The 454,689-nt window shown below is 63.8% G+C and carries 427 protein-coding genes, 7 tRNA genes and 16 pseudogenes (2 of these 450 running past the window's edge); 253 read left to right on the top strand and 197 right to left on the bottom strand.

Annotation, left to right across the window (positions count from 1 at the left end; all coding sequences use genetic code 11):
* The 6 genes from G7077_RS04495 to G7077_RS04520 all read left to right on the top strand — a co-directional run.
* A protein-coding gene (locus tag G7077_RS04495) for an MFS transporter (protein WP_166410667.1) crosses the window boundary here: on the top strand, positions 1-248 show its 3' portion. Its footprint begins 1,069 nt before the window's first position; the window shows 248 of its 1,317 coding nt (coding positions 1,070-1,317); its start codon lies beyond the left edge, outside the window; its stop codon occupies positions 246-248.
* A 66-nt stretch (positions 249-314) separates the two neighbouring features.
* Positions 315-569: a DUF6894 family protein gene (locus tag G7077_RS04500; RefSeq protein WP_166410668.1), complete on the top strand. Its 255-nt coding sequence runs from the start codon at positions 315-317 to the stop codon at positions 567-569.
* 345 nt (positions 570-914) lie between these two features.
* Positions 915-1,496, top strand: a complete 582-nt coding sequence (locus tag G7077_RS04505) for a Crp/Fnr family transcriptional regulator (RefSeq protein WP_246167387.1) — start codon at positions 915-917, stop codon at positions 1,494-1,496.
* 210 nt (positions 1,497-1,706) lie between these two features.
* The gene (locus G7077_RS04510) at positions 1,707-2,348 is read left to right on the top strand and encodes a Crp/Fnr family transcriptional regulator (protein ID WP_166410669.1); all 642 of its coding nucleotides are present in this window, start codon (positions 1,707-1,709) and stop codon (positions 2,346-2,348) included.
* Positions 2,349-2,391: 43 nt separating this feature from the next.
* Complete coding sequence (locus tag G7077_RS04515) at positions 2,392-2,787, top strand: hypothetical protein (protein WP_166410670.1); 396 nt, start codon at positions 2,392-2,394, stop codon at positions 2,785-2,787.
* Between the two features lie 35 nt (positions 2,788-2,822).
* Positions 2,823-5,036: a TonB-dependent receptor gene (locus G7077_RS04520; RefSeq protein ID WP_166410671.1), complete on the top strand. Its 2,214-nt coding sequence runs from the start codon at positions 2,823-2,825 to the stop codon at positions 5,034-5,036.
* A 17-nt stretch (positions 5,037-5,053) separates the two neighbouring features.
* Here G7077_RS04520 and G7077_RS04525 read toward each other — a convergent pair whose 3' ends face one another.
* The gene (locus tag G7077_RS04525) at positions 5,054-5,809 is read right to left on the bottom strand and encodes a ThuA domain-containing protein (protein WP_166410672.1); all 756 of its coding nucleotides are present in this window, start codon (positions 5,807-5,809) and stop codon (positions 5,054-5,056) included.
* A gap of 169 nt (positions 5,810-5,978) precedes the next feature.
* On the opposite strand from G7077_RS04525, the gene G7077_RS04530 reads away from it, so the two are divergent.
* From G7077_RS04530 to argR, 20 genes and pseudogenes are all read left to right on the top strand, one after another.
* Entirely contained in the window at positions 5,979-6,482 is a 504-nt protein-coding gene (locus G7077_RS04530; RefSeq protein ID WP_166410673.1) for a gluconate 2-dehydrogenase subunit 3 family protein, read from the top strand.
* A 27-nt stretch (positions 6,483-6,509) separates the two neighbouring features.
* Positions 6,510-8,192 carry a GMC oxidoreductase gene (locus G7077_RS04535; RefSeq protein ID WP_166410674.1) on the top strand — a complete coding sequence of 561 codons (1,683 nt, stop codon included), beginning with the start codon at positions 6,510-6,512 and terminating at the stop codon, positions 8,190-8,192.
* Between the two features lie 17 nt (positions 8,193-8,209).
* On the top strand, positions 8,210-8,647 hold the full coding sequence (locus tag G7077_RS04540) for a pseudoazurin (protein WP_166410675.1): 438 nt from the start codon (positions 8,210-8,212) through the stop codon (positions 8,645-8,647).
* A gap of 110 nt (positions 8,648-8,757) precedes the next feature.
* Positions 8,758-9,423 (top strand): response regulator transcription factor, encoded by a 666-nt coding sequence (locus G7077_RS04545; protein WP_166410676.1) that lies wholly within the window; start codon positions 8,758-8,760, stop codon positions 9,421-9,423.
* 74 nt (positions 9,424-9,497) lie between these two features.
* Positions 9,498-10,805, top strand: coding sequence for a sensor histidine kinase (locus G7077_RS04550; RefSeq protein ID WP_166412324.1), 1,308 nt, complete (start codon positions 9,498-9,500; stop codon positions 10,803-10,805).
* A 90-nt stretch (positions 10,806-10,895) separates the two neighbouring features.
* On the top strand, positions 10,896-11,852 hold the full coding sequence (locus G7077_RS04555; protein ID WP_166412325.1) for a polyprenyl synthetase family protein: 957 nt from the start codon (positions 10,896-10,898) through the stop codon (positions 11,850-11,852).
* Positions 11,849-12,184, top strand: a complete 336-nt coding sequence (locus G7077_RS04560) for an antibiotic biosynthesis monooxygenase family protein (RefSeq protein WP_246167388.1) — start codon at positions 11,849-11,851, stop codon at positions 12,182-12,184. The genes G7077_RS04555 and G7077_RS04560 overlap by 4 nt, the downstream gene beginning before the upstream one ends.
* Positions 12,185-12,199: 15 nt before the next feature.
* Positions 12,200-14,635, top strand: a complete 2,436-nt coding sequence (hrpB, locus tag G7077_RS04565; RefSeq protein ID WP_166410677.1) for an ATP-dependent helicase HrpB — start codon at positions 12,200-12,202, stop codon at positions 14,633-14,635.
* Between the two features lie 71 nt (positions 14,636-14,706).
* Complete coding sequence (locus tag G7077_RS04570) at positions 14,707-14,919, top strand: DUF2061 domain-containing protein (RefSeq protein ID WP_166410678.1); 213 nt, start codon at positions 14,707-14,709, stop codon at positions 14,917-14,919.
* A gap of 32 nt (positions 14,920-14,951) precedes the next feature.
* On the top strand, positions 14,952-15,233 hold the full coding sequence (locus tag G7077_RS04575) for an ETC complex I subunit (RefSeq protein WP_166410679.1): 282 nt from the start codon (positions 14,952-14,954) through the stop codon (positions 15,231-15,233).
* A gap of 107 nt (positions 15,234-15,340) precedes the next feature.
* A complete protein-coding gene (gene wecB / locus G7077_RS04580) occupies positions 15,341-16,405 on the top strand; it encodes a non-hydrolyzing UDP-N-acetylglucosamine 2-epimerase (RefSeq protein ID WP_246167484.1) in 1,065 nt (354 codons plus the stop codon).
* 116 nt (positions 16,406-16,521) lie between these two features.
* The gene (gene zwf, locus G7077_RS04585; protein WP_246167486.1) at positions 16,522-17,919 is read left to right on the top strand and encodes a glucose-6-phosphate dehydrogenase; all 1,398 of its coding nucleotides are present in this window, start codon (positions 16,522-16,524) and stop codon (positions 17,917-17,919) included.
* Positions 17,912-18,886 (top strand): glucokinase, encoded by a 975-nt coding sequence (gene glk, locus G7077_RS04590; protein WP_166410681.1) that lies wholly within the window; start codon positions 17,912-17,914, stop codon positions 18,884-18,886. Before zwf ends, glk begins: the two co-directional genes overlap by 8 nt.
* The gene (eda, locus tag G7077_RS04595; protein WP_166410682.1) at positions 18,883-19,500 is read left to right on the top strand and encodes a bifunctional 4-hydroxy-2-oxoglutarate aldolase/2-dehydro-3-deoxy-phosphogluconate aldolase; all 618 of its coding nucleotides are present in this window, start codon (positions 18,883-18,885) and stop codon (positions 19,498-19,500) included. The genes glk and eda overlap by 4 nt, the downstream gene beginning before the upstream one ends.
* 3 nt (positions 19,501-19,503) lie before the next feature.
* A complete protein-coding gene (locus G7077_RS04600) occupies positions 19,504-19,803 on the top strand; it encodes a GNAT family N-acetyltransferase (protein WP_166410683.1) in 300 nt (99 codons plus the stop codon).
* Positions 19,804-19,830: 27 nt separating this feature from the next.
* Complete coding sequence (argC, locus tag G7077_RS04605; protein ID WP_166410684.1) at positions 19,831-20,847, top strand: N-acetyl-gamma-glutamyl-phosphate reductase; 1,017 nt, start codon at positions 19,831-19,833, stop codon at positions 20,845-20,847.
* Positions 20,831-22,003, top strand: coding sequence for a bifunctional glutamate N-acetyltransferase/amino-acid acetyltransferase ArgJ (gene argJ, locus G7077_RS04610; protein ID WP_166410685.1), 1,173 nt, complete (start codon positions 20,831-20,833; stop codon positions 22,001-22,003). The genes argC and argJ overlap by 17 nt, the downstream gene beginning before the upstream one ends.
* Positions 22,000-22,869 (top strand): acetylglutamate kinase, encoded by an 870-nt coding sequence (gene argB, locus G7077_RS04615; RefSeq protein ID WP_166410686.1) that lies wholly within the window; start codon positions 22,000-22,002, stop codon positions 22,867-22,869. The genes argJ and argB overlap by 4 nt, the downstream gene beginning before the upstream one ends.
* Positions 22,866-23,734 (top strand): annotated as a pseudogene (gene argF, locus G7077_RS04620) (ornithine carbamoyltransferase). Before argB ends, argF begins: the two are co-directional and overlap by 4 nt.
* Complete coding sequence (gene argR, locus G7077_RS04625) at positions 23,731-24,198, top strand: arginine repressor (protein WP_166410687.1); 468 nt, start codon at positions 23,731-23,733, stop codon at positions 24,196-24,198. The pseudogene argF and the gene argR overlap by 4 nt, the downstream one beginning before the upstream one ends.
* On the opposite strand, the gene G7077_RS04630 is transcribed toward argR, so the two are convergent.
* From G7077_RS04630 to G7077_RS04640, 3 genes are all read right to left on the bottom strand, one after another.
* Positions 24,195-24,671, bottom strand: a complete 477-nt coding sequence (locus G7077_RS04630; protein WP_166410688.1) for a GNAT family N-acetyltransferase — start codon at positions 24,669-24,671, stop codon at positions 24,195-24,197. The two genes, argR and G7077_RS04630, sit on opposite strands and share 4 nt — an antisense overlap.
* A complete protein-coding gene (gene lysA, locus G7077_RS04635; RefSeq protein ID WP_166410689.1) occupies positions 24,619-25,911 on the bottom strand; it encodes a diaminopimelate decarboxylase in 1,293 nt (430 codons plus the stop codon). Before lysA ends, G7077_RS04630 begins: the two co-directional genes overlap by 53 nt.
* A gap of 92 nt (positions 25,912-26,003) precedes the next feature.
* Positions 26,004-26,528: an Lrp/AsnC family transcriptional regulator gene (locus tag G7077_RS04640; protein WP_246167389.1), complete on the bottom strand. Its 525-nt coding sequence runs from the start codon at positions 26,526-26,528 to the stop codon at positions 26,004-26,006.
* Positions 26,529-26,669: 141 nt separating this feature from the next.
* On the opposite strand from G7077_RS04640, the gene G7077_RS04645 reads away from it, so the two are divergent.
* From G7077_RS04645 to cysI, 6 genes are read left to right on the top strand one after another with little or no spacing between them, the layout of a single operon-like run.
* Positions 26,670-27,446 (top strand): phosphoadenylyl-sulfate reductase, encoded by a 777-nt coding sequence (locus G7077_RS04645; protein WP_166410690.1) that lies wholly within the window; start codon positions 26,670-26,672, stop codon positions 27,444-27,446.
* Position 27,447: 1 nt separating this feature from the next.
* On the top strand, positions 27,448-28,878 hold the full coding sequence (gene cysG / locus G7077_RS04650) for a siroheme synthase CysG (RefSeq protein WP_166410691.1): 1,431 nt from the start codon (positions 27,448-27,450) through the stop codon (positions 28,876-28,878).
* The gene (cysD, locus tag G7077_RS04655; protein ID WP_166410692.1) at positions 28,875-29,789 is read left to right on the top strand and encodes a sulfate adenylyltransferase subunit CysD; all 915 of its coding nucleotides are present in this window, start codon (positions 28,875-28,877) and stop codon (positions 29,787-29,789) included. Before cysG ends, cysD begins: the two co-directional genes overlap by 4 nt.
* Positions 29,789-31,459 (top strand): sulfate adenylyltransferase subunit CysN, encoded by a 1,671-nt coding sequence (cysN, locus tag G7077_RS04660; RefSeq protein WP_246167390.1) that lies wholly within the window; start codon positions 29,789-29,791, stop codon positions 31,457-31,459. The genes cysD and cysN overlap by 1 nt, the downstream gene beginning before the upstream one ends.
* Positions 31,460-31,484: 25 nt before the next feature.
* Positions 31,485-33,299: an assimilatory sulfite reductase (NADPH) flavoprotein subunit gene (locus G7077_RS04665; protein WP_246167391.1), complete on the top strand. Its 1,815-nt coding sequence runs from the start codon at positions 31,485-31,487 to the stop codon at positions 33,297-33,299.
* Between the two features lie 8 nt (positions 33,300-33,307).
* Positions 33,308-35,032 carry an assimilatory sulfite reductase (NADPH) hemoprotein subunit gene (gene cysI / locus G7077_RS04670; protein WP_246167392.1) on the top strand — a complete coding sequence of 575 codons (1,725 nt, stop codon included), beginning with the start codon at positions 33,308-33,310 and terminating at the stop codon, positions 35,030-35,032.
* Here the strand turns inward: cysI and G7077_RS04675 are convergent.
* The 9 genes and pseudogenes from G7077_RS04675 to G7077_RS14485 form a co-directional block, all read right to left on the bottom strand.
* Entirely contained in the window at positions 35,029-35,748 is a 720-nt protein-coding gene (locus G7077_RS04675; RefSeq protein ID WP_166410694.1) for a GntR family transcriptional regulator, read from the bottom strand. The two genes, cysI and G7077_RS04675, sit on opposite strands and share 4 nt — an antisense overlap.
* A 52-nt stretch (positions 35,749-35,800) precedes the next feature.
* Positions 35,801-36,658 carry a phenylalanine 4-monooxygenase gene (gene phhA, locus G7077_RS04680; RefSeq protein WP_166410695.1) on the bottom strand — a complete coding sequence of 286 codons (858 nt, stop codon included), beginning with the start codon at positions 36,656-36,658 and terminating at the stop codon, positions 35,801-35,803.
* The gene (locus G7077_RS04685; RefSeq protein ID WP_166410696.1) at positions 36,655-37,497 is read right to left on the bottom strand and encodes a shikimate dehydrogenase family protein; all 843 of its coding nucleotides are present in this window, start codon (positions 37,495-37,497) and stop codon (positions 36,655-36,657) included. The genes phhA and G7077_RS04685 overlap by 4 nt, the downstream gene beginning before the upstream one ends.
* Positions 37,497-38,591 carry a 3-dehydroquinate synthase gene (gene aroB / locus G7077_RS04690; protein WP_166410697.1) on the bottom strand — a complete coding sequence of 365 codons (1,095 nt, stop codon included), beginning with the start codon at positions 38,589-38,591 and terminating at the stop codon, positions 37,497-37,499. Before aroB ends, G7077_RS04685 begins: the two co-directional genes overlap by 1 nt.
* Complete coding sequence (aroC, locus tag G7077_RS04695) at positions 38,588-39,655, bottom strand: chorismate synthase (protein WP_166410698.1); 1,068 nt, start codon at positions 39,653-39,655, stop codon at positions 38,588-38,590. The genes aroB and aroC overlap by 4 nt, the downstream gene beginning before the upstream one ends.
* Positions 39,652-40,176 (bottom strand): prephenate dehydratase domain-containing protein, encoded by a 525-nt coding sequence (locus tag G7077_RS04700; protein WP_166410699.1) that lies wholly within the window; start codon positions 40,174-40,176, stop codon positions 39,652-39,654. The genes aroC and G7077_RS04700 overlap by 4 nt, the downstream gene beginning before the upstream one ends.
* Complete coding sequence (gene aroA / locus G7077_RS04705) at positions 40,173-41,492, bottom strand: 3-phosphoshikimate 1-carboxyvinyltransferase (RefSeq protein WP_343040017.1); 1,320 nt, start codon at positions 41,490-41,492, stop codon at positions 40,173-40,175. Before aroA ends, G7077_RS04700 begins: the two co-directional genes overlap by 4 nt.
* The gene (locus tag G7077_RS04710) at positions 41,480-42,967 is read right to left on the bottom strand and encodes a 3-deoxy-7-phosphoheptulonate synthase class II (RefSeq protein WP_425505305.1); all 1,488 of its coding nucleotides are present in this window, start codon (positions 42,965-42,967) and stop codon (positions 41,480-41,482) included. The genes aroA and G7077_RS04710 overlap by 13 nt, the downstream gene beginning before the upstream one ends.
* A 152-nt stretch (positions 42,968-43,119) precedes the next feature.
* Positions 43,120-43,383 (bottom strand): annotated as a pseudogene (locus G7077_RS14485) (chorismate mutase); the annotation flags it as partial.
* 253 nt (positions 43,384-43,636) lie between these two features.
* Between G7077_RS14485 and proB the strand changes: the two are divergent.
* The gene (gene proB, locus G7077_RS04720; protein ID WP_166410700.1) at positions 43,637-44,779 is read left to right on the top strand and encodes a glutamate 5-kinase; all 1,143 of its coding nucleotides are present in this window, start codon (positions 43,637-43,639) and stop codon (positions 44,777-44,779) included.
* A gap of 2 nt (positions 44,780-44,781) precedes the next feature.
* A complete protein-coding gene (locus tag G7077_RS04725) occupies positions 44,782-46,008 on the top strand; it encodes a glutamate-5-semialdehyde dehydrogenase (protein WP_246167394.1) in 1,227 nt (408 codons plus the stop codon).
* Between the two features lie 2 nt (positions 46,009-46,010).
* On the opposite strand, the gene G7077_RS04730 is transcribed toward G7077_RS04725, so the two are convergent.
* Entirely contained in the window at positions 46,011-48,116 is a 2,106-nt protein-coding gene (locus G7077_RS04730) for a right-handed parallel beta-helix repeat-containing protein (RefSeq protein ID WP_166410702.1), read from the bottom strand.
* A 371-nt stretch (positions 48,117-48,487) separates the two neighbouring features.
* On the opposite strand from G7077_RS04730, the gene G7077_RS04735 reads away from it, so the two are divergent.
* Genes G7077_RS04735 through G7077_RS04750 form a run of 4 tightly spaced genes read left to right on the top strand, consistent with a single transcriptional unit; the run spans position 48,488 to position 53,399 of the window.
* Positions 48,488-50,245 (top strand): homoserine dehydrogenase, encoded by a 1,758-nt coding sequence (locus tag G7077_RS04735; protein WP_166410703.1) that lies wholly within the window; start codon positions 48,488-48,490, stop codon positions 50,243-50,245.
* Between the two features lie 12 nt (positions 50,246-50,257).
* Positions 50,258-51,199: a homoserine kinase gene (locus G7077_RS04740; RefSeq protein ID WP_166410704.1), complete on the top strand. Its 942-nt coding sequence runs from the start codon at positions 50,258-50,260 to the stop codon at positions 51,197-51,199.
* On the top strand, positions 51,196-52,500 hold the full coding sequence (thrC, locus tag G7077_RS04745) for a threonine synthase (protein ID WP_166410705.1): 1,305 nt from the start codon (positions 51,196-51,198) through the stop codon (positions 52,498-52,500). Before G7077_RS04740 ends, thrC begins: the two co-directional genes overlap by 4 nt.
* Positions 52,497-53,399: a branched-chain amino acid aminotransferase gene (locus G7077_RS04750; RefSeq protein WP_166410706.1), complete on the top strand. Its 903-nt coding sequence runs from the start codon at positions 52,497-52,499 to the stop codon at positions 53,397-53,399. The genes thrC and G7077_RS04750 overlap by 4 nt, the downstream gene beginning before the upstream one ends.
* On the opposite strand, the gene G7077_RS04755 is transcribed toward G7077_RS04750, so the two are convergent.
* From G7077_RS04755 to G7077_RS04765, 3 genes are all read right to left on the bottom strand, one after another.
* Positions 53,396-54,514, bottom strand: coding sequence for a Gfo/Idh/MocA family protein (locus G7077_RS04755; RefSeq protein ID WP_246167395.1), 1,119 nt, complete (start codon positions 54,512-54,514; stop codon positions 53,396-53,398). The two genes, G7077_RS04750 and G7077_RS04755, sit on opposite strands and share 4 nt — an antisense overlap.
* A 198-nt stretch (positions 54,515-54,712) precedes the next feature.
* The gene (locus G7077_RS04760) at positions 54,713-56,374 is read right to left on the bottom strand and encodes a formate--tetrahydrofolate ligase (protein WP_166410707.1); all 1,662 of its coding nucleotides are present in this window, start codon (positions 56,372-56,374) and stop codon (positions 54,713-54,715) included.
* Positions 56,375-56,498: 124 nt separating this feature from the next.
* Entirely contained in the window at positions 56,499-57,245 is a 747-nt protein-coding gene (locus G7077_RS04765) for an SDR family NAD(P)-dependent oxidoreductase (protein WP_166410708.1), read from the bottom strand.
* A gap of 114 nt (positions 57,246-57,359) precedes the next feature.
* On the opposite strand from G7077_RS04765, the gene G7077_RS04770 reads away from it, so the two are divergent.
* Complete coding sequence (locus G7077_RS04770) at positions 57,360-57,686, top strand: ArsR/SmtB family transcription factor (RefSeq protein WP_166410709.1); 327 nt, start codon at positions 57,360-57,362, stop codon at positions 57,684-57,686.
* Between the two features lie 30 nt (positions 57,687-57,716).
* Here G7077_RS04770 and G7077_RS04775 read toward each other — a convergent pair whose 3' ends face one another.
* Positions 57,717-58,706 (bottom strand): glycoside hydrolase family 43 protein, encoded by a 990-nt coding sequence (locus tag G7077_RS04775; protein ID WP_166410710.1) that lies wholly within the window; start codon positions 58,704-58,706, stop codon positions 57,717-57,719.
* Between the two features lie 11 nt (positions 58,707-58,717).
* A complete protein-coding gene (ilvD, locus tag G7077_RS04780) occupies positions 58,718-60,403 on the bottom strand; it encodes a dihydroxy-acid dehydratase (protein ID WP_166410711.1) in 1,686 nt (561 codons plus the stop codon).
* Between the two features lie 359 nt (positions 60,404-60,762).
* Here ilvD and ilvC point away from each other — a divergent pair, with 359 nt between their 5' ends.
* From ilvC to G7077_RS04875, 19 genes and pseudogenes are all read left to right on the top strand, one after another.
* Positions 60,763-61,776, top strand: a complete 1,014-nt coding sequence (gene ilvC, locus G7077_RS04785; protein ID WP_166410712.1) for a ketol-acid reductoisomerase — start codon at positions 60,763-60,765, stop codon at positions 61,774-61,776.
* Position 61,777: 1 nt separating this feature from the next.
* Positions 61,778-63,475, top strand: a complete 1,698-nt coding sequence (ilvG, locus tag G7077_RS04790) for an acetolactate synthase 2 catalytic subunit (RefSeq protein WP_166410713.1) — start codon at positions 61,778-61,780, stop codon at positions 63,473-63,475.
* Positions 63,469-63,732 carry an ACT domain-containing protein gene (locus tag G7077_RS04795; protein ID WP_166410714.1) on the top strand — a complete coding sequence of 88 codons (264 nt, stop codon included), beginning with the start codon at positions 63,469-63,471 and terminating at the stop codon, positions 63,730-63,732. Before ilvG ends, G7077_RS04795 begins: the two co-directional genes overlap by 7 nt.
* Positions 63,729-65,306 (top strand): 2-isopropylmalate synthase, encoded by a 1,578-nt coding sequence (locus G7077_RS04800; RefSeq protein ID WP_166410715.1) that lies wholly within the window; start codon positions 63,729-63,731, stop codon positions 65,304-65,306. Before G7077_RS04795 ends, G7077_RS04800 begins: the two co-directional genes overlap by 4 nt.
* A gap of 3 nt (positions 65,307-65,309) precedes the next feature.
* Positions 65,310-66,383 (top strand): 3-isopropylmalate dehydrogenase, encoded by a 1,074-nt coding sequence (leuB, locus tag G7077_RS04805; RefSeq protein WP_166410716.1) that lies wholly within the window; start codon positions 65,310-65,312, stop codon positions 66,381-66,383.
* Positions 66,380-67,837 carry a 3-isopropylmalate dehydratase large subunit gene (gene leuC, locus G7077_RS04810; protein WP_166410717.1) on the top strand — a complete coding sequence of 486 codons (1,458 nt, stop codon included), beginning with the start codon at positions 66,380-66,382 and terminating at the stop codon, positions 67,835-67,837. Before leuB ends, leuC begins: the two co-directional genes overlap by 4 nt.
* Positions 67,834-68,397, top strand: a complete 564-nt coding sequence (gene leuD, locus G7077_RS04815) for a 3-isopropylmalate dehydratase small subunit (RefSeq protein WP_166410718.1) — start codon at positions 67,834-67,836, stop codon at positions 68,395-68,397. The genes leuC and leuD overlap by 4 nt, the downstream gene beginning before the upstream one ends.
* The gene (gene gltB / locus G7077_RS04820) at positions 68,394-73,001 is read left to right on the top strand and encodes a glutamate synthase large subunit (protein WP_166410719.1); all 4,608 of its coding nucleotides are present in this window, start codon (positions 68,394-68,396) and stop codon (positions 72,999-73,001) included. Before leuD ends, gltB begins: the two co-directional genes overlap by 4 nt.
* A gap of 21 nt (positions 73,002-73,022) precedes the next feature.
* Positions 73,023-74,426, top strand: a complete 1,404-nt coding sequence (locus tag G7077_RS04825; protein ID WP_166410720.1) for a glutamate synthase subunit beta — start codon at positions 73,023-73,025, stop codon at positions 74,424-74,426.
* Positions 74,427-74,448: 22 nt separating this feature from the next.
* A pseudogene (gene ppc / locus G7077_RS04830) lies at positions 74,449-77,123 on the top strand (phosphoenolpyruvate carboxylase).
* Between the two features lie 201 nt (positions 77,124-77,324).
* Positions 77,325-78,128, top strand: a complete 804-nt coding sequence (locus G7077_RS04835; protein ID WP_166410721.1) for a TorF family putative porin — start codon at positions 77,325-77,327, stop codon at positions 78,126-78,128.
* 28 nt (positions 78,129-78,156) lie between these two features.
* On the top strand, positions 78,157-78,495 hold the full coding sequence (locus G7077_RS04840; RefSeq protein ID WP_166410722.1) for a P-II family nitrogen regulator: 339 nt from the start codon (positions 78,157-78,159) through the stop codon (positions 78,493-78,495).
* A gap of 12 nt (positions 78,496-78,507) precedes the next feature.
* Entirely contained in the window at positions 78,508-79,950 is a 1,443-nt protein-coding gene (locus tag G7077_RS04845) for an ammonium transporter (RefSeq protein WP_166410723.1), read from the top strand.
* Between the two features lie 61 nt (positions 79,951-80,011).
* Positions 80,012-80,248: an acyl carrier protein gene (locus G7077_RS04850; protein ID WP_166410724.1), complete on the top strand. Its 237-nt coding sequence runs from the start codon at positions 80,012-80,014 to the stop codon at positions 80,246-80,248.
* Positions 80,249-80,328: 80 nt separating this feature from the next.
* Positions 80,329-80,490: a hypothetical protein gene (locus tag G7077_RS04855; RefSeq protein ID WP_166410725.1), complete on the top strand. Its 162-nt coding sequence runs from the start codon at positions 80,329-80,331 to the stop codon at positions 80,488-80,490.
* Between the two features lie 70 nt (positions 80,491-80,560).
* On the top strand, positions 80,561-81,595 hold the full coding sequence (locus G7077_RS04860; protein ID WP_166410726.1) for an SDR family oxidoreductase: 1,035 nt from the start codon (positions 80,561-80,563) through the stop codon (positions 81,593-81,595).
* Entirely contained in the window at positions 81,588-81,941 is a 354-nt protein-coding gene (locus G7077_RS04865; RefSeq protein ID WP_166410727.1) for a DUF4440 domain-containing protein, read from the top strand. The genes G7077_RS04860 and G7077_RS04865 overlap by 8 nt, the downstream gene beginning before the upstream one ends.
* A 76-nt stretch (positions 81,942-82,017) precedes the next feature.
* A complete protein-coding gene (locus G7077_RS04870; protein WP_206367695.1) occupies positions 82,018-84,060 on the top strand; it encodes a PA5441 family protein in 2,043 nt (680 codons plus the stop codon).
* On the top strand, positions 84,057-84,764 hold the full coding sequence (locus G7077_RS04875) for a DUF3142 domain-containing protein (protein ID WP_166410729.1): 708 nt from the start codon (positions 84,057-84,059) through the stop codon (positions 84,762-84,764). The genes G7077_RS04870 and G7077_RS04875 overlap by 4 nt, the downstream gene beginning before the upstream one ends.
* Here G7077_RS04875 and G7077_RS04880 read toward each other — a convergent pair.
* From G7077_RS04880 to G7077_RS04890, 3 genes are all read right to left on the bottom strand, one after another.
* Positions 84,751-85,932 carry a serine hydrolase domain-containing protein gene (locus G7077_RS04880; RefSeq protein WP_343040028.1) on the bottom strand — a complete coding sequence of 394 codons (1,182 nt, stop codon included), beginning with the start codon at positions 85,930-85,932 and terminating at the stop codon, positions 84,751-84,753. The two genes, G7077_RS04875 and G7077_RS04880, sit on opposite strands and share 14 nt — an antisense overlap.
* Entirely contained in the window at positions 85,827-86,414 is a 588-nt protein-coding gene (locus G7077_RS14265; RefSeq protein WP_166410731.1) for a serine hydrolase domain-containing protein, read from the bottom strand. The genes G7077_RS04880 and G7077_RS14265 overlap by 106 nt, the downstream gene beginning before the upstream one ends.
* A 91-nt stretch (positions 86,415-86,505) precedes the next feature.
* A complete protein-coding gene (locus G7077_RS04890) occupies positions 86,506-87,429 on the bottom strand; it encodes a bifunctional riboflavin kinase/FAD synthetase (RefSeq protein WP_166410732.1) in 924 nt (307 codons plus the stop codon).
* Between the two features lie 175 nt (positions 87,430-87,604).
* Between G7077_RS04890 and rpsM the strand changes: the two genes are divergently transcribed.
* From rpsM to G7077_RS04915, 5 genes are all read left to right on the top strand, one after another.
* Positions 87,605-87,973 (top strand): 30S ribosomal protein S13, encoded by a 369-nt coding sequence (gene rpsM, locus G7077_RS04895; RefSeq protein WP_166410733.1) that lies wholly within the window; start codon positions 87,605-87,607, stop codon positions 87,971-87,973.
* Positions 87,974-88,040: 67 nt separating this feature from the next.
* Positions 88,041-88,430 carry a 30S ribosomal protein S11 gene (gene rpsK, locus G7077_RS04900; RefSeq protein WP_166410734.1) on the top strand — a complete coding sequence of 130 codons (390 nt, stop codon included), beginning with the start codon at positions 88,041-88,043 and terminating at the stop codon, positions 88,428-88,430.
* 93 nt (positions 88,431-88,523) lie between these two features.
* Positions 88,524-89,600: a DNA-directed RNA polymerase subunit alpha gene (locus tag G7077_RS04905; protein WP_166410735.1), complete on the top strand. Its 1,077-nt coding sequence runs from the start codon at positions 88,524-88,526 to the stop codon at positions 89,598-89,600.
* 122 nt (positions 89,601-89,722) lie between these two features.
* Complete coding sequence (locus G7077_RS04910; protein WP_166410736.1) at positions 89,723-89,911, top strand: hypothetical protein; 189 nt, start codon at positions 89,723-89,725, stop codon at positions 89,909-89,911.
* A gap of 65 nt (positions 89,912-89,976) precedes the next feature.
* Complete coding sequence (locus G7077_RS04915; RefSeq protein WP_166410737.1) at positions 89,977-91,620, top strand: MFS transporter; 1,644 nt, start codon at positions 89,977-89,979, stop codon at positions 91,618-91,620.
* On the opposite strand, the gene ligD is transcribed toward G7077_RS04915, so the two are convergent.
* The 10 genes from ligD to G7077_RS04965 form a co-directional block, all read right to left on the bottom strand.
* The gene (gene ligD, locus G7077_RS04920; RefSeq protein ID WP_166410738.1) at positions 91,617-94,094 is read right to left on the bottom strand and encodes a DNA ligase D; all 2,478 of its coding nucleotides are present in this window, start codon (positions 94,092-94,094) and stop codon (positions 91,617-91,619) included. The genes G7077_RS04915 and ligD overlap by 4 nt on opposite strands.
* Positions 94,095-94,099: 5 nt before the next feature.
* Entirely contained in the window at positions 94,100-95,014 is a 915-nt protein-coding gene (ku, locus tag G7077_RS04925; RefSeq protein ID WP_166410739.1) for a non-homologous end joining protein Ku, read from the bottom strand.
* Positions 95,015-95,048: 34 nt separating this feature from the next.
* Positions 95,049-95,843: a tryptophan synthase subunit alpha gene (trpA, locus tag G7077_RS04930; protein ID WP_166410740.1), complete on the bottom strand. Its 795-nt coding sequence runs from the start codon at positions 95,841-95,843 to the stop codon at positions 95,049-95,051.
* On the bottom strand, positions 95,840-97,009 hold the full coding sequence (trpB, locus tag G7077_RS04935) for a tryptophan synthase subunit beta (RefSeq protein WP_166410741.1): 1,170 nt from the start codon (positions 97,007-97,009) through the stop codon (positions 95,840-95,842). Before trpB ends, trpA begins: the two co-directional genes overlap by 4 nt.
* Positions 97,000-98,385: a bifunctional indole-3-glycerol-phosphate synthase TrpC/phosphoribosylanthranilate isomerase TrpF gene (trpCF, locus tag G7077_RS04940; RefSeq protein ID WP_166410742.1), complete on the bottom strand. Its 1,386-nt coding sequence runs from the start codon at positions 98,383-98,385 to the stop codon at positions 97,000-97,002. The genes trpB and trpCF overlap by 10 nt, the downstream gene beginning before the upstream one ends.
* A complete protein-coding gene (gene trpD / locus G7077_RS04945) occupies positions 98,378-99,421 on the bottom strand; it encodes an anthranilate phosphoribosyltransferase (protein ID WP_166410743.1) in 1,044 nt (347 codons plus the stop codon). Before trpD ends, trpCF begins: the two co-directional genes overlap by 8 nt.
* A gap of 184 nt (positions 99,422-99,605) precedes the next feature.
* Complete coding sequence (locus G7077_RS04950) at positions 99,606-100,463, bottom strand: dienelactone hydrolase family protein (protein WP_166410744.1); 858 nt, start codon at positions 100,461-100,463, stop codon at positions 99,606-99,608.
* A 73-nt stretch (positions 100,464-100,536) separates the two neighbouring features.
* A complete protein-coding gene (locus G7077_RS04955; RefSeq protein ID WP_166410745.1) occupies positions 100,537-101,400 on the bottom strand; it encodes a fumarylacetoacetate hydrolase family protein in 864 nt (287 codons plus the stop codon).
* A 10-nt stretch (positions 101,401-101,410) separates the two neighbouring features.
* A complete protein-coding gene (locus tag G7077_RS04960; protein ID WP_166410746.1) occupies positions 101,411-102,142 on the bottom strand; it encodes an SDR family oxidoreductase in 732 nt (243 codons plus the stop codon).
* Positions 102,139-103,134, bottom strand: coding sequence for an aldo/keto reductase (locus tag G7077_RS04965; protein WP_166410747.1), 996 nt, complete (start codon positions 103,132-103,134; stop codon positions 102,139-102,141). Before G7077_RS04965 ends, G7077_RS04960 begins: the two co-directional genes overlap by 4 nt.
* A 135-nt stretch (positions 103,135-103,269) precedes the next feature.
* Here G7077_RS04965 and lldD point away from each other — a divergent pair, with 135 nt between their 5' ends.
* The 3 genes from lldD (at position 103,270) to G7077_RS04980 (ending at position 104,717) form a co-directional block, all read left to right on the top strand.
* Complete coding sequence (gene lldD / locus G7077_RS04970) at positions 103,270-104,430, top strand: FMN-dependent L-lactate dehydrogenase LldD (RefSeq protein WP_166410748.1); 1,161 nt, start codon at positions 103,270-103,272, stop codon at positions 104,428-104,430.
* 48 nt (positions 104,431-104,478) lie between these two features.
* A tRNA-Gly gene (locus tag G7077_RS04975) sits at positions 104,479-104,552 on the top strand.
* Positions 104,553-104,630: 78 nt separating this feature from the next.
* Positions 104,631-104,717, top strand: a tRNA-Tyr gene (locus G7077_RS04980).
* A gap of 4 nt (positions 104,718-104,721) precedes the next feature.
* Here the strand turns inward: G7077_RS04980 and G7077_RS04985 are convergent.
* A complete protein-coding gene (locus G7077_RS04985; RefSeq protein ID WP_166410749.1) occupies positions 104,722-106,056 on the bottom strand; it encodes an MFS transporter in 1,335 nt (444 codons plus the stop codon).
* Positions 106,057-106,121: 65 nt separating this feature from the next.
* On the bottom strand, positions 106,122-109,145 hold the full coding sequence (locus G7077_RS04990) for a glycosyl hydrolase family 28-related protein (protein ID WP_166410750.1): 3,024 nt from the start codon (positions 109,143-109,145) through the stop codon (positions 106,122-106,124).
* A 228-nt stretch (positions 109,146-109,373) separates the two neighbouring features.
* On the opposite strand from G7077_RS04990, the gene G7077_RS04995 reads away from it, so the two are divergent.
* The 7 genes from G7077_RS04995 to G7077_RS05025 all read left to right on the top strand — a co-directional run bounded on the left by G7077_RS04995 (position 109,374) and on the right by G7077_RS05025 (position 113,921).
* Positions 109,374-109,934, top strand: coding sequence for a helix-turn-helix domain-containing protein (locus G7077_RS04995; RefSeq protein WP_206367697.1), 561 nt, complete (start codon positions 109,374-109,376; stop codon positions 109,932-109,934).
* Between the two features lie 63 nt (positions 109,935-109,997).
* The gene (locus G7077_RS05000; RefSeq protein WP_166410752.1) at positions 109,998-110,339 is read left to right on the top strand and encodes a hypothetical protein; all 342 of its coding nucleotides are present in this window, start codon (positions 109,998-110,000) and stop codon (positions 110,337-110,339) included.
* A gap of 72 nt (positions 110,340-110,411) precedes the next feature.
* Positions 110,412-110,828, top strand: coding sequence for a hypothetical protein (locus G7077_RS05005; RefSeq protein ID WP_166410753.1), 417 nt, complete (start codon positions 110,412-110,414; stop codon positions 110,826-110,828).
* A 56-nt stretch (positions 110,829-110,884) separates the two neighbouring features.
* Entirely contained in the window at positions 110,885-111,529 is a 645-nt protein-coding gene (locus tag G7077_RS05010) for a DUF47 domain-containing protein (protein ID WP_166410754.1), read from the top strand.
* 15 nt (positions 111,530-111,544) lie between these two features.
* Positions 111,545-112,558 carry an inorganic phosphate transporter gene (locus tag G7077_RS05015; protein WP_166410755.1) on the top strand — a complete coding sequence of 338 codons (1,014 nt, stop codon included), beginning with the start codon at positions 111,545-111,547 and terminating at the stop codon, positions 112,556-112,558.
* A 1-nt stretch (position 112,559) separates the two neighbouring features.
* Positions 112,560-113,303, top strand: coding sequence for a 23S rRNA (guanosine(2251)-2'-O)-methyltransferase RlmB (gene rlmB, locus G7077_RS05020; protein WP_166410756.1), 744 nt, complete (start codon positions 112,560-112,562; stop codon positions 113,301-113,303).
* A complete protein-coding gene (locus G7077_RS05025) occupies positions 113,304-113,921 on the top strand; it encodes a DNA-3-methyladenine glycosylase family protein (protein WP_166410757.1) in 618 nt (205 codons plus the stop codon).
* Here G7077_RS05025 and G7077_RS05030 read toward each other — a convergent pair.
* Positions 113,918-115,081 carry a hypothetical protein gene (locus G7077_RS05030; RefSeq protein ID WP_166410758.1) on the bottom strand — a complete coding sequence of 388 codons (1,164 nt, stop codon included), beginning with the start codon at positions 115,079-115,081 and terminating at the stop codon, positions 113,918-113,920. The genes G7077_RS05025 and G7077_RS05030 overlap by 4 nt on opposite strands.
* A 116-nt stretch (positions 115,082-115,197) precedes the next feature.
* Positions 115,198-115,890: a pirin family protein gene (locus G7077_RS05035; RefSeq protein WP_166412333.1), complete on the bottom strand. Its 693-nt coding sequence runs from the start codon at positions 115,888-115,890 to the stop codon at positions 115,198-115,200.
* Positions 115,891-116,024: 134 nt separating this feature from the next.
* Here G7077_RS05035 and G7077_RS05040 point away from each other — a divergent pair, with 134 nt between their 5' ends.
* Positions 116,025-118,385, top strand: a complete 2,361-nt coding sequence (locus G7077_RS05040) for a PAS domain S-box protein (RefSeq protein WP_166410759.1) — start codon at positions 116,025-116,027, stop codon at positions 118,383-118,385.
* Positions 118,382-118,741, top strand: coding sequence for a response regulator (locus tag G7077_RS05045; protein ID WP_166410760.1), 360 nt, complete (start codon positions 118,382-118,384; stop codon positions 118,739-118,741). Before G7077_RS05040 ends, G7077_RS05045 begins: the two co-directional genes overlap by 4 nt.
* Before the next feature lie 274 nt (positions 118,742-119,015).
* Here G7077_RS05045 and G7077_RS05050 read toward each other — a convergent pair whose 3' ends face one another.
* Entirely contained in the window at positions 119,016-119,522 is a 507-nt protein-coding gene (locus tag G7077_RS05050) for a hypothetical protein (protein WP_166410761.1), read from the bottom strand.
* Between the two features lie 111 nt (positions 119,523-119,633).
* Entirely contained in the window at positions 119,634-119,888 is a 255-nt protein-coding gene (locus tag G7077_RS05055) for a hypothetical protein (protein ID WP_166410762.1), read from the bottom strand.
* A gap of 186 nt (positions 119,889-120,074) precedes the next feature.
* Here G7077_RS05055 and G7077_RS05060 point away from each other — a divergent pair, with 186 nt between their 5' ends.
* A complete protein-coding gene (locus G7077_RS05060) occupies positions 120,075-120,851 on the top strand; it encodes a DUF3825 domain-containing protein (RefSeq protein WP_166410763.1) in 777 nt (258 codons plus the stop codon).
* 150 nt (positions 120,852-121,001) lie between these two features.
* On the opposite strand, the gene G7077_RS14270 is transcribed toward G7077_RS05060, so the two are convergent.
* The 3 genes from G7077_RS14270 to G7077_RS05070 all read right to left on the bottom strand — a co-directional run bounded on the left by G7077_RS14270 (position 121,002) and on the right by G7077_RS05070 (position 122,018).
* A complete protein-coding gene (locus tag G7077_RS14270; protein ID WP_281347057.1) occupies positions 121,002-121,136 on the bottom strand; it encodes a hypothetical protein in 135 nt (44 codons plus the stop codon).
* A 103-nt stretch (positions 121,137-121,239) separates the two neighbouring features.
* Positions 121,240-121,800 carry a recombinase family protein gene (locus G7077_RS05065; protein WP_166410764.1) on the bottom strand — a complete coding sequence of 187 codons (561 nt, stop codon included), beginning with the start codon at positions 121,798-121,800 and terminating at the stop codon, positions 121,240-121,242.
* On the bottom strand, positions 121,797-122,018 hold the full coding sequence (locus G7077_RS05070; RefSeq protein WP_166410765.1) for a hypothetical protein: 222 nt from the start codon (positions 122,016-122,018) through the stop codon (positions 121,797-121,799). Before G7077_RS05070 ends, G7077_RS05065 begins: the two co-directional genes overlap by 4 nt.
* A 547-nt stretch (positions 122,019-122,565) precedes the next feature.
* Between G7077_RS05070 and G7077_RS05075 the strand changes: the two genes are divergently transcribed.
* The 5 genes and pseudogenes from G7077_RS05075 to G7077_RS05090 all read left to right on the top strand — a co-directional run bounded on the left by G7077_RS05075 (position 122,566) and on the right by G7077_RS05090 (position 129,106).
* Positions 122,566-123,333, top strand: coding sequence for a hypothetical protein (locus G7077_RS05075; protein ID WP_166410766.1), 768 nt, complete (start codon positions 122,566-122,568; stop codon positions 123,331-123,333).
* 673 nt (positions 123,334-124,006) lie between these two features.
* Positions 124,007-124,288 (top strand): annotated as a pseudogene (locus G7077_RS14490) (helix-turn-helix domain-containing protein); the annotation flags it as partial.
* A 153-nt stretch (positions 124,289-124,441) separates the two neighbouring features.
* On the top strand, positions 124,442-125,011 hold the full coding sequence (locus G7077_RS14070; protein WP_246167396.1) for a hypothetical protein: 570 nt from the start codon (positions 124,442-124,444) through the stop codon (positions 125,009-125,011).
* Positions 125,012-126,639: 1,628 nt separating this feature from the next.
* Complete coding sequence (locus G7077_RS05085; protein WP_166410768.1) at positions 126,640-128,502, top strand: ATP-binding cassette domain-containing protein; 1,863 nt, start codon at positions 126,640-126,642, stop codon at positions 128,500-128,502.
* Positions 128,477-129,106 (top strand): ATP-binding protein, encoded by a 630-nt coding sequence (locus tag G7077_RS05090; protein ID WP_166410769.1) that lies wholly within the window; start codon positions 128,477-128,479, stop codon positions 129,104-129,106. Before G7077_RS05085 ends, G7077_RS05090 begins: the two co-directional genes overlap by 26 nt.
* Positions 129,107-129,662: 556 nt before the next feature.
* Here G7077_RS05090 and G7077_RS14275 read toward each other — a convergent pair.
* Positions 129,663-129,791 carry a hypothetical protein gene (locus G7077_RS14275; RefSeq protein WP_281347058.1) on the bottom strand — a complete coding sequence of 43 codons (129 nt, stop codon included), beginning with the start codon at positions 129,789-129,791 and terminating at the stop codon, positions 129,663-129,665.
* Between the two features lie 125 nt (positions 129,792-129,916).
* On the opposite strand from G7077_RS14275, the gene G7077_RS05095 reads away from it, so the two are divergent.
* From G7077_RS05095 to G7077_RS05120, 6 genes are all read left to right on the top strand, one after another.
* A complete protein-coding gene (locus tag G7077_RS05095; protein WP_166410770.1) occupies positions 129,917-130,606 on the top strand; it encodes a hypothetical protein in 690 nt (229 codons plus the stop codon).
* On the top strand, positions 130,603-131,052 hold the full coding sequence (locus G7077_RS05100) for a hypothetical protein (RefSeq protein WP_166410771.1): 450 nt from the start codon (positions 130,603-130,605) through the stop codon (positions 131,050-131,052). The genes G7077_RS05095 and G7077_RS05100 overlap by 4 nt, the downstream gene beginning before the upstream one ends.
* A gap of 188 nt (positions 131,053-131,240) precedes the next feature.
* Entirely contained in the window at positions 131,241-131,945 is a 705-nt protein-coding gene (locus tag G7077_RS05105) for a phospholipase D-like domain-containing protein (protein WP_166410772.1), read from the top strand.
* Positions 131,945-133,111: a hypothetical protein gene (locus tag G7077_RS05110; protein WP_166410773.1), complete on the top strand. Its 1,167-nt coding sequence runs from the start codon at positions 131,945-131,947 to the stop codon at positions 133,109-133,111. The genes G7077_RS05105 and G7077_RS05110 overlap by 1 nt, the downstream gene beginning before the upstream one ends.
* 31 nt (positions 133,112-133,142) lie before the next feature.
* Positions 133,143-134,702 carry a hypothetical protein gene (locus G7077_RS05115; protein ID WP_166410774.1) on the top strand — a complete coding sequence of 520 codons (1,560 nt, stop codon included), beginning with the start codon at positions 133,143-133,145 and terminating at the stop codon, positions 134,700-134,702.
* A 38-nt stretch (positions 134,703-134,740) separates the two neighbouring features.
* A complete protein-coding gene (locus tag G7077_RS05120) occupies positions 134,741-134,989 on the top strand; it encodes a hypothetical protein (RefSeq protein ID WP_166410775.1) in 249 nt (82 codons plus the stop codon).
* 495 nt (positions 134,990-135,484) lie between these two features.
* Here G7077_RS05120 and G7077_RS05125 read toward each other — a convergent pair whose 3' ends face one another.
* Together G7077_RS05125 and G7077_RS05130 are read right to left on the bottom strand one after the other, a co-directional pair.
* Positions 135,485-136,882, bottom strand: a complete 1,398-nt coding sequence (locus tag G7077_RS05125; protein ID WP_166410776.1) for a site-specific integrase — start codon at positions 136,880-136,882, stop codon at positions 135,485-135,487.
* A gap of 179 nt (positions 136,883-137,061) precedes the next feature.
* A tRNA-Leu gene (locus tag G7077_RS05130) sits at positions 137,062-137,148 on the bottom strand.
* A gap of 88 nt (positions 137,149-137,236) precedes the next feature.
* Between G7077_RS05130 and G7077_RS05135 the strand changes: the two genes are divergently transcribed.
* Genes G7077_RS05135 through G7077_RS05150 form a run of 4 tightly spaced genes read left to right on the top strand, consistent with a single transcriptional unit; the run spans position 137,237 to position 140,210 of the window.
* A complete protein-coding gene (locus G7077_RS05135) occupies positions 137,237-138,199 on the top strand; it encodes a complex I NDUFA9 subunit family protein (RefSeq protein WP_166410777.1) in 963 nt (320 codons plus the stop codon).
* Between the two features lie 4 nt (positions 138,200-138,203).
* On the top strand, positions 138,204-139,004 hold the full coding sequence (locus G7077_RS05140; RefSeq protein ID WP_166410778.1) for an undecaprenyl-diphosphate phosphatase: 801 nt from the start codon (positions 138,204-138,206) through the stop codon (positions 139,002-139,004).
* 50 nt (positions 139,005-139,054) lie between these two features.
* Complete coding sequence (locus G7077_RS05145; RefSeq protein WP_166410779.1) at positions 139,055-139,492, top strand: hypothetical protein; 438 nt, start codon at positions 139,055-139,057, stop codon at positions 139,490-139,492.
* A gap of 46 nt (positions 139,493-139,538) precedes the next feature.
* The gene (locus G7077_RS05150) at positions 139,539-140,210 is read left to right on the top strand and encodes a glutathione S-transferase family protein (protein WP_166410780.1); all 672 of its coding nucleotides are present in this window, start codon (positions 139,539-139,541) and stop codon (positions 140,208-140,210) included.
* A gap of 178 nt (positions 140,211-140,388) precedes the next feature.
* On the opposite strand, the gene ubiG is transcribed toward G7077_RS05150, so the two are convergent.
* Positions 140,389-141,123: a bifunctional 2-polyprenyl-6-hydroxyphenol methylase/3-demethylubiquinol 3-O-methyltransferase UbiG gene (ubiG, locus tag G7077_RS05155; protein ID WP_166410781.1), complete on the bottom strand. Its 735-nt coding sequence runs from the start codon at positions 141,121-141,123 to the stop codon at positions 140,389-140,391.
* Between the two features lie 56 nt (positions 141,124-141,179).
* Here ubiG and G7077_RS05160 point away from each other — a divergent pair, with 56 nt between their 5' ends.
* From G7077_RS05160 to G7077_RS14075, 9 genes and pseudogenes are all read left to right on the top strand, one after another.
* On the top strand, positions 141,180-142,430 hold the full coding sequence (locus G7077_RS05160; protein WP_166410782.1) for an aspartate kinase: 1,251 nt from the start codon (positions 141,180-141,182) through the stop codon (positions 142,428-142,430).
* A gap of 32 nt (positions 142,431-142,462) precedes the next feature.
* Positions 142,463-143,485 carry an NAD(P)H-dependent flavin oxidoreductase gene (locus G7077_RS05165; RefSeq protein ID WP_206367732.1) on the top strand — a complete coding sequence of 341 codons (1,023 nt, stop codon included), beginning with the start codon at positions 142,463-142,465 and terminating at the stop codon, positions 143,483-143,485.
* Positions 143,486-143,553: 68 nt separating this feature from the next.
* Positions 143,554-145,818, top strand: a complete 2,265-nt coding sequence (gene ptsP / locus G7077_RS05170) for a phosphoenolpyruvate--protein phosphotransferase (RefSeq protein WP_166410783.1) — start codon at positions 143,554-143,556, stop codon at positions 145,816-145,818.
* A 60-nt stretch (positions 145,819-145,878) separates the two neighbouring features.
* Positions 145,879-146,682 carry a helix-turn-helix domain-containing protein gene (locus G7077_RS05175; RefSeq protein ID WP_166410784.1) on the top strand — a complete coding sequence of 268 codons (804 nt, stop codon included), beginning with the start codon at positions 145,879-145,881 and terminating at the stop codon, positions 146,680-146,682.
* Between the two features lie 62 nt (positions 146,683-146,744).
* Positions 146,745-147,641 (top strand): tetratricopeptide repeat protein, encoded by an 897-nt coding sequence (locus G7077_RS05180; protein ID WP_166410785.1) that lies wholly within the window; start codon positions 146,745-146,747, stop codon positions 147,639-147,641.
* Positions 147,642-147,666: 25 nt separating this feature from the next.
* The gene (gene tilS / locus G7077_RS05185; RefSeq protein ID WP_166410786.1) at positions 147,667-148,638 is read left to right on the top strand and encodes a tRNA lysidine(34) synthetase TilS; all 972 of its coding nucleotides are present in this window, start codon (positions 147,667-147,669) and stop codon (positions 148,636-148,638) included.
* A 106-nt stretch (positions 148,639-148,744) separates the two neighbouring features.
* A complete protein-coding gene (locus G7077_RS05190; RefSeq protein WP_166410787.1) occupies positions 148,745-150,367 on the top strand; it encodes a putative bifunctional diguanylate cyclase/phosphodiesterase in 1,623 nt (540 codons plus the stop codon).
* A 112-nt stretch (positions 150,368-150,479) separates the two neighbouring features.
* Positions 150,480-152,422 (top strand): annotated as a pseudogene (ftsH, locus tag G7077_RS05195) (ATP-dependent zinc metalloprotease FtsH).
* 61 nt (positions 152,423-152,483) lie between these two features.
* Positions 152,484-152,858 (top strand): hypothetical protein, encoded by a 375-nt coding sequence (locus G7077_RS14075; RefSeq protein ID WP_246167397.1) that lies wholly within the window; start codon positions 152,484-152,486, stop codon positions 152,856-152,858.
* On the opposite strand, the gene G7077_RS05200 is transcribed toward G7077_RS14075, so the two are convergent.
* Entirely contained in the window at positions 152,855-153,907 is a 1,053-nt protein-coding gene (locus G7077_RS05200; RefSeq protein WP_166410788.1) for a DUF3667 domain-containing protein, read from the bottom strand. The genes G7077_RS14075 and G7077_RS05200 overlap by 4 nt on opposite strands.
* Positions 153,908-153,956: 49 nt before the next feature.
* Between G7077_RS05200 and G7077_RS05205 the strand changes: the two genes are divergently transcribed.
* The 13 genes from G7077_RS05205 (at position 153,957) to G7077_RS05260 (ending at position 164,874) form a co-directional block, all read left to right on the top strand.
* Positions 153,957-154,574 (top strand): nicotinate-nucleotide adenylyltransferase, encoded by a 618-nt coding sequence (locus G7077_RS05205; RefSeq protein ID WP_166410789.1) that lies wholly within the window; start codon positions 153,957-153,959, stop codon positions 154,572-154,574.
* Between the two features lie 23 nt (positions 154,575-154,597).
* Positions 154,598-154,999, top strand: coding sequence for a ribosome silencing factor (gene rsfS, locus G7077_RS05210; protein ID WP_246167398.1), 402 nt, complete (start codon positions 154,598-154,600; stop codon positions 154,997-154,999).
* Between the two features lie 7 nt (positions 155,000-155,006).
* Positions 155,007-155,429, top strand: coding sequence for a 23S rRNA (pseudouridine(1915)-N(3))-methyltransferase RlmH (locus tag G7077_RS05215; RefSeq protein ID WP_166410790.1), 423 nt, complete (start codon positions 155,007-155,009; stop codon positions 155,427-155,429).
* Positions 155,430-155,433: 4 nt separating this feature from the next.
* Positions 155,434-156,615 carry a murein hydrolase activator EnvC family protein gene (locus G7077_RS05220; protein ID WP_166410791.1) on the top strand — a complete coding sequence of 394 codons (1,182 nt, stop codon included), beginning with the start codon at positions 155,434-155,436 and terminating at the stop codon, positions 156,613-156,615.
* Positions 156,616-156,644: 29 nt separating this feature from the next.
* Complete coding sequence (locus G7077_RS05225) at positions 156,645-157,991, top strand: S41 family peptidase (protein ID WP_166410792.1); 1,347 nt, start codon at positions 156,645-156,647, stop codon at positions 157,989-157,991.
* Between the two features lie 25 nt (positions 157,992-158,016).
* A complete protein-coding gene (locus G7077_RS05230; RefSeq protein WP_246167399.1) occupies positions 158,017-158,520 on the top strand; it encodes a disulfide bond formation protein B in 504 nt (167 codons plus the stop codon).
* Positions 158,517-159,053: a demethoxyubiquinone hydroxylase family protein gene (locus tag G7077_RS05235; protein ID WP_166410793.1), complete on the top strand. Its 537-nt coding sequence runs from the start codon at positions 158,517-158,519 to the stop codon at positions 159,051-159,053. Before G7077_RS05230 ends, G7077_RS05235 begins: the two co-directional genes overlap by 4 nt.
* 52 nt (positions 159,054-159,105) lie before the next feature.
* Entirely contained in the window at positions 159,106-159,510 is a 405-nt protein-coding gene (locus tag G7077_RS05240) for a hypothetical protein (protein WP_166410794.1), read from the top strand.
* Between the two features lie 93 nt (positions 159,511-159,603).
* Positions 159,604-160,431, top strand: coding sequence for a DUF1206 domain-containing protein (locus tag G7077_RS05245; RefSeq protein WP_166410795.1), 828 nt, complete (start codon positions 159,604-159,606; stop codon positions 160,429-160,431).
* 57 nt (positions 160,432-160,488) lie between these two features.
* Positions 160,489-161,739, top strand: coding sequence for a putative DNA modification/repair radical SAM protein (locus G7077_RS05250; RefSeq protein ID WP_166410796.1), 1,251 nt, complete (start codon positions 160,489-160,491; stop codon positions 161,737-161,739).
* A 23-nt stretch (positions 161,740-161,762) separates the two neighbouring features.
* A complete protein-coding gene (locus G7077_RS14495) occupies positions 161,763-162,779 on the top strand; it encodes a 3-keto-disaccharide hydrolase (RefSeq protein ID WP_246167401.1) in 1,017 nt (338 codons plus the stop codon).
* Positions 162,718-163,398, top strand: a complete 681-nt coding sequence (locus G7077_RS05255) for an aldo/keto reductase (protein WP_246167494.1) — start codon at positions 162,718-162,720, stop codon at positions 163,396-163,398. The genes G7077_RS14495 and G7077_RS05255 overlap by 62 nt, the downstream gene beginning before the upstream one ends.
* 27 nt (positions 163,399-163,425) lie before the next feature.
* Positions 163,426-164,874, top strand: coding sequence for a UdgX family uracil-DNA binding protein (locus G7077_RS05260; protein WP_166412338.1), 1,449 nt, complete (start codon positions 163,426-163,428; stop codon positions 164,872-164,874).
* On the opposite strand, the gene G7077_RS05265 is transcribed toward G7077_RS05260, so the two are convergent.
* The 6 genes from G7077_RS05265 to G7077_RS05290 form a co-directional block, all read right to left on the bottom strand.
* Complete coding sequence (locus G7077_RS05265; RefSeq protein ID WP_166410798.1) at positions 164,871-165,560, bottom strand: Fe2+-dependent dioxygenase; 690 nt, start codon at positions 165,558-165,560, stop codon at positions 164,871-164,873. The genes G7077_RS05260 and G7077_RS05265 overlap by 4 nt on opposite strands.
* Positions 165,561-165,569: 9 nt before the next feature.
* The gene (locus G7077_RS05270) at positions 165,570-167,819 is read right to left on the bottom strand and encodes a TonB-dependent receptor (protein ID WP_166410799.1); all 2,250 of its coding nucleotides are present in this window, start codon (positions 167,817-167,819) and stop codon (positions 165,570-165,572) included.
* A 125-nt stretch (positions 167,820-167,944) separates the two neighbouring features.
* The gene (smc, locus tag G7077_RS05275; RefSeq protein WP_166410800.1) at positions 167,945-171,361 is read right to left on the bottom strand and encodes a chromosome segregation protein SMC; all 3,417 of its coding nucleotides are present in this window, start codon (positions 171,359-171,361) and stop codon (positions 167,945-167,947) included.
* A gap of 18 nt (positions 171,362-171,379) precedes the next feature.
* Complete coding sequence (locus G7077_RS05280; protein ID WP_166410801.1) at positions 171,380-172,054, bottom strand: thioredoxin domain-containing protein; 675 nt, start codon at positions 172,052-172,054, stop codon at positions 171,380-171,382.
* Complete coding sequence (locus G7077_RS05285) at positions 172,051-172,800, bottom strand: thioredoxin domain-containing protein (RefSeq protein WP_206367700.1); 750 nt, start codon at positions 172,798-172,800, stop codon at positions 172,051-172,053. Before G7077_RS05285 ends, G7077_RS05280 begins: the two co-directional genes overlap by 4 nt.
* Positions 172,797-173,345 (bottom strand): DUF721 domain-containing protein, encoded by a 549-nt coding sequence (locus tag G7077_RS05290; RefSeq protein ID WP_166410803.1) that lies wholly within the window; start codon positions 173,343-173,345, stop codon positions 172,797-172,799. Before G7077_RS05290 ends, G7077_RS05285 begins: the two co-directional genes overlap by 4 nt.
* A 53-nt stretch (positions 173,346-173,398) precedes the next feature.
* Here G7077_RS05290 and G7077_RS05295 point away from each other — a divergent pair, with 53 nt between their 5' ends.
* Positions 173,399-174,373, top strand: a complete 975-nt coding sequence (locus tag G7077_RS05295) for an A/G-specific adenine glycosylase (RefSeq protein WP_246167403.1) — start codon at positions 173,399-173,401, stop codon at positions 174,371-174,373.
* A gap of 80 nt (positions 174,374-174,453) precedes the next feature.
* Complete coding sequence (locus G7077_RS05300) at positions 174,454-175,155, top strand: c-type cytochrome (RefSeq protein WP_166410804.1); 702 nt, start codon at positions 174,454-174,456, stop codon at positions 175,153-175,155.
* 3 nt (positions 175,156-175,158) lie between these two features.
* On the opposite strand, the gene G7077_RS05305 is transcribed toward G7077_RS05300, so the two are convergent.
* From G7077_RS05305 to sdhC, 5 genes are read right to left on the bottom strand one after another with little or no spacing between them, the layout of a single operon-like run.
* Positions 175,159-176,019: an LOG family protein gene (locus tag G7077_RS05305; protein ID WP_166410805.1), complete on the bottom strand. Its 861-nt coding sequence runs from the start codon at positions 176,017-176,019 to the stop codon at positions 175,159-175,161.
* 43 nt (positions 176,020-176,062) lie between these two features.
* Positions 176,063-176,365 carry a hypothetical protein gene (locus tag G7077_RS05310; RefSeq protein ID WP_166410806.1) on the bottom strand — a complete coding sequence of 101 codons (303 nt, stop codon included), beginning with the start codon at positions 176,363-176,365 and terminating at the stop codon, positions 176,063-176,065.
* A gap of 38 nt (positions 176,366-176,403) precedes the next feature.
* The gene (gene sdhA, locus G7077_RS05315; RefSeq protein WP_166410807.1) at positions 176,404-178,203 is read right to left on the bottom strand and encodes a succinate dehydrogenase flavoprotein subunit; all 1,800 of its coding nucleotides are present in this window, start codon (positions 178,201-178,203) and stop codon (positions 176,404-176,406) included.
* Positions 178,200-178,595 (bottom strand): succinate dehydrogenase, hydrophobic membrane anchor protein, encoded by a 396-nt coding sequence (sdhD, locus tag G7077_RS05320; protein ID WP_166410808.1) that lies wholly within the window; start codon positions 178,593-178,595, stop codon positions 178,200-178,202. Before sdhD ends, sdhA begins: the two co-directional genes overlap by 4 nt.
* Complete coding sequence (gene sdhC / locus G7077_RS05325; protein ID WP_166410809.1) at positions 178,592-178,987, bottom strand: succinate dehydrogenase, cytochrome b556 subunit; 396 nt, start codon at positions 178,985-178,987, stop codon at positions 178,592-178,594. Before sdhC ends, sdhD begins: the two co-directional genes overlap by 4 nt.
* A gap of 186 nt (positions 178,988-179,173) precedes the next feature.
* Here sdhC and G7077_RS14085 point away from each other — a divergent pair, with 186 nt between their 5' ends.
* The 5 genes from G7077_RS14085 to G7077_RS05350 are packed head-to-tail and all read left to right on the top strand — an operon-like array spanning position 179,174 to position 183,401.
* Positions 179,174-180,427: a methyl-accepting chemotaxis protein gene (locus G7077_RS14085; RefSeq protein WP_246167405.1), complete on the top strand. Its 1,254-nt coding sequence runs from the start codon at positions 179,174-179,176 to the stop codon at positions 180,425-180,427.
* 37 nt (positions 180,428-180,464) lie between these two features.
* Entirely contained in the window at positions 180,465-181,166 is a 702-nt protein-coding gene (locus G7077_RS05335) for an SDR family NAD(P)-dependent oxidoreductase (RefSeq protein ID WP_166410810.1), read from the top strand.
* Entirely contained in the window at positions 181,156-182,064 is a 909-nt protein-coding gene (gene bla, locus G7077_RS05340; protein ID WP_166410811.1) for a subclass B3 metallo-beta-lactamase, read from the top strand. The genes G7077_RS05335 and bla overlap by 11 nt, the downstream gene beginning before the upstream one ends.
* Positions 182,061-182,942: a 50S ribosomal protein L11 methyltransferase gene (locus G7077_RS05345; protein ID WP_246167407.1), complete on the top strand. Its 882-nt coding sequence runs from the start codon at positions 182,061-182,063 to the stop codon at positions 182,940-182,942. The genes bla and G7077_RS05345 overlap by 4 nt, the downstream gene beginning before the upstream one ends.
* Before the next feature lie 39 nt (positions 182,943-182,981).
* Complete coding sequence (locus G7077_RS05350; RefSeq protein ID WP_166410812.1) at positions 182,982-183,401, top strand: hypothetical protein; 420 nt, start codon at positions 182,982-182,984, stop codon at positions 183,399-183,401.
* Here G7077_RS05350 and ligA read toward each other — a convergent pair.
* The 11 genes from ligA to hslV all read right to left on the bottom strand — a co-directional run bounded on the left by ligA (position 183,398) and on the right by hslV (position 194,125).
* Positions 183,398-185,431 (bottom strand): NAD-dependent DNA ligase LigA, encoded by a 2,034-nt coding sequence (gene ligA, locus G7077_RS05355; RefSeq protein WP_166410813.1) that lies wholly within the window; start codon positions 185,429-185,431, stop codon positions 183,398-183,400. The two genes, G7077_RS05350 and ligA, sit on opposite strands and share 4 nt — an antisense overlap.
* Positions 185,424-186,140, bottom strand: coding sequence for a dienelactone hydrolase family protein (locus G7077_RS05360; protein WP_166410814.1), 717 nt, complete (start codon positions 186,138-186,140; stop codon positions 185,424-185,426). The genes ligA and G7077_RS05360 overlap by 8 nt, the downstream gene beginning before the upstream one ends.
* Complete coding sequence (locus G7077_RS05365) at positions 186,137-186,649, bottom strand: DUF1697 domain-containing protein (RefSeq protein WP_166410815.1); 513 nt, start codon at positions 186,647-186,649, stop codon at positions 186,137-186,139. Before G7077_RS05365 ends, G7077_RS05360 begins: the two co-directional genes overlap by 4 nt.
* A complete protein-coding gene (gene recN, locus G7077_RS05370) occupies positions 186,646-188,298 on the bottom strand; it encodes a DNA repair protein RecN (RefSeq protein WP_166410816.1) in 1,653 nt (550 codons plus the stop codon). The genes G7077_RS05365 and recN overlap by 4 nt, the downstream gene beginning before the upstream one ends.
* A 19-nt stretch (positions 188,299-188,317) precedes the next feature.
* On the bottom strand, positions 188,318-189,109 hold the full coding sequence (locus G7077_RS05375) for an outer membrane protein assembly factor BamD (RefSeq protein WP_166410817.1): 792 nt from the start codon (positions 189,107-189,109) through the stop codon (positions 188,318-188,320).
* 76 nt (positions 189,110-189,185) lie between these two features.
* On the bottom strand, positions 189,186-190,136 hold the full coding sequence (gene secF, locus G7077_RS05380; RefSeq protein WP_166410818.1) for a protein translocase subunit SecF: 951 nt from the start codon (positions 190,134-190,136) through the stop codon (positions 189,186-189,188).
* A gap of 10 nt (positions 190,137-190,146) precedes the next feature.
* Positions 190,147-191,742 (bottom strand): protein translocase subunit SecD, encoded by a 1,596-nt coding sequence (gene secD / locus G7077_RS05385; RefSeq protein ID WP_166410819.1) that lies wholly within the window; start codon positions 191,740-191,742, stop codon positions 190,147-190,149.
* Positions 191,743-191,754: 12 nt separating this feature from the next.
* Positions 191,755-192,063: a preprotein translocase subunit YajC gene (yajC, locus tag G7077_RS05390; protein ID WP_246167409.1), complete on the bottom strand. Its 309-nt coding sequence runs from the start codon at positions 192,061-192,063 to the stop codon at positions 191,755-191,757.
* 50 nt (positions 192,064-192,113) lie between these two features.
* Positions 192,114-192,190: transfer RNA gene (locus G7077_RS05395), tRNA-Pro, on the bottom strand.
* Between the two features lie 87 nt (positions 192,191-192,277).
* The gene (gene hslU, locus G7077_RS05400) at positions 192,278-193,573 is read right to left on the bottom strand and encodes an ATP-dependent protease ATPase subunit HslU (RefSeq protein WP_166410821.1); all 1,296 of its coding nucleotides are present in this window, start codon (positions 193,571-193,573) and stop codon (positions 192,278-192,280) included.
* A gap of 12 nt (positions 193,574-193,585) precedes the next feature.
* On the bottom strand, positions 193,586-194,125 hold the full coding sequence (hslV, locus tag G7077_RS05405) for an ATP-dependent protease subunit HslV (RefSeq protein WP_166410822.1): 540 nt from the start codon (positions 194,123-194,125) through the stop codon (positions 193,586-193,588).
* A 64-nt stretch (positions 194,126-194,189) separates the two neighbouring features.
* Here hslV and G7077_RS05410 point away from each other — a divergent pair, with 64 nt between their 5' ends.
* Both G7077_RS05410 and G7077_RS05415 read left to right on the top strand, forming a co-directional pair.
* Positions 194,190-194,756: a hypothetical protein gene (locus G7077_RS05410; RefSeq protein WP_166410823.1), complete on the top strand. Its 567-nt coding sequence runs from the start codon at positions 194,190-194,192 to the stop codon at positions 194,754-194,756.
* Positions 194,757-194,875: 119 nt separating this feature from the next.
* A pseudogene (locus G7077_RS05415) lies at positions 194,876-195,871 on the top strand (spinster family MFS transporter); the annotation flags it as partial.
* A gap of 357 nt (positions 195,872-196,228) precedes the next feature.
* On the opposite strand, the gene G7077_RS14090 reads toward G7077_RS05415, so the two are convergent.
* The 5 genes and pseudogenes from G7077_RS14090 to G7077_RS05435 all read right to left on the bottom strand — a co-directional run bounded on the left by G7077_RS14090 (position 196,229) and on the right by G7077_RS05435 (position 203,365).
* On the bottom strand, positions 196,229-197,059 hold the full coding sequence (locus G7077_RS14090; RefSeq protein ID WP_246167411.1) for a TonB-dependent receptor domain-containing protein: 831 nt from the start codon (positions 197,057-197,059) through the stop codon (positions 196,229-196,231).
* 47 nt (positions 197,060-197,106) lie between these two features.
* Positions 197,107-198,810, bottom strand: a complete 1,704-nt coding sequence (locus tag G7077_RS05420; protein ID WP_246167413.1) for a TonB-dependent receptor — start codon at positions 198,808-198,810, stop codon at positions 197,107-197,109.
* 87 nt (positions 198,811-198,897) lie between these two features.
* Positions 198,898-200,451, bottom strand: a complete 1,554-nt coding sequence (locus G7077_RS05425; RefSeq protein WP_166412341.1) for a tetratricopeptide repeat-containing sulfotransferase family protein — start codon at positions 200,449-200,451, stop codon at positions 198,898-198,900.
* A gap of 264 nt (positions 200,452-200,715) precedes the next feature.
* Positions 200,716-202,217 (bottom strand): annotated as a pseudogene (locus G7077_RS05430) (MFS transporter).
* A 122-nt stretch (positions 202,218-202,339) separates the two neighbouring features.
* Entirely contained in the window at positions 202,340-203,365 is a 1,026-nt protein-coding gene (locus tag G7077_RS05435; protein ID WP_166410824.1) for a LacI family DNA-binding transcriptional regulator, read from the bottom strand.
* Between the two features lie 208 nt (positions 203,366-203,573).
* Between G7077_RS05435 and G7077_RS05440 the strand changes: the two genes are divergently transcribed.
* From G7077_RS05440 to G7077_RS05490, 12 genes and pseudogenes are all read left to right on the top strand, one after another.
* Positions 203,574-206,441 (top strand): TonB-dependent receptor, encoded by a 2,868-nt coding sequence (locus G7077_RS05440; protein ID WP_166410825.1) that lies wholly within the window; start codon positions 203,574-203,576, stop codon positions 206,439-206,441.
* Between the two features lie 134 nt (positions 206,442-206,575).
* Positions 206,576-208,030: a tryptophan halogenase family protein gene (locus G7077_RS05445; protein WP_246167497.1), complete on the top strand. Its 1,455-nt coding sequence runs from the start codon at positions 206,576-206,578 to the stop codon at positions 208,028-208,030.
* Positions 208,027-209,819, top strand: a pseudogene (locus tag G7077_RS05450) (alpha-amylase family glycosyl hydrolase). Before G7077_RS05445 ends, G7077_RS05450 begins: the two are co-directional and overlap by 4 nt.
* Before the next feature lie 19 nt (positions 209,820-209,838).
* Complete coding sequence (locus G7077_RS05455; RefSeq protein WP_166412342.1) at positions 209,839-211,425, top strand: alpha-amylase family glycosyl hydrolase; 1,587 nt, start codon at positions 209,839-209,841, stop codon at positions 211,423-211,425.
* Positions 211,426-211,791: 366 nt separating this feature from the next.
* On the top strand, positions 211,792-213,000 hold the full coding sequence (locus G7077_RS05460) for a tyrosine-type recombinase/integrase (RefSeq protein WP_246167500.1): 1,209 nt from the start codon (positions 211,792-211,794) through the stop codon (positions 212,998-213,000).
* Positions 212,997-213,683 (top strand): hypothetical protein, encoded by a 687-nt coding sequence (locus G7077_RS05465; RefSeq protein WP_166410828.1) that lies wholly within the window; start codon positions 212,997-212,999, stop codon positions 213,681-213,683. The genes G7077_RS05460 and G7077_RS05465 overlap by 4 nt, the downstream gene beginning before the upstream one ends.
* 80 nt (positions 213,684-213,763) lie before the next feature.
* Complete coding sequence (locus tag G7077_RS05470; RefSeq protein ID WP_166410829.1) at positions 213,764-213,949, top strand: helix-turn-helix domain-containing protein; 186 nt, start codon at positions 213,764-213,766, stop codon at positions 213,947-213,949.
* Positions 213,950-214,336: 387 nt separating this feature from the next.
* Positions 214,337-214,627, top strand: a complete 291-nt coding sequence (locus G7077_RS05475) for a hypothetical protein (RefSeq protein ID WP_166410830.1) — start codon at positions 214,337-214,339, stop codon at positions 214,625-214,627.
* Between the two features lie 50 nt (positions 214,628-214,677).
* Positions 214,678-215,451, top strand: a complete 774-nt coding sequence (locus G7077_RS05480; RefSeq protein ID WP_166410831.1) for a hypothetical protein — start codon at positions 214,678-214,680, stop codon at positions 215,449-215,451.
* A 2-nt stretch (positions 215,452-215,453) separates the two neighbouring features.
* Positions 215,454-216,131: a hypothetical protein gene (locus tag G7077_RS05485; RefSeq protein WP_206367701.1), complete on the top strand. Its 678-nt coding sequence runs from the start codon at positions 215,454-215,456 to the stop codon at positions 216,129-216,131.
* The gene (locus G7077_RS14500) at positions 216,052-216,243 is read left to right on the top strand and encodes an HGGxSTG domain-containing protein (RefSeq protein WP_425505307.1); all 192 of its coding nucleotides are present in this window, start codon (positions 216,052-216,054) and stop codon (positions 216,241-216,243) included. The genes G7077_RS05485 and G7077_RS14500 overlap by 80 nt, the downstream gene beginning before the upstream one ends.
* A 118-nt stretch (positions 216,244-216,361) precedes the next feature.
* Positions 216,362-217,435 carry a hypothetical protein gene (locus G7077_RS05490; RefSeq protein ID WP_246167416.1) on the top strand — a complete coding sequence of 358 codons (1,074 nt, stop codon included), beginning with the start codon at positions 216,362-216,364 and terminating at the stop codon, positions 217,433-217,435.
* A 109-nt stretch (positions 217,436-217,544) separates the two neighbouring features.
* On the opposite strand, the gene G7077_RS05495 is transcribed toward G7077_RS05490, so the two are convergent.
* Positions 217,545-218,114, bottom strand: coding sequence for a hypothetical protein (locus G7077_RS05495; RefSeq protein ID WP_166410833.1), 570 nt, complete (start codon positions 218,112-218,114; stop codon positions 217,545-217,547).
* Positions 218,115-218,178: 64 nt separating this feature from the next.
* Between G7077_RS05495 and G7077_RS05500 the strand changes: the two genes are divergently transcribed.
* The gene (locus tag G7077_RS05500) at positions 218,179-218,928 is read left to right on the top strand and encodes a TIGR02391 family protein (protein WP_166410834.1); all 750 of its coding nucleotides are present in this window, start codon (positions 218,179-218,181) and stop codon (positions 218,926-218,928) included.
* Between the two features lie 108 nt (positions 218,929-219,036).
* Here G7077_RS05500 and G7077_RS05505 read toward each other — a convergent pair.
* Positions 219,037-219,126, bottom strand: a tRNA-Ser gene (locus G7077_RS05505).
* Between the two features lie 140 nt (positions 219,127-219,266).
* Between G7077_RS05505 and hspQ the strand changes: the two genes are divergently transcribed.
* From hspQ to G7077_RS05525, 4 genes and pseudogenes are all read left to right on the top strand, one after another.
* On the top strand, positions 219,267-219,647 hold the full coding sequence (gene hspQ, locus G7077_RS05510) for a heat shock protein HspQ (protein ID WP_425505308.1): 381 nt from the start codon (positions 219,267-219,269) through the stop codon (positions 219,645-219,647).
* A 119-nt stretch (positions 219,648-219,766) separates the two neighbouring features.
* Positions 219,767-220,111, top strand: a pseudogene (rplU, locus tag G7077_RS14400) (50S ribosomal protein L21); the annotation flags it as partial.
* A gap of 217 nt (positions 220,112-220,328) precedes the next feature.
* Positions 220,329-220,604 (top strand): 50S ribosomal protein L27, encoded by a 276-nt coding sequence (gene rpmA / locus G7077_RS05520; protein ID WP_166410836.1) that lies wholly within the window; start codon positions 220,329-220,331, stop codon positions 220,602-220,604.
* 168 nt (positions 220,605-220,772) lie between these two features.
* Complete coding sequence (locus G7077_RS05525; protein ID WP_166410837.1) at positions 220,773-221,291, top strand: GNAT family N-acetyltransferase; 519 nt, start codon at positions 220,773-220,775, stop codon at positions 221,289-221,291.
* Here G7077_RS05525 and G7077_RS05530 read toward each other — a convergent pair whose 3' ends face one another.
* A complete protein-coding gene (locus G7077_RS05530; protein ID WP_166410838.1) occupies positions 221,292-222,167 on the bottom strand; it encodes a metal-dependent hydrolase in 876 nt (291 codons plus the stop codon). It lies immediately after the preceding gene.
* Positions 222,168-222,194: 27 nt separating this feature from the next.
* Here G7077_RS05530 and G7077_RS05535 point away from each other — a divergent pair, with 27 nt between their 5' ends.
* From G7077_RS05535 to G7077_RS05560, 6 genes and pseudogenes are all read left to right on the top strand, one after another.
* A complete protein-coding gene (locus tag G7077_RS05535; RefSeq protein ID WP_166410839.1) occupies positions 222,195-222,767 on the top strand; it encodes a TetR family transcriptional regulator in 573 nt (190 codons plus the stop codon).
* 37 nt (positions 222,768-222,804) lie between these two features.
* Entirely contained in the window at positions 222,805-223,851 is a 1,047-nt protein-coding gene (gene obgE, locus G7077_RS05540; protein ID WP_166410840.1) for a GTPase ObgE, read from the top strand.
* Between the two features lie 8 nt (positions 223,852-223,859).
* Complete coding sequence (locus G7077_RS05545) at positions 223,860-224,750, top strand: NAD-dependent epimerase/dehydratase family protein (RefSeq protein ID WP_343040019.1); 891 nt, start codon at positions 223,860-223,862, stop codon at positions 224,748-224,750.
* 61 nt (positions 224,751-224,811) lie between these two features.
* On the top strand, positions 224,812-225,057 hold the full coding sequence (locus G7077_RS05550; RefSeq protein ID WP_166410841.1) for an acyl carrier protein: 246 nt from the start codon (positions 224,812-224,814) through the stop codon (positions 225,055-225,057).
* Positions 225,054-226,252: pseudogene (gene spt, locus G7077_RS05555) on the top strand (serine palmitoyltransferase). Before G7077_RS05550 ends, spt begins: the two are co-directional and overlap by 4 nt.
* A gap of 57 nt (positions 226,253-226,309) precedes the next feature.
* Positions 226,310-228,283 carry an ATP-binding protein gene (locus G7077_RS05560; protein ID WP_246167420.1) on the top strand — a complete coding sequence of 658 codons (1,974 nt, stop codon included), beginning with the start codon at positions 226,310-226,312 and terminating at the stop codon, positions 228,281-228,283.
* Here G7077_RS05560 and G7077_RS05565 read toward each other — a convergent pair.
* Both G7077_RS05565 and G7077_RS05570 read right to left on the bottom strand, forming a co-directional pair.
* Positions 228,240-229,103: a hypothetical protein gene (locus G7077_RS05565; RefSeq protein WP_166410843.1), complete on the bottom strand. Its 864-nt coding sequence runs from the start codon at positions 229,101-229,103 to the stop codon at positions 228,240-228,242. The genes G7077_RS05560 and G7077_RS05565 overlap by 44 nt on opposite strands.
* An 8-nt stretch (positions 229,104-229,111) precedes the next feature.
* Positions 229,112-230,140, bottom strand: a complete 1,029-nt coding sequence (locus tag G7077_RS05570) for a diacylglycerol/lipid kinase family protein (protein WP_166410844.1) — start codon at positions 230,138-230,140, stop codon at positions 229,112-229,114.
* Positions 230,141-230,238: 98 nt separating this feature from the next.
* On the opposite strand from G7077_RS05570, the gene lptF reads away from it, so the two are divergent.
* From lptF to G7077_RS05585, 3 genes are all read left to right on the top strand, one after another.
* Complete coding sequence (lptF, locus tag G7077_RS05575; protein ID WP_246167422.1) at positions 230,239-231,459, top strand: LPS export ABC transporter permease LptF; 1,221 nt, start codon at positions 230,239-230,241, stop codon at positions 231,457-231,459.
* Positions 231,456-232,553: an LPS export ABC transporter permease LptG gene (lptG, locus tag G7077_RS05580; RefSeq protein ID WP_206367703.1), complete on the top strand. Its 1,098-nt coding sequence runs from the start codon at positions 231,456-231,458 to the stop codon at positions 232,551-232,553. Before lptF ends, lptG begins: the two co-directional genes overlap by 4 nt.
* 80 nt (positions 232,554-232,633) lie before the next feature.
* Positions 232,634-235,153, top strand: coding sequence for a TonB-dependent receptor (locus G7077_RS05585; RefSeq protein WP_166410845.1), 2,520 nt, complete (start codon positions 232,634-232,636; stop codon positions 235,151-235,153).
* 62 nt (positions 235,154-235,215) lie between these two features.
* Here the strand turns inward: G7077_RS05585 and G7077_RS05590 are convergent, their stop codons facing one another.
* Entirely contained in the window at positions 235,216-235,557 is a 342-nt protein-coding gene (locus G7077_RS05590; protein WP_166410846.1) for a hypothetical protein, read from the bottom strand.
* 143 nt (positions 235,558-235,700) lie between these two features.
* Positions 235,701-236,315, bottom strand: coding sequence for a hypothetical protein (locus tag G7077_RS05595; RefSeq protein ID WP_166410847.1), 615 nt, complete (start codon positions 236,313-236,315; stop codon positions 235,701-235,703).
* A 218-nt stretch (positions 236,316-236,533) separates the two neighbouring features.
* Here G7077_RS05595 and G7077_RS05600 point away from each other — a divergent pair, with 218 nt between their 5' ends.
* The 3 genes from G7077_RS05600 to G7077_RS05610 all read left to right on the top strand — a co-directional run bounded on the left by G7077_RS05600 (position 236,534) and on the right by G7077_RS05610 (position 239,379).
* Positions 236,534-237,100 (top strand): DUF1579 domain-containing protein, encoded by a 567-nt coding sequence (locus G7077_RS05600; RefSeq protein ID WP_166410848.1) that lies wholly within the window; start codon positions 236,534-236,536, stop codon positions 237,098-237,100.
* A gap of 304 nt (positions 237,101-237,404) precedes the next feature.
* Positions 237,405-238,532 carry an NAD(P)-dependent alcohol dehydrogenase gene (locus tag G7077_RS05605; RefSeq protein WP_425505315.1) on the top strand — a complete coding sequence of 376 codons (1,128 nt, stop codon included), beginning with the start codon at positions 237,405-237,407 and terminating at the stop codon, positions 238,530-238,532.
* A 139-nt stretch (positions 238,533-238,671) separates the two neighbouring features.
* The gene (locus G7077_RS05610) at positions 238,672-239,379 is read left to right on the top strand and encodes a sterol desaturase family protein (protein WP_425505316.1); all 708 of its coding nucleotides are present in this window, start codon (positions 238,672-238,674) and stop codon (positions 239,377-239,379) included.
* Between the two features lie 9 nt (positions 239,380-239,388).
* Here the strand turns inward: G7077_RS05610 and G7077_RS05615 are convergent, their stop codons facing one another.
* Positions 239,389-240,660, bottom strand: a complete 1,272-nt coding sequence (locus tag G7077_RS05615) for a L,D-transpeptidase family protein (RefSeq protein WP_166410851.1) — start codon at positions 240,658-240,660, stop codon at positions 239,389-239,391.
* 126 nt (positions 240,661-240,786) lie between these two features.
* Between G7077_RS05615 and G7077_RS05620 the strand changes: the two genes are divergently transcribed.
* Positions 240,787-241,929, top strand: a complete 1,143-nt coding sequence (locus tag G7077_RS05620; RefSeq protein WP_166410852.1) for an N-acetyltransferase — start codon at positions 240,787-240,789, stop codon at positions 241,927-241,929.
* On the opposite strand, the gene xth is transcribed toward G7077_RS05620, so the two are convergent.
* From xth to G7077_RS05635, 3 genes are read right to left on the bottom strand one after another with little or no spacing between them, the layout of a single operon-like run.
* Positions 241,921-242,694, bottom strand: coding sequence for an exodeoxyribonuclease III (gene xth, locus G7077_RS05625; protein ID WP_166410853.1), 774 nt, complete (start codon positions 242,692-242,694; stop codon positions 241,921-241,923). The two genes, G7077_RS05620 and xth, sit on opposite strands and share 9 nt — an antisense overlap.
* A gap of 43 nt (positions 242,695-242,737) precedes the next feature.
* Positions 242,738-243,070 carry an iron-sulfur cluster insertion protein ErpA gene (gene erpA, locus G7077_RS05630; RefSeq protein ID WP_166410854.1) on the bottom strand — a complete coding sequence of 111 codons (333 nt, stop codon included), beginning with the start codon at positions 243,068-243,070 and terminating at the stop codon, positions 242,738-242,740.
* A 39-nt stretch (positions 243,071-243,109) separates the two neighbouring features.
* Entirely contained in the window at positions 243,110-244,060 is a 951-nt protein-coding gene (locus G7077_RS05635) for a M23 family metallopeptidase (protein ID WP_166410855.1), read from the bottom strand.
* Positions 244,061-244,421: 361 nt separating this feature from the next.
* Here G7077_RS05635 and G7077_RS05640 point away from each other — a divergent pair, with 361 nt between their 5' ends.
* The 4 genes from G7077_RS05640 to G7077_RS05655 all read left to right on the top strand — a co-directional run bounded on the left by G7077_RS05640 (position 244,422) and on the right by G7077_RS05655 (position 249,412).
* Positions 244,422-245,546, top strand: a complete 1,125-nt coding sequence (locus tag G7077_RS05640) for a phosphoserine transaminase (RefSeq protein WP_166410856.1) — start codon at positions 244,422-244,424, stop codon at positions 245,544-245,546.
* A 105-nt stretch (positions 245,547-245,651) separates the two neighbouring features.
* Positions 245,652-247,235 (top strand): phosphoglycerate dehydrogenase, encoded by a 1,584-nt coding sequence (gene serA, locus G7077_RS05645; RefSeq protein ID WP_166410857.1) that lies wholly within the window; start codon positions 245,652-245,654, stop codon positions 247,233-247,235.
* A complete protein-coding gene (locus G7077_RS05650; RefSeq protein WP_206367704.1) occupies positions 247,235-248,089 on the top strand; it encodes an amidohydrolase family protein in 855 nt (284 codons plus the stop codon). Before serA ends, G7077_RS05650 begins: the two co-directional genes overlap by 1 nt.
* 33 nt (positions 248,090-248,122) lie before the next feature.
* Complete coding sequence (locus G7077_RS05655) at positions 248,123-249,412, top strand: adenylosuccinate synthase (protein ID WP_166410858.1); 1,290 nt, start codon at positions 248,123-248,125, stop codon at positions 249,410-249,412.
* Between the two features lie 12 nt (positions 249,413-249,424).
* On the opposite strand, the gene fabI is transcribed toward G7077_RS05655, so the two are convergent.
* Genes fabI through G7077_RS05670 form a run of 3 tightly spaced genes read right to left on the bottom strand, consistent with a single transcriptional unit; the run spans position 249,425 to position 252,237 of the window.
* Entirely contained in the window at positions 249,425-250,228 is an 804-nt protein-coding gene (fabI, locus tag G7077_RS05660) for an enoyl-ACP reductase FabI (RefSeq protein WP_166410859.1), read from the bottom strand.
* Entirely contained in the window at positions 250,225-251,259 is a 1,035-nt protein-coding gene (locus tag G7077_RS05665; RefSeq protein WP_166410860.1) for a YihY/virulence factor BrkB family protein, read from the bottom strand. The genes fabI and G7077_RS05665 overlap by 4 nt, the downstream gene beginning before the upstream one ends.
* 12 nt (positions 251,260-251,271) lie before the next feature.
* Positions 251,272-252,237 carry a DnaJ C-terminal domain-containing protein gene (locus G7077_RS05670; RefSeq protein ID WP_166410861.1) on the bottom strand — a complete coding sequence of 322 codons (966 nt, stop codon included), beginning with the start codon at positions 252,235-252,237 and terminating at the stop codon, positions 251,272-251,274.
* A gap of 79 nt (positions 252,238-252,316) precedes the next feature.
* On the opposite strand from G7077_RS05670, the gene pdxH reads away from it, so the two are divergent.
* The 3 genes from pdxH to G7077_RS05685 are packed head-to-tail and all read left to right on the top strand — an operon-like array spanning position 252,317 to position 254,603.
* Entirely contained in the window at positions 252,317-252,895 is a 579-nt protein-coding gene (gene pdxH, locus G7077_RS05675; protein WP_246167503.1) for a pyridoxamine 5'-phosphate oxidase, read from the top strand.
* Complete coding sequence (locus tag G7077_RS05680; RefSeq protein WP_166410862.1) at positions 252,892-253,824, top strand: cation diffusion facilitator family transporter; 933 nt, start codon at positions 252,892-252,894, stop codon at positions 253,822-253,824. The genes pdxH and G7077_RS05680 overlap by 4 nt, the downstream gene beginning before the upstream one ends.
* A complete protein-coding gene (locus G7077_RS05685; RefSeq protein WP_166410863.1) occupies positions 253,821-254,603 on the top strand; it encodes a PhzF family phenazine biosynthesis protein in 783 nt (260 codons plus the stop codon). Before G7077_RS05680 ends, G7077_RS05685 begins: the two co-directional genes overlap by 4 nt.
* Here the strand turns inward: G7077_RS05685 and G7077_RS05690 are convergent.
* Both G7077_RS05690 and mnmA read right to left on the bottom strand, forming a co-directional pair.
* Entirely contained in the window at positions 254,600-255,064 is a 465-nt protein-coding gene (locus G7077_RS05690) for an NUDIX hydrolase (protein ID WP_166410864.1), read from the bottom strand. The two genes, G7077_RS05685 and G7077_RS05690, sit on opposite strands and share 4 nt — an antisense overlap.
* The gene (mnmA, locus tag G7077_RS05695) at positions 255,064-256,173 is read right to left on the bottom strand and encodes a tRNA 2-thiouridine(34) synthase MnmA (RefSeq protein ID WP_166410865.1); all 1,110 of its coding nucleotides are present in this window, start codon (positions 256,171-256,173) and stop codon (positions 255,064-255,066) included. Before mnmA ends, G7077_RS05690 begins: the two co-directional genes overlap by 1 nt.
* Positions 256,174-256,249: 76 nt before the next feature.
* On the opposite strand from mnmA, the gene G7077_RS05700 reads away from it, so the two are divergent.
* The 3 genes from G7077_RS05700 (at position 256,250) to G7077_RS05710 (ending at position 257,288) form a co-directional block, all read left to right on the top strand.
* Positions 256,250-256,465: a hypothetical protein gene (locus G7077_RS05700; RefSeq protein ID WP_166410866.1), complete on the top strand. Its 216-nt coding sequence runs from the start codon at positions 256,250-256,252 to the stop codon at positions 256,463-256,465.
* A gap of 102 nt (positions 256,466-256,567) precedes the next feature.
* Complete coding sequence (sciP, locus tag G7077_RS05705; RefSeq protein WP_166410867.1) at positions 256,568-256,867, top strand: CtrA inhibitor SciP; 300 nt, start codon at positions 256,568-256,570, stop codon at positions 256,865-256,867.
* A gap of 169 nt (positions 256,868-257,036) precedes the next feature.
* Positions 257,037-257,288: a GlsB/YeaQ/YmgE family stress response membrane protein gene (locus G7077_RS05710; RefSeq protein ID WP_166410868.1), complete on the top strand. Its 252-nt coding sequence runs from the start codon at positions 257,037-257,039 to the stop codon at positions 257,286-257,288.
* 57 nt (positions 257,289-257,345) lie between these two features.
* Here the strand turns inward: G7077_RS05710 and G7077_RS05715 are convergent, their stop codons facing one another.
* Together G7077_RS05715 and G7077_RS05720 are read right to left on the bottom strand one after the other, a co-directional pair.
* Positions 257,346-258,065, bottom strand: coding sequence for an SIMPL domain-containing protein (locus tag G7077_RS05715; RefSeq protein WP_166410869.1), 720 nt, complete (start codon positions 258,063-258,065; stop codon positions 257,346-257,348).
* 68 nt (positions 258,066-258,133) lie between these two features.
* Positions 258,134-258,394, bottom strand: coding sequence for a GlsB/YeaQ/YmgE family stress response membrane protein (locus G7077_RS05720; protein ID WP_166410870.1), 261 nt, complete (start codon positions 258,392-258,394; stop codon positions 258,134-258,136).
* 204 nt (positions 258,395-258,598) lie between these two features.
* On the opposite strand from G7077_RS05720, the gene G7077_RS05725 reads away from it, so the two are divergent.
* Genes G7077_RS05725 through G7077_RS05740 form a run of 4 tightly spaced genes read left to right on the top strand, consistent with a single transcriptional unit; the run spans position 258,599 to position 265,015 of the window.
* Positions 258,599-259,792: an efflux RND transporter periplasmic adaptor subunit gene (locus G7077_RS05725; RefSeq protein WP_166412349.1), complete on the top strand. Its 1,194-nt coding sequence runs from the start codon at positions 258,599-258,601 to the stop codon at positions 259,790-259,792.
* 32 nt (positions 259,793-259,824) lie between these two features.
* On the top strand, positions 259,825-262,980 hold the full coding sequence (locus G7077_RS05730; protein ID WP_166410871.1) for an efflux RND transporter permease subunit: 3,156 nt from the start codon (positions 259,825-259,827) through the stop codon (positions 262,978-262,980).
* Positions 262,981-263,013: 33 nt separating this feature from the next.
* Positions 263,014-264,270: a DUF445 domain-containing protein gene (locus G7077_RS05735; protein WP_246167424.1), complete on the top strand. Its 1,257-nt coding sequence runs from the start codon at positions 263,014-263,016 to the stop codon at positions 264,268-264,270.
* Positions 264,271-264,274: 4 nt separating this feature from the next.
* On the top strand, positions 264,275-265,015 hold the full coding sequence (locus G7077_RS05740) for a GNAT family N-acetyltransferase (RefSeq protein ID WP_166410872.1): 741 nt from the start codon (positions 264,275-264,277) through the stop codon (positions 265,013-265,015).
* Here the strand turns inward: G7077_RS05740 and murA are convergent.
* The 3 genes from murA to G7077_RS05755 form a co-directional block, all read right to left on the bottom strand.
* Positions 265,012-266,295 carry a UDP-N-acetylglucosamine 1-carboxyvinyltransferase gene (murA, locus tag G7077_RS05745; protein ID WP_166410873.1) on the bottom strand — a complete coding sequence of 428 codons (1,284 nt, stop codon included), beginning with the start codon at positions 266,293-266,295 and terminating at the stop codon, positions 265,012-265,014. The two genes, G7077_RS05740 and murA, sit on opposite strands and share 4 nt — an antisense overlap.
* A 47-nt stretch (positions 266,296-266,342) precedes the next feature.
* Positions 266,343-266,675, bottom strand: coding sequence for an ATP-dependent Clp protease adapter ClpS (clpS, locus tag G7077_RS05750; RefSeq protein ID WP_206367706.1), 333 nt, complete (start codon positions 266,673-266,675; stop codon positions 266,343-266,345).
* A 143-nt stretch (positions 266,676-266,818) separates the two neighbouring features.
* Entirely contained in the window at positions 266,819-267,550 is a 732-nt protein-coding gene (locus tag G7077_RS05755) for a phasin family protein (protein WP_166410875.1), read from the bottom strand.
* Between the two features lie 126 nt (positions 267,551-267,676).
* Here G7077_RS05755 and gmk point away from each other — a divergent pair, with 126 nt between their 5' ends.
* Positions 267,677-268,330 (top strand): guanylate kinase, encoded by a 654-nt coding sequence (gmk, locus tag G7077_RS05760; protein ID WP_166410876.1) that lies wholly within the window; start codon positions 267,677-267,679, stop codon positions 268,328-268,330.
* On the opposite strand, the gene G7077_RS05765 is transcribed toward gmk, so the two are convergent.
* Genes G7077_RS05765 through G7077_RS05790 form a run of 6 tightly spaced genes read right to left on the bottom strand, consistent with a single transcriptional unit; the run spans position 268,327 to position 272,072 of the window.
* Positions 268,327-269,025, bottom strand: a complete 699-nt coding sequence (locus G7077_RS05765; RefSeq protein ID WP_166410877.1) for an ATP12 family chaperone protein — start codon at positions 269,023-269,025, stop codon at positions 268,327-268,329. The two genes, gmk and G7077_RS05765, sit on opposite strands and share 4 nt — an antisense overlap.
* Entirely contained in the window at positions 269,022-269,237 is a 216-nt protein-coding gene (locus G7077_RS05770) for a hypothetical protein (RefSeq protein WP_166410878.1), read from the bottom strand. Before G7077_RS05770 ends, G7077_RS05765 begins: the two co-directional genes overlap by 4 nt.
* Complete coding sequence (locus G7077_RS05775; RefSeq protein WP_166410879.1) at positions 269,227-269,904, bottom strand: HAD-IA family hydrolase; 678 nt, start codon at positions 269,902-269,904, stop codon at positions 269,227-269,229. Before G7077_RS05775 ends, G7077_RS05770 begins: the two co-directional genes overlap by 11 nt.
* On the bottom strand, positions 269,901-271,019 hold the full coding sequence (locus G7077_RS05780) for an RluA family pseudouridine synthase (RefSeq protein WP_166410880.1): 1,119 nt from the start codon (positions 271,017-271,019) through the stop codon (positions 269,901-269,903). Before G7077_RS05780 ends, G7077_RS05775 begins: the two co-directional genes overlap by 4 nt.
* Positions 271,020-271,029: 10 nt before the next feature.
* Entirely contained in the window at positions 271,030-271,395 is a 366-nt protein-coding gene (locus G7077_RS05785; protein WP_246167425.1) for a ribose-phosphate pyrophosphokinase, read from the bottom strand.
* Positions 271,392-272,072 carry a DUF4893 domain-containing protein gene (locus G7077_RS05790; RefSeq protein WP_166410881.1) on the bottom strand — a complete coding sequence of 227 codons (681 nt, stop codon included), beginning with the start codon at positions 272,070-272,072 and terminating at the stop codon, positions 271,392-271,394. The genes G7077_RS05785 and G7077_RS05790 overlap by 4 nt, the downstream gene beginning before the upstream one ends.
* Before the next feature lie 99 nt (positions 272,073-272,171).
* Here G7077_RS05790 and rarD point away from each other — a divergent pair, with 99 nt between their 5' ends.
* From rarD to G7077_RS05805, 3 genes are all read left to right on the top strand, one after another.
* Positions 272,172-273,086, top strand: coding sequence for an EamA family transporter RarD (gene rarD, locus G7077_RS05795; RefSeq protein WP_166410882.1), 915 nt, complete (start codon positions 272,172-272,174; stop codon positions 273,084-273,086).
* A gap of 129 nt (positions 273,087-273,215) precedes the next feature.
* Positions 273,216-273,509, top strand: coding sequence for a hypothetical protein (locus tag G7077_RS05800; protein WP_166410883.1), 294 nt, complete (start codon positions 273,216-273,218; stop codon positions 273,507-273,509).
* A 15-nt stretch (positions 273,510-273,524) separates the two neighbouring features.
* Positions 273,525-273,746, top strand: coding sequence for a hypothetical protein (locus G7077_RS05805; RefSeq protein WP_166410884.1), 222 nt, complete (start codon positions 273,525-273,527; stop codon positions 273,744-273,746).
* Here G7077_RS05805 and G7077_RS05810 read toward each other — a convergent pair.
* Complete coding sequence (locus tag G7077_RS05810) at positions 273,743-275,515, bottom strand: PHA/PHB synthase family protein (RefSeq protein ID WP_166410885.1); 1,773 nt, start codon at positions 275,513-275,515, stop codon at positions 273,743-273,745. The genes G7077_RS05805 and G7077_RS05810 overlap by 4 nt on opposite strands.
* 81 nt (positions 275,516-275,596) lie before the next feature.
* On the opposite strand from G7077_RS05810, the pseudogene G7077_RS05815 reads away from it, so the two are divergent.
* The 8 genes and pseudogenes from G7077_RS05815 to G7077_RS05850 all read left to right on the top strand — a co-directional run bounded on the left by G7077_RS05815 (position 275,597) and on the right by G7077_RS05850 (position 282,774).
* A pseudogene (locus G7077_RS05815) lies at positions 275,597-276,771 on the top strand (LL-diaminopimelate aminotransferase).
* A 29-nt stretch (positions 276,772-276,800) separates the two neighbouring features.
* Positions 276,801-277,379: a hypothetical protein gene (locus G7077_RS05820; protein ID WP_166410886.1), complete on the top strand. Its 579-nt coding sequence runs from the start codon at positions 276,801-276,803 to the stop codon at positions 277,377-277,379.
* A complete protein-coding gene (locus G7077_RS05825; protein WP_166410887.1) occupies positions 277,379-277,852 on the top strand; it encodes a DUF2721 domain-containing protein in 474 nt (157 codons plus the stop codon). The genes G7077_RS05820 and G7077_RS05825 overlap by 1 nt, the downstream gene beginning before the upstream one ends.
* A gap of 61 nt (positions 277,853-277,913) precedes the next feature.
* Positions 277,914-278,891, top strand: coding sequence for a class II fructose-bisphosphatase (gene glpX / locus G7077_RS05830; protein WP_166410888.1), 978 nt, complete (start codon positions 277,914-277,916; stop codon positions 278,889-278,891).
* 43 nt (positions 278,892-278,934) lie between these two features.
* Positions 278,935-279,429 (top strand): PH domain-containing protein, encoded by a 495-nt coding sequence (locus tag G7077_RS05835; RefSeq protein WP_166410889.1) that lies wholly within the window; start codon positions 278,935-278,937, stop codon positions 279,427-279,429.
* A gap of 83 nt (positions 279,430-279,512) precedes the next feature.
* The gene (locus G7077_RS05840) at positions 279,513-280,913 is read left to right on the top strand and encodes a PH domain-containing protein (RefSeq protein WP_166410890.1); all 1,401 of its coding nucleotides are present in this window, start codon (positions 279,513-279,515) and stop codon (positions 280,911-280,913) included.
* Positions 280,910-282,661 carry a single-stranded-DNA-specific exonuclease RecJ gene (gene recJ / locus G7077_RS05845; RefSeq protein WP_166410891.1) on the top strand — a complete coding sequence of 584 codons (1,752 nt, stop codon included), beginning with the start codon at positions 280,910-280,912 and terminating at the stop codon, positions 282,659-282,661. Before G7077_RS05840 ends, recJ begins: the two co-directional genes overlap by 4 nt.
* A gap of 38 nt (positions 282,662-282,699) precedes the next feature.
* Positions 282,700-282,774: transfer RNA gene (locus G7077_RS05850), tRNA-Glu, on the top strand.
* A 41-nt stretch (positions 282,775-282,815) separates the two neighbouring features.
* Here the strand turns inward: G7077_RS05850 and G7077_RS05855 are convergent.
* The 7 genes and pseudogenes from G7077_RS05855 to scpA form a co-directional block, all read right to left on the bottom strand.
* A complete protein-coding gene (locus G7077_RS05855; RefSeq protein WP_246167505.1) occupies positions 282,816-282,890 on the bottom strand; it encodes a hypothetical protein in 75 nt (24 codons plus the stop codon).
* A gap of 23 nt (positions 282,891-282,913) precedes the next feature.
* Positions 282,914-283,908: pseudogene (cydB, locus tag G7077_RS05860) on the bottom strand (cytochrome d ubiquinol oxidase subunit II).
* Entirely contained in the window at positions 283,908-285,305 is a 1,398-nt protein-coding gene (locus G7077_RS05865; protein WP_166410892.1) for a cytochrome ubiquinol oxidase subunit I, read from the bottom strand. The pseudogene cydB and the gene G7077_RS05865 overlap by 1 nt, the downstream one beginning before the upstream one ends.
* A gap of 46 nt (positions 285,306-285,351) precedes the next feature.
* Positions 285,352-286,184: pseudogene (gene fghA, locus G7077_RS05870) on the bottom strand (S-formylglutathione hydrolase).
* Positions 286,184-287,296, bottom strand: a complete 1,113-nt coding sequence (locus G7077_RS05875) for an S-(hydroxymethyl)glutathione dehydrogenase/class III alcohol dehydrogenase (RefSeq protein WP_166410893.1) — start codon at positions 287,294-287,296, stop codon at positions 286,184-286,186. Before G7077_RS05875 ends, fghA begins: the two are co-directional and overlap by 1 nt.
* Positions 287,297-287,304: 8 nt before the next feature.
* Positions 287,305-289,314 (bottom strand): acetyl-CoA carboxylase biotin carboxylase subunit, encoded by a 2,010-nt coding sequence (locus G7077_RS05880; protein WP_166410894.1) that lies wholly within the window; start codon positions 289,312-289,314, stop codon positions 287,305-287,307.
* Positions 289,315-291,449, bottom strand: a pseudogene (gene scpA, locus G7077_RS05885) (methylmalonyl-CoA mutase).
* Between the two features lie 150 nt (positions 291,450-291,599).
* Between scpA and G7077_RS05890 the strand changes: the two are divergent.
* From G7077_RS05890 to G7077_RS05900, 3 genes are all read left to right on the top strand, one after another.
* On the top strand, positions 291,600-292,280 hold the full coding sequence (locus tag G7077_RS05890; RefSeq protein WP_166410895.1) for a pyrimidine 5'-nucleotidase: 681 nt from the start codon (positions 291,600-291,602) through the stop codon (positions 292,278-292,280).
* The gene (gene dapD, locus G7077_RS05895; protein ID WP_166410896.1) at positions 292,277-293,101 is read left to right on the top strand and encodes a 2,3,4,5-tetrahydropyridine-2,6-dicarboxylate N-succinyltransferase; all 825 of its coding nucleotides are present in this window, start codon (positions 292,277-292,279) and stop codon (positions 293,099-293,101) included. Before G7077_RS05890 ends, dapD begins: the two co-directional genes overlap by 4 nt.
* A 76-nt stretch (positions 293,102-293,177) precedes the next feature.
* Positions 293,178-294,161, top strand: a complete 984-nt coding sequence (locus G7077_RS05900) for a DMT family transporter (protein WP_206367707.1) — start codon at positions 293,178-293,180, stop codon at positions 294,159-294,161.
* Here G7077_RS05900 and G7077_RS05905 read toward each other — a convergent pair.
* On the bottom strand, positions 294,121-294,693 hold the full coding sequence (locus tag G7077_RS05905; RefSeq protein ID WP_246167427.1) for a TlpA family protein disulfide reductase: 573 nt from the start codon (positions 294,691-294,693) through the stop codon (positions 294,121-294,123). The genes G7077_RS05900 and G7077_RS05905 overlap by 41 nt on opposite strands.
* Before the next feature lie 16 nt (positions 294,694-294,709).
* On the opposite strand from G7077_RS05905, the gene argH reads away from it, so the two are divergent.
* The 3 genes from argH to galU are packed head-to-tail and all read left to right on the top strand — an operon-like array spanning position 294,710 to position 297,242.
* Positions 294,710-296,077: an argininosuccinate lyase gene (gene argH / locus G7077_RS05910; RefSeq protein WP_166410898.1), complete on the top strand. Its 1,368-nt coding sequence runs from the start codon at positions 294,710-294,712 to the stop codon at positions 296,075-296,077.
* On the top strand, positions 296,074-296,388 hold the full coding sequence (locus G7077_RS05915; protein ID WP_343040022.1) for a hypothetical protein: 315 nt from the start codon (positions 296,074-296,076) through the stop codon (positions 296,386-296,388). The genes argH and G7077_RS05915 overlap by 4 nt, the downstream gene beginning before the upstream one ends.
* A complete protein-coding gene (galU, locus tag G7077_RS05920; RefSeq protein WP_166410899.1) occupies positions 296,385-297,242 on the top strand; it encodes a UTP--glucose-1-phosphate uridylyltransferase GalU in 858 nt (285 codons plus the stop codon). The genes G7077_RS05915 and galU overlap by 4 nt, the downstream gene beginning before the upstream one ends.
* Here galU and G7077_RS05925 read toward each other — a convergent pair.
* Positions 297,239-297,805: an HNH endonuclease gene (locus G7077_RS05925; RefSeq protein WP_166410900.1), complete on the bottom strand. Its 567-nt coding sequence runs from the start codon at positions 297,803-297,805 to the stop codon at positions 297,239-297,241. The two genes, galU and G7077_RS05925, sit on opposite strands and share 4 nt — an antisense overlap.
* Before the next feature lie 201 nt (positions 297,806-298,006).
* On the opposite strand from G7077_RS05925, the gene gluQRS reads away from it, so the two are divergent.
* The 9 genes from gluQRS to G7077_RS05970 all read left to right on the top strand — a co-directional run bounded on the left by gluQRS (position 298,007) and on the right by G7077_RS05970 (position 304,373).
* Positions 298,007-298,855: a tRNA glutamyl-Q(34) synthetase GluQRS gene (gluQRS, locus tag G7077_RS05930; RefSeq protein ID WP_166410901.1), complete on the top strand. Its 849-nt coding sequence runs from the start codon at positions 298,007-298,009 to the stop codon at positions 298,853-298,855.
* 9 nt (positions 298,856-298,864) lie between these two features.
* Entirely contained in the window at positions 298,865-299,065 is a 201-nt protein-coding gene (locus G7077_RS05935; protein ID WP_166410902.1) for an HIG1 domain-containing protein, read from the top strand.
* On the top strand, positions 299,066-299,626 hold the full coding sequence (locus tag G7077_RS05940; protein ID WP_166410903.1) for a cob(I)yrinic acid a,c-diamide adenosyltransferase: 561 nt from the start codon (positions 299,066-299,068) through the stop codon (positions 299,624-299,626). It begins immediately after the preceding gene.
* Between the two features lie 75 nt (positions 299,627-299,701).
* Positions 299,702-300,325, top strand: a complete 624-nt coding sequence (locus tag G7077_RS05945) for a flavodoxin family protein (RefSeq protein WP_166410904.1) — start codon at positions 299,702-299,704, stop codon at positions 300,323-300,325.
* Between the two features lie 8 nt (positions 300,326-300,333).
* Complete coding sequence (gene egtB, locus G7077_RS05950) at positions 300,334-301,563, top strand: ergothioneine biosynthesis protein EgtB (protein WP_166410905.1); 1,230 nt, start codon at positions 300,334-300,336, stop codon at positions 301,561-301,563.
* Positions 301,547-302,506 (top strand): L-histidine N(alpha)-methyltransferase, encoded by a 960-nt coding sequence (egtD, locus tag G7077_RS05955; RefSeq protein ID WP_166410906.1) that lies wholly within the window; start codon positions 301,547-301,549, stop codon positions 302,504-302,506. Before egtB ends, egtD begins: the two co-directional genes overlap by 17 nt.
* A gap of 43 nt (positions 302,507-302,549) precedes the next feature.
* Positions 302,550-302,852: a YggT family protein gene (locus G7077_RS05960; RefSeq protein WP_166412354.1), complete on the top strand. Its 303-nt coding sequence runs from the start codon at positions 302,550-302,552 to the stop codon at positions 302,850-302,852.
* A complete protein-coding gene (folD, locus tag G7077_RS05965) occupies positions 302,849-303,736 on the top strand; it encodes a bifunctional methylenetetrahydrofolate dehydrogenase/methenyltetrahydrofolate cyclohydrolase FolD (protein WP_166410907.1) in 888 nt (295 codons plus the stop codon). The genes G7077_RS05960 and folD overlap by 4 nt, the downstream gene beginning before the upstream one ends.
* A 7-nt stretch (positions 303,737-303,743) precedes the next feature.
* Positions 303,744-304,373 (top strand): MarC family protein, encoded by a 630-nt coding sequence (locus G7077_RS05970; RefSeq protein WP_166410908.1) that lies wholly within the window; start codon positions 303,744-303,746, stop codon positions 304,371-304,373.
* On the opposite strand, the gene G7077_RS05975 is transcribed toward G7077_RS05970, so the two are convergent.
* Both G7077_RS05975 and G7077_RS05980 read right to left on the bottom strand, forming a co-directional pair.
* Positions 304,370-305,071, bottom strand: coding sequence for a hypothetical protein (locus G7077_RS05975; RefSeq protein WP_166410909.1), 702 nt, complete (start codon positions 305,069-305,071; stop codon positions 304,370-304,372). The genes G7077_RS05970 and G7077_RS05975 overlap by 4 nt on opposite strands.
* On the bottom strand, positions 305,029-306,165 hold the full coding sequence (locus tag G7077_RS05980) for a hypothetical protein (protein WP_166410910.1): 1,137 nt from the start codon (positions 306,163-306,165) through the stop codon (positions 305,029-305,031). Before G7077_RS05980 ends, G7077_RS05975 begins: the two co-directional genes overlap by 43 nt.
* 65 nt (positions 306,166-306,230) lie before the next feature.
* Here G7077_RS05980 and G7077_RS05985 point away from each other — a divergent pair, with 65 nt between their 5' ends.
* The gene (locus G7077_RS05985; protein WP_246167430.1) at positions 306,231-306,635 is read left to right on the top strand and encodes a GtrA family protein; all 405 of its coding nucleotides are present in this window, start codon (positions 306,231-306,233) and stop codon (positions 306,633-306,635) included.
* On the top strand, positions 306,635-307,363 hold the full coding sequence (locus tag G7077_RS05990) for a class I SAM-dependent methyltransferase (RefSeq protein ID WP_166410911.1): 729 nt from the start codon (positions 306,635-306,637) through the stop codon (positions 307,361-307,363). Before G7077_RS05985 ends, G7077_RS05990 begins: the two co-directional genes overlap by 1 nt.
* Here the strand turns inward: G7077_RS05990 and G7077_RS05995 are convergent.
* The 7 genes from G7077_RS05995 to G7077_RS06025 form a co-directional block, all read right to left on the bottom strand.
* Entirely contained in the window at positions 307,297-308,310 is a 1,014-nt protein-coding gene (locus G7077_RS05995) for a glycosyltransferase family 2 protein (protein WP_166410912.1), read from the bottom strand. The two genes, G7077_RS05990 and G7077_RS05995, sit on opposite strands and share 67 nt — an antisense overlap.
* On the bottom strand, positions 308,307-309,860 hold the full coding sequence (locus G7077_RS06000) for a hypothetical protein (protein ID WP_166410913.1): 1,554 nt from the start codon (positions 309,858-309,860) through the stop codon (positions 308,307-308,309). The genes G7077_RS05995 and G7077_RS06000 overlap by 4 nt, the downstream gene beginning before the upstream one ends.
* 91 nt (positions 309,861-309,951) lie before the next feature.
* Positions 309,952-310,380, bottom strand: a complete 429-nt coding sequence (locus G7077_RS06005; RefSeq protein WP_166410914.1) for a hypothetical protein — start codon at positions 310,378-310,380, stop codon at positions 309,952-309,954.
* Complete coding sequence (locus tag G7077_RS06010; protein WP_166410915.1) at positions 310,377-311,732, bottom strand: hypothetical protein; 1,356 nt, start codon at positions 311,730-311,732, stop codon at positions 310,377-310,379. Before G7077_RS06010 ends, G7077_RS06005 begins: the two co-directional genes overlap by 4 nt.
* A complete protein-coding gene (locus tag G7077_RS06015) occupies positions 311,729-312,109 on the bottom strand; it encodes a GtrA family protein (RefSeq protein ID WP_166410916.1) in 381 nt (126 codons plus the stop codon). Before G7077_RS06015 ends, G7077_RS06010 begins: the two co-directional genes overlap by 4 nt.
* A gap of 5 nt (positions 312,110-312,114) precedes the next feature.
* Positions 312,115-313,632, bottom strand: a complete 1,518-nt coding sequence (locus tag G7077_RS06020) for an NAD(P)/FAD-dependent oxidoreductase (RefSeq protein ID WP_166410917.1) — start codon at positions 313,630-313,632, stop codon at positions 312,115-312,117.
* 86 nt (positions 313,633-313,718) lie between these two features.
* Entirely contained in the window at positions 313,719-314,939 is a 1,221-nt protein-coding gene (locus G7077_RS06025) for an argininosuccinate synthase (protein WP_166410918.1), read from the bottom strand.
* A gap of 116 nt (positions 314,940-315,055) precedes the next feature.
* Here G7077_RS06025 and G7077_RS06030 point away from each other — a divergent pair, with 116 nt between their 5' ends.
* The 3 genes from G7077_RS06030 (at position 315,056) to G7077_RS06040 (ending at position 318,710) form a co-directional block, all read left to right on the top strand.
* Positions 315,056-315,751: an EF-hand domain-containing protein gene (locus G7077_RS06030; RefSeq protein WP_166410919.1), complete on the top strand. Its 696-nt coding sequence runs from the start codon at positions 315,056-315,058 to the stop codon at positions 315,749-315,751.
* Positions 315,752-315,823: 72 nt separating this feature from the next.
* Positions 315,824-317,902 (top strand): S46 family peptidase, encoded by a 2,079-nt coding sequence (locus G7077_RS06035; RefSeq protein ID WP_246167431.1) that lies wholly within the window; start codon positions 315,824-315,826, stop codon positions 317,900-317,902.
* A 7-nt stretch (positions 317,903-317,909) separates the two neighbouring features.
* The gene (locus tag G7077_RS06040; protein WP_166410920.1) at positions 317,910-318,710 is read left to right on the top strand and encodes an ABC transporter ATP-binding protein; all 801 of its coding nucleotides are present in this window, start codon (positions 317,910-317,912) and stop codon (positions 318,708-318,710) included.
* Here the strand turns inward: G7077_RS06040 and G7077_RS06045 are convergent, their stop codons facing one another.
* The 12 genes from G7077_RS06045 to G7077_RS06100 all read right to left on the bottom strand — a co-directional run bounded on the left by G7077_RS06045 (position 318,711) and on the right by G7077_RS06100 (position 328,350).
* On the bottom strand, positions 318,711-319,928 hold the full coding sequence (locus G7077_RS06045; RefSeq protein ID WP_166410921.1) for an SAM-dependent methyltransferase: 1,218 nt from the start codon (positions 319,926-319,928) through the stop codon (positions 318,711-318,713).
* Positions 319,929-319,988: 60 nt separating this feature from the next.
* Entirely contained in the window at positions 319,989-320,723 is a 735-nt protein-coding gene (locus G7077_RS06050) for an oxygenase MpaB family protein (RefSeq protein WP_246167433.1), read from the bottom strand.
* A 112-nt stretch (positions 320,724-320,835) separates the two neighbouring features.
* The gene (gene rlmN, locus G7077_RS06055) at positions 320,836-322,032 is read right to left on the bottom strand and encodes a dual-specificity RNA methyltransferase RlmN (RefSeq protein WP_246167435.1); all 1,197 of its coding nucleotides are present in this window, start codon (positions 322,030-322,032) and stop codon (positions 320,836-320,838) included.
* Positions 322,033-322,055: 23 nt separating this feature from the next.
* A complete protein-coding gene (locus G7077_RS06060; RefSeq protein ID WP_166410922.1) occupies positions 322,056-322,340 on the bottom strand; it encodes a hypothetical protein in 285 nt (94 codons plus the stop codon).
* Positions 322,341-322,530: 190 nt separating this feature from the next.
* On the bottom strand, positions 322,531-322,995 hold the full coding sequence (locus G7077_RS06065; RefSeq protein ID WP_166410923.1) for a GNAT family N-acetyltransferase: 465 nt from the start codon (positions 322,993-322,995) through the stop codon (positions 322,531-322,533).
* Entirely contained in the window at positions 322,971-323,330 is a 360-nt protein-coding gene (locus G7077_RS06070; protein ID WP_166410924.1) for a HesB/IscA family protein, read from the bottom strand. The genes G7077_RS06065 and G7077_RS06070 overlap by 25 nt, the downstream gene beginning before the upstream one ends.
* Positions 323,327-323,797 (bottom strand): SUF system Fe-S cluster assembly protein, encoded by a 471-nt coding sequence (locus G7077_RS06075; protein WP_166410925.1) that lies wholly within the window; start codon positions 323,795-323,797, stop codon positions 323,327-323,329. Before G7077_RS06075 ends, G7077_RS06070 begins: the two co-directional genes overlap by 4 nt.
* Entirely contained in the window at positions 323,794-324,984 is a 1,191-nt protein-coding gene (locus G7077_RS06080) for an aminotransferase class V-fold PLP-dependent enzyme (RefSeq protein WP_166410926.1), read from the bottom strand. Before G7077_RS06080 ends, G7077_RS06075 begins: the two co-directional genes overlap by 4 nt.
* Complete coding sequence (locus tag G7077_RS06085; protein ID WP_166410927.1) at positions 324,981-325,730, bottom strand: SufD family Fe-S cluster assembly protein; 750 nt, start codon at positions 325,728-325,730, stop codon at positions 324,981-324,983. The genes G7077_RS06080 and G7077_RS06085 overlap by 4 nt, the downstream gene beginning before the upstream one ends.
* A complete protein-coding gene (gene sufC / locus G7077_RS06090) occupies positions 325,727-326,467 on the bottom strand; it encodes a Fe-S cluster assembly ATPase SufC (protein ID WP_166410928.1) in 741 nt (246 codons plus the stop codon). Before sufC ends, G7077_RS06085 begins: the two co-directional genes overlap by 4 nt.
* On the bottom strand, positions 326,468-327,949 hold the full coding sequence (gene sufB, locus G7077_RS06095) for a Fe-S cluster assembly protein SufB (RefSeq protein WP_166410929.1): 1,482 nt from the start codon (positions 327,947-327,949) through the stop codon (positions 326,468-326,470). It lies immediately after the preceding gene.
* The gene (locus G7077_RS06100) at positions 327,946-328,350 is read right to left on the bottom strand and encodes an RrF2 family transcriptional regulator (RefSeq protein WP_166410930.1); all 405 of its coding nucleotides are present in this window, start codon (positions 328,348-328,350) and stop codon (positions 327,946-327,948) included. Before G7077_RS06100 ends, sufB begins: the two co-directional genes overlap by 4 nt.
* Positions 328,351-328,419: 69 nt before the next feature.
* Between G7077_RS06100 and G7077_RS06105 the strand changes: the two genes are divergently transcribed.
* A complete protein-coding gene (locus tag G7077_RS06105; protein ID WP_166410931.1) occupies positions 328,420-329,466 on the top strand; it encodes a quinone-dependent dihydroorotate dehydrogenase in 1,047 nt (348 codons plus the stop codon).
* On the opposite strand, the gene ggt is transcribed toward G7077_RS06105, so the two are convergent.
* A complete protein-coding gene (gene ggt / locus G7077_RS06110; protein WP_166410932.1) occupies positions 329,463-331,175 on the bottom strand; it encodes a gamma-glutamyltransferase in 1,713 nt (570 codons plus the stop codon). The genes G7077_RS06105 and ggt overlap by 4 nt on opposite strands.
* A 102-nt stretch (positions 331,176-331,277) precedes the next feature.
* Between ggt and G7077_RS06115 the strand changes: the two genes are divergently transcribed.
* Positions 331,278-333,047: an AMP-dependent synthetase/ligase gene (locus G7077_RS06115; protein WP_166410933.1), complete on the top strand. Its 1,770-nt coding sequence runs from the start codon at positions 331,278-331,280 to the stop codon at positions 333,045-333,047.
* On the opposite strand, the gene G7077_RS06120 is transcribed toward G7077_RS06115, so the two are convergent.
* Genes G7077_RS06120 through G7077_RS06135 form a run of 4 tightly spaced genes read right to left on the bottom strand, consistent with a single transcriptional unit; the run spans position 333,044 to position 335,648 of the window.
* A complete protein-coding gene (locus tag G7077_RS06120) occupies positions 333,044-333,460 on the bottom strand; it encodes a hypothetical protein (protein WP_166410934.1) in 417 nt (138 codons plus the stop codon). The two genes, G7077_RS06115 and G7077_RS06120, sit on opposite strands and share 4 nt — an antisense overlap.
* A gap of 51 nt (positions 333,461-333,511) precedes the next feature.
* Positions 333,512-334,231, bottom strand: a complete 720-nt coding sequence (gene gloB, locus G7077_RS06125) for a hydroxyacylglutathione hydrolase (protein ID WP_166410935.1) — start codon at positions 334,229-334,231, stop codon at positions 333,512-333,514.
* Positions 334,231-334,908 (bottom strand): tetratricopeptide repeat protein, encoded by a 678-nt coding sequence (locus tag G7077_RS06130; protein WP_166410936.1) that lies wholly within the window; start codon positions 334,906-334,908, stop codon positions 334,231-334,233. The genes gloB and G7077_RS06130 overlap by 1 nt, the downstream gene beginning before the upstream one ends.
* Entirely contained in the window at positions 334,905-335,648 is a 744-nt protein-coding gene (locus tag G7077_RS06135; RefSeq protein WP_166410937.1) for an alpha/beta fold hydrolase, read from the bottom strand. The genes G7077_RS06130 and G7077_RS06135 overlap by 4 nt, the downstream gene beginning before the upstream one ends.
* Positions 335,649-335,729: 81 nt before the next feature.
* Here G7077_RS06135 and G7077_RS06140 point away from each other — a divergent pair, with 81 nt between their 5' ends.
* The gene (locus tag G7077_RS06140; RefSeq protein ID WP_246167437.1) at positions 335,730-336,569 is read left to right on the top strand and encodes a glycoside hydrolase family 16 protein; all 840 of its coding nucleotides are present in this window, start codon (positions 335,730-335,732) and stop codon (positions 336,567-336,569) included.
* On the opposite strand, the gene G7077_RS06145 is transcribed toward G7077_RS06140, so the two are convergent.
* The 4 genes from G7077_RS06145 to G7077_RS06160 form a co-directional block, all read right to left on the bottom strand.
* Positions 336,570-338,087: an MFS transporter gene (locus G7077_RS06145; RefSeq protein ID WP_246167439.1), complete on the bottom strand. Its 1,518-nt coding sequence runs from the start codon at positions 338,085-338,087 to the stop codon at positions 336,570-336,572.
* A gap of 198 nt (positions 338,088-338,285) precedes the next feature.
* Positions 338,286-339,158 (bottom strand): alpha/beta fold hydrolase, encoded by an 873-nt coding sequence (locus G7077_RS06150; protein ID WP_166410938.1) that lies wholly within the window; start codon positions 339,156-339,158, stop codon positions 338,286-338,288.
* Between the two features lie 25 nt (positions 339,159-339,183).
* Positions 339,184-339,387, bottom strand: a complete 204-nt coding sequence (locus G7077_RS06155) for a helix-turn-helix transcriptional regulator (protein WP_166410939.1) — start codon at positions 339,385-339,387, stop codon at positions 339,184-339,186.
* Positions 339,381-339,968, bottom strand: coding sequence for a hypothetical protein (locus tag G7077_RS06160; RefSeq protein ID WP_166410940.1), 588 nt, complete (start codon positions 339,966-339,968; stop codon positions 339,381-339,383). Before G7077_RS06160 ends, G7077_RS06155 begins: the two co-directional genes overlap by 7 nt.
* Positions 339,969-340,107: 139 nt before the next feature.
* Between G7077_RS06160 and thrS the strand changes: the two genes are divergently transcribed.
* The 4 genes from thrS to G7077_RS06180 all read left to right on the top strand — a co-directional run bounded on the left by thrS (position 340,108) and on the right by G7077_RS06180 (position 346,144).
* Complete coding sequence (thrS, locus tag G7077_RS06165) at positions 340,108-342,117, top strand: threonine--tRNA ligase (RefSeq protein ID WP_166410941.1); 2,010 nt, start codon at positions 340,108-340,110, stop codon at positions 342,115-342,117.
* A gap of 2 nt (positions 342,118-342,119) precedes the next feature.
* A complete protein-coding gene (locus tag G7077_RS06170; RefSeq protein ID WP_425505309.1) occupies positions 342,120-342,545 on the top strand; it encodes an acetyltransferase in 426 nt (141 codons plus the stop codon).
* Positions 342,546-342,660: 115 nt separating this feature from the next.
* On the top strand, positions 342,661-343,206 hold the full coding sequence (infC, locus tag G7077_RS06175) for a translation initiation factor IF-3 (protein ID WP_166412361.1): 546 nt from the start codon (positions 342,661-342,663) through the stop codon (positions 343,204-343,206).
* Positions 343,207-343,345: 139 nt separating this feature from the next.
* Complete coding sequence (locus tag G7077_RS06180; protein ID WP_166410943.1) at positions 343,346-346,144, top strand: TonB-dependent receptor; 2,799 nt, start codon at positions 343,346-343,348, stop codon at positions 346,142-346,144.
* 34 nt (positions 346,145-346,178) lie between these two features.
* Here the strand turns inward: G7077_RS06180 and G7077_RS06185 are convergent, their stop codons facing one another.
* Both G7077_RS06185 and mutS read right to left on the bottom strand, forming a co-directional pair.
* Positions 346,179-348,884, bottom strand: coding sequence for a [protein-PII] uridylyltransferase (locus tag G7077_RS06185; RefSeq protein WP_166410944.1), 2,706 nt, complete (start codon positions 348,882-348,884; stop codon positions 346,179-346,181).
* Positions 348,881-351,454, bottom strand: a complete 2,574-nt coding sequence (mutS, locus tag G7077_RS06190; protein WP_166412362.1) for a DNA mismatch repair protein MutS — start codon at positions 351,452-351,454, stop codon at positions 348,881-348,883. Before mutS ends, G7077_RS06185 begins: the two co-directional genes overlap by 4 nt.
* Before the next feature lie 139 nt (positions 351,455-351,593).
* Here mutS and G7077_RS06195 point away from each other — a divergent pair, with 139 nt between their 5' ends.
* Positions 351,594-353,855: an NADP-dependent malic enzyme gene (locus G7077_RS06195; protein WP_166410945.1), complete on the top strand. Its 2,262-nt coding sequence runs from the start codon at positions 351,594-351,596 to the stop codon at positions 353,853-353,855.
* Here the strand turns inward: G7077_RS06195 and G7077_RS06200 are convergent.
* On the bottom strand, positions 353,852-355,942 hold the full coding sequence (locus tag G7077_RS06200; protein ID WP_166410946.1) for a RelA/SpoT family protein: 2,091 nt from the start codon (positions 355,940-355,942) through the stop codon (positions 353,852-353,854). The genes G7077_RS06195 and G7077_RS06200 overlap by 4 nt on opposite strands.
* A 45-nt stretch (positions 355,943-355,987) precedes the next feature.
* Positions 355,988-356,275, bottom strand: a complete 288-nt coding sequence (locus G7077_RS06205) for a CC_3452 family protein (RefSeq protein ID WP_166410947.1) — start codon at positions 356,273-356,275, stop codon at positions 355,988-355,990.
* Positions 356,276-356,390: 115 nt separating this feature from the next.
* Between G7077_RS06205 and G7077_RS06210 the strand changes: the two genes are divergently transcribed.
* Positions 356,391-356,903 (top strand): winged helix-turn-helix transcriptional regulator, encoded by a 513-nt coding sequence (locus G7077_RS06210; protein WP_246167443.1) that lies wholly within the window; start codon positions 356,391-356,393, stop codon positions 356,901-356,903.
* Between the two features lie 33 nt (positions 356,904-356,936).
* On the opposite strand, the gene rpoZ is transcribed toward G7077_RS06210, so the two are convergent.
* Positions 356,937-357,278 (bottom strand): DNA-directed RNA polymerase subunit omega, encoded by a 342-nt coding sequence (gene rpoZ, locus G7077_RS06215; protein WP_166410948.1) that lies wholly within the window; start codon positions 357,276-357,278, stop codon positions 356,937-356,939.
* A 91-nt stretch (positions 357,279-357,369) separates the two neighbouring features.
* On the opposite strand from rpoZ, the gene G7077_RS06220 reads away from it, so the two are divergent.
* A complete protein-coding gene (locus G7077_RS06220; RefSeq protein ID WP_246167445.1) occupies positions 357,370-358,569 on the top strand; it encodes a phospholipase D-like domain-containing protein in 1,200 nt (399 codons plus the stop codon).
* A 3-nt stretch (positions 358,570-358,572) separates the two neighbouring features.
* Here G7077_RS06220 and G7077_RS06225 read toward each other — a convergent pair whose 3' ends face one another.
* From G7077_RS06225 to G7077_RS06240, 4 genes and pseudogenes are all read right to left on the bottom strand, one after another.
* On the bottom strand, positions 358,573-359,214 hold the full coding sequence (locus G7077_RS06225) for a class I SAM-dependent methyltransferase (protein WP_166410949.1): 642 nt from the start codon (positions 359,212-359,214) through the stop codon (positions 358,573-358,575).
* A 109-nt stretch (positions 359,215-359,323) separates the two neighbouring features.
* A complete protein-coding gene (locus G7077_RS06230; RefSeq protein ID WP_166410950.1) occupies positions 359,324-361,642 on the bottom strand; it encodes a CDC48 family AAA ATPase in 2,319 nt (772 codons plus the stop codon).
* A gap of 64 nt (positions 361,643-361,706) precedes the next feature.
* The gene (locus tag G7077_RS06235) at positions 361,707-362,474 is read right to left on the bottom strand and encodes an SDR family NAD(P)-dependent oxidoreductase (protein WP_166410951.1); all 768 of its coding nucleotides are present in this window, start codon (positions 362,472-362,474) and stop codon (positions 361,707-361,709) included.
* Between the two features lie 2 nt (positions 362,475-362,476).
* Positions 362,477-362,940, bottom strand: a pseudogene (locus G7077_RS06240) (peptidylprolyl isomerase).
* Between the two features lie 168 nt (positions 362,941-363,108).
* Between G7077_RS06240 and mgtE the strand changes: the two are divergent.
* The 3 genes from mgtE to G7077_RS06255 all read left to right on the top strand — a co-directional run bounded on the left by mgtE (position 363,109) and on the right by G7077_RS06255 (position 365,661).
* A complete protein-coding gene (gene mgtE / locus G7077_RS06245; RefSeq protein WP_166412365.1) occupies positions 363,109-364,485 on the top strand; it encodes a magnesium transporter in 1,377 nt (458 codons plus the stop codon).
* Between the two features lie 22 nt (positions 364,486-364,507).
* The gene (locus G7077_RS06250) at positions 364,508-364,927 is read left to right on the top strand and encodes a DUF1489 family protein (protein WP_246167447.1); all 420 of its coding nucleotides are present in this window, start codon (positions 364,508-364,510) and stop codon (positions 364,925-364,927) included.
* Positions 364,928-364,989: 62 nt separating this feature from the next.
* Positions 364,990-365,661, top strand: coding sequence for a CADD family putative folate metabolism protein (locus G7077_RS06255; protein WP_166410952.1), 672 nt, complete (start codon positions 364,990-364,992; stop codon positions 365,659-365,661).
* A 3-nt stretch (positions 365,662-365,664) separates the two neighbouring features.
* Here G7077_RS06255 and G7077_RS06260 read toward each other — a convergent pair whose 3' ends face one another.
* The 4 genes from G7077_RS06260 to dinB form a co-directional block, all read right to left on the bottom strand.
* A complete protein-coding gene (locus G7077_RS06260; protein WP_166410953.1) occupies positions 365,665-366,354 on the bottom strand; it encodes a GIN domain-containing protein in 690 nt (229 codons plus the stop codon).
* Between the two features lie 34 nt (positions 366,355-366,388).
* Positions 366,389-367,114, bottom strand: coding sequence for a head GIN domain-containing protein (locus G7077_RS06265; protein ID WP_166410954.1), 726 nt, complete (start codon positions 367,112-367,114; stop codon positions 366,389-366,391).
* A 931-nt stretch (positions 367,115-368,045) separates the two neighbouring features.
* Positions 368,046-368,588, bottom strand: coding sequence for a CarD family transcriptional regulator (locus tag G7077_RS06270; RefSeq protein WP_166410955.1), 543 nt, complete (start codon positions 368,586-368,588; stop codon positions 368,046-368,048).
* A 165-nt stretch (positions 368,589-368,753) separates the two neighbouring features.
* Entirely contained in the window at positions 368,754-369,791 is a 1,038-nt protein-coding gene (gene dinB / locus G7077_RS06275) for a DNA polymerase IV (RefSeq protein ID WP_246167508.1), read from the bottom strand.
* A 93-nt stretch (positions 369,792-369,884) separates the two neighbouring features.
* Between dinB and sucC the strand changes: the two genes are divergently transcribed.
* The 5 genes from sucC to G7077_RS06300 all read left to right on the top strand — a co-directional run bounded on the left by sucC (position 369,885) and on the right by G7077_RS06300 (position 373,901).
* Positions 369,885-371,084, top strand: a complete 1,200-nt coding sequence (gene sucC, locus G7077_RS06280; protein WP_166410957.1) for an ADP-forming succinate--CoA ligase subunit beta — start codon at positions 369,885-369,887, stop codon at positions 371,082-371,084.
* The gene (locus G7077_RS06285) at positions 371,081-371,542 is read left to right on the top strand and encodes a GFA family protein (protein ID WP_206367708.1); all 462 of its coding nucleotides are present in this window, start codon (positions 371,081-371,083) and stop codon (positions 371,540-371,542) included. Before sucC ends, G7077_RS06285 begins: the two co-directional genes overlap by 4 nt.
* Positions 371,539-372,288 carry an electron transfer flavoprotein subunit beta/FixA family protein gene (locus G7077_RS06290; RefSeq protein WP_166410958.1) on the top strand — a complete coding sequence of 250 codons (750 nt, stop codon included), beginning with the start codon at positions 371,539-371,541 and terminating at the stop codon, positions 372,286-372,288. The genes G7077_RS06285 and G7077_RS06290 overlap by 4 nt, the downstream gene beginning before the upstream one ends.
* Positions 372,285-373,214, top strand: a complete 930-nt coding sequence (locus G7077_RS06295; RefSeq protein ID WP_166410959.1) for an electron transfer flavoprotein subunit alpha/FixB family protein — start codon at positions 372,285-372,287, stop codon at positions 373,212-373,214. The genes G7077_RS06290 and G7077_RS06295 overlap by 4 nt, the downstream gene beginning before the upstream one ends.
* Positions 373,215-373,352: 138 nt before the next feature.
* Complete coding sequence (locus G7077_RS06300) at positions 373,353-373,901, top strand: phytanoyl-CoA dioxygenase family protein (protein WP_206367709.1); 549 nt, start codon at positions 373,353-373,355, stop codon at positions 373,899-373,901.
* Here G7077_RS06300 and G7077_RS06305 read toward each other — a convergent pair.
* Genes G7077_RS06305 through G7077_RS06320 form a run of 4 tightly spaced genes read right to left on the bottom strand, consistent with a single transcriptional unit; the run spans position 373,898 to position 379,093 of the window.
* Positions 373,898-375,193 (bottom strand): hypothetical protein, encoded by a 1,296-nt coding sequence (locus G7077_RS06305; protein ID WP_206367710.1) that lies wholly within the window; start codon positions 375,191-375,193, stop codon positions 373,898-373,900. The genes G7077_RS06300 and G7077_RS06305 overlap by 4 nt on opposite strands.
* The gene (gene nhaA / locus G7077_RS06310; RefSeq protein ID WP_166410960.1) at positions 375,190-376,401 is read right to left on the bottom strand and encodes a Na+/H+ antiporter NhaA; all 1,212 of its coding nucleotides are present in this window, start codon (positions 376,399-376,401) and stop codon (positions 375,190-375,192) included. The genes G7077_RS06305 and nhaA overlap by 4 nt, the downstream gene beginning before the upstream one ends.
* A gap of 33 nt (positions 376,402-376,434) precedes the next feature.
* Positions 376,435-378,870, bottom strand: coding sequence for a glycoside hydrolase family 95 protein (locus G7077_RS06315; RefSeq protein WP_166410961.1), 2,436 nt, complete (start codon positions 378,868-378,870; stop codon positions 376,435-376,437).
* 40 nt (positions 378,871-378,910) lie between these two features.
* Complete coding sequence (locus tag G7077_RS06320) at positions 378,911-379,093, bottom strand: DUF3008 family protein (protein WP_166410962.1); 183 nt, start codon at positions 379,091-379,093, stop codon at positions 378,911-378,913.
* A 108-nt stretch (positions 379,094-379,201) separates the two neighbouring features.
* Between G7077_RS06320 and G7077_RS06325 the strand changes: the two genes are divergently transcribed.
* Positions 379,202-380,062, top strand: a complete 861-nt coding sequence (locus G7077_RS06325) for a hypothetical protein (protein WP_166410963.1) — start codon at positions 379,202-379,204, stop codon at positions 380,060-380,062.
* A 5-nt stretch (positions 380,063-380,067) separates the two neighbouring features.
* On the opposite strand, the gene G7077_RS06330 is transcribed toward G7077_RS06325, so the two are convergent.
* The 4 genes from G7077_RS06330 to G7077_RS06340 are packed head-to-tail and all read right to left on the bottom strand — an operon-like array spanning position 380,068 to position 382,998.
* The gene (locus tag G7077_RS06330) at positions 380,068-381,177 is read right to left on the bottom strand and encodes an inositol-3-phosphate synthase (RefSeq protein WP_166410964.1); all 1,110 of its coding nucleotides are present in this window, start codon (positions 381,175-381,177) and stop codon (positions 380,068-380,070) included.
* Positions 381,177-381,884 carry a glycoside hydrolase 5 family protein gene (locus tag G7077_RS06335; RefSeq protein WP_246167449.1) on the bottom strand — a complete coding sequence of 236 codons (708 nt, stop codon included), beginning with the start codon at positions 381,882-381,884 and terminating at the stop codon, positions 381,177-381,179. The genes G7077_RS06330 and G7077_RS06335 overlap by 1 nt, the downstream gene beginning before the upstream one ends.
* Positions 381,881-382,189 (bottom strand): hypothetical protein, encoded by a 309-nt coding sequence (locus tag G7077_RS14095; RefSeq protein ID WP_246167451.1) that lies wholly within the window; start codon positions 382,187-382,189, stop codon positions 381,881-381,883. Before G7077_RS14095 ends, G7077_RS06335 begins: the two co-directional genes overlap by 4 nt.
* Positions 382,186-382,998, bottom strand: a complete 813-nt coding sequence (locus G7077_RS06340; protein WP_166410965.1) for a TIGR04290 family methyltransferase — start codon at positions 382,996-382,998, stop codon at positions 382,186-382,188. The genes G7077_RS14095 and G7077_RS06340 overlap by 4 nt, the downstream gene beginning before the upstream one ends.
* Before the next feature lie 128 nt (positions 382,999-383,126).
* Between G7077_RS06340 and G7077_RS06345 the strand changes: the two genes are divergently transcribed.
* From G7077_RS06345 to G7077_RS06400, 13 genes are all read left to right on the top strand, one after another.
* A complete protein-coding gene (locus G7077_RS06345) occupies positions 383,127-383,672 on the top strand; it encodes a protein-tyrosine phosphatase family protein (protein WP_206367711.1) in 546 nt (181 codons plus the stop codon).
* 3 nt (positions 383,673-383,675) lie between these two features.
* Positions 383,676-385,466 carry a hypothetical protein gene (locus tag G7077_RS06350; protein WP_166410967.1) on the top strand — a complete coding sequence of 597 codons (1,791 nt, stop codon included), beginning with the start codon at positions 383,676-383,678 and terminating at the stop codon, positions 385,464-385,466.
* A 68-nt stretch (positions 385,467-385,534) separates the two neighbouring features.
* Positions 385,535-386,116 carry an NAD-dependent epimerase/dehydratase family protein gene (locus G7077_RS14280; protein WP_281347059.1) on the top strand — a complete coding sequence of 194 codons (582 nt, stop codon included), beginning with the start codon at positions 385,535-385,537 and terminating at the stop codon, positions 386,114-386,116.
* Between the two features lie 2 nt (positions 386,117-386,118).
* Positions 386,119-386,649, top strand: a complete 531-nt coding sequence (locus G7077_RS14285; RefSeq protein WP_281347060.1) for an NAD-dependent epimerase/dehydratase family protein — start codon at positions 386,119-386,121, stop codon at positions 386,647-386,649.
* The gene (locus tag G7077_RS06360) at positions 386,646-387,716 is read left to right on the top strand and encodes an SDR family NAD(P)-dependent oxidoreductase (protein ID WP_166410968.1); all 1,071 of its coding nucleotides are present in this window, start codon (positions 386,646-386,648) and stop codon (positions 387,714-387,716) included. The genes G7077_RS14285 and G7077_RS06360 overlap by 4 nt, the downstream gene beginning before the upstream one ends.
* Positions 387,713-388,822, top strand: coding sequence for a glycosyltransferase family 4 protein (locus G7077_RS06365; RefSeq protein ID WP_166410969.1), 1,110 nt, complete (start codon positions 387,713-387,715; stop codon positions 388,820-388,822). The genes G7077_RS06360 and G7077_RS06365 overlap by 4 nt, the downstream gene beginning before the upstream one ends.
* Entirely contained in the window at positions 388,819-389,928 is a 1,110-nt protein-coding gene (locus G7077_RS06370; protein ID WP_166410970.1) for a CgeB family protein, read from the top strand. Before G7077_RS06365 ends, G7077_RS06370 begins: the two co-directional genes overlap by 4 nt.
* On the top strand, positions 389,925-391,013 hold the full coding sequence (locus G7077_RS06375; RefSeq protein WP_166410971.1) for a CgeB family protein: 1,089 nt from the start codon (positions 389,925-389,927) through the stop codon (positions 391,011-391,013). The genes G7077_RS06370 and G7077_RS06375 overlap by 4 nt, the downstream gene beginning before the upstream one ends.
* Complete coding sequence (locus G7077_RS14405) at positions 391,010-393,115, top strand: bifunctional glycosyltransferase/UDP-glucuronate decarboxylase (protein ID WP_166410972.1); 2,106 nt, start codon at positions 391,010-391,012, stop codon at positions 393,113-393,115. The genes G7077_RS06375 and G7077_RS14405 overlap by 4 nt, the downstream gene beginning before the upstream one ends.
* Positions 393,116-393,130: 15 nt before the next feature.
* Positions 393,131-394,105 (top strand): MDR/zinc-dependent alcohol dehydrogenase-like family protein, encoded by a 975-nt coding sequence (locus tag G7077_RS06385; protein ID WP_206367712.1) that lies wholly within the window; start codon positions 393,131-393,133, stop codon positions 394,103-394,105.
* A gap of 171 nt (positions 394,106-394,276) precedes the next feature.
* Positions 394,277-395,083 (top strand): Gfo/Idh/MocA family protein, encoded by an 807-nt coding sequence (locus G7077_RS06390; RefSeq protein ID WP_246167452.1) that lies wholly within the window; start codon positions 394,277-394,279, stop codon positions 395,081-395,083.
* Positions 395,084-395,108: 25 nt separating this feature from the next.
* On the top strand, positions 395,109-396,038 hold the full coding sequence (locus G7077_RS06395) for a prephenate/arogenate dehydrogenase family protein (protein WP_166410973.1): 930 nt from the start codon (positions 395,109-395,111) through the stop codon (positions 396,036-396,038).
* A 4-nt stretch (positions 396,039-396,042) separates the two neighbouring features.
* Positions 396,043-397,332 carry an MFS transporter gene (locus tag G7077_RS06400; protein WP_166410974.1) on the top strand — a complete coding sequence of 430 codons (1,290 nt, stop codon included), beginning with the start codon at positions 396,043-396,045 and terminating at the stop codon, positions 397,330-397,332.
* A 22-nt stretch (positions 397,333-397,354) separates the two neighbouring features.
* Here the strand turns inward: G7077_RS06400 and G7077_RS06405 are convergent, their stop codons facing one another.
* The 4 genes from G7077_RS06405 to G7077_RS06420 form a co-directional block, all read right to left on the bottom strand.
* Complete coding sequence (locus G7077_RS06405; protein ID WP_246167454.1) at positions 397,355-399,892, bottom strand: family 20 glycosylhydrolase; 2,538 nt, start codon at positions 399,890-399,892, stop codon at positions 397,355-397,357.
* Positions 399,889-401,595, bottom strand: a complete 1,707-nt coding sequence (gene nagE / locus G7077_RS06410; RefSeq protein ID WP_166410975.1) for an N-acetylglucosamine-specific PTS transporter subunit IIBC — start codon at positions 401,593-401,595, stop codon at positions 399,889-399,891. Before nagE ends, G7077_RS06405 begins: the two co-directional genes overlap by 4 nt.
* On the bottom strand, positions 401,595-404,072 hold the full coding sequence (gene ptsP / locus G7077_RS06415; protein ID WP_166410976.1) for a phosphoenolpyruvate--protein phosphotransferase: 2,478 nt from the start codon (positions 404,070-404,072) through the stop codon (positions 401,595-401,597). The genes nagE and ptsP (G7077_RS06415) overlap by 1 nt, the downstream gene beginning before the upstream one ends.
* A 138-nt stretch (positions 404,073-404,210) precedes the next feature.
* Complete coding sequence (locus G7077_RS06420; protein ID WP_166410977.1) at positions 404,211-406,904, bottom strand: TonB-dependent receptor; 2,694 nt, start codon at positions 406,902-406,904, stop codon at positions 404,211-404,213.
* Positions 406,905-407,091: 187 nt separating this feature from the next.
* Here G7077_RS06420 and G7077_RS06425 point away from each other — a divergent pair, with 187 nt between their 5' ends.
* From G7077_RS06425 to nagA, 3 genes are read left to right on the top strand one after another with little or no spacing between them, the layout of a single operon-like run.
* Positions 407,092-407,832 (top strand): GntR family transcriptional regulator, encoded by a 741-nt coding sequence (locus G7077_RS06425; protein ID WP_166410978.1) that lies wholly within the window; start codon positions 407,092-407,094, stop codon positions 407,830-407,832.
* Positions 407,829-408,860 carry an SIS domain-containing protein gene (locus G7077_RS06430; protein WP_166410979.1) on the top strand — a complete coding sequence of 344 codons (1,032 nt, stop codon included), beginning with the start codon at positions 407,829-407,831 and terminating at the stop codon, positions 408,858-408,860. Before G7077_RS06425 ends, G7077_RS06430 begins: the two co-directional genes overlap by 4 nt.
* Complete coding sequence (nagA, locus tag G7077_RS06435) at positions 408,857-409,990, top strand: N-acetylglucosamine-6-phosphate deacetylase (protein ID WP_166410980.1); 1,134 nt, start codon at positions 408,857-408,859, stop codon at positions 409,988-409,990. The genes G7077_RS06430 and nagA overlap by 4 nt, the downstream gene beginning before the upstream one ends.
* A gap of 17 nt (positions 409,991-410,007) precedes the next feature.
* Here the strand turns inward: nagA and G7077_RS06440 are convergent.
* The 6 genes from G7077_RS06440 to G7077_RS06465 all read right to left on the bottom strand — a co-directional run bounded on the left by G7077_RS06440 (position 410,008) and on the right by G7077_RS06465 (position 413,107).
* Positions 410,008-410,083 (bottom strand) — tRNA-Phe (locus tag G7077_RS06440).
* A gap of 52 nt (positions 410,084-410,135) precedes the next feature.
* Complete coding sequence (locus G7077_RS06445; protein ID WP_343040026.1) at positions 410,136-410,354, bottom strand: DNA gyrase inhibitor YacG; 219 nt, start codon at positions 410,352-410,354, stop codon at positions 410,136-410,138.
* Positions 410,311-411,228 carry an Rne/Rng family ribonuclease gene (locus G7077_RS06450; RefSeq protein ID WP_166410982.1) on the bottom strand — a complete coding sequence of 306 codons (918 nt, stop codon included), beginning with the start codon at positions 411,226-411,228 and terminating at the stop codon, positions 410,311-410,313. The genes G7077_RS06445 and G7077_RS06450 overlap by 44 nt, the downstream gene beginning before the upstream one ends.
* A complete protein-coding gene (locus tag G7077_RS06455; protein WP_166410983.1) occupies positions 411,221-411,790 on the bottom strand; it encodes a Maf family protein in 570 nt (189 codons plus the stop codon). Before G7077_RS06455 ends, G7077_RS06450 begins: the two co-directional genes overlap by 8 nt.
* 15 nt (positions 411,791-411,805) lie before the next feature.
* Positions 411,806-412,054: a translation initiation factor IF-1 gene (infA, locus tag G7077_RS06460; protein ID WP_166410984.1), complete on the bottom strand. Its 249-nt coding sequence runs from the start codon at positions 412,052-412,054 to the stop codon at positions 411,806-411,808.
* Positions 412,055-412,135: 81 nt separating this feature from the next.
* The gene (locus tag G7077_RS06465) at positions 412,136-413,107 is read right to left on the bottom strand and encodes a quinone oxidoreductase family protein (protein WP_166410985.1); all 972 of its coding nucleotides are present in this window, start codon (positions 413,105-413,107) and stop codon (positions 412,136-412,138) included.
* Between the two features lie 135 nt (positions 413,108-413,242).
* On the opposite strand from G7077_RS06465, the gene G7077_RS06470 reads away from it, so the two are divergent.
* The gene (locus tag G7077_RS06470) at positions 413,243-413,836 is read left to right on the top strand and encodes an EF-hand domain-containing protein (protein WP_166410986.1); all 594 of its coding nucleotides are present in this window, start codon (positions 413,243-413,245) and stop codon (positions 413,834-413,836) included.
* Here G7077_RS06470 and G7077_RS06480 read toward each other — a convergent pair.
* The gene (locus G7077_RS06480) at positions 413,833-414,180 is read right to left on the bottom strand and encodes a hypothetical protein (protein ID WP_206367713.1); all 348 of its coding nucleotides are present in this window, start codon (positions 414,178-414,180) and stop codon (positions 413,833-413,835) included. The two genes, G7077_RS06470 and G7077_RS06480, sit on opposite strands and share 4 nt — an antisense overlap.
* Before the next feature lie 187 nt (positions 414,181-414,367).
* Between G7077_RS06480 and thiC the strand changes: the two genes are divergently transcribed.
* The 4 genes from thiC to G7077_RS06500 are packed head-to-tail and all read left to right on the top strand — an operon-like array spanning position 414,368 to position 416,850.
* Complete coding sequence (thiC, locus tag G7077_RS06485) at positions 414,368-416,254, top strand: phosphomethylpyrimidine synthase ThiC (RefSeq protein ID WP_166410987.1); 1,887 nt, start codon at positions 414,368-414,370, stop codon at positions 416,252-416,254.
* Entirely contained in the window at positions 416,247-416,453 is a 207-nt protein-coding gene (locus tag G7077_RS06490) for a DUF4287 domain-containing protein (protein ID WP_166410988.1), read from the top strand. Before thiC ends, G7077_RS06490 begins: the two co-directional genes overlap by 8 nt.
* Before the next feature lie 5 nt (positions 416,454-416,458).
* Positions 416,459-416,608: a hypothetical protein gene (locus G7077_RS06495; protein WP_166410989.1), complete on the top strand. Its 150-nt coding sequence runs from the start codon at positions 416,459-416,461 to the stop codon at positions 416,606-416,608.
* Positions 416,605-416,850: a hypothetical protein gene (locus G7077_RS06500; protein ID WP_166410990.1), complete on the top strand. Its 246-nt coding sequence runs from the start codon at positions 416,605-416,607 to the stop codon at positions 416,848-416,850. Before G7077_RS06495 ends, G7077_RS06500 begins: the two co-directional genes overlap by 4 nt.
* Positions 416,851-417,054: 204 nt before the next feature.
* On the opposite strand, the gene G7077_RS06505 is transcribed toward G7077_RS06500, so the two are convergent.
* Positions 417,055-417,480, bottom strand: coding sequence for a YaiI/YqxD family protein (locus G7077_RS06505; RefSeq protein WP_166410991.1), 426 nt, complete (start codon positions 417,478-417,480; stop codon positions 417,055-417,057).
* A gap of 467 nt (positions 417,481-417,947) precedes the next feature.
* Between G7077_RS06505 and G7077_RS06510 the strand changes: the two genes are divergently transcribed.
* The 5 genes from G7077_RS06510 (at position 417,948) to G7077_RS06530 (ending at position 419,884) form a co-directional block, all read left to right on the top strand.
* Positions 417,948-418,286, top strand: a complete 339-nt coding sequence (locus G7077_RS06510; protein ID WP_166410992.1) for a hypothetical protein — start codon at positions 417,948-417,950, stop codon at positions 418,284-418,286.
* A gap of 132 nt (positions 418,287-418,418) precedes the next feature.
* The gene (locus G7077_RS06515) at positions 418,419-418,631 is read left to right on the top strand and encodes a DUF4287 domain-containing protein (RefSeq protein WP_166410993.1); all 213 of its coding nucleotides are present in this window, start codon (positions 418,419-418,421) and stop codon (positions 418,629-418,631) included.
* Between the two features lie 3 nt (positions 418,632-418,634).
* Positions 418,635-419,027 carry a DUF1801 domain-containing protein gene (locus tag G7077_RS06520; protein WP_166410994.1) on the top strand — a complete coding sequence of 131 codons (393 nt, stop codon included), beginning with the start codon at positions 418,635-418,637 and terminating at the stop codon, positions 419,025-419,027.
* Entirely contained in the window at positions 419,024-419,326 is a 303-nt protein-coding gene (locus G7077_RS06525) for a YciI-like protein (protein WP_166410995.1), read from the top strand. The genes G7077_RS06520 and G7077_RS06525 overlap by 4 nt, the downstream gene beginning before the upstream one ends.
* Positions 419,327-419,368: 42 nt before the next feature.
* On the top strand, positions 419,369-419,884 hold the full coding sequence (locus tag G7077_RS06530; protein WP_166410996.1) for a DUF3833 domain-containing protein: 516 nt from the start codon (positions 419,369-419,371) through the stop codon (positions 419,882-419,884).
* A 7-nt stretch (positions 419,885-419,891) separates the two neighbouring features.
* Here the strand turns inward: G7077_RS06530 and G7077_RS06535 are convergent, their stop codons facing one another.
* From G7077_RS06535 to G7077_RS06545, 3 genes are read right to left on the bottom strand one after another with little or no spacing between them, the layout of a single operon-like run.
* Positions 419,892-420,203, bottom strand: a complete 312-nt coding sequence (locus tag G7077_RS06535) for a lipoprotein (protein WP_166410997.1) — start codon at positions 420,201-420,203, stop codon at positions 419,892-419,894.
* A 25-nt stretch (positions 420,204-420,228) separates the two neighbouring features.
* Positions 420,229-420,666: a DoxX family protein gene (locus G7077_RS06540; protein ID WP_246167456.1), complete on the bottom strand. Its 438-nt coding sequence runs from the start codon at positions 420,664-420,666 to the stop codon at positions 420,229-420,231.
* Entirely contained in the window at positions 420,630-421,064 is a 435-nt protein-coding gene (locus tag G7077_RS06545) for a pyridoxamine 5'-phosphate oxidase family protein (RefSeq protein WP_166410998.1), read from the bottom strand. The genes G7077_RS06540 and G7077_RS06545 overlap by 37 nt, the downstream gene beginning before the upstream one ends.
* Before the next feature lie 164 nt (positions 421,065-421,228).
* On the opposite strand from G7077_RS06545, the gene G7077_RS06550 reads away from it, so the two are divergent.
* Complete coding sequence (locus tag G7077_RS06550; protein ID WP_166410999.1) at positions 421,229-421,762, top strand: hypothetical protein; 534 nt, start codon at positions 421,229-421,231, stop codon at positions 421,760-421,762.
* On the opposite strand, the gene G7077_RS06555 is transcribed toward G7077_RS06550, so the two are convergent.
* Both G7077_RS06555 and G7077_RS06560 read right to left on the bottom strand, forming a co-directional pair.
* Positions 421,759-422,715: an alpha/beta hydrolase gene (locus G7077_RS06555; RefSeq protein ID WP_166411000.1), complete on the bottom strand. Its 957-nt coding sequence runs from the start codon at positions 422,713-422,715 to the stop codon at positions 421,759-421,761. The two genes, G7077_RS06550 and G7077_RS06555, sit on opposite strands and share 4 nt — an antisense overlap.
* A gap of 112 nt (positions 422,716-422,827) precedes the next feature.
* A complete protein-coding gene (locus G7077_RS06560) occupies positions 422,828-423,091 on the bottom strand; it encodes a hypothetical protein (protein WP_166411001.1) in 264 nt (87 codons plus the stop codon).
* Positions 423,092-423,234: 143 nt separating this feature from the next.
* Here G7077_RS06560 and G7077_RS06565 point away from each other — a divergent pair, with 143 nt between their 5' ends.
* Complete coding sequence (locus G7077_RS06565) at positions 423,235-423,576, top strand: gamma-glutamylcyclotransferase family protein (protein WP_166411002.1); 342 nt, start codon at positions 423,235-423,237, stop codon at positions 423,574-423,576.
* An 8-nt stretch (positions 423,577-423,584) separates the two neighbouring features.
* Here G7077_RS06565 and G7077_RS06570 read toward each other — a convergent pair whose 3' ends face one another.
* Positions 423,585-424,109, bottom strand: coding sequence for a peroxiredoxin (locus G7077_RS06570; protein WP_166411003.1), 525 nt, complete (start codon positions 424,107-424,109; stop codon positions 423,585-423,587).
* Positions 424,110-424,236: 127 nt separating this feature from the next.
* Here G7077_RS06570 and G7077_RS06575 point away from each other — a divergent pair, with 127 nt between their 5' ends.
* A complete protein-coding gene (locus tag G7077_RS06575; protein WP_246167458.1) occupies positions 424,237-424,545 on the top strand; it encodes a TFIIB-type zinc ribbon-containing protein in 309 nt (102 codons plus the stop codon).
* A 15-nt stretch (positions 424,546-424,560) separates the two neighbouring features.
* Here the strand turns inward: G7077_RS06575 and G7077_RS06580 are convergent, their stop codons facing one another.
* From G7077_RS06580 to G7077_RS06590, 3 genes are all read right to left on the bottom strand, one after another.
* Complete coding sequence (locus G7077_RS06580) at positions 424,561-424,746, bottom strand: PspC domain-containing protein (protein ID WP_166411004.1); 186 nt, start codon at positions 424,744-424,746, stop codon at positions 424,561-424,563.
* A gap of 379 nt (positions 424,747-425,125) precedes the next feature.
* Entirely contained in the window at positions 425,126-425,980 is an 855-nt protein-coding gene (locus G7077_RS06585; RefSeq protein WP_166411005.1) for an SDR family oxidoreductase, read from the bottom strand.
* A 75-nt stretch (positions 425,981-426,055) separates the two neighbouring features.
* Positions 426,056-426,322, bottom strand: a complete 267-nt coding sequence (locus G7077_RS06590) for a hypothetical protein (protein ID WP_166411006.1) — start codon at positions 426,320-426,322, stop codon at positions 426,056-426,058.
* A 116-nt stretch (positions 426,323-426,438) separates the two neighbouring features.
* Here G7077_RS06590 and G7077_RS06595 point away from each other — a divergent pair, with 116 nt between their 5' ends.
* Positions 426,439-428,256: an ABCB family ABC transporter ATP-binding protein/permease gene (locus G7077_RS06595; RefSeq protein ID WP_166411007.1), complete on the top strand. Its 1,818-nt coding sequence runs from the start codon at positions 426,439-426,441 to the stop codon at positions 428,254-428,256.
* A 10-nt stretch (positions 428,257-428,266) separates the two neighbouring features.
* On the opposite strand, the gene G7077_RS06600 is transcribed toward G7077_RS06595, so the two are convergent.
* The gene (locus tag G7077_RS06600; RefSeq protein ID WP_166411008.1) at positions 428,267-428,509 is read right to left on the bottom strand and encodes a hypothetical protein; all 243 of its coding nucleotides are present in this window, start codon (positions 428,507-428,509) and stop codon (positions 428,267-428,269) included.
* Between the two features lie 132 nt (positions 428,510-428,641).
* Here G7077_RS06600 and recQ point away from each other — a divergent pair, with 132 nt between their 5' ends.
* Both recQ and G7077_RS06610 read left to right on the top strand, forming a co-directional pair.
* Positions 428,642-430,423 carry a DNA helicase RecQ gene (recQ, locus tag G7077_RS06605; RefSeq protein WP_166411009.1) on the top strand — a complete coding sequence of 594 codons (1,782 nt, stop codon included), beginning with the start codon at positions 428,642-428,644 and terminating at the stop codon, positions 430,421-430,423.
* Positions 430,410-430,811, top strand: coding sequence for a protein tyrosine phosphatase family protein (locus G7077_RS06610; protein ID WP_166411010.1), 402 nt, complete (start codon positions 430,410-430,412; stop codon positions 430,809-430,811). The genes recQ and G7077_RS06610 overlap by 14 nt, the downstream gene beginning before the upstream one ends.
* Before the next feature lie 3 nt (positions 430,812-430,814).
* Here the strand turns inward: G7077_RS06610 and G7077_RS06615 are convergent, their stop codons facing one another.
* From G7077_RS06615 to G7077_RS06625, 3 genes are read right to left on the bottom strand one after another with little or no spacing between them, the layout of a single operon-like run.
* Entirely contained in the window at positions 430,815-431,627 is an 813-nt protein-coding gene (locus G7077_RS06615; protein ID WP_166411011.1) for an arylamine N-acetyltransferase family protein, read from the bottom strand.
* Entirely contained in the window at positions 431,624-433,048 is a 1,425-nt protein-coding gene (gene tldD / locus G7077_RS06620) for a metalloprotease TldD (RefSeq protein WP_166411012.1), read from the bottom strand. Before tldD ends, G7077_RS06615 begins: the two co-directional genes overlap by 4 nt.
* Positions 433,045-433,245, bottom strand: coding sequence for a zinc-finger domain-containing protein (locus G7077_RS06625; protein ID WP_166411013.1), 201 nt, complete (start codon positions 433,243-433,245; stop codon positions 433,045-433,047). Before G7077_RS06625 ends, tldD begins: the two co-directional genes overlap by 4 nt.
* A gap of 84 nt (positions 433,246-433,329) precedes the next feature.
* Between G7077_RS06625 and G7077_RS06630 the strand changes: the two genes are divergently transcribed.
* Both G7077_RS06630 and nadB read left to right on the top strand, forming a co-directional pair.
* The gene (locus tag G7077_RS06630) at positions 433,330-434,253 is read left to right on the top strand and encodes an ABC transporter ATP-binding protein (RefSeq protein ID WP_166411014.1); all 924 of its coding nucleotides are present in this window, start codon (positions 433,330-433,332) and stop codon (positions 434,251-434,253) included.
* Positions 434,250-435,836, top strand: a complete 1,587-nt coding sequence (gene nadB, locus G7077_RS06635) for an L-aspartate oxidase (RefSeq protein ID WP_166411015.1) — start codon at positions 434,250-434,252, stop codon at positions 435,834-435,836. The genes G7077_RS06630 and nadB overlap by 4 nt, the downstream gene beginning before the upstream one ends.
* Before the next feature lie 47 nt (positions 435,837-435,883).
* On the opposite strand, the gene G7077_RS06640 is transcribed toward nadB, so the two are convergent.
* From G7077_RS06640 to G7077_RS06680, 9 genes and pseudogenes are all read right to left on the bottom strand, one after another.
* The gene (locus tag G7077_RS06640; RefSeq protein WP_166411016.1) at positions 435,884-436,741 is read right to left on the bottom strand and encodes a formate/nitrite transporter family protein; all 858 of its coding nucleotides are present in this window, start codon (positions 436,739-436,741) and stop codon (positions 435,884-435,886) included.
* A gap of 30 nt (positions 436,742-436,771) precedes the next feature.
* Positions 436,772-437,125 (bottom strand): nitrite reductase small subunit NirD, encoded by a 354-nt coding sequence (gene nirD, locus G7077_RS06645; RefSeq protein ID WP_166411017.1) that lies wholly within the window; start codon positions 437,123-437,125, stop codon positions 436,772-436,774.
* Positions 437,122-439,616, bottom strand: a pseudogene (nirB, locus tag G7077_RS06650) (nitrite reductase large subunit NirB). The gene nirD and the pseudogene nirB overlap by 4 nt, the downstream one beginning before the upstream one ends.
* Before the next feature lie 213 nt (positions 439,617-439,829).
* Positions 439,830-441,062, bottom strand: coding sequence for an alginate export family protein (locus tag G7077_RS06655; RefSeq protein WP_246167460.1), 1,233 nt, complete (start codon positions 441,060-441,062; stop codon positions 439,830-439,832).
* 135 nt (positions 441,063-441,197) lie between these two features.
* Entirely contained in the window at positions 441,198-442,424 is a 1,227-nt protein-coding gene (locus G7077_RS06660; protein WP_166411018.1) for a CmpA/NrtA family ABC transporter substrate-binding protein, read from the bottom strand.
* Positions 442,421-443,005: an ANTAR domain-containing response regulator gene (locus G7077_RS06665; protein WP_166411019.1), complete on the bottom strand. Its 585-nt coding sequence runs from the start codon at positions 443,003-443,005 to the stop codon at positions 442,421-442,423. The genes G7077_RS06660 and G7077_RS06665 overlap by 4 nt, the downstream gene beginning before the upstream one ends.
* Before the next feature lie 103 nt (positions 443,006-443,108).
* Complete coding sequence (locus tag G7077_RS06670; protein ID WP_166411020.1) at positions 443,109-444,296, bottom strand: alpha/beta hydrolase; 1,188 nt, start codon at positions 444,294-444,296, stop codon at positions 443,109-443,111.
* A gap of 94 nt (positions 444,297-444,390) precedes the next feature.
* The gene (locus tag G7077_RS06675) at positions 444,391-445,158 is read right to left on the bottom strand and encodes a LytTR family DNA-binding domain-containing protein (protein WP_166411021.1); all 768 of its coding nucleotides are present in this window, start codon (positions 445,156-445,158) and stop codon (positions 444,391-444,393) included.
* A 9-nt stretch (positions 445,159-445,167) separates the two neighbouring features.
* Positions 445,168-447,081 (bottom strand): TonB-dependent siderophore receptor, encoded by a 1,914-nt coding sequence (locus G7077_RS06680; RefSeq protein ID WP_166411022.1) that lies wholly within the window; start codon positions 447,079-447,081, stop codon positions 445,168-445,170.
* A 232-nt stretch (positions 447,082-447,313) separates the two neighbouring features.
* Here G7077_RS06680 and polA point away from each other — a divergent pair, with 232 nt between their 5' ends.
* Positions 447,314-450,115, top strand: coding sequence for a DNA polymerase I (gene polA / locus G7077_RS06685; RefSeq protein ID WP_166411023.1), 2,802 nt, complete (start codon positions 447,314-447,316; stop codon positions 450,113-450,115).
* 35 nt (positions 450,116-450,150) lie between these two features.
* Complete coding sequence (locus G7077_RS06690; RefSeq protein ID WP_166412375.1) at positions 450,151-451,650, top strand: oligosaccharide flippase family protein; 1,500 nt, start codon at positions 450,151-450,153, stop codon at positions 451,648-451,650.
* A 2-nt stretch (positions 451,651-451,652) separates the two neighbouring features.
* Here G7077_RS06690 and purH read toward each other — a convergent pair whose 3' ends face one another.
* Positions 451,653-453,245: a bifunctional phosphoribosylaminoimidazolecarboxamide formyltransferase/IMP cyclohydrolase gene (gene purH, locus G7077_RS06695; protein ID WP_166411024.1), complete on the bottom strand. Its 1,593-nt coding sequence runs from the start codon at positions 453,243-453,245 to the stop codon at positions 451,653-451,655.
* Positions 453,246-453,262: 17 nt separating this feature from the next.
* Positions 453,263-454,689, bottom strand: the 3' portion of a protein-coding gene (locus G7077_RS06700; RefSeq protein ID WP_166411025.1) for a heparinase II/III family protein. The gene runs 226 nt beyond the window's last position; only the last 1,427 of its 1,653 coding nucleotides appear in the window; its start codon lies beyond the right edge, outside the window — the gene reads right to left on this strand; the stop codon is at positions 453,263-453,265.

The raw sequence follows: 454,689 nt of genomic DNA on the forward strand, positions 1-454,689 counted from the left end.
TCGTGCTGCCGCAGCTCGGAGCGATCTACGACCGGGCCAAGCTGGAAGCGGCCGGCGGCGATGCGGCGTTCGCGTCTCTTCAAGCAGGACCGGAAATGCAGCGGGTGCTCGCTTATGCTGCGGAGCAGAGCTTCCAGGCCATTGCCGTAATTCCCGTGATCCTGTTCTTCATCTTCGGCGCCGTCTGGCTGGTAGAACGGCGGAAGCGCGGAAACGACGACGGGACGTCGATCGGAACACCGCTCTGACGATCGCGACCATTAAACTAGGATAATTCTCGGTAACTCGGCCATGGCTCGCGCATTAAAGCAGCCATGGCCCGTTATTTTTTCGACCTGAAGAACGATGTCGATGTCCGCGACGAGGAAGGTCGGGAGCTTGCCGGCCTCGATGAGGTTCGGACGGCCGCGGTCGCGGAAGCACGAGAGATGATGACCGAAAGCGTGCTTTCGGGTCACCTAAACCTCGATCATTTCATCCAGGTCCGCGATGAAGGCGGCACCGTGGTTTTGGTGATGCGGTTTGCCGAAGCCGTCGATGTTACCTCACGTGATGAACACATAGATTAGGACCCTCTTCGTACACCTGTGATAAGCCGAGCAACTTCAAACAGTTAAATGACGCCATGTCTCGCTTCTGATAAGGAAGGGACATCGCCAGGCAGATAACCGGGCTCTGGCGACTGAGAGAGGCTGCGCGCTCCCGCCCCCAATCATGTCGCGGGAGACTATAGTTGACGCCCCCCAGGACTCCTTCCGAACCTAGCCTGCAGCCGCTGCTGAGGAAGCTGGGCTACTGGCAGCCGCTGTCGCCCGAAGATCGCAAAGGCTATCCTTGATCTTCCGCACACGGTCCGGCGCTGCGAACCGGGCAATTACATCATCCGGGAGCATGACCGGGCGGAGAACGCCTGTGTGATCCTTTCGGGCTTCGCGATCCGCCATAAAATCGTCGGCGGCGGCCATCGGCAAATCCTGTCCATCCACATGAGGGGCGAAGCGGTCGACCTGCAGAACACGTTGCTGCGCACGTCCGACCATAGCGTCCAGATGCTGTCGCGCGGGGATGTCGCGTTGATCGCGCGTTCAAAGATCGAGCAGCTCGCCTTCGAACGGCCGGCGGTTGGCAAGGCGATGTGGATCGATACGCTGGTGGACGCCTCCATTCACCGGGAATGGGTCGCCAACATCGGCCGCCGCGACGCAAAGACCCGCATTGCGCACCTGCTTTGCGAATTATCGCTGCGCCTGAAGGTCGCCGGCCTTGGCGATCAGGACAATTACGAGATGCCGCTGACGCAGGAGCAGCTTGCCGATGCGACCGGCTTGACGCCTGTCCACGTCAACCGCAGCATCAAATATCTTGAGGCCGAAGGATTGATCGAACGCATAAGCCCGCGGTCGATCACTATCGGCGACTGGCGCAAGCTTGCCGACTTCGGCGACTTCAACAGCCAGTATCTGCACCTTCAGGATGGCGAGCCGGCACTGGCCTAAAGGGCAGCTTTTCGCCAAAAATTATCACTGTTTACTGGAACAGTTCCTGGCGCTTAACATTGGTGAAGGAACCCTCACGCGAGGCAAGTTAGTCCAGCGCATCACTAGTACGCGATGAGTGCCCCGTTGAGCGAACCCTCCTTGCTGACACCGCTGCTTCAAAGGTGGGGTCGCGCAGTCCAACTGACCAACGAAGACAAGCAGGCCATCATGGCCCTGCCGAGCACGCGCCGCATCTTCGAGCGCGATACCTACATCGTCCGGGAAGGCGAACCCCCTAACAACTGCAACCTGATCCTGCGCGGTTTCGCTTTCCGGCAGAAGCTGGTGAGCAACGGCGCCCGGCAGATCATCTCCCTGCACATTCCCGGCGAGTTCGTCGATCTTCAGAACATCCTGTTCGATGTTGCCGACGACAGCGTGCAGAGCCTCGGCCGTTCGGAAGTCGCGGTGGTGCCGAAGGCGGCGCTGACCGACCTGTTCGCGGCCAACCCGAACATCCGGCGCGCGGCGTGGCTCGACACGCTGGTGGATGCATCGGTGTTCCGGGAGTGGGTCGTGAACCTTGGCCGGCGGGACGCGCGCGGCCGTATCGCCCACCTTCTGTGCGAGCTGATGGCGCGGCTGAAGGCCTCCGGCCTGATGGACAGCCCCGTCTGCGACTTCCCGCTGACTCAGGAACAGATCGCCGACGCGACTGGCCTGACGCCCGTCCACACCAACCGGACTTTGCAGATGCTGCGCAGAGACGGGCTGATCAACCTGTCGTCAAGCAAGCTGACGATCCTGGACTGGAAGAAGCTGGCCGACATCGGCGACTTCAACGATCGCTACCTTCACCACGCGGGCTGATCCGTCCTAGCGGACGGCTCTCGCCGCGCTTATGAGCGATCCGATGCGCGGCCAGCCAGCCAGATTCGCCTTCGCCGCGATCCTGTTCGCGCTGACCGTGCGCCTGATGGTGCCCACGGGCTGGATGCCCGCCCCCGAAGGTGGGTTCAACATCGTGCCCTGCATCGCGGCAGCGCCGGCGCCTGCAGCCAAACACGGCCACGGCGGGCATGATGACCATGGCAAGAACCACGACAGCAGCAAGGAACACGGCAAGAGCGCCGACTGTGTTTTCGCGCCGCTGCTGGCAAGCGCGATGCTGCCGGACCTTGCGGTGCCCACAACGCCTTTCCTGTCCGTGCGGACGGTACCGGTTCCCGCCCCTCGGGGCGCGGCCAACCTGCCGACCGGTCCGCCGGCCCTTCCTCCACCCTCCACGGGACCGCCAGCCCTCGCCTGATCCGCACCATTCGCGACTTAATCAGGTGACCAAATATGCAGATGATTCATGCGCCCATGACGGCGCAGGAACCGGCGATCGTCGTCGTCGGCTCCCGTGAGGACGCTCATCAGGCGCCCAACACCACTGAAAGCAAGACTGCCGAAGAGCTTCGGCAGACGACCAATGTCCGCAACACGGAAGATGCGCTCCGCTACTTCCCCAGCCTGCTCGTCAGAAAGCGCCACATCGGCGACACGCAAGCGCCGCTCGCGACCCGCACCTCCGGCGTCGGCGCCAGTGCCCGCAGCCTGATCTATTCGGACGGCGTGCTGCTGTCGGCCTTGATCGGTAACAACAACAGCTTCGCCTCGCCGCGCTGGGGGATGGTGTCGCCCGAAGAGATCGACCGCGTCGACGTGCTCTACGGGCCCTTTTCGGCGCGCTACCCCGGCAATGCGATCGGCGGAGTGGTCGAGATCAGCACCCGCATGCCCGGCCATTTGCAGGGCAGTGTCACCGTCGCCGGCAACCGCCAGCACTTCGACCAATATGGCACGGACGGGAATTACCCTGCTTACCAAATTGCGGGGACGGTCGGCGACAAGGCTGGCCCGTTGTCGTGGTTCCTGTCGGCCAACCATGTCGACAGTAAAAGCCAGCCGCTCGCCTATATCACCGTCGCCCAATCGCCGACGAGTGCGACTCCAGGCCGTGCGGTCACCGGTGCCTTTGATCGTCTGAGCCGCACCGGATCGCCGATCTTCGTTATCGGCGCCGGTGGGTTCGAGCGCCAGCGGCAGGATAATTTTAAGGCCAAGATGGCGCTGGACCTGGCGAGCGGCTTCAAGGTCCGTTGGCAGTCCGCCGTGTTCCTCAACGACACGAACTCCCACGCGCGGACCTATCTGACGGACGCCGGCGGCAATGACGTACTCTCGGGCGTTGTGAACATTGGCGGTCGCAACATCTCGATCCCGGCCACGGCATTCTCCAACCAGGTCTACCGCTTCGATGAGCGGCATTGGATGCATTCCGCCAGCATCGAGCAGGCCGCGCCGGGCTTCTTTTGGTCGTTGACAGGGTCGATCTACGATTATGGCAAAAGCGAGCAGCGCATTGTTGGCTCGGCGGCAGCAATCGGCACCAATGGAGCGGGGTCGGTCGTGCGGATGAACGGCACCGGCTGGCGAACCCTGGACCTTCACGGTTACGCGCACGCGACCGGTGCCCATCAGGTGCATGTCGGCGCGCACTATGACGGCTTCACGCTGAAGAATGCTCGGTTCGCGACGGCCGACTGGAAGTCCGGCGAGCGCGGCGCGCTCACCCAATTGTCCAGGGGGCACACCCGGACCTTCGCGATCTGGGCCGAAGACCAATGGAGCCTCGCGCCGAGCCTGATGGCAACCATCGGTGCGCGCTACGAATGGTGGAAGGCGTATGGCGGACGCAACTTCAGCATGGCCCCGGTGCTGGCGGTCGAGCAGCCGGAAGTGATCTCCAGCGGGCTCTCGCCCAAGGCTTCGCTTCGGTGGCAAGGGACAAGAGGCTGGTCCGCGACGCTGTCGGCCGCACGCGCCATTCGCTTTCCTACGGTCAGCGAACTGTATCAGGCGATTGCGACCGGGCCGACGATCACCGTTCCCAACCCGAACCTCCGGCCGGAAAAGGCGAACTCCGCCGAACTGGCGGTCGAGCACCGGAGCAATGGTGGGCACATCCGGCTCTCGCTGTTCCGAGAAGTAGTGCGCGATGCCCTGTTGTCGCAGAGCGCGCCGCTGCCCGGGTCGACGCAATTGTTCAACTATGTCCAGAATGTCGGGAAGACGCGCACCAATGGGCTGGAAGCATCGTTCGAACGGCGCGATCTGCTGCCTCGGTTCGACGTCTCGGGCAGCTTCACCTTAACCGATCCGACGATCGTGTCCGACCCTGCGTTCAGGGCCGCGGAGGGCAAGAACATCCCGCAAGTGCCGCGCCGCAAGGCAACCCTGGTCGGAACCTGGCGCGCCACGAACGCGGCATCATTCACGCTCGCCGGACGCTACGCCAGCCGTTCCTATGGGACGATAGACAACAGCGACGTGGTCGCCCACACCTATCAAGGTTTCGAGCCCTATCTGGTGCTGGACGCGCGGGCGGTGGTGAAGCTTCCCCGCAACCTTCAGTTCGCGGTCGGCGCGGAGAATTTCACCGACAAGCGCTACTTCCTGTTCCATCCCTTCCCGGGGCGGACGCTGACGGCGGAGGTGGGCTGGAGGTTCTGAGCCGCCGGCCCATCACCTCACTTGGTCTTGAGCACCCACTTCAGGCCGCCGGCCACGTGGTTGAGGAAGTTGGGTTCGCTGTAGGACTCGTTCGTGTGGCCCATGGCGGTGTAGAAGACCCGGCCGCCTTCGTAGGTGTGGGCCCAGGACACCGGATTGGGATTGACGTCCGTCTGACCGATCGACTGCGGGTCGACCGTGACCAGCAGCTTCATGGTCGGATTATAGTCGTCGAAATAATACCATTCGTCGGCGCGGGTGATGCTGGTCGGCATCCGCGCCGTCGAGGGGTGATCCTTCGCCTCGACATGGATCGTGCCGGTCGGCGTCCCCTGCGGGTGGCGCGCGAAATGGCCGCCGATCATCTTCTGGTACCAGGGCCAATGATAATGGGAGTCGGTCGCGGCATGGATGCCGAGAATGCCGCCGCCACGTTGGACGAAGTTCACGAAGGCGGTGCGCTTGTCACCCTGGAACCACTCGCTTTCGGGCTTTTTGGGATCCGTGGTGTTGCTGAGCAGGATGATCGCGTCATACTTCTTGAGCGAGGCATCGGTGAAGACGCTGTCGTCCTCCGTCGCCGTCATGTCGATCTTTTCGCGGGTCCCCAGCTGCTTCAGCGCCGCAACGCCGGCCTCGATCGACGCATGACGGTAGCCGGTCGTCTTCGAAAAGATCAGCACCTGCTTGCGCGCGGCCTGCGCCGGCGCACTCGCCATGACCGCTGCCGCCACGCTCAGCACGATCGTCCGAGCCCAACCCGATTTCAGCATCCCCTTGTCTCCCCAGGATATTTGTTGCCGTTTGGCTAACGTTATGAATCTCAACAGCTTGTCTAGACAGGTTTTTGGGACGTGACTATGCCGGTGGCAAATAACAGGCCCAAGGAGAGGGTGCGTGCTTCAACCAGGTGATTTCTCGTCGCTGGACCGGCGCGAATTGATGCGCAATGCGGTGCTGCTTGTCGGCGGCACCCTGGCGGCGACGAGTCCGGCGGCCGCCCTCGCCCAATCGAAGTCGAAGAAGCCCGCGCGCTTCTTTTCGCCCGCGCAAAATGCCGTGATGGCGGAGACAGTCGACATCATCATTCCGCGGACGGATACGCCGGGCGCGAAGGATGCCGGGGTCCCGCAAGCCTTTGACGCCATGATGCGCAACTGGGCCAATGCCGAACACCGGGCGCAATATGTGAGCGTGATCGACGAGATCGGCGGCATGGGCCTGATGAAACTGAAGCCGGCCGAGCGCCTGGAACTCATCCGGAAATTTGATGCCGACAAGCTGCAGGCGGGTGACCAGAATTATCGCCGGTTCAAGGACCTGACGATGACCCTCTATTACCTCTCCGAACCGGGGGCCACGAAGGAGCTCCGCTACGAGCTGATCCCCGGCAAGTGGGAACCCTGGATCGAGGTCACGCCGGATACCCGCACGTGGGCAGCTTAACGAAACTCTGGGCGGGGATGATCAGCAATGTTTGATGCAATCGTAGTCGGGTCGGGCATGAGCGGCGGCTGGGTGGCCAAGGAGCTCACCGAAAAAGGCCTCAAGACGCTCGTGATCGAGCGCGGCCGCCACGTCGAGCATGGTTCCGATTATAAGGACGGGCTGCAGCCGTGGGAGCTCGAGAATTATGGCATGGTGCCGGAGGACGAGGCCGACAAGGACTATTTCGTCCAGAAGCGCTGCTACGCATTCAGCACCGCGAACCAGGATTTCTGGGTCAAGGACAGCGACCACCCCTATACCTATCCGGCCGACAAGCCGTTCCTGTGGATCCGCGGCTATCACCTCGGCGGCCGATCGATCATGTGGGGGCGCCAGTCCTACCGCATGTCGCCGATGGACTTTGAATCCAACGCCAAGGACGGCCATGGCAACGACTGGCCGATCCGCTACGAGGATCTGAAGCCCTGGTACGATCATGTCGAGAAGTTCGCCGGCATTTCGGGCTCGAAGGACGGCCTGCCGCAGCTCCCTGATGGCGAATTCCTGCCCGCTATGGCCTTCACTGGCACCGAAGTAGATTTCAAGAAGAAGCTCGAGGCCAAGTGGCCGACCCGTAAGATGATCATGGGCCGCGCCGCTCACCTGACGGCGGTCACGCCTGAGCAGGAGGAACTGGGCCGCTCGACCTGCCAGTACCGCGCCCTTTGCGAGCGTGGCTGCTCGTTCGGCGCTTATTTCTCCAGCCTCAGCGCCACGCTGCCGGCGGCGGAGCGGACCGGCAACCTGACCATCGTCACCGATGCGATCGTCCACAGCGTCGTCTACGATCCGAAGACCAAGAAGGCGACGGGCGTCCGGGTCATCGATGCAAAGACCAGGGAAGGCCGGACCTACGAAGCCAAGGTCATCTTCCTCAACGCCTCGACCATTCCGACGGCGCAGATTCTCCTGAACTCCAAGTCCGAAGCTTTCCCGAACGGTCTTGCAAACCGCTCCGACGCGGTCGGCCGTTATCTGATGGACCACATCAGCCTCGGCGCGGGTGGCACCTATCCGGGCTTCGAGGATCGCTACCATCACGGCCGCCGTCCCAACGGCTTCTACATTCCGCGTTATCGCAACGTGACGGAGAAGGCGGAAAGCTTCGTTCGAGGCTTCGGCTACCAGGGCGGCATCTACCGCGACAATTGGCGGCGCGGCGTCAACGCGCCGGGCGTGGGTGCGGAGCTGAAGAACAACATGCGCAAGCCGGGACCCTGGCAGGTGCGTCTCACCGGTTTCGGCGAAATGCTCCCACGCAAGGAAAACCGCGTTACCATTCACCAGAGCAACGTCGATCAGTGGGGCATGCCGATCGTCAATATCGATTGCGGCGTAGGTCCGAACGAGAGAGCGATGCTGGACCAGATCGGCAAGGACGCACGCGAGATGCTGGAGTCGGCCGGTGCCACCAACATCGGTGTCGCCACTTACTACGGCGGGCTGGGCCTCGGTATTCACGAAATGGGCACGGCGCACATGGGCAAGGACCCGACCAAGTCGGTGCTCAACAAGTATAACCAGGCCCACGACGTTCCGAACCTGTTCATCACCGATGGTTCAGCAATGGCTTCGGGCGGGTGCCAGAATCCATCGCTTACCTACATGGCGATGTCCGCTCGGGGGGCTCATTATGCAGCGGAATTCCTGAAGGAAGGCCGCATCTAGTTCGACGGAGAGTATCTATGACGTTTGCGTTTCGTGCTGCCCTTGCAGCGTCCGCCATCGCGCTTGTCGCGGTTCCAGCATCCGCCAAGCAGCATCAGGTCAAGATGCTGAACAATGGCGCAAGCGGCCTGATGGTGTTCGAACCCGCCTTTCTGAAGGTGGCGCCGGGCGACAGCGTGAAATTCCTCGCAACCCAGAAGGGCCACAACGCGGAGATCGTCGCGGGCATGACCCCGGGACCAGGCTTCAAGGGCAAGATCAACGAAGAGATCGTCGTCACCTTCTCCAAAGAAGGCCTCTACGGCTACAAATGTCTGCCGCACACCGGCATGGGCATGGTCGGCCTGGTGCAGGTCGGCAAGCCGGTCAACAAGGGCTCGGCGACCGCCGCCGCAGCCAAGCTTCCTGGCCTCGGCAAAAAGCGTATGACCGCGCTGCTTGCACAAGCGAAGTAAGCGCCGCCACGCCTTCGTTCAGGCAGCATCCAGCCCCGTTCGTTTCCATTCCGCAACCGATGCTTTATCCGCGGGTTTTGGAAGCGAACGGCTAGGAGCCTGGGACTGATATGCGTGTACTGATCGTCGAAGACGAACCCAATCTCGGCCGCCAGCTGCGCTCGACGCTGGAGGGCGCCGGCTATGCGGTCGATCTCGCCACCGATGGCGAGGACGGCCACTATCTGGGGTCCACCGAGAATTACGACGCCGTCATCCTCGACCTCGGCTTGCCCGAGATCGACGGGCTGACGGTGCTCGACCGCTGGCGCAAGGAAGGCCGGCGGATGCCGGTGCTGGTGCTGACGGCGCGCGACAGCTGGTCGGACAAGGTGGCCGGGCTCGATGCCGGTGCCGACGATTATCTCGCCAAGCCTTTCCAGACCGAGGAATTGATCGCCCGCCTCCGCGCGCTGATCCGCCGCGCATCCGGCAATGCGTCGAGCGAGCTGATCGCCGGTGACATCCGCCTCGACACACGCTCGGGCAAGGTCACCAAGGGCGGCGAGCCGGTGAAGCTGACGGCGCAGGAATATAAGCTCCTGTCCTACCTTCTCCACCACAAGGGCAAGGTCGTCAGCCGCACCGAGCTGATCGAGCATATCTACGATCAGGACTTCGATCGGGACTCCAACACCATCGAAGTGTTCGTAACACGCATCCGCAAGAAGCTCGGCGCCGACGTCATCACCACGATTCGCGGGCTGGGTTACAGCCTTGAGGATCCGGGCGCTTGAACGACCCCGCCGCCTCGACGGTGGCGGCGCCCAAGCAGCCGAAAGGGGCGCGTTCCCGTTCGCTGACCCGGCGTATGATCGTGGTCGCGGCGCTGTGGATCATCCTGCTGTTGTTCGCGGGTGGTTTCGCGCTTGACCGGGTGCTGACGCGAACCTTGCTGCACAGTTTCGACGAGCAGCTTCAGCTGGAACTCAACGCCCTAATCTCCGCGTCGGAGATCGGCCCCGATGGCGAAGTGACGTTCAATCGCCCGCCGGCCGACCAGCGCTTCGTTGAGCCGTACTCCGGCAAATATTTTCAGATCAGCGGCCAAGGCGCGGAAACCTTTCCTTCCCGTTCGCTGTGGGATCGCCAGCTTCGTTATTCGGGGCAGCACAACGACACCGAGCCGCACGTCTACAACAGCAGCGAGTTTGGCGCGCAGGAGCTGCTGCGAATTGCCGAGCGCGATGCGATCATCCCCGGTTCAAAGGTTCGCTGGCGCTTTCAAGTCGCTCAATCGCGCGAAGTGCTGGACGACCAGATCAAGCAGCTCCGCACCACCTTGTTCTGGAGCTTCGCCGTGCTGGGCGCGGGGCTGATCATTCTTGCAGCACTGCAGACCTTCTACGGATTGTGGCCGCTGCGGCGCGTGCGCCGCGAGGTGGCGATGATCCGGTCCGGCGAGAAGACGCGCATTGGCGAAAATTTCCCGGGCGAGATCCGGCCATTGACCGAGGAGATCAATCAGCTTCTTGCCCACAGCGAGGCGCAAGCCGAAGAGGCACGCCGCCATGCCGGCAACCTTGCCCACGCCCTGAAGACGCCCCTCACGGTTCTCACCAATGCGGCGACCGCCAATTCGCCCGACCTGGTAGACACCGTTTGCCGTGAGGCGCAGGTCATGCGGCGGCAGGTCGACCACCATCTCGCCCGTGCCAGAGCAATCGGCCGCCGCTCGTCGGTGCAGGCGCGCGCCCGTGTGTGGGACAGCGTCGAGGCGGTAGAGCGCGCCGTCGACCGGCTGTACGAAGCGGTCACGGTCGACATCGCAGGCGACAAGCAAGCAGAGGTCCGGGTCGAACGCCAGGATCTCGACGAGATGATCGGCAACCTCATCGAAAATGCCGCTAAATATGGCGGCGGGCGCGTGTTCGTGACGGTCGAGGCGCGGGCCGGATGGGTCGATGTGGTTGTCGAGGATGACGGCCGCGGCATTCCGGAGGCCGAGCGCGAAGCCATCTTCGCTCGCGGCGCGCGTCTCGACACGGAAAAGCCTGGGACCGGACTTGGGCTCGCGATCGTTCGCGACGTCGCCGAAATTTATGGTGGGCGGATTGCGCTGGAGGAAAGCGAGGATCTTGGCGGGCTGCTAGCCCGGCTAAGCCTGCCGGCGGGCTAGGAAAAACGGCCTCTCCCCGCTAGTGGGGCAACCGTGACCGCCGCCGTCATCCCGCTTCGCCCCGACCGCCCACCCTCACTCGAGCCGCTGATGCAGCTCGTCGCCGAGGACATGAACGGCGTCAACGCGGTGATCCTCGACCGCATGCAGTCCAAGGTGGGACTGATCCCCGAACTCGCCGGGCACCTGATCGCCGGAGGCGGCAAGCGCATGCGGCCGATGCTGACGCTCGCCTGCGCGGCGCTGCTCGATTATCCCGGAACGCGCCACCATAAGCTGGCCGCTGCGGTCGAGTTCATCCACACGGCGACCCTGCTTCACGACGATGTCGTCGACGGCTCCGGGCTTCGTCGCGGCAAGCGCACCGCCAACATCATCTGGGGCAATCCCGCCAGCGTGCTGGTCGGCGATTTCCTGTTCAGCCGCGCCTTCGAGCTGATGGTTGAGGATGGCAGCCTCAAGGTGCTGAAGATCCTCAGCCACGCTTCCGCCGTCATCGCAGAAGGCGAGGTCGAACAATTGACTGCCCAGCGGCAGATCGAGACCGATGAGGAGCAGTACCTGCGGATCATCGGCGCCAAGACCGCTGCCTTGTTCGCCGCCGCTTGCCATATCGCACCGGTAGTGGCGGAGGCTGGCGAGAAAGCGGAGCTGGCGCTGGAAGCTTATGGCCGCAACCTCGGCATCGCCTTCCAGCTGGTCGATGACGTCATCGATTATGCATCGGACGAGCAGACGATGGGCAAGGGCGTCGGCGACGACTTCCGCGATGGTAAGATGACCCTGCCGGTGATCCTGGCCTATGCGCGCGGCAGCGAGGACGATCGGGCCTTCTGGCGCAGCGCCATTTCGGGCGCCGCCGTCACGGACGAGGATCTCGCCCGCGCCATAGGGCTGGTCAAGGCGACCTCGGCATTGAACGATACGATCGAACGCGCGCGCCACTATGCGCGGCGGGCCATCGACGCGCTTGCAACCTTCCCCAACGGCAAGGCCAAGGCCGCGCTGACCGAAGCCGCTCAGTTCGCGGTGACGAGGGGCTATTGAGCGCGTCCGGTCTGCTCGCGATAACGCCGGAGCCGCCTTATTATGCGGTGATCTTTACGTCCGTCCGCACCGCCGACCATGGCGATGCTTATGGCGAAACGGCGGACCTCATGCTTCGGCTCGCTGCCGAGCAGCCGGGCTACCTCGGCGTTGAAAGCGCCCGCGAAGATGTCGGAATCACCGTCTCTTACTGGCGCGACTTGGAGTCCATCCGGAATTGGAAGCGGCAAGCGGACCATCTCGCTGCGCAAAAGGACGGGCGAGCTCGCTTCTACCAAGGCTATATCACGCGTATCGCCAAGGTTGAGCGCGACTATAGTTTCGCACGCTAGCGGGAACGGCCGGACATGACGCCGGTCCAGGACGTGCTTCCCGACCTGCTCGCCGCCCTTCGTGTCGATGGCCGCGCACTGCTGATCGCGCCGCCGGGCGCAGGCAAGACGACCGGTGTCGCCCCAGCGCTGCTCGACGAAGAGTGGTGTACAGGTGAGATCCTCCTGCTGGTCCCACGCCGGCTCGCGGCGCGTGCGGCCGCCGAATATATGGCCGGGCAGCGGGACGAACGGCCGGGCCAAACGATCGGCTATGCGACGCGGCTGGATAGCAAACTCGGCAAGGCCACGCGCGTCGTCGTCCTCACCTACGGCGTGTTCCTGTCACGCATCCAGGCGGATCCGGAGCTTACGGGCGTCTCGGCCTTGCTGTTCGACGAAGTGCATGAGCGAAGCCTCGATGGCGACCTGGCGCTTGCCTTGGCGTTGGACGCAGCGCCGCTTCGCCCCGACCTCCGCATCCTTGCCATGTCTGCGACTCTGGACGGTGATCGCTTTGGGCGGTTGCTCGGCCAGCCGAAGCGGATCGTCAGCGAAGGCAAGTCGTTCCCGCTCACGATCCAATACGCCAGACGCGATGCCGCCGCCCGGCTGGAGCCGCAAATGGCCTCGGCGATCCGGACCGCTCTTGGCGAACATAAAGGATCGTTGCTCGCCTTCTTGCCCGGTGTAGCCGAGATCGAGCGCACGGCCGACGCGCTCGGCGCCCTGCAACCCATCTGCGTCCTCCACAAGCTCCACGGCAGCGTCGATCCCGCGGCGCAGCGGCAGGCGCTGGCGCCGCCTCCAGCCGGACAACGCAAGGTGGTGCTTGCCACCAGCATCGCCGAAACCAGCGTCACCCTGAACGATGTTCGAATCGTGGTCGACAGCGGGCTTGCGCGGCGGCCCCGTTACGATCGCGGCGCGGGCCTCACCCGCCTCGTCACCGAGCGTGCGAGCCGCGCCGCGGCGACCCAGCGCGCAGGCCGTGCGGCACGTCAGGCACCGGGAGTAGCCATCCGCCTGTGGGAAGAGGCCGCCACCGCGTCGATGCCGGAGCATGACCCGCCTGAAATCCTCGAGGCTGATCTGAGCAGCCTGCTTCTAACCTGCCTTCAATGGGGGCAGCCTGACCCAACCTTGATGCCCTTCCTCGATCCGCCGCCCGCCGCCGGACTGGGCGAAGCGCGGGAGCGACTGCTGCGGCTCGGCGCAACCGATGCGGACGGGCGGATCACGGACCATGGGTGGGCCATCGCCGCGCTGCCGCTTGAGCCCCGGCTTGCGCACATGCTGATCGAAGCGGAGAAACGCGGGTTCGGTGCTGCTGCCGCTGCCGTTGCCACGCTGCTGACCGAGCGCGGCCTCGGCCGCAACGACGCCGACCTGGAGCTTCGTTACCGCCGGTGGCGCTCCGACCGCTCGCCGCGGGCCGAGGCGGCGCGGCGGATGGCACAGCGGTTTTCGAAGTCGCCTGGCGAAACCAGGGCAAGTGATCTCGCAAAGGCGCTTGCCCTCGCCTTTCCCGACCGCGTCTCGCGCCGCCGCGGCGGTGGAGGCGAAAACTGGCAGTCAATCGGCGGCCGCGGCTTTCGCCTCGATTCTGCCTCCCCGCTCGCATCGAGCCAGTGGCTGGCCGTTGGGGAGGTCGCGGGACATGCGGCCGGAGCGCGCATTCTGTCGGCCGCAGCCATCGACGAAACGGACGTCCTCGACTTGTTCGCCGACCGCATCGAGACACGGCACGAGGCCGCGTTCGATCTTGCAACCGGTGGCGTCACGCCGCTTCGAAGCCGGCGTATAGGCAATATCCGCCTGTCGAGCGGCCCCGACCCGGCGCCCGATTCGGACGTAATTGAGGCGGAACTGCTCGCCGCCGTCGGCAAGCACGGCGTCGACCTTCTTCCATGGAACGAGGCTGCCCGGGAGTTGCGCCACCGCGCCGCCTTCGCCCGTGCCCTGGACGAGTCCGTTCCGGCCTTGAACGATGAGACGCTCACGAAGGATCTCGAGACTTGGCTGGCGCCCTTGCTGTCGGGCAAGCGCCGCCTGGGCGACATCGCTGCGGGCGGACTGGCGGACGCGCTGCGGGGTATGCTGGGCTATGAGGGAATGCGCGCCGTCGATCGTCTGGCGCCAGGCGAGTTCGCCAGCCCCGCCGGCAGCCGCCATCCTATCGATTATGCAGCACCGGGCGGTCCGATGGTCGAAGTTCGTCCGCAGGCGCTCTTCGGGCTTGCCACGCACCCGCACGTTGGCGGTGGACGTGTGCCGTTGACCCTCGCTTTGACCTCGCCGGCCGGGCGGCCCATTCAGACGACCAGGGATTTGCCCGGCTTCTGGTTGGGAAGCTGGCGCGAGGTCGCACGCGAAATGCGCGGCCGCTATCCCCGACACCCTTGGCCGGACGATCCCGCGTCGGCATCGGCAACGCTTCGCACCAAGCGAGCCGACGCGCGGAACCAATGATCGTGTCCATCGATTGCTGAAGACAAGAGAATGCGTTTCCCCAACGCATATCGGCTTGCGAGGATCGGTCCATGAGCACGGACTTCATCAAGACCATGACTTATCTGGCGGTCCATCTCACCGTGGCCTTCACAATCGGCTACATCATCACCGGATCGATCCAGATCGCCGGGCTCATCACGCTCATCGAGCCCTGCGCCAACGCCGTGGCCTTTTTCTTCCATGAAAAGGCGTGGAAGTGGCGGCTCCGGCGCAAAAGCGAGCACGAACTCGGGCTGGCTTGATTCCCTCGGCGGCTTTTGCCACGGCACGGCCTATGACCATCGCCCGCATTACCGAGCTTGAACGCAAGACCACCCAGTCCGGCAAGGCGAATGCCGGCCGCTGGCTGCTGGAGTTCGAGCGGTCGGAGCCGATGCGGCCCGACCCGCTGACCGGCTGGAACGGGTCGGGGGACACCAACACGCAAGTGCGCATGACCTTCGACAGCAAGGAAGCCGCGGTCGCCTATGCCGACCGCCATGGATTGGCCTACCACCTGATCCCTGCCGCGCCCGTCCGCCTCAAAATCCAGGCCTACGCCGACAACTTCCGGTAAGGGCGGCTTGCCCTTTTTGCTCGGCGCAGGCACAACAGCGCCGCCGAGCCAGGGGAAAGCTGTACCGCGCGGACATCAGGCTGGTCATTGGGACCCGCCCCGAAGCCATCCAGCTTGGACCGGTTGCGCAGGCGCTCGACGCCCGCGGCCTGCATCCTTCGCTGATACTCACCGGCCAGCATCCGCAGCTTGATCTCGCGGGCTGCGGGCTCGACCGCTTCCCGTCTTTCTCGCTAGGTTGCGAGGGGCAAGCGGACCCGCACAAATATGTGGAACAGGTGTTCGACGCCCTGTTCCCCTTCCTGAGGCGCCGGCCCGACCTGGTGATCGTGCAAGGCGACACGTCGAGCGCGCTGGCCGGCGCAATGGCGGCCGTGGCGGCGCGCGTTCCACTGGCACACGTCGAGGCCGGCCTCCGCAGCCATGACCTTCAGCAGCCTTGGCCGGAAGAGGAATATCGCCGCCGGATCGATGCCGAAGCCGACCTGCTTTTTGCGCCCACGGAAGGCGCCGCGCAGAACCTTCGTCGGGAACATGTTCCCGGCGACATTCACGTGACCGGTAACAGCGGCGTCGATGCGCTAATCGCGGTCGAACGGCGGTTGCCCGCCTCCACGTTGCGTGAGGCGGGTCAGTTCAAGCTGCTTGTCACATGCCACCGCCGCGAAAACTGGGGCGAAGGTCTCAACTCCCTTGCCGACGCACTTCGGCGCGTTGCAGCCCACGCCGATATTCGCATCGACTTCGTGCTGCATCCCAATCCGGAGATTGCTGCCCGGATCCAAGCCTTGATCGGGGATCTCGACAACGTGCGGTTTAGCCTACCGTGCACTCATGCCGAGCAGGTCGCCAAAATGCGTAATAGCGACCTGATCCTGAGCGACTCGGGCGGCATGCAGGAAGAGGCGCCGGCACTTGGCGTGCCCCTGCTCGTGCTGCGCAACACCACCGAACGCCCGGAAGGCGTCGCATCGGGCAATTGCCGCCTGGTGGGTCTCCATGCCGAACAGATTGCATCGGCTGTTCTCGAACTTAGGAACGATCCAGTGGCGCTTGCCAGGATGGGTCGGCGACAATTCCCGTTCGGTGACGGCACTGCAGCACGCACGATTGCGACCATCATCGACGATTGGCTGTCAGTGCGTTCGGGATCCCATTTGTTGGCTGGGTAACGTTACCGGAACAAAATCCCGCTAGTCATCACGCGAACCTGCGCTAAGAGACCGCCGTGCCAAACAAGGTTTCCACGCTTTTGCTGTTCGGCGCGACGGGGGATCTCTCCCGCCGCATGTTGCTGCCGTCCCTGTATGGGCTCGACAGCGATGGGCTGCTTCCCGACGACCTGACGATTGTCGGGACGGCGCGGACGAAGCTCGACGACGCCGAATTCCGCGCGCGCGCTGAGGCGGCGCTTCAGGAGCATTTGCCCGAAGGCTTCTTCAAGGCCGATGTCGCTGAGCGTTTTTTGAACCGCCTTTCCTACGTTGCGCTCGACGCGACGGACCAGTCCGGCTTTCCGGCGCTTGCACAAGCGGTCGGCAACCCCGCCGACGGCGTCGCCATTTTTCTTTCCACCGCGCCTTCCCTGTTCAAGCCGACGATCGATGGCTTGGCCGCTGCCGGCCTCGCGTCGGACAAGGTCCGCATGGCGCTCGAGAAGCCGCTCGGATCCGACCTTGAGAGCAGCCGCCAGATCAACGATGCGGTCGCCTCCGCTTTCCCGGAAAGCCGCACTTTCCGGATCGACCATTATCTCGGCAAGGAGACGGTTCAGAACCTCCTTGCGCTGCGCTTCGCGAACGTGATGTTCGAGCCGCTGTGGAATGCGGCGCACATCGACCATGTGCAGATCAGCATCGCGGAGACGGTCGGTGTCGAGGGCCGCGGCGATTATTACGATACTGCCGGCGCGCTTCGGGACATGGTGCAGAACCATATGCTGCAGTTGCTCGCTCTAGTGGCGATGGAGCCGCCGGCGACGTTCGACGCGACGGCGGTGCGCGGCGAAAAGGTGAAGGTGCTTCGTTCGCTCCGCCCGATCACGGCCGAATGCTGCAAGAACGACATCGTCACCGGTCAGTTTGCTGCGGGCAAGATGGGCGACAAGGACGTGCCGGGCTACGCCGACGAACTAGGGCGCAGCAGCGACACCGAGACCTTCGTCGGCATCAAGGCGCATGTCGATAACTGGCGCTGGAGCGGCGTTCCTTTCTACCTGCGCACCGGCAAGCGCATGCCGCGCCGCACGACCGAGATCGTGATCCAGTTCAAGAATGTGCCGCACAACATCTTCTCTGCTCGCGGGGCGGTAACGCAAGCGAACACGCTGCTGATCGGCCTCCAGCCGGAAGAAACCATCCGAATGACGATGATGGCCAAGATGCCCGGCCTGGACCGGGAGGGTATCCGGCTTCGCGAAGTGCCGCTCGACCTGGGCCTCGCCAACGCATTCGCCGACCGCCGGCGGCGGATCGCGTACGAACGACTGCTGCTGGACTTGATCGAGGGCGATCCGACGCTGTTCGTCCGCCGTGACGAGGTCGAGGCGCAATGGGAATGGATCGATGGCATTCGCGCGGCGTGGGCGGAATCCGGCCTGAAGCCGGAAGCCTATGCGGCGGGAAGTTCCGGACCGCCGTCCGCCTTTCAACTTGCGACACGGGACGGTGTAACCTGGCATGAGTGAACGGACTATCGCGGTCGCCGATGTCGGCGGCACGCACGCGCGTTTTGCATTGGCGGCGATCGACGGCGGCAAGGTCATGAACCTTGGCGAGCCGGTAACGCTGAAGACCGCCGATTACGCCAGCTTCCAAACGGCGTGCGAGGGTTTCTCGTCGGCCATCGGCCAGCCCTTGCCCAAGGAAATGTCGATGGCCTTCGCCGGCCGAGTCGACGGTGAAGTGCTGAAGCTTACCAACAACCCGTGGGTGATCCGGCCTGCGCTGATGAACGCCAAGCTTGGCGTCGAGCGCAATCTGGTGATCAACGACTTCGGCGCCATTGCACATGCCGTGGCGGCGCTGGACGGCGGCGCGTTCACGCATCTATGCGGGCCGCCCAAGCCGCTGCCCGACAACGGCATGGTGACGGTGCTCGGACCCGGCACGGGGCTCGGCGTTGCGCAGCTCTTACGCCACGACGGCACCTACCATGTGATCGAGACCGAAGGCGGTCACATCGACTTCGCGCCGCTCGACAAGCTCGAAGACCGGATCCTCGAGCATTTGCGCGTGAATTTCCGCCGGGTTTCTGTCGAACGTCTCGTGTCGGGCCGCGGCCTCGTCAACATCATGGAAGCGCTTGCCGCCATCGAAGGGCGTACGGTGCCACAGCGCGATGAAAAGGAGTTGTGGCAGGCGGCGCTCGAAGGCACTGACAGCCTTGCCGCTGCGGCGCTGGATCACTTCTGCCTGACGCTAGGCGCGCTGGCCGGCGACCTCGCCCTTGCTCATGGCTCGACCGCCGTCGTCATCGGTGGCGGGCTCGGCTTCCGGCTCGCCAATCACCTGCCGCGTTCCGGTTTCCGGAACCGCTTCGTCGCCAAGGGCCGGTTCGAAAGCTTCATGGACAAGGTGCCCGTGAAGCTCATCACCCATCCGCAGCCGGGCCTCTACGGCGCCGCCGCCGCGTTCGCAAAGGCCTATCCATGAGCCGCATCGAAACCATCATGCGCACCTCGCCTGTGATCCCGGTGATCGTGGCCGAGGGCAGCCTAAACCCTCAGGCGATCGCTGAAGCGTTCGTTCGCGGCGGTCTTCGCGTACTTGAAGTTACCTTGCGCACACCGCAGGCGCTCGACTGGATTCGGGCCATGAGCAAGGTCGAGGGCGCGATCGTCGGCGCCGGAACGGTGCTCAACGGCAATCAACTGCGCGCCGCCGTTGATGCCGGATCACAGTTCATTGTCTCGCCCGGTCTGACCGACAAGCTCGGCCACGCGGCAATCGAGGCGGCCGTGCCCTTTCTTCCGGGCGTCGCCAGCGCCGCCGACATCATGCGCGGGCTGGACATGGGCCTTGACCGGTTCAAGTTCTTTCCGGCCGAGACATCCGGCGGCCGTCCGGCGCTGAAAGCGCTGAGCGGCCCGTTCGGCGACATCCGCTTCTGCCCCACCGGCGGCATCACGCTTGATAGCGCACCGGACTGGTTGGCCATGGAGCCCGTGCTGTGCGTCGGCGGCAGCTGGCTCCTGAAGAAGGATGATACCGACCTTGCCGTGATCGAGGAGCGCGCCCGCGCCGCAGCCGCTCTCCAAACTTCCTGACTTGTGAACGTCAGCAACAACCAAGAGAAAAGCAGGTTCGAGGTCGATCTCGGCGACGCCGTGGCGCTCGCGGCCTATCACCTGATGCCCGGCGCCATCGCCTTCACGCACACCGAAGTTCCACCGTCTTATGAAGGCCAAGGCATCGGAACCATGCTGATCAAGGCCGGTTTGGGCTTCGCCCGCGAACAGGGCCTGAAGGTTGTCCCCGCGTGCCGCTTCTTCGCAGCCTACATGATCAAGCATGAAGAGGTGCAGGATCTCCTCGACGCCGAGCAACGGAGCAAACTCGGGCTTGCATAATTATGCACGGTGGTGAATAGGGCAGCGATGTTGAAGGTTGCCATCCTTGGTGCATCGGGGTTCGTGGGTGCGGAGCTCCTGCGCCTGCTCGACGGTCATGCGGAGTTCGAAGCCGTTCGCTTCTTCGGCGACAGCGCATCGGGCAAGCCGCTGGCCGAGGTTCATCCGCATCTCGCCCTTGCCTACTCCGGAGCGCAAGTGGAGCGGTATGCCGCCGACCTTCTGGACGGCGTGGATCTCGTGTTCGCCGCCCTGCCGCACGGCCACTCCCAGGATGTCGCGGCAGAAATCATTGCCCACGGACTGAAGTTTGTCGATCTGGGCGCCGACTTCCGTCTCCACACCGCCGAAGATTACCAACACTGGTATGGAGAGCCGCACAAGGCATCCGACCTGCTCGACACCTTCGTCTACGGCATTCCGGAACTGCACCGTGACGCCATCCGATCCGCGCAATGCGTTGCGGCCGCCGGCTGCTATCCCACGACGGCGATCCTGGCGCTCAAGCCCCTGGTGGACGCCGGCCTGATCGACCCGCAGAGCATCGTCGTCGATGCGGCGTCGGGCGTCAGCGGCGCCGGGCGAGCGGCCAAGGAAGGTACCCACTTCAACACGGTTGACGAAAGCTTTGCGGCCTACGGTCTGCTTAATCATCGTCACACGGCGGAGATGGAACAGGAGCTAGGTGCCCGGGTGCTGTTCACCCCTCATCTCGTGCCGATGAACCGCGGCATCCTTGCCACTTGCTACGGCACCGCGACGCGGCCGATGGGTGCCGATGAGCCGTTAGAGGCACTGCGGTCCGCGTACGCCGACGAGCCGTTCGTGCATGTCACCAGCACCCCGCCCGCAACGAAGTGGACGCTCGGCTCGAACGCCGTGCAGGTGACCGCCCGCTACGACGAGCGGACCGGCCGGGTGTTGGCCATCGCAGCGCTCGACAATCTCGTGAAAGGCGCGGCGGGTCAGATGATCCAGTGTGCAAATCTGATGACCGGCCTCGACGAGAGCGCCGGCCTGCCAAGAGTTGGAGTCTACCCGTGAGTGTTACTGCCCCCAAGGCTTCGTCGCGTCCGGCCTTCATGCCGGGATCAAGCACAAGCGCCACGACATGGCGCTGCTTGCGACGGTGGATCGTCAGCCGGCGCGCGCCGCGGCGGTGTTCACCCAGAATATGTTCGTAGCCCCTCCCGTGGTCGCCAGCCGCTCACGCCTTGCGGAGAACGGGGGCCAGGCAGTTGCGGTGATCGTCAACAGCGGCAACGCCAACGCCGGAACGGGCGAGCCTGGAATGCGCGACGCGGAGGCGATGTGCGACGCGGCCGCGCAGGCGCTCGGCTGCGACCCGAAGCATGTCCTCGTCTGCTCCACGGGGATCATCGGCAACCCCCTCCCGATCGACACCATCCTTGAAGCGACTCCCAAGCTGGCGACAACGCTTAGCGTCGAAGGCAGTGAGGACGCGGCCAAGGGCATCCTTACCACCGACAGCGAGCCGAAAGAGGCGCTGTTCGCCGGTTCCACCTTCACCATTGGCGCGATGGCCAAGGGTTGCGGGATGATTGCGCCGAACATGGCGACAATGCTGGCCTTCATCACCACCGACGCCGATCTGCCGCAAGCGGACATGCAGCGCGTGCTCAAGGAAGCAGTGGACGCAACCTTTAACACGCTGAACGTCGACGGCGCGACCTCCACCAACGACACGGTCATCCTGCTGTCGAGCGGCAAGCGCGGGGTAGCGAACCTATCGGAGTTCACCGGCGGCCTGTTCAAGGTTTGTGAGGAGCTGACACTCAAGATGGCGCGCGATGCCGAGGGCATGACCCGGCTCGTTCGCCTACGCGTGACCGGCGCCCGCGACGATGCCGATGCGCGGGTCGCTGCCAAGAACATTGCCGAGAATAACCTCGTCAAATGCTCGTGGCATGGCGGCGATCCCTACTGGGGCCGGTTGTTGTCCGCCGCAGGGTCATCGGGCGCTTCGTTTAATGTGGACCGGGCGTTCGTCGCCTACGGTGGCACGATGGTGGCCATGTCCGGGGCCCCCTTGCCGCACGACGAGGCAGCCGTCGCCGAGCATATGAAGGGCGACGAATATGAGATTGAGGTGCACCTGGGCGTTGGCTCCGGCACCGCGCAGGTGATCGGCGTCGACCTCGGCCCCGGCTACATCAAAGAGAATAGCAAGACGTCATGATCAGCCCCGAACATACCGCCTCGATCCTTGTCGAGGCGCTCCCCTACATCCAGCGGTTCGCGGGCAAGTCGATCGTGGTCAAGCTGGGCGGCGCGGCGATCGACAGGGAACTCGACCGCGCGCTTGCGCAGGATGTTCTCTTGCTGCGCAGCGTGGGCGTGCGCTGCGTGCTGGTCCATGGTGGCGGTCCGCAAGTCAATGCCGTGCTGAACCGGGTCGGGATCGAACCACAGTTCAAGGACGGCCTGCGCGTCACCGACGAACAGACGCTCGAGATCGTCCGCATGGTCCTAGTCGGAAAGATCAACCGCGACCTTGTTGCCACCATCAACAAGGAAGCGGCGGACGAACCCGTTGCGGTCGGCCTGTCCGGCGAGGATGCGGGGCTGCTGACCGTGGTCCCCGTCGATCCGGAATTGGGCTTCGTCGGCGACGTCAGCAAGGTGCGCGCGGGTGTCCTTGCCAATTTGCTCGATGACGGCCTTGCCCCGGTCGTCGCGACCATCGGTGCCGACGCGAGCGGCCAGCCGCACAACATCAATGCCGATGAAGCGGCCCGCGCGATCGCCGTAGCGATGGGCGCGGAAAAGATCGTCTATCTGACCGCCGCGCCGGGGCTGCTGGAAGACGTGAATGACGAGAGCAGCCTAATCCAGCGCATCAGCTCGGAGGAGCTGCGCGGCAAGATCGAAAGCGACAGCGTCAGTGCCGGCATGATTCCCAAGCTCCGCGCCTGTGCCGATGCGGTCGACGGTGGCGTCGGTACGGCACACATCATCGACGGCCGCGTGCCGCATGCGCTGCTGATCGAACTGCTGACCGATCGCGGCATCGGCACGATGATTAAAAGGAGTGCGGACTGGTGAGTGATCTTCTCAGCATCCGCGACCAATCGCGCGAGGACCTGCTTCGCATCCTGGAGCTGTCCGAAGCCAGCGATCTCGGCCGCCCGCTGAAGGGCAAGGGCGTGGCGCTGGTTTTCGACAAACCGAGTGCACGAACCCGCAATTCGATGGAAATGGCGGTGGTCCAGCTTGGCGGCCACCCCGTATACATCCAGGGTCACGAAGTCGGGATCGGTGAACGCGAGAGTGCCGAGGACGTCGCCCGTACCCTAGCCTGCTATCACCGGATCATCGCCGCTCGGGTGAAGAAGCACGAACAGCTGACCGACATGGCCGCGGCAGTGACTACGCCGGTGCTGAACATGCTGTCGGACGTACATCACCCGCTGCAAGGGCTTGCCGACCTCCTAACCGTCAAGCAGATCGCCGGGCGGATCGAGGGCGTGAAGCTCGCCTATGTCGGCGACGGCGACAACAATGTCGCTCGCTCGCTGGCCGAGGCATCCTCGAAGCTGGGTGCGGAGCTGACTATGGCCAGCCCGGAAGGCTACGGTCTGCCGACCAATGAGGTTCAGTTCCTCAGCGGCGTGTCACAGGTCGAAGACCCGCGCGAGGCGGTCGAAGGCGCCGACTTCGTCTACACCGACGTGTGGGTGTCAATGGGCCAGGATGCCGACGCCGACCAGCGCAAGCGCGACCTTGCCGCTTATCAGGTCAACGAGGCTTTGCTCGGCAATGCGCGCTTCCTCCACTGTCTGCCCGCGCGGCGGGGGAAGAGGTCACCCACGAGGTGATGGAAAGCCCGCGCAGTGCCGTCTGGAAGCAGGCCGAGAACCGCATGCATAGCGCCCGCGGCGCGCTGGCCTGGATGGTCGAACGATCATGAATGCGGACTTCCGATCGAAGCGGCAGAAGGCCATCGCGGACCTGATCCGTGCCGAGCCGTTCGGAAGTCAGGAAGAGGTCACGAACCGTCTCAGGGAGCTTGGCTATACGGTAACCCAGGCCACCGTGTCCCGCGACCTGGAGCAAATTGGGGCCGTCAAGGTGAGGCGCGGCGGCGTGCATGCTTATGCATTGCCTAATCAGATGGGCAGCAGTGACTGGGCAGCGAGCCGCCTGAAGCACATCCTCTCGGAATGGGCGGAGAGCGTCGAGGCAGCAGGCAACCTCATCATCATCAAGACTCCCCCCGGCTCGGCGCACCTCGTCAGCCTCGCGATCGATCAGTCCGACCTTCCGGAAATTGCCGGAACGGTGTCGGGCGATGACACCTTGTTCGTCGCCTTGCGCGATGGTGTTACGGTGGACCTGATCGCCGCCCGTTTTCGTGAGCTCAGCGGCCGCTAGCTTCCGCGACGATAAATATCGGGCACTTCGCGCACCATCAGACGCTCGGGGTGCGGATAGGGCTCCCAGCCGAGACGTGCATAAACAGGCTGCATATCGCGGGTGAACAGCGCCCAACGGCGGAGGCCCTGCAGCTCCGGATGATCTTGGAGGGCCCTCAGCATGGCCGAGGCGATCCCCTGCCCGCGATGCTCGGGCAATACGAAGACATCGGCCAGATAAGCGAATGTCGCTCGATCGGTGATCACGCGCGCGAAGCCGACCTGCCGCTCATCCTCAAGCGCTGCGACGCAGAGCGAACCCTGCACCGCCCGCTCGACAGTCTCCCGAGGAATGCCTTCCAACCAATATGCCCGCGTCAGGAAGCCGTGGATCACACCGATGTCGAGATCGGCGGGATCGAAGGAGATTCGCACGGGCTCAGGCGGCGGCGGAGCGCTGCTCGCCGGTCCACACCGGCTCAGCAACTTCATTGCGCACCACATCGTCGAGGGTCTCGCGCTCACGGATCACGGCATATTCGCCGCCGCGCACAAGCACTTCGGCGGGGCGGCCGCGGCTGTTGTAGTTGCTGGCCATCACCGCACCGTAAGCGCCGGCCGTCATGATCGCGAGCAGGTCGCCTTCATGAGCTTCCTCGACGTCGCGGCTCTTGGCGAGAACGTCGCTGGACTCGCACACCGGTCCGACGATGGACGAACGGCGGCGGCGCGATTGCTGGCGAACGGCGAAGACGTCGTGCCAGGCATCGTACATGGCCGGGCGCATCAGGTCGTTCATGCCGGCATCGACGACCACGAACGGGTCCGGCTGCCCTTCCTTGACCAGCATCACCCGCGTGAGGAGCACGCCGGCATTGCCGACGATTACGCGGCCCGGCTCAAACACCAGGCGGACGTCCCAGCCGGCAGTCACTTCCGCAACCATGCGGCCATAATCTTCCGGCGACGGCGGGGACGGGTCGCCCGCAACGTAGGGCACGCCAAGACCACCGCCGAGATCGGCGACCTGGATCGGAACCTCCTCAGCGCGGAGCTCGGCAATCATGCGGCCGAGTTCCTGATAAGCGAGGCGCAGCGGCTCCAGATCGGTCAGCTGACTGCCGATATGCACGGCAATGCCCTGCACCTTGAGGCCCGGCAGTTCCATTGCGCGGCGGTAGGCGGGAATGATCCGGTGCGCGGGAATGCCGAACTTGTCGGTGGCGCCGCCGGTCGAGATCTTCGCGTGGGTGCCCGCCTCGACGTCGGGGTTCACGCGAAACGCGACCCGCGCCTCCATGCCGAGCCGGGTCGCAACGCGCGATAGCATCTCGGCCTCTTCTTCGGACTCGAAATTGAACTGGTAGATGCCCTCACGAAGCGCAAGCTCCATCTCGTCCAGGTTCTTGCCGACGCCCGAGTAGACGATCTTGTCGGCGGGGATACCAGCGCGGCGGGCGCGGATAAGCTCGCCGCCGGAAACGATGTCGGCGCCCAGTCCGCAGTCGGCGATCAGCTTCAGCAGCGCGCCGGTGGTGTTCGCCTTCACTGCATAAGCGACTAGCGAATTGCCGCAGCCGCAGTCCTTCACGGCGTCGCGGAAGACGGTGGCGTGCCGCTCGATCGTGGCGCTGGAGTAGACGTAGGTGGGGGTGCCGACGTCGGCGGCAATGCGGCTCAAGGCGACGGACTCGCAGTGCATCTCACCGGCGAGGTAATGAAAATGGTTCATGAGTTTGGCTTCCTGTGGCGCGGACGCGGGGCCCGGCGAAATCTACAAAGGACGTGAAGGATCGTGGGCCTGCTTAGGCCGCGCGTTTGCCTTTACGTTTTCGTAGAACCACTGCCGTCTCCTTCGCCGAGCTTGATCGGATAGGCCGTCGAACCCTTGACGCGTTCCATCGCGATTCGCGACGTTACGTTCTTGAGGGGAACGGCCGAAATCAACCGGCGGTAGAAATCGTCATAGTCGCTCATCGACGAAACCGCAATCCTGAGCATGTAATCGACGTCGCCGGCCATCCGGTACACGTCCATGACTTCAGGCATGTCGCGGGTGACTTGGGCAAAACGGCTCAGCCATTCGCGGCTGTGGTCGTTGGTCTGGATGTCGACAAAAATGGTCAGTCCGACTCCGATCTTTTCTGGGTTCACCAGCACGACTCGGCGGGTGATCACCCCGTCAGCCTCGAGCTTCTGTATCCGCCGCCAGCAGGGCGTCTGGGACAGGTTCACCTGCGCGGCGATTTCGGCCACCGGCAACGACGCATCCTCCTGCAGGATGGCAAGGATCTTGAGGTCGGTCTGGTCGAGCTTGGCCACGGCGAGATCATGCGCCAAATCCGCCACAATTGGAAGTTTCTTCTATTCTGCTGCAGCGCAGTGCAAGTCCTACGCTATTTGCCTGCCGTGTGATTGAAGGCTGCATGGTAGAGGCGTATGTGGCGCCTCCGTTCGCTCGTGCCGGAGCGTCAGGGGCAGTTTTGGATCATGACCGTCTTGGAAGAAAATTCTAAGCTCGCGGCGTCTGCTGCGTCGCTCGAGGACCTTGTGCCGGTTCTCGCGACCGCTGGAGCAACTCCGCTGGAGAGGCTTCAGGCATTACGCGACACCGTACCGGGGCGGATCACCTTCACCACCAGCTTCGGCATCGAGGATCAAGCGATCACGCATTGGATCTTCGCACACGGCATCGACATCGACGTCGTGACGCTCGACACCGGTCGACTGTTTCCGGAGACATACGACGTCTGGGCCGCGACCGAAGAGAAGTATAGCCGGCGCATCAGGGCTTTCTTCCCCGACCCCAAGCTGCTGGCCGACTTTCTGTCCGACTGGGGCGTCAACGGTTTCTACCACGCAAAGGAAGCGCGTCTGTCATGCTGCGGCGTCCGCAAGGTCGAGCCGCTGGGCCGGGCACTGGCCGGATCCTCGGCCTGGGTAACCGGCCTTCGCGCGGATCAGTCTGGCGCTCGCGCCGCCGTTCCGCCCGCGACCTGGGATGCCGAGAAACAGCTGATCAAGACCGCGCCACTGTTCGACTGGACGCGCGAAGATGTCGTCGGATTCGTCGAGGCCGAGGCTGTGCCGGTGAACGCCCTCCACGCGCAGGGCTTCCCGTCCATCGGCTGCGCGCCCTGCACCCGGGCCATCGCCCCGGGTGAGCCGGAGCGCGCTGGCCGCTGGTGGTGGGAGGAACAGTCCGCCAAGGAATGCGGCCTCCACGTTGCCGCCGATGGCACGCTGGTCCGGACCAAGGCGGCGTAAGGTGACGACCGCATCGACAGAGCGGCGGCCGGAAGAAGTCCCGGCGCGTATCGAGCCGCTGACGACCCTGCCGCTGTTCCACAATCTTGCTGGACGCAAGGTGGTGCTGACCGGCGCCGGCGATCCCGCGTTGTGGAAGGCGGAATTGCTGGTTGCCGCCGGAGCCGAGTTGCTGATCCTCGCCGGGTCGCACGAGGGCGCCGCGCGCTATGCCAATCTGACCGGCCGCGCCGACATCCAGGCGCGTCCGTGGACAGCCGACGACCTTACCGGCGCGGCATTGCTCATCCACGGTGAGGAAGGTGGGGCCGAAACATTCGTCGCCGCCGCCCGCAGCGCCGGCATGCCGGTAAACGTCATCGACAATCCGAAGCATTCCGACTTCACCTTCGGCACCATCGTCAACCGCTCGCCGCTGGTGATCGGAATCTTCAGCGGCGGTCATGCACCGATGCTCGGGCAGTCGGTGCGCGAACGGCTGGAGGCGTTGCTCCCCGCCAAGCTCGCCCACTGGGCCAAAGCGGCCGGCGAGTGGCGACCGGAGGTGAAGACGCGGATCGGCACGTTCGAACACCGCCGCGCCTTCTGGAAACGGTTCGTCGACCGCGTCTGGTCCGAGGGGCACCGCCTGCCGGAGCATGCGGATCGCGACGCGCTGTTGAACGAGCAGCCGGCGGGCACCGGGGAGGTGCTGCTGGTGGGTGCCGGGCCGGGTGATCCGTCGCTGCTGACGCTTGGCGCCCTGCGGGCACTGCAGCGGGCAAGCGTCATCCTCTACGACGATCTGGTCGGCCCCGAGATCCTGGAGCTGGCCCGCCGCGAAGCCCGCCGCGTTGCAGTCGGCAAGAAGGGCTATGGCCGCGCCTGCAGCCAGGCCGACATCAACTCGGAGGTCGTCCGGCTGGCGCTCGAGGGTGACACGGTGGTCCGCCTTAAGGGAGGCGACCCGCTCATCTTTGGCCGCGCTGGCGAGGAGCTGGATGCCTGCCGGGACGCCGGCGTGCCCGTGACCATCATCCCCGGCATCTCCGCCGGACAGGCGGCAGGCGCCGCCATCGGTGTGTCGCTGACCGAGCGCGAGCTGTCGCGGCGGGTCCAATTCGTGACTGCGCATGGCTCCGACGGCAAGCTTCCGACCGACATCGACTGGACCGCAATCGCCGACGCGCAGGCGACCACCATCGTCTACATGCCCCGCCGCAACATCGACGCTTTCATCGACAAGGCCGCCGCCGCCGGTCTCGACCGCGACACGCCCGTGGCACTCGTCGCATCGGCAAGCCTGCCCACCGAACGCCGGCTGTTCGGCCGGGTGCGCGACTTGCCGCAGCTGGTCGACACCCTAGATGCGTCGGCACCCCTCACCATCATCATCGGCCAGGTCGCGCGCGAACGTAGCGCCGCGGCCGCAAGCAACAGAGCAGCAGCATGAACGCCCCGTCCAAGATCAGCCTGACGCACCTTGAGCAGCTGGAAGCTGAAAGCATCCACATCATGCGCGAGGTGGTCGCCGAGACCGAAAAGCCGGTGATGCTCTATTCGGTCGGCAAGGACAGTGCTGTGATGCTGCACCTGGCGCGCAAGGCTTTTTACCCAGCCCCGCCGCCCTTCCCGCTCCTGCACGTCGACACGACCTGGAAGTTCAAGGCGATGTACGAGCTTCGCGACCGCGTTGCGCGTGAAAGCGGGATGGAGCTGATCGTCTATCAGAACCCGGAGGCCAAGGCGCGCGGCATCAACCCGTTCGACCATGGCAGCCTCCACACCGACATGTGGAAAACGGAGGGCCTCAAGCAGGCGCTCGACAAATACGGCTTCGACGCCGCGTTCGGCGGCGCCCGCCGTGACGAGGAGAAGAGCCGCGCAAAGGAGCGGATCTTCAGCTTCCGCTCGGCCAGCCACCGCTGGGATCCGAAGAACCAGCGGCCGGAGCTGTGGAACCTCTACAATGCCAAGAAGGCGCCGGGCGAAAGCATCCGCGTCTTTCCGCTGTCCAACTGGACCGAGCTCGACATCTGGCAATATATCTATGCCGAGGACATTCCGATCGTTCCCCTCTACCTCGCCGCCAAGCGGCCGACGGTTGAGCGCGACGGCATGCTGCTGATGGTCGATGACGAACGCTTCCCGCTGCGCGAGGGTGAGACGCCTGTGGAGCGCTCGATCCGCTTCCGGACGCTCGGCTGCTATCCCCTGACCGGCGCCGTCGAGAGCGATGCCGCGACCCTGCCGGAGATCATCCAGGAGATGCTGGTCGCCACCACCTCCGAGCGTCAGGGCCGCGCCATCGACCATGACAGCAGCGGCTCCATGGAGCGCAAGAAGCAGGAAGGCTATTTCTGATGGCCACGGTTTTGAAGGCGCCTTCGCGGGCCGATGAGGCGCGCGCCGAGCTCGACGCCTATCTTGCGCTGAATCAGAAGAAGTCGCTGCTGCGCTTCCTCACCTGCGGATCGGTGGACGACGGCAAGTCGACGCTGATCGGCCGACTGCTCTACGATTCCAAGATGCTGTTCGAGGACCAGCTGGCGTCGCTGGAAGCCGAGAGCAAGAAGATCGGCACCACCGGCGGCGGGCTTGATTTCGCTTTGCTCGTCGACGGCCTCGGCGCCGAGCGCGAGCAAGGCATTACGATCGACGTCGCTTATCGCTTCTTTGCGACCGACAAACGCAAGTTCATCGTCGCCGACACGCCCGGTCACGAGCAGTATACGCGCAACATGGTGACTGGCGCGTCGACCGCGGACCTCGCCGTCATCCTGATCGACGCGACCAAGGGCGTGATCACGCAGACCCGGCGCCACTCCTACCTCGTCAACCTGCTCGGCATCCCGCGCGTGGTGCTAGCGGTGAACAAGATGGATCTGGTCGGCTACGACCGCGCGACCTTTGAGCGTATCGAGCGCGACTATGCCGAATTCGCGCGCGCTATCGGCATCACCGACGTGACCGCCATTCCGCTGTCGGCGCTGGCGGGCGACAATGTCACTAGCCGCAGCACGCAGATGGACTGGTACGACGGCCCGTCGCTGCTCGACCATCTTGAAGCGGTGCCGACGCGTGAGCAGAGCGCCAGCGGCCCCTTCGCGCTGCCCGTACAGTGGGTAAACCGCCCCAACCGCGACTTTCGCGGCTACACCGGAACGATCGCCGGAGGACGCATTCGCCCGGGCGATCCTGTCGTCGTTCTGCCCTCTGGCCGCCGCACCGAAGTCCAGCGGATCGTCACCTTCGAAGGCTATCGTGACGAGGCCGTACGCGGCCAGTCGATCACGCTCACGCTTGCCGACGAAGTGGATTGCTCGCGCGGCAACATTATCGCTTCGCCCGACGCGGGGTTCGGCATCGGCAATAAGCTTGCCGCGACCTTGGTGTGGATGTCGGACGAGCCGCTCGCCGACCACCGCTCCTACTGGCTGAAGCTCGGTACTCAGACCGTTTCGACAAGCGTGTCGCAGATCGAGGCGATCGTCGACGTCAACACGTTGGTCGAAGAGCAGGGCAGCCGGCTGGAGCTCAACAGCATTGCCCGGTGCAAGCTCCACCTCGACCGCAACCTCGTCGGCGCGCCCTACACCGACAATAGCGCGCTCGGCGGCTTCATCTTGATCGACAAGCTGACCAACGCCACGGTCGCAGCCGGCATGATTGCGGAGATCGGCCAGAGCGATCCTCAGGACGTGCACGATCCGGCTCAGCACATCGCCTGGATTCAGGGTGTGGCGGCGGCGGAGGGCGCGGTCGCGCTTCAGCAGCGGCTGGGCGCGCTCGGCCGTCCGGTGTTCGTCCTCGGCAACGAAATTCTTGACCAGGGACTTACCAGCGACCTGGCCGACGATCCGGAGCATGCTGCCGAGCGGGTCCGTCGGGCACGAGAAGCGGCCCTGCTGCTGGCGCGTGCGGGCGTGGAGGTGCTGGTCACCATTCAGGCTTCGTCCGAGGAGACCGTACCCGGCCGCGTCATCGACGCCGCCGAACTGATTGAGGAAAGCGACGGCGAATGGATGATCTGAGCCGCCGCTTGTGGGGAGCACAACAATGACCGCCTGGCCGCCTTTTCCGGAAAGCCCGCTTGCCCCGGACCAGTGGAACCGGTTGCAGGAGCTGAGCTCTACGCTGACCGAGCCGCAGGCGCGGTGGATCAGCGGCTATTTCGCCGGTTTCGTGGCTGCCATCTCGCGCGGCGAAGGCGGCGCGCTTCCGGCCGCTTCGTTAGTTGCTGCGGGCCGGACCGTGACCATTCTGTACGGCTCGGAGACCGGCAACAGCACTGCGCTTGCAAGGCAGCTCGAGGGGCAGCTCAAGGCTGCCGGCGTGAACGCCACCGCGGCCGATATGGCAAAGTATAAGGGCCGTGGCCTGAAGGACGAGCAAGACGTCCTCGTGGTCGTCAGCACCTATGGGGAAGGCGACCCACCGCAGCCGGCCGTGCCTTTCTTCGAGTTCGTCGAGGGTGCCCGCGCGCCCAAGATGGAGGGCGTCCGCTTCGGCGTCTTGGCACTCGGCGATTCAACCTACGAATTCTATTGCGAGGCGGGAAAGCGCATCGACAAGCGTTTCGAGGAACTCGGCGCCACTCGCCTGTTCGACCGCGTCGATTGCGACATCGATTATGACGAGCCCGCCGCCAGCTGGGCCGCGCAGGTCGTCGCCAAGCTGAAGGAAGAAGCGGCAGCCGCTGCGCCGGCGGGCCAGCCAGCACCGGCCGCGAGCCCCTTCCCGACGGCCGCTTCGTCCTACGACAAGCGCAATCCCTTCGCCGCGACGGTGCTGGAAAGCATCAAGATTACGGGCCGCGCATCGTCAAAGGAAACGCGCCACGTCGAAATCGACCTGGACGGATCCGGCCTGACCTACGAGCCGGGCGACGCGCTCGGCATCGTGTCAACCAACGAGCCGCACCGGGTCGAGGAATTGCTCGAAGTCACCGGCCTGTCCGCCGATGCGCCGATTACGCTCAAGGGTGACACGGTCCGCCTCGCATCCGCACTGGAAAGCCACTTCGAGATCACCCAGGCTGCCCCTCGCTTCATCGAACAATGGGCGATGCTGAGCGGTTCGGCCGAGCTTGGTGCCCTGATGGACGACGACCGGCGTCAGGACCGCGCCGACTTTCTCTACGGCCACCATGTCATCGACATCGTCCGCCAATATCCGCTCGGCGGTGTCACGCCGGAGGACTTCGTCGCCGGCCTTCGCCCGCTTCAGCCGCGCCTCTACTCAATCGCATCAAGCCAGAAGGCCGTGGACAGCGAGGTGCACCTCACCATCAATCCGGTGCGCTACGACCTGCACGGCATCGGCCGCAACGGCGTCGCCTCGGCCCACATCTGCGACCGCATCGCGCCGGGCGACCAGCTGCCCGTCTATGTGCAGGCCAATGCCCACTTCAAGCTGCCGACGGACGACAGCCGGCCGATCATCATGGTGGGCCCCGGCACCGGCGTCGCGCCGTTCCGCGCATTCCTTCAGGAACGCGAGGCACGCGGCGCCGAGGGCAGGAGCTGGCTCTTCTTTGGCGAGCGCAACTTCCGAAGCGATTTCCTCTACCAGATCGAGTGGCAGGACTGGCTCGCAAACGGCGTGCTGACCGACCTCGACGTCGCTTTCTCACGCGACGCGGGCGCCAAGGTCTATGTTCAACACCGCATGCTGGAGAAGGCGCAGCAGCTGTACGCCTGGCTCGAGGAAGGCGCGCATTTCTACGTTTGCGGGGACGAGCGGATGGCCAAGGATGTCGAGGCCGCACTTGAGACAATCGTTGCCGACCAGCGCGGCTGCAGCGCCGAAGACGCCCACGCCTATGTGCGCGACCTGACCGCCCAAGAGCGCTACCAGCGCGACGTTTACTAAGAGGATTTGTGACAGTGGACAGCCGCGTCGTCGACCGCAGCAATGACATTTCGCAGCCGCTGGAGGCGCTCGGCCCCGATGAGACGCTGAAGTATAACAGCGACTATCTGCGCGGATCCATCGACCTCGGCCTTCTCGACCGTGTCACCGGCGGCGTGAAGTTCGAAGACAATAAGCTGATGAAGTTTCACGGAATCTATCAGCAGGATGACCGCGACATCCGGGACGAGCGGCGGCGGCAGAAGCTGGAGCCGGCGTATACCTTCATGGTCCGGCTGCGCCTGCCCGGGGGCGTAACGACGGCCGAGCAGTGGCTGAAGATCGACGAACTGGCGCGGCGGCATGGCGGCGACATGGTGCGCCTGACGACTCGCCAGACCTTCCAGTTTCACTGGGTGGTGAAAGAAGACCTCAAACCGACGATCCAAGGGCTTCATGAGGTGCTGCTCGACACCGTTGCGGCCTGCGGCGACGATGCTCGTACGGTGATGGCGGGCGCCGATCCGGACGACAGCGAGCTCCACGCCGAGGTTGTGGCGCTGTCCAAGCAGCTCAGCGACCACATCATCCCCAAGACGCATGCGTACCACGAGATCTGGTACAATGAGGCGAAGATCGCTTCCTCGGAAAACGAAGAGCCTTTTTACGGTCGGCAATACATGCCGCGTAAGTTCAAGATCGGCTTCGCGATCCCGCCCTCCAACGACATCGACATCTACACGCAGGACCTTGGCTTCATCGCCATTGGCGGAGAGAGCGGGCTGGAGGGCTTCAACGTCGTGATCGGCGGCGGCATGGGCCGCACCGATAATGAGGCGGACACCTATCCGCGCCTCGGCGACGTGATCGGCTTCATTGCAAAGGACCAGCTGATCGCCGCGACGGATGCGGTGATGGGGGTCCAGCGCGACTATGGCAACCGCAAGGTCCGCAAGCGGGCGCGGTTCAAGTACACGATCGACGACAAGGGTCTCGACTTCATCACATCCGAGATCGAAGCGCGCATGGGCGGCCCGCTCGAGCCGGCGCGCGCCTTCACGTTCGACAGCAACGGCGATCGCTTCGGCTGGGGAAAGACCGACCGCGGCACGTGGAACCTGACCCTGTTCATCGAGAATGGCCGGATCCGCAACACCGGCAACTATCGCCTGATGGATGGCCTGCGTGCGCTCGCGCAGGTGCATAACGGCAAGTTCCGGCTGACGCCCAATCACAATGTGATCGTGTCGGGTGTGACGGACGAGAAGCGCCCGCAGGTCGAGGCTTTGCTGTCCGAGTATGGCATTCCAGTGGACGGCGGCCACAGCCTGCTGCGCCTTAACGCCATGGCCTGCGTCGCGCTTCCGACTTGCCCGCTGGCGATGGCCGAGGCGGAGCGCTACCTCCCGGACCTCGTCCAGAAGATCGATCCGCTGCTGGAGAAGCATGGGCTTGCCGACACGCCGATCACCATTCGCATGACCGGCTGCCCCAACGGCTGCGCCCGCCCTTACGTGGCGGAGATCGCCTTCACCGGCCGTGCGCCGGGCAAGTACAACCTCTACCTCGGTGCCGGTTTCCACGGCGAGCGGCTGAACACGCTTTATCGGGAGAATATCGGCGAAGCGGCGATCCTGGAGACGCTGGACGGCCTATTCGCCCGCTATGCTCAAGAGCGGACCTCAGGTGAGCATTTCGGGAATTATCTGCACCGTGCGGGGATCGTCGGTGCGGCGGAGCAAGCAGCCGCCTAGAGCGGCACCTTCGCCGCGCGGTCGATGCCAAGGCTTCGCCGCGCCGGCGCCGAATGGCCGCGCATGGTCATTTCCGCGACATCCGGCTGACCCGCCTCGATAGCATCGACGATGGCGTGATGCTGGTGCTGCGCCGTCATCAGGATGGGGAAGATCTCGTCCGCTGGAATGCGGTTGAAGGCGACCACGCCGGGTGCGACGAACGGCATTGCGTAGACCCGTCCGATCAGCTCGGCGAGCAGCGCATTCTCCGCCCCGCGAACGATCGCTTCGTGGAAGCGCTGGTTCATGCGCGCATAACGCTCCTCGTCTTCCTTGACGATGAAGCCCTTTTTGAAAATGCGGTCGCCGTCTGACAGAGCGTCACGGAGCTCCGCCAGAATTTCGCGGCTGACACCTTTTCGGGCGATTTCATGGGCGGCGTAGCCCTCCAGCACGCAGCGCATTTCCGTCGCTTGGTACGTCTGTTCGACGCTGAAGCTACGCACCGCGTAGCCGCGTCGGCCGCGAGGCTCCAGCAGGCCTTGAATCGCGAGCGCCGGAAGCGCATTACGCACTGGCGTTCGAGACACCCCCAGCCGCTCGGCAATCGCCGCCTCGGCCACGCGCGCGCCCGCGGGGAGCGAGCCGTCGACGATCAATTCACGAATGCGCTGTGCGACCGGGGACGTTACGCGCCCCTCGTCGGACTGCGCGCGGTCGGCAGTCATATCCATTGGCGCTGTTCTACGATGCTTAGGCAGCGCCGTCCATACGGGATCCCAAAGCTCAGCGGCGAAGCGGCAGGGACACCGGCGTTCCTTCGACGTTCGACGGATCGAGATCTTCCAGCTCGTCGAGCTCGCGGCAGATCGCCGGCACGTCCTGGCCCTGCATCATGGTCAGCAGGTCCTCGAAGCGGTCGATCACAAAGTAGAGTTGCTGAAAGGCGTCGATGTCGTAGCGGGCGCGAAGCACGCTCTTGAGGTCGAAATTGAGCCGGCGCGGCTTCGGGCTCTCCAGCGAATAATGGACCTCGCTGAAGCTCGACAGGATCCCGGCGCCGTAGATGCGCAGCTGACTGTCCTCGCAGGCAAGCCCAAATTCCACGCTGTACCAATAAAGGCGGCTGAGGCGGTGCAACGAGCCGTTGGCGATGGCCTCAAGCCCAAGGTGGCCCAGTGCCTGCATCACGTCCGCTACCGCTGGGTCGGCCAGCAATGGCACGTGCCCGAACAGGTCATGAAACATGTCCGGCTCTTCCAGATAATCGAGCTGGTCGGCGGCGCGGATGAACACGGCGGCGGGGAACCGCTTTTGCGACAAGTGCCGGAAGAAGACATCGTCCGGCACGATGCCGGGCACGCCTACCACCTGCCAGCCGGTGCGGGTATGGAGCTTCTCGGAAAGCTCATCGAAATTCGGCACGCCGGGCCTGGACAGGTGCAGGACGTCGAGACCACGCTCGAACGCAGACACAGCGCGGCCATGAAGCAACGACTGCTGGCGCGCGAACAAAGTATCCCACACCCAGTGGTCGCCGGCGGTCAGCTCGTCCCAATGCTGCGGCACGGTCCAGTCGTCCGCAACGCCAGGGGGCGGCGATGGCGACGCAAGCGCGCCATGGAGATGATGTTCCTGGTTCATGATGTCCTCGTGGCGCCGGTGAGTAACGCGCGCAGCTCTTCGTCGGCTTGTGGCGGCTCGGTCCGGAAAAAGAGTTCGAAGGCGCTTCGGGCCTGGCCGATCAGCATCGTTAAGCCGTCGACCGGCTCGCCCCCTGCCGCGGCGCCGCGCCGGAGGAAGCCGGTTCGAAGCGGCTGATAGACCATGTCGAACAGGATGGTGCCGCGAGCGTTGTCCTCCACCGCCCGCAGCAACGGCTCGGGCATCGGTGGCAAACCGTCCATACCGAGCGGGCTTGCATTGACGATGAGGGCTGCATCGGCAAGCGCGTCATGAGCGGAATCCAGCGATGCGAAGTTCAGCGAGAGGTCTGGCGCAGCGCTGCGCAGCCCCTCGGCTTTCAAAGGATCGCGGGCAATGATCGTTACCTCGCTTGGCGAGCGCCCGGCCAAATAAGCCAGCATCGCCCGGGCCGCACCGCCCGCGCCAATCACGGCGACCTTGCGCGACCCAAGCGGTTTTTCGCCCAGCGCCGCGACGATTCCGTCGACGTCGGTGTTGTAGCCCCAGAGGCCATAGTCGGCACGGACCACGCAATTCACCGCGCCGATGGCCGCTGCGTCCGGCGAGACCTGATCGAGCAATGGCGCGATCCTCTCCTTGTGCGGGATGGTGACGTTACATCCGCGCCAGTCCGGATCTGCGCGGCGCCCGTTGAGGTAAGCCGCAAGTCCAGCCGCCTCTACACTCTGCGCGCGATACTCACCCACGAGGCCAAGTTTCGACAGCCAGTGGCCATGCAGCGCCGGGCTTTTCGAGTGGGCGATTGGGTCGCCGATCACCTCGGCAAAAGGCGGCATTAGCCGTTCCGATCCAGGAAGGCCGCAACGTCGGCCATGTCGACGGTACGGTCGACATAGGCCTGACCGATGCCGCGGCTGAGAATGAATGCGACCTTGCCGCCAGCCTTTTTCTTATCCGAGGCCATGTGTCGGGTCAGCACCTCGCCGCTTGCGGTGATCCCCGCCTCTGCAAGGCTCGTGGGCAGACCTACAGCGGCGAAGTGAGCACGTGTCCGCTCCGCATCATCGGCGCTGCACAGTCGCCGCTCAGCAGAGAAGGTCATCGCCTGCACGCACCCCAGCGCAACGGCCTCGCCGTGAAGCAGGCGTTCGGAATAGCCGGTCTCCGCTTCCAGCGCATGCCCGAAGGTATGGCCGAGGTTCAGGAGCGCGCGCTTGTCGCCAGTCTCCCGCTCGTCAGCGGCGACTATACGTGCCTTGCCGGCAACCGCTTTCTCGATGGCGTAACAGCGCGCCTCGAGATCGCCCTCGATCACCGCATGCCCGTTCGCCTCAAGCCAGACGAAGAAGTCCGCATCTTCGATCAAGCCGTACTTGGCGATTTCGGCATAGCCTGCGCGCACCTGGCGTGCATCGAGCGTGTCCAGCACTTCCGGGTCGATCAGCACCAGCGAGGGCTGGTGAAAGGCGCCGACGAGATTCTTGCCTGCCGCCACGTTGATGCCCGTCTTGCCGCCGACGCTGCTGTCCACATGCGACAGCAAGGTCGTTGGCACCTGCACGAAGCCGCAACCACGCTTGAGGATTGCGGAGGCGAACCCGGTTAGGTCGCCAATGACACCGCCCCCGAACGCAACAATATGCTCCGACCGCTCGATCTCCAGCGCGAGCAGTCGGTCCATCAGATCGGCGAGCACGGTGAAGCTCTTGCTCCCCTCGCCTGCCGCCACGAGCACAGGGTTCACGTCGACGCCGTCGAGCGCTTCGGTAAGCCGCGCGCCTTGTGCGGCCCAAACTTGTTCGTCGCTGACCACCACCAGCCGGCCGCCGCGGATGAACGGCTGCAGCTGTTTGCCAGCCTGTTCGAGCAGCCCCGGCGCGATCCGAACCTCGTAGGCGCGATCGCCGAGCTCGACCGGAACCACCCTCATCCGCATTGCGCCCGATGCAACAGCTTCTGGTCCGCCAGCACCAGCGCCATCATCGCTTCGACGACCGGCACGCCGCGGATTGCCACGCAGGGATCGTGACGACCCTTGGTGACGATCTCGCTCGCCGCGCCGTCGCGGTCGACGGTCGGCACGGGCGTCAGGATCGAACTGGTCGGCTTGAAGGCCACCCGCACTACCACCGGCTGACCACTGGAAATGCCGCCCAGCACGCCGCCCGCATGATTGCTGCGGAAGGTGGGGCCATCCTCGCCCGGCTCCATCGCATCCGCATTCTGTTCCCCGCGCAGTCGCGCGGCTTCAAAGCCGTCGCCGATCTCCACGCCTTTGGCCGCGTTGATCGACATCATCGCGCTGGCGAGTTCGGCGTCCAGCTTGGCGTAGAGCGGAGCGCCCCAACCGGCTGGCACACCCTCCGCCACGCACTCGACAACGGCACCGAGGGAGGAGCCTTCCTTGCGCACCTCGTCGAGCTTGGCAGCCCAGCGTTCGGCTGCGCGAGGATCGGGACAGAAGAAGGGGTTTTGGTCGATGGCTTCGAGGTCCATCGCGGCGCGGGCGATCGGGTCGCCACCAAGCTCAACGAGGTAAGCCTTGATCGTGACGTCCGGGATCACGAGCCGCGCCACAGCCCCTGCCGCAACCCGCATCGCCGTCTCGCGCGCCGAGCTGCGACCGCCGCCCCGATAGTCGCGAAAACCGTATTTGACGTCGTAGGTGTAGTCGGCATGGCCGGGCCGATAGCTCCCGGCGATGTCGGAATAATCCTTCGAGCGCTGGTCGACATTCTCGATCATCAGCCCGATCGGAGTGCCCGTCGTCTTTCCGTCGAACACGCCCGACAGGATCCTGACCTCATCGGGTTCTCGGCGCTGCGTCGTGAACTTGGATTGGCCGGGCCGGCGCTTGTCGAGCCAGGGCTGAATGTCCGCTTCGCTGAGCGCAATGCCCGGCGGGCAACCGTCGACCACCGCGCCGATCGCCGGTCCGTGGCTCTCGCCCCAGCTGGTGAAACGAAACAGGCGGCCGAAACTGTTGAAGCTCACCGCGACACCACCACAAAGATCGTCTCATTGTCATCGCGGTCGTGCATGTCGCGTTTCAGCACTTCCAATCCATAAGCCTCTGCGGCGCTTTCCGAGGCCAGAACCGCGTTGGCCGGGTCAGCCAAACTCTGGGCCGCGGCCGCGGTATTGCTCGCTTCCTGCTGCTCAAGCCCAAGTTCGCCCAGGCTCCGGACGCACTGCTTCAACGCCATCGGATGGCTGACCGCAACACGGACCTTATCCAGCGCCGCGCCGGGAAGGCCGAGCAAGTGGATGCGGATAGGCAAGCGATGCTCGGCGACCACTTTGAGGCTGCTGGCGTCGATCAGCTCCTGTACCTCCGGTACGGTACCGGCGCTATTGTTGGCGCGCGGCAGGATGCCGATGTCGACGTCGCCATTCTCGACCGCGTCGATGACGTTGGCGAAGGTCGCCTGTCCGACCGGCTCGGCATCGGGCAGGAAAGTCAGGCATGCTTCATGGCTGAAGGCGCCGGGAACACCCTGGTAGGCGGCCTTCATCGGATGTCCGCCCCAAGGTTACGCATCAGCGGAAGGAAGGTGGGAAAGCTGGTTGCGATCATGCCGGCGCTATCCACCGCCACCGGCCGCTCCGCAACCAATCCGAGCACGAGAAAGCTCATCGCAATGCGGTGATCGTGGTGGGCAGCGACTTCGCCGCCACCTGCCGGCGGGCCACCAGCACCACGAACGGTGAGACTGTCCTTACCTTCCTGGTACTCGACGCCGCAGGCGCCCAAGCCCTCGGCGACGGCAGAAAGCCGGTCGCTTTCCTTGACGCGTAGCTCCTCGAGACCCGTCATGATTGTCGTCCCGCCCGCGCAGGCGGCGGCGATGGCGAGGATGGGATATTCGTCGATCATCGACGGCGCGCGCTCGGCAGGTACCTCGACACCGGTCAGCGTCGATGCGCGGACGATGATGTCGGCCACCTGCTCGCCACCGCTCGACCGCACGTTCCGATATTCGATGTCGCCGCCCATCTCCTTGAGCGTGGTAATCAGGCCAGTTCGCAGGGGGTTGATGAGGATGTTCGGCAGTTCAACCTCCGATCCCGGCACCAGCAGCGCAGCGACGATCGGGAAGGCTGCGGAGGACGGATCGCGCGGAACAATCACGTCGGTTGCCACCATGTCGCGGTGGCGGCCAAGCCGCACCGTGCCGCCCTCCTGCTCGACATCGACGCCGAAGGCGCGAAGCATGTTTTCCGTATGGTCGCGGCTCGGCAGCGCCTCGTGCACCTCGACATCGCCAACCGCCCGCAGGCCGGCCAGCAGGATGGCCGTCTTCACTTGCGCCGAACTTTTCACATTGTCGTAGCTGATGCCGGTCAGCGTGCCGCCATGCACCGTTACCGGGAGGGTCGATCCCTCGGTGCGCGCGCCCATCTGACGCAACGGCCCGAGCACCCGCTCCATCGGCCGGCCACTAAGCGAAGCGTCGCCGGTGAAGGTCGCACGAATAGGCCATCCGGCCGCAGCGCCCATCAGCAGCCGTGCGCCGGTTCCGCTGTTGCCGCAGTCGATCGGCGCGTCCGGGCTCCGCCATTCGCTTCGGCTAGTCACGCGCCAGTGGCCGTCGCCGAGCCGCTCCACCTCCGCCCCGAACGCGCGAACCGCGGCGGCAGTATGAAGCACATCGTCGCCCTCAAGCAGGCCTTCGATGTTGGTCGTTCCCGCCGCCAGACCGCCGAAGATCAACGCCCGGTGCGAAATCGACTTGTCGCCCGGCACCTCGGCAACGCCCTTCAGGGGGCCGCAGCGATGTCCCTCGAGACGATCGGACGGCACCTCCGCGACCGCGCTCAGGCTACGCACGCGCTGTCCCCGGCCTTGTTCGCTACCAGCCCGGCAAGCTCGTGCGCCACGTCAAGCGCCTGCTGTTCGTTGAGCCGGGGATCGCAATGCGTGAGATAGCGCAGCGGCAGGTCCGCTTCCTCAACCTGCACGCTTCCGCCCAGGCATTCGGTGACGTGGCCGCCGGTCATCTCCAGGTGAACGCCGCCCGGATGCGCACCCTCGGCGCGCGTGATCGCGAAGAAGGCGCTGATCTCCTTGACGATATCGGCCAGCATCCGCGTCTTGTGAGCGCCGGCGCTTCGCGTGTTGCCGTGCATCGGATCGATCGACCAGATCGCGTTGCTGCCCCGATCCTTGGTGACCTTGAGCAAGGTCGGCAGATGCTCCTCGACCTTTCCTGCGCCGAACCGCCCGATAAGGGTAAGGCGGCCCGGCTGGTTGTTCGGATCGAGAATGTCGATCAGCCGGTTGAGCTCGTCGGGGGACAAGCTCGGGCCGCACTTGAGGCCGATCGGGTTGGCAATGCCGCGGGCATATTCGACATGGGCGCCGTCAACCTGTCGCGTGCGGTCGCCGAGCCATAGGAAATGGCCGGTCGTCGCCCACCAGCTTTCCGTCGCCGGGTCGAAACGGGTGAACGCCTCCTCATAATTGAGCAGCAGCGCTTCGTGGCTGGTGAACATGCTCACTGGCCGAAGCGGTGCCGAGAGACCCGCTTCATTGTGGATGCGGCGGAGGTCGGCGTAGGACGCCTCCGCGTAGGCAGCGAGCAGTTGCACCGTCACTTCGGCCTGGCGATGCGCCTCCAGCAGCCGCTTGGGATCGGGCACGCGGTCCTTCTCGGTGAAGGCCGGTCCGTTGACGGCATCTCCACGGTAGCTGGGCAAAGTCACCTCGCCTCGGGTCTCCGTCGTGGCGGAGCGCGGCTTGGCGAATTGGCCGGCGATGCGGGCGAGATGGACGACGTTGGTGCCGCTTTCCGCTTGCACCATGGCACCCATGCGCAGCAGCAGGTTGAAGGTTGTGCGCACCTTGTCGGCGCCGAATTCGGCGAAGCTTTCCGCGCAATCGCCACCTTGAAGCAGAAAGCTGCGGCGGGCGGACACCTGGGCGAGTTGCGCCTTGAGATGCTGGATGTCCGCCACCGACACCAGGGCCGGGGCGGCCGCCAGCCTCTTTTCGATCCGCTCGGCGGCGGCCGAGTCCGGATAGTCAGGCAATTGCGCCGCTGGACGGTCGCGCCACTGATGCGGCGTCCATGACCCGCCAACCTGCGCTTCCTCGTCCTGCGAGCCATGGACGAAAGGGTCGACATCTTCATCGGCAACCCGGCCGAATGCGTAAGCGATCGTCCCCCGCCGGGCGTGCGAAGCGTCATGAAATGGCGAATGACATCGCCGTCGCGAAGGTGCGCCGGTAGGTGCGACTCCACGAGCGCGATCACTTCGCCGCGGCGCGCTGCCTCCAGTGCCTCGTTCGGGCTCTCCACCCACTCAATGGGCGCCGCCGATCCGAACCGTGCCCGCGCTTCCTCCAGAATGGCCACGCGGTTCTTGGGTGCACAGATGACGATCTTCATCGCCACTTGGGTCTGCAGTGCATGGCTCATCAGTGCGCGCCACAGCTGGTTCACCAGCGCCGGCGGAGTTGCTTTAGCCTGTCGGGTCAGCCGGCCCACGACATGAGCCTCGCGGGTCGGCCGATATTTCAGAAGCCCGGGAATCGTCGCCGCCTTGGCGCTCACCACCTTCTTCGCGATGGTCAGCCGGTCTTCCACGAGGGCGAGGATCTTCTCGTCGATCGCATCGATGCGACCGCGCAATTCCTCAAGGGATTCCTGCCGGGCTTCTTCCGACAGACGTTCATTCAATGGTGGCATTGCTTTGTTCTCTTCGGCGCCCGCATGCATGCGGACGTTCAGCTCTAACGGGAGACTATGTCGCTTCTAACCGGCCGCCCTCAGGCGTACCGGCCCATAAAGAGCGCGAAATAATAGGAGCGCTGCCAAGGCATCGAGGTCTGAACCCGTCCTTCGGTCATGCTGGTTGCTCCTACGACGACATTGTTGCGTCGGGCGGAACCCTGCCGTCCACGCCATCCCAAGTCAATATGGGATCCCAAATTTTGTTGTCTGTTGCCGCCCTGCCGCGTAACCGCACGCCATGGCTCAAGCCGCCGCCCTGACCGACAGCCTCGCCGCGTCTTTGATCGGACGCGCGAAGCGGCTCGTGGTGAAGGTTGGCTCCTCCCTGCTGATCGAGCGGGGGCAAGCCCGCGAAGCGTGGCTGGCGACGCTTGCCAGCGATATCCACGCACTCACCAGTCAGCAGAAGCAGGTGGTGATCGTCTCTTCCGGTGCGGTTGCGCTCGGGCGTTCCTACCTCGGCATGAAGGTGACCAGCCGGCTCGACCAGAAACAGGCGGCGGCGGCGGCGGGGCAGTCGCTCCTGATGCAGCATTGGCAGCAGGCCTTTGCGCCGACCGGGACGCGGGTTGCCCAGTTGCTGCTGACGCTCGATGACACGGAGCAACGCCGCCGCTGGCTCAATGCTCGCGCGACGCTTGAAGTGCTGCTCGGCCAAGGTGCGCTGCCCGTCATCAACGAGAATGACAGCGTCGCCACCGATGAGCTCCGCTATGGCGACAACGACCGGCTGTCCGCACGTGCGGCGCAAATGGTGCAGGCCGACGCCCTGTTACTGCTATCGGACGTCGATGGCCTCTACAGCGCCGACCCGAGCGCTGACCCAAACGCCCGTCACATCCCGCACCTCAGCGATGTGGATGCCGACAGTGAGCGGGCAGCGTCCGGAGCGAAAAGCGGTGGCGTGGGAACGGGCGGCATGCGGACGAAGCTGATGGCGGCCTCGGTCGCGCGCGGGTCCGGCTGCACGACGATCATCGCAAGCGGCAAAGAGGACCACCCGATCGGACGATTGCTGAACGGCGCTCGGGCGACGGTGATCAGCGCGCCGGGCACGCCCGCAACCGCCTACAAGCAATGGATAGCGGGCGCACTGGCACCGGCCGGAACGCTCACTCTCGATCACGGTGCGCTGGCGGCGCTGCAATCCGGCAAGAGTTTGCTGCCGGCTGGGATAACGAGCGTGTCGGGCGACTTCTCCAAGGGTGCCTGCGTTGCCGTAACCGACACGTCGGGAGCGGAGATCGCGCGAGGGGTCGTGAACTACTCGTCCCGCGACATCGGCCTGATCAAGGGCCAGGCGACCGACCGCATCGAGGAACGCCTGGGCTACCGCGGCCCGGATGTCGTCATTCACCGCAACGATCTGGTCTTGAAATGAGCATGGGAGAGCAATTGCTGCAGCTTGGACAACAGGCGCGCGAGGCCGCCAACCAGCTGCGGATCCTCTCGGCCGACACTCGGTCCGAGGGCATCCGCGCCATGGCAAGGAAGGTGCGCGACAGCGTGGCGGAGATCGTCACGGCCAATGAGGAGGACATGGGGGCGGCCACGCAGAACCTCGATCGCCTGATGCTGAACGAGGCACGGGTGTTCGCCATCGCGGATGCGCTCGACGAGGTGGCGGCGCTACCGGATCCCGTCGGTGCCGAGATGTCGCGATGGCAGCGGCCGAACGGACTCGACATCGCCCGAGTGCGCACGCCCATCGGCGTCATCGGCATGATCTACGAAAGCCGGCCTAACGTCACGGCCGACGCCGCGGCCATCTGCATCCGGTCGGGCAATGCGGTGATCCTGCGCTCCGGCTCCGACGCGCTGAACAGTTCGCTGGCGATCCATCGCGCGTTGCAGGCAGGGCTCGCCGAGGCGGGGCTGCCTATCCATGCCGTGCAGTTGGTCGACACGCCGGACCGCGCCGCCGTCTCGGCACTGCTCGGGGGGCTAAACGGCAGCGTCGACCTGGTCATCCCTCGCGGTGGCAAGGGGCTGGTCCAGCGAGTGCAGGACGACGCGAAGGTGCCGGTGCTGAGCCACCTCGAAGGCGTCTGCCACACCTATGTTCACAAAGCTGCCGACCCGGAGAAGGCAGTCAGCATCGTCCGCAACGCCAAGATGCGCCGGGTCGGCATCTGCGGCGCGACCGAATGCCTTCTGATCGACGTGGACATAGCGCCTTCCCTGCTGCCGGGCATTGCGGCGGCGCTCGAAGGCTGCGAACTACGCGGCGACGATCGCGCCCGAGCCATCGTGGGCATGAACAGCGCAACGGAAGAGGATTGGGGCAAGGAATATCTCGCCCCCATCCTCGCCATTCGGGTCGTCGACGGTCTTGAACAGGCCATCGACCATATCGCCACCTATGGCACAGCACATACCGAAGCGATCATCACCGAGGATGCGGCGACCGCTGAGACCTTCCTTAACGAAGTCGATAGCGCCATCGTCATCTGGAACGCCTCGACCCAGTTTGCGGACGGGGGCGAGTTCGGTTTCGGTGCCGAGATCGGCATCGCCACAGGCAAGATGCACGCTCGCGGACCCGTAGGGCCGGAGCAGTTGACCAGCTTTCACTATCTAGTGCGCGGCGACGGGCAAGTCCGGCCTTAGCCTCAGCCCAGGCGACGCGGGTCCAGTTGCCAGCGCCCATTGGGACGCAGCCCTGCAAACGGGCCGGCCGGACGTGGGCGAGGAGTCATCCTGCCCTGGATATCGTGATCCGATCCCAATGCCGCGTCCGTGCGAGGAACGGGCTGTAGCCCGCTGACGGTCATGGTGAGACTCGCAGTGTCGAAGCCGATCCGCCCACGCGAAAGAGTCGAATTGCGATCCCAGCCGAAACTCTCCTGCCAATCGGCTAGTCCGTGGTAGCGAATCCTCCGCCACGCTTCCGGGTCGGGTTTGGACACGTCGTCGAGGAAGCCCTGGAAAGCCGCGGGCATGTTCACATAAGCATTGCGTCGTGCCGCATTCTTCCGGTTCAGAAAGACCACGCCGACCTTGCAGTCGGCAATGATGTTGCCGATTACCTCGTTGCTGTCGGACACCGGCCGCTTGCGGTCGGGACGTGTGATGTTGAAGATGGCGGCATTGTCGCAGCGGCCGATCAGATTGTGCGCGACAATTAGATTGCTGCTCGCATTATTGAAGATGCCCGACCCGGCGCAACCGCGCTGACCGGGTGTACCCGGCTCGGCATTGCGGACGTCCCAGATAATGTTGTTGTCGATGAGGGCACGGGCCGGGGTCATCTCGAAGTGGACTGCGGCGGACACCGTCTGGATGTCGGCGAAGACATTCTGCGTGACGCGAACATTTTCATTGTCCACGTCCCACCAGGCGCCATTGCCATGCCGCATGTGGCGAATGACGTTGCGGCGGAACAGCATATTCTTGGCGAAATGGAACTTGGCGCCTGAGGATTCCCAGCCGCGCTCCGCATCGGCCCAGCCACACCACTCAATGAGATTGTCCTCGATCAGCACGTCGCTCGTGCGCATGCCGCCGAGCCCCAAGACCCCGCAATAGCGGATTGTGTTGCCGCGAATGACAATCCGCTGGCCGGTCTTTGCCGCGCCGGCGCTCTTCCCGTCGAAGCCGATGGCGAGACCCTGCCCGTTCGCCCATTCCAGCACATTATCCTCGATCACCCAATGGTCGCCGCCCGCGAGCGAGACCATCCCATCCTGCGGAAATGGGTAAGCGTTGCCGGCATGCTGGAATATAAGGCCCTTGATCCGGATGAATCCTAGCCCGCTTCGTGCCGGAACGAACGCCTGCTGGCGGGTGGTCGCCTCGATCAGCCGAGTGGCCGGCGTGCCGGAATCGAGACGGATGTAGATGGCGGTGCCATCGCTCTGGACCCAGAAGCGCGCTGTCGGAGAGCCGCCGACCTCTTGCATGATCGGGCCGCCACGTCGCCGCGCGGGAAGGCCGTCCCTCGCAACGGCCGGCTTCGTATAGTCTGGGATTGGCGGCAGGTCGGGGGCCCATAATTCGCGCAACTGCTCCACTGGCTCCAACGGCTTGCCGTCGGCAAACACCAGCCCACGGCGGCGCAGGTAGGGACCCATGTCGACCCGGGATGGATCCAGCCAGCTCCAGGATCCCATGATGCTGGGCAGCGCGAACGGATTATAGGCGTCGGGGAACAAGGTCCCGGACAACTCGTGGCGCCAGACCTGAACATCGGGTCGTGAGGGTGGAGCGCCCGGGAAACTCGGAAGCTCTGCAGGCCGCCAATCTTCCAAGACCTCCGAACCCGTGACGACCACCTTGGCGCCAGGTGCGGCTTCATAGCTGATCATCCGCGACGAGTCGGTGCCGCCGCGCGCCGGCCGCACGCACTCGCGATACGTGCCGCTGGCGATCACCACTCGCTCCCCAGGCTGCAGCAGCTCCGCCGCTCGGCCGATCGTCTTGAACGGGCGGGTACGGTCGCCCGGTCCAGCGTCGTCGGCCGTGGCCGCGATCGCGTCCACATGATAGGTGCGGGTAAAGGTCAGCGGCCGTTCCCAGCGTGGAAAAACTGTGCCGTCCGGCATGCGTTCGCTTGGTGTCGGCGCCCCCGCTGCCGTCAGAGCCTGGCTGGCCGATCCCGCGCCGAAGGCAGCGGCCGCCAGCATCGATGCACCTTGAAGCAGACTTCGGCGATCAATCCCTTGATCGTCCTCCGCAACATCAGGGATCGACCATGCTGGTTCCCGTTGATCGCTCATCCACCGCTCCTGTTATATCGCATCACCATTCCCGTCGGATCGTGTCCGGTCAACACAGCTTTCATGCACCAGAGTTCACGACACTCTTGACGAAGCACCCCTTATTCGTGCAAATGGGATCCCATAATGAGTTGCGGCGCTGGCTGCGCTCTCGGGGACTAGTCGGATCACATGACGATCGCGGGTGACATGATGGGCAAGAGCGTCTTTGGCGCCACCATCGTCACGCGTGTAACGACCATGGTGATTACCATCGCCACGCGGGGGGAACACGGCTGACCACGGTTTAACCAACCAGAGATCACCGACCCGCTCCCCCGAACCGGCGAGCGGGTTTTTTATTGCCTTTGAGACATGGAAACGGAAGACACATGAACGACCAGCAGGGGAACCAGGGCCACGCGGAGGCGGTACGTCCGCCGCTGAGCGTCCTCAAGTTCGGAAGCTCGGTACTGGCCGAAGAAGGCGATTATCCGGCGGTCGCGCTGGAAATCTACCGCCACGTCCGTGATGGCGAGAAGGTCATCGCCGTCGTCTCCGCACTGGCTGGCGAGACCGACCGCTTGTTGAGCCAGGCCGAACGGGTCGGCGGCGCCGACATGGACGCTCTGACTGCCCGCCTTGCGCGCGTCGGTGAACTGGAATCTGCCGCGCTGATGGCGCTCGCCGCCTGCCGCATGGGCATGCGCGCCTGCACCCTGGATCCGAACGAAATGGGTCTCAGCGCGACAGGAGCGCCGCTCGACAGCAACCTCAACGATCTCGATGCCGATTATGTCTGGAACAAGCTGGCCAACCATGATGTGGTCGTCGTCCCGGGCTTTACTGCCATGCATGACGAGCATGGCGTGGTCACCCTGGGCCGCGGCGGAACCGATCTGTCGGCCGTCTTCTTCGCCGACCGGCTCGGCGCCCATCGCGTCCGCCTGATCAAGGACGTCGACGGCGTCTATGCGGAAGACCCGGCCAAGAACCCGAACACCCAGCGTTTCGCGCAGCTCGACTATGCACGCGCGACGCAGGCTAGCGCCGGCTTGATCCAGGAAAAGGCGATCCGCGCCGCCGAAGCTGGAGACGTGCTGATCGAGATCGCCAGCCTGGCGCAGGACGGCGAGACCGCCATCGCCAAGCTGCCGGTCAAGCTGGCACCGCGCCCCAAGAAGCCGAAGCTGCGCGTGGCACTGCTCGGCTGCGGCGCGGTCGGCGCGGGTGTTCTTGCCCATCTGAAGCATTGGAGCGACCGGTTCGACGTCAATCCGGTGCTGGTCCGCCACCCGATGCGCTATGCCGATTCCGGCGACTTCACCAGCGAGCCGGATCATGCACTGGCGGGCGAGGTCGACATCGTCATCGACGTCCTGGTCGGCTCCGACTTCCCGGCGTCCCTGCTGGTGCCGGCGCTCAAGTCGGGAACGCACGTCGTGAGTGCCAACAAGGCGGCGCTCGCCAACCATTATGACGAACTGCAGCAGGCGGCGCAGACCGGCGGCGCAATGCTGAACTTCTCGGCCGCTGTCGGCGGCGGAACACCGGTGATCGAGCGGTTACGCGCGCTGGAAGGCCGCGTCGCCAGGATCGAAGGCGTGATGAACGGCACCTGCAATTTTCTTCTCGACCGGCTGAGCGAAGGCTGGACGTTCGACGAAGCGCTCGCCCGAGCGCGTGAACTTGGCTTTGCCGAGGAAGATTCGTCCGCGGACGTCGACGGTCACGATGCCGTGGCCAAGCTGTCGCTCCTGATTCGGCAGGGCTTCGATGTTCCGATTGCGCTGGGCGACATCGGTCGGCAGTCGTTGCGAGAAATCGATCGCACCGCTCTGCTGGAGGCGAAAGCCAAGGGCCTGGTTCTGAAGCAGGTTGGCCGCTGCGAGTTGGTTGACGGCAAACCGGTCGCATCCGTGGCGCTGGAATATCTGCCCGCGGGTCATCCGCTCGCTGCCCCGCGCAACGAGGAAAATGCCTTTGTCGTCACTGAAAAGGACGGCAGGCGCCATTGCCTGCATGCCAAGGGCGCGGGCCGCTGGCCAACCGCGGCTGCCGTCTTCTCCGACGTGATGGACATCTACCGCGCAGTCGCCGCCCGCCAGACCGAAGCGCCGAGCGTGGCGACCCTGCGAATGAGCGCCTGAGGAGAACCGACGATGTTGGACCAGGCCATCGCATCCGCACCCGCCAGCATCGGCAATGTCGCCGTGGGCTTCGACATTATGGGCCAAGCTTTTCCGGCTGCCCACGACACAGTGGTCGCGACGCGTGAAAGCGAGCCCGGAGTGAGGCTTGGCAAGGTGAGTGGGCTGGTCTCCTCGCTTCCGGAGGAAGTGGATCGCAACACGGCACTGGCGGCTGCTTCCGCCTTGCTGGACGCAGTGGGCAACCCCTTCGGGGTCCGACTGGACGTCGACAAAGGCGTGCCCATGTCGGCGGGCATGGGCGGCTCGGCAGCCTCGGCGGTTGCCGCAGCGGCGGCGGTGAATGCCCTGCTTCCAAACCCGTTCAGCACCGAGGAATTGCTGCCGTTCACCCTGGAAGGCGAGCGGGTCGCGTCCGATCCTGTGCACTGGGACAATGTCATGGCGAGCCTGTTGGGCGGCCTCGTGCTCGCCGCGCAGGAAACCCCGGCGAAGCTTGCTAAGCTGACAGTGCCGGACGGCGTCGTCACCATCATCCTCCATCCGTCGGTGAAGACGGAGACCAAGGCGGCGCGTGCAATTCTCCAGCGGGAAGTGCCGCTCAAGACCCTGATCGAGAACAGCCGCCGATTGGCCACCTTCGTTGCCGGTTGTGCAAGGGGCGATCTCGACCTCGTCCGCGCCGGTTTCGAAGACGTGCTGATCGAGCCGCAACGCAAGCACCTGTTGCCCTGCTTTGACGCGGTGAAGTCGGCGGCGCTCGACGCAGGGGCGCTCGGCTGCACATTCTCAGGCTCCGGGCCGTCGATGTTCGCCTGGGCGGAGGCGGGCAAGGCGGCCGCGGTGGAAGCAGCGATGGCCAAGGTATTCGACGAAGCCGGTCTCACCGCCAAGGCGTATCGATCGGCCAGCACCGAAGGCGTCACCGTTCAACCCGCGAAGGAAGCGGCATGAAGTTCCAGAGCACCCGCGGCGAGCATCAGGGGATTGAACTCGCCGACGCCATTCGCCTCGGCGCGGCGCCAGATGGCGGCCTGTTTCTGCCCGAAGGCATTCCCTTTGTCGGCGAGATCGACGGTGCGGACGATACGCCCGCGTTTGCAGAAGCGATGCTGCAGCCCTTCTTTGCCGGCAGCAGCCTGGAAGGCGAACTCGCATCTGCCTGCCGCCGCGCGTTTGCACAGCCGCTGCCGATTGCTCCGGTCGACAATGCGCGGCCGACGCTCCGTTCGCTTGAGCTGTTCCACGGCCCTACCGGTGCCTTCAAAGACTTCGGCGCGCAGTTCCTCTTCTCGTTGCTCGATACGATCGGCCAGCGCAGCGCGCCCTTGACCGTACTCGCAGCCACTTCAGGCGATACCGGCGCCGCAGTCGGCTGCGCTGCGGAAGGCCGGCTGGGCGCCAGCGCCGTGATCCTGTTTCCGGAGGGCCGCGTTTCCGCTTACCAGGCGAAGCAGATCAGCTGCTGGACCGCGCCCGTCCAAGCGCTGGAAGTCGAAGGTGACTTCGATGATTGCCAGCGGCTGGTGAAAGCCGCGTTCCAGGACCGTGCGCTGTCGGAGCGGCACAACCTCACCTCGGCCAATTCGATCAACATCGGCCGCCTGATGCCACAGATGGCCTACATCGCCGCAGCGGCAACGCGCACGTATCGAGAGACGGGAGAGAAGCCGGGCTTCATCATCCCGACCGGCAATCTCGGCCATGGCTTCGCCGCGCTTTACGCCCGCGCCATGGGTCTCCCCATTGGTCCGGTGATCCTAGTCACCAATGCCAACCCCGCCCTGTCGGAATGGCACAAGTCCGGCACCTACACGCCGCGCACCTCGCTTGCGACCATTGCCAATGCGATGGACGTCGGGGCGCCGAGCAATTTCGAGCGGCTTCAGTCGCTTAGCGATCAGCTGGGAACGTTCGGTGTCGAGCTGGTCGACGACGACGCCATCAAGGCGCGGATCGTCGCTGACTACCGCACTTCCGGCTACCTTTGGTGCCCGCACTCCGCCACTGCCGCCGAGGCGTTCGCGCGCCTGCCGGAAGCGGAGCAAAAGGCACGGCCGTGGCTCGCATGCGCCACTGCACACCCATACAAGTTCGCCGACGTAGTCGAACCGTTGGTAGGCGTATCCGTAACGCCCACCCCGGCGCTCGCTGCGATCGACCATCGCTCCAGCCGCGCCGTACCGATGCGCGCCAGCCTCGATGAGCTGGCCCGCTTTCTCGGCACCAACGACATTCAGGAAGACGCGGCATGATTGAGCAATCGTATGAAGATCGGGACGGATGGATTTGGCTGGACGGCACGCTCGTCCCGTGGCGGGAGGCACAACTCCACGTTCTGTCTCATAGCATGCATTATGGCGGCGCCGCATTCGAGGGTCAGCGCGCCTACGACGGCGTCATCTTCAAGCTCGACGAGCATACGCGCCGGCTGAAGCAGAGCGCCGAACTTCTTGGCTACACCATCCCGTGGACCGATGAGGAGATCAACGCCGCCTGCAACCAGGTGGTCGCCGCCAACGGCCTCAGTGACGCTTACGTCCGACCAATCGCCTGGCGAGGTGCCGAAAAGCTTGCCGTGTCGGCACCGCAGGCCAAGGTCCACCTGGCGGTCGGCGCCTGGACGTGGGGCGCCTATTTCGGGGAAGAGGCCCTGCGCAAGGGCGCCAAGGTCGACATCTCCGATTATCGCCGACCCGCCCCCTTCACGGCGCCGGTGCATTCGAAATCGTCGGGCCTCTACATGATCTGCACCATTGCCAAGAACCGGGCAGAGGCGAAGGGCTGCAGCGAAGCCATGATGCTCGACTGGCGCGGCCAGGTCGCCGAGGCGACCAGCGCCAACATCTTCTTCGTGCGGGACGGTGAGCTGTTCACGCCGACCCCGGACTGCTTCCTCGACGGAATTACGCGCCGCACGGTGATCGGCCTTGCCGAGCAGCGGGGGCTGACCGTCAACGAGCGCGCAATCTGGCCCGAGGAACTCGAAAGCTTCCAGCAATGCTTCCTCACCGGCAGCGCCGCCGAGGTGACGCCCGTGGCGGAGATCGGGTCGTGGCGCTTCGAGGTCGGTGACCTCACCCGCCAACTCGCCCGTGATTACCAGTCGCTGGTGCGCAGCGGATCCCGGGCGGAGCTGTCGAACGCGGCTTAGCTTCGCATCGTCCCGTTCGGATTGAGCCGGACCGTCCGGCCGGTTCTTGCCGACGCGTAGATTGCTTCAATCAGCCTCATGTCACGGAGACCCATTTCGCCCGGAGTACGGATGCCTTTGCCGTCGCGGATCGCATCGGCAAAATGGTCGAGTTGTCCGGCAAATTGGCGAGTGGGATTGCCGGGGTTGAAGTCCCGCCGGTCGCGGCCGCTTTCCAGCACCATCTTCTGCCCCGAATAGCTGGTCGCCGGATCCATGATCAGCGCGCCGGTCGTGCCGCGCACATGGGCGAAATTGGTGCCTGCGGAGTCGTAGGAGGTGGCGAGTTGCGCTACCGCACCTGACGGAAATCGCCAGTGCGACGAGACATGGGCGAAGACCTCGGCGAAGCGCGGGTCTCCGGCTGGGCGGAAAGTGCTGGCGCTGATGCTCTCCGGCATTTCGCCAGACAGATAGAGCGCCGACTGCAAGCCGTAGAGGCCGTAATCCTCGAGCGGTCCACCGCCGGCAAGGGCCCGGCTAACGCGCCAGTTCTCGGCCGCGGTGGTCGGTGGCAGGCGGTAGCTTTGCTCCGTTCGGATCAGGCGCAACTGACCGACTGCCTTGTCGCGCATCAATTGCATTGCTTGCAAATTGAACGGCTCAAAATGCGAGCGGTAGGCGATCATGAGTTTCTTGTTCGCGCGTTTGCCCGCAGCGATCATCGCGGCGCACTCGGCGCTGGAGAGTGCCATCGGCTTTTCGCACAGGACATGCTTGCCTGCGGCGAAGGCACGGATGGCGAAGTCGGCGTGAAGCCCGGTAGGAACAACGATGTAGACGGCGTCGATCCTTCGGTCCGCAGCGATCCTGTCGAAGGTGTCGTAGGAGTAGCGCGCATCGGCCGGCACGCCATACGCGTCGCCGACCTTGGCGAGCTTGTCGGGATTTCCTGACACCAAGGCGGCGATGTGCGAACGCTCCGACTCGGCAAAGCGCGGCATCATCTGGTTGAGTGCATATCCGCCGAGGCCGACGATGGCGTAACCGACGCTATCCGCACGCTTCTTCTTGGAAGTCGTTTCGGGGAGATCGAGATTGCCGCGGAGGGGCTGTCCCGCTGCGCGCGGACGCACGCCTACCTGAGCGCTCGCTCCTTCAGATACGCCGACCAGAGCAGCCGAGGCCAAGGCGGCCCCGCCAGCAATTACAACGTCACGCCGTGTTGGATCGCGAAAGCCCATCATCACCTCCCATCTCGTCGGGATTGTTGTGCCACTATGACGTCAACGCGACCAGAGCCCTTGTTGCAGTCGGCAGCTCCTTGGACCGGCTTAAGACAGGCCTTCAATCACCCCTTCTTCCGTAAGGCGAATGTGTTCGGCGGCCGCGTGTCGCGGAAGGCCGGGCATGGTCATGATCTCACCGCACAGCGCCACGATGAAACCGGCGCCGGCCGCCAGCCGCACCTCGCGGACGTTGACGACGTGCCCCGTTGGCGCGCCCTTCAGGTTGGGGTCCGTCGAAAAGCTGTACTGCGTCTTGGCAATGCAGATCGGAAGGTGCCCGAGACCCGCCGCTTCCCACTGCTTCAGCTGTTGGTGGATACTGGGATCTGCAACCGCTTCCTCCGCGCGGTAAATGCGCGTCGCGATGGTGTTGATCTTCTCGAATAGCGGCAGGTCGTCGTCGTACAGCGTCGTGAACTGGGCCGACTGCTTGTCGCTAAGGTCCGCAACTGCCTGCGCCAGGTCAACGGCCCCTTGTCCGCCTTCGGCCCAGTGGCGGCAGACATAGGCCTCCGATCCGTGCGCGCGTGAAACGTCGCGGATGACGTCCACTTCCGCATCGTCGTCGCCGCTGAAATGATTGATTGCGACCACCACCGGGACGCCGAATTGCCGTAGGTTCTCGATATGGCGGACGAGGTTGACCGAGCCGCGCCGCACCGCGTCGACATCGGCAATATTGAGATCGTTCTTGTCGATTCCTCCGTTGAGCTTGAGCGCACGAACGGTCGCCACAAGCACGGCGGCGTCGGGTGACAGGCCCGACTGGCGGCATTTGATGTCGAAGAACTTTTCCGCGCCAAGGTCCGCGCCAAAGCCCGCTTCTGTGACGACGTAGTCGGCTTGTGACAAAGCGGTGCGGGTGGCGATCACCGAATTGCAGCCGTGGGCGATATTGCCGAACGGCCCGCCGTGGATCAGCACCGGATTATTCTCGATCGTCTGGACGAGGTTGGGGCGGATCGCGTCCTTCAGCAGCACCGCCATCGCGCCATCGGCTTTGAGATCGCCCGCCGTCACCGGCTTCTTGTCGCGCGTATAAGCGACGACGATCCGGCTGAGCCGTTGCTCCAAGTCCTGGAGGTCGTTGGCGAGACACAGGATCGCCATCACTTCGGACGCGACCGTAATGTCGAACCCACTCTCACGCGGATAGCCGTTGGTCGCGCCGCCGAGCGACTGGACAATGCCACGAAGCGCGCGATCGTTCATGTCCATGACCCGCCGCCACACCACCCGGCGGACGTCGATGCCGAGCGCGTTGCCCCAATAGATGTGGTTGTCGACCATCGCCGCAAGCAGGTTGTGCGCCGAGGTGATGGCATGGAAATCGCCGGTGAAATGAAGGTTGATGTCCTCCATCGGCACGACCTGAGCATAGCCGCCGCCGGTGGCACCGCCCTTCATCCCGAAGCAGGGACCTAGCGAGGGCTCGCGAAGGCAGAGGATGGTCTTCCGGCCGATCAGGTTCATCGCATCGGCCAACCCCACGCTGGTCGTGCTCTTGCCTTCGCCGGCGAGCGTCGGGCTGATGGCGGTAACGAGGATCAGCTTGCCGCGCTTTTCACCCGAAGGCGCGGCGGTGAGGTCCAGCTTGGCCTTGAAGCGGCCGTACGGCTCGACCGCCACTGCGGGGATTCCGATCTTCTCGGCCACTTCGTTCAGCGGGCGAAGCTTGGCCGCGCGCGCGATTTCCAGGTCCGTCACTCTCGCTCCTTAAAACTAGAGCAAGGGCGATATGCGGATTCCGCCGCCGCGTCAGCCGGGTTGAATATCGGAAAGGGATTGGGGACCGCGCACGAGGGGGAGTCTGACGCGGTCCCCAAAGGCGTCAGCGCAGGCCGCCACTCACGATCAGCCTCTCACCCGTCACCCAGCGGGCGTCGTCGGAAGCAAGAAACACTGCAACCGCCGCAATATCGTCCGGCTGGCCGGTTCTGCCGAGCGGTGTCTGGGCGACGATGCTCTGCTCGAACTCCGACCCGGTGAAACCCGAGGCTCGGGTGCCGTCGGTTTCCGTAAGGCCGGGCAGGATGGCGTTGACGCGGATCTTGCGTGGGGCAAGCTCATTGGCGAGCACGCCGGTGATGGCGTCGAGCGCCCCTTTAGTGCCGCTGTACACCGCCGAGTCGGCCGGCAGCAGGCTGGTCACGGTTGACGAGATGTTGATCACACTAGCACCCTCGGAAAGGTGCGGCGACGCCGCCTTCGTGGTGAGAAGCGGCCCGAGCACGTTGACGTCGAACTGGCGGCGGTAATCTTCCGCGGTCACCTCCTCGATCTTGGCCCAACCGTAGATGCCGCTGTTGTTGACCAGCACATCTAGGCGACCGAAATGATCGATGGCCGACTGGACGATCCCGGCGGCATCGGCTTCCTTGGAAACGTCGCCCTTCACTGCGACGGCCTTGCCGCCAGCCCCGATGATATCGCCGACGACGGCGTCCGCGCCTTCCTTGCTGGACGCGTAGTTGACGATGACGGACGCGCCCTCTGCAGCAAGCGCCCTGGCGATACCGGCGCCTATACCTTTCGATGCGCCAGTGACGACAGCGACTTTGCCTGACAATTTCGACATGTTCTTAGTCCTTCTTCGTGTCTCTCCGAGGGCAGCGGCATTGTCCGTGTCTTCGGTAGTTCGGGAATATGGAACTATTGAACCAGGCTTCAAGTCCCTCTATTTATTTTCATCATGCGGCCGCTTCTTCACCCATCAATCGATGAAATCCGACCGGAAGCGATCCTTCACGCGCTATCGGATCCCGTGCGCGCGACGATCTTTGCGCAGATCACGAAGCAGGGTTTCGTCCAGGCCTGTTCCAACCTCGCCTGCGTCGACGATCGGCAGATCCCCAAGTCGTCACTCTCTCAACACTTTAAGGTGCTGCGCGAGGCCGGCCTGATCCGCTCCGAGCGCCAGGGCGTGGAGATGCGCAACACTTCGCGCTGGGACGAGGTGAATGGGCGCTTCCCCGGTCTATTGGAGTCGATCGTGAAGGCTTACGGCAAAGTCGGCTGACCACCTCCCGCAGCGTTGGACTGAAGTGAGCTATCGCTTAGCTGAGGCAGTCACGCCAGCGTCGGTGTGTGGGATGGGGCGGATCGTGCCGTCCGGATTATAGTACATCGGCTCAATCCTGACCGCCCGCCGCCCAAGCGCGCCTTTCTCATCGCCGATGGTCAGCGAGGCGTCGTGGTAGAACATGTACCACTTGCCCTTGAACTCGGCGATGCCCGGATGGATGGTGAAGCTGTTCTTGCCTGACGCCATGATGTCGCCGCGAAAGGTCCAGGGCCCCGCAATCTTCGGCGCCGTGGCGTAGGCGATCCGCTCGTCCGGGCCCTGCTTCTTGTCTATCGAGGCGTAGGTCAGGTAATAGATGCCCTTGCGCTTGTGGATCCACGGGCCTTCTTCGAAGCGCGGGACGTTCATCTCGCGGATGGGGCCGTCCAGCTCGACCATGTTGGGCTTCAGCTTGGCAATATAGCATTTGGCATTGCCCCAGATCAGCCAGCTGGTGCCGTCACCTTCCGTCCACACGGTCGGGTCGATATCGTCCCAAGTGTGTGGCCCCTGCGGGGTCATCTGGTTGTAAACGAGGGCCGAGCCACGCGCGTCCTTGAACGGGCCAGTTGGGCTGTCCGAAACCGCAATCGCAATCGCCTTACCCGGGTGGGTCTTGTCGTGCTCGACGGCGGCGTAGAAGTAATATTTGCCGTTTTTGAACACCATCTGCGACGCCCAGGCGTCCTTGCTCGCCCACTTGAAGTCAGTCGCCTTCATGATCGGGCCGTGAAAGGTCCAGTGCCGCATGTCCGTGGTCGAGTAGGCCAGCCACTCGCGCATGTTGAACATCTCTTTGCCGCGCGCCTCGTCATGGCCGACGTATAGATAGAGACGGTTGCCGCGCACCAGCGGCGCCGGATCGGCAGTGAAGCGGTCGCGGATGATCGGATTGCTGCCTGGCGTGGACGGCCGCGCAGCGGCGGGCGTGGCCAGGGCGACGCCGGCGAGGGAAAGAACAGCGGCTCTGAACATCGACATTTGCCTTAGGCAGCAGCGCTTGTCACGGCGCCGTCGGATGCCGAGCCGACCAGCCGTGCATATTTGACGAAGGCCCCACGAACGTTCTGCCGAACCGGTGCAGGCGACGCTTCACGCGATGCAAGGTCCGCATCTGTCTCGATCTTCCGTCCTTCGACGTCGATGCGTACCAAGTCGCCCGTCTGCAGCTTAGCGATTGGGCCACCTTTCGCCATCTCGGGCGCGACGTGGCCGACCATGAAGCCGTAGGTGGCGCCGGAGAAGCGGCCGTCGGTGACCAACGCCACGCTGTCGCCAAGGCCTCGACCCTGGATTGCGGCCGTAATGGCAAGCATTTCGCGCATCCCAGGCCCACCGGCCGGCCCCTCGCCTCGGATGACGACGATATCACCCGGTTCGATCTGCCCGTGCGTCACGGCGTCGAAACAGGCTTCCTCGCCGTCGAAGACCTTTGCCGGGCCCTCGAAGAGCATTTTGTCGTGACCGGCCAGCTTTACCACGCAGCCGTCGGGCGCGAGGTTGCCGTAGAGCACGCCAAAGCCGCCGCGCGCCTTGATCGGCTTGTCGGCGGAGACGAGCACGTCCTGGCCCGGCGTCTCCTCGGCGTCGCGGAAATAGTCGAACAGCGACTTGCCCGTGACCGTCGGCGTATCGGTGATGAGTCCGGCTTCCATCAGCTTGCGGCCGAGCAAGGGTGTGCCGCCTGCAGCGGTCATGTGCGGCGCCATGTAGCGGCCGCCGGGCTTCAGGTCGGCAATCACCGGTGTCGCGCGCGACACTTCATCGAAGATGTCGATGTTGAACTGGTCCGGACCGATCCCCGCCTCGCGCGCAATTGCCAGCAGGTGGAGAACGAGGTTGGTCGAACCGGCCGTCGCCGTACCCGCCACCGCCGCGTTGCGGAGGCTCTCTGGCGTGATCAGACTGCGCGCATTGCGGCCTTCCTTCACGGCCTCAACCAGCCACTTGCCCGCCTCCGCCGCGGCATCGCCCTTGCGCGCGTCAACGGCGGGGATGTCGTTGAGACCCATCGGCGACAGACCAAGGAAGCTGAGCGCCAGTGCCATGGTGTTGGCAGTGAATTGGCCTCCGCACGCGCCGGCGCCGGGGCAAGCCGCTTTCTCGACCGCCTTCAGCCCTTCATCGTCCAGCTTGCCGGCGCTGTGGGCGCCCACTGCTTCGAACACGTCCTGGATGGTGAGGTCCTTGTCGCCGAGATGTCCCGGCATGATCGAACCGCCGTAAAGGACCACTGACGGCAGATCGAGCCGCGCCGCCGCCATCGCTGCGGCGGGGATGGTCTTGTCGCAGCCGACCAGGAACACGGCACCGTCCAGCATGTGGCCTTGCACCGCCAGCTCCGCGGAATCGGCGATCACCTCCCGGCTCATCAGCGAGGCGCGCATGCCTGGCGTGCCCATGGAGATACCGTCGGTGACCACGATCGTGTTGAAATCGACCGGGGTCCCACCGGCTTCCTCAATCCCGCGCCGCACGTGCTCCGCCAGAAAGCGCAGGTGCATGTTGCACGGCGTGACCGTCGACCAGGTGTTGATGATCGCCACCATCGGCTTCGCCATCTCCGCATCGCCATAGCCGGCGGCGCGAAGCATCGCGCGTGCGGGGGCCCGTGCCGGACCTTCGACGAGCGCACGAGAGGGAAGCTGGGAAGAGACGTCATTCTGTGGCATTTGGGATCCTGTCGGTTCGGACAAGTGCTGTGAAAAGCTCACGGCCCCCTACCCGAACCGGAATCGCATAGGCAATGCGGATTCCGCTTGCCGGGCAGCGCAGTTAAGCATAAGGGACTTTGCAAATGGGATCCCAAATGGGACCATTTAGAGAAGGGACAGAGGTCAGTGTCGGTCACGTCGAAAGACATGATGGTCATCAGCAACGCCGCGGCATTGTCGCGCGTAGCCCTTCTTCTTGACCTTATTAACGTCCGAGAGGGCGGGGTTTAGTTCTGGTAGCGGTCTAGGACCGGAATTCAGACCCCCCGCCCAGGACCGGACGGGGGTTTTCTTTTGCGCGACGAAGGAGACCTAAGTTGGAAAAGATCTACACCGGCAGCGACGCCGATCTGAACGTCCTCAAGGGCGGTACGGTGGCCGTGGTCGGCTACGGCAGCCAGGGCCGCGCCCATGCCATGAACATGCGCGACAGCGGTCTGGACGTGATCGTCGGCGCCCGCTCCGGCGGTCCGGCAGAGCGTAAGGCGAAGGCCGACGGCTTCAACGTGGTGTCCATCGAAGACGCCGTGAAGCAGGCTTCGCTCGTCTCACTGCTCACCCCCGACCTTGCGCACAAGCAGGTCTATGCCGAACAGATCGCGCCGAACCTGCGCGCCGGCGGCACTCTGGTCGTCGCTCACGGTTTCTCCGTCTTGTACGGCGAGATCGCGCCGCGTGCGGACATCGACGTCGTGCTTGTCGCGCCGAAAGGGCCCGGCGACCTCGTCCGCCGCGAGTTCGAGATCGGCCGCGGCGTCCCGGCGCTGTTCGCCGTCCACCAGGACTCGACCGGCAACGCCCGCGCTCGCGCTCTGGCCTATGCCGACGCAATTGGCGGCACCGTCGGCGGCGTCATCGAAACCACCTTCCGCGAAGAAACCGAAACCGACCTGTTCGGCGAGCAGGCCGTGTTGTGCGGCGGCGCGACCGAGCTGGTCACCGCCGGCTTCGAAACCCTGGTGACGGCAGGCTACAAGCCCGAGGTCGCCTATTTCGAATGCCTCCATGAGCTGAAGCTGATCGTCGACCTGCTCTACGAAGGCGGGATCGCGAAGATGCACGCGTTCATCTCGGACACGGCAAAGTATGGCGACCTTGTCTCCGGCCCGCGTGTCGTCAATGACGAGACCCGCGCCCGCATGCAGGAAGTGCTGGAAGATATTCAGAACGGCACCTTCGCCCGCAACTGGATCGACGAGAATGCGTCGGGCCGGAAGCAATATGACGCAATGATGCAGGCCGACCTCGATCAACCAATCGAAAAAGTCGGTGCGCGCCTGCGCCACAACATGGCCTGGTTGAACACCGCGCCGAAGACCGAGGCCGCATAAGGTGTCGGCGGCCGGCGCAACGAGGACGAGTGAAGAGCTGCAGCCGGTTTCCGGCGCGCGGCTCCTCACCCAGTCGCTGGAGCGCGAAGGTGTCACGCACATCTTCGGCTATCCGGGCGGCGCGATCATGCCTGTGTATGATGCGCTTACCGGTTCGAAGCTCCAGCACATCCTCGTACGCCACGAACAGGCCGCCGCCCTTGCCGCCGATGCCTATGGTCGTGTGACCGGGAAGCCGGGGGTGTGCCTCGCCACCTCCGGCCCCGGCGCGACTAACCTCGTGACCGGCATCGCCAATGCCTACATGGACAGCGTTCCGATGGTCGCGATCACTGGCCAGGTGGCAAGCCCGCTGATGGGCACCGACGCGTTCCAGGAAGTCGACATATTCGGCATCACCCTGCCGATCGTCAAGCACAGCTACATCATCCGCTCGACGGCGGAGATCCCGCAGATATTCGCTGAAGCCTTCGCGCTGGCTCAAAGCGGACGACCCGGCCCGGTGCTGATCGATCTGCCAAAGGACATGGGTGTGATGTCGGCGGTGCCGAACCCGGTGCGTACGCCCGCCGTACCGCACCCGGCGCATTGCGGCGATGAGTTGGGCACCGCTAACGCTTTGCTGGCGAAGGCCAAGAAGCCGATCCTCTACCTTGGCGGCGGCGTTCCCATCGCCCGGGCAGAACAGTCGGTCCGCGACTTTGCGGCGCGCAGCGGCATCCCTGTAGTCGCGACGTTGAAGGGCCTGGGCTCGGTTCCGACCACGGACGAGAACTTCCTTGGCATGCTTGGCATGCACGGCAGCCGCGCGGCCAACACCGCGATCGACGAGAGCGACCTGCTGATCTGCGTCGGCGCCCGTTTCGACGACCGCGCAACCGGCAAGCTCGACACGTTCGCGCCGAACGCCAAGGTCATCCATATCGACGCCGACGCCGCCGAGATCGGCAAGCTGCGCCGCGTTGAGGCTGCCTTGTGCGGCGAGATGAACGCGGTGCTGCAGGGTCTCGAAGCCGCGCCCGACACGTACAGCGGTTGGCTCGAGCAATGCCGTGCTTGGAAAGCGCAGTGGTCATGGGACTATGACGCTCCCGGGCGCGGTATTTATGCCCCTGCCCTGCTTCGTGAACTCTCTGAGCGCGCCGGACCGAAGGCGATCTTCACCTGTGACGTCGGTCAGCATCAGATGTGGGTGGCTCAGCACTGCCAGTTCTCGCGGCCGCAGGCGCACCTCACCAGCGCCGGCTTGGGGACGATGGGCTACGGCGTTCCTGCCGGCGTCGGCGCTTTGTTCGCGGAGCGGGATGCGACCGTGATCACCGTGACGGGCGACGGCTCGATCATGATGAACATTCATGAGCTGGCGACCATCCGCCGCTACCGTCTGCCGTTGAAAATTTTGCTGCTGGACAACAGCCAATTGGGCATGGTGCGTCAGTGGCAGGAATTGTTTTTCGAGGAGAATTTCTCGGAGATCGACCTCAGCGACAATCCCGACTTCGCCGAGGTCGCGCGTGCGTTCGGCATTGAGGCATTCACCATCGACCACCGTTCCGAAGTGGACGGAGCGATCGACCGGCTGCTGAGCACCAACGGACCGATCCTCTGCCATGCGCGCATCGACCCGCGCGAGAATGTTTGGCCGTTGGTGCCGCCCAACAGCGCCAACACCAACATGATGGAGCAGAGCAAATGGTAAATGCCCGGCTCCGCATCGATTTCGCCAACAACGAGGGCGCGTTGCTGCGCATCCTCGGTGTCGTCGAGCGCCGTGGATTCATGATCAAGTCGGTGGCGATGAACGAACATGCCGACGGCAGCTCGGCATCGCTGATCGTCGAGGTCCAGCCGCGCAGCGACGCGCGCCGTCTCGACGTGCTTGTCCCCTTTCTTCAGCGGCTTGTGGAAGTCCGCTCCATCAACGCCTTCGAACCCATGCAGGACCAAGCGGCATGACCGACCGTATCCGTATCTTCGACACCACTTTGCGCGACGGCGAGCAGGCCCCCGGCTTCTCGATGACCGTCGATGCCAAGCTCAGGATGGCGAAGGCACTCGCGGCGCTTCAGGTCGATGTGATCGAAGCCGGTTTTGCGGCGGCGTCGCCGGGCGATGCGCAAGCGGTCGCCACCGTGGCCCGCAACGTTGAGGGACCCACCATTGCCTCGCTTGCTCGCGCGCATGAAGGCGATATCCGCGCCGCCGCCGAGGCTCTGAAGGACGCGGCGAACAAGCGCATCCACGTCTTCATCGGCACCAGCCCCATTCACCGCGAGTTTAAGCTGAAGCTCAGCCGCGAGCAGGTGCTGGAGAAGATCCGCACCTCCGTGGCGCTCGCCCGCGAATTTGCCGACGATGTCGAATTCTCGGCCGAGGACGCAATCCGGACCGAGCGCGACTACCTCGCCGAAGCGCTGTCCATTGCGGCGGCCGCGGGAGCGACGACGCTGAACGTGCCTGACACGGTCGGATACACGACGCCGGACGAAATCTTCGACTTGTTCACCTTCCTCGGCACCGCCGTGGACAAGGGCGAGGACGTGATCTTCTCGGCGCACAACCATGACGACTTGGGCCTCGCCGTCGCCAACTCGCTGGCCGCGATCCGCGCCGGCGCGCGGCAGGTGGAATGCGCGGTGCATGGTATCGGCGAGCGCGCAGGCAACGCGTCGCTGGAAAGCTTGGTTATGGCGCTGCGCACGCGGTCCGATCATTATGGCGTCGATACCGCCATCGATGCGACCAAGATCATGGCCGCGAGCCGCACCCTAGCGCAGGCGACGAACCATCAGCCCGCACGCAACAAGCCTATCGTCGGCGCCAACGCTTTCGCGCATGAGGCCGGCATCCACCAGCACGGCATCCTGCAGAACCGCGCGACCTATGAGATCATGAAGCCAGAGGACATCGGCCTGTCGACCGACGGCATCGTCATGGGCAAGCATAGCGGCCGCCACGCGCTCGCCTCGCGCGCCAAGGCGCTGGGGTTCCCGCTGGAGGGCGAGAAGCTCGACAAGGCCTTCGCGGAGTTCAAGACGGTCGCGGACGAGATCGGTGTCGTCGACACCGCCCGTTTGCTTGCGCTTCTGGAAGGGCTGGAGAGTCGTCGCAGCAAGCGCCTCTGGTCTCTCGGCAAGGTCGACATCCGCGCGCCCGTGAACCCGACCGCCTACCCGGTCGCCCGAGTCGAACTGGAGCATGGCGAGCGAGGGCGGATCACGGACCTTGCTTCGGCACCCGGCGCGCTCGACGCGGCGTTCACCGCCGTCAGCCAGATCATGGGCATTCCCGCCCGCGTGGACATGCTCGACATGCAATATGTCGCCGCCGATCCGAACGACGAAAGTGAAGGCGAGCAGGGCGCGGCCGTGCTGGTCGAGATGGCCATCGAGGTCGACGGCGAGCTCTACACCGGCCGTGCGCGAGCTCGCGACATCCTTCCCTGCTGCGTCTCCGCCTATATCGATGCCGCCAGCAACGCCGAAGCGGTCCGCCGTATGCGCGCATCCGCGCCCGCTCAGGCGGCGTAACGCATGGCGAAGATCGTCATCCTTGCCGGCGACGGCATCGGTCCCGAAGTTGCGCGTGAGGCGGAAGCCTGCCTGCGCCTGATCTCGGGCGCGCGCGGGCTCGGGCTTACTTTCGAGGACCACCTGTTCGGTGGCGCCGCAATCGATGCGTCAGGCGATCCGTTTCCGGAAGAAACGCAGCGTGCGTGCGAGAACAGCGACGCCATCCTGCTCGGCGCCGTCGGTGGACCCAAGTGGGACGGCGGCTCGGTTCGCCCCGAAGCCGGCCTGCTCAAGATGCGCGGCACGCTCGGCCTGTTCGCCAACCTGCGTCCGGCGCGCACCTATGCTGGCCTGGAAAGTTTCAGCCCGCTTCGCGCAGACATCGTCAAAGGCGCGGATATGCTGGTGGTGCGTGAACTCACCGGCGGCCTGTATTTCGGGGACAAGGTTGAGGGCACGGAAGAAGCCTCCGACCTCTGCACCTACTCGCGCGGCGAAGTCGAACGGATCGCCCGCGTCGCCTTCGAAGCGGCCCGCAAGCGGCGCAAGAAGGTCACCTCGGTCGACAAGGCCAACGTCCTCGCCACCTCGCGCCTCTGGCGACGCGTGGTGACGGAGGTTGCGACCCAATATCCCGATGTCGAGCTGGAACATGCGCTGGTGGACTCCACTGCCATGGCGCTCATCACCCATCCCACGCGCTTCGACGTGATTCTAACTGAGAATCTCTTCGGCGACATCCTCTCCGACGAAATGTCGGTAATCGGCGGCTCCATTGGCCTGCTCGCGTCGGCCAGTACCGGCACCACGGGCACTGCCGTGTTCGAGCCCATCCACGGCTCCGCGCCTGACATCGCCGGGCAAGACTTCGCCAACCCCGCCGGCGCGATCGCTAGCGCGGCAATGCTGCTCGACCATCTTGGTCACTCGGCGGAAGCCCGCATCCTTGAGGCCGCTGTCGAACAGGCGATAGCCGGCGGCTTCCGCACCCGCGACCTCGGTGGTGGAACCCGCTGCAGCGAGTTCGGTGAGCAGGTTCGCTTGTCTGTCGACGCGCAGCTGACCGCCAATCAGCCGAAGCTGGCCAGCGCATGACCCAGCGCCCCCGCACCCTCTACGAGAAGATCTGGGATGCGCACGTCGTCGAGCGCCGCGACGACGGCACCTGCTTGATCTACATCGACCGCCACCTGGTTCACGAGGTCACCTCGCCGCAGGCGTTCGAAGGTCTGCGCATGGCCGGCCGTAAGGTGCGCCGCCCCGACCTGACGCTCGCCGTTGCCGACCATAACCTGCCGACGACCGCGCGTGTCGACACGGAGGGCAATCGCCTTCCCATCGCCGACCCGGCGAGCGCCGAGCAGCTTCGCACGCTGGAGGCCAACGTCGCCGAGTTCGGCGTCCCGTACATCGACGCCATCGCCGCCGAGCAGGGCATCGTCCACGTCGTCGGCCCGGAGCAGGGCTTCACCCTTCCCGGCACCACCGTCGTCTGCGGCGACAGCCACACCGCCGCGCATGGCGCGATGGGCGCGCTGGCGTTCGGCATCGGCACCAGCGAGGTCGAGCATGTGCTCGCCACGCAAACGCTTCAGCTCGCGCCCTCCAAGACGATGGAGATTCGCGTCGAAGGCGAGCTCGGCTTCGGCGTCAGCCCCAAAGACGTGATCCTTGCGGTGATCGGCCGCATCGGGGCGGCGGGCGGCACCGGCTATGTACTCGAGTTTCGCGGAAGCACCTTTGAAGCGATGAGCATCGAGGGCCGCCTGACCGTCGCCAACATGGCGATCGAGGCCGGTGCCCGCTCCGGCCTGTTCGCCCCGGACGAAAAGACCTTTGCCTATCTCAAGGGTCGCCCCATGGCGCCCACGGGCGAAGCCTGGGACAGCCAAGTCGCCTATTGGCGCACATTGCCGACCGACGACGGTGCGCGCTTCGACGCCAGCGTCGTCATGAACGCCCGCGACATCGCGCCGACCGTCACCTGGGGCACCAGCCCCGAAGATGTGGCGCCGATCACCGGCAGCGTTCCCGCCCCGGAAAGCTTCGCCGACCGTTCCAAGCAGGAAGCCGCCGCCAAGTCGCTCGCCTACATGGGCCTGTCTTCCGGCCAGGCGCTTCAGGACGTCGCCATCCAGCACGTCTTCATCGGCAGCTGCACCAACAGCCGTATCGAGGACCTTCGCGCTGCAGCCGCGGTTGTGCGCGGCCGCAAGGTTGCCGACGGCATCAAGCAGGCGCTGATCGTTCCCGGCTCCGGTTTGGTGAAGCGGCTCGCCGAAGCTGAGGGCCTGGACCGAGTCTTCACCGACGCAGGCTTCGAATGGCGCGAGCCCGGCTGCTCCATGTGCCTCGCCATGAACCCGGACAAGGTGCCGGCGGGCGAGCATTGCGCCTCCACCTCCAACCGTAATTTCGTCGGCCGCCAGGGGCCCGGATCGCGCACTCATCTCGTCTCACCTGCGATGGCCGCCGCTGCCGCCGTGACCGGCCGCCTCACCGACGTCCGCGACCTGATGCGGGGCAACGCTGGGGAGATGGCCGCATGACCCCCGTGGAGCGGATCACCGGTCGCGCCATTCCGCTTGGCCGCAAGAACGTCGACACCGACGTCATCATCGGCGCGCGGCACCTCAAGACCATCGTTCGCGCCGGCCTCGGCCAGCACGCCTTCGAGACCATCCGCAGCGAGCCCGGCAACGTGTTCGACGACGAGCGTTTCGCGGATGCCCCTATCCTCATCGCCGGCGACAACTTCGGCTGCGGCTCGAGCCGCGAGCATGCCGCCTGGGCGATCCGCGACCTCGGCATTCAGGCGGTGATCGCGCCCAGCTTCTCGGACATCTTTTCCGGCAACGCGTTCAAGAACGGGATCGTCCCCGTAGTGCTGCCACAGGCGGCCATTGACCATCTGCTGGAGGTCGCGCAGGAACATGAACTGACCGTCGATCTCGACACGATGTCGGTCACTTCGCCGCTGCAGGACCGGTACGAGTTTCAGATGGACCCCTTCCGGCGTGAATGCCTGATGGGCGGTCTCGATGAAATCGCCCTGACGCTGGCCAGCGAAGCGGCGATCCGCGCTTATGAAGTGAGAGTGGGAATATGACTGCGACGACCCGCCCGCCCGAGGCCCAAGGCCTCTACGACCCTCGCAACGAACATGACGCTTGCGGCGTCGGTTTCATTGCGAACATCGGCGGCGAGAAATCGCACGACATTGTCCGCGACGGGCTGCAGATTCTGGTCAACCTCGACCATCGCGGCGCCGTCGGCGCGGACCCGCTGATTGGTGATGGCGCCGGCTGCCTCATCCAGCTTCCCGACGCGCTGATCCGCGACTGGGCCAACCAGAACGCAATCGCCCTTCCGCCCGAGGGACAGTACGGCGTCGCCATGTGCTTCCTTCCGCAGGACGAGGAAGCCCGCAACGTCGCCACCTCGCAACTGGAGCGCTTCGTCCAGAGCGAAGGCCAGATCTTCCTCGGCTGGCGCGACGTGCCGGTCGATCCGGCCGGCATGAGCCCGACGATCGTCGCCGCAATGCCGCGGATTGCGCAAGCGATCATTGCGCAGGGACCGCGCATCAGGGACCAGGACGCGTTCGAGCGGAAGCTGCTGGTCATCCGCAAGCAGACGCTGAACCCGCTTCAGGACCTCGCCAAGCGCAAGGAACTGCCGGGGATCGCCGACTTCTATATCGCCAGCATCTCCAGCCGGACGATCGTCTACAAGGGCCTGCTGCTCGCGACCCAGGTCGGCACCTTCTACAAGGATTTGTCCAACCCGCTGACCGTGTCGGCGCTGGCGCTCGTCCACCAGCGTTTCTCAACCAACACCTTCCCGTCATGGAAGCTGGCGCACCCGTTCCGCTTCATCGCCCATAATGGCGAAATCAACACGGTGCGCGGCAACGTGAACTGGATGAATGCGCGCCGCCGCACGATGGAGTCGCCGCTGCTCGGCGCCGACCTCGACAAGATGTGGCCGCTGATCCCGCACGGCCAGTCGGACACGGCCAGCCTCGACAATGCGCTCGAGCTGCTGCTGGCTGGCGGCTATTCGCTTGCGCACGCCGTCATGCTGCTGGTGCCCGAAGCCTGGGCCGGCAACAACCAGATGGATCCGCAGCGCCGCGCCTTTTACGAGTACTACGCCGCGCTGATGGAGCCGTGGGATGGCCCCGCCGCCATTGCCTTCACTGACGGCCGCCAGATTGGCGCGACCCTGGACCGCAACGGGCTTCGTCCGTCGCGCTTCACCGTCACCGACGACAACCGTATCATCATGGCGTCCGAGAGCGGCGTGCTTCCGATCCCGGAAGAGAAGATCGTCCGCAAGTGGCGGCTCCAACCCGGCAAGATGCTGCTGGTCGACCTGGAGGAAGGCCGCATCGTCGAGGATGCGGAGATTAAGTCGCGCCTCGCCAATGCGGAGCCGTACGGCGACTGGCTGCGCGAGACGCAGTATCACTTGAAAGACCTCAAGATCCCCGAGGGCCACGTCAACGTGAAGCCGCTTGAGGACGTCACGCGGCTTCGCAAGGCATTCGGCTATGGCGAGGAGGATCTTAAGCTGTTCCTCCAGCCGATGGCCAAGGACGGCGACGATCCGATCGGCTCCATGGGCACCGATACGCCGATTGCGGTGCTGTCCGAGCGGCCCAAGCTCCTGTTCGACTATTTCAAGCAAAACTTCGCGCAGGTCACCAATCCGGCGATCGACCCGATCCGCGAAGCGATGGTGATGAGCCTCGTGTCGATGATCGGCCCGCGCCCCAACCTGCTCGGCCAGCATGCGGGCACGCACAAGCGCCTAGAAGTGTCGCAGCCGATCCTCACCAATGAAGATCTGGAAAAGATCCGCGGCATCCATGAAGCCGTGGACGGGGCCTTCCGCACCGCGACGCTGGACGCGACCTGGCCGGCGGGCGGCAACGGCAGCGCGCTGGAAGCCGCACTTCAGCGTCTGTGCTGGGAAGCGACCGAAGCGGTGCTGGCCGACATCAACGTCCTGGTCCTGTCCGACCGGGCCGCAAGCGCCGATCGGGTGCCGATCCCGGCCGCGCTGGCGACCGGCGCCGTCCACCACCACCTGATCCGCCAGGGGCTGCGCATGCAGACCGGCCTCGTCGTCGAGACCGGCGAAGCGCGTGAGGTCCACCATTTCTGCGTCCTCGCTGGCTTCGGCGCAGAGGCGATCAACCCCTATCTCGCGCTTGAGACCCTGACAGAGCTCGGCATCGGTGAAGTCGGCCAGGAGAAATATATAAAGGCGGTCGGCAAGGGCATCCTGAAGGTGATGTCCAAGATGGGCATCTCGACCTACCAGTCATATTGCGGCGCGCAGATTTTCGATGCGATCGGCCTGTCCTCCAAGTTCGTCGACAAATATTTCACCGGCACCGCGACCAAGATCGAGGGCGTGGGGATCGAGGAAGTCGCCCAGGAGGCCGCGGCGCGCCACGAGCGTGCCTATGCACCCGACGCAAGCACGGCGCTGGAGCATAACGGCGTCTACGCCTTCCGCACCAAGGGCGAGGCGCATGCCTGGACCCCGACCAACATCGCCGACTTGCAGCATGCGGTGCGCGGCAATCTGCCGAACAAGTATCGCTCCTTCGCCGCGGAAGTGAACGACCAGAGCCGGCGTTTGTTGACGATCCGTGGCCTTCTGAGCTTCAAGCCGCTCGGCCCCGAAGTGCCGCTCGACGAAGTCGAACCGGCCACCGAGTTGGTGAAGCGCTTCGCCACCGGTGCGATGAGCTTCGGCTCCATCAGCCGCGAGGCGCACACGACGCTCGCAATCGCCATGAACCGCATCGGCGGCCGCTCGAACACCGGCGAGGGCGGCGAGGAGCCGGACCGCTTCAAGCCGCTACCGAACGGCGACAGCATGCGGTCCAAGATCAAGCAGGTCGCGTCGGGCCGCTTCGGCGTCACGACCGAATATCTGGTCAACGCCGACGACATCCAGATCAAGGTCGCGCAGGGTGCCAAGCCCGGCGAAGGCGGCCAGCTGCCCGGCCACAAGGTCGACCGCAACATCGCGGCCGTGCGTCACTCGACGCCGGGCGTCGGCCTGATCTCGCCACCGCCGCACCACGACATCTATTCGATCGAGGATCTGGCACAGCTGATCTTCGACCTGAAGAACGTCAACGCGGCCGCGCGCATCTCGGTCAAGCTGGTATCGGAAATCGGCGTCGGCACCGTGGCGGCGGGCGTCGCCAAGGCGATGGCGGACCATATCACCATTTCCGGCTTCGAAGGCGGCACCGGCGCATCGCCGCTGACCTCGCTGACGCACGCCGGCCTGCCTTGGGAAGTCGGCCTTGCCGAGACCCAGCAGACCTTGGTGCTCAACGGCCTCAGAAGCCGCGTGTCGGTTCAGGCCGACGGCGGCCTCCGCACCGGCCGCGACGTAGCGATCGCCGCCATCCTCGGTGCCGACGAGTTCGGCTTCGCCACCGCGCCGCTGATCGCCGCCGGCTGCATCATGATGCGCAAGTGCCATCTCAACACCTGCCCCGTCGGCGTCGCGACCCAGGATCCGGTGCTGCGCGCCCGCTTCGTCGGTCAGCCCGAGCATGTGATCAATTACTTCTTCTTCGTTGCGGAAGAGCTCCGCGAGATCATGGCGAAGCTCGGCGTCCGCAAGCTGGAGGAGATGATCGGCCGCACCGACCTGGTCGAAACAACCGGCGTCGTGAACCATTGGAAGGCGCGCGGGCTCGACCTGTCCAAGCTGCTTCACCGTGTCGAGGTCGACGACTGGAAGGCACATTTCAACAGCGAGTATCAGACCCACAACCTGACGGACATCTTCGACCAGGACCTGATCCGCTCGGCAGCTCCGGCTCTCGAAAGCGGGCAGGCCGTCCGCATCGAGCGCAACATCCGCAACGTCAACCGTTCAGTCGGCGCCATGCTGTCGGGCGAAGTGGCCAAGCGTTACGGCCATGCAGGTCTTCCCGCCAATACCATCCATGCGGTGCTGAAGGGCACCGTCGGTCAGAGCTTCGGCGCTTTCCTTGCGAAGGGTGTCACGCTCGACCTCACCGGCGATGCCAACGACTATGTCGGCAAGGGACTGTCCGGCGGCCGCATCATCGTGCGCCAGCCGCCGGAAGCCACCCGCAACGCCGGCGAGAACATCATCGTCGGAAACACCGTGCTGTATGGGGCGATCACCGGCGAGGCTTACTTCAACGGGGTAGCGGGCGAGCGTTTCGCGGTCCGTAACTCGGGCGCGATCGCCGTCGTCGAAGGTACCGGCGACCATGGCTGCGAATATATGACCGGCGGGCTGGTCGCGATCCTTGGCCCGGTCGGCCGCAACTTCGCGGCTGGCATGTCGGGCGGCATTGCCTACGTCTACGATCCGGACGGCAAGCTGGAGGGGCAGTGCAATAATGCCTCCGTCGACTTGGAGCCACTCCGTGCGGTCCCGGGTGCCGGCGAAGCACCGTCCGCACCGGCGCTCAGCGAGGCCGACTTGACCCTCGGCAACCCGCTGTCGTGGGACATGGACCGCCTGCACGGCCTGCTGTCGCGCCACGCCGAGGCGACCGGCAGCGCCAGGGCTCGCGAGATCCTCGACCAATGGCCGCAGTCCGCTGCCGCCTTCGTCAAGGTCACGCCCACCGAATATCGCAAAGCGCTGCAGCTGTACGGCGCCCCCGACGACACCCAGGCCGTTGCGGCCGCCTGAGCTTATAGGGACAAGAAGACAATGGGTGACCCCACAGGCTTCCTGAAGGTTGAACGCCAGGACCGGACCTACCGGCCCGCGCAGGAACGCGTCACGCACTACAAGGAATTCGTGATCGACCGCGATCCGGAGACCTCGCGCAAGCAGGCGTCGCGCTGCATGGACTGCGGCATTCCCTTTTGCCACAGCGGCTGTCCGGTCAACAATCTGATCCCGGACTGGAACGACCTCGTCTACAAGGACGATTGGAAGACCGCGATCGACCGCCTCCATGAGACCAACAATTTCCCGGAGTTCACCGGCCGCATCTGCCCCGCGCCGTGCGAGGCGAGCTGCACGCTCAACCTCCAGGACACACCGGTCACCATCAAGTCGATCGAATGCGAGATCGCCGACCGAGCGTTCGATGAGGGCTGGGTCAAGCCGAAGATGGCGCCGCGCGGCACCGGCAAGCGCATTGCCATCGTCGGCTCCGGCCCGGCCGGTATGGCCTGTGCGCAGCAGCTCGCGCGTCATGGCCACAACCCGACGGTGTTCGAGAAGAACGACCGAATCGGCGGCCTGCTTCGCTACGGCATCCCCGACTTCAAGATGGAAAAGCATCTGATCGACCGCCGCGTCGCGCAGATGGAAGCCGAGGGCGTGATCTTCCGCACCGGGGTCAACGTCGGCGTCGACATCCCAGTGCAGCGGCTGATGGACGATTACGACATCCTCATCCTCGCCGGCGGGGCCGAAAAGCCGCGCGACCTGAAAGTGCCGGGCCGCGAGCTCGAAGGCACCTATTTCGCGATGGAGTTCCTGACCCAGCAGAACAAGCGCAACGCCGGCGATCCGGAAGAAAAAGCCGCTGGCAATCGCACCATCTCGGCCAAGGGCAAGCATGTGGTCGTCATCGGCGGCGGCGATACCGGCTCCGACTGCATCGGCACCTCGCATCGCCACGGCGCGGCGTCGGTCACCCAGCTGGAGATCATGCCGGAGCCGCCGCTAAAGGAGCAGAAGCTGCTCACCTGGCCGCACTGGCCGATGAAGCTCCGCACCTCCTCCAGCCAAGAAGAAGGCGCCGACCGCGAATTCGCCATCGTCACCAAGGAACTGATTGGCGAGAACGGCCACGTTACAGCCCTCGTGTGCGAGCGCAACGGCGAGCGGGTCGAATTGAAGGCTGACCTCGTCCTGCTGGCCATGGGTTTCACCGGACCGTGCATCCCCGGCGCCGTCGAGCAGGCGGGCGTCGACCTCACGGAACGCGGCAATGTCGATGCGGCTTTCGGCGAATTCCGCACCTCCAACCCGCGCATTTTCGCGTGCGGCGACATGCGCCGTGGACAGTCGCTTGTGGTCTGGGCGATCCGCGAAGGCCGCGACTGTGCTCGCTCGGTGCACGCGCAGCTATCCGCAGTCGCGCGGCAGGCGGCGTAATCTCAGCAAAACGGGGGCAATCATGAACCAACTCACCCCCGAACGCCGCCCTGGCAGCATCGGCCAGAACCCGGACGTCCGCTATCTGGGACGCCTGCTCGGGGACGTCATCCGCGACCAGTGCGGCGCCGCGATGTTCGAACGGATCGAGCATATTCGGTCCGCATCCGTCGACCGCCACCGGGGCGTCGAGGTCGCGGACCAGGGGCTCGACGATCTCAGCCTCGACCAGACGCTGACCTTCGTCCGCAGCTTCATGCTCTTCTCCATGCTCGCCAACTTGGCCGAGGACCGGCAGGGGGTGGCCAGGGAAGCCGGTGCGACCGTCTCGGAAGCGCTGGAGATCTTGCAAGAGCAAGGCATCGGTTCCGACGCCATCCTCGACCTTCTCAAGAAGTCCCTGATCGTTCCGGTGATGACGGCCCACCCGACGGAGGTGCGGCGCAAGTCGATGCTCGACCACCGCAACCGCATCGCGGCGCTGATGCTAGAGCGTGACGCCGGCCGCGAAGAGAACGAGGACGGCGACCTGGTCGAGCAGGCGATCGTCCGCCAGATCGCGCTGCTTTGGCAGACTCGCCCGCTACGCCGCGAGCGGCTCTACGTCGCAGACGAGGTCGAGACCGCCCTCTCCTACTTCCGCGATGTGTTCGTTCCGGTGCTGCCGATGCTCTACTCGCGGTGGGAGCGGGTGCTCGGCCACCGCCCGCCCGGCTTCCTTCGCCTCGGCAGCTGGATCGGCGGCGACCGCGACGGCAATCCATTCGTCACTGCGGGGTCGCTGGAACTGGCGTTAGGTCGGGGCTGTCAGGCCATCCTCGACCATTATCTGGACGAGGTTCATGCACTCGGGGCCGAGTTCTCCGTGTCCAGCGAGCTGGCCGAGGTCTCGCCCGGGCTGCAGGCGCTCGCCGATTCCGCCGGGGACAGCGGCCGCGCCCGATCCGACGAGCCGTACCGCCGCGCGATAACGGGTATCTACGCGCGGCTGTCGGCGACCTACCGCAGACTCGTCGGCAAGGATCCCGTGCGGACCGAACGTGTTCGGGGGAGGCCTACGTCGATGCCGCAGAGTTTCGGGCCGACCTCAAGACGATCGCGCATTCCCTTGCTCCTGGCGGCGAAGGGGCAATGGCTGGCACGGGCGCGCTCGGCCGCCTGATCCGCTCGGTCGAGATCTTCGGCTTCCACCTCTTCACCCTCGACCTTCGGCAGAACGCCGACGTTCACGAGCGCGTCGTTGCCGAACTGCTGGCCCAGGGTGGAGTCGAATCGGATTATCTTGCGCTTGGCGAAGAGGACCGCGTCCGCGTGCTCCGGCAGGAACTCGCCAGCCCCCGCCTTCTGGTCAACGCCTTCGTCGACTACAGTGAGGAAACGCAGAGCGAACTCGCCATCGTTCGCGCCGCGGCGGAAGCGCACCGCAAGTACGGACCGACATGCATCACCACGTACATTGTTTCGAAGAACGACAGCGTCTCGGACCTGCTGGAGGTCAACCTGCTGCTGAAGCAGGCCGGCCTCTGGTCGCCCGGCCCGCCGCCCAAGGCCGCGATCATGGCCGTGCCCCTGTTCGAAACCATCGAGGATCTCGTCGCGGCACCGGGCGTCATGACGGATTGGCTCGCGCTTTCTGAAGTGGCCGGCGCAACGCGAGCGCGCGGCTATCAGGAAGTTATGCTCGGCTATTCTGACAGCAACAAGGACGGCGGCTACCTGACCTCGGTGTGGAGCCTCCACCAGGCCAGCCGTGCATTGTGCGACGTTTTTGCGAAAGCGGACGCGCACATGCAACTGTTCCACGGCCGCGGCGGCGCGGTAGGCCGCGGCGGCGGCTCCAGCTTCTCCGCCATTCGCGCCCAGCCCAAGGGAACGGTGCAGGGCCGCATCCGCATCACGGAACAGGGCGAAGTCATCGCCGCCAAATATGGCACTCGCGAAAGCGCCGCCGCCAATTTGGAATCCATCGCCTCCGCCACCCTGCTCGCCAGTCTTGAGCAGCGTTCCGACCGACGCCGCGAGCGCTTCTACGGCGAAATGGCGAAGATATCGGATGTGGCGCGCGCCACTTACCGCGGCCTGGTCTATGAGACGCCCGGCTTCGTCGAATTCTTCCGGTCGATGACTCCGATCGCCGAGATCGCGGAACTGAAGATCGGCTCCCGTCCCGCCAGCCGCACCAAGTCGACAGCCATCGAGGACCTTCGCGCCATTCCCTGGGTGTTCAGTTGGGCCCAGGCCCGCGTCATGCTGCCAGGCTGGTTCGGCGCAGGCCACGCGCTTGCGCAGGCCGACGAGGCCTTGCTCAAGGAATATTACGAAGCCTGGCCATTTTTCCGAACGTCGGTCGACAATCTGGAAATGGTGCTCGCCAAGTCGGACATGGACATTGCCGCCGCTTATTCGGAGCTGGTGCCCGACCCTGACCTGCGCACCGCTTTGTTCACCCGCATTCGGGATGGATGGTCGATCACACGCGATGCGATCCTGAAGATCACGGACCAGAATTGGCTGCTGGAGAAGAACCCGGCGCTCGACGCCTCCGTCCGGCTCCGCCTTCCGTATGTCGAGCCGCTGAACCGTCTACAGGTCGAGCTTCTGAAGCGTCACCGCGCCGGAGAGAGCGATCCCCGAATCAGAGAGGGAATCCACCTCTCCATCAATGCGATCGCGACCGCGCTTCGTAACTCAGGCTGATTCGCGCAAACGGGATCCCAAAACGGCTTCGCCTTGGAGCGTTGCTGCTGCGCTGCAACAGAGCGGAACCTCGTAACACACGTGAAATATTGACGCCGCGTTGTGCGGCGCAACATGCCTATGCACTATGCCCCTGGGTTTCAGTGCCGGAGCCCTGCTGCCGGCGCCGGGATCCCAAACGATTTCTCACATGGGGGTCCAATGCCAACCAAGATTATCACCGCTGCACTGCTCGCTTCGGCAGCGCTTTTTGCCAGCCCCGCGCTGGCGCAGGACACGGCCGATCAGCCAGCCACGGTCGCTCAGCCCGCTCCGGCGGAAGAATCCTCCAGCCCATTCACCATCAATGGCGGCGCAACGCTCGTTTCGGATTATCGCTTCCGTGGTATTTCGCAGACCGACAAGCGCGCTGCTGTCCAGGGCTCGCTCACAGTCGGCCATGAATCGGGCTTCTACGCCACGATCTGGGGCTCCTCGATCGACGAATATGTCGCCGCCGCATCGGATCAGGAAATCGACTTCATCGTCGGCTACAAGAAGACGTTCGGCTCGACGACAGTCGATGGCGGCGTGCTCTATTACTACTATCCGGGCGCCGAGCAGATCTTCCCCGGCTACGACAGCGACTTCTTCGAACCGTACATCTCCGTCGCCCAGAGCTTCGGCGCGGTGACGGCGAAGGTCAGTGCCGCCTATGCACCCAAGCAGAATGCGCTCAGCATCGGTTCGGGCAAGGAAGACAATTTCTACCTCGCCGGCGACCTCTCCGGTGCCGTTCCCGGCGTTCCGCTCACCCTGTCAGCCCACCTCGGCCATAGCTTTGGTCCGAGCTACCTGACCATCGGCAAGGGCTACACCGACTGGAACGTCGGCGCTGCTTACACGTGGAAGGCGCTGACCTTCGGCGTCAGCTACGTCGACACCAACAAGTCGCTCTACTCGCCGATCAGCGGTCGCAACATCTCCAAGGGCGGGGTCGTCGCCTCGGTCGGAGTGGCGTTCTGATCATTCAGCAACAGGGGGAGAAACCCGCATGAAAATGATCGTTGCAGTGATCAAGCCATTCAAGCTGGAAGAGGTGCGCGATGCGCTCGCCTCCGCTGGCGTGCAGGGCATGACGGTCACGGAATCGAGCGGTTTCGGTCGCCAGAAGGGCCATACCGAAATCTACCGCGGCGCCGAGTACCACACCAGCTTCGTGCCGAAGCTGCGACTGGAAGTCGTCGTTTCGGACGGTGAAGCCGCAAGTGTCGTCGAAACCATCCAGAACGCCGCCCGCACGGGCGCGATCGGCGACGGCAAGATCTTCGTCATCGACGTCGCCCAGGCGGTTCGCATCCGCACCGGCGATGCCGACGATGACGCGCTTTGAGGAGGGGGAAGAATGACACTCTCTAGATTGATCCGCGGTGGAGCGGTGGCCGCAGGTGCCGCCGCGTTCGCCGCCATGCCCGCCTGGGCGCAGGACGCGGCAGCCGCCGCTCCTGCCGCTGCGGCTCCGTTCACGCCCACGGCAGAAATGGTCAACAAGGGCGACGTCGCCTGGATGCTCGTTGCATCGGCATTTGTGCTGATGATGTCGGTCCCGGCGCTGGCCTTGTTCTACGGCGGCCTTGTCCGCACCAAGAACATGCTTTCGGTGCTGATGCAGGTGCTGACGATTGTCTGCGTCGCGTCGCTGGTATGGTTCTCGTGGGGCTATTCGATGGCCTTCACCTCCACCGGCACGCCCTTCCCAAGCGTTGTCGGTGGCTTCGACAAGGCGTTCCTCGCGGGCGTCGATCCGACGACCTTGGCGGCTACTTTCTCGAACGGCGTCTATCTTCCGGAATATGTATTCATCATCTTCCAGATGACGTTCGCCTGCATCACGCCGGCCCTCATCGTCGGTGCCTTTGCGGAGCGCGTGAAGTTCGTCCCGCTGATCATCTTCACGGTGGCGTGGCTGACCTTGGCCTATTTCCCGATCGCGCACATGGTCTGGTACTGGGCTGGCCCGGACTTCCTGCCGTCCGCTCCGACCGACTATGGTTACCTGTGGGGCAAGGGTGCGCTCGATTATGCGGGCGGAACCGTGGTTCACATCAACGCGGGCATTGCTGGCCTTGTCGGCTGCATCATCATCGGTCCCCGCATCGGGTTCAAGTCGGAGCCGATGCCACCACACTCCCTGGTTATGACCATGATCGGTGCGTCCCTGCTGTGGATCGGCTGGTTCGGCTTCAACGCCGGCTCGGGGCTCGAAGCCAACGCCTTTGCGGGCCTGGCCTTCATCAACACCTTCGTCGCTACCGCAGCCGCGGGTGTGACCTGGGCATTGATCGAGGGCGTACTGCACAAGAAGGCATCGCTGCTTGGCGGCGTGTCGGGCGTGGTCGCCGGTCTGGTTGCCATCACTCCGGCGGCGGGCTTCGCTCATCCGGGCACGGCAATCATCCTCGGCGCAGTCGCGTCGGCGGTCTGCTTCGTGTTCGTGACCACGGTGAAGAACAAGCTGAACTATGACGACTCGCTCGACGTGTTCGGCATTCACGCAGTCGGCGGCATCGTCGGCGCGATCGGCACTGGCATTGTCGCCAACCCGGCCTTCGGTGGCCAAGGCTGGATCGACTATACCGCACCGGTCGCCAAGGCCGGCGAGTTCGACCAGGCGGGTCAGCTGATTGCCCAATTGTGGGCGGTCGGAACCACCGTCATCTGGACTGGTGTCGTTTCGGCGGTGCTGTTCCTGGCGCTGAAATATACCATCGGGCTCCGCCCCACTGCCGAAGTCGAACGCGAAGGCCTCGACCTCAACGAGCATGGGGAACGCGCCTACAACTACTAAGCGACCACACGAGGAAGGGGAGGCAGCGATGCCTCCCCTTTTTCACAAAGGAAAACGGAAGATGGACGAACAACGCGCCCGCATCGTCATTGCTGACCATCTTGCGCTGCCCGTCGCATCCATCAGCGACGACGCGGATTTTCTGGCGCTCGGCGCCGACAGCCTCGACATGGTTTCTCTGACCATGCGGCTCGAAGAAGAGTTCAACACCCACATTCCCGACGACGGGGTGGAAGACTGCCGCACGGTGGGTCAGGCGATCGCCATGCTCCGGACCAGTCTCGCGGCGCCTGCCTGAACGGCTGTCACGCATGAGTCTCTCGATCGTCCTCATGCCGCAACCGACTCTGCCGATAAGGGGGTGAAGGAGTTCATGCGATGAGCGACGACGACTTCCGATACTTTCAGCGGCGCGAACGTCAGGAGCGCATTGCGGCTAAGGCTGCTCCGACCCTCGGCGCTCGCCGCGCGCACCAGGAAATGGCGCTTCGTTACTCCGTGCTCCTGATGTGGGGCGATCCGGCACAGCTCGCCGCTTAGATGCGGCGGATAGCCGAAAGCAGGTAGGAACGGGCCGCCACCCGAAGCGCTGGACCGATGAGGTGTTCTCATGGTCCGTCTGAAGCCGCTTTCCGAACAAACGATCGTCATTACCGGTGCCAGCAGTGGCATCGGCCTCGCTACCGCCGAGGAAGCGGTGGCGCGCGGCGCCCGCGTGCTACTCGCCGCCCGCAACCGCGACGCGCTGGAGCAACTCGCCGCCGACCTGTCCGCCGGCGGCGGAGAGGTGGCGATCTGCGTTGCCGACGTCTCCCGGGAGGAAGACATTACCCGGATCGTCGCCACGGCCGTTGAACGGTTCGGCGGATTCGACAGCTGGGTCAACGATGCAGCTGCTGCCACTTATGGATCGATCGAGCAGGTGCCGATCGAGGATCAGCGCCACATCTTCGACGTTAATTACCACGGCCTGCTGATGGGCTCGCTTGCCGCTGTTCGGCACCTTCGCGCGCACGGCGGCGGAGCGATCGTCAACATGGGCTCGGTGCTGAGTGACCGAGCCATGATCTACCAAGGCCCCTACTCCGCCTCCAAGGCTGCAGTGCAGGCTGCAACTGACGCGCTGCGCATGGAGGTGGAGCGCGCGGGCGATCCCATCTCGATCACCCTCATCAAGCCTGCGTCGATCAACACGCCCTACCCGGAACATGCCCGCAACTATATGGACACGGCTCCGCGTCTGCCGCCGCCGCTCTACGATCCCGCTCTCGTCGCGGACGCAATCCTGTTCGCGTGCGAAACCCCGCGCCGCCAGCTTTACGTCGGCGGTGGCGGCTACCTGATCTCGCTCGCGGGTCGGGTCGCCCCGCGTCTGACCGACAAGGCGATGCAGCTGATGGGCGTGGAGGTGCAGCAGACCGAGACCGATCCGGGTGACCCCGCCCAGCGCGACAACCTGACCGAACCTAAAAAAGACGGTGACGTTCACGGCAACCAGGACGTGTTCGTCCGGCAAACCAGCCTTCTTCTCCAAGCGCAGAAGCAGCCGCTCCTTGTTCCCTTCGTCGCAGCAGCGGCCGCAGTCGAACTTTCGCGGGGCGCACGGAGCATCTTCAGGTGGAATCGGGAGAGTGACGATGAATGACGAGCGCATCCTTGAGTTCGAACGCGACCTTTGGGTTGGTGCCGGCGACGTGTACCGGGAGCGCGTGTCACCCGACGTCGTCATGGTGATACCAGCCGAGCCATTCCTCCTAAGAGGCGGACAAGCGATCGATGCGGTGGAACGCACACCGCGGTGGGAGGATGTGGAGATTTCCGACCTCAGCGTGGATCGTGCGCAAGAAGGCTTGATCGTCATCGGTTATCGCGCCGACGCTAGCCGCGGTGAGGAGCGGTTCACCGCTTACTGCACAAGCACATATCAGCGTATCGGCGATCACCAGTGGCACGTCATTCAGCATCAGCAGACGGTGCCCGCCGCAACCTGATTAGTTTCCCTGCGCACCTTTGGCTCCAAACCTTCTGCTGGTAGTAGGATGTGCGGCGGTGTTTTGGGGGTAGAGCATGAGCTGGGGGCGGCGAGCTAGGTTCGTGGCAGTTGCAGGGGCTCTGGCGGGAGCCATTGCTTTCGCTTGTGCGGGCGGAAATGACGCCCCGACCTGGAGCCTCGCTAAGGCGGAGTACGACCGCTACGGCAATAGCGCGGTGCTGGTTCCGGGAAACGACACCCGAACCAATTTGCTGCTTTTGCTTGCTGATGGCGGACAGCCGTTGACGTTGTCGCAAACGGACGACGGTCAAGCGCCCTTTTTCAGCTGGGCGGACCTTCGCGACGGGGTCTCGCCGCCCGGTGAATATGCCAACGAGAGCGCCGGGCCGAGCCGGTGCCAATCCAACACGCAGGGCACGGAGGATTTCGTCGCGGCTGTGCGGGGCGCAAAGGGTCTGGCTCCCGGCGAGGCCACGGCGCTAATTGCGGCGCGGCAAGCATTCACGCCGCACTGTGCCGAGAAGATCGCCGGCCCGGGCTTTCCCCCGGTCAGGAGCGTAATGGGCCGGGAGTTTGCAGCCTATCTCGACGCAGCCGAGAATTTCTACGGCGGCGATTTCGACGCGGCCACTCACGGCTTCGCAAGCCTGACGAGCGCAACCGATCCGTGGGTGCGGGAAACGGCGACCTACATGGTGCCGCGCACGGCCATCAACAAAGCGGTGATTGCCGGGATCGACGAATATGGCTGGATGGAGCCGGACAAGGTCGACGGGGCGGCGGCTCGTGCGGCGGGTGCCGGGTTCCGATCCTACCTGCAAACCTATCCCCGCGGCCGCTATGCGGAGTCGGCGCGCGGGCTGATGCGGCGCGTGCATTGGCTGAGCGGCGACAAGGCTGCGCTGGGGCAGGAGCTTGGGTTCCTGCTAGGGCGGACTGCCGACCCTGATGAACGCATCGAGGTTATTCAGGAAACCGACAACCGCCTGTTCGAGGGCGGCGCAGGAACGCCGTCCGATCCCTTGCTTCTGGCCGTCGCCGATCTCCAGCGGATGCGGATCGGCGGGCCCATCTCGCAGGCTGAGCTGGAACGGCAGCGGCCCTTCTTCGCTGGGCACGAGGCGCTGTTCGACTATCTTCGCGCGGCACGTGCCCTGTTCGTCCGCAACGCGCCGCGCGACGTGCTGCAGATTATCCCGGATCGCGCCAAGCAGCCGCGCTTCTCAACGGTTCAGTTCAGCCGCCAAATGCTTCGCGGGTTTGCGCTTGCGGCGCTGAAGGACCGCAACACTCGGGGGTTCCTGCTCGACCTCTTGCCCGGTGCAAAGGGCATGTACCAGCGTGACGCGGTGGAGCTGGCGCTGGCGATGAACGATGAGCGGACCGGCAATCTGGCTTCAGTATTTGCGCCTGGCTCGGCGGTGCGCAACGCGTCTGTGCGCGAAATCCTGCTCAGCCGGACGGCGGGACCTGACCTGCTCCGCCGGCAAGCGACAACGGCGCCCACCATTCGAGAGAAGCAGGCGGCGCTTTACGTCCTGCTCGCCAAGGAGCTTGGCCGCGGCATGTACGCAGACTGGCTCAGGGACGTGCAGCGCGTTCCAGCGGGGGCCACTACGGAAGGATATTATCAGGCGCCCGAACTCGGCGCCGGCTACGACGCAACAGCCGTGCCCTTGGGCATGTTCGTGAGGCCAGCCTCCCTTGGAGAATATGGCTGCGCCCCGCTGATCCAGACTGTCGGCGCGCTGGCGCAGCGGCCGAGCAGTTCCCGCGATCGGCTCTGCCTCGCGGAGTTCATGCGGGAGCAGGGCTTCGACTGGTGGGAGTATGACCGGCCGCTGGAGCCGGGCAGCCTCGCTGGAACCAAAAGCCTTTTCCCCGGCCAGCCATATTCACGGCTGGAGGTGTACAAGGCCGTGATGAACGATCCTGCCGCGAGCGCCGACGACAAGGCATTCGCCCTGTACCGGGCGGTGCGCTGCTACGCGCCAAGCGGGTCGAACAGCTGCGGCGGGACCGAGGTGTCGGTGGCGACTCGCAAGGCGTGGCACGACCGATTGAAAGCCAGCTATCCTCAATCCACGTGGGCCAAAAGCCTCCGCTATTACTGGTGAGGCGGCGGCTCGCGGTTCTGGCGCTGGCGCTGCTGGCGGCGGCATGCGGCGACCGCTTCCCAGGCCGGGTCGATGCGCGAGATCACGAAGCCTTCTGGCTTTGGGCGGGGGTAGCGCCGCAGCCGGTGTTGGCGAAGGCAACGACACTATACATCCTCGACGGTGAAGTGCGGACCGGCGCCGGGCCAGCCTATGTCTCGCTTAGGTCGCAGGCACCTCGGCTGACTCGACCAGAGGTGTGGATGGTGGTGCGCACCGACGACCTTCGCTGGCGCGAAGAAAGTTATGCGGCCATGCTCACGCGGCTCGAGCAGTGGCGCGCCTCCAATCGCCTTGCCGGACTCCAGATCGACTTCGACGCGCGAACCCGTCACCTCGGTGATTACGCGCTCTTCCTCTCCGACCTGCGAAGGCGCTTGCCGCCAGGCTTGAAGCTCTCGATCACCGGCCTGCTCGATTGGAGCGCGAACGGCGAGCCGCGCGCGTTGGAGCAGCTTGGCGGGACGGTCGACGACATCGTGCTGCAAACCTATCAGAGCCGGACCACCATCCGCGGCTACGAAGATTATGTCCGTAAGCTCGATGGTCTGCGCGTGCCGTTCAAAATCGGGCTGGTGCAGGGCGGGGAGTGGCGCGAGCCAGCCCGCCTGCGCCGCAACCCGAAATTCCACGGCTACGTCGTCTTCCTGCTCAATCCGCGCTGACTCGCACACCGTGAAGCTCGCGGGCGCCGCGGTGAATGGTGAAGCGGTCGGTCTTGCCGTCCTCCGGATGGAAGACGATCCGCATGCGATTGTCCTCGGTCCGGAACTCGGTCTCCGAAACAGCGCGCAGCGGCATTGGCGCTTGACCCTCCGCCTGCATGATGAGGTCGCCATCCGCTGCAACAGACACCGTAACCGGCAGGGTCTCGGTACGGTAACGGCCGACGTAGGTCCGCAACACCGCGGCGGGAGCCTTCACCGGAGCCACGGCCGGCAGGTCGCCAATACGCGGGTGAAGGCGCGGTCGCGCCGACGACGCATTGTTCATCTGGATCGACAGCGCGCCGTCGGCACCGCGAATGAATTGTACCCAGTTCAGGCTGCTAGAGGCCGAGAAAAAGCGGTCGTTGCCGGCGGCCAGGACGCGCACTTCATCGTCGCCAACTGCGACGAAATAATCGTCTTTGCGGCGCAGAAATCGCACCTCCTGCCCGCCGGAGCCATAGCGCCCCAGCAGCGGTGCAATCGTTCCCGCATCGACCGGCACTTCGGTGAAAGCTGGAAAAGGTGAGCCAAGCGCCGCTGCGGCAATGCGGCGCATGACATCGCTGGAATCGGTCGGAAGACCATTGGCATTGGCGAACACGGCGACGAACAGCTTGTCGTCGGGTAGGTAGGCGCTCGCGGTGTCGATCCCCCGGCCCGACCCGCCATGCTCGATCATCGGCTTGTCCAGCAATCGGCGAAGATGAAGACCGAAGCCATAAGGGAATGTCTTGCCGCTGTTGAGCGTCGCCGGCCTGATCATCTCCGCGTACAGGTCGGGACGGACGACCTTGCCGCTGTGGAGCGCGTTAGCCCACTTGGCCATGTCACCCACATTGCCGACCAGCGCACCCGCCGCGCCTGCAATGCTCATGTCGATGCCCTCCACCGGCTGGCCTCCGCTGCCGGACGGCACATAGCGTGCGGCGGTATCGGCGCCGACAGCGTAGCGGATTGAGGATAGCCCAAGCGGTCGCGAGATGCGCTCCTGCACCGCATCGTACCATGGCTTGCCGGTCAGCTTTTCGACGATGGCACCAAGGACGGCGTAGCCGCCGTTGTTATACTCCCAAGCTTCACCGGGTGCGGTCTTGGCCGGCAGGCTTTTGCTAAGCGCCAGCAGTTCGTCGGTGGTCCACCGCCGCCCGAGTTCTTGCCGATGAAACCCGGCACCTTGCTGTAGTCTGGCAACCCCGATGTGTGGTTCAGAAGCTGGCGAATGCTCGCACGGGCGCCGGGCTGCGGCCAGCCTGGGAAGACGCTCGATAGCGGATCGTCGAGGCCGATCTTTCCCTCTGCCACCAACTGCAGGACCACGGCCGCGGTGAATTGCTTCGCAATCGAACCGAGCTCGAAGACGGTCTCGGGCGTGATTGGCTGCTGTCGCCGCACGTCCGCAAGGCCCCGGCCACCGACATAGATGAGCCTGCCGTCGCGAGTGACGACCGCGGCAGCCCCGGGACCCGTTTGCGCGTAAGCCGCGGCCAGGATCGAGTCCGCATTAAACTTCATGTTTCGAGGGGTCTGTGTTGCCGCACCGCTGTGAATAGCAGACGCCCCGAGTCCGGCGAGAACGATCGATAGAGCGATACGACTGTCGGCCATGTGCCTGGATCCCTTGAAGCGTGACGAGCTTCGGGTCTGGCGCATGGGCGGGTGAGCGGCATGAGCAAAGGTTGAGCCTTTGCTGAAATCGTCAGGGGAGTGCCAGTAGCCGTCGGGCCTCGGCGCTGTCGTGGTCCATCTGCGTGACGAGGGCCTCCAGGCTGTCGAACTTTTCCTCGCCACGGATGAAATGGTGGAGGGCGACCTCAATCTTGCAGCCGTAAAGGTCGCCGTCAAAGTCGAAGAGATGCGCCTCCAGCAGCTCCTGCGGCGGATCGAACATCGGGCGGGTGCCGAGGTTGGCGACGCCGGCATATTGATGTTCGTCGTCCAGCCAGACGCGCACGGCGTAGATCCCGTAGGCAGGGCGGAGATATTGCTCCATCGGCAGGTTGGCCGTCGGGTAGCCGAGCTCACGACCACGCGCGTCGCCATGTTGGACGACCCCTTCGATCGCGAACGGGCGGGAGAGCAAGCGCGTCGCGGTCCCGGGGTCTCCCGCTTTCAGCGCCTCGCGGATTCGGCTGGAGGAGATGAGTTCGTTTTCGAGTGTTACCGCCGGAACGGTTTCCGCAACGATGTCGTGGCTTGCGCCAAGCTCCCGAAGCAGTTCGGCATTGCCGCCACGTCCCCGACCGAAGCTGAAGTCCTCGCCGGTGACGACGCCCGCGACCCCAAGCTTGGCGAGCAGGCCAACGAAATCCTCCGCATCGGTTGCAGCGAGGTCGGCATCGAAGTCGAAAACCAGCATGGCGTCGGCACCCGCATGGGCGAACAGGCGCTCGCGCTGGTCGAGGCTGGTGAGGCGGAAAGGCGGCAGGTCCGGCTTGAAGAAGCGCACCGGGTGGGGAAAGAAGGTGCCAACGATCACCGGGCGCCGTTCGTGGTGGCCGCGGGCGACTGCACGGCCGACCACGGCCTGGTGACCAAGGTGGAAGCCGTCGAAATTGCCAAGCGCAATGATCGCCCCGCGTAGGCGGTCGGGGACACCGGTCTTGAGGCTCAGCCGCTCCATCGTCTTGTCCTCTACTGTGCTTGACTCAATGGGTCGAGAACCCTATCTGCAGCTCATCCCGACCACGTGGTTCCCGGCGGCGCATCCGTGCGCGCGTCGGTTTTCTGTTTGGAACGGACGTCAAGCGACGAGATGGGCGGGTTTGCCGCCTGTGGAGCTAGATAAGGAAGCATCGATGGCACGTATTGCCGGCGTCAATATCCCGACCAACAAGCGCGTGGAAATCGCGCTGACCTACATCCATGGTATCGGCCGCACCAAGGCCAAGGCGATCACGGAAAAGCTGGGCATCACGTCCGAGCGCCGCGTCCAGGACCTGTCCGACCAGGAAGTCCTGCACATCCGCGAAGAGATCGACGCGCAGCACACGGTTGAGGGTGACCTCCGCCGTGAGACCGCGATGAACATCAAGCGGCTGATGGACCTCGCCTGCTACCGTGGGCTTCGCCACCGCAAGGGCCTGCCGGTCCGGGGCCAGCGCACGCACACCAATGCGCGCACCCGCAAGGGCAAGGCCAAGCCGATCGCCGGCAAGAAGAAGTAAGCTTCTTCGGTAGGTTTCACCTCGCCGGCCGAACTGGCTACGGCGACAGGATACAGGGATACGTTTCATGGCCCAAGCACCGCAGCGCCTCCGTCGGCGCGAACGCAAGAACATCACCTCCGGCGTCGCTCACGTGAACGCCAGCTTCAACAACACCATGATCACCATCACCGACGCGCAGGGCAATGCGATTGCCTGGTCCAGCGCCGGCATGATGGGCTTCAAGGGCAGCCGCAAGTCGACGCCGTATGCGGCACAGGTCGCGGCGGAAGATGCCGGGCGCAAGGCCGCCGAGCATGGCGTCCGCACCCTTGAGGTCGAAGTAAAGGGTCCGGGGTCGGGCCGCGAAAGCGCGCTTCGCGCGCTGCAGGCGGTCGGCTTCCAGATCACCTCCATTCGCGACGTCACGCCGATCCCGCACAACGGCGTCCGTCCCTCCAAGCGCCGCCGCGTCTAAGACGAGCGCTTGAAGTTGCCGCGGCGGCCGACGCAGCGCCGCGGAAGTTAATTGGAAAGGCGGGGGACGCCCCGCCGCAGGGCAGGAAGAAACATGGCCGTCAACGCAAAGAACTGGCAGGAACTCAAGAAGCCCAACAGCCTGGAGCGCAAGCCCGGTGGCGACAGCCGCCGCAAGGCCGTGTTCGTGGCCGAGCCGCTGGAGCGCGGCTTTGGAATGACCCTCGGCAACTCGCTTCGCCGTGTGCTGTTGAGCTCGCTTCAGGGCGCCGCCGTAACCTCGATCAAGATTGAGGGCGTGCTGCATGAATTCTCGTCGCTCACGGGTGTCCGTGAGGACGTCACCGACATCGTCCTTAACGTGAAGCAGGTCGCGCTGAAGATGGAAGGCGAAGGCCCCAAGCGCCTGTCGCTGTCCGCGACCGGACCGGCTGAAGTCACCGCGGGCATGATCCAGACCAGCGGCGACATTGAAGTCACCAATCCGGACCTCGTCATTTGCCACCTCGACGATGGCGCAACGCTCAACATGGAGCTCACCGCCGACATCGGTAAGGGTTATGTTCCTGCAGCCAACAACCGTCCGGCCGATGCGCCTATCGGTCTGATTCCGGTCGACGCGCTCTACAGCCCGGTCCGCCAGGTCGCCTACAAGGTGGAAAACACCCGCGTCGGCCAGGAACTGGACTATGACAAGCTGACGCTGACAGTGGAAACCGACGGCACCGTCGCTCCGGAAGACGCCGTTGCCTACGCCGCGCGCATTCTTCAGGACCAGCTGCAGCTGTTCGTCCACTTCGACGACAGCCAGATCCGCACCGCTGCCTCGCCGATGATCGGCCAGGCCATCAGCGGCGGCGGGCTGGACACGCCGACCCCGCAGGACACCAACCAGCTCAATCGCTACCTCCTCAAGAAGGTCGACGAGCTGGAGCTGTCGGTGCGTTCGGCGAACTGCCTCAAGAACGACAACATCATCTACATCGGCGATTTGGTTCAGAAGACCGAGGCCGAGATGCTGCGGACGCCGAATTTCGGCCGCAAGTCGTTGAACGAGATCAAGGAAGTGCTCGCCTCCATGGGCCTCCGCCTCGGCATGGACATCCCCGGATGGCCGCCTGAGAATATCGAGGAAATGGCCAAGAAGCTTGAGCAGGAAATGCTCGGCTAAAGCCTTCGATCAAAGTGGCACTTTGATCGAGACAGGATCAAGGAAGGGGTCGCTCCAGCAGGGGCGGCCCCTTTTTGTTGTCTGCGGTGGGAAGCGGCGCTTGCCTGCGCTAAGCGGGTGGCATGACCCACTCGCCCGCCGTCGAACGAGCATTCGAATTGGCCCGATCCGGCCATTACCGCAGCGTTGCGGAAATCCTCCGCCGATTGTCCGACGACGATCGGCAGGCGCTTGAGCAGCACCTCAACATTCCTGACGCTCGCCGCGAATTGATCCTGGTTTGCAGCGACGCTTGGCTCTCGGCTCGCTGATCATTCGACCCGCGGCAGTTGCACGACGCTGCGGAAGGATTATCCCTGCTCCCCGGAGGGGATGAATGGCGGACAATAAAGAGCAGAAGTGGGGCATGACGCGAGTCATTGCCGCATCATCCGCGGGTACCGCGTTTGAATGGTATGACTTCTTCATCTTCGGAACGCTGGCGAGCACCGTGCAGAAGGTGTTCTTCGCCGGACTGGACCCCACGTCCGGGCTGATTGCCGCCCTTGGCTTGTTTGCCGCCGGGTTCGCCTTCCGTCCGCTGGGCGCCATCATCTTCGGTGTGATCGGCGACCGGTTGGGGCGCAAGGGCGCCTTCCTGATCACCGTCAGCCTGATGGGCGGCGCGACCTTCGCTATCGGCCTGCTCCCCACCTATGCGACGGCCGGCCTGATCGCGCCGATGCTGCTGATCCTGCTGCGCATCCTTCAAGGCATCGCGCTTGGAGGCGAATATGGAGGCGCGGCGATCTACGTCGCCGAGCATGCGCCGGACGACAAACGCGGCGCGGCGACGGGGTGGATCCAATCGTCGGCGAGCTTCGGACTGCTGGCGGCACTGCTTGTAATCCTGCTCACCCGCACCTCGCTGGGCGAAGAAGCCTTCGCCGCCTGGGGTTGGCGCATCCCTTTCCTCTTCTCCGCGGTACTGCTCGCGATTTCCATCTGGCTCCGCTCGCGATTGTCGGAAAGCCCGGAGTTCATCCGCCTCAAGGAAGAAGGCGCTGTCACCAAGGCACCGCTGCGCGAAGCCTTCGCTAATCGCGAGAGCCTGAAACGCGTGTTCCTTGCCTTCTTCGCGATCATGTGCGCGCAGGGTGCCGTCTGGTACGCAGCCTTTTTCTACACGCAGGTGTTCCTCGGCCGCTCGGTCGGCCTGGCCGAGCCCATCGTCAACCAGCTGCTGATCATCATGACATTGGTCAGCGCGCCGCTTTACGTCTTCTTCGGCTGGCTGAGCGATAAGGTCGGCCGGAAGCCGGTGATGCTCGGCGGGATGCTGCTCGCACTGGCGCTCTATTTCCCTGGATTTCACATGATGGCTCAGGCGGCGAATCCGGCGCTCGTGGCAGCGCAGCGGGCAACACCGGTGGTGGTCGCCACCAACGCCTCCACCTGCGCAGTGCAGTTCGATCCCGTCGGCACTGCGCAGTTCCGAAGCGCATGCGACATCGCAAAGAGCCTGCTGTCGGCACGCGGTATCTCCTACAAGTCGACGCAATCCGGGGACGGCAGCACCAAGGTTATCGTCGGTGGACGGGTCGTGCCCGTCGAGGGCGGCGATGCGCTCAGCGGTGCGGCGCTGAAGGCGCACAAGGCCGCGATGGGCGAACGGATTGGTTCCTCGCTGGCCGCCGCCGGCTATCCGAAGGCCGCGGACCCGCGCGCGGTCAACCTGCCGCTGTTGCTTACCGTGCTGATCCTGTTCGTGATCGCGGCAACGGCGCTCTACGGGCCGCAGGCGTCAGCGTTGGTGGAAATGTTCCCGACCCGCGTGCGCTATACCGCGCTATCCCTCCCTTACCATGTCGGCACGGGCTGGGTCGGCGGGTTCCTGCCGGTGACCGGGGTCGCCCTTGCCGCGATCACGGGCAATATCTATTCGGCGCTTTGGTACCCGGTCGTGTTCACCGCCATCTCCGCAATCTCGACCCTGCTGTTTCTGAAAGAAACCAAGGGTATCCCGCTCGATCAGGTCTAAAGATCGGGAAGGGCCTGGTTCGCCTGGCCCCAGCCTGCCAGCACTTTCGAGGAGGCGCGGTCGAGAAGTTCGTCGGCATCGGTGATGCTGAAGTGGTTGCCGCCTTGGTACTTCTCCAACTCTTCCCACGCGATGGGCGCTGCCACCGGAGCCCCTTCGCGGGCACGGGCCGAATAGGGCATCACCGCTGTCGCGCCGCGCTGATTGCGGAGCCAGTCGAGGAAGATGCGGCCCTTGCGCTCGACCTTGCGGATGTTGGCGGTGAACATCTGCGGCTCGGCCTGTGCGATGGCGCGGGTGAAACGTTCGGCGAAGCTCTTTACCGTGGGCCAGTCGCGTATAGCGTCGAGCGGCACCACGACATGTATCCCCTTGCCGCCGGACAGGAGCGGGAAGGTGGTGAGGCCAAGATCGCCGAGCAACGCACGGAGCCGAACCGCCGCTTCCTTCACCTTGGCGAAGTCGAGCCCGACGTCCGGATCGAGGTCGAACACCAGCCGGTCGGGGTTCTCGAGCGGGTCGATCCGGCTGCCCCATCCATGGAACTCGATCGCGCCCATCTGCACGCAGGACAGCAGCCCGCGAACATCGTCGAAGTAGAGATAGTCCTGAACCTCTCCGTCCTTCTCCTTCACCGGCACATGCTTGACGTGCTCACCCATCGTTCCGGCGTCGTGCTTCTGGAAAAAGCATTTCTTGGAGCGGCCTTGCGGACAGCGGATCAGGGTCATCGGCCGCCGCGCCGCATCGACCATGATCAGCGGATCGATCGCGGCATAATAATCGGCGAGTGCGCCCTTGGTGATATTACCTTCGGGATAGATGATCCGGTCCGGGTTGGTGATCTTGATCCCGAAGCTTTCCGCGGTCGGGTGCTCACCTTTTTTCGCGGATGACTTCAGCTTCTGCGGCTTCTCGCGAACGACCTGCTTGGCCGGCTTGTCCTCCCGAAGCGCGATGAAGCTCGGGTGGCGCAGCACGCCGTCGCTGGTGAACTCGGTGTAGGCGATTTCAGCGACGAGTTTCGGTTCGATCCAGTGCGCCCCCCTGCGCTCGGCGCGGGGAACCTCGACGGCAGCCTTCGCGACGGCAAGCGGCTCCATCAGTGCAAGCAATTCCTCCATCGACTTAGCGTTGAAGCCGGTGCCGACCTTGCCCGCATAGGTCAGCTTGCCGTCCTCATTGACGGCGAGCAGCAGCGAGCGGAAACTGCGGCGCTTTTCGCTTTCCGACCAGCCGACGATCACGAACTCTGAGCGCTGGATACACTTGATCTTGAGCCAGCAGCGGCTGCGGGTGCCGCGGTAGGGGGCGCTGGCCTTCTTGGAGATGATCCCCTCGCCGCCTTCCTTGCAGATTGCCTGGAACAGCGCCTCGCCCTTGCCGACGACATGGTCGCCGTAGATGAGGGGCGCCGGCACGCCCTTGAGCAACGCCGCGAGCCGCTCCTTGCGTTCAAGGTTCGGGAGCGCGGTGATGTCCTCGCCCTGATCGACCAGCAGGTCGAAGGCGTAGAAAGCAAGGTCGGCATCGCTGCCCTTCAGCGTCGATTGCAGCAATTGGAAGTCCGGCTTGCCATTCTCCCCAAGTGCGACCGCCTCGCCGTCAAGCAGGCAGCCGGCCGGAAGCTTGGCGGCGGCGCGGACCAACGAGCGAAACTTGTCCGTCCAGTCCTTGCCGTTGCGGGTCCATGCCGTGGCGGAACCCTCGCCAGTCGCGATCAGCAGGCGATAGCCGTCATATTTATATTCATGGATCCACTCATTGCCGCTCGGCACCTCATCGACCAGAGTCGCGAGCTGTGGGTCGCGGAACTCGGGCGGGCCCACGGCCGGCTTCTTCTTCGCGCGGCCGCCCTTCTGGCCGTCGCGGTTGGACTTCCACACGTCGGCACCGCTGGCGATCTCCGCCATGCTGCGGCCGGTGGTGACGCTGGTCACGCACTCATCCACGAGGGCATCTCCCTGTTCGGGATTGGCGAACTCGTCCGTGACCTTCTTCAGCATCCACGGTTCGGACTTGTCGCCGGGCTTACCCTTCAGCCGGAACATGACCCAGTCGCCGTGCATCCGCTCGCCCTCCAGCCGGAAGTGGAGGTGGCCTTCCTCAATGGTCTTGCGCGGGTCCTTGCCGGGTTCGGGAATCCATGTGCCGCGATCCCACAGCATCACCGTGCCGCCGCCATATTCGCCCTTGGGGATCGTCCCCTCGAACGTGCCGTAATCAAGCGGATGGTCCTCGGTGCGAATCGCCAGCCGATTCTGACCCGGGTCGAGGCTGGGACCCTTCGGAACCGCCCAGCTCTTCAGGACTCCGTCCATTTCAAGCCGGAAGTCCCAGTGGAGGCGCGAAGCGTCGTGCTTCTGGACGACGAAGCTGTTGCCCTTTGCCTTGGCGGTGCGGCCTTTTGGCTCCTTCGTCTTGGTGAAGTCGCGTTTGGCGTTGTAGGTTTCGATGTCGAGCTTGCGCGCCATCGGCTTCAAGCCCGCTTACGTTCCGCCGTTTTCTTGGCCGGCGCCTTCTTAGCCGCGGCGGTCCGTGCCGACGCCTTCTTGGCAGGAGCCTTCTTGGCCGCGCCTTTATTTTCGTTTGCGCCGCCGCCCTTATCATCGCCCAGGCTCTTCTTCAGTGCCGCCATTAAGTCGATGACGTTGCTGCCCTTGGGCGCCTTGCCGTCGTCCGGGTCCTGGATGACCAGCTCGCCCTTCTTTTTGCGCTTTTCCTCGATCAGGCCCTTCAGCGCGTCGACGTAGCGGTTGTGGAATTCGCTGGCGTCGAACTTCGCCGTCTTCTTGTCGATCAGCGTCGAAGCGAGATCGAGGAGATCCGGGTCGGGCTCGGCATCGCCGATCTCGCGGAAATAGCTCGAGGCCTTGTTGAGCTCATCCGCGTAGCGAAGCGTCTCCAACAGCATACCGCGCCCACAGGGCTTCAGCGCGACGACATATTCCTGCCCGCGCATGGCAAGCTGGCCGATGCCGACCTTCCGCTGGGCGCGGAGTGCGTCCCGGAGGACAATGAACGCTTCCTCGGCGAGATCGTCGGCCGGCACCACGAAATAGGGCTTTTCGTAATAGAGCGCATCGATCTCGTTGACGTCCACGAACTGGGCGAGATCGAGCGTCTTGCGGCTCTCCAGCTTCACGCTTTCAATCTCTTCGGGTTCGAGGAGGACATATTCGCCCTTCGACACCTCAAAGCCCTTGATGATCTCGTCCGTGTTGATCGGCCCGATGCCGGGCACGACCTTCTCATATTTGATGCGCTTGCCGGATGGCTCGTGGATCTGGTGGAACTGGATGGAGGCGCCGCTGCGGGTCGCAGAATAGACCTCGACCGGGATCGAGACGAGCGCCAGCCTGATCTGTCCCCGCCATATCGGTCGCGCTGCCATTTCTCGTCGCCTCCTTGTTCCGGTGGCGATTCAATCAACTTGGCGCGGAGTCGTTCCTTGTTCCCGATTTCAGCCGCGCGACGAGGTCGCGGACGGCCGCTGCAGGGTCGGGCTGGTCGAGGCAGGCGACGATGGCCGATCCGCTGATGACGCCCGCTGCGCCCGCCTGAATGGCCGCTACGACATGCTCCGGTTGCGAGATGCCGAAGCCGAAAACGGGAGGCGGGGCGCCAACTTCGCGCAGGTCGTCAAGAAGGCGGCCGTCGAAGCTGCCGGCGGCATGGGTGCCGGTGATGCCGACCCGGGTAACGACATAGGTGTAACCGCGGCCCAGACGGGCGATCTCCCGCAGCGTCTTCTTGGGTGTGTTGGCGGCCGCGATCAGGACGGGGTCCAGGCCAACGTCGACCATCTCGCTCGCCCATGGCTCCGCCTCGCGCGCGGGAAGATCGGCGACCAACAGGCTGTCGGCACCCGCCTGGGCGGCGCGGCGAAAGAACTCCTGTCGGCCAGGAGAGAGGACGAGGTTGGCATAGGTCAGGATGCCGACGGGCACGTGCGGGTGGCGCCGGCGGAATCCCGCAATGAGCTGGAAGCAGTCCTCGACCGTGACCCCCTGCGCCAGCGCGCGCTTGGCGGCTGCCTGGATCACCGGTCCGTCAGCCACGGGATCGGAGAAGGGGATGCCCACCTCGATCATGTCGGCTCCGCCTTCAACTATGGCGTCGAGCAGCCTGGCGCTGGTCTCCAGGTCCGGATCGCCTAGCATGAGGAAACCGCCAAACACGCCCTCGTTGCGCCCGGCAAAGAGCTGATCATAGCGGCTCATGCCGAGGGCCCCAGAAGCTGCTGCGCCTGCGCGACGTCCTTGTCGCCGCGGCCGGATAGGCCGACGAGAACGATACTTCCGTCCGGTGCTTCGTCGCACATCTTGAATGCATGGGCGAGCGCGTGGGCGGACTCGAATGCACATAGGATGCCTTCAGTTTCGGCCAACGAACGGAAGGCGGCGAGTGCTTCCTGATCGGTCGCGCCGAAATATTCCGCGCGGCCACTGTCCTTGAGGTGCGCATGCTCTGGACCGACCGCGGGATAATCGAGGCCTGCCGACACCGACCAGCTCTCGCGGATCTGGCCGTCGTCATTCTGCATCACATAGGTCTCGGCGCCGTGAAGCACGCCCGGGCGGCCGCGCAGCAGGGTGGCGCCATGCTCCTCACCGTCGAGCCCCTTGCCCGCCGCCTCGACGCCGATCAGGCGAACACCCTCGTCATCGACAAAGTCGCTGAAGATGCCGATGGCGTTGGATCCGCCACCCACGCAGGCAACAACTGCGTCGGGCAAGCGCCCTGCCCGATCGATCATCTGCGCCCGTGCTTCCTTGCCGATGATCCGCTGGAACTCGCGCACCATCAGCGGAAAGGGATGCGGGCCAGCGGCGGTGCCGAGCAGGTAGTGAGTGGTTTCGAAGCTTGCTGCCCAGTCCCGCAATGCCTCGTTGACCGCATCCTTGAGCGTGCGGCCGCCGCTGGTCACCGGCACCACCGTCGCGCCCATCAGCTTCATGCGGAAGACGTTCAGTGCCTGCCGCTCGACGTCTTCGGCGCCCATGTAGATGACCGCTTCGAGACCGAGCAAGGCGCAGACGAGCGCGGTTGCGACGCCATGCTGTCCCGCCCCCGTCTCGGCGATCACGCGCTTCTTGCCCATCCGCTTGGTCAGCAGGCCTTGCGCGAGCACCTGGTTGGTCTTGTGGGCGCCGCCGTGAAGCAGATCCTCCCGCTTCAGCCAGAGCTTGCCGTTCCCGAGGTTGCGGCACTGGGTAATGGGGGTCGGCCGGCCGGCGTAATTGACCAGCAGGTCCTGCAACTCGGCGGCAAAGGCCGGATCCTCCTGCGCGTCGAGGAAGGCCGCCTCCAGCTGCTCCAGCGCGGGCATCAGGATTTCGGGCACATAAGTGCCGCCGAACCGCCCGAAGCGGCCGTTCAGGCGCATGAGATTTCCTTTCGGGATGGGTGGCGCAGCGCGTCGAAGACAGCTGCGATCTTCTCGTGGGACTTGGTGCCGGGCTGCGCATCGACCGAGGAGCCGACGTCGATGGCATGGCAGCCGAGTGCGTAGGCAGCGCGGGCGTTGTGCGCGCCGAGACCACCGGCAACCAGGGCGTCGATCATAGCCGGATGATCCTCGACAACAGCCCAGTCAAACGGTTCGCCGGTGCCGCCGCCCGCATTGTCGAACAGCAGCCGGTCGGCATCGGCATGTTCTTCCGCGGGCCGGCCGGCGCTCACCGCCTGCCAAATCTGCGTGCCCTCCGGCAGATGCCTGCGCAGGCGATCTCGGTAGCTTCGATCCTCATCGCCGTGAAGCTGGACGGCATGGAGCTTCAACCGCTCGGCGATGACCTGGATCTCGCCGACTGGTGCGTTGCGGAACACCCCGACGAGCAGCAGCGATGGCGGCGCCGCCTCGGCCAGCGCTTCGGCTTCCTCCAAACTGATGTAACGCGGGCTTTCGGGGATGAACATCAGCCCGGCGTAGCGCGCCGGGCGCGCCGCCTTCGCGTCCTCGGGGGTGCGAAGCCCGCAAAGCTTCACGCGGCCATAGACGAGTTCGCGAGCGGCCTCGGCAGGGTCGTCGGCCTTCATCAGCGAGCTTCCAACCAGGAAGCCGTCGACGTGGGGTGACAGGCGCTCGACGTCGGAACGGCTATGCACACCCGATTCCGAAATGATCGTCCGGTCGCCGGCGAGCGCCGCCAGCTTTTCCGTGGTCGCAAGATCAATGGAGAGATCGCGCAGGTCGCGGTTGTTGATGCCGATCAGCTGTGCGTCCAGCGCCAAGGCCCGGCGCATCTCGGCCTCGTCGTGCACTTCGACCAAAGCGTCCATGTTCAGGCGGCGCCCCTCGGCGATCATCGCCGTCGCTTCTTCGTCGTCCAGCACGGAGAGCATGACGAGAATGGCGTCGGCGCCGGCGAGCCGCGCTTCGGGCACCTGGCGCAAGTCGATGAAGAAGTCCTTGGCGAGTATGGGGCCGTCGAACTCGGCGCGGGCTGCGCGGACATCGCCAAGCGAGCCGCCGAAATAGGCACCGTCGGCAAGGACGCTGAGCCCGTCCGCGACGCCGGCATAGCCGCGCGCAATGACAGCCGGGTCGGCGGCAGTGCGGATGGCGCCAAGCGACGGCGACGCTTTCTTTATCTCCAGGATGAAGCGCGCGCGGGGCATTGCCATGGCGGCACGAAGGCTCTGCGTCGTAGGCTCTGCCTGGCTGCGCAAGGAGTCGAGCGTCACGCCCGCGTAGCGCTCCGCCAGATCAGCCTTCTTCTTCTCGACGATCTCGCCGAGGATCCCGATCGCCTCAGCCACGGCTCGCCTCCACGAAGCGGTCGAGAGTGGCGCCGGCCTTACCGCCCGCCATCGCGTCCAACGCTTGCTCCGCACCAGCTCGGAAGCTGTCCGCCTTCCCCGCCACCCACAGCAGAGCGCCGGCATTCAGCGCCACCACCTGCGCGTCCGCTTTCAACCCCCGGCCATGCAGCAGGTCAGACAACCGCCTAGCGTTATCCTCCGGGCAGCCCCCGGCAATCTGGTCGAGCGGTCGTCGCTCGAACCCGGCATCCTCAGGAGTCAACGCAACGAACTCCAGCGCCCCGTTGGCGATGCGGATGGCCTGCGTCTCGGCATGTGGCGCGATTTCGTCCAGGCCGCTTCCGTGAACCACCAGGCCGCGCTCGACACCGAGGGCGAGCAGGGTTTCGGCAATCGGTCGCATAAGCTTCGGCTCGGCGACGCCGAGCAACTGCACCGGGGGCCGCGCCGGATTCAGGCAAGGGCCGAGAAGGTTCATGATCGTCCGAACCTTGAGCTGGCGGCGTACCGCACCCGCATGCGCGATCCCGGGATGATAGAGCGGCGCGAGGAGAAAGCAGAAACTGGTCTCATCGTGAATCGTGCGCGACTTCTCGGGCGAGACATCGAGCCGGGCGCCGAGCGCTTCCAGCACGTCGGCGGACCCGCACTTGGAGGTCACCGACCGGTTGCCATGCTTGACGATCGGCAGCCCGCAGGAGGCGGCGACAAGCCCCGCGGCGGTGGACACGTTGATCGATCCCGACCCATCCCCGCCGGTGCCGCAGCTGTCGGCGAACAGGCCTTCTGGCCGCGGAAACGGCCGGGTGGCAAAACGAAGCGCCTCCACCGCGCCCGTCAGTTCCTTCGCCGTTTCGCCCTTCAGCTTCAGCGACACGAATGCCGCGGCCATCAGCGGCTCCGGAAGTTCGCCGGCAACCAGGCGGTCGAACAAGGCGCGGCTCTGCTCCCGCGAGGCATCGCACCCTTCGAACAGCGCACTTAGCGCCTGCGACGCAACGTCACTCCGGTCTTCGGAAGGAAACACCAACATGCGAAAGCACCTGAACAAACGGCCGCGCCGAGGCGCCGGCCCAAACTGAAGCGGTTAAAGCCTCAGCCGTGCCATCGCGCGCCGGCGTTGCGGCGCCAGTGGCGCAGCCTCCGTCCGGGAATCGCGATCAGGTTCGTCATGGTGCCTGTGCTATGGCAGCCGCTTCCGCCGCGTCAAGACCGGCTCAGACAAGCGCGCGGCGGTAGAGTGCAAGCAATTCCTTCCACGCCTTCTCTGCCGACGCAGGATCGTAGGATTGGCTACCGGGCACGCACCATCCGTGATTGGCGGGATAGACTTCGACGGTTCCGGACCGCTTGGCGGATGCAAGCGAGCGCTTCAGCACCTCCTTGGCCTGCGGCTCCTTGGCATCGTCGTCTTTCGCCACCGCGATCAAATAGCTGGCCGAGGTTTTCGGAATCAGGAGGTGCGGGCTGTCGGGCTTGTCCGTGACGAGTCCGCCACCGTGGAAGCTGCCGACGGCGCCGATGCGGCTCGGGGCTGCGGCAGCGGTGCGGAAGGACAGTGGCCCACCCATACAATATCCTTGGACACCGACCTTGCGGCGCTTGTTGGTCTGCGGCTGCGCGTCCAGGAAGGCGACATAGGCCTTGGCGTCGCCTTCGACCCCCTTTTCCATCGCGGCGCGGTAGCCGAACAGTTGTTCGCGCGCCTTTGCGTCGCCGAAGTTGAACGAACCGTCCACCACCGGCGCCTTCTTGCTCCGGTAGAAGGGGTTGGGAACGAGCACGACATAACCTTCGGCGGCAAGCCGCCGACCCATGTCTCGGAAGACCGGGCGCAGACCTGCAATGTCGGGCCAGACGAGCACGGCGGGCCACTTCTTATTGCCCGCTGGATGAAACAGGACCGCATCGGCGGTGCCGTCGGGAGTCTTGATCGAAACGTCCTTTTCAACGACGCTCGAAATCGCTGCCTTGGCCGCCGAGGATAAACCCGCCATGAGTCCTGCCGCGAGCATGGTCCGGCGGGTGACCGCCCAATCCTCGACGAATCCCTGGTTATTGTCGCTGTCGCACATTTACCGTCTCCTCCTGCGCAGTCGTGCCGCAACCGGGCGGCAAGTCAATGCACCCTTTTGGGCGCTTCGGCGCTCAAGCGTTATCAGGCAGGCCGCGATCCTCCACCACCCGCTGGTGCTGCGAACCCAGCCCTTCGATACCGAGATCGATCCGGTCACCGACCTTCAAAAACACCGGGGGTTTCTGCCCCATTCCGACGCCCGGCGGTGTTCCGGTGGAGATAACGTCGCCCGGATGCAGTGTCATGAACTGGCTGAGGTAGGAGACGAGAAACGCCGGCCGGTACACCATCGTCGCCGTCGATCCGTCCTGAAAGCGATGTCCGTTTACATCCAGCCACATGTGCAGCGCGCAAGGATCAGGAACTTCGTCTTTGGTAACCAGCCAGGGACCCAGAGGCCCGAACGTGTCGCAGCCCTTGCCCTTGTCCCACGTGCCGCTGCGTTCGAGCTGATACTCCCGCTCGGACAGATCGTTGACGACGCAATAGCCCGCGACATGGTCGAGCGCGTCCGTTTCCGACACATATTTGCAAGCTGACCCGATGACGATGCCGAGTTCGACCTCCCAGTCGGTCTTGGTCGATCCGCGAGGCAGACGAACATCGTCGTTGGGGCCGATGATGGCGCTGGTCGCCTTGGTGAACAGGACCGGTTCGGGCGGGACGGACGCGCCAGTTTCGGCCGCATGGTCCGAATAGTTTAGACCGATGCACAAGAATTTGCCCACACCGCCGACGCACGGTCCAAGGCGCGGCTCACCAGGCACCAATGGTAAATCGTCGATGTTCAGGCTGGCGAGATCCCGCAGGGCTCCGGCGGCAAGCGTCGCAGAGGAGATATCCACTACTTGCTCGGACAAGTCTCGGATCTTGCCCTGTGAATCGATGATCCCCGGCTTCTCTGATCCTGGCGCACCGTAGCGGACGAGCTTCATTGGCTTCCTTTCAATTGATCCAGCCGCCGTCGACGATGTGGATCGCGCCGGTAGTGAACGAGGATTCGTCGGAGGCAAGGTAAAGGGCGAGCGCGGCAATCTCCTCAGCGGAACCCAGCCGGCCCATCGGCTGGCGGTCGCTGAACTCCTGATACGCCCGTTGATAGTCACCGGTGGCGCTGAGCCGGTCCCGGAGAGAGGGCGTGTCAACCGTGCCCGGGCAGATTGCATTGCACCTGATGCCCCTGGTGACGAAATCCGCAGCGACCGACTTGGTCAGTCCGATCACCGCCGCCTTGGTGGTGCCGTACGCGAAGCGGTTCGGAATGCCCTTAACCGAGCTGGCGATGGACGACATGTTGACGATGGAGCCGCGCCCCGCCTCCAGCATCGCTGGGAGAAATGCGCGTATCGTCCGATACATGGCGGTGACGTTGAGCGTGTATGCCAGCGCCCAATCTTCTTCCGGGCAATCGAGAATGGTTCCGGCTTGGACCACCCCCGCACAGTTGAACAGCACGTCGATACGACCGACTGCCTGCGCGAGCTTCTCGATCCCGGCGCCGTCCCGCAGGTCCACCTGGTGAGCGGTACAATTTTCCAGGCCCCGGAGCAGGTCGGGCCGAATATCGACGGCGTGGACGTAGGCGCCTTCGGCAATGAAGCGCTCAACCGTCGCACGGCCGATCCCCTGAGCGCCGGCCGTAACCAGCGCGGCCTTGCCCTGAAGTCGCCCGCTCATGCGTCGCGTCTAGCCAAAGGCAGGTCGATCAGTCCCTCGGCACGAAGTGCACCCCAAAGCTCGTCGGGTAAATCGGCGGTGCTTCGCTGGTGATTTTCCTTCACTTCAGAAGGAGTGGCCATGCCGGCAAGCACGCAGCTTACCGCTGAGTGTCGGTTGGGAAATTGCATCGCCGCTGCCGGAAGCACGACGCCGAAACGGGCGCAAACTCGCTCGATCGCGGTTGCCTTGTCGACCAGCTGGGCGGAGGGACGCTTATAGTCATAATGGGCGCTTGCTGCCTCCGCCGCGGAACGCGCGAGAATACCACTGTTAAACGGTGCCGCGGCGATAAACTGTACGCCCTGCTGTTCGCACTTTGGCAGAACGCTTGTCAGCGCCCGCTGATCGAGCAGAGTCAGACGTCCGGCCAACAGGATGACGTCCAGGTCGATCCGGTCGAGAAGAAAGTCGCAGACTTCGGTCTCATTCACGCCCAGTCCGATCATGTCGACCACGCCAGTGTCGCGGAGCTTGGCAAGCGCGGGATATCCACTCTCGAGAAAGGTGCGAAGATGTTGGTCCGACGCGGCCCCGTGAGTCAGCTCGCCAATATCATGCACCAGAAGGATGTTGATGCGATCACGTTGCAGCCGGCCAAGACTCTCCTCGTGGGACTGCAGGATCGCCTCGCCGCTATAGTCGAAGCGCGGCTCGAACGGTGCGGCGTCGACGAAGCCGTGCCGCTCTCTCGCGGGTGACGCGACCGGATCAAGGATCCGGCCGACTTTGGTCGAGACAATGGCCGCCTGTCCGGGATCGATCACCGACAGTGCGGTGCCGAGCCGCTGCTCCGACAAGCCAAACCCATAATAAGGTGCCGTATCGAAGTAGCGATATCCGCACTCCCAGGCAGCCTCGATCGTCGCCTGCGCCTCCGCGTCGCTAATCGGCGTGTAGAGGTTGCCGAGTTCGGCGGTGCCGACGCCGTAAGGGGGAAGGCGAAGGGTCATGGATGCTCGGCCCCGGATAAGGACATGGTGAGAAAGACGCTTACCCGCCTTGCGCGAAACTGTCTCGGTCTTCTACGTTCGCGCCGGTAGCAGGGGGCAAGCATTGAACGCGGCGCATTCGCGGGTCTCAGGGGCATGAAGCTGCCGGCCGCACCGGAAGATTATCGCGCGATTGCCCGCAGGCGGCTTCCTCACTTCCTCTACGAATATCTCGATGGCGGCGCGGGCAGCGAGCAGACCATGCGCCGCAACCTGGGCGACCTGCAGTCCATTGCGCTGCGCCAGCGGGTCATGGTGGACGTGGAAGACGTCGACACATCGACGTCGCTCTTCGGGAAAAGCTGGACCATGCCCGTCGCGCTGGCACCGGTGGGGCTTGCCGGCATGTACGCCCGCCGCGGAGAGGTCCAGGCCGCCAAAGCAGCCGCGCATGCGGGGGTGCCGTTCACGCTCTCCACCGTTTCCGCCTGCCCGCTCCGGGAGGTTGCCGCTGCAACTGCCGAGCCGTTCTGGCTGCAGCTGTACATGATCCGCGACCGGGCCTTCATGGCTGACTTGCTGGATCAGGCGGTCGCCGCGAACTGCTCGGCTCTGGTGTTCACCGTCGACATGCCGGTTCCTGGGATACGGTACCGGGATTACCGATCGGGCCTCGCAGGCGCCTCCGGGTTTGCTGGTGCCGCTCGTCGCTTCGGCCAGGGGATGATGCGCCCACGGTGGGCTTGGGACGTTGGGGTTCGCGGCCGACCTCACCAACTCGGCAATGTCGCGCGGGTGCTAGGCGGCAAAAGTGGGATGGACGATTTCTTCGCCTGGATGCGGTCGAACTTCGACCCTTCGATCAGCTGGAAAGATCTGGAGTGGGTGCGCGGGAGATGGCCCGGCCCGCTGATCGTCAAAGGCGTACTCGATCCCAACGACGCACTTGAAGCGATCGCCAATGGTGCGGACGGGATCGTCGTGTCCAATCATGGCGGACGCCAGCTGGACGGCGCTCCCTCCAGCGCTGCCGTCTTGCCTGCAATTGCGGAGGCCGTGGCGGGACGAACCGCCTTGCTCGCCGACGGCGGCGTCCGATCGGGTGCCGATATCGTTCGGATGCTGGCGCTTGGCGCGGACGCCGTGATGATCGGTCGTCCGTGGGTCTATGCACTGGCGGCGGCCGGCGAGCGCGGTGTGCAGCACCTCCTGTCGTTATTGAAACAGGAACTGCGTGTCGCCATGACCCTGACCGGCTGCGCCAGGATCAGCGAAATCGGCCGAAGAACGATCGCCGGACCGTTGGCTGAACGCTGAACGGCTTGCCCGCGACAGGAGGCGCGGCTAGAGCATCGGTCGCAGGTTGCGGGTGTAGCTCAATGGTAGAGCAGAAGCCTTCCAAGCTTACGACGAGGGTTCGATTCCCTTCACCCGCTCCAATCAACGCAGAGTGGCGCTAACCCTCTCTTTGCATTGACAGCCCACAAGTGCGCGGCCATTTGGCGCGCCTCACCTATGGACAGGTGGCCGAGTGGTTAAAGGCAGCAGACTGTAAATCTGCCCGGGTTTCCCGTACGCTGGTTCGAATCCAGCCCTGTCCACCATCCCCTAATAGTCGGATGATCGTTCCGCCCGCGGCAGACGGCGCTCGGCGAACAGCACCGCAATGGCTGCCAGGGTCAGGCAAGCCGCCAGGAACAGCATCGGCGCCAAGTCGCTTCCCGTTTCATCCTTGATCTTCGGCACCACCGTTTGGGCGACGAACCCGCCGAGGTTGCCGACCGAATTGATCGCCGCGAAGCCCGCCGCCGCCGTGGCGCCCTTCAGGAACCTTGATGGCAAGGTCCAGAACACCGGCTGACCCGAAAAAATGGCCGGCGCGGCGATGCACAGACAGGCGAACTGGAGCACTGGTCCTTCAACCAGGACGCTGGCGATCAAAGCCACTGCGGCGATCAGCGGAGGGGCAGCGATATGCCATACCTGGTTCTGGAAGCGGGCGGCGTGTCGCGGCACCCACCACAGAGCGATCGCAACCATCGTCCACGGGATGATGTTCAGGAAGCCGTTCACGGTGTTCGAGACGCCAAACCCCTTAACGATGGTCGGGAGCCAGTAGCTGAGGCCGTAAGCGCCAAGCGGGAAACCGATGTAGGCGGCGCACAAGATCAGCACGCGCCAGTCGGCGAGCGCCTTCAAGGGGTTTGAGTGATCGGCGACGTGATCTGCCGCCTTTTCAAGATCGAGCACGCCCTTCAGCCAGGCTTTTTGCGGGTCCGAGAGCCAGCGCGCCTCCTGCGGTCCGCTGGGCAGCACCTTCAACACCACGGGCACCATCACCAGCGCCGGGACGCCGGTGACGATGAAGACCCACTGCCAACCACGCAGGTCGAGGAAGCCGTCCATGTCGAGCAGCAGGCCACCGATCGCGGCACCGACCGCATTGGCGACGGCGCTGAACACCATGAAGTAGCCGACCGCGCGCGCACGATGGCTGTGCGGGAACCACAATGTCAGGCAGTACAGCACGCCGGGGAAGAAGCCTGCTTCCGCCGCGCCCAGCAGGAAGCGGAGGATGTAGAACATCGTCGGACTGCTGGTGAAGCCGAGCAATACCGTTACCAAGCCCCAGGTCGCCATGATGCGCGCGAACCAGACGCGCGCGCCGACCTTCTCGAGGAAGAGGTTGCTTGGCACCTCGAACAGGAAATAGCCGATGAAGAAGAGCGAGGCGCCGAGCCCGTAGGCTGCCTCACTAAGTCCCAGGTCGCCGACCATCTGCAGCTTGGCGTAAGAGACGTTCTGCCGGTCGATGTAGGCGATCAGGTAGAGAAAACCGAGCAATGGCATCAGCCGCAAGGAGATCTGGCGGATGGTGGCGGCGCTGACTTCCCGGTCGTCGCCGCCCGATCCGGACGCGGTGGAGGCCTGGGTATCGGTCATGTCAGCGCTCTCCCCCGTGCGCAGGAAACGGAATGCTCATCATAGCGCCGCCGGGCGCAAGCCGGTCAAGGCTCCACCGCGTAAAGCGAATGGTGAGTGAGGATGAACAGGGTGCGCCCGCCCTCGCCGCCGAACAGGATCTGCGTCGGGCGGTCGGGAACGTCGATGCGGCCGGTCTCGCGTCCGCTGGCATCGTAGACAAACACCTGTCCGTTGGCGACGAAGACGCGGCCATCCGGGTGCGCCGCGACGCTTTCGCCGCCGCGCTTCGCGAAAAGCTTAAGGTCGGTCAGCGTGCCGCCCTCGCCGATCCGGCCGTTGTAGGTGACATTCTCCGAGGCGTTGGTGACAAACAGCCGCTCGCCCACCTTGCCGCTCACCAACCCCCAGGCATTGAGCGAATCCGACCAGCGCCAGCCGATATTATCGGCTGGTCCCTGCTGCCACACTTGGAAGGCGGGCAAGGCCAGGCTGCCGTCCGGCGATACATATTCCTGTCCCTTGGGCGTGCCGACGTCCCGCGCGAACATCTCCGCCAGCGTGGTGAAGCGGTAGGTGCGGTGATCGAGTTGGTCACGGAATTCGCCATTGTTCCACCAGTTCACCGGCAGGAGGCTCCGCGAGCCGTCGCCGCGCTTGACCGGAGTGGGCTGGATCTGGGTCAGCTTGTCCTTGGGCCCGTTCGGGTCGAGCGAGTACACGCTACTTTTGGCGCCGATCATGGACAGCACCATCAAGTGGCCAGAATCGTCGATGCCGAGGTTGATTGGATCCATCGATTCGTCGCGAACGATCTCCAGCCCCTTAGCGGCGGTCCAGCGGTAGATGCGCTGGAAGCGGCGGTCGATGAAATAGAGGGTGCCGTCCGGCGAAGTGGTCGCACCGGAGATGGAGAAGAAGTCGCCGGCGATTTTGCGCACCGGCGTCGTGGCCGGCGCGAAGGCGGTGCGAACCTGCGGCACACCGGTGATGTCGAGCGACGCAAACTCCCGTTCCCGCGCGACCTGGCCGCTCGTCACGTCCTCGATGCTGTGGGAGAAAGGAAACTTGCTGGCGCGTAGGAAGGTGCCGCAGACATCCTCCTCGCAACTGGCATACCCGCTCTCGCCGTTCACATGCATGTTGCGGAAGCGAATGTCGGTCGAGTTGAAGATCTTCACCGCACTCTTGGCGGGGTGATAGCTGCGGGTAACGCGGTAGCCATGGTAGTTGGCGAACAGCAGGTTGCGCGAATTGCGGATCTCCAGTCCGATTGCGTTGGGGCCATCGCCGACCTCCTGCTCGGTCTGCGGCGCCAGGAACTCCCAGTTCTGGACATTGTCGAGCACAAACTCGTTGCGGGCGTGGTGCTCCACCGACACCTCAAAGATGCGTCCGGGCGTGCTGGTGTTGGAGATATAGAAGCCCGACGAGGCGAAGGTATTGGGGCTCCACACATCCTCGAACGTGCCGCCACCTCCATCCGTCACCCAGATGCTCGGATATTGCGCGTCCATGCGGCCATCGCGGAATGGGTCCCCTGAGCGGGCCTGGCGAGCGCCGAGCGGCTTTTCGTCAGCTGTCGGAGTGCCGCCGCCGCCCATGATCTTGACGTCAGTGACCAGGCTGTTTGCGCCGGACCGCCAGAGCAGAGCGGATGCCCGCTGATTGACCCGGCCGGTGAACAGGCCAAGGCCCGACAGGATATTGTCGCCGCCACGCGGCGTCTCCAAGATCGGCTGAACCTCGCCCACCCCGCTGTGGCCAGGGTTCTCGTCAGGGATGACGAGCTGCGCCATCGCCGGATGCATGCCGATCATCACCGTGTCGGGCCTGAGCTTGAGCGGGCGCGTGACCTTGTAGAAGCCGGCCGGGAAGTAGAGGACCCGGTGGCGGTCGATGGCCTGCTGGATGGCGTCGGTGTCGTCGGCCTGGAAGTCGCCGCGCGCCCCCAGCGTTCTAACGTTGGTCCACTCGCCTATTGCCGGGGTAGCGCGGATGGTCGGCGCCAACGGCGCCGGCAGGGCTGCGAGCGGACGGATGTCGGCAGTGGTCCGGTACTGGCCCATTTGCCCGAGCGCCGGCAGGTGAAGGCCGTAGCTGAAGTCGGTCACTTCATAAGTGCGGCCTTTGCCGGTCACCGTGCGGCCACTGTCGCGGAAGCGGGCGAACACGGGCGTGTTGGACGCCACGGCCTTGTCGAAGCCGATTTGGGTGAACACCCGATCCTCCTCGGAGATGATAACGGCCGCTCGCGAGACATTCTCGAATCGAACGTTCTTGCCCCACAGCGAGTCCGAATAGCCCTTATCGATGTCGATCCCGACCGGCGTGTTGCGGATCGCCACATTGGCCATCGTCAAGCGGGCTTCGTGCTCGCGAATTGCGGCCTCGCGCTGTCCATCGAAGGTCGAATCCAGCAGGGTAAATTGCCAAGCGGGCGACGTTTTCTCAGTCACGATGCCGTAGCGGCCACCGCGAAAGTGCACGTCCTTGACCACATTGCCGGCCTGGTAAATGCCCGCAAAGCCACTGCCGATGTTGAGGTCCATGTGGCTGAGGAAGGCGTGCTGGGCCATTCGGAAGCGGAAGGCGGCCGCCGCCGGGTTGCCGGCGCCGATATCGACGTCGATGTTGCTGATCGACGAGTAGAAGGTGCCCGAGTTCGCGTCGCGGACAACCTTGTCGCGCGGCACCACCGTCGGCACCGGCACCGGGACTGCGCCGACCTGATACTGGTCGCCGCCGCCGAACACGACCATGGTCGACACACCCTTCTGGAAGCCGGGCGTCCGGGGCGCGAGCACCAGCACCGGCCGGGTTGGACCGACGCCGTACATGCGCACGCCCGGTGGGACTACGACCGTGCGACTCAGTCGATAGCGGCCGGAAGGAAGATAGACGATCCCCTGCCCGGTCTTGTCGCGGGCGCTGTCCAGCGCCGCCTGAATTGCCGCGGTGTCGTCCGTCCGGCCATCCCCGGCCCCTTTGACGGTGACCGCCCGCGGCTCGTCCGGGGCAACCGGATATTTAGACACGGACTGCGCTTCGGCTGCGCTCGCCAACACCAAGAGGGACAGGCTGGAAAGCCAAGCTGCGCGGTTCATCATCTCTCCTTTTTGTGCCGTCTGCATGATGCGCGCGGCCGCCCCGTCATTCGCGTGGTCAGCTCAATGGTAACGTTATCGTTAGTGCGGTCAATTCATCCTTTCGCCTGAAAATTGCGGTGACGGCCGCCGAAGGGTTAGCGATTTTCTGCGTTTTCCTTTACGCTTCAGGGATTCGGGCGTGTGCCGCGCCCGTCCCGTGGTGGGGTTGATCGCATGGGGAGAGTAAGCGTGGCCGAGAAGTCGTTCGGCTCCAATTCGGATGCCGACGAGGTTCAGATGCGTATTGCGCGACTGAGCCCCGGTCAGCTCGATTGTCTCCGCCTCGTCGACCAGCATCTGTCGTCCAAAGAGATTGCCGCGGAGCTCGGGATCTCACCCCATACGGTCGATCAACGCATTCGCGGCGCCTTGCAGATCCTTGGCGTCGAGCGCCGCGCGCACGCCGCTCGAGTCATCGCCACGCACTGCGGACCATATCAGCGATTGATACATCAATCGCCGTACATTGAGCCCCAACCCGACCCCGGCCAATCCGACGGGGCGGTCAGAATTCAGATTCGGCACGCTGACCGTGCAGGGGAGATCGGGCTCGAAGATCTCAATACCGAGCAGAGATCGTCGGTTCGATCTTCCCTGCCTCTGCCGTTCGCCACGAGGAGTAATCCGCGGAATGAGATGAGCATCGGCCTTAGGCTGCTCTGGATCATCTTGATCGCGATTGGGGCGGCCTTTTCGGCGGGAATGTATCTCGCCGGTCTTGAGAGTCTCGCACGGCTCTACACCGACTAACCGACGCCATTGGAATTTCGCTTCAGCAGCTTCGGCGCGGTCAGCGCCGGAGAAGGAGCCGACATGCGCAAACAGATGATCGAGAATGCCGCCTTTGAAATCGCCACGCAGTGCCGCACCGTCGAGGACAGCATCGACGCAGCGCTGACCGAATTGTCCGAACTCCAGGATCGCATCTTGCGGATGAGCGCGATTCCGACCGTCGGCTTTGCCACGGCGCAGGAACCCGTGACCAAGCTTGCCGGCGCGGTTCAGGCGCTGGTGTCGGCTCGCGGCTCGATGGCGGACTGCCATGCCGCTCTCGCTCAAGCTCGTGGCAAGGTGCCGGGCCTACGTACCGTCGCCTTTGGTGACAATGAATGCCCGCCGCCCAAGGGGCAGGTTGATCTTCGCATCGTCGCTTGAAGGCCGCTAAGAGGCTGATGATGACCAAGCGTGTCCGGGGACGCCACTGATATGGCTCCAATGCTATTCAGAATGCTGCTGCTCGCCATCGTGCTCTATGCGGTGCTGCGCGGCGGCAAGGATGAGCGCATTGTCGGCATCATCTGCGTCGTCGGCACGCTGGTCACGACCCTGGTCATATCCCCAACGTCCGCCCGGTTCGAAGGTCTTGAAACCCAGGTTCTCTACGTCGACTTGGCGGTACTCGCAGGGTTCGTGGCCGTTGCGCTTCAGTCCGATCGTTTCTGGCCGCTCTGGGTCGCGGGTCTACAGCTGACCACCGTGCTGGGCCATCTGCTGAAAGGTGTTGAGAGCGATCTCATCCCGCAGGCCTATGGTGCCGCGCTCAACTTCTGGAGCTATCCGATCTTACTGATCCTCGCCGGCGGCACCTGGCGGGCCCATCGACGCAGGCGTAAGGAAACGGACCGTTCGCTGACGACGCCGTGAAGGTTGCCGCCGCACCCAACCCAATCTAAACGGCCCTCCAACCGCATGGGGTCCTGATGTTCGCTTGGTTTCAACGTCTTCTGCCCGAACGCGGCGACTTCTTCGGAATGTTCGAAGCGCATTCGGCGACTCTGGTCGGGGCGGCCCAGGCGCTGAAGCAGCTGGCTGAAGACGGAACGTCGACTCAGCAACTGCTCACCACCATCCAGGACCACGAGCATCAGGCGGATGACATCATCCGCGAAGTGCTGATCGCCGTTCGCAAGACTTTCCTGACGCCATTCGACCGTGGAGCGATCACGGCCCTCATCGGGTCGATGGACGATGCCATCGACGAGATGCTTGGCGCCGCACGGGCGATTGATCTTTATGGACTCCATCAGCTCCGGCCCGAGATGAAGGACATCGTCAAGCTGATCTGCGAGGCCGCAGCGGTCACGGAGGAGGCCATTCCTCTGCTCCGCGATGTCAGCAGCAATGGCGCGAAGCTCCACCAGTTGACGGGTCGCCTTGTCAGCCTCGAGGGTGAGGCCGATGACGTCCATGCGGCAGGACTGAAGCGGGCCTTCCAGGAAGTCGAGGAGATCGGTGCCATGGAATTCTCCGTCGCCCGCGAAGTCTTCAAGAATCTCGAGCGCGTCACCGACGCCTTCGAGGACGTCGCCAACCAGATCGACGGCATCGTCGTCGATCACGCCTGAGCCAGGTACAGCCAAGTGCATGAGCTAGCCTTCCCGCTACTCGTCGGGCTGATCGTCCTTGCGCTTGCCTTCGACTATCTGAACGGCCTCCACGATGCCGCAAATTCCATTGCGACGGTGGTCGCGACACGCCTGCTCAGCCCAGCCAAGGCCGTGGCCTTTGCGGCCTTCTTCAATTTCTCGGCTTACTTTTTGTCGCTGGCAGTTCCGGAGCTTCACAAGGTTGCCGATACGATCGGCAAGGGCCTGATCGATAAGGACCTCGTCACCCCTGCCGTGGTGTTCGGTGCCTTGGTCGGCGCGATGTTCTGGAATGTGGTTACCTGGTGGAAGGGCATTCCATCCTCATCCAGCCATGCACTTGTAGGCGGAATCGTCGGCGCGGGCGTTGCCCATGCGGGATTCACCGGCATCCAATGGACCGGCCTCAACAAGACGCTGATCGCGATCGTCCTGTCGCCGACGCTCGGCATGATGCTCGCCATGCTGATCATGCTGATCACGAGTTGGCTGGGCGTCCGCGCAACCGCGGCGGGGGCGGAGCGGACCTTCAGAAGCCTGCATCTGATGTCCTCAGCCGCTTACTCGATCGGGCATGGCCTCAACGATGCCCAGAAGACGATGGGCCTCATCACCGTGCTGCTCTATTCGACGGGCTATCTGCACGGCGATTTCGAAGTCCCGCACTGGGTTGCGATCAGCTGCTATGTCGCCATCGGTTTGGGCACGCTCACCGGCGGCTGGAAGATTATCGAGACCATGGGAACGCGGATCACCAAGTTGTCGCAGCACCAGGGCTTCAGCGCCTCGCTGGGCGGCTCGGTGATGCTATTTGCCGCATCTTGGTTCGGTATTCCGGTGTCGACCACGCATACCATCACCGGCTGCATCATCGGTGCAGGCGCGGCCCGGCGCGCGTCCGCCGTTCGCTGGCAGGTGGCCAGAAACGTCATAAGTGCCTGGGTGATCACCATTCCCGCTTCCGCCACCGTGGCGGCGCTTTTCTACTTGCTGACAACGCTGTTCTAAAATGACCCGCCGAAAGAAATCGCATCAGAGCCACGGCAACCCGAACCGCCCGCGTTTTTGGGGAAAGCATGCGGTTGCCGCAGCGCTCGACAATCCTGGTCGCCGGGTATTGAAGGCCTGGGCGACCCGGGAAGCCGCCGACTTCATGCAGTTTCCCAAGGAAGTGCCGGTTACGCTGGCTGAGGCGCCGGACCTCGCCCGCCTGGTCCCGGGGGACGCGCCGCATCAAGGCGTGGTGATCGAGTGCGAACCTCTGGAGGACATCTGGCTCGGCGATGTTCTCGCCGATGCGCCGGAGCGCGCCGTCCTATTGGTGCTGGATCAAGTGACCGACCCGCATAACGTCGGTGCAATCCTCCGTTCGGCAGCGGCGTTCGGCGCCGTTGGGATCGTCACCCAGGATCGACATTCCCCGCCGGAAGGCGGCGCATTGGCGAAGGCCGCTTCGGGTGCGCTCGAGCGCGTACCCTGGGCCCGAGTCGTTAATCTGGCACGAGCGCTCGAGGAGATCGCCGAGGCGGGTTTCTGGCGTATCGGGCTTGATGGCGAAGCCTCGACCGACCTCAAGGAAGCCTTGGGGCCGCAGCGGGTTGCCTTGGTGCTCGGCGCGGAGGGCGCGGGACTTCGTCCGAACACGCGCGAGCATTGCGACGCGTTGGCCAAGCTGCCGATCACCGACGCGATCGAGAGCCTGAATGTCTCGAACGCCGCCGCGATCGCTCTCTACGCGGCCAGCGTCGCCTAGATGGTTCGCGACCGAGCGAGCCTGCACACGAGCGTCGCTGCACTTGCGGAACTCGAGCCGGCCTTTGCCAGCGTTATCGAGCGCCACGGCCATCCTGAGCCCCGAAGCAGCGAACCGGGTGCACACACCCTACTTCGAACGATTGTTGGCCAGCAGGTCAGCGTCGCCGCGGCGCGCGCCATGTGGTCGAAGCTTGAGGCTGCCTACGGTACGCCGCCCGATCTGGCCGCAATCCTTCGCGCGAGCGATGAAGAGCTTCGTCTAGCCGGCCTTTCGCGGCAAAAAGCGGGCTACGCGCGTAGTCTTGCGCAGCTCGTGCTGTCGGGCGAGCTCGACCTGTCCGCGTTGCCGGCGGACGATGAAGAGGCAATCGAACTGCTGACCAGGATCAAGGGTATTGGGCGCTGGTCGGCGGAAATATATCTTCTGTTCGCCGAAGGACGGACCGACGTATGGCCGGCCGGTGACCTTGCCGTTCAGATCGAGGTTGGCCGACTTTTGGGCCTTCCGGAGCGACCGCCGGAGAAGTTGGTTCGCGACATTGCCGAGCGCTGGCGGCCGCATCGCGGGGCGGCCGCGCTGCTGGCCTGGCACAGCTACAACAGCGCGGTTCTTTAGCGGCGTACCTGCATATGGTGCGGGCGCGCACCCAGGTTGCGGAACACGCGCGGTCCGAGGTCGAGGCGAAACGGCGCCATCTTTTCGCCGTCGCCTTCGCGCCCGACGAGATAGCTTTGGGACGTTTGGCCCTCGCCGCTGGTCCAACGAAACAGCGCGTTGAAGGCGATCAGGGGGACGAGCAGACGCCGGCCTGCAACCTCGAAAGCACGCACCTGCTCAAGGGGCATGCTGACGCGGCTGTTCAGTTCGATGCTGCGCATGGGCGGAATGCCCTCGATCGGATCCCCAACGCCGGCCGGCTGCTGGAAGAAGGCCGCAATTTCCTGATCCTGTGCAGGACCGGCGTTCAGCATCGCTACCTCGATGCGGACATCGCGGGCGGGTGCATTCCCGCTGTTCAACGCCACTAGCGTAAACTCCAGCGTCGCGTGCGTCTGGTCGATAATGCAGCGGCCGGGTGTGACGTCCAAGTCGAGCACGGGCCGCAAGCGCGTCGACACGACCCCGCCAGATGCGCTTTTCGGCGCGGGGGCGATCGCCGGTGCAGCGGATGGTGAGGCCGATGCCGCGCGCGGCATCGGCCTGGGCGGCGGGGCTGGCTCAGCCGGGATGAAGGCCTCAAGTTGCTCCGCATTCGAGAGCGCTGCGCGGGCACGCCGCCGGTATAAGGCGAACCCGATCGCAAGTACCGCTGCCAGGGCCGCCACCAACCAGGGTACCATCCCCCAGCCGTTTTGCGGCACCGGCTGAGTTGCGGCTGGCGGCAGCGCAGGCGGCAGGGCTGATGGCTGGGTTTCGAAGCCTCCCTGCGGTAACGGGTCGACGCCAGCATCGGCCGGCTGCGAGCTCAAGTCCTGCGGAGGATCGGCGGGCGGCTGCGAAGCGGGTGCGTCAATGTTACGATCGGCTGGTGCCGACGGGCGTTGCGACACGGCTTCCGAAGGGCGACCGGCCGATGGAGACGGTGCCCGGGCCGGCGCAGTCGAATCCGGCGAAGCATCCGGAGTTTGCTGCTGCGGCTGGTTCTGCGGTGCAGGGGCGGTTCCAGGCAGCGAAAAGTTGCGAAGCTCACGCGGACCAACCGTGGTGGGCGGAGGATCCGCAGGTGCCGTCGACTGGGCAAGCGCGGGCGCGGCCACGATGGCGGCTAAAAGCATGCTGATGCTCCAGCGGGAGCCCTTGTTCATTCACCTGCCTGTGCTGAGCTGTGGGCCCGAAGCCCGCCACACCGCGCCAATGGCGCGTTGCGGCGGCAGGTTCAAGCGTGGCAGCGTTACCGGGCGTCGACGAGCACCAGTTCAGCGTCTTCGTCTGCTTCGATGGTCAGGCGTTCTTCGCCTGTGATTGCCACACCGTCGCGGGCGTTTGCCTCGACGCCGTTCACCCGCACCTTGCCGCTTGGCACGAGATAGAGGTGGCGCTCAGCATTGGCCTCGAGCGAAATGGCGCTGCCTTTTGCGATCGTCGCGCCAAGGATGCGCGCGTCGGCATTGATGGTCAGGGTGCCGTCGCTCCCATCACCGCTTGCAAGCAGCTGAAAGGATCCGCGGCGCGCGTCCTTGGGGAATGGCATCGCGCCCCAAGCCGGCGGGGCGGAGGGACGATCGGTCTGGATCCAAATCTGGAACAAGGTCGTATCCTCGTCCTCCAGATTATATTCGGCGTGAGTGACGCCCGTCCCGGCGCTCATGACCTGAACGTCACCGGCCGCGGTGCGTCCCTGATTGCCCATCGAATCCTTGTGGGTGATGGCACCTTTTCGGACGTAGGTGATGATTTCCATGTCGCGGTGCGGGTGGGGCGGAAAACCGCTCTTGCCGGCGATCTTGTCGTCGTTCCAGACGCGAATGCTGCCCCAGCCCATGCGAGCCGGGTCATAGTAACTGGCAAATGAAAAATGGTGGCGGGCGTCGAGCCAGCCGTGATTGGCATGGCCGAGACTTGCGAAGGGGCGGATGTCGATCATGAGGGTGAAGATGGGATCATGATCGAACCTGCTCAAGAACGCACAAATATGTAACCGGTGCGGCCTTTCGTTCATGCTTTACGGACCCACTTTCGCCGCTAAACGGTTGTCGTGCCCCGGGAGCCTGTGCGGCCATGAACGAGTATAGTGACATCGAAGCCGCCGGGCTGCAGTTCCTTGAAGATGGCGGGGAATGCGGCGCATTGATCGCCGCGCGGGACTGGTCAACCAGTTTAGGCGATCCTCGACGTTGGCCGCAAAGCCTAAAGACTGCCACCTCTTTGCTGCTTCGCTCTCCAGTGCCGATCGTAATGCTGTGGGGCGAAGATGGGATCATGCTCTACAACGACGCTTATTCGATGTTCGCTGGCGGGCGGCACCCCGAACTGCTCGGGTCCAAGGTGCGCGAGGGCTGGCCCGAGGTCGCCGACTTCAACGACAATGTCATGAAGATCGGGCTCGCAGGCGGGACCCTGCAGTACAGCGATCAGGAATTGACCCTGTACCGGCATGGACGGCCGGAACAGGTCTGGATGAACCTCGATTACTCGCCAGTCATCGATGAAAGCGGCAAGCCTGCTGGCGTATTGGCGATCGTGGTCGAGACCACGGAGCGGGTCGCGGCGGAGCATGCCTTACGGGAACGGGAAAGCCGCCTGCGCTTTTTCGACGAACTCGGTCAAGCGACCCGCGCATTAGCGGACCCGTTCGAAATCATGGCGGTAACTGCCCGGATGCTTGGGCAGCATATGCATGCGTCCGTTTGTGCCTATGCCGACATGGACGAGGATGAAGACGGCTTCACCATCCGCGGCGACTGGGCAGCGCCCGGCTCCAAGAGCATCGTCGGCAAGTACAAATTGGTGGATTTCGGCGACCGCGCGGTGACGGAACTGCACGCAGGCCGACCCCTGATCACGCGCGATACTCTGACGGAGCTGGGCCCGGAGGAAGGAGAAGGGCTACTGAGCCTGGGCCTCAAGGCGACTGTTTGCATGCCCTTTATCAAGGCAGGCAAACTGACGGCGCTGATGGCCGTTCACCAGGCGGCCCCGCGGAACTGGACGGATGCCGACCTCGCCTTGATCTCGGAAGCAACCGAACGGTCATGGGCTTATATCGAACGCACCCGTTCCGAGGCCTTCCTTCGCGAAAGTGAAAGCCGGTTCCGCAACATGGCGGACAATTCACCGATGATGGTCTGGGTCACTGACCCGACCGGCTTCTGCAACTACCTGAATCGGCGGTGGTACGAATATACCGGACAGGAAGAGGGTGAGGGCGAAGGGTTCGGCTGGTTGAAGGCCGTTCACCCCGACGATCTTTCGACTGCCGAAAAGGCGTTCGTCAGCGCGAATGCCGAGCAGCGGGACTATCGGGTCGAATTCCGCTTGCGACGGGCGGACGGCAGCTACCGTTGGGTCATTGACGCCGCTGCCGCCCGCGTCGGCGCCGATGGCACCTTCCTGGGATATATCGGCTCGGTATTTGACATCGACGAACGACGGGAAGCGGAAGAGCGGCTTGCATTCCACGAAGAGCAATTGCGGCTAGCGATCGATGCGGCCGAGATCGGCTTGTGGGACGTCGATCTCCTTCAGGACACGCTTTATTGGCCGCCGCGGCTCAAGCAGATGTTCGGGATCGACCCCGACGTCCCCGTGTCCATGGCCGACTTCTACAACGGCCTGCATCCCGATGATCGTGAAACCACTTTGGCGGCATTCCAGACCGCGCTCGATCCTGCGCTTCGCGCGCTTTACGACGTTGAATATCGCACCATCGGAAAGGAAGATGGGGTCGTTCGCTGGGTCGCCGCGAAGGGGCGCGGCTTCTTCGACGAACAAGGGCGCTGCATTCGCGCGCTCGGCACCGCCATCGAAATTACCGACCGCAAAAAGGCAGAGCAGCACCAACGCCTTCTGATCGACGAGCTCAGCCACCGCGCCAAGAACCTGCTGGCGATCGTTCAATCGGTGGCGCACCAAACATTTCGCGGCGAAGGTTCTCCAGACGAGATGCGAAAGGCCTTTGAAGGCCGCATCGGCGCTCTGGGGGCGGCACACAGCGTCCTGACCCAACAGAAGTGGGAAAGCGCACCGGTCCGGCAGATCATCTGCGATACGGTCTTCGCAGTCGCCTCCAATCTCAACCGGCTCAATCTCGATGGTCCGGAATTGACCCTGTCGCCCAAGACGGCCGTCAGCCTGGCCATGGCCATTCACGAGCTTGCTACCAACGCACTGAAATATGGTGCGCTCAGCAACGACAGCGGCACGGTCGAGGTCGCCTGGTCTACAGCCGCCAACCGTCTTCGGTTTGAGTGGCGTGAGCGTGGCGGACCGCCCGTCGAAGCGCCCGAGCGGCGGGGATTCGGTAGCAGGATGATCGAGCGGGGACTGTCCGCGGAGCTTGGAGGCACGGTGAAGATCCACTTCGAACCCCAAGGGGTAGTCTGCATCGTCGATGCCCCACTGCCGGAGAGCGGGAATTGAGCAAACTCGCTGGCAAAAGAGTCCTGATCGTCGAAGACGAAGCGATTATCGCTTTTGCGATCGAGGACATGCTGGTCGAGCTCGGGTGCGTTATCATCGGCCCGGCGTTGCGGCTGGATGAGGCCTGCGATCTTGCCGACACCGAATTGATCGATGCAGCGATCCTGGACGTAAACATCAATTCTGAACGCAGCTACCCCGTCGCCGATCGGCTGCACCAGCGCGGCGTCCCATTCGTCTTTGCGACCGGCTATGATCGCGAGGGCCTGGAATGGCGTGGCAGCGATCCGGAAATCATCGCCAAACCCTATCGCAGGGACCAGGTTCAATCGGCGCTTGAGCGGATGATCGACTAAACTCTTCCACCCGGCGGAAGAGATGGTGCCAGGAGAGGACTCACATCTCCCTGCCCGGGGTCGTGGTCGGTGGGATTATCATTTTGGTCGATCATCTGGGCATCGTCTGGATGGTTCTTCGACTCGTCAACCGCTTTTGGTCTGAGGCTCTTTTTGCGGCCCGCAGAGCGCGCCAGGACGGTTGAGGGATCATCTCCTGCGCCAACCTCGTGAACACGCTCACAGAGCAGCGGAGCGGGCCTGAGGTTGATGCAGATGATGGTTGACCGTCGCCTCAATAACGGTGGTCGATATCCACGCGATATTGCGCAGCTAGTTCCTCAGCGCGGACGATTGCGGTGTCGTAATCAGGGAACTCTTCGTCATCGACAACATCGATGTCGCCATCATCCTCGTCACCATCGCGCACCCAAGATGTCACTGACCAGCCCTTGCGGAACATCGCATCAGGATAGCCATCGAGATCATCGCCGAACTCGTCGCTGAACTCCCCTCCGCTCGGATTGCCACAGTCGCCGTCCACGGGATTTCCATCCTCATCGGCAACCTGCTCGACAAAGGGGTGGATCGACACCTCGAAGAAGGTCCGACCGTTTTCGTCGCTAGCCGGGGGTTCGTCCTCGTCCCGACTATCTTCCATGGTGGTGACGACCCCGAGCTTGCGCAACTCGGCCTGGGCCCGTGTGTATTCCTCTTCGCTCATCCAGCCATTCTCGTCGCCGGCGTTCTGGATGATCGCCATTGCCTTGCGCAGGTTGAGGGGAAGTTCTGCAATGTTCACTGTCGTGTTCTCCGATGGCGTGATGCCATGACCAGAGATTAGGGTGCAGCGGTTTGGCCGCGCATTATTGAAATGCACCCCGCTACTAGAACTTGAACTTATCAGCGCAGCCTACCGGTCGAAGCCCATGCGGCGCATGCCCGGACTGAAGGTGCGGAGGTCATCGATGCCGCTGTCCGTATTAGCACCGATGATCGTCGTGCAGGTTGGGGTGATCGTCGGCTTGGGCAGCTTGGTCCGGAGCAGGGGAATGACGGCGGCGACGGCGCTGATTGCAGCGGCAACAGCGCCGATGATGGCAAGAAAGGTGGCGAGATCGAAAATTCCGGGCTCCTTAAGGTTGAGCCCGCAGTTTACCTCGCCCACCTCCGCACTTCACGGACGATTGGGGTGCACCACCGTTAACCGGCATCAGTCATCCATGCGGCTTCCTTTCCTGTGTCGGAATTGAAGCCTCATTTGCCGCTGCCCAGCGGGATGTCCGGACACTCCGGCGCTTGCGTCGGGGATCGCACGTTGCCATGAAATCGGTCTTTGTGCCTGAGGTGAAGCGTGTTTGAAGTCCCAACCGACCTTTACGAGTTCGCCTATATTCACGCGCCGGATGAGCGACTAAAGCAACTGGCAATTATGGCCGAGCCGGAAGACTGGGAGCCGCTAGAAGCTCCTGACCGCCGACCCATGGCGGTTCTTAAAAGCTACATAAAATATACATTTGCGAGGCTTGCTGAAGAAGGCAAAGTAATTCTTTCTGACGATGGCGCATATTATGTTTTCAACACGGGCCTTGTTACTCCAAACCAAGAAGCGATCTTCGCGTTGTTTGATCGCAATCAGAATGACGGCCAACAGGTTTGGCACTTCCTCAAGTGGTGCAAGCGCTATGATCTCGTGAACTTTTCCGAATTGCCGGGCATCACGCACTACTTCGATGATCCTTCTAAGCTCGTTCTTAACATGTCCAAGGAATTAAGAGTCAACATCGACCACATTGTGTCGGAGAATAAGACGCGGTTCCCGGAGCCCTTTAACTCGATGGATGATTACACGCTTCAGACATTCCTGAAGGGAGCAATAGACAATGCTAAGGAGCGGGTTTGTCGAAACTACAAAGCCGCCGTTCCGCAATACCATAGAGGTAAAGTGCAGCTTCTACTTCCATTGTGCATCACGAACCCTGCAAAGGCTGACCTCGCGCTTGTGGTCGAGGATCACGGCAGTTTCTACAGAGCTTCTACATGCCTAACCTTGGACATGGCATACAATAATGCGCGATTGCTGGCGCGGCCTGACAAGGACTGGTTGCGACCGAACGAAGGTCGGGCATGAGAAGGCAGTTGTTGACTTCAATAGATCGAGGCCAGTCACTTAGCCCTCGGTAAGTCCGGCGCCCTCGCCTTGCCAGTCTTAGACTCCGAAGCCTCACCTCGGATTACGCGGCACTCGAGCACTCCATAGCTTTGTCGCGCCGGGGTTCGGCTACTTGCCGCGTCCCTTTTCTTTCTCGCTCAGGAAGGCCCCGGCAACAAATCGGTCGGCTTCCCGGTCAACGTGTCGCTCTTCCGCTTTGCTGGTGCTCTTGCTGTCTTTCTTACCAGATGAAAACCAACCCATGACGGCACTCCTAGCTCTCACCGAGCGGCATCAACGATGGTATCACCCTTGCACCCGGAGCGCCACAGGTTCGGCAATGTGCAGACCGCCTGCCCTCTCCACTCTAAGCCGCAAGCACTCGATAGACGCTTGCACGACCAATCTTGAGCCGCTTGGCGATCTCTGTTGCGCCAAATCCTTGCTGGCGAAGCTCACGCACATCGTCGGCTTGGATCGTCGCCGGTCGGCCCTTGTAGATGCCCTTGGCCTTAGCGGCTTCGATGCCTCGGCGTTGGCGCGCCTTGATGAAGTGCTTCTCGACCGACCCGATAAGCCCGAACAGAGTCAGCATCATCTCGGCCATGATATCGGTCCCGTCGAAAATGATTTTGGGGTCGTCGAGCTTCAGGATGGCACCCTTGGCGACGACCCGCTTGGCGATGGTCAGCAGGTCGCCGGTATCGCGGGCGACACGGTCGGGATGGAGTGCGAGCAGGATGTCGCCCGGTTCGAGCAAGAGGATGGCAGCTTCGAGTTGATTCCGACCCTGTAGGGTCGAACCGTTGCCGGTCTCGGTGAAGACGACGACCGCGCCGAGCGTTTCCAGCTTGGCCTTCTGGCTGGCGACATCTTGCTGGTCGCTGCTGACGCGACCGTAGCCAAGGGTCTTGCCTACCGGCTTCACTCGCCTACTTCCGGCTCTGACCAAGCGAGTTTCGCACGCATAAGGTTATTTGGGTGGTCGGTGTAGATGGTCATGAAGAACTTGCCGTCCTTTTGGCGGCTTGGCGACCGATGATACCACCCAATCGGCATTGCCGCCGGAGCCACGTCCTTCAGCAGGGCGTGCAGCTTGCCTGCCGCCATCTGAGAACGCCCAAGAGGAAATTCATAGTCAGTCATTCTGCACCTCGTCTCGCATGAGTCTAAGACGAGGGTCTCACGGATGTCTTTTTTGTCCAGGACTATCCGCTTGAGACACGAAACCTGTCTCAGCCAGCGTCTCGGATGCGGTTACCCGAATGAGACGAGCGACGGTCCACTCGTTAAGTTCAAGAATTGGATGATCTGCCAGGATACCACCTGATTGGTGGCTCTCAAGCATTAAACCGCTGACTATGTGGTCGCTCCCGAAAGGAGCACCAATGAGCAAAAGACTGGATTGGGATGCCGCTAAGTGCCGCACGCGCCGCCCGCTCATCACGAGTGGCGAAGCCCGAGAGTTTAAGCAGCAAGCCCAACAACTCGCAGAACGCGTAAGAAACGGTCACAGAAACCCGCAGGCTCACCTTCATGGGAAGGTTCGGACCCTAAGCGAGCAAGAGAAACTCGCTTACGCGGAAGAAAGGGGCTGGGCCGTCGCGACGCCGAAGCTCCAGTCGGAGAAGAAGCGTGCAACCTCCACCAAGAAGAGATGCCCACGTTCACCGCGCTCCCGAGGAAATTTCGAATGATGACGCTCGACGCCATCGTTGCAGCCATAAGCGAGATCGATTTCGATCATGCCATGGCAGAAGCTCTGGCACACCGGCTGAAGAGCGCCGCACCAAACTTTGCGAGCAAGATGGTGCCGCGCCGCCAACTCAGTGCTCGGAATTTCCCACCAGTGAACTCGATCCTCGCAGCCCAGTGCAGCGTATTTGATAATTGGATTGAGTTTGGCGGGAAGCGCCCCAAGCGAGGCGAGATCGGTCATTACCGTGATCGCTTCAAAGCCGAGCTTCAAGTCTGGACCTGCACAAAAGATGACATCGATTGGGATCGCTCATCGTGGCACGGAAAAGCCCACCTTTGGTCTGGAAAGGACGTCATGGCTCGCTCGAAGGGCAAGAGCATGAAGCTTCCTAAGGCGCTCTCGGAGGACTTTCGTGCTCAATTTATCGAGCTAGCCAGCGGGATGGACGGCTTTCGGCTTGGCTTACCTTACACCAAGGATGGCAAGACGCTGCTCTATAACAACGACGGCAGCTACCTAGCCGCTAGGGAAACTGAGCTCCAAGACCACCAACTGGAACTGATGATTTTAGCAACCTCTAGCGGGCCGTTTTGCTTTTCTGGGTTCAAGAACACCACGAGTAAGGGGCATCCCTTAAGTGGGAATTGCTTCGCGCACTCGCGCATGACGACGAGCAAGCCACTGGCGGATAAGTGGGACGCTACTTTGTTTTCTCACCAACCTGCGACGTCGAGGGACGAGGCGAGGCCAGCGGAGGGGTGATGCAGGTTAGGTAATTACTATCAACAAGACTTATAGAAGACTCGTAATTACCTAACCTGCAAAGGCGCTCCGCGCATGTGTCGAGGTTAGCTCAACTGACGGGTTCTCAAGGAGAACCAGTCCAAACTTTCTCTCGAGTTATTAGAAATATTTGATCAGGGAGCAGGTTGCGAGGTGCAACCTGCACGTCAGCAGTCGCGACTTAGCGTGCACATCGGCTCTAGCATGTGGACAGCCCTTCCAATGTCTGGATGATAGCCCCATCCTGAATTGGCAGACAGCCCGCTCTCTCGCCACTCAGGGTCAATCCCTATCACGCCTAGGCTCCACCCATCTTTGTTGAGGTCGGCCTCAATCATTGTCAGAGCGGCGCGGGTGGAATGAGGATGTTCAACCAGCCATTCATTCCCATCGTCTTGGATCACTTGCATGAAGTAGCCGACCCAGACACGCTGCCGCCCAGTCGTCACTGACCCCCACTGGACGTGTGCCTCGCGACTACCTGCGCCTAAGGGACTGCCGCTGATCGGCGTGAGACCACAGGGCCGCTCCTGTCCCGAGTAGTGACGCCAACCTCCCGATCCGAATTCATTATAGCGCATGCTAATATTTATACTTCTGGTGAGAGTCTTTCCGTGTCAAAAGCACTAACATCCAGCGTTATGGAAAATGCGTGAACATCGGGCAGGCCATTCGAACAGGGCGAAGGGCTCGTAAGTTGACGCAGGCAGAAGTTGGCGCGCTTGCCGGATTAAGCCGTCAAGCCGTTGCGGAAATCGAGCGCGACGCCGGGACCATCCGCAACCTTCACGCGGTAGAGAAGCATGTGCCAATTTCCATCTCCGGTCTTCCCAGCGGCGGGGACAGTATTGGACAGCGCCTTCGCTCAGCCCGCGTCGAAAGAGCATTATCCCTCCGAGAAGCAGCGGAACGCGCGGGGATCGCCGTTAACACTGTCCGCCAGATCGAAGCGGGTCGAGGCACTGTAGATCGCTTGCAGCGACTAGCTCGCGTGGTCGCTCCCGGAGCGCGGGCTAAGGCAGTCAAGAATGGCTCACGTAAGCGCGGGATAGCTGTCGTCGGGTGGGTCGCCGATAGGGTTAGGCGCGTGGGTGATTATTATCCGTCACCGGCTCCAGTTGTTCGGCTGCTGCTAGACCACGAAGCTTTCGACCGCGACGTTCCTATTCTCGAACCCACGGTTGGGCACGCCCGCGTGATCGAGCGCGTCTTACGGGAGCGTGGCTTCATGAACATCACCTGTTTCGACCTGCACTGTGAGGGTGATGAGCGCCGCGACTTCTTCGAAATAACCGAGCATTATCATACAATAATCACCAATCCGCCTTTCCGGCTTCATAGGGAATTCATCGCACATGCTAAGCGGGTCGCCACCCACAAGATCGCGATGTTGCTCCCGCTGAACTATCTGACGGGTGCAGGACGACACGAAGACATCTGGACTGATTCTGACTTCCCCCTCGCTCGTGTTCATGTGCTGAATCGCGGCATCGATTTCATTGGCAGCGACCCTCACGCGGACCAATTCCGCTCCTCTCAGATGTATTGCTGCTGGTATGTCTTTGAACGGCAACATCGAGGTCCGCCGACGCTCCACTGGATTAACAGCCATAAGCACGTCGAACGAAAAGGTGCGGAGCTTAAGGTAATGGTTTGAGGCCGGAGGTGGACCGCAATTGGAAGCGGCGGTTAAGACTAGTGGGTGCAGGCCCAACGGCTCCGACGATATGTAGCTTTTTGCGCCCAGATAGCACTCTAACCAGCCTGTATGAGCTAGATGACTTGGGCTCTAATTTCCGTTGGCAAAGCGGCTATTCGTGATAGCCCGTTTGCAGATGCGATTTTCTACGACGCTGCACCCAGAGATCAAGCCTGCTTCTGGGTGGTGCCTGAACTACATCGTCGCTCTCGACCAGCACTGTCCTGGTCTAGCGGGGGTATTTTTACGTGGCAGTGATGAGCGCCGCCAAGTGATAGCCGCTCTTCTAACGACGAAGCCTTTACCAACTTGTCCGAGCCTTGCAGCTGAGCTTGGCAAACTACTTCAAGGCGCAACTCACGACGAACTCCTTGAGACAGCATACGGCGATGCGGCCGATGGCCTACGAGGGGCACTTGGCCGGAGCGGCTCGCAGCCACATGCTCGCATGTTCTATCGGCTCTTGGTTGAACTACTTAGCCGTGGCGACTTCCTGTCCTCCCTCGTGAAGCACATGGACCGCCTTGACCTGCTGACGCTTCGAATTGCTCAGCGCCTGCCCGCCGATATCTGCACCCCAAAATTTGTAAGATTGATGGCAAGCCCGCGAATGGCTTCTGATGTCTGCAAGCTCGTGGACCTGCTTTCCGGTAAGGGGTTAGATCGGAGAGCGTTAGCCGAGGCAATTCGCCGGGTGAACTCACCTGACCAATTGTCAGACCTGTGGGATCGCTGGGCACAGAAGTTACAACTTCCAGAACATCCGGTGCCTGCATCGGATTGTTACTTCCCTGTGCAAACCGGTGCCGAACTGCGTAGATTAGCCCTGCGCTACCGCAACTGCGCACGTCGCTATCTGGCTCAAGTAATGGAAAGCGATTGCAGCTTTGCAGAGTTCATTCATGCCGAGGGTCGCGCGGTCGTTCACCTAGTTCGCGACCACAACGGGTGGAGACTAGAAGGCCTATTCGGCAAGGACAACGGATGTGTAGCACCTAACCTCCGCTTCGCTGCGGTAAGATATCTTGCCCGATGGGGAGTAAGAGCAGAGGACAGGCCGTCATTGCACTTGGGGGAGTGGAGTGTGCTTCGAAGACTGTCCCGATCTCACACGTTTTTCATCGGGTAGCGTAACTGGCGTGGTTGGCAGACGCCTTCGGTGACGTCGGCTGCTTCCCTGGATTCCATACTATCGATGCTCCTTCTTGTGGCTTTTCGGTTTTCAGCTCAAATTGCCCGCCAAGCCCGACAACATGATCTCGCGCTCTGTAACCCTTCAGCACGCGATGACCCAAGCTTCCGCCAAGGATAGGCTTTCCAACTCGTGCATCTCAGGCTGAAATCCTGTCCTGCTGGAAGCCACTGCGTCTATGTAACTCCACAATGCGACGCCCTGCTCATTCGTATAGCAAGTGAAGTCAGGCACTCAGTGCGCAACGCGGTCCGTCAATGTTGCAAAGGTGGGGATATTCAATCCAGCATCCTTGCGCCGCTGCTTCAGATCGTTAATCTCCTGGAGATGGGGGTCACGCGCTGCAGCTCGGAGCGGTGCGTGTGCCTGAGGCTCGCTCGGCAGGTGCCGGTTCATGGTTGAATACGATGTTAGCAACACGGTGCCCAAGGGGCATCGGAAGCAACTTACCGTCACTGACGGTGGGGGGCGCGGCGTATTTTTGACAGTGCCGAGGTTTGCGTCCGTAGGTAAAGGCGACCGCATATCCATTGATCCCGAGCACCCGCAGAATATCTACGTCGTCGCAGCTGACGATCCAAGTCAACGCATACGTATAGCTCCCCACTTTGAGACAAGTGGCAGCACCAAGTCTGGGAGCTTGCCTTTCGACTTTCGGCTAACGGAGGTGAACCGTCCGGAGGATCTGGAGGCGCTAGGATACCTCGAGCAGTTTCATTATAAGTCGTTTGCAAGCGTCGGCGATCAACTGGAAGCTTTTTCTTCGGAAGTGCGACCTAAAGCATCTTCTTCTGGGGGAAGAAGGGCCGTCGTCTTGCTTTACATTCGTCTTCTCGGGCAGTGGCAGGCAGCGGGCTACATCGAGCTTCAAATGCCCTTGATGATGTGCAAGCCGCGGCATGAGTTGTTTGATCGTCCATTCAGCCATCCCGAAAGGCCAGTGTCCTGGTCTCAATGGGATCAGCACGCGATGAAGAAATTCGTGAACATCATAACGCGAATTGGGCGCATCGTTATTCAGCCTGAACTCAGGGGCTTGGGCCTCGCTAGGCTGCTCATTGGAGCAGCTAAGGACTACTCGACCACTCGATGGCAGGTCGGAGGCCGACGCCCGTTATTCATGGAAATTTCGGCAGAGATGCTGAACTACATCGATTTCGTGTCCTCATGCGGTTTCAAATACGCTGGCCGGACTGAGGGAAACTACGACCGCATCGTGAAGGATCTCTCCTACATGCGGAAAGGCTACGATGTTGGCTCAGGCATTATGAGCTTACAGAAGAAGTATGTTGTAGCTCTTCAAAGCTATTGCAACGAAACTCGAAAAACCTTTGATGAGGCTCTTCTTCGGCTTGAGTTCGTGCTTTCGCACGAGGATCCTATTGCTCTCCTGTCGGCAGCAGAGTGGGCCGCGTTTCGACGAGTGCTGAGGAGTAGAATACCCTATTACATCTGTGGGCTCGACAAACCAGCAGAAGCTTACCTGTCGCACTTAGGACAGGAAACGCCTTTGAGTCGTTCTAAGTTCGCTGTTGCGAAGGCTCGTGTGGACATCGCTTCAGTCGCTGTGAAAAGCGTTGTCCGTTTGCCGCAAACGCGAAATGTCCGAATAATTATGGACGCATTTGGATTGGATGCCGAGGTTTTAGAAAGTGTGGTGGTTCCCCCAACACCCGTCAAAGCCTCAGCCGGCAACATCATCCTACTTGTCGGCGCAAGCGGCTCTGGGAAGAGCGCTCTCCTTCGGGCGCTAGATCCGTCGCCCGCACCTAGTGATACCTTTCAGGTGCGCTTAAACGGCACTCGCGACTACTCCTGCGGTTGGTTGAAATCCCTCCCCGAGCGTGTTCCAATCTTCGATTATTTTGCCGAACGTTATACGCCTGAAAAGGCGTTTGCCGCGTTAAGCCAAGTCGGGCTTTCGGAAGCCTTTGTTCTTGTGAAGCCGGTTGAGCTTCTTAGTCGCGGTCAGCAGTATCGAGCTATGCTCGCTGACCTCCTTCTTCGAGAAGAGCAGGTCTGGCTTCTTGACGAGTTTTGCGCTGACTTAGATCCAATAACCGCGAGGATAGTGGCGCATAATCTTCGTAAAAACGTGTTGGCTGGCGGGCGTATCGCTTTCGTGGCGGCAGCGAACCATGCCCACTTTATAGAGGCTCTGCGTCCCACGCAGGTTATTCAGCTGCGGACAGGGGGTGAGCCCCGCCTAACCAGCTACAGGAGTTACTACGATGAGCTTCTCGAACAAGCTGGCTGAGAACTTTGCCCGGGTTCTCGAAAAGAGTCCGTATGCCGTGCAAGATCAGTTGGTGAAGGTCCAATATGTCCAGCAGGGCAATAACGTAGTGTTTGGACGCACTGTAAAGCCAGGAGAGTATTCCAACCTAGCGTATATCGGCAAGATCCTCGAATCTACCGCGGGGAAAAGTTATCTCGGTGCCGACGCTTGGTTAGACGTTACTTTTCCCCACGTGATTTACATCACAGGGACACGGGGCAGCGGGAAGAGCTTTGATTTGGGAGTCATTCTCGAAGGGATATCTGCTCTTCAAGCCCCGTCTGCTATTCAAAATGATGTGACCCCGATCACCTCTATCCTCATCGACACACAAAGCCAATTCTGGACGCTGCGTTTCCCTCCAAACCAAAACATCCCGGCGAACGAACAGCAACTAGCAGAGCTTTCGAGGTGGAACCTTAAGGCCTCCGGCCTCGCGAACACGCGGTTCTACGTTCCGCCTGGCACCACGAAATTTCTGGGCGATGAGATTGAGCTCACAGTTCGACCGCAGGATGTCACTCATGCGGAGTGGTGTGCATTGCTTGGCCAAGAGGTTTACGGCCCCAAGGGCACATCCTAGCGAAGACGATAGAGGCACTTGACGGCCAGGCATACTCGATCACGGACATGACGTCTTACATCGCGACTGACACAAATTGGCCTGCGGTTGCCGACAGCAGTCGGAACGCAATCCTCTACAAGCTTGAGGATTACGAACGGACCGGCCTTTTTTCCTCCAACGGCATCTCAGCTCGAGACTTACTGGTGCCAGGCCTCTGTAACATCTTGATGCTCCGGGACCTTCGCAACCAAGATAAGTCGCTGGTCACGGCCATAATAGCTCGGCAGCTTTTCACAATCATGGGAGAGAGGCATACCAAGAAGAAAGTTGCCGACTTCTTCGGCCATGAGGATGGCGGATCTGATCTGCCTACCCGAGTGTGGTTGCTAATCGATGAGGCCCATGTCGTTGCTCCCAAAGACGAGCTATCTCCAGCAAGATCAGCGCTAGTCGAATACGTGAAGCGAGGTCGAGATGCTGGATTGTCCCTTGTCCTTGCTACACAACAACCATCTGCAGTGGATGACCGCATCTTAAGCCAAGTGAATCTTACCCTGAATCATCGTCTTACGTTTCAGACCGATATCTCCGCTGCGGCTAACAGAATCCCGACCAAGCCGATCACCTGCATGAAGATGTCTGGGACGACGTTGAACGACTTTGGCGACATGATCAGGGTGTTGGACGCGGGCCAGTGCTTCATTGGTGACCATTCCACTAGCAGAGCTGTCATGGTGCAAATCCGGCCACGTGTCTCCGCGCACGGCGGGTATAGCCCGATCTAGCGTTATGATCATCGGAGGCGACGCAGCGCAATATCAGATCTTCATGCGGAAGATCGGCTACTCGGTAGGGCTTGAGAAGACTCTCGAGCGGATATCCGATCTGTGCGACATTTATATCGAGAAGGGCCAGCTTACGCTGAGCATGTGGCAGTCTCTTGTTCACGAGAAATGGGACCTCAGAAACGATAATATCGGGGACTTTTTCTCCGCTCTAAATCTGATCAACAGATCGAAAACTAAGCTGGACGTCTTGTCCGGTTTAGACCTTTGCGCGATTGCACGACAGCTAGATGATGACCAGGTGGCTCTTAGGGCCGCGATACTACTTTTGATTGTAGAGCACGACGGCGAGATTTTCTTAAATGCACTCAGCTCGAATTTCGACGAAGGCGAGTTTGTCACTCGGCTAACCGATCTCATCACCTACAAGCGGCAGGTGCTCTTCAAGATATATAGGGCTCCAGAGATCCAGTCACAGCTGGGCCGCATCGTCGGTATTGAGAGGCAGACTTCGAACATTGGGGGTGCTGGCAAAGTGCAATCTCTAAGTGAGTCTCGGCGTTCTCAGCCCCTCGCGAAACGGACAGAGAGTATGCGCGGCGCAGGTATTCCCCAGTGGAGGTGTCCGATGATTATCTCCGCAAGGTGCTACCGCGCCGTCGTGACTGGGCTGTTTCGCTGGGGCTTTTTAACTCAGACCAAGGGCGCACCGAGGTTGCGAACCAGCTCTTGAACCATCTCGAAGAGATCGGCCTTACTTTAAGCAGCGGAGCTGTGGTTCTGTGGCCGTTCTCTCATGAGATCAGTCGATTCCGCATTAACCCGACCCAGTTCGAGAACAAGGTAATTGACTATTGGCAGCTCGCCAAAGCAGCCCTCATTGGTGTCAACGCTAGCTTCTGCGACTCTTTCGACGACACTGATCGGCAATTGTTTGTGGAGGTCTCGCGAGCTCAAGTGGAGCTCTATCGCGCCCTCAATCGTCCCAAAGCAATGCTTCGGCGCGAGCTGCCGCTAACCATCGCTTACCTCACTGTTGGGGCAGCTTTTGCAATTGCGAAGAGACCCGTGCCTGACCTTCCGAGCCTGATTGATGCCGAAAAGCAGCGGGCTGAGTCCCCCTTGGAGATTAGATCGTCTCGCAACAGTATTGGCGGCATCCTTGTGAGGTCCAAATGACCTGTAGCTTTCTTCCTTCGTTTATTGCTGATCTACAGTCCGAGTCCGACGCAAATTTCGCAAGGCGGGTTTTTCTCAAACTGTTTGAAGGTGACGGGTCATTCCGCCCTGACGTGAATGACCACCGATACCATGGGATCGAGGATGCGTGGATCCGGTATGTGAGCCAAGGCCGGTCAGCATTCCGAGTGATCTACATAAAAAAGGGCGAAAAGGTTTATCTCTATCGAGCTGGTCCGCACTCCATCGAAGACAACTTAGCTCCTCCTAACGATCTATCAGTTGCCGCTGATGTGCCAGCTGCCTTCCAAGTGGAGGGGCCGGCGACTTCGAATGAGCAAACTAACTCATCGACGGGGCGACTTATCAGCAGTCTAAGAACGCCAGCCTTGTGGCAGATCATTCACGGCAGGAGGCTTATTCCGCATAAGGAAATAATCCTCGTAAGCCCTTTCCTCACGAACTCACTTTTGGTCCGTATGGGTAAACTGGGTCGCCTCCTTGACGATTGGATCGAGGATGGCACCAAGATTACTCTGGTGACCAAGCCGCCGCCGCTTAGTGACCATGGCTTTTTCGCCGATTTAGAAGGGCGTGGTATCGACCTCCTGTTCCATCACCGCCTTCACAGCAAATTGTATGTGTTCGCAGTTGATCCTTCTCGTTTTGGCTACGGGCAAAAGGCCGATGATCTTATCGTCTTGGGTTCGGCAAATCTCACGCAGGAAGGGTTTTACTGCAATCGAGACACCGGCAACGAGGAGCTATGCTACAACCTCCCCGGTCGCGAGCGGGACAATGTGGAGTCTTACGTAGCCTATCTAGCCCTGGCTTCGAAGGATCTCATGCAATTGAAAATCAATGCCTCACGGCAAAAACTAAGGATAAGCTGATGCTGTCACCTGAAGCGTTTTATAGCGCCTGCAACCTGACCGGGAATCCCTTTCGCTCTAACCCAACCCACGCTTCTGACCCGCGGATCAACATTTGGGTTGGCTATGAAAAGCAGCAGCAGCAACTACTCAAGTTTTTAACCCGCACGCGAGCCGACCAAGTAGGCAACGCCAACTTCGTTATGCTTTATGGTGGCTACGGCACTGGTAAGTCTCACGCTTTGCTCTGGGCGCAGAACTACGTCCTTAACCGTGAGGAAGATGATTTTGACGCGGTGTGTTACTTCGTTCCAACGCTCAAGAAGGCAAAGGGGCAGCTTACTTTTGCGGGTGCGTTCCAAGACGACATCGTAGCAAAGTCCCGCTTGATTGCAGACATTCAGGCCTATCGAACTTTCCTCGGCGGCTGCATCAATCAATACCGTATTGAAAACAAGGTTTCTCACGACGTTCGCGATGAGAGCATCGTCGAAAAACTAATCGGCTCTGTTGATCTCTCCAACTTTGCGAGGGAAATCCTGAGCTGCGGCGACAGCGAAGAAAAGATTCGGAAACTAGTCTCTCCGAGCTCATTAAGCGACTACCAAGCTGTCGTAACGTTCACCCGTTTGGTGAATCTGTTCGTGCATGAAATCATCATTGGTCAGCATAAGAATAGATTTAAGAAGGCCGCTTATCTATTCATCGACGAATTGGACGACCTTCTTAGGACTACCACCAAAGAAGCTCGATTGGTCAATGACAACCTGCGACACATATACGATTCTTGCCCAAATAGTTTTTGTGTTGTGATCGCCCTCTCTGCGGAAGTTGCAGAGTTCACGACCATCTTTGAAGACTACATTCTCAGCAGAATTCAAAAACGAGTTGAGCTTCATCTTCTGGACAAGACAGATGCGTCGATCTTCATCAATGCAATAATGGACAACTCACGCGTTGATCCGTCAGGGCCGAAGGGAGCCTTCCCGTTCGAACCCCAAGCAGTCGATGCCATTGTATCGCAACTTGTGGAGATCACTCCTAGGAAGGTCGTCAACATGATGCAGCAGGTGATCGAAGAAGTTCGCCTGTCGGGCTTCGATCCTACGAAGGGACCAATCAGCTTGAATGACTTGGATAACGCGGACGTTCTGTCCGAGGTTCTAGGAGAAGGCGGCATAGCTTAAGCAGCATAGTTTCTGGCCGCGGCGCTCTAGAATGGCCTTATTATCTCCTGTTCAGCCGCTCGGAGTTCATTATGAGACCTGCGAGAACTTCAACGCTTTGGTGGCACTGGAGATTGCCCGCGGCGATGGGACCCTGCCGGCCCTGTTACAGTGCTTCCGGGCAGCTGCACGGGACCTAGCGAGCATCTATCCTCATCCTTTACTGGATGAGGTCGCCTCGGCCCCTCTTGGTAGTCGAGCTTCCATACGCTCGCTGGAACTCGCGTGTGCGGACGAAGGTGTCATTGAGAATCTGTGTGCATTGTTCTTTCAGAAGGCAGCAGACCTCCGGCTTATCGATTTGGTTCAGCATGATCCTCATCTCGCAGCTCACTCTGTGCTGTCTAGCCTGTGGAATAGCGAGATGTGGCAAGCGGATTGCACGATGTTCCGGCACAGCTGGCGGGTGGAGCATGCTTACAAAGCTAAAGGTTGGCACCTACTAAGTCCTTGGATCTTTCTGTTCGGGTCGCAGATGCCGCGGCTCCGCCAGCTCCATAAGATCGATGCGAGCTTGATCAATGTTGCGCAGACTGGAAGCTCTGTGCTCGCGACTAGTCTTCTAAGACGTGCGGGCTTGCCCGTCACAGATCACAACCTCGAACTGATATGGTTCCTCTGCTGCAACAGAGCTGAAGTTTGCGTCGTCGGGCGCGGTTCGGACGCGCGCATTTTACCCACCGAAGTCGCAATTCCGGATTTTGGACTTCTCTCTGAGATATCCACCGTTGAAGGCTGGGTTAAAAACCCCTGCAAAAGGTGGACCTCGCGCCTGACTGATTCACAGAACATCGAGGCTGATCTCCCCGAATTAGAAAAATTTCTAAGGCGCTCTAGTCGTGCAACATTGATAAGCACCTCTGACGTAGCAATCAAAATAGCCCTGCAACAGTTGGCTGCGGATCAGACTGAACAGGGACTTCCACAGCATCTCAGACGCGTCATCATACGAATGCTCGAGGGCGAACCTAAGGTGGTGAAAGTCACGGACCTTCGCCGGGCGCTGGGGGTGCCCCACCTACGAATAGATCCCTTTAGTGTCACATCAGGGCGGGTCCTAGTTTATGCACCTAGCCCCAAATTCCTAGACCCGAGCGAAACCGCGTTTGTCCTGCGCGAGTGGGTCCAAGACGCAGGCCATCAACGGGCACGGATCGCGCCGGATCGCATCCTCACACCGCTAAGGCCGGTTGTCTGGCGAGCAACGGAAGAGACCTTGCTTGCAGCCATCCGCCAGTCGCGCTCGTTCAAACTCTTCGGAATCGCATTCTGGCCCGACATTCGCAGGGCAATGCAATTAGAAGTGCCGCCCCAGGCGAAGAGGTGGGCAGATAACCATCTGTGGCAAGGAGCGGAAAGAACTCTGAAACGGAGAGGCTTCATTCTAGCAGGCGAGGTGATCTTCTCGGGGGCTCGCTGGCAAGGTCTGCCCTCCTCCCGCGCTGCCTTGCGACAAGCAGCGAAGGATCTGAGGAGCAGCCCCGACTGGCTTGAGTTGCGAGAATGTTATCTATCTGAAATGCTCGATGTGGCCCACCGATTAGTCGCCTGAAAGCGCAGAGGCAGGTTGCCGATGAGGATGGAAATCCCGTGGACGGCGACTGTGGCAATCCGAGCGGAGGGGAGTTCAGCGACGAGTTCGGCGATGATCTCGATGGCTATCCTGATGCGATGTTCCGCAAGGGCTGGTCAGTGACATCTTGGGTGCGCGATGGTGACGAGGATGATGGCGACATCGATGTTGTCGATGACGAAGAGTTCCCTGATTACGACACCGCAATCGTCCGCGCTGAGGAACTAGCTGCGCAATATCGCGTGGATATCGACCACCGTTATTGAGGCGACGGTCAACCATCATCTGCATCAACCTCAGGCCCGCTCCGCTGCTCTGTGAGCGTGTTCACGAGGTTGGCGCAGGAGATGATCCCTCAACCGTCCTGGCGCGCTCTGCGGGCCGCAAAAAGAGCCTCAGACCAAAAGCGGTTGACGAGTCGAAGAACCATCCAGACGATGCCCAGATGATCGACCAAAATGATAATCCCACCGACCACGACCCCGGGCAGGGAGATGTGAGTCCTCTCCTGGGACTCGAACCTGCCAGCACTGAAAACATGGGAGAAAAATCGACCGAGATGGAGGACTCGAACCATACTGCTTCGCTTAGTCCTCTCCTGGGCACCAACCGTGAAATCCGCACTGAAAAGGTTGGGAAATCGTCCTCCAGACGGTCTCCCGAGCGTCAATGCTACGGTTCTCTGCTACGGCATGGTGCCCATAATTCGTCCGGAAAGTCCCTGAAATCTGCGGGATACCGTTCCTCGAGCTGCTACCGATCTATCGCGCAAGGTGCGAGAGATCGATGTCGAAGAAGTGTAGTTGGCTGATCGCGTCATGGAGTGCTGCAACACGATGCCCGTAGCCGTAACTTTCTGACACGGCGCTCGCTAGCGACTTCCCGCCGACCCAGCCCCCTAACGACATGGCAAGTTCGTGTTCCACACGACCAATTCGAAGCTCATCACGGAAGTTGTGGCGGAAAGAGTGGAAGCTCGTCCGCTCTTGGCTAGCTCCGGACCGTCGTAGAAATCGCGTGAACCACTTCGAGAAGGCGACAGCACGAACGCCTTTCGATCCTCTATCAACGTCATGAAAGAGCTTCGTCTGCCCCTCCCTTAGAAGCCCTTCCGCATAACGGACTAATCCGAGGTCAATCAGCCTCCGATGGAGCGGCACGATACGTTCGCTAACGTTGGTCTTCAACTTCTTGTCGGTGCTCCCCACCAGCGAAGTTCGGGTAATACAAATGCAGGCGATCTCCTCGATGACACGAATGTCAGTGACATCAAGTTGGCAGATTTCATTCAGACGCATCCCGGTGTGAAGAGCGATCAGGGGCACCCAGAACCTAGCATTTCTTGGACGCTGCGTTCCTTGAGAATCCCAGCCCCGCTCTCCATCGGCGCAGCCGGTATAGAGCGGGGCATGGAAGATCAGCTTCAACTGCGTCGGTGAGAACGGATGTCTCTTGTCCCGACGTGCCACCTCGTCACGAAGACGAAGCCCGCGAGCAGGATTGCGGTGAATGATCTCCTCGCCCACTGCCCAATTTAGGAACGACGAGAAGTTGCCTAGGTAGGCGTTGGCATTGGCCGTGCTGATCCGCGTGATCGTGTCATCCGCACCAGCGCGCTTGGCAGCTTCGCGAAGAGCTAGACGCGGGAAATGCTTCGACGAGTTCCGTGGAAGGAACCGAAGCACCTCCAGTAGTTCCCGCACGTCCAGACGAGAGAGAGCCGCAATCGGCTTGTCGTCGCCGATGGCCGCGATGACCACGGCGCGCGTGGTCTCATATGCCTGCCGGGTCGATTGCGTCCACGAGTGGGTGGGGTCATCAAGGTAGCGCTGGTAGGCAGCACCGAGCGTCAAAGTAGAGGTAGGCCGCTGAGCATCAGATGTGACGGGCACGACGTCCAATCCCTGCGAATTTCTGACACGACGGCCCGAATCGTCTGAAAACGGTCTTAAGAGCGCGTCATCGACGGTTAGGCCGGCTTGATAGCGCGCCATCTCTATATCGGCCTCCACCTGAGCCACGATGAATGGCAGGCGGCGCAGCGCTATTTCTGGGCTGTCGGTGCGCAGGGATCGCCAAACTTCGGTTCTACTGGTCAGCCGCTGAACGTCGGCGGGAAGAGTCTTCCGGAAGTAGAAACGGCCATTTCGAACGAACACGTGCCGGGGCAATTCCCGTAGCATAGTCCCGTAGCAGCTCGAGGAACGGTATCCCGCAGATTTCAGGGACTTTCCGGACGAATTATGGGCACCATGCCGTAGCAGAGAACCGTAGCATTGACGCTCGGGAGACCGTCTGGAGGACGATTTCCCAACCTTTTCAGTGCGGATTTCACGGTTGGTGCCCAGGAGAGGACTCGAACCTCCACGCCCTTGCGAGCGCCAGCACCTGAAGCTGGTGCGTCTACCAATTCCGCCACCTGGGCACAGGGTCGTCTTGTTGGCAGGCGGCGCGGATAGGGGTGCAAGCGGCGCCTTGTCAATGGCGCTTTGGAGCCGCTAGGGCACGCGGCCATGGAACGTCTCGAACCCGCGGAACAGCTCGTCACCGTTTTCGGCGGCGGCGGCTTCATCGGCCGCTACGTATGCGAATATCTGCTGAAGGCGGGCGTCCGCGTCCGTGTTGCGTCGCGCGATCCCCGCACGGCCCATCATATCCAGCCGCTCGGACAGGTTGGGCAGGTCGGTTATGTTCGCGCCGACATCACGAACGAGCGCTCCGTTGAAGCCGCCGTTCATGGCGCCACCGCCGTGGTGAACCTTCCCGGCGTGCTCAAGGGCCGGTTCGAGGCCGTCCACGTGGACGGCGCAAGGTTCGTCGCGGAGGCGACCGCGAGGGAGGGCGCCAATGCCTTGGTCCACGTGTCCGCGATCAATGCCGACGCGGCGTCGCAATCTTCCTATGGCAGCAGCAAGGGCCGGGGCGAGGAGGCGGTCCGCGCTGCCTTTCCGCAAGCGACGATCATCCGTCCGAGCCTGGTATTCGGCCCCGAAGATCAGCTGACCAACCGATTTGCGGGCATGGCTCAGCTACCCTTTCTGCCGATCGTCGCCGCGCAAACCAAGTTCCAGCCCGTTTACGTTCGCGATCTCGGTCAGGCGATCGCCCGTGCGACACTGGAGCCACTGACCTTTGGCGGTCAGACGTTTGAGATCGGCGGACCCGAGGTAATGAGCATGCGCGATCTTCACCAAACGATCCTGGAACTCACGGGACAGACGCCCGATGTCGTTGAAGTCCCGAGCTTCGCCGCCTCCATGCTCGCCAAGTTCGGCTGGCTGCCGGGTGCGCCGCTGACCAAGGATCAATGGACGATGCTCCAGCAGGACAATGTCGCCGCCCAAGATGCTAAACGGCTGGAGGCGTTTGGGATCAAGCCGACGCCGCTAGGCGCGGTCGGACACGAATGGCTTGGCCGTTTCCACCGCGGCGGCCGCTTTGCCGGGCGGCGGATCAACCTGACGGCGACGAACTAGAACCGTGCCGATCCTGCTGCTGGTCATCATTCTCGGCATCGTCGAGGGGGTAACCGAATATCTGCCGGTGTCGTCCACCGGCCACTTGATCCTGGCTACCGAGTTGCTGGGCTTCAAGGCGGGCGACTGGGAGTTGTTCAACGTCGCCATTCAGCCGGGCGCGATCCTGGCGATCGTGGTCCTTTACTGGCGAACCTTCTGGACGGTCATCACCGGCTTGTTCAGCGTCGAAGCGGGGGCACTGGTTTTCACCCGTAACGTGCTGGTCGCCTTTTTCCCGGCCGTGGTGCTTGGGCTCGCCCTTGGCGACTATATCGACCTTCTGCTGGAAAACGCAGTGGTGGTCGCCTGGGCGCTGATCATCGGCGGCATCGCCATCCTGATCGTCGAGCGGTTCGCCAAGCCGGTGCATGTCGGCGGGGTTGCCAACGTGTCGCTGAAGCAATCGGTGGCGGTCGGTCTGGTGCAGTGCCTCGCCATGATCCCAGGCGTCAGCCGCTCGGGCGCCACCATCCTTGGTGCGATGAGCTTCGGCGTCGACCGTCGCACGGCGGCGGAGTTCAGCTTCTTCCTTGCGGTTCCGACCCTCGCCGGCGCTACGACCCTGCAATTGTTCAAGCACCGGGACCAGATCACCTCCGACCAGATCGGCTACATCGGTCTCGGTGCGTTCGTGTCCTTCATCGTCGCCGTCGTGGTGGTCAAAGCCTTCATGGCGATCGTCACCCGCTTCGGTTTCGGCCCATTCGCCTGGTATCGGATCATTGCCGGAGCCGCGGCGCTGATCTGGCTGGGAATGCGCTGATACATCTGGCATTCAGCTTCTGCTAAGCTGTTGATTGGCAAGGGTCCATCATGCGTAGCCTGTTCGCTTTTGCACTCCTTGGAGTCGCTGCTGCTCCAGCCGCTGCCCAGCCGGCGGTGCCCGACGCCACCGAGATCCAGCGCGCGCTCAACGATCCAGCGATCACCGATCAGCTGACGCGAGTGCTGCCGGCACTTGGTGACGCGTTGCTGAACATGCCCGTGGGCCCGCTCCAGGCAGCTATCGAGGGCCGGCCGGCGACCCGCGCCGATCAGCGCACCACTGTCCGTGACCTCGGCCGTCGCAGGGATCCGAACTTCGACCGCAAGCTGAAGGCGGATCTGGCGAACAGCGGCGAGACGATGAAGGCGGGCATGAAAGCGATGTCCACGGCGCTGCCGGCGATAGTGGAAGGCTTGCAGAAAGCGGCGGCAGAGGTGGAGAAGGCAACCGCGAACCTTCCATCCCCAACTTATCCCAAGCGCTGAGCCGCAGCGCCTAGACCAATTCGTTAACACCGTTAAAGCGGCTGCCATGTGGCAGCTGTTCCAATTTCCGCTGTGCCCCTTCTCCCGCAAGGTCCGGCTTGTGCTCGCCGAAAAGGGCGTGGCCCATGAACTGGTGCGCGAATATCCCTGGGCACGGCGCGACGAGTTCATCGACCTCAACCCTGCGTGTGAGACGCCGGTCATGGTCGACACTGAGACAGGCACGAGCCTGATCGGAAGCCAGCCGATCATCGAGTTCTTCGAAGAGACGGTCGACAAGATGCCGATGATCCACGGCGATGCGGCGCACCGGGCAGAAATCCGCCGACTGGTCGAATGGTTCGACGAGAAGTTATTTCGCGAAGTGGTCGAGCCGATCATGAATGAGCGGATGCGCAAGCGGATCGTCGACCGTGCGGCGCCCGACACGAAGATGCTCCGCGAGGCGATGCGGATCGCCAACGGGCATCTGGATTATCTCGATTATCTGCTCGATCATCGCCGTTGGATGGCGGGCGCTGGGCTGAGCCTGGCGGACTTCACAGCGGCAGCACATTTGTCGGTGGTGGATTACCTCGGCGGGCTAGACTGGCGCGGGCACAAGCAGACCAAGGACTGGTACTCGGTCATGAAGTCGCGGCCCGGTTTCCGGCCGCTCCTTGGGGAGCGAATGGAAGTCATCGTTCCTCCGCAGCACTACGACAAGGTGGACTTTTAGCAGCAGCCGCCGAGAGCAAGCGAGGCTTTGCAAAGCAAAGACGAGCTTGGTCGAGTGATGGCGAATGCCGGCCGGCGGGTCGGCGCAGCCGAACCCGACCGACGTCACGCGATTCACTTGCGTGACGGCCCCTCCGCCATGCTGCGCATGGGTCGCCCTCCCCGCCACGGGGATGACCTTAGGCGTGAACCGCCGCCACCAGATAGTTTAGCGACAAATCCTCGCTGATATGCAACCCACGGGTCGGTGACACGGCAATCCCCTCAACGTCGACGCACCGTAGCCCCGCATCCGCAAGCAAGACCTTCATGCGATCCGGCGCAATGAACTTGTCGAAGTCGTGCGTGCCGCGCGGTATCCGTCCGAACCCTTCCGCCAGCGTGATGGTCAGCAGCCTCGACCAGGCGGTCTGGTTTGGCGTGGACAGGATCATCAGGCCGCCCGGCGCGAGCCGCGCCGCCAGTGCCTTGATGAACGCACCCGGGTCCACGACATGCTCGACCACCTCAAGCGAAGTAACCAGGTCGAACCGACCTTCCAGGTCAGCAACGTCGGCGACCCGATAGGTGATCTCCAGCCCCTGCCCCGCTGCATGCGCCTGCGCGGCAGCGATCAGCTCTGGCGCCGCATCGACTCCGGTGACCTCGGCCCCCATCCGCGCCAGCGGCTCGCACAGCAGTCCGGCCCCGCAACCGACATCCAGCGCCGTCTTACCCTCCAGCGGTCGCCTCGCGCACTCGTCCAACGACCAATGCTGATCCACCTGGTCACGAATATAGGACAGCCGCACCGGGTTGAGCTTGTGGAGCATGGCTGAGCTGCCGTTCGGGTCCCACCAGTCCTGGGCCATGGCCCCGAAATGCCGGGCCTCACCGGCGACGATCGTGGATCCCGTAGCGCTTGTGCTTGCCATTTATGCTTTCTAACAGGGCGCCGCACTCGCAGCTACAGGATACGAAGACCTCCGCCATGGCCCGCATCGTGATGAAGTTCGGCGGCACGTCGATGGCGGGCATCGAGCGGATCCGCAACGTCGCGAGCCGCGTGAAGCGGGAACGCGAGGCCGGCAACGAGGTGCTGGTGGTCGTCTCCGCCATGGCCGGCGAGACCGACCGGCTGGTGCAGCTTTGCCGCGAAGCCTCCGCTTTGTCCGACCCCAAGGAATATGACGTCGTCGTTGCCAGCGGCGAGCAGGTGACGGCGGGCCTGCTTGCGATGACCCTTCAGGGCATGGGTTTGAAAGCGCGTAGCTTCATGGGATGGCAGTTGGTGCGCTCGGTCGGTGCCCACGGCAACAGCCGCATCGAAGCGATCGAACGCGAGTTGCTCGACGAGGCGCTTCATGGCGGCACCGTGGCGGTCATCCCCGGCTTTCAAGGCGTCAGCGAGGACGGGCGGGTCACCACCTTGGGCCGCGGCGGTTCCGACACCTCCGCAGTCGGCATTGCCGCCGGTGTTGGGGCTGACCGCTGCGACATCTACACGGACGTGGACGGAGTCTACACCACCGACCCGCGCATTGTGCCGCGGGCACGCAAGCTGGACTTCATCACCTTCGAAGAAATGCTGGAGCTTGCAGGCGTCGGCGCCAAGGTGCTGCAGACACGCTCGGTCGGGCTCGCGATGCGCGAAAACCTGCCGTTGCGCGTGCTATCGGCATTCGAAGACCTGCCGGGCACCGAAGTCGTCGCCGAATTGGGAGCGGACATGGAACGCAATACGATCGCCGGGATCGCTACCGACCGGAACGAAGCCAAGATCACCCTCACGCGCCTCGCCGATCGCGCCGGCGTCGTCGGCGCCGTGCTCGGCCCCTTGGCGGAGGCAGGTATCGCCATCGACATGATTGTCCAGGCCGCCAGCCGGGAGGGCGCGGAGAGCGACATCACCTTTACCGTGCCCACCGCCTCGCTCCACCAGGCAATGGCGGTGATCGAGACGCGCAAGGCAGATATCGGCTACGACGAAATGCTGTTCGATCCGAACGTCGCCAAGGTCAGCATCGTCGGCGTCGGCATCCGTTCCAACCCCGCGCTGGCCGCAACCATGTTCAAGGCGCTTGCCGAAGCGCGCATCAACCTGATCGCGGTGTCGGCCAGCGAGATCAAGGTAAGCGCCCTGATGACCGAGGACCAGATGGAAACGGCGGTGCGGGTGCTTCACACCGCCTTCGGGCTGGACTCGCGCCCCGATGAAAAAGCCGCCGGAGCCGCTGCGTGAGCGGTGAGGGCCTGATCGCCGATACGCGTCCGATGCATGCCTCGATCGGGCATGCCCGCCTCGAGGAACTGATGCAGCGCGGCACCGATTTCCTCGGCTGTGAGGTCGCGGTGCTCGGCGGCGCCATGAGCTGGGTGTCGGAGCGCAACCTCGTCTCCGCCATCTCCAACGCCGGCGGTTTCGGCGTGATCGCCTGCGGTGCGATGACTCCCGAGCTGCTCGACACGGAGATTGCCGAAACCAAGGCGCGTACCGCCAAGCCGTTCGGCGTCAACCTCATCACCATGCACCCGCAACTAAGCGATTTGATCGATGTCTGCGGCAAACATGGTGTCGGCCACGTTGTGCTTGCCGGTGGCCTTCCCCCGGGTGGAGCGATCGACCGCATCAAAGGCAATGGCGCCAAGCTGATCGCCTTCGCTCCCGCGCTGGCCTTGGCTAAGAAATTGATGCGCTCGGGCGCAGACGCGCTGGTGATCGAGGGCATGGAAGCAGGCGGCCACATCGGCCCTGTCTCCACGTCGGTTCTGGCACAGGAGATCCTGCCGTCCGTGTGCAACGACATCCCCGTCTTCGTCGCCGGGGGCATCGGGCGCGGCGAGGCGATCGCCGCTTACCTGGAGATGGGCGCGGTTGGCGTTCAGCTCGGTACCCGCTTCGTTTGCGCCACCGAGAGCATCGCCCATGCCAACTTCAAGAAGGCATTCATCCGCGCCTCGGCCCGCGATGCCATACCGTCCGTGCAGATCGATCCGCGCCTGCCCGTGATCCCGGTCCGCGCGCTGAAGAACCGCGAAATGGAGAATTTCGCGGCCAAGCAGCGGGAGGTTGCGGGCCTGCTCGACACCGGCACAGTGGAAATGGCCGAGGCGCAGCTCCAGATCGAGCATTACTGGGCGGGTGCGCTCCGGCGCGCCGTGATCGACGGCGACGTCGAGAGCGGCTCCGTCATGGCCGGGCAATCGGTTGGCATGGTGACCAAGGAGCAGCCGGTCGCCGAAATCCTTGACGAGCTGATGGAGCAGGCTGCGGCGGCGCTCGAAAGCCGAGCATAGTAAGCTACCCGCTCCGCTGTGAAGAGTTCAGCGTGACAGCCCACGGAGCAATCTGGTAGCCGTCCGCCATGCCGCTGACCGCCGCCGCTGCTTCACGCGAAATCCTGACGGGCCTGCATGACATCATGGCGAGCCGCGGCAGCACGCAGTCGAAGCTCGACCAGGTCGTCGATCTCATTGCCGACAAGATGCGGAGCGAAGTCTGCTCCATCTACCTTCTTCGCGACAGCTCGCTCGAACTCTACGCAACCCACGGCCTGCGCAAGGAAGCGGTGCATGTCACTCGGCTGAAGCTGGGCGAAGGTTTGACTGGCAGCATTGCCGGCGAAGGAAGGATCCTCAACCTCGCTGAGGCGGCCGATCATCCGGCCTTCGCTTATCGACCGGAAACTGGGGAAGAGCGCTTTCACAGCTTCGCCGGCGTTCCGATCCTCCGGTCTGAGAGCGCCATCGGGGTGTTGGCCGTCCAACATGCCGAGCCACGCCGCTACGAAGACGTGGAAATCGAAGCATTGCAGACTGTGGCCATGGTGCTTGCGGAGATGATCGCCGGGGCGCGGCTCGTCGACGGATCGCGGCGCGGCCAGGCCGGCACGGGCGCCTTGCGGCTCGCCGGGCTGCGGCTGGTGACCGGCATGGCGAAGGGAACGGCGGTGTTCCACCAGCCACGCGTGGTCGTGGAACATACGGTTGCCGACGACACCGAGGCCGAGCGCGACCGCGTTTATTCCGCCTTCCGGAAGATGCGCGAGCAGATCGATGCCATGACCCGAGAGGCCGAGTTCGGGCCCAGCGGCGAGCATCAGGAGATCCTCGCCACTTACCGGATGTTCGCCTACGACGAGGGCTGGTCGCGGCGGATCAACGAGGCGATCGACAGCGGCCTGACCGCCGAAGCCGCGATCGAGCGTGTCCAGCAGCGGACCCGCGCCCGGATGCAGGAGATCGACGATCCCCTGCTTCAGGAGCGGATGCACGACCTTGAGGATCTGTCCAACCGGCTTCTGCGCATCGTCGCCGGGCGGATGGGAACCGCGGCCGACATCGGGCTGACCGGCGACACGGTGCTGATCGCCCGCAACCTGGGGCCGGCGGAATTGCTCGAATATGACCGGCGCCGTTTAAAGGCCGTGCTGCTCGAAGAAGGATCGCTGACCGCCCACATGACCATCGTCGCTCGTGCCATGGGCGTTCCGGTCGTCGGCCGCCTGAGCGACATCCGCCACAGCGTCAACGAAGGCGAGACCATCCTCGTCGACGGCGACAATGGCAGCATCATCATCCGTCCCAATCGCTCGCTGGTCTCTACCTTCGAGCACCGGATGGCGGTTAGCCAGAAGCGGCGCGCCGAATATGCGGCGATCCGCGACTTGCCGGGCCGAACACTCGACGGGGCGGATGTCAGCATCATGGTCAATGCCGGGCTGGCGGAAGACGCCAACCTCATCGAAGCCACCGGTGCCGACGGCATCGGCCTGTTCCGGACCGAATTCCAGTTCCTCGTTTCCGCCTCGCTGCCGGGACGTGACCGGCAGCAGAAACTCTACGCCCGCGTCTTGGAAGCCGCCGGCGACAAACCGGTGACGTTTCGAACCGTGGACATCGGCGGCGACAAGGCGCTTCCTTACATGCGGGACAAGGCCGACGAGGCGGAAAATCCGGCAATGGGCTGGCGCGCCCTTCGTCTGTCGCTCGACCGGACGACGCTGATGAAGGCGCAGACCCGTGCACTTCTGGAAGCAAGCGCCGGCCGACCGCTGCGAATCATGTTCCCAATGGTGTCGGAGCCTTGGGAATATGAGGATGCCCGGCGGCTGGTCGAGGAGCAGGTCGCCTGGGCCGAGGCGAGCAAGCGCCCGTTGCCGTGCAGGATCGAATTTGGCGCGATGCTGGAGGTACCGGCACTGGCCGAGATGCTCGACGTGCTCCTGCCGCGGCTCGATTTCCTGTCGATCGGCACCAACGACCTGACTCAATTCCTCTTCGCGGCCGACCGGGCCGATCCGCGGCTGGCGGAGCGCTACGACTGGCTGAGCCCAGCCATCCTCCGTTTCATCCGCCGTGTCGTGCGGGCGGCGTCGGCCGCAAATGTACCGGTGCGGGTCTGCGGCGAAATGGGTGGACGACCTCTGGAGGCCATGGCTTTGGTCGGGATCGGCGTTCAGGGACTGTCGATCACGCCCGCCGCTGTTGGGCCCGTCAAGGCAATGGTGCGCTCGCTAAACCATGCCGCAATCAGCGCACGGATGGATCATTTGCTCGATCACCCGCCGCGAGACATGCGTAAGACGCTCAGCGATTGGGCGAAGCGGAATGCAGTCGTCGTCGGCTAGCGGTTGACAGCCCTGTCGGCTGCCTGAAAGACACAAGTTAGAGGTTAAGAAGGGCGAGCGATGGACGACACGGATGAAGCGGTGGTCGCCACAGCAGGCGAAAGGCTGCGTGCCGCCCGCGAGGAGCGCTCACTCAGCCTTGAGGAAGTCGCTGCTCAGACCCGTATTCCACGTCGGCACCTGGAGAGCCTGGAATCGTCCGAGTGGGACAAGCTGCCGGCCCCCACCTATACAATCGGTTTTGCCAAGAGTTATGCCTCCGCCGTCGGACTTGATCGCAATGACATCGGCGACCAGCTGCGCGCAGAACTGGGCGGCGCGCGTGGGGCCACTGCCGACACGGAGGTGTTCGAGGCCGCGGATCCGGCGCGCGCCATGCCGAAGTGGCTCGTCTTTGCGGCCATTGTTGCGGTGATCATTCTGGTGGCGGGGCTCAGCTGGTATAATCGCCGGTCGCTGGAGCAGCCTGCCGATCAGCCCGCGGGGATCAACGCTGTTGAGCCTGTGGTTGCCACCGCGACCCAGCCACAGGCGCCCGCCCCATCAGCACAGGGCCCCGTCGTTGTCTCGGCCACTGAGCCGGCCTGGGTTCAAGTGAAGGACCAGGGGCGCACCCTGTTCGAAGGGATGATGAGCCCGGGACAGACCTTCGCTGTCCCCGCAACTGCCACAGCTCCGCTGCTGAAAGCCGGAAAGCCGGAGGCCCTTCGGATCACCGTTGGTAACAATGTCGCGCCGCCCGTCGGTCCAGCAGGCCGGGTCGCCTCCAACGTCAGCCTGCGTGCGGCCGACCTGATGCGCGCCCCGCAATCGCCGTCGGCGGGTGCTTCGGCGCCCTCGCCCGAGCAACCGCAGCCCCACTGATTCATCGAAGCGTCAGGTGCGAGGCCCCACATGATCAACTCTGCTTCGCTTAAGGTCCGTTGATGCGCCCGATCGCCTTACTGTTCGTCGCCGCTTTCGCACTCGCCGCCCCTGCTTCCGGCCAGCGGCAGCCAACGCCTGAGCAGCGCATCGATCGGCTGGAAAAGCAGTTGCGCCAGGTTCAAGGCCGCGTGTTCCAGCGTGGACAGCCCGTCGACACCGCCGGGTTCGACTATGAGCCCGCGGCACCCCTGTCGTCGGTCGCCACCGTTAGCGACCGGCTCACGGCGCTTGAACGACAGATGAGCGACATCCAGCGCCTCTCGGAAGAGAATGGTAACCGCCTGCGGTCGATCGAGTCTGCAGTCAGTCAGCTCCGTACCGAACAGTCCGACCGGGTCACGAGCCTGGAGCGCCGGGTACAGGAACTTGGCGCCGCACCGCCGGCGTTGGGCACGGCGGCCCAGCCCGCAACGAACCTTCAGCCCACGGGCAGCGCCAGCACACCAAGGGTTAGCACGCCCGTTCCCGTACCCTCGGCCGGGAACACGGCCGCCGTTCCTCAGGACGATCCCGGGGAAGAAGCCTACAGCGTCGGCTTCCGCTTGTGGCAGGGTGGACAATATTCGCAGGCCATCGCTGCTTTAAGGCAGTTCAAGTCGACCTACCCCAATCATCGTCGGACCAGCTGGGCCAACAACCTCATCGGCCGTGCTCTTCTGGATTCCGGCCAGCCGCGCGATGCAGCGACCACCCTGCTCGACAACTACCGGTCCAACCCGAAGGGTGAGCGTGCACCGGACAGCCTTTATTATCTCGGGCAAGCGCTGATGAAGCTCAACCAGCCGACCCAGGCCTGCAACGCTTATGCCGAGCTTGAGTCGATTTACGGCGGCAAGATTCGGGCCGACCTCCAGAAGCTGCTGCCCGACGCTAAGGCGCAGGCGCAGTGCCGCTGACGCAAGGCGCTCTTCCTAGGCACCAGTGAAGGGGCGCCTTCCCGAAGGCGCACGCCTTGAGCGCTTCCGGGAACGCCTTCGATTGCTGCTGCCTGAGGATCGGGCCCTTGGCATCGCCGTATCCGGCGGTTCCGACAGCATGGCGCTCCTGCTGTTGGCCGCAGCGAGCGGTCGACCGGTCGAAGCCGCCACGGTTGATCACCGTTTGAGGGAAGAAAGCAGCCACGAAGCCTCGTGGGTCGGGGAGCGTTGCGGGGAGTTGGGCATCCCGCACGTCGTGCTTGAGGCTGAATGGGCGCAGCGCCCGGCCTCGGCCGTTCAGGAGCAGGCGCGTGACGAGCGCTATCGTCTTCTTGGCAATTGGGCTGCCCGCCGCAGCCTGTCGGCCATACTGGTGGCCCATCACGCCGACGATCAGGCGGAAACGCTGTTGATGCGCCTGGCGCGTGGTGCGGGTGTCCGAGGCCTTGCAGGAATGCGCGAGGTTGCCCCGCTTCCGGGCCGCCGGTCCGTCCCGCTGATCCGACCGCTGCTGACTTGGCGAAAAAGCGAACTCGAGGCGATCTGCTCGGACGCGGGGATCACGCCCCGGCAGGACTTATCGAACGTGGATGCCCAATATGAGCGGCCTCGAGTTCGACACGCTCTTGCTGAGCTTGCCTGGCTGTCGGCAGAGCACCTTGGTCGAAGCGCCGCGCACCTTGCGGCGGCGGATGAGGCAATCGAGTGGGCAACGGACCGAGCGTGGAATGAAAGTGTCCGTTTGTCGCCAACCGGTATCGACTACACACGATCCGAGCCGGTGGAGGTGCAACGGCGAATCTTGCTTAAGATTCTGGGCACCCTCGGTACCGGCCAGGAGCCTAGAGGAGCCGAACTGTCGCGCATGATGTCCTCGCTTGAAGAAGGAGGGACGGCGACGCTGCGCGGCGTGCTTTGCAGCGGTGGCCGCATCTGGCGATTTGAACCGGCGCCGCCGCGCAAACAGCGGACGTGACGTCCGAACTGTTAACCTTCTTCATTCTCTGCGACTTAATGGACCGCCGGTAAATTCTCCATAACGGACCTAAATGGAGGGGCGGGTGCAGCTGGCAACAATAGTGATGAGCCGCTTGCGTGGGCGCCACACCCCCGGAACTGTTGGATTGGCGAGCAGCCAGGCAATCACCACCTGCGCAACCCTGGTCGCAACGGCCATGTTCGTCGCGGTAGCGGGCGACGTGCTGCCGGCAGCATGGTCATCGTCGCAATCGTCGACGCTTTCCATCGCACTGTTGCTCAACGTCGCCATCATCCTGTTCGGCTACAGCCGCTCCAAGGATCTGAAGAAGGCCCTTAACGCGCAACAAGAGGCGCAGGCCCTGGCGCATCGCACCGCCTATACGGATCACACCACCGGGCTCGCCAATCGCCGCGCGCTGATGGATGAACTGGTGAAGGCCTCGTCGCTAGGGCGAACCCACAGCCTTCTCCTGCTCGACCTCGACTATTTCAAGAAGGTCAACGACCTTCACGGACATATGGCCGGTGACGAGCTGCTCCGGATGGTGGCCAATGTCCTCCGCGCCACCACACCCGAGGGTTCCTGCTGCGCTCGTCTCGGCGGTGATGAATTCGCCGTTCTGGTGCCCTCGGAACTCAGTGACGCGGACGCCAATCTGGTCGCCGAATTCATCACGGGTGAGATCGCTCAGCCGCTCACGATCAGCGCGAACATCCTGCAGGTCTCAGCCTCTATCGGCATTGTGACCTTCGATAAAAGCATGAGCGCGGAGGATGCCCTGCGCCGGGCAGACATCGCCATGTATGCAGCGAAGCGCGCCGGCCGGAATTGCTATGCGCGGTTCGACACCGCCATGGAGACGCAGCTGCAGAGCCGCACTGCGCTGGAAAACGAGATCCGGTCTGGGATCGAGAGGGGCGAGTTCCTCCCCTACTTTCAGCCGCAAATCGACCTTCAGAGCTCGGAACTGATCGGCTTCGAAGTGCTGGCGCGCTGGCATTCGGAAAAGCGGGGCGTTCTTGAGCCGGCAGGATTCCTCGAAATCGCCGAGGCCTGCGGGCTGATCGGCGCATTGTCGATGAACGTCATGCGCTCGGCGCTTGAACAGGCTCGCGACTGGCCCGGGCACCTCAAGATTGCGGTCAATATCTCGCCGATCCAGTTCCGCGACCGCCACCTGTCGGAGCGCATCCTGAAGCTACTGACGGAGACCGGCTTTCCCGCCGCAAGACTGGAACTTGAGATTACCGAGACCGCGATTCTGGAAGATCGAGAGCTCGCGCTTGCGACCGTTCAAAGCCTGAAGAATGTCGGGATAAGCATCTCGCTCGACGATTTCGGCACCGGCTACGCCTCACTGTCGCAGCTTCAGGCACTACCCTTCGACCGGATCAAGATCGACCGCAGTTTCGTGGGCACCCTGCTCAGCAACGATCAGAGCGAGGCGATCGTCAGCACCATCGCCGGCCTGGCTAAGGCGCTTCATCTTCCCCTCACTGCCGAGGGGGTCGAGACACACGCGACAATGGAGCGGCTCCGGCACCTCGGCTGCAGCGATGCGCAAGGATGGCTGTTCGGCAAAGCGATGCCGGCTGCGGACGTATGCCGGCGGCTTGGCCTTGCGGCCGGTCCACGCGATGGCGTTGGAGCGGAGGCGGAGACCGTTTCCCGCGAGCGACGCGACCACTTCCGCCGCTCCTCGGCCGAACGGCGCTGCGCCTGAACTGTCGCAAGTCCGGACAGACGGGTTCACACACCCGTAATCCCATCGTTGTTATTCCGCGCCACGCGCCTATCTTGGCGTCGCGGCACTTTCGCCGGCAGCGGACGAAACCATGAACGAGAAAAAACCAGCCAACCCTTGGATGAAGACGCTCCTGATCTGGGCGGCCATCCTGTTCGGCCTCGTGGTCCTCGTCCAAATGATCGACAGTCCGCGGGCAACCGGTGGCCAGCCGATGAACTATTCGGAGTTCATGCGGCAAGTCGACGAAGGCAATGTGAATGCCGTGACGATGGCATCGGGCGCCAGCGGCAGCGCGACGATTTCGGGCAAGCTCAGGAGCGGTGAGACCTTCACCACTGTCGCGCCCCGTGACGCGACCGTTTCCGACAAGTTGCTCGGTAAGGGCGTCGCGGTCCAGGTCAAGCAGGAGGAGCAGTCGAGCTTTTGGCTCCTGCTCCTTTATCAATCCTTCCCCATCCTCCTGATCATCGGCGTGTCCTTCTTCATCATGCGCCAGATGCAGAAGAATGCCGGTTCGGGCGCGATGGGCTTCGGCAAGAGCCGAGCCCGCATGCTGACGCAGAAGGAAGGCCGTGTGACCTTCGCTGACGTCGCTGGCATCGATGAGGCTCGCGAAGAGCTTCAGGAGATCGTCGAGTATCTGAAGGATCCGGGCAAGTTCGCGCGGCTGGGCGGCAAGATCCCCAAGGGCGCGCTGCTGGTCGGCTCGCCCGGTACCGGCAAGACCTTGCTTGCCCGCGCCATCGCGGGTGAGGCAGGCGTGCCCTTCTTCACTATTTCCGGTTCCGACTTCGTCGAGATGTTCGTCGGTGTGGGTGCAAGCCGTGTCCGCGACATGTTCGAGCAGGCCAAGAAGTCTGCGCCCTGCATCCTCTTCATCGATGAAATCGACGCCGTCGGCCGCCATCGCGGTGCCGGCCTTGGCAATGGCAACGACGAGCGGGAGCAGACTCTCAACCAGCTGCTGGTGGAAATGGATGGTTTCGAGGCCAATGAGGGCATCATCATCATCGCCGCGACCAACCGTCCCGACGTGCTCGACCCGGCGCTGCTACGCCCCGGCCGCTTCGACCGCCAGGTCGTCGTGCCCCGCCCCGACATCGAGGGCCGTGAGCAGATCCTGGGCGTTCACATGAAGAAAGTGCCGCTGGCGCCGGACGTCGACGCACGTGTCATCGCGCGCGGCACGCCAGGCTTTTCCGGTGCCGACCTTGCCAACCTTGTCAACGAGGCGGCGCTGCTTGCCGCTCGCAAGGGCAAACGGCTCGTCGCGATGCAGGAGTTCGAGGAAGCCAAGGACAAGGTGCTGATGGGCACCGAGCGCAAGTCCATGGTGATGACCGAGGACGAGAAGAAGATGACCGCCTATCACGAGGCCGGTCACGCTGTGGTCGCGCTCCATGAGCCCGCATCCGACCCGATCCACAAGGCGACCATCATTCCCCGCGGACGTGCGCTAGGCATGGTGATGCGCCTGCCGGAGCGCGACAGCTACAGCTACCATCGTGACAAGATGTACGCGAACCTGGCCGTCGCCATGGGCGGGCGTGTCGCCGAGGAAGTGATCTTTGGCTACGATAAGGTGTCGTCGGGTGCCTCTTCGGACATCCAGTACGCCACCGGTCTCGCCCGCGACATGGTTACCCGCTGGGGCATGTCGGACGAGCTTGGGCCGCTTCAATATGCAGAAGCCGACGAGGAAGTCTTCCTGGGCTATTCCATGAACCGCCAGCGGCAGATGTCGAACGAGACGGCCCAGGCGATCGACAAGGAAATCCGCCGCATCGTCGAGGCCGGGTACGACCGCGCCAAGCATTTGCTCGAAGAGCATCGCGAGGAGCTCGAGACGCTGGCCAAGGCGCTGCTCGAATATGAAACGCTGAGCGGCGACGAGATCAAGACGATTCTCGGGGCGGCACGGTCGACCGCGGCAGTTCGTCGAAGCCGTCGATCCCTGCGGCGGGCTCATCGATCCCGAAGGCCAAGCGCCCGCAGGCAGGCCTCGGCGGCGCAGCGCCGGCCGGCGCCTAGGCATCCAACCGGGGTTAACCCGCAGCAGCCTCTTTGCGTCGTTCCGGCTTGGGAGCGGCGCGTGAGAAAATTGCTGACAGCATCGTTGATCGTCATGGCCGCTCCAGCGGCCGCGCAAACCATGAACGCGGACGTGTTTCACCGGCGCGCAACGGCACTGATGCGGAAGGGACCGCTGGCGCTTTTCTCACGCGGTGAAATCAATGCGCTGATGAACGAGGGGCAGGCTGCCGGCCGCGCTGTCAGCGCCCGGCGCAAGGCGGATGTGGCTGCTGGTCGCAAGCCGCGCTTTTGTCCGCCGGAAGGCGCCAAGCACAGCATGGCCAGCGACGAGTTCATGAAACGGCTGAGCGCGATTCCTGCCGCCCAGCGTGCCCGCATCGACATGACCGAAGCAACGACGCGCATTCTCGCCGGCAAATATCCTTGCCGCTAATGCGACACGCTCATGCCGACCATCAACGTCACGAAGACCGCCAGCACGATTAGGGCTGCCACTGATAGAACCAAGGTTCGAAGAGCAGCACCGATCCTGCTGCTCCCATACGCGCCGCGAAGCTGCCGGTACATGTGGATCGGCGGCACCAGCATCAGCAGCCCGGCAGCATTTTCCGCTCCGACAGCGGCCAGCAACGTGCCCGCGGCAACCAGCAAGGTCATGAAGCAAAGCGAATAAGTGACGAACACGACATGGTCGTAGGTTCGGAAGCGCCGGCTGAAGGGAAACAATAGCCACAGGAACGGCACGGAAAGCGGGATGATTGCCCAACTCCACTTATAGCTGTCGCTCTTAACCTTGTAGAGCAGGAGTTCCGGGTTCTTCCTCCCCTTCTGCCACGCCTCCTCGATCCAGGGTAGCGACGAGCTGAACCCCGCCGCCGCAGTGCGATCGAACGTCGCTTCGGCAATCCCTTGGTTCCGAAGACCTTGGATCACCTTCAGATCCTCTTGCTCCGACTGGATCTTCTTCTCGATCCTGGCGACTTCCGATGCCTTGCCCTTGTTGGCCTCTTTCTCCTGCATCAGCTCCTTAATCGTCACCTTCGAGTTCCGCTCGGCCTTGCCCAAGTCCCGCTCCACGTTCAGCTCGGGATTGGCATTGCCGGTCGCGTTCACGACGGCGAACATCAGGAAGACGGAGAACAGAAATAGCGCGATCGGCGACACGAAACTTGCGCGCTGCCCATCGATGTAGCGGCGGGTTAGACGTCCGGGGTGCCAGACAAGCATCGGCAGCGTCCGCCAGATCTTCCCTTCGAAGTGGAAGACACCGTGGGCCAGGTCATGGAAGAAGGCGCCGATCGTCCGATGAACATGGGCCTGCTGGCCGCAGCAATGGCAAAAGTCGCCGACCAGCGCACAGCCGCAATTCAGGCAATTGCGCTCATGCGTGTGACCGTCGTTTGCTTCGCCCGCCGATGGCTCGGCCGCACGCGCCAGCACGCCGCCGGTGGCAAGATCGCCGATTGCTTCCATTTCCCCCATGGTGCCACATTAGTCAGGGCTGCCTCCCCATGCTAGCGCCCTGCAAGCAATGAAGCGCATCGGACTTCTCGGCGGCTCCTTCAATCCGGCGCACTCCGGCCATCGGCGCCTCAGCCTGTGGGCGATGAGGGCGCTGCAACTGGATGAGGTCTGGTGGCTGGTTTCGCCGGGCAACCCGCTCAAGGATCAGCGCGACCAGGCGCCCTATGCGGCGCGGTTCGCCTCCGCCGAGCGGATGGCCCGACGCAGCCGGATCCGGGTCAGCGACTTTGAGCGGAAGGTCGGGACTCGCTTCACGGTCGACACCGTCACCGCACTTCGTCAGCGCTACCCGTCGCATCGCTTCATCTGGCTGATGGGTGCGGACATCTTGCCACAGTTCCACCGCTGGAAGGGATGGCGCGCCCTTGCGGCGGCGGTTCCGATTGCGGTGTTTCCGCGGCCGGGTTATGATCGCCTTGCCCATGCGGCACGCGCGATGGGATGGCTGCGGCGGTTCGTCCGCCCCGCACGTCAGGCGAGCGACTGGACGAAGTGGAGTGCACCGGCGATTCTGCTGCTTCGCCTGCCGCCCGACCCGACCTCCGCCACCCGCATTCGCGCGCTTCATCCCGACTGGCACCTGGTGACCGACTCGTCCGCCTACGGAACCGATCGGCTGCCTTGAGCCTTCTTGCCTTAGGAGACCACTTGCCCGACCCGACTGACACCGCATCGCCCGCCAAGCCCCCCATTGAAGTGGAGGAGCTGCACCGCCTAGTCCTGGAGTCGCTGGACGACGATCAGGCCGTTGAAGTCATCTCCATTCCGCTTGCCGGCAAGTCCAATATCGCCGACCATATGGTGATCGCATCCGGCCGCTCGACGAGGCAGGTTGCGTCAATGGCGATGAAGCTTGCCGACAAGGTGAAAGAACGGGTTGGCCGCACCCCACGGATCGAAGGGCTACCCGCTGCCGACTGGGTGCTGATCGATGCCGAAGATGTGATCGTGCATCTCTTCCGCCCCGAAGTGCGCAGTTTCTATAATCTCGAGCGTATGTGGGCGTTCGGCGACGAGGCGGAGCGGCCGGCGCAGCGCGCCGGAGCCTGAGCGCCTTTTGCTGCTGCACATCGTGGCGCGCGGCAAGATCGGCCGCTCGCCGGAAGCGGAGCTTGTCGGCCGTTATCTGAAGCGAATCGCCTGGCCGACCAAGGTCACCGAATTACCCGACACTGGCGGCTCTCCACCGCCACTGCAATCCAACAGCATTTCCGTCCTGCTTGACGAGCGCGGAGAGGCACTGTCCTCCACACAGCTGGCCAGCAAACTCGAACGCTGGCGCGACGACGGGAAGCGGGAGGCCCGATTCACCATCGGCGCCGCGGACGGGCATGGGGATAGCGCGCGCGGCGAGGCCGATCTCCTCGTTTCGTTCGGTCCGGCGACGTGGCCTCATCTGCTGGCTCGCGCCATGCTTGCCGAACAATTGTTTCGCGCCACATCGATCCTTGCCAATCACCCCTATCACCGGGATGGATAGCGCCATGCGTCGGCGCCTCCTGCTCATTCTGGCACCATCCCTCACCCTCGCGACGGCCAGCGCACAAACTCAGTCCACTGCCCCCACCCTCGATCAGGCGCTTGCCGTCGCTCGGGCCGAGGCTGCGGCCGCAGACCGCGACGTTCAGAAGCTCACCACTGCAGCCGAGACGGCGCGAACTCAAGCCGGCCGACTGCAAGCCCAGCAGCTTGCCGCTGCTCAAGCCATTGCCGCGGCCGAGGCTCGGATCACGGCCGCAGATGCCGAACTTCGGCTGATCGCTGCCCGCCAAGCCGCCCTGCGCGCGAACCTCGCTGAGCGCCAGCAGCCGGTAGCAGCGCTTCTCGGCGGCCTTGTCCAGATGACGGAGCGGCCCCCGATCCTGGTGATGGCCGATCGCCAACGCGCGACCGAGGAGCTGGTAGAACTTCGGATCCTGCTTGATTCGACCACACCGTTCATCACCAGACGCACGGAAGCGCTCCGGACCGAGCTGTCGGCAAGCGCTCGGTTCCGCCAAGCGGCAGCCCGGGCGCGCTCGCAACTGCGCGAGGGCGTCGCCCACCTTGCTGCCAAACGCCAGGAATTCGCTCAGCTTGAAGCCAAGGCTCTAAGCGCCGCCTCGGCCAGCGAGCAGCAGGCGCTGCAGGCCGGGGACTCGGCCATAGCCGCGTCTGAGTCGGTCGACGTGCTCAGCAGTGGCGGTGCGGCATCGTCCGCCGCAGTGTCCCTTGCCGCCGCGCTGGCCAAGGAACCTTCACCGCCGAAGGGACCAAGCCAAGGCACACCGCATGGTGCACCTTTCAGTTACGCGCTGCCGGCCGAAGCGCCGGTGCTCGCCGGGCTCGGGTCGGTCAGCGATAGCGGCGTGCGCTCGCGAGGGTTGATGCTCGGTACCCGCCGCGGCACGCCGCTCGCTGCGCCGGCCGCCGGAGTCGTGAAGTTCGCAGGTCCGTTCCGAAGCTACGACGGCGTGCTGATCATCGATCATGGCGGGGGCTGGCTGACCCTGGTGGTGAATGTCGCCACGCGCCTTCGCGGAGGCGAGCGCGTGGCGCTTGGAGCACCCATTGGCCGCGCGCTCGGGGCTATCGACGTCGAGCTGTCCAGTAATGGAAGGCGCCTCTCCCCCGCTCTCATCGCAGGTTCATCTGCGCCCCTGTCAAAGAGGCCGTCGAACGGCTAAATGAACTGTTCGACACAGGACGCGTGAATATGACCCGAACCCGCAAACTGCTTCCTCCTCTCGCCCTCGTCGGCGCACTGGCCCTGGTGCCGGTGGCGACCAGCGCGTTCGCCGCAGCGGACTCCGCCAATTACCAGGAGCTCGAGACGTTCATGAGCGTCTACGAGCGGGTGAAGGCGAACTATGTCGAGAAGGTCGACGATCATACGCTGATCAAGGGCGCCATCGACGGCATGCTCGCGGCGCTCGACCCGCACTCCAGCTATGTCGAGGCATCCGACTTCGATACGCTTCGTACGACGACGGACGGCAATTACGGCGGGCTGGGCATCACCGTGTCGACCGAGGACGGCGCAGTGAAGGTGATTGCGCCGAGCGAGGACACGCCTGCATGGCGCGCCGGGATCAAGGCCGGCGACTTCATCACCCATATCAATAGCGAGCTCGTCTACGGCCTCACTCTGGACCAGGCGGTCGAGAAGATGCGCGGTGCACCCGGCAGCGCAATTAAGCTGACGATCGTCCGTCCGGGCCGCGACAAGCCGCTCGAATTCTCACTCGTGCGGGAGCGGATCGAGCTTCGCCCCGTGAAGTGGGAAGTGAAAGACGGCATCGGGATCATCAACATCAACACCTTCTCCGGCAATGTCGCGGACGCGACCAAGGCGGCGCTGGTGGCGGTGGACAAGGCGACGGGTGGCAAGCCGCTCGGCTACGTCATCGACCTTCGCTCCAACCCCGGCGGCCTGCTCGACCAGGCGGTCGAGGTCAGCGATGCCTTCCTCAACCAGGGCGAGATCGTCTCTCAGCGCGGCCGGGAGAAGACCGACATCGAGCGTTATTATGCGACCCCCGGCGACATGGCGCATGGGCTGCCGGTCATCGTCCTTGTCGACGCGGGCAGCGCGTCCGCGTCCGAGATCGTCGCCGGTGCCCTGCAGGACCACCGACGGGCGCTCATCATGGGCGAGAAGAGTTTCGGCAAGGGATCGGTCCAGACCGTGGTTCAGACCGGCCCGAGCAGCGCGCTTCGGCTGACCACGGCGCGCTACTACACCCCGTCCGGCCGATCGGTGCAGGCCGGTGGGATCGAACCCGATATCGCCGTGCCGCAGCTGTCCGATCCGGATTACAAGGACCGCCCGACGGTCCGGGAAGCGGACCTTCGCCGCCACCTGATCAGCCAGGCCAATGCCGACGACAAATTGCTGCAGCACGACGACAAGACCGACCCGCGTTTCACCGCGAGCGCGGCGGAGCTGGAGAAGCAAGGCGTCAAGGATTTCCAGCTCGACTATGCGCTCAAGACGCTGAAGCGCCTGGCGCCGGCCAGGCAGGCGACGGCCGCCGTGACGAGCGCCAAGAAGAGGTCCTGATTTGGCAAGCGGTGCGGCCCTTGCGGTGAGTGACGGCCGCGGCTTTTCCGTGCGGACGGGCGCCGCTCGCCTGCTGGCACTGCTGATCCCCGGCGCCCTGCTTGCAGCCGCCTTTGGGTCGGAGAAGTTCGGCGGTCTGTTCCCGTGCGAAATGTGCTGGTGGCAGCGCTATGCCCACTTCGCGGCGCTCGGTCTTGCGGCTGTTGCGTTCACGGCTTCAGCCACCACTGGCCGGTCGCGTCTGCTTACGGGGCTCGCGGCCGCAGCCATTGCCGTGTCGGGGGCCATCGGCGTGTATCACACGGGCGTGGAACTGAAGATCTTCGAAGGCCTGACGACCTGCACCTCGACGGCCTCGGGTGCGACAGCAGCCGATCTGCTGAAGTCGATCCTCGAAGCGCCGGTGGTCCGCTGCGATCAGGTGCAATGGTCCTTTCTCGGCATCTCCATGGCGGGATGGAATGCGATCATCTCGCTAGCCGGTGCGGCAAGCGTCGCATTCCTCCTTCGCCGCGAGCGGCGTTCATGAACGGGTGGAAGCCGGGCGACAGGCGACCTGACAGCGGCTCCATGCTTCGCGTCAACCAGGCGGGTGAATATGGCGCCACCCGCATCTACGCCGGGCAGCTCGCCGTTCTTCGCCGCAACATGCCGGCGTCCAAGCTGATCGCGCGGATGGCGGCACAGGAAGAACGTCACCTAAAGCGCTTCGACGCGCTGCTGTCGGAGCGGCGCGTTCGGCCCACCCTGCTTCAGCCTGTGTGGAATGTCGCAGGCTTCGCGCTCGGCGCTGCGACGGCGCTGATGTCACCGGAAGCGGCAATGGCCTGCACCGATGCGGTCGAAACCGAGATCGACAAACATTATGCGAGCCAGCTTCGCGAGCTGGGCGAGAATGATCCGGAGCTTGCCGGCGACATTGCCGACTTCCAGGCCGAGGAGCTTGAGCACCGCGACACCGCGCGCGAAGCAGGCGCGACGAATGCCGCAGGCTACCCGCTGCTCACTGCGGTGATCCGTGCCGGATGCCGGGCGGCCATCGAGCTGTCAAAGCGCATTTGAGGAACTCGATGGGCGGCTCGCCCCTTGTAGCGATTGAAAGGATGGCTAGGCCATGTTGAAGATCACCACTCCCCTGGCGCTTGCGGCCATTGTTCTGGCGGACGCGGCAGCTATTCAGGCGCCGGCCACGGCGCAGACCAACAGCCGCGGCGAAATCATCGTCTATGGCGACGATCCCTGCCCCCGCCCGGAAGGCGAGGTCATCGTCTGCCGGCGCCGGCCAGCCACTGAACGTTACCGGATTCCGGAAGCTTATCGTCCTACCGGCGATCGGCAACAGACGCAGGGCTGGGTTGGCCAGCAGCAGGCGCTTCGGACCGTCGGCGCGACCGGCACCGGCAGCTGCTCGGAAGTCGGCCCAGGTGGCCATACCGGCTGTCTGCTGAGAGACATTCAGAACAACGACGCCGCGCGCGAGGAAGCTGACGAGGCGGATACGGCACCTACTCGCCGCTAAGCTTAAGGGAACTTCGTTACGGGTTCGAAGCTTCTAGCTTCGGGCCCTTGGAGTTTCCCGTATGCGTCGGTCGATCTTGCATAGGTGTTACCGATGAAAGCGCTCGCGGCGGCCGGGCTTCCTGATGATCTCGCTCGCGAAAGCAAGTTCCAGAACCTGACACGCGTCGGCTTCCTGGCGCGCGGCTTGCTCTACATCCTGATCGCCTGGCTCGTGATCCGCACCGGCCGGACGGAGGACCTCACCGGGGCGCTGGAATATGTCGGCAATGGCTCCGGACGAATGTTACTGGTGGTCATTGCCGCAGGGTTGGCCGCTTATAGCTTGTGGCGTTTTGCCGATGCCGCGCTCGGTCTCGAGAACCCTGGAAGCGACGGCAAGAGCCTGCGGAAGCGTGCCGCCGCTGGCGTGGTCGGGATCATCTACCTTTTCATGGCGTACAAGGCGGTTCGCGTGCTCGTCGCCGGCCATGCCGATGCGATGACCCCGCAGCAGCAGGCGGATCACGTCCTCGATTTCCCGGGTGGCGCCTGGGTCCTTGGCCTTGCCGCTGCAGTCCTGATCGTTGCCGGGCTCAACCAGCTACACAAGACGGTGAAATGCTCGTTCATGAAGCCGCTGGACAGCGATGCCATCTCCCCCGTCGTCAGGTGGCTTGGACGGCTCGGATATGCCGCACGCGGTGTCATCTTCCTTATTGCCGGATGGCGCATCGGGCACGCCGCGTTGAACCACGACTCGCGGGAAGCTGCCGGGTTGGAGCAGGCGCTCGACTTTCTCGACGGACCCGCGCTCTACGCGGTTGCCGGGGGTTTGGCCTTGTTCGGGGCCTTCAGCATTGTCGAGGCGCGGTACCGGCGAATTCACCACCCGCCGGTCGACAGTATCACCGACAAGGTACGGGATAAGGTCGGGGGTTAGCGTCTGTTTTCAGCACCTTGGCTGGACTCTACCAACGTAAGAACATATTGTGAACAGGTGGCGCAGCTCGACACCCAGGCCAAGTTGGCAATCCTTGCGGATGCGGCGAAATATGATGCGTCATGCGCGTCATCCGGCACGTCCAATCGGGACAGCCGCGGCGGCAAGGGTGTCGGATCGAGCGAAGGCATGGGCATTTGCCACGCTTACGCTCCTGACGGGCGTTGCATCAGCCTTCTAAAGATCCTGCTGACCAATAGCTGCATCTTCGACTGCCATTACTGCATCAACCGCAAGAGCTCGAACGTGCGCCGCGCGCGCTTCACGGCGGAAGAGGTCGTGAAGCTCACGCTCGCCTTCTACAAGCGCAACTATATTGAGGGGCTATTTCTCTCATCCGGGATCATCCGCTCATCCAACTACACGATGGAGCAACTGGTGGAGGTCGCGCGCAGCCTGCGCGAGGATCATGACTTCCGTGGCTACATTCACCTGAAGACCATCCCCGATGCCGATCCGGAACTGGTGCGTCAGGCAGGGCTTCACGCGGACCGGGTCTCGATCAACGTCGAATTGCCAACTGCTGAAGGATTGACGCGCCTGGCTCCGGAGAAGAGCGAGCGGCAGATCGAAGGTGCGATGGGCAGCATGAAAGGTGCAATTGTTGACGCGAAAGATGCGTCCAAGCGCTTTCGTTCGGCACCGCGATTTGCCCCTGCGGGTCAGTCGACCCAGATGATCGTCGGTGCGGACAGCGCCAACGACCGTGACATCGTCAATCGCGCAAGCCAGCTGTATGGCCGCTTCGACCTTCGGCGCGTCTATTACTCCGCATTCAGTCCTATTCCGGACGCCAGCGCCGTTTTGCCGCTGAAACGGCCGCCACTGATGCGCGAGCATCGGCTTTACCAATCCGACTGGCTGATGCGCTTCTACGGCTTCACGCCAACGGAGGTGGGTGCAGCCGCGGAAGACAATGGCATGCTGCCGCTCGACATTGATCCCAAGCTTGCTTGGGCACTGAAGTTTCGCGAGCAATTCCCCGTCGATGTGAACCGCGCATCGAAGGAGCAACTGCTCCGCATTCCCGGTCTCGGGACGAAGGCTGTCAGCCGCATTCTGTCCTCGCGCCGCCTGCGCAAGCTCCGGCTCGACGATGTCGGGCGGCTTACCGTGTCCATTGCCAAGGTGCGGCCGTTCATTGTCACCGCCGACTGGCGGCCGACATTGCTCACCGACCGCGCCGATCTCCACACCATGCTTCGCCCGAAGACCGAGCAACTGGAACTCTTTTCCGCTGCCGCTTAGGCTGAAGCGGCAGGAGGTTGCCGATGAAAATGTTGATGATTACCGCCACGCTTGCCGTGGCCATGCCAGCCGGTGTGGACGCGGCAGGTTGGCAGCGCATCTTCGACGGCAAGACGCTGAAGGGCTGGACGCCCAAGGTCACCGGCGCCCGCGCCGGCGTGAATTGGGGCAACAGCTTCAAAGTCCGCAACGGCGCGATTCGGGTCGACTATGCGGGCTGGAAGCGCTTCGACAAACGCTTTGGGCACTTGGCGTACAAGCGGCCGGTCGGCCCGTTCCGCCTGCGCTTCCAGTACCGCTTCTTCGGCAAGACTCTGCCGGGCACCGAGGCCTGGCAGGGAAGCAATAGCGGCGCGATGCTGCTCGCCCAATCGCCCTGGAGCATGAGCCGCAACCAGGAATTTCCCGTCAGCCTGGAGATGCAGCTGCTCGGCGCCGACCGGGCGGACAAGCAGCCCACTGGCAACCTGTGCACGCCGGGCACGAACGTCGTCATCGGCGGCAAGCTGGAGACGCAACACTGCCTGCTGTCGAGCAGCCCGTTGATGGCCAACGGGCGGTGGATCAACGTCGAGGCCGAGATGACGCGCGAGGGCCGTGTCACGCACTGGATCAACGGTAAGACGGTGTTCCAGTTTTCCGACCCGCAATACGATCCGACCGACAAGGACGCGAAGCCGCTGATCAGGGCGGCGGGCGGCAAGCTCCGTATCCGTAAGGGCTACATCTATCTGCAGAGCGAAGGTCATCCGGTGGAATTCCGCAACATCGAGCTGATGGAGCTCAAATGGTTGCAGCCGAGGCGTGCGCCGCGCGTTGCCGCTTCTGAATTAGCGGGAGATTTTCATGACCGACCAGCCGACCGTGACGTTGAACGACGGGCGCACCATGCCGCAGGTCGGCCAGGGCGTATTCCTCGTCCCGCCGGAGGAAGCGCGAACCCTGGTCGAGACGGGCATCCGGCTAGGCTACCGTCACATCGACACGGCGACCTTCTACCAGAACGAGAGCGGTGTCGGCGAAGCGGTGCGGGCGTCTGACGAGACCATCTTCGTCACGACCAAGCTTTGGAACGGCGAGCAAGGCCGCGACCGCACGTTGGCGGCGTTCGACCGCAGCTTCAACGAGCTCGGGCTCGACTGGATCGACCTCTACCTGATCCACTGGCCGGTGCCGTCGCAGGACCTTTACGTCGAGACCTGGAAAACATTCATCGAACTGCAGCGGGAGGGACGGGTCAAGTCGATCGGCGTGTCGAACTTCCAGGTCGAGCATCTGGAGCGGATCGTCGGCGAGACCGGCGTCGTGCCGGTCACCAACCAGATCGAGCTTCACCCGGGTCTGCAGCAGAATGAGCTCGTCGAATACCATCGCGAACATGGCATCGCGACCACCAGCTGGTCGCCGCTCGGCCGCGGCGCGATGCTGGAAGAGCCACTGCTGGCTGAAATCGCAGACAAGCACGGCAAGAGCGTCGCACAAGTCATCCTGCGCTGGCACACCGAGCGCGATCTGGTCGTCATTCCGAAAGCGTCGAGTGAGGGCCGCTTGCGCGAGAACCTCGACCTGTTCGGCTTCACTTTGGACGAAGACGATATGGCCAGGATCGCGAGCCTGGATCGCGACCAGCGCATCGGCCCGCATCCGAACTCGATGTAGATGGCGGCAGGCGTGTCGGCTGCCGAGTTGCGTCAGGTGCGGCTTTCCGCGCCCGACGACCTTGAGGGCTGGCGTGATGCGGCGCGAAGCCTCGCGGAAGCGGAGGTCCGGCCCGAGCAGGTCGTTTGGGAGGTGGAAGGCGGGGCGCAAGATTTGTTCGCCGTGCCGGCGCCCGCAACCGCGGCACCGAGCTTCGCCGTTCCCCGCGCTTTCTTCGATCTCGCCAAATCCGCGATCTGCCACTCGGACCCGGAACGCTTCGCGCTGCTGTACGAGTTGCTGTTTCGCCTCCGCCAGGATCGACGCGCGATCGAGGACGCGGCCGACCCGCTCGTGCGGCGCCTGCAGAAGCTCGCCAAAGAGGTCCGCCGCGACATCCACAAGATGCACGCATTCGTCCGCTTCCGCGAAGTGGAGCAGCCGGACGGAAGCGTTCGCTTCGTCTCCTTCTTCGAGCCCGACCATCATATCGTCCGAGCTGCGAGCGGCTTCTTCGTCCGGCGCTTCACCAACATGCGCTGGTCGATACTGACGCCCGAACTGTCGGTTCACTGGGATGGCGAGACGCTTACCGAGGGTCCTGGCGCGCAGCGGTCGGAGGCACCGTCGGGCGATCCGCTCGAGGACATGTGGAAGACCTATTGCGCTTCCATCTTCAACCCGGCGCGCCTGAAGATCGGCGCGATGCTGAAGGAGATGCCGAAGAAATATTGGCGCAACATGCCTGAGACCGCGCTCGTTCAGCCGCTGATCGCCGGTGCACAGGCGAGGGAGGCGGAGATGATTACCAAGTCACGTGAGGCGAAGGAGGTTGCAGCAGCTGGCGAGCGCGAGGCGCTGGCGGCCGAGCGGCGGCTGGAGCCGGGGAGCAACGTCCGCAAGGCTTGGGAAGCGTTGATGGAGGAAGCGCGCGGCTGCACCCGCTGCGACCTCTATAAGTGCGGCACGCAAACGGTGTTCGGGGAGGGTCCGCTCGACGCCACCATCCTGTTCGTCGGCGAGCAGCCGGGCGACCAGGAGGACCTTGCCGGACGGCCCTTCGTCGGTCCCGCGGGCCAGCTGTTCGACGCCTCGCTCCAGGCGGCGGGCATCGACCGAAGCACCACCTATGTCACCAACGCGGTCAAACATTTCAAGTTCGAGCAGCGCGGAAAGAAGCGCATTCACTCCAAGCCAAACGGCTATGAAGTCGATGCCTGCCGCTGGTGGCAAGAGCAGGAGCGTGGTCTCATCAAGCCACCGCTCACCGTTGCGCTCGGCGCCACCGCGGCCCGCTCGCTGACCGGCAAGACGGTGACGATCAGCAAGGTCCGCGGGTCCCCGCTTGCGCTCGCCGACGGGAGTGAATGCTGGGTCACCGTGCACCCCAGCTTCCTCCTCCGCATCCCGGAAGAAGACCGCCGCCACGACGAACGCGCCCGCTTTGTCGAAGATTTGAAGCAGATCCGGACCCGCGCGGCGGAACTCGTCTCCTAAGTGTCCGCCCAGCGGCGGAGCAGATTGTGGTAGGTGCCCGTGAGAGAGACGACCGCCAGGTCGTCGTCGCCCAGTTGGGCGGCAAGGGTGCGGATGGCGGCGTCCATGTCGAGGAGAAGGGTTCGTTGGCCGTCGTCACGGACCATCGACTGGATCCAAAAGAAACTCGCCAGCCGCTCCCCGCGCGTCACCGGTTCGACACGGTGGAGGGAGGTTGCGGGATAAAGGATCATGTCGCCCGCGGCGAGCTTCACCTCATGCGCGCCGTAGCTGTCTTCGATCACCAGTTCGCCGCCGTCATAATCGTCGGGATCGCTGAGAAAGAGGGTGGACGACAGGTCAGTGCGGATCTTGCCACATCCGTCCGGGAGGTAGCGAATGGCATTGTCGACGTGGTTGCCGAACCGGTGCCCCGCCGCCGCCTCGTAGCGATTGAATAGGGGCGGGAAGATGCTCTGCGGCAGGGCCGCCGACATGAACAAGCCGTTTGCTGCGAGGGCGTCTAGAATGATGGTGCGTGCCGCCGCGGCCTTCTCGCAGCCTGATGACAACTGCTGGTTGCGCTTCACCAATCCGGACTGCCGCCCAGCGGTGACACCGCCGTCCTGCCAATCGCCCTCCCCGATCAGCCGGCGAACTTCGACGAGTTGATCAGGTGAGAGTGCGGCAGGGACGGCGACGAGCATCGCGCCTCCTTACATTCCGAAGGAGAGCGTGGCGATGGCGCTGCGGCCTGGGCCGGGCACGAAGTGGCCGCCGCCGATTTGGTCCGCATAGCGCTTGTCGAAGATGTTGAAGACATTGGCCCGCAGCGTCGCGTTGCGCGTCACCTTGTAGCCAAGTGTCGCGTCGGCAACCCAATAGCCATCGACGCGACGCCGCGTGCCGCCGTTGGAATTGGTGAAACGCTCGCTGACAAAGCGCGCACCGCCGCCGACCTCCACCCCTTGAGGCAGGGTGTACAAGCTCCAAAGCGTTCCGCTGTGCTTGGGCACATTGCCGAGCGGGTTGCCGACCTCGGCAGGAACTTGGGAAGAGCGAATTTCGCTGTCGAGATATGTGTAGCTGCCGACCACCTGCCAGTTCTTGGTGATCCGGCCGGTCGCGCCGAACTCGAACCCGTCGACGCGCTGCTTGCCGTCGAGGACGAAGATGGTCCCGCCGGGCTCGGTCGTGCGCGCGTTGGTCTTGTCGGTGCGGAACAACGCCGTCGTCAGCAGCAGCTTTCCACGGAAGCCGTCCCACTTGGCGCCGACTTCATAGGTCCGGCTGCGTTCCGGCTTGAGCTCGTCCAAGGACTTGTTGGGCGTCGTTTGCGTCATGTTCTCGATCGACGGGTTCACCGATGTGCCGGCGCCGACGTACAGGCTGAGTGAACGCACCGGCTTGTAGGTCGCCCCCGCTCGCCACGTCAGGTTCTTGTCGGTCCGTGCAATGGGTCCGGTCGTCGCCGGGTTGGCGGCGATTTGTGACGGGGCAGGCGTGAAGTCGCTCTTGTAACGCTCCCAACGAAGACCGCCGGTCACCAGGAAGCGCTCGCCCAGGTGCGCGGTGTTGAAGGCGTAGACCGCAACGGTGTCGGCCTCCGCGCGGACCACATCGCCTGGCGTGTCGATCACCGATCCATTCCACGGGCGGGTCGGATCGGGATCGAACAGGTCGGTCGGAGTTCCGCCCGTGATGGTCCGAAGCTGGTTGCTGCTGCGCTCCTCTGAGATCTCCAGGCCGACGATTGCGTCATGGCGGATGGTCCCGGTGTCGAATTTCGCGAACAGATTGGATTGGTTGAGCAGGATCTTGTCGAGCATGTCGCGCGACTGGGTCTGCGGCGTAATCAGCGTGCTGTTGTTCGCCACGAAACGTGGGGAAGAGTAAATAGAGTCGCGCGTCGCTCGGCCGTACCGCGTCGTATTCGCAAGGCGAATATCCGGCGTCAGGTCGTGCTCCAGCGCGAAGGTCGCGATGTTCGCCGCCGTCTTCTCGTAATCGCGGTTCGTCAGGCCATAGTAATTGTCGTAATCCACCGGCGCGGGCCGATCATCATATTGCGCAGGGATTGCCGTGTTCGCCGCCGGGACGAACGGAATGCCGTAATCGGGCTGATTGTCCCCATCGAGGCGGTAGTAGGAGAGGATCGCCCGCGTTTTCGTTCCCAGTCCGACCGCGATTGACGGCGCAATGCCGAAGCGCCTGGTCTTCACATAGTCGCGTCCGGGCGCGTCTGCGTTGTGGTAGAGCATGTTCAGGCGAAGCGCCGTGCCCGCGCCCACGCCAAGCTCTTCGCCGCCGACATTGAAGTCGGCCGTGATGCGCTTGTAATCCGGTAGACCCACCCCGACGGTGCCGCCGACGAAGGTGCCGAGCTTCGGCTGCTTGGAGAACAGGTTGATGTAACCGCCCGTCGAGCCACGGCCGGTTTGCGCCGAGGCGGGACCCTTCACCACTTCGACCTGTTCGACGTTGAACGTGTCGCGCGTGTAAGCGGCGAAGTCGCGAATGCCGTCGACAAAGATGTCGTTGCGCGCACCGAAGCCGCGCAGCGTAAGGTTGTCACCCGCCGGGCCGCCGCCGCCCTCGCCCGCCGCCATGCTAATGCCCGACACGTTCCGAAGCACGTCGTTCAGCGTGGAGGCTGCCTGCTGCTCGATGATTTCGCGCGGAATGATGCTGATCGACTGCGGCGCATCCCGAACGTCGGGAAGCCGGCTGTTCAGCGTGTTGATGCGAAAACGTTCGCCGGTGACGACGATGTCATCGCGTGGAGCCTCCGTCGCCGCGACAGTTGCCGAAGCGGCATCAAGCGTTGCCACCGAGATCGGCTTCGATGTTGCCTCTCCATCCTGAGCTTGGGCTGCCGTTCCCAACGCCATTGTGGATCCGGCGAGTGCGACGGCGGCCTTCCTGTACGAGCGGATGCCCGTACGCGGCTGAAGACGATCAAACATGCTACCCCTTGCTATTGATAATCACTCTTAACTCGGAGCAGCTGATAATCATTCGCAATAAGGATGCAAGCTCGAAACGACCGTCCCGGCAAGCAGCGAACACTAAGCAGTTTAGGATGTTGGATTTATTCTGCGGCGAGAAGTGTTTCGGCGCCGCCGAGGTCGACCGACACCAACCGGCTGATGCCCTTTTCGATCATGGTCACACCATAGAGTCGCTGCATTCGGCTCATGGTCACTGCATTGTGGGTGACGATGAGATAGCGCGTGTCGGTCTCTCTCGTCATCTGAGCGAGCAAGTCGCAGAAGCGCTCGACATTGGCATCGTCCAGCGGCGCATCGACTTCGTCCAGAACGCAGATAGGCGCCGGGTTGGTCAGGAACAGAGCGAAGATCAAAGCCACCGCCGTCAGCGCCTGCTCGCCGCCGGATAGAAGCGTCAGCGCCGACAGCCGCTTGCCGGGCGGCTGGGCCATGATCTCGAGCCCGGCTTCCAGCGGATCGTCGCTCTCGACCAACTCCAGATGGGCCTGACCGCCTTCGAACAGGGTGGTGAATAAGCGCCGGAAGTGATCGTTGACCTTCTCATAGGCGTCCAGCAGCCGGACCCGGCCTTCCCGATTGAGGCTGCCGATCGAACCGCGAAGCCGGTGTATCGCTTCTGTCAGTTCCTCTGCCTCGGCCGTACCCTTGCCGCGCGCTTCTTCGATCTCGGCAAGCTCCTTCTCCGCGACGAGGTTGACGGGTCCGATCCGTTCCCGCTCCGCCGTCAGCCGCTCCAGTTCCGACGATTCAGCGTCCGAATCGCGCACCTCCGCCGGATCGAAACCAAGTTGCACCGGCAGCCGCTGCGGCACGCATTCGAAACGCTCCAGGCAGATGCGCGCATATTCGGCGCTTCGCGCCTGCTGGGCCTCGGCGCGCGCTGTTGCCGCCGCGCGCTGCTCACGTGCGGCCGCCACGCGCTCACCGGCAGCGGCAAGCGCAACGGCTGAAGCCTGGACATCACGGTCGGCGCTCTGTTCGGCGTCGGCAGCCTTGGCAACAAGCGCCTCGGCCTCGGCGCTTCCCCGCTCCAGGCTTGCGATCTCCTCGTCGAGTGCCTCGGGTTCCTGTTGAAGCGCGCGGCGTTCGTCGGCCTGATCGGCGCGGCGCTGCGCGGCGGCAGCTATTCTTTTCTCAGCTTCCGAATCCCGTCGCCGCCACTCGCCCTCTTCGCGGCGGGCGGCGCTCTGCCGCTCGCGATCGGCCGCCGTTTCGCGCGCGCGGGTTGCAGCCTCTGCCCGCTTGTCGGCGACCGCCGCGCCGGCCGCCGTCGCAGAACTGCGGCGCTCGCCGACCTCCTTCTCGAGCACCGCAGGGTCCGGTAGCGCCTGGAGCGACGCCTCGGCGCTCTCCAGCGCCTCGTGCGACGCGGACAATACCGGATCGAGATCGGCAAGCCGCTGCTCCAGGCCGCTACGTTGCGCCGCCAGTCGCTCGATCGCGGAAACAGCGCTGTCGACTGCCCGCGCCGCCTCGCGGGCCTCGGCATCGGCAGCGGCGCCAGCAGCCCGCGCCGTCTCGCCGAGCTTCCTAAATCGCTCGACCTCCTGAAGCGCATGCTCGCGGCTTGCGGCGGCGGCGTCGACTGCCTGCTCCAGCGCGGGTAGCTCACGGGCCAACTCCGCCAGTCGATTCTGCCGAACGAGGCGCTCCGCGGCTGCAGCCCCGACACCTGTTGCGACGAATCCATCCCAGCGCCGCATGCGGCCGTCGCGGGTCACAAGCCGCTGGCCAACCGCGAGGTCCACACCATTGTCGGTTTCGACAACGCCGACTTGCAGAAGCCGTCTCGTGAGCTCTGCCGGCGCAGTGACATGGTCGGAAAGCGGAGTGATGCCGCCCGGGAGTGCAGGGTCGTTGGCGGCCATTGCCGAGCCTATCCACCCGCGCATGCCGCCGGCCCCAATCGGTGCGTCGGCATCGTCGCCGAGGGCAGCGGCAAGCGCATGCTCGAAACCCGGCTCGGCCGATAGACTGGCGATCACCGCTGCGCCGCCCTTGTCGAGCGCCCTGGCTAGCGCATCATGTTCGGACTTTGCCGATGCCAAGGTGGCTCGTGCGGTCGCAAGATCGCTTTCCGCGGCGTCACGCGCTGCAGCCGCACGCGCGCGGCCTTCTTCTGCCTCCTGCTGCTGCACCTCCGCAGCAGCGGAAGTCTTTGCGGCATGCTCCGCCCTCGCTTCCGCATCCGCCTGGGCCGCCTGGAACGACGATCCGTCGCCGAGCTGCGCCAATTGTTGCGCGAGTCGTGCCCTCTCCGCCTCCGTCCGCGCCAGCTGTCCCCGCGCCGCCTCGACTGCCGCTTCTGCGACTCGCCGCTCCGCGCGCATTGCTGCCTGGCGCGCCAGCAGGTCGGCCAGTGCGGCTTCCGCGTCTCGAGAGCGCGTCTCCGCATCGGTCAGCTCCGCCGCAATCCGCGCCGCGCTCGCTTCCGCATTCTCGAGGCGCTGGGCAAGCGCCGTAGCTTCCGCCTCAAGCTGCGCGATTGCGGTCTGCGCGTCGCTCTTCAGAGCCTGTTCGCGCTCCATGTCGGCGTTGAGCGACTGATCAAGGCGGTCGAGTTCTGTCAGTCGGCGCGCAACGGTATCGCGGCGCGCACGGGCGGCCGCCAGCTGATGCGCCAGCCGGTGCCCGGCTTCCCTCGCGTCGACCAACTCGGTTCGGCGGGCGTTCAGCGCACGAGCAGCAAGCAATTGAGCGGACTGCGCCTGCTCCACCTGGGTCTGGAACTCCGCGACCTGCCGGTCCGCTGCCCGCGCTTCTTCCGTCGCCGTCGCTGCCGCTCGGTCGGCCTCGGTCCAACGAGCATGAACCAGCCGCGCTTCCACAAGGCGGATCTTCGCGCTGATCTGCTTGTATCGCTCGGCCGCTCTCGCCTGCCTCTTCAACGCTGCCGTGCGCGCTTCCTGCTCACTGAGGATCTCCGCCAATCGGGCAAGGTTAGCCTCCGTGGCGCGAAGCTTCTGCTCCGCATCCTTGCGGCGAGCGTGCAGGCCGGAAATGCCGGCTGCTTCTTCGAGCATCTGCCGTCGCTCGGTCGGCTTGGCGGCGATCACGGCGCCGATCCGGTTCTGGCTGACCAATGCCGGCGAATGAGCGCCGGTGGCGGCATCCGCGAACAACAGGGCCACGTCCTTTGCCCGCACGTCTCGCCCGTCGAGGCGGTATGCGGATCCGGACCCACGCTCGATCCGGCGCGTCACTTCGCTCTCGCCGCCCATCGAGCTGTCGGTGGGCTCGCGTTCGATGAGGATAGACACCTCGGCAAAGTCGCGGGGTGCGCGGGTCGCCGTGCCGGCGAAGATCACATCTTCCATGCCGCCGCCGCGAAGCGACTTGGGACTGCCCTCGCCCATCGCCCAGCGAAGAGCTTCCAGAAGGTTGGACTTGCCGCAGCCATTGGGCCCAACGATGCCAGTCAGCCCCGGCTCGATCCGGAGCTCCGAAGGTTCGACGAAGCTTTTGAAGCCGCTAAGCTTCAGTCGCTTGATCTTCACTCGCCCCCCAGGCCCTCCTTATCCGCCCGCGGCCTTGATCGCCTCGGCGACCTCCGGCCATGTCTTCCCGCTGATCATCTTGCCGTTGATGAAAAAGGTCGGCGTTCCGTTCACCCCATCTGCCGCACCACTATCATGAAGCTGGTCAAGGCGGGTCATACCGGCTTGGTTGGTGAGGCAAGCGCGTGCTCGCGCCGGCGTCACTCCATGCTTCTGCCCGATCGCGACCAGGCCGGCGGCTTCGGCAATCCGCACGGAACGTTCCTGGTCAGGAAGTGCCAGCAGCGCGGCCCGGTCCTGTTCGGACATCGAGCGGATCTTGCCAAGCCATTGCGGCTGGGTCGCGTAAAGTTCTCTCGCCGTCGGGAAAAAGGATGCCGCACCATTGCACCGGGCGATCAGCGACGCGGCGACATCGACACCATTCAGAATGTAGTTGCGGTACTCAAAGCTAACGGTGCCCTTGCGGACGAAAGCTGATAGCGGCAGCCAAGACTCTTCGTCGAATGCCCGGCAGTGCGGGCAGGTCAGCGACCCATATTCGACAAGCTTTACCTTCGCGGCAGGATTGCCGATCCGGAACCCGCCCTCCGAGGTCGCCGCCACCACCCTGGTCCAAAGCTTCGGCGCCGCGTTCGCCGAAGCGAGCGGCAGCGCCAGGAGCAGAAAGGCAAAGAGCCGGACCAGCCTCATCCGCCGATCGCTTCCTTCAGCTTGGGCTCCAGATCCTTCCAGGTGCCGGTCCTCTCAAGCAGCTTGCCATTTAGAACAAACGAGGGCGTTCCCGGAAAGTCGGGGAAGCTGTTCTGCACGTCGTTGCTGATCTGGCTGAGCTGGGTGACGCGCTGCTGATCGGCCAGACACTGACTGCTCTTGGCTTGGGAAACGCCGCGCATCGCCGCCCAATCCTGAAGTCCGGTCAGACGAGCGAATGCGGCAATTTGTTGCTCAGGCGGAAGCGACTGAAGCTGGTTCAGCTCTTCCTGCGGCGCCGACTGCAGCTTTCCAATCCAGACGGCTTGATCCTTGTAGAGCGCGCGCATCAGCGGGAAGAAGCTCTGTGCGCCGTTACAGCCGGCAATAAGGTTCGCGGGAATGTCGGGACCGCTAAGCAGGTAAGGCCGGAACTCCCAGCTGATCTTGCCGGTCTTCACATAGCCATCGATCAGCGGCTGGACGCCCGTCTCATCGAACTCGCGGCAATGCGGGCAGGTCAGCGCCCCGATCTCGATCAGCTTCACCGGCGCTTCCGGATTGCCCATCATCCATCCGCCAGCAGTGGTTGCAGTGGCGACTGTACTCCAGTCGCCGTTCGCCGGCGCTTTGACCGCCGCTACGGGCTTGCTTTCCCCGGCATTGCCTTCGGCCGGCTTGTCGGAACCGCAGGACGTGAGCGGCAGCATGGCTGCTACTGCGACAAGGAACAGCGACTTCTTCAACTGATTGTTCTCCGATTGATGACGGGAATTGAGACGGTCTCCGCGTTCACGGCCGGTGGCCCTGTCGTTGCAGCGATCTTTGAAGCCAGCGACTCAAGGCAGGCGCGAAGCTCGGGATCGGCAATTTCCCGCAGGCCCTCGCCAAGCTCTTTGGGAACCGGTGCCGGTCCAGGGCGAGCAGGCCGTGCTGCCTGCGCCGGTGCGCGCCCCTGCTTGAAGACGATGCGATCGACTGCCTCATGCCCGAAGAAGCGGTTCACCCGCTCGATCACCATTGGCGCGATATGCTGGAGCAAGGGCGCGTGGGCGCCTTCAACGGTCAGGGTAAGAACGCCGCCCGATCTCCGGCCTTGCGGAAAACGGATCGATTCCGGACAGGAGATTTTGGCGTAGCGTTCACCGACGATCTCCTGCCAACGGCTGACGACACTGCTTTGGACGAAGCCAAATCGGCGAAAGGCCGCATCGCCGACCTTGCCGACGATGTCGCCAGCAAGCCGCGCACGTCCGCTGCGTTCAGAATCATCGGGCCTTTGCTTCGCCATGACGAACTGTCATGCCATGGGCCATGCCGAGCGCCAATGCCGCAAATCGCCTAATGAAGCATTATCTGGGGACGGCGCGGACACTACCGTGGCGCGCTGCGCCGGGAACGAACGCGCCGGATCCTTACCGCGTCTGGCTAAGCGAAGTCATGCTGCAGCAGACCACCGTCACAACGGTGACTCCAAGGTTCAACCGGTTTATCGAGCGATGGCCGACGATCGAGGACTTGGCGGCCGCCAGCGATAAGTCGATTCTGTCGGAATGGGCGGGCCTCGGCTATTATGCCCGAGCGCGCAATCTCATCGCCTGCGCAAGGGAGATTGCTGCACGCGGATCGCTTCCGAATACGGCCGAGGAATTGCGCAAGCTTCCCGGAGTTGGCGAATATACGTCCGCAGCGGTCGCGGCGATCGCGTTCGGGGAGCGGGTGCTTCCTGTCGACACGAACATCCGCCGTGTCGCCGCCCGCCTCTTCGCCATGGAGCAGCCTACGGATTCGCAGGTCCGTGACGTCATGACGCCGCTGATCCCAACCGACCGCGCCGGGGACTTTGCCCAGGCTCTGATGGACCTTGGCGCAACCATCTGCCGTCCGGCCAAGCCGCTCTGCAGCCGCTGCCCCCTAGCCCCGGACTGCACCGCCTTTGCACTAGGGCAGCCCGAGTTATTCCCCCGTCCAAAGGCCAGGAAGCATCGCCCTCATCGGCACGGCACTGCCTGGTGGACCCGCCGCGGCGACCATCTCTGGCTGGTGCGGCGGCCGGACCACGGCATTCTCGGCGGCATGGCCGCGCTTCCCGGTCCGGATTGGACGGACACGCCCCATCCGCATGGGCCCGCGCTTGCCCGCATCCGGCATGTGTTCACCCACTTCTCGCTCGACCTCGATCTGGTGAGCGCATCGGAACCGGTCGGCGATGGCTGGTGGCACCCTGTCGACGACATCGATAGCGCGGGTCTCCCGACCTTGTACCTGAAGGCAGCACGCGCCGCTCTGGCCACACCGTTGTTCGATGCCGCAGCCTGACTTGATGAAGGGCCAATCGCCCCTTAAAGGCGTGGCCAAACTTCCAATTGCCAAGCTCGGCGCGGCCGAACGGGGACTTCATGACCGATAAGTTCAACACCATCGCGGGCTGGGTTTTGTTCGCCGGTATCGTTGCCCTTGGAGGCAGCGTCGTGACGCACGAACTCTTCAAGTCGGAAGCGCCTGAAGAAGGCGGCTATCCAATCGCGGGCGTAGTCGAAGAAGGCGCGGATGGTGCCGAGGCCGAAAAGCCGATCGAATTCTATCTTGCCTCCGCTGACGTCGCCAAGGGCGAGACCGTCTTCAAGAAGTGCGCTGCCTGCCACAATGCCGATAAGGGTGGGCCCAATGCGCTCGGCCCCAACCTTTACGGGGCCCTCGGCAAGCCGCACGGCCATGTCCCGGGCTTCGCCTATACGGATGCGTTGAAGAGCAAACCCGGTGTGTGGGACTGGGCGTCCATGAGCGAGTGGCTCGCCAATCCTAAGAAATATGCGCCGGGCACCAAGATGACTTTCGCCGGCCTCAGCAATCCCGAGGAGCGGGCCAACGTCATCGCCTTCCTCAACTCGCGTAGCGATGCGCCGCTGCCGCTTCCGGCGGCGCCGGCCGAAGGTGCTGCTCCGGCGGCCGGAGCGGCTGTCGAAAAGGGCGCAGACGCCAATCAGGCGGGCACAGCGACGAATGACGGTGCGCAGAAGGCAGAGAACGAGCCGGCAATAGACCTCAAGCCTGGCGAGAGCGGCGGCGAGGCGAAGCCCGGCGCCGGTCCCTCGCACTAGGCTTTAATTCATCTCGTAATAGTTGCGGACGAAGCTCCAGGCCTCGTCCGCATCCTCGCTCCAGTGAATGAGGTCGAGGTCGGCACGGGCGATCACGCCTTCGTCGGCGAGCGCGTCGAAGTTCACGACCGAGTTCCAGAACTCGCGGCCGAACAGCAGGATCGGCAGCGGCCGGATCTTCCCGGTCTGAATGAGGGTCAGCACCTCAAACATCTCGTCGAACGTCCCGAACCCGCCCGGAAAAACGGCAAGCGCCCGGGCGCGCAACAGGAAGTGCATCTTCCGCAAAGCGAAATAGTGGAATTGGAAGCTTAGGTCCGGAGTGACGTACGGGTTCGGCAATTGCTCGTGCGGAAGAACGATGTTCAATCCGATCGATTCCTTGCCCATGTCCTGCGCACCGCGGTTGGCGGCCTCCATGATCGACGGTCCGCCGCCCGAGCAAACGACGAAGTGCCGCTGTCCATCCACGTCGCAATCGCAATCGCTTGCCAACTGGGCGAGCTTGCGTGCGACATCGTAATATTTCGACTTGTCCTTAAGCCGTTCCGCAATCGCACGCTGCTCATCCGACGATGCTGCGGCGATCAGCGCGTCCGCCTTGGCGGGCTCCGGGATGCGGGCCGACCCGTAGAAGACGAAGGTCGATGCGATATTCGCTTCATCGAGCAATAGCTCGGGCTTCAGCAGCTCGAGCTGGAAACGAACGGGACGAAGGTCCTCCCGAAGAAGAAACTCCTTGTCCTGAAAGGCCAGCTTGTAAGCAGCGCTTTCGGTCTGCGGCGACGAAGGAACATGCTTCGCTGCCTCTGCATCGACCTTGGATGTTGGGAAAATACGTTTTGGAGGTGCTGCGTCAGTCATATCGCCGCGGCTCTAGCCGAGGTTGAGAGGTTCCCCAACCACCTCAATCAACCAGCTCGGCATCTCCGGTGCCACGTACAGTACGCTCCCGAATGAACATGCCGATCGCCGCGCCCGCGCCTGCGAAGATGAGGAAGAAACTGAAGTTCAGGGCCAGGTCCATCCGCAGCCAGAACGGCTCGTTGGCTTCCTTCCCGATTTCCTCGACGACGAGATAATAGATGAGGGTTCCCACTACGCTTGGCGTCAGGATCGACAAGGTCAGCGGCCAACCGCGATACCGCACCAACGCAAACGCAGCTGCGGCTCCGATCAGATACATGGTCCAGACGAGTATTTCGCTCATGGCTCCTCAAAGCCGCGAACGTGCAGGTAAGTTCCCGCTCAGTACACCCGCGCCTTGGGCTTTATGTAGCCAACCTCGTCGGTGAGCGTGAATTCGTGCACCGGGCGATAGTCGATGCGGACATTGCCGCCGCCGCCTCCCCAACCGTCGAACCAGGCGACGGTGTGCTTCATCCACTCACCGTCGTTCCGCTCAGGGAAGTCCTCGTGCATGTGGGCGCCGCGGCTTTCCTTGCGGTTGGCCGCGCAATGCATTGTGACCACCGCCTGACCGATCATATTGTCGAGCTCCAGTGTCTCGACCAGATCGCTGTTCCAGATCAGGCTGCGATCGCTGACCTTTACGTCGGCCATACGCTTGTAGATGGCGTCGATGTTCGCCTGACCCTCCGCAAGCGTGCGCTCCGTCCGGAACACGGCGCAGTCCTTTTGCATCGTGCGCTGCATCTCCAGCCGGATCTCCGCGGTTCGGCTGCCACCATCGGCATGGCGGAAATGGTCCAGACGCTCCAGCGCACGGTCGGCAGAATCCTTGGCGAGCAAGGCCTGTTGCCCACCCGGCTTGATCACCTCGGCAAGGCGGAGGCCCGCAGCGCGGCCGAAGACTACCAGGTCAATGAGGCTGTTGGAGCCGAGGCGGTTGGCGCCGTGGACGCTGACGCAGGCCGCTTCGCCGACTGCGAACAGGCCCGGCACCACGGCGTCCGGGTTGCCGTCCTTCAGTGTCACCACTTCGCCGTGATAGTTGGTCGGGATGCCGCCCATATTATAGTGGACTGTCGGAACTACGGGGATCGGCTGGCGGGTCATGTCCACGCCGGCGAAGGTCATCGCCGTCTCGGTGATGCCCGGGAGCCGCTCGGCCAGGATCTTCGGATCGATGTGGTCGAGGTGAAGGAAGATGTGGTCCTTGTGCTCGCCGACACCGCGGCCCTCACGGATCTCCATGGCCATGGAGCGTGACACGACGTCGCGGCTGGCAAGGTCTTTCGCCGAGGGAGCGTAACGCTCCATGAAGCGCTCGCCGTGGGAATTGGTCAGATAGCCGCCCTCGCCGCGCGCGCCCTCGGTGATCAGCACGCCCGCGCCGTAGATGCCGGTCGGGTGAAACTGAACGAATTCCATGTCCTGCAACGGCAGGCCGGCGCGCAGCGCCATCGCATTGCCGTCGCCGGTGCAGGTGTGGGCGGAGGTCGCCGAGAAATAGCAGCGCCCGTAACCGCCGGTCGCAAGCACAACGGCTTGAGAGCGGAACCGGTGGATCGATCCATCATCAAGCGAGAGGGCCAGCAGACCCTTGCACTCGCCGCCTTCCATGATGAGGTCGAGCGCGAAATATTCGATGAAGAAGTCGGCATCATACTTCAGGCTCTGCTGGTAGAGCGTGTGAAGCATGGCGTGGCCCGTGCGGTCGGCGGCGGCGCAGGTCCGCTGGGCAGCCGGTCCCTCGCCCATGTTCTGCGTCATGCCGCCAAAGGCGCGCTGATAGATCTTGCCCTCGTTGGTGCGGCTGAACGGCATGCCCGCATGTTCAAGCTCGTAGACTGCGGCAGGTGCCTCACGAACCAGATACTCGATCGCATCCTGGTCGCCGAGCCAGTCGGAGCCCTTGACCGTATCGTACATGTGCCAGGTCCAATGGTCCGGACCCATGTTGCCGAGGCTTGCGGCGATCCCGCCCTGCGCCGCCACTGTGTGACTGCGGGTTGGGAATACCTTGGTGACACAGGCCGTCTTCAAACCTTTTTCGGCCGAGCCCATGGTGGCGCGCAGCCCGGCACCGCCGGCGCCGACAACGACCACGTCATAGATGTGATCGACGATCTGGTACGCGCTCAAGCCTGTCCTCCAAACGCGATCTTTGCCAATGCGAAGAGCGCCAGCCCTGCACCGCCAACAGCGGCGAAGAGCAACACGGTATTGAGGGCGAAATTGTTGCCCGGCTCATGCACGTAATCGTCGACCACCACCTTCATGCCGTCGAGCCCGTGCGCGAAGCTGACCACGATAAAGATCGCCATCGGAACGGCAACGCTCGGCAGCCGAAGCCACTCAACGACCGTGCGCTGGTCGAGCGACGGGAGGAACATGAAGGACGCCAGCAGCCATGAGCCGAGCAGCAGCAGCGCGATGCTGCTCAACCGCTCGCGGATCCACTGATTGCCGCCGTGATGTGCGGAGCCGAGCCCGCGAACCCGACCCAGTGCAGTGGCGCTTTCACCAACGCTCATGCGGTCCTCCCAAGGAAGAATGCCCACACTGCCGCCGTCAGCAGCAGCGACAGGATGATGGTCGCAACAGCACCCTTCTTGTTACCTTGGATCTCGAAACCGTTGCCGCTGTCCATGATCAGGTGGCGGATGCCCGAGAGCGTGTGCTGGAAAAATGCCCACGTCAGGCCGATCAGCACCACCAGGCCGAGCGGATGCTTAGCTGCCGTCACGAACTTGCCATAGGAGTCCGGACCGCCGGCCAGCGCCATCAGCCACCAGACCAGCAGGGCGAGTCCGGCAACCGTCAGCGCACCGCCCGTCACCCGGTGCAGGATGGAAACCGCCATGTGCGGGCCCCAGCGCCAGATCGTCAGGTGGGGCGACAAAGGTCGGGATTTGGTCGCGGCCATCGGGCCCATTTCCTCTTTGCTAAAGGCGCTCGCGAAGGATGCTTGCAAGGCCGGTGCCCGCTTAAGCGCGGCGCCAAACGGACGCAAGTTTTGATGCCCCGCCTAACTTCGCCTTAACCATTTGCGGTTCAAAGACGCTCCCGAAGTCTGCGGGGACATGAGGCAGACGACTTGAGGAGTGTGTCGATGGGCGTTGAGCGGATGAACGATGAGCAGGTGAGCGCGCGTCTCGCGGCCTATGCAGATGGCGGCCGTTTCGCCGAGGAGCTTGCCTGGTTGTGGGGCGAATCTCAGGATGTGATCGAAAGTGCGGCGAAGAGCGCGCTGGGTGCATCCGGCGCCGAACTCTATCGCGACATCTTCACCAGCCCGGTTGACGAGACCTGGGTTCGCGGCATCGCGCTTGCCGGCGCCAAGTTCGGCAGCAATGCCGCCAAGCTTCCGCAAGCCGCCGTCGCCCGCGCTAGCTTTTCAGCCCAGGTGTTCGAGAGCCTCGGCAGCCAATTCGAAGGATCCGACAAGGCCCGCGCGTTCGAGACCTTTGCCAAGGTCGTGAACTTCGCGAGCGAGATCATCGCCACCTCGGCCGCTTCCAGCGCTGCATCGGCGCCTGCGGCAGCCCCGTCGGGCAGCGACAATGGAGATTTCGAGCGCCGCGTCGCCGACCTCATCCGCAACAGCATCGAGCAGACTCGTTCCCTGAGCGAGCGTACTCATGCCACTGCCGCCTCGACTCGAGGCATGCTGGGCAAGACCAGCGAAGTCGCCGCCGCCGCCGAACAGTCGGCGATCGCGATGCGCGAAGCCGCTCAAACGGCCGCCGGCCTCATCCGCGCCATCGAGGACGCTCGCTCGGAAGTGGAAGTCGCCGCAGGCGTCGCCACCCGCGCCGGCGACCAGGCCAGCGAGGCCGTGCAGGTCAGCCAGGCATTGTCCGCCCACGTGGAAGCGATCGAATCCATCCTCAGCCTGATCCGCGACATCGCCGGTCAGACCAACCTTCTCGCTCTCAACGCCACCATCGAGGCGGCACGTGCGGGCGACGCGGGCCGCGGCTTCGCGGTGGTCGCGCAAGAAGTGAAGAGCCTCGCGTCACAGACCGCCCGTGCAACGGACGACATCACGGCCAAGATCACGGCGATCCAGCAGGCCACTCGCCAGACGGTGGACGCCAACAGCTCGATCCAGGGCACGGTCGAAGAGGTGCAGACCTCGGCCGACCGCATCCGTCAGGCGATGGAGCTTCAGGCCCAGACGGTGACCATGATCACCGCCGCGGTCGACGAGACGGCGCTCGCCGCCGACTCGATGAGCTCGACCATCGCCGCGATCCGCAGCGACACCGAAAATGTCGCCAAGGACATTGACGAGGTCGAACAGGGCTTCGGCCGCTTCAGCGAGAATATGGCCGAGTTCCGCCAGACGGCGCGCGCCGCCTGACTTCTTCCCCCGGCCCGCGCAAGCGGTAGTCGGGGGCATGAACATCCTCATCACTGGCGCCAGCCGCGGCATTGGCGCAGCCGCTTTCTCCCTCCTCTCCAAGGCAGGGCACCGGGTCGTCGGCCACTCCTCCAAGGGTGGCGGCGACCTTGTCGCAGGCGACCTGACCGATCCGTCAGCGCCGCGCCGCATCTTCGAGGAAGCCGCAGGCCGTCTCGGCAGCATCGACGTGCTCATCAATAATGCGGGCATTTTCGAGGGTATCGCTTACGATGCGTCGGACGCCGACTGGCACGCCGCCTGGCAGCGCACGCTGACCGTCAACCTTCAGGCCGCGGCGGACCTCTCGCGCCTTGCGATCCAGCACTTCCTTAAGGGCGGACGCGGCGGGCGGATCGTGAATGTGTCCAGTCGGGCGGCCCACCGTGGCGATTCACCAGCGCACTGGCACTACGCCGCTTCCAAGGGCGCGATGCAGGCGATGACCAAGAGCATCGCGCGCGGCTACGCCGACAAGGGTATCTATATTTACGCGGTCGCCCCCGGCTTTGTGCACACGGAAATGACCGACGAGTTCCTGGCCTCCGAAGCGGCCAAGCCGGTGCTTGCCGATATTCCGCTCGGCCGCGTTGCGGGCTCGGACGAGATTGCGGAAACAATTCGTTGGCTCGCCTGCGATGCTCCACCGTCTGCTACGGGTACGACCATCGACGTAAACGGAGCTTCTTATGTTCGCTAGCCTCGCCGCGCTTGCCCTCGCTCAACCAATCTCAATCCCGCTCGACAAGCCGAAGAACGTCGAGCGGCCGGTTGCGCCGATTGAAAGAGCTGGGCCGCTGTGGGCCTACCGCTGCGGCGGGTCCGACGATTGGGAGAAGCCGGCTCCGCCCGTAAGATTGTTCGCCAACACCTATATGGTCGGCACCTGCGGGATCACCTCTCTGCTGATCAAGGGCAGCGACGGCGACATATTGATCGACGGCGGCACGGACGGCGGCGCGCCGATGATTGCCGAGAACATCCGCAAGCTCGGTTTTCGGCTGAGCGACGTCAAATATATTCTCCACAGCCACGAACATTACGATCACGTCGGCGGCATTTCGAAGCTTCAGCAACTGACCGGCGCCACGGTCGTCGCCTCACGCGAGGCCGCCAAGGTCCTCGCCACCGGAGTTGCGGATTCCGCAGACCCGCAGGCCGGCATGCATGCGCCGTTTCCGACCGTGCAGGTCGGTCGGGTGATTGCCGACGGCGGAACGGTTCGCCTCGGCAACCTGCTGCTCACAGCGGTGGCGACCCCCGGCCACACGGCAGGCGCGCTTAGCTGGCACTGGGGAAGCTGCGACGGCGGCATTTGCAGGCGAACCGTTTATGCCGACAGCCTGTCGCCGGTCAGCAGCGATGCCTACCGCTTCAGCGACCATCCGCCGCTCGTTGCCGCCTTTCGCTCAAGCATCGCCAAGATTGCGGCACTGGACTGCGACATCGTCCTGACCCCGCACCCGTCGGCAAGCAACATGCCGGACCGGATGAGCGGCAAGGCACCGCTGGTGAACGCCGACGGCTGCAAGGATTATGCCGCAACGAAGACCAAGGCGCTCGACGCACGGTTGGCCAAGGAAGCCGCAGCCAAGTGAGCTGGCGCGCGACCGTTCACTGCACGCGCACGCAGGCGGAGTCGGCGCCGGAGCTCGACATCGAGTGGCCGGACGATCCGCCGGTGCTCGTCGCCGACGAGCCCGATCCGGCCAAGCCCGACGACTGGCTGCTCCATGCTTATTTCGATCATGAGCCCGGCACCGGCGAACTCGCAATCCTTGCATCGCTCGGCACATCGCAGCCGCAGCTCGAGGCGTTGGGCGAACAGGATTGGGTGACGATGAGCCAGCAAGGCCTGGAGCCGATCCGCGCGGGTCGCTTCTTCGTCCACACGCCGACCCACGCGCCATTGGGCGGGGCGATTAACTTCGAGATCGACGCCGGCCTTGCTTTCGGTACGGGTCAGCATGCGACGACCAAGGGCTGCATGGAAGCACTAGATTCACTGGAACGCAACGGTTGCAGGTTCGCAAACATTGCCGATATCGGCACGGGCACGGGCCTCCTCGCCTTTGCCGGTCTGGCGCTCTGGCCCGAGGCAAAGTGCATTGCGACTGACATCGACCCGATCAGCATCGACGTTACCCGCGACAATGCCGCAATCAACCGCGTGAAGGTAGGTCAGCATGCTGGCGAACTGCTGGTTGCGGTTGCGGACGGCATGGATTCGCCGCTGCTGGCCGCACGGGCGCCATTCGACCTCCTGATTGCTAACATTCTGGCAGGCCCCCTGATCGATCTGGCGCCCGACTTCGCAAAAGCTTTGTCGCCAGGTGCTACGGTTATTCTCGCGGGTCTGCTCGACACCCAGGTCGACGCCGTGGTTAGAGCCTACGAGACGCAGGGCTTGCGATCGCAAAGCCGCGGCAAAGGCGAGTGGCCGGTCCTGCAGTTGATGGCTCCAGCCTCCGCTTAGTGATTGCGAAAGGACCGAGGGCGTAGTCGATGCGCACAGATGCTGCGCAAGAATGATCTCGCGACGCTTGCCTTGTTCGGAGCGGTGGGCCCCTTTTTGGGAATGATCTACGTCGGCCTGCCAAAGGCCGGCCTTTCGAGCTTGATCATGCCGCTGTTATTCATCCCGCTACTTGCCCTTGCCGGATTCAAGGGCCTGGGTGCCTTTGTGGTCTTGATGGTCATCCCGGCGGTGGTCAGCGGCGGGGCAGTGGTACTTGCAAGAAATTTGAGGGTCAGGGGCTTTGCCGTCGCGGCGGGCGTCCTCGCAGGCGCTGCGGCCAACGTGGTGGCTCACCTTCTTGTCGTTAGTCGATTGCCGGATCGCGGGTGGATCATGACGGGCGCGATGGTCAGCTTGACGCTGGCGCTTCTGGATTGCCTGCTTCGGAGAAGGTACGACGCCACAGCGCCCACCTAAGCCTTGGCGACGATCTGCGCCCATTCGGCTTCTGTCGCCACGCGAATGCCGAGCTCCTCCGCCTTCTTGAGCTTTGATCCAGCGCCTGGTCCCGCCACCACCAAGTCGGTCTTCGCGCTGACCGAACCCGCCGCACGCGCACCCAACCGTTCCGCCTGCGCCTTTGCCTCGTCACGGCTCATCGTCTCCAGGCTGCCGGTGAAGACGATGGTCTTGCCGGTCCATTCGGTCTGCTTCGCCTGCGACTGGAATGGCTGCGGGCGGACTTCGGAAAGGAGGTCGTCGAGCGCGGTGCGGTTATGCTCCTCGTGAAAGAAGTCGACCAAGGCTTCGGCGACGATCGGCCCAACACCCTCGACGCTCGCTAACTCGGCCTGCCCGTTCTCGCCAGTTGCGGCATCACGAAGCGCCTCTACCGTGCCGAAGCAGCGGAGCAGATCCTTAGCGGTGACGATGCCGATGTGGCGGATGCCAAGGCCGAATAGAAAACGCGCGGGATCAGGGGCTCGCTTCGCCTCAATAGCGGCGAGAAGATTGTCGACGCTCTTTTCCTTCCACCCCTCGCGCCCGAGCAGGTCGGCGCGATGCTGCGACAAGCGAAAGATGTCGGCCGGCGAGTGAAGCCACCCAAGCTCGCTGAATTCGGCAATGGTCTTCTCGCCTAACCCTTCGATATCCAGCGCGCCGCGCGACACGAAATGTCGCAAGCGCTCGAACCGCTGCGCCGGGCAGATGAGCCCGCCGGTGCAGCGGACGTCGACTTCGCCTTCCTCCGCTACTGCCTCGCTGCCGCACTGCGGGCATTCGCTTGGGAAGACATAGGCCTCGCGCGATTCGCCACGGGTCAGGTTCTCGACCACTTGTGGGATGACGTCGCCGGCGCGCTGTATCCGCACCCGGTCGCCAGTTCGAAGACCAAGCCGCGCGATCTCGTCGCGGTTGTGAAGGGTCACGTTGGACACCATCACGCCGCCGACGCCGACCGGCTTCAGGCGTCCGACCGGCGTCAGCTTGCCGGTTCGGCCGACCTGGATGTCGATTGCCTCCAGTGTCGTTTCCGCTTTCTCCGCCGGAAATTTGTGTGCCAGCCCCCATCGGGGAGCCCGCGCCACCTGGCCGAGCCGCTCCTGCCAGTCGAGCCGGTCGACCTTGTAGACCACACCGTCGATGTCGAAGGGCAGATCGGCTCGCGCATGTTCGATGGCGGCATAATGGGCAAGCAGGGCGTCGATCGTATCTACCCGCACCAGCATGTCAGAGACGGGCAGGCCGAAGCCCGCGATCCGGCGCATGGCTTCGAACTGCGACTCGCTCAGCGGCGCCGAAAGCTCGCCCCAGCCGTGCGCGAGGAAACGCAATGGCCGCGCCGCCGTGTTGCCTGGGTCCTTCTGCCGAAGGGACCCAGCGGCGGCGTTGCGCGGATTGGCGAAGATCTTGCCGCCGCTCGCTTCCTGCCGCTGGTTCAGGGCGGCAAAGTCCGCCTTCGACATGTACACCTCGCCGCGCACTTCGAGCACATCCGGTGCGCCAGGGATTGCCTGCGGAATGTCGGAGATGGTGCGGACATTGGCGGTTACGTCTTCGCCGACGCTGCCGTCGCCCCGCGTGGCAGCAAGCACAAGGTGCCCGGCTTCATAACGCAGGGAGCAGGATAGGCCGTCGATCTTCGGCTCGGCGGTCAGCGCGACGATCTCGTCGTCGGGCAGGCTCAGGAATCGCCGGACTCGCCGGACGAACTCCTGCACCTCCTCATCACCGAAGGCATTCTCAAGGCTGAGCATCGGTCGTGCGTGTGCGACCTTGGCCAGCGCGGTCGAGGGAGTCGCCCCAAGCCGCTGCGAGGGACTGTCCTTCCGCACCAATTGCGGGAATTGTTCCTCCAGCGCCCGGTTCTCCCGAACCAGCGCGTCATAGTCAGCATCGCTGATCTCAGGCGCGTCCTGATCATGGTAGAGGCGGTCGTGGCGGGCGATCTCCCTCGCCAGCCGCATCAGCCGGTTGGCGGCTTCGGCCTCGGTCGGTTCAGGCATCGCCCCAGAGCTCTTCCAGAAAGTTCACGAACGCCGTCCAGGCGCGGTCGGCGGAGACCGGCTGATGCTGGATCCCGGGCATAGCCCCGGTTGCCTTGGGATTGGTGAAGGCGTGACCCGTGTGGCCATAGGCATGGATCTGCCAATCCGCCCCGGCCTCGGTCAGCTCATGGCCTAGCGCCACGACTTTGTCGGGTGTCACCAACGGATCGTCCCAGCCGTGGAAGGCGATGACCTTCGCTGAGATGGGTTGCGGCGCCATTCCAGGCGGATCGAACAAGCCATGGAAACTGGCCGCACCCGCAATGTCGGCGCCGCTGCGCGCAAGGTCGAGAGCGCACATGCCGCCGAAGCAGTAGCCCGCGACCGCGATCCGCGTCCCATCGATTTCCGGCAAAGTCCGCGCCTGCTCCAGCACCGCAACTACGATCCGACGGAGCACCGCCCGGTCGCCCCTCAGGCGGTTCATCTCCTCGGCCATCACCTCGCGTGGGGCGCCGCGGAAGCTCTTGCCGAACACGTCCGCCACCAAGGCGGTGTAGCCCAGGTGCACGAGCTCGCGGCCGAAACCAATCTCCAGGTCAGACACACCCATGACGGTCGGGAACAGGATCACGCCCGGCCGTTTTTGCCGGTCGCGCCTCGGCACCAACACATGTTCGAAGAGCTGGTCTTCGAACTTTTGTTCGACGGCGCTTTCGGCGCTCATTCCATTTCCCTCAGCATGGCCGCCATCTTGGCGACGCTATTCATGTTGCGCGCCGTCCCACCCTTGGCTGCTGGCAACTTCATCTTCGATCGCGCCATTCCGCTCGGGTAAGCCACGTAGATCTCGCGCCTGCCCAGCGCGAGCAATTCATCTTCAACGTTGGTAACACCTGCAAGCGCGTCTTGTGCAGGTGCTTGCTCGAGGAAGATCGCGAGCACCTTGCTGCCCGGATGGTCGGCGAACGGATTGTCGCGGGAGACCTGCGCCATTTCTGCCGCGGAGCGGATCAGTGCCGGAACCTCCGCCTTAATATGGTCGCCGATCGCAGCGGATAGTCGCGCCGCCAACTCTGCCTCGCTGTCCTTGCTCGTGAACAGCAGGTTGCCGCTGGCGATGAAGGTCCGGGGTGATCCCAGCCCGAGTTCAACCGCGATGTCCTTCAGCTCGCGCATGATCAACTTGCGGCCACCAACGTTCACCGCCCTCAGCAGCGCGACAAATGCGGTCATGCCGCGTCCAGCAGACGACCGGCTTGAGCGCGCGCCTCATCAGTCACCAACGCGCCCGACAGCATCCGCGCGATCTCTTCCCGGCGTTCATCGCTTCCAAGCTTCCGTACACGGGTACGGACGCCCTCGCCTGCATCGCATTTCTCGATCCGGTAATGGTACGCCGCCCGCGCCGCCACCTGCGGACTGTGAGTCACGACCAGCACCTGCGCATCCTCCGCAAGTCGCGCGAGCCGCTCGCCGATCGCGCTTGCCACCGCGCCGCCGACGCCGCGATCGATTTCGTCGAAAATCATGGTCGCGGCGCTTCCCGCCTCCGCCAGTGCCACCTTGAGCGCCAGGATGAAGCGCGACAGTTCGCCGCCGCTGGCGATCTTGGTCAGGGGTCCGAATGGCGCGCCGGGGTTGGTCGATACCTGGAACTCCACCCGGTCCGCACCGCCCGCTCCGTCTTCGGCTGCCGCAATCGCGGTGTGAAAGCGCGCAGCGTCCAACTTGAGCGGCTTGAGCTCCTCGCACACTGCCGCGTCGAGCCGCGCCGCCGCTTGACTGCGGGCTTGCGTAAGCTCGACGGCGAGCGCCTTGTACCGCGCTTTTGCGTCCTCAAGCGCCTGTTCCAGACTGCCGATCCGCTCGCCACCCTGCTCGATCGCCGCCAGTTGCTCGCACATCCGGGTCCCCAACTCGGCAAGCGAGTCCGGCTCAACGCGATGCTTGCGGGCGAGCGCGCGAATGTCGAACAGCCGCGCTTCAATCGTCTCCAGCCGAGCGGGGTCGAAGGCGAGCGCCTCGGCCGCACGTGCAAGCTTGTCCTCGGCCTCGGCACCTTCGATCAGCGCGCGGTCAAGGGCGGCAAGCGCATCGGCAAGCAACGGGTGATCCGCTGCCCCGCGCTCGATCCGTCGCGCGGCTAGACGTAGCTGGGCCAGTGCGCCGTCAGACCCGCCAAGCAGTTCGTCGAGGCCGCTCAGCGACTCACCGGCTTTCAGCCCAGCCTGCATCGATGCCCTCTGCTCGGCCAGTTCGGCCTCCTCGCCCGGCTGAGGTGCAAGCGCATCGATCTCGGCGCAGGCGTGGGTCAGATAGTCGCGGTCCCGCTCCGCGGTTTCAGACTGCGCCCGCGCACCGGCGAGTTCACCCTCAATCCGTGTCAGTTCCGCCCATGCCGATGCGACCGGCGCCGTATCGATGCGTCCGAAGGCATCCAGCAGGTCACGGTGGCCGCGCGGATTGAGAAGACCGCGGTCGTCATGTTGCCCGTGTACCTCCACCGCCAGCGTTCCGATGTCGCGAAGCACGGATGCGGGCACCGAGGAACCGCCGAGGAAGGCGCGGCTTCCGCCATCGGCCTTCAACGTTCGCCGGATTACCAGAGGTTCGCCAGCGTCCAAGTCGACCCCCTGATCTTCCAACGCAACAAGCGCGGGATGGCCGGCGTCCAGCGCGATTTCCGCCGATACGCTGGCCTGCTCCTGCCCGCTGCGTACCAGGCCGCTATCAGCGCGCGCGCCGAGAGCAAGCCCAAGCGCATCGAGAAGGATCGACTTGCCGGCACCGGTCTCGCCGGTCAGGGCGCACAGCCCAGGCTCGAACTCCAGCTCCAGCCGATCGACCAGAACCACGTCCCGAATGGCGAGCTGCCGGATCATTCAGCGGCCCGGCGGTCGATCACCCCTGCGTTGCGGCCTGCGGGCTGTGCCGCGCGATCAGCTCGTACGCGTGCTTGTAATAAGGACTGGACGGGTAATTGCGGCCGAGCACCGCCGCCGTCTTGTGCGCCTCTTCGGGGATGCCGAGGGCGAGATAGGACTCAACCAGACGCTCCAGCGCCTCGGGCGTGTGGCTGCTGGTCTGATACTTGTCGACCACGTTGCGGAAGCGGGCCACGGACGCCAGCCAGTTGCCCGACCGCTGGTAGAAGCGGCCGACCTCCATCTCCTTGCCCGCGAGATGGTCGTTGATGAGATCGAGCTTGAGCCGGGCATCGGCGGCGTAGCGGCTTTGCGGGTACCGGCGGATCAGCTCGCCGAACGCGTCCAGTGCCTGCTGCGTCGTGCTTTGGTCCCGGGTAACGTCCGGGATCTGCTGATAATAGCTCATCGCGATGAGGTAATGGGCGTAAGGCGCCTCGCGATTGCCCGGATGGATGGTGACGAAGCGTTGCGCCGAGCTCACCGCCTCCGGATATTTGGAGGCGAGATAGTAGCTGAAGGCGCTCATCAGCTGGGCACGGCGGGCCCAGGCTGAATAGGGATGCTGCCGCTCCACCTCGTCGAACAGCTTCGCCGCAACCTCATAGTCGCGCTGGTCGAGCTTCTGCTTGGCGGCCGCGTAGAGTGTGTTCACGTCGCGTGCGATGTAGTTCGTATCCGTCGTCGCCTTGTTGCGGGCGCAACCGGACAGCGGAAGGGCGACGGCGCACGCCATGATGATGGCGGCATTACGGGTCAGCTTGGACATATGGTCCTCATTAGCGTCGGCAATGATGATGGCCAAGCGGCGATGGCGGGGCCAAGCTGATAATCTGCTGAACGGCTCAAGCCCGTGCCGTCGCGCCCTCTTCATTGTCGTCGGTCCGAAGGAAGCTGTCAGGCTTCACTCCCAGCCACACCAGCACCGGCGAGGAGATGTAAATGGACGAATAAGTCCCAATGAAGATGCCAAGGAAGATGGCGATGGTGAGCCCCTGAATGACGTCCGGCCCTATCAACATCAGCACGCCGAGCGCGAGCAGGATCGATAGGGAGGTCACCATTGTCCGGGATAAGGTTTCGTTGAGCGAGAGGTTGAGCAGGGGCACGATCGCCATCTTGCGATACTTCCGCAGATTCTCGCGGATGCGGTCGTAGATCACCACCGTGTCGTTCAGCGAATAGCCGACAATGGTCAGGATCGCGGCAACGACGTTGAGGTCGACCTGAAGCCCGGTAATCGAGAAGAAGCCCAGCGTCATCGCCACGTCGTGGAACAGCGTCACGAGCGCGCCCACGCCGAACTGCCATTCGAAGCGGAACCAGATGTAGATGGCGATGCCGAGCATGGCGAGCGCAATGGCGAGGGCGCCGTCGCGGGCGAGTTCCTCTGAGACCTTTCCCGAAACCGTCTCGACCGCATCGACGCGGGCGCCAGGATATTGCTGCTCCAGCATGCCGCGCACCTTGCTGGCGACGAGATTGGCCGCTGCTTCCCCGCCTTCGGGGCGCGGCAGCCGGATCTGATAGCTGCGCGGGCCGCCAAATTCCTGAATGCTGGCCTCACCGACGCCCAGCTGTTCCACGCGGTTACGCAGCTGATCAACCTGGACGGGCTGGGCGAACGTGGTTCGCACCATCTGCCCGCCGACGAAATCGACGCCAAGGTTCAGGCCTTTGACGCCGACGGTGACCAGGCTCGCAACCGTGGCGATGATCGACAGCACAAGCGCGATGTTCCGCCAGCGCATGAAGTCGATGTTGGTGTTGTCGGGGACGAGTTTCAAAAGCCGCATGGGAAGCGTCCTAGATGTGCAGTTCGCGCGGCCGCTTGCGGCGGACCCAGATCGCCACCAGCATTCGCGTGAAATTGACCGCCGTGAACACCGAGGTGACGATCCCGATCATCAGCACCACGGCAAAGCCGCGCACCGGACCAGAGCCGAAATACCACATCAGCGCGGCGGCGATGACGTTGGTGATGTTGGCGTCAAAAATGGCGGTCGATGCTTCCTTGTAGCCGGTCTCGATCGAATCAAGCACGCGCCGGCCGCGCCGTTGTTCTTCGCGGATGCGCTCGTTGATCAGCACGTTGGCATCCACCGCAGCGCCGATGGTAAGCACGAAGCCGGCGATGCCGGGCAGAGTCAGGGCCGAGCCGAAGACAGCCAGTCCGGCGAGGATCAGGATGGCGTTCACGATCAGGCCGAGCGTCGCATAGACCCCGAACCGGCCATACGTGACCAGCATGAACAGGATCACCGCGAAAGTCGCGACGATGCTGGCAATCGCGCCCTTGCGGATCGAGTCCTTGCCGAGTTCGGGACCGACGGTGCGTTCTTCGATGACGTTCAGCTTCACGGGCAGCCGGCCGCTGGAGAGCGCAATGGCAAGCTGATTGGCGGACTCGACCGTGAAATTACCCGTGATCTGTCCCTGCCCGCCAAGAATGGCCGACTGGATATTCGGCGCCGACAGCACCTTGCTGTCGAGAATGATCGCGAAGGGCTTGCCGATATTCTCCTGAGTCACCCGGCCGAAGCGCTTGGCGCCGGCCGTGTCGAAGGTGAAGGAGATGGCCGGGTTACCATTCTCGTCGAAGCTCTGCTTCGCACTGGTGAGGTTTTCGCCGTCGACGATGGTCCGCCGCTTGACGGCCATACAGGCGGTCGGCTGATCCACCATCGGCAGCGCTTCGCTTCCGGCGGGCGCGCGGCACTGAGCAACCAGCGCCGGGTCGGCGTCAAGGTCGACCAGTTTGAATTCGAGACGTGCGGTCTGCCCGATCAGCGCCTTGAGCGCTTCCGGGTTCTCGACGCCCGGCACCTGGACCAGGATGCGCCTTTCGCCCTGGTTGATGACCGTGACTTCCTTCGTCCCCTGCGGGTCGATGCGGCGCCGGACGATGTCCCGGGCGCTGGTCATGGTGTTGCGCAATTCGGTGCGCGAGCCGTCCGCGGTGGGGGTCATCACCACACGCGTTGTGTCGATCACCTGCACGTCCCAGTCCCGGGTGCCGGTGAGGCCGACCGGTCGGGTGACGGTGCGCATGCGTTCGACCGCATCATCCACCTGACGCGGATCGCGCACCATGAAGGTCAACCTGCCACCGGAGGTCGATACGTCGCCGATCTCGATCCGCGGATCACGGCGCATTTCCGTCTGCACCGTCTCCTCCATCCGGGCCAGACGCTGCTTGGCAAACCCTTGGAGGTCGGCCTCGAGAAGGAGATGGCTGCCGCCGGCAAGGTCGAGACCGAGGTTGATCTTCGCACTCGGCAGCCAGGTAGGATATTTGCTGGCAAGCGTCGTTCCCGCAATCAGGCTGGGAAGCGCGAGCAATAGGCCTACGAGGATCGAGAGCGATACCGCCCAGACCTTCCAACGAGGGAAATCGAGCATCGCTTAAGCGCCTCAGTCGTTCGCCGGCTTGGCCGACCGAGTCAGCACCTGGCTGAGCGTCGACTTGACCACGCGGACACGAGTGCCGGGCGCAATCTCCACCTCGGCTTCATCATCCGTCACACGCGTAATCCGGCCCTTGATCCCGCCGGCGGTGACCACCTCGTCCCCCTTCTTCACTGCCGCGATGGTCGCCTGCTGCTCCTTGATGCGGCGCTGCTGGGGGCGGATCATGAGGAAATAGAAGATCACGAAGATCAGGATCAGCGGAAAGAAGCTGACAAATGCCGCGGCAGGACCACCCGCCGACGTGCTGGTCATCAAAAGGCTCGTGTTGGACATGTTACGGAGATCAATCCCTCATGGGCGGATGGTCGGGGCGACTGGATTCGAACCAGCGACCCCCACACCCCCAGTGTGATGCGCTACCAGGCTGCGCTACGCCCCGACCGCCGCCTTCCGGAGACCGAAAGGACGGTGACGGGCATCTAGTCGCGGGCGGTGCGCAACGCAAGGCGCTTCGACCCGCCCGCCGCTAGAGCACATAGCGGCTGAGATCGGTGTTGCGGGCGATCCCCGACAATTGCTGGTCGACGAAGGCCGCATCGATGCGCAACGTCTCGCCGCGACGGTCCTCCGCTTCGAAGCTGATGTCTTCCAACAGCTTTTCCATCACGGTCTGGAGCCGCCGCGCGCCAATGTTCTCAACCGCATCATTGACACCGGCCGCCGTGCGAGCGAGCGCGGCGATGCCGTCTTCGGCGAACTCGATCGTCACGCCCTCAGTGCCGAGCAGCGCCTGATATTGCTTCGTCAGACTGGCCCGCGTCGACGACAGGATGCGGATGAAATCCTCTTCCGTCAGCGCCTTCAACTCGACCCGGATCGGCAGGCGTCCTTGCAGCTCGGGCAAGAGGTCTGACGGCTTGGCGACGTGGAACGCGCCGCTGGCGATAAACAGGATGTGATCAGTCTTCAGCGGGCCATACTTGGTCGCGACCGTCGTGCCCTCAATCAGCGGCAGGAGATCGCGTTGCACGCCCTCGCGACTGACCGACCCGCCGCGCACATCGCTAACGGCGATCTTGTCGATCTCGTCGAGAAAGACGATCCCGTTCGCTTCCGCATCCGCAAGCGCGGCGCGGTTGACGTCGTCAGGATCGAGCCTCTTGTCGGCCTCTTCTTCCGTCAGCCGCGCGAAGGCTTCAGGCACCTTGAGCTTGCGGCGCTTGCGCGGACCATTGCCGCCAAGCTTGCCCATCATCGACTTCAAGTCGAACACCTGCGCGCCCATGCCCGGGATCTCGAACGGCATCGCCGGCGCCTCGTCGACCTCAATCTCCACCTCGGCGCTGTTCAGGCTTCCATCCTGGAAGCGCTGGCGGAAGCTGGCGCGCGTCGCCTCGCTCGACCCCTTGCCGGTCAGCGCATCGAGCAGTTTCTCCATTGCGGCATCCTCCGCCGCGGAGCGCACCGCATTGCGCCGCCGCTCGCGCTCAAGCCGCACCGCCTCTTCGACCAGGTCGCGCGCGATCTGCTCGACGTCGCGGCCGACATAGCCGACTTCCGTGAATTTGGTGGCCTCGACCTTCACGAACGGCGCGTCGGCGAGCTTCGCCAGCCGGCGGCTGATCTCCGTCTTGCCGCACCCTGTCGGTCCAATCATCAGGATGTTCTTGGGCGTCACTTCGTCGCGCAAGTCCGGCCCGAGTTGCTGCCGCCGCCAGCGGTTGCGGAGCGCCACGGCCACCGCCCGCTTCGCCTCATTCTGTCCAATGATGTGGTCGTCCAAGGCAGCAACGATCGCCTTGGGAGTGAGTTTGTCGTTCATATTTGTCCTGAGTTAAGCGCCGACCGTTTCGACGGTCATCCGGTCGTTGGTGAAGACGCAGACCTCGGCGGCGATCGCCATCGCCCGGCGCGCAAGGACCTCCGGGTCGGCTTCATAGTCCGCAAGCGCTCGCGCCGCCGCGAGCGCATAATTGCCGCCCGACCCGATCGCGGCGATCCCGCCCTCCGGCTCCAGCACGTCGCCGTTACCGGTCAGGATCAGCATCGTCTCCGCGTCCGCGACGATCATCATCGCCTCGAGATTGCGGAGATACTTGTCGGTCCGCCAATCCTTGGCCAGCTCCACCGCAGCGCGCATCAGCTGGCCACGATATTGCTCGAGTTTGCGCTCCAGCCGCTCGAACAGGGTGAACGCATCGGCGGTCGCGCCGGCAAAGCCGCCGATGACCTTTCCGTCAGCGCCGAGCCTGCGGACCTTCTTTGCGTTCGGTTTTATCACCGTGTTGCCCAGGCTGACCTGACCGTCGCCGGCGATCACCGTGCGCCCGTTCTTCTTCACCCCGAGGATCGTCGTTCCGTGCCAGCTTTCCAATGCCCGCTCCTTCGGCCAATCACTTGGGAAGCCTGCCCGGTGGCGACAAGTCCGCGCCTTCCTCGTGCAAGCTAGGTTCAGCTTTCTCTCGGCAGAGGAATGGTTCGCGACGAGGGAGGATGCACTGCTTGAACCGCTGCTGATCTTGCTCTCCGCCCAGGCGGCGCAGTCGGGACCGGTCGTTCCCCCTGCACCCTCGGCGAAAGCGACGGCTCAAGGTTCGGAGACGTGCAGCAACGAGTTGCCCACCGAACCGGGCGAGATCGTGGTCTGCGCGGTGAAACCGGACGGTTACCGCATCAACCCCGACGTCCTCGCGGCAAAGCGGGCGATCAAGAATGGCCGGCGCCCCAAGAAGCCGGAGCGCTTTGCCGACAAAAGCTGCGAGACGATTGGCCCGATGGGCTGCCGCGGCACCCCTACCATCGATCTGGTGGGCGCCGCTCTCGCGGCAGCGACCATGGCCCAAAAGGCGGCCAATGGGGAGAGTGTCGGCAAGATGTTCGTCACCGACCCGCAGCCGACCGAGTATGAGCTGTACCTCGAGGCCAAGCAGGAGCGGGAAGACAAAGAAGCGGCCGCCGCCATCAAGGCGGAGCAATCCAGGACCGCCCAGCGCGAGCACAAATAAGTCGTCGGCCCACCACGTGCGCTCGGTGGATTTCTGTCGCTGCTGCCCTACAGCGGCTCGCCATGAACGAGGTCACCGAAGCTCCAAGCCCGTCGCGTTCCTCTCACTCGACACGGGCGATGGCGCTTCTGCTCGTCGCCTACATATTCAACTTCGTCGATCGCAACATCATCGGCGTTCTCGCCGTTCCGATCCGCACCGAGTTTCAACTCAGCGACACGGCGCTCAGCACCCTCGGGGTTGCGTTCGGTATCTTCTATGCCTTGCTTGCAATCCCCATCGCATGGGCGGCCGATCGCAAGAACCGCGTGACGATCATCTCCGCGGCCGTGACAATATGGAGCCTGTTCACTGCCGCCGGCGGACTGGTGAACAGCTTTGCGCAGCTGATCGTTGCCCGGATGGGGGTGGCGGCTGGGGAAGCCGGCGGCATCGCTCCCTCTTATTCGCTCATCTCCGACTATTTCCCGCGCCACCAGCGCGCTCGGGCGATCGCCTTCTTCTCGCTCGGCATTCCGATCGGGTCTGCGCTCGGCATCTTTTGCGGCGGCTGGCTCGCGTCGCATCTTTCATGGCGGACAGCCTTCCTGATTGTCGGATTGGCTGGCCTACCCGCCGCGATTGCCATCAGGCTTTGGGTCCCCGAGCCGGTGCGTGGCGGAATGGACCCGGTGCCTTCAGCAGGCCCGCATTATCGCCGCAGTTCGTGGCAAATGCTTGCGAAACCGGCATTGTGGCTGCTCTCTTTCGGCGCTGCCCTGGGCTCGATCCCCGGCTACGGCCTGATCTTCTGGCTTCCCAGCTTCTTCAACCGCAGCTTCGGGCTCCCGCTGGATCAGGTGGGCTGGTTCTACGGGTCAGTCGTGCTCGTCGGCGGCATCCTCGGGACTTGGGTGGGTGGCGTCATCGGCGATCGCCTTGGTCCCGACCGGCCCGGCGCCTATGCGCTCATCCCCGCGCTATGCTTCCTTCTTGCCGTTCCAATCTTCGCGGCCGGTCTGTTCAGTCCCAACCTTCCCGTTGCGTGGCTGCTCTTCACCTTTGGCCAGATGCTCACCCTGGCATGGCTCGGGCCCGTAGTCACCGCCGTCCAGCACCTCGTCCCGCCGAGCCTCCGCGCCACCACGTCGGCGACCTTCCTCTTCATCAACAATCTCATCGGAATCGCCTTTGGCATCTTCGTCCTGGGCTTCATGTCGGATCGGATGAAGGCCGCCCATGGCGACGATGCGCTGCGCTACTCGATCCTTTACGGGCTGGCCTTCTACCTGCTGAGCTCCTTGCTATACTTCATCGCCGCCAGGCGATTGCCGCGGGACTGGTATGGAGCAAGGGAATCCGGCTGCCGACCATCAAACAAGCGTGCTAGCTTTTGGCGATGCCCACTAATCCGCAGAGCTCACAGCCCCGAGGCGCGCTTTCGCGAGAACAAGCCTGAAGAGCTACGCCCCGACCCAAGGTTAGGGCCTGCGTTAGAACCGCGCTCCAATTCGGAATCCAATGGTTCGCGGACGTCCCGGGAGCACTCGTGTCTGCGTGCAAATGCTGCAGGCGACAAAGCGCGCAAGCTCGTTACGCTCGTCAAACAGATTGGTCGCAAACAGCTCTGCGGTAAATCTGCTCCAATCATAGCCGATGAAGGCGTCCACCAATGTCGATGAGGACAGCCGGCCGAGATAATCGTTGGGATTATCTCCTGCGCCGGTTCGGTCCTGGCGAATATCTGTACTCGCCGACCCCTTGTAGGTGACACTCCCCTGCACATGCGCCTTGCCGGCACCGAGATCCCAGGCGTAGCGCGCGGTGGCGTTGGCCTTGAACCGGGGGGTGATCGGCAGGCGTGTTCCCGACGGCGTTACTGTGTAACTGGTGGAGCAATCGTCATCGTCGAGAATACTTTGGCATATGTTGCCCTTCGTTTTGGCACTGGTCAGCGACGCGGCGGCATTGAGCGTCAGGCCACCCGCCACATAGCCGACATCCGTTTCGATGCCGTTGATCTTGGCGTCACGGCCGTTCTGAATAACCGTAAGGCTATTCTCGCCGAGGAAGCTGAACTGAAACTTCTTCCAAATCTGGTGATAGACTGCACCATTCCAACGCAGCGGCCCGAGCCGCGTCTTCCAGCCCAGCTCGAAGTTCGTGATGTAATCAGGATCATAGGCCGGCGCGCTCGGCTGCCGATTGATCCCGCCGGGACGAAAGCCGCGGGACCATGTGCCATAGAACATCAGGTCCTCCGCGGGCTTGTACTGCAAGTTCAGCCGGTGGGTGAAACCATTCCCCTTGCTTCGCCGAGGCACCGCCTTGCCGGCGACGACATTGCCGACGTTGGTGCAAGGTGTTCCGGCTACGCCCCCGATGCGAGAGGCGAGTCCTCATCCTCGATGAGCTGCAAGCCGTTGACCGTCAGACAGCGCCGAGCGCCCGAGCTGCCGCCGGCACCATTCGGCGGCTCGGCAAAGGTGTCCTCATCGAACCCAGGATTGCGGCCGAAGCCGGCAAAACCGAATAGGCTGTTGTCATATTTGAACAGGCGCCCGCCGGCGGTCAGCGTTAGCTGAGGCGTGACATCCACGCTTGCTTCACCAAACAATGCGTAATCCTTGTCCTTCCGGTTCTGCAGAGTAAGCCAAAGTGTTTCGGGCCATCCATTGACGGATAGGTCCGGGGCCAGATTATCGACGATGTAATTTTGGAAAATATGGTTGGTCTGGCGCTGGTAGAAGGCGCCGATGAGAGCTCGGAATGGCCAGTCCTGCGGGGTCGAAATCCGCACTTCGTGGCTCATCTTCTTGAAGTTGTCGGTGGCCACGATGTACTGGCGCGGGTCGATCGTGTTTCCAGCCGCGTCCTGGTAGTAGAAGTAGTTGGCAAGCCCGCCGACGCTCTCATAGTAGCTGTCGTAGGCATCGGCATAATCGGTGTAGTCGCTGACCGAGTAGGTCGGCCGCTTCATGTAAGCACCGGCATAGGTGAGATCGAAGTTCGAGATCTTGCCTTCGATCGTCAGCGCCGCCTGCGTGAACTTGTCCTTGCGCACCTCATCGCGAAACCTGTCGATGTTGAGGTCGCCAAGCTCCGGGTCAAACCCATAGAAGCCGTCGCTTTTGCTGTTCTGATGCATGACCGTCGGCGTGACGGTCCAATTGTCGTCCAGGTCGATCTTGAGCGCAGCGCGCCCGCCATAGACACGCGTGTCGTTGAAGTTCTTGCCCGTGAACCCGTCATTGTTGACCGTTATGCCGTTGCGAACGCAACCATCGATGTCGCCGTTGCCGTCGAACGTCGGATCACCGCAGTAGGTGCGGCTTCCCGCAACACCATCAATGAAGCCCGCATCGCGCTTGTAAAAGCCGACTGCACGCAAGGCGATGTTGCTTGCGACCGGCAAGTTGATCATGCCCTCCAGGCTGCCGCCCATTCCGCCGTGCGCAACCCTGTTCAGCTCCGCATCGACCCGGCCGGACGTTATGCCCAGTTCCGGCTTGTTGGTGATGATGCGAATGGTGCCGGCCTGGCTGCTGGCGCCGTACAAGGTGCCCTGCGGACCTGCGAGACTCTCGATCCGGGCGATGTCGTAGATGTGAACGTCCAGCGCGCCGCCGATTGTGGTGACGGGCTGTTCATCCAGATAGGTGCCGACGGATGGGAGGGATCCCGAATGGTTGCCGTCACCGCCGGTTGCAACGCCGCGCATGTAGATAACGGTGCCGCCGCTCTGAGACGCCTGGAAGCTGACGGACGGAAGCTGTTTGGTGTAATCTTCGAAGTTGGAGATGTTCAGCTGGTCGAGGCGCCTCGTGCCGATCGCCTGGATGCTAACGGGCACATCCTGGAGGTTCTCTTCGCGCTTCTGCGCGGTAACGACGATCTCCGTACTATCGGGAACTTGCCCGTCATTTGCGGTCTGCTCGGAAGGCGTTTCGCCAGTAACGTTTGTGGCGTTCGTGGCGGGAGCTGGAGAGTCGCCAGTCGACTGAGCCCAACCGGGTGCCCCGATTGACGTGGAGGCCAGCAGACCCAAGGTCAAAGAGCGGATCGTCCCAGTCATGAAGCCCCCTTCGCGTGATTGCCCGCATTGCGTCAGAGCTTCACAGCATTGTCAACGCGGCGTCATATTTTGACGCTCGTATTGGTTTCAGCGTTGCAACAATGACGCGGGAACCTCCGGATAGGAATCGAGCACGGAACCGAGGGCTTGCCGGAGTGGGCCGAGATAATCTGAATATGGCTGCCACTCCTCCATGGCCGCCTTGTAGATGGGCTGCCGGACCTGTTCGGAGCTTGCCGTCCGCACCGGCCGCTCGGTCTCGTAGAAGGAGAGGCAGGCTGGATCGAACTCGAGCCCGCAATAAGCAAGCAGGCGCCGAACCTCAGCTTCTGTGTCAGTAACCATCCGTTCGTAGATCACCCGGTGGACTCGACCCGGGACGGCGGCGTCCACATGCGCCATCAGCCGAACGTAATCGCGGTAGTACTGGCCAACGTCTTCAAGATCGTACGTGAAGTCCTGCCCGCGCGCGAAATGCTGACGGTAGTTGGACATGCAGCAGCCCAGCGGATGCCGACGCGCGTCGATGATCTTCGCATTCGGCAGCACGAGCTGAATGAATGGCACGAACAGCCAGTTGTTAGGTAACTTGTCGACAAAATAGGGCCGGTGCGTTCGCCGCTGAACGGACGCGCGCTGCAGATATTCCTCTCCAGCGAGCCGACTCTGGTTCGCCGTGAGTGTCGTCGACGCCGCGGGGTAGGAGCCCTGCTCCCGGGCAATTACCGGCAGATCGGGCAGTTCCGACGTGCCCTCGACCAAAGGGTGGGAGGACAGGATCTGCTCGATTAACGTCGATCCGGCGCGCGGCATGCCGACGATGAAAATCGGGTCGGCCTTTTCGCAACCGCCCTCCCGGTTCAGCAGCTCTGGAGTAAGTAGCTCCAGACATTTGTCGACGGTTCGCGTGAGATCGCCAGAGCGGAAGGGCTGCCTTTGCCGGCGGAGCGCATTTCCGCGCTGGTAATGGGCAAATGCATCGTCGGCACGGCGCCGGTCGTGCATCGCCTTGCCCAGGGCGAACTCCAGGTGAAAGCGATCCTCTTCGCTGATCCCGTCATAGGCGAGTGCCGTTTGCATCGCCTCGATATCCTTGTCGTCGAAACGGATGGTCTTGAGGTTCGCAAGGCTCCACCACGCCTCTCCAAGTTCCGGCTTCAACTCGATTGCGCGGCGATAAGCCTCCACGCCCTCGGTTTGGCGGCCCAAGGTCTTCAGCATATGGCCGTAGCTCAACCAAACCCTCGGCTGCCCCGGCGCTCGCTCAAGAACTTCTTCATAGATGCGGATAGCCTCATTGAAATCGCCGAGCCGTCCCAGTGTTGCCGCCTTGAGATTGAGGTGGCCGATGGCATCCGGCTCTTCTTCGAAAACGACATCCAGGAGGTCCATAGCCTCGGCAGGACGTCCCATTCGGCTCAGCACCAGCGCCAGGTTGGCTCTTGCCGCCGTGAAATTCGGCGCAATTTCAATGGCCCGGCGCAACAACGTCTCTGCATCGCGCATGCGTCCGATCCGAGCCGCCAACTCCGCAAGCATCCGGATCGCGCGAACGTCGAACGGTCGCTCTTTGAGGTGAGGCTTCAGCAAACGTTCCGCGGCGTCCAAGCGGTTCTCGTGAAGGGCCAGCGCAGCCTCGATGAGCCGTGGATGCCAATGTTGCGAACCAGAAGATGCGGCCTTCACAGTTCGGAGTTTAAACGCGACATGGCGATTGCGCCAACTACGCGTTCCACTTTGCGATCGACGATCGCCTGCCGGGCCAATGGAACACGGTCTAAAAAGAGGACAATCGATCGCAGCTCCCACGATATCTGAGGGCGCACTAGCTTAAGATTGATGAGCGTACCGAGACGGAAGGCACGCGCCGTCTGCGGACTGTCCGCTTACGTCGGCGTTCGACGATCAGGCGCCGCGACCGTCTTGGCTTTCGACCGCGACATCGTGCATCGCCACGGCAGCGAGCACGAGGACTCCGGCACCAATCGCCATTGTCCAGAGAGGCTGGTCCGGAAAGAGCGCCTTCATCAGCGAACCCATGATCGTGGCCACTAGCAACTGCGGAATCACGACGAATACGTTGAACAGACCCATGTAGATGCCCAGCTTCTGCTGGGGCAAAGCGGAAGCGAGAATGGCATAGGGCGTCGCAAGGATCGATGCCCAAGCCACGCCGATGCCCACTTCGCTGAGGAGCAGCAAGTACGGATCGCGAATGACGAGGAAGCTGGCAAACCCTGCCGCGCCTGCGAGCAGACACACGACGTGCGTCCGGGCCATTCCGATCTTGCGGGAAAGCAGTGGCAGCAGAATAAGCGCAGCGATAGCAGCGATGCCGTTATACACGGCAAAAAGGATGCCGACCCAGTTGGCCGCTTCTTGGTAAACCGCGCTTCCGGGATCGCTGTTCCCGTAAACGGCGGATGCGACCACCGGCGTCGTGTAGATCCACATGATGAACAAGGCTGACCAGCTGAAGAACTGGACAACCGACAGCCGCTTCATCACCGATGGCATGCCGGCGAAGTCGCCGACAATCTGACTGAGCATGTTCGACCGTGCACCGTGGCGCGCAAGCATGACCGCAACACCGCTCAGCACCCCGTAAAGTGCCAGCAGCATCGCCAAGAGATAAAGTTCCTTCTCGAGCTGCAAGGTCAGGACCGCGGCTAGAACAGCGACACCAGCGGCAATCCACGAGAAAGGAGCGATGAGCGACTTGCCTGCGAGGCTCGCCACCGCGTCATCATCCGTTGCGGAATCGACCTCGAACGTGGCCATTTGCGCGGGCGAATATTCGCGCGTGGTCAGGATGGTCCATAGCACCGAGAGAAACAGCGCCGCGCCGCCGAACCAGAAGCTGTAGCGAACCGTGTCGGGAATTCCGCCCCCACGTCGGCATTGGACACGCCGAGCGAATCAAGCGCCCACGGGAATGCCGAACCTATGACGGCGCCTGCGCCGATAAAGGCTGTCTGTACTGCATAGCCGGTCGCATGCTGATCCTTGCGCAGCATGTCGCCGACGAATGCCCGAAACGGCTCCATCGAGATGTTGAGGCTTGCGTCCAGCGTCCAGAGAAGAAGGGCCGACACCAGCAGGAGGTCGGACAATGGCATCAGAAACAGGGATAAGGCCGCGAGCACTGCCCCCGCCAAAAAATAGGGGCGACGCCGCCCGAGACGGCCGAGCCAGGTGCGATCCGACATATAGCCGACGATCGGCTGCACCAGCAGGCCGGTCAGCGGCGCCGCGATCCACAAGGCGGGCAGGTCGTCGAGACTTGATCCAAGCGATTGAAAGATCCGGCTCATGTTCGCGTTCTGCAGCGCGAAGCCGATCTGGATGCCGAAGAAGCCAAAGGAAATGTTCCACAAGCCGGACAGCGGCTGCCGCGGCTTACCCATGGCCGAATGATCGTTCATGCATCGTCCCCAAGCGGGCGGCTCTAACGGCCGCTCTTCCGGTCAGGCTGGCAGAAGCTCCGAGGCGCGGCAATGCCGACGTCCTGATTGCATACGAATACAGATCAGGCGCTTGCCGATGATTCCCGGATCACCAGACGCACGGGCAGAAGGGTCCCGCCCACCTCTTTGCCGTCGATCGATCGGAGCAGAACGTCGACAAGGGCCTCACCGGCACCCCGTGCATCCTGACGCATGGTGCTGAGCGGCGGACTTGAAAGGCTGGCTGCGGGAATGTCGTCGAAGCCGATGATGGCGACCTCATCCGGGATCTTTTTGCCTAAACTCTGAAGCGCATGCATGGCACCGATTGCTGCCATATCGCTTGCAGCGAAGATGGCGTCGAAGGCCACTCCACGAGCGAGCAGATCGGCCACCGCAGCCCGGCCGTCGGCTTCTTCCGGCTCGGCATCGGCCCGTAAGGCGACGTCGGCATCCAGGCCGTAGGCAGAAAGGGCGCGGCAATATCCCCGCCACCGATCCAGCAGTTCCGGGTAAGCGGACGTTGCGGTGCCGATAAACGCAATCCGCTTCCGGCCCTGGGCAATCAGATGTTCGGTAGCGTCGAAACCGCCTTGTTCATTGTCGGAGCAGATGGTGGGTCCGATGCTCGACTTGTCGGCGGATCCCCAGCGAACGAAGTGAGTCTCCCGCTCTAGTAAGGCGAGTAGCTTCGGCCGGTGCTCGCGATAATCGCCGTAACCAAGAAGAATGATCCCGTCCGCCTTTCGGCTATCTTCATAGTCGACGTGCCAGTCGGACGAGAGTTGCTGAAAGGAGATCAGCAGGTCATATCCTCGTTGCGCGCAGCAACGCACCATCGGCCCCAGCATTGAAAGGTAGAAGGGGTTGATTGCTGCGCCGTCCGACGACGGTTCCTCGAAGAACAACAGGGCCAGGGTTTTGGAATGCTGCCGGCGTAGGCTCGAAGCATTCTTGTCGACCTTGTAGTTGAGCTGCTCCGCTGCCGCGAGCACGCGCGCCCGGGTATCCGCGCTGACTGAGTGATTGCCCGACAAGGCGCGCGACACCGTTGGCTGGGAAACACCTGCCAGTGCTGCAATGTCGAATGAGGTCGGCCGCCTCTGCATGATCCGTGAAAGCTAGAGTGCCTGCATACGTATGTATAGCGGCGACGGCGCGGCTTCGGCTCCACCGCATAAGTTCTGAATACGTATGTAGCTTCACCTACCTTCTCTTCCGAACCATCCGGCAGCTGATAATCAAGAAGGAATATAGCAGAGGGCCGCAAAGGCCCCTGATCGCCCGCTGTCTTGCGGGTAAGGAGGGGAGAATAGAATGCTTCGACTGTCGACGCGCGCTCATATCACCGGCGCCGTAAGTCCTTTCGCACTTGGGGTTGCGCTGATCGTCGGGGCCGCCCCGGCGCATGCCCAAGACACGGCTCAGGAAACCGCAACCTCTGTCGGCCCCTCCACCGATGGCACGCCCTCCGACGCGGCCGGCGTGGAGGCCGCGCCACCCGTGACGGAGGGCGCTGACCTGGTCGTCACCGGCATCCGCGCGTCACTGGCCCAATCCGAACGGATCAAGAAGAACAATGCCGTCATCGTCGAGGCAATCTCGGCCGAAGACATCGGCAAGCTTCCGGACGTGTCGATCGCGGACTCGTTGGCGCGGCTTCCCGGCGTAACGGCCCAGCGGCTCGAAGGGCGCGACCAGCGCCTGTCCATCCGCGGACTTGGACCGGACTTCGGCACCACGCTTCTGAACGGACGGGAGCAGGTTACCGTCGGCGACAATCGCGGCGTGGAATACGATCAGTACCCGTCCGAATTCTTCCGCAACGTGATCGTCTACAAGTCGGCAAACGCCGGCGTGGTGCCAGCGGGCATCTCCGGCACCGTGGACCTTAGAATGCTGCGCCCGTTGAAGGAGAAACCGACGCTAGCGGTGCAGCTTCGCGGCCAGCTAAACAGCCAGGACAAGCTAAACCCCGAAGGCAAGCGCGTCGGCCATCGAGCGTCGGCAACATGGGTGCAGCAATTCGCCCAGGATACGGTCGGCGTCGCTCTAGGGTTTTCGACGACGCGCTCTCCCACGCAGAACGAGCGTTACAACAGCTGGGGGTTCCCCGCTGAAGCGACGGTCGGCGGGAACTTCATCATCGGCGGTGCCAAGCCATACGTGCAGTCGAGCATTCTCGACCGAACAGGCGTCGTTGGTACCATCGAGGTGCAGCCGAACGATCGGCTCCACATCACCCTCGACGGCCTTTATTCCAAGTTCAAGGAAACGCAGTACCTGCGTGGCATCGAGTTCCCGATCGCACCCGCATGGGGCAGCGCCGCGACGATTGCTCCGGGTTACACCGTTGAAGATGGTCTGGTCACGGACGCGACGGTCTCGGGCGTTGTCGGCGTCGTTCGCAACGACTTTAACCGTCGCAAGGCCAACAATTACTCACTTGGCGCAAACGTCGTCTACGCATTGACCGAAGGGCTGAACCTCACGGTCGACGGCAGCTGGTCGAATACTGAGCGCACCGACTTCCTGCTCGAGAATTACAGCGGCACGGGGTACAATCTGTCTGGTGCACGCGACACGCTGAACATCAGCCTAGGCGATGACAACCGCTACCAGATCGTGCCGACGCTGAGCTACACCAATCCCGCCAATTTCGTCCTGACCGACCCGCGCGGCTGGGGCTACAACGGCACAGCGACGGTTGTTCAATCGGGCTTCCTCAACCGCCCGGACTTCCAGGACGACCTCAAGGCGCTACGGACAAGCCTCGACGGCCAGATCGGCGGCGGGTTCCTGAGCAAGTGGGAAGTCGGTGCCATCTTCTCGCGGCGCAGCAAGGACAGCCGGTACAAGAGCTATTTCCTGTGCCCGAAGGATCCAAATCCCAGCTGCACCCTCACCAGCGGTCAGGCTCTGTCGGCCCCAATTCCGAGCGAGGCCGTCAACGGCACCGTTCCGCTCGACTACTTGGGTGTTCCGGGCATGCTCGCGCTGGATCCGCTCTATCTTTACCGCAACTCCTACGATCGCGAGTTCGACAACCGTCCGGACTCGCTGGCTCGGGACTATAATGTGACGGAAAAGGTACTGACCGGTTATGCGGCGCTGACCATCGACACCGAGCTTGGTGCCATGCCTCTCGGCGGAACCGTCGGCGTTCAGGTGGTGCGGACCAACCAATCGTCAAGCGGACGGTTGGCGAACCTCGCAACCATCGGCGGCGTGCCCACCGTTACCCTGACCGATGCCGAGCAGTCGCACCGCTACACCGACGTGCTGCCTAGCCTAGCGTTGTCGTTGGAAGCCACCGAAGGGCTGTTCATCAAGGCGGGCGCGTCGAAGACGATGGTTCGCCCGCGCATGGATCAGGAGCGGATCACCCAGAACGTCTCGATCGACTTCTCGCGGCTGAGCGGCACCACCGCCGCCAACAGCGCGTTCAGCTCGACCGGCGGCAACCCGGCACTGGAGCCCTACCGATCCCGCAATCTCGACCTCAGCATCGAAAATTACTTCCGCAAGGGTGGCTACCTCGCGCTGACCGCCTTTCGGAAGAAGCTGACCGATTTCGTCGATCCCAACAATGCGGCCGTCTACGACTTCGCTGACCTCGCGGCCAATCTCCCGGCGGTAATTCGTGCCCAGATCGGCACCACGCAGGGTCGCCTTGGGTTCCCGGCCAACACGGGCCGCGGTTACATTCGCGGGCAGGAATTGTCGCTCTCCATGCCCTTCGCCAACTTCAGCTCGGTGCTGGACGGTTTCGGCATTTTCAGCAGCGTCAGCCGCGTGAAGAGCCGGGTCCGGTTCGCCAACTCGCCGGATGCGATCACCATTCCCGGCCTGTCGAAATGGGTTGGAACCGCAGAAGGCTATTACGAGAAGAACGGCTTCCAGGCGCGGGTGAGCTACCGCTACCGTTCCAAGTTCCTGGCGGAGATCGCCGGTCTTTCAGCCAACCCGGAATTCCGGACCGCACGGCCGGAAGGCATTCTCGACGCACAGATCGGCTATGAATTCCAGCCCGGCTCAGCCCTGGAGGGCCTGTCGATCTTGGCGCAGGGCAAGAACCTGACCGACCGTCCCTTCGTCACGTACGAGCTTGGGGATAGCCGGTTCGTGCGGGACTATCAGCGCTACGGCCGCGACTTCTACTTGGGCATTGCCTACAAGTTTTAAGTGTTGGCCATGAGGACAGGCGAGCCTCCTCCCCATTCGTGGCTCGCCTGTCCCCTTTTCTCCCGGGTGTCCATGTGAGTGACCGCGACTTCCATACCCGCATCACCATCGTCGGCGGCGGCACGGCCGGCTGGATGGCGGCGGCCGTGCTCGCCCCGCTGACGCAGGACGGCTACCGCATTTGCCTCGTCGAAAGCGACGAGATCGGAACGGTCGGGGTCGGCGAAGCAACCATCCCGCAGATCAATCTCTTTAATCAGGCCCTAGGGATCGACGAGGACGAGTTCCTGCGGGCAACCGGCGGCACCTTCAAGCTTGGCATCGAGTTCGTAGACTGGGGCCGTATCGGCGACCGCTACATGCATGCGTTCGGCGACGTCGGGCGCGACATCGGCATCGTGCCTTTCCAGCATTACTGGACGCGGGCAAGAAAGCTTGGCGTCGGCAAGGATCTTCGCGCCTACGCCCTGAACGAACTGGCTGCACGCGCCGGCAAGATGCAGCGGGGCAAGTTGCGGACCACCGACAAACTGCCGCCGATGCCGTACGCGTTCCACTTCGACGCGGGCCTCTACGCAGCCTTCCTGCGACACATAGCGGAAGCGCGGGGAGTGATCCGCATCGAAGGCAAGATCGTCTCCGCTGAGCTCGAAGGCGAGAGCGGAAATGTCGGCTCGGTCTCGCTCGACGATGGGCGCTCGATCGAGGGCGACCTATTCCTCGACTGCTCGGGCTTCCGGGGTCTGCTGATCGAAGGGCAGCTTAAGACGGGTTTCGAAGATTGGAGTCGCTGGCTCCCCTGCGACCGTGCACTGGCGGCTCCGTCGAGTCACGGCGCGGAAGGTCTCATCCCGTATACAAGGGCAACGGCCCGGCCCGCGGGATGGCAGTGGCGAATTCCGCTGCAACATCGCGTCGGCAACGGCTACGTCTACGCCTCCGCCTTCACCAGCGATGCCCATGCCGAACAGCTGCTTCTGGCGAACCTCGATGGTGCGCCGCAGGCCGATCCGCGCCCGCTTAGCTTCACCGCCGGACGCCGCCGCAAGTTCTGGAACCGCAACGTCATCGCCCTTGGCCTTGCCTCCGGTTTTCTCGAGCCGTTGGAATCGACCAGCATTCATCTCGTCCAGTCGAGCCTGCAGCGTCTGCTAGAGTTGCTGCCGCGCGGCACGGAAAGCGACGTCGAGCGGGCGGAGTTCAACCGCCAGACTGCCGCGGAATATGAGCGTGTCCGGGATTTCCTGATCCTCCACTACAAATTGACCGAGCGTGACGACAGCGAGTTCTGGCGCGCCTGCCGGGACATGGCCGTGCCCGACGCGGTGCAGCACAAAGTCGATCTGTTTCGCGGTGCCGGTCATATCGTCCGGGACGAGCAGGACTTGTTTGCCGAGGTCGCGTGGCTCCAGGTCATGGTCGGACAAGGCATCGTCCCGGAACGAAATCACCCCATGGCCGACAGTGTATCGGAGGCAGATCTGCAGTCCTATCTCGACACATGGGAGGCTTTGCTCTCTCGCGAAGTGCGCCAGATGCCTGCGCATCAGGACATCATCGCGCAACGATGCGCCGCGGTTGCTGCATGAGCCTGCGCCGTACGCTCCTCGGCCTAGTGGCGGCCTGCACTGCCGCAACATCACCGGCACAGGATTTCCGGCAGCGGCCCCCGCAGGACGAAGTCATCTATTTCCTGCTTCCGGACCGGTTCGAAAATGGTGACAACCGTAACGATCGCGGCGGCTTGCGCGGTGACCGGCTCGCGACAGGCTTCGACCCCACGCACAAGGGTTTCTATCATGGTGGCGATCTTCGCGGGTTGATCAAGCGCCTGGACTACATCCAGGGCCTTGGAGTCACGGCCATTTGGTTTGCGCCGATATTCAAGAACAAGCCGGTTCAGGGCGGGCCGGGCACCTACAGCGCCGGCTACCACGGTTACTGGGTGACCGACTTCACCCAGGTTGACCCGCACTTCGGCACCAATGCCGAATTCAAGGCCTTCGTCGACGCCGCCCATGCGCGCGGGATGAAGGTCTACATGGACATTATCACGAACCACACGGCGGACGTGATCCAGTTGGCCGAGTGCGAAGGCAAAGCCTGCCCATATCGCAGCATTGCCGATTACCCGTACCAGCGGCGGGGCGGCGTCGGTGGCACGCCGATCAACCCCGGCTTCGCGGGCGAAGACGTTCGCACCGATGAGAACTTCGCGAAGCTCACCGACCCCAATTACGCTTATACCGTGCGCATACCTGCAACGGAGCGAAGCGTAAAAGTCCCGTCCTGGCTGAACGACGCGATCTACTATCGCAATCGCGGCGACAGCAGCTTCTCGGGCGAGTCCATGACGCGCGGCGACTTCATTGGCCTCGACGACATCATGACTGACAATCCGCGTGTGGTGCGCGGATTCATCGAGATCTTTGGATCGTGGATCGACCGCTTCGGCATCGACGGCTTCCGCATCGACACTGCCCGCCACGTGAACCCGGAATTCTGGCAGGCCTTCGTTCCAACGATGCTGGAGCGGGCCAAGGCAAAGGGCATCCCGAACTTCCACATCTTCGGGGAGGTTGCGGACGACGATTTCCAGCCCGGCCGGCTCGCCCTTCACACACGCAACGACAGGTTTCCGGCAGTGCTGGACTTCGCCTTCAAGCAAGCGGTCATGCGCTCGGTCGCCGGAAACGAGCCGACCGAGATCTGGCGCACCTTTTTCGCGCAGGACGTCTTGTACGAAGGGGGTGCCCAGGCGGCGACACAACTTCCAACTTTTCTCGGCAATCACGATCAGGGACGCTTCGGTTATCACCTCCGCAAGGCTTTCCCCGGTGCGTCGGACGAGGAGCAACTCGCGCGGATGAAGCTCGCCAATGTGCTGCTGTTCACGGCCCGAGGCGTTCCGACCATCTACTACGGCGACGAACAAGGGTTCGCCGGCGACGGGATCGACCAGGACGCGCGCGAGGACATGTTCCCCTCCCGCACCGCCGTTTACAATGACAACCGCCTGATCGCTTCAACCGCAACCACGGCGCAGAGCAACTTCGACACCTCGGCTCCCTTTACCGCTTTACGGCTACGCTTGCGCAGATGCGCAAAGGTGCGCCCGCGCTTCGGCACGGGGCGACACGGCTTCGAGCTGTGGGGGACAAGCCGGGGCTTCTGGCCTTCTCGCGTCTGCTCGACGGCAATGAGGTACTGGTGGCAGTGAATACGTCGGCCGTGCCGCTGGAGCGAAACCTTGTCGTAGAGGTCGGGTCGACGAAGTTCGATACGCTGCTTGGGCAGTGCCCGGCTGCCGCAAGCGCGCCCGGCAGTGTCCGCATCAGCCTGCCGGCCTTCGGTTATGCAGTCTGCAATGCTCGCTAAGGAATTGCAGCATCGCGTCATGGCGGACGCGACGCAACCCTGGTGGCGCGGTGCGGCCATCTACCAGATCTATCCGCGCAGCTTTGCCGACTCGAATGGCGATGGCGTGGGAGACCTGCCCGGGATCACCGAACGCCTGGACTATGTTGCCGGGCTCGGCGTCGATGCAGTGTGGCTGTCGCCCTTTTTCAAGTCTCCTATGCGCGACTTCGGCTACGACGTCGCCGATTATTGCGACGTGGATGCAATCTTCGGCACGATTGCGGACTTCCGGGCGCTGGTGGACCGCGCTCATGCCCTCGGGCTCAGGCTGCTTATCGACCAGGTCTACTCCCACAGTTCCGATCAGCATCCCTGGTTCAAGGACAGCCGGCTCAGCCGCGATGCCGAACGGGCGGACTGGTACGTCTGGGCGGACGCAAAGGAGGACGGCAGCCCGCCCAACAATTGGCAGTCGGTGTTCGGTGGCCCGGCATGGACCTGGGATGCGCGGCGGGGACAATATTACCTGCACAACTTCCTGCCGGAACAGCCGGACCTGAACCTCCACAATCCGCAGGTGCAGGACGCTATCCTTTCGGTCGCGCGCTTCTGGTTCGATCAGGGTGTGGACGGCTTTCGCCTGGATGCGATCAACTTCACGATGCACGACCCGCAACTACGCGACAATCCGCCTGCACCATCAGGCGGCAAACGCACGCGTCCGTTCGATTTCCAACAGCATATCTACAACCAGTCGCACCCCGCCATCCCTTCGTTCATCGAGCGGCTGCGTGCATTGGCGGACAGCTACGGGGACCGCTTCCTCCTCGCGGAGGTCGGAGGTGCAAATGCCCTCACGGAGATGCAGGAATATACGGCCGGCTCGGGACGGCTGCACAGCGCTTACAGCTTCGACTTCCTGTACGCCGATGAACTCACGCCGGAGCTCGTCGCTCAGGCAAGCCAATCCTGGCCTCAGGACGACGAGGTCGGTTGGCCGAGCTGGGCGTTCGAGAATCACGACGCGCCACGCGCATTGTCGCGCTGGGTCGGACCGGAACATCGCGAACGCTTTGCCCGATTGAAGATGCTTCTGCTCGCATGCTTGCGCGGCTCCATTATCATCTACCAGGGCGAAGAGCTTGGACTGACGCAGGTCGACGTGCCCTTCGACCAATTGCGAGATCCGGAGGCTATTCGTAACTGGCCGCTGACGCTCGCACGGGACGGCGCGCGAACTCCCGTTCCATGGGATAGCCAGGCTGCGAATTTGGGTTTCACCCAGGGTAAGCCATGGCTGCCGGTCGGCCCCGACCACGCCCCCCTGTCCGTCGACCTTCAGGCTCGGGATGGGACATCCTTGCTGAGCTTCACCCGACAAGTAATTGCAATGCGCAACTCGCTTTCGGCACTGAGAACGGGCGCGCTGCGGATCAAGCGCGCTGACAACATTCTACTCAGTTTTGAGCGCTCGGACGGGCGTACAACCTACGATTGCTGCTTCAACATCTCCGATCAGGCTGTCGAATGGTCCGCAGACGGAAAGGTCTTGATTGCCACAGGGTCTGCGGAACGTGGCCTGCTTGGTCCATTCTCTGCTGCGGTGGTCGAGCGAACGTCGTAAACAATGCCCCTTGAGTTCAGGCAGCAAAGCTGACTGCCACATGCTCGCTTTCATCAGGACTTGACTGTGCATACCCCTGAACTGGTTACGTCCTCTCCGGCGTGCCGGTTGCGCCTAATCCTGATGAGCGGACAAAAAGGCATGGACGTTGTGGTGGCGGAGAGGGTGTCCTCCCAACTAGCGTTCCTGTGCGACCGTCGGTGTTAGGTGAAATAGCTAGTTAACCGTCGATATCAGATGGCTTAGGCATATTCCTGTCCCGCTCTGTCCGATTGCGTTCCCATAAAACCGGCGTATTATCGGGGAGCGAATTTGGGAACGGAGAGCTTAGCCTTGCCCCGCAAACTCAGTAACGCGCTGACACCTTTGGCAGTTAAGAATGCGAAGCCCGGACGTCACGCGGACGGGGGCGGATTGCACTTGCTGGTGAAAGAAAGCGGCGCACGGTCTTGGGTTTACCGTTTCATGCTCAAGGGAAAGTCGCGCGACATTGGTTTAGGCGCGGCTGGACAAGGCGGAATTGCCCTCGCGGACGCCCGGACGGCGCGCGATGCCCTGCGGTTGAAGGTGAAGGCTGGGATTGATCCCCTGGAGGAACGCGAGCGGAAAGCCTCAGAGGCGGTTGCAGCGGCCCATGCGGCACATATAGCCGAGATGACGTTCAAGGGCGTTGCGGAGGCATTTATCGCCACACACGAGGCAAGCTGGCGCAACGACAAGCACCGACAGCAATGGCGAAACACACTGGCAAACTACGTCTATCCAGTCATAGGCGAATTGCCGGTTGCCGAGGTTGCCACAGCGCATGTCCTGAAGATTCTTGAGCCGATCTGGCAAGACAAGCCTGAAACGGCCAGCCGCATCCGGGGGCGGATTGAAACCGTACTCGATGCCGCGAAGGCGCGCGGATACCGGGAGGGAGAGAACCCGGCTCGATGGCGCGGTCATATCGCGCAAATCCTCCCGCCCCGTTCGCGGCTAACGCGCGGCCATCACAAGGCTATGCCCTATGACGCAATCCCGGCGTTCATGGCCCAGGTGCGGGAGCGGCAAGCGATGGCTGCGCTTGCGTTGGAATTTGTTGTTCTCACGGCCACGCGTACCAGCGAAGTGCTTGGGGCGACTTGGGCCGAAGTCGATCTGGAGAAGGCAATCTGGACGGTGCCAGCGTCCCGCATGAAGGCCGGACGGGAACATCGCATTCCCTTGTCGCCGCGCGCCATCGAGATTTTGGAGGCCGTAAAGCCGCTAGGCAAAGTGAACTTGTTTCCAGGCGACAGAGGCGGAAAACTATCTCCGATGGCAATGTCCATGCTGCTCCGCCGCATGAAGCAGGGCGTTACTGTGCACGGCTTCCGTTCGGGCTTTCGTGATTGGGCAGCCGAATGCACCGGCTATGCCCATGAAGTCTGCGAGATGGCGCTCGCCCATGTCATCGGCAACAAAGCCGAGGCGGCCTACCGGCGTGGCGATCTGTTTGACAAGCGGCGGCGGCTCATGGCCGATTGGGCCACCTTTTGCGCTGGCGCCGGAGGGGCAAATGTCCTCGTTTCGTCGCTTCGGACTGCCGCGTGAGTACGGAGAAGGTCACAAGCGCCGGCTGGCCTGATCCTACGGATTGGGCAAACCGCCTCCATCAAACACTGGAGACAATAGGAACCGATTACCAAGCAGAATCTTGGGCAGTCGCTGATGATCCGGAAGCCTTTCGGGGACTTAACCTGAAGCAAGCCCGCGCAGCTGAGGCTCTTATCGCGGTCAATGCCGCTCTCAGGGAATTGCCGCAATTTCGAAAATCAAAAGGCGCTGCCATCCTTCACGATGTTGCCGGCGCACTTCGAGACGTAGTTATGGGTGGTTCGCCACGCCTATTCCAGTCCGTAAGGCCAGGTGGGCCAGGTGGCGACGGCGTTCAACGTAATTACGTGAAGGTCTGGGTCGTCACTGCTGTTCGCTTCCTGATGCAAGCCCATCAGCTCCCTACAAGGAAAGCGACGGAACTGGTCGCCAACATATTTGCGTCAGCGGGAGCTAAGGGCCGGAAGGGCAACGCCCTTAGCGCGTCCACCGTAAATGATTGGTGCATGAAGGCTCACCCGCTTTCGGACAACGTCGATGAGGTCAGGATCGACAGGGAAGCTCAGGCGAACTTGGAGTCATACAAGTCTTCACCTGATTGGCCTGGGAGTTACGACGAAACTGTAACGTGGATTGAAGCGATAGCGAACGACCCGCTGTTGGCTTCGAAATACGGTTAACCTCCCTAATTCCGCTGCCGAATACATGGTGATGCCAGTGCGTCCGCAATCATCGCGGCAAAGCAGCACAGGGAACACCCATGACAAAGTCATACGGCACCTTACCCGAAGCCGTGCAGTACTCGGGATTGTCGCGCACTTCGATTTATGAAGCGCTTCGGCGCGGCGACTTGAAAGCTAGAAAAGCCGGGCGACGCACACTTATCTCATTTGCCGAGCTCGAAGCGTACCTGGGTAGCCTCCCGTCTTATCAGGCAGGAGCGTGAGCGATGGCGACACATATGCAAAACCCCGGCTGGCGGGCCGGGGCTTCGCGCGATCTGCTTTGTGTGGGCTGGTCGCACTACAACTCTACCTTATCCGGTCAAAGGGCGCAAATTCTAGCGCGGTATTTTCGTCTCTCACCCTGGCTTGCACAGGATGTCGCACGCCTATGTTTCGGGGAGGCTGACAATGACTGAGCGTTCATACCCCGACCACCGGCGAGCGGCACTTGCGCTGCTCGAACGTAATTACCGGCTGAGCCGAAAAGGCGGGCAGTTCCTCGGCCAATTAGCCGTGGATCCTACGCCCATGAGTCAGGCGCAAGCCGATTGGCTCAGCAAGTTATTGGATCGCGCGGGCCTTCCTCCTTTGGCAGAGAAAGGTCGAGCATGAGCACCTATCCCGAGGCGCCGGGACACCGGAACGTTCAAACTTCGATTGCCGCTGCCGATGCGCTTGCACCAAAACTGGGGCGACTCCAGCGCTTGGCACAACTCGCGATCCGCGATGCTGGCGCAAACGGGCTAACCGCCGATGAGCTGGCGTCATGGCTTGGTATGGACCGCTGGGAAATGCGTCCCCGCACCAGCGAGTTAAGGCGTAAGGGTCTCATTCGCGACAGCGGCCAGCGTCGACGAAATTGTACCGGCAAGCTGGCCATCGTCTGGATAGCTGTTTGATCTCAGCCGCTGTGTCCAAACCGCACCTTATCCTAAGGCGTGGCGGCCCATTGAAACTTCACCGGGAGGCAACTTTCGGTGAAGTTTCAAACGACCCTCTACAGCTAGGATCAACCGCAATTCCCTCCATTCGGGAAGATGGCACAGAGCTTGCCATTAGTTACCTAAATCCTGGTGTGGCAGCCCTTTCTACCTGCACCACGGGCAGGGGCGGCGCGCGCAATTACTCAAATCGGGAAAGCCATGCGCTGACAGCTGCTCAAGTTAGCAATCTTAAGGCCGCTGAGCGCCACGCCGACAAAATTGGACTGCCGTTCACCCGTATGATTTCGATTCACTGGCAGGCCGCTGGAGTGCCGCTTGCGGGCATGGTTAAGGCGACCGGCCGGTTTACCGATCTGCTGGCGAAGGCGCTGGCCCGCCATGGCAGCAGCACCGCGTGGCTTTGGGTGCAGGAAAACGTTCCGGGCGTAAGTCAGAACAAAGGAGGGCACTGTCATCTACTGGCCCATGTGCCAGCCAATCTCGTGCCCCTTGTCACGGGGCTGCAACGCGGCTGGCTTCGTCGGATTACTCGGCAGCCTTACACGGCGCGTGTGATCCACAGTAAGCCGATTGGCGGGCGCCTTGGGCTGGAGGCCGGTAATCCGGATCTCCACGCCGCCAATCTTGAAGCGGCACTTGCCTACATGGTGAAAGGGGCAAGTTATGAAGCTGCTTTACAATTTAATCTGCGGCGGCTGGACCCGGGCGGGCTGGTCATCGGCAAGCGCTGCAGCACTTCACAAAACATCGGCGCGAAGGCGCGCATGGCAGAGGATTAACGATGTCTAGTCGCAAATCTCCCGGTAACGACATGAAGCCGAACAATGCTCTAAAAGTGGAGCAGACCACGAAAGAAACTGGAGCTCAGGCGATGGCGCGCAAGCTGCTCCAGCCGACGTTGAAAAACGCAGCTGCAGCATCAGCATTCACTGGCAAGATGCTAGGTAGCGATTTGGAATTGCCGGGGATTGGCGACTATGCAGACCACGTTCATTTAGCTTCACGTGAGGCAGCCAACGGCAACCTCATCCCGGCTAGTGAAATCCTCGCTGCTCAGGCGATCACACTCGACAGCATGTTCGCCGAATTAGCCCGACGCGCCGCGCTCAATATGGGCGAGTACATCAACGCTGCCGAACGTTACGGTCGTTTAGCAATTAAGGCGCAGAGTAACTGCCGTGCAACACTGGAGGCGCTGGCGAAACTGCACCAGCCGCGCGAGCAAACTGTGCGGCACGTTCATGTAAATGAAGGGGCACAAGCAGTCATTGCCGACCGATTCTACAATCAGCATAGGGGGCATCAAGTTGCAGAAGCAGTCAAACAACCCCATGCAGCCGGAACCAGCGGACCTGGCGGCAGCCCCACGGTGCTTAGCCATGACGCGAGCTGCGACCCCTTGCAAAGCTCCGGCAATCAAGGGTGCAAAGCGATGCCGAATGCACGGCGGCAAAGGTAGTGGCGCCCCTCAAGGTAACCGCAATGCACGAAAGCATGGGGCGCGATCTTCTGAAACATTGAGAGCTGAACGTCATCTGAGACTAATGACCCAGATGCTCTCTAATCTATGATGGGCGAAGTTGTGTGACCGAAGGGCCAAGGAACCCATTTATATACAAGCCCCAGCTTGGGCTGGCGCCACCAGCAAAGATGCCCGGGGTCAACGAGCCGTGTTGGTGCGGCTCAGGTGTGAAATATAAAAAGTGTCATCGCGACCGAGAATCTAAAGCTGAAGCAAACCCGTTTGCTGACAGCGCTAAAATGCGAACAGCTTCAAAAAAGGGAAGGTGCTTGCACCCTGATAGTGGCGGAGGGCACTGCGGTTCAACCGCGATTGGCTCTCACACTGTTCAAAAGAACGGCGGCCTCAAAGCCATTGCCGAGGAAGGGCATGTTCTCACAACTTTCGTGGGATTTGAAGATATTCAGAAGGCAAATGGAGCGCCAGAGCCGAAGAGGATGGGCGTAAATGACGCTTCGACATTCCCAGGTTTTTGCAACAAGCACGATACCGAACTGTTTGCGCCAATTGAAGGATCGTCGCTGAACTTGGGCCCCAAGGAAGCGTTTCTGTTTCTCTACCGCTCTCACTGCTTAGAGTTGGCTCGTAAGCGGGTCGTCGTCGGCCATTTGCCGACGTTCAAGAAAATGGACTCTGGGAAGCCGATGCAGGCGCAATTCGCAATTCAAGACGGAATGAGAGCTTACGAGCAAGGATTACTGCTGAGCCTTACCTCAATGGAGGCAGAGAAAAATGACATGGACGGTGCGCTTCTCAGCGAGAATTGGGCTGACGTTCATTATTGCCAGGTTGAGTTCGACGGCCTGTTGCCGCTGACTACCACGTGCGGCTTCTACCCGGAATTTGACTGGGACGGTAATGATCTCCAGGACCTTTCCGATCTGAGCCAGCCCGGTCTTCCACTTAGTTTCACGATCACCAGCTTCGAGGGTTACTCCTCAGCAATACTTGTCTGGCGAGGGCCGCAAGATGATTTAAGGAAGCAGTTTGTCACTTCGTTTCTAGGCGTGTCAGACGCGGAGAAAGCGGGCCGAATTGCCGCTTTCGCATTCGAAGTTTCAGAGAACACGCAGATCAAACCCAGCTGGTGGGTCGGGCTTCCCTCAAGCGTACGAGAACGGTTGATAGCCAAGACCGCGCACGGAACGATAGTTGCTCAGCCTGAGGCATCCGCGATGAAGGACGTTGCCCCACTTACGAGCCCCTTAGCTGTGAAGAGCGTGCTCACGTCGTGGGCGTAAGTTCCAGCCCAGCGACCCCTCGTTACCTACAGCAAACTTGGTGTTACGCGATCGGCTCCGGACGTTCGCATGAAAGAAGAGTATCAGCGTTCATAAGTGCGCTTCTAAATCAAAGTTCTATGTTCTTAAGGCGGTCCTTTGGGATGAAAGCTAGGTATTGATTCCGGTCACGCTTCAGTTCTCGGTAGAGTGACTGAACTGCGCTAAAGGACGCTGCCTTGCCAAAAATCTGATCGGCATGAGGGATTAGATCCTCGCGCGCCCCCTCCTTCAGGAGATGCGGGGACTTGGCTAGGAGCCAGCCCCGGAAAAGATACATTGGAATTGTAAGCTGCTGGTATGTTCGGCCGTAGTCTTCGATTGCGGCAAGAAGCGTCATGTTGGTCAATTCAGGATCGAACCCTTCAATCACTTTGTCCGGATCGATATCAGCGTGCTTCGAAAAATTGTAATTTTGACGAAGCAGCGCTCTCCAAGTTTTGAGCATTTCAGGGCGAACCATGGCCTCTAGTAGCTCAAGAAATGTTTGCTCTTGGCGTGCAGCGGCTACCCCACGCAGCACGTCGACCGCAGCCCACGCAAGCACGTGGGAAGCGACCGCCGATCCCTCTTCCAGAATAATCTCGATGCTGGACTCGATTTCCTCACGAACGACTTTCCTTCGCGTTAGCTCGATCATACCAGTCTCCATCGTCTGAGCGCTGCCGCGCGTGTTCCGATCCGCTAAGTAAGAGCAGACCATAATGGTTCATCCGAATAGTCTCAGGGCCGCACTTCCCGATGCAGAGGCTGTACTCTCGCTGCCCGTACCGGAATTAGCGGGGATATTGCTCTGCACCATAGCGATGCGACCGGAGCGGCTTTGCTCAATCAGCAACTTCAGTGAAGAATTAAAACATTGGCCTGACCTGCCCCGCAGTCAGTGGCCAGCTGCTTCTCTAGCCATCGCCGAGGCATGGGCGTGGCTTCAAACAAATGGCTGCCTGGTTCAGAGTCCATCTCAGCCGCCTGGTAGCGAGTACATGGAGGTTACTCGGCTTGGTCGAAAGATCGCCACCGAGGGTGGGTTCGAGAAATATGCAGTGGCATCACTTCTGCCGAAGCCGCTGCTACATAATAGATTAGTCGCGACCGCGTGGCCGACGTTCATAAGAGCAGATTATGACACCGCCGTGTTTCAGGCGTTCAAAGAGGTTGAGGTCGCCGTGAGAGCAGCAGCGGGGCTGGATGATAAGATCATAGGGGTCAGTCTGATGCGCGCGGCTTTTGATAAGTCCTCGGGCCCATTGACCGACTTCTCAGCTCAGGAAGCTGAGCGCGAAGCGCTCGCTCACCTTTTTGCGGGCGCAATAGGTTCATATAAAAACCCGCACAGCCATCGAACCGTTCTCATAGAAGACCCAGTTGAAGCCGCCGAAATGCTCCTCTTGGCAAGCCACTTACTAAGGATCGTCGAGTACCGCGATCCTGATCGGCGCCCTGCCAAAGATTGAGACACGGTATGGAGCACCTAACACCCTTGCTAGCGGGCGCGTCTTCGGGGAACGGTTTTGGTAACAGAAGCTCAGTAGAGGAAGTTTCTATTCAATAGCAAAGGTGATTGGCGGAGAGGGTGGGATTCGAACCCACGGTACGGTTGCCCGCACGCCGCATTTCGAGTGCGGTGCTTTCGACCACTCAGCCACCTCTCCGCGAGGCTCTTGGGACTATGCGGCAGCCGCGCGCCCTTGGTCGGTGCGGGCCTCTAGCAGCGCCGCTTGCCCTTGCCTAGAGGCGCCTTGTCTTCATCGGCGCCGCTTGCCCTTGGCGCCGGCTGCACTAGATTGCACCCATGATCGACGTTGAACGTTCCTTATCCATGGCCCACTCTACCGCGTCCGCCCTGCCCATCCCGAGTGCCCGTTTCGGCATCGGCGACGTTGTCCGCCATCGCCTGCTCGACTTTCGCGGGGTCATCTTCGACGTGGATCCGGAATTTGCGAACAGCCAGGAATGGTACGACGCCATTCCCGAGGAGCTTCGCCCCTCCAAGGATCAGCCGTTCTACCATCTGCTCGCCGACAATGATGAGCAAAGCTATATCGCTTACGTCAGCCAGCAGAACCTGGTCGCCGACGACAGCGAGGAGCCGATCGACCACCCGGCGGTCGAAAGCCTGTTCCACGCCTTCGATCACGGGAAGTATCATTTGCGGCCGGAACACCGGCATTGAGCCTTCGCGGTTGACACCCGCGCACTCGTCCCATAGGCGGCACGCTTTCCGCGCGTGAGCCTTGGCTTTCGCGCCGCACGGGCGCGGAAAACCGGATTCGATAAAGAAGAGAAGAGCCAATGTTCGCAGTCGTGCGCACGGGCGGCAAGCAATACCGCGTTGCCCCTGGAGACAAGATCGTCGTTGAGAAACTGGACGGTGAAGCCGGTCAGCGGATCGACATTACCGATGTCCTGCTCGCAGGCGAAGGGTCGGACCTCAAGTCGGTCGATGGCCTGACCGTTGCGGCGGAGATCGTCGCGCAGGCGAAGGGCGAAAAGGTCGTCATCTTCAAGAAGCGCCGTCGCCACAACTACCGCCGCAAGAAGGGCCATCGTCAGCAGCACACGATCCTGAAGATCGTCGCGATCGGCGATCAGAAGTCGGACGGTGGCAGCAAGCAGGCGAAGGCGCCCAAGAAGGCGGCTCAGCCGGAGGCACTCGGCGACTCGTCGGACACCACTTCCGCCCGCGGCCAGACCGATGTTGGCACCACCGCCAACCCGGCACCCGAGGCAATCAAGCCGAAGAAGGCTGCGCCCAAGAAGGCCAAAGCCCCGTCGACAAACGACGACGCTTCTGCTAACGGCGCCGGCGAAACGGCTGAATAAGCCCAACATTCCAGATACAAGAGTTTAGGTCATGGCACATAAGAAAGCAGGCGGCTCGTCCCGCAACGGTCGCGACTCCGAGTCGAAGCGCCTGGGCGTAAAGCTGTTCGGCGGCCAGTCGGCACGCGCCGGCAATATCATCGTTCGTCAGCGCGGGACCAAATGGCACCCGGGCGACAACGTCGGCATTGGCAAGGATCACACCCTTTTCGCGCTTACCGACGGTGCGGTCGCATTCCGCGACGGCAAGCTTGGCCGCAAGTACGTGCATATTATGCCGGTACAAGCAGCCGAAGCGGCAGAATAGGAACGGTTATAAAGGAGCCGTTCCCACGAGGGGCGGCCCGGACGACATCCTGATCACAGGATCGAGACCATCAAGGGAGAAGAGGCGGCCCCTCTTCTCCCTTTCTTTTTCTTCTCCCGAAACTGTCACCAAGCCGGCCTATCGGGGCGGCGCGGGAGGAGAAGACCAATGTTCGCAAGGACCTCAAGGCTGATGCTGCGCCCCGCCTGGGCCGAGGACGCGCGCGTGCTTGGTAACCTGCTTGCGGATGCGATGATCTGCCGCGCTCTCTGGCACCCTGTGGACCAAGGCGACTGGGTCCCTCAGCCCAGCGATCCGTTGCTGCCGTCGCTGCTCATCTTCGAACGCACGTCAGGCGCCCCTCGACTAATCGGCGCTTGCGGCCTCTCGCGGCGCGCATCGGGTGCGCTTGTCCTGAAGGTCTGGATCGATCCGGCGCAGCGCGGACGGGGTTTCGCCAGCGAGGCTTGCGCGGCCTTGCTCGAGATTGCGGCAACGCTTGGCTTCCGCCAGATCGAGGCCGGTCACGAGGCAGACGACCCCGCGGCAGCGGCGCTGCTCGGCAAGCTGGGTTTCCGATCGACGGGTCTGGCCGCTCTACCGTCGGGCAAGTCCAGCAAGCGACAGGTGCCGACCAATCTGCTTCGTGCGCGCCTGTGCGACAAGCGGGAGGCGCTCGCCGCCTGATCAGGCCGCGCCGCGAACCTTGCGGGCAGGCTCGGGCGATGGTGCCTGGCCTTCCTCGTAAGCGCGCAGCAGCTCGCGGTCGTCGATCTTCCAAGGGTGGAAGCCGGGCAGGAAGTAACTGAGCCACGGACCCGCCACCTTGCGGAACATGCCCGGCCTGCCGAACAGATACCAAAGCAGGCTCGCATTGGCTTTTGGTCCGGTCACACCGTCCTGCCGCATCAGCTCCAGCGCTCCGGCAGCGCGGTCCTTGATGAAGTGGCTGGTAATGATCAGCATCACTTGCGCCTTGACCCGCCAGCGTTTGGCCCGCGACCAGGTCTTCGTCGCATGCATCCAGGTGTCGAACGCCACCGCCTTATGCTCGATCTCCTCGACCGCATGCCAGCGCCAGAGCTCCGCAACGCTGGGGTCGGCACCATCCAAATGTTTGGAGTTCTTCAGAAGCTCGTGCGCGAACATGGCGGTGAAATGCTCGAGCGCCATTGTTGCGGCGAGTCCGACGATCGGCGGCTTGCCATTAAGCAATGACAGCCGCTCGTCGACTTTTGCCTCCAACCTGGTCAGGTCGTAACCGACGTCGGAGGCGAGCCGATTGAAGGCCAGATGCTCGCGGCTGTGGATCGCCTCCTGCGTGGTGAACGCCCTGATTTCACTAGCCAGGTGCGGCGGCACACCGTCGCGAAACGCGCGCACGCTTTCGACGAAAAAGGCCTCGCCCTTTGGAAAGGTGGCGGACAATGCGTTGAATATCGCCGTCGCGGTGATGTTGCCGCCGTGCCATAGCCGCGATGCGGGCTGCGTACGTGCAAACCGTCGGTCTCGGGGCAGGATGCTGAGGTCGCTCGGAGTTCGAGTCTCGATCACGGTAGCCATGGCTTGGAAGTAGGAATACTGACATTGGTGTCAATATCTCGCCAGCGCCTGAACCAGTCCGAGAGCCGGTCTGTCGCATTGGAGGCCGCACGCCGGATCCTCATCGACAAGGGGCCTCAGGCGGTGACACTGAAGGCGGTCGCTGCCGAGATCGGCCGCACCCACGCCAATCTCCTCCACCATTTCGGTTCAGCGGCCGGTCTCCAGGCGGAGCTTGCCCGAACCATCGCCGACCGGGTCAACGCCGCCATCGCCGAGGCGGTGCAGCGCTTTCGTGAGGGACGCAGCGCCCCGAAAGAGATCGTCGACCTAGTCTTCGACGCGTTCGACCGGGAAGGTGCCGGCGCGCTGGCCGCCTGGATGATCCTCAACGGCAACAAGGAAGCATTGAACCCGGTGCTGGGGGCCATTCATGATCTGGTTGACCGACTGGCACAGGGTCAGCCGGGCCGCCCCGTACCGGAAGTGACGCTTTCGCTGATCCTCGGGGCCGTTGGCGACAGCCTGCTTGGCCAGCCGATCGCACAGGCGCTGGGCTTGCCCGGCGATGCCGCACGCCGTCTCGCTTTGGAGACCCTGGTCCGGCAGCTCGGCTGCTAAGGTGGCAATCCAGGCTCGCTGCGCCTAACTGGCGCCTATGCATTTTCTCGACCAGGCCAAGATCTTCATCCGCTCCGGCGCGGGCGGCCCCGGTGCCGTCAGCTTTCGGCGGGAGAAGTTCATCGAGTACGGCGGCCCCGACGGCGGCGATGGCGGCAAGGGGGGCGACATCGTCTTCGAGGCGGTGGCAGGCCTCAATACCCTGATTGATTTTCGCTACACACAGCATTTCCGCGCGCCGCGGGGCAAAGGCGGCTCCGGCTCCAACCGCACCGGCGCGGGCGGCGACGATCTCGTCATCAAGGTGCCGGTAGGGACGCAGGTACTCGCAGACGACGAGGAGCGCAGCCTGCTGGCCGACCTGACGGAAGTGGGTCAGCGCATCACCCTGTTGCGTGGCGGCGACGGCGGGCGCGGCAATGCCAGTTACAAGAGCTCTACCAATCGCGCCCCGCGCCAGCACGGCACCGGCTGGCCGAGCGAGGAGATGTGGGTCTGGCTCCGGCTGAAACTGCTCGCCGACGTCGGTCTCGTGGGCCTTCCCAACGCCGGCAAGTCGACCTTCCTTAACGCCACGACCAATGCTGCGGCCAAAGTCGGCGATTACCCCTTCACCACTCTTCGGCCTCAGCTTGGGGTCGTCCGCCACAAGGGACGCGAATTCGTCCTGGCCGACATTCCCGGGCTGATTGAGGGTGCGGCCGAGGGCGCCGGGATCGGCGACCGTTTCCTCGGCCACGTCGAGCGCTGCCGACTGCTGCTTCACCTCGTGGACGCGGCAAGCGATGACCCGGTGGAATCCTGGGAAATCGTCCGCGGCGAGCTGGAAGCCTATGGCGCCGGTCTCGAGGACAAGCCGGAAGTGCTTGCGCTCAGCCGCTCCGACCTCGTCGATGAGGAAGAGCTTGCGGGGAAGTCGGCCGCGCTGTCCGACGCTGCCGGGATTGATCCCTTGCCCGTCTCAGCGCCCACAGCGGACGGTCTTGAGCCACTTCTGGATCGCATCGTCGAAGCGCTAGGTGGTGAAGAGGTGCCCAAGGTTGTGGAAGACGAGCCCGCAGACAAGGACTGGTCGCCGCTGTGAAGGTGGCGGTGACCGGCGGGACCGGCTTCATCGGATCTCGCCTTCTTGAACAAGCACCCTCCGGCTGGAAGATCGCCGCCCTGACTCGCCGGTCGATGAAGCCGCGTCGTGGCGTGACCTGGATCGAAGGCGCGCTGGACGATCGGCAATCTCTGGCAGCCCTGGTCAAAGGCGCGAACGCGGTCATCCACATGGCCGGCACAATCTCCGGCCGCACGGCGCAGGATTTCGATATTCCCAATGTCGAGGGCACGCGTACCCTGCTCGAGGCGGCCCAGGCTGCCGGTGTGCGCCGCTTTGTCCACGTGTCGTCGCTCGCCGCTCGGGAACCGTCCGTGTCCATGTACGGTGGGTCGAAGTCCCGGTCAGAGGACGTGGTGCGCGCCTCGACACTGAACTGGGTGATCGTTCGCCCACCCGCGGTCTACGGACCGGGCGACAAGGAAACGCTGGAGCTGTTCCGATGGGCGAAGCGCGGCATCGTCATGCTGCCGCCCGCCGGCCGCGCTTCGATCATCCATGCCGACGATCTGTCGCGCTTGCTGCTCCGGCTAGCAGACGGCGATGCGCCCTCCGGCATCATCTTCGAGCCTGACGACGGCTCGGGCGGCCTGGCTCACCCCGACCTTGCACGAGCACTCGGCAAGGCGACTGGACGCAGCCGGACCATCCCGGTCTCCATGCCGCGTTCCGCCTTGAAGATTGGCGCCCTGCTCGACCAAACAATCCGGCGCGAAGGCGCCAAGCTGACCCGCGATCGAGCGTCTTATTTCTGCCACCCCGACTGGACTTCCGCTCCAGAGCGCGCCGTGCCGCCTGAACTGTGGCAGCCAACCGTTAAGCTTGCTGACGGACTTGCGGCGACGGCGGAATGGTACAAGGCCAACGGCTGGCTCTAGGCGCCCTATTTGCGCCCCACTACGTTGCGAAAGGCTGGGCCGCTCTTTAGACGGAACCGCCATGACCGACCGTGCCGAAACACAAGCCAAGATCCTCTCCCTGATTGAGCCCTTCAACAAGAAGGGCGTCGAGGTGACGGAGGCGACCCGCTTCGCCCAAGACTTGGAGTGGGACAGCCTCACTGTGCTCGATTTCGTCGCCACTATCGAGGATGAGTTCGACGTCCTCATCAGCATGAACATGCAGGCCGAGATCGAGAATGTCGGCCAGCTCGTCGACGCGGTGGAAAAGCTCAAGGCCGCGTGACCGACCTCTTTTCCAAGTTCGACCCGCTGATCGAGCAGCGCCGCGCGCTTCTCGACACCGGCCTCACCGATCCGTTCAACCTCGTCATGGAGCGGGTCGAAAGCCCGACCGTTGCCATTTGCAATGGCCGCCGCACAATCCTGCTCGGCACCTACAATTACATGGGAATGACCTTCGACCCGGACGTGGTTGCGGCGGGCAAGAAGGCACTGGACGATTATGGCTCCGGCACCACCGGCAGCCGCGTGCTCAACGGCACCTACCAGGGCCATCGTGAGGTTGAGCAGGCCCTTCGCGAATTCTACGGCATGGACCATGCGATGGTCTTCTCGACCGGCTACCAGGCCAATCTCGGGATCATCTCGACGATCGCCGGCAAGGACGATTACATCGTCCTCGATATCGACAGTCACGCATCCATCTACGACGGCTGCTCTCTTGGGAACGCGCAGATCGTTCCCTTCCGTCACAACGACATCGACGCGCTCGAGAAGCGTCTGAAGCGCATTCCCGAAGGCGCCGGCAAGCTGGTCGTGCTGGAAGGCGTCTATTCAATGCTCGGCGACATTGCGCCGCTGAAGGAAATGGTTCGCGTCTCCAAGGAGAATGGCGCGATGGTGCTGGTCGACGAAGCCCACTCGATGGGCTTCATCGGCGAGCATGGCCGCGGCGTCGCCGAAGCGCAGGGCATCATCGACGATGTCGACTTCATCATCGGCACCTTCTCCAAGTCGGTCGGTACGGTCGGGGCTTTTGTGTCTCCAATCACCCCAAGTTCGAGATATTGCGTCTCGTCTGCCGCCCCTATGTTTTCACCGCCTCGCTTCCGCCTTCGGTCGTGGCCACCGCCGCCACCTCCATCCGCAAGCTGATGCACGGCGCCGACAAGCGGGCGCATCTCTGGGAAAACAGCCAACGGCTCCACGCCGGCTTGCGTGAGCTTGGCTTCAAGCTCGGGACCGATGAGCCGCAGTCCGCCATCATCGCCGTCATCATGCCCGACCTCGAGACGGGCGCCGCCATGTGGGAGGCCTTGCTGAAGGAGGGCCTTTACGTGAACCTCGCCCGTCCACCCGCAACACCCGCCAACATGACCCTGCTTCGCTGCTCGCTTTGCGCCGAGCACAGCGCCGAGCAGGTGGAGGAAATCCTCGGCATGTTCGCGGCCGCCGGGCGATCCGTGGGCTGCATCTGACGAGTTGCACTTCCGAACTTGCGTCGGGTCGCCTACACTGACGCCATGACGTCTGGGGTGGACGACGACGATCGCTTCGACTGGCGGGGCGGGGGAGCGGCAGCGGCGGCGCTACTTGCGGCGCTGATCCTGCTCGGCATGGTCTTCCTCGTCGCCCTGACCAACGATGCTCGGGAACGGGCATTGGCGAACGAGCGCCGGGCCTACGACGTGGCCCTTCTCGTTCGAAGCGTCGACGCCAGCATCTCCCGCTCGGAAGCAGCGCTGGGCCGCTTCGTCCTCGACGAACGCGTCGATCTCAGCGGCAACATCTACTACAGCCAGTGGCGGCTAGCAGAGCATCAGCTGGCCGAACTGCGGCGCCTTCTGGGCCGCAACGCCGACCAGCGCCGCCGCACCCAATACCTCGACAACCTCTTCCGCAAGCGTGGCGAGGAGCTTGCGGCCGCCGCCCGCGCCGCCGCCGCCAAGCAGGGGCAGGTCGGCCCCACGTTGTTCTACGTCGCCTCCCAGTCGCCAACCGGCCCGGAGCTCAGCCGAACCCTCGACACGATCGCAAAGGCCGAGCGGCAGGCGCTACGTGCCCGGATTCAGCAGAGCGAAGTCTATTCCGCCGAGGCCGACCGCCTGTCCGACTACCTCAGCTGGCTCGGCCTCCTGGTCGGCGCAGGCGCGATTTTCCTCGGCCTGATCGCGGTTCAGGCGGTCCGACAGAATGCCGCCAGCCGCCGCGAGGCCGAGGGTGAAGCATACCGCGCCGAGTCCTTGGAAATGGCCGTTGAGGCACGCACCCAGGAGCTTCGCGCCGCCAATGAGGCGCTCCGTGCCGAGGCTGAGGAGCGCGAGGCGGCCGAGGCGCAGCTTCGGCAAGTCCAGAAGATGGAGGCGGTGGGGCAACTCACCGGCGGCATCGCGCACGACTTCAACAACATGCTTGCAGTGGTGGTCGGCGGCATCGATCTCGCCCGCCGGCGGCTCAATGGCCCTCGGCGCGAGATCATGACCCACCTCAACAATGCGATGGAGGGCGCCACCCGCGCCGCCGCACTGACGCGGCGGCTTCTATCCTTCGCCCGGTCGGAGCCCTTGCTGCCGGACAGCGTCGATCCGGCCGAACTCGTCACGGGAATGTCGGACCTGCTAGACCGCACCATCGGCGAGCGGATCCAGGTCGAAGTCGATGCGGTCCCCGGAACTTGGCCCATCTACGTCGACTCGCACCAGCTCGAAAACGCCATTGTCAACCTCGCGGTCAATGCCCGGGACGCGATGGAAGGCGTGGGAAGGATGCAGGTCAGCACCCGCAACGTCACTCTTGCCGCAGGCGAAATCGGCGACGTTCAGGCCGGCGACTATGTCCGCATCAGCGTCAGCGACACCGGCTGCGGCATGGCTCCGGAGGTGATCGAGCGCGCATTCGAGCCTTTCTTCACCACCAAGCCGGTCGGCAAGGGCACTGGTCTCGGCCTCAGCCAGATCTTCGGATTCGCCCATCAGTCGGGCGGCGAGGTCGGCATCGAAAGCGTGGTCGGCAAAGGAACCACGGTCTCCATCTACCTTCCCCGCAGCGCTGCACCCGCGGTCACGACGGCTGCCATGGGCATGATGCAGGATCAGGATGACGTTCGGGTCACCGGCGCGCGCATCCTCGTTGTCGAGGATGACCCCAGGGTGCGCGCCTCCACCATCGGCGCGCTTGAAGATCTGGAATATCGGCCGGTTGCCTGCGCCAGCGGCGCCGAAGCGCTTCAGCTCTTCCGAACCGACTTGTTCGATCTCGTGATCAGCGACGTCATCATGCCCGAGATGACCGGGCCTGAGATGATCCGGAAACTAAAGGCGGAGCATGACCATTTCGCGGTGCTGTTCGTCACCGGCTACGTCGGCGAAGGGGAGAGCGACGACCTGGCCGGCTACGAGCTGCTGCGCAAGCCGTTCACCGTAAGCGCACTGGCCAGTGCCGTGGCCGCGGCGCTGTCCCGAACGCCTAGCGAACCGCGCCCGCTCGCAGCAGCCGCGGCGCAAGGCTGAGCGCGGCCAGAAGTGGCCAGCGCCGCTGCCACGGCTTGATCTCGATGGTGGTGCCGGCGTGGCGGTTGATCTTCCACGCTATGTAATCGATCCCGCCCGCGAACGTGGCGCTCGCCTTGGCTAAGCGCGCCACCGACAAGGCCTTGCCTTCCAGCCTCCGTCGGCGCCAACTCGGCTGTTTCGCGGCGTTTGCGGGTCGCTCGAGTTGCGCAGCTTCTCCGAACCGGCGGTAGCGGTCCGGGTCGGAATCCACCACCGACGCTGCCCGCCCCTTCCGCTCCGCTCGCAGCTCGGCGGAATAGGTCAGCGCGAAGGCACGGCGCCAGCGGTCCAGCAGCGGCTCGCCCGCTACCTCGCCTGCCGCGGCGAACAAGGTCGGAACCGCGCGGCTGACGGCGTCGATCGCATGCGCCTTCGCTTGTTCGCTGCTCGTCCAGACGAGCCGCGATGGCTGGGCAAAGCGCGCCCACACCGACACGCTGCCCGTTTCCGGCCCATTGAGCCGATGGAAGTCCGCCTCGCTTAGCACCGCATATTTGGCGACGAGGCGGTCGTGCTCGAAATAGAAGACGTTGGGCGGGATCAGCCGGTTTGCCGTTGCCAGCCAACGCTTTGCGTAGGCCTGCCGATAACTGGAAACAATCAGGTAGAAGTCGAGCATCAGCCCGTCGAATTGCCGCTCGCGCAGGCAGGAGCCGTAGAAGAGGACCGCGCGCGCGGCGCCCGGATGCTGGCCGGCGATCGCAACAGCCATGCTTGCGACCTTGGGTTGGACCGGCTGAAGAAGTTCCTGCTCGACCAGGCCTCGAAGGTCGTACATCGCTTGGCTTAGGCGGCGAGGCGGACGAACGACAATGGCTGGGCGGCGCGAAGCACGATTGGCTGGCCGATCTGGGCCCGAAAGGTCTCGCCGTCCAGGATGACGTCGGAGCGATCGCCCTCGATCTGGACCTCGTCCGTCTCCTGGAAGTGCACCCCCTGGAGCTTGGATCGGCCAAGCTTACCCATCAGCGTGGCCACCAAAGCGCGCAGGACGGATAGCGGCCGCTCGTCGATCGCCAGAAGCTTGAGCGACCCCGGACGATGGGCGCCGCCAAGCTCACTGGACAGCAACAAGCGCTCAAGCGTCGTCACGGCAAGCAGCGAGAAACGCCCGTTCAGCCGCTCGCTCTTCGAAGAGACCTGCAGCGGGGACGGGTGGGGCGGCAGGAAGCTTGCGCGCAGATGCAGGAAAATCCGCATCAGAACGGCGAAAGCGGTGATCACGTGGCTGATCCCGTTCGGAAGGCCCAACGGATAGATTTTATGGCGGCAGTAGAGCATCACATCCGCAAGCCCAGCGCCGCCGAGGAACATGCCGATGACCGGCACCTGCGCCTCCGAGTGGCGAAGCGCGATCAGCTCCTTTGCGACCAGATGCTCGTTCAGTTCGCTCCGCGCAATCTCCAGCAGCCTCTCCAGCGCCGAGATCGGATCGCCCCGCGCACCGAGGTCAAGCGCGATGAGGTTGGTCTTGCCGCTCGGCAGCACTGCTACTGGCGGCGGCGCGTCGCCGAAGTGCGCGCCGTTGTGAATCTCCGTCAGCGCCGCCTGAACCGTCCCGTCGCCGCCGTTGATCACCAGGACCTTGGGCCGGATGCGCGCGATCGTCTTCAGTGCCTCGCCGATCTGGTCGGCCTTCTCCACCTCATAATGGAAGATGTCGGGGTGCTCGGCGCAAAAGGCGCGGATCCGCGGCAGCTGGGCGAGGTTGCCGGTCGACTTGGGGTTAGACAGCAAGGCGATCCGCGGACGGCGCGACGGAACGGCCGGTGCTTCGAGCCCGGACACGGCGGCTGCGCTGTCTCCACTGATCATTGGCGTCTGAAATAACTTCACGATCGGCACTCGACGGCGCTAGGGCATGACCCCAGGCATCCGTCTTGGGTGCTCTCTTCGGACCGCTTTGCGGCCAAATGATGGTGTTGGAACGTTTTCACGTGCGCGGACTGCCGCTGATCGACCGCTACCTCGCGCGCTCCATCGCGGTGCCGTTGCTCGGCACCCTGATCCTCGCCGCCATGCTGCTCGTGCTGGACAAGATGCTACGCCTGTTCGACTTCGTGGTCGCCGCCGGCGGCCCGGTCAGCGTCGTCTGGCGCATGCTTGCCAATTTGCTGCCGGAATATCTTGGGCTTGGTATCCCGATCGGCCTGATGCTCGGCATCCTGCTCGCCTTCCGCAAGCTGGCCCTGTCATCGGAGCTTGACGCCCTGCGCGGCATCGGCGCCGGCTACGGCCGTCTGCTACGGGTGCCCTACGCTTACGCCATTCCGCTGATGCTGCTGAACTTCGGCATCATCGGTTACCTCCAGCCACTATCCAATTATCGCTACGAAGGCCTCCGCTTCGACCTTCGCTCCGGCGCGTTGGGCGCGTCGATCAAGGTCGGTGAGTTCAACAATCTCGGCCGGCGCATGACGTTGCGGATCGACCGAAGCGAGGAGAAGGGGACGCAGCTCCACGGCATCTTCGTTCAGGTCGACGACAACAAGTCGGGGATGTCGGTCGCGGCTACCGCCGAAAGCGGCCGGTTCCTGTCGACCGATGATCCCGACGTCATCCTGTTCCGACTTGAAAAGGGCCGCCTCATTCAGGACTCGCCCAAGTTCGCGACCCCTCGCACCTTGTCGTTCAACAGCTACGACCTGCCGATCAACCTTCCGGCCGTCGACCGTTTCCGCAACCGCGGCAACGACCTGGAGGAACTGACCAGCAACGAACTGTTCCGCGAGGGCTATCTCCGCAATAATCCGGAGCTCAAGGTCGCGGCCCAGGCCAACTTCCATTACCGGCTCGTGGAAGTCCTCTCCATGATGCTGCTGCCCTTGCTCGCCATCGCGCTTGCCGTTCCGCCGAAACGCAGTTCCTCGGCACTCGGCATCTTCGTCGGCATCATCGTCATCGTGGCCTACCACAAGATCAACCAGTATGGGGCGCGGATGGGGGAGAACGGTCGCCTCGATCCCGTGCTTGCCCTGTGGGTACCGTTCGCCTTGTTCGCCGGAATGATCGGCTGGATGTATCACGTCATCGCCCACAAGCCCGGCGGCCAGCCGATCGGCGCACTCGAGCGCTTCTTCGCGATCGTCGCAAAGTCGGTCCGCCGCCTTCTGCCGCAGGGCCGGGCGGCATGATCAATCTCAGCTTCTTCCCGTCCCGCCAGATCGCTTTTTACACGATCAAGCTGTTCGTCTCGCGCAGCCTCGCGGTGCTGCTCGCCCTCGTGCTGATCCTGATGACGCTCGATCTGTTGGGCGAGTCCGGCAAGATCCTCGCCGTGCCCGGCAACGGCGAGGCGGAGTTGTGGCATTATGTCTCGCTGCGCGTGCCGATCCTGGTTGCGCGCTTCCTGCCCTTCTCGGTCCTGCTTGGCACCCTCATCGCCTTCGTCGGTCTCAACCAGAATAGCGAAATCGTCTCGATGAAGGCGGCAGGCATTTCCGCCCATCAAATCCTCGCACCCCTGGTTCTGGCGAGCTTCGGCGTCGCTGCCTTGTCCTTCGCCTTCAACGAGCGCGTCGTCGTCAACGCCACCCGCACCGTGACCGCCTGGAGCGATAATGACTATAAGCCCGTGCCCGCCGAAAGCGGTATCGTCAGCAATGTATGGCTTTTGAGCGGCCCCGATTACATCCGCGCCGGCCATGTCGGCGGCACCGGCCGCGGCTTCCATGCCGAGCATGTCACCATCTACGAGCGGCGCGGCGGCATCCTCCAGCGGATCGTTCAGGCGGACCGCGCCGAACCCGCGGACGATCACTGGCGCCTTACAAATGTACGCATCTACGACGCGGCGATGAACTTCGTCCGCAAGCAACCGGAGCTTGCCGCCATGAACGGCGTCTCCCCGGCCGCCCTGACTCTTGCCAAGGTCGACCCGGACGAGCTCGACTTCTTCACACTGAAGCAGCGCGTCGAGCAGATGCGCGTCGCCGGCCGCCCGACCGAAGCCGCCGAGGCAGGTCTGTGGCACAAGGTCGCCGGCCCGATGTCCGCCGTCCTCATGCCGCTCTTAGCCGCCGTTGCCGCCTTCGGCCTCGCCCGCTCGGGCCAGGTGCTGCTGCGTGCAGTCACCGGCATGGCGCTCGGCTTCGCTTATTTCGTCGCAGACAACTTCAGCATCGCGATGGGCAATGTCGGCGCCTACCCGCCGCTGCTCGCGGCCTGGTCGCCGTTCCTGCTCTTCCTGCTAATCGGGGAAACTGTGCTCATAAGGTCGGAAGAGTAATCCGGACAAAGACTGGGAGGGTTGCCGTTCAACCGGGCGCTTCATAAACAAGCGCTGCTCGGCTGCGGGGGGGGGAATGCGTGAAGCCTTTTGTCAGCCGCGGCGCGGCTTTCCTCCTTTGCACCACCCTGCTCAGCGGCCACGCGCACGCGCAGGATAGCGCGCCTCCACCAGCCGCGGACGACCCGAACACGATCGTCGTCACCGGCTATCGCGGTTCCGCGATCAAGAAGGTCGCGCCGCTCGCCACCCTTGATGAAGAGGCGATCGCCGCCACGGGTGCCAGCAGCATGTCGGACCTGCTCAAGGCTGTCGCCCCCGTCACCAAGTCCGCCGACGGCTCTGACCCCATCTTCCTTCTCAATGGCCAGCGCATCTCCAGCTATCAGGAGGTCGGCACCTTGCCGCCCGAAGCGATCGCCAAGATGGAGGTGCTGCCCGAGCCGGAGGCGCTGCGCTTCGGCTATCCCCCGACCCGCCGGGTGCTCAACTTCATCACCAAGCCACAATTCCAGCAGACCGAAATCAATCTCGGCCTTGGCACCACCACCCACCTCGGCGGCCTTTCGGGCAATGCCAAGCTGGGCGTCACCCGCCTTAGGGGCAGCTCCCGCCTGTCGCTCAACCTCGAACATAAGCGCACGGGAACGATCAGCTTGTCCGAGCGCGAGGTGCTCGCCAATCCGGACATTGTCTTCGATGCGGTCGGGAACATCACGGCCATGGACGGCGGCGAGATCGACCCGGCGCTGTCAGCGCTTGCGGGAACGCCTGTCACCGTTGCGCCCGTGCCCACCGGCGCCGCGCTCACCCTCGGCAACTTCGCCGGAGACGCCAACCGCCCGCGCCTCTTTCTCTACCCCGGCACCGGACTCAGTCCCGAAAATCACACCAGCAAGGCGGAAGTCACCTGGGGCGACCGCATCGGCCAGCTTGGCGCCTCACTCAGCCTTGGTGCCGAGCGAAGCCGCAACGACCTCATCTCGGGTCCCTCCACCGCCCGCCTGCTGGTGCCAAGCACAATCCCTTATTCGCCCTTCGGCTCCCCGGTCGTCCTCAATCGTTACCTGACCGAGGCGGACTTACTCACCCAGTCGCAGGTCACCACTAAGCTGCGCGGCGCCGGCACCTTGCGCGGCGCCATTGCCGGCTGGCGCTGGGATCTCACCGGCTCGGTGGAACAGCAGGTCGGGCGCGGCATCAGCGAGATCAGGTACGACGTCGGTCAGGCCAACGCCGCCATCGCCGCCGGCGCCAACCCCTTCATCCCCCTGGACCCCGCTTTGCTCGGGGACCCGTTGACCAACCGCTCTCGCCTCAGAACCCGGACCATAGGCGCCAAGTCGGTCGTCACCAACAGCCCGCTGCATCTCCCCGCCGGCGATGTCAGCGTTACGGCGACGGCGGAGGTTGAGCGCGCAACCGCCAGCTCGCGCACCCGAGGTGCCGACCCGTTCCGCCTCGACCTTGGGCGCACCCGCAAGGAGGGCAGTCTTGCCCTCGACATCCCCATAGCTTCACGCGACGACAACGTCCTTCCCTGGGCCGGCACCCTGTCGCTGAACGGCTCGGCCACCGCGCGTCATATCGGCGGGTACGGCATGCTCACCGACCGCACCGCCGGCCTGTCCTGGACACCGCGCAAGCGCATTCAACTGCTGCTCCAGGACAAGAGCATCGGCACCGCTCCGCCGCTGGACCAGCTCTCCTCACCGGCCTCCACGCTGATCGACATTCCCGTCTTCGACTATACGGCCGGCCGAACGGAGCTTGTGACGCTCACCACCGGCGGCAATCCCGACCTCAAGGCCGAGCGCCGCCGTACGCGCTCCCTCGCGGTAAACTGGCAGCCGTGGGAGAAGCGCCAATGGCGAGTGAGCGCCACCTATGAGGACGTCACCATCCGCAATCAAACAGGCCTCGTGCGCGCCGTTACTCCGCGGGCCGAATCCGTGCTTCCCGACCTGTTCGTCCGCGATCCGGCGTCAGACCGTCTGACCGCCGTCTTCTACCGCCCAACCAACTTTTATGAAGAGCGCTTGAAGCAGCTGAACGTCGTCTTCTCGCTCTCGGGCACGCTCGGCAAGGAAAAGCCCCAGGGCAAGGACGGCAAGAGCCCGCCACAGCTCACTTACTATGGCGGCGTCGGACCCACCTACCGTTTCACCGACAAGCTTCGGCTCCGGCCCGGCACCGCTGCCTTCGACCTGCTCAACGGGGACACCATCCAGGGCTGGAATACCGGCCGCTTTTCGACCTGGTACTACTTCTCGCTCAATCATCCCGCCATCAACTTCCATGTCGATGGATGGATGGGTGGCAGATACCGCGTCCTCACCGGCAACCCCGCCTCGGACCTTTATTACTCGTCCCTGATAAAGCTGAACGCCAGCACCGACTTAAACCTTTTCGCAGTCTTCCAGGGCCGCGAATGGGCCCGCAAACTGCACCTCAAGCTCGAGGTCGAAAACTTGCTCGATAGCTGGGCGCGGGCTGAGGATGGCTTCGGCAATGTGCCGGTCCGCAATCAGCGGGCCTTTTCCGATCCGGTCGGGCGCACCGTCACTCTGTCGCTGCGCAAGCGGTTCAACAAGGAATAGCCGACGCAGCGGGTACCGGGCACAGGTCGCCGACGTCTACTCGACGTCGCTGAAATCCTGTGTCAGCTGAGTGGACGTCCCTCGGTAGCAGTAAACGGGATTACCCCGACACCGCCGCGCTCAAGGACAAGCTCGATGCAATTCACACCGCTGCCCTGATCACGAGTCGGGATGAACATGGTTCGGGCGGACGGCCATTGGGCCCGGGCATCCTCCTCGGACAGACCGCCCTCCTTCGCCCAACGTCGATAGGCATCCGCAACTTGCGCCTCATACCGGGGCGACGCGCTGTCGTTCCTAGCCGGGGACACGTCGGGAGCGCGGTTCAACGACCCCAGCATATAGCCGCCCGCAACCAGCACGGCTGCCGAAGTGGCAAGCATGACGGTGCGGGCGAAACTCATGCTTGCTTAATTGCTGTGCATCGGGACGCGCGCAACGGGTGGACAGCGACGATTCGTATGGAAGAGGCGCAAGCTGCTAAACTTCGTTCGGCAAGCCAGAACAAAGCTTCTGAGGCAAGTTGAAGCCCTGCGTCAGCATCTACTCATATCCAGCCACTTCGACGTAGCTGAGATACACAGGAGGCAGCCACTGACAGCTTCTGGCCGGCAGCTTCGATGACCCACTTGCGATTCTGTCGCGCAACAGAGGTCACGGCCCCCGCAGCAACCCAGTGACCCCGCCGAACAACCAGGCCGTCTGCATTAAGCAATTCGGTAACGACGTCCGAGAAACGAGCATGGACCAGTGTGCTTCGCTCACCGTGCAGGAAGATCCTGCAGTAATGGTCTTCTGCAACGACGGCCTGCACATCAGAAGCTTGCCGTGCGCCTGCCCTCCACAGGACACCTTTCGTAAACGCATAAGGTTCGGAAGGCGGCGCCGGCAGCGCCAAAGCGATTACAGGCACCAAGGCAACGCTGATTAACGCGGCATATAGCCAGATTGCGGGCCAAGTGGACGCAATCTGCCCACCCATGACACGGGAAAGAAGCGCAACCTCAGCCGGGATCGGGAGGTTGAGGACGATCGTTCCAAGTGCGGCGGCTTGCCACCAATCCTGCGGCTTACGCACCCGCCAAGCGAACCAACATCGCCAAAGAATCGTGTTCCAGCCGATCAACACGGACCAGAACAGCGTGCGAGGCAAAATGGGCATGTCACCGGTTTGAAACGCACCGGAGATCGTCGTGAACATAACTGCGGCAGCCGCGACTGCTCCGGTTATCCGACCGCCAGGCAAGCTCCACGCACGATTCACGAAAGCGCGAACCTGATTGGCGAAAGTGTGCTTGGCTGAGACCTTCGTTGCGGGCTGACGAACTGCGACCGGCGGCATTCTGTTCTGCTGCCACCGACCCCAGAAGGACTCAAGACGTGATCAAGACTGCGATTGCCGCCCTCCTATTCACTGCCGCGATGCCGGCCGGTGCTCAGACGCGTGAAGGATCCGCGTCTATGGCCGAAGAGAAGGCGGCGATGGAAAAATTCTCTTGGATGGACGGTATCTGGAAGGGACAAGCCGTGCACCGCGGTCCTGCTGGCGACAGAACGGTTGTTCATACTGAGCGCAGCGGCTCGATCCTTGAAGGAACGGTTCGACTTATCGAAGGTCGAGCTTACCAGCCCGATGGGAGCACCGCGTTCAACGCGCTGGCGATGATCAGCTACGACCCAGCTACTCACTCATACCGGATGGCGAGCCATGCCGAAGGGAGGTTCGGCGTGTTCAAGATCGAGCCCACGACTTCCGGATACGTATGGACCTTGCCGGCTGGACCTTCAGCCATCCGCTACACAGCGGTCTACCAGGACGGCTTGTGGAAGGAGATCGGCGAATATGTGGTGGATGGGCAAGCACCCCGGCAGTTTTTCAGCATGGAAATGCGCCGAGTTGGTCCCACTGACTGGCCATCAGGCGGCAGCGTCCCACGTCAAAGATGATTTTATGGGACGGCGTGCTGCTGGGACCTGTATCCACGGGTTGTTCTTCGGTGCGGCAAGGAAACAGTGGCTCCCTCGGGAGCCGGTGGATCGACGTTGACCAGAGGGGCGCTACCCGGTCGTCCGTGGCTCGATGACGGCACAAGCCTGTGATAAGTCGACTGTAGACGTTCGCTGATCGGCTCGGTGGGCTGGAAATCGGACCTCCGAACATGGGCTAAAGACCAAAGCCTGGATGAGCATCCAGTTGGCCGCAGCCGCGTTCAGGAAAACGTCTCCTCAAGCAGAATCGCGAGTGTTTATGATCTCCACCACAGGCTATGCTGCCAAGCATTCCTATTCGCGCCTGAAGCCGATCACGATCGAGCGCGAAGAACCCAAAGCTGATGAGGTGCTGATCGACGTTCTCTACTGCGGAGTTTGTCATTCGGACATTCACCAGGTGAAGAACGAATGGTCGAACACCGTTTACCCCTGCATGCCTGGACATGAGGTCGTCGGGCGAGTGGCAAGGGCTCCGGAAAGCGGCAAGTTCAAGGTCGGCGATATCGTTGGCGTCGGTTGCATGATCGACAGCTGCCGGAGCTGTGAGCCATGCAGGGACGGACTGGAGCAATATTGCGAAGGGCCGAACAGCTGGCTTGCAACTTACAATGGGCCGATGATTCCGTCCAAGAAGGCGAAAACGGGCACCAACATGTACGGCCGCGACAATACGTTCGGAGGCTATTCAAGCAATCTCGTGGTGCACGAGGATTTCGTGCTGAAGATCCCGGATGGCCTCTCTCCGGAAGCTGCAGCCCCGATACTCTGCGCCGGGGTCACCACCTTTTCACCCCTTCGACATTGGCAAGTGAAGGCTGGCGACAGGGTCGGGGTCGTTGGCCTGGGCGGGCTTGGCCACATGGCGGTGAAGCTCGCGAGGGCATTGGGCGCGGAAGTGACCGTTTTCACAACCAGCTCTGAAAAAGAGGAGGACGCGAGAAAGCTGGGTGCTTCTCATGTGGCGATCGAGAAGGAGGTCCAGGCCAAGCAAGAGGAATTGGCGGCGCTTGCCGGCTCATTCGACTTCATAATCTCAACCGTGCCGGAGAAGCATGACATCAACGCTTTCATCGCGCTTCTGAAGCGGGAGAAGAGTCTGGTAATCGTTGGAGCACTGGAGCCCATGGCACCCGTGGACAATCAGGCTGTCGCCTTTCATCGCCGCAACGTTTCAGGTTCGCTAATCGGTTCGATCAAGGAAACGCAGGAGGTACTCGACTTCTGCGCCCAGCACGGCATCGCACCTGAGATCGAGATCATCCCAATCCAGCAGATCAACGACGCCATGAAGAAAGTGGAGAGTGGCGAAGTCCACTTCCGCTATGTCATCGACATGGCGAGCTTGGAGAACTCCGACGATGAGGGGTCCGAAAAGACCAACGTCTAAAATCCGCCTCATTGCACTTGCATGACGCCGACCCAAGATAAGGCGCGAGGCGCCGTCAGGCAGCATGATTGAGGCAAGAAACGTGAAGCAGGAAGTGATCAGCGGGGGCATTTGGCGGCGGTCGCACTATCTCGACCGAATGACGCTGAAGGAGCTTTGGGCCGCTTACTTCCAGTATCCGGCGATCCTCGCTTACATCGCCTTGTCGCTGATCTCGGTTGCGGTGTGGACCGAATATCCGGCCAGCGCGGTACGGACTGTGCTTGCGGCCGGCGTCATCGTCGGCCTCTATCCGGCCGTTTGGTATGCTCTTCACCGCTGGGTGCTTCACTCGAACTGGATGTTCAAGGTGCCCTTCCTCGCCTCGACCTGGAAGCGGATACATTACGATCACCACCAGGATCCCAATCATCTGGAGGTGCTGTTCGGCGCGCTGCACACGACGCTGCCGACGATCGGCATCATCTCGATCCCGGTCGGCTATGCGATCGGCGGGATCGGCGGCGCTGCGGCTGCCTTCGCCGCGGGGCTGATCACCACCTGCGTCTACGAGTTCGTCCACTGCATCCAGCATCTCGCCTACAAGCCGAGGCTGAAGATCATTGCGGAAATGAAGAAGCGCCACATGGCTCACCATTTCCACGATGAACGGGGCAATTACGGGATCACCAGTTACTTTTGGGACAAGAAGCTCGGCACGTTTTACGACCGGGCTGAGCGCCCTGCGAAGAGCCCGACCGTGTTCAACCTCGGCTATACGCCTGAGGTGGCGAAGCGTTACCCGTGGGTAGCGGAGCTGTCGGGCGGCGTCGCGACCGGGCATCCCCGCAAGCGCGACGCCGCTTAAGCGTTTCCTTTAGGCCGCCGTGCCGAACATCTGCGGCATGGCCAGCGTGTCAAAGGCGTAGGGGTCGGGCCGGAACACGACGCCGTTGCCGGGGCTCGGCTCAACCGTCAGATAGGTCATATAGACCGGGACCGGCTTGGGCAGCGCGAACTCATGTTCCAGCTGACCGCCGTTCGGCACCCCGCCGAACACCCAGCCGGCGAAGCGGCGCCAGTCCTCCAGCCGGACACAGCCGTTGCTGAGCCACCGGTCGTTCTTGGCAAAGAGTTCCTTGTGCGGCGTATCGTGGAGGTAGATGCCGAAATCGTTGGGCATCTCGAATTTCATCGCGCCCATGCTGTTCCACGGTCCGGGCAGCTGACGAACCCGGATGTCGGTCGGCTTGCCGGCGGCGATCTGCTTCCAGTTGATCGTCTTGGGATCGACCAGCTTGGCGTTCGGCCCCCAGTCGGACAGCACTTCGTAGTGGAAGTTCTTGAAATAGGAGACCCCCTGCTCCTTGACCTTCTTGGCCGTCAGGCTGCGGATCAGTTCCGGCGGGACGTTCCAGTAAGGGTTCGCCTTCGCGTTGCGCATGATGACGGCCATCATCGGCGTCTTGGTCTTGGGCGAACCGACCACGACCTTCATGCCGTCGACCACCCGGTCACGATCGTAGAGGTAAGCTTCGGCGGCGCCGCTATCGACCACGACGTAGCGGTCGAAGGCGCGGGTGGCGGGAAGGCGCCAGGCCCGCTCGACATTGATGGCGAGCCGCTTCGCATAGTGCGAGTAGCCGCGGTTGAGCGACGCGATCGTGGCGCGGCCCGCCACGCCATCGGCATTCCCGAGGCCGTGCACCGTCTGATAGGTCGCGACTGCCTGGAACAAGGCATCGTCGTAACCGCCCTGCGGGGAGAGACCCAGCCGCGTTCGAAGCGCCTTCACCCGGGGGCCGGTCATGCCCCGCTTCAGCGGTGCACCGACGGGAACCTTGGTCTGCGGCAGGTTGCCCCACCGCGCCTGATATTGCTGAAGCCCCTGCGCGAGCTGAAGAAACAAGGGGTTGGGCTGGGTGCGCGATCGGCCGAAGTCGGCGCGGAACACCCGCTGCAGCCAGTTTTGCGGCCGCTGCCGGCGCTTGGCGACATTGCTCATCTGCGGGTCGACGTAAACGAAGTCGACGCCCTGCTTGATGGTGCGGGGAACCGCGATCGGCTCGTCACCCCGGCGCTGAGCCATCGACGGCGTTGCGAGAACGGACGCCGCAAGGGCGATCAGCAGATAATGGTTTTTGCGCATGAATCTCCGCGCCGCACGGCGCACTCCGGTGGTCGTCGGGAAGGAAACTCCCTGGCGCCGCGCGGGTTGCGCGTCGCTGAACGCGCATCTGGCGCTCGGGGCTGCTCCCCGCTACGCCATCCCGCCATGAGCAGCGACATCGTCATCCGCCCGGTAACCACCAAGGCGGATCGCCGCGCCTTCGTCGACTTCGCCTGGGAGGTGTACCGCGACGACCCCGCCTGGGTACCGCCGCTGAAGGATGAGGTACACGGCCTCATCGACCCCAAGAAGAATCCCTGGTTCGGCCATGCCAAAGCGCAGCTGTGGCTTGCGACACGCAATGGGCAGGTCGCGGGCCGGATCAGCGCGCAGGTCGACGATCTGGTGCAAACCCACATGGGTCAGGGCATCGGCCAGTGGGGCATGTTCGAATGCTTGGGGCCCAGGGTCGCATCGGAACTGATCGGGACTGCGGAGGACTGGCTGCGCGAGCAAGGCATGACCAGCGCGCTTGGACCGATCAGCTTATCGATCTGGGACGAGCCGGGATTGGAGATCGAGGGGTTCGACGAGCCGCCGACGGTGATGATGGGCCACCATCGCGAACAATATCAGACCTGGATCGAGGCCGCGGGCTACGCCAAGGCCAAGGACCTTTTAACCTACGAGGTGGGGATCAAGAGCTGGAACGATCCAATGATCGACCGGCTGATCGCTATGGGCGAGCGCAACAGCCGTCTGAAGATCCGCACCGTCGACAAGTCGAGGTTCGACGAGGAAGCGGCGATCATTCTTCACCTGCTGAACGACGCCTGGTCGGACAATTGGGGCTATGTTCCCCTGACCGATGCCGAAATCGCCTACGCCGGCAAGAAACTGAAGCCGATCATCTACAATGATCTGGTTCGCATCGCCGAATATGATGGCGAACCGGTGGCGTTCATGATCACGCTACCCGACATCAACGAGCTGATCGCCGATCTTGACGGCAAGCTGTTACCGTTCGGCTGGGCGAAACTGCTGTGGCGGCTTCGCAATCCCCGGACGCGCCGGGCGCGCGTGCCGCTAATGGGGGTGGCGAAGAAGCTTCACCAAACCCGGCTGGCAAGCCAGATTGCCTTCATGCTGATCGAATATTCGCGCCGTGCCTGCGTTGATAAGTTCGGGATCGAAACTGGCGAGTTCGGCTGGATCCTGGAGGATAACAAGGGAATGCTGTCGATCGCGCAGCTGCCCAGCGCCAGGGTCAACCACCGCTACCGGATCTACGAGAAGAGTTTAGTTTAGCATTATGTAAGTCGGCGCGTGGTCGGAGGCTTTCTCCTCGCCGCGCGCCCACTTATCGACGCCGGCGGCACGCACCCGGTCCATCGCCTGGGGCGAGCAGAGCAGATGGTCGATCCGGAAGCCCGCATCGCGTTGCCAACAGCCGGCGGTATAATCCCAAAAGGTGTAGAGCTTATCTTCGTTCGGGTGCAGCGCGCGCAAGGCGTCGGTCCAGCCCTGGTGAAGGATGCGCCGGTACGCCGCACGGGTTTCGGGCTGGAGCAAAGCATCGTGCTGTGTCGCTTTGGACGAGAAGACGTCGCGGTCTTCCGGAACGACGTTCCAGTCGCCGGCCAGGACGGTCGGGCTCTCCTCCGTCAGCAGCTCCTCCGCGTGCTCGCGCATCCGGTCCATCCATCGAAGCTTATAGTCGAACTTCTCCGTCCCGACCGGGTTGCCGTTGGGAAGGTATAGGGAAGCGACGACCAACCCGAACGCCTCCGCCTCGATGTACCGACTGTGGCTGTCGTCGGGATCGCCGGGCAGGCCGGTGCGACGAAGCTTCGGCGTGTCGCCGCGCGTCAGGATGGCGACGCCGTTGAATCCCTTTTGCCCATGCCAGACGGCGCCGTAGCCCGCCGCCTCGATGTCCGTGATGGGCAGTGACTCATCGGCGCACTTTAATTCCTGCAAACAGGCGATTTCCGGCTTTTCGCGCTCGAGCCATTCAAGCAGGCGAGGCAGGCGGGCACGAATGCCGTTGAGGTTGAAGGTCGCGAGCTTCATGCCGCTGCCTTATCCGTTCGTCCCGAGCGAAGTCGAGGGGCGGTCAGATGCTGAAGCTTGACCCGCAGCCGCAGCCGGACGCCGCATTGGGGTTGGTCACCTTGAACGCCGCGCCGCCGAGATCCTCAACGAAGTCCACGGCCGAGCCGCGCACCAGGTCGAGGCTAACGGGATCGACCACCAGCTTCACACCTTCCGTTTCGGCGATCGCATCGTCGTCGGCGGCAACCTCGGCAAGTTCGAACTTGTAGCTGAAGCCGGCGCATCCCCCGCCATCCACCGCCAACCGAAGGATCGCGGGCTTGGATTGCCGCGACGCAATCGCTGCAACGCGCTTTGCGGCGCTGGGTGTCAGGATGATTTGGGCGTCACTCACAAGGAGTGAGATAGGGAGGCGCCGCCGCGGCGGCAACCATTAGCGTTGAGCGCTTGCCGGACCGCCGAGGGCAACCTGGTCCATCGAATGGCTGCCGACCTTCTTGCGCATGGCGACGAGGTAGTCGTTGGACTTCATGAAGGGGATCGGATTGACCGCGCGGCCGTCGATGCGGACTTCATAGTGAAGGTGGCTACCGGTGGAGCGGCCGGTGGAACCCATGCGACCGATCAATTGTCCGCGGGTTATGCGCTGACCGGCGTGGACGCCGATCGCCGACAGGTGGCCGTAGCGGGTCTCGATCCCGCGGCCGTGGCTAAGCTTGATGAGATTGCCATAGCCGCCATTATTGTAACCGGCGTCGGTGACCACACCGTCGGCCGTCGCATAAATGGGCGTGCCAAGCGGAGCGGCAAGGTCGATCCCGGCGTGCATCTTGGCACGGCCTTCGAACGGATCGCTGCGCATTCCGTAAGCGGATTCGAACGAAGCGGTCTTCACCGGCTTGTCGGATGGTACGGAGATGACGCTGCTCGACAGCGTGTCCAGCTTCTTCCAGCTTGTGAACAGCGCCTTGAAGGTCGGGTCGGCCTGAGTCTTGGAATCGAACGGGCCGCCGACGCCGCCCTTACCGGTCGACGGTTCGAAGCCGAGCTGGGCCAGCGTCTCCGCATCGGCCTTGCCGTCAGCGATCATGGCCGCGAGAACTGCCTGACGCTCTTCGATTTCACGCACACGCGCTTCGGTCGCGGCAGCAATACGCGCGACTTCCTTCGAAACACCCGCATCAACGCCGGCCTGAACCGCAACTTCCGCCGGTTGCGAGAAGCGAACGACGGCGAAGATCGACCAGGCGCTCATTCCGAGCATGCAGAGGAAGAAGAACATCTGGACGGGGGCAGAAAGCCGAAAGCGGCGGAGCTTGGAGCCGTCGTGCACGAATAGGTCGCGATCGCGAAACAGTGCATTCGGCATCAGGATCGAACTCATGCGGTCGGTCGCTCCAACTTTTCAGCCCTGAACACGCCGACGCGGTTGCGAAGACGCCCAGAGTTTTCAAATCAGGAGCTCCCCAGCCCCTTCGCCGAACAGTGGTTGCCCACCCCGATTGCCGGCGATGCCCAGAACTGACCCGCGTTGGTTAACGAATTCAACCTACTAAGCCGGTTCGCGGGATGAGCCGCTTAGCTCATGCGGTGAGTTGAGCCGAAATGGCACAAGAGCAAGGAACCTGATGGTCGTTTCGGCCCGAATCAATCTTGCGGCTTGCCATCTGACCCGTGGCCACTAAAGGCGGCGGCGGGCCACGCCGTCCCAACGCGGCGCGTGCTCTCTGCAAGGAGAGACTAACATGACTGAACGACCTGCCGCGCTTCCCGCGCGTCCGCATTTTTCCTCTGGACCCTGCGCCAAGCCGCCGGGCTGGTCCGCTGACAAACTCAACGTCGACGTGCTTGGCCGCTCTCACAGGTCGAAGCTCGGCAAGGCGCGTCTGCAGTACTGCATCGACCTGATGCGCGAGATGCTCCAGCTGCCCGACACCCACCGCATCGGTATCGTCCCAGGCTCCGACACTGGCGCGTTCGAGATGGCAATGTGGACCATGCTTGGTGCGCGGCCGGTGACGACGCTCGCTTGGGAAAGCTTCGGTGAAGGTTGGGTTACCGATGCGGTCAAGCAGCTTAAGCTGGATCCGACGGTGATCCGCGCCGACTACGGCCAGCTTCCCGATCTCAGCCAGGTCGACTGGTCGAACGACGTCCTGTTCACCTGGAACGGTACCACGTCGGGCGTGCGGGTACCGAATGGCGACTGGATCCCCGACAACCGCGAGGGCCTCAGCTTCGCCGATGCGACCAGCGGCGTGTTCGCCTACGACATTCCGTGGGACAAGATCGACGTCGCCACCTTCTCTTGGCAGAAAGTGCTGGGCGGCGAGGGTGGCCATGGCGTTCTGATCCTCGGCCCCCGGGCCGTCGAACGGTTGCAGACCTACACGCCAGCCTGGCCGCTACCGAAGGTGTTCCGGCTCGTGTCCAAGGGTGCGCTCGCTGAAGGTGTGTTCAAGGGCGAGACCATCAACACACCGTCGATGCTGGCGGTCGAGGATGCGATTGTGGCGTTGGAGTGGGCGAAGTCCCTTGGTGGCCTGCAGGGGCTGATCGCAAGGTCGGATGCCAATGCCGCCGCACTCGACAAGATTGTCGAAGAACGCGAATGGCTAGGACACCTTGCGGAGGATCCCGCGTCCCGCTCGAAAACCAGCGTCTGCCTAACCGTTAAGGGTGCGGACGAAGCGTTCATCAAAAGCTTTGCAGCCCTGCTCGAAAAGCAAGGTGCCGCGTTCGACATCGCTGGATACCGCGATGCGCCGGCGGGCCTTCGAATCTGGTGCGGCGCGACCGTGGACACTGCGGACATCGAGGCGCTCGGGCCGTGGCTCGACTGGGCCTACGCGCAGACCTCCGCTTCCTAATCGAGCCGTCACTCTGAACTTGTTTCAGGGGCCATTTTTCACCGTCGGGCGAAGCGGCCCGATGAATGCTGAGACAAGTTCAGCATGACGATCAAGGAATTGACCATGACCCAACCCAAAGTGCTGATCAGCGACAAGATGGACCCGAAGGCGGCGCAAATCTTTCGCGACCGCGGTGTCCACGTCGACGAGATCACCGGCAAGACGCCGGAGGAATTGAAAGCCATCATCGGCGAGTATGACGGGCTAGCCATTCGTTCGTCGACCAAGGTCACCAAGCAGATCCTTGAGGCTGCGACGAACCTGAAGGTCGTCGGCCGGGCCGGGATCGGAGTCGACAATGTCGATATCCCCGCCGCCTCGGCCAAGGGCGTGGTGGTGATGAACACCCCGTTTGGCAATTCGATCACCACGGCGGAACATGCCATCGCCTTGATGTTCGCGCTGGCCCGCCAGCTGCCCGAAGCCGATGCGTCGACTCAGGCTGGCAAGTGGGAGAAGAACCGCTTCATGGGTGTCGAGGTCACCGGCAAGACGCTGGGCCTGATCGGTGCCGGCAACATCGGCTCGATCGTTGCCAGCCGTGCCCTGGGCCTCCGGATGAAGGTGGTCGCATTTGATCCCTTCCTCACGCCGGAGCGGGCTGTGGAACTGGGTATCGAAAAGGTGGAGCTGGACGAGCTGCTGCGCCGTGCCGACTTCATCACCCTGCACACACCGCTGACCGATCAAACCCGCAACATCCTCAGCCGCGAGAACCTCGCCAAGACCAAGAAGGGTGTGCGGATCGTCAACTGCGCGCGCGGCGGTCTGATCGACGAAGCGGCGCTGAAAGACGGGCTGGACAGCGGCCATATCGCCGGCGCCGCGCTGGACGTGTTCGAGACCGAGCCCGCCAAGGACTCGCCGTTGTTCGGAACGCCCAACTTCATCTCGACCCCGCACCTCGGCGCGTCCACCAGCGAAGCGCAGGTCAACGTCGCGATTCAGGTGGCCGAGCAGCTCTCGGACTTCCTGCTCCTGGGCGGCATCACCAATGCGCTGAACGTACCGTCGCTGTCGGCCGAGGAGGCGCCGAGGCTTAAGCCTTATATGGCGCTTGCCGAAAAGCTCGGCAGCCTGGTCGGACAGCTGACCACCGGTACGATCCCGCGCATCTCCATCCATGCCGAAGGCGCCGCAAGCGAGCTCAACACCAAGCCGATGGTGGCAGCGGTCCTCGCCGGCTTCTTGCGCGAGCAGTCCGACACCGTGAACATGGTCAACGCACCCTTCCTGGCGAAGGAGCGTGGCATCGAAGTTCGTGAGGTGCGGACCGAAAAGGAGGGCGATTACCACACGCTGCTTCGAGTCTCGGTGAAGACCTCCGCAGGCGAGCGGTCAGTCGCTGGAACGCTGTTCAGCAATGCGGAGCCGCGGCTTGTCGAACTGTTCGGGATCAAGGTCGAGGCCGAGCTTGCAGGCCACATGATGTACATCGTCAACGAGGACGCGCCGGGCTTCATCGGCCGCATCGGCACCTTGCTTGGCGAGAACGGCATCAACATCGGCACCTTCAACCTCGGTCGCCGCGATGCCGGCGGGGAAGCGGTGCTGCTGTTGTCGGTGGACAGCCCCGTTCCCGCAGGCGTCATCGATCAGGCAAGCAAGCTGCCCGGCGTCAAGCTGGTCCGGCCGCTGAAGTTCTGATGCTCGTAGTGCGCCGCTTGCTCGGAAGGCTTTCAGCAGCCATCACCGCGATGCTGCTGACCTCGCCGGCGCTGGCAGCCGATCCCGTCTTCGACATGCACGTGCATCTGCACAAAGGTGCAGAATCGCTCCGTGCGTATGAGGCTTCCATCGCCGGCACCGGGGTTACTGGCGCAGGCCTGATGTGGTTCGGCGGTCCGAACCACGTTCCTCCGGGGGACATGGCCAGCACGCGCAAGGGCAATGACGGGATAATCGCCCTTGCCGCTTCCAAGCCGGGGCTGATCCCGATCGTCACTGTCCATCCTTATGATGGCGAGGCGGCGCTGCGGGAGCTTGAGCGGGTTCGCAAGCGCGGCGCCAAAGTGTTGAAGATCCATTCGCACACCCAACGCTTCGATGCGGCAGACCCTCGTGTGCTGGCGCTGGTCCGCAAGGCCGGCGATCTTGGCATGGTTGTTCTGATGGACAACGCCAGCATCGTTCCTGGCGACAATCAGAAACTTCTCAACATCGCGCTTGAGACGCCCAAGACCAACTTCATCTTCGCCCATATCGGCGGGCTCGATTTCCGCTTCTGGAACATTCTGAAGCTCGCACGGACGGCCGAAAATTTGGTTGGTAACAACATCTATTTCGACGCGTCGACAGCGCCGCTAATGGCCGACTCGCCATTGGAGGCGGAGTTCGTCTGGACGCTTCGCAACGTGGGCATCGATTATGTGCTGTTCGGATCCGACTATCCGCAGCTAAGCGTCAAGGACTCGCTGGATGCGCTCAACCGCCTGGGCCTGACGGATGAAGAGTTGGCGAAGATCCGCTACGGCAACGCCAAGCGGCTGTTTGGCCTATAACGGCGCCGCGCGGCGTCAGCAGGGGAAAGTGACTTGGGCAATGTGACCGTCATCGGCGCGCAGTGGGGCGACGAGGGCAAGGGCAAGATCGTCGATTGGCTGGCGAGCCGCGCCGACATGGTGGTGCGTTTCCAGGGCGGGCACAACGCCGGACACACGCTCGTCGTCGGCGAGAAGGTCTACAAATTGTCGCTGCTGCCAAGCGGGATTGTGCGCGGCACGCCGTCGGTCATCGGCAATGGCGTGGTGCTCGACCCATGGGCGTTCAAGGCGGAAGTCGAACGCATTGCCGAGCAGGGATTGACGATCACGCCCGACGTGCTGCGGATTGCCGAGACTTGCCCGCTGATCCTTCCCATTCACCGCGATTTGGACGGACTGCGCGAAGACGCAAGCGGCGCGGGCAAGATCGGCACCACACGCCGCGGCATCGGACCCGCTTACGAGGACAAGGTGGGGCGCCGTGCCATTCGCTTGTGCGACCTGGCGCACCTCGACCAGCTCGACCCATTGCTCGACCGCTTGTGCGCGCATCATGACGCGCTCCGGGCCGGGTTCAATGAAAAGCCGGTGGACCGCGAAGCACTGCGCTCGGAGCTGGCCGAGATTGCGGAATTCGTCCTTCCCTACGCCAAGCCGGTGTGGCGCGACCTCGACGTCGCGCTACGCGGCGGCAAGCGCATCCTGTTTGAAGGCGCTCAGGGCGTATTGCTGGACGTCGATCACGGCACCTACCCGTTCGTCACCTCATCCAACACGGTGGCGGGAAGCACTGGGCCCGGCAGCGGTATCGGCCCCTCGGGTGCGGGCTTCGTGCTCGGCATCGTCAAGGCGTATACCACCCGCGTCGGCTCGGGCCCTTTCCCGACCGAGCTTCAGGACGAGGTCGGGCAACGCCTTGGCGAGCGCGGACGCGAATTTGGCACCGTTACAGGACGCCAGCGCCGCTGCGGCTGGTTCGATGCCGTGCTGGTGCGGCAATCGGCAGCCGTATCGGGGATCACCGGCGCGGCGCTCACCAAGCTGGACGTGCTCGACGGCTTCGACCGGGTGAAGATCTGCACCGGCTATGAGATCGACGGCAAGACGCTCGACTATCTCCCGCCGCATGCGTCCGATCAGGCGCGGGTGACGCCGATCTACGAGGAAATGGACGGCTGGAGCGAAAGCACCCAAGGCGCGCGCAGCTGGGCCGACCTTCCGGCGCAGGCGATTAAATACATCCGTCGCGTGGAAGAACTCATCCGCTGCCCGGTGGCACTGGTCAGCACCTCACCGGAGAGGGAGGACACGATCCTGGTGCGCGATCCGTTCGCGGGCTAGGCCCCAGGGAGTTTAGACCGTTGCGATGTCGGGCGCGTCTTCGGCCTTCATGCCGACGACGTTGTAGCCCGCATCGACATGATGGATTTCGCCAGTAACACCGCTGGCCAGATCGCTGCACAGGTACAGACCGGCGCCGCCGACATCCTCGATCGTCACATTCCGGCGGAGCGGAGCGTTATATTCGTTCCACTTCATGATGTAGCGGAAGTCGCCGATGCCGCTTGCGGCGAGGGTCTTGATCGGGCCAGCGCTGATGGCGTTGACGCGGATGTTCTCCCGGCCGAGGTCGGCGGCGAGATATTTGACCGACGTCTCGAGCGCCGCCTTGGCGACACCCATCACATTGTAGTGCGGGATGACTTTCTCGGCACCGTAGTAAGTGAGCGTCAGCAGCGAGCCGCCGTCCGTCATCATCGCCCGCGCGCGCTGCGCCACCGCGACGAAGCTGTAGACCGAGATGTTCATGGTCATCAGGAAGTTTTCGAGACTTGTGTCGACATAGCCGCCGCGAAGCTCGTTCTTGTCGGAAAAGCCGATCGCATGGACGACGAAGTCGAGCCGGTCCCAGCGTTGCTTCAGCGCCTCGAAGGTGCGGTCCAGCGCCTCCATGTTGCTAACGTCGCAATCGACCAGAATGTCGGAGCCGAGCTGCTCTGCGAGCGGACGCACCCGCTTCTCCAGCGCTTCGCCCTGATAGGAGAAGGCGAGTTCGGCGCCTTGGTCGCGAAGCTGCTTGGCAATGCCCCAAGCCAGCGATCGGTCGTTCGCAAGGCCCATGATCAGCCCGCGCTTGCCAGCCATGATTCCGGTCAAAGCTGAGGTCCCCCTGTTTCCATCTGCGGAGCCACATCCTCGCCGGGTTGAGGCTCCTCCACTTCGAGTTCGTCCTTGTACGGACCGCTATAGATCTCGCCCTTTAGCGCCTTCGGTCCGCTTTCCGCCAGCGCCGCGTTCAACTCCGCGCCCATCACCACGCCAAGGCCAATGACGAAGAAGAAAAGGAGCACGACCGTGACACCGGCAAGGCTGCCGTAAGTAAGGTTGTAGCCACCGAAGAGGCTGAGGGCCGACGGAAGCAATTCAACAGTTGCCATCCACCACAAGGTGACCAGCAACGCGCCGGGCCACTTGCGACATCCCCACTTGCGGTACCGCCGCGGCGTGAGACTTAGAAACAAGGCATAGATCGTGCCGAATAAGGCGAGGCCGGGGATAATCCGAAACAAAGAGGCGAGATCGCCAATATTCTCTGCAAGTGGAAACCAGGCTTCCACCGCCGCCTGCACGGACTTCAGGATCACAGTGGCGGTCAGCGCGGTGAACAGCAGGATCACTGCCACCAGGATGAAGGCGATGGAGCCGAGCCGGTAGTTCCAGAACGGCGCATTATATTTGACGCCGTAGGCGCGTCGCAGGATATCGCGGATCGTTTCCACGAAACTGGCCGCCGTCCACAGCCCGACCAGCGCGCCGAACCACAGCAACGGCCCGGTACGGGCGGTCAGCACCTCGTTGACCGGGGAGCGCAATGTATCCGCGACGTCCGGTGGCAATTGACCGAGCACGGAGCCGATCGCCTGGGCGGTTTCCGGGCCGGCACCGAACAAGCTGGCCACTGCCGCGGCGACGATGAAAAACGGGAAAAGTGACAGCAAGGCCAGAAAGGCGAGATTGCCGGCGTGGATGAAGCCGTCGTTGTAGACTCCGATGGCGACCCGCTTCGCGACCTCGACTGGCGCTGAGCCCGGCTTCAACCGCTCGGCAACTTCACGGCCGAACGCGGCGCGCATGGCGGCGAGCCGTTTCCGCCGGGCTTCCGGCGACTGGGGCGATTGATCCATCATCGACGCGGGCGCTTAAACCCCAAGCGACGCCCTCGGGTTGCCCCCGCCCGCCCAGCCCGCCGCGAATTCCTCAAGCTTGGCGTCGCCGGCGGGCACGTCGATGCGCAAGGTCACGAGCTGGTCACCGCGCTTGCCGCTCTTGTCGATAAAACCGCGCTCCTTGATCCGAAGCACCTTGCCCGATGTCGAGCCCTTGGGGACGGTCAGCATCACCGGGCCGTCTGGCGTCGGGACCTTGACCTTGCCGCCGAGTACCGCCTCCGCAAGCGTGACCGGCAGGTCGAGGCGAATGTTGGTGCCGTCGCGGGTGAAGAATGGATGCGGCGCAATGCTGATGGCAACGATCCCGTCGCCCGGCCCACCCGGGCCCTGCTGTCCCTTGCCGGCGAGACGGATCCTGCTTCCTTCCTCGAGGCCCTTCGGGAGCTTGAGGTCGATGGTCTTGCCATCGGCAAGCGTGATGCGCTGCGGCTTTAGCGTTGCGGCGTCTTCGAAGGGCACCGTCAACCGGTAGGCGATATCCTCGCCCTTTTGCGGGGCACGGGTGCGCTGGCGGAAGTTGCCGAACCCGCCGGCGCCGCCGCGCTGCTGACGAGCGTTGCCAGCGCCGAACAGGCCCTCGAAAAGGTCGCCGAGATCCGCCGCGCCCCCTGTTTCGAAGCCGCCCGGGAACCCTTCGAAGCCGCCGTTTGCCCCTGCGCCGGGGCGGGCGCCGCCGTAACCGTCGCCGCCGAAGCCGCCGCCGAACGGCATCTTGGGGTTGCCTTCCTCATCGATCTCGCCGCGGTCGTAGCGGGCGCGCTTGTCCTTGTCGGACAGCAGATCGTACGCTTGCGTCACTTCCGAAAATCGTTTGGCGGCGTTCGGATTATCCTTGTTGCGGTCGGGGTGAAGCTGCTTGGCAAGGCTGCGATAGGCCTTCTTGATCTCCGCTTCGCTTGCGCCGCGCGCGATCCCCAGCCGTTGATAAAGGTCCATGGCTCCTCCCATGCCGGAAGCTTCCCTCGCTGACCAGATGGGTTGCTCCCTGCCCGCCGCCAAGCCTAAGGCGCAGGGCGTGACCAGCGATCCTTTTGCCCTCTTCGCCGAGTGGATGGACGAGGCACGCGCAAGCGAGCCGAACGATCCCGATGCCATGGCCTTTGCCAGCGCGGACAGGCAGGGGCACCCGTCGGTCCGGATGGTGCTGATGCGCCGCTACGGGCCGGAGGGTTTCGGCTTCTTCACCAACATGGAAAGCCGCAAGGCCGGCGAGCTGCTCGCCAATCCCAATGGCGCGCTCGTCATCCACTGGAAAAGCCTTCGCCGTCAGGTGCGGGCCGAAGGTCAGGTTGTGGTCGCGAGCGACGAGGATGCGGAGGATTATTTCGCCTCGCGGAGTCGCGACTCCCGCATCGGGGCCTGGGCCTCCGACCAGTCGCGGCCGCTGGAGAGCCGTGCCGCCTTGGAGCAGCGGGTGGCGGACATGCGGGCCCGGTTCAATGGCCAGGATGTGCCGAGGCCGCCTCACTGGGCGGGCTTTCGCCTGATCCCGGACGCAATCGAATTCTGGTCGGATGGCGCCTTTCGGCTTCATGATCGGCTATTGTTCACGCGCACCGAGGACGGCTGGGAAGAGGGCCGCCTCTACCCATGACGGAGGTCCGCGGCGACGATCGCGCCAAGCTGTCGTCGCGGGCGGCGCTTGCCAGTGTCACGGTGGCGCTGATCCTGCTGATTGCCAAGGGGTGGGCGGCGGCGGCCACCGGATCGACCGCGATGCTTGGCTCGCTTGCCGACACCGCGCTCGACCTCATCGCCAGCATGGTGACCTTTGCAGGCATCCGCATCGCGGCCTTGCCCGCCGATCACGACCACCGCTTCGGGCACGGCAAGGCGGAAGCGCTGGTCGGCCTTGCGCAGGTGGTGCTGATCGCGGTCTCCGCCATCGGCATCGCTTGGCGCGCGATCGAGCGGCTGACGCGGGGCAGCGAAACGGCTGAATTGGAGATCGGCATCGGCGTGTCGCTGCTTGCACTGGTCTGCACCGCAGGCCTGATCGCCTACCAACGGCATGTGATTGCCCGAACCGGCTCCGTCGCGATCCGCACGGACAATGTTCACTATCAATCGGACCTGCTTCTCAACGTGTCGGTTATCGTCGCCCTTCTGCTCGACCAGGCGTTGAACGTCCGCGGCGCGGATGCGGCATTCGGTATCCTGATCGCGTTGTGGCTGCTGTTCGGGGCTTGGCGCGCATCCCTGGATGCGGTCGATCAGCTGATGGACAAGGAATGGCCGGCCGAACAGCGCGAACTCTTCTTGAAGGCGGCGCAAGATTATCCTGAACTCGCCGGGCTGCACGACCTTCGAACCCGATCCAGCGGCGTTCATCACTTCGCGCAATTTCATGTGTGGGTTCCGGCCGACTGGACGGTGCAGGAAGCGCACGACCGGATGGACCGCGTCGAACATGATCTCCAGCGCCGTTTTCCCGGAACCGAATTCCTGATCCATCTCGATCCGGAAGGGCATACCGATCGCGAGACCATCCTTCCTTCATCGATCACGGAGAGCGCCTCGTGACCAACATTCCCTTCTTCCAGGTCGATGCGTTCGTCACCCACCGGCCACTGACAGGCAATCCGGCCGCCGTGATGCCCCTGGAGCGCTGGCTGGACGATACCGTGCTGCAAGCGATCGCGGCCGAGAACAACCTCAGCGAGACGGCGTTCACCGTACCGAGCGAGGATGCGGGCGTCGATTACGACCTCCGTTGGTTCACCCCCACGGTAGAGGTCGACCTGTGTGGCCACGCGTCGCTGGCGTCAGGGCATGTGCTGCTGAAGGGCGATCGGGTGCGCTTCGCCACTAAGTCGGGCGTGCTGACGGTCAGCCGCAACGGCGACCTTCTCGAACTCGATCTGCCGGCTCACGCGGTGGAGCGGCAGGATCTGCCCGGCCTGGCCGATGCCTTGGGCGTCTCCGGAGAAACCTTCCTCGGTCGCAGCGGCAACGGCGCCGCCATCATGCTGCTCGAGAATGAAGAGGCCGTCCGGGCGGTATCGCCGGATTTCGCCGCCCTTTGCGCATTCGACCGACTGGTGATTGTCACTGCGCACGGCGACGAACAGGATGTCGCCAGCCGGGTTTTCGCCGCCTATCACGGCATCGACGAGGATCCGGTGACCGGCTCGGCCCATGCGGCTTTGACCCCGTTCTGGGCGGAGCGCCTCGGCCGAAGCCGGTTCACCGCCCTCCAGGCCAGCAAGCGCGGCGGCATTCTCGATTGCCGTCTGGAGGAGGACCGCGTTATCCTCGGCGGACGCTGCGCAACGACGATCGTCGGCACCTTCCAGCTTTAGGACGCCAACCTGGCTTCCAATGCGTCCAGGATGGGGACTTGGCTCGGCAGCATTTCGCGCCGGGCTTCCTCGAGGCTGAACCAGCGGGCTTCTTCGACTTCGCGAAACTGCTGCATGCGCCCGCTTCCGCGCGGATGTTCCAGTTCGAACATGTTGCTGGTCACCGCAGAAGCGTCGAGATCGCCTTCGACCGCAAAGGCTTCCACGATCTTGCCGCCCGACTGCCGAACTCTGCAGAGGTGGAAAGGAATGGCGTCCAGACGTGTTCCGGTTTCTTCCTCGAACTCGCGGAGGGCCGCTTCGGCGGGCGCTTCCCCGTGTTCGATCATGCCTTTCGGGATCATCCAGGCGCCAGTACCCCGCTTGATCCAAAACGGACCGCCGGGGCGCACCAGCAGCACCTCGACCCGGCCCGACGCATTGCGGAACAGGAGAATCCCGGCGCTGACCGGCGCTGGCATCAGGCGGCGAGCGGTTGAACCGCCGGTGCCGTCTCTGCGATGACGCCGCCGCCGAGCACACGCGAGCCGTCGTAGAAAACAGCGGCCTGGCCCGGCGCAACACCATATTCCGCCTGCTCGAAGCGCACCTGGCCACCTTCACCGATCAAGGCAGGAACCGGCGGTGCCAGCGAGCGCACCTTAACGGTTGCGGTACGCTGCCCTTCAGCCAGCCAGTTCATCTGACCGATGCGCATCTCCGATACCGCAAGCGCGGTTCGAGGGCCCACGATCAGTCGACGACTTTCCGGCTCGATCCTGACGACGAACAAGGGCTCGGGCTGCCCCCCGATCTCGATGCCGCGCCGTTGGCCGATCGTGAAGTGAACCACGCCTTCGTGCCGCCCGAGTACCCGGCCATTGATATGGACGATGTCGCCCGGAGCGGCCGTCTGGGGCCGCATCTTCTTGACGAGGTCGGCATAGTTTCCGTCCGGAACGAAGCAGATGTCCTGACTGTCGGGCTTGGTTGCAACTTCCAGCCCAGCCTCTTCGGCAAGCCGGCGTACCTCGCTTTTCGGAAGATTGCCGAGCGGGAAACGCAGGAACTCGAGCTGCTCCCTGGTAGTGCCATAAAGGAAATAGCTTTGGTCGCGCGCGGCATCGGCGCCCTTGTGAAGCTCCGGCCCACCTGGACCTTGTATGCGCCGGACGTAATGGCCGGTTGCAAGGCAGTCGGCGCCAAGCTCCCGGGCGAAGGAAATCAGGTCGACGAATTTCACGCTCTGATTGCACGCGGCGCAGGGCACCGGTGTCCGCCCTTGCGCATATTCATCGGCGAAACGATCGATCACGCCCTCCCGGAAACGGCTTTCGTAATCGAGCACATAGTGGGCGATGCCGAGGCGGTCGGCGACGGTCTTCGCATCGTAGATGTCCTGCCCAGCGCAGCAGGCGCCGGTCCGCTGCACTGCTTCTGCGTGATCGTAGAGCTGCAAGGTGACGCCGATGACCTCCGCCCCGGTGCGCGCAGCCAGCGCGGCCACGACCGAACTATCGACACCGCCGGACATGGCGACGACGATCCGTGCGCCGGCGGCGCCGTGCGGGAGATCGAAACTGATGGACATTGGAGGGTCTCTTTACCCGAAGTTCACTCCTCACCGCTAGTGAGACGGCAAGTCGGACAAGCAAGGGTTTGCAACGTTGGCGCGACACGAGAGCAACTTCATCGCCGAGCGCGAAGTGAACTGGGCATTCGGCAGCGCTGCCGAAGGCGAGTTCCGGGAACTGAGCGACCGAGAGCGGCAGGATGCGATCGTCTGCTACCTCACGCGGAGCGAAGGGTGGCAGCAGGCGCTGCAACTGCTCGGCGGCGCCTTTGCCCCCGATCCGAGAGTGAAACAGAGTTCAGGGACGTAACATCAAGTTTGAGGCCCACGTTAACCACCACGTTTCAGAATATCTTCAACGGCAATGACGTAAGCGAAACGACATCGTTGAAGGAAAGCAGGTAAGACAGGAATGCTCGAGAATCAGAAGATTCGGCCCGCACAGGTGATTGGACCGCTCGGAGAGCCGCTGACTCTCGAGTCGCTGCCGCCACCCGAGACGACGCGTTGGGTTGTGCGCCGCAAGGCTGAGGTCGTGGCGGCCGTCGCCGGCGGGCTTCTGACCGTCGACGAGGCGTGCAAGCGTTACACTCTGTCGATCGAGGAATTCACGAGTTGGCAGCGTGCGGTCGACCGTAGCGGAATGCCGGGCCTGCGTGTGACGCGCATCAAGCATTATCGCGACGTTTACGAGCGGCAACAGCGCTACTGAAGCTCATTATAGTAGCGTACCAAGGTTCGGAAATCCGCCACTTCTTCGCACTTGCATCACGCAATTCGCTCGACTCCCCCTTTCGTTTCCGGAACAACTGACCGGCATCACGCGTCTTGATGCCGGAACGGCTCGTCGCATGCGGCGGGCACAACAGGAGGGAACGCAAATGGGTATCATCATTTGGCTCGTTGTCGGCGGTATTTGCGGTTGGCTTGCCAGCATCATCATGCGCACCGACGGGCAGCAAGGAATTATCCTGAACATCGTCGTCGGCATCATTGGCGCAGTCATTGCCGGCCTGCTGTTCGGTGCCAACATCAACGACGGCATCACGGTGATGAGCTTCGTCTACTCGCTGATCGGCGCCATCATCCTGCTGGCGATCGTCAATCTGGTCCGCCGCGGCAGCGTTCGCTAAGGATCGCGACCCAAGACATGGAAGGCCGTCCGGGAAACCGGACGGCCTTTTCTTTGCCTATTGCAGTTCGAAACTCATGGAGAGCACCACCTGCACTTGCTGCTCGCCGGGCACGATCTTGCTGTCCGCCGACGCTGCTTGGGCACGCATGCCGGTCACGACTATTTCCATCGGCTGGAAGCCGGGTGCCTGACCTTCACTAACGGAGATGAGCCGGCCCACCCGTTTGCCAAGCGATCGGGCGTAAAGTTCGGCGCGGGCGCGGCCGGCGGCAAGCGCCGCCACACGTGCTTCGTCCCTTGCCGCCTCGGGCTTGTCGATCGTCAAGGTCGGTCCGTTGATCTGGTTGGCGCCTTCGGCAACCAGCGCATCAAGGATCTTGCCGCTATTCGCGATGTCACGAAATCGGACGGACACCTGGTTCGACGCGCTATAGCCGGTCAGCCGCGGCGACTGACCGTCCTGGTAGCGATACTCCGGATTGAGGTTGATGCTGCTGGTCTGAACGTCGCGTTCGGCAATCCCGGCACGCTTCAAGGCGGCCAGCACCCGATCCATCCTGGCCGCATTCTGGTTGATTGCCGCCGATGCGGTTGCCGCGCGCGTGACCACACCCGCAGAAATGATGGCCACGTCCGGAACGCGCGTGACTTCACCGGTGACGCTGAGGTCGAGCCGCGTTCCGGCCATTGGCTGAACAACAAGCTGCTGGGCGCCGGCGGGCATTGCCGTTGCAACGCCCGCCAGCAAGAACCCGGCAATCAGAAACGATCGCATAATCAAACTCCCGCTATTACCGGGAGCATTCAGCCACCGGTTGGATGGCCTCGCAATGAACGCTTGGTTCAGATCCTGCGTCGGCGAGCGACCAGGCGATAGATGAACAAGATGATCAGGGCGCCAACAATGGCCAGGACAAAACCGGCACCGTCACCATCGAATCCAAGCGCCGTGCCCAGAAAGCCCATCAGCAACGCGCCGGCGATGCCCAAGATCACCGTGATGATGCAGCCGCCCGGATCCTTTCCCGGCATGATGAACTTGGCGATCGCGCCAGCCACGCCGCCGATGATGATCCAGGCGAGCCAGCCATGATCTTCCAACATTTGCGCTTCCCCTTCGTTGCAAACCAATCCAGTGGCGAAACGATCGCCTGACCACTGCAACGCGCCTTTGCAATTCAGGTGCCGCCGTTGGTCGAAAAAGGATGGCGAACATTCTTTGCAAAGCCTCTGTTGCGAGTAGTGACTTATTAGGGTAATACAGCTGCCCTAAGCGTGAGCAGAGGGTTGGGGCCAGGGTCAGGGATGATGAATAGAGAATCGGCAATTCGCAGTTCGGAAACGGTGATCGTCACCGACGGGTCGCGCCGCAAGCGGGTCATCATCATCGCCGTTGCTGCAGCCGCCATCCTTATCGCCGCGCTTCTTGCCTTCACCATGGGCAAGGGCAAGGACGCAGACGGTGCAGGGGGTCCCGCGGCCGCCGGCAAGGGCGGGCCTGGAGGCGGCCAAATCCCGACCGTCAGCGTTATCGTTCCGGGCCGCAGCCAGGTTGCACGCACCGTGACCGCCAGCGGCGCTCTTGCCGCACGCCGCGACCAGCCGATCGGAATCGCTGGACAGGGTGGCCGCGTTACCCGTGTGCTGGTCGACGCTGGCACCTGGGTTCGTCAGGGTCAGGTGCTCGCGACGGTGGATCGGTCCGTTCAGGCTCAACAGGCGGCGCAACTTGCAGCGCAGGTCGAATCTGCCCGCGCCAACGCCGTGCTTGCGCAAGCCAATTACGAGCGCGCCGTGTCGCTTCAGGGCCGCGGCTTCGTCTCCAAGGCCGAAATCGATTCCAAGCGCGCGACTCGCGACGCCGCAAACGCGCAGGTGCGCGTCGCGCAGGCGCAACTTGGCGCCACGCGCGCTCAGATCGGTCAGCTCAACGTCGTTGCGCCGACGGCGGGCCTCATTCTCGCTCGCTCGGTCGAGGTCGGTCAGATCGTCAGCCCCGGCAGCGGTGCCCTGTTCCGGCTTGCACTTGGCGGCGAAATGGAAATGCGCGCACAGTTGTCGCAGCAAGACCTGGCCTTCGTTCGCACCGGCATGGCCGCAAGCGTCACGCCGATCGGCCTTGGCCGAAGCTTCAGCGGCTCTGTCTGGCAGGTCGCGCCAGTGATCGATCCGCAAAGCCGGCAGGGTGAGGTGCGCATCGCTGTCCCGTACGATCCGGCGCTTCGCCCGGGCGGCTTTGCCGAAGCGAAGATTGGTGCCGGTGGCTCCACCGCTCCAGTCCTGCCGCAAAGCGCGGTGCTGGCCGACGACAAGGGCAATTACGTCTACATCGTCAACGGCAAGAACGAGGTCGAACGGCGCAACGTCAAGATCGGCAACGTCGACGAGAATGGCGTCACGATTGCGGACGGGATCTCGGGCCAGGAGGCGATTGTGTTGTCCGCCGGACCGTTCCTCAATCCGGGGCAGAAGGTTTCGCCGCGCCGTCAGGCTGCACGCTAGTTTTTGGACGCCTTGGATAGAGGCAGAATGATATGAATTTCCGGAATATCTCAGCCTGGTGCATTCGCAACCCGGTTCCACCGATCGTGTTCTTCATCGGCCTGCTGCTGGCGGGCTTGCTGTCCTTCAACACGATGCAGGTGAACAACAACCCGGACATCGACTTTCCTGCGGCGAGCGTCGGCATTTCACAGCCGGGCGCGGCACCGACGGAGATGGAAAACCAGATCACGCAAAAGGTGGAAGCGGCCATTCGCTCCGTCAACGGCGTCGAAGAGATCAATAGTTCGGTCAACGAGGGCTACAGCAACACCTTCGTTCAATTCGTGATTGGCACCGACACGGATCGCGCCGTGAACGACATCCGGGACGCTATCGCGCAAATCCGCAGCGACCTTCCCGACGGAATCCTCGAACCGCAGATCCAACGCATCGACATTTCCGGTGACCCGATCCTGTTCGTTGCCGCCGAAACCACCGACATGAGCCTTGAACAGCTCAGCTGGTATATCGACAACAAGGTCAGCCGGCGGCTGCTCGGCGTTCAGGGCGTTGCGGCCGTTGCGAGGGAAGGCGGCGTGGACCGGCAGATCCGCGTGATCCTCGATCCCGCAGCACTTCAGACGCAAGGCATCACGGCTGCTCAGGTCAATCAGCAGCTTCGCCAAGTGAACCTCAACGCCACAGGCGGGCGCGCGGAAGTGGCCGGTTCGGAGCAGTCAGTTCGCGTGATCGGCAATGCGCAAACCGCCTACGACCTTTCACAGACGCAGATCACCGTCGCCGGTGGCCGCACGGTTCGCCTGGCCGATCTCGGCGAAGTCAAAGACGCCTATTCAGAGCAGCGCAGCATTGCGAAGATGAATGGCCGTCAGGTCGTCAGCTTCAACGTCCAGCGTTCCAAGGGCTCGTCCGAGGTCACGACCTATGACGAGGCGTGGAAGGAGCTCAGAAAGGTTGAGCAAGAAGATCCCCGGATCAAATTCCGCGAGATCATCAACCAGGTTCAGTACACGAAGGACCAGTATAAATCCGCAATGCATGGCCTGATCGAAGGCGCCGTGCTTGCCGTTATCGTGGTCTTCCTGTTCCTTCGCGACATGCGGGCGACCCTTATCTCGGCGCTTGCGATCCCGCTGTCGGCGATTCCGGCATTCTGGTTCATGAGCCTGATGGGCATCAACCTGAACAGCCTTTCTCTGCTCGCGCTAAGCCTCGTTGCGGGCGTGCTGGTCGACGACGCCATCGTCGAGATCGAGAACATCGTCAGGCACATGCGAATGGGCAAGACGGCCTATCAGGCGTCCATCGACGCGGCGGACGAGATCGGACTGGCGGTGCTGGCGACGACCATGTCAATCGTTGCGGTGTTCCTGCCCGTCGCGCTGATGCCCGGCATTTCTGGCCAGTTCTTCAAGAGCTTTGGCTACACGGTCGTCATCGCCGTGCTGATGAGCTTGCTGGTCGCACGCATGATCACTCCGCTCATTGCTGCTTACTTCCTAAAGTCGCATGGTACGCAGGAGCACGCGTCCGGGCCGGCGATGGACAAATATCTCGGCATTCTGAAGTGGAGCCTTCGAACGGATCGCGCCGAGGCTTACCGTCAGCGGCACCCTGGGTTCGGCCATGCAGCCCTCTCGCTGTTCCGCGATCACCGGTTCTGGATGGTTGGTGTCGGCTTCTTGGCGTTCCTCATCCAGATCGGCCTCTTCGCTACGCTGCCGATGGCGTTCCAGCCGCAGGTCAACGTCGACTTCTCCATCGTCCGCATCAGTTTGCCGCCGGGAACAACGCTAAAGCAGTCGGAGGCTGTAGCGGACCGTGCCTCGTCGATCCTGTTGAAGGATCCCTCTGTCGAGCGCGTGTTCGAACGGGTTTCCGTCGGCAGCGCCTTCATCAACGTCGGGTTGAAGGCCGATCGTAAGGTCACCTCGACCGACTTCGAACGCAATCTCGCGCCCAAGTTGTCTGCCATTGAAGACGCGCGTGTGAACTTCCAGAGCCAGAATGGCGGCGGACCTGGCGGCGGCGGCCGTGACATCGTCCTTTACCTCGGAAGCGACAATCCGGTGGTTCTTGAGCAGACCGCCAACAAGATCGCCGAGGAGATGGCGACGATCCCCAAGCTGCGCGCGCCGCGTGCCATGGGCGACCTCGTTCGACCTGAGATCATCGTCAAGCCACGGTTCGACCTTGCTGCCGATCTAGGCGTGACGACGACGGCGCTGTCGCAGACGATCCGCATCGCGACGCTGGGCGACCTTGCGCAGAACAGCGCCAAGTTCTCGCTCGCCGACCGACAAGTTCCGATCACCGTCTCGATCTCCGAGAATGCACGGCGGGATCTCAGCATCCTCGAGAACCTTCCGGTTCCCACCACCAGCGGGCAGTCGGTGCCGCTGAAGTCGGTTGCGGAAATCGGTTTCGGCTCGGGACCGACAACCGTCCAGCGCACCAATCAAATCCGCCGCATCGCCGTTGGTGCCGACCTGGCGCCGGGGATGGTGTCGGGCGACGCGTGGAAGTTGATTAACGAACTGCCGACGGTGAAGAAGCTTCCCGAGGGCGTTCAGAAACTGAATTTGGGCGATTCGAAGTGGCAGGCGGAGCTGATCTTCTACTTCTTCATCGCGCTTGGATCGGGCGTGCTGCTGGTGTTCGCAGTGCTGGTGCTGCTCTACCGCCGTTTCCTGTCGCCGCTCGTTAACATGGGCTCGCTTTTGCTTGCACCGTTAGGGGCGGGCGTGGCGCTGCACATCGCCGGGCAAGCGGTGTCGTTGCCCGTCTTCATCGGCATTCTGATGCTGTTCGGGATCGTCGCCAAGAATTCGATCCTGCTGATCGATTTCGCGGTGGAAATGATGGATCACGGCATGTCGAAGGTTGAATCCATCGTTGAGGCTGGTCACAAGCGGGCTCAGCCCATCGTCATGACCACCGTCGCGATGGTCGCCGGCATGGTTCCGATTGCCGTGTCATTGACCGGTGACGGCAGCTGGCGTGCCCCGATGGGCATGACGGTGATCGGCGGGCTAATTTTCTCCACCGCTCTGACCCTATTGCTCGTGCCGGCCTTCTTCTCCATCGCCATCGACATCGAAAGCTGGATCGCGGCAAAGGGCCGGCGCTTCATCGACAATGGCGAGGAGCATGCGCCGATGAAGGGTCCCGTTCCGGCGGAGTGACTTTTTCGCGGATTGAGGCGTTAGGGTGCGGTCATGAACACGGCCGCCCTTAACCGCCTGAACATGTCCCAGCAGGGCGCCTCCGGCATGAAGCTCGCCGCGACCGGCCTGCTGTTCTTCATGATGGTGGTCTTCTTTGCCGCCCGGGCGTTCGAGCCCCGCTACCCATGGCTCGCCTATGTGAAGGCATTTGCCGAAGCGGCGATGGTGGGCGGGCTGGCGGACTGGTTCGCCGTCACTGCACTGTTCCGCCACCCGCTCGGTCTTCCGATCCCGCACACGGCGATCATCCCCCGCAACAAGGATCGAATAGGGCAGGCGCTCGCCAATTTTCTCAAGGAAAACTTCCTGATCGCACCCGTGGTGGCAAGGCGGATGCGCAACATCGACCTTGCCGGCGCAACCGGTCGCTTCCTCAGGGCCCCGGAGGGCGAAGGCGGGCGGATCCGAGCCGGTGCGTCCCGCCTGATCGGCGACGTCTTCGAGGGACTGGACGATGAGCGGCTCGGCGGCATCGTCAAAAGCGCTGTCTCCACGCGCTTGCGGCAGATGGAGGTCTCTCCCCTACTCGGCCATGCGCTATCCTCCGCGATCGACGAAAACCGGCACGTACCGATGCTTGAGGCTGCTATCCGCTGGATGGCGCGTGCGCTGGACGCCAACGAGCCGCTGATCCGCGAGATGGTGCACAAGAAGGCCAATTGGGTGCTGAAGCTGGCGGCGCTCGACACCAAGCTGGCCGACGCAATCATCGACGGCCTGCGCAAGCTGACCCTCGAGATGTCGACCGATCCCGATCACCCAGTGCGGATCAAGGTTCAGGAAGCACTGGTCCAGCTTGCGCAGGATCTGCAATCCAAGCCTGAAACACGCGCCAAGGTCGAGGAGTGGAAAAACGACCTCCTCGCCAACAAGTCGGTGAGCGTCTGGCTGGATGCGCTTTGGCAAAAGGGGCGCGCCGGCATCATCGAGGCCACCCGTAACCCGGATGCGGCGCTGGCCGGCAAGCTTGGCGAGGTGCTCCGCACGATGGGCACGACGCTGGAGAGCGATCCGCGAATTCGCAAGGCAATCAACCAGTTCGCCCGCCGCGCCGTTGCCGGCATGGCAGCCAGCTACGGCGGATCGATCGTCAAGCTGGTTTCCGAGACCATTCGCGGATGGGATGCGCGGACCATCACTGCGCGCCTGGAAAGCGCAGTCGGACGCGACCTTCAATACATCCGGATCAACGGGACCCTGGTAGGCGGCCTCGTCGGCCTTGTCCTGCACGTCCTCGACACCTTCTAAGCCTATGGACCTCGACACACTGGCCGAAAGCGCGCGCAACCGTGGCCTGAGGTTGGTCCGCTCGCGCGTTCGGACTCCCGGCAAGGGCGACTATGGCAAGGTGGGCATCACGGATGCCGCGGGCAAGCCGCTGCTCGGATTCAACGGCAAGGCGCTGACGGCGACACCCGAAGAAGCGCAGGCCTTTCTTCGCAAGCATGATGCGGCGGATTGGGGTGCATCGTTGGATCAGCCGGTGAAACGCAAGGTACAGCGGCCAAGGCAGCCCGCCAACGATCGGCAAGCCCCGCCGAAACCTGAGCGGAAACCGAAGCCACCACCAATACCTGTCGTGCGAACGGCAGAACAGGGTGACGCGGCTCAGCTTCTGCCGCTCATTCGGCTGCTGGGTTACACCCCGCACGACCAAGCACTCAAACAGCGACTTAAGAAGATGATGGCGTCCGGAAACCCGCCATTCGTTGCGACGCTTGGCGATCGGACCGTCGGCCTGTGCGGAGTTCAGGTCTCGACCATGCTGCAGCGCGAGAAGCCTGTAGGGCGGATTACCATTCTGGTGGTCGCCGATGACGTGCGCGGCAAGGGCATCGGGCGTATGCTGGTCGACGCGGCGGAGGCTCGATTCAAGGCAGACGGCTGTGAGTTGATCGAGGTGACGAGCAACGACCGGCACCTTGCCGCCCACGCATTCTACCGCCGGTTGGGCTTCGAACGAACCAGCATCCGCTTTGCCAAGCCACTCTAGCCGGCGCTGCGGCGTTCGATCGTGGCGCCGACCGCCGACAATTTCTCTTCCAGACGCTCGTAACCGCGATCGAGATGGTAGACGCGCAGAACCTCCGTCTCCCCCTCGGCGGCAAGGCCCGCAAGCACCAGGCTCATCGACGCTCGAAGGTCGGTCGCCATCACGCTCGCGCCGGTCAGCTTGTCGACGCCGTGAACCAGCGCCGAGCGCCCGCGAGTCTCGATGTTAGCGCCCATGCGCCGGAGCTCCGGCACGTGCATGTAGCGATTTTCGAAGATCGTCTCTTCAAGGAAGCTTTCTCCCTTGGCGAGGGTCAGCATCGACATGAACTGCGCCTGCATGTCGGTGGCGAAACCTGGGAACGGCGCGGTTGAGAGCGCCAAAGGCCGCAACTCGCCGGTCGATGTCACCTTGATCCCGCGCTCATGAAACTCGATCATCAGTCCCGCTTGCGCCAACGCGTTCAGCGTCGCGCGCATGTCCTCCGCCCGGGCACCGAGCAGATCGACCGAACCGCCCGTCATTCCGATGGCGCAGGCATAGCTGCCCGCCTCGATCCGGTCGGGCATTACCTCATAGGTGCAACCGTGAAGCGCTCCGACGCCGTCGATGATAAGGTGGCCGGATCCGATCCCCTCGATCTTCGCTCCCATCGCGACCAGCAGGTTGCACAGGTCGACGATCTCCGGCTCTCGCGCCGCATTGAATAACTGAGTCCGGCCGGTGGTCAGAACCGCGGCCATCAGAGCATTCTCGGTCGCGCCGACGGAAACCACTGGGAAGCTGAAGTCGCCTCCGGACAGGCGACCCTTGGGCGCACTCGCCTTCACATAGCCGGCAGCAAGCTCGATCTCCGCACCCATGCATTCCAGCGCCTGTAGGTGAAGGTCGATCGGCCGGTCGCCGATTGCGCAACCGCCCGGAAGGCTGACGGTGCTTTCGCCGGCACGCGCCAGCATCGGGCCGAGCACCAGGATCGACGCGCGCATTCGGCGCACCATGTCGTAGGGTGCGACCGTTGAGGCGATCTCGGTAGCCTGAAGGGTCATGGATCGCCCGAACTGACCCGGTTTGACACCCTCGACTCGCGTCGACACGCCGAGCTGGTTCAGCAGGTGACCGAACGTATCGACGTCGGCCAGGCGCGGCAGATTGGTCAGCGTCAGCGGCTCGTCGGTGAGCAGCGCACAAGGAAGAAGGGTCAGGGCAGCATTCTTGGCGCCGCTGATGGGGATTGTGCCGTTGAGGGCATTGCCGCCCTTGATCCAGATGCTGTCCATCCCGGCGCTTTAACAAGTGTCACAGGACTGACAAGAATTCTGGAAGCTCAGGCCTTCTCCAGCGTGCATTGCAGCGGGTGCTGATTTTCCCGCGCGAAATCGATGACCTGGCTGACCTTCGTCTCGGCCACCTCATAGGTGAAGACACCGCACACCGCGACGCCCTGCTGATGCACCTGAAGCATCACGCGGGTCGCGTCCTCGATCCCCATGTTGAAGAATTGCTGAAGGACGAGCACGACGAATTCCATCGGCGTATAATCGTCGTTGAGCATCAGGACTTTGTAGTTCGACGGCTTCTTGGTTTTGGGCCGGGTGCGCGTCGCAACGCCGGTCTGCGGCCCATCGGTGCCGCCGCCGTCCTGATCGTCGTCCGCCATGTTTCGAATGCTGATCATCTCACCCGTGAATATGGCAAGCCGCCAAGCACCCGCAAGGCGGCATTGCGACCATCATTACGAAAAAGCGGCCGCCCCGAGGGACGGCCGCTTCGTCATTGCCTGAGATTTCTGGAGGGAGAGGTTCAGGCAACGAGAGAGTTGAGGCGCTCGGCATTGGCTGAAGCGCGGCTGGATACGGGCTGAATAGCCTCGCCGGCCAGCTTCACGAACGACTCGGTCCAGCGCGAGCTCTCGGCGACCATGCGGTCGAAGGAGGTGCGGGCGAGCTCGCTGTGGAGCTGAAGATATTCGGTCGGCGACTTGGCTTCGGCCAGCGTGCGGATCGCGTCCGCAGCCTTCTCGAAACCGTCGCGGCTGCTGGCGACGACGTCCTGGCTCAGCGAGCGAACGCCTTCGGCGGCGACGCGGCCCGACTCGACAACCGCTTCGACATTGGCGCGGGTCAGGTCGGCCAGTTCCTCGGCAACCTTCTGGGTGCGACGAACAGCTTCCTGGCCACGCTCACCGGCATCGGTGAAGAGCGACTGGAACGGCGCGAAGGCCGGGATGGCATCAAAGCCTGCGAAATAGTTCTTGGTAGCCATGGTTTCGATCCTTTGCTGAGAAGCGGCCGCCGCAACCTTGCGGGGCGCCTTGCGCGAAGGCTTGGCTGCCTTGGCGCGGGTTGAACGAGCCGGCTTGGGAGCAGCCTTGGCCGCGACCTTCCGGGGAGTAGGAGCCGTCTTGGTGCGTCCACGCTTTGCAGCCGGTGCGCTTTTCTCAACGACCTTGGCAGCGGTCTCCGCCACCACTTCGACGACCTTGGCCGGTGCTTCGGCCGCAGCTTCCGCGTTCGCTTTGGTTTCGTCAGCCATAATCAATCAAACCCCTGTATTGTTGCACTGCACAATATAGGGTGCGCCGCGGCATTTCAAGGGAAATTTTGTGCACTGCACCACCAGTCGCTTGACGGGCACGGCTCACCCGAAGCAAGAGCGGCTATGGACCCGAGGACCGAAGAGCGGAGCCGGAAGCGGCGTGGACTTCTGATCGTCCTGTCCTCGCCGTCGGGCGCGGGCAAGTCGACGATCTCGCGAATGCTTCTTCAAGCCGACACGGAAGTCACCATGTCGATCTCTGCGACGACACGTCCCAAGCGCCCCGGTGAGGTCGACGACGTCGATTATCATTTCGTTTCAGACACCGAGTTCGACCGGCTGATCGGCGAAGGCGAGTTCGTCGAATGGGCGCCGGTGTTCAACCATCGTTATGGCACGCCCAAGGCCCCCGTGAAGGCAGCGCTGAAGGACGGCCGTGACATCCTGTTCGACATCGACTGGCAGGGCACGCAGCAGCTTCATTCCGCGATGGGCGAGGACCTGGTCCGAATCTTCATTCTGCCGCCCTCGATGGCCGAACTGGAGCGGCGCTTGCGAAGTCGCGGTACCGACAGCGAAGAGGTCATCCTCGATCGCATGCGCCGCGCGAATGGTGAGATCAGCCACTGGGCCGAGTACGACTATGTCCTCATCAACCGTGACACCGAAAGCTGTCTTGCCGAGGTGCAGAAGATCGTGGCTGCCGAGCGGTTGAAGAGGCAGCGTCAGCTTGGGCTGGTGTCCTTCGTCCGCGACCTTGCTGGACCGCAGCACTAGGCCGCGTTCAGCAGCTCCATGAAACGTGCGCCAGCCAAGAAGTCGCGGCGGCGGTTCTCCAGAGCCAATTCCGCTTCAGCATCGGCGCCCCATTGCTCCAGCTGCCAATGGTCATCGATGCTGACGGCAGCCCAGGCGGCCTCCGGAGCGATCGCGCGTTCAAGCACTGCTAGTCCCGCGACCAGCGACCCGCCGACTGTTACGAGAGGCGATAAGCCCGCCAGTGCGAAGGCCTCCAGCTCGTGAACCGCGCTGGATAGGCGCTCCACCGTTTCCTCGGGCTGCTCCACGTGCATCAGCCCTTGGGTCGTCCGGAACTCGACCTGGTAGCGGCTGCGTGCCCACGCGAGCAGGGTATCCCAGGACTCCTCCTGCCGATCGACCAGTTCGCGCGGTCCCTCGGTGCGATAACAGGTGAGGTCCGCCTCCGCATATTTTGCCAGCCCTGCCGCGAACGCGTGCGGATCGGGAGCGATGCGGTCGATCGCTGCATTGGCGAGCCCCGTGAGCGGCATGGCTCGCGGGTTCACCGTATCGCTGACGTTCCGCCATTCTTCCGCAACGGCTTCTGCAAGCCTTTTGCTCGGGAGTGCCAAAGGGTCGCGCGCCGGCGTGCGCACCGGCCGACCGTCCAGCTGCACCGACCAGCCACCTTCACCATGGGCAAGCGCAACGTCCTTCCAGAAACGCTTCACTGTCGCTCCCAGACCTTCTTCAGCAAGCGTGGCGCAAGCAAGCTGCCGAGCGCGCCTAGGATCGCCAGAATGGCGCCGACTTGCGGCCACCCGCCTGGCCTAAGCAGGTCGGTGCTCATTATCGCGATGCCAAGCGCAAAAACCGCCAGCCCGATGAGTCGCACGAGCATCAGTTGGTGGAACCGCGTTTTCCAAATCTGATCATCGTTCATGTGAGGCTCCCACGAGTTCACGCGCGATGGCGAGCACGTCCGCGGGTGTGTCCGCTACGGCCGCGGCGCCCGACGCGAGCAACTCTGACGGCTCATGATAGCCCCAGGTCACGCCGATACCGAACGCGCCCGCAGCCTTGGCCATCCCCATGTCATAGCTGGTGTCTCCGATGACGACCGTGGCCGCCGGCTCCGCCCCGGCATCGCTCATCGCCAGCTGCGCCATCGATGGGTGCGGCTTGGAAGGGTGACGGTCGCTGGTTTGCAGCGAAACGAACCGGGCGTGGATGTCATGGCTAGCGAGGCAAAGCTGCAGCCCACGATCCGACTTGCCGGTCGCGACCGCCAGCAGCCAGCCGTCCGCTTCCAATGCTTCGAGCAGATCGAGGATGCCATCGAACAGAGGTTCGGAAACCTCACCGGCGTGCCGCATGGCATGAAACTTGGCCTTGTAGGTCTCGGCAATCGCAACGTGGCGCTCCGACGATTCGGCGGGAAGCAGCGCGGCAATCGCCTGCACCAGACTAAGCCCGATGATTCGTCGGCACGCCGCCGGGCAAAGGGCAGGCAGCCCTTGCTCGGCCATCGCCAGGTTCAGCGCATGGTGAATCGTGTGGCCGCTGTCGACCAGCGTTCCGTCGCAGTCGAAAATGGCGAGCCGATTCACCCGCGCCTGCCTTTGGGCGCAGCTGAACGACCCCGGTTCCGACGTTCGCCTTTGCGGTCCCGGCGCCGGTTCTTGGCTGCGGCTGCAGCACGGCGTTGCTTCACCTCCGGCGTCGCAGCCGGATCCTCCCGGTCCAGCGGCAGGTGATCACCCGCCATCGGCTCGAAGCCGAGCGTCGCCAGCGTTTCCGCGAAATGCGCAGGGAGCTCCGCCGTTACGTCGATCTCACCGCCGTCGGGCGCATCGACCCGGATGCGTCGGGCATGCAGGTGCAACTTCCGGCTGATCCCGCCGGTCAGAAAGGCTTCGGCTCCGCCGTATTTCGCGTCGCCCACGATAGGGTGTCCCAATGCCGCCATGTGCGCGCGCAGCTGATGCGTCCGGCCGGTCAGCGGCTGAAGCTCGACCCAAGCGGCGCGGTTGCCGGCACGGTCCACCAGTCGCCAGCGGGTCTTCGCCGATAAGCCATTCTCCTTGTCGACATGCATCTTCTCGCCGCCGGTACCCGGTTGCTTGGCCAGCGGGAGGTCGATCAGCCCCTCGTCCGGCGACGGCACTCCGACGATGATCGCCCAGTAGACCTTGCGCGCCGTTCGGCCCGAGAAGGTCTTGGCGAAGTGACCGGCTGCCCGCGCGGATCGCGCAACCAGAAGCGCACCCGATGTGTCCTTGTCCAAGCGGTGGACCAGCTTGGGCCGGTTACCCTCCTCGTCGGACAGTCCGTCAAGCAGCCGGTCGAGATGCTGGTGAGTTTTGGTGCCGCCCTGCGTGGCCAGTCCCGGCGGCTTGTTGAGCACGAAGGCGTTGCGGTCGCGGTGGATCACCATCTCCCGCACCAGTTCCGCTTCTTCGTCGTTAAGCGGCTCCCGGCGCGGCTCCGCCCGCTGGGAAGACAGGTCGATCGTTGAGGGATCGGGAAACCTGATGGTCTGGCCTGCCGCAATCCGGTCGCCGGGTGTCGCGCGCTTGTCGTCGACCTTCAGCTGCCCGGTACGCGCCCAGCGTGAGACGATGTTGAAGCTCACCTCTGGAAGGTGGCGCTTGAACCAGCGGTCGAGGCGAATGCCGTCGTCGTCCTCGCGGACGGTGTTGGTTCGGGTCAGGATGTCGGGCATGGGCTCGCGCTTAGCTATTCCGCCTCCAATAGTCGAATGCCTCGGCCTGGAGCGTATCCACCAGCCGGCGTGCCTCCGGCCCCTCCCAAGGTCCATTGTAGCCACGACTGTCCGAGCAGCCGACCCACCAGCCCTGCCCCGGCAAGCCGTCCGATTGCCGGACGACCAGCACTGCAAGCTCCGGCTCGCCGCGCGCGGAGGCTTCCTCGTCGATGACCGACAACACCTTGCATAAGGCACGCATCTTGGGCCGGCTGAAGCCGAAGCCGAGCCGCTCCAGCAAGTCCGAATAGCTGATCGCCTCCCCCGCCGCGGCGCTGCCGATCAGGTGGGCACGCACTTCGTCAGTTTCAGCCAACAGCCCGGCAGCGCTCACTCCGGCTGGTTCTCCACGGGCGTCAGCTCATAAATGTCGAGCTTGGACGTGCCCTGCGGCCATGGGACAACCAGCCGCCAGCGGAACAGGCCGATACGCTCCAGCACGCCCGCCGTGTCCCTCTTGGGATCGTCCCCATAGGCCTTCGGCTGCTTCTCCGCGCCCTGGGCAACGCTGCCGAGGAAGATCAGGCGTGCAGCATCATCATCTTCCCACAACCGCCCCGCCGGCCGCGTGTCGCCGGTCTGCTTGACCAGGGTCAGCAGGTCACCCTCCACATCCACGAAGCAGAAGAAGGGCTTGAACTTACCGAATGCCGGCGCACGGGTCCTGGTGCGGCCGAGTTTCACCAGCCGGCAGTAATAGCTGCCGGGCGTAAGGGCGGGCCGGGGAAGCGCGGCATCGGGCCGCAGCAGGTCGCCCTCGTCACGGACACCGCGCGCGTCGAACTTGCGGGCTTCCTGCAGCGCTTCGGTCCACGCCGCCGGCAAGCGCTGAAGACGACCTTCGTCAGCGTCGGTCGCGACGCCGCGCCATCCATCCGCCTTGGTCGGCGCCGGCAGCGGTACCAGCACCTGACCGACCGGCTTCTTGCCCGTCGGCGCACAGCCCGCAGTCAGCAATGCAAGCACCGCCGCCGTCAGCACCGCAGATCGTGAAGCTCGCCCTGTTCTCATCTGTTCGCCCGTACATAGGCCGCACCCGGCGGACGGCAACCAACGGCGCATTATCCCATAGTCTTTACTTGAGGGATATGCCCGTTAGGCGAAGCCGCCATGAACAGCCCTGCCGAGACGAATGCCCGCGCCGTTCAGCGGAAAGGTTTTCTGTGCGGGCTTGGTGCCTACGGCTTCTGGGGCGTGCTGCCGATCTACTTCAAGCAGATCCCCGGCATTCCCCCGGTGGATGTCGTTGCCCACCGCGTGCTCTGGTCGGTGCCACTGCTGCTTCTGATCCTGACCGTCACCCGCCAGCTTGCTTCGCTCCGCGCCGCCTTCGCCAATGGCCGCGCGTTGCAGTTTCTCTCTGCTACCGCCGTGCTGATCGCGATCAATTGGCTGCTCTACATCTACGCAATCGTGAACGGCCACATCTTAGCCGGTAGTCTGGGCTATTACCTCAATCCGCTCGCCAACGTCTTGCTCGGCCGCTTCATCCTGAAAGAGCCTCTGACACGGCTGCAGTGGGCGGCGGTGGCGCTCGCCGCGGCCGGGATCGCTGCCCTCGCGGTCGAGGCGATCGACCAGTTGTGGATCAGCCTGTCGCTTTGTGCGAGCTTCGCCACCTACGGCCTGCTGCGAAAGCTTGCACCGGTGGAGTCCGCCGTCGGGCTAACGGTGGAGACCAGCCTGCTTTTGCCTCTCGCGGTCGGCTGGCTCTCTTGGCAGGCGATCTCGGGGCAGCCGGTGTTCGGAGAAACGACCCATGACACAGCCTTCCTGCTGGTTGCAGGGCTCGTCACCAGCCTTCCACTGCTGCTGTTTACGGCGGCCGCGAGGGCGCTACGCTATTCGACGCTTGGCATGCTCCAGTTCCTGGCGCCGACGCTTCAATTCCTGATCGCGGTCTGGATCTATGGCGAGGCGTTCACAACCGCGCATGCCATTGCCTTCGGCGCCATCTGGATCGCGCTGGCGATTTACGTTTCACAGCTTCTCCGGCAATCCGAGCGTTCACCTTCGGAGGCATAGATGATTGCTCGCTACTTCGGCCTCGCCTGCGCCCTTCTTATGACCGCGTGCGCGCCATCCGTCCCCAACCGACCGGCACCGCCTCACTCAGGAGCCTGCCAAATCATCTCCTCGGAATGGGCGGCCTGGGTGAACGCAATGCCGGGACCGGGCGCCAGCTCCAAGCTGATCGTGATTGGAAAAGTCACCGTCCCAACAGGCGGCTATTCCTTTGATTGGCTTACACCGGAGGTGGCGGAGTCCGATCCGGTTCAGGTCACCGTCCGCCTCAACCCCCGTCCACCATCCGGACCTGCAACGCAGGCGGTGACACCCGTCGATGTTCGCGGTGAGTGGCCGAACCAGCAGACGGTAAGCGTGCTCAGGATCTTCTGCGGCGGCAAGCTTCTGGCGCGCATCAGCCCTGTTGAAACGGTGCACTAGCTGCTAGCCTGCCCCATGCTCAACGTCGTCTCGCTCATCATTGGCGTCCTCGCGCTGATCTTCGCCGCGGTCGCTTTCCTGCCGTTACTGGGTTGGGCCAACTGGCTGATCATCCCACTCGCGGTGGTCGGCGCTGCCGTCGGGATGGGCTCGCACAGCAAGGCGGGACGCAATCTCAATCTGTTCGTCATCGCCGTGGGTGTCATCCGCCTGATGCTTGGCGGCGGCATTCTCTAACGCTCGCGGACATAGCGTCCCGGCGCATCCTCGATCGCCTTGAGCTTGCCCTTGCCGGGTACCCGCGCGCCCTTGGCATCGACTGTGTCGCCGCCCAGGCCCTTCAGCCAGTTGAACCAGTCCGGCCACCAGCTGCCCTTATGCTCGGTCGCGCCCTCGATGAACGATTCTAACGTTCCGCACGGCTGTTCGTTGATCCAATACTGATACTTGCCCGTGGACGGATGATTCACAACGCCGGCGATGTGCCCTGAGCCGGCCAGCACGAACCGCTTTGGGCCGGCGAAATGGTCCATGACCTTCCAGACGCTTTGCGGCGGCGCGATATGGTCCTCGCGGCCGGCCTGAATGTAGCTCGGCGTCGTCACGGTGGTGAGGTCGACCGGCACGCCATCGACGCTAATGCCGCCGCTCTCCACCAATTTATTCGAACGGTAGAGCGTCTCGAGGTAATCGCGATGCCAGCCCGCCGGCAGGTTGGTCGTGTCGCTGTTCCAGTGGAGCAGGTCGAACGGCGGCGGTTCCTCACCCAGCAGATAATTGCTGACGACATAGTTCCAGATGAGGTCGCGCCCGCGTAGCAGGTTGAAGGTCGCGGCCATGTAGCGCCCGTCAAGATAGCCGTTCTCTGCGGTCAACTGCCCGAGCAGGTTCACCACCTCGTCGCCGAGGAAGAGTTTCAGATCGCCGGCTTCCGAGAAATCAACCTGCGCCGTGAAGAAGGTCGCCGACTTGACCTTCGCCGCCTCGTCCCTCGCCTGAAGATAGGCCAATGCCGAAGCCAGCGTCGTACCCGCCACACAGTAGCCGACGGTATGCACGCTCTCGACGCCGAGCAGGTCGCGAACCGTGTCGATCGCGTCGATCTGCCCGCGCAGAACATAATCGTCCAGGGTCACATGGGCGAGGCTCTCGTCCGCCGATTTCCAGCTGACCATGAACAAGGTGATGCCCTGGTCGACGCACCACTTCACCATGCTCTTCTCAGGCGTAAGATCGAGGATGTAGTAGCGGTTGATCCAGGGTGGGAAGATCACCACCGGAGTCTTCAGCACCTTGTCCGTGGTCGGCGTGTATTGGATCAACTGGTAGAGTGGCGTTTCCTTGATCACCTTGCCCGGCGTGGTGGCCAGGTCCTTGCCGACCTCGAAGGCGCCGGGCTTGCTCTGGGTCATCTGCCCGGCCGCCATGTCGCGGAGCATGTTCGACAGGCCGCGCAGCAGATTTTCGCCGCGGGTCTCCATCGTCTTCTTGAGCACCTGCGGATTGGTGAGCGCAAAATTGGACGGGCTCATCGCGTCGAGGAAGCCCTGTACGGCGAACTTCAGCTTGGCGTGCTGCGCCGGCTCAACCCCGTCCATCTGCTCGACCGTGCCGAGCATCCGGTCCGCAATTGCGAGGTAGCTTTGGCGGATCGTGTTGAAGATGGGGTCCTGGGTCCACTCGGGTGCGGCGAACCGCCGATCCCGTTTGTTCGCGCTGTCGCCCGCAAGCACATGGCTCCAGGCTTCCAGCCCCTTAACCCAGGCCTGCGCACCGGCGGCCATCAGCCCCATCGCATCGCCGCTGCCGGTCGCCGGACCCGGCCCGGCCTCACCAGCGACCGGCGGTGCTCCGAAGGCAAAGGCGCTGGTCCAAGGCATGACACCGTCTTTGCCAAGCCCGTCGGCCCAGGCTTCCATCATCATCTGCTGCGCCTTGCCCATCACGAGGGTCCAATGCTGCCAGTCTTCGAGGGTCGGAAAGGCGGGTTGGGCGTTGTCGGTCATGGTTTCAGGATCCTAACGCGGAACGCGCGCGAAGTCGAAGCGCTCTTGCCGCACCGCAACACAGACGCCATGAGGAGACGCATGAACGACGAATTCTACCGCATCGAGCGGCTGCCGCCCTATGTCTTCGCCGAGGTGAACTCGATGAAGGCCGCGGCACGCGCAGCGGGCGAAGACGTCATCGACCTCGGCATGGGCAACCCGGATGGCGCGCCGCCGCGCCACGTCCTGGACAAGCTGTGCGAAGTCGCGAACAAGCCGAACGCGCACGGCTACTCGGCGAGCCGCGGCATCCCCGGCCTGCGCCGCGCGCAGGCCGGCTATTACAAGCGCCGCTTCGGCGTCGACCTCGATCCGGAGACGGAGGTCATCGTCACCTTGGGATCCAAAGAGGGTCTTGCCAATCTTGCCCAGGCGATCACCGCGCCCGGTGACGTGGTGTTGGCTCCCAACCCCAGCTACCCGATCCATACATTCGGGTTCATCATCGCGGGCGCCGCCATCCGCTCCATTCCTGCCGCCCCGGCGAGGATTTTTTCGAGCGGCTTCGGCTTGCGATGCGCTTCACCGTGCCGCGGCCCAAGGTGCTGGTCGTCGGCTATCCGTCAAATCCGACGGCGTATGTCGCCGACCTCGCCTTCTACACCAGGCTGGTGGAGTTCGCGCGCGAGCATGAGCTGATCGTCATCTCCGACCTAGCCTATGCCGAAATCTACTTTGGCGACGAGCCGACGCCTTCGATTCTGCAGGTGCCCGGAGCCAAGGAGGTGGCGGTCGAGTTCACCTCCATGTCCAAGACCTACTCCATGGCCGGCTGGCGCATGGGCTTCGCAGTGGGCAACAAGACGCTGATCGCCGCGCTTGGGCGGGTGAAATCCTATCTCGATTATGGCGCGTTCACACCGATCCAGGCTGCGGCCTGCGCGGCGCTAAACGGCCCGCAGGACATCGTCGAGCAGAACCGGCAACTTTACAAAAAGCGCCGCGACGTGCTGGTCGAAAGCTTCGGCCGCGCCGGTTGGCCGATCCCGGTGCCGCAGGCGAGCATGTTCGCCTGGGTTCCGCTTCCCGAGCGCTTCCACAATCTCGGCTCCGTCGAGTTTTCGAAACGGCTGCTGACTGAAGCCAAGGTGGCGGTCGCTCCAGGTGTCGGCTTCGGTGAGGAGGGCGAAGGCTATGTCCGAATCGCGCTGGTCGAGAATGAACAACGGCTCCGACAGGCGGCTCGAGGCGTTAAGAAGATGCTAACCGCCTGACGTCGGCACATGCAGAAAGGGAGGACGAGGTGACGGACGTGTCGCGGACGAACTCCAACCGCCACCGGGTACGCCTGATCACAGCGGCGGCGGTGTTGATCATCATCCTGGCCGCTGGCGCGGCGTTGCTCCCGCTTGCCGATGCCGTCCCCGGCGCAAACGTCGTTGGCACTCTGCTGCTCACGGCCGGGATCATCGAGCTTTTGGCGGGAACGCAGCGGCGCAGTTCACGCATCCCCTGTATGATTGCAGGTGGCGTGACTGCAGTCGCCGGCCTGCTGCTGGTACTCAACCCCGTCACGCACATCTTCCCGCGCAGCTACCTGATCGTGGCCTGGCTGATCCTGCGCAGTCTCATTCTTGCAGTGGTCAGCACCCGGACCGGCGGATCGGTGCGTCTCTGGACGATCGTCAGCGCCGCCACCGATCTAGCCCTCGCTTTCATCCTTCTTGCGGGCATTTCGATCGCAACGCTGATCGTCGGGCTGTTCGGTCCCACGCCCGAGGTGATCGCCAGCTTCGCCTGGATCCTCGCCTTGAGCTTCCTCGTCACCGGTCTGTGGCTGCTCGAGACGGCGAGCTGCGAGCGCGACCGCGAGGCGAGCTGATGTTTCCGGATTTCGAAACATCCTCCGCGACCCAGGTCGCACACATCATTCAGCTGGCGGTCGCGCCTATTTTCCTGCTGGCGGGCATCGGCGCTTTCCTGAACGTCTGCGCGGGACGGCTTGCCCGGATCATCGACCGTGCGCGGAACATCGAGCCGCTGCTGCTCGGCGCCCGGGGGGAGGAGCATGACCGCTGGCTCGGCGAGATTCGTGTGCTGGACCGCCGCATGGCCTTGGTCAGCCAAGCAATCTTCTTCTCGGTGCTGGCGGCCGTCCTAACCTGCCTCGTCGTTTTCCTGCTGTTCACAGGGGCCCTCACCAACGCGCAGTTGGGGACGCCGGTCGCTTTGCTGTTCATGGGCTCCATGGTCGCCATCGGTGTCGGCTTCACCATTTTCCTGTTCGAAACACGCCTTGGCTCCCGAACCGTCCGGATCCGGACCGATATCCTGGAGCATCAGGCGGAGGAGTAGCTTCCTCGACAAAGGCGGGACGCCCACCTAACGCCCGTCGTAACCAGATCAGAGGACAATCATGACCGTAAGCACCGTCAGCCCCAGTTCCGTACTCGATCGTGTGCTGGTGCTGGAGATGGTGCGCGTAACGGAAGCTGCGGCCGTGGCTGCGGCGCGCCTGATCGGCCGCGGCGACGAGAAGGCGGCCGACGCCGCTGCCGTTGAGGCGATGCGCAAGGCGCTCAACGAGCTGCCCATGGATGGTACGGTCGTTATTGGCGAGGGAGAGCGCGACGAAGCGCCCATGCTGTTCATCGGCGAGCGGGTCGGTTCGGCACTGGACCAGGCACCCAAGATCGACATCGCGCTCGACCCGCTGGAAGGCACCACCATCACCGCCAAGGCGGGACCCAACTCACTGGCCGTCCTGGCGATCGCGGAGCAGGGCTGCCTGCTGAACGCACCCGACGTCTATATGGAGAAGCTGGCGGTCGGACCCGGCTATGCGCCCGGCATCGTCAGCCTCGACCGTTCCCCCGCCGACAATGTCCGGGCAGTAGCTGCTGCGAAGGACGTCGCGCCTAGTGAGATCATCGTCTGCGTGCTCGACCGTTCGCGCCATGAAGATTTGATCGCGGAGCTTCGTGAGGTCGGTTGCGGTATCCAGCAAATCCCGGATGGCGATGTCGCGGGCGTGATCGCCGTCACTAATCCCGACACCGGTATCGACCTTTACATGGGCACCGGCGGCGCGCCCGAAGGTGTGCTGGCCGCGTCGGCGCTCCGCTGCGTCGGCGGGCAGATGCAGGGGCGGCTTCTGTTCCGCAACGATGCCGAAGTTGAACGTGCGCGCCGGTGGGGCATCGACGATCTGGACCGAGTCTACGCGCTCGAGGAGATGGCGAAAGGCGACTGCATCTTTGCGGCGACGGGCGTCACGGACGGCTCCCTGCTCCGCGGGGTCAAGCGGCGCAAAGACGTGATCACCACCGAAAGCATCGTCATGCGCGCAAGCTCCGGCACGGTTCGCCGCGTCTTTGCGGAGCATCGCGTCTGAGGCGAGCGCTTGCGTTCGGCCATCGCGGCTGTATTGTTCGGCTATGACAGCTGATGGGGGCAGCAGCGTAACAGCCGACCTGCAGCCGGTCGCACCGGGCTACAAGCATTTGCTCCGCGTGCGACTGGCGCTGTTCTGGTTGCCAGTGGCGGCGGCTGTCGCGGTTGCCGACCAACAACTGCTCGGCGAGCACCCGATCTATGGCCTTGCTTCCGTTGCAATCGCCGTGCTTGCACTAGCGATCGTCGCCGCGGTGCCGCAGCGATCCTACCGCCGGCTTCGCTACGGTTTGGGCGACCGCCTGCTACAGGTGGTGCGGGGGTGGATGTTCCACACCGACACCCTTGTCCCCTATGTCCGCGTCCAGCATCTGGACGTCACGCGCGGACCGCTGGACAAGATGTTCGGCACGGCAACACTGGTGGTTCACACCGCCGGAACCCACAATAGCATCGTCACCTTACCCGGGCTGCAACCCCTCCGCGCGATCGAGATACGCGACATCATTCGCGAACACGTCCGCTCCGATTTCGGATGACGGCGCACCGCGATCTCCTTCAAGGGCCCCAGCGGCTCCACTGGTCCTCGCTGCTGTCGTCGCTCGTTTCGGCAGTCCGGAACATGTGGAGCATCGTCGCCGGCGGCGCCTACTTCGCCGTCTCGGGGCGCTGGGGAATGGTGGCGGCGCTGCTTGGCGTCTCCCTCCTGTTCTTTATCGTCGCGGCCATTATCCGCTGGCTGACCTTCAGCTTCGAAGTCGGCGCCGACGAGATCCGCATCAACAGCGGATTGCTCAGCCGTAACCATCGGTCACTGCCCTTCGACCGCATCCATGATGTCGAGATCAGCCAGGGACCGGTGGCGCGCCTCCTCAATGTAGCGCAGGTCAGGCTCGACACCGGCGCTGCGGCCCCCAAGGGCAAGGATGAAGGGTCACTGCCGGCCATTGCCCTCGCCCAGGCCGAACAGCTGCGGCAACTCGTCAGGTTGCGGCACGGCGGGGTCGCACCAAAGTCAATGCCGACCAGCGCTCACGGCCACGCCCGCGAGGCGGATGGCGAACCCATCTATGCCATGAGCTTCCGCCGGCTCCTGCTGGCCGGTCTGTTCAACTTCTCCCTGGCCCTGTTCGCCGCGCTCGCCGGCGCGTTCAACACGTTCGATGGCGTGCTGAACTTCAATCCGTTCAACCCCCGTTTCTGGGTCAGCTATGCCCGGGATCTCGGTCCGGTGGCTGACCTGCTTCTCGCGCATCAAATGGCCGCCGCTCTCGCCGGGCTGTTACTGGTCGCGATCATTGGCGTGACCACCGGCGTGGTTCGAACCGTGCTTCGCGATTTCGGCTTTCGGATAGATCGCACCGAAGCCGGCTTGCGCCGCCGCCGCGGTCTGTTCACCCGCAGCGACGTCACGCTTCAGCTGCGCCGCGTCCAGGCAGCGGTGATCGGCAGCGGTCCCATTCGGGCAGCCTTCGGCTGGCGCGATCTCAGGCTGCAGAGCCTTGCCCAAGACGAAGGCGATAAGGACGATCACCTGATGGCGCCGTTGGCCAGCGCCGACGAGACCGACGGGCTGTTGCAGGAAATCGGCTTCGGACAGATTCAGGGCTTGCGCGGTTGGCAGCGCGTCTCCGTGTCTTACGTCCTCGGGTTCATCCTTGCTACAACGCCGTTCTACCTGGTTGCGGTGGTGCAAGGCATCTTCGTCCCGCTGCTTGGCATTGCTGTCGCCTGCCTTGTTGCCGTGGTCCAAACGTCTCGCTGGCTTGCCTGGCGGCACACCGAATTCACCATTGCCGGCGAACGGCTGATCGTCCGCCACGGCTGGTGGCGGCGGCGTACGACCATCCTGCCCGCCCGCAACATCCAGACGGCCGACCTTTCGGAAAGCTTCGTCAGCCGATGGTTCGGCACCACCTCCATCGTGCTCGGAGTGGCCGGGGGCAGTGGACATCGTATTCCCGCAGTGGAGCGCGAAAAAGCGCGCGGATTGCGGCTGGAGTTGCTATCTCTCGCGTCATGAGTTTCGCGTTGGAGATTGAGCGTTCCGTTACTGGCCAACCGTGGCGTTGGCGAAGGCCGGCAGACCCCGGACTGACACCGGACGCGCTGGTCGACGAATTGCTGCTGGCCAGGGGCGTCGAGCGTTCCGACCTCGCCCGGCATCGTGCGCCGACGATCCGCGACTTCCTGCCCGACCCGTCCTGCTTCAAGGATATGGACAAGGGCGCTCGGCGGCTGGCCGACGCCGTGCAGGCCGGCGAGACGATCGCCATCTTTGGCGATTACGATGTCGACGGCGCCACGAGTTCGGCGGTGCTCGTCCTTCTTCTTCGTCGCCTCGGCGTGGAGCCGATCACCTACATCCCCGACCGCCTGATGGAGGGCTATGGCCCGTCTGGAAAGGCATTGTGCGCCCTGAAAACGCAAGGCGCGAGCCTCGCCATCTGCGTCGATTGCGGGGCCCAGGCATTCGAGGCGCTGGAGGAAGCCAAGGCTGCGGACCTCGACGTCATCGTCGTCGACCATCACCAGTGCGCAAGCCTGTTGCCGGCCGCCTTCGCGCTGATCAATCCGAACCGGCTCGACGAGGATGAGCTTGGGGCGGCCCACGGCCATCTGGCGGCGGTCGGAATGGCCTTTCTGCTTGGCGTCGCACTGATCCGCGAACTTCGCGCGCGGGGCGCCTTTGCGAATAGCGCGGAGCCGAAGATCATCGATCTGCTCGACCTTGTGGCGCTGGGCACCGTCGCCGACGTCGCGCGGCTGAAGACGCTCAACCGCGCCTTCGTCACCCAGGGCCTCAAGGTCATGGGTGCCAAGCAAAACATCGGCCTTGCCGCGCTCGCCGATGCCGCCCGCCTAGCGAACGCGCCGGTCTGCCGTGACCTCGGCTTCGCGCTCGGCCCCCGGATCAATGCTGGTGGCAGGGTCGGCAAGGCAGACCTTGGCGTTCGTCTCCTGACCTGCACGGACTCCGACGAAGCGCGCGCCATTGCCGCCGAGCTCGACCGCCTCAACGAGGAGCGCCGCGCCATTGAGATGCTGGTGTGCGAGCAGGCGATGGAGAAAGCCGCAGCGCAGGCGGACGATCCGGTGATCACCGTCATGAGCGGCGGCTGGCACCAGGGCGTGATCGGCATCGTCGCCGGACGAGTAAAGGAAAAGTTCGGCCGCCCCGCCATCGTCATCGCCGAGTGCGAGGATGGCAGCGGCAAGGGCTCCGGACGCTCGATCAGTGGAGTCGACCTGGGCACCGCCGTGCTCGCGGCCAAGGAGAGCGGCCTGCTCATCGCCGGTGGCGGGCATGCAATGGCCGCCGGCCTGACGTTGCCTGCCGGAGGGCTGAAAGACTTTCGTGACTTCCTGAACGAGCGTCTTTCAATTGATGTCGAGGCCGCACGGCACGGGCGGGCGCTTCTGCTGGATGCGTTGCTGGCGCCGGGCGGGATATGCGGCTCCCTCTGCGATGCGCTCGACACGGCGGGGCCTTATGGTGCCGGCTGGCCTGCCCCCCGCGTTGCCGCAGGGCCGGCGCGACTGCTTCGCACGGGAGTCGTCGGGGACGGCCACGTTCGCGGGATTGCCTGCGGCGACGACGGCAAAAGCTTCAAGTGGATCGCCTTCCGGAGCGCCGACACGGACCTCGGCCAAGCCTTGCTCGCGTCACCGGGTGACAAACGCTGGTGGCTCGCCGGAACGGTGAAGCGTGACGAGTGGAACGGCGGCGAGGCGGCGGAAATGCATCTGGAGGATGCCGCCGTCGCTTGACCGTTCGGCGATGCTCGCCTAACCGGCTCCCGCCTCATGGCCCCTTCGTCTAGCGGTTAGGACGCGGCCCTTTCACGGCTGAAACACGGGTTCGATTCCCGTAGGGGTCACCACGGCGCAGGATGTCCGGGGGCATCCGAGCAGTGGTGACAAGCTAAGCTTTAATCCAGAGGCGCAGCAGCCAGGCGACAGCGCCGACGGCTGCTACCCCCGCAGCCCACAGTCCCACAAACCAGGCGAGCCGCTTGACGATCAGTGGTAGCCCTCGTCACCGACCTTGCCGCGGAACACCCAGTAGGACCAGGCGGTGTAGGCGAGGATCAGCGGGATCAGCACCATTGCACCTACCAGCATGAACCACTGGCTCCGCTCCGGCGCCGCCGCCTGCCAGATCGACACGCGGCCGGGGATGACGTCCGGCCAGATCGATATCCCCAGGCCAGCCATCGTCAGCAGGAAGATTCCGAGAGCGAGCACGAACGGGTGCCAGTCGCGATCGCGCTTCAGGCTGCGCCAGAGGAAGGCGAACGTCCCAAGGACCAGCAGCGGCATCGGCAAAGCGACCAGCAGGCCGGGATAGTCGAACCAGCGCTCGAAATATTTCCGCTCCACGAAGGGCGTCGCCAGGCTGACGACGCCGATGGCGAGCAGCAGCCCCGGCGCGGCAATGCGGGCAAGGCGGCGCGCGTCCTCCTGCAACGGTCTTTCGGTCTTCCAAACCAGCCAGCATGCCCCGAGCAGCGCATAAGCGACGACGAGGCTGGCGCCGGTCAGCAGGCTGAAAGGGCTGAGCCACTCCCACCAGGCCCCGAGTAGGAGCGGCCGACGACGGTGATCCCCTGGAGCAGGGCTCCGAGCGTGACGCCCTGCATGAAGGTGGCGATCAGCGAGCCGGCGCAGAAACCGAAGTCCCAGAATCGGCGATGGTTGGGATCGCGCCACCGGAACTCAAAGGCGACACCTCGGAACACCAGCCCAAGCAACATGGCGATCAGCGGCGCATAAAGCGCCGGCAGGATGATCGCATAAGCCAACGGAAAGGCGGCGAGCAGGCCGCCGCCGCCCAGCACCAGCCACGTCTCGTTACCGTCCCACACCGGCGCGATGGCATTCATCGCCTGGTCGCGTTCCCTTCCCACCCGGAAAAAGGGAAAGAGGATGCCGACCCCGAGGTCGAAGCCGTCCATCACGACATAGGCCGCGACCGCGAAGGCTATGACGAACGCCCAGACGACCGTTAGATCCATCAACGATCCTCCACGGCTGGTGAAGGGGTAATGCCCGCCGTTCGGATGGGTGCGCCAAGCGGGTCGGACTCGCCCGGGTGCGGCGGCTTCGCCATCAGCTTCAGGATGTACAGCGTGCCGGCGCTGAACACGGCGAAGTAAACGATCACGAAGGCGATCAGCGATCCCGTCACGCCTGGCGCCGCGATCGGCGACACGGCATCCTCGGTCCGCAACAGATTGTAGATGACGTACGGTTGGCGCCCGACCTCCGTCGTCACCCAGCCGGCAATCACGGCGACGAACCCACTTGGACCCATCACCAGTGCGAAACGGTGCAGCAGCCTCGATTCAAACAGCCGCTTGCGCACTCGCATGAAGAGGCTGAGCAGCCCGAGCGCGAGCATCAGGAACCCCAAGCCAACCATGATGCGAAACGACCAGAAGACGATCCAGACCGGCGGCCGCTCGTCCTTCGGCACCGTCTTGAGGCCACGCACCGGCGCATCGAGGCTGTGGTGCAGGATCAGCGACGACAGCTTGGGAATGCCGACGGCTGCGTGCACCGTCTCCTTCTCGTCATCGGGAATGCCGAAGATCAACAGGGGCGCGCCAGCGGGATAGCTGTCGAAATGGCCTTCCATCGCCATCACCTTCTGCGGCTGATGTTCCAGCGTGTTGAGACCGTGAAGGTCGCCGACGAAGATCTGAAGTGGCGCAACCAAGGCGGCCATCCACATCGCCATTGAGAACATGGTCCGGACCGCCGGATGATCCCGGCCTTTGAGCAGGTGCCAGGCGCCGACGCCGCCGACCACCAGGGCAGTGGTCAGGTAAGCGGCGATCACCGTGTGGACGAGGCGATAGGGAAAACTGGGATTGAAGATGATCGCCAGCCAGCTCGGGCCGGGCACGAACTGCCCCTGGGCGTTCATCTCGTAACCGGTCGGCGTCTGCATCCAGCTGTTGACGCTGAGGATCCAGAAGGCGGACATGCAGGTGCCCGCCGCCACCATCAGCGTGGCGAAAAAGTGCAGCTTCTTGCCGACGCGTTCGAGTCCGAACAGCATCACGCCGAGGAAGCCCGCTTCCAGGAAGAAGGCGGTCAGCACCTCATAGGCCATCAGCGGCCCGATCACCGGTCCCGCCCGGTCGGAATAGACCGACCAGTTGGTCCCGAACTGGTAGGACATGACAATGCCCGACACGACGCCCATCGCGAAGGCGATGGCGAATATCTTCAGCCAGTAGCGGAACAGCTGCAGGAAGCGGTCCTCGCCCGTCTTCAGCCACAGCCCCTCGAGCACCGCCAGGTAGGAGGCCAGGCCAATCGAAAAAGCCGGAAAGATGAAATGGAACGAGACGGTGAAGGCGAATTGCGCGCGCGCAAGAACCAGAGCCATGTCGCCGTCGGACATGGCGAGCCTCTAGAGCCTCGGCCGCGTCATGTGAATTGCAGAAAGCTTACTTCAGCCGCTCCGCATGCCAGCAGACATGATCGGCCATGAAGGTCGATATGAAATAGTAGCTGTGATCGTAGCCGGGCTGGCGGCGCAGCGTCAGCGCAATGCCCGCATCGTCACAAGCGCGCTCGAGCATTTCCGGCTTCAGCTCGGTGTCTAGGAAGTTGTCCGCGGTGCCGACATCCACCAGCACTTCGTCCAGCATCGCGCCGTCTTCGATCAGCGCGACAGTGTCATGTTGCCGCCATGCAGAACGATCGTCGCCGAGATAGCCGCCCAGCGCCTTCTGCCCCACGGCACCTGCCCTGGCGCAACAATTGGCGCGAAGGCTGAGACGCTCCGAAAGCGCTCCGGACGACGCAGCGCTACGGTTAGAGCGCCGTGTCCGCCCATGGAGTGGCCGGTGATCCCCTGCCGCGCCATGTCCCCGGGGAACTCGGCCGCGATCAGCGCGGGCAGTTCTTCCGTGACGTAGGTCCACATTTTGAAATGCTCGGCCCACGGCTCCTGCGTCGCGTCGAGGTAGAAGCCGGCGCCCTGACCAAAGTCGTAGGCGGGATCGTCCGCGACACCCTCACCGCGCGGGCTTGTGTCCGGTGCGACGAAGATCAGGCCGTGCTCGGCGCAAGCAGCGCGATACTCGCCCTTCTCCGTGACGTTGGCATGCGTGCAGGTCAGGCCCGAAAGGTACCACAAGACCGGGCACTTGCTCCCGCCCTCAACCTGAGGTGGCAGGTAAATGGAGAAGGTCATGTCCGTGCCGGTTGCTGCCGACGCATGCTTCACCACCAGCTGCCGCCCGCCGTGCGAGCGGTTCTCCGAAACGATCTCCATCAATAGACCACGACGCTGCGAATGCTTTGGCCCGCATGCATCAGATCGAAGCCTTTGTTGATTTCCTCGAGGCTCAGCACATGGGTGATCATCGGGTCGATCGCGATCTTTCCGTCCATGTACCAGTCGACGATCTTGGGAACGCCGGTGCGACCCTTCACGCCGCCAAAGGCCGTGCCGCGCCAATTGCGGCCGGTGACGAGCTGGAACGGGCGGGTGGCGATCTCCTTGCCTGCTTCGGCAACGCCGATGATGACGCTGGTGCCCCAGCCGCGGTGGCAGCATTCGAGGGCGGTGCGCATCACCTCCGTGTTGCCGGTGGCGTCGAATGAGTAGTCTGCGCCGCCGTCGGTTAATTCGACCACCTTGGCGACGATTTCCTCGCGGCTTAGCCCCTTGGTGTTGAGGAAGTCGGTCATTCCGAACTTGCGGCCCCACTCCTCCCGGTCCGGATTGATGTCGATGCCGATGATCTTGTTCGCGCCGACCAGCTTGGCACCCTGGATGACATTGAGGCCGATGCCGCCGAGGCCGAACACCACGACATTGTCGCCTGCCTGGACCTTGGCCGTGTTGGTCACCGCTCCGACACCCGTGGTGACGCCGCAGCCGATGTAGCAGCTGGTCTTGAACGGCGCGTCCTCGCGGATCTTCGCGACGGCGATTTCGGGAAGCACGGTGAAGTTCGAAAAGGTCGAGCAGCCCATGTAGTGGAAGATCTGCTGACCCTTGTAGCTGAAGCGGCTGGTGCCGTCCGGCATTAGGCCCTTGCCCTGCGTCGCACGGATGGCGGTGCAGAGGTTTGTCTTACCGGAAAGACACGATTTACACTGGCGACACTCGGGCGTGTACAACGGGATGACGTGATCGCCCGGCTTCACGGAAGTGACGCCAGCACCGACCTCGCGCACCACGCCCGCGCCTTCATGGCCGAGGATCGAAGGAAAGATGCCTTCACTGTCCAGCCCGTCCAGCGTGTAAGCGTCCGTGTGGCAGATGCCCGTGGCCATGATCTCCACGAGCACTTCGCCGGCCTTCGGCCCGTCGAGGTCGAGCTCGACGATCTCCAGCGGCTTCTTGGCTTCGAAGGCGACGGCTGCACGGGTCTTCATGAAGGCTCCTATTCGAATTCGACGATGATCTGATCGACGGCGACGCTTTCCCCGGCGCCTACCGGGGTCGCCTTTACCGTCGCCGCCTTGGTTGCGCGAAGAATATTCTCCATCTTCATCGCTTCCATGACGGCCACGGGCTGACCGGCCTCGACCTTGTCGCCCACTTGAACGTCCATTCGGGTGACGAGGCCCGGCATCGGTGCCAGCAGCAGCCGCGAAAGGTCGGGCGGCACCTTTTCGATCATGTGCCGCGACAGCTCAGCGACATGCGCAGGCAACACCTGAACCTTATGGCTTGCCCCGCGGGTGATGAGCCGCCAACCGCGTCCATCGCGAGCGACGCGAACCGTCCTCACCCGCCCACAAACATTCGCGGTCAACAAACGTTGCCCAGGCGACCAGCTGCCGACGATCTCGGCGGGCTCGCTGCCGTCGACCGATACCAGCATGCCGCCGTCATAGCCGTCGATCGTGACACGGTGATCGCTCTTCCCGACCTTCACCACATGCTCGCGCGAGGGTGGCACCGGCCCGTTCAGCTGATCCGTGATCAGGGCAGCGCATTCCTCCTGCCGGGTCGCGATCATGGCAGCCAGCGCTGCCAGGTCGGCGATTAGCTCAGCGTCCGCTGGCGAGCCTTCGAAGCCGTCCGGATATTCCTCTGCGATGAAGCCCGTCGTGATCTCGCCCGAACGGAAGCGTGGGTGCTGCATCAGCGCCGACAGGAAATCGACGTTATGGCCGATTCCTTCGATCTCGAACGCGTCGAGCGCTTCGATCTGGGTGTCGATCGCGGCGTTGCGAGTCGACCCCCAGGTCACCAGCTTGGCGATCATCGGGTCGTAGAACATGCTGACCTCGCCGCCCTCGAAAACGCCATCGTCGACGCGGATCACGCTATCGCCCGAACGCTCTTGTGCGGGGGGCGAATAGCGGACCAGCCGCCCAGTGCTCGGCAGAAATCCTCGGTATGGGTCTTCGGCATAGACACGCGTTTCCACCGCCCAGCCATTCAGCGTCACATCCTCTTGCGTGAACGCTAGCTTCTCGCCCGCCGCAACGCGGATCATCTGCTCGACCAGATCCAGTCCCGTGACCTCCTCGGTCACCGGGTGCTCGACCTGAAGCCGGGTGTTCATCTCGAGGAAGTAGAAGCTTTGGCCCGTCCGGTCGGCGCCGGAGACGATCAGCTCGACAGTGCCGGCGCTGAAGTAGCCCACTGCTCGCGCCAGCGCGACGGCCTGCTCGCCCATCGCTGTGCGCATCTCAGGCGTGACGAACGGCGACGGCGCCTCCTCCACCACCTTTTGATGGCGGCGCTGGATCGAGCATTCCCGCTCGCCGAGGTAGAGGATGCTGCCATGCTTATCCCCGAGCAGCTGGATCTCGATGTGGCGCGGCTGTTCGATGAACTTCTCGATGAAGACGCGGTCGTCGCCGAAGCTCGCCAGCCCCTCGCGCTTGGTCGCCTCGAAGCCATCGCGAACATCCTGCTCAGACCAGGCGAGCCGCATGCCCTTGCCGCCGCCGCCGGCCGAAGCCTTCATCATCACCGGATAGCCGATCTCGCCCGCAATCCGCACCGCATCGTCGGTCGTCGCAATGTCGCCGAGGAAGCCGGGCACGACATTGACGCCCGCCGCCTGCGCCAACTTCTTGGACTCGATCTTGTCGCCCATTGCCGCGATCGCGTTCGGCGGCGGCCCGATAAAGGCGATCCCCGCCTCCTCCAGCGCCCGCGCAAAACTCTCCCGCTCCGACAGAAAGCCATAGCCGGGATGCACCGCCTCTGCCCCCGTCGCCTTGCACGCGTCGATGATCAGCTCGGCCCTGAGATAGCTTTCGGACGCCGGCGCCGGCCCAAGCCGAACACTCTCATCCGCCATGCGCACGTGCGGCGCACGGGCGTCGGCATCGGAGTAGACCGCAACGGTCTTGATGCCCATGCGCTTGGCCGTGCGGATTACCCGACACGCGATCTCGCCGCGATTAGCGATAAGAATTTTGGAGAACATCTACTCTGCGGCCTCATCAAGCGGCGAACGGTTATGACCAAGGAGGCGTAGAACCTCATCCGCCGCGTCCGCAAGGTTGGTCCCCGGTCCGAAAATCGCCTGCACGCCCGCCGCACGCAGCATCGCATAGTCCTGTGCCGGGATGACGCCGCCGGCGACTACCTTGATGTCGGCGCGGCCCATCTCCTTGAGCGTTTCGATCAGTTCGGGGATCAGCGTCTTGTGGCCGGCCGCGAGGGAGGAGGCACCGACCACGTCCACGCCGCTCTCAACCGCGAGTTCCGCCGCCTCGCGCGGGGTCTGAAATAGAGGACCGGCGATTACCTCGAAGCCAAGGTCACCGAAGGCTGAGGAGACGAGATTGGCGCCGCGATCGTGGCCGTCCTGGCCCATCTTGGCGACGAGGATGCGCGGCTTGCGGCCGAGGCGGGTGGCGACGGATTGCGTGCCCTCGACGGCGCCCTGCCAGCGCGCGTCGGAGCGCTGGCCGTAGATGCCGCGCACGGGATCGACGGCGGTGTGGTAGCGGCCGAAGGCGCGTTCGAGCGCGTCGGAAATTTCGCCAAGCGAGCAGCGCACCCGCGCGGCTTCCACACTCAGCTCCAGCAGATTTTCGTTGCTGCGAGCGCCCGCCTCCAGTGCATCCAGTGCCGCCCGCACCTTTGCCTCATCCCGGCTCGCTCGCATAGCATCGAGCCGCGCGATTTGGCCTGCACGGACCCGCATGTTGTCAACGTCGAGGATGTCGATCTCGGATTCTTGCTCCAGCCGGTATTTGTTCACGCCGACGATCACCGTTTCGCCGGTGTCGACCTTCGCCTGCCGAGCGGCCGACGCTTCCTCGATCCGTCTTTTCGGAAGACCTTCTGCAACCGCCTTGGTCATGCCGCCATGCGCCTCGACCTCTTCGATCAGCGACCAAGCCTTCTCCTCCAGCTCGCGAGTCAGCGCCTCGACATACCAGCTGCCGCCGAGCGGATCGGCGACGGCAGTGACGCCGCTTTCCTCGGCCAGGATCAGTTGCGTGTTCCGCGCGATCCGCGCCGAGAAGTCGGTCGGGAGCGCGATCGCCTCGTCGAAGCTGTTGGTGTGCAGGGACTGGGTGCCGCCGAGTACCGCCGCCAACGCTTCGACGGTGGTGCGCACGACATTGTTGTAGGGGTCCTGCTCGGTCAGCGACACGCCGCTGGTCTGGCAGTGGGTGCGCAGCAATTTCGACTTCTCAGAATGGGCGCCGAGCTGCGTCATGATGCGCGCCCAAAGCGTTCGCGCCGCGCGCAGCTTGGCGACCTCCATGAAAAGGTTCATGCCGATGCCGAAGAAGAAGCTCAGGCGCGGCGCGAACGCGTCGATCGCCAGCCCCCGCGCGGCTGCCGCCCGTACATATTCCATTCCGTCGGCGAGCGTATAAGCGAGCTCCTGCACCGCCGTCGCACCGGCCTCGTGCATATGGTAGCCGCTGATTGAGATGCTGTTGAACTTCGGCATCTCCGCCGACGTGTAGGCGATCACGTCCGACACGATCCCCATGCTCGGCTCGGGGGGTAGATGTAAGTGTTGCGGACCGCGAACTCTTTCAGGATGTCGTTCTGGATCGTGCCGGTCAGCGCCGAGCGCGGCACCCCCTGCTCCTCCCCCGCGACGATGTAGAAGGCCATGACTGGCAGCACCGCGCCATTCATCGTCATGCTGACGCTCATCTCGCCCAGCGGGATGCCGTCGAACAGCAGTTTCATGTCCTCGACGCTGTCGATCGCGACGCCCGCCTTGCCGACGTCGCCCGTGACGCGCGGATGGTCGCTGTCGTAGCCGCGGTGGGTAGCAAGGTCGAAGGCGACGCTCAGCCCCTTCTGCCCGGCCGCCAGGTTGCGGCGGTAGAAGGCGTTGCTCTCTTCGGCGGTGGAGAAGCCGGCGTACTGGCGGATCGTCCAGGGACGGCCCGCGTACATGGTGGCATAAGGTCCGCGCGTATACGGCGGCAGGCCCGGCCAGCCGCTGTCGATTTCCCGCACATCCTCCGGTCCGTAGACCGTCTTCAACCTAATGCCTTCCGGCGTCTCGCGGCTCAGGTCCTTGCCCTTGCTCTCCTGCCCCGCGAGTTTCTCCCAATCCTCATGGCTGGGGTGATCTGTCATGCCTGCGGCTTAGCGCGGCTTTGACCCAACCTCCACCCCGTGCCGTCTCCTTGAAAGTGGTTCGCTGATCGACTTAGAACGCGCAGGCCGGCGGCAAAGGCAGCTAAGCCCTCGCGGTTTCGCGGCGAAGCGTCTAGGCGCATCGGCGTCATGGCCGCCGTCGTTCCCGAATATCGTCACATCAGCGATTGGATATTCGATCTCGATAATTGCCTCTATCCCGCTTCAACGGGCCTGTTCGACCTGATCGACGAACGCATGGGCGCCTACATCCAGCGCTTGCTCGACTGCGACGCGGTCGAGGCCCGACGAGTGCAAAAGTCCCATTTTCACGAACATGGGACGACTCTTGCGGGTCTGATGAAGAACCATGGTGTCGATCCGCACGAGTTCCTTGCCGACGTACACGCCATCCCGCTGGACCGGGTGCAGCCAGATGAGCGGCTCTCCACCGGCTTGGCTCGGCTGCCCGGGCGCAAGTTCGTTTTCACCAACGGCGATGCTCCATACGCCCGGCGGGTACTGGAGGCGATCGGCGTCGGCGATCACTTCGAGCATCTGCACGACATCCACGCCGCCGACCTTCGGCCCAAGCCTGACCGGCATGGCTACGAGTTGCTTTGCGCGCAGTTCGATATCGATCCACGAAAAGCCGCGATGGTCGAGGATATGGCTCAGAACCTGGAGCCCGCGAAGGCGCTCGGAATGACAACCGTGTGGGTCGACAACGGATCGGAACGCGGCAATTACCGCGCCGACCAGGGCTTTATCGATCATCGCATCGCCGATGTCGGCGAATGGCTGGAATCCATCCTAGAGGACGACGAATGACCGACCAATTGCAGCAGATCATCGATCAGGCTTGGGACGCGCGCGAGGGGATCGGCCCGGGCACGACGGGCGACGTGCGCGACGCAGTTGAGCAGGCACTTGCGCTGCTGGATTCGGGCGAGGACCGCGTTGCGGAGAAGAGCGACGGCAGTTGGGTCGTAAATCAGTGGTTGAAGAAGGCAGTGCTGCTGTCCTTCCGGCTGGCGCCCATGGAGATGATCTCCGGCGCCCCTGGCGGCGCGCATTGGTGGGACAAGGTGCCCTCAAAATTTGCCGGCTGGGAAGCCCGGGAGTTCGAAGCCGCGGCCTTCCGGGCTGTCCCAGGGGCGGTGGTCCGGCGTGGCGCTTACATCGCGCCTGGCGCGGTGTTGATGCCCAGCTTCGTCAACATCGGCGCCCGCGTTGGCGAAGGAACGATGGTCGACACCTGGGCGACCGTCGGAAGCTGCGCCCAGATCGGCCGCAACGTCCACATCTCAGGCGGTGCAGGGATCGGCGGAGTGCTTGAGCCGCTGCAAGCCGGACCAGTGATCATCGAGGACGACTGCTTCGTTGGCGCCCGTTCGGAAGTGGCGGAAGGTGTCGTGGTCGAGCAGGGCGCGGTGCTGTCAATGGGCGTCTTCATCGGGGCGTCGACCAAGATCGTCGACCGGGCGTCCGGCGAAGTCTTCTACGGGCGCGTGCCGGCCTATTCGGTGGTGGTGCCAGGAACACTTCCCGCCAAGGACGGCGGGCCGTCGCTCGCCTGCGCCGTCATCGTCAAGCGTGTCGACGAGCGCACCCACTCCAAGACCAGCATCAACGAGCTTCTCCGCGACTAGCTCGATAAGCTGAGCTTATGACGGCGCGGCGGGCATTTGTTCGCCGCTGCCGGCGCTCTGCGGTACATAAAGCGCCATGAGCGCGCGCGACCACACCGGAACGGCAGACGCTGGCGCGACCGCGCCTGGCGCAATCAACCAGACCATGGGATCGCGCGAGTGGGGTATCCTCCTTTTCCTGGCGCTGATCTGGGGCGGATCATTTTTCTTCATCAAGGTCGCAGTCAGCCATGTGCCGCCGCTGACCTTCGTCTGGGTGCGCGTGACGATCGCGGCATTCGCATTGATTGCGTACACCAGCCTGCGTGGCGAGCAGGGGCTTGTCGGATGGCGCTTGATGGGACCGATGCTGATCGTCGCCTTGCTCAACAATGTCGTGCCGTTCCTGATGTTCGCCTGGGCCAACACCCAGATCGCGAGCGGCCTCACCTCGATCCTCAACGCGACGACTCCGCTGTGGGGCGTCTTGCTGGCCCACCTCTACACCGATGACGAGCGAATGACTCGAAACCGGCTGTTCGGCGTCATCGTCGGGATCGGAGGCGTGGCGCTGATGATGGGGCCGGCGATCTTCGGCCAGCTCGGCAATGGCTTGGTGGCGCAGCTTGCGTGCCTCGTCGGCGCCTTCTCCTATGCCGTCGCCGGCGTTTATGCCCGGCGATTCAAGAAGATGGCCGTGTCCGCGATGTCGGTTACGTCCAGCCAGTTGGCCGTGTCCGCACTGCTCCTCCTGCCGGTCACCTTGCTGTTCGATCGGCCCTGGACGGAGACGTTCCCGCCCCTTGGCGCGGTCGCTGCAATTTTGGGGCTGGCGCTCGTCTGCACCTCGTTTGCCTACGTCCTCTACTTCCGGCTGATCGAGACCTCGGGTGCGAGCAATGCCCTGTTGGTTCCGATCCTTGTGCCACCGACGGCAATCCTGCTCGGTGGGCTGTTTCTCGGCGAAGATTTGCACGCCCGTGATTTTGGCGGATTGTTGCTGATCGCGCTTGGACTGGCGGCGATCGATGGGCGGATCTTCAGCCTTTGGCGGCGGCCGTCGCTTCGGCCAGCAGCTTAGCCGCTTCAGGGCCGGACCAGTCCAGCTCACCGGTGTAGCGCCAGACTTCCTTGCCGGTTGCATCATAAAGGATGGTCGAAGGCAGGACCTGCACGTCCAGCGCGCCCGCCAGCGACATCTTCGGATCGTGCCAGACCTCAAGGCCGTCCAGCTTCTTATCCGTCAGCCAAGCGTCCACCGTCGTCCGCTCGCCCATATCCTGGGAGACCGCGATGACGTTGAGGTCCCCGCCTCGCTTCGACAAGGCGACGAGGGTCGGCAACTCCTTGACGCAGGGCCCGCACCAGGTGGCCCACAGGTTGACCAGCAGCGGCTTGCCTTCAAGCTCGGCAAGCTGACCCGGATCGCCGTCCGGGTCGGTCAGCATGGCGTCCGGAATCGATGCACCCTTGTGGCTGCGGTCCACGCCCTTGGCTGGCACCCCTTGAGCCGCGGCGGACGCGTTCGCTTCGGCTCCTTGCTGCTCTGAAGCCTTTTGCGTATCGCAGCCCGCGACCGCAGCTGCCGCCAGGAGAAGAACAATCAGCCGCACCGGCAACTCCAATCAGATGTGGGGCGGACGCTTTGCGGGCGGGCCGGCCGAACTGATGCGGGAGATAAATTGCTCCATTGGCGTCGACAAGCGATTGTGGCGGCAGGACATCGCCGGAAGTCGGGCGCATGCCGCCATGCTGAAGGCGCAGGGCGTGCTGACGACAGAGGACGCAGCGGCGATCGATGCAGGATTATCCACGATCGCGGATGAATATGCAGCGGGGAAGCTGGTCGAGGATCCGGCACTCGAAGACATTCACATGCATATCGAGCATCGGCTTGGCGAGCTGATCGGGCCGGCCGCCGGTCGGCTGCATACCGCGAGGTCCCGCAACGACCAGGTAGTGACCGACTTCAAGCTGTTCGTCCGCGACTGCATCGATGAAGCCGTCGCGGCCCTCGCAGAGCTGGAGGATGCGCTGCTTGCCCGCGCCGAGGAGCATGCCGGCAGCATCATGCCCGGCTTTACCCATTTGCAGTCGGCGCAGCCGGTGACGCTTGGTCACCACCTGCTCGCCTATCGTGAAATGGCGGTGCGCGACCGGAGCCGCTTTGCGGATGCGCGGGCGAGGCTCAACGAAAGCCCGCTCGGGTCCGCCGCGCTTGCAGGCACGGGCTTTCCGATCGATCGCAAGGCGACGGCGGAGGCGCTGGGCTTCGACCGCCCAACGGCGAACAGCCTCGACGCCGTCTCGGACCGCGACTTTGCCGTCGATTATCTTCATGCGGCGACGCTCTGCTCGGTGCATCTCTCGCGGCTGGCGGAAGAAATCGTGATGTGGGCGTCGCAGCCATTCTCCTTCATCGCGCTCCCCGACGCCTGGTCTACCGGTTCGTCGATCATGCCCAACAAGCGCAATCCCGACGCGGCGGAACTCGTTCGTGGGCACAGCGCCCGCATCTTGGGCGACCTCGTCAGCCTTCTGGTGCTGTTGAAGGGACTGCCGCTCGCATATTCCAAGGACCTTCAGAACGATAAGCCGCCTTTGTTTGACGCCCATGACCTGCTGATGATCTCGCTCCAGGCGACGGCGGGGATGATCCGCGACCTGACCTTCCGCACGGATCGCATGCGGGCGGTTGCAGCGGCTGGCCACGCAACGGCGACCGACCTTGCCGACTGGCTGGTTCGAGAGGCTGACGTCCCCTTTCGCGAGGCGCATCATATCGCCGGCCGAGCAGTGGCCCTGGCCGACGAGCGCGGCGCCGCGCTCGATGAGCTGTCGCTGAGCGATCTTCAGGGCGTAGATCCAAGGATCACCGAGGCGGCGCTCGGCGTCCTTTCAGTCGAAGCTTCGGTTGCCGCTCGGCGGTCATTCGGCGGCACTGCGCCGGATCAAGTCAGAGCGGCAGTCGCGGCCGCTCGGGGGTCCCGGCAGTGAAGCATCTAGTCGTTCTTGCCGGGGCCGTTCTACTCGCCGGCTGCGGCAGCGTCCGCCCGCTTCAACCTGCGCCAGGCGAGACCCTGCCGGTCAAGCCGCTTTTCGCGAAACAAACGCCGAAGCCGGAGCAACTGCTCACCATCCCGGACATCGCCCGTCCCAAGCGCGTCGACGAATTGATGCGCCGTTCGGAACCGCGCGAGCCCGACCGCTTTGATCTTCCACCGCCGTCCGGCGGCGCTGTTTCCCCGGTTGCCGGGGACGACCAGCCGATCGACAACCAAGATACGGGGCCCGTTCAAACACAATGACCAAGCCTGTCCGCAAAGCCGTCTTTCCAGTCGCCGGGCTCGGCACCCGACTGCTGCCCGCAACCAAGAGCATCCCCAAGGAGATGATCACGGTCGTCGATCGGCCGCTTATTCAATATGCGGTGGACGAAGCGCGCGAGGCCGGGATCGAGCAGCTGATCTTCGTCACCGGGCGCGGCAAGGCAGCGTTGGTCGACTATTTCGACACCTCGTTCGAGCTTGAGGCGACGATGAAGGGCAAGGGCAAGAGCCTGGAGCCGCTTCGATCATCACGCGTGGATTTCGGTGAACTGGTCACGGTTCGTCAGCAGCAGCCGCTCGGCCTCGGCCACGCAGTTTGGTGCGCGCGGGAGATCGTCGGCGACGAGCCGTTCGCAGTGCTGCTTCCCGACGAACTGATGATGGGCAAGCCCAATTGCCTCAAGCAGCTGGTCGAAGCCTATGAGAAGGTCGGCGGCAACGTGGTCGCAGCGTTGGAGATTCCGGAAGAAGAGACGCACCAATACGGCGTCATCGATCCAGGCGCCAAAGACGGCCGCCTGACGGAGATCCGCGGCATGGTGGAAAAGCCGAAGCCAGGCACGGCACCGTCCAACCTGATGCTACCGGGCCGCTATATCCTGCAGCCCGAAGTCATGGCGGAACTGGATGCGCAGGAACCCGGCGCCGGCGGCGAGATCCAGCTGACGGACGCCATGGCCAAGCTGATCGGCAGGCAGCCGTTCCACGCCTACCAATTCGATGGCGAACGCTACGATTGCGGCAATGCGGCAGGCTTCGTCATCGCCAACCTGGCCGTTGCCATGCAGCGTGCCGACGTGGCGCCGCAGGTGAAGGCGTTTCTCGGGGCCTAGGGCTCCAGTTCGACGTCCCAGTAGAGATAGTCCCGCCAGCTATCGTGGAGATAGTTGGGCGGGAAGCTCTTGCCGTGGTCCTGCAACTGCCAACTGGTCGGGCGGATGGGCTCGCGCTCAATATGCATGTGCGCTTGGGCAGGTGTGCGGCCGCCCTTGCGGAGATTACAGGGGGCACAAGCGGTGGCGACATTCTCCCACGTCGTGCGGCCGCCCTGTGCGCGGGGAATGACGTGATCGAAGGTCAGCTCCCGGTGCGATCCGCAATAAACGCAACGGAAGCGGTCGCGGAGGAAGAGGTTAAATCGGGTAAAGGCCGGATACTCGTTCGGCTTCACGAACTGGCGGAGCGCGATTACGGACGGCAGCTTCAGCGCTCGGCTGGGGCTGTGCACTTCTCGGTCGTAGAGCGAGACCACGTCGACCCGCTCAAGGAACATGGCCTTGATCGCGGTCTGCCAGGGCCAAAGGCTCAAAGGATAATAGGACAGCGGCGTATAATCCGCATTAAGCACCAAGGCGGGGCAGCTGTCAGGATGGCGGATGAGGTCAGGATGATACACGAGCGCGCAGAAGCCTTTCGTTCGGTTGGTCCGAACTGCAGCTCCCCGGCCCCGTCGCACGCCCCGGATGGGCAGAGAGGAGAGGGCACCCGGCCCGTCTTCCCTTGTGACCCGCTGGATGCCAACCCAGCGTGACAAGCATATGAATCGGAGATTGCAGATTCCCCGTCAAGACTCCTTCGCGGAAACTTTCGCGCGGCGATGACCACCAGCCGCTTTGCGCCTTCACCAACGGGCCGGCTGCACCTCGGGCATGCCTATAGCGCAGCACTCGGGCACCAGCGCGCCCGGGCGAGCGGCGGACGATTCCTCCTGCGCGTGGAGGATCTCGATCAAAGCCGCAGCCGGCCTGAGTTTGTCGACGGCATCGAAGAAGATTTGCGTTGGCTTGGCCTGCGATGGGACCAGCCGCCGATCGTCCAATCGGAGCGCATAGAGGCTTATCGTGAAGCGCTAAGCCGTTTGAGGGCCGAAGATCTGATCTACCCGTGCTTTTGCACGCGCGCGGACATCGTTCAGGTGGCGGCAGCGCCGCACGGCGACCCCGGCCTGTTCTATCCTGGCACCTGCAGGGGTCTCCCCGACGACCCAGAGCGGCGCGCAACGACTCCGCACAGCTGGCGCCTGGACTCGGCGAAGGCGGTTGCCCGCTGCGGCCTGCCGGGTTGGCAGGAAGAGGATGGCACCGCGTTCGAAGCGACATCGGCCGACATCGGTGATGCCATCCTTGCGCGCAAGGATGCGCCGGCAGCTTACCACCTTGCCTGCGTCGTCGATGATGCCGCCACCGGCGTGACGTTGGTCGTGCGCGGCACCGACCTGAGGCCATCAACACCGATCCAGCGGCTGCTTCAAATCCTGCTGGACCTGCCGGAGCCCACCTATCTGCACCACCCGCTGGTGCTGCACGAAAACGGAAGGCGGCTGGCGAAGCGCGATCTCGCACCCACGTTGGCGGCGATGCGCGACACAGGTGTAGATGGCGCCCACCTTGCGAAAATGCTTGCTACCGGCGTCGTGCCGGGTGGTTTTCGCCTCGGCACGCCCTAAATAAGAGACATGAACGTCCTTCTCATCATCCTGCTCGTCGGCCTCATGGGTGCGACGCTCTACGTGCTTGTTCGCGGTGTTGTCGCGATGGCGTCCGGCAAGGACGTGACCGGACAGGCGCAGCAGAACTGGATGCGCAAGCGCGTCCTGTACCAGGGCGTCGCCATCATGGTGGTCGCGCTGATCCTGCTGCTCGCGTCCGGCAAATAGGTGGTCAAGCTCAACGCGATCTACACCCGCACCGGCGACGGCGGGAGCGCAGGTCTCGTTGATGGATCGCGGGTCAGCAAGGCGAGCTTGCGCATGGCCGCGATCGGCGAGGTCGACGAGGCCAATGCGGCCATCGGCTTGGCACTGTCGCATGCCGACGATGAAGCGCTTGGCCAGCAACTGACGCGGATCCAGAATGAACTGTTCGACCTCGGCGCCGACGTCGCGACGCCGGGCGATGTTCAGGGCGCGCTCCGGATCGTGCCCGAGCAGGTCGCACGTCTGGAGATCGACCTCGATGCGCTCAATGCTGACCTGGAGCCGCTCACCAGCTTCATTCTCCCCAGCGGCTCGGCGGCGGTGTCGTCGCTTCACATGGCGCGGACGGTGGTTCGGCGGGCCGAGCGCGCCTGCGTGGCCTTGAACGAGGCGGAAGTGCTGAACCCGCACCTATTATCCTACCTCAATCGTTTGTCCGACTTCCTGTTCGTCGCCGCCCGCGCGACGGCAAACCGCACCGGCGGCGATGTGCTATGGCAGCCGGGAGCAACGCGGACCTAGCCCTTAGGTCCTGTCGGCACTGGTGGGGCGCGCGGTTGTTTAACAAGGGTTAGCAACTATGTGGACGCCAAGCGCATGACCCTTAAAGCCGTCGCCATCAACTGCACCCTGAAGCGAAGCTCGGGCAAGCCGTCGTCCACCGACGCGATGATCCGCCTTATCGGTACCGAGCTTGGCAAGCATGACGTCGAGCTTACGGAAACGATCCGCATTGCCGATCACAACATCCTGCCCGGCGTGAGTTCGGACGAGGGCCATGGCGACGAGTGGCCGGACGTCCGCTCACGCATTCTGGCCGCGGACATTCTGATATTCGGAACGCCGATATGGCTTGGGCAAATGTCGAGCCTCGCCAAGATGGTGACCGAGCGAATGGACGCCTTCTTGAGCGAGACGGACGACCAGGGTCGTATGCCTAGCTTCGGCAAGGTCGCGGTGGCGACGATCGTCGGCAATGAGGATGGCGCCCATCATGTCACCGCAACCCTGTTCCAGGCGCTGAACGATGTAGGATGGACCATTCCTGCGGCGGCAGCCTGCTACTGGGTCGGCGAAGCAATGGGCAAGACCGACTTCCAGGACTTGCCGCAGGTGCCGGACAATGTGCAGGAAACGGCGGCGATGCTGGCGTCCAACGCTGCACATCTCGCCAAGCTGCTGCAAGTGCACGCCTATCCGGGGGTTGAACAGGCGCAGTGAACCTGCCGATGAATCAGCAGAGCGCGACGATACCGACCGTTTTGGAGCGGCTGCGAAGCACGCGCGCGCTGACCCTGGCGCTGGCCGAGCCGCTGTCGGATGCCGACGCAACGATCCAGCCGTTCGACGATGCATCGCCGGCCAAGTGGCACTTGGCGCACACGACCTGGTTCTTCGAGACGTTCGTTCTGCGCGACCACCAACGGGGCTACCGGCCGTTCGACGAACGCTTCGCCTACCTGTTCAATTCTTATTACGAGACGGAGGGAGAGCGGCACCCACGCCCACGGCGCGGAATGCTGAGCCGGCCGACACTTGACGAGGTGCGATCCTGGAGGACGCATGTCGACGCCGCGCTGGAGCAGATCCTGCCGACGCTCGGGCGCAGCGCGATCGAACTGGTGGAGCTTGGCATCCACCATGAACAGCAGCATCAGGAGCTGTTCCTGACCGACATTCTCGCCACGTTTGCAGCCAACCCGGTGGAGCCCGCCTACGGATCGCTGGCGCCGAACAATGGCAGTGACGTTGCGGCAATGACCTTTCGTGAGGGACGCAGCGGTATCGTTCAGGCGGGCGCACGCGCGCTGGGCTTTGCCTTCGACGCCGAGCGCCCTCGCCACGACGTTCTGCTTCACCCACATGCCATTGCCGATCGCCTCGTCACCAATGGCGAGTGGCGCGATTTTATGGAGAATGGCGGCTACCGCGATCCGGCCTTGTGGCTGTCCGAAGGCTGGGCATGGGTGTGTCGCGAAAGGGTCACGGCGCCCCTCTACTGGCGCGAGGATGGGACCAGCTTCACGCTTGGCGGACGCCGCGACATCGATTGGGCGGCCCCAGTGTCCCACGTCAGCTATTTCGAAGCCGACGCTTTTGCCCGCTGGGCCGGAGCGCGGCTTCCGACTGAATTCGAGTGGGAAGCCTTCGCGGCCGACAAGGATGCAAGCGCAGGCAACCAGCTCGATGAAGCCGGGGCAGTCGCCCCGCGCGCAGGAGAGCGCCTGTTCGGTGACGTCTGGAATTGGACGCAGAGCGCCTTTGCGCCCTATCCGGGCTTCAAGACCGCCAATGGCGCAGTTGGCGAATATAACGGCAAGTTCATGTGCGGGCAGTTCGTTCTGAAGGGCGCCAGCTGCGCCACGCCGCGCGGCCACTCGCGCGCAAGCTACCGCAATTTCTTCCCGCCGCACTCTCGGTGGCAGTTCACGGGAGTGCGCCTTGCTCGCGATTGTTGATCCTCAACTGGAAGCCTTCCGCAACGACGTGCTTGCCGGCTTGTCGGCGCCGATCCCCGCGGTGCCCGCCCGCTGGTTCTACGATCAGCGCGGGTCGGAGCTGTTCGACGACATCACGCGGCTGCCAAGCTACTATCCTACCCAGGTCGAAACCAGGTTGCTGCAGGATGTCATGCCGGAGATTGCCGCGTGCATTCCGGAAGGGGCGGCAGTTGTCGAGTTCGGCGCCGGATCACAGACGAAAACCCCTATTCTGCTCGAGGCGGTTGCCCCCGCGGCTTACGTGCCGATCGACATCTCGGGCGATTATCTGGAGCAGTCAGCGGCCGAGCTTCGGGACCAGTTCGAGGGGCTGAAGGTGTTACCGGTGACCGCCGACTTCACCCGCCCATTCCACCTTCCGGAAGGCGTCGAGCCGCTGCCGAAACTGGGCTTCTTCCCGGGTTCCACCATCGGCAACTTCGTTCCGCGCTCCGCCACCGACCTGCTGCGCCACTTCCGCGACCTGCTCGGCACGGGCGCGCTGCTGCTGATCGGAATGGACCGGGTGAAGTCCGTGAAAAGGCTGATTGATGCCTACGACGATCCTGAAGGCGTCACCGCGCAGTTCAATCTGAACCTGCTTCACCGCATCAATCGCGAGCTCGATGGCGACATTCCCGTGGACGCCTTTCGCCATGAGGCGCGCTGGAACGACATATTGTCACGCATCGAGATGCACCTGGTTGCCACCCGTGACGTGCGCTTCACCGTCTCCGGCCAGCCATTCGACTTTGCTGCCGGATCGTCGATTCACAGTGAGAACAGCCACAAATATGGCGAGCGCGGCGCACGCCTGCTGCTGCTCGCCGGCGGCTGGACGCCGCTGCGGGAGTGGTCGGACGAAGCCGGCGATTTCTGGATCATCCTTGCCGAGGCGCAGCCGCTTCGCTTTGCGCCCTAAGGGGCAAGTTGCGGCTATCTTCAACGGCGGCTAATTGCGATCCATGCTCCATGCCATTTTCTCTGTCGGCCACCTGCTGCTGAACGTCCTTTGGTGGGTGGTGATCATCCAGGTGGTCCTAAGCTGGCTGTTCGCCTTCAACGTGCTGAACACCAGTTCCAACGGCATTCGCCAATTTGCCCTGGCCATGGAGCGGCTGACAGATCCGATCTATCGGCCAATCCGCCGCATCCTGCCCGACTTCGGAGGAATAGACTTCTCGCCGCTGGTTCTGCTGATCCTTCTGCAAATCGGCCACATCCTGTTGAACGGCGTGGAAGCCAGCCTGCTCACCGGGCAGCCATGACCGCGCGCCTCATTGACGGAAAGGCCGCCGCGCTTTCACTCCGGGAACAGGTGCGGGTCGCAGCAGGCACCTTCGCACAGGCTGCCGGACGCCGCCCAGGGCTTGCCACGGTCCTCGTCGGTGAGGATCCGGCCAGCGCCGTCTATGTCCGGTCCAAGATCAAGGCCACCGGTGAAGCTGGTCTCGAGAGCTTTCATCACAAGCTGGACGACGCCACCAGCGAGGAAGATCTGCTCAGCCTGGTTGCGGACCTCAACGCGGACGAGCGCGTCGACGGCATCCTCGTCCAGCTACCGCTTCCGACCCAGATCGATGCCGCCAAGGTTATCGACGCCATCAGCCCGGACAAGGATGTCGATGGCTTTCACGCCCTCAATGCAGGCCGTCTGGCGACGGGCCTGGACGCACTGGTGCCCTGCACGCCGCTCGGCTGTCTGAAGCTGCTGAGGGCAGAACTGGGCGATCTGTCGGGAAAGAATGCGGTGGTGATCGGCCGTTCAAACATCGTCGGCAAGCCGATGGCCATGCTGTTGATTGGTGAAAGCGCAACGGTCACCGTCGCCCATTCGCGAACGGCGGACCTGCCGGGCGTCGTGCGGCAGGCGGACATCGTCGTCGCGGCGGTCGGCCGGCCCGAAATGGTGAAGGCCGATTGGATCAAGCCGGGGGCCACCGTCATCGATGTCGGCATCAATCGCGTACTGACCGACGATGGGAAGGGCAGGCTGGTGGGCGACGTGGCCTTTTCAGAGGTCAGTCAGGTTGCGGGTGCAATCACACCCGTTCCGGGCGGGGTCGGACCCATGACCATCGCCTGCCTGCTTCGCAACACCCTGGTAGCTGCGCACCGCCGCGCCGGGCTGACGGTCCCACAAGAGCTGTGACCTGCCGATGATCGAGCTGTTCGGGTCGGCGCTGGTCACTTTTCTGGTGATCATCGATCCACCGGGTTGCGCTCCGATCTTTGCCAGCCTGACGCGGGGTGCCCCTGCAGCTTACCGCCGGTCGATGGCAATCCGCTCGTCGGCCATCGCCTGGGCCATCCTGTTGTTCTTCGCTCTGCTCGGCCGCCCGATGCTTCATGCGCTCGGGATCAGTCTCGCGAGCTTTCGGATCGCGGGTGGGATCATGCTGTTCATGATCGCGCTCGACATGGTGTTCGAACGGCGCACCCAGCGGCGGGAAGAACGGGCACAGTCGATCGAAGGTGATGCCGAGCACCACGATATCTCCGTCTTTCCGATGGCCATGCCGATGATCGCCGGCCCTGGGTCGATCGCGAGCGCCATGCTGTGGGTATCGCGGGCGGACGGCGCGGCCGCCACCCTGACGGTGCTGGCGGCAATCACCACCGTCATGCTGATCACCATGGCCGCGCTCCTCGCCGCGCCCGCCATCCTTCGGCTGATGGGCGAGCGGATCGAGGCGGTAATCACGCGCATTCTCGGTGTGATCCTGACTGCGCTGGCGGCGCAGTTCGTGATCGACGGCCTGAAGCAGAGCTTTCCGCAGCTCGCCTAGCGCACCACCCTCCACATTCTGAACGGTGAGCCCTTCGGCAGCGGGATGGGTGTGAGCCACTCGGGGATCTGGTCGTTGGCGAGTTGACCGTAGAAGCCCTCCGGGGCCTCCGCCCGGAAGATCGTCGTGGTCGACGCATTGGGGCAGGTCAGCACATAATCGGCGCGATACTTGGCGATGATCGCGTGCGCCTCCGGCTCGGACCCGCGAAACGCCTTCATGATGTCGACGATCTGCTGCGCATTCCGGTGGTAAGGTCCGGCCACCGCACTGTGATGGGTTACCGTGATCAGACGCGGGCCTGTGTCCACGAAGGTGAACACCGTCCCGCGCGGCAGGCGGGCGATCGGCCGGAAGCTGGTGATCGCGTTGCACATCCGGTTGGCGCGGTTGACCGCCTGCGCCCGCTTCGTTGGCGGCTTGTCCGGCACGGCATCGACAACCAGCGGAGCGACCGCGCCGGCGCTTGCCGCAACGAACAGCAGGACGACAAACGCTTTAAGCAGCGGGTTGGGTGAGCGCAGCTTGCTCGGGAGCAACCAGATCAACGCGGAAACGCCGATCGTGCCCAGCATCTGCGCTGCCGGACCGGTACGAGTCTGCCAAAAGAGCAGCGCCGTCGCCGTAAGGCATGGCAGTGCGATTGCGATCACCTTCAGCAACGCCGTGCGATCGTGACGACGAAACCAGGCCAGCACGCCCCAACCCAGCAGGCCGCTGAGGGGATGGAAAGGCTTAGCGTCGCCGTGCGCCAGCCGTGCATGGTGATCGGGCGCGCCTCGCGCACATGGCTGAGCCACAGGTCGACCGCCTGAGGCGTGAAACCCTCCAGGCGGCTGAGGCAGCTTGGCCAGGCGAGCGCGTGGAAGACGGCGATGATGCCGCCAGCCAGCACCGCCAAGCCTAGCCGTTTTCGCCAGTCGGCGGGAGAGAGCCAGGATAGGATGAACAGTGAAGCACCCCCGATCAGGGCGTCGGACAGCCAGACCGGCGACAAGGCGTCGCACACCGCCAGGCGGTTGTCGTACGAAGCGAACAGCAGGAAGCCGAAGGCCGTGCCGCCGGCAAGGGTGATGCCATAACTCGCAAGGCGCCGTCGCTCGCGATCATCCGCAACCCAGAACAAGGTCACCGCCGCGGCTGCGATGCCGAGATAGATGAGCATTTCCAGACCGATGGAGAGCGAAAGGGCCGTTGCAAGCCCCACCACCATCCCGCCACGCGCGGGCTTCGCGTCGGCCAGGCCCGCCATCGCCAATGCCAAGAATGCGAGCTGCCAATTGTGATGATCGATGCGGAGCGGCACGAACATTCCAAGCGCCGATCCAGCGTAGATCAGTACGACGGCCGGAAGGAGAAATGAGCGCGGATCGATGAGCCGGCGCGCCACGAGTGCCAAGCAGGTGAGCGTAAGCGCCAATGGCAGCAGCGGTGCAATCGCCGTCGCCGCCATCTCCGCCGACGCGCCGCCGACAAATGGTCGAAGGAGCAGAATCAGGCCGGCGATCGGTAGATCGACCAGCCGCGACCAGTGGATGTTAGCGCCCGCCGGAGGGTTCAGCCGGTGCTGCCGAAGATCGAACCAGTCCTGCCCACGGAGCAGGTCGCGCACCTGGGCCATACGCAGATTATCGTCGGTATCCGCGAGGGCGAAAGCGTGAACCGGCCCCCACCGCTGGTTCAACAGCCATGCGCAGAAGGCCAGCCAGGCAAGCAGGACCACCCACTTCCAATGACGGTCGAGCCATTCGCCGACCCGTTCAAGAACAAGCTGATCCTTGCCTTCCCCCATTTTTGGCGCTCTAGCCACTCGCTCCCAAAGGGCAAGCACAACCCTCTGCCCGCTCCTGGAGTGCCATGCTTTCCACCCTCGCCCCGGAACGCCAGATCATGCTTCGGCAGCTGATCCGCTTCGGCATCGTCGGCTTTTCGCTCGCGGCGCTTTACTCCGTCATCTATTGGGTCCTGGCGACCTATGTCATGAGCCCGATGGCAGCGGTGCTGATCGCGTTCCTGATCGTGGTTTCGATCGGTTTTGTCTTGCACAGCCGCTGGAGCTTCCAGGGGCACGGCCAGGCCGAGGACCGGCAGCTCAAGATCAAGTTCCTGGCCGTTCAGACCAGCGGCTTCGTCTTGAACGAGCTGTTCACCTGGGTGCTCACCGGCCCGCTTGAGGGGCCCACGTGGTGGCCGCTCGTGCCCTCGATTCTGGTGACTCCGGTTGCGACCTACTTCCTCAACCGTCAGTGGGTATTCCGCTAATGGACCGCGCAGTTTACGACGCCATGGAAGCGCAGGACCAGCGCCACTGGTGGTACCGGGCCCGGCGCAAGGTGCTGTCGGCCCTGATCGCCCGATGCACCTCCCTGCCACTGGCCGCCGAGATCCTCGAGGTCGGGTGCGGCACCGGACATAATTTGGAGATGCTGAGCCACTTTGGCAGCGTCAATGCGCTGGAGATCGACCCGGCCGCTCGTGCCGTTGCCGAAAAGAGGCTGGGCAAGCCGGTTCTCAGCTCCCCTCTGCCACAGCTGGCCGGCGTGCCGCGGGGACATTTCGACCTTGTTGGCTCGTTCGACGTGATCGAACATATTGACGACGATACGGCTGCCGTGGCGGCGATCGCCGAGTGTCTGAAGCCCGGTGGCAAGTTCGTTGCGACCGTCCCCGCCCACCCCTGGATGTGGTCGGCTCATGATGTCGTGAACCATCACGTCCGCCGCTACTCGGCCGTCCAGTTTCGCGAATTGTTCGACCGATCGCCATTGCGGCTGGAGCGAATGGGGTATTTCAACAGCCTGCTGTTCCCAGTCGCGGTCGCCGAGCGGATGGTGTCAAAGGTGCGGGGGAAGGACGACAGCGACCTGTCGACTCCGGCTGCCCCGGTGAATGCAGCCCTGGAAAAAACCTTCGCAGCTGAGCGTCACTTGGTCGGTAGGGTCCCGTTGCCGCCAGGCTTGTCCTTGTTCGCAGTCGCATCGGCCAGATAGCCGAGCCGCGCGGGCCGCGAGCGGCCGGCGATTTCCTGCACGATATAGAGCGGCCGGCCCTTCGCCTCATTGTAGAGGCGGCCGATATACTCGCCCATCAGCGCCAGAACGAACATCTGGATGGCGCCGAGGACAACAACAACCAGCATCAGCGAGGTCCACCCCTGGATGCTCCGATGCGCGACCCAGGCGTAGGCGATATAGGCGATGAGCAGCAGCGAACTCATCGACAGCAGAAGCCCGGCATGACTCGCCAGCTTCAGCGGGGCCGACGAAAAGCCGGTCAGTGCATCGAGCGCGAACCGGACCATCTTCGAGATCGGATATTTGGTCTCGCCCGCATGCCGCTCGGCGCGATCGTAGGGGAACGGAACCTGACGGAACCCGATCCACGCCACCATGCCACGGATGAAACGCGCCTGCTCAGGCATGGCGAGCAAGGCGTCGAGTGCTCGCCGGCTCATCAACCGGAAGTCGCCTGCATCAAGTGGGATGTCCACCTCGGTCGCGCGAGAAAGCAAGCGGTAGAAGCCATGTGCGGTCGCTCGCTTGAACGCCGTTTCCCCGGCCCTGCTGCGCCGGACACCGTAGACGACGTCGGCAGCCTCGCGCTGCATCGTCTCCAGCATCGGCGTGAGCAGCTCGGGCGGGTCCTGAAGGTCGGCGTCGACGATCAGGATCGTGTCGCCTCGGCACAGGTCCAGCCCCGCCGTAAGCGCCAATTGATGACCATGGTTGCGTGATAGATTGACAGCGAGCAGGTGCGAGTCGCCTTCACTCAGCTGCACCATCGTCGCCCAGCTGTTGTCCCGTGAGCCGTCGTTGACCAGGACGATTTCGTAGTCGTCGCCCACGGTTGCGCGGGCCGCGCGCGACAGCCGTTCGTGTAGAACCACCAAGCACGCCTCTTCGTTGAAGCAGGGCACGACGATGGACAGCGCAGTCATGGGTGCAGCCGATAGAGCACGGAATGCGGTCCGCGCCAGACCTCGGTCATATCCTTGGTCCAGGCTGGGTTGATCGGCGGCGGGTCGATCAACCAAAGGTAATCCAGTTTGTCGTGCGGCAGCATCCGGAAGGCGAGGTCGACACGCCACGCCGTCCGGCGCCGGCAATGCATCGCCCGCACCATCTCCGATGGGTCGGCGCGGAACACGCCCGGCGAGTGATAGCGAAGGTCCAGAAGGTTCTGTCCCTGGATTGCCCATTGATCGTTGGAGAAGCCGTGCTTGCGGACAATTACCATGCCGCCAAGATGGCTGTTGCGGGGCATCTCCCACGCCAGATTGCACTGTTTCTGGCCGATCATCGATGCGACTCGCGCGCCCATCGGAACATGGTTCAACGCCTCGAGCTTGGCATTCTGGTCCGCCGCCGCCATCCCGAGACTTGCCGTGTGAGCGCCGAAGCGAACAAGAACAAAGGCCAAACCGGCCACTGCTACCGTACGCGCTAACTGGGATTGCCCCGGCTCCCGGAAGCGGATCGACAGCAAAGCCACGGCGATAACGAACGGCACTAGCCGCATGTCGGCATAGGTCGACCCGAAGATCGTGCGCGGAATGAGGACGTAACCAACCAGAAGCACGAAGGCAGAAAAGAGGAGGTTGCGGGAAAAGCTAAGCTTTCGGTGAAACAGTGCGACCATCAGCAAGGCGGCGACAATGAGGAGCGAGCCCTGGTCGAACCATTCCCAGCGGTCGCGAAGCGCCTGGATCACATATTCCCATTTCTTGCCCCACTCGAACCAGCCGCGGATCATGCCGCCGTGGGTTTCGCCTCGCCAAGCCGCCATGATTAGGACGGGAAGGGCCATGGTGCTGGCCTGCAATCCGGCCCAGAACACGGAGCGAAACCAGCCTCCGCCCCGGTCGTGCTGGCGGACCGCTTCGGCCGAGAAACAAAGCAATCCAAGTACACCCCAGCCATAGGTGTGGGTGAAGAAGACTATGACCGAAATGGGGACGAACAGGATCGCGCGGAGCTGCGTTCGGTTGATCCGCCCGAGCCGCAGCCATAGTCCGAACGCCAGGAACGCCAGCGCGATGGACAGCGCGTAATTGACGAACCCGTACATGAAGGGATGGGCATAGGCGAACGGCAGCGCGAACAGAGCCGTCGGCGGCAGCCGTCCGTGCACTTCCCGTGCGACCCACAGGAAGCCGGCAACGGTAAGTGGCGGAATCGCCAGTACGACGAGCTTCACCGCCGGTTCCAGGCCCATCAGCTTGCCCAGAGGCCATATCAGCAGATCGACGCCCAGATTGCCGATCGGCGCCCAGTGGAAGCCATAGTAGCGCCAAAGCCAGGGCGAACTATCGACGTCGAGCTGGACGCGATAACGCCCCATATGACCGGGCAAGTCCACCAGCGGCGGAACGGTAGGATAGAGCAAGGGAACGGCCGAAAGCAGGACAAGAAGCGCGACGAACCAGCGCTCCTCCCACCAGGCTCGCCGGGAGCCTTCCTCTGCCTGATGCGATTGTGGCTGTTCCATGACCCCCGCTACGGGGAAGCTGCTTTTCCTACCAGCCGTGGAATTTCAAGCCCTTGGCGAAAAGAGTTCCTCTTAACGCTGGCATTTGCTCTTACTTGACCACCCGCCAGACCTTGAACGTCTGTGCACCCTGGATCTTGATGGGTACCAACCAGGGTGGGGTGACGCCGCGGCTTATTTGACCCCAAAGTCCGTCCGGGCTTCCTTTGGCGTAGTTGTGCATTTCGGGCATGTCAGGACAGATTGCGACATAATCGGCTCCGCGCCGGCGGATGACCTCAAGGGAGTCAGCTGGCGAGCCTGTGAAGAAGGAAATGACGTCCTTCATCGCGGCCATGTTCCGGTGATGGCCCGAGGCAATGGCACGATGTTGCGTGTGGAGGACGATGGCGGGGGATATATCCAGCGGCGCGAAGATGATGCCTTGGGGCAATAGCCGGAGCCGCACCATTTCCTTTTCCGCCATGCACTTGTCGATTTCCGCTACGTTCTCGGTGGTTTGGACGACACGATTGTTCATGTTCCGGCTCGGGACCGAAAACGGTACGACATAGGCGGGTAGCATGATTGCGAGTGCACCAACCGTGGCGGGCACGCGGGGATCGGTTGCTCGATCGCTCTCGCCCAGCCGAGTGCCCGCAAGGAGAGGAAGGCGGTACCCGGCAAGGCCAGCATATTGGCCAAACCCCCGGCCCGGGCCAAGGCAAAGGTTGCCAAGATAGAGGCGGCAAGCAGGGCCAGGTAGGTAAGCCAGGCCATACGTCGGGCCTCGTCATCGCGGCGCCAGGCCAAAATCGCGCCGGTTATGCCGACGATCGGCTGTGCAAGGATGGCAAGAGCAACGAGCGGCGCCTGCTGCCAAATGGGCAGTCCTTCCTTCACACCGACGTACCAATAGCGGCGAACCAGCGGATCGAGGTTGGCGAACGGATCGCGAAGGCACTGGGCGTCGAGCAGCCACATGACGGCAAGCGCGCACCCGCCTCCACCCGCAAGCACGGCCAGCCTCTTCCACAAAGGCGCTAGGCCTGGACGAACGGCGATCGCACACCAGAGGGCTACGACGCCAGATGCAGCCAGATGGGCGCTCGATACCGCGTCGCACACCGGAACTGCCCAGGCAGAGGGCGCCCGCGTCAGCACGAACAGCAGCAAGCTTACGGCGCACAATGCGACGGCATAGGTCCGCAGCCGGTCGTGAGACGCAGGGTTGATGAGCCAGCTGACCCCCCACCACGCGCCCAGGGCCACCGTCATCGGGATCGCTTCGACGGAGATGTTCAACCACACCGCCGCTGCCGCACCCGCGAGGATTCCGCTTGCGCGTGGCCGGAACTGCAGCGCAGCAAGCACCATCAGCATGCCCATCGCCATCTGCCACCCGTGGTGATCGATGCGCATTGGCTGCATCTGCGAAAGCGCGCTAACCGTCAGAGGAGCCACGGCAACGGCCATCAAGCGCCCGGTCGGGCTTAGGAGCGGGCGCGTGATTGCGGCGAGGATCAGCATGACCACGGCCAGCGTCATGAACGGGATGATCAACTGCACCGCCAGGTCCGCGCCCGCTTGCCCGAGAAAGGGCCGAAGGAGGAGGATCGTGCCGGCGATCGGCAGGTCGACGACCCGCGACCAGTGCATGGGAGCGCCAAGCGGCGGGTTCAGGCGATATTGCGTAACGTCGAACCAACTTTGGCCGGCAAGCAGGTCGCGCACCTGAAGCAAGCGCATCGTGTCGTCGGGATCAGGAGAAATCCGGTTGCTTATCGGCCCGAGATTGTTGCCCAGCATCCAGGCGTAGCCCGCAATAAGCGGGAGGATGAGAAGCCATCGTTGACTGACGCCGAAGAGCCGGGTGAGCCGCGGATCGGTCATGCGAAGACCAGGCGCTTTCGTAGCATGTAGGTCAGCTGAAAACTGGAGGCGATTGCGCCAATCTTTGCGATCCGAGGATCGAGGCCCAGAGCCGCACCGCCGCCAACGATGAGCATGGTAACGGCCAATCCGACGAGCGCGGATGCGAGAAACAAGACTTGCTGTTGGCGCCGCTCCGCTCCGCCCGGCGCAAGGCCGCGGGAGAAGACGGCACGGCTGGAGAGGAACCAGTGCACCAGAAGCCCGGCGGCATAGCCGCCGGCCGCTGCAGACAAGGGACTTGCCCCAAGCTGGAGGCCAACCAGAAACAGTGCCGAGTCGACGGCCAGCGCCACTGTGCTCGCCAACAAGTAGCGCACGTAAGTGAACCGGAGCATGGCGGTTACGCCGCCTTGAGGCGCTTCGGAACCAGCCGTTCGGAGGCTAGCGCCGCTTTCTCTCCCTCGTCGCCGGACTCGTGATATTCGGCGTCTTCATTGACCTGCCAGATGTCGTACACGCGCGCGCCGGCCTGAATATTGCGGACGGTCAGCATGGCCGTCATCATCGCATGATCCTGGTTGTTGTAGCGGTGCATGCCGTTTCGGCCGATCATGTGAAGCGTCTCATATTTCTGCTCGAGCTCGGCGCGGATCGCCTCGACATTGTCCTTGTAGACGTCGTCATAGACCGGGTAGGCCTTCTCCTGGCGCACCACCACGCCGCCCTTGACGGCTGCGGGATCGCACATGCCGAGTGTCGCCATCTCGCGCTTGGCGAGTTCGACCAGTTCCTCGTCCGAGCTGTTCCACAGACCGTCGCCTTCAAAGCAGAAATATTCCAAGCCGACGCAGGCGAGGCTGTCGTCCGGCACCATCTCCGGCGACCAGCTGCGGAAGTTCTGAATCCTGCCGACCTTCACGTTTGGCTCGTGGATGTAGATCCAGTTGTCCGGGAAGATGTCTTCCGACTTGATCATCAGGGCGACGGTCAGGAAGTCGCGATAGCGGAGATCCAGCGCATTCTGCGTAGCCTTGGGCAGCGGATGAATACGGCCGACCAATTCGCGGACCGGGGCCGACGAAATGACGTGGGCGGCATTGATCACCACCGTCTCGCCATCGCCGTTCGTGGTGGCGACCCGCCAGCGACCCGTCTTCGCGTCGAGCGAGAGCTGCTGCAGCGCATGGTTCATCAGAACGCGGTTGCCGCCCTTCACGACGAAGTCGCGCGCGGCTTCCCACATCATCCCCGGGCCCCTCCGCGGATAGCGAAAGGTTTCCAGCAGGGTCTTGGTCTCCATGCCATCGTTCGGCTTCTTGTTAAGGCCAAGCGAGCGCTTGAGGCCGTCCAGCACGGCGCTTCCGAGGCTCAGCCCCTTGATCCGCTGCGCCGCCCAGTCGGCGGAAATCTCGTTGCAGCTCATGCCCCAGACCTTTTCCGTGTAGGTCTTGAAGAAGATGTTGAAGAGCTGCTCGCCGAACTGGTTGATGGTCCAGTCCTGAAAGGAAGCGACGTTCTTTTTCGGGAAAATTTGCGAATAAGCGTAAGACGCCATGCAGCAGGTCGACTTCCACAAGCCGAGATTGCGAAGCGCCTCGAAGCCGCGCAAGGGGTAGCTGTAATATTTGCCGCCGTAGAAGATGCGGCTCATGCGCGGGCGCTGAATGAAGTCGTCGGGAAGGATCTCGTTCCAGAGGTCGACGACCTCCTTCGACTTGGAGAAGAAGCGGTGGCCGCCGATGTCGAAGCGGAATCCGTCATGCTCGACGGTCCGGCTGATGCCGCCGACGTAGACGGGGTCTTTTTCGATCACCGTTACGCTGTGGCCGCTCTTCGTCAAAAGGTAGGCAGCAGTCAATCCGGCCGGACCCGCACCAATAATCGCTACATCGACCGCTTGACCGTTCTTCGTCGTCATACCTTCCCCCAACTGTTTGTTGAGCCGGAGGTAAGCGGCGAGACCTAAGTAATGGTTAACGCGGCGGTGATGAAACTTGGAAACATTTAGCCGCGGTCGCGCCGGGCGAGCAAGCGAAGGCGCAGAGCGTTCAACTTGATGAAACCGGCCGCATCCTTCTGGTCGTAGGCGCCAGCGTCATCCTCAAAGGTGACGATCTTCTCACTATAGAGGCTCTGCGCCGAGCGACGGCCGGTGATGTGGGCGGCGCCCTTGAAGAGCTTCATCCGCACCGTGCCCTCCACCTTGGCCTGGCTATGGTCGATTGCGGCCTGAAGCATCTCGCGTTCCGGCGAGAACCAGAAGCCGTTGTAGATGAGCTCGGCATAGCGGGGCATGAGCTCATCCTTGAGGTGCATTGCGCCGCGATCCAAGGTCAATTGCTCGATCCCGCGGTGCGCCAGCGCTAGGACAGTGCCGCCCGGAGTCTCGTACATGCCGCGGCTCTTCATGCCGACGAAGCGGTTCTCGACCAGGTCAAGACGGCCGATGCCGTGCTGCTTGCCGAGTTCGTTGAGCTTGGTCAGCAGCTCGGCCGGGCTCAGCGCCGTGCCGTTTACGGCCACTGCGTCGCCCGCCTTGAACTCGACGGTGATCTCTTCCGGCGTGTCGGGCGCCGACACGATGTCGTCAGTGCGCGAGTAGACATAGTCCGGCACCTCTTCCCACGGATCCTCGAGTACCTTGCCCTCGGACGAGGTATGCAGAAGGTTCGCATCGGTCGAAAATGGACTCTCGCCGCGCTTGTCCTTGGGAACGGGAATCTGGTGCTGTTCGGCGAATTGGATCAGCGCGGTGCGGCTGGTGAGGTCCCATTCGCGCCACGGCGCGATCACCTTAATGTCGGGGTCCAATGCATAATAGCCCAGCTCGAACCGGACCTGGTCGTTGCCCTTGCCGGTCGCACCGTGGGAGACAGCGTCGGCTCCTACCTGCTTCGCGATTTCGATCTGTCGTTTCGATATCAGCGGCCGGGCAATGGAGGTTCCGAGCAGGTACAAGCCTTCATAGAGCGCATTGGCCCGCATCATCGGGAAGACGAAGTCGCGGACGAATTCTTCGCGCAGGTCGTCGATGAAGATATGCTCGGGTTTCACGCCCAGCAGCTCGGCCTTGTGCCGCGCCGGCTCAAGCTCCTCGCCTTGGCCCAGGTCGGCGGTGAAGGTGACGACCTCGCAGCGATAGGTCTGCTGCAGCCATTTCAGGATCACGCTGGTGTCCAAGCCTCCGGAGAAGGCGAGCACGACGCGGCGGATGTCTTCGGACATTGGTCTTCCTTGGCTGCAGGGATCGCCGGGCGCCTTGCCACCGCACAACGGCGCGTTCAAGCCGCATACAGTGGAAGCAGGATAGGGCCGCCCCAGATTAGATCCTGGAGTGCCACATGAAGAAGTTGCTTTTGGGCGGTGTTGCTGCCGCCGTTCTTTCCACCGTCGCCGTGGCGCAGGCGCCCGCTGTCCGCGCCGACAAGGTGCAGACCCGCGCCGATGTCGCCGCTAAGGTACAGCGGCACTTCGCGCGCATCGACGCCAACCGCGACGGCGCCATCACCCAGGCTGAAGCGCAGGCGCTTCAGGCCAAGCGTGGTGAGCGCCTCGCCAAGCGCGCCGAGCGTCAGGAGCGCCGCGGCCCGGGCCAGTTCTTTGAACGGCTCGACACCAACAAGGACGGGCAGGTCACCCGCGCTGAATTCGACGCTCGCCGTGCCCAGCGTGCTCAGTCGCAGGCCTCGGCTCCGCAGCGCGCACAGCGTGGAGAGCAGATGTTCGCCCGACTGGACGTGGACCGCAACGGCGCGATCACCCGTGCGGAATTCGACGCCCTTCGGCAGCAGCGCGAGCAGCGCTTCGCTCAGCGTGGCGAACGGCAGGAGCGCCGCGCTGCCCGGGGCGGCGGCTATGCTGGCCGGATGTTCGCGATGGCGGACGCCAACAAGGATGGGCGCGTGACGCTTCAGGAGGCGCAAGGAAGTGCCCTGCGCCACTTCGACATGGCCGATGCCAACAAGGACGGCCGCGTGAGCCGCGAGGAGCGTCGGCAAATGCGTGGACACATGCAGCACGACCAGCACAACGGCTAAGCCTGCGGTGAGCATGTAAGAAAGGGTCGGCGGCAACGTCGGCCCTTTTCTTTTGACCCCTCACCGTGCAGCATGACCCGCTTTCGATCAGGTCAGGACCATCCTTTGCGCACCCTCTCTTTCCCGATGCTGTTGCTCGGTTCCGTTGTGCTTCCGTTCGGTGCAGCCTCGGCGGATGAAGGAATGTGGACGTTCGACGCGTTTCCCGCAGCGAAGATGAAGCGCGACTATGGCTGGGCACCGGATCAGGCCTGGCTCGACCGGGTGCGCGCCGCCTCGGTACGGCTTACCGGCGGCTGCTCGGCTAGTTTCGTCAGCGGCTCTGGTCTCATTTTAACCAACCACCACTGCGTCGCCTCCTGCCTCGAAGACCTGTCAAGCAGTGGCAGCGACTTGCTGGCGACCGGCTTCATCGCCCAGGCTCGGACTGAGGAGCGCAAGTGCCCTGGCCAGCAGGCGGAAGTGGTCACCGCCATTACCGACGTTACGCCACGTGTGAAGGCGGCGATCGGCGCGTCGGCCGGCGAAGCATTGGTGAAGGCGCGCACCGCCGCCATCGCGGATCTCGAAAAGCAAGGTTGCCTCGACACGGCGACGACCCGCTGCCAGGTCGTGACGCTCTATGGCGGTGGCCAGTACAAGCTCTACACTTATCGAAAATATTCGGACGTCCGTATCGTCTGGGCACCGGAGGCTGCGGCCGAGACGTTCGGCGGCGACCCCGACAATTACAACTTCCCCCGCTACGCGCTCGATGCATCTTTCCTGCGCGCCTATGAAAATGGGCAGCCGGTCGCGACGCCGCAGCATCTTACCTGGACTGCGCGTGAGCCGAAGAAGGGCGAGGCCATCTTCGTTGTCGGCAATCCCGGCTCGACTCAGCGCCTGCTGACCCAGAGCCAGTTCGCGTACCAGCGCGAGGTCAATCTTCCGATTACGCTCGCTACCCAAAGCGAGCTTCGGGGGCGCCTGATCACGGCGATGAGGCAAAGCCCGGATCATGCCCGCGAGGGTGAGACCACGCTCTATGGTGTCGAGAACAATCTGAAGCGTACCATCGGCCGAACCAAGGCTCTCGGCGATCCGCAGTTCAACGCCATGCTTGCCCGCAACGAAGCGGACCTGCGCTCCCGCAGTGTGGGAAACGCGGCGATCGGCGATCCTTGGACCGACATCGACAAAGCAGTTACGGCACAGCGACAGATCGACGCCGAATACCGCTTCACCGAGCCGCAGGGCGATCTGTTCGACTATGCGTTGACGCTCGTACGGGCTGCGGATGAGCGCAGCAAGCCGAACGGAGAGCGGCTGCCGGCTTACAGCGACAGCGCCCTTCCATTGCTCGAGAAGACTCTTCTCGACGAGCGTCCGGTCTACCCGTGGCTCGACAGCCTGATGATGGAATGGTCGCTATCCAAGGCGCGCGAATATTTAGGTGTCGACCATCCCCAAACCCGGCTTTTGCTAGGCAAGGAATCGCCGGAGGGGCTGGCTCGCCGGTTAGTGTCCGGCAGCAGCCTTGCAGACGCCAAGGTGCGCAAGGCCTTGTGGGACGGCGGTGCTGCCGCGATTGCCGCGTCCAAGGACCCGATGATCCTTTACGCTCGTGCGCTTGATGCGAACGAACGGCGTGTCCAAAAGCTGTATGACGAGCGCGTCGACGGACCGATCACCGCTGCACGAGCGAAGCTCGCCGATGCGCGGTTCGCCGCTTACGGAGCCAGCGTCTATCCGGACGCGACCTTCAGTCTTCGCATCACCTACGGCAAGGTTGGAGGATGGATCGAGAATGGCCGCGAGGTCGACTATCGCACGACCTTCCGTGGCGCGTTCGACCGCGCAACGGGTGCAAAGCCGTTTGCACTTGCTCCCGCCTACCTGGCGCGTCGACAGCGGATCGACGAAGGGGGCGCGCTCGACTTCGTCTATGCGGCGGACACGATCGGCGGCAATTCCGGGTCGCCGGTGATCGACCGCGACGGGGCGGTGATCGGCGCCAATTTCGACCGCAATATCCATGGGCTTCGCAACGACTTCGCCTACGACATCGACAAGGCGCGCTCGATCGCCGTTTCGACCGCGGCGGTGGAACAGGCGCTCAAAGTCATCTACCCGGCCCCGACGCTGCTGGCGGAACTGCACGCGAAGTAGCGCCGACGTGATCGGCGAGCGACCGCCGCTCCTCGACATCAGGGATGCAAGCGTCCTTCGTGGCGGGCAGTTGGTGTTGGACCATATCTCTCTTAGCGTTCGGGAGGGGCAGCACACCGCCATCCTCGGGCCGAATGGAGCCGGCAAGTCGACGCTGATGGCGCTGATCAGCCGTGACCTTTACCCGCTGCATGGCGGGCAGGTCGGGATCATGGGCCAGGAGCGCTGGCGCATTCGCGACCTCCGCAGCCTGATCGGGATTGTCTCGCCCTCGGTGCATCTGGATTTGGCCGGCGAGAGCGGCGGGCGGCTCGACGCCTTTTCAGCCGTCGCCGCCGCCTTCTTCAGTTCTCGCGGCCTGTCCCCGAACCATTCGTTGGATGACGACATGCTGCGGCGAGCCGGCGAGGCATTGACGCGCATGGGTGTGAATCACTTGGCCGCCCGCGAGGTGGCGACACTATCAAGCGGTGAAGCTCGACGGGTGCTGATCGCCCGCGCCCTGGTCCACAATCCCCGAGCCTTGATCCTCGACGAGCCTTGCCAGGGTCTCGATCCCGGCACGCGGCGGCGCTTCCTGGAAGACCTCAGGGAAGTTGCCCGTGCGGGAACGACGTTGATCCTGGTGACCCACCACGTAGAGGAGATCCTTCCGGAGATCGCGCAAATCATTCTCCTCAAGCACGGCAAGATTGCCGGTGCGGGCGATAAGGACGCCATGCTGGAAAGAGGCAGACTTGGCGCGCTCTTCGACACGCCGGCAAAGGTGCGGCGTAACGGTGACTGGTACCATGCCGACTTCGGCTGATCAGGAGGCGCCCCGGTAACGAGCCTCGGCCGCCGCCATGTAATCCCGCGTAATCGGCAGTGCCCGACGGTTGCGTACATACTGCACCTGGTAATTGCAGGCCGCACCCGTTTCGAACATCACGATCCCGCCTGCCAGGTAAAACTCCCACATCCGAAAGAACCTGGCATCGTAGATCTGCTCGATCTTGGCTCGGTTCTTCGTCGCCCGGGCAAGCCATTCCCGCAACGTATATGCGTAGTGAAGTCGCAGGATTTCGACATCGCTGGGGATCAGCCTCACCTTCTCGGTCGCTGAGAACATCTGCGACAGGCTGGGCACGTGGTAGCCGGGGAAGATATATTTGTCGGTGAACGGGTCGGGTTGCCCGGCACCGCCGAGCTTGCCGATCGTGTGGAGCAACATGACACCGTCATCGGTCAGGAGCTCGCGGCACTTGAGGAAGAATTCCTCGTAATGCGCGGCCCCCACATGTTCGAACATGCCCACCGAAACGATGCGGTCGAAGCGGCCTTCCAGTAGGCGGTAGTCGATCAATTCGAACTTCACATGGTCCGAGACGCCGGCTTGTTCGGCGCGCTCTCGGGCCAACCGTAATTGCTCTTCGGAAAGGGTGATGCCTAGGACGTCGACACCCGCAACCTGGTGCAGGTAGATCGCCATTCCACCCCACCCACAGCCGATGTCCAGCACCCGGTGGCCCGGCTGGAGGTGGAGCTTGGCGGCGATGTGCGCCTTCTTGTCGCGCTGCGCCTGTTCCAGGCTGTTCGCCGGGTCGGTGTAGTAAGCGCAGCTGTACTGCCAGTCCTCGTCGAGGAAGAGTTCATAGAGCGCGTTGCCGATGTCGTAATGGTGCGCGACATTCCTGCGGGACTTGGTCGGATCGTTGCGCCGGAATAGCCGCTTCAGCCACTTGGCCTTGCCTTTGCCCAGTGCCTTGCGGGGGTTGCCCTGCTCCCACGGGCGGGCGCCGACGACCAATTCGAGCAAGTCGAGGATGGAGCCGTCCTCGACGGTCACCCGACCGTCCATATAGAGTTCGGCGAAGCGAAGACGCGGGTTGCGCCAGATCTCCCGCATCACGCCCCTGTCGTGGAAGCGGATGGTGAGGTGCTTGCCGCCCCCGCCTCCGTGCGTCTCCTGACTGCCGTCCGCCTGGATAATGGTCAGGCTTCCAACCGGCAGGATCTGGTCGATGAAACGTCCGATCAGCGACATGGGCGCGTCCCTTTTTCGTCGCAATGCGGATGCCACGCGACGCGGCGGCCCGCAATCGGCCTAGGTGCGGCCAAGCGCCCAGCGAAGGCTATTCGCCAGGCCACCAACCGATGCCCGAAGCAATGGCGCCGCGGCGCCCGAGGAGCGCAAGCGGTGCATGCGCCGCGCCCAGCCCGGGAGCAAGTCCACCGCGGCCCGGGCAAGCGTCTTCTGCACCGGCAGTGCAGCAAGTCCCGTGCCTGGCGGCGACAGGATGATGTCGCGCACGATGTGCGAGCGCTCATCGGCGACCAACTCTGGACGGAAGCTCTCCAGCAAAGCCTTGGCCTCGGCAATCGAGCGGGGGATTGGATCGGCGCCGAGCTTTTCCGCCACGATTGCGACATCGGCGAAGAAACGGTCCTGATCCGCCCTGCTCATGTCCGGCTCCGCGTGCCGAATCCACGCCTCGAGGAAGCTCATCTCGCCGGCCACATGCACCCAGGCTAGCAGTCGCGGGTCGTCGGCGGCGTAGCTGCGGCCATCCGGCAATGTGCCCACCACGCGCGCATGGATCCGCCGAACCCGCGCGATCATCGCCTCTGCATCGGCCCGCTCGCCATAGGTCGTAGTCGCGATGAAACGTGCCGTCCGCCGCAACCGGCCGAGCATGTCTTCCCGAAAATTACTGTGGTCCCAAACGCCGGCCAGCGCCTGGGGATGGAGCATCTGCAACAGTAGGCCCGACATGCCGCCGATCATCATAGTCGTGACATCGCCATGAACGCGCCAGGCGACCGAGCCGCGCGGGATCAACGAGTTGTCCGGTGAAGGAACAACGGGGCGCTCGCCCTTGGCCTGATCGTTGAAGGTGCGCCGGACCGTGCCCGCCAGCGAGCGCCGCAGCGGCTCCGTCAGGAAACGCGCGCTAGGCAGTCTGGGCGGCAGCTTCGCGGTCCCGCTCGGCGCGCCTCTTCTTCTCCGCCGCAGTCTTCAGCTGCCCGCAGGCCGCGTCGATATCGCGACCGCGCGGCGTACGCACCGGTGCTGAAATGCCGCTTTCGAACACGATGTTGCTGAACGCCTTCACCCGCTCTGGCGTGGAACATTCGTAGACGGCACCCGGCCATGGATTGAACGGGATCAGGTTGACCTTGGCGGGCAGCTTGTAGTGGCGGATCAGCCGAACCAGCTCGCGCGCATGCTCGTCGCTGTCGTTCTTGTCCTTCAACATCACATATTCGAACGTGATCCGCCGGGCGTTGTTGGCGCCCGGATAGTCGCTACAGGCCTGAAGCAGCTCTTCGATGCCGTATTTGCGGTTAAGGGGCACGATCTCGTCGCGGATCTCCTTGGTGACGGCATGCAGCGACACGGCAAGATTGACGCCGATCTCGTCGCCGCAGCGTTCCATCATCGGCACCACGCCGCTGGTCGACAGCGTAATCCGCCGCTTGGACAAGCCAAGCCCGTCGCCGTCCATGACGATTTTCAACGCATCGCGGACATTGTCGAAATTGTAGAGCGGCTCGCCCATGCCCATCATGACGATGTTGGTGAGCATGCGCCCTTCCGGCTGGCTCGGCCATTCGCCGAGCGCGTCGCGGGCGAGCATCACCTGGCCGACGATTTCCGCCGGCTCCAGGTTGCGGACAAGCTGCATCGTGCCGGTGTGGCAGAAGCGGCAGTTGAGCGTGCAGCCCACCTGGCTCGACACGCAAAGGGTGCCGCGATCCGCATCGGGGATGAAGACCATCTCGAAATCATGGCCGTCATGGGTCTTCAGCAACCACTTGCGCGTGCCGTCTATGGAGACCTGCGCCTCGGTGACGTCGAGGCGGGCAATCGCGAAGCGCTCGGCAAGCCAGGGTTGCTGCGCCTTGGCGATGTCGCTCATCGACGCGAAGTCGGTGACGCCGCGATTGTAGATCCAGTGCCAGATCTGCTTGGCGCGGAGCTTCGCCTGGCGAGGCTCCAACCCAGCCTTCTCGAGCTCCGCCCTGATCTGGTCCTTTGATAGGCCGACAAGGTCGACACGACCATCCGCGCGCGGCGAGATGACGCGCTTAACGGGCACAGGGTCGACCGCGCCGGGGATCGGCATCAAGGCAGTGTTGGCTGTCATGCGAAGCGCCTATGTAGCGACAATCAGCGCATTTTTCCAGCGCAGCGAGCCGCCGCCGCGTCGATTGCGGTTGGGGCGCCGGCAAGCACGTAATAATCGCGGATACGGACCCCGCCCGGGTCGCGAGCCTCGACCTTCATGCGCGGATTGGCACGGACGGCATTCATGATTGCTTCCTGCTGGTGCGCACCGCGGCTCCAGGCCCAATAGCCGGCGCCGGCGAGTAGGAAGGGCTGATTGCCGACCTGAAGGATGACGGAGGAGCCTGGGCGAACCGGACGGCTGAGCCGCGTGTAGAACTCCCCCAACGCTTGCGGTCGGCGGAGAAGGTGAAGCCTGCGATGGCCTGGATGCGATCCTTGGTGGCAATGCGCTCGGCACGAGTGCCGGCATCGCACACAGCGCCGCGATCGAGCGCCGCCCAGTTGCCACCGGCAAACAATCGGGTCTGTGCAGTTGCGCTGCCTGCCAGCAACAGCGAGAGGGCAGCAAAGCGGATCACGCCAGCGCCTTTCCGAACACCACCAGCCGCTCAACTTCTTCGAAGCCGACCGCTTTGTGCCAGGCGTGACTGGTCTCTCGATCGGCCTCGGTGTCCGACCCGAGCCAACGCATTCCCTGCTCCCGCGCCCAGCCTTCCACAGCAGAAAGTAGCCCTGCCGCGACGCCGCTCCGCCGATACTCCGGCTCGACCCACAGATCTTCGACATAAGCCGCCTTCAGGTCGGGGGAGCCCTCGGCATAGTTGCGGATACGGGCATCGATCACCCCGGCAGCGTTGCCGTCGTCAGTGAATGCAAGGAAGCCGACGTAAGGTTCGGGAAGGCTTGTCAGCTGCTCCAGCTCAGCCTCGAATTCGGCTGCGCTCTGGCCGGGATGCAGCTTGGCCAGCAACGCCGCCCATACGGTCAAATCGGCGGAACTCGCCCGCCGGACGATCAAACCGTGAAGCTCTCGCCGCACCCGCAGCTGCCCTTGGCATTGGGATTTTCGAACACGAAGCCGGCGGTGAAATCATCCTCACGCCAGTCCATCGTGCTGCCGATCAGGTAGAGTATCGAGCCGCCGTCGACATAGAAGGTCCCACCTGGCGTCTCGATCTTTTCGTCGAACTTGTTCTCCTCGGTCACGTAATCGACCGAATAAGCGAGGCCTGAGCAGCCGCGCCTCGGCGTCGACAGCTTCACGCCGATCGCACCGTCCGGTGCACGGCTCATCAGGTCCGCAACGCGCTGCTCGGCCGAGGGCGTTAGGATGATCGCGGCAGGGCGAGCCCGAACCTTCGTTTCGCTGTTCATAGCATTCCGAGCTCCAGCCGCGCTTCGTCGCTCATCTTGGATGGGTCCCACGGCGGATCCCAGATCAATTTGACCTCCGCATCGCGGACGCCGGGGACCGAAAGCACGCGAAGCTCGACCTCGCCCGGCATCGATTCCGCCACCGGGCAGTGGGGGGTCGTCAGGGTCATGGTGACCACCGCATCGCCATCCTCGCTGACGGAGACGTCGTAGATTAAGCCAAGCTCATAGATGTCGACCGGGATTTCGGGGTCGTAGATGGTCTTCAAGACCTCGACGATCGCGGCTTGAAGGTCGCCGCCAGGACCGTGAACCGGCTCGTCCTTCGGCTGCTCGGCGAGAAAGCCGGCGAGATAGTCGCGCTTGCGCTCGAAGGTCTCGGCGGGCGTTTCTGGCTCTACGCGGGCGCGGGGCGGTGGGGCGACGCCCTCAACTTCCTCGACCTCGATCTTCCGTTCCTCGTTCATGCGAAGATCCGTTTCACCTGCTGTAGCCCGCGCACCAAAGCTTTGATGTCCGAGCTGTCGCTGTGCGCCGCGAAGCTCGCCCGGCAGGTCGCACCCACGCCGAGCAACTCCATCAGCGGCTGCGCGCAATGGTGCCCGGCGCGGATCGCTACGCCCGCATCGTCCAATATGGTACCGACATCGTGCGGATGCACCCCGTCGACGTTGAAGCTGACGATGCCGGCGCTGTCCTCCGGTCCATAGAGCGTCACGCCGCCGATACCCGCCAATGCCGAGCGGCACTCAGCCACCAGCGCGCTTTCGTGCGCATGCAGGGCGTCCGTACCGATCGCCCGGACCCAATCAACCGCTGCGTGCAGCCCGATGGCACCGACGATGTGCGGCGTCCCCGCCTCGAACCGCTGCGGCGGCGGCGCGTAGGTCGTTTGCTCAAAGGTCACCTTGTCGATCATCGCCCCGCCACCCTGGTAAGGCGGCATGGCATCGAGCAGGTCGGAACGCCCCCAGAGGGCGCCGATCCCCGTCGGGCCATAGAGCTTGTGGCCGGAAAATGCGTAGAAGTCGCAACCGATCTCCGCCACGTCGACGGGTAGGCGCGGAACGGCCTGGCAGCCGTCAAGCAGCAGGTACGCATCGACTGAATGCGCGATCTCTGCCGCACGCTTCGCGTCGAGGATCGAGCCGAGCACGTTCGACACATGCGCGAACGCAACCACCTGATGCTGGTCGCTGATCATCGCCGCGGCAGCATCGAGATCAATGCGGCCGTCTTCCGTCAGCGGGCAGACGTCGACCTGAAAACCGGCAAGCTGCCACGGCACGATATTGCTGTGATGCTCCAGCGCCGACAGCAGCACGCGGCGGCGCCCCATCTTTGGCAGGCATTGCGCGACGAGGTTGATCGCCTCGGTGGCGCCACGGGTGAACACCAGTTCGCTCGGCTCCCCGCCGATGAGGTTGGCGGCCGAAGTCCGCGCAGCCTCATAGGCCTCCGTCATCGTTGCCGACCGCTGGTAGATTCCGCGGTGCACCGACGCATAATCCTGCGCATACGCCTTGGTGATCGCATCGATCACCGCCTGCGGTTTTTGCGCGCTGACCGCGCTGTCGAGATAATGCCAGTCGCGGATCGCCGGAAACTGGTCTCGGACACTAAGCGCCGAGTTGATCTGCACGGGCGCGTTCATGCGGCGACCCTCTGCAAGGCATCACGGGTTGCGGTACAAAGCTGCAAGCGTTGCACCTCATCCTCGACATCGTCCCACAGCCCGATGACGAAGCCCTCCAGCAGCAACGCCTTGGCGCTTGCGGGATCGAGCCCACGGCTCATCGCGTAGAAAAGCTGATCCTTGTCGAGCTCACCGACGGAAGCACCGTGGGCGCACTTCACATCGTCGGCGTAGATCTCGAGCTCAGGCTTACAATTGGCGGTGGCACCACGGTCGAGCAGCATGGCTTTGACCGACTGCTCGCCGTCGGTCTGCTGCGCCCCGCGTGCGACATGGACCTTCCCAAGATAGGAACCGACGGCCTTGCCCCCGAGCACGCTCCGGACCGTTTGCCGCGACACCGCGGACGGCTCGATGTGGCGGACGGTCGTGACCACTTCCAGCGTTGCATTGGCTCCGCCGATGTTTGCCGCGTCAAAGGTAAAGCAAGCACCTTCGTGCAGCGTCACGTCCAGCTCTACGCGGCCATATTCCGGCGCGATGTTAAGTGCGAACAAGGTCAGTTCCGCGCCCGGCGCAAGGATGACTTCCCCGCGCCGAATCTGCACATCGTCGCTGGTCGGGGCCCAGATCTGCTGCACCTTTTGCTGCGCAGCAATTTCGATCCGCTCTGGCGCCGCAAGATCGTTCCAGACACGCTTCAGCGCCTCAATATCGGCGTAGCGGTAAGCCTCGTCGGCGCGGGTGGGAAACGGCGCGGTCATGCGACCTCCGCATATCCTTCGCGCTCGAGTTCATGGGCCAGTTCCGGACCGCCGCTGCGGACGATCCGACCGGCCGAAAGTACGTGCACCTTGTCCGGCCGCACATAGTCGAGCAGCCGTTGGTAGTGGGTGATCAGCAGCACCGATTTATCGGGTGCACGCATGATGCGATTGATGCCGGCTCCGACCGCACGAAGCGCGTCGATGTCGAGCCCGCTGTCGGTCTCGTCGAGGATGGCGAGCTTCGGGTTCATGATGCCCATCTGCACCATTTCCGCGCGCTTCTTCTCGCCGCCCGAGAAGCCGACGTTGACTGGTCGTTTCAGCATGTCGACGTCCATCCCGAGCGCACCCGCCTGTTCGCGCGCAAGCCTGATGAACTCGGCGCCCGACAGCTCCGCTTCGCTACGCGAACGGCGCTGCGCATTGAGGCTCTCGCGCAGGAACTGGAGGTAGGACACGCCGGGGATTTCGACGGGATATTGGAAGCCCAGAAACAATCCCCGCGCAGCCCGCTCGTGCGGCTCCATGCCGAGCAGATCGGCGTCGTCGAAGCTCACCGCGCCGTCGGTGATCTCATACCCCGGCCGGCCGCCAAGCGCATAAGCCAGCGTCGACTTGCCCGCCCCGTTCGGCCCCATGATCGCATGCACCTCGCCCGCAGGCACGGTGAGCGACAAGCCTTTGAGGATCGGCTTGCCGGCGACGGTCGCGTGGAGGTTTTCGATACTCAGCACTTAACCGACACTTCCTTCTAGACTGATCCCCAGCAGCTTCTGCGCCTCGACCGCAAACTCCATCGGCAGCTGCTTCAGCACCTCGCGCGCGAAACCGTTGACGATCAGCGCCACCGCCGCTTCCTGATCGAGCCCGCGCGACATGGCGTAGAAGAGCTGATCCTCGCTGATCTTCGACGTCGTCGCTTCATGCTCGATTGTGGCGGTCGGATTCTTGACCTCAATGTAGGGCACGGTGTGGGCACCGCACTTATCGCCGAGCAAAAGTGAATCGCACTGGGTGAAATTGCGGACGTTCTCCGCGCCCGGCAGCACACGCACCAGCCCGCGATAGGTATTGTCACTGCGGCCCGCGCTGATCCCCTTCGACACGATCGTTGACCTGGTGTTGGCGCCGATGTGGATCATCTTGGTGCCGGTGTCCGCCTGCTGGCGATTGTTGGTCAGCGCCACCGAATAGAATTCGCCGACACTGCCCTCGCCCTTCAGGATGCAGCTCGGATATTTCCAGGTGATCGCGCTTCCGGTCTCGACCTGGGTCCAGCTGACCTTGGACCGCGCGCCGCTGCATAGGGCCCGCTTGGTCACGAAATTGAAGATGCCGCCCTTGCCCTCGGCATCGCCCGGATACCAGTTCTGGACGGTGGAGTATTTCACCTCCGCATCCTCATGCGCGAAGATCTCCACCACTGCGGCGTGCAGCTGGTTCTCATCGCGCATCGGCGCGGTGCAGCCTTCGAGATAGCTGACGTAGCTGCCCTTGTCGGCGACGATCAGGGTGCGTTCGAACTGGCCGGTATTCTCGGCATTGATCCGGAAATAGGTCGACAGCTCCATCGGGCAGCGGACGCCCTCGGGAATGTAGACGAAGGTACCGTCGGAGAAGACCGCGGCGTTGAGGCAGGCGAAGTAATTGTCGCGCTGCGGAACGACGCTTCCGAGATACTTCTTGATGAGGTCGGGAAACTCGCGGATCGCCTCGCTGATCGAGCGGAAGATGACGCCCGCTTTCTCAAGCTCCTCGCGGAAGGTGGTCGCCACCGAGACGCTGTCGAACACGGCGTCGACCGCCACCTTGCGCGCACCTTCGACGCCGGCGAGCACTTTCTGCTCCTCGATCGGGATGCCGAGCTTCTCGTAGACCCGCAGGATCTCGGGATCGACCTCGTCCAGGCTGCCGAGCTTCGGCTTCGCCTTAGGAGCCGCGTAATAATAGGCGTCCTGGTAATCGATCTTGGGGATGTCGAGCTTGGCCCAGTCGACTTCCTCCATTTCGAGCCAGGCGCGATAGGCCTTCAGCCGCCACTCGAGCATCCACTCCGGCTCGTTCTTCTTGGCGGAGATGAAACGGACGATGTCCTCACTCAGACCCTTGGGCGCGAACTCCTGCTCGATGTCGGACGAGAAGCCCCACTCGTAATCCGCAAGCTTCTCCGCAGCCTCGTGCGCCTCGCGGTTCCGGACCTGCACTTCTTCGTTCATGACGCACTCGCAAGCGACTGGAGGCTGACGGCACCGAGAGCGCCGCGAACGGCCGTCGACACCACACTCATGTGCGGCTTCACGCGGCAACGGGCATCGAGCGCACAGTCGGAAGCTTCCTCGGCTCCGCTGCACTGGGTCAGCGCGATCGGTCCCTCTACCGCCTCGATAATGTCGGCAAGGCTGATGTCAGGCCGAGCCAGCGTGAAACCGCCGCCGGCACCGCGAACGCTGTTCAGCAGGCCCGCCGCCGCCAGTTTCCCCACCAGCTTCTGGGCTGTCGGCAGGGGCACGCCGGTCTCTTCTGCCAGCACGGTCGCGGACAGCCGTGCGCCTTCCGCACGGCGTGCGGCGGCGGTCATCATCACGACCGCATAATCGGCAAGATGGGTAAGGCGCATATCTAATCGGAGCTATCTGGTCGGATTTAGGCGCTTGGCCCTCAAACCGCAACCGTCTAGGCGGCAGGGATGGCGCTTTATCCGCTCGTCCGCCCCCTCGCCTTCGCTCTTGATGCGGAGAAAGCGCATCGCATGACGATCGCGGCGCTGAAGCTAGGCATCGGCACCGCGTTCACTCCGCAGCCAAGGGACATCCCGGAACTCAGGATCAAGGTTGCGGGGATCGATTTTCCCAATCCAATTGGTCTTGCCGCAGGTTTCGACAAGGACGCCGAAGTGTTTGAGCAGATGCTCACCCTGAAGTTCGGCTTCGTGGAGGTGGGAACGCTGACCCACAAGCCGCAAGAAGGCAACCCGAAGCCGCGCCTGTTCCGCCTTGTTGAAGACCGTGCGGTCATCAACCGCATGGGCTTCAACAATCAGGGCCAGGACGCGGCGCTTGGCCGTTTGAAGCGTCGCCACAAAACGCGAGGCATCGTCGGGGTAAACATCGGTGCCAACAAGGATAGCGCCGACCGGATCGCCGACTATGCCGACGGTATCCGCAGGATGGCGCCCGTCGCCGACTATCTGACCGTCAACATCAGCTCGCCGAACACGCCGGGTCTCCGCCAGCTGCAGGACGAGGGCGCGCTGCGTGCCCTGCTGTCGGCAGTTGAGGAGGCCCGGAGCGACGACGGACCGCCCGTCTTCCTCAAAGTCGCGCCCGACCTTGGTGCTGGCGAGCCGGACCAGATCGTGCGCGCAGCCCTGGATCATGGGATCGATGCGATCATTGTCGCCAACACTACCGTATCACGTCCCACTCTGGGCTCTGCGCACGCAGGGGAAAGCGGCGGCCTTTCGGGGGCGCCGCTCAAAGCGCTCGCGCTTGAGGCGCTGCGCACCTTTCGCGCGGCCAGTGGCGGCAAAGTGACCTTGATCGCCGCCGGCGGAGTGTCAACAGCGGACGATGCTTGGGAACGCATCACTGCCGGCGCCAGCCTGGTCCAGCTTTATTCCGCCATGGTCTACGAAGGGCCCGGCATCGCACGCCGGATCGTCCAGGGCCTCAAGGAACGGGTGAAGCGCGAAGGGTTGAAATCGATCGAAGAGGCAGTCGGCAGCGCCCGTTAAAGCGCGGGCAGCACCAGCACCACGCCTTCCCGCCGCGGATCGAAGCCGCCATCCACCTGCCCGTCGCGAATCAGCACCCCGTGCACCCCGGAGTCCTCGCCGACGCCGGGCTTCAGCGTGACTCCGCGGCCTGCCAGCGCGGCCAGCAGTTCAGGCGAAAATTTCGTCACCTCACCGTTGAAGTCGCTGCCCCGCGCCACGAGGTTCGGCACCGCAATCGCTTGTTGCATCGGCAGGTTCCAGTCGATCGCGGAAACCAGCGACTTTGCGACATAAGCGAGGATCGCACTGCCTCCCGCAGAACCGATCGCGCCCGCGAACTGGCCGTCGCTTGTCAGCAGAATGGTTGGCACCATCGACGAGCGCGGCCGCTTGCCGGGTGCAACGGCATTGGCCACGGGGCGCCCCTCGGTGTCGGTCGGGCTGAAGGAGAAATCCGTCAGCTGATTGTTGAGGAAAAAGCCGTCGACCATCCGGCCGGTGCCGAAAATCGACTCCACCGTCGTGGTCATCGACACGACGTTGCCGTCACGATCGCGAACGATGAAGTGGGATGTGCCTGCGGGCTCATGCGTCCGATCGGGTGCGCGAGCGTCGACCTGCGGCGGCGTTCCGGCCATCGGCGGTGCACCCGCGACATTCCCGATCAATCGCGCGCGTTGGTCCAAATAGCCGCCGTCCAGCAGCCCGCGAACATTGACCCGGACAAATGCCGGATCGCCCACGTAACGGTCGCGGTCAGCATACATCAGCCGACTTGCCTCGGCGAACAGGAACCATGCCTGCGGATCGGCGGCGCTGCGCTTGGCAATGTCGGTCCGCTCGAGCAGTCTGAGTAATTGCAGAAGCCCGACACCGCTCGCCGGCGGCGGCGGGGTGCAGACAAGATAGGCTCGGTACGGTCCGCACAGCGGCTCCCGCTTGACCGGTCGGTACGCGGCCAGGTCGGCCATCGTCATCGTTCCGCCGAGCGGGGCCGCGCGGGTCCGGGCGATAATCCTTGCAGCGGTGGACCCTCGGTAAAAGGCGGCCGTGCCCTGGTTGGCCAGGCGCTGCAGAAAGTCCCCATAGGCGGGGTTGCGGAGCCGGTCGCCGGCTTCCAGCAAGCCGCCCCCCGGTCGTGAGAAATAGGCCACCGCGTCGGGCGCGCTATTCTCGGGGAACTTGCCGCGGATCATCCTGGCCAAGCGTGGGCTGACGATGAAACCTTCCTTGGCGGTGCGCTCGGCATCGCCGAACAGGCTGTTCCACGGCAGCTTGCCGCGCTCGCGGTGCGCAAGGTCCAGCATCGCAAGCACACCGGGCACGCCCGTCGCTCGGCCGCTCAGCACCGCCTCGCCGAACGGCAAAGGCCTGCCACTCGGCCCAAGGAACATGGACGGACTCGCCTGCGCCGGCGCAACTTCGCGTCCATCGTAGATGGTGATCTTGCCCGACCTCCCGTCGAGATAGGTCATGAAGGCACCGCCCGCGACGCTGCTGCTCTGCGGCTCGACCAGCGACAGCATGGCCTGCATCGCCACGGCCGCATCGACCGCCGATCCGCCGCGCCGCAACACACTCGCTCCGGCCTCGGCGGCGAGCGGATTGGCGGCAATCACGAAGGGTGATGGCTGAACGGCGGCGTGTGACCGTGGCGTACGCGTGGTCTGCGCGCAGGATGCCGCAAGCAAGGCGCTGAGACACACAAGGACTCGGGGGAGACTCATGGGTCGGCGCTAACCCGCTGTCGCACGAGCGTCCATGCATGTCCGGTTGCAGGCCTTGCACTTCGCGGCAAAGCACGGCCAATACGGCGCCGGAGAGGATCCATGGGCCGCTTACTCGAACATTTCCCCAATCTCGTCACCATGTTCCTCGCGCGCGCCGAGGCTGGAGGCGACGCGCCGTTCCTTTGGGCCAAGCAGAACGGCGCGTGGAATCCGACGAGCTGGCGTGAGGCGGCGCGGCAGGTCGCCGCGCTGGCGCAAAGCCTGAAACGAATCGGTCTCCAGCCTGGCGACCGCGTCGCGCTGGTTAGCGAGAACCGGCCGGAATGGCTGATTTCCGACCTGGCGATCATGGCCGCCGGCTGCGTCACCGTCCCGACCTACACCACCAATACCACCCGCGATCATGCCCATATCCTCAGCAACAGCGGCGCCCGCGCAGCGATCGTCTCCACGCAGAAGCTCGCCCGCAACCTCATTCCCGCCGTGATGCTCGGGTCCGAATGCCGTCATGTGATCGGTATGGAGGAAGTTCGCACCGGCCAGTCGACCGAGCAACTTAGCTTCCATCACTGGCACGACTTCGCGGCGGGTGAGGGAAGCCGGGACGCCGTCGCGTTGCAGGTCGATCAGCTCCGGCGCGAGGATCTGGCCTGCATCATCTACACCAGCGGAACCGGCGGTGCGCCCCGCGGGGTCATGCAGCACCATGGCATGATCCTGCAGAACGTAGCCGCTGCCGCCGAGGTGATCTCCAGCGATTTCGGGTGGGGGGACGAGGCTTTCCTGTCCTTCCTCCCCGCAAGCCATGCCTATGAACATTCGGCGGGTCAGCACTTCCCCGTTGCCCTGGGCGGGCAAATCTATTTCGCAGAGAGCCTGGAGAAACTCGCCGCGAACATAGAGGAGACGCGGCCGACCATCATGGTAGTCGTTCCGCGCCTTTTCGAAATGCTTCGTGCGCGGATCATCAAGCAGATCGAAAAAGAAGGTGCCCTGGCGCAATATCTCCTTCGCCGCGCGCTTGAGATTGGCGAGCGTGAAGCCAGAGGCGAACGCCGGCTGTCGGATCTGCCGATGGACGCGGTCCTTTCGCTAACGCTGCGGCGGAAGGTGCGGGGGAGGTTCGGCGGCCGGATGAAGGCACTGGTATCCGGCGGCGCGCCGCTCAACCCGGAGGTCGGCCGGTTTTTTCAGTCGCTCGGCGTCACCCTTCTTCAAGGGTACGGCCAAACGGAGTCCGGGCCCATCGTCGCGGTCAATCGGCCGAGCACCGGCATCCGCATGGACAGCGTCGGCACCCCGCTGATGGGGAACGACGTGCGCATCGCTGCCGACGGCGAAATCCTCGTCCAGGGCGAGAATGTGATGCACGGATATTGGCGCAACGAGGAAGAAAGCGCCCGAGTCCTGGTGGACGCCGGAGACGGAAGCGGGACCTGGCTCCACACCGGCGATGTCGGCCATTTCGACGAGGCCGGGCGGATCGTCATCACCGACCGCAAGAAGGATCTGATCGTCAACGACAAGGGCGACAATGTCGCGCCGCAGCGGGTGGAGGGGATGCTGACCCTGCAGCCGGAGATCGCGCAGGCGATGGTCTATGGCGACCGCCGGCCCTACCTCGTGGCCGTGCTTGTGCCCGAGAAAGAAATCGAGGGCGAAGCCGATGTGCAGCAGCGGCTGCAAAAGGCGGTCGACCGGGTCAACGCCGACGTGTCGGTGATCGAGAAGATTCGGCGCTTCATCATCGCAGATGCGCCTTTCACCATCGAAAATGAGCAGCTGACGCCGTCGATGAAGATCCGCCGTCACATGATCAAGGCGGCCTATGGAGACCGCCTCGACGCCTTATACAAGAAGGGGCATTAACTCCGCGGCGCGGTGTACGGAACGAAGGCCCCGATTGCGCAGCTGCCCGCCTGGATGCCGGAAGTCAGATCGACGGTCCGGGCGATGTCGCCCCTACACATTTGACCGCCGTTGCCGCCGAACGATTTGGTGACGAGCGCATAGCCCGAGTTTCCCAGGCCGCTACAGCTGCCCTCCAGTTCGTTGAGGTAAACCCGCTTGCTGCCATCGCGGAACAGCAAGGTATCGTCATCGATCCGAACCATGTCGGACGTCCGCAACCGCGACAGGCAATCTTGAGCCGGCCCGGCGACTTTGCCGGCGAGCAGCTGTTGAAGCTTGGCTTCGCTGCGGGGACTGGTCATCCGCTCCTGCGGTGCCGTGGAGCAGGACGCGACTGCCGCCGCGACGGGAAGGATTATCAGGCTGCGCATGCTCAACACTCCTGAAGGTTCATGTGGTTTCCGCCAAGGCGCTCGACGAGCTTAACCGAAGCTGTCCTTGCGGCGCCGCAACGCTGCGAATTCGTCTGCATCCTTGGCGCGAACGAACGGATTGGTCTTCCGCTCCTCGGCGACGCTCGTGGGCAGCGTGATTTCGCCGCGAGCGCGCCTCGCCTCAATGCCGCGAAGACGCTCCCGCACCTCGGAACTCCCTGGATCGGCATCAGCCGCGAACCTGGCGTTGGACAAAGTATATTCGTGCGCGGCGTACAGTGCGGTGGCAGGCGGCAGCGCCGCAAGCCGCTGAAGCGAGTTGTACATCTGCTCCGGGCTCCCCTCGAACAGGCGGCCGCAACCCATCGCGAACAGCGTATCGCCCACGAAGGCAATGCCTGCGTCCTCGAACACGAAAGCGATGTGCCCGAGCGTATGTCCCGGCACCTCGATGACCTTGCCGACACAACGGCCGAGCCTGACGACATCGCCTTCCCGCAAAGCGATGTCCCGTGCCGGTATCGCCTCTGTCGCGGGTCCCGAGACGCTGCAGCCGGTCACGTCCTTTACCAGCCTGTTCCCGCCAGTATGGTCGCCGTGCCAGTGGGTGTTCCACACCTGGCCGATGGTCCAGCCCCGGTCATCGGCGGCCGCCAGTGCCGCCTCGCCATCGCCCGGATCGACCACCGCCGTCTCTCCGCTCGCGGGGTCGTGCACCAACCAGATGTAATTGTCGGAAAAGGCCGGAACGGCGACGACCTCCAACATCAGCGGCCCTGCGGCGCCACGATCGGACCTTCGGCGGGCGGCAGCATGGTCAACGCCTCACCGGCCATCTTGCCGATCGCGCCCTTGGCGTCGAGGCGCTGCGCCTGAGTCCAGTAGCGCCGCGCCTCCGATGCATTGCCCGCGAATTGCGCGACATGGCCGGCCTCGAACAGGATCACCGGGTCGTTCGGCGCCAGGCTGAGGGCGCGATTGATGGACGATTGCGCCTTGGCACGGTCACCTTCGCGGATCGCGAGCGCGGCTGAAAAGTACCACAGAAAGGGATCGTCTCCGATGCTTGCGGAAGCGTCGTCGACGCGGCTGCGCGCCGTCCTGAGGTCGTTCTGAGCCTCCGCCGCCCGAGCGCGGTCGAGCAGTGCTTCTCCGCGTTGCTCCGCCTTCAAATCGGTGCCGGCCAGCGCCCGGTCGAGGTCGAGCGCGGCCTTTCCGGGTTGATTGGCGGCAATCCACAAGTTGCCGGCCGCAGCAAGCGCGCGGTCGCGGTCGAACGATGTCTTGCCCGTCGCGGCCGCCCGCTCAAACGCTTCTGCAGCAGCCGCGCTGTCGTTCGCTGCCTTGGCATTCAGCGCCCGGCAGACGTGCGCGTCGTAATTGTCATCCGCCGGGCAGGTAGCTGGCTGGGCAGCAAGCAATGCGGCGGCGAGCAAGAACATCAATGAACAACCTCCAGAAGCCCGGCAAGCGCGTGCACGATCGCTGCGATCTCATGCGGCGCGGAGAGCCGGTGACCGCCGCCCTTGACGATCGTCAGCTGGACATCGGCTGAACGCAGCCGCTCCATCAGCCGATGCGAGACCTCGAGCGGAACGGCCGAATCCTCGTCTCCATGGACCAGGCGGACCGGGCAATCGACCGAAAGCGCGCCGCCCAGCAACAACATGTCCTGACCCGACTGCCAGAAATCGTTGGTGAAATATCGTCCGCGCGTGCCGTCCGGCATCACCTCGTCAATCTTGCCGTCGCGGGCAAGCTGTGCGCGCAACTCCGACCCGAAGCCCCACTCGGTAAAATCCGGCGCCGCGGCGATCCCGACGATGCCGCGAATCCGCTCGGGCCGAGAGAGTGCGATGTGGAGCGCCAGCCACCCGCCCATCGAGGAACCAACGAGGATCAACGGACCATCCGTCCGCCGATCGACGACGGCCAGGGCATCTTCAAGCCAGCGGGCAAGCGTCCCATCCTCGAACGGCCCGGAGGACTGGCCGTTGCCTGAATAGTCGAAGCGGACGCATCCCAGGCCGCGTTCCTCGGCGTAGCCGGCGACCGCGGCCGCCTTGGCTCCGTCCATGTCCGACATATAGCCCGGCAGGAACAACAGGGTCGGACCCGCCCCGGCGCGGAGCCGATAGGCGATCCGCTCGCCGTCATGGTCAAGATATCGAACGTCGTCTGTCATTCGCCGACCCCTACCGCGCGAAAGCTGCTGGCGGCAGTCCCGCAAACCGTTAAGCTGCAGGAAAAAGTAGGAGGGATGCCAATGTCATTGCCGCTGGCGCTTGTCGCCGCCGCTCAAGCCGCAACCTTGTCGGCCAACCAGCACCAGGTGTCCGCCGCGATGCCGCTGCCAACCGGCGCTCCGGCGTGGCGCGACGAATTCAGCGGCAAGACGCTCGATCGCACCAAATGGAGCTTCGACACGTCCCGCAACGCCCAAGGCTGGTACAATGGCGAGCTGCAATATTACGCTGCGGACCGCCGCGAGAATCTTCGTCTGGAGAATGGCGTCCTGATCATCGAGGCGCGGAACGATCCCGCCGCGCTCAAGTCGCGCCCCGACTATGGCAAGCAGCAGTATAGCGCCGCCAAGATCACCACGCAGGGCAAGGCGTCATGGACGTACGGATTCTATGAGATTCGTGCCAAGGTGCCGTGCGCCTACGGCACCTGGCCGGCCGTCTGGATGATGCCGGAGGGTAGCTACCCTTGGCCCAAGGGCGGAGAGATCGACATATTGGAACATGTCGGCAGCAAGCCTCGCGTCCTCCACGCCAATCTCCACACCGAGCTGTTCAACCATGCGATCAAGACGGGTCGAGGTGCCGAGCGAACCCTGGAAACCGCCTGCTCGGCGTTTCACAACTACCAGCTCGACTGGCGCCCCGATGCAATTACGGTGGGTGTTGACGGCCGCGCCTTCATGCGGGTCAAGAATGACCAGCCCGGAGGCCATGGCGCCTGGCCGTTCGACAAGCCATTCTACATGATCCTGAACCTCGCCATCGGCGGCGACTGGGCAGCGCCCAAGGGCATGGACCCGAAGGTCCTGCCTCAGCGGTTCGAAGTCGATTACGTCCGGGTATGGTCCGCGGCGAAGTAGCTACTCCGCCTCAAGCTCCCGAAGGCTGCGGCCGCGGGTTTCGCGTCCGGCCCATGCAACGAGTCCTGCCGACAGCCCCATCGGTGCAAGCAGGGCAAGCGCCGCACCTCCGAGCGTAGGGATCAGCCCGGCCAGTGCGAAGCCCTGTACGGCGACGCCGCCGAACTTGCTTGCGCCGGCGATCAGACCTGTCGCCCGTCCGCGAATTCCGAGCGGGTAATTCTCAGCGCTGTAGGGGAGCAGAACGGCGATCATCCCGTTTGTGCCGACGATCAGCATCGCGACCACTGCGATGATCAACGGTTCCCAACGGAGGAGCTCCGCCGGGATAAGTGCGCCCAAGAGGCCAGCCAGTGTCAACACGATGGAGCCGATCAGCGTCCACTTGCTGCTGATCCGGCTGTAGGTCCAGGCAGCGATCATGATTGTCGGCAGAGCGATCAGCGCCGAGCTTGCCAAAATCCCACTGGCCAACGTCGAGCTGAAGCCTCGCGCCTGTAAGTCGGTTGGCAGCCACAGCAGCAGGCCGAAGTTGATGAAGCTCCACGATAGGGCGGTTACCACCAGTGCCAACGTCAGCTTGCCGTGCCGCTGCGTGGCGACGGCCGCATCTTCGGGCGCCGCCACGCGCGGACGCGGGACGATGCCATACTTGCGTTGCATATCGGCGATCTCGGCGGTTCGGCCCTGCTCCGCGAGGAAGCGAGGCGACTCTGGAATGAGGCGCGCCAGCAGCAGGAGAACTATCCCCGTCGGAAACCCCTGCAACCAGAGCACGCGCCAGCCGAACAAAGGCTCGAACGTGTGCGCCGCGCCGCTTGCGGCCAAATAGCCACCCACGAGCCCCGTACCGCCGACGAGAACCAACACCCAACTGCGATGCTTCGGCGGCATGATCTCGGCCAGCAAGGTGTAAACCACCGGCAGCATTCCGCCCGCGGAGCAGCCCATCAGGAAGCACATCAGCAGGTTCAGCTGAAAGAGCGGCATGGCGCCGCATATGGACGTCGAGACGAACAGGATGGTGGACAACAGGATGGAGACGCGCCGTCCGAAAATGTCGGCGAGCCAGCCCCAAACGAAGGATCCCACCGTGGTCCCGACTAGGGCTGTGAACGGAAACCATGCCACCGTTGCCTTTGAGATCTGATACTCAGCCCGCATTCCCGGCAGCACAAAGCCGAGCGTCGCTGGTTTCATGACATCGATGACAAGGCCGAGCGTGAGCACGAGCAACACACCTGCGTGCCAACGCGTCAAAGGCGTGGAGTCCGGCGCCTCATAGTTGGTGCCAGCGTGATCGCCGTGGAGAGAGCGATGCTTCGGTAAAGCGCCGAACACCGCGAGTGGAATTCCGGCAACGATCGCTGCCATTCCGAGCCACATGCCGGCATCCATCGGCATGCCGTACAGATGATTTCCCATCCTGTGCGCCATTGCCAGCATCGGCAGGTGGAGCAGCACGCCGGCGCTGATCAGCGCGCAGCCCAGCCAGAACCAGGGCGCCCGTTCGCCCACGATGGAATCTCTTTTCGCTGCGGTCGCCACGCCCGTCCCCAACTCAGGTTGGAGGAGGAAAAGAGCGGCAACGCCATCGAAAGCAATGCCGAACTTGGCGGCGGATTATTCAGGAATCATTTTTCGTAAAACTAGTGCCAACCTGTTGCCGACCCAGCACAAAGTAGAAACGTACCTACAACCTCGGCTAAGAGGCGCTTAAGGTAGAAAGCGCTTCACCTCCGCAGCGAACACCGCCGGCTGATCAAGCATGATGAAGTGAGCGCTATCGGCCACTGGCACCAATCTGGCGGTCGGCAGGCCAGCATAGGCCTTGCCATACAGCGCCTTCACGAGTTCGGCGCGTTCGGGAGAGGGGACCGCGTACAGTATCGTTATCGGCTTGGCCGCGAGTTTAGGCAGGTTCGCCGAGACGTCGGTTGTTGCGTCTTCGACCATGGCTTCGCCGACCGTCGCGGCGTCGGACTCCTTGAGCCAGCTCAACACTTTGGCCCTGCCCGCTTCGCTGCTGCTCATGCCTGGAGGAGCCTGCGTCGGCGCGGGGCCGTTCACCAGCATTGCGCGCATTTGCTCGGCAATCGGCCGAACGCTGTCCGGAGTCGCGCCCGGCCCCATCAAAGCGCCGTAGAAGGGTAGCGCATCAACCACCATCAGTCGGCCGACCGCCTCCGGGTGCCGCGTGGCAAGCATCGTTCCGATCAGCCCACCCATCGAGTGGCCGATTACCGCACTGCCGCGAAGCTTCTCGGCCGACAGATAGGCGGCCAGCTCCTCGACGATGCCGTCCAGCGTGCCCGGCCGGCGGTTCACCTCGGCTGCGGGGCTGCCGAAGCCGTTCACCTGAACAAGCAGCACGCGGTGCCTTTTGGCGAGCTCCGGCACGATGCCGCTCCACACGTCCCGTGGCGTTGCGAGGCCGGGGATCAGCACCACCGGCTTACCTTCTCCGATGCTCTGCACCGAGATGCGGGAGAGTTGGTGAAGCGTGGGCAGTGTCGGCGCGGCGTTCGCCGACTGCGAGCCGAGGCTGGCGATCAGGACGACGAACAGGATGAAGATGACCATGCGCATGATGGATATCCTTGAAGATGGTGGGTCAGGCCCGCCTGGTCGGGGAGATGAAGATCTCCTCGATCGGCAGCTCGAACAGTTCGGCGATCCGGAAAGCCAGCGGCAGGGACGGGTCGTACTTCCCCGTCTCGATCGCGTTGACGCTCTGGCGCGACACCTCAAGCTTGTCCGCCAAGTCGCCCTGGCTCCAGTTGCGCTCGGCGCGCAGCACCTTCAGTCGGTTCAGCATGCCCGGTCCCTCCGGAACAGCCGGCCGACACCAAGGCCGAGCGCCCAGACGGGCACGACCCAATAAGCATCGATGCGGGGCGCAAGATCGAAAGCGTTGAGGAAGCCGTAGAGTGTGCCCACCGTCAACAGGAACCCCGTGGCGAGCAGCGCCTGCTCAACGAGCAGCATGCGCAAATATTCGTCCGTCTCCTCACGCAACAGGAGAACCATGGCGCGGATGATGAACATGACCGGGGTCGCAACGATAATCGCCAGGACGATCCGCACGGCTGGCGGAGGCGCATAAGAATGGGCGAATGCAATCGTTCCGAACAGGGCAGCGACATAGACCATTGAGGCGATCACGACCCGCCGATTGTAGGCGCGCATCGCCTTGGAGTTCATGCCGCACTCGGCCTGGGCACGCTGCACGGAGCGCACCAGCGGAAACAGCAACAGGAATGAGGCGAGGAACAGGGCGATGCCCGGCCAGCCGGGGATTACGCCCGTCTTTGCCAACAATCCGCTGCCGAACGTCGCAACGAAATAGCCGGCGATCCAAAGCCGTGCGGATGTGGCCGGCGCAAGAGAGGTGCTCATGCAAGTGTCCTTCACAGTTAGTAAAGTAGACTTTACACAACAAGACGTGTGCGTGTCAAGTCTCATTTACACAATGTCGTGCTTGCTTGAACTTGCGTCTGCTTGAAGCGTGCTGCCCGCTCCACTAGGTGCGTCGCTTATGTCGCAGATGTTCAAGATCGCCCTTCCCGACGGCTCCGTGCGTGAAGTGCCGGAGGGCTCGACGCCCGCCGATGTCGCCGCCGCAATCGGCCCCGGTCTCGCGAAGGCCGCGCTGGCGGCGCGAGTGAATGGCGAGGTGCGCGACATCACTCGTCCGTTCGAGGGCGATTCCGAGCTGGCGTTGATCACGTCCAGAGACGAAAAGGATGCGCTCGACCTGGTCCGCCACGACTATGCCCATGTGCTTGCGGAGGCGGTGCAGAACCTGTTCCCAGGTACACAGATCACTTTCGGCCCGGCGACGGACGACGGCTTCTACTATGACTTCGCCCCCGCCGCCGACCGCGGCCCCTTCACCGACGAGGACCTTCCCGCGATCGAGGAGGAAATGCGGCGGGTGATCGCCCGAGACGAGCCGCTAATCCGCGAGGTTTGGCAGCGCGAGGACGTCCGCGCCTTCTTCGAGCGCACCGGTGAGCGGTTCAAGGCCGAGTGGGTGATGGAACTGCCCGAAGGCGAGCCGATCACCATGTATCGCTCGGGGCAGGCCGAAAACGCCTGGATGGACCTATGCCGCGGTCCGCACCTTGCTTCGACCGGCAAGCTCGACCCGCAGGCGTTCAAGCTGACGCGCGTGTCGGGCGCCTACTGGCGCGGCGATCCCAAGAACCCGATGCTGAGCCGCATTTACGGCACCGCCTGGCTCAACAAGAAGCAGCTCGACGCTCATCTGGTTCGGCTGGAGGAAGCGGCGAAGCGCGACCATCGCCGCTTGGGCCAGGAGATGGACCTGTTCCACCTCCAGGCCGAGGCGCATGGAAGCGTCTTCTGGCACCCCAACGGCTATCTGGTGTGGCGGCAGCTCGAGGCCTACATGCGCCGCGCCATTGACGAGAGCGGATATCAGGAGATCAAGACTCCGCAGCTGATGGACGCGCGGCAGTGGGAGCGGTCCGGTCACTGGGGCAAGTATCGCGAGAATATGTTCGTGGTGCCTGACGAGGTGCCGAACACGGAGGAAGAGGGCCCGGTCATCACCGGCGACGCGCAGATGATGGCGTTGAAGCCGATGAACTGCCCGGCGCACGTCTTGGTCTTCAACCAGGGCATCAAGAGCTATCGCGACCTGCCGCTACGGCTCTACGAAAACGGCAGCTGCCATCGCAACGAACCGCATGGCGCGCTCCACGGCCTGATGCGGGTCCGCCAATTCACGCAGGACGACGCCCACATCTTCTGCCGCGAGGACCAGATCGTCGGCGAGGTTCGGGCGTTCTGCGCGTTGGCAGACCGCGTCTACAAAGATTTCGGATTCACCTACGCCATCAAGCTGGCGCTGCGGCCCGAGAAGCGCTTCGGCTCCGATTCGGACTGGGACAAAGCGGAGTCCGAGCTTCGCAATGCGGTGATCGAGGCAGGGCTTGCGACCGAGGAATATGGCTGGGAAGAACTTCCCGGCGAAGGTGCCTTCTACGCGCCAAAGCTGGAGTGGCACCTGACGGACGCGATCGGCCGCACTTGGCAGGTTGGCACCATCCAGTCCGACCGCGTGCTGCCCGAGCGGCTCGACGCCACCTACATCGGCGAGGACGGGCAGAAGCACCGGCCCGTTATGCTGCACCGGGCCATCTTCGGATCTTATGAGCGGTTCGTCGGCATCCTGATCGAGCATTACGCGGGCAAGTTCCCGCTCTGGCTGGCGCCGGTGCAGTCGGTGGTCGCCACGATCGTGTCCGACGCCGATTCCTACGCACAGGATGTCACGGCCAAGCTCAAGGCGTCGGGCATCCGCGCCGACACCGACCTTCGCAACGAGAAGATCAACTACAAGGTGCGTGAACACAGCCTCGCCAAGGTCCCGCTGCTGCTGGTCGTCGGCAAGCGGGAAGCTGAGGAGGGCACAGTGGCGCTGCGCCGGCTAGGCTCCGAAGAGCGGCAGGTCGTCATGACCGTTGAGGACGTGATCGCCATGATGACCGCGGAAGGAACCGCGCCCGACCTGCGATGAGGGTGCGGGAAGGCACCCCGGAGGACGTATCGAGGGCGCTCGCGATCTGGCGCGACGCAGTCGACGCGACGCACCCATTCCTTTCACCCGACGACCGGGTCGAGATCGATCACATGGTCGAGCATGCTTTCCTTCCTGCCGTTCAATTGTGGATGGCTGAGGATGACACGGGGCGGCCAGTCGGCTTCCTCGTCATGGACCGCGACATGATCGATGCCCTGTTCGTGGATCCCGCAGTCCATGGACGTGGTTACGGCACCCTCCTCCTGAACCATGCGCTGACACTTGCGCCGAATGCGCGAGTGGACGCGAGCGAGCAGGCAACGAACGCGCTTCCGTTCTACCTTGCCCGAGGGTTCCGCATCGTCGGCCGTTCACCGACCGATCCGCAGGGTCGGCCTTACCCGCTCGTGCACCTGGCACGTTGACGCGGCACCGCCACAGAGTCGCGAAAAAGGCACGGAACCTTCTCGCGCACCTTTTCTTCTAACCGACGAACGCTTAATTGACCGCGTTCGAACAACATCAACCGGAGACTGACCTATACCCCCGCCCTATCCGCGCCGGCCGCAAACGCCACCGCAATTTACCGGCCCTCGCTATAATGAGTTCATCCAGTCCCAAAAGGTGCGGGTGATCGACGAAAACGGCGAAAATCTGGGGGTCATGTACACCCGCGAAGCGTTTGAACAGGCGCAGGAAGTCGGGCTTGATCTGGTCGAGATTTCTCCCAATGCCGACCCGCCCGTCGCCAAGTTCCTCGACATCGGCCGCTTCAAATATGAAGCGCAGAAGAAGGCCAACGAGCAGCGCAAAAAGCAGAAGACGCAGGAGATCAAGGAGATCAAGATGCGTCCGAACATCGACGACCACGACTATGACACGAAGATGAAGAAGGTCTTCGAGTTCATTGACGAAGGCGACAAGGTGAAGGTCACCATGCGCTTCCGTGGCCGCGAGATGGCGCATGGCGAGCTTGGCATGGCGGTGCTCCGCCGCGTTGCCGAACAAACCGCCGAGGTCGCCAAGGTCGAAGCGCATCCGCGCATGGAAGGCCGGCAGATGCTGATGGTGCTGTCGCCCAAGTAGGGCGTGGCCGTTGTTGCACTTTTGCTGCAAGCTCAATTGGGTTTTGGTCTGAAACTTTTATTGGTCTCGCTGCTGGCTTAGCAGTTCCCTCATAACGGCGCCGCGGTGAGCGGCGCTCCTCTTGGGGGATGCTACAAACATGCGTAAATCCGTGTGGCTGCTCTCGGCCGGTCTGATCGCCATCTCGATCCCGGCCCACGCGCAGCAAACCGACACCGACAATCAGGCCGCGCAGCCGACCGACGGAGCTACCAGCGAAGCCGCTGCGGTCGACGATCAGGCGGTCGAGCAGCAGCCGGTAAATTCCGGTGACATCGTCGTCACCGCGACCCGACGCAACGAGGCCTTGTCGGATGTTCCGCTCGCGGTTAGCGCCGTCACCGCTGACACGCTGGAGAACAGCGGCGCAACCGACATCCGGGCGCTGTCGCAAGTCTCGCCGTCATTGTTCGTGTCCTCAAGCTCGACCGAGGCAGGCGGCGCTTCGGCGCGTATTCGCGGCATCGGAACCGTCGGCGACAACCCCGGCCTTGAAAGCTCGGTCGGTCTGTTCGTGGACGGAGTGTACCGGTCGCGCACGTCGGTCGGGTTGACCGAGCTCGGCGCGGTCGAACGTGTCGAGGTGCTGCGCGGGCCGCAGGGTACATTGTTCGGTCGAAACACGTCGGCCGGCCTGATCTCGGTGATTACCGCCAAGCCGCGTTTCACCAGCGCCGTGAATGGCCAACTGGACATCGGCAATTACAAGAGCCGCCGGGTCGAGCTGGGCGTTACAGGCCCGATCTCGGAGACGCTCGCTGGTCGCATCGACGGCGTCTATTTCAAACGCGACGGCTTCATGAAAGATGCGGTGTCGGGCCGCGACATCAATGACCGCAATCGTTGGCTGCTGCGCGGACAGTTGCTCTATCAACCGGACGACGATCTGTCGGTTCGGGTCATCGCCGACAAGACCCACCGGGACGAGGAATGCTGCGTCGGCTCCTACCTGCCGACCTTCGACACGGTTGCGAGTGGCGGTGGGAGCATCACCCAGGCGCCTTCGACGGTGGCGGCGGCATTGCGCGCTGCTGGCGCCACCATCAACGAGGACACGTTCGACCGTGAAGTCTCGATCACGCCCGGCCGGACCTTCCGTGCCGACGTCGACGATTACGGCATCTCGTCCGAAGTCGTTTACGACCGTGGCTGGGGCGAACTGACCTGGATCTCGGCCTTCCGCGAGAACAAATACGTTCGCGGCCAGGACGCCGACTTCAACCAGCTCGATATCATTTACCGCGACGACGGCTTTGCGTCCAACCGTTTCCGCACCTTCAGCCAGGAGGCAAGGCTGCAGGGCACGACCTTCGGCGGCAAGCTCGACTGGCTGGTGGGCGTTTATTACGCCAACGAGCTCCTGCGGGTGCGTGACAATCTCTCGTTCGGCGCCGATGCCGACCTGTTCGGCCGAACCTTGGTCCGCTCGCTCGATCCGCAGCTTGCGGCGTTCCCAGGGTATAACAACCTCAATGCGTTCGTCCGCGGCTTCGCTACGCAGCAGCTGGCGCTCAATCCGGCCTTCGCGGCGGTGCCAGCAGCCGCTCGCCCGCTGATCGTCAACGCGATCGGCGCGCAGGTGCAGAACACGCCGCTGTCCAACACTGGTACTCGTGACGAGTTCAATCAGGAAAGCAGCAACATCGCTGCCTTCACCCACAACATCTTCAAGATCACCGACCGCCTCTCCGCGACCGTGGGTCTGCGCTACACGCGCGAGAAGAAGTCGTTGAGCGCCGACCTGTTCAGCAACACACAGTGCGGCACCTACCGGGCGAACATCGCCCGTCTTCAGGCCTTCGCCGCCAACCCGGGCCTTGGCCCGCTCAGCCCTGCAGCGGCGGCCTTGGCCAATGCGATCGCGACCGGTGTCGGCACCACGCCGGGCCTGAGCGCCGCCGGCGGCGTGCCTTGCGCAATCAATTCGGTGAACGGCACCTTCGACAACGGCCGCAAGAGCGAGTCCCGCGTTTCAGGCACCGCAGTGCTGAGCTACAAGCCCACCGACGAACTGCTGACCTACGTCAGCTATTCGCGCGGCTACAAGGCGGGCGGGTTCAACCTCGACCGCAACGGCCTGTCCCAGGGCGCGACGAACCTCGACGCGCTCGGGTTCGAGCCGGAGATGGTCAACGCGTATGAACTGGGCGGCAAGTACAACGGCCGCGGGATTGACTTAAACGTCGCCCTGTTCCGGCAGGATTTCGACAACTTCCAGCTGAACACGTTCAACGGCCTCATCTTCGTGGTCGAAAATATCAACAGCTGCTCGGAAAGCCTGAACGGCGCCGATACGGACAGCAGCAATGCGGCCGTGGCGTGCGGCGGCAAGAAGAAGCCCGGTGTCCGCTCGCAAGGCGTGGAGCTTGAAGGCTTCGTTCGCCTGATCCCGGACGTTACCGCTGCGTTCGGTGCGACCTATGCGAACACGAAATACCGCAACAATTTGGTGGGTGCGAACGGCAATGCGATTGCCGCTGCGCTCTTCCAGCTTCCGGGGCAGCGGGTTTCCAACTCCTCGGAATGGTCGCTCACCGGATCGCTCGGCTGGCGTCCGTCGCTCGGCAATGGGCTTCGCGGGCTCTTCTACGCCGATGCGCGCCACATGAGCGGCTTCAACACCGGCTCCGACCTCGATGTCGAAAAGTATCAGGAAGCCTTCACGGTGGTGAACGCCCGCGTCGGCGTGCACGCCGCCGACGAGCGTTGGGCGCTGGAACTGTGGGCGCAAAACCTGTTCGACGAGGAATATAAGCAGGTGGCGTTCGACGCGCCGCTCCAGGGTCAGGGTACCACACGCGGCGTCGCCGCGGGCTTCTACCCGCGCTCGACCCAGCTCTACGGCGCCTTCCTAGGCGAACCGCGGACGTTCGGCGTCACCCTTCGCGGCAAGATGTAATCGCGGGGGCGGGTGGCCTTCGGGGCCGCCCGCCTCAACCCGTTTCGGCAACCGTAAGCAGCGCGCTGCGCAGTTGCTCCACCTCATCCCCCTTCAGCTTCTTGCCGTCGGGCCGGGTCAGGTAAAAAACGTCCACGGCGCGTTCGCCGTACGTTGCGATGTGCGCGGAGTGGACCCGGTGGCCGCACTCATGAATGGCGCGCGCCAGGCCGGCAAGTAAGGCTCGCCGGTCGCGCGCATTCACTTCCACGACAGTGGTTCGGCTCGATGCGCGCTCCGCAATGCCGACCGACGCGGCAACGTCGAACGCCGAGCTTGCACGGAGCCGCTCACCCTCCGGCAGGGGCGGCAGTTCGGGACTTGCCAGCGCATCCTTGACGCCTTTCACCAACCGGTCCTTCAACCTCTTGTCGGAATAGGGCTGCCCCCGGCCATCGAGCACAAGGATGTTGTCGAGCGCCTTGCCGTCCAAGGTCGTATGGACACGGGCATCGATGATGTTGGCGCTGGCCTTCGCAAGCGCGGCGCACACCCGGTAGAACAGGGCCTCGCGGTCGCCGGTATAGACCGTAATCCGGGTCGCGCCCGTGCCTTCGTCCGTGTCGCACTCGACACTCGGTCGGATCTCGACGTCACGGGACCCGTCGGCCGCGAGGACCTGCCGGGCGTTGACGATTTGCGTTTCGATGGGCTCCGCAAGCCAATAACTGTCGGCAAATCGCGCGGCATAGGCCTGAAGCTGCTCGTCGCTCCAGGCCATGGTCCGAGCCAGCTCCGACTGCCGCGCTTGCACCAGTTCGGTGCGGCCGCGTTCCTTGTGGCCAAGCCGAAGCCTTTCCTCCGCCGCTTCGAACAGCGACCGGAGGAGAGTGCGTTTCCATTCGTTCCACACACCCGGACCAACCGCGCGGATGTCGACCACCGTCAGGATCAGCAACAGCCGAAGCCGCTCCGGGCTCTGCACCTTGCGGACGAAGTCCTCGATCGTCTGCGGGTCGGCCAAGTCGCGTTTCATCGCGGTTGCCGACATCAGCAGGTGATATTTGACGAGCCACGAGACCGTCTCCGTCTCCGCTGCATCAAGACCGAGCCGTGGGCACAGCTTCAGCGCGATCTCGGCGCCGAGTTCGCTATGGTCTCCGCCGCGGCCCTTGGCGATGTCATGCAGCAGCACTGCCGTATAAAGCGTCCGGCGCGACGAGATCTGCTTGAACAAGGCGTGCGACAGCGGGTGATCCTGCGCCAGCTCGCCGCGCTCGATTGCCGCCAGAAGTCCGATGGCGCGAATGGAATGCTCGTCCACCGTATAATGATGGTACATGTCGAACTGCATCTGCGCGACGACCCGGCCGAAGTCGGGAACGAAGCGGCCGAACACGCCGGCCTCGTTCATCCAACGAAGCACCAGGTCCGGCGCCTTGATGTCCGTCAGCACCTCCATGAACAAAGCGTTGGCGCGCGGGTCGTTGCGAACCTTCTGGTCGATCAGACCAGCGTCGCGCGTCGCCGACCGCATCGCCTCCGGGTGAATTTCCAGCTGCTCCTTGGCGGCGATGGCGAACAGCTCGATCAGGCGGACCGGATCCGACTGGAAGAAATCGTCGGCCGGGATGGACAGGCGTCCGCGGTCGAGCATGAAACCGCCGAGCCGCTTTGGCTTGCGGCGAATTGCCGGGAACAGAAAGCGGAAGCCCTTTTTACCCAATTGCTCGTCAAGTTGGGCAAGGAACTGGCCGGTGAGGTCGCCGACGGTCTTGGCGTTGATGAAGTAGAAATGCATGAACCGCTCGACCGCGGACTTTCCGGGCCGGTCGGCATAATTCATGACCTCCGCGATATGCCGCTGATGCTCGAAGCCGAGCCGTTCCTCGGCCCGGCGCGCTGCCACATGAAGATGGCAGCGCACGGACCAGAGAAAACGTTCGGCGCGATCGAAGCGGCGGAACTCGGCCGCCGAGAATAGGCCCGCCCCGACGAGGTCGGCCGGCCGCTCGACGCCATGCACATATTTGCCGATCCAGTAGAGCGTGTGGAGGTCGCGAAGTCCGCCCTTGCCGTCCTTCACATTGGGTTCGACCAGATAGCGGCTGTCGCCCATCCGAAGGTGCCGCTCGTCGCGCTCCTTCAGCTTTGCCGCCACGAACTCCTTGGCCGTTCCCGCAACGACATCCTTGCGGAAACGCTGGCCGGCATGGGCGTACAGATCCTCCGCGCCCCACAGCAGCCGCGATTCCAGGCATGCGGTTCGAACCGTCATGTCCTTTTTCGCATAGTCGATCATCTGGTCGACCGATCGCACCGAATAACCGACCTTCAGCTTCAGGTCCCACAGGATGTGAAGCATCGCCTCGGCGCAGCGCTCCACCTGGGCGGAGGGATTGTCGGCCGTCAGGAACATCAGGTCGACGTCGCTATGCGGCGCCATCTCGCCGCGGCCCGTGCCACCAAGGCCGACGATGGCCAGCTTGTTGCCGAGCCCGCCGGCGCCGACATGCTCGTAGATGATGCGCAGCAATTGATCGTGGAGGTAAGCATTGGCACGCGCCGCCGTACGACCCGCGCCCGGCTCGGCAGTAAGCCGGCGCTCCACCTCTCGCCGGCCCGTGGCAAGCGCGTCGCGAAGAATGGCGAGACGATCCCCCTTGCCATCGTCGCCGACCGGAAGAGCAGCGACCGCGTCCGATACCGATCGGCGGTCGATGATCAGGCGCCGCTGATCGATCGGCTCGAACAGGGTCATTGCCCGTCCTCCCTCGCCAAGGATTTCAGCCGGTACAATATTTCCAGCGCCTCGCGCGGGCTCAGGGTGTCCGGCTGCACTGCCTCAAGCTCCTCACGAAGGCGATCGCACTCTTTCTCAGCCGGGGCAGTCGCGGCGAAGAGCGGCAAGTCATCGAGACCGGCCGCGATTCCGCCGGTCGCGTCGCGTCCGGCCTCCAGCCGCTTCAGCACTGCCTTGGCGCGCGCCAGAACCTGCGGCGGCACGCCCGCCAGCTTGGCAACGGCAATGCCGTAGCTGCGGTCGGCAGCGCCGTCCGCAACCTCGTGAAGCAGCACCAGGTCGCCCTTCCACTCGCGGGCACGGACGTGATGCAGCGAGAGGCAATCGAGCCGGCCCGCCAGCCGGGTTAATTCATGGTAATGGGTCGCGAACAAGGTCCGGCACTGCACCTCGTCATGCATCGCCTCCACCACCGCCCAGGCGATCGCCAGGCCGTCGTAGGTCGAGGTGCCGCGCCCGATCTCGTCCAGGATGACGAGGCTTCGCGCTGTCGCTTGAGCCAGGATTGCGGCAGTCTCGACCATTTCGACCATGAAGGTCGACCTTCCCCGCGCCAGATTGTCCGACGCGCCGACACGGCTGAATAGCCGGTCGACGATCCCCACCTTAGCGCGGCCTGCGGGCACGAAGCTGCCCGACTGCGCAAGCACGGCGATCAGCGCCGCCTGGCGAAGGAAGGTCGACTTTCCGCCCATGTTGGGGCCTGTGATCAGCCACAGTCGGTCCGACGACCAGAGCCACAAGTCGTTGGCCACGAACGGGTCGCCATGCCGCGCCAAAGCCGACTCGACGACTGGATGGCGTCCGCCTTCCACTTCCAGACACGGCTGCTCATCGATCTGCGGCCGCACCCATCCGCCTACCGCAGCGCGGGTTGCATGCGATGCCGCGACGTCCAGCCGGGCAATTCCGTCCGCTGTGGCGGCGATCGCCGGGGCTGCCGCGACGGCAAGTGCTGTCAGTTCCTCCAGATGCGCCGCTTCGGCCGCAATGGCGTGGCTTCCGGCCTCCACCACGCGTGCCGCCTCGGCATGGAGATCAGGCGAATTGAACCGCACAACACCCGCCAGCGTCTGCCGGTGCGCAAAGCCGCTGTCCGCGGCCATCAGCACGTCGGCATGCCGCGCCGACACCTCGATATGATATCCGAGCACCGCATTGTGCCGGATCTTGAGCGAACCGATGCCCGTCGATTCGCGATACTTCGCCTCCAGCGCCGCAATCGCCCGCCGCCCATCGGACGAGGCCGAGCGTAGCGAGTCCAGCTCCGCATCATAGCCTTCCGCGATGTATCCGCCCTTGGCCGCCTCCAACGGAGGCGAGTCCACCAAAGCCAGGCGCAGCGTCTCGATCAGGGATGCATGACCGACCAGCTTCGGCAGCAAATCTTCGAGCAGCCGCGGCGGCGCAGCACGAGCGCCAAGTTGCTCATGGAGACCGGCAGCAGCAGCCAACCCGTCGCGGATCAGCGCCAGGTCCCGCGGTCCGCCGCGACCTGCGACCAGCCGCCCCAGCGCGCGCGGGAAATCGGGCATGCTCTTGAGCGCGGCCGTCACTCGTTCCCGCAGGATGGCGTCGTCCGCAAACCAGCCGACTAGCTCAAGTCGCCGCTCGATCCGCCAGCTATCCGTCAGCGGCGCCGACAGGTCCGACGCAAGCAGGCGCCGGCCGATCGCGGTCCGGCAGCGGTCGATCTCTCCGAGCAGGCTGCCGCCGACTTGCCCCGTCGCCGACCGGCAAAGCTCCAAGCTGTCGCGGCTCGCGGCGTCGATCATCATGTGATCGGACCGCTGCACCCGACGCGGCGCCTCGAGCAGCAAACCGGCGCCCTTCTGGGTCGCGTCGAGATAGGTCAGAAGCCCTCCCGCCGCGGCCAGCTCCGCCCGGGTCGGCGACCCCAGTCCGTCCAGCGTTGCTAGCCCAAACCGGCTTTTCAACGCCCGCTCGCCGTTCCCGCTGTCAAAGCCGCCCTTGCCGCTGCCGGTTTGGATGCCAGGCGGATAGGCGTCGGCGATCGTCTCGGCGGGGGACAGGCGGGCGATCTCCGCCGCCAACTCGCCGGGTTCGCATCCGACCAGTTCGAACCGGCCAGTGGAGATGTCGGCGGCGGCAATCGCCCAATCGTCACCCGCCCTTCCAATCGCGGCAAGCCAATTGGCCGATCCCGACTCGAGCAGATGTTCTTCGGTCAGCGTGCCTGCAGTGACGAGACGAACGATCGCTCGCTCCACCAGCGCCTTGGATCCGCGCGCCTTTCGCGCTTCCGCCGCGCTTTCCGTCTGCTCCGCGATTGCGACGCGGTGACCGGCGCGGATCAGTCGCGCCAGATAGGCCTCGGCGCTGTGCACCGGGACGCCGCACATCGGAACCGGCTCGCCCTCCGACTCGCCGCGCTTGGTCAACGCGATATCGAGGCAGGCTGACGCGATCTTCGCATCGTCGAAGAACAATTCGAAGAAATCGCCCATCCGGTAGAACAGCAACGCGTCGCCGGCCTCATCCTTGAGGCGGCGATATTGCTGCATCATCGGCGTCGGTGCATCGGCGCGGGCCATCCGTTCTGGTTAGACGTAAACGCGTGGCGCGTCATGTCATGTGAGCGCTAACAATTCGCGGGGTGACTCATGCCGCCGGCCTTGGCTAAGGACATCGGCACAGGAGAGGTTCATGTCCGAAGCCAACGTCAAATTTTCCGAGCAGGAAGCGCTCGACTTCCACGGCCTTGGCCGTCCCGGAAAGCTGGAGATCGTCGCATCCAAACCGATGGCGACGCAGCGCGACCTCAGCCTCGCTTATTCTCCCGGTGTCGCTGTTCCTGTTCGCGCCATCGCCGCGAACCCCGGCTGCGCCTATGATTATACCGCCAAAGGCAATTTGGTCGCCGTCATCTCCAACGGTACCGCCATCCTCGGCCTCGGCAACCTCGGCGCGCTCGCATCCAAGCCGGTGATGGAAGGCAAGGCGGTCCTGTTCAAACGCTTCGCGGACGTCGATTCGATAGACATCGAAGTGGACACGGAGGACGCGCAGAAATTCATCGATGCGGTGGCCCTGCTCGGCCCAAGCTTCGGCGGCATCAATCTCGAAGACATCGCCGCCCCAGCCTGCTTCCAGATCGAGCAGGAATTGAAGGAGCGGATGAACATCCCGGTCTTTCATGACGACCAGCACGGAACTGCAATCATCAGCGCTGCAGGCCTCATCAATGCCTGCCTGATCACCGGCCGCGAACTTGGCAGCGTCAAGGTGGTGGTGAACGGCGCCGGCGCCGCGGCCATCGCCTGCACCGAGTTGATGAAGGCGATGGGCGTGCGCGGCGACAATGTCATCATGTGCGACCGCAAGGGCGTGATTCACAAGGGTCGCGACGACCTGGACCAGTGGAAGTCGGCCCATGCCGTTGAAACGGACCGCCGCAGCCTGACCGACGCGCTGGAAGGTGCCGACGTATTCCTGGGCCTGTCCGCCGCTGGCGCGCTGAAGCCCGAAATGGTGGAGAAGATGGCGCCGCAGCCGATCATCTTCGCGATGGCCAACCCTGACCCGGAAATCCTTCCGGAGGATGCCAAGGCGGTACGTCCCGATGCCATCCTGGCAACAGGCCGCTCCGATTACCCCAACCAGGTCAATAACGTGCTCGGCTTTCCCTTCATCTTTCGCGGCGCGCTCGACGTGCGCGCGACGAGCATCAACGACGAGATGAAGATCGCCGCCGCCAACGCGCTTGCGGAATTGGCGCGCGAAGCGGTGCCGGAGGAAGTGGCGGCCGCTTACGGTGGGCACACCCACAGCTTCGGCCCGGAATATATCATTCCCGCTCCATTCGATCCGCGCTTGATGGAGGTCGTCGCCTCGGCGGTCGCCGAAGCTGCCATGCGTACCGGCGTCGCGCAGAAGCCGATCGAGAATATGGACAAGTATCGGCAGCAATTGCGCGCGCGCCTCAATCCCACGGCCGCCGTGATGACGCTCGCCTATGAGGCCGCCCGGTCTAACCCGAAGCGGGTACTGTTCGCCGAAGGTGAAGAGTCGAACGTGCTGCGTGCCGCAATCGCCTTCAAGGAAGGCGGCTACGGCACTCCCGTGCTTGTCGGCCGCGAGGACGTCCACGATCAATTGCGCGCGCTCGGCGTCGACAAGCCGGAGGAATATGAGGTCCTCAACAGCCGCAACTCGCCGCTGGTCGGGCGCGCGGTGGATTTCATATACGCCCGCCAGCAGCGCCAGGGCCTGCTGCGCCGCGCGGTTGAGCGGATGGTCAACCAGGACCGCAACTATTTCGGCGCCGCCATGCTCGCGCTCGGCGAGGCTGACGCCATGATCACGGGCACCACGCGCCCGTTCAGCCAGTCGTTGAACCAGGTCCGGACGATCATCGACGATGCCGAGGGCGCGACGCCCTTTGGGGTCAACATCATCGTCGGCAGGCACCAGGCGGTGCTGATGGCCGATACCGCGGTGCATGAACGTCCCAACGCCGAGCAACTCGCCGCCATCGCCCGCAGCTCCGCCGCCTTCGCCCGGATGATGGGGCTGGAGCCGCGCGTCGCCTTCATCTCCTACACCACCTTCGGCAATCCGCCGGGCATGCACGTCGAAGACCTCCGCGGCGCCGTGAAGATCCTCGACCGCTCATCGGTTGACTTCGAATATGAAGGCGAAATGGCGCCCGACGTGGCGCTCAGCTTTGAGGCGCAGCGCAAATTCTATCCGTTCAGCCGCCTGACCGGCCCGGCCAACGTCCTGGTCATGCCCGGCCTGCAGTCCGCTAACCTGTCGGCCAAGCTGCTACGCGCGCTTGGCGGCGAGAGCGTGATCGGCCCCATCATGCTGGGCCTCAAGCAATCGGTTCAGATCGCGCCAATGACGGCGAGTGCGTCGGACCTCGTCACTCTTGCCGTTTTGGCGGCGGGAACGGCCGCGGCCTAGATCCGCTCCACGGAGCTGACGGCATCCGCCTCGCGCAGCGCGGCGATGATGGCATGGAGGTGCGCGAGGTCGTGCACCTCGATATCGATGTGGAAGGTATGAAAGCCGCCGTCGCGGTGCGTCAGCTGCAGGTTGATGATGTTGGCGCCTTTCAGGCCCAGCGTGCTCGACAGGCTGCCAAGTGCCCCGGGAATGTCGCGGACAATGACGCAGATGCGCGCAGCGCCACCGTCCGAACCCTCGCCCCACGCCAGGTCGAGCCAGTCAGCATCGATGCCGCTCGCCAGCGTGTCGCATCCGATCAGGTGGACCTCGATCTCTTCATCCTCGCGGCGGAGGCCGACGATGCGGTCGCCCGGCACCGGGTGGCAGCAATTGGCGAGGTGGTAGGCGACTCCAGCCGTCAGCCCCTTGATCGAAATCGCTTTGCGCTGGCCGAGCGGCTTGCGGACGACGTCGGTCCCGACCGATCCCGGCATCAAGGCTTCCATCAATTCTTCGTCGCTGACGCGCTTACGCGCGATCGCGATCATCAGCTCGTCTTCGCTCTCGATCTTCAATTTCTTGAGCGCGCGCTTGGTCACTTCCGCCGATAGTCCGGAGGGTAGCCGCGCAACGATTTCCTCGTAGATCTTGCGGCCGAGCTCGACTGTCTCGTCGCGCTCCTTATGCCGAACGAACCGACGCACTCCCGCTCGGGCCTTGCCCGTTACGACGAAACGAAGCCAGGAAGGCTGCGGATGCTGGGTCTCCGACGCCAGGATTTCGACCTGATCGCCATTTTCGAGCATGGTCCGTAGCGGCACCACGCGACCGTTGACCTTGGCGCCGACCGTCCGATCGCCAAGGTCGGTGTGCACCGCATAAGCGAAATCGACCGGGGTCGCGCCTTTGGGCAGCTGGATCAGTTCGCCCTTCGGGGTGAAGGCGAAGATGCGGTCCTGGTACATGGCGAGCTTGGTATGCTCGAGCAGTTCCTCGGGACTTTCCGCATGGTCGAGGATTTCGACCAGGTCGTCGATCCACGGGATGCGCACATCCGCCGCCGGCTTGCCTTCCTTGTAGGCCCAGTGTGCCGCCAGCCCCCGCTCGGCTTGGTCGTGCATCGCCTGGCTTCGGATCTGGATCTCGATCCGCATTTTTGTGTCGTGGATGACGGAGGTGTGAAGGCTTTGATAGCCGTTGCGCTTGGGCGTCGAGATGAAGTCCTTGAACCTTCCGGGCACCATCGGCCAGCGCTGGTGGATTTGGCCGAGCGCCAGGTAGCAATCGTCAAGTTCGTCGACGATGACCCGGAAGGCCATCACATCCGACAATTGCTCGAAGCTGATGTGCCGCTCGGCCATCTTCTTCCAAATCGAGTATGGATGCTTCTCGCGCCCGGTGACGTCGGCCGTCAGTCCGTGGTCGGCGAGATGGAGTTGCAGGCCGAGTCCGATCCGGCTGACGAGATCGCCGCCCTGTTCGTGCAATTGCTTGAGCCGCCGCGTGACGGATGCGTAAGCGTCGGGCTCGAGCTCGCGGAAGGAGAGCTCCTGCATCTCCTTCATGATTTCGTACATGCCGATCCGCTCGGCGAGCGGCGCGTAGATGTCCATCGTCTCGCGCGCGATCCGCCGGCGCTTCTCCGGATTCTTGATGTGGTGAAGCGTCCGCATGTTGTGCAGCCGGTCGGCAAGCTTCACCAGCAACACGCGAATATCGTCGGATAAGGCGAGCAGGAACTTGCGCAGGTTCTCCGCTGCCCGCTCATTCTCCGACAAGGCCTCGACCTTGGACAGCTTGGTGACCCCGTCGACCAGCCGCGCCACATCCTTGCCGAACAGTTTTTCGACCTGTTCGGGCGTCGCCACCGTGTCCTCGATCGTGTCGTGGAGGATGGCGGTGACGATGGTCTGGTCGTCGAGTTTCAGGTCGGTGAGGATGCCCGCCACCTCGATCGGATGGCTGAAGTAGGGGTCACCCGACGCCCGCATCTGCGACCCGTGCGCCTTCATGGAGAAGACGTAAGCGCGGTTGATCAGCGCCTCGTCCGCGTCCGGATCATAGGCTTTGATCTTCTCGACAAGCTCATACTGGCGCAGCACAATGCCTAGATGGGGCTAGCCGCCTCTATTGTGCAAGCGCGAACCTCAGCGGCGCGCCGATAAGTTGCAGCGGTCCAGTTCCGCGGACGAGAATGCCCGTCCGTTGACAAGGAAGCTCTGCAGCGGCCCGGCGCGCTTGGCCAATCCCTGACAAAGCACCGCCGGGCGGCTTTGCTGCGTGGATGCCTGGCAAGCATCGGGGCCGCATCCCCACACCGCATCGCGCGTTATGATCTTCGCTGCCGCTGGCTGGATCGGTTTTGCCATGTAATTGGCCGCTCCTGCCGGCGTGGCCAGGACGAAGGCGGACAAGGCGACGAAGGAAAAGCGCATGACAGAACTCCGGGTCCGTTTCGTAACGCAACTGATTATGCCTGATCCGTTTCGTTCTGCAACTGTTCATTCATGCAATCTTGTGCTTCACTGATTCGGCAGGAAGGACAAAGGCTTGGCATCTGAAAAAGTGACGTTCGGCATTGATGAGTTCCGCGCCGCCGCGCTGGAATGCCCATTGCCGCAGGCGCTCGACCTCATCGGCGAGAAATGGGCCTTCCTCATTCTTCGCGGCGCCTTCAACGATTTGCGCCATTTCGAGGAGTTTCAGGCGGGCCTCGGCATCGCCCGCAACATCCTGTCGGACCGCTTGGCGAAGATGGTCGCCGGCGGCATCCTGGCCCGCAACCCGGATCCACACGACCGCCGAAAGGTCAGCTACACCCTGACAGAAAAGGGGCGCGGCCTCCTGCCAGTGCTGGTTGCACTGCGTCAGTGGGGTGAGCAATGGGCGGAGGGTTCATCCCGCATCCTGCTGGCCGACCGTCGCGACGGCAAGCCGATCCGCAAGATCTGCATCCACGCACACGATGGGCGCGAGCTGTCGCTCGAGGAGATGGTGTGGCTGGACCGGGAAACGGGCGCGACATGCGGCCGAGTCGCGGAGCAACTCGAGGTCGCCGCCTAGCGAACTATCCCCGCGGCTCGCGCGGGGACCGGCTTATTCGTAATCGCCGCCCGACGGGCTCGGACGCGGCGGCGCGGCGGCGGTGAGGCGAAGCGCTTCGGCCGACTCGCTCAGCGACGCCAGTTCGTCCGTCTCATCTTCTTCGTCGATCTGGACCTTCTGAAGGCTGCTGACGACGGCTTCCTGAAGATGCTTCGGCTTCACCGTTTCCTCGGCGATCTCGCGGAGCGCGACGACCGGATTTTTATCGCGGTCCCGGTCGATGGTAAGGTCGGCGCCACCGGAGATCTGGCGGGCACGCTGCGCCGCCATGAGAACAAGGTCGAACCGGTTCGGGATCTTGTCGACACAATCTTCGACGGTAACGCGCGCCATTCGTCGCCTCGCAATGCAAGCTAATCTGAAGGAAGTGAGGTCCGTTACCTCTCCGAAGGCTCCAAAGTCAAGGAAAGCGCGTTGCGCTTGCATGGACATTGCGGCCTCTGCACAGATGAAGGCGATGGATGAGGAGGTCGGATCGGCTGCAGAAAACGAGCTCGGCGCGGCGATCGACGGCAACGCCCTGCGCCTGATCACCAGCGGGAAGGACCGGCACCGGGTCATCCTTGAAATGATCGGGTCCGCCCAGCACAGCGTTCGCCTGCTCTTCTACATGTTCGTCAGCGACGAGGCGGGCACTGAGGTCCGCGATGCCTTGCTTGCTGCGATCCGCCGCGGCGTAAAGGTCGACGTTCTTCTCGACGGCTTCGGCTCGGCCGGCGCCGAGGACGGTTTCTTTGACGCGCTTAACGACGCGGGCGGCAAGCTTTGCCGCTTTCACCCAAGCTACGGCCGTCGCTATCTGCTCCGCAATCACCAGAAGCTTGTGGTGGTGGATGAGCGCCGGGCCATCATCGGCGGCGCCAACATCCACAAGGATTATCTGACGGACGACGGCCCAGGCCATTGGCGCGACCTTTGGCTGACGATCGACGGACCGGCAGTGCATTGCGCCGCCAACTATTTCGACCTGGTCGACCGCTGGACCGTCGCCAAGCGCCCCCGCCTCAAGGACCTTCGCCGTCTCCTCGCCCGCGCAAGCCAGACGGAAGGGCCATTGCAGTGGAAGTTCAGCGGTCCGTTCATGCGCCGCAATGCCTGGCACACGATCATCGCCCGGGAGATTTCGTGCGGCAAGAGCTTCGACCTCATCTCGGCCTATTTCTCACCGCCCTGGGCGATCCTTCGCCGGATCCGCAAGCTGGGCAAGCGCGCGCGAATTCTTACGGCCGCCAGATCGGACAACAACGCCACCATCGCCGCCGCGCGGTTCACTTATGCCCGGCTGCTGCGGCGCGGGGTGCAAATGTTCGAATATCGCGCCGCCAAGCTGCACACCAAGCTCGTGATCGTCGATGATGCCGTCCACATCGGCTCGTCCAATTTCGACTTCCGGAGCCTCTATCTCAACCTTGAAGTCATGCTGCGGATCGAGGACGCCGACTTCGCTCAGCGGTTGCGCCGCTACGTAGATGGGGAGTTGGCGCAATCGGAGCAGATCACGCCGGAGATTCACCAGCGGCGCGGCACATTCCTCCGCCGGATGAAGTGGGCGCTGTCCTACTTCCTGGTGACCAGCATGGATTATACCGTCACACGCCGGCTGAACTTCCAGCAGGAGGAGTGAGCGTCAGCCCTGCTTCGGTTCGCGCCAGCCCCAGAACAGGGTCGCCGGCGGAACATTGATCCACTCGAACCCCCTGTCGATGCGCTCGAACCAGGGCTTGATGAAGTCCAGGACCTTGGGGCTGAACTGATAGACGAGGAAGGCTCCGCCCGGGCGGATCACCTTCGACGTGGCCTCGGCGATCTGGTCGCCCACGCCCGGCGGCAGAGTTGAAAAGGGCAGGCCCGAAAGCACGTAATCGGCCTGGCCAAGACCGCGGTCGGCCAGGATCTTTTCCACGTCCGCAGCCGAGCCGGTAACGGCAACCAGCCGGTCGTCGTCGATCGACTCCTTGAGGAAGGCGGTGAATTCCGGATTGGTGTCGATGGTCACCAGCTTGGCGTCGGGGCCCATCTTCTCAAGGATCGGCCGGGTGAACGTACCGACGCCCGGCCCATATTCGACGAACACCCGCGTAGCGTGCCAATCCACCGGCCCGAGCATCTTTTCGATCAGAATGCGGCTCGACGGGATGATCGAGCCGACCATGACCGGATGCTTCAGGAAGCCTCGAAGGAATGCCCAGCGCGGATTGACGCTTCGCTTGCCCGCCGCTCGCGCAATAGTGCGGTCGCCCTTCAGGGCGCGGGCGGGCGATGTCGGCATGGAAACTCCGTCAGTGTCTGCTGGGCGAGCGAGCGTTGGCAAATGCTCCGCCGCTTGGCAAGCATCCGCAGGCTCGCTGCTGTCCCGGATCGGCTTCAGGGTCACCGCCTCACTCGTCGCCCTTGCCGCCGGGCCGCGACCGCATCGTTCCCGGCAGCACGAAGCCGATTCCACCATTGGGCCTTACCGCATCGCTCTTCAGCGTCGACTGGATCCGCGCATATTCCTCTTCCATCTGCTCAGTGACGGAGGCGCGGGTATCGGTCAGCGCCGCCTCGAAGTCCGCCATTGTCACCTGCGCCTCCTCCAGTCCGCGTCTCAACGCGTGGAGGCCGGCGCGCCGGACCAGATCCTCAAGGTCGGCACCGGTGAACCGTTCGGAGCGCCGAGCCAGCGAATCCAGATCAACGTCCGCTGCCAGCGGCATGCCTTCAGTGTGGATGGCAAGGATTCGCCTGCGCCCGGCGGTGTCCGGCGTGCCGACATAGATGAGCTCGTCGAAACGCCCTGGCCGAAGCAACGCCGGATCGATCAGGTTCGGCCGATTAGTCGCGCCGATGACGACGACATTCTGAAGCTCCTCCAGCCCGTCCATCTCCGCCAGGATGGTGTTCACCACCCGCTCGGTAACCTGAGGCTCACCCAGCCCGCCCCCGCGCGCCGGCACCAGGCTGTCCAGTTCGTCGAAGAAGATGATCGTGGGCGCCACCTGCCGCGCGCGGGCGAACAGGCGGGCGATCTGCTGCTCGCTCTCGCCATACCATTTGCTGAGCAGGTCCGACGATTTGGTCGCGATGAAATTGGCCTGGCTCTCCCGCGCCGCAGCCTTCGCCAGCAGAGTCTTGCCGGTGCCGGGCGGGCCGTAAAGCAGGAAGCCCTTTGCCGGGCGGATGCCGATGCGGCGGAACGCCTCCGGATGCTTCAGCGGCAGTTCGACGCCCTCGCGCAACTTGTCGCGCGCTTCGTCGAGACCGCCGATATCGTCCCAGCCGACGCGGGGCGCTTCGACCATCACCTCCCGCATCGCCGAGGGCTGCACACGCTTTAAAGCATTCTCGAAGTCGGACCCGTTCACCGACAATCTGTCGAGGATCTCGGTCGGAATGGTCTGCTCGGAAAGGTCGAGTTCCGGCATGATCCGCCGCACTGCCTCCAGCGCCGCCTCCCGCACCAGCGCCGCCAGGTCGGCGCCGACGAAGCCGTACGTCCGCCGCGACAGATCCTCGAGACTGACTCCTCCATCCAGCGGCATGCCGCGGGTGTGAATGCCTAGGATCTCGCGCCGCCCCGGCTCGTCGGGAACACCGACCACGATCTCGCGATCGAACCGGCCCGGCCGCCGAAGCGCCTCGTCGATCGCTTCCGGCCGGTTGGTCGCCGCAATCACCACCAGGTTCTGCCGCGGCTCCAACCCGTCCATCAGCGTCAGCAGCTGCGCCACCAGGCGTTTCTCCGCCTCGCCGGTCACCTGCCCGCGCTTGGGCGCAATCGAATCGATCTCGTCGATGAAGATGATGGAGGGGGCCGCCTTGGCCGCTTCCTCGAACAATTCGCGGAGGCGCTTTTCGCTCTCGCCATAGGCCGAACCCATCACCTCGGGGCCAGCGATGTGGAAGAAACGCGCAGCGCTTTCGTTCGCCACCGCGCGTGCCAGACGGGTCTTGCCGGTGCCGGGAGGGCCGTGAAGCAGCACGCCCTTGGGCGGATCGACGCCGAGACGCTGGAACAATTCGGGATGGCGCAGCGGTAGTTCGACCATCTCACGCAGCGCATCGATCGTCCCGCGCATGCCACCGAGGTCGTCGTAAGTGACATCGGCGCGGCGGTCCGCCTGATCCGGTTCCTTATACTCGGAAAGCAGCTCGACCTGCGTCTTTGCATCGATGTGGACGATGCCTTTGGGCGCGGTCGAAACGACGATCAGCTTCAGCTCCTGGAGCGCGAACGCCGGCGCGTTCAGCAGCTGCCGGATATGGTCGGGCATGTCGGCATTCACCCGCTGGTGGCCCGTGGTCGCGACCACATCGCCTTCGGTCAGCGGGCGGCCCGCGAAGCTGCGCTGCAACGCCGCCGACGAGCCTTCAAGCCGCATGTTGGGCGCGGCGGGCGCGAACACCACGCGGGTCGCGGCAGTGGACTGGCCCTTGCGCACTTCGACATAATCGCCGCTGCCGACGCCGGCATTGGCGCGCTGCAGGCCGTCGAGGCGGATGATGTCGATGCCCTCGTCTTCGTCGTAGGGACGAAGCGCTCGCGCCGCCGTGGTCTTGCTGCCGACGATCTCGATCACGTCGCCTTCTGACAGGCCGAGCTCGCTCATCAGCCGGGCCGGCAGCCGGGCGAACCCGCGGCCATGCTCAGCCGGTGACAAGTTCGCCACCTGCACCTTGCGGGCCTTGGTCCGGTCAACGGTTTCGACGTCGGCCATGCTCTCTCCTTTTATGCTTCTGCCGGCAGCCCCGATGGGCCCAACGGCAGGATCGTCATCCGGTTCATTTTGTTGCCATGAACTTCATCTTGCCCGCGATTTTGCGGACGGCGGCACGCGGAACGAAGCGCGTCGAGAGCGCGCCAACCTTGTTCATTGCACCGGTCACGACGACGGCCTGGTTGCGATCGAGCCCTTGCAGCCCCTGCCGGACCACGTCGGCCGACTCCATCGACAGCCGGTCGAAGGCGCCCTTGTTCCTGAAGCCGGCGACATCCCCGAACTCCGTACGCGTCGGTCCGGGACAAAGCGCGGAGACCTTGATGCCGTGAGGCTTCAACTCCTCGTGAAGCGCTTCGGTGAAGGACAGCACATAGGCCTTGGTAGCAAAGTAAACGGCCATCCCCGGCCCGGGCTGGAACGCTGCCGTCGACGCGACATTCAGGATCGCACCGGACCGCCGCGCGATCATCCCCGGCGCCACTGCCCGACACAGATCCGTCAGCGTTCCGATGTTGAGGTCGATCATCTGCCGCTGCCGCTCGGCGTCCAGCTCGGCGACATTGCCGCCGAGCCCGAAGCCCGCATTGTTTATCAGCAACTCGACCTGCTCGCCCGCAGCCGCAACATCGGCCAGCAAGCGATGCGCCGCATCATGCGCCGACAGGTCGATTCCGACCGCCCGCGCATTGCCCAGCTCATCTGCAAGCGCTTCGAGCCGATCCGCCCGACGCGCCGCCAGCACCAGCCGGTGACCCCGCGCGGACAATTGCCGCGCGAAGTCCACGCCCAGACCGGCCGACGCGCCGGTGATCAGCGCAATGGGTAGCAAGCTTAGCTGGCCCGCTGCACCGTCGCCTTGACGATCTTGCCCGGCGTCCGCGGCGGCTCGCCCTTGGGAAGCGCGTCGACATGCTCCATGCCGCTCTCGACATTGCCCCAGACGGTATATTGCCGGTCGAGGAAGGTGGCTTCGTCGAAGACGATGAAGAACTGGCTGTTGGCACTGTTGGGATCGCTGGTCCGCGCCATCGAGCAGGCGCCGCGGGTGTGCGGCTCGGCGCTGAACTCCGCCTTCAGGTTCGGTAGCGGCGAGCCGCCCGTACCCGTGCCGGTCGGGTCGCCGCCCTGCGCCATGAAGCCGGGGATCACCCGGTGAAACACGACGCCGTCGTAGAAGCCCTGCTCCGCAAGCTCCGTAATCCGCGCCACGTGGCCGGGGCGAGGTCAGGCCGAAGCCGGATGACGACATCGCCGCCGCTGTCGAGGGAAAGGGTAAGGCGGTCGCCGTCGGCCATCGGAACATACTCCTGCAGTCAAAATCGGAAGGGCGCATGTAGGAGCCGTTCCCGCCTTGCGCCAGAGCGCCCCGCCAATAGAGCGGCCACGTCTGCAGCCGGGGAGTGGGTGATGAGCGAAAGCGAGCATATCGCCGCCTTGCCCCCGAGGTCGAGGACGAGACCCCGATGGACGCCGAAGACCGGCTTCGTCCGGAATTCGTCGACCGGGTCCTCGATGCCGTTGCCGACGGCGATGACGAGACCGCCCGGGAACTTGTCGAGCCGCTCCATCCCGCCGACGTCGCCGACCTGATCGAGCTCGCTGCCCGCGATGAGCGCGAGGGCCTGGTCCGGGCGCTCGCCGGCATCGTCGACGCCGACGTCGTTGCGGAAATGAACGAGCACGTCCGCGAGGCTTTGCTCGACGCGCTTGAGCCGCAGCAGGTCGCCGACCTCGCGGGACAGCTCGACACCGACGATGCCGTCGCAATCATCGAGGACCTCGAAGAGGACGAGCAGCGCGCCGTCCTCCGCGCCATGGAGCCGGACGACCGCGCCGCGATCGAGGAAGCGCTCACCTATCCGGAGGAGTCCGCCGGCCGCCTCATGCAGCGCGACCTGATCGCGGTGCCCGAACATTGGAACGTAGGTCAGGTCATCGACTATCTGCGCTCCGGCAAGGATCTGGCCGAAGACTTTTGGGAAGTTTTCGTCGTCGATCCCGGCCATCACCCGGTCGGCACCTGTAAGCTGTCCTCCATCCTGCGCGCGCCGCGCAAGATGCCTGTTTCGGACATCATGTTCGAAGAGCAGACATTGATTCCCGTCGACATGGATCAGGAGGACGTGGCGCTCCGCTTCCAGAAATATGCGCTCGTATCTGCGGCGGTGACGGACGGAACCGGGCGGCTGGTCGGGATGATCACGGTCGACGACATCGTCCACATCATCCAGGAAGAAGCGAGCGAGGACGCGCTGTTGCTGTCCGGCGTCGGCGAGGGCGACATCAACGAGCCGGTGACCGAAAGCTATCGTGCCCGCGTCCGCTGGCTGGTCGCAAACCTGCTTACCGCCTTGGTGACCGCTTTCGTCATCGCCAACTTCGAAGGGCTGATCGAGCGTTTCGCGATCCTCGTCGCGCTCGGCCCGATGGTGGCGGGGGTCGGAGGAAATGCGGGAACACAGACGCTCGCCGTTACCGTTCGCGCCATCGCGACAAACCAACTCACCGGCTCCAACCGCTGGCGCGCCGTTGGACGCGAAGTCCGCGTGGCACTGCTCAACGGCCTGACCATCGCGTGCCTGATCGGCGCCGGCGTTGCGATCGTCTTCGGGTTGATCTTCCACGACCCGTTGGCGCTTCCGCTCGGCGCGGTGATCGCCGCCGCGATGCTGACCAACATCATCGTCGCCGGGTGCGCGGGCGTGATGGTGCCTTTGACCCTGGAACGGGCGGGCGCCGACCCCGCAGTTGCCTCGTCCGTTTTCGTCACCATGGTTACGGACTCGGTCGGCTATTTCGCCGTCCTCGGCCTTGCAGCGGCATTCCTCCACATCGCCTAAACCATTGTCATTGCAGTGCTAAATGCACATGTTTGGCCTCGTGCCGACTCTGCATCTCACCAAGGTGGCATTCGCCTGCCCCGACTTGCCGCGCCTTCAGACCCGCATCGCCGGCCGGGTCGAGGCAGGCGAAGTTCGCGTCGTCACACGCATGCGCCCCAAGCGGGCGGCCGAGCTGATCGGAGGCTCGCTCTACTGGATCGTCAAGCACCGCATGATCGCCTGCCAGCAGATCCTACGCTTCGACGATCGCTCCGACGGGCGAATCGACATTGTCTGCTCGCCCGACTTGATGCCCATCATCCCGATCGCGCGCCGCGCCCACCAGGGTTGGCGATATTACGAGATCGATGCCCATGCCGCGCAAGATGTTGATGTTACTGGCTTAGGCGAATTGCCGCCCGCATTGTTCGGCAAGCTTGCCGAGCTTGCCCTCGTCTGACGCTTGTTCGCTTCCGGTTGCGGCGGTAACGGAGGGGGAAACCGCACCAAGGGAGGCTCCACATGATCACCGTCTCAACCGCCATCGACGCCAAAGTCGCCGAGCGCGCCATGCTGAGCCATCCCTTCTACCAAGCGTGGACCGAGGGCCGCCTGCCGCTGCAGACCCTGCGCGACTATGCCCGCCAATATTTCCACCATGTCGAGGCCTTCCCGCAGGCGGTCAGCGCCGTGCACAGCAACTGCCCCGACCGCGACGGCCGCCGCATGCTCGCCGAAAACCTGGCCGAGGAAGAAGGCCTGGACACTGGTAAGCAGGACCATGCCACATTGTGGATGATGTTCGCCTGCGGCCTCGGAGAGACCGAGGGCGCGGTGAAGTCGCAAAAGCTTAACCTGGAGACGCAGGCGCTGATTGACACCTTCCGCAAGCTGTCGCGTCAATCCTACGCCGCCGGTCTCGGCGCCCTCTACGCCTATGAAAGCCAGTTCCCGGGCGTCGCCTCGGCCAAGATCGACGGCCTTATCGAGCGCTACGATGTCAAGGACGACGAAACGCTGCGCTTCTTCGAGGTCCACAAGTCGGCCGACGTCGAACATAGCGCAGTCTGCCGCCAGCTGCTTGACCGTCTGCCGGAAGACCAGAAGCTCGAGGCGATCCGAGCCGGCGAAGAACTCGCCGGTGCGCTGTGGAACTTCCTCTCCGGCGTCGAAGCCTCCGCCGCCCTCCAGTAAGCCTTATTTGCAGCCCGTCACGCCAGCCGAGCCTTCGAGCCGGCTGGTGCAGGCGGGCCGCCCCTGAAGCACAATGTTCGCCGCCCCGCGGGCGGTGACCTTGGCCGTGTTGGTCGCGGTCAGCTCCACCTTTGCCGGACCGCTCGACAGAATGGTCGCGTCCTTGACACTAAGATCCGCCGCCTGAAGCATCGACGCGCCGTCGACCGACGTGGTCAGGGTCAATGCCTTGCCCGCAACATGGCTGGTGGCCGTGCCGACGAGCCCGATCCGAAGCTGGTCGACGTCCATCCTGCCAATGTCCGCCGACCCGGCTCCGGCGACCGAGAGATCGAATTTCAACCCCCGCACCTTGTCGATCAAGAGGCTTCCCGATCCGTTCACCAGGGCCGAGGCCAAGTCGTGCGTGCCGAGCGCGATTTCGACCGGCTTTTCCGGATCGCCCGGGTAGCCGCCCCAGGCCGCGCGGTCGGGCCGGACGATGAGGGTGCGTCCCTGGACGTCGATGCTGACGCCGTTGAGCGCTCGCGCGTCGCCGCGCACCTTCGCGAATGGTGCGACGTTGGTCGCCAGCGTGACCTTGAACGGGCCGTCGACGCGGATCTTGTCGAAGCCCGTAACCGTGAAGCTCCGCTCCGCCGCGCCGGCCGGAGCCGCGACAGCAAGCAAAAAAAAGGGCAGGAGGATGCGCATTCCACCCTCCTGCCCGAACGTGGTTAACGTGAAGCTAAGAGCAGCGGAAGTTGCCCGACCCCTTGTTCGTCACCTGGCACTTCGCGCCGCCTTTGATCTCGACATCGCCCGAGCCGAAAATCCGCACTTCCGCGGTGCCGCTGGCATAGGCCGCGATATTGCCCGACCCCTTGATGGTGGTGGATGCCGACTGGGCCTGGAGACCGGCTGCATCGATCTTGCCCGATCCGTTGATCGTCAGCTCCGCCGCATTCGTCCGGCCGGCGGCTGCGCGCACGTCGCCCGATCCGGTCACGACCGCTGCAAAGGATTGCACCTCGGCATGATCGACCGCGATGTCGCCCGAGCCGCGAATCGATGCCTCGAAGCGATCGCCCTGAACCTTGTCGACCTTGATGTCGCCCGATCCTGCCACCTCGGCACCGCGCAGGCTCGGCACGGTCACCTGCACCGTCACATGGCCGCTGCTGCCCCAGTTGATGTTGAACTGCCCGTCCTTGCGTGGACGGATGAACAGGCGGCCGCCCTCGACGACCACGTCCATCCTCTCAATGATATTCTCCGGCCCCTTGGCCGACACCGATACCGCGCCGCCTGTGCGCACGTCGACGTCATAGGGCCCGCTGACCTCGATCCGGTCGAAGTCGCCGACCGTGAAGCTGCGCGACGTCTCCGGCCCAGCATCCTGCGCCCCCGCATGATTGCACGCCGCCGTCATCAAGGCGCCGACGATCGCCCCGAACGTGGAAGTCTGCCGCATCGCATATCTCCTGCCTGTGTATTGCTGATGTAATACAGTCGGCCAGTGAGATCAAGGGCGGTCGCGAATGTCTGCCTTCGACCCATAGCGGACATTAGCGTTGGAGGAGGTAAGACGACTTCATGCTCTCGTATTCATAGAAGCCCAGCCGACCGGGGATGCACGAGACGAACGCTCCGTTGCCTATACCGATGATTGCTTCGAGCGCTTCCTTCAAAGGCATCTCTCGCCCATCCAAGTCGCTTCTAGCGGCGAAGACATAACAGGTTACGGGAGCGCCCCTCTTCCGCAGCATGGCTTCGACAGGGGCTAAGAACGCGTCGCTGCCTATCAGATGCTGCGCATAGCGAGGGTCGAGTCGAACAGCATGGTGCAGCAATGACCGAGCGTGCTCCCTGTGCTTCTCGCCCAACTCAAGTAGGGTCTCCATGCGTCGTCTGCTTGGTTCAGCGAGGAAGGCGAGGAAGCCTCTTTCGTGCTCGTTCATAGACTGACGGTGGCGCACGCAAGCGCCCCAATCAACAGCGTCCGCTTTCCCCAAAATGGTTACCGAATGCCCACCGCCCACTTTGCCGAGGCAAAAAGAAGCAGAATCACTCCTGCGATCACAATGCCAATGAATGCGAATTGGAAAGCTCGGAACCTTTCCGGACTCTCAGTCGAGTGATCGCCTGATAAGTCGCCAGGCGAAGACTGGGTGAGATGCATGAAGAACAGAGTGAGGAGGCCAACTACTAGAAGACCGAAACCCACGCCTGCCATCTGCCCTTGCTCCTCAGCTCACAACCCACATGAGATCACTAATCCATTTGGACGCCAGCAATGTAGCGCGAAGGTCCGCTTTCCACCCAAAGCAGACATTCACCCCCGATAACAAAAAGGGCGAGCCCTTGCGGACCCGCCCCTTTGCGTCACCAGGTGAACCGGCCGCTTACTCGGCGGCGGCTTCTTCCTTCGACTTGTGATGGATCACAGCCGCCTTGTTGAGGATCTCCAGGATCTTCTTCAGCGCGGTCGGCTCATCGACCTGCTCCATCGCGGCGAGCTCACGCGCCAAGCGCGAGGAGGCCGCCTCGAAGATCTGCCGTTCCGAATAGCTCTGCTCCGGCGCATCGTCCGGACGGAACAGGTCGCGGGTCACTTCGGCGATCGACGTCAGGTCGCCCGAGTTGATCTTCGCCTCATATTCTTGGGCACGCCGCGACCACATGGTGCGCTTCACCTTGGGCTTGCCCTTCAGCGTTTCCAGCGCGTCCTTCATCGTCTTGTCCGACGACAGCTTGCGCATGCCGACCGAGTCCGCCTTCGCGACGGGCACGCGAAGCGTCATTTTTTCCTTTTCGAAACGCAGAACATAGAGGTCGAGACGGGTCCCGGCGATCTCGGTGCTTTGCAGTTCTACGACGCGGCCAACACCGTGCTTGGGGTATACGACATAATCGCCAACGTCGAAGCTAAGCGCCTTTGCAGCCATTACTCACCTTTCTGAATTCAGACGGACTTTGAGCCGACACAACCCGTATCGTCCCCCAAAACGACCCGTGGTCGCGGCTGCCCGTCTGTGTGTGGTTCCTGCTAACGACCGCTTCTTGTGAATCGGCAAGCGGCCTGATGTGACAATTATATAGCAGAAATTAAATCAAATTGCCAGTCCGAGCTGGGCCGGTGCGCTTGGCTCTTCATCCGTCAGATTGTGAAGCCCAAGACCCAACAACCTTATGCCCTTCGGCACCGGCAAAAGGGCGGTTAACAGCCCTTGACCCGCCGCCAGGAATGCCCCCTTGTCCGTGACCGGCGCGCCGAAGCTCTTTGATCGGCTGATGATCGTGAAGTCCCCATATTTCACCTTCAGCGTCACGGTCCTCCCTGCGGCCTCCGCCCGCTCGATCCGCTCCCACGCATAGCCAGCGACACGCTCCAGCTCGGCCATCAGGGCCTCAGGTTCGCTGATATCCTCGTTGAAGGTCCGTTCGGCGCTCACCGACTTGCGCCCGCGCTCCGACCGGACTTCCCGCTCGTCGATGCCGCGGCAGATGCGCCAGTACCAGCTCGCCGAGCTACCGAAATGCGCCTCCAGCTCCGGCATGGTCCACCGCTGCAGGTCGGCGCCTGTGTGGATTCCCAGCCGCTCCATCTTCGCCGCGGTGACCGGCCCCACCCCATGGAAGCGGCTGACCGGCAGCGATGCGACGAACTCCGCCCCTTTGTCTGGCGTGATCACGCAAAGACCATCCGGCTTGCGGTGGTCGGAAGCCAGCTTGGCGATGAACTTGCAATAGGACACGCCGGCCGACGCGGTCAGCTGAGTCTCTTCCTTGATGCGCCGCCTGATCTCCTCCGCAATCGCCCGCGCGCTACCCAACTGGTGCCGGTCCTCGGTGACGTCGAGATAGGCTTCGTCGAGGCTCAGCGGTTCGATTTTGTCCGTGAAGTCGGCAAAGATGTCCCGGATCTGCAGCGATACCGAGCGGTAGACGTCGAAGCGCGGCTTGACGAAGATCAGCTCCGGGCATCGGCGCTTGGCGGTGACCGACGGCATCGCCGACCGCACCCCATATTTGCGCGCCTCATAGGACGACGCCGCCACGACCCCGCGATGCCCTCCGCCGACCGCGACCGGCTTGCCCCGAAGCGCCGGATCGTCGCGCTGCTCCACCGACGCGTAGAAAGCGTCCATGTCGACGTGGATGATCTTGCGGGTCGGATTGTGAGTTTCTGTCACTCGCGCGACTTTGCAATGGCGGCGCACATCTGCTTAAGGCCGCGCGTCATGAACATCCACGAATATCAAGCCAAAGAGCTGCTCGCCAAGTTCGGTGTCCCGGTCCCGGCCGGTTACGCCGCCATGTCCGCCGACGAAGCCGCCGAAGCGGCCGGCAAGCTGCCCGGGCCGCTCTGGGTCGTAAAGGCGCAGATTCACGCCGGCGGTCGCGGCAAGGGCAAGTTCAAGGAGCTCGGCCCCGACTCGAAAGGCGGCGTCCGCCTCGCCAAGTCGGTTGAGGAAGTCCGCGCCCATGCCGAAGAGATGCTCGGCAAGACTCTGGTCACCATCCAGACAGGCGACGCCGGCAAGGAAGTGCAGCGCCTCTACATTACCGACGGTGTGGACATCGCCAAGGAATTCTATCTCGCCTTGCTCGTCGATCGTGAGACCGGCCGCATTGCGATCGTCGCTTCCACCGAAGGCGGTATGGATATCGAAGCCGTGGCGCATGATAGCCCTGAGAAGATCGAGACGCTGACCATCGATCCGGCGACCGGCCTGATGCCGCACCACGGCCGTGCCGTTGCAGCCGCGCTCGGCCTTACCGGCGACCTCGCCAAGCAGGCGCAGAACGTGCTCGCCAAGCTTTACGACGCGTTCCTCGGCACCGACGCCTCGCAGATCGAGATCAATCCGCTGGCCGTTACCGACGATGGCAAGCTGATGGTCCTCGACGCTAAGGTCGGCTTCGATTCCAATGCCATGTTCCGCCACAAGGATCTGGCCGAGTTGCGCGACCTCACCGAAGAGGATCCGATGGAGATCGAGGCGTCCAAGTACGACCTTGCCTACATCAAGCTCGACGGCGACATCGGCTGCATGGTCAACGGCGCCGGCCTTGCGATGGCGACCATGGACATCATCAAGCTGAACGGTGCCTTCCCGGCCAACTTCCTCGACGTCGGCGGCGGCGCCTCCAAAGAAAAGGTCACCGCGGCGTTCAAGATCATCCTCAGCGATCCGGCGGTGAAGGGCATCCTCGTCAACATCTTTGGCGGGATCATGAAGTGCGACATCATCGCCGACGGCATCGTCGCCGCCGCGCGTGAAGTGAACCTCAACGTGCCTTTGGTCGTCCGCCTCGAAGGCACCAACGTCCAGCAGGGCAAGGACATTCTCGCATCGTCCGGCCTGCCCATCGTCGCCGCAAACGACCTCGGCGACGCCGCGCAGAAGATCGTTGCGGAGGTCAAGAAGGCCGCTTGAGGCAAGAGCGTCAGGAAGGGCATTGCCGCTGCGGGGCCGTTCGCTTCGCGGTCACCGGCAAGCCCATCCTGACCTTTGCCTGCCACTGCACCGGTTGCCAGCGGATGAGCAGCAGCGCCTTTTCGCTCAGTAGCCTTTATCCAGCCGTTCAATTTGAGCAGCTGTCTGGCGAAACGGACATCGGTGGCCTGAAAGGCGGCACCCGGCACAGCTTCTGCGCCTCCTGCCTCAGCTGGCTGTGGACCGTTCCCGAAGGGCTCGACGATTACGTCAACATCCGCTCACCCATGCTGGAGGACGCGTCGGGACGCCGGGCCTTCCTCGACTGCTGGTTGACCGAAAAGCTTCCCTGGGCCAGCAGCGGCGCATGCAAAAGGTACGACACAGTGCCTGAACCCCATGAGTTCGAAGCCCTCGCCGCGGAATATGCGGCGTGGGATGGAGAGGTAACACCATGAAGCTGCTGGTCGCGGTCAAACGCGTCATCGACTATAACGTCAAACCACGGGTGAAGATGGACGGCTCCGGCGTCGATCTCGCCAACGTCAAGATGAGCATGAACCCCTTCGACGAGATCGCCGTCGAGGAGGCCATTCGTCTCAAGGAAAAGGGCGTCGCGACCGAAGTCGTCGCCGTCTCCATCGGCCCGGCCAAGGCGCAGGAAACGCTCCGCACTGCGCTGGCCATGGGCGCCGACCGCGCCATCCTCGTCACCACGGATGAGGAGGTTGAGCCGCTCGCCGTCGCCAAGATCCTCGCCAAGATTGCCGCCGAGGAGCAGCCCGGCATGGTGATCCTCGGCAAGCAGGCGATCGACGACGACAGCAACCAGACCGGCCAGATGCTCGCCGCCCTGCTCGGCTGGCCACAAGGCACCTTCGCCTCCAAGGTCGAGCCGTCGGCCGAGACCGTCAACGTCACGCGCGAGGTCGATGGCGGCCTGGAGACGGTGCAGCTGAAGCTCCCGGCGGTGGTCACCACCGATCTCCGCCTCAACGAGCCGCGCTATGCCTCGCTGCCCAACATCATGAAGGCCAAGTCCAAGCCCCTCGCCAACCGCACCGCGGACGAGCTCGGCGTCGACATCACCCGCCGCCTCGAAACGCTGAAGGTCAGCGAACCCTCGAAGCGCCAAGCGGGCGTGAAGGTCGGGAGCGTCGACGAGTTAGTCGACAAGTTGCGCGAAGTGGGAGTGGTCGGATGAAGTGCCTCGTTCTCGTTGAACATGAAGGCGGGCAACTCAAGGACGCCACCCTCGCCGCCGTCACTGCCGCTGCCAGGCTTGGCGAAGTCCATCTGCTGGTCGCGGGGTCTGATGTTGGCCCGGTCGCCGAGCAGGCTGCGAGGATCGCGGGCGTTGGTAAGGTCCACGTCGGCGACGACGCCGCCTTCCAGCATGCGCTTGCCGAGAATGTCGCGCCGCTCGCCGTCCAGCTGATGGAAAGCCACGACGTCTTCCTCGCCGCGGCGACCACCACCGGCAAGAACATCGCCCCGCGCATCGCCGCTCTGCTCGACGTCATGCAAGTCAGCGACATTCTCTCGGTCGAGAGCGAAGACACCTTCACGCGCCCCATCTACGCCGGCAACGCCATTGCCACCGTGCGCTCGTCGGATGCCAAGAAGGTCATCACCGTCCGCACCACCGCCTTCGAGAAGGCGGACGCCGAGGGCGGCTCCGGTACTATCGAGCAAGTCGGCGGCGGTTCGAACGTAGGCTTGTCCACCTTCGTCGGCCTCGAAGCCGAACATAGCGAGCGGCCCGAGCTGACCAGCGCCAAGTTCATCGTCTCGGGCGGCCGGGCACTTGGCAGCGCGGAGCAGTTCCACGCTCTCATCGACCCGCTTGCCGACAAGCTCGGCGCCGCCGTCGGTGCCAGCCGCGCCGCGGTCGATGCCGGTTATGCACCCAACGACTATCAGGTCGGCCAGACCGGCAAGATCGTCGCCCCCGACCTCTACATCGCGGTCGGCATCTCCGGCGCCATCCAGCACCTGGCGGGCATGAAGGATGCAAAAACCATCGTCGCCATCAACAAGGACGAGGACGCCCCCATCTTCCAGATCGCCGACGTCGGCCTGGTCGGGGATCTCTTCAAGATCGTGCCGGAGCTAACCGAAAAGTTGTGAGGCCCCGGTCTTGAGCTTGGTCGACACGGGAGCTGCCTATTTCCCCGCGGTGCTGAGTTCGTCCGATCTCAAGCGGCTCGCAGCGTTGTTTCCCGCTATACCGCTGGCCTGCGGCTTACAAAATCCGACCTCAGCGGAGTGGCGGACCTGATTACGGTTTCGGGCGATGTCGGGTCGATTGCCGGCGCCTTGCTTGGACCCGAGGCTCGCCCGCGCCGAGCGCTGCTGCTCGACAAGTCGCCGGAGGTGAACTGGCGTCTTGGTTGGCATCAGGACCGCACGATATCCGTGCAACGGCGCATCGATGTTCCCGGCTTCACCGCATGGTCGGTGAAGTCTGGCCAGCTGCACGTCCAGCCGCCCCAAGAAATCACACAGCGTATGATTACCCTCCGCATACATCTGGACCGCGTTGATCAGGACAATGCCCCGCTTCGTGTTCTCGCAGGTTCGCATCGGCTTGGTCGACTGACCAATGAACAAGTGGAAAAAGCTGCGACCGACCTAGCGGAGGTGGTGTGTTTGGCTGAAGCGGGAGATGTTTGGGCGTACAATACGGCCATCGTTCATGCATCAGGCGAGCAGCAAAGCGGAGGCAGGCGCCGAGTCTTGCAACTCGACTATTCTGCTGACGAGCTACCCGGCGGTCTCGAATGGGCCGTCGGCGAAGATTACCTCTATGACTAACGCTTCGCCCGCAAATCACTCGGCAGCGTCGGCTCGCTAATGATCTGTTCGAACCGCTTCCATCGCGCCGCCTCGCCCTGGCGGCTCTCGACATCGGCCCGGACCATGTCCTGGCCGAGGCCGTAGTTGATCACATAGGTCCGGTACTGCTTGGTGAAGCTCACCGACTGCTTGGCTCGCGCCTCGCTCATCAGCTGGTACTTGCGGGTGAGCGCCACTGCTTCCGCCTCGCTGATCCTGCCGTTAAGAAACTCGCGAGCGATGGTCATCCGGGCGCCGCCGAGCTTCTTGGTTGCTTCCAAAAGCGCGTCGTAGCGGTCGGCATCCGCCGTCGGCAGACCGGCGAGCGGGTAGAGCGTGCGCGTTTCGAACTGGACCTTGCGCTTGCCCGGAAAGGCCAGCTCGACGCCGTAATTGGCCGAGCCTTCCGCGATGATCGCCTGCGGGGAGAAGAGCGGGAAGACGCTGTCTTCAATCCACCCACGGCCGCGCGTCAGCTTCTGTTCCAGCAACGAATTCAGCGAATGGTGCCCGGGATAGCCCTCATGGCAGCCGAGATCGACGGCACGGCTGATCCGGATCGGCAGGTCGGTGTTGACCTCGATCTTGGAATGATAGCCGCCCTGATAGTAATTATAGCCCGACCAGCTCTTGCCGGTGACGAAGGCCAGGTCGAACCGCTCGCCCGGTGGCATCCTGAAATGGCTCAGCGTCTCGGCGCGGCAACCTGCAATCGCGGCATCGAACACCGGCTTCAGCCGATCCTTGGGAATGGTGAAGCGGTTCTGGAAAGCGTCGACGCGGTCGCCGATCGGACCGGTGCCGGGCACCAGCCGCTCGATCTCCGCCACCACGGGATCGTAGAAGGACAAGGGCTTGAGATCGGGCACGACGCCGAACAACCCCCGCGCCTCCTCGTCGAAGCTCAACTTCTCGCCCTGCAGCATTCGCAGCCGCGTGTCGGCCGCAGTCAGCTGGGCAGCCAGGAAGCGGGCGCGGCGTGCATCCGGGCCGGCACCGGGCCTGCTCAGCCTCGCCACGCGTGCGCTGAGCGCCCGAGTCGCCGAGCGTAGTGCGGCAAGGTTCGAGCGCTTCGCCAGCGCCTGGCCCTGCGCCTTCAGCGCCGCCGGTCCGTAGTAAGCGTCGATATAGCCCTCTTCCTTTTCGCCGATGGCGAGTTGGAGTACGACGTAGTCGCGGGCCACCGCGTTCAAACTGTCCGGCCGCCGCTGCGCTCCTGCGGGCTGGAGGAAGGTCGCGGCAACAAGGGCCGAAATCAGCAACTTCTTCACGAACGTTCCTCCACATCCTCGCCGAAAATCTCACGAGCTTCGGCATCATCACCGGCAAGGGCCGGCACCGTTTTCACGAACCGCAGCACTGCAAAGCCCGCAACCGCCGACAGCAGGGACCCGGCCAGCGTCCCGATCTTCGCTGCCTCCACCTTATCCGGCTCGCCCGGAAAGGCGAGCGCGCCGATGAACAAGCTCATCGTGAAGCCAACGCCGCAGAGCAGAGACGCCCCGTAAATCTGGGTCCAACGCGTGCCAGGCGGCTGCACCGATCCCGTCAGCTTCACCGTCAGCCACACCGCCGCGAAGACGCCAAGCTGCTTTCCGACGAACAGGCCCAAAGCGATCCCCAACGGCAGCGCGCCCGAAAGTGCGGCTGCCCCGCCGAAATGAACCCCGGCGCTTGCCAGTCCGAACAGCGGCATGATCCCGAACATCACCCAGGGGTGAATGGCATGCTCCAGATGCCGAAGAGGCGATTGCGGTTCGCCTCGCCCGAGCGGAATGGTGAGCGCTGCCACCACTCCGGCAATGGTCGCATGAATGCCGCTCGCCAGCATCGCCAGCCACAGCAGGGCGAACCCGACCAGGAAGGGCCACAGCCGCCGCACCCCGAACAGGCTCATCAGCGCCATCGCGCCGGTGATCGCCAGCGCAATGCCGATCGCAGTTGCATCGAGGTCTGCGGTGTAGGCGACCGCGATGATGATCACCGCGCCGATGTCGTCGACGATGGCGATCGCAACCAGCAGAAGCTTGAGCGACGGGCTCGCTCGGTCGCCAAGCAATGCCAGCACTCCGACGGCAAAGGCAATGTCGGTCGCCGAGGGGATCGCCCACCCGGGCGCGAGCGCGGGATCGAAGCCCGTTACCGCAAGATAGATCAGCGCTGGCACCGCCATCCCCGCCGCGGCTGCGACGATGGGCAGCCGCCGTTCGGCGGGCGTCGAAAGCCGCCCTTCGAACCACTCCCGCTTCACCTCCAGCCCGACGAGCAGGAAGAAGATCGCCATCAACCCATCGGCAACCCATTCGTGGACCGTCGGCACGCCCAGTCGCGGCAGGGAGGGGCCGAGGTGAAGGTGGAGAATGCGATCATAGCCGCCGGCAGCTGGACCGTTGGCGAGCAGCAGCGCGGCGGCAGCGGCAGCCATCAGCAGCAGACCCGCGCGCTTTTCCGAGCGCTGAATGTCCCCCGCGTCCGCCATGGCCGCGACCTTAGCCGCCGCTTTCGCGCGGCGCTATGCCGGGAAGCGGGCTATCCCGGACGCGCGCAGGTCCAGCGTCCGCACCTGTCCTCGATAGCGGATCGGCACCTTGGCATGCGGCGGCCCCTTGACCGTCATCGTCGCCAGCGCCCGGTCACGCCAAGAGAGGTCCACCGTCAGCCCGCCCTTGGCCCGGATGCCTCGAACGCTGCCGCTGGGCCAGGCCTGAGGCAGGGCAGCCAGGGGCCTCAGCTCGCCGCCCCAGCTTTGCAGGATCATTTCCATGATCGCCGCCGCGCCGCCGAAATTCCCGTCGATCTGAAAGGGCGGATGCGCGTCGAACATGTTGGGATAGGTGCGCTTGGGGCCGAGCAGGCCCTTGAGGATGTCATGCGCATGGTCTCCGTCGCCGAGCCGTGCCCACAGGCAGGCGCGCCATGCCGTCGCCCAGCCGGTCGCAAGATCGCCGCGCGTCCGGAGCGTGACCTTGACCGCTTCCGCGAGTGCCGGCGTGTCGCGGACGTTGACCTGTTCGCTGGGATAGACGGCATAGAGTTGGGACACGTGCCGATGCTGCTGCTCGGGGGCGAGGTCGTCCCAATCCTCCAGCCACTCCTGGAACTGGCCGCTCTTGCCGACCCGGTCGGGCGAAAGCCGCGCTCTCGCCGACGCAATCTGGCCAAGCAAAGGCTCGTTCTTGCCGAGCTCCTTGGCCACGGCAGTTGTAAAGTCGAATAGGTCGCGGACGATCTGGCGGTCCATCGCCGGCCCGGAGCAGAGTGCAGTCCCAAACGGGTGCGGGTTTTCCGGTGACACGGATGGGGAGGTGACGAGCCCGCGCCCTTTGGGATCCTCAACCAGCGCATCGAGGAAGAACAGAGCCGCTCCCCGCATCAGAGGATAGAGCCGATCGAGCAGGCGCGGGTCGCGGCTATATTCCCAGTGCTGGTAGAGCGTCGTGCACAGCCAGGCGCCACCGCATGGCCACAGCCCCCATTGCGGCCCGTCGATCGGCGCCGCCGCCCGCCAGATATCGGTATTATGGTGCGCGACCCAGCCCCGCGCGCCGTACATCGTCTTGGCCGTCGCTGCGCCGCGGACGCTCAGTTCTTCGACCATCCGCAGCAGGGGCTCGACGGTGACCGCCAGGTTCGCCGGATCGGCCGGCCAGTAGTTCATCTCCGTGTTGATGTTGATCGTATATTTGCTTCCCCACGGCGGCTCGGTGCCCTCGTTCCAGATGCCTTGGAGGTTCGCCGGCTGTGTGCCCGGTCGTGACGAGGCGATCAGCAAGTAACGGGCGTACTGAAGATAAAGGGCGGCGAGCGCAGGGTCTTCCTTGCTCTCCGACCGCACGATCCGGCGGTCGGTTGTCAGCCCGGTGGGCGCACTTCCCAGGTCGATCGAGAAGCGGTCGAACAAGGCACGATGGTCCGCGACATGCACGCGGCGGAGAGCAGCGAAGGACTTGCCCGTGGCCCCCCGCATCCGATCCCTGACGATCGCCTCGGGATCTCCACCGATATCGTCGAAGCGCTGAAAAGAGGTGGCGGCGGTCACGAGCAAGGTGACGCTCCGCGCGCCAGTAATGCGCAACTGGCCGCCGCTTGCCACCAACTTGCCGTCTGTGACGATCTGCGCGAGCAACGCATAGCTCAGCCCACCCTCGACGCCAGCGGCTGCCCCATTCTTGCCGACGATCAGGAGCTGGTTGCCTGTGGCGGTGACCGCAGCACCATGGGTGTCCGCAGGATCCGCGACTTTCCCCAACCAGTCGGCGGCACGACCGTGGTCGACGCCCGTAGCGGTGCCTTGGAAATCCGAGGGCCGCAGAGAGATTTTGCGAGGACCGCGATAGGAAAGCGCGAAGCCGATCCGCTGCTTGCCGGTGGCGCTCATGTGCAGGGCGATGAGCTGGTCCGGTGCCGATGCGAAGGCTTCGCGAACGATCTGCCCGGACGCGGCCGAATAGGTCGTGCGCTGGACGGCATCCGCCAGGTCCAGCCGACGCTCGTAGCGCCGCGGCGCCGACGGATCGTCGAAGGTCAGGAACAGGTCGCCCAGCGTGCCGTACGGCATCTGGGTCAGCGGCTTGGCCATCATCTTTGCGCTGGCGAGCTTCTCCGCATCCTTGAAGCGGCCGGCATCGATTAGCCGGCGCACCTCCGGCAGCGCGGCGAGTGCCTCGGGATTGTCGGGTGTATAAGGTCGGCCCGCCCACAGCGTGTCTTCATTCAGTTGCAGCCGTTCCTGCGCGACCCCGCCGAACAGCATCGCGCCCATCCGCCCATTGCCGATTGGCAGGGCCTGCACCCAGGCCTCCGCCGGCCGGTCGTAGCGAAGCGCCAGCGCATCCTTGTCGTTGCGGGCCGAAGCCGTCTGCGCGGCCGATGCTTGGGCGGCGAGCGGCAGCGCCGCCGACGCGCCAAGAAAAGACCGCCGGCCTAAGCGAAAAACATCCTTCTCCATGGCCGCAGCCTAACGGCTGCCGCCGCCGCCGCAAGCGTGGCTAGCGCACGTGCTCGGGCTTACCCTTGCGCTTGGTCGACGCCATCTTTTCCAGCTCTTTTTCGCTCATGCTGTCCGCCATCTGCTTGGACGCGCCCTTGAGCTTCGACTTGGGCGTGTCACCGCGCTTGGCCGACAAAGCGGCGCCCGCGGCCTTCTGCTGCGCTCCGGATTTAGCAGGCATGCTTGATCTCCTTCGTCGCTTTAACGCACGAGCAACGCGTCGGCTTCCTCTTGCGCAAGGCAGCGCATCGCCGCACACTTCTCACGCCGGATCACTTGGGAGTGATCGATGTTGAACCGTCTCATCCTTGGTCTAGCCGCAGCCGCCTTGGGCGCCGCGGGCGCGGGGGCTGCTCCAACGTCCCGCGACCAATTCTCCTGCGAACCGATCAGCGGGTTGCAACAGCTTTTGGAGCGTCCCGGGCTGCGCTGGATCATTGTCGGGGAGCAGCACGGCACGAACGAAATGCCCGCGGCCTTTGTCGACATCGTATGTCACGCCGCAACGTCTAAGCGGCCGGTTGTCGTGGCCGTGGAACGACCGGAAGGAGAGCAGGCGGCTATCGACGCCTACATGGAATCGGACGGCGGTCCCAAGGCCATAGCCGCGCTGACCGCAAGCGAGATGTGGCATGACAAACAAATGCAAGACGGCCGCGGAAGCCAGGCGTATCTCCAGATGCTCGATGAGCTTCGGAGACTCCACCACCGTGGTGTCGTCGAGCGGGTGGTGGCGTTTCAACCTTGGCGCCCGGCGCTCGAAATGGCGAAGTATGAGGAAACAATGGCGCAGATCCTTCAATCTGCTTCCTCCGATCCGAACCAGATGGTTCTCGCGTTTGTCGGCAATTGTCATGCCGCTCGACTGCCGCTCTGCCGCGACAAACCGGCGGCTGCCTACCTGCCATCGTCTGAACGACTAACCATCAACGTGGACGGCAGCGGCGGGACTGTTTGGAATTGCATCGTGCTGGAAGGCAAGCTCAAGTGCGGTTCCCGCGGTCTGGGGACGGCCAAGCCGCCCCATGCCCCTCGCATTGAGCTGATGGAGGATCCAAAAGCGCACTATGACGCGGTGCTGCTCCTCGGCGGTCCGCTAAGCGCTTCTCCGCCCGCAGTTGCGAAGATGGATGAACCGACTTCGCCCTAGCGGCCTCACTCCCCGCGGATAAATGCCTCGAGATCCTTGAAGGCCTCGTCGTCCGGGACTTGCCGCATCGGATGCTTGCAAAAGGCGGTTGATGCCGGGTGGATGGCGCCGCTCAGCCCACGATCCTTTGCGGCCTTGGCGCAGCGGATCATGTCGATGGCAACTCCGGCGCTGTTGGGCGAATCCTCTACCGAGAGTCGAAGCTCCAGGTTCATCGGCACGCCGCCGAACAATTGCCCTTCCATGCGCAGGAAGCAGACCTTGTTGTCGTTTTGCCAGGCGACGTAATCGGATGGGCCGACGTGAATATTCTCGGGATCGAGGCGATGCTCGGTGACCGACTGCACCGCTTCCGTCTTGCTGATCTTCTTGGACTTCAGCCGCTCCCGGTTGAGCATGTTTAGGAAGTCGGTGTTACCACCGGTGTTGAGCTGGTAGGTGCGGTCGAGTTTGACGCCGCGCTTGTGGAATAGGTCGGTAAGGACGCGGTGGACGATGGTGGCACCGACCTGCGCCTTGATGTCGTCGCCGATGACCGGAACGCCCGCTTCCTCGAAGCGCTTCGCCCAACCCTCATCGCTGCCGATGAACACGGGGATGCAGTTCACGAAGGCGACCTTCGCCTCCAGCGCGCACTCCGCGTAAAATTCCGTCGCCTGCTGCGACCCGACAGGGAGATAGTTGACCAGCACGTCGGTGCCGGTCTCGCGCAGCACTTCGACGACATCTTCTTGGGTCGGCTCGCGCTCACCGTCGGCGAGCAGGAAGGTGCGGCCGTCGTCGTGCCCGGCCATATGGTCGGAGTAGCCGTCGAGAACCTTGCCCATGCGCACCACCGCACCGGTCTCGCCGACATGATCGCAGAAGACGGCCGTGCAATTGGGCTTTTCGAAGATCGCCTGTGCGACGTCGCGGCCGACCTTGCGGCGATCGATGTCCCAGGCGGCGACCACCCGCAGGTCCTTGGGCCGGTAGCCGCCCAAGTCCCAGTGGGAGAGCCCGATCTGCTCGTTCGCGCCGCCGTTGGAGTAATGGGCGATGCCTTGCACCAGCGAGCTTGCGCAATTGCCGACGCCGACCAGCGCGACGTTGATGGGGCGGGTAGGGTTCAACATCAGGCAGCGCTCCGTTCGGCGGCAAGCCGCTCATCACGATTGAAATGAAGGGGGGACAGCTCGGGGGCTTGCACCTCGAAACCGGCCGGGATTTCGGGCGCTTTCACGTCACCCGCCGCGCCGGCCGGCGCATAACGGTCGGTCATCCAGGCGCAGAAGTCGGCGAATGCCTGCGGGTCCTTGGCCGCGCTGGTGTGGTGCGGCTCGATGCCGAGATGCTCAGGCGTGAAGCAGAAGGTCACGGTCACGTCGAAGTCCGCCAGTGCCTCCATCTGCCGGTCGAACCAGTCGATTGCGTTCGGGCGGAAGCTGTCAGCCCAGCTGAGGCCCGTGCGGATGCGCCGGGTGCCCAGCCGCTTCATGGTCTCCACTGCCTCGTCGAGGCGGGGATCGTGAAAGTGGAACCACTGCATCAGCCCGATTTCGGCGGCATGCTTGGCGTAGATGTCCAGCGCCGGCTTGGGCGTGCCGTCTTCGCGGATCAGCCCAAGGTAGAAATGGCGGTAGTAAGACGATCCTTCCGCCTCGCGATGCCGAGTCTCCGCGCCCCAGCTCTGCGGCAGGTCAAACAGCGAATACCAGAAGACACGCGGAACGCCCGCAGCCTTAAGCAACTCGATGGTGCGTTCTATTCCGAACGCCTGCACTTCCTCGGCGCCGAAGCTGCTGACGCCCACCTCGGTGACCCACACGGGCTTGTCGGTCACCGCCCGGATCTCATCGATTTTGTCCGGCCAGGCGCTGAGCGGCCACAGATTCCAGTCGAGCGGAAAGCCGTGCACCGCGACCACGTCGACGGCGTCGAGCGCGCCATGCCCTCGATCCGCTTCAACCAATGCGTGTCGATCGGCGACATGCCGCCCAGCACCCGGGTCATCTGCGGGTTCACCGCGCGGATGGCGTTGCCGGCGGCGATCACATGGTCGGCGAACATCTTCCAGTCTGGATCGATGGCCGGATCCCAATGGGATTTGTTGTTCGGCTCATTCCAGATCATCGCGGCTTCGATCACGCTTCACTTCCCTTGGCTGGATACACGGCGGCAGGCCCGTACTTGGCGTACGGAACGGGCGCGACGCGGCACAGATAGACTTCGGGCTCGGGATTGGCCTCGATGCTGAACCCGGCGGAGCGCAGCATCGCCTGGCTGCAGGCAGCATTCGGGGCCCACCAGTTGGTCCAGTCGTTCGCGTAGGAATTCTCGATGAAGTGCATCTTGGGGTAACCGGGATCGTCGAAGATCGGCGGCTTGGTCGTCGTGCCCGGAACGAAGAAAGGATGGTCCTCAGGCACATCCGCAACCTCGTCGGATCCCTGCTGAAGCGTCTGGAAAAGCATCAGGTCGCCCGCGACATGCTCGCGGATCAGATCCAGCGCGAGCAGCGGATGCCGTAAGTGGTAAAGCACGCCCATGAAGATCACGAGGTCAAAGCGCTCACCCAGCTCGCCGACCTGGTAGACGTCCAGCTTGCGCAATTCGATGTCGCTGAAGCCCAGTTCGTCGGAGGCCAGCCGCGCCTGCGCCAGATAGCGGTCGTCGCTGTCGATCCCGACCACCCGCGCCGCGCCGCGCTTCTTCATCTCGATTGAATAGAAGCCGGCATTGCAGCCGATATCGAGCACGCTCTTGCCGGTGAGATCCTTGGGAACGACGCTCTCGAAGCGCGCGAACTTCTGCGCCGGATAGTCACCGAGGAAATGGTCGGGCGCCGTCCAGATCCCAGCTACTTCTATGTTGTGGAACCATGGGCCGAGCGAATGAATGCGGTCCTGAAGATTATCGGAAGTCGCCGGCACGACACCCGGCTCCGCAAAACTCATTCGTAAACGCCCCTACGATGCCGGTCTTTTCGGATGGGAAATAACCTCGGCACCGGGCGCAACCGACATTGTGGCAGGTAAGTTCCATGGTCGCAGGAACTAAGCTACCTGCCTTTGGTTCAGGCGTGATGATCGACACTGCCGCCGGTCAGGCGACTGCCACCCAAACCTGGCAACCCAATTTCCACTGGCTGACCGACGAGATTGCGGTTGGCGGATGCTTTCCGATGAAGAGCGTGCCCGACCTCGCCGATCGCCATGGCGTCGGCGCCGTTGTCGACCTGCGTGAAGAGGATTGCGACGACGAAGCGCTGCTTGGCGCCCACGGCATCGCCTTTCTTCACCTCCCAACCCCCGATCTCCACCCGTCACAGCTCGATCGGCTCGATATCGGCGTGCAGTTCGTTCACGAACAGATCGCTCGCGGCCGCAAGGTCCTCATCCACTGCCAGCATGGCATCGGCCGTTCCGCTTTGCTGGCTCTGTGCGTGCTCGTCGACAAGGGAATGGCGCCGCTCGAGGCGCTGAGGCTCGCCAAGGACAAGCGCGAACTCGTCTCCCCTAGCCAGCGCCAGTATGAAGGCTGGTCCGAATGGCTGACCCGCCACGGTCACCCGGTACCCAGCTATCCCGACTTCGGCTGCATCGCTTATCGCCACTTGGCGCAGCACTGAGCCTTGCTGGTCTACGGCGACCATCAGGACGAGGTCGGCATTGCCGATGCGCTAGCAAGCTTGTTGAAGCGCCTCGCTGCCATCGAAGCGAGTGAACCAGGGATCGGGCGTCATGCGGCTCTGGTCGCCGCCTTGATAGAGGCGGGACGGCTGCAACAGGGCGTTCAGGACGCCGATTTTGAGCAATCCGGCGTTGATCGTATCACCCCGGCCGGTCAGGCCTTGGGCGCTTTTCTCACCGAACTGGCCGAGCTGGTCATTGCGTCATGGCGCGATCCGGCCGCGCCGATCGCGGCCTTGCCGAAGCTGCGCGAGCTGAAAGATGCCCCCGACCGGCTGCGCCTTAACCTGCCGGAGGGCTATGCCTTCTACGCCGTCTATCCTGAGGCTTATGCGGACGCGGCAGAGAGATTGCGCCTGGACGCACCGCCGAAGGTCATCGGCCTGCGCAGCATCGGGACTTCCCTCGCCGCAATCGCCGCTGCAGCACTCGGCGCGCCGCCGCCGGTGACGGTACGGCCGGCAGGCGATCCGTTCGACCGGAAGATCGAGATCGATCCCGAACTCGAGCGCGACCTCCTCGCCCAACCAGCGCACTATGTCGTGGTCGATGAGGGGCCGGGGCTGTCGGGCAGCAGCTTCGGCGCAGTCGCGGACTGGCTCCTCGCGAAAGGAGTTCCGGAACAGCGGATCGCTTTCCTGCCGAGCCACGGCGGAGCGCCTGGCGTTCATGCGCAGCCCCGTCACCGCGAGCGCTGGCCGCGGATCCAGAAGCAGGTCGCCGATCTGGGCTCCCGACTTGCCGGCCGAGTTGCGTCATGGATCGAGCCGCTGATCGGCCCGCTTGAACGGGCTCCCATGGAAATCTCCGGCGGCGGCTGGCGGCCGCTGCTGCTGGTCGACGAAAACCAGTGGCCGCCCGCCAATCCGGTTTGGTCGCCGCGCAAGTTCCTGCTTCGTGCCGGCGGCGCGGAATGGGCGTCTAGCTTCGTAGGGTTGAGCGAGGAGGGAAACCGAAAGCTCCGGATCGCACAAGCGCTTCACGAGGCCGGGTTCGCCGCCAGGCCGGCCGGCCTCGCTCATGGCTTCCTCGTGCAGCGCTGGCATGGCGAAGCCCGCCCGCTGCACGCCGCCGAACCGCCGCTGGAGGAGATCGCCTCCTATCTCACCGCGCGAGTGCGCCTCGATGTTCCGAGGCCCGGCGCCTCGCTCGCCGAGTTGCTGCTCATGGCCAGGCGCAACGCCGGGCTAGCGCTTGGCGATTGGGCGGCCGAGCGCCTGGATGCCTGGACGCCCTGCCTTTCCGAGCTGCAGGCGCGGGTCCGTCCCATATGCAGCGATAACAGAATGGAGCCGCACGAGTGGATACGGCTTCCGAATGGCAAATTGTTCAAGGCGGACGCTCTCGACCACCATGCCGCTCACGACCTGATCGGCTGTCAGGATATCGCATGGGATGTGGTCGGCACCGTTGAGGAGTTCGGCCTTGGTGCGCAGCAGGTGCGGGAGCTGGTCAGGGCGATCGAAGCACGCACCGGCCGGCTCGTCGATGCCGAGCTCATGCACTTCCTCTCGCACGCTTATCTCGCGTTCCGCCTCGGTCAGGCGAGCATGGCTGCGGAGATGGTCGGCGAGCCGGAACGCCGACGCTGGCAGCACCGCATCGACGTGTTTGGTGAGCGCCTGCGGGTAAGGCTCAACAACATGGAACCCGTCGCAACTCCGCGGATTTCCTCACTCGGTCGCCAACCGGAACGAACCGCCTCGGGAACAAACCTTCATTCGCAGGGTTGATGATGAAGAAGAAGGTTCAACCTATTCTAATCTAAGTTAAATATTCACACGAGAAATAGGGGCGAGACTTGGCGGAAACGGTCCTGGTTACGGGGGGCGCTGGCTTTATCGGCCGCGCTGTATGCAAAGAGCTTCTGCGACGCGGCAACAATGTCCGTGTTCTCGATAGCCTGATCGAGCAAGTTCACGGCGATGTCGAACGGCCTGACGACCTTCCGGACGATGTCGAGCTGATCCGCGCCGACATCCGAAACAAGGACCTCGTCACCAAGGCGCTGAAAGGCGTCGACAGCGTGATCAACCTCGCCGCGGAGGTGGGGGTCGGTCAGTCGATGTACGCCGTCGAACGCTACACCTCGGTGAACGAGGTCGGCGGCGCCGTGCTGTTCGAAGCCTTGATCGACAATCCCGTCCGCCGCGTCGTCACCGCGTCGTCGATGAGCATCTACGGCGAAGGCCTGTACCGCGACGACGACGGCAACCTGGTCCAGAATGCGGAACGTCAGCCGCGCAAGTCGGAAAGCGACAGCTGGGAGCCGCTGGATGCCGGGGGCCGCCCGCTGTCGCCCGTCGCCACCCCGAATGGAAGCAGCCCAGCCTCGCCTCCATCTACGCCCTCGGCAAATATGTGCAGGAGCGGCAGACGCTGATCATGACTCAGGCCTACGGCATGGAAGGCACCTGCCTGCGCCTGTTCAACGTTTATGGCCCTGGCCAAGCCTTATCCAACCCATATACCGGCGTTCTGGCGATCTTCTCCTCGCGCCTGACCAATGGTCAGCGGCCGATGATCTTCGAGGATGGCGAGCAGCGCCGCGACTTCGTTTATGTCGGCGACGTCGCCCGCGCCTTCTGCGAGGCATTGGTCAACCCCAACGCCAATGGCGAGGTGTTCAACATCGGCTCCGGCCGCGACCGCAGCGTCAAGGAGGTCGCCCAGTCGATCGCTCGCGCCATGCACAAGAACGACCTGGAGCCGGAAATTGTCGGCAAGTCGCGCATCGGCGACATCCGCCATTGCTTCTGCGACGGTCGCAAGGCGGAGGAGAAGCTCGGCTTCAAGGCCGAGAAGGATTTTGACCAGGGTCTCGCCGAACTCTCCGAATGGGTCGCCGAGCAGGAAGCCAATGACCGCGTGGACGAAGCCCGGGCCGAACTCGAGGCACGAGGCCTAGTCGCATGATCGGTCGCGACGACCGTCCAATCCTTATCACCGGCGGCGCCGGCTTCATCGGCAGCAACCTTGCCAACCGCCTTGCGGGCAGCGGCGCGGAAGTTATCGTCTTCGACGCACTGTCGCGCCCCGGAGTCGAGCGCAATCTCGCCTGGCTGAAGGAACGTCACGGGTCCAAGATTACCAGCATCACGGCCGACATCCGCGACGAGGATGAGGTCGTCCGCGCTGCCAGCGACGCCAAGGCCGTTTTCCACCTCGCCGCCCAGGTTGCCGTCACCACCAGCATGGTCGACCCCCGCGAGGATTTCGAGATCAACATCCGCGGCACGGTCAACGTGCTCGATGCCCTCAGGAACCGCACCGACCGTGTTCCGGTGATCTTCGCCTCGACCAACAAGGTCTATGGCGACCTCGCCGACCTGCCGTTCGAAACGGACGGAAACCGCCACTCACCGATTGGCGATGTTGCCATGCTTGGCGTCGACGAAAGCCGCCCGCTCGACTTCCACACACCCTATGGCTGCTCAAAGGGCGCCGCCGATCAGTACGTCCTTGATTACAGCCGCAGCTTCGGAATTCCGTCCGCAGTCTTCCGCATGAGCTGCATCTATGGCCAGCGTCAGATGGGCACGGAAGATCAAGGCTGGGTCGCCCACTTCCTGATTCGCGCGCTGGAAGGCAAGCCGATCACCCTCTACGGCGACGGCAAACAGGTCCGCGACATTCTGGACGTGTCGGATGCGGTGGACGCGTACGTCGGCGCCCTCCGCAATATCGATCGGGTGAACGGCCGCGCCTTCAACCTCGGCGGCGGCCCCGCGAACGCGGTCAGCCTGCTGCAGCTGATCGACGAGATGCGCCTTATCACTGGGCGCGACGTCGACGTCGGCTTCGAGGATTGGCGCCCCGGCGATCAGCGCTGGTACGTCAGCAACACGGCGGCTGCCCGCTCGGCGCTGGGCCTGGCCGACGCCCGCCCATGGCGCGACGGCGTCGCTCGCCTCGCCGGATGGCTGGCGCAGGAACGTAATCTTCAGCTCACCCCCGAACCGCTGGCGAGCGCCGCCGAATGAGCAAGTTGCGACTGCTGCTCGTCACCGACACTGTCGGCGGCGTGTGGGTTTACAGTCTGGAACTCGCACGAGCCCTCGTCCCCTATGATGTCGAGGTCACGCTTGCCGTTATTGGCCCGCCCGCCTCACCGACACAGCGGGAACAAGCCGAGGGCATTCGCCTCATCGACACCGGCCTGCCGCTTGATTGGCTTCCGACCACGCCGGCGGAGATGCACCGCGCCGGCGAAGCGATCGCAGCCCTCGCCAGCAAGGAAGGTATGGACCTGGTCCAGACCTGCAGCGCGCCTTTGCTTGCCGACACCAAGTTCGACCAGCCGACAATCGCCGTGCAGCACAGCTGCGTTGCCAGCTGGTGGTCCGCCGTCCGCGGAACGCCGCTACCGCCCGAGTTCATGTGGCGCCGCGATCTTGTTCAGGAAGGGCTGAACCGTGCCCGCGCCGTTGTCGCGCCCAGCGTCTCCTTTGCCGCCGAAACCGCCCGGATCTACGACGTCAGCTGCCCGGTGATGCCGGTTCACAATGGCCGGCAGTCCGTGGTTCCGCTTGGCCTGCCGCAGTCGAACTTCGTCTTGACCGCCAGCCGGCTTTGGGACGAGGGCAAGAATGTCGCCACGCTGGATGCCGCAGCGAGGCTGACGTCCACACCGTTCGAAGCTGCCGGCCCACTTGCAGGCCCGAACGGCACGCGCGCCGCCTTCAACAACATCCATCACGTCGGCGAACTCGCCAGCGCGCGCTTGAGCGGCGTTCTCGCTACCCGACCGATCTACGCTTCCTCCGCGCTGTACGAGCCATTTGGTCTTTCCGTCCTGGAAGCCGCCAATGCGGGATGCGCCCTGGTGCTGTCCGACATCCCAACCTTCCGGGAGCTGTGGCGCGACTCCGCCCTGTTCGTTCCGGCGCGCGATCCCAGAGCTTTTGCCGACGCGGTCGACGCGCTGATGAAGGACACGCAGGAGCGCGAACGCCTGGGCCGCGCCGCCCGCAATCGGGCGCAGCTCTACACGCCCGCCCGAATGGGACAGAGGATGGCGGGCATCTACCGCAGCTTGCTGCCCCGCGCCGCTGCCACGCCGCAGAACGGGATGGCGGGCGCCGCGTGAGGATCGTCTACTTCACCCATTCGCTGGCGAGCTGCTGGAATCACGGCAATGCCCATTTCCTCCGCGGCGTGCTGTCCGACCTGATCGCGCACGACCACGACGTCCGCGTGTTCGAGCCGGAGGGGGCATGGAGCCTCGACAACCTCACGCGCGACCATGGTGAGCAGGGCACAGCGGCATACCGTAAGCTGTACCCCGAGCTATCGTCGACGACATACGATGCCAACGCCGATCCCTCTGAAATGACCGACGGCGCCGACCTCGTGATTGTCCACGAGTGGAACGAGCACAAATTGGTCGCCGACCTCGGTCGCCTGCGCGCGCAGGGCGCTCGCTTCACCCTGCTGTTCCACGACACCCACCACCGCGCCGTTTCCGAGCCGGAACAAATGAAGGCGTACGACCTCGGCGGCTATGACGGCGTCCTCGCCTTCGGTGAGACGTTGTCCGAGGTTTACCGCAAGTGGGGCTGGGGCGACCGGGTCTTCACTTGGCACGAGGCTGCCGACATCCGCCGCTTTCGCCCACCACTTCAGGAAGGCGCCCGCGAGGGACTTGCCTGGATCGGCAATTGGGGTGACGGCGAGCGCAGCCAGGAGATCGTCGACTATCTCCTCACTCCCGCCCGCGATGCCGGCCTGCCGCTAGACATCTACGGCGTCCGCTACCCCGACGAGGCAAAAGCCACCCTTCAGACCTTCGGCGCCCGCTACCACGGCTGGATCGCCAACGCCGCAGCGCCGGAGACTTTCGCCCGCCACCTTGCCACCGTGCACGTACCGCGGCGCTTCTACACCCAGGTGCTGCCCGGCATCCCGACCATTCGCGTGTTCGAGGCGCTCGCCTGCGGCATCCCTTTGCTGTCCGCTCCATGGGAAGATAGCGAGAACCTGTTCCGCGTCGGCACCGACTTCCTGATGGTGCGCAGTGGTGCCGAGATGACGGATGCGCTGCGCCAGCTGAAGAACGATCCCGACCTCCGCGCCAGCCTCGTGCGGCACGGCCTCGAAACCATCCGCGCCCGCCACACCACGGCGCACCGCGCGGAAGAACTGTTGACCATCGTGGAGCGGCTCCGCGCTCCCGCACTGAGGAGCGTTGCGTGAAGATTGCCTTCTACGGATCCAGCCTGCTGTCGTCCTGGTGGAACGGCGCCGCGACCTATTATCGCGGGCTTTTGCGTGATCTCGCCGCGCGCGGCTACGACATCACCTTCTATGAGCCCGATGCCTACGACCGGCAGCAGCACCGCGACATGGAGCCGCAGCCCTGGGCCAAGTCGGTCGTCTACCCGGCCACTCAGGACGGTCTGCGGTCGGTTCTTGCGGAAGCGCGCGCCGCCGACATCGTCGTCAAGGCGAGCGGCGTCGGCGTGTTCGACGACGAGCTGATCGCCGGCATCATCGAGCATAGCCGCCCCAGCGCGCTCAAGATCTTCTGGGACGTCGATGCCGCCGCAACCTTGGACGAAATGCGTGGCCAGGAAAGCCACGCCGTCCGCAAGGCGCTGCCCGACCTCGACATGGTGCTTACCTATGGCGGCGGACCCCCGGTGGTGAACGCCTACGAAGGGTTCGGAGCCGCCCGCTGCGTGCCGATCTACAATGCGCTCGATCCCTCGACCCACCATCCGGTGGCGCCGGACCAGCGCTTCACCGCCGACCTGTCCTTCCTCGGCAATCGCCTTCCCGACCGGGAGGCGCGCGTGGAGGAATTCTTCCTCTCCGCAGCGGCAGCGCTGCCGGAGCGCAGCTTCCTGATCGGCGGCAACGGCTGGGAGTCGAAGGACATCCCTTCGAACGTGCGCCACCTCGGCCACGTCTTCACGCACGAGCATAACGCCTTCAACTGCACGCCGCTTGCCGTGCTCAACGTCGCCCGCGACAGCATGGCCAACATCGGCTTTTCGCCTGCAACCCGCGTGTTCGAGGCTGCCGGCGCCGCCGCCTGCCTGATCACCGACGCATGGGAAGGGATCGAGCAATTCCTGCAACCGAATGAGGAAGTGCTGGTCGCCCGCGATGGCAAGGACGTTGCCGAACTGGTCGGCTCACTCGACGAGACCCGGGCCCGCGCCATAGGCCAGGCAGCACTTCGCCGGGTCCTCGCCGAGCACACCTACGCCCATCGCGGGGAAGAAGTGGACGAGCTGTTCAAGAAGGCCGTGGCGCCGGAGCTGGCCGACGCATGAAGCTCGTCGTCCTTGGTCTCAGCCTGTCATCCGCGTGGGGTAACGGCCACGCCACCACCTTCCGTGCACTCTTGCGCGCCTTCGCCAAACGTGGCCACGACATCCTGTTCCTGGAACGCGATGTCCCCTGGTACTGCAACAATCGCGACATCGCCGACCCGGATTATTGCCAGCTCGAATTCTACAGCTCGCTTGAAGACTTGAAGCGCTGGGATGGTGAGATCGCCGCCGCCGACGCGGTCATCGTCGGCTCCTACGTCCCCGAAGGCGTGGAGGTCGGCCGCTATGTTCAGAAAATTGCGCAGGGCGTCACCGCCTTTTACGACATCGACACGCCGGTGACGCTCGCCAAGCTGGAGCGCGACGATTTTGAATATCTCTCGCCGCGCGTGATCCCCGGATACGACGTCTACCTGTCCTTCACTGGCGGCCCGACCCTGCGCCGGATCGAGCGTCAATACGGCTCCCCCGCCGCACGCGCGCTCTACTGCTCGGTCGACCCCGACAAATATCCGGCGCTGGACGTGCCGAAGAAATGGGACCTGACCTATCTCGGCACCTACAGCGACGACCGCCAGCCCACGCTTGAGAAGCTGCTGATCGAGCCAGCGCGCCGCCTGCCCAATTTACGTTTCTGCGTCGCCGGCCCGCAATATCCGGACAACATCGACTGTCCCGCCAACGTCGAACGGATCGAGCATCTTCCGCCCTCGGAGCATGCCGCTTTCTACAACGCGTCGCGTTACACACTGAACGTCACCCGCGCCGACATGATCGCGGCGGGCTGGTCGCCGTCCGTGCGCCTGTTCGAGGCCGCCTCCTGCGCAACCCCGGTTATTTCCGACCGGTGGGACGGCATTGAGGACGTGCTAACGCCCGGCCGCGAGATCGTCATCGCTGACACCACAGAGGAGGTCGTCGAGCGCCTGTCAGGCAGCGAAGATGCCAGCGCGCTCGGACGCGCCGCCCGCACGCGGATCATGGCCGCGCACACCGCGGACCATCGCGCGGCCGAGCTGGAGCAATATATCGAAGAAGCCGCCGGCAAGGTGGTCAGTGATCGTAAAAGGGAGAAGCCTGTGGAGTTTGGCCGCGAACGGATCGCGCTTGTGACGGGTGGCGCAGGCTTTATCGGATCCAACCTGTGCGAGCGCCTGCTCGACGAAGGCGCGCGCGTCGTCTGCCTCGACAATTTCCAGACCGGCCGCCGCTCCAACATCGTGCACCTCGAAGCCAATCCGCGTTTCGAGGTGGTCGAGCACGATGTGATCGACGAGCTGCCGCAGTGGTTCAGGATGCGTGGGACCAAGTTCACCCACATCTACCATCTCGCCTGCGCTGCCTCGCCCCCGCACTATCAAGCGGATCCCGAGCATACGATGCTCACGAACGTTATGGGCACCCGCAACATGCTTCGCCTGGCGGAAGAGCTCGGCGCCCGCCTGCTGCTTACCTCCACCAGCGAGGTCTATGGCGACCCGGAGGTGCATCCACAGCAGGAGGATTATCGCGGCTGGGTCAGCTGCACCGGTCCGCGCGCCTGCTATGATGAGGGCAAGCGCGCTGCTGAAACATTGGCGTTCGACTTCCTTCGCGCCGGCCGCGCCGACGTTCGCGTCGCCCGAATTTTCAACACCTACGGCCCACGCATGCGCTGCGACGACGGCCGCGTCGTCTCCAACTACATCTGCCAGGCGATCGAAGGCGCGGACGTCACCATCTATGGCGACGGCTCGCAAACGCGCAGCTTCTGCTATGTCGACGATCTGGTCGAGGGCTTGTGCCGCCTGATGGACAGCGAGAGCGCGGTCGGCATGCCGGTCAATCTCGGCAACCCCAACGAGCTGACGGTGGGCAACCTTGCCGACCTGGTGATCGAGATGACCGGCTCCAGCTCGCGCAAGGTGCATGAACCGCTGCCCGTCGACGACCCCCGCCGCCGCAAGCCGAACATCGCCCGAGCCCAGGAGCTACTCGGCTGGGAACCGACGGTGGAACTCCGCCGCGGCCTTGAGTCTGCGATTGCCTGGTTCTCACAAGCCGGCAACCGCAACATCGAAGAAGACCGGATCGACGTGCCCCTAACCGTCGCAGCCGAATAAGGAAAGACCATTGCAATGAACGTTCCGGCGGGCACCATGCGCGCCGCGGTGCTGACTGGCCCGCGTAGCTTCACCATCCAGGATGTTCCATTGCCCCAGCCGGGGGCTCTCCAGGTGCGCATCCGCTTGGAGGGCTGCGGCGTTTGCCCCTCCAACCTGACGCCCTGGCATGGCCCCGAGTGGATGAACTTCCCGACAGACCCTGGCGCGCTCGGCCATGAGGCATGGGGCGAAGTGGACGCGGTCGGCGATGGCGTAACCGACGTGCAGGTCGGCGACCGCGTTGCGGCGCTGAGTGGTAAGGCCTACGCGCAATATGACGTCGCTGACGCCGTCGCTGTCGTGAAGCTTCCGGACTCGCTCAAGGACCTCGATCTCCCCGGGGAGCCCTTCGGCTGCGCGATGAACATCTTCCGCCGCAGCGACATCAAGGCCGGCCAGACCGTCGCCATCCTCGGCATCGGCTTCCTGGGCGCCATCCTCGTCCGCCTGGCCAGCAACGCCGGCGCCCGAGTCATCGCCATCTCGCGCCGTCAGGAGTCGCTTGACCTTGCGAAGGAGATGGGCGCCGCCGAGACCATCCCGATGCACGATCACTACGAGATCATCGATCAGGTGAAGCAGCTTACCGGTGAGCGCTTCTGCGAGCGCGTGATCGAAGCCGTCGGAAAGCAATGGCCGCTCGACCTTGCCGCCGAACTCACGGCCGAGGGCGGCCGGCTCGTGATCGCCGGCTACCACCAGGACGGCCCGCGACAGGTCAACATGCAGCTGTGGAACTGGCGCGGCTTCGATGTCGTCAACGCCCACGAGCGCGACCCGCAAGTGGCGCTTCAGGGGGTGAAGGATGCGGTGGCCGCGATCGACGGTGGTCTGATCGACCCCAGAATGCTGATCACCCACCGCTACCCGCTCGACCGGATCGACGAAGCGCTGCAGGCCACCGAGGACCGCCCCGGAAATTTCGTCAAAGCCGTCATTGTCCCCTGACATGTTGCGCCTAGGATTTCTCGGCACCGGCTGGATCGGCCGCAACCGCATGGAAGCAATGCTCGCCACCGGCTTGGCCCAGGCCGCCGCAATCTGCGACCCCAACCCGCAGATGCTTGAGGAAGCGCGTGCATCCGCTCCCAACGCGGGGTCGTCCCCGACCTCGACGCCATGCTCGCGCTCGGCCTCGACGGCGTGGTCATCGCCACCCCCAGCGCCCTCCACGCCGAGCAGTCGATCGCGGCGCTCAACGCCGGGGCCGCCGTCTTCTGCCAGAAGCCGCTCGCCCGCACCGCTGCGGAAGTTCAGTCCGTCCTCGACGCGGCCCAACGCAACGACCGTCTGCTCGGAGTCGACCTCTCCTACCGCCACACCGCCGCCATGCAGGCCGTGCGCGAACAAGTGGGCTCCGGCGCGCTGGGTCATGTATTCGCCGCCGACCTTACTTTCCACAACGCGTACGGCCCCGGTGCCGGCTGGTTCTGGGACCCGGCACTATCCGGCGGCGGTTGCCTGATCGACCTAGGAGTTCACCTCGTCGATCTCGCGTTGTGGATGTTCGATTTCCCCGAGGTGACCAGCGCCACCGCCTCCCTCTTTCGCGACGGACGCCCGCTCCAGCCGAATGAGGTTGAGGATTACGCCGTCGGCACGCTCCAAGTCGCGACCGGCGCGACCGTCCGCATCGCCTGCTCCTGGAACCTGTCCGCCGGCACCGATGCAGTGATCGAAGCCAAATTTTTCGGCAGCCAAGGCGGCGCCGCGATGCGCAACGTCGACGGATCCTTCTTCGACTTCACCGCCGAACGGTACGAGGGCCGCAACACAAGCACCCTGACCACCCCGCCCGACGAATGGGGTGCCCGCGCCGCTGCCGACTGGGTCCGAACGCTCGCCGGCGGCGGTCGCTTCGCCGAGAGCACCACGGGTCTGCTCGACAGCGCCCGCGCCCTCGACCGTCTCTACGGACGCAGCTAAGCAATCCCCGAAAAAGGGGAAGCCGATGCCAGCGCCATTCGACAAAGTCGCCATCATCGGCCTCGGCCTGATCGGTTCCTCCATCGCCCGCGCTACTCGCGAAGCAATGCCGGGCCTTCAGCTGTCCGGCTTTGACGCGGAAGACGGTATTCGCGATCGTGCAAGGGGGCTTCAGCTTGTCGACCAACTCCCGGACGATGCCGCGGAAGCCGTGGATAACGCCGACCTTGTCATCCTGTGCGTTCCCGTCGGTGCGATGGGCGCCGCAGCCGCTGCCATCGCGCCCAGTCTGAAACCGGCGGCGATTATTACAGATGTCGGTTCATCCAAGGCGTCGGTAGCTGAAACGCTCCGCCAGGCGCTCCCCGGCGCCACGATCATCCCCGGCCACCCGATCGCCGGCACCGAGAACAGTGGCCCCGAAGCGGGTTTCGCGACGCTCTTCAAGGGCCGCTGGTCGATCCTCACCCCCGCCGCCGATGCGCCGATGCACGCGATCGAGAAGCTCACGGCCTTCTGGTCAGCCCTCGGCGCCAAGGTCGAATGCATGGACCCGCGGCAGCACGACCTTACGCTCGCCGTCACCAGCCATCTGCCGCACCTCATCGCCTACACGATTGTCGGAACCGCCAGGGAGTTGGAGAATGTCACCGAAGGCGAGGTGATCAAGTATAGCGCCGGCGGCTTCCGCGACTTCACCCGCATCGCCGCCAGCAATCCGACCATGTGGCGCGACATCTTCCTCAGCAACAAGGAAGCGGTGCTGGACGTCCTCGATCGCTTTCGCGGCGATCTCGCGGGCCTCGAACAGGCAATCCGCGACGACGACGGTGCGACCTTGCACGACTGGTTCAGCCGAACCCGTGCCATCCGCCGCGCCATCATCGACCAGGGTCAAGATGTCGCCGCCGCGGACTTCGGCCGAGCATCCAGCCCGGCGCAACCCAAGGGTTGAACGGATGACCGACAGCGCTCCTGAACGCCGCAACACGGCGCGTATTCTCACTGCCAGCCTCGTCGGCACCTCCGTCGAATTCTACGACTTCTACATCTATGCGACGGCGACCAGCCTGGTCTTCGGGCCGTTGTTCTTCCCCGCCAGCTCGCCGTCCGTGCAGCTCCTCTTCTCCTACGCAAGCTTCGGCCTGGCCTTCCTCGCGCGGCCCTTGGGCGGCATTTTATTCGGCCATTTCGGCGACCGCGTCGGGCGGAAGTCGACACTGGTCGCATCCCTCCTGCTGATGGGAGTTTCGACAGCGGCCATCGCCATTCTTCCAACCTATGCGATGATCGGCTGGGTCGCTCCTCTGCTTCTGTGCCTTCTTCGCTTCGGGCAGGGGCTTGGCCTGGGCGGCGAGTGGAGCGGCGCAGCGCTGCTCGCCGTCGAGAACGCACCGAAGGGATGGCGTGCCCGCTACGGAATGATGCCGCAGCTCGGCGCGCCCGTGGGCTTCATTGCGGCGAACGGCTTCTTCCTGATCCTGGCGGTGACCCTGACACCCGACCAGTTCCGCGACTGGGGCTGGCGGGTGCCGTTTCTCGCAAGCGCCGCGCTTGTGGCGCTGGGCCTTTGGGTGCGGCTGAAGCTAACGGAGACCGCCGCCTTTGCCGCGGCAGTTCGGGATGAAGCGCCGGAGCGAGTCCCGGTGAAATCCTTGCTGAAGGATCATCTCGGCCCGACGCTCGCCGGGACCCTGGGCGTGATCTGCTGCTTTGCCCTCTACTACATCGCGACGGCCTTCGCGCTGGGTTTCGGCACGACCCAATTGGGCTACGATCGCTCGTCCTTCCTCCAGGCGCAGCTCGGCGCCATCCTGTTCATGGCGGTCGGCATCCTCATCTCGGGCTGGCTTGCCGATAAGAGCAGTGAGCGCCGGGTACTGCTTGGCGGCTGTCTTGCGACGATCCTGGTCGGGGCCACGCTTCCCGCCCTGCTCGGCAGCGGCTCTCTGGCCGGAGTCTTTGCCTTTATGGCGCTCGCATTGCTCGCCATGGGCTTCGTTTACGGGCCGCTCGGCGCATGGCTGCCGAGCCTCTTCCCGGCACGGGTGCGCTACACCGGCACTTCGGTCGCGTTCAATCTCGGCGGGGTCATTGGCGGAGGGCTGACCCCCGCATTAGCGCAGCTGATGGCCGAGCGGGGCGGCCTTATTCCGGTTGGCGCCTATCTGGCAGGCGCAGCGGTGTTGAGCGCCGTCGGCCTTATGGCCGCAGGCAAGCGCAACGAGGGATCGACACTGGACCAATGAGGCAGCGACCTCACGCAATCCCTTAGGGGCGAACGGCCTCAACGATCCGGCTCGATCGGTCACCCAACGGGGTCGTTGTACGAAGCTGAACGGATGACGAGACCGGAATTGGTCGCAGGTACGTCTGCCATTGTCCTCCGTGAACACGATACTCGATCGGTGTTCCGGGAAGTTCGGAGTTCGCCTCGAGCATTCCGGTCACGCGGGCACCGGGCGGTGCCAGGCGGTACTGGATGCCGGCGACGCTCAGCTGGGCGAGGTGGAACGGCAGCTTGCCCGCGAAGGCTGCCCAGTCCTGCCGGAGCGCGGCGCCGACGTCCTTGTCCCCATAGCCGTAGGTCGCGCCTGGCTTGGACACGACTTCCCAGGGTGCGCGATGCCAGGCGCGCTCGGCGAAGGCGAGCAGGCGCGGGAACAGCATCTGGTCCACGAGCGCATCGCTCCGCACCGTCTCGCTCCACAGCTGCGCCTGCATGCCGGCGATGCGCGGGATGACCGCCGGCGCGGTCACCGTCACCGCCTGGTTCCTGCTGTTCTTCATCACGGCCGCATTGGCCGCGAGACTCTCCGGCATGAAGCTGAAGACCTTGAACGTGTCGGTACCCCGCGTCGGCCAGTCGTAGCCGCGCTCCAGAGGGTGCGGCGCATACGGCACGTCGAAGTAAAGCACCGTCGGAACGGAGATGACGGCGTCCCAACCGCGGCCGGCATGATCGGCCGTCTCGGCCGGAGCGGCGGTGAACAGGTCGCTCCAGATGTTCGACTGCACCTTGGCGGGCATTTTGGCTGGATCGACATGCCCCATCCCATCGCTCCAGCCGCCCACGGCAATACCGCGGCGAGCTAGCGAGGCCGAGACTTTCTCGATGAACATGGCGCCGAGTTGCGGGGCCGTGCGACGGGTTGCCGCCATTACCTTCTTGCAGGCCGGAGAGTTGGTCCACGCGCCGGCGGTCTCATCCGCGCCGATGTGGTAGGTCTTCAGCGGCGTTCCGGCTGCCGCGTGCATGGCGACGACGTCGTCGATGACTTCGTCGAGAAAGCGATAGGTGCTTTCGAGACAGACGTTGAGCGTGTTGTCCGAATAGTGTTGGACGCTGCTGTACTTGGTCCTGTCCGCCGGTTCGACGAGGCGGAACCGCTCCGCCTCCGCTCGCTGGCCCATCCGCATCAAGCGCCGGTAGCGGGCCTCCATCGACCGGATCGCCGCACGGGAGTGGCCGGGCATGTCGAAGGAGGGGATCACCTCGATGTGGCGCGCCTTGGCCGCCTGCAGGATCTCGCGATAGTCGGCCTGCGTCAGGAAGCCGTTCACCGCCGCGTCGCGGTCGGGCCCCGACCCGAGTTGCGGCAGCAGGCAACGGTCTTCGGCGGGATCGAAGCAGCGGAAGCCGCCGACCTCCGTCAATTCGGGGAAGCGGCCTATCTGCAGCCGCCACCCTTCGTCGTCGCCCAGGTGCAGGTGCAGCTTGTTGAGCTTGTAGACTGCCATTCGGTCGATCAGCTTCAGCACTTGGCCTTTGCTGTGGAAGTTGCGGGCGAGGTCGAGGTGGAGCCCGCGAAATGGCAGGCGCGATTCGTCGTCGATCACCAGCGGGCGCAACATGCCCTTTTCGAACGCGACCTGCTGGGCGAGCGACTGCAGCGCATTGGCCGCCCCGGCCGGGGTTGCGGCTTCAATCTGAATGGCGCCATCGGCTGCCCGAAGCCGGTACGCGTCCGCCTTCAAATCGGCTGCGCCAACGCGGATGCGCAGGTCGGGCCCGCGCTCGAACGATGGAACGCCATCGTCTGAAAGCCGGTCCAGCGCCGCGGCCACATCGCTTCGCTGCAGGCCCGCCAGTCGCAAGGTCACGCCGCCGCGCAGGTCGACGGGTTGGCCGCCGGGCCGGGACACGAAAATCGGCGTTGGGATGATGGCGATGTCCGGTGAGGTAGCGGCTCCACGACTTGCGTAGAGGTCGAACGCCCGGTCCGCCGTCAGCCAGCGCGTATCGTCGTTCGGGCCTGCCGTTGCCAGGCGCTGCTCGTCCGTCATCGGGGCCACAAACGGCAGCAATTCCATTCCGCTCGCAGGGTCGATCCGCGGCTTGGTCGCGTCGATCACGCGGGCCTGGAGCGTTCCCGAAGCAACGAACATGTTCGGCATCGGATAATAAGCGGAGAAGAAGTGACCGCCGGTCCAAAGCTGCAGCCGGTAGGTGGCGCCTCCGGCAAGATGCACGTCGGCGCGGGGCTCGATAACGTGGAGGTCGCCGTTGAGGTGCCGAACCTCGAACGCGTTGCTGACGCCCTCGATCACCGGGCTGACCGAACTGAAGTAAAGCTTGAACCGGCCGGCAGCGATGTCTGACGGAACCGTCCTAGGCATGGTCAGATCGAGGTGCGACAGGAAGCAGCCGCTCGCCTGCTGGGGACAGGTTGGCGGCCGATTATCCACGATGGTCAGTCGCACGCCCATGTTGCGGGCCAGTGCGTCGACCTCGCCTTGGGTTTGGGCGACGGCGGGGGCGAAACAGCCGATGCCGGCCAGCAGGGCGAAAAGACGTGCGACCTTCACCTTGTTACCCCTTCACGCAAACCCTCGCCAAAATGCAGATGCAGCAGCGGAACGTCGCCGACCAGCAGATGAAGTCGGCGATCGTCGACGAAGGCGGCGCCGTGCGGCACTGCCTTGCCGAGAGCATCAAGGTCGACGCGAGCGCGATCGGCGACTTTGACGCTCAGCCGACCGGCCTTGTCGTGCCAGCCCCTGACGTTTGATGGACCGCCGAGCGCGCCGAGAATGGCTTCGGCATCTGGCGCGAAGGGCCCCACCGCCGGCGCGCGCGCAAGCTCTGCACGAATGTTGGACGCGACCTGATCGGCCACCGGGCCGAGAACGACCTGCAGCAAGCCGGGTCCGGGACGAACGAACCCGCGCGCGCCCAACCTTCTGAGGCGCGCCTCGTCGATCGCTGCCTCCCCGACGTTCAGGCGCAGCCTGGTGGTGCATGCGTCCACGCTCCGGAGGTTCGCCGAACCGCCGAGCGCCTGAATGAAGGCGCCCGCCTTGACGTCGTCGGTGCCCTTCTCGGCGATTGTCTCGCCCGCCGGTTCCCGCCCGGGCGTCAGCAGGTTTAAGCGGGTGATGCAGAAGCGGAAGGCGGCATAATAGATGCCGGCATAGGCCAGCCCCACCGGCAGCAGCAGCAAGGGCCGGGTCGACTGGCGGAAGTTCAGAACATAGTCGAACAGGCCCGCCGAAAAGCCGAAACCTAGCCTGACCCCAAGCGCGTCCATCAGCGCCATCGACACACCGGTCAGAACCGCATGCACCAGGTAGAGCAAGGGCGCGAGGAACATGAAGGTGAACTCGATCGGCTCGGTGACGCCGGTGAGAAAGCTGGTGAGCGCAAGGCTCGTCAGCATGCCGCCGACGAGCGTGCGGCGTTCGGGCGGCGCCGAATGGTACATGGCGAGACAGGCGGCTGGCAGGCCGAACATCATCACCGGGAAAAAGCCCGACATGAACTGGCCCGCGCTGGGGTCACCGGCGAAGAAGCGCTTCAGGTCGCCCGTCGTCCCGTGAAAGTCGCCGACGATGAACCAGGCGAGATTGTTGAGGATGTGGTGAAGGCCGGTGATGATCAGCAGCCGGTTCAACAGACCATAGAGGAAGAGGCCGACGCCGCCTGCCTGAACCACCCAATGGCTGAGCGCATCGATGCCGCCCGCAAGGATGGGGAAGCCCAGTCCGAAGATGATCGCGCCGAGCACCCCCGCAACGCCCGCCGCGATCGGGACGAACCGACGGCCGCCGAAAAAGGCGAGATACTCAGGAAGCCGAATGTTGCTGTAGCGGTTGTACAGCCACCCCGAGACCAGCCCGGCCGCAATTCCGCATGGGACGCTGAGCTTGGCCATCTGCTTGGCCTTCCACGCCGCCACCGCCAGGTCGACGGCGGCCTGATCGGTAAATCCGCCGTTCGCCTCCGGAGGTACGGCCATCAGCGCTTTCGCTCCCTCAACGGCAACGAAGTAGGCGACCGCACCGGCGAGCCCGGCCGCCCCATGGTTCTCGCGCGCAAGTCCCACCGCCACGCCGATGGCGAACAAGATACCGAGGTTGGAGAAGATCGCTTCGCCGGCTGCGGCGATGAAGGTGAGGTTGAGCAGGTCCGGTTGCCCGAGCCGAAGCAGCATCGCGGCAACCGGCAGCACGGCAATCGGCAGCATCAGCGCGCGGCCGAGCGGCTGAAGCTTGTCCAACCCGATCCGCATCAGCTCTTCTCCGCCAACAAGGTGCGAACCTCCGCCGCCGTTCCAAGCGACAGCGCTTGTTCGGCCAGCGCGCGGCAATCTGCCGTCGTAAGGTTGCGGACGGCTGCCTTGACCTCCGGCACCGCGGCCGGGACGGCGGACAGCTCCGTCGCGCCCAGGCCGATGAGCAGGGGCGCGGCCCGCGGTTCTGATGCCAACCCGCCGCAAATGCCAAGCCATTTCCCCTTGGTCGCGGCACCCTGCGCGGCTTGAGCGATCAGGCGCAGCACGGCCGGGTGCAGCGCGTCCACCATCCCCGCCACGGCCTGATTCCCGCGATCGACGGCAAGGGCATATTGGCTGAGATCGTTGGTGCCGACGGACAGGAAGTCCGCTTCCTCGGCCAGACTGTCGGCAAGTACCGCGGCGCTCGGCGTTTCGATCATGACCCCCAGCGGCACATGGTCTTCGCTTCCGGCTGCCGCCTGCGCCTCCGCGAGCAAGGCACGCACGGCCCGGAGTTCGGCAACGTCGACGATCATCGGCACCATGATCCGGCACTGGTTGGCGGGAACGCTCGCGAGGATTGCGCGCAGCTGAGTCGACAGCAGGTCTGGCCGGGCAAGGCTCAGCCTGACGCCGCGGCGGCCAAGGGCGGGATTCTCCTCCGCCGGCTGATCGAGATAGGGCACCGGCTTGTCGCCGCCGATGTCCAACGTGCGGACGATCAGCGGCCTGCCGCCGAGTGCCTGGGCAATACTTCGGTAGACGTCGCGCTGCTCCTCGAACGTCGGAGCTGCCGGTCGGTCGAGGAACAGGAATTCGGTCCGGAGCAGGCCGCACCCTTCGGCGCCATATTCCACCGCGCGGGCCGCATCCTCAACCGATCCAAGATTGGCGAAGACTTCGATTCGGGTCCCGTCCGCCATGATGCAGTCCGCCGCCGCCGCCTGCTGCTGGTCCGACCGGATTGCAGATTCGGCTGTGATCGTTGCCCGGGTCCGCTCCACCTGCTCTGCGCTCGGGGCAGCATTGAAGCGTCCGGCGGTCGCATCGAGGATCGCCATCGTTCCGTCTGGAACCGACAGAATACCGTCTCCCGCCGCAACCAGCATCGGCAGCCCTGCCGATGCCGCGAGGATGGCAACGTGCGACGTCGGACCGCCGCCGGCGCTCACGATCCCGCCGACGCGGTCGGCTGGAAGCGCCATGAATTGTGAAGGCAGCAGATTGTCGGCGATGATGATCGCGGTGTCAGGGATGGCGGTTGCGTCGATCTCCGGCTGTCCGGTCATCTTGGCGATCAGCCGCCGCTCGACATCGACCAGATCGTCGATCCGCTCGATCAGGAAGGCGTCCCCCGTCCTGCGAATCTGGTCCGCCATCTCGCGCGTCGCCGCACGCCAAGCGTACGGTGCGCTTCGGCCCGCATCGATATGCCGCAATGCCGCAACCGCCAGCTCCGGATCCTCGAGGATCGCGCGATGGGCAAAGGCGACGCCGCTGGCACCTTCGACCTGCTTGCCAAGCTCGTCGCGCAAGGCGTCGACGGCGCCGTGAAGCCGCGCCTGTTCCGCAGCAACGCCCACCCCATCGGCAGGCACATCGGCGTCGGCCGCAATCAACTGAACCACTGGGCCGATCGCCAGTCCGGGGGCGGCGCAGACGCCGGGAAAGCGTGGTCCCGAGGCGATTGGAACGACTTCCGCAGGACGGGGGGCAGCGGCGTTCAGCTCGCCCATCCCGCTGTCGATCAGGCTTTTGACCGTCTCCGCCGCCGCGTGCGCATCCTCGCCGGACGCCGAGATGACGATGTCAGCGCCGTGACCGATCCCGAGGGTCAGCAGGGCAATCGTGCTCCTGGCATTGCCGGACCGACCGTTGGCCTCGATCTGCACCTCGGCGGTAAAGGGCTTGAGCGCCGCAGCGATCCGTGCCGCGGGCCGGGCGTGGATTCCATGGGCCAACCGGACGACCGTTTGCAGCCGCACGGCCCCGGAGATTTGCGATGCTGATGCCGCGACCAAGCCTCCATCATCGCCGCTGCCGACCAGATGGAGCAGCGGTTCCCCCGCCCGCACTGCCCGGTTCAACGCAAGCGGCCGAACCTCATAGCCTTCGGACAGCAGGAGGATGGGTGTGAGCAGGCTCTTGGCGCCACGTGCCACCGCCTCGAGATCGATGGCGATCAGCGGGTCGCCGGCGCTCACGCGTGCACCGACCTCGGTCTTTACGGCGAACCCACGCCCCCCGAGTGCCACCGTTTCCAGCCCAACGTGGATCAGCAGTTCCGCACCATTTGCGAGCCGCAGTGTGATGGAGTGCGAGGTCGGCGCAATGGCGATGACTTCACCGTCCGCCGGGGCGCATAGCTCCGGCCCAAGCGGATCGATGGCGAGACCGTCGCCCATCATTCCTTCGGCAAATACGGGGTCGTCGACCTCGGCAAGTGGCCGGACCCAGCCGGTCAGCGGCGCCTTCAGCAACAGGTCGGTCAAGATGCTTCACACGTCACTGGGATCGACCTGGCTCCTCGTCCGCCATTCATGCGCCTGAGCGCAAGGCGAGGCAACGCCGTGGCGGCAGCGGCAGGCGATGCATGGGGGTACATGGCCTGCCGCTGCCGGATGGCCTGCCTAGAAGCGGAACCGGGCGCCGACGTAGAATTGCCGGCCATTGTTGTAGATGCCGCGCGGCCGGGTCGTGGTTCCGCTATATTGCTCGATCTTCTCTTCCGTCAGGTTGATGGCGTCGAAGGTGAGTGCGACGTTGCGGTTGATGTTGGCGCTGACCGACGCGTCGAGCGACGCCGTCGCTTTCTGGTTGAGCGGCGCCGCACGGTCGTAGGTGATGAAGAATTTCGACCGGTAGTTGTAGCTGAGCCGCGCCGACAGGAAGCTGTTTTCGAAATAGCCGGTGAGGTTCAGCGCATGCTTGGACACGCCCGGAACTTCGCCCTCGCCGTCGAAATTGGCGTCGGCAAAGGTGTAGTTCACGATGGCTCCGAAGCCGCCCCACAAGTTGCGCTGCGCCTGGATCTCGAAGCCCTTGTTGGTCCCGCCCGGCCCGTTGGCGCGGCGGTTCACGTCGAAGGTGCAGTTGTAAAGGTTTTCCGCCGGGTTCGCCGGCGTACAACGCGACAGGTTCGGCGTTGCTGTCTGAACCGGGAACACCTCCTGGCTGATGTCGTCAGTGATGTAGGACTTGATGTCCTTGAAGAAGACGGCAGCGGCAACCAGCGTGTCGCGATCCGGATACCATTCGAGCGAAGCATCGGCCTGGTTCGCGCGATACGGCTCTACGCGGGGATCGCCCCCGGCTGCCGTCAGCGAACCGGGGTTGAGGTTCACGCGCGGCACGATGTCGGTGTAATCCGGGCGGGCAACGGTGCGCCCGACCGCGAGCCTCAGGACCAGGTTGGGATTGAGATCGATCGCGACGTTCGCGCTCGGCAGCACGTCGGTGTAGCTGCGCTTGGCGGTCACCGGCAGGTAGACGCCGAACGCATTGTCGTTGACGGTATCGGGTCCTGCGGGAACGCCGATCAGATTGCCGGTCGAGGTCTGCCGGGTGCGGACGACACGAACGCCGACGTTGCCGCGCCACCCGTCGCCCTTCAGCTTCAGCATGCCGTAGCCACCGAGCGCTTTTTCGCTGATCGAGTGGTTCTCCGGCGGATTGATGATTCGCGCGCGAACGCTTGCCGGCTGGCTGAAGTAGATGTCCTCCAGCGCCTGGCGGTCCACCTGCCAGAAGCTCGTGAGCGTGCCGGGCGACGCCACTCCGTCGAGGAAGTCGCCGGGGGTCAGGCCGCCGGCAAAGTCGGTGGAATCGCACGGCCCGCCGCAGCCTTGCGCGAGTAGCGGCAGGAAGAACCCGCCGTAGGTGGTCGCGAGGAACACCGTCTTGCGGTCATGGTCAGTGTACTTTCCGCCGAACTTGACCGCGTCGAGGATGCCGGACCCGATTTCATGCTCGTAATCGACGTAGGCGTACTTCTCTTTGTCCGTGTTCGTGATCTTGTGGAGCGAGCCGAAATCGAAAGCGAGATCGCTGGGATCCGTCGGATCCACGCCCGTGAAACTGACCTTGGGAGCGCGCCCCGTCAGGTCGTAGGTGAAGGCGCCCGGCGCCCCGCCTTCGTAGAAGGGCTGTGCCGTCGTATCCCCATGTGCCTCGGTATAGCCGGTCTTGAAGTGCAAGGTGCCGGCATCGCTCACCTGCCACTTGGCATCGAAATCGGCTGACCAGGTCTTCGCAAAGGCTTTCCGGTCGATAGCGTCGTAAACCACCGCGCGCCCACCCGGTGTCGAGGTGATCGTACCGGACACGGCGGTGCCATCCTCGATCTGCGCATTCGTCAGCGTGCCCCCGCCGCCAAGCGCATTCGAGCCCCAGGCAAGATAGTTCTGGTTGAAGTTGTCGGCCCCGAATTTGGAATAAAGTCCGGTGACGTTGATCTCGAGGTCGTCGGTCGGCTTGAACTGCAGGCCGACATTGGCGCCATAGCGTTCACGCTCCTGCTTGAAGAGCGCCGAACCGATCAGCGATGGGACAAGGACCGGCCCACTTGCGGTCGGCTGGGTGAAATAGCCGAGCACCTCGACACCGTCCCGGCGGATATCGCGCTTCTGGTAGACCGCGCCAACCAGCACGCCGAATGTTTCCGCATCATTCTTCCAGCTGAACAGGCCGGATGCCTGCGGGTCCCAGCTCTTGCGCAGGCTGGAATAGACCATCTGCGCCGAGCCGGTCAGGGTGAATGCGTCCAGATCCAGCGGGTTGCGGGTGTGGACGTTGATGGTGCCGCCGATGCCCCCTTCTTCGACGTCCGCCTGCGGGCTCTTGTATACTTCGACGGTGCCGACGATCTCGGCCGGAAGCGTCAGATAGTTGAAGCTGCGGGTGGCGGAGAGCTGCTCCAGCACGAACCAGTCGGCAGTCGCGATGGCGTGGCCGTTGACCAGAGTCTTGGTGAGGTTCGGGGCGGTGGCGCGGAGCGACACGCGCTCGCCTTCACCGAACTCGCGATTGATGACGACGCCCGGAACGCGCTGAAGCGCTTCGGCGACATTCTTGTCCGGGAATTTGCCGATGTCCTCGGCGGTGATGACGTCCTGAACGACGTCGGCATTGCGCTTGGCCGAGATCGACTTGCGGAGCGATTGGCGAATGCCGGTGACGACGATCTCGCCATTGTCGCCCTCGCTGGCTGCCGCTGCGGCTGCAGTCGAGTCCGGTGATGTAGAAGGGTCAGTCTGCGCCGCTGCCGGTGTCGCCATCAACGCCAGAAAGCTTGCGGATCCAATGAGCAGAGCGTGCTGTTTCATGTCCATTCCCCTGTTGCCCCAACTGCATGCCAATAGCATACCAATGCCGTACCATCATGCATACCAATTTAGCCGTCAAGAGGTGGAAACAAAAAAGTCATGCAACAGTCTTGCTATTCTTGTCGGGCAAGAGGTACGTAATTGGTTCTAATGTTAGGGTCCGCTTTCCGGCGGATGGGGAGAGGCAATGTCACTGGCCAGCGAGTTGGGGCCGCTTGATGCGCTTGGGCGAGCGCCGCTTTACCAGCGGCTGCAGCTGGCGCTGCGCGGCGCGATCGAGCGCCAGCTTCTGAAGCCGGAAGATGCACTTCCGCCCGAGCGTGATCTCGCCTCCGACTTCGACGTGTCCCGAATCACGGTCCGTAAAGCGCTCGACGGCCTGGTCGCCGACGGCCTCCTCACGCGTCGCCATGGTGCCGGCACGTTCGTCGCCGGCCGCGTCGAGAAGCAATTCTCCAAGCTCACCAGCTTTTCCGAAGACATGGCATCGCGGGGCCGAGTCCCGCGCAGCGAGTGGCTGAGCAAGGTGGAAAGCCTGGTCTCGCCCGACGAATCGCTGACGCTCGGCCTCAGTCCCGGCAGCCGCGTCTTCCGTTTCTCTCGTATCCGCTTCGCCGATCAGATGCCGATGGCGATCGAGGAATCGACCGTTCCGAGTTTCGCCCTCGGCAGCGCCGACGAGGTGGAGGCGTCTTTGTACGAAGCGCTGGACATACGCGGCCACCGGCCTGCCCGGGCCTTGCAGCGCCTGCGCGCCGTTCTCTTCGATGCCGAGCAGGCGAGGCTGCTGCGGATCGAGCAAGGCGCCCCGGGGTTGTTGATCGAGCGCCGCGGTTACCTCGAGGACGGGCGCGCGGTGGAGATGACCCGCAGCTGGTATCGCGGCGACGCTTATGATTTCGTGGCGGAGTTGAACGCACAGGCATGACGGACGCGCAATCCACCCTGATGTTCGCCGAGGCTGCGTCGGCAGCTTCGGTGCTGGAGGAGCAGCGCCGCCGTAATCGTGCCGTCGTTTCCCAGCTCGGCGAGCGGCTGCGCGCGACCCGTCCCACCGCCGTACTGACCTGTGCACGCGGCAGCTCCGACCATGCCGCAACCTTCGCCCGCTATCTGATCGAGACGCGTGCCGGCGTTCTGACCAGCTCGCAGGCGCCGTCGATCGCCTCGGTTTACGACAGCCAGCCGCAAACCGGCCGCTCCCTGTGCATCGCCATCTCCCAGTCCGGAAAGAGCCCTGACATCCTCGCCGCGGCCAGCGCAGCGCGGCAATCCGGCGCGCACCTCCTGGCGCTGGTCAATGTCGAGGACAGCCCGCTCGCTCAGCTCGCCGACACGGTGCTTCCGCTCTGCGCCGGCAAGGAGACCAGCGTTGCCGCCACCAAAAGCTACATCGCCGCGCTTGCCGCCATCGTCGACTTGGTCGCCGAATGGACGGAGGATCAGGTTCTGGCCGAAGCGCTTGAGCAGGCACCCGATCTCCTTCGCCGATCGTGGGAAGCGGACTGGTCGCCACTGTCCGCCGGTCTCAACGATGTCAGCGGCCTGTTCGTGATCGGGCGCGGGCCCGGCCTCGGCATCGCGCAGGAAGCGGCGCTGAAATTCAAGGAGACCTGCGGGATCCATGCGGAGGCGTTCAGCGCTGCGGAGGTGCTTCATGGTCCGATCGCGCTCGCCGGCCCGGATTTCCCGTTGCTGGTATTCCGTCAGTCGGACGAGAGTGCCGAAAGCATCGACTCGCTGGTTCGCGAAGTGGCGTCGCGCGGCGGCAAGCTGTTCGTCGCGGGACCCACGGTCGACGGTGCCGTCCATCTTCCGGTGCAGCAGGCCCATGCGGCGATTGAGCCGATGCTCCAGATCCAGTCCTTCTATCGCGCGGTGAATGCCCTTGCGCTTGCCCGCGGGTTCAACCCCGACCAGCCCCGTAACCTGCGCAAGGTGACGGAGACGGTATGAGCCTGCACGCGCTCGCCAATGCGACGGTGCTGACGCCCGAGGGGCTGCGTGAACGTCACGCGGTGGTGTTGGATGGCGGACGCATCGATGCCGTCGTCCCGATTGCGGATCTCCCCTCCGGCATCGCGTTCGACGATCTTGGCGGCGACACGCTGGTGCCCGGGTTCATCGATGTTCAGGTCAACGGCGGCGGCGGCGTGCTGTTCAACGATGCGCCGACGGTGGAGGCGATCGAGGCCATCGCCACCGCGCATCGCCGCTTCGGAACCACCGGCTTGCTGCCGACCCTCATCAGCGACGATCTGGATGTGGTCCAGCGGGGCATTGCTGCGGTGGACGACGCAATCGCCGCAGGCATTCCGGGCGTGCTTGGAATCCACATCGAGGGGCCTTTTCTCAACCGGCAGCGCAAGGGCATCCACCACGCGAGCAAGATCCGCTTGCTCGACGAGGATGGCCTCGCGCTCGTGACCTCCCGAACCAAGGGGCGAACTTTGGTGACGCTGGCCCCGGAATGCACGACGCCGCATATGATCGCCCAGCTGGTAGAGCATGGCGTTATCGTTGCCGCAGGTCACACGGACGGGACCTATGCCGAGATCCGCGAGGCACTCGACCATGGTCTCAGCGGCTTCACCCACCTGTTCAACGCCATGTCCCAGCTCGGGTCGCGCGAGCCGGGCGCTGTTGGCGCCGCGCTTGAAGACCCTGCCGCATGGTGCGGGATCATCCTCGACGGGCGCCATGTCAGCGCCGTCAGCCTCAAACTGGCGCTCCGTTGCAAGCCAGCGGACCGCTTCATGCTCGTTACCGATGCTATGCCCAGTGTCGGCTCGGCCGAAAAGTCCTTCATGCTTCAGGGTCGGCCGGTGACCGTCGTCGATGGCGTATGCGTCAACGAGGACGGCACGCTTGCAGGCTCAGACCTCGACATGGCGCAAGCGGTCAGGAATGCCCAGGCGCTTCTGGGTGTAGACCTTGCAACCGCGGTGGCGATGGCAAGCGTCAATCCCGCCGCCTTCCTCGGACTGGACGGACGTCAGGGACGGATCGCGAAGGGCATGAGCGCCGATCTCGTCCAGCTGGACTCAAGCGGAGCGGTCGCAAGAAGCTGGATCGCGGGACGTTAGCTGCTCATCGGGGCAGATGGTGCCCAGGGACGGGATCGAACCGCCGACACTGCGATTTTCAGTCGCATGCTCTACCAACTGAGCTACCTGGGCCCACAGCGCGTGCGCTGACCGCGACTGGTGGTTCGCGCGGGCGGAGCGTCCCCTAACCCTCGTCTGCGCCCCTGTCCACCCCGAGTACCTCGCTCTCGGGATCGACCGGCGGACCTGGAATGGCATAGCCGTCGCCGAGCCACTGCAGGAGGTCGCGATCCTTGCAGCGGGCACTGCAGAATGGGGCGAAGTCGCTGGACGAGGGCTTCCGGCAAACCGGGCAGGGCTTAGGCTGGTTCGGCATACCCGCCCGACATGGTGAGCGCCCCATCCGCCCGCAAGCCGACCCCGCCGCCGATCTGCCGCGCCAATCGGTCGAGCCAGTCCGGCCTGCCCTGCAGCACCCGCACCACCGCCGGATGCGCGGCCAGCCCAATGGCACCAACCTCCCGTGCCGCCCGCCGCAACAAGGCCCGCGCCTCGAACGGCGCCCGGTCCGCCGCAAGCTCGATCAGCGATGCTCGCGACCGCGGCCGTACCACCTGCACGAAGCCGAAGCCGTTCATCGCCGTCTTCTCGAACGGTACCGGTAGGTACGCGTCAAGCACCTCGTCCACCGCCTTCCGCTCCTCCTTGCTTCGAAGGCTCGGAAAATCGATTCCGACCGGCCCGCCGATGTCGAGCCGCCGGATCGCGCCAGCCGCGGCCCAGGCCGCCATCTGTCCCAGCCGGTCCGGCACCAGCCAGCCGTCGACGTCGATCATCGTCATTGCCGCCGTCGGCTCGATCCGGAGCTCGCCGCCTTCGAAGCGCACCACCCCGCTCCGCGCTTCTTCCAGCAACTCGTCCCAGCCGTCGATCATGCCCTCACGCCCCACCGAGAGGGGCGGTGCCTCGCACAGGGCGTCATCGGTGAGCCGTGCCAGCCCCCGCTTCCACGGCTCCGCACCGCCCAGCGCCTCGCGCGTCACTTCGACCCTGAGCGTTCGGCCCTCGCTGATCCCGCTTGCACCGCGCGGCAACAGGAACTGCTCGCCGCCCGCTTCCACCGTCACGCGCGGCGCTACCGCGACCAGCCGTCCTTCGAGCACCGCTCCGGCGGGGATAATTCCCTCGCGCCGGACCCGCGCCTCAATGATCGTGTCATGTTCGATCAGCGCCGCGCGGGTCTCGCCGATGCCATGCTCGATGATCCATTCAGGCAAGCGGGTAACCGGCGCTCTTCAGCAGGTGACGCGTCTCTGCCAGTGGAAGTCCGACGACGTTTGAATAGCTTCCGGCGATGTGGCGCACATAAACTTCGCCATAGCCCTGCAGCGCATAGCCGCCGGCCTTGCCGCGCCATTCGCCATGGGCGGCGTAGAAATCCACCTCCTGGGCGGAGAGCCGCTTCATCGCGATCATGGTTTCGACCACTCGGCTGTGCCTGCCACCTGGCCAGACCAGCGCAACGCCAGTCATCACCCGATGCCGCCGTCCTGACAGCAGCGTCATGCAGGCGCGCAGCGTCGCTTCATCCTCGACCTTGGGCAGGATTCGTCGGCCGACGGCCACGACGGTATCGGCGGCAAGCACCAGATCGTTCGGGAATCGCGCGGCAACCGCCGCCGCTTTCTCTTCCGCCAGCCTCAGCGCATGCGCCTTCGGCAGCTCGGCCTTGGGCACGCTTTCGTCGATGTCGGCAGGCGCGACCTCGTCCGGCGTCACTCCGATCCGGGCGAGCAGGTCCAGGCGGCGGGGACTCGCCGAGGCGAGGATCAGCCGCACGGCCTCGTCCTCAGATCAGGGATAGCCCGGGGGACCGGCGCGGCCCGGCATGAAGCGATAGGTGATGCGCCCCTTGGTGAGATCGTAGGGCGTCAATTCCACCAGCACTTCGTCGCCGGTCAGCACGCGAATGCGGTTCTTGCGCATCTTGCCGGCGGTGTGGCCGAGGATTTCATGACCATTTTCGAGTTCGACGCGGAACATCGCGTTGGGCAGCAGTTCGACCACCCGGCCGCGCATTTCCAGAAGCTCTTCTTTGGCCAAATCAAATCCTCATGTGTGTGAAAGGTGACGGAAAAGTCGCGGCCTCTTACCGCCAAGCGCCCGAAAAGTGAAGCTAGGCGCTTACGGCAGCAAAACCGTGGACCCAGTAGTCTTCCGAGACTCAAGCGCGCGATGCGCCTCGGCGACGTCCCTCAGTGCAAAACGCTGGCCGATCTCGACCTTGACCTTGCCCGACTTCACGACGTCGAACAGCTCCGCCGCCGCGCGCTCCAGCTCCGGACGCGTTGCATTATAATGAAAAAGGGTCGGACGCGTCAGGAACAGCGACCCTTTTTGCGCCAGCAGCGTCGGCGATATCGGATCGATTGGACCGGATGCCTGTCCGAAGCTGGCCATCATGCCGCGCGGCGCCAGGCAATCCAGCGAGCGCAGGAACGTGTCCTTGCCGACGCTGTCGTACACCACCGGCAGCTTCTTTCCGCCCGTGATCCGCTCCACTTCCGCGACGAAGTCCGCCTCTCCCGTAATCACGGGATGGTGGCAGCCATGCGCCCGCGCCAGCGCCGCCTTCGCCTCCGTCGACACGGTACCGATCACCGTCGCGCCCAGCGAAGCCGCCCATTGGCAAAGGATCAGGCCGACGCCGCCCGCGGCGGCATGGACCAGGATCGTCTCGCCTGCCTTCAGCTCATGGATGCGGCGGATCAGCATGTGCACCGTCATGCCCTGGAGCATGATCGCCGCGGCCGTTTCAAAATCGATCGTCTCGGGAAGCTTCACCAACTGCGCCGCGGGGATCAGCCGCACCTCGGCATAGCCGCCGGCCGGTCCGGCATAAGCGACACGGTCGCCGACCTGCACCTCGGTTACGCCATCACCCACCGCATCGACCACACCGGCGCCCTCCGATCCCGGCGTGAAGGGCAGCGGCTGCGGATAGATACCCATGCGATGGTAGACGTCGATATAATTGAGCCCGACTGCATGCTGGCGGATCCGCGCCTCGCCCGGACCCGGAGCGCCGACCTCCACCTCTTCCCAGCGCAGCACCTCGGGCCCGCCGGTCTCATGCAGCCGGATTGCTCCGCTCACTTTCTATCTCCTGCAGCCTACCGTGCCCGCGGGCCGCTTTGACGAAATGGCGGCGCCGCTCATATGGGTTCAGGCGCCAGCAATCTCCAGCGGCGTTGAGCGATTGCAACTTTCAAGGATTTCAGGAGACGACCATTGCGCCATGCGACCCGCACCCTTCTTGCGAGCGCACTTCTTGTCGCCGCTGCCGGCCCTGCGCTGGCCCAGACGGGAGCGAACGATCCGCTGCCACGGGCAGAGCTGGTCGCCAGCCTCGGTGCCCGCTTCAAGCTGATCGACACCAATGGCGACGGTTATTTCGACAAGACCGAATATCTTGCCGCCCGCACCAAGGCCGAGCAGATCGAGCTTGGCCGGATCAAGGAGCTGCTCGCGCGCCAGTTCGCCGAGGTCGACACCAACAAGGACAAGTTCGTCACGGTGGCCGAGATCGACGCCAAGATGAAGAATCCGGCGCGCGCCAAAGAGGGCGTAACGGCGCTCGACAAGAACAAGGACGGTAAGCTGTCCTTGGCCGAATTTGCCGCCCAGGTCGGCAAGGTGGAAGCGACCGCCGATACCGATCAGCAGCTGACTCGCTGGGACACCGACCGCAACAATCAGGTGACCCTGGCCGAATATCAAGGCTCTGCTCTCTCCCAGTTCGACAAGCTCGATGCCAACAAGGATGGCACGTTGACCGAAGCCGAAGCGCGTGCAGGCGCCGCGGCCGCTCCGGCAGGGCGCTAGAGCCGCTCGACAGCGCGGGCGCGGATCAGGATTTCGTCCTGCTCGAACTCCCGTTCGAGCTGCGCCCGCATGTCGCTCCACCAGTCCTTGTCGACGATGTCGGCAACCACTTCGAAGATGACGATCCGGTCCGCCGTGACGCCGCCTTCCTCATCTTCCCACAAACCTTCGGCCGGCGCCCGCGTGAAGGCGGTCAGACCGCCGAATCGATCGACCAATTCCCTGCGAAGCCGGGTGAACAGCTCGCGCGGCTGATCCGACCCATCGTTGCGGGTCAGCGGCAGGAAGATTTCGATCACGTGCATCGCCGGTAGCAACGCGCCCACTGGCGCCGGGCTCCGCATCGGCCTATGCCCGTCCTATCCCCGGGGGAGCGCTACCGGGTCCCACCAAAGCATACTTTGATGGGGTCCTATCGGCGCTTGAGAGGAAGGCACGAGCCTTCGACCCGCTGAACCTGATCCGGCTGACACCGGCGTAGGGAGCGGAAGACGGCTCGCACCGCCATTCGCTCCACTTGGAGACGAGACAATGGCCGACATCCCCGCGCGCACAGAACTTAAAGTCACCACCGGCCCGATCCGCGGCTCCAGGAAGATTCACGTCGGCCCGCTCGGCGTGAAGATGCGGGAGATCCATCTCGAGCCCTCGTCAGGCGAGCCGCCGTTGCGCGTCTACGACCCCTCGGGCCCCTACACCGACCCGGACGCCCGCATCGACATCATGGCCGGCCTCCCCGAACTTCGCCGCGCCTGGATCCGTGACCGCGGCGATGTCGAAGAGGTTCAGCAGCGCGAAGTTCGTCCCGAGGATAACGGGCAGCTCGGCCCCGACCGCAGCGGCGGCGTTCAGCCCTTTCCCAACGTCCGCAAGAAGGTGCTGCGCGCGCGCGCCGGCATGAACGTCAGCCAGATGTACTATGCCCGCCGCGGCATCGTTACGCCAGAGATGGAATATGTCGCCACGCGCGAGAATCTCGGGCGCGAAATGGCGCGCGAATACAAGCGCGACGGACAGGACTGGGGCGCGTCGATCCCCGACTATGTCACTCCCGAGTTTGTCCGCGACGAAATCGCCCGCGGCCGCGCCATCATCCCCAACAACATCAACCACCCAGAATCCGAGCCGATGGCGATCGGCCGCAACTTCCTGGTCAAGATCAACGCCAACATCGGCAACTCGGCGGTCGCATCCGATGTCGCTCAGGAAGTGGACAAGCTCGTCTGGGCGATCCGCTGGGGCGCCGACACCGTCATGGACCTCTCCACCGGCCGCAACATCCACGACACGCGCGAATGGATCATCCGCAATTCGCCCGTCCCGATCGGCACCGTCCCCATCTACCAGGCGCTGGAGAAAGTCGGCGGCATCGCCGAGGACCTGACGTGGGAGATCTTCCGCGACACCCTCATCGAGCAGGCCGAGCAGGGCGTCGACTATTTCACCATTCACGCCGGGGTCCGCCTCCCCTACGTGCCGCTGACCGCCAAACGTGTCACCGGCATCGTCTCGCGCGGCGGTTCGATCATGGCCAAATGGTGCCTCGCCCACCACAAGGAGAGCTTCCTCTACGAGCGGTTCGACGAGATCACCGAGATCATGAAGGCCTACGACATCGCCTACTCACTGGGCGACGGCCTCCGGCCTGGAAGCATCGCCGACGCCAATGACGAAGCCCAGTTCGCCGAGCTCTACACGCTTGGCGAGCTCACCAAGCGCGCCTGGGACCAGGACGTGCAGGTGATGATCGAGGGCCCCGGCCACGTGCCGATGCACAAGATCAAGGAGAATATGGACAAGCAATTGGAAGCGTGCGGCGAGGCGCCCTTCTATACGCTCGGGCCGCTCACCACCGACATTGCGCCGGGCTACGACCATATCACCAGCGGCATCGGCGCCGCGATGATCGGCTGGTACGGCACGGCGATGCTTTGCTACGTCACGCCCAAGGAGCACTTGGGCCTTCCCGACCGCGACGACGTCAAGGTCGGCGTCGTCACTTACAAGCTAGCCGCCCACGCCGCCGACCTCGCCAAGGGCCACCCCGCCGCCAAGCTCCGCGACGACGCCCTGTCCCGCGCCCGCTTCGAGTTCCGCTGGCGCGACCAGTTCAACCTGTCCTTGGACCCGGACACGGCCGAGCAATATCACGACCAGACGCTGCCCGCCGAAGGCGCGAAGACCGCCCACTTTTGCTCCATGTGCGGCCCGAAGTTCTGCAGCATGAAGATCACGCAAGAGGTGCGCGATTTCGCCAAGCTTCAGGAAGTAGGTTTGCTGAACTCCACCGGCGCTCACCCTGAGCCTGTCGAAGGGCGAGCGCTCCCTGTGGACGAGGGCATGGCGGCGATGAGCAAGCGCTACAACGAAGGCGGCAGAGAGCTATACATCGGCGCCGGTGGGCGCGAACATGACTGACAAGGTCAAAGGCCCCGCCTCCTACTTCCCGTCCATCGAGGAGAAGTACGGCCAGCCCATCGCCCACTGGCAGGACCTCATTCGCGCCCGCCAGCCCGCCAAGCACATGGAGCTGGTCGCCTTCCTCAAGGAAGAGCACGGCCTCGGCCACGGCCACGCCAATGCGCTGGTGGCGCATGCCTTGGCTCAGAAGAGCTAAGCCGAATGGCTGATCTTTATCTCAAGCGCCTCGAATCGGAGCGCAGAACGCTCTGGGCCACCTGCCGCCTCAAAGGCCTGCCCAAGGACACGCCCGAGCGAATGCGGATTGCGGAGATCGACCGGCTGATCGCCGAGCATAAGGCCAAGGCATGACCGCGCGTTCCGGCGAGATCGTCACCACGGATGAAGCGCTGCCGCCCGCCATCGGCAACGAAGCCGGTCCGCTGTCGACCCCGCAGACCGCCCGCACCCGCATTAGCATCGCTGACCGCGTCATCCTCGACGCGGAGGTGAAGGCGACGCCGCTCGGCCTCCTTGCCATCGGCGGGCTGGTGACGGCGATCCTTCTATCGGTGCCGCCAATTATCCGCGCCGCGCGCGAACGGGAGCGTTGATCGAGTCTTGTACAAGGCAACGTGCCTCTAAACTATCGAAGGGTGTCCGAGGTAGCCGCTCTCAGCCGACTTCTGATCGTGGAAACCGAGAGAAGCGGAGAGACTGTTAGCCTTGACGACATAGCAACAAGGGCCCGAAGGCCCTTGCCATTACAAGGAAGGATCAAGCTGAGAGTGTTGGGCGCTCCAAGCCAAGCTCGACGGTCATTCCGACAAAGCGCTCGCGTTCGTGAACGGCGCCGGGCCGCCGATGCCGTCGCCGGCACCTGCCCGAAGGTCAGCCATAATCGCCCGGGTAGCGATGGCGCCGCCGATGCTTGCGGCGGTGAACGGCTTGCCATTGGGCGCGATGACGCTCGCCCCTTTCTTCAGGCAACGGTCGGCCAGCAAGATGTCGCCGGTGACCACCACCGTGCCGCCGTCCGCAGCCTCCGCGATCCAGTCGTCGGCCGCGTCGAAGCCGGAGCCGACCACCACCCGCTCGATCAGCGGATGGGCGGGAACGCGCAAATGGCTGTTGCTGACGACCTTCACCGGCACCTCACGGCGCCAGGCGACCTTGTAGATCTCGTCCTTCACTGGACAGGCGTCCGCGTCGACGAGGATCTGCACGGCATTCGGGCCCGCCATGGCGACGTCCCTTTCCGGCGGATCAGTCCTTCGTCAAGCCGCCACCGCCCTTGGTCGACGGGTTGGCCGCGATCGTCTTAACCTTCTCCTTCTTCGGCTTGCGCGCTTCTTTGTTCGATTTCGCCTGACCCTTGGCCATGCCCGTCTCCTTTGATTGCAAACGCCCCAACGCACGAGACGGCAAAGCGGGCCGAGGAGATGGGAAAAGGGCCGCGCCATCCAGCGGCGCGGCCCTTCTCGTCAGCAGCTGCAATTCTTGCAGGTGCACGGGCTGCAGCGGCAACCGCCGCGCGTGTCGAGCTTGGCGGCCTTGACCTGCTGTTCGGTGTGCTGGCTGGTCATGTCATTTCTCCTTCTGATGACCCTGCCCGTAAGTGGGCCTCACCCCTTTAGCTTCCGTACCATGGTACGGGGTCAAGCAGAAAAATGCTGTCCTACAACGCGGGGTTTGTGCCTTACCCTGTTCGATGAGCTACCAGCGAACCAAGCCCCTCCTCGCCACCCCGCCCCGCAGCGATGGCTGGACCGCCAAGCGTCATCTGCGCTTCCTCACTGTTCTCCTCCACACCGGCAATGTCCGGCTTGCGGCCGAGTGCGTCGGGATGACCCGCGAAAGCGCCTATCGCCTCCGCAGCCGCGATCCCCACGGCTTGTTCGCCCACATCTGGAAAAAGGCGATCGCGCTCCCCGCCTGGCCGCCCGAAAGCGGCGAAGTTGACAAAGGTCACACTCGCATCACCCTCGACAGGCTCGCTACGGAGGGGAGTGGCGACCCGCGGATCTTCGTCACCACGTCAACTTCGTGACTTTCGGCCAAGCCGCCGGAGCCGAAGACGACCGGAGGTCACCTCGCGGCTTGATTCCTCGACGGCGCCGCCCTTTCTCGATCTGGTCTTTTGCCTTACTCCGCCCATCAGCCGCGTTGAACGGAGACCCGAATGAGCGACGAGAAGGTCAAAGGTCCCGCCTCCTACTTCCCCTCCATCGAGAAGAAGTACGGCCGCCCCATCGCCGAGTGGAAAGCCCTGCTCCGCGCCCGCCCGCCGGCGAAGCATATAGAGCATGTGGCCTGGCTGAAGAGCGAACATGCGATGGGCCACGGCCACGCCAACGCCCTCGTCGCCCACACGCTGGCCGAGGACAAGGGCTGAACCATGAGCCCATCGGCGGAAATCGACGCGATCATCGCCAAGTTGAGCGACTGGCGTGGAGCTGCCCTGCAGCGGCTGCGACATCTAATCCGCGACGCCGACCCGGCAATCACCGAGGAGATCAAGTGGCGCAAGCCCTCCAACCCGGACGGAGTCCCGACGTGGAGCCGCGACGGCATCATCTGCACGGGAGAGGCCTACAAGGATAAGGTCAAGCTGACCTTTGCCGCCGGGGCGTCGCTGCCCGATCCCGCAGGCGTCTTCAACGCCAGCCTCGACGCCGGGACACGACGCGCGCTCGACATTCGCGAAGGGGACCAAGTGGACGCCGAGGCATTCAGCGCCATCGTCCGTGCCGCCGTCGCGTTCAACCAGACCAGAATGGCCGGTAAGTGAAGCACTTCATTCTCTTCTACACGCTCAGCGCCGACTATCTCGAACGGCGCGCTGAGTTCCGGACCGAGCATCTTCGCCTCGCCTGGGAAGCACAGGAGCGCGGCGACATCGTGCTCGCGGGCGCGCTGAGCGATCCTGCCGACACCGCGGTCCTTCTGTTCAAGGGCGAAGACGGCCGCGCCGCCGAAGCCTTCGCGCGAAGTGATCCTTACGTGACCAACGGCTTGGTCGAGCGATGGGAGGTGCGGCCGTGGACCACCGTGATCGGCGATCTCGCTGCAACGCCCGTCCGGCCCTGACACATTCCCGTTACGGAACGCGCATTTAAGCCTTTCGAAACCATGGCGTTTGTGCTTCGTTACCGGTTCATGCTTGGAGAGCGTGCCCTTCTCTGCTTGCCCCTCGTCGCGCTGATCGGTGCGGCGCCGGCGCAGCCGACTCTCGACCCGCTGCGCTTCTTTGAAGGGCGCACGGTGTCGCAAAGCACCGTCAAGATCATGCTGAAGAAGCCCTATTCGGCGCGCAGCATCGGTCAGGGGCGGATCGAATCGGACGGCAGCCTGACCCTTGTCCAGCAGGTGCTCGACGAAGGTCAGCCGGCGAAGCAGCGCCGCTGGCGCGTCCGCCGAGCCGACGCCGACAGCTTCACCGCGGTGATGACGGAAGCTGTCGGGCCGGTTGCGATCGATCGGGTGGGTCCGGCCTACCGCTTCCGCTTCAAGATGAAGGATGGCCTCAACGTCGAGCAGTGGATGAAGCCGCTGCCCGGCCTGAAGGCCGCGGAGATGAGCGCCAAGATCAAGAAGATGGGCGTCACCGTCGCCAAGTCCGAAGGCACGATCCGAAAGATCGGCTAAGCGGCGCTCAGGCGCACCGCCCCGCCGCTTTGGCGACAGCAATCGGCACTGCCGGATCACGGACCTCGCTGCCGATGCGAAGGAGGTCGGCCCCGTTCAGCCTTCCGGGCGTGACGTCGCCGCTGCGATAGGCGCGGGCCGCGGCTGCGAGCTGGCGAAGCTGGCCGATCGACAGATCTCGCTCCAGCGAGCCGCCGACACACTGGGCACGCGACGGGTCGAGCCCGGCCTTGGTGAGTTCCGCCGCGATCCGGTCCGACGTGTTGACGCAGGCGGCGAGCGTCAGCGTTGCGGTGAGGAGGAACAGGAATTTTTTCACGAGGGACGCAACGCACCAAGCGCCTTCAGGCCGCATCGAACTTGTGGTCGTTGCTGACCCACAGTGCCAGCCAGATCAGCACCGGCTGCAACAGCATTCGGGGGATGTGGTATCCCCAGCCGAGCCGCGGGTGTGCCGATCCTATGTCGATCAGCATGTGGTTGATGTTCGCTGGGAAGACGCAGACGGCATAAATCGCCAACCCGATCCCGCCGGCGCGCCGAAGTGCTGCGGACCAGGGCTGAAGCAACGCAACGCCACCGGCCGCTTCGGCAATGCCGGTGAGGGTGATCACCAGCGGCTTTGCCGGCACCCAGTTCGGCGTGATCGCGATCAGTGCCTCGGGAAAGAGGAAGTGCAGAATTCCGACGGCGATGTACCCGCCGCCGAGCAGCCAGCGCAGTCCAGTCCGAAGTGTAGACGGGCTTACGGCCGCACCTCGCCTTCCTCGCCGCCATCCCACCAGTGAACGCGGCCAGCGTGGACCTTGATAAGCGTCAGGCGAGGCGTATCGACGCCCTGTTCGAACCAGCGGTCGAGATCGCTCGTCCAATGCTCAGCGAAGCTTGTCTTGTCGCGAATCAGCTCGGCCTCGCCCTCCACGGCGATGAAGATTCCGGGTTGGCCGAGAAGGCTCGCCTTGCCCTGGAACGCCAGCGCAACGTGGCGGTCGGCGTCGATCTCCCGCACCTTGTCGGTGTCGCCGTCGCTGAAGAAGTAGCTGTCGCCAGTGTAGGTGACTTCGCGGTTATTCGACATCGGCCGCGCCGACATACCGCCGTCTTCTCGGCGGGTGGTCAGCATGCAAAAGTCGATGTCGCGCATCGCCCCGCTGATGTCGTCGAGTGTCTTGTCGGCCATGGTCTTGGTCTCCTCATCTCCTCAACGAAGCGGGCGGCACCGGGTCGCAGTCCTGACCAAACGGCGGTACTTCGAAACGTCTTTTCAGCGCTTCCTCACGCCGTGCTCATGCCGCTCACCGGTCGACACGATAGTGCCTGCTCGACGAGAAGGAGGCAGATCTCATGACGATGGCGAACGGCGAGATGAACATTCGGTGGGTGCGCTGGGCCGGGTGGAGTGGCGCGGCGGGGCTGATTGCGGCGCCCCTCGTTGCGATGAAGGTAGCACCGCAGTCGGGCGTGGATTGGTCGGCCGGCGATTTCCTGTTCGCCGCTGCGCTGCTCGGCGTGATCGGGCTGATGCTCGAGCTTGCGGTCCGCCGTGCCCACGATTGGGCCTACCCTTTCGGCGCGCTGATCGGCATCGGCACCGGCGCACTGATGATCCTCAGCAATCTTGCGGTCGGCTACATCGGCGACGGCAGTGCGCCGATCAATCTGGTGCTGCTCGCGATCCCGGTTGTCGCGCTGGTTGCGTCGATATGCGTTGGTGGCAAGGCGGGGCGCTTGGCCGTGATTATGGCGCTCGCCGCTTTGGCGCACGCGATTGCCGGTGCGATCGGCTACCGGCAGGACACGCGTACCGGACTTATCACCCTGGTGTTCGTTGCTCTGTGGTCGAGCGCCGCAGCGCTGTTTCGTAAGTCCGGGCGCTAGCGCTTCGCCGGCATCTGGCCCCGCCAGATCCAACGCAGCACATCCGGGAGGATCTGGCCACCGTGATCATCGCTGTGACCGCCCGTGCCCCAGACGTAGCGGACGTCGTAGCGCGGCCCCTTGTCGCCTTGTTTGTCGGCATTGGTGTTCGCCCATTGGAGCGCCTTCACCATCTGCTGGTTGGCCAGGAACCAGTTGCCATGTTCGTTGTCGAGGTCGGCGCTGCCGTCCTGAAGGAAGATGCGAATGGGGCGGATCGGGCTCTTGCGGATCATTCCCGGGTAGAGATCGCCGCCGGGAACCAGAGGGGTGGTCGCAGTCGCCGCGCGATAGCCGATCGACGTGTAGCTGCCGATGAAGCTGATGACGTTGCCGAACGCCTGCGGACGGTGCCAGGCGGCGGTGAAGGCGGCGATGGCACCGCTGCTGGTGCCGCCGATAACCCGGCGCCTTGGATCGCTGCTGAACCGCCAGCGCTTGGCAACCTCCGGCATCAGCTCGTCGGTGAGCATCCGCACATAGTCGTCGTCTAGGTCATCATATTCCTCAACCCGGTGGTCCGGGTTGCTCATGCCCAGATTGTCGGGATAGCGCTGGCTGAGGTTGCCGGGCGTGACGAACAAGCCCAGCGTCGGTGGAATCTCCTTCTTGGAAATCAGGTTATCGAGCGCATTCTGCACCCGCAGCGAGCCGTCCGGATTGGTGGCGCGCTGTCCGTCCTGAAAGACGAGGAGGTTCGGAGGCCGTGCCGGACTGTAGCCAGCGGGGACGTAGACCCAGTAACGGCGAACCGTGCCGGGAAAAATCCTGCTGTGGAACTCGAACGGGCCTTTAAGGGTGCCATGCCGGACGGACGGGTCGGCGCGAGATGCGGCGGTGAGCGGATAAACCGTCTGCCCTGCCGCACTCGTGGCGGCGCAGCACAGCAGGCCGCCAATCATGATGGTTCGCATTCCCGCTTCCTTCCCGCTTCAGCCTAGCCGGGCATAAGCGCCAGGCAAGCGGCGGAAAAGAAAAGGGCGCCTGCGGCACGCAGACGCCCTCATCGGGTCGATGCCCGACTGATTACATCGCGTTGCCGGACGTGTTCATGTCGGTCATGTTGGTTTCGGCCGTCATGTTTCCGCTGGAATCCATCGTGCCGTTGACGTCCATGGCATTCATGTCGGCGGTCATGTTCATGTCGCCCATGTTCATGTCGGACGTGCCCATGTTCATGTCCATGGTCGACAGGTTGGCGTCAGCCGCCGTATTTTCCTCGGTGTTGCCGCCGCAAGCTGCGAGAACGGCACAGCCAAGGCCAATGGCGACGAATTTCATAATCTTCATTTGTATTCCCCTGACGTGGTGATTGTGCAAGCGCCCACCGACGATTGAACGTCGCGATTGTTCCTACAGTTTGGCGCATCGTGGCAAGCCACTGGCCCAAAAACCGTAGCGCAGGTCAGTGCGCCCCGCCTAAGCGCGGCGCGATGAACCGCGTCACCTCCCTCTTCTCTTATGGTACGCTGCAGCAGCCGGACGTGCAGCTCGGCACCTACGGACGCCGTTTGGAGGGTAGGGCCGATGTGCTGGTCGGCTTCCGGCTCGAGCCAATCACAATTCACGATCCCGACGTCGTGGAACTGTCGGGGATGGAGGTTCACACCATTGCCGTCCCAAGCGCGGGCGATCACGACCGGATCAGCGGTGTGGTGTTCGACCTTACGCCCGATGAAATTGCGGCCACGGACGATTATGAAGGGGGCAATTACCGGCGGGTGGAGGTGCAGCTGCTGAGCGGACGACGCGCCTTTGTCTATATCGCGCCCTGACGCCCCGCTCAGCTTCGCTTCAGGGCTCGCACTGCAGCAAGCGTCATGTCGACATGCTTGCTCCAGTCGCCTTCCGAATGGACCATGGCGATCCGGCCGTTGGGCGCGATGACGTAGGATGTGCGGTTGGTCAGGCCGGAATTGCCCATCGCGACATCATATTTGCCGATCACGTCCTTCGTCGCGGTCGCGACCGGGAAGGCGTTGCGGCACGCCTCGGCACTGAACTTCTTGAGGGTGGGGAGGTCGTCCGCCGACATGCCAACCACCTGGGCACCGGCCTTGCGGAACTGGGGCATTGCGTCGGAGAAGGCCTTCGCTTCCAGCGTGCAGCCCTGGGTGAATGCCTTGGGGAAAAAATAAAGAACTAGTGGTCCCTTGCGGAGCTGCTCGGTCAGGTGGAGGCGGAAGTCCTTGCCGCCGCGAGCGCCGGTGACAAAGAAGTCGGGGGCGACTGCGCCCTGCTTCAAGGCCGCGGACGCGGGCAGCGCGGCAACGGCAGCAACGATCAGTCCGGCAATTAGCTTGCGCATGGTGAGATTCCCTTAAGGTCGGGGCGCAGGATAGTGAGGCTGTCGCCACGTGCAACCGTGGAGGGCATCTGGACGCCTTCGCGGCGCATACCCACTTAGGCGGGATCAGAAAGCAAGGGAGAGGTTGATGGCGAATGGTCCGATGACGTGTCCGGTGGACGGCGCGACACTGGTGATGAGCGAGCGGTCCGGGATCGAGATCGATTATTGCCCCACCTGCCGCGGCGTTTGGTTGGACCGCGGCGAGCTCGACAAGATCATTGAGCGAAATGCAGCCTCACAGGCCGCAGCGCAGCCGTCTCCAGCGCCGCAAGCTCCGCCCGCGCCCACCCCGCCGCAGGGTCCTTGGGGTGCTCCTCAGCCTGGCTATCACCAAGGCTATGGTCACAAGCCGCACAAGCGGCGGAAGTCGTTCCTAGAGGAATTATTCGACTAGGGTGCAGTGCGTCGGTCACCGGCTGGACGCCAACCAGCCGGTCAGGACATAGAGGATCGGCACCACGGGGAACGTTGCGAAGGCGAGCACGACGAGGCCGAGGCGGATCAGCAGCGGATCGACATTGGTCAAATCGGCAAGACCCGCGGCCACGCCCATGATCTTTCCGTCGCGCTTGTTGAGAAGAAAACGGCTGGTCATTTCGAAAGCTCCGATAGAGGTGGGTTAGGCAACCGGCAGCGGGCCGACGGCGGTGCTGAGAAACAGCATGGCGGTGACGAACGCGGCGGCGAACGCGGTGGCGTGCTGGCGGCTGGCGGTGAAGATGGCAGTCATTGATCATTCCCTTTTTCTGGTTCGTGGCCCTTGAGTGGGTCCACGCCACCATTAATGCAGGGAGCGTGCCAAACTGAAAAACTCGTTTGTTTTCAGTAGGCGGTGACTGGGTCATCGTTGAAGTTGGCGCAATTCACACCGCCGTTTGGGAAATATCGCCAACCCGCTTTCCCAAGAAGCGCAGCGACGAGGCAATCCAGCGCAGCACTGGATTGCCTCGCTCCCTTGCTATGACAAACGTCGGCTACCCGTTGACGACAGTGCCGCCGTTTGGGTGCAGCACCTGGCCGGTCATGTAGCTTGAGTCCTCGCAGGCGAGGAACAGAAAGCTGGGCGCGACCTCGTTCGGCTGCCCCGGGCGGCCCATGGGCGCATTCTTGCCGAACTCGGGCACTTTCTCCGGCGGTTGCCCGCCTGACGGGTTGAGCGGCGTCCAGATCGGACCCGGCGCGACGCCATTGACGCGGATGCCGTCCTTCAACAGCGATTGGCTAAGCGAGCGGGTAAAGGCGGTAATGGCACCTTTGGTCGAGCTATAGTCGAGCAGGATTTCCTCCCCCTGATAGGAGGTGATCGAGGTGCAGTTCACGATGGCGGAGCCGCGCTTCAGATGCTGGCGCGCCGCCTGCGTCAGGTAAAACATCGAAAAGATGTTGGTCTGAAAGGTGCGCTTCAGCTGTTCTTCGCTGATGTCGCGGATGTCCTTGGCCCAATGCTGCTCGCCGGCATTGTTGACGAGGATATCTAGACCGCCCAGCTCGGCAACCGTACGGTCCACCACCAGCTGGCAAAAGTCCTTGTCGCCGAGATCGCCGGCAATGGTGATCGCCTTGCGGCCCTCGCCTTCGACGATCTGCTTCGTCTTCTCTGCATCGTCATGCTCGCACAGGTAGACGATTGCGACATCAGCGCCTTCGCGGGCGTAGAGTGCCGCGACCGCTCGGCCTATTCCGCTGTCCGATCCGGTGATGATCGCCACCTTACCTTCGAGCCGGCCGGATCCAGGATAGCGGGGCTGCCATTCGGGTTTGGGATCGAGCTGGCTCTCGTGACCAGGCTCATTGTCCTGGTGCACCATGGGTTCAATGACGTCCGACATGCCTATCTCCTCTTTGCCGATGTGAACGGCGGGAGTGTCGGAGCGTTCCTGTGGTTGGTCGATTCCGGGCGGCGGTTAACCGCGGCGAGCGGACGCCAGAATCACGCGCGGAGCCTCGCGCTTGGGCGTGGTTGCGGAGGCGCCGAGCGGCGCGCTCACTTCGCGGCACTCAGCCATCAGTTCAGGGAAGTCGAGGTCGGTGCTACGGGCCAGCGCCGCATCAACGTTCGCGACGCATTCTGCCTTCGTGGCGTAGTGCGTCGGCTCCGTCGCGACCGGCGTGCAGGCGCCGCTGCCGTCGGCGCAGCCTAGGATTGCGATGATGAAATAGCCTGCGCCCATGGCACTGAATTCCCGCGATTAACTTGAATCAACAACCCAGAAATTATGCCGTTGTTCCAAACGGTTCGTCGCATTGTTTGTGCTGCAGCGCACCACTTCCTACATGAGTGCGGCCCATGACCTCCGCCGCCGCCGATCCCGTCAAACCCAACGCCAGCGTGCGTACCTTGTTGCGCTTCCTGCCGATGCTCTGGCCGGCGGGTCAGCGCGAGCTGAAAGCCCGCGTCATTGCCGCCGTTGTGCTGGTGCTTGCAGGCAAGGGCGCAGTGCTGGTGATGCCCTTCGCCTACAAGGCGGTGGTCGACCGCATGACGGGCGGCGGTGCGGTGTTCGGCATCGTTGCCATGCTGGTGCTTGCCTACACGCTGGCGCGGTTCGCGGGCGTGCTGTCGGACAATCTGCGCAACGCCTTGTTCGAAAAGGTCGGTCAGAGGGCGGCGCTGACGCTGGCGGGCCAAGTGTTCCGCCATGTGCATGACCTGTCGTTGCGCTTCCATCTCGAGCGGCGGACGGGATCGCTGACCAAGATCGTCGAGCGCGGGACCAAGAGCATCGACACGATGCTCTACTTCATCCTGTTCAACATCGGCCCGACGATCATCGAGCTCGCGGCCATTTGCGCCATCTTCCTGGTGAAGTTCGGTTTCGGGCTGGTCGCGGCGACTTTGGTGATGGTGGCGGTGTATATCACCTTTACGAAGGTGGTGACCGAGTGGCGGGCCAAGCTTCAGCGCGAGATGAACGACGTCGACAATCGCGCCATCGGCCGCGCCGTCGACAGCCTGCTGAATTATGAAACGGTCAAGTATTTCGGCGCGGAGGAGCGGGAGGCTCGGCGCTACGAGGAGGCGGTGGACGCCTTTACGCGCGCCGCCGTCCGCAACGAAACGTCGCTTGCCTGGCTTAATATCGGTCAGTCGCTGATCACCAACGCGATGATGGCCGGCGCGATGATCTTCACCGTCTGGGGCTGGAGCCAGGGCCGGTTCACGCCGGGCGACGTGGTGCTGGTCAATTCGCTCCTGATGCAGCTGTTCCGCCCGCTCGACATGCTGGGCTGGGTCTATCGATCGATCCGCCAGGGGCTGATCGACATGGAGGCGATGTTCGAGCTTCTGGATACGCCGGCCGAGGTGGTGGACGCGGAAGGCGCCCCGCCGCTTGTTGTGAGCCAGGGCCATATTCGCTTCGAGGGCGTCCACTTTGGCTATGAGGACGGGCGCGAGATCTTGAAAGGTTTGGACCTCGACGTTCCAGCGGGCCAGACGATCGCCGTCGTCGGTCCATCCGGTGCCGGCAAGTCGACCCTCGCGCGGCTGCTTTATCGCTTCTACGATCCGCAAGCCGGGCGCATCACCATCGACGGTCAGGACCTGGCGCAGGTTCAGCAGAAAAGCGTGCGCGCCGCCATCGGCATCGTTCCTCAAGACACGGTGCTGTTCAACGACACGATTGCCTACAACATCGGCTACGGGCGCGGGGATGCCGGGCAGGACGAGGTCGAGGCTGCAGCACGCGGTGCGTCGATCGACAGCTTCATCGCCTCGCTTCCGAACGGATACCAATCGATGGTCGGCGAACGCGGGCTGAAATTGTCGGGCGGCGAGAAGCAGCGTGTGGCCATCGCGCGGACCCTGCTGAAGAACCCGCCCATCCTCGTTCTGGACGAGGCCACCAGCGCGCTCGACACGCGGACCGAGCAGGCGATCCAGGACACTCTAGACCGTGTCTCGCAGAGCCGCACGACGATGGTGATTGCCCACCGGCTGTCGACCATCGTCGATGCGAACCGGATCGTCGTGCTGGATCAGGGGCGGGTTGCCGAGCAGGGCACGCATGACGAACTGCTGCGGCGCGGCGGGCTTTATGCCGAATTGTGGGAGCGGCAGGCGGCCGAGCGGGTGCTCGAGGAAACGGCGCAGGCGGCTGAATAGCCGCCGCGGATCAGGCGAGCGGGCGCGCCTTGCCCGAGGAGCGAACCGGCGCACTGGCGCCATTGTTGGTGCGCTCCGAACGGCATTCGGCGACCAGCTTGTCGCCGGGGCGGCTCAGCGCGCCAAGAATGTCGGCGCGGTCGGCCAGGCAAGCGGACTCGCTGCGATAGGCCGCCGGCATGGTCATCATCGGTTTGCAGCTGTCGCCCTGGCCGCAGGCCATCACGACCATGACGAATGAGATTGGACCCACGACTTCGACTCCATCAACCAGCGAATTCAGGCAGCGATAGGACGCGTCTGTTACAGTTTGGGGACTGCACATCTTTCGTGCTCCGCTCGTAGTGGATTGCTTCGTCGCGCCGCTCCTCACAATGACGAGGAGGTGACCTCCCCTCGGGACATCCTCAAGACAACCTTCGGCTTCGATCATTTCCGCGGTGTGCAGGAACAGGTGGTCGACCGGGTCATGGCGGGACGGCACACTTTGGCGGTGATGCCGACGGGGGCGGGCAAGTCGCTTTGCTACCAGCTGCCGGCACTGGCGCGTCCGGGCACGGCCTTGGTCATCTCCCCGCTTATCGCGTTGATGCACGATCAGATCCGCTCGGCGGAAGCCTTCGGAATCCGTGCGGCATCACTGACATCCGCCGATGAGAACCGCGAGCGGACGATCGACCGCCTGCGAGCCGGCGAGCTCGACCTCATCTATGCCGCGCCGGAGCGGGCGACCACCGAGGGCTTCCGCCGGTTGATCGACCGCGTGCCATTGTCGCTGATCGCTATCGACGAAGCCCATTGCGTCAGCGAATGGGGGCATGACTTCCGGCCCGATTACCGCCTGCTCCGGCCTCTGCTCGACGCCTTTGCGGATGTGCCAAGGCTGGCGCTGACCGCCACCGCTGATGCGCGAACGCGCGCCGACATCCTGGCGCAGCTCGGCATCGCGGAGGACGGCCTGATCATCTCCGGCTTCGACCGTCCCAACATCCGCTACCATGTGCAGCCGCGGGACGGATTAGGTGGTCAGCTGAAGGCGCTGCTCGCCGCGCATCCGGGCCCCGGGATCGTCTACGCACCGAGCCGAGACGGAGCGGAGAAAATCGCCGAGCAGGTGGCGGGCGGCGGGCGGAAGGCGCTGCCCTATCATGCCGGGCTGGAGCCCCAGGTACGTGCCCGCAATCAAGCTGCGTTCGTCGCGTCGGAGGAGATGGTGATCGCGGCCACTGTCGCCTTTGGCATGGGCATCGACAAGCCGGACGTCCGTTTCGTCGCGCACGCGGGCATCCCAAAGTCGGTCGAGGCATATTACCAGGAGACGGGCCGCGCCGGCCGCGACGGCGACCCGGCGGAGGCATGGCTGTTCTGGTCGGCCGAGGATTTCGCCCGCGCGCGCCGCCGCATCGAGACTGAGGTGGAGCCGGATCGTCGCCCAGGTGAGCGCGATCGGCTTAACGCCCTGGCAGCCTTCGTCGAGACGGCAGGCTGCCGCCGCGCCGTGCTGCTGCGCCACTTCGGCGAGGACCCGCCGGAAAGTTGCGGCAATTGCGACAATTGCCTGAACCCGCCGCAGACGGTGGATGCAACCGAGATCGCGCGCAAATTGCTGTCGGCGGCCTTTCGGACCGAGATGCGCTTTGGGGTCGCGCACCTCACCGACGTGCTGGCCGGCAACGACAATGACAAGGTGCGCAGCTTCGGGCACGACCGGCTGTCCGTGTTCGGCATTGCGTCGGCCGATGAGCTGCAGCTCGTGCGGCCTGTGTCGCGAGCATTGATCGCCCGCGATGCGTTGCGAGCCGATGCCTATGGCGGGCTCTCGTTCGGACCCGCAGCCAAGGCCATCTTGAAGGGCGGGGAAGAGGTGCGCATCACCGTACCGCCCAAGCGCCAGAAAGCGAAACGACCGCGGGATGGAGGCCCGGCCGATCCGATGTTCGATTCGCTTCGGGAAGCCCGCCGCGCACTGGCCAGCGAGCAGGGGGTGCCGCCCTACGTCATCTTTCATGACAGCGTCCTGCGCGACATTGCGGCAGCTCGCCCGCAGAGCCTCCACGAGTTGGCGCGAATATCCGGCGTGGGCGAAACCAAGCTTCAGCGTTATGGTCAGGCCATGCTCGACGCCGTTGCGGCGCACATTAAGGACAGCGACCATGCACCAGCTTGACGACAAGACCTTGGTCAGCGGGCAAATCCTGCCCGAGCAGGTGGCAGGGCTGAAAAGTCAGGGGATCACCGCCATCGTCAACAATCGCCCCGACGACGAGGAACCGGGTCAGCCCGCCGCGGCCGAGATTAAGGCCGCCGCCGAGGCCGCCGGACTATCCTACTGTCACATCCCCATTGCGCGCGGCATCGGCCCGGCGGATGCCGAGGCGATGCGCGACGCCATCAACGGTGCCGAGGGCAAGGTTCTGGCTTTCTGCCGCTCCGGCGCGCGGTCGACCTATGCCTGGGCAGTCGCGCAGGCCGGGGAGGGACGCGCACGCGACGAGATCGAGGCCGCCGCAGCGCGCGCGGGGTACGATCTCGCACCGGTCGCGCACCTGCTTTAGGGATCAGGCGAGCGTCCGTATCTTCGCGGTCAGGTTGTCGCGATCGGCAAGGCGTAGTCCGAAGTCGCTTTCCAGCACCGCGCAGACCTCGTCGGGCGCAAGACGGCGGCGTTGAGTATCCTCGCCAGGCTGGTGCGTCGTATAATCCAGATTGCGCAGTGCAAGGCGGCGGCCCGCCGGTGAGCGGGCGGCGACCAGCGAGAAGGTGAAGTGCGACGCCGGGCTGGTCGACGTCCACCAGTTGCCAAGCGCATCGTCAATCGCCAGCGCCTGTTCCAGCGTGAATCGGTAGGTCGTCCGCCACTCGCCGCGGATCTCGATCTGCTGACGCCACTCGCCATCCTTTTCAAGCAGGCGGAAGCGTTCGTGCGGCGTCTCCTGCGGAACGCCCGATTCCAGCCGAAGCAACCCGGTACAGACCGCGCCGCCGAAGCCGACATCGGCCAGCACCGGACCGTCCGGCAAGTCGACCATCAGCAATTTGTGGGTGCGCGGCGTTTCGGCATCTTCATCCTGCATCCACAGCACGCGGGCGGCGAGTGGCGTGAACTTAAAGCCGAGTGTTTCGAGAACATGCGCCAGGAGACCGTTCTGCTCGAAGCAATAGCCGCCACGACCACCGTGGACGAGCTTGGCCATGAATGCGTCGGCGGTCAGCTCCACCGGAATGCCGAGAAACGGATTGAGGTTTTCGAAAGGGATGACGCCGGGATGAAGCGCGACGATCCGAGCAAGGGTCTCGCGGTCAGCGCGCGCCTCACCTTCAAAGCCGATGCGAATGAGATAAGCCTGGAGGTCCGCCGCCGAGAGGCTCAAGCGGCGGTGCCCCCGACCGTGATGCCGTCGATCAGCAGGCTTGGCTGGCCCACGCCCGCGGGCACCGACTGCCCACCCTTGCCGCAGATGCCGATACCTTCGTCGAGCGACAGGTCGTTGCCGATCCCCTTGACGCGGGTCAGCACGGTGGGCCCGTCGCCGATCAAGGTCGCGCCTTTGATCGGTGCGCCAACCTTGCCGTTCTCTATTCTGTAGGCCTCGGTGCAGCTGAAGACGAACTTGCCGCTCGTGATATCGACCTGTCCGCCGCCGAAGCTCTTGGCGTAGATGCCGTTTGGAACGCGCGTGATCAGCTCGTCCGGATCGTCCTGGCCGCCGAGCATGAAAGTGTTCGTCATGCGCGGCATCGGTGCGTGGGCGAAGCTCTCGCGGCGGCCGTTGCCCGTCGGTTCCATGCCCATCAGCCGGGCGTTCAGCCGGTCCTGAAGATAGCCCTTGAGAATACCATCCTCGATGAGGACGGTGCGGCCGGTGGGAGTTCCTTCATCATCGATGGTCAGCGATCCGCGCCGCTCGCCGATCGCTCCCTCGTCGATCACGGTGACGCCGGGGGCCGCAACCCGTTCACCGATCCGGCCGGAGAAAGCGGAGCTGCCCTTGCGATTGAAGTCGCCCTCCAGGCCGTGGCCGACCGCCTCGTGAAGCAGCACGCCGCACCAGCCGGGACCTAGCACGACCGGCATTTCGCCGGCCGGCGCGGCGACAGATTCAAGATTGGTCAGCGCCTGCGCCAAGGCCATGTCGATGGCGCGGCTCCACTCTTCCGGGCGGAACAGGCGGTCGTAAAGGTAGCGGCCGCCCAAGCCGTGGTAGCCGGTCTCGCGGCGGCCGTTCTGCTCGGCGACGATCTGGACGTTGAGGCGGACCAACGGGCGCACATCGGTCGCCATGAAACCATCGGGGCGGACGATTTCCACCACGCTCCAGCTTCCGGCAAGCGATACGCTGACCTGGGCAACACGAGGATCCCGGGCGCGGGCGGCAGCGTCGACCTGCTGGCACAAAGCGACCTTTTCGGCGAACGGCACCAGCGACAAAGGATCCGCCGCGCCATACATCGCCTGGTTGGTGCGCTGCGGCGCTGCTGCCGCCGGACCCTTCGCAGGATCGAGCAAGCTAAGCGTCGCAGCAGCACGGTCGATGGCGGCGGCGCTGATCTCATTGGCGTGAGAGAAGGCGGTGGTCTCGCCAGTCACGCCGCGCAGGCCAAAGCCGGAAGCGGTGTTATAGTCGGCGGTCTTCAGCCGTCCGTCATCGAAGGCAAACGCCTCGCTGGCCGTATATTGAAGGTAGAGTTCGCCATCATCGCAGGCGCTTAGGTGACGGGCGGCAAGCCGGCGCGCCTCGTCAGGGTCCAGCGCATCGCGGTACAGGAAGCGCCTCGGATCCAAGGCGCTCATGCGGCCTGGCTGTCGGCCACCCCGCCTTCCAGCACGAAACGACGGTCGCAATAGCCGCACTCGACAAAGCCGACTTCCGGATCGATCCGCAGGAACACGCGCGGATGACCCAGCGCGGGGGAGATGTCGCCGGAGCCGTCGCAGGCGACCTGGAGCGTCTTGATCTTCAGGGTTTCGGGAGGCGGGGGAGCTTGCATGGACCTCAAGTAGCAACGCCGGGGGCATGCTTCAATTGAGTCCGTTGCTTGTCGGTCGCGTCGGCGAGACCTATGCCGCTGAGGATGAGCGACGCCGCGATACGGATTGAGAATCTCTGCAAAACCTATGCCGGCGGCAAGCGGGCGCTGAACGATGTCTCGCTGGACATACCGCGGGGACAGATCTTCGGCCTGCTCGGTCCCAACGGGGCGGGCAAGTCGACCATGATCAACATCCTCGCCGGGCTGGTGATGAAGACGAGCGGCGCCGTCTCCATTTGGGGCTTCGACATCGACGAGCGGCCGCGCAACGCCAAGCGTGCGATCGGCATCGTCCCGCAGGAGATCTTGTTCGACCCCTTCTTCACGCCGCGCGAGGCGCTGGAGATCCAGGCCGGCTTGTACGGGATTCCGCCATCCGAGCGACGGAGCGATGCTTTGCTTGCGGCCATGCACCTGACCGACAAGGCGCATGCTTATTCCCGGACCCTGTCGGGCGGGATGAAGCGGCGGCTCCTGGTTGCGAAGGCGATGGTCCATTCGCCGCCCATCCTGGTCCTCGACGAGCCAACGGCCGGGGTCGACATCGAGCTTCGCAAGCAGTTGTGGAGCTATGTGAAGCAGTTGAACGCCCAGGGCGTGACGGTGGTGCTGACCACCCATTATCTCGAAGAGGCCGAGGAACTGTGCGACCGCATCGCCATCATCAACCACGGTGAGGTGGTCGCGAACGAGCCGACTCGGACGTTGATCGCGCGGGCACAGGAAAAGGCGGTGGTCGTCACCGTCGACCGCGACATCGATAAGGTTCCCGAGGCGACCTGCTTTGACCGGATCGCGCAGTTGGACGAGCGAACGATCGAGATCGGCTATCGCAAGGACAAGGTGAACGCGGGCGAGGTGCTCGCCGCCGTGCAGCGGGACGGGTTGGGGATCGTCGATGTGCGAACGCGCGATCCCGATCTCGAAGATGTGTTCCTGAGCCTTACGAGCGAGGCTGCGGCTTGAGCCAGCAATTCGACGTACTGATCGTTGGGTCGGGCGCGGCAGGGCTGACGGCGGCGCTGAACCTTGCCGAGCATCGCAAGGTCGGGGTGATCGCCAAAGGTGCGCTGAACGAAGGGGCGACCGGCTGGGCGCAGGGCGGCATCGCCGCCGTGCTTGAAGAAGGCGACACCTTCGACGCCCACGTCAACGACACGATGATAGCCGGCGCAGGGCTCAACGACCGGGATGTCGTCGAGCATGTCATTGCCGGCGCGCCCGCCGCCATCGAGCGGCTGGCGGAGCTTGGCGTGCCCTTTGCGGCGGGTGAGGACGGCAATCGCTGGCACCTGACGCGGGAAGGCGGGCACAGCCACCGCCGCATCGTCCACGTCGCCGATGCGACCGGCGCGGCGGTGCAGCGCGCGTTGGAGGAGGCAGCGCTCAAGAACCCGAACATCACTTTGGTGCCCGACATGGTGGCGATCGACCTCATCACCGGCCGGCACGCCACGAATTTTTCGACCAGTGGGGCGATCCACGGCCTTTACGCCTTCAACCGCAAGACGAAGCGGGTGGAGACGCTGACGGCGCGGGCGACCATTCTCGCCAGCGGCGGTGCGGGGCGCGCCTATCTTTATTCCACGGCGCCGCGCGGCGCGACGGGCGACGGCATAGCGATGGCCTGGCGGGCAGGCTGCCGAGTCTCCAATATGGAGATGATGCAGTTCCACCCGACCTGCCTTTACAATCTGGAGGTCAAGAACTTCCTGATCACCGAGGCGGTGCGCGGCGAGGGCGGGCAGCTCAAGCATCCGGTCACCGGAAAGCGCTTCATGCTAGACTATGACGAGCGCGCGGAGCTTGCCCCGCGCGATGTCGTCGCCCGGGCCATCGACAATGAGATCAAGCGTGACGGCCTCGACTATGTCCACCTCGACATCTCGCACCGTGACCCAGTGTTCGTGCGCGAGCATTTCCCGAACATCTACGACCGGCTGATCGCGCTGGGGATCGACATCACCGCTCAGCCGATACCCGTGGTCCCGGCCCAGCATTACACCTGCGGCGGGGTGATGGTGGACATCCATGGCTGCACCGATGCGCCCGGCCTGTATGCCGCGGGAGAAGTTACGGAATCCGGGCTGCACGGCGCCAATCGTCTGGCGTCCAACAGCCTGCTCGAATGCCTGGTCTTCGGAGAGGCCGCAGCGAGGCACATCCTACAATCGTGGGACAGCCTGGCCGAGGTGCCGGAGATCCGCGTCTGGGACGAAAGCCGCGTCACGAGCAGCGACGAAGAAGTCGTGATTCAGCAGATCTGGGGCGAAATCCGCCGGTTCATGTGGAACTTCGTGGGCATCGTCCGAACCACCAAGAGGCTGGAGCGGGCCAAGCGGCGCATTGACATGCTCCGACAGGAAGTCACCGATTATTATGCCAATTTCCGCGTGACGCCTGACCTGATCGAGCTCAGGAACCTGGTGGAGGTCGCGGACCTGATCATCCGATCAGCCCTGCACCGGCACGAAAGCCGGGGGCTACACTTCACGCTCGATTATCCGACGACAGCGCCCGAAGCGAAGGACACGCTGCTGGTGCCTTGAACGCAAACGGGCCCGGCGGCGCCGAGCCCGTCCTTGCGACTGGTTATTTAGGCAGCCTGTTTGACCACCGGCAGTTCCGCAACTTCCGCAACCAGCGCGGGGCCGCGCTTGGGCGATGTACGGAGGTGGGTCGAATATAGCGTCAGGCCGGTGAACATGATGCCGCCCACCAAATTGCCGAGCACGGTCGGGATCTCGTTCCACAGGAAGTAATCGGCGATCGAGAAGTCTCCGCCCATCATCATCGCGGTTGGGAACAAGAACATGTTCACGATCGAATGTTCGAATACCATGTAGAAGAACAGCATGATCGGCATCCACATGGCGATCACCTTGCCGCTGACATGGGTCGAGATCATCGCGCCGACGACGCCCGCAGAGACCATCCAGTTGCACAGCATGCCGCGCACGAAGATGGTGAGCCAGCCGGCGAGGCCGTACTGCTCATAACCGAGCGTACGATCGACGCCGATGTTGGCAAGCTTCTGACCCACGGCATTGGGCTCGACCGAGAAACCGTAGGTGAAATAGACGGCCATCAGGAAGGCGGTGGTAAGCGCCCCGGCGAAGTTGCCGGTGAATACCAGACCCCAGTTGCGCAACACGCCGCTCCAGGTGCACCCTGGGCGTTTGTCGAGGACCGCCAGCGGCGCCAGCACGAATACGCCGGTGAGCAGGTCGAAGCCGAACAATAGCAGCATCACGAAACCCACGGGGAACAGGATGGCGCCCGCGAGCGGCTGGCCCGTTTGTACATTGATGCTGACGGCAAAGGCGGCGGCGAGCGCCAGGATGGCGCCGGCCATGTAGGAACGGATCAGCGTGTCCTTCGCGGACATGAAGATCTTCGCCTCGCCGGCGTCGACCATCTTGGTCACGAAATCGGTGGGTTGGAGGTAAGCCATGGTTCGTCCCCTTGTTCGGATGTTTGGCGATCAGGCGGCCTGCGGAATGACGGCGGCTCGGGCGATCAGGATGCGGCCGGCGACCACCCGCACCGGAATGGTCGGAACGCAGCCCTCATCGGGCGCCGCCGCTTCACCGGTGACGAGTGAGATCTTCCAGTCGTGCAAGGGGCAGGCCACCTTGTCGCCCTGCACGATGCCCTGGGAGAGCGGCCCGCCCTTGTGCGGACAGCGGTTCACCAGCGCGTAGACGCGGTTGTCGCCGGTACGGAACACGGCCAGTTCCTCGCCGCCTGCCACCGGAACGCTCCGCGCCCCACGCAGTGGGATCTGCTCGACCGGGCCGAGGTCCAACCAGTCGGCGATCAGGCCGTTGTCGTTCATGCGGTCACCATCGGACGGACTTCCGCCATTGGGCTGTGGAGATAGCGGTCGGCGCCGGCGGCCCGCTCTGCCCAGGGGTCGTCCTGCGAGAAGCTCTGCGAATAAGCGAAGCGGCGGGCGAGCTCCGAGCGGAGGTCGGCATCGTCGGCGATCCGGGTCTTGATGAAGTCGAGGCCGACCCGCTCGATCCATGGTGCGGTGCGCTCGAGGTAGCGGGCCTGTTCGCGATAGAGCTGTACGAAGGCCGCCGCATATTCGAGCACGTCCTCCTCCGTTCCAACCTTGCAGAGGAGGTCGGTGACCCGGACCTTCATCCCGCCATTGCCGCCGACGTGGAGCTCGTAGCCGCTGTCGACGCAGACCACGCCCAGATCCTTGATGGTCGCTTCCGCGCAGTTGCGGGGACAACCGGACACGGCGATCTTGAATTTGTGCGGCATCCAGCTGCCCCAGGTCAGCCGCTCCAGCTTGACCCCCAGCCCGGTCGAATCCTGCGTTCCGAAGCGGCACCATTCGGAGCCGACGCAGGTCTTCACCGTGCGCAGCGACTTGCCGTAGGCATGACCCGAGACCATGCCGGCAGCGTTAAGGTCGGCCCAGACCGCGGGCAGGTCGTCCTTCTTGATGCCGAAGATGTCGATTCGCTGCCCGCCGGTGACCTTCACCAGCGGCGCTTCATATTTCTCAACGACGTCGGCAATCGCGCGAAGCTCACGCGGGTTAGTGATGCCGCCCCACATGCGCGGCACCACCGAGTAAGTGCCGTCCTTCTGAATGTTGGCGTGCATCCGTTCGTTGACGAAGCGGCTCTGCTGGTCGTCGCGATACTCGCCGGGCCAGGCGCACAGCAGATAGTAATTCAACGCCGGACGGCAGGAGGAACAACCGTCCGGCGTCGACCAATGCAATTCCTGCATTACCTGCGGAATCGCCTTGAGCTGCTTGTCGACGATATGCTTTCGGACCTCGTCGTGGGTGAAGCTGGTGCATTTGCACATCGTCTTCACCGCCCGCTCGCCGGCATATTCCGCGCCGAGCGTCAGTTTCAGCAAGCACTCGACCTGGCCGGTGCAGGAGCCGCACGAGGCGCTCGCCTTGGTGTTGGCGCGAACGGCATCGAGCGTCGTCGAGCCATTGCGGATGGCGTAGGTGATGGTGCCCTTCCAGACGCCGTTACACCCACAAATTTCGGCCGTGTCGGGCAGCGCCGCCACGGCCGAAGTAGGGTCCGCGGCGTTTCCTCCTTCGGCATAGGCCTGGCCAAGGATCAGCCGCTCGCGGAGCTCGCCGATGTCCTCGCCGCGCTTGAGAAGATCGAAATACCAGCTGCCGTCGGCGGTGTCGCCGTAGAGCACGGCGCCGACCAATTTGTCTTCGCGAACGACCAGCCTTTTATAGACGCCGCGGCAGGCATCACGAAGGACGATGTCCTCACTTTCGCCGCTGCCGCTGAAGTCGCCGGCTGAGAAGACGTCGATTCCCGACACCTTCAGCTTGGTCGAGGTGACGGAGCCTTCGTAGCCCGTGTGCTGCTCGGTCAAACCGTCGGCGAGCGAGCGGCACATGTCGAAGAGGGGCGCGACCAGGCCGTAACAGGTGGAGCGATGCTCGACGCATTCACCGACCGCAAGAATTGACGGGTCCGAGGTGACGAGGTGATCGTCGACCTGCACTCCGCGTCCGACCTCAAGCCCCGCCGCCTTCGCAAGTTCCGTGTTGGGCCGAATGCCGACTGCCATAACGACGATGTCGGCGGGAAGCTCACGCCCGTCCTTCAGGCGGACCCCGGTGACATGGCTGTCGCCCATGATCTCGGCAGTGTCGGCCTGGGTGATGATCTCCATCCCCGGCGTTCCAGTTCCTGCCGGAGCAGCCAGCCGGCCGCTTCGTCGAGCTGCCGCTCCATCAGCGACCCCATCAGGTGCAGCACCGTGACCTTCATGCCGCGGAGCGACAGGCCGTGCGCCGCCTCAAGCCCGAGAAGGCCGCCGCCGATCACCACCGCATGACCGCCGCGCTCCGCCGCCTCAACCATGCGGTCGACGTCATCGAGATCGCGAAAGGTGACGACGCCGGGCAGATCCTTGCCGGGAACGGGGATGATGAACGGATCGGAGCCGGTGGCCAGGATCAGCTTGTCGTAGGGCCGGATCTTGCCCGAGGCGGCGCGGACCAGTTTCGCCGCTCGGTCGATCTCGACCACCGGATCGCCCGCGAGCAGCTCGATGCCGTTCGACGCATACCAGCGCTCGTCGTTGATCACGATCTCGTCGTAGGTCTTCTCTCCGGCAAGCACCGGGGAGAGCATGATGCGGTTGTAGTTCACTCGCGGCTCGGAGCCGAAGATCGTCACCCGAAAGCGGTTCGGATCGCGTGCAATCACTTCTTCGACAGCACGGCAGCCCGCCATGCCGTTGCCGATGACGACGAGGCGTGCGCGGCTGTCTGCCGCTTGCTCGCCCTTCCCTGCCGTCTCTGGATCGCGATACATTGCTCGTCTCCGAAACATGAAAAAAGCCGCCGTCGACCTGGCCCTTGCGGGTGGTCGGCGGCGGCATTGCCTGATCTCTGGGCTGCATCGGCTCCGGCCCTGGAGCGATGCAGCGAATGGTGAACCTCTTTGTTCGCCTGCGAAGGTCACGCAATCAAGCGAATGGCGCAAGCCCTAATGGTGCGTTGCAGCACGAATGCCAATTTTTCACGCTCAGTACGCCCATTCCACCTGGAGCCAGGCCTTCTCCGTGTCGGTCGCGAACTGGCGCGCATCGTAGCCCGCATATTTGGCTGTAACCGTCCACCGCCCCTTCTTCGCGGCGATGATCGCGTTCCACTCATTTCCGTAATGCTGGCCGAGCCTGTCGCTCCGGTACCGATGATAGGTCACCGCCGGGCCGATGCTGTCGAAGCCGAACTGCTTCTTCCAGCCGTAAGCGACACTTGCGTAGAGATCGCGAAGGCCGTTGGGCGGCGCGGTCAGGAACTTGTCGGCCCAGCCGTTGAACTTGTGCAGCGTCGCCAGCGGAGTCTGGAAGCTTGTGAAGGCCACTCCCTTGTCGGCACCAAGTACTTCGCGCCCAAGGACCAGTTTCCAAGGCCCGCTTTCAACCCCCGCCTCGGTGAGAAGGTAATTGGAGACATAGTCGTTGGGATTGCGCTGGTAGTCCGCCTGCGAGGCGAAGCTGAATGCATAGGTAAGCTTTGCAGCCTTCGACAACGGCTTGGCGCCTGCGACACGAATGCCGAGCGTCTTGCTCGACTGGCGATAAAGCGAAACGACCTGCTCGTTCTGATCGATTAGGACCGCGAAAGCAGAGACGTTTCCGATCGGGGTCGGGTGGCCGAGGTTGGCGAACAGGTAATTGCCGTCCACCGCCTGCTGACGCCCGCCAACGCCATCGCGTCCCCAGATGGTCCGCACCGACCAGGAATAAGTAAGGTCTGCCTTCAGCCCCTTGGGATCAGCATATTCCAGCCGCACCGCATCGAAGGTCTGCTCATTCTGTCGCCATCCGCTGTTGCCGACGAAGCGCTGGTCCTCGATCAGGATGCGCTGCCGTCCGCCGGTCACCACCGTCCTGGCCAGACCGCGATATTGCAGCTGCAGCCGATTCAGCTCGAGGTTCTTGGGGTCGGAAACCAGCGGGTACCCGGCCTTGCCGTTGAACCCGCTGTCATAGTCGTGGTTCAGCGGCACGGTCGCTTCGGCCTCACCCAGCAACCGCCAAGCGCCCATGCTCGCCTCCGCGCCGCCGCGGGCCCGCAATGTCGTTGCATTCGCTTCGTCCGCGAAGCCGTCCTGGTCGACGAATTCGTGGCGGACACGAAGGTCCAGCAACGGCGTGACGGCGGTCGCTTCCGCGAAGGCCGGTGTGGCCATTGCCGATGTTGCAGCCGCTGCAATCATGGCGGCGAGCCGTCGTTTGCCCTTCTGTTTCACCCTGCCCCCCCATTCAAACAAGAAAGCCGCTCACCGGAAGAACCGGTCAGCGGCTGTGCTGGTCATCGTTCGAGCCTTCACCTCAGCTTCGAGGGGCGGCCCTATGGCGCATTGCTGCGCTGCACCATTGTTGCTTCAGGCGACCGGACGGATCAACCCCGATTGCTGCTTGGCGATATATTCACCGATACGTTCCGGATCGAAGACTTCGCCATCGAAGAAGCGGTCTGGCGCGAGGGTCAGATTGCCTTTGGGGGATGCCGCCGGATAGTCGACGCCGAGACTGCCCTCCACCTTCAGGCTGGCGGTCGGCAGCGGAGTTTCGCTGAGTGCGAGCGCCCGCCGGTAGATGTCCGAGCGGAAGACCTTGGATGCGGCAAGCTCGGCTTCCCCGGACGCCGGAAGGTAGTTCCAGCGGACCAGCTGTGAGTAGATCCACAACGCCTGGCTTCGCCACGGGAAGTTGGCGGCATGGCGATGCAGCAGCAGATAATTGGGCGAGTGGACTTCCTCGCCGCGCGAACTCAGCAGCAGCTTACCGGTCAGCGCCCGGCTTAGAAAGCGGTCGGGGCGGCCGACATATTCGTCGCGCGCCAAGATGCCGGCCAGCTCGTCGCGGTTGTCGGGTTGGTCGCACCAGCGGGCTGCATCGTCGAGCGCTCGCAGGAGATCGTCGACGGTATCGGCGTGACTTTCCGCCCAGTCTTCGCGAAAGGCCAGCAGCTTCTCCGGCCCGCTTTCCCAGATGCGCGCGCTGATTGCGACGATCTCGCCCACCCCCGCGTCGACAGCGACGCTGTTCCACGGCTCGCCGACGGTGAAGCCATCGATCTCGCCCCTACCCAGCGCGTCCACCATCAAGGGGGGCGGAACCACGCGAAGCTCGATGTCGCGATCCGGGTCGATGCGGGCGTAAGCAAGCCAGTAGCGCAAGGCCAGCGCGTGGGACGAGAAACGGTGCACGACGGCGATGACCGGCCGTCGGTCGAGGCTCGGCAAAACGGAGGCCAGCGCACGCGCCGTTGCCGCCGGATCGGTCACACGCTGCAGCGGATCGCCACCGAGCGCCGTCGCCAACGACCGCGAAAAGGTGATGGCATTGCCGTTGGTGTTCAGCTTGAACGGCGCCGCGATCGGCGCGCGGTGCTGGCTCAGCCCCAGGCTGACGCCCACGGCAAGAGGCGCCAGAAGATGCGCCGCCTGCACCTGACCGTAGACCAAGCGATCGCGGACGGTCGCCCATGACACGTCGCGGACCAGATTGAGATCGATGCCCCGCGCCTCGGCAAATCCCTTCTCCTTGGCTGCGACCAGGACGGCACAATCCGTCAGGGGAATGAAGGCGATGGAAATGGGGGTCATCGGGCTTTGCCCTCCAACAGGTCGTTCGCGGTCAGCAGCGCGTCGGCGACCTCGGCAATACGCTTGCTCTGGCGCATCGCAGCGGTGCGCAACAAGGCGTAGGCCTCGGCTTCTCCAAGGCCCTTGCTGTTCATGAGAAGCAGCTTGGCCCGGTCGATCGTCTTGCGCTCGGCAAGCTCGGTCTTCGCTTCGCTGAGCTCCCGCTTCAGGTTGGAAAACGCGTTGAAGCGGCGGATCGCCAGATCGAGGACGGGTTTGACGCGGTCCTTGCGAAGCCCATCCACCACGTAGGCCGAAACGCCGGCGTCGATTGCGGCGCCGATCATCGCCTCGTCGCTCTGGTCGACGAACATGGCGATAGGCTTGGCAAGCGCGCGGCTGACGTTGAGCATTTCCTCGAGCGTATCGCGGTTGGGCGAGCCGAGGTCGAAGATGACCACGTCCGGCGCCAGGCGCTCGACATCGGCAACGAACGCGCCGGCCGGAGCAACCCTGAAGATGTCGGTAAAGCCGGCCTCGCGAAGACCTTCCTCGACGACGACGGACCGGAGGTCACTTTCGTCGATGATCACGATTCGCAAGCGGCAGGCCCCATGTTGCAGTGCAGCGGAACTGCCGGTGGGCCGCCAGCTTCGTCAATCCGGCGCGAATTCTTCACGTGGTGCCGGCGCCGGCCGCCGGTCTTCAGTCGCGAAACAGCAGGGGCGCCATCTGATACAGGCTGCGGCGCCATGTCTGGAATTCATGACCCGTGTTGGGCGAGACGTAGAAGACGCTCGGGTAACCGGCCTGCTTCAGGTCCTGCGCATTCTTGCGGGGGTCCGAGGGGGGAACTCCCGGTGGCGTGCGCATCCCGCGTTCCAATTCGCGGCTGCCGAAGCTGACGAACACCAGCTTCACCTTGTCCTTGAAGCCGGCCGTCTTGGTGACGTCGTCGAGCGAGAAGGTGCCGCCGCTGAGCAAGCCGATATGGCTGAACTTGTCCAAGTGGTTGGGCGCGATCAGCTTGGTTTCAAAGCCGCCCATCGACAGGCCGGCCATGGCCCGGTGCTTCTGGTCGGACAGCGTGCGGAAGTGGCTGTCGACGTAGGGCACCAACTCGTCGAGCAGCACGGTCTGGAACGGCTTGATATTGAAGGCCGCAAGTCCGCCGGGCTGACCGGGCCGGATGTCGTTGGTCATGCCATAGGTCATGACGATAATGAACGGACGGGTTTTTCCCGCAGCGATCAGATTGTCCATGATGAGGTTGGCATGGCCCTGGTTGGACCAGGCCGTCTCATCCTCGCCCCAGCCATGCTGGAGGTAGAGCACGGGGTATCGCGTGCTCTGGTTCTTGTCGTAGCCGGGCGGCGTGTAGACGAACGCCCGGCGGGATGTGCCGGTGCTCGGCGAGGGAAACAGCACCTGCTGAACGTGGCCATGCGGCACATCCTTGAGCGCGTAGAAGTCCTGGTCGTGCGCGGGGATCTCGATCCCGCTCTCCCACCGCGTCGAGCCGTAGAAGTTGAGCGAACCGGGATCGTTGAAGGTGCCGCCGTCGACGGTCAGGTGGTAATAATGGAAGCCCTCGTCGAGCGGACCTTCGGTGGTTCCGGTCCAGGTCCCGTCGGCTTGCTTCGCCAGCGTGGTGCCGCCACGCCCGCCAAGACCGAGGCTGACCTTCACGGCATCCGCCTCCGGCGCCTTGATCTTGAAGCGGACATAGCCCTGCGAGTTAACCTGGGGGAACTCCTGGCCCGGCTGGTTCAGCGAGGACGGCTTGAAGTCCTCAACGATCGGCGCGGTTGCAGCAGCGGCCGGAGTTTGCGCCGTCGCGGCTGGCGTAGCGGCCACCGCGGAGAGCAAAGCGATCACGAGGCGTCGGTTCATTTGGTCCCCTCCCGGAAAAGCAGCCGTTTTCGGCTCGACTCAATTGTCCGACTTATTGCAGCACTCCCCCGCTGCGGCAAGCTGTTATGGGCTATTACTGGATCGTGTGTTCGGAGAGCACCGGCGCGTAGCGGCTTGAAACAGGCAACCGCCGCCCGTTCTGGAGCGCGACCTCGACAACGCCCTTCCGGTCGCGGACCAGAACGTCGATCTTTCGCCATGGCACCAGGTAGGAACGGTGAACCCGAACGAAGCCCGACCTGCCAAGCACCCGCTCCGCATTGCGCATGGTCTGCCGCCAGATGACCGTCCGGCTTTCGGTGTGGAGTTCGACGTAATTGCCGGCTGCGCAGGCGAACAGGATTTCAGCCGGCGGGACCGGCGGGAAGCTGCTGCTCGGGACGACGTCGGCGTGCTCGCCGTCAGACCGCCGCAGAGGGTATAGAGCAGCTCCGAGCAGGGCGACACCGAGCAGAGGCACCCGAGTGAAGAAGGCCCGCTCGGCGCCCGATCCCAGCAATAAAGCCGCGCCGGCACTCGCAATGTAAGCCACGCTGCCGAGCAGAAGCGCGAGTCCGATCAGCGATCGCCGCGACGGCAAGGTCGCGGCGCGGTGCTGAAAGAGGAACACGCCGGCGACCCAAGGGCTGAGCGTCGCAATTGCCCAGATCATGCTTCCCAACACGTCGATCGCATGCGGCTCGAACAGCAGTTCGTAAGCGAGACAGTAGATCGCGCCGGCCGGGATCAGCAGCAATGGCGTGAGCCGCTGAATTCCACTGGATTTCAGCTTGGCCAATAGTGTTACGCTCAATCCTGCGGCTCCTCTCTTGGTCGCCATGCTGACATGAACCTTCTTCATTGCCCAGCCTCACGAATTGGTGGTGATAAGAACGCGCCAATGCGCACCCGATATCGGCGCCAACGCACCGTAAGGCGTCGCATAATAGCCTTTGCGTTGGAACGCGTTGACCCGCTGCACACGCAACGACTGGTTGAGCCGTCCGAGCTTCCAGCCGTAGGTCGTCCCGACGATCGCAAACGGAACGCCGTCCACTTCCACCTTGCTTTGACTGTCGCGGCGGCGGCCTCCTTCGTGAAGAAGGTAGCCGTCGACGCTCCATCGGTCCGTCAATTTCTGCTCAATGGCCACCGTTCCGTTGAAACGCGAGACACCCGGCGCGACTCGATTGATGGCGCCGGCCTCGACCAGCGCCCCAGAAACGCGCAGCTGCAGCACGTTGGCACCGAGCACGACCCGCGTCGTCGGGGTGACTTGGCCGGTCAGCGACGCCTCGACGCCGCGGTGTCGAACAGTTCCGACGGGCGCGTAGAGGAGGTCGCTGCGAAGTCCGTAGATAGGCTTACGAATGTCGAACCCGGCGACAATAAGCGCGAGCGATGTGGTGAGATCGATCCGGGCGCCGACTTCATACTGGCGCGCCTCCACCGGCGGCAGGACCGCACCGCGGTTGGCCGCGAGATCCGGCGCGACGCCCGATTCTTCCAGTCCGGAGACGTAGCTTGCGAACAGACTGAGCTTAGGTAACGGCCGCCAAAGGGTCGATGCGCTGTAGAGCCAGCTTTGCTCCACGTTATGCGACTCGGCACCACCGACCGGGCGATATGACTTGGCGTACCGGGTACGGTGGGCGCCCAAGCGGAGCTGAACCGCGTCGGCGGCGAGATCGTAGCTGACACTAAGGAGCCGCTGTCTCACCTGATCCCGAGCGGCGGGTGCCCGCGAGGGGAGGTCTGCCTCCGGCACGTCGGCGGGGCGGCCCCGGAGGGCGAACGTTCCACTTGGGACCGCAATCGAGTCCGGCCGCAACGTGAGCGTGCTCCGTGCCCGCGCCGCAAGGGCGATGCGATGGTTGAGTCCGGCCAAGGAGAAGCTGCGCCCTGCCTTCAGTTCGAACGAGTCGGACCGGGCGCGGCTTCGCGGCGTGTGAAACAGGGTGCTGACCGCCGTGCCCGTCCGATCGATTTCCAGCAATGTAGTGTCCGCGTGCGGGGTGCTGCGGACCGAGCGGATGGCGGAAGCACCGAGGCGCCAACCACCGCTGCCATGCTCCGCCAATATCCCGGCGGTGCTGCTTCGGCTTCGTACCCTTGCCCAGTCGACACCATAGTTGCGGCGGGGCTTCAACGCGGGCGGCACACCATCTCCGACAGGTAGGAAAGCAGTATCCCCGTCATAAGCCTGGCGGCTGTGGTCACCGAACAGGCGGATGCGGGTGGTCGCGTTGGGCTTCCAACTCGCAACGGCCGCCATGTCGACGCGCGAACCGTCCTGACCGTTGGCCCATCGCTCGTTTGGGCTGAGGAAGCTGTGGGCTACCAAGCCAAAGGTGCCGTCATCGCTGACCAGGCTCCCAAGTGTCTCCACGCTCGGAGCGCCGTAGCCGCGGGTGCCCGCCGTCACGGACAGCGCCGAGCGTTCTCCAGGCTCCCGCAGTTGATAAGCAACGACGCCGGTGGGTGACGGCAGATCAAGCGCGGTCGCTGCAAGGCCGACGTTGATCGACGATCCGGAAACCAGGGACTCGGACGGGAGATTGATCGGGTGAAAGAAGAAGCCGTCGATACGAAACGCACCCCCCGTCGCAATCAGGTCGAAGCCTCGCGTCGAGTAGGGACTGTAAAGCCCGACCTGGTTGATCCCGGCCGTGGCCCCGAAAGCGTCTTCTGCCGACTGTGTTGCACTTTGGTCGTCCGATGGCTGGGGCGCCGCCTGCGCCCGTGCTGGGCTGTTTACAAAAACCGCGCCGCTCAAAGCGGCCATGCAAATGGTCGTCGACCTCATGAGCGGTGGGCTCCAAAGTTGGTGAGGTCGACGCTGTGTTCAGGTGCGCTGAGGCGTCGCAATCGCGGCGGTTCGGTGGGACTAGTTTTGTGACGAGGGGACGAAATTCAGGTTCGTCAGGCGCGCTTAAAGCGAGTCCCGCGCCTTAACATGCCGGTCGATTTGTAAAGGTTGGCGGCTGCCCGGTGGCGCTGCTACATCCCCCGCCTTCATGTCAGAGCAGCAGCCCCACCTCTATCTCGTTGACGGATCGAGCTACATCTTCCGTGCTTATCACCGGCTGCCGCCGCTCACGAACCGGCACGGACAACCGGCCGGCGCGGTGTATGGTTACACCACCATGCTGTGGAAGCTGGCCGACAGCCTCAACAAGGGCGACGGACCGACCCACATGGCGGTCATCCTGGATGCGTCGGAGTCCACGTTTCGCAACGAATTGTACGACCAGTACAAGGCGCACCGGCCGCCGCCGCCGGAAGACCTGGTCCCTCAATTCCCGCTGATCCGCGTCGCGACGCGCGCTTTCTCCATCCCCTGCATCGAGGAAGCCGGGCTGGAGGCGGACGACATCATCGCCTGCTACGTCACCGCGGCCAAGGCCGCAGGGTGGAAGGTGACCATCGTCAGCTCCGACAAGGATTTGATGCAGCTGATCGAGGACGGCAGAGTCGACATGCTCGACACGATGAACGACCGCCGCATCACCGAGGCGACGGTGCAGGAAAAATTCGGCGTCGGGCCGGAGCTGGTCGGCGACGTGCTGGCGCTGATGGGAGACAGCGTTGACAATGTGCCCGGCGTGCCGGGGATCGGGCCGAAGACCGCGACTCAGCTGATCCAGCAGTTCGGCAACTTGGAAAAGGTGCTGGCGAGCACCGACCAGATCAGCAAGCCCAAGCTAAAGCAGAACCTCATCGACCATGCGGACGATGCGCGGCTCAGCCGGGAGCTGGTGCGGCTGGTGTGCGATTCCAAGCTGCCCGAGCCTCTCGAGGATTTGGCGCTGAAGGGCATCCCAAAGGAGCCGCTCGCCGCCTTCCTGGAAGACCAGGGATTCAAGACGCTGCTTGCGCGCCTGAACGGCACGGGCGCAACGGGACGGAGCAGCAGCGGCGGCGGCATCAATGACGTCATGGCGGCGACGGCGCCGACACCGCCGTCCGAGCCCGAAGTGATCGCCGTGGATCGCTCGGCCTATGAAACGGTGACGGACGAAGGGGCGCTTGATCGCTGGATCGCGGAAGCGACGACCCAGGGCTATGTCGCCTTGGACACCGAGACGGACTGCATCGATTGCATCATTGCCAAGCTGGTCGGGGTCAGTCTGGCGTTGGGGCCAAACAAGGCCTGCTACATACCGGTCGGCCACTCGGGCGGTGACCTTCTGTCCGAGGCGCCGAGCCAGCTTCCGGCGCAACTCGTCCTCGACAAGCTGAGGCCATTGCTGGAGAACGAGGCGGTCCTGAAGATCGGGCATAACCTAAAGTACGACTGGGTGATGTTCGACAAGGTGGGCATCTGCGTCGCCCCGTTCGACGACACGATGCTGATGAGCTTCGACCTCGATGCCGGCCGATCGTTGGCCGGGCATGGGTTGGACGAGCTCGCCAAACAGCATTTCGACCATGAGTGCCTTGCGTTCAAAACGATCTGCGGAACGGGCGCGAAGCAGATCACCTTCGACAAGGTGCCGCTCGACAAGGCGACGGAATATGCCGCCGAGGATGCCGACATCACGCTGCGGCTGTGGAAACGGCTGAAGCCACGCATCGCTGCCGAAGCGGCAAGCACGGTCTACGAGCGCGTCGATCGACCGCTGGTGCCGGTAATCGGCCGCATGGAGCGGCGCGGGGTCAAGGTCGACCGTGATTACCTAGCCCAACTGTCACGCGACTTCGCGACGGAGATCGCGAGCCTGGAGGAGCGGGTCTACGAGGCGGCGTGCGGACCGTTCACCATCGGATCTCCGCAGCAGCTCGGCCAGGTGCTGTACGAGCGGCTCGGCCTCAAAGGCGGCCGCAAGGGGAAGAGCGGCGCTTATTCCACCGACGTCAACGAGCTTGAGCGGCTTGCCGGCGAAGGCGTGGATTGCGCGCGGCTGGTGCTCGACTGGAGGCAACTTACCAAGCTCAAGACCACCTACACCGACGCGCTGCAGGCGCAGATCAATCCCGAGACTGGGCGGGTGCACACCAGCTTCTCACTGTCCGGCGCGCAGACAGGGCGCTTGTCATCCAACGACCCTAACCTGCAGAACATTCCGATCCGCACCGAGCTCGGCCGCAAGATCCGCGACGCGTTCGTGGCCGAGCCGGGCTATCAGCTGCTGAGCGCCGACTATAGCCAGATCGAACTTCGGCTCGCCGCCCACATGGCCGATGTGCCGCAGCTCAAAGAAGCGTTCCGCGAAGGCGCGGACATCCACAATCGCACCGCCGAGGAGCTGTTCGGCTCCACCGACCGCGACAGCCGCAACAAGGCGAAAACGGTCAACTTCGCCATCCTTTATGGCATTTCGTCATGGGGACTGGCGGGGCGGCTGGGTGTGCCGAAAGACGAGGGTCAGGCGATCATCAGCCGCTACTTCGAGCGCTTCCCGGGCATCCGCAACTACATGGACGAGACGCTCGCATTCGTCCGTGCCAACGGCTTCACCCGTACCTTGTTCGGCCGCAAAACCCACTTCACCAACATCCGGTCGCCCAACCCCTCGATCCGCGGTGGTGCCGAACGCGCAGCGATCAATGCGCCGATCCAGGGTACCAGCGCCGACCTCATCAAACGGGCGATGGCGCGAATGGATCGGGCCCTGGTGGACGCAGGCCTCGAAGGCGTTCGAATGCTACTGCAGGTTCATGACGAACTGGTGTTCGAAGTGCCCGATGGCCGCGAGGAAGAGGCAGCGGCGGTGATCAAACGGGTGATGTCGGACGCGGCCGAGCCGGCGTTGAAGCTCGACGTGCCGCTCGATGTCGAGGTTGGCTGGGGCGCTCACTGGGGCGCCGCGCATTGACGGCAGAGGCGGAGCGCGCCGATCCGAGCGCCGATATGGCGGCACTTGCCCGGGGCGGACGGATCAACTTCTTCGGCTTCATCCTGCGGCTGCTGGCGCGGCTACCATTCCTGTTCATCGCCGGACGCATGTATGGCGCCGAGGCGCTGGGCCGCTTCGCCTACGCGGTGCTGATCGTCGAATTCGCGGCGCAAATTGCGACCTTGGGCCTGAAGCGCGGGTTGGCGCAGCAGCTTGCGCAAACCGACAAGGCGCACGCCTGCATTGCCTGGGACGCGCTGCTGGTGGCGGGCATCGGTTCGGTCGTCTGCATGGCGCTGCTGATCCTCTTCCCGCAGGCCATGTTTCCGAACAGCGAGATCAGCGGTCTGGAATGGCTGCTACCGATTTCGGTGATTGCGCTTGCCTGGTCGGACATCACGCTTGCGGCGCTCGCCTACCGTCATGACGTCGGTGCCACGGTGCGCGCCCGGGCGATCGTGGAGCCCTGGACGATCAGCATCGTGGCCTTTGGCTGGGCCTTCGTATCGAAGCGGGATGGGCTGCTGGTCGCCTATGCCTTGTCCATGGTCGGCGCGCTGATCGCGTCGTTCATTCCTTTCCTGAAGAGCTACGGACTTCCCCGCGACTGGAGCCCCGATCCCGCCCAGCTTTGGCGCATGGCCCGGCGAAATCTGCCGGTCGCCGCCGCCGATGCCGTGGAGTGGGGCTCCCGCCGCCTGGACCTGGCGCTGCTCGGCCTCTTCGTGAACCCGGCGGTGGTCGGCATCTATTATGTCGCCCAGAACGTCGCTTCGCTGCCATCCAAGCTGAAGACCAGCTTCGACCCGATCCTGGGCCCAGTTATCTCCCGCAACATCGAAGCCGGAAACAAGCAGGCGGTTGCAAAGCAGGTTCGGCAGGTCGGCTTCTGGGTCATCGCGGCGCAAAGTGCGGTCGCGCTTGCACTCGCAATCCCGGGCGAGGCGGTGATGGGTCTTGTCGGGCCGCAGTTCGTCGCGGGGACTGCCTCGCTGGCCCTGCTGCTGTTCGCGGAGGTGGTGGCCTCGACCGCGACGGTTAGTGAGTCGGCGCTGATCTACTGTGCGCGCAAGCGGAACATGATGCTGAGCTTCCTGATGATCTTGTTCCAAATCCTGTTCACGGTCGCCATCATTATGGTGCTGCGCCGCTTTCGGTGGGAAGAGGTGTACCTGACGGTGGGACCCGCCGGAGGACTGGTGCTGGCATTGGCGGTAACGGCCGTTACCAAGGCGCTGCTGCTGCGCAATCTGTTGCAGGCGCCAGTGTCGGGATGGCGGTGGCAACTCGTCTGGGCCGGGATCGCGGCCGCTCTTGTAGGCTATGCCGCGACCGTGCTGCCAGAATGGCTCGAGCTGGGGCTGGGCATCCCGGCCATCCTGCTGGCCTTCGGCGGAATGTTGTGGTGGCGCGGCTTCACCGCGGAAGACCGCGAATTGTTCCGCATGCGCAAGGCCGACATCGATCAGTTGCAGGTACCCGAACCGGGCACAAGCGCGGACGCGCCGCGCTGACCTTAGTGCCGGAAGTGGCGCATGCCCGTGAAGAGCATCGCCAGGCCCGCGTCGTTTGCCGCTGCAATGACCTCATCGTCGCGGATCGACCCGCCGGGCTGGATCACGGCGGTGGCGCCTGCCTCGGCAGCTGAGAGCAAGCCATCCGCAAATGGGAAGAAGGCGTCCGACGCCACGGCTGAGCCGACGGTGCGCGGCTCCGGCCAGCCGTAGGTCTCGGCGGCTTCCTTCGCCTTGGCGGCGGCGATGCGGGCGCTGTCGCGGCGGTTCATCTGACCGGCGCCGATGCCGGCGGTGACGCCATCCTTGGCATAGACGATGGCATTGGACTTCACATGCTTGGCGACCGTCCAGGCGAACAGGCAGTCCATCAGCTCCTGCTCGGTCGGCTGACGCTCCGTCACGCACTTCAGCTGATCGCGGGTGATCGTGCCATTGTCACGGTCCTGCACCAGCACGCCGCCGGCAATCACCGCCACCGTCTGTCCGGAGCGCGCCGGATCGGGCAGGCTGCGGGTGAGCAACAGGCGAAGGTTCTTCTTGCGGGCGAACGCCTCGCGCGCAGCCTCGTCGGCGTCGGGCGCGACCACCACTTCGGTGAAGATCTGCGTAATTGCCTGCGCCGTCTCGCCGTCGAGCGGGCGGTTGCAGGCGACGATGCCGCCAAAGGCCGAGACGCTGTCGCACGCCAGCGCCTGGTTCCAGGCATCGAGCAAAGTCTCGCCGGTCGCGACGCCACAGGGGTTGGCATGCTTGACGATCACCACCGTGGGCGGGCCGTCGCGGAACTCGGCGACCAGCTCCAACGCGGCGCTGGCGTCGTTGAGGTTGTTGTAGCTGAGCTCCTTGCCCTGCACCTGCTCGGCTTGGGCGATCCCGGACGCTGACAGGCCGGCCGCGGAATAAAGCGCCGCCGATTGGTGCGGGTTCTCGCCATAACGCAGCGGCATCACCAGCTTGCTGCTCATCGTCCGCAGCGGCGGGAAGGTCTGGCCCTGGTCGACCTTCGCGAACCATTGCGCAATCATCGAATCGTAGGCGGCGGTCAGCGCATAGGCCTTGGCCGCGAGGCGGCGGCGGAAGGCGAGGCTGGTCTTGCCGCTATTGGCGTCAAGATCGGTCAGCAGTTCTTGATAATCTGCTGGATCGGTCAGGATGGCCACGAACTCATGATTCTTGGCGGCCGAGCGCACCATCGACGGGCCGCCGATATCGATATTCTCGATGATGTCCTCACGGCTCGCACCGCGCGCAACCGTGGCTTCGAACGGGTAGAGGTTGACGATCACGAGGTCGATGGCGCCGATGCCATGCTCCTCCATCGCCGCGGCATGATCCGGATTGTCGCGGACACCCAGCAAGCCGCCGTGCACCTTGGGGTGGAGCGTCTTCACCCGGCCGTCCATCATCTCGGGAAAGCCGGTGAGGTCGGAAATGTCGCGAACCTCGGCCCCAAGCTCGCGAAGCTTCGCCGCCGTTCCACCAGTGGAGACCAGTTCGATGCCGTGCCGCTTCAGACCCTCGGCGAGTTGGTCGAGGCCGGACTTGTCCGAAAGCGAAATCAGCGCCCGGCGGGCGGCGATCAGGTCGGTCATAATTCCCCTATTCGTATTCAGCTGGTGCGGCGGAGCTTCCACGCGACTTCGCCGCCGATGCCGGAAAACTCGCCAACAATCACCAGTTGATTTGTGGTTCGCGGGCTTCCGCGTCCGTCGATCCACAGGCTTTCCTCGACGGTGAGGTTGCCGCCGCGTACCCGAAAATTCCACGGCGGCGCGCCCGGTGAGCGGAGAATGGCGCCCATACCGTCAGCCGTCAGGGTCGGCTCCACATCCGGCGCGAGGTGGAAGCGGATCGCGTAAGGAACCGACTCCTTTACCTTGCGGCGTCCTTTCGGCTCCAGAGTATCGGATCCGCGGACTTCCTTGCCATCATTTCCAAGCGAGAGGCTGCGGCGATGAACCAGGCCGAAGGGGCGAACATAGCCGTCGTGGGCGGCGATCAGCCGGCTCGAGTCATTATCCTCGGAACGGTCGACCTCGACGTCTGCGACGCCCTTGCCCATCGTTCCGTCCGGCTGAATGGCTGTGGAGTTCGTATCGTCGAGGACCAGCGTGCTGTGCGCCGCGGTGGAGCGCAGCGCCTGGACGAGTTCGTCCGACAATCCGGCCGGGAGCAGTCCCTCGCCCCCGCAATTGACGAACAAGCGCTGGGCGCCGTCACTCATTTCCAACGCCAGTGTCGAGGCCGATCCGGTCAGCGCCATCTTGGCGGGTGGCGGCGGCGCGGCATCAAGCACGATGATGGTTCCAAGCGCGGACATGCGCTGATAGCCCCAGCCGCGCGCCTGACGGAGCGGGCGGGCACGCAAGCCGCAGCCTTCGACGAGGGCCTGCAGCCGCGCCGCCTCGCCGGGATTGCCGCCCTGCCAGCTCGACAGCGCGCCATCGCCCATGGTGACGCCATGAAGCGCAGCAAGGGCAGCTGCGGCGGCCGCCTCGATGCCGTCGGGAACCGTCTGCTTGGACGCGAAGTAGCAATTCCGAAGCAGACCGAGCCGGTCGACCAGCAAGGCCTGTTCGTGCGGGTTGCGGCTGATCAATCCGCCATCCTCGAACTGGGCGGTGGCAAGCGCCCGGGCTAGGCCGCTTTCGGCCCGGGCCACGCGTGGCGCGCCGCTTTGAAGTAACAGCTTGGCAGCGACCACGCCCGTCCAGGCGGTGATACGCTGAATTCCCGGCGGCGACTTGTCGGCGGCCGTCTCCAGATGACGTGCGCCGCGCGACAGCGTGTTCAGCAGGGCCGAGCGATAGCCATTGTCCTGGCTGGACAGGATGTAGGGAGCGTAGGCGGTCCAGAAGAGTATCCGTTCGCCCCAAAGGTCGGGACGCCAGGCGGCATCCACCCGCGTGCCGTGGGCGAGCAGCCACCGGCCTGCGATCGCCTCTGCCAATCGCGCACCTTTCTCGCGGCTCGCAGCGGCGGCCAGATCGCGCAGCCAGGAAAAGCCCTGGAGGTGCTCGGCGAGTAGACCGTCCG

The sequence above is a fragment of the Sphingomonas piscis genome, from assembly GCF_011300455.1.
GTDB classification, from domain to species: domain Bacteria; phylum Pseudomonadota; class Alphaproteobacteria; order Sphingomonadales; family Sphingomonadaceae; genus Sphingomicrobium; species Sphingomicrobium piscis.

What these genes read in the sequence shown, in the direction of transcription:
- G7077_RS05300 (WP_166410804.1), top strand. Translation starts at nt 174,454, where the DNA reads ATGACCGATAAGTTCAACACCATCGCGGGCTGGGTTTTGTTCGCCGGT.
- G7077_RS04645 (WP_166410690.1), top strand. Translation starts at nt 26,670, where the DNA reads ATGACCGTCTTGGAAGAAAATTCTAAGCTCGCGGCGTCTGCTGCGTCG.
- G7077_RS04730 (WP_166410702.1), bottom strand. Translation starts at nt 48,116, where the DNA reads ATGAGCGATCAACGGGAACCAGCATGGTCGATCCCTGATGTTGCGGAG.
- argR (WP_166410687.1), top strand. Translation starts at nt 23,731, where the DNA reads ATGAATGCGGACTTCCGATCGAAGCGGCAGAAGGCCATCGCGGACCTG.
- G7077_RS06640 (WP_166411016.1), bottom strand. Translation starts at nt 436,741, where the DNA reads ATGGCTTACCTCCAACCCACCGATTTCGTGACCAAGATGGTCGACGCC.
- G7077_RS04675 (WP_166410694.1), bottom strand. Translation starts at nt 35,748, where the DNA reads ATGGATATGACTGCCGACCGCGCGCAGTCCGACGAGGGGCGCGTAACG.
- G7077_RS05025 (WP_166410757.1), top strand. Translation starts at nt 113,304, where the DNA reads ATGGTTCGCGACCGAGCGAGCCTGCACACGAGCGTCGCTGCACTTGCG.
- G7077_RS06325 (WP_166410963.1), top strand. Translation starts at nt 379,202, where the DNA reads ATGTTGAACCGTCTCATCCTTGGTCTAGCCGCAGCCGCCTTGGGCGCC.
- G7077_RS04800 (WP_166410715.1), top strand. Translation starts at nt 63,729, where the DNA reads ATGACCGACCGTATCCGTATCTTCGACACCACTTTGCGCGACGGCGAG.
- G7077_RS05375 (WP_166410817.1), bottom strand. Translation starts at nt 189,109, where the DNA reads ATGTCCAAGCTGACCCGTAATGCCGCCATCATCATGGCGTGCGCCGTC.
- G7077_RS05840 (WP_166410890.1), top strand. Translation starts at nt 279,513, where the DNA reads ATGTGGAGCATCGTCGCCGGCGGCGCCTACTTCGCCGTCTCGGGGCGC.
- G7077_RS05010 (WP_166410754.1), top strand. Translation starts at nt 110,885, where the DNA reads ATGTTCGCTTGGTTTCAACGTCTTCTGCCCGAACGCGGCGACTTCTTC.
- G7077_RS04855 (WP_166410725.1), top strand. Translation starts at nt 80,329, where the DNA reads ATGAGCGACGACGACTTCCGATACTTTCAGCGGCGCGAACGTCAGGAG.
- G7077_RS05825 (WP_166410887.1), top strand. Translation starts at nt 277,379, where the DNA reads ATGTTTCCGGATTTCGAAACATCCTCCGCGACCCAGGTCGCACACATC.
- purH (WP_166411024.1), bottom strand. Translation starts at nt 453,245, where the DNA reads ATGACCGACCTGATCGCCGCCCGCCGGGCGCTGATTTCGCTTTCGGAC.
- G7077_RS05500 (WP_166410834.1), top strand. Translation starts at nt 218,179, where the DNA reads ATGGTTCATCCGAATAGTCTCAGGGCCGCACTTCCCGATGCAGAGGCT.
- G7077_RS06425 (WP_166410978.1), top strand. Translation starts at nt 407,092, where the DNA reads ATGTCACTGGCCAGCGAGTTGGGGCCGCTTGATGCGCTTGGGCGAGCG.
- G7077_RS04700 (WP_166410699.1), bottom strand. Translation starts at nt 40,176, where the DNA reads ATGAAGGCCGCCTACCAGGGTGTTCCCGGCGCCTTCAGCCATGAAGCA.
- G7077_RS06490 (WP_166410988.1), top strand. Translation starts at nt 416,247, where the DNA reads ATGACTGACAAGGTCAAAGGCCCCGCCTCCTACTTCCCGTCCATCGAG.
- G7077_RS05095 (WP_166410770.1), top strand. Translation starts at nt 129,917, where the DNA reads ATGCGGAAGATCGGCTACTCGGTAGGGCTTGAGAAGACTCTCGAGCGG.
- G7077_RS06505 (WP_166410991.1), bottom strand. Translation starts at nt 417,480, where the DNA reads ATGGCGGGCCCGAATGCCGTGCAGATCCTCGTCGACGCGGACGCCTGT.
- G7077_RS05270 (WP_166410799.1), bottom strand. Translation starts at nt 167,819, where the DNA reads ATGTTTGATCGTCTTCAGCCGCGTACGGGCATCCGCTCGTACAGGAAG.
- G7077_RS04550 (WP_166412324.1), top strand. Translation starts at nt 9,498, where the DNA reads ATGATCGTGGTCGCGGCGCTGTGGATCATCCTGCTGTTGTTCGCGGGT.
- G7077_RS05310 (WP_166410806.1), bottom strand. Translation starts at nt 176,365, where the DNA reads ATGAGCGAAATACTCGTCTGGACCATGTATCTGATCGGAGCCGCAGCT.
- G7077_RS06010 (WP_166410915.1), bottom strand. Translation starts at nt 311,732, where the DNA reads ATGACCGATCCGCGGCTCACCCGGCTCTTCGGCGTCAGTCAACGATGG.
- gluQRS (WP_166410901.1), top strand. Translation starts at nt 298,007, where the DNA reads ATGACCACCAGCCGCTTTGCGCCTTCACCAACGGGCCGGCTGCACCTC.
- G7077_RS06545 (WP_166410998.1), bottom strand. Translation starts at nt 421,064, where the DNA reads ATGGCCGACAAGACACTCGACGACATCAGCGGGGCGATGCGCGACATC.
- egtB (WP_166410905.1), top strand. Translation starts at nt 300,334, where the DNA reads ATGAATCAGCAGAGCGCGACGATACCGACCGTTTTGGAGCGGCTGCGA.
- G7077_RS05725 (WP_166412349.1), top strand. Translation starts at nt 258,599, where the DNA reads ATGAATAGAGAATCGGCAATTCGCAGTTCGGAAACGGTGATCGTCACC.
- G7077_RS05640 (WP_166410856.1), top strand. Translation starts at nt 244,422, where the DNA reads ATGACTGAACGACCTGCCGCGCTTCCCGCGCGTCCGCATTTTTCCTCT.
- nhaA (WP_166410960.1), bottom strand. Translation starts at nt 376,401, where the DNA reads ATGGCGGACGCGGGGGACATTCAGCGCTCGGAAAAGCGCGCGGGTCTG.
- lysA (WP_166410689.1), bottom strand. Translation starts at nt 25,911, where the DNA reads ATGAACCATTTTCATTACCTCGCCGGTGAGATGCACTGCGAGTCCGTC.
- hrpB (WP_166410677.1), top strand. Translation starts at nt 12,200, where the DNA reads ATGACGCCGGTCCAGGACGTGCTTCCCGACCTGCTCGCCGCCCTTCGT.
- G7077_RS05880 (WP_166410894.1), bottom strand. Translation starts at nt 289,314, where the DNA reads ATGTTCTCCAAAATTCTTATCGCTAATCGCGGCGAGATCGCGTGTCGG.
- serA (WP_166410857.1), top strand. Translation starts at nt 245,652, where the DNA reads ATGACCCAACCCAAAGTGCTGATCAGCGACAAGATGGACCCGAAGGCG.
- G7077_RS14085 (WP_246167405.1), top strand. Translation starts at nt 179,174, where the DNA reads ATGGGCGTTGAGCGGATGAACGATGAGCAGGTGAGCGCGCGTCTCGCG.
- G7077_RS06360 (WP_166410968.1), top strand. Translation starts at nt 386,646, where the DNA reads ATGATCGGTCGCGACGACCGTCCAATCCTTATCACCGGCGGCGCCGGC.
- nagA (WP_166410980.1), top strand. Translation starts at nt 408,857, where the DNA reads ATGAGCCTGCACGCGCTCGCCAATGCGACGGTGCTGACGCCCGAGGGG.
- G7077_RS06115 (WP_166410933.1), top strand. Translation starts at nt 331,278, where the DNA reads ATGGGCCGCTTACTCGAACATTTCCCCAATCTCGTCACCATGTTCCTC.
- G7077_RS05710 (WP_166410868.1), top strand. Translation starts at nt 257,037, where the DNA reads ATGGGTATCATCATTTGGCTCGTTGTCGGCGGTATTTGCGGTTGGCTT.
- G7077_RS05990 (WP_166410911.1), top strand. Translation starts at nt 306,635, where the DNA reads ATGGACCGCGCAGTTTACGACGCCATGGAAGCGCAGGACCAGCGCCAC.
- G7077_RS05945 (WP_166410904.1), top strand. Translation starts at nt 299,702, where the DNA reads ATGACCCTTAAAGCCGTCGCCATCAACTGCACCCTGAAGCGAAGCTCG.
- G7077_RS06390 (WP_246167452.1), top strand. Translation starts at nt 394,277, where the DNA reads ATGCTCGCGCTCGGCCTCGACGGCGTGGTCATCGCCACCCCCAGCGCC.
- G7077_RS06555 (WP_166411000.1), bottom strand. Translation starts at nt 422,715, where the DNA reads ATGCGAACCATCATGATTGGCGGCCTGCTGTGCTGCGCCGCCACGAGT.
- rpmA (WP_166410836.1), top strand. Translation starts at nt 220,329, where the DNA reads ATGGCACATAAGAAAGCAGGCGGCTCGTCCCGCAACGGTCGCGACTCC.
- G7077_RS05220 (WP_166410791.1), top strand. Translation starts at nt 155,434, where the DNA reads ATGCGTCGGCGCCTCCTGCTCATTCTGGCACCATCCCTCACCCTCGCG.
- G7077_RS06150 (WP_166410938.1), bottom strand. Translation starts at nt 339,158, where the DNA reads ATGCGCATGGTCATCTTCATCCTGTTCGTCGTCCTGATCGCCAGCCTC.
- G7077_RS04665 (WP_246167391.1), top strand. Translation starts at nt 31,485, where the DNA reads ATGACCGCCTGGCCGCCTTTTCCGGAAAGCCCGCTTGCCCCGGACCAG.
- G7077_RS05470 (WP_166410829.1), top strand. Translation starts at nt 213,764, where the DNA reads ATGACAAAGTCATACGGCACCTTACCCGAAGCCGTGCAGTACTCGGGA.
- thrC (WP_166410705.1), top strand. Translation starts at nt 51,196, where the DNA reads ATGAAGTTCCAGAGCACCCGCGGCGAGCATCAGGGGATTGAACTCGCC.
- G7077_RS06185 (WP_166410944.1), bottom strand. Translation starts at nt 348,884, where the DNA reads ATGACCCTGTTCGAGCCGATCGATCAGCGGCGCCTGATCATCGACCGC.
- G7077_RS06595 (WP_166411007.1), top strand. Translation starts at nt 426,439, where the DNA reads ATGACCTCCGCCGCCGCCGATCCCGTCAAACCCAACGCCAGCGTGCGT.
- mgtE (WP_166412365.1), top strand. Translation starts at nt 363,109, where the DNA reads ATGGACGCCGAAGACCGGCTTCGTCCGGAATTCGTCGACCGGGTCCTC.
- G7077_RS05995 (WP_166410912.1), bottom strand. Translation starts at nt 308,310, where the DNA reads ATGACTGCGCTGTCCATCGTCGTGCCCTGCTTCAACGAAGAGGCGTGC.
- G7077_RS05175 (WP_166410784.1), top strand. Translation starts at nt 145,879, where the DNA reads ATGGACGACACGGATGAAGCGGTGGTCGCCACAGCAGGCGAAAGGCTG.
- G7077_RS06680 (WP_166411022.1), bottom strand. Translation starts at nt 447,081, where the DNA reads ATGGCCGCTTTGAGCGGCGCGGTTTTTGTAAACAGCCCAGCACGGGCG.
- G7077_RS05190 (WP_166410787.1), top strand. Translation starts at nt 148,745, where the DNA reads ATGAGCCGCTTGCGTGGGCGCCACACCCCCGGAACTGTTGGATTGGCG.
- G7077_RS05780 (WP_166410880.1), bottom strand. Translation starts at nt 271,019, where the DNA reads ATGCCCGACATCCTGACCCGAACCAACACCGTCCGCGAGGACGACGAC.
- G7077_RS05335 (WP_166410810.1), top strand. Translation starts at nt 180,465, where the DNA reads ATGAACATCCTCATCACTGGCGCCAGCCGCGGCATTGGCGCAGCCGCT.
- G7077_RS05455 (WP_166412342.1), top strand. Translation starts at nt 209,839, where the DNA reads ATGGCGGACGCGACGCAACCCTGGTGGCGCGGTGCGGCCATCTACCAG.
- G7077_RS06625 (WP_166411013.1), bottom strand. Translation starts at nt 433,245, where the DNA reads ATGCAAGCTCCCCCGCCTCCCGAAACCCTGAAGATCAAGACGCTCCAG.
- thrS (WP_166410941.1), top strand. Translation starts at nt 340,108, where the DNA reads ATGTCGCAGATGTTCAAGATCGCCCTTCCCGACGGCTCCGTGCGTGAA.
- sciP (WP_166410867.1), top strand. Translation starts at nt 256,568, where the DNA reads ATGCTCGAGAATCAGAAGATTCGGCCCGCACAGGTGATTGGACCGCTC.
- gltB (WP_166410719.1), top strand. Translation starts at nt 68,394, where the DNA reads ATGACTGCGACGACCCGCCCGCCCGAGGCCCAAGGCCTCTACGACCCT.
- G7077_RS05135 (WP_166410777.1), top strand. Translation starts at nt 137,237, where the DNA reads ATGGAACGTCTCGAACCCGCGGAACAGCTCGTCACCGTTTTCGGCGGC.
- G7077_RS05150 (WP_166410780.1), top strand. Translation starts at nt 139,539, where the DNA reads ATGTGGCAGCTGTTCCAATTTCCGCTGTGCCCCTTCTCCCGCAAGGTC.
- G7077_RS04905 (WP_166410735.1), top strand. Translation starts at nt 88,524, where the DNA reads ATGGCCGTCAACGCAAAGAACTGGCAGGAACTCAAGAAGCCCAACAGC.
- G7077_RS05280 (WP_166410801.1), bottom strand. Translation starts at nt 172,054, where the DNA reads ATGAGGCTGGTCCGGCTCTTTGCCTTTCTGCTCCTGGCGCTGCCGCTC.
- G7077_RS05570 (WP_166410844.1), bottom strand. Translation starts at nt 230,140, where the DNA reads ATGATCAGTGGAGACAGCGCAGCCGCCGTGTCCGGGCTCGAAGCACCG.
- G7077_RS06035 (WP_246167431.1), top strand. Translation starts at nt 315,824, where the DNA reads ATGACCCGCTTTCGATCAGGTCAGGACCATCCTTTGCGCACCCTCTCT.
- galU (WP_166410899.1), top strand. Translation starts at nt 296,385, where the DNA reads ATGACCAAGCCTGTCCGCAAAGCCGTCTTTCCAGTCGCCGGGCTCGGC.
- clpS (WP_206367706.1), bottom strand. Translation starts at nt 266,675, where the DNA reads ATGGCGGACGACGATCAGGACGGCGGCGGCACCGATGGGCCGCAGACC.
- G7077_RS14495 (WP_246167401.1), top strand. Translation starts at nt 161,763, where the DNA reads ATGAAAATGTTGATGATTACCGCCACGCTTGCCGTGGCCATGCCAGCC.
- G7077_RS05085 (WP_166410768.1), top strand. Translation starts at nt 126,640, where the DNA reads ATGGTTGAATACGATGTTAGCAACACGGTGCCCAAGGGGCATCGGAAG.
- G7077_RS06020 (WP_166410917.1), bottom strand. Translation starts at nt 313,632, where the DNA reads ATGACGACGAAGAACGGTCAAGCGGTCGATGTAGCGATTATTGGTGCG.
- G7077_RS06225 (WP_166410949.1), bottom strand. Translation starts at nt 359,214, where the DNA reads ATGCCGACATCGCCCGCCCGCGCCCTGAAGGGCGACCGCACTATTGCG.
- G7077_RS06560 (WP_166411001.1), bottom strand. Translation starts at nt 423,091, where the DNA reads ATGAAGATTATGAAATTCGTCGCCATTGGCCTTGGCTGTGCCGTTCTC.
- G7077_RS04840 (WP_166410722.1), top strand. Translation starts at nt 78,157, where the DNA reads ATGAAAATGATCGTTGCAGTGATCAAGCCATTCAAGCTGGAAGAGGTG.
- G7077_RS04845 (WP_166410723.1), top strand. Translation starts at nt 78,508, where the DNA reads ATGACACTCTCTAGATTGATCCGCGGTGGAGCGGTGGCCGCAGGTGCC.
- G7077_RS05265 (WP_166410798.1), bottom strand. Translation starts at nt 165,560, where the DNA reads ATGCTCGTCGCCGTCCCTGCCGCACTCTCACCTGATCAACTCGTCGAA.
- G7077_RS14265 (WP_166410731.1), bottom strand. Translation starts at nt 86,414, where the DNA reads ATGGCCGACAGTCGTATCGCTCTATCGATCGTTCTCGCCGGACTCGGG.
- G7077_RS06015 (WP_166410916.1), bottom strand. Translation starts at nt 312,109, where the DNA reads ATGCTCCGGTTCACTTACGTGCGCTACTTGTTGGCGAGCACAGTGGCG.
- ilvD (WP_166410711.1), bottom strand. Translation starts at nt 60,403, where the DNA reads ATGCCACAGAATGACGTCTCTTCCCAGCTTCCCTCTCGTGCGCTCGTC.
- G7077_RS05475 (WP_166410830.1), top strand. Translation starts at nt 214,337, where the DNA reads ATGAGCACCTATCCCGAGGCGCCGGGACACCGGAACGTTCAAACTTCG.
- xth (WP_166410853.1), bottom strand. Translation starts at nt 242,694, where the DNA reads ATGAAGCTCGCGACCTTCAACCTCAACGGCATTCGTGCCCGCCTGCCT.
- G7077_RS04990 (WP_166410750.1), bottom strand. Translation starts at nt 109,145, where the DNA reads ATGATGAACCGCGCAGCTTGGCTTTCCAGCCTGTCCCTCTTGGTGTTG.
- G7077_RS06025 (WP_166410918.1), bottom strand. Translation starts at nt 314,939, where the DNA reads ATGTCCGAAGACATCCGCCGCGTCGTGCTCGCCTTCTCCGGAGGCTTG.
- sufB (WP_166410929.1), bottom strand. Translation starts at nt 327,949, where the DNA reads ATGAACGAAGAAGTGCAGGTCCGGAACCGCGAGGCGCACGAGGCTGCG.
- aroB (WP_166410697.1), bottom strand. Translation starts at nt 38,591, where the DNA reads ATGAGGGTGGTTCCGGTCGAGCTCGGCGATCGCGCCTACGAGGTTCGG.
- rpsM (WP_166410733.1), top strand. Translation starts at nt 87,605, where the DNA reads ATGGCACGTATTGCCGGCGTCAATATCCCGACCAACAAGCGCGTGGAA.
- rpsK (WP_166410734.1), top strand. Translation starts at nt 88,041, where the DNA reads ATGGCCCAAGCACCGCAGCGCCTCCGTCGGCGCGAACGCAAGAACATC.
- G7077_RS04750 (WP_166410706.1), top strand. Translation starts at nt 52,497, where the DNA reads ATGATTGAGCAATCGTATGAAGATCGGGACGGATGGATTTGGCTGGAC.
- G7077_RS05145 (WP_166410779.1), top strand. Translation starts at nt 139,055, where the DNA reads ATGCGTAGCCTGTTCGCTTTTGCACTCCTTGGAGTCGCTGCTGCTCCA.
- G7077_RS06500 (WP_166410990.1), top strand. Translation starts at nt 416,605, where the DNA reads ATGACCGCGCGTTCCGGCGAGATCGTCACCACGGATGAAGCGCTGCCG.
- G7077_RS06530 (WP_166410996.1), top strand. Translation starts at nt 419,369, where the DNA reads ATGGCGTTTGTGCTTCGTTACCGGTTCATGCTTGGAGAGCGTGCCCTT.
- G7077_RS06575 (WP_246167458.1), top strand. Translation starts at nt 424,237, where the DNA reads ATGGCGAATGGTCCGATGACGTGTCCGGTGGACGGCGCGACACTGGTG.
- murA (WP_166410873.1), bottom strand. Translation starts at nt 266,295, where the DNA reads ATGGACAGCATCTGGATCAAGGGCGGCAATGCCCTCAACGGCACAATC.
- lptG (WP_206367703.1), top strand. Translation starts at nt 231,456, where the DNA reads ATGATCAATCTCAGCTTCTTCCCGTCCCGCCAGATCGCTTTTTACACG.
- G7077_RS04965 (WP_166410747.1), bottom strand. Translation starts at nt 103,134, where the DNA reads ATGACCCTTCGCCTTCCCCCTTACGGCGTCGGCACCGCCGAACTCGGC.
- G7077_RS06515 (WP_166410993.1), top strand. Translation starts at nt 418,419, where the DNA reads ATGAGCGACGAGAAGGTCAAAGGTCCCGCCTCCTACTTCCCCTCCATC.
- G7077_RS06340 (WP_166410965.1), bottom strand. Translation starts at nt 382,998, where the DNA reads ATGAGTTTTGCGGAGCCGGGTGTCGTGCCGGCGACTTCCGATAATCTT.
- rlmB (WP_166410756.1), top strand. Translation starts at nt 112,560, where the DNA reads ATGACCCGCCGAAAGAAATCGCATCAGAGCCACGGCAACCCGAACCGC.
- G7077_RS04950 (WP_166410744.1), bottom strand. Translation starts at nt 100,463, where the DNA reads ATGTGCGACAGCGACAATAACCAGGGATTCGTCGAGGATTGGGCGGTC.
- G7077_RS05200 (WP_166410788.1), bottom strand. Translation starts at nt 153,907, where the DNA reads ATGGGGGAAATGGAAGCAATCGGCGATCTTGCCACCGGCGGCGTGCTG.
- G7077_RS06445 (WP_343040026.1), bottom strand. Translation starts at nt 410,354, where the DNA reads ATGGGGCGCTCACCATGTCGGGCGGGTATGCCGAACCAGCCTAAGCCC.
- G7077_RS04770 (WP_166410709.1), top strand. Translation starts at nt 57,360, where the DNA reads ATGCGGCCGCTTCTTCACCCATCAATCGATGAAATCCGACCGGAAGCG.
- G7077_RS04685 (WP_166410696.1), bottom strand. Translation starts at nt 37,497, where the DNA reads ATGCCGCCTTTTGCCGAGGTGATCGGCGACCCAATCGCCCACTCGAAA.
- polA (WP_166411023.1), top strand. Translation starts at nt 447,314, where the DNA reads ATGTCAGAGCAGCAGCCCCACCTCTATCTCGTTGACGGATCGAGCTAC.
- G7077_RS06290 (WP_166410958.1), top strand. Translation starts at nt 371,539, where the DNA reads ATGAAGCTGCTGGTCGCGGTCAAACGCGTCATCGACTATAACGTCAAA.
- G7077_RS04540 (WP_166410675.1), top strand. Translation starts at nt 8,210, where the DNA reads ATGACGTTTGCGTTTCGTGCTGCCCTTGCAGCGTCCGCCATCGCGCTT.
- lptF (WP_246167422.1), top strand. Translation starts at nt 230,239, where the DNA reads ATGATGGTGTTGGAACGTTTTCACGTGCGCGGACTGCCGCTGATCGAC.
- G7077_RS05160 (WP_166410782.1), top strand. Translation starts at nt 141,180, where the DNA reads ATGGCCCGCATCGTGATGAAGTTCGGCGGCACGTCGATGGCGGGCATC.
- G7077_RS04765 (WP_166410708.1), bottom strand. Translation starts at nt 57,245, where the DNA reads ATGTCGAAATTGTCAGGCAAAGTCGCTGTCGTCACTGGCGCATCGAAA.
- G7077_RS04860 (WP_166410726.1), top strand. Translation starts at nt 80,561, where the DNA reads ATGGTCCGTCTGAAGCCGCTTTCCGAACAAACGATCGTCATTACCGGT.
- G7077_RS05615 (WP_166410851.1), bottom strand. Translation starts at nt 240,660, where the DNA reads ATGCGCAAAAACCATTATCTGCTGATCGCCCTTGCGGCGTCCGTTCTC.
- mutS (WP_166412362.1), bottom strand. Translation starts at nt 351,454, where the DNA reads ATGATGCAGCAATATCGCCGCCTCAAGGATGAGGCCGGCGACGCGTTG.
- G7077_RS06420 (WP_166410977.1), bottom strand. Translation starts at nt 406,904, where the DNA reads ATGAAACAGCACGCTCTGCTCATTGGATCCGCAAGCTTTCTGGCGTTG.
- proB (WP_166410700.1), top strand. Translation starts at nt 43,637, where the DNA reads ATGGCTCAAGCCGCCGCCCTGACCGACAGCCTCGCCGCGTCTTTGATC.
- G7077_RS06570 (WP_166411003.1), bottom strand. Translation starts at nt 424,109, where the DNA reads ATGCGCAAGCTAATTGCCGGACTGATCGTTGCTGCCGTTGCCGCGCTG.
- G7077_RS05075 (WP_166410766.1), top strand. Translation starts at nt 122,566, where the DNA reads ATGATGACGCTCGACGCCATCGTTGCAGCCATAAGCGAGATCGATTTC.
- G7077_RS05735 (WP_246167424.1), top strand. Translation starts at nt 263,014, where the DNA reads ATGAACACGGCCGCCCTTAACCGCCTGAACATGTCCCAGCAGGGCGCC.
- G7077_RS04525 (WP_166410672.1), bottom strand. Translation starts at nt 5,809, where the DNA reads ATGCTGAAATCGGGTTGGGCTCGGACGATCGTGCTGAGCGTGGCGGCA.
- yajC (WP_246167409.1), bottom strand. Translation starts at nt 192,063, where the DNA reads ATGACCAGCACGTCGGCGGGTGGTCCTGCCGCGGCATTTGTCAGCTTC.
- G7077_RS05650 (WP_206367704.1), top strand. Translation starts at nt 247,235, where the DNA reads ATGCTCGTAGTGCGCCGCTTGCTCGGAAGGCTTTCAGCAGCCATCACC.
- sucC (WP_166410957.1), top strand. Translation starts at nt 369,885, where the DNA reads ATGAACATCCACGAATATCAAGCCAAAGAGCTGCTCGCCAAGTTCGGT.
- G7077_RS05090 (WP_166410769.1), top strand. Translation starts at nt 128,477, where the DNA reads ATGAGCTTCTCGAACAAGCTGGCTGAGAACTTTGCCCGGGTTCTCGAA.
- lldD (WP_166410748.1), top strand. Translation starts at nt 103,270, where the DNA reads ATGAAGCTGCCGGCCGCACCGGAAGATTATCGCGCGATTGCCCGCAGG.
- G7077_RS06510 (WP_166410992.1), top strand. Translation starts at nt 417,948, where the DNA reads ATGAGCTACCAGCGAACCAAGCCCCTCCTCGCCACCCCGCCCCGCAGC.
- G7077_RS05755 (WP_166410875.1), bottom strand. Translation starts at nt 267,550, where the DNA reads ATGGCTGACGAAACCAAAGCGAACGCGGAAGCTGCGGCCGAAGCACCG.
- G7077_RS04535 (WP_166410674.1), top strand. Translation starts at nt 6,510, where the DNA reads ATGTTTGATGCAATCGTAGTCGGGTCGGGCATGAGCGGCGGCTGGGTG.
- sdhC (WP_166410809.1), bottom strand. Translation starts at nt 178,987, where the DNA reads ATGGCCGCGACCAAATCCCGACCTTTGTCGCCCCACCTGACGATCTGG.
- G7077_RS14405 (WP_166410972.1), top strand. Translation starts at nt 391,010, where the DNA reads ATGAAGCTCGTCGTCCTTGGTCTCAGCCTGTCATCCGCGTGGGGTAAC.
- recN (WP_166410816.1), bottom strand. Translation starts at nt 188,298, where the DNA reads ATGATCCGGCAGCTCGCCATTCGGGACGTGGTTCTGGTCGATCGGCTG.
- trpA (WP_166410740.1), bottom strand. Translation starts at nt 95,843, where the DNA reads ATGAGCCGCTATGATCAGCTCTTTGCCGGGCGCAACGAGGGCGTGTTT.
- ggt (WP_166410932.1), bottom strand. Translation starts at nt 331,175, where the DNA reads ATGAGTCTCCCCCGAGTCCTTGTGTGTCTCAGCGCCTTGCTTGCGGCA.
- folD (WP_166410907.1), top strand. Translation starts at nt 302,849, where the DNA reads ATGACCGCGCGCCTCATTGACGGAAAGGCCGCCGCGCTTTCACTCCGG.
- G7077_RS05420 (WP_246167413.1), bottom strand. Translation starts at nt 198,810, where the DNA reads ATGACTGGGACGATCCGCTCTTTGACCTTGGGTCTGCTGGCCTCCACG.
- leuC (WP_166410717.1), top strand. Translation starts at nt 66,380, where the DNA reads ATGACCCAGCGCCCCCGCACCCTCTACGAGAAGATCTGGGATGCGCAC.
- G7077_RS06000 (WP_166410913.1), bottom strand. Translation starts at nt 309,860, where the DNA reads ATGGAACAGCCACAATCGCATCAGGCAGAGGAAGGCTCCCGGCGAGCC.
- G7077_RS04630 (WP_166410688.1), bottom strand. Translation starts at nt 24,671, where the DNA reads ATGAAGTTGCTGAGCCGGTGTGGACCGGCGAGCAGCGCTCCGCCGCCG.
- mnmA (WP_166410865.1), bottom strand. Translation starts at nt 256,173, where the DNA reads ATGTCCATCAGTTTCGATCTCCCGCACGGCGCCGCCGGCGCACGGATC.
- G7077_RS04515 (WP_166410670.1), top strand. Translation starts at nt 2,392, where the DNA reads ATGCGCGGCCAGCCAGCCAGATTCGCCTTCGCCGCGATCCTGTTCGCG.
- G7077_RS05720 (WP_166410870.1), bottom strand. Translation starts at nt 258,394, where the DNA reads ATGTTGGAAGATCATGGCTGGCTCGCCTGGATCATCATCGGCGGCGTG.
- G7077_RS05360 (WP_166410814.1), bottom strand. Translation starts at nt 186,140, where the DNA reads ATGAGCGCCGAAAGCGCCGTCGAACAAAAGTTCGAAGACCAGCTCTTC.
- G7077_RS05805 (WP_166410884.1), top strand. Translation starts at nt 273,525, where the DNA reads ATGCTCAACGTCGTCTCGCTCATCATTGGCGTCCTCGCGCTGATCTTC.
- G7077_RS04545 (WP_166410676.1), top strand. Translation starts at nt 8,758, where the DNA reads ATGCGTGTACTGATCGTCGAAGACGAACCCAATCTCGGCCGCCAGCTG.
- G7077_RS05610 (WP_425505316.1), top strand. Translation starts at nt 238,672, where the DNA reads ATGACGCTGAAGGAGCTTTGGGCCGCTTACTTCCAGTATCCGGCGATC.
- G7077_RS04960 (WP_166410746.1), bottom strand. Translation starts at nt 102,142, where the DNA reads ATGAGCGGGCGACTTCAGGGCAAGGCCGCGCTGGTTACGGCCGGCGCT.
- zwf (WP_246167486.1), top strand. Translation starts at nt 16,522, where the DNA reads ATGTTGCTGCCGTCCCTGTATGGGCTCGACAGCGATGGGCTGCTTCCC.
- G7077_RS05935 (WP_166410902.1), top strand. Translation starts at nt 298,865, where the DNA reads ATGAACGTCCTTCTCATCATCCTGCTCGTCGGCCTCATGGGTGCGACG.
- dapD (WP_166410896.1), top strand. Translation starts at nt 292,277, where the DNA reads ATGACCGACCAATTGCAGCAGATCATCGATCAGGCTTGGGACGCGCGC.
- G7077_RS06675 (WP_166411021.1), bottom strand. Translation starts at nt 445,158, where the DNA reads ATGAAGAAGGTTCATGTCAGCATGGCGACCAAGAGAGGAGCCGCAGGA.
- G7077_RS05890 (WP_166410895.1), top strand. Translation starts at nt 291,600, where the DNA reads ATGGCCGCCGTCGTTCCCGAATATCGTCACATCAGCGATTGGATATTC.
- G7077_RS06295 (WP_166410959.1), top strand. Translation starts at nt 372,285, where the DNA reads ATGAAGTGCCTCGTTCTCGTTGAACATGAAGGCGGGCAACTCAAGGAC.
- G7077_RS05740 (WP_166410872.1), top strand. Translation starts at nt 264,275, where the DNA reads ATGGACCTCGACACACTGGCCGAAAGCGCGCGCAACCGTGGCCTGAGG.
- G7077_RS05440 (WP_166410825.1), top strand. Translation starts at nt 203,574, where the DNA reads ATGCTTCGACTGTCGACGCGCGCTCATATCACCGGCGCCGTAAGTCCT.
- cysD (WP_166410692.1), top strand. Translation starts at nt 28,875, where the DNA reads ATGAACGCCCCGTCCAAGATCAGCCTGACGCACCTTGAGCAGCTGGAA.
- G7077_RS04890 (WP_166410732.1), bottom strand. Translation starts at nt 87,429, where the DNA reads ATGGAGCGGCTGAGCCTCAAGACCGGTGTCCCCGACCGCCTACGCGGG.
- G7077_RS05730 (WP_166410871.1), top strand. Translation starts at nt 259,825, where the DNA reads ATGAATTTCCGGAATATCTCAGCCTGGTGCATTCGCAACCCGGTTCCA.
- dinB (WP_246167508.1), bottom strand. Translation starts at nt 369,791, where the DNA reads ATGGACGCTTTCTACGCGTCGGTGGAGCAGCGCGACGATCCGGCGCTT.
- G7077_RS06140 (WP_246167437.1), top strand. Translation starts at nt 335,730, where the DNA reads ATGTCATTGCCGCTGGCGCTTGTCGCCGCCGCTCAAGCCGCAACCTTG.
- G7077_RS06660 (WP_166411018.1), bottom strand. Translation starts at nt 442,424, where the DNA reads ATGACCCCCATTTCCATCGCCTTCATTCCCCTGACGGATTGTGCCGTC.
- G7077_RS05790 (WP_166410881.1), bottom strand. Translation starts at nt 272,072, where the DNA reads ATGAGAACAGGGCGAGCTTCACGATCTGCGGTGCTGACGGCGGCGGTG.
- G7077_RS06520 (WP_166410994.1), top strand. Translation starts at nt 418,635, where the DNA reads ATGAGCCCATCGGCGGAAATCGACGCGATCATCGCCAAGTTGAGCGAC.
- G7077_RS05350 (WP_166410812.1), top strand. Translation starts at nt 182,982, where the DNA reads ATGCTGCGCAAGAATGATCTCGCGACGCTTGCCTTGTTCGGAGCGGTG.
- G7077_RS06610 (WP_166411010.1), top strand. Translation starts at nt 430,410, where the DNA reads ATGCACCAGCTTGACGACAAGACCTTGGTCAGCGGGCAAATCCTGCCC.
- G7077_RS06395 (WP_166410973.1), top strand. Translation starts at nt 395,109, where the DNA reads ATGCCAGCGCCATTCGACAAAGTCGCCATCATCGGCCTCGGCCTGATC.
- G7077_RS05715 (WP_166410869.1), bottom strand. Translation starts at nt 258,065, where the DNA reads ATGCGATCGTTTCTGATTGCCGGGTTCTTGCTGGCGGGCGTTGCAACG.
- G7077_RS05565 (WP_166410843.1), bottom strand. Translation starts at nt 229,103, where the DNA reads ATGTACGACCTTCGAGGCCTGGTCGAGCAGGAACTTCTTCAGCCGGTC.
- G7077_RS05770 (WP_166410878.1), bottom strand. Translation starts at nt 269,237, where the DNA reads ATGAACGATGATCAGATTTGGAAAACGCGGTTCCACCAACTGATGCTC.
- trpD (WP_166410743.1), bottom strand. Translation starts at nt 99,421, where the DNA reads ATGTTGGTGTTTCCTTCCGAAGACCGGAGTGACGTTGCGTCGCAGGCG.
- G7077_RS04985 (WP_166410749.1), bottom strand. Translation starts at nt 106,056, where the DNA reads ATGACCGATACCCAGGCCTCCACCGCGTCCGGATCGGGCGGCGACGAC.
- G7077_RS06585 (WP_166411005.1), bottom strand. Translation starts at nt 425,980, where the DNA reads ATGTCGGACGTCATTGAACCCATGGTGCACCAGGACAATGAGCCTGGT.
- G7077_RS06270 (WP_166410955.1), bottom strand. Translation starts at nt 368,588, where the DNA reads ATGGCTGCAAAGGCGCTTAGCTTCGACGTTGGCGATTATGTCGTATAC.
- phhA (WP_166410695.1), bottom strand. Translation starts at nt 36,658, where the DNA reads ATGAACCAGGAACATCATCTCCATGGCGCGCTTGCGTCGCCATCGCCG.
- G7077_RS06080 (WP_166410926.1), bottom strand. Translation starts at nt 324,984, where the DNA reads ATGAACGCGCCCGTGCAGATCAACTCGGCGCTTAGTGTCCGAGACCAG.
- G7077_RS05005 (WP_166410753.1), top strand. Translation starts at nt 110,412, where the DNA reads ATGCTGCTGCTCGCCATCGTGCTCTATGCGGTGCTGCGCGGCGGCAAG.
- G7077_RS05295 (WP_246167403.1), top strand. Translation starts at nt 173,399, where the DNA reads ATGAAGCATTATCTGGGGACGGCGCGGACACTACCGTGGCGCGCTGCG.
- G7077_RS05590 (WP_166410846.1), bottom strand. Translation starts at nt 235,557, where the DNA reads ATGAGTTTCGCCCGCACCGTCATGCTTGCCACTTCGGCAGCCGTGCTG.
- G7077_RS05550 (WP_166410841.1), top strand. Translation starts at nt 224,812, where the DNA reads ATGACCGACCGTGCCGAAACACAAGCCAAGATCCTCTCCCTGATTGAG.
- G7077_RS06265 (WP_166410954.1), bottom strand. Translation starts at nt 367,114, where the DNA reads ATGCGGCAGACTTCCACGTTCGGGGCGATCGTCGGCGCCTTGATGACG.
- G7077_RS04795 (WP_166410714.1), top strand. Translation starts at nt 63,469, where the DNA reads ATGGTAAATGCCCGGCTCCGCATCGATTTCGCCAACAACGAGGGCGCG.
- G7077_RS06260 (WP_166410953.1), bottom strand. Translation starts at nt 366,354, where the DNA reads ATGCGCATCCTCCTGCCCTTTTTTTTGCTTGCTGTCGCGGCTCCGGCC.
- G7077_RS06205 (WP_166410947.1), bottom strand. Translation starts at nt 356,275, where the DNA reads ATGCGCTTTTCCTTCGTCGCCTTGTCCGCCTTCGTCCTGGCCACGCCG.
- G7077_RS06085 (WP_166410927.1), bottom strand. Translation starts at nt 325,730, where the DNA reads ATGACCGCGCCGTTTCCCACCCGCGCCGACGAGGCTTACCGCTACGCC.
- G7077_RS05665 (WP_166410860.1), bottom strand. Translation starts at nt 251,259, where the DNA reads ATGATGGATCAATCGCCCCAGTCGCCGGAAGCCCGGCGGAAACGGCTC.
- G7077_RS06160 (WP_166410940.1), bottom strand. Translation starts at nt 339,968, where the DNA reads ATGAGCACCTCTCTTGCGCCGGCCACATCCGCACGGCTTTGGATCGCC.
- G7077_RS06670 (WP_166411020.1), bottom strand. Translation starts at nt 444,296, where the DNA reads ATGAACCGACGCCTCGTGATCGCTTTGCTCTCCGCGGTGGCCGCTACG.
- G7077_RS06320 (WP_166410962.1), bottom strand. Translation starts at nt 379,093, where the DNA reads ATGCCTGCTAAATCCGGAGCGCAGCAGAAGGCCGCGGGCGCCGCTTTG.
- G7077_RS05225 (WP_166410792.1), top strand. Translation starts at nt 156,645, where the DNA reads ATGACCCGAACCCGCAAACTGCTTCCTCCTCTCGCCCTCGTCGGCGCA.
- G7077_RS06590 (WP_166411006.1), bottom strand. Translation starts at nt 426,322, where the DNA reads ATGGGCGCAGGCTATTTCATCATCGCAATCCTAGGCTGCGCCGACGGC.
- G7077_RS05205 (WP_166410789.1), top strand. Translation starts at nt 153,957, where the DNA reads ATGAAGCGCATCGGACTTCTCGGCGGCTCCTTCAATCCGGCGCACTCC.
- G7077_RS05115 (WP_166410774.1), top strand. Translation starts at nt 133,143, where the DNA reads ATGGCCTTATTATCTCCTGTTCAGCCGCTCGGAGTTCATTATGAGACC.
- G7077_RS04850 (WP_166410724.1), top strand. Translation starts at nt 80,012, where the DNA reads ATGGACGAACAACGCGCCCGCATCGTCATTGCTGACCATCTTGCGCTG.
- G7077_RS06365 (WP_166410969.1), top strand. Translation starts at nt 387,713, where the DNA reads ATGAGCAAGTTGCGACTGCTGCTCGTCACCGACACTGTCGGCGGCGTG.
- G7077_RS06105 (WP_166410931.1), top strand. Translation starts at nt 328,420, where the DNA reads ATGGCGCTTTATCCGCTCGTCCGCCCCCTCGCCTTCGCTCTTGATGCG.
- G7077_RS05670 (WP_166410861.1), bottom strand. Translation starts at nt 252,237, where the DNA reads ATGGACCTTTATCAACGGCTGGGGATCGCGCGCGGCGCAAGCGAAGCG.
- G7077_RS05110 (WP_166410773.1), top strand. Translation starts at nt 131,945, where the DNA reads ATGCTGTCACCTGAAGCGTTTTATAGCGCCTGCAACCTGACCGGGAAT.
- G7077_RS06180 (WP_166410943.1), top strand. Translation starts at nt 343,346, where the DNA reads ATGCGTAAATCCGTGTGGCTGCTCTCGGCCGGTCTGATCGCCATCTCG.
- G7077_RS05680 (WP_166410862.1), top strand. Translation starts at nt 252,892, where the DNA reads ATGACGGAGGTCCGCGGCGACGATCGCGCCAAGCTGTCGTCGCGGGCG.
- trpB (WP_166410741.1), bottom strand. Translation starts at nt 97,009, where the DNA reads ATGCGCCTGAACGGCCGCTTCGGGCGGTTCGGCGGCACTTATGTGCCC.
- G7077_RS05525 (WP_166410837.1), top strand. Translation starts at nt 220,773, where the DNA reads ATGTTCGCAAGGACCTCAAGGCTGATGCTGCGCCCCGCCTGGGCCGAG.
- G7077_RS05970 (WP_166410908.1), top strand. Translation starts at nt 303,744, where the DNA reads ATGATCGAGCTGTTCGGGTCGGCGCTGGTCACTTTTCTGGTGATCATC.
- secD (WP_166410819.1), bottom strand. Translation starts at nt 191,742, where the DNA reads ATGCTCGATTTCCCTCGTTGGAAGGTCTGGGCGGTATCGCTCTCGATC.
- G7077_RS04520 (WP_166410671.1), top strand. Translation starts at nt 2,823, where the DNA reads ATGCAGATGATTCATGCGCCCATGACGGCGCAGGAACCGGCGATCGTC.
- G7077_RS04725 (WP_246167394.1), top strand. Translation starts at nt 44,782, where the DNA reads ATGGGAGAGCAATTGCTGCAGCTTGGACAACAGGCGCGCGAGGCCGCC.
- G7077_RS06385 (WP_206367712.1), top strand. Translation starts at nt 393,131, where the DNA reads ATGAACGTTCCGGCGGGCACCATGCGCGCCGCGGTGCTGACTGGCCCG.
- eda (WP_166410682.1), top strand. Translation starts at nt 18,883, where the DNA reads ATGAGCCGCATCGAAACCATCATGCGCACCTCGCCTGTGATCCCGGTG.
- G7077_RS05620 (WP_166410852.1), top strand. Translation starts at nt 240,787, where the DNA reads ATGAGCAGCGACATCGTCATCCGCCCGGTAACCACCAAGGCGGATCGC.
- G7077_RS05810 (WP_166410885.1), bottom strand. Translation starts at nt 275,515, where the DNA reads ATGACCGACAACGCCCAACCCGCCTTTCCGACCCTCGAAGACTGGCAG.
- G7077_RS04955 (WP_166410745.1), bottom strand. Translation starts at nt 101,400, where the DNA reads ATGAAGCTCGTCCGCTACGGTGCGCCAGGATCAGAGAAGCCGGGGATC.
- gmk (WP_166410876.1), top strand. Translation starts at nt 267,677, where the DNA reads ATGGACCCGAGGACCGAAGAGCGGAGCCGGAAGCGGCGTGGACTTCTG.
- G7077_RS04735 (WP_166410703.1), top strand. Translation starts at nt 48,488, where the DNA reads ATGAACGACCAGCAGGGGAACCAGGGCCACGCGGAGGCGGTACGTCCG.
- G7077_RS06075 (WP_166410925.1), bottom strand. Translation starts at nt 323,797, where the DNA reads ATGAACGAGGAACGGAAGATCGAGGTCGAGGAAGTTGAGGGCGTCGCC.
- G7077_RS06155 (WP_166410939.1), bottom strand. Translation starts at nt 339,387, where the DNA reads ATGCTGAACCGACTGAAGGTGCTGCGCGCCGAGCGCAACTGGAGCCAG.
- G7077_RS05690 (WP_166410864.1), bottom strand. Translation starts at nt 255,064, where the DNA reads ATGCCAGCGCCGGTCAGCGCCGGGATTCTCCTGTTCCGCAATGCGTCG.
- G7077_RS05240 (WP_166410794.1), top strand. Translation starts at nt 159,106, where the DNA reads ATGTTGAAGATCACCACTCCCCTGGCGCTTGCGGCCATTGTTCTGGCG.
- rlmN (WP_246167435.1), bottom strand. Translation starts at nt 322,032, where the DNA reads ATGACAGCCAACACTGCCTTGATGCCGATCCCCGGCGCGGTCGACCCT.
- G7077_RS06230 (WP_166410950.1), bottom strand. Translation starts at nt 361,642, where the DNA reads ATGGCCGACGTCGAAACCGTTGACCGGACCAAGGCCCGCAAGGTGCAG.
- G7077_RS06100 (WP_166410930.1), bottom strand. Translation starts at nt 328,350, where the DNA reads ATGCGCCTTACCCATCTTGCCGATTATGCGGTCGTGATGATGACCGCC.
- argH (WP_166410898.1), top strand. Translation starts at nt 294,710, where the DNA reads ATGTGGGGCGGACGCTTTGCGGGCGGGCCGGCCGAACTGATGCGGGAG.
- G7077_RS05445 (WP_246167497.1), top strand. Translation starts at nt 206,576, where the DNA reads ATGGCGGCGGCCGTGCTCGCCCCGCTGACGCAGGACGGCTACCGCATT.
- G7077_RS06005 (WP_166410914.1), bottom strand. Translation starts at nt 310,380, where the DNA reads ATGAACAATCGTGTCGTCCAAACCACCGAGAACGTAGCGGAAATCGAC.
- rarD (WP_166410882.1), top strand. Translation starts at nt 272,172, where the DNA reads ATGAACAGCCCTGCCGAGACGAATGCCCGCGCCGTTCAGCGGAAAGGT.
- G7077_RS05985 (WP_246167430.1), top strand. Translation starts at nt 306,231, where the DNA reads ATGCTTTCCACCCTCGCCCCGGAACGCCAGATCATGCTTCGGCAGCTG.
- G7077_RS04915 (WP_166410737.1), top strand. Translation starts at nt 89,977, where the DNA reads ATGGCGGACAATAAAGAGCAGAAGTGGGGCATGACGCGAGTCATTGCC.
- ligA (WP_166410813.1), bottom strand. Translation starts at nt 185,431, where the DNA reads ATGCCTGAACCGACCGAGGCCGAAGCCGCCAACCGGCTGATGCGGCTG.
- G7077_RS04510 (WP_166410669.1), top strand. Translation starts at nt 1,707, where the DNA reads ATGGCCCTGCCGAGCACGCGCCGCATCTTCGAGCGCGATACCTACATC.
- G7077_RS06220 (WP_246167445.1), top strand. Translation starts at nt 357,370, where the DNA reads ATGGACATTGCGGCCTCTGCACAGATGAAGGCGATGGATGAGGAGGTC.
- G7077_RS05435 (WP_166410824.1), bottom strand. Translation starts at nt 203,365, where the DNA reads ATGCAGAGGCGGCCGACCTCATTCGACATTGCAGCACTGGCAGGTGTT.
- G7077_RS06495 (WP_166410989.1), top strand. Translation starts at nt 416,459, where the DNA reads ATGGCTGATCTTTATCTCAAGCGCCTCGAATCGGAGCGCAGAACGCTC.
- G7077_RS06400 (WP_166410974.1), top strand. Translation starts at nt 396,043, where the DNA reads ATGACCGACAGCGCTCCTGAACGCCGCAACACGGCGCGTATTCTCACT.
- G7077_RS05040 (WP_166410759.1), top strand. Translation starts at nt 116,025, where the DNA reads ATGAACGAGTATAGTGACATCGAAGCCGCCGGGCTGCAGTTCCTTGAA.
- secF (WP_166410818.1), bottom strand. Translation starts at nt 190,136, where the DNA reads ATGCGGCTTTTGAAACTCGTCCCCGACAACACCAACATCGACTTCATG.
- ku (WP_166410739.1), bottom strand. Translation starts at nt 95,014, where the DNA reads ATGGCAGCGCGACCGATATGGCGGGGACAGATCAGGCTGGCGCTCGTC.
- G7077_RS06565 (WP_166411002.1), top strand. Translation starts at nt 423,235, where the DNA reads ATGAACCGCGTCACCTCCCTCTTCTCTTATGGTACGCTGCAGCAGCCG.
- G7077_RS05530 (WP_166410838.1), bottom strand. Translation starts at nt 222,167, where the DNA reads ATGGCTACCGTGATCGAGACTCGAACTCCGAGCGACCTCAGCATCCTG.
- thiC (WP_166410987.1), top strand. Translation starts at nt 414,368, where the DNA reads ATGGCCGACATCCCCGCGCGCACAGAACTTAAAGTCACCACCGGCCCG.
- ubiG (WP_166410781.1), bottom strand. Translation starts at nt 141,123, where the DNA reads ATGGCAAGCACAAGCGCTACGGGATCCACGATCGTCGCCGGTGAGGCC.
- G7077_RS06330 (WP_166410964.1), bottom strand. Translation starts at nt 381,177, where the DNA reads ATGTTGAACCCTACCCGCCCCATCAACGTCGCGCTGGTCGGCGTCGGC.
- G7077_RS06250 (WP_246167447.1), top strand. Translation starts at nt 364,508, where the DNA reads ATGCACATGTTTGGCCTCGTGCCGACTCTGCATCTCACCAAGGTGGCA.
- G7077_RS06690 (WP_166412375.1), top strand. Translation starts at nt 450,151, where the DNA reads ATGGCGGCACTTGCCCGGGGCGGACGGATCAACTTCTTCGGCTTCATC.
- G7077_RS06430 (WP_166410979.1), top strand. Translation starts at nt 407,829, where the DNA reads ATGACGGACGCGCAATCCACCCTGATGTTCGCCGAGGCTGCGTCGGCA.
- bla (WP_166410811.1), top strand. Translation starts at nt 181,156, where the DNA reads ATGTTCGCTAGCCTCGCCGCGCTTGCCCTCGCTCAACCAATCTCAATC.
- G7077_RS04910 (WP_166410736.1), top strand. Translation starts at nt 89,723, where the DNA reads ATGACCCACTCGCCCGCCGTCGAACGAGCATTCGAATTGGCCCGATCC.
- G7077_RS05900 (WP_206367707.1), top strand. Translation starts at nt 293,178, where the DNA reads ATGAGCGCGCGCGACCACACCGGAACGGCAGACGCTGGCGCGACCGCG.
- G7077_RS05835 (WP_166410889.1), top strand. Translation starts at nt 278,935, where the DNA reads ATGACAGCTGATGGGGGCAGCAGCGTAACAGCCGACCTGCAGCCGGTC.
- G7077_RS06120 (WP_166410934.1), bottom strand. Translation starts at nt 333,460, where the DNA reads ATGCGCAGCCTGATAATCCTTCCCGTCGCGGCGGCAGTCGCGTCCTGC.
- G7077_RS14285 (WP_281347060.1), top strand. Translation starts at nt 386,119, where the DNA reads ATGACTCAGGCCTACGGCATGGAAGGCACCTGCCTGCGCCTGTTCAAC.
- G7077_RS05875 (WP_166410893.1), bottom strand. Translation starts at nt 287,296, where the DNA reads ATGAAGACCCGTGCAGCCGTCGCCTTCGAAGCCAAGAAGCCGCTGGAG.
- G7077_RS04865 (WP_166410727.1), top strand. Translation starts at nt 81,588, where the DNA reads ATGAATGACGAGCGCATCCTTGAGTTCGAACGCGACCTTTGGGTTGGT.
- G7077_RS05595 (WP_166410847.1), bottom strand. Translation starts at nt 236,315, where the DNA reads ATGCCCATTTTGCCTCGCACGCTGTTCTGGTCCGTGTTGATCGGCTGG.
- G7077_RS06630 (WP_166411014.1), top strand. Translation starts at nt 433,330, where the DNA reads ATGAGCGACGCCGCGATACGGATTGAGAATCTCTGCAAAACCTATGCC.
- G7077_RS04575 (WP_166410679.1), top strand. Translation starts at nt 14,952, where the DNA reads ATGACCATCGCCCGCATTACCGAGCTTGAACGCAAGACCACCCAGTCC.
- G7077_RS04530 (WP_166410673.1), top strand. Translation starts at nt 5,979, where the DNA reads ATGCGCAATGCGGTGCTGCTTGTCGGCGGCACCCTGGCGGCGACGAGT.
- leuD (WP_166410718.1), top strand. Translation starts at nt 67,834, where the DNA reads ATGACCCCCGTGGAGCGGATCACCGGTCGCGCCATTCCGCTTGGCCGC.
- G7077_RS06550 (WP_166410999.1), top strand. Translation starts at nt 421,229, where the DNA reads ATGACGATGGCGAACGGCGAGATGAACATTCGGTGGGTGCGCTGGGCC.
- G7077_RS05035 (WP_166412333.1), bottom strand. Translation starts at nt 115,890, where the DNA reads ATGATCGACATCCGCCCCTTCGCAAGTCTCGGCCATGCCAATCACGGC.
- G7077_RS05485 (WP_206367701.1), top strand. Translation starts at nt 215,454, where the DNA reads ATGTCTAGTCGCAAATCTCCCGGTAACGACATGAAGCCGAACAATGCT.
- G7077_RS06195 (WP_166410945.1), top strand. Translation starts at nt 351,594, where the DNA reads ATGTCCGAAGCCAACGTCAAATTTTCCGAGCAGGAAGCGCTCGACTTC.
- G7077_RS06255 (WP_166410952.1), top strand. Translation starts at nt 364,990, where the DNA reads ATGATCACCGTCTCAACCGCCATCGACGCCAAAGTCGCCGAGCGCGCC.
- nagE (WP_166410975.1), bottom strand. Translation starts at nt 401,595, where the DNA reads ATGCGGATCGGGTTGGACAAGCTTCAGCCGCTCGGCCGCGCGCTGATG.
- G7077_RS06135 (WP_166410937.1), bottom strand. Translation starts at nt 335,648, where the DNA reads ATGACAGACGACGTTCGATATCTTGACCATGACGGCGAGCGGATCGCC.
- G7077_RS05180 (WP_166410785.1), top strand. Translation starts at nt 146,745, where the DNA reads ATGCGCCCGATCGCCTTACTGTTCGTCGCCGCTTTCGCACTCGCCGCC.
- G7077_RS14500 (WP_425505307.1), top strand. Translation starts at nt 216,052, where the DNA reads ATGACGCGAGCTGCGACCCCTTGCAAAGCTCCGGCAATCAAGGGTGCA.
- G7077_RS05165 (WP_206367732.1), top strand. Translation starts at nt 142,463, where the DNA reads ATGCATGCCTCGATCGGGCATGCCCGCCTCGAGGAACTGATGCAGCGC.
- hslU (WP_166410821.1), bottom strand. Translation starts at nt 193,573, where the DNA reads ATGAACGACAAACTCACTCCCAAGGCGATCGTTGCTGCCTTGGACGAC.
- G7077_RS05960 (WP_166412354.1), top strand. Translation starts at nt 302,550, where the DNA reads ATGCTCCATGCCATTTTCTCTGTCGGCCACCTGCTGCTGAACGTCCTT.
- G7077_RS06070 (WP_166410924.1), bottom strand. Translation starts at nt 323,330, where the DNA reads ATGAACAGCGAAACGAAGGTTCGGGCTCGCCCTGCCGCGATCATCCTA.
- G7077_RS04870 (WP_206367695.1), top strand. Translation starts at nt 82,018, where the DNA reads ATGAGCTGGGGGCGGCGAGCTAGGTTCGTGGCAGTTGCAGGGGCTCTG.
- obgE (WP_166410840.1), top strand. Translation starts at nt 222,805, where the DNA reads ATGCATTTTCTCGACCAGGCCAAGATCTTCATCCGCTCCGGCGCGGGC.
- G7077_RS05365 (WP_166410815.1), bottom strand. Translation starts at nt 186,649, where the DNA reads ATGACCGCATTTGTCGCGCTGCTGAGGGCGGTGAACGTTGGTGGCCGC.
- G7077_RS05030 (WP_166410758.1), bottom strand. Translation starts at nt 115,081, where the DNA reads ATGCTTTTAGCCGCCATCGTGGCCGCGCCCGCGCTTGCCCAGTCGACG.
- cysN (WP_246167390.1), top strand. Translation starts at nt 29,789, where the DNA reads ATGGCCACGGTTTTGAAGGCGCCTTCGCGGGCCGATGAGGCGCGCGCC.
- tldD (WP_166411012.1), bottom strand. Translation starts at nt 433,048, where the DNA reads ATGAGCGCCTTGGATCCGAGGCGCTTCCTGTACCGCGATGCGCTGGAC.
- G7077_RS06030 (WP_166410919.1), top strand. Translation starts at nt 315,056, where the DNA reads ATGAAGAAGTTGCTTTTGGGCGGTGTTGCTGCCGCCGTTCTTTCCACC.
- G7077_RS06045 (WP_166410921.1), bottom strand. Translation starts at nt 319,928, where the DNA reads ATGTCGCTGATCGGACGTTTCATCGACCAGATCCTGCCGGTTGGAAGC.
- G7077_RS14275 (WP_281347058.1), bottom strand. Translation starts at nt 129,791, where the DNA reads ATGAAGCACTGGCCCGCGTCCAACACCCTGATCATGTCGCCAAAGTCG.
- gloB (WP_166410935.1), bottom strand. Translation starts at nt 334,231, where the DNA reads ATGTTGGAGGTCGTCGCCGTTCCGGCCTTTTCCGACAATTACATCTGG.
- G7077_RS04555 (WP_166412325.1), top strand. Translation starts at nt 10,896, where the DNA reads ATGCAGCTCGTCGCCGAGGACATGAACGGCGTCAACGCGGTGATCCTC.
- G7077_RS05290 (WP_166410803.1), bottom strand. Translation starts at nt 173,345, where the DNA reads ATGGCGAAGCAAAGGCCCGATGATTCTGAACGCAGCGGACGTGCGCGG.
- G7077_RS06345 (WP_206367711.1), top strand. Translation starts at nt 383,127, where the DNA reads ATGATCGACACTGCCGCCGGTCAGGCGACTGCCACCCAAACCTGGCAA.
- hspQ (WP_425505308.1), top strand. Translation starts at nt 219,267, where the DNA reads ATGATCGACGTTGAACGTTCCTTATCCATGGCCCACTCTACCGCGTCC.
- sdhD (WP_166410808.1), bottom strand. Translation starts at nt 178,595, where the DNA reads ATGAGCGTTGGTGAAAGCGCCACTGCACTGGGTCGGGTTCGCGGGCTC.
- argC (WP_166410684.1), top strand. Translation starts at nt 19,831, where the DNA reads ATGTTGAAGGTTGCCATCCTTGGTGCATCGGGGTTCGTGGGTGCGGAG.
- G7077_RS06480 (WP_206367713.1), bottom strand. Translation starts at nt 414,180, where the DNA reads ATGCGGAGCCCGGCGCCAGTGGGCGCGTTGCTACCGGCGATGCACGTG.
- glk (WP_166410681.1), top strand. Translation starts at nt 17,912, where the DNA reads ATGAGTGAACGGACTATCGCGGTCGCCGATGTCGGCGGCACGCACGCG.
- ligD (WP_166410738.1), bottom strand. Translation starts at nt 94,094, where the DNA reads ATGGCGCGCAAGCTCGACATCGAAACCTACAACGCCAAACGCGACTTC.
- G7077_RS04740 (WP_166410704.1), top strand. Translation starts at nt 50,258, where the DNA reads ATGTTGGACCAGGCCATCGCATCCGCACCCGCCAGCATCGGCAATGTC.
- G7077_RS05235 (WP_166410793.1), top strand. Translation starts at nt 158,517, where the DNA reads ATGAACGGGTGGAAGCCGGGCGACAGGCGACCTGACAGCGGCTCCATG.
- nirD (WP_166411017.1), bottom strand. Translation starts at nt 437,125, where the DNA reads ATGAACGACAACGGCCTGATCGCCGACTGGTTGGACCTCGGCCCGGTC.
- G7077_RS05000 (WP_166410752.1), top strand. Translation starts at nt 109,998, where the DNA reads ATGCGCAAACAGATGATCGAGAATGCCGCCTTTGAAATCGCCACGCAG.
- argB (WP_166410686.1), top strand. Translation starts at nt 22,000, where the DNA reads ATGATCAGCCCCGAACATACCGCCTCGATCCTTGTCGAGGCGCTCCCC.
- G7077_RS05865 (WP_166410892.1), bottom strand. Translation starts at nt 285,305, where the DNA reads ATGTCCGACGGCGACATGGCTCTGGTTCTTGCGCGCGCGCAATTCGCC.
- G7077_RS05980 (WP_166410910.1), bottom strand. Translation starts at nt 306,165, where the DNA reads ATGGGGGAAGGCAAGGATCAGCTTGTTCTTGAACGGGTCGGCGAATGG.
- G7077_RS04825 (WP_166410720.1), top strand. Translation starts at nt 73,023, where the DNA reads ATGGGTGACCCCACAGGCTTCCTGAAGGTTGAACGCCAGGACCGGACC.
- leuB (WP_166410716.1), top strand. Translation starts at nt 65,310, where the DNA reads ATGGCGAAGATCGTCATCCTTGCCGGCGACGGCATCGGTCCCGAAGTT.
- G7077_RS05305 (WP_166410805.1), bottom strand. Translation starts at nt 176,019, where the DNA reads ATGACTGACGCAGCACCTCCAAAACGTATTTTCCCAACATCCAAGGTC.
- G7077_RS05635 (WP_166410855.1), bottom strand. Translation starts at nt 244,060, where the DNA reads ATGAGTTCGATCCTGATGCCGAATGCACTGTTTCGCGATCGCGACCTA.
- G7077_RS04835 (WP_166410721.1), top strand. Translation starts at nt 77,325, where the DNA reads ATGCCAACCAAGATTATCACCGCTGCACTGCTCGCTTCGGCAGCGCTT.
- rpoZ (WP_166410948.1), bottom strand. Translation starts at nt 357,278, where the DNA reads ATGGCGCGCGTTACCGTCGAAGATTGTGTCGACAAGATCCCGAACCGG.
- G7077_RS06315 (WP_166410961.1), bottom strand. Translation starts at nt 378,870, where the DNA reads ATGGAGAAGGATGTTTTTCGCTTAGGCCGGCGGTCTTTTCTTGGCGCG.
- G7077_RS04570 (WP_166410678.1), top strand. Translation starts at nt 14,707, where the DNA reads ATGAGCACGGACTTCATCAAGACCATGACTTATCTGGCGGTCCATCTC.
- glpX (WP_166410888.1), top strand. Translation starts at nt 277,914, where the DNA reads ATGACCGTAAGCACCGTCAGCCCCAGTTCCGTACTCGATCGTGTGCTG.
- recJ (WP_166410891.1), top strand. Translation starts at nt 280,910, where the DNA reads ATGAGTTTCGCGTTGGAGATTGAGCGTTCCGTTACTGGCCAACCGTGG.
- G7077_RS06580 (WP_166411004.1), bottom strand. Translation starts at nt 424,746, where the DNA reads ATGACCAGCCGTTTTCTTCTCAACAAGCGCGACGGAAAGATCATGGGC.
- G7077_RS04775 (WP_166410710.1), bottom strand. Translation starts at nt 58,706, where the DNA reads ATGTTCAGAGCCGCTGTTCTTTCCCTCGCCGGCGTCGCCCTGGCCACG.
- ptsP (WP_166410783.1), top strand. Translation starts at nt 143,554, where the DNA reads ATGCCGCTGACCGCCGCCGCTGCTTCACGCGAAATCCTGACGGGCCTG.
- G7077_RS05245 (WP_166410795.1), top strand. Translation starts at nt 159,604, where the DNA reads ATGAAAGCGCTCGCGGCGGCCGGGCTTCCTGATGATCTCGCTCGCGAA.
- G7077_RS05495 (WP_166410833.1), bottom strand. Translation starts at nt 218,114, where the DNA reads ATGATCGAGCTAACGCGAAGGAAAGTCGTTCGTGAGGAAATCGAGTCC.
- G7077_RS05070 (WP_166410765.1), bottom strand. Translation starts at nt 122,018, where the DNA reads ATGACTGACTATGAATTTCCTCTTGGGCGTTCTCAGATGGCGGCAGGC.
- G7077_RS04500 (WP_166410668.1), top strand. Translation starts at nt 315, where the DNA reads ATGGCCCGTTATTTTTTCGACCTGAAGAACGATGTCGATGTCCGCGAC.
- G7077_RS14270 (WP_281347057.1), bottom strand. Translation starts at nt 121,136, where the DNA reads ATGGGTTGGTTTTCATCTGGTAAGAAAGACAGCAAGAGCACCAGCAAA.